411 protein-coding genes, 2 tRNA genes, 3 other RNA genes, 14 pseudogenes, 2 riboswitches and 1 other annotated feature (1 of these 433 only partly in view) are annotated in these 461,373 nt (G+C 54.5%); of the genes and pseudogenes, 245 read left to right on the forward strand and 185 right to left on the reverse strand.

Translation table 11 applies throughout. The features are described 5' to 3' along the window. The coding region (locus ABRZ26_RS00005) for an IS3 family transposase (RefSeq protein WP_319602909.1) at positions 1-139 on the forward strand (139 nt) is incomplete at its 5' end. Between the two features lie 77 nt (positions 140-216). After that, entirely contained in the window at positions 217-918 is a 702-nt protein-coding gene (locus tag ABRZ26_RS00010) for a metallopeptidase TldD-related protein (RefSeq protein ID WP_319602910.1), read from the forward strand. 52 nt (positions 919-970) lie between these two features. Here the strand turns inward: ABRZ26_RS00010 and ABRZ26_RS00015 are convergent, their stop codons facing one another. Continuing rightward, positions 971-1,960, reverse strand: a complete 990-nt coding sequence (locus ABRZ26_RS00015) for a FecR family protein (protein WP_319602220.1) — start codon at positions 1,958-1,960, stop codon at positions 971-973. A gap of 41 nt (positions 1,961-2,001) precedes the next feature. Next, complete coding sequence (locus ABRZ26_RS00020) at positions 2,002-2,496, reverse strand: RNA polymerase sigma factor (RefSeq protein WP_319602221.1); 495 nt, start codon at positions 2,494-2,496, stop codon at positions 2,002-2,004. Between the two features lie 386 nt (positions 2,497-2,882). On the opposite strand from ABRZ26_RS00020, the pseudogene ABRZ26_RS00025 reads away from it, so the two are divergent. The 3 genes and pseudogenes from ABRZ26_RS00025 to ABRZ26_RS00035 all read left to right on the forward strand — a co-directional run. Continuing rightward, positions 2,883-3,283: pseudogene (locus tag ABRZ26_RS00025) on the forward strand (DcrB-related protein); the annotation flags it as partial. 105 nt (positions 3,284-3,388) lie between these two features. Next, the gene (locus ABRZ26_RS00030) at positions 3,389-3,568 is read left to right on the forward strand and encodes an HNH endonuclease (protein WP_319602911.1); all 180 of its coding nucleotides are present in this window, start codon (positions 3,389-3,391) and stop codon (positions 3,566-3,568) included. Between the two features lie 11 nt (positions 3,569-3,579). Next, positions 3,580-3,885, forward strand: coding sequence for a DUF7716 domain-containing protein (locus ABRZ26_RS00035; protein ID WP_319602222.1), 306 nt, complete (start codon positions 3,580-3,582; stop codon positions 3,883-3,885). Positions 3,886-4,076: 191 nt separating this feature from the next. Here the strand turns inward: ABRZ26_RS00035 and ABRZ26_RS00040 are convergent, their stop codons facing one another. Continuing rightward, a complete protein-coding gene (locus ABRZ26_RS00040) occupies positions 4,077-4,979 on the reverse strand; it encodes a LysR substrate-binding domain-containing protein (RefSeq protein ID WP_319602223.1) in 903 nt (300 codons plus the stop codon). Positions 4,980-5,094: 115 nt separating this feature from the next. Between ABRZ26_RS00040 and ABRZ26_RS00045 the strand changes: the two genes are divergently transcribed. After that, on the forward strand, positions 5,095-5,793 hold the full coding sequence (locus ABRZ26_RS00045; RefSeq protein WP_319602224.1) for an FMN-dependent NADH-azoreductase: 699 nt from the start codon (positions 5,095-5,097) through the stop codon (positions 5,791-5,793). A gap of 133 nt (positions 5,794-5,926) precedes the next feature. On the opposite strand, the gene ABRZ26_RS00050 is transcribed toward ABRZ26_RS00045, so the two are convergent. Beyond that, complete coding sequence (locus ABRZ26_RS00050) at positions 5,927-6,841, reverse strand: LysR family transcriptional regulator (protein WP_319602225.1); 915 nt, start codon at positions 6,839-6,841, stop codon at positions 5,927-5,929. Between the two features lie 109 nt (positions 6,842-6,950). On the opposite strand from ABRZ26_RS00050, the gene ABRZ26_RS00055 reads away from it, so the two are divergent. Next, positions 6,951-8,177, forward strand: a complete 1,227-nt coding sequence (locus tag ABRZ26_RS00055; RefSeq protein ID WP_319602226.1) for an MFS transporter — start codon at positions 6,951-6,953, stop codon at positions 8,175-8,177. A 95-nt stretch (positions 8,178-8,272) separates the two neighbouring features. On the opposite strand, the pseudogene ABRZ26_RS25075 reads toward ABRZ26_RS00055, so the two are convergent. Then, positions 8,273-8,380, reverse strand: a pseudogene (locus tag ABRZ26_RS25075) (LysR family transcriptional regulator); the annotation flags it as partial. A 206-nt stretch (positions 8,381-8,586) separates the two neighbouring features. Here ABRZ26_RS25075 and ABRZ26_RS00065 point away from each other — a divergent pair. The 4 genes and pseudogenes from ABRZ26_RS00065 to ABRZ26_RS00080 form a co-directional block, all read left to right on the forward strand. Next, a pseudogene (locus ABRZ26_RS00065) lies at positions 8,587-8,787 on the forward strand (serine hydrolase); the annotation flags it as partial. After that, positions 8,787-9,302: a zinc-binding dehydrogenase gene (locus ABRZ26_RS00070; RefSeq protein ID WP_319602227.1), complete on the forward strand. Its 516-nt coding sequence runs from the start codon at positions 8,787-8,789 to the stop codon at positions 9,300-9,302. The pseudogene ABRZ26_RS00065 and the gene ABRZ26_RS00070, both read left to right, overlap by 1 nt. Further along, positions 9,299-10,522, forward strand: coding sequence for an MFS transporter (locus tag ABRZ26_RS00075; RefSeq protein ID WP_319602228.1), 1,224 nt, complete (start codon positions 9,299-9,301; stop codon positions 10,520-10,522). The genes ABRZ26_RS00070 and ABRZ26_RS00075 overlap by 4 nt, the downstream gene beginning before the upstream one ends. Positions 10,523-10,812: 290 nt before the next feature. Continuing rightward, positions 10,813-10,977, forward strand: a complete 165-nt coding sequence (locus tag ABRZ26_RS00080; RefSeq protein ID WP_319602229.1) for a hypothetical protein — start codon at positions 10,813-10,815, stop codon at positions 10,975-10,977. Positions 10,978-11,306: 329 nt separating this feature from the next. On the opposite strand, the gene ABRZ26_RS00085 is transcribed toward ABRZ26_RS00080, so the two are convergent. Beyond that, positions 11,307-11,383, reverse strand: a tRNA-Val gene (locus tag ABRZ26_RS00085). Positions 11,384-11,570: 187 nt separating this feature from the next. Beyond that, a complete protein-coding gene (locus ABRZ26_RS00090; protein ID WP_319602230.1) occupies positions 11,571-12,944 on the reverse strand; it encodes an MATE family efflux transporter in 1,374 nt (457 codons plus the stop codon). 432 nt (positions 12,945-13,376) lie between these two features. Here ABRZ26_RS00090 and ABRZ26_RS00095 point away from each other — a divergent pair, with 432 nt between their 5' ends. Further along, positions 13,377-14,012, forward strand: a complete 636-nt coding sequence (locus tag ABRZ26_RS00095; protein ID WP_319602231.1) for a riboflavin synthase subunit alpha — start codon at positions 13,377-13,379, stop codon at positions 14,010-14,012. Positions 14,013-14,067: 55 nt separating this feature from the next. Here ABRZ26_RS00095 and cfa read toward each other — a convergent pair whose 3' ends face one another. After that, entirely contained in the window at positions 14,068-15,228 is a 1,161-nt protein-coding gene (cfa, locus tag ABRZ26_RS00100) for a cyclopropane fatty acyl phospholipid synthase (protein ID WP_319602232.1), read from the reverse strand. A 350-nt stretch (positions 15,229-15,578) separates the two neighbouring features. Continuing rightward, positions 15,579-16,610 (reverse strand): HTH-type transcriptional repressor PurR, encoded by a 1,032-nt coding sequence (gene purR / locus ABRZ26_RS00105; protein ID WP_319602233.1) that lies wholly within the window; start codon positions 16,608-16,610, stop codon positions 15,579-15,581. A gap of 376 nt (positions 16,611-16,986) precedes the next feature. Here purR and cydH point away from each other — a divergent pair, with 376 nt between their 5' ends. Beyond that, positions 16,987-17,076 (forward strand): cytochrome bd-I oxidase subunit CydH, encoded by a 90-nt coding sequence (gene cydH, locus ABRZ26_RS00110; RefSeq protein WP_319602234.1) that lies wholly within the window; start codon positions 16,987-16,989, stop codon positions 17,074-17,076. Between the two features lie 92 nt (positions 17,077-17,168). Here cydH and ABRZ26_RS00115 read toward each other — a convergent pair whose 3' ends face one another. Then, positions 17,169-18,017: a C40 family peptidase gene (locus ABRZ26_RS00115; RefSeq protein ID WP_319602235.1), complete on the reverse strand. Its 849-nt coding sequence runs from the start codon at positions 18,015-18,017 to the stop codon at positions 17,169-17,171. A gap of 347 nt (positions 18,018-18,364) precedes the next feature. Here ABRZ26_RS00115 and ABRZ26_RS00120 point away from each other — a divergent pair, with 347 nt between their 5' ends. Further along, on the forward strand, positions 18,365-18,715 hold the full coding sequence (locus tag ABRZ26_RS00120; protein ID WP_319602236.1) for a Grx4 family monothiol glutaredoxin: 351 nt from the start codon (positions 18,365-18,367) through the stop codon (positions 18,713-18,715). Positions 18,716-18,795: 80 nt separating this feature from the next. Here ABRZ26_RS00120 and rnt read toward each other — a convergent pair whose 3' ends face one another. Together rnt and gloA are read right to left on the reverse strand one after the other, a co-directional pair. Next, the gene (gene rnt / locus ABRZ26_RS00125) at positions 18,796-19,467 is read right to left on the reverse strand and encodes a ribonuclease T (protein ID WP_319602237.1); all 672 of its coding nucleotides are present in this window, start codon (positions 19,465-19,467) and stop codon (positions 18,796-18,798) included. Positions 19,468-19,647: 180 nt separating this feature from the next. Beyond that, on the reverse strand, positions 19,648-20,055 hold the full coding sequence (gloA, locus tag ABRZ26_RS00130) for a lactoylglutathione lyase (protein ID WP_319602238.1): 408 nt from the start codon (positions 20,053-20,055) through the stop codon (positions 19,648-19,650). A 331-nt stretch (positions 20,056-20,386) separates the two neighbouring features. Here gloA and ABRZ26_RS00135 point away from each other — a divergent pair, with 331 nt between their 5' ends. Together ABRZ26_RS00135 and slyA are read left to right on the forward strand one after the other, a co-directional pair. After that, positions 20,387-20,626, forward strand: a complete 240-nt coding sequence (locus ABRZ26_RS00135) for a DUF1289 domain-containing protein (protein ID WP_319602239.1) — start codon at positions 20,387-20,389, stop codon at positions 20,624-20,626. A 161-nt stretch (positions 20,627-20,787) separates the two neighbouring features. Further along, the gene (gene slyA, locus ABRZ26_RS00140) at positions 20,788-21,240 is read left to right on the forward strand and encodes a transcriptional regulator SlyA (protein ID WP_319602240.1); all 453 of its coding nucleotides are present in this window, start codon (positions 20,788-20,790) and stop codon (positions 21,238-21,240) included. A 135-nt stretch (positions 21,241-21,375) separates the two neighbouring features. Here slyA and ABRZ26_RS00145 read toward each other — a convergent pair whose 3' ends face one another. Continuing rightward, on the reverse strand, positions 21,376-21,843 hold the full coding sequence (locus ABRZ26_RS00145; RefSeq protein WP_319602241.1) for an outer membrane lipoprotein: 468 nt from the start codon (positions 21,841-21,843) through the stop codon (positions 21,376-21,378). Positions 21,844-22,165: 322 nt separating this feature from the next. Between ABRZ26_RS00145 and anmK the strand changes: the two genes are divergently transcribed. Both anmK and ABRZ26_RS00155 read left to right on the forward strand, forming a co-directional pair. Beyond that, a complete protein-coding gene (anmK, locus tag ABRZ26_RS00150) occupies positions 22,166-23,278 on the forward strand; it encodes an anhydro-N-acetylmuramic acid kinase (protein WP_319602242.1) in 1,113 nt (370 codons plus the stop codon). A 116-nt stretch (positions 23,279-23,394) separates the two neighbouring features. Continuing rightward, entirely contained in the window at positions 23,395-23,703 is a 309-nt protein-coding gene (locus ABRZ26_RS00155; protein ID WP_319602243.1) for an MliC family protein, read from the forward strand. Between the two features lie 72 nt (positions 23,704-23,775). Here ABRZ26_RS00155 and ABRZ26_RS00160 read toward each other — a convergent pair whose 3' ends face one another. Together ABRZ26_RS00160 and ABRZ26_RS00165 are read right to left on the reverse strand one after the other, a co-directional pair. Continuing rightward, entirely contained in the window at positions 23,776-25,875 is a 2,100-nt protein-coding gene (locus ABRZ26_RS00160) for a peptidase domain-containing ABC transporter (protein ID WP_319602244.1), read from the reverse strand. Positions 25,876-25,886: 11 nt separating this feature from the next. After that, a complete protein-coding gene (locus ABRZ26_RS00165; RefSeq protein WP_319602245.1) occupies positions 25,887-27,167 on the reverse strand; it encodes an HlyD family secretion protein in 1,281 nt (426 codons plus the stop codon). A 214-nt stretch (positions 27,168-27,381) separates the two neighbouring features. Here ABRZ26_RS00165 and ABRZ26_RS00170 point away from each other — a divergent pair, with 214 nt between their 5' ends. The 3 genes from ABRZ26_RS00170 (at position 27,382) to ABRZ26_RS00180 (ending at position 30,052) form a co-directional block, all read left to right on the forward strand. Further along, positions 27,382-27,555, forward strand: coding sequence for a hypothetical protein (locus ABRZ26_RS00170; protein WP_319602246.1), 174 nt, complete (start codon positions 27,382-27,384; stop codon positions 27,553-27,555). A gap of 204 nt (positions 27,556-27,759) precedes the next feature. Continuing rightward, entirely contained in the window at positions 27,760-27,909 is a 150-nt protein-coding gene (locus ABRZ26_RS00175; protein ID WP_319602247.1) for a hypothetical protein, read from the forward strand. A 22-nt stretch (positions 27,910-27,931) separates the two neighbouring features. Beyond that, positions 27,932-30,052: a prolyl oligopeptidase family serine peptidase gene (locus ABRZ26_RS00180; protein ID WP_319602248.1), complete on the forward strand. Its 2,121-nt coding sequence runs from the start codon at positions 27,932-27,934 to the stop codon at positions 30,050-30,052. 60 nt (positions 30,053-30,112) lie between these two features. Here the strand turns inward: ABRZ26_RS00180 and ABRZ26_RS00185 are convergent, their stop codons facing one another. From ABRZ26_RS00185 to ABRZ26_RS00200, 4 genes and pseudogenes are all read right to left on the reverse strand, one after another. After that, complete coding sequence (locus tag ABRZ26_RS00185; protein WP_319602249.1) at positions 30,113-30,730, reverse strand: GntR family transcriptional regulator; 618 nt, start codon at positions 30,728-30,730, stop codon at positions 30,113-30,115. Positions 30,731-31,097: 367 nt separating this feature from the next. Further along, positions 31,098-32,368 (reverse strand): annotated as a pseudogene (tnpC, locus tag ABRZ26_RS00190) (IS66 family transposase). A gap of 31 nt (positions 32,369-32,399) precedes the next feature. After that, positions 32,400-32,555 (reverse strand): annotated as a pseudogene (tnpB, locus tag ABRZ26_RS00195) (IS66 family insertion sequence element accessory protein TnpB); the annotation flags it as partial. Between the two features lie 4 nt (positions 32,556-32,559). Then, positions 32,560-32,733: pseudogene (locus tag ABRZ26_RS00200) on the reverse strand (transposase); the annotation flags it as partial. Positions 32,734-33,153: 420 nt separating this feature from the next. Here ABRZ26_RS00200 and pdxH point away from each other — a divergent pair. The 3 genes from pdxH to pdxY all read left to right on the forward strand — a co-directional run bounded on the left by pdxH (position 33,154) and on the right by pdxY (position 36,226). Further along, a complete protein-coding gene (gene pdxH, locus ABRZ26_RS00205; RefSeq protein ID WP_319602912.1) occupies positions 33,154-33,810 on the forward strand; it encodes a pyridoxamine 5'-phosphate oxidase in 657 nt (218 codons plus the stop codon). 192 nt (positions 33,811-34,002) lie between these two features. Continuing rightward, a complete protein-coding gene (tyrS, locus tag ABRZ26_RS00210; protein WP_319602250.1) occupies positions 34,003-35,280 on the forward strand; it encodes a tyrosine--tRNA ligase in 1,278 nt (425 codons plus the stop codon). An 88-nt stretch (positions 35,281-35,368) separates the two neighbouring features. Further along, entirely contained in the window at positions 35,369-36,226 is an 858-nt protein-coding gene (gene pdxY / locus ABRZ26_RS00215) for a pyridoxal kinase PdxY (protein ID WP_319602251.1), read from the forward strand. 52 nt (positions 36,227-36,278) lie between these two features. Here the strand turns inward: pdxY and gstA are convergent, their stop codons facing one another. After that, the gene (gene gstA, locus ABRZ26_RS00220) at positions 36,279-36,887 is read right to left on the reverse strand and encodes a glutathione transferase GstA (protein WP_319602252.1); all 609 of its coding nucleotides are present in this window, start codon (positions 36,885-36,887) and stop codon (positions 36,279-36,281) included. 381 nt (positions 36,888-37,268) lie between these two features. Here gstA and acnA point away from each other — a divergent pair, with 381 nt between their 5' ends. The 4 genes from acnA (at position 37,269) to ABRZ26_RS00240 (ending at position 45,158) form a co-directional block, all read left to right on the forward strand. Beyond that, positions 37,269-39,944 (forward strand): aconitate hydratase AcnA, encoded by a 2,676-nt coding sequence (gene acnA, locus ABRZ26_RS00225; protein WP_319602253.1) that lies wholly within the window; start codon positions 37,269-37,271, stop codon positions 39,942-39,944. A gap of 569 nt (positions 39,945-40,513) precedes the next feature. Beyond that, positions 40,514-42,037, forward strand: coding sequence for an FAD-dependent oxidoreductase (locus tag ABRZ26_RS00230; RefSeq protein ID WP_319602254.1), 1,524 nt, complete (start codon positions 40,514-40,516; stop codon positions 42,035-42,037). A gap of 110 nt (positions 42,038-42,147) precedes the next feature. Beyond that, positions 42,148-43,377, forward strand: a complete 1,230-nt coding sequence (locus ABRZ26_RS00235) for an OprD family outer membrane porin (RefSeq protein ID WP_319602255.1) — start codon at positions 42,148-42,150, stop codon at positions 43,375-43,377. 143 nt (positions 43,378-43,520) lie between these two features. Next, the gene (locus ABRZ26_RS00240; protein WP_319602256.1) at positions 43,521-45,158 is read left to right on the forward strand and encodes an ABC transporter substrate-binding protein; all 1,638 of its coding nucleotides are present in this window, start codon (positions 43,521-43,523) and stop codon (positions 45,156-45,158) included. Between the two features lie 47 nt (positions 45,159-45,205). Here the strand turns inward: ABRZ26_RS00240 and ribA are convergent, their stop codons facing one another. Then, positions 45,206-45,799, reverse strand: a complete 594-nt coding sequence (gene ribA / locus ABRZ26_RS00245) for a GTP cyclohydrolase II (protein WP_319602257.1) — start codon at positions 45,797-45,799, stop codon at positions 45,206-45,208. Between the two features lie 401 nt (positions 45,800-46,200). Here ribA and pgpB point away from each other — a divergent pair, with 401 nt between their 5' ends. The 9 genes from pgpB (at position 46,201) to ABRZ26_RS00290 (ending at position 56,001) form a co-directional block, all read left to right on the forward strand. After that, positions 46,201-46,971 carry a phosphatidylglycerophosphatase B gene (pgpB, locus tag ABRZ26_RS00250; RefSeq protein ID WP_319602258.1) on the forward strand — a complete coding sequence of 257 codons (771 nt, stop codon included), beginning with the start codon at positions 46,201-46,203 and terminating at the stop codon, positions 46,969-46,971. A 286-nt stretch (positions 46,972-47,257) separates the two neighbouring features. Then, the gene (locus tag ABRZ26_RS00255; protein WP_319602259.1) at positions 47,258-48,199 is read left to right on the forward strand and encodes a D-ribose ABC transporter substrate-binding protein; all 942 of its coding nucleotides are present in this window, start codon (positions 47,258-47,260) and stop codon (positions 48,197-48,199) included. A gap of 40 nt (positions 48,200-48,239) precedes the next feature. Continuing rightward, positions 48,240-48,866, forward strand: a complete 627-nt coding sequence (locus tag ABRZ26_RS00260) for a DUF2291 family protein (RefSeq protein ID WP_319602260.1) — start codon at positions 48,240-48,242, stop codon at positions 48,864-48,866. Continuing rightward, complete coding sequence (locus ABRZ26_RS00265; RefSeq protein WP_319602261.1) at positions 48,867-50,387, forward strand: sugar ABC transporter ATP-binding protein; 1,521 nt, start codon at positions 48,867-48,869, stop codon at positions 50,385-50,387. 2 nt (positions 50,388-50,389) lie between these two features. Then, positions 50,390-51,484, forward strand: coding sequence for an ABC transporter permease (locus tag ABRZ26_RS00270; RefSeq protein ID WP_319602262.1), 1,095 nt, complete (start codon positions 50,390-50,392; stop codon positions 51,482-51,484). A gap of 190 nt (positions 51,485-51,674) precedes the next feature. Next, on the forward strand, positions 51,675-52,505 hold the full coding sequence (locus ABRZ26_RS00275; RefSeq protein ID WP_319602263.1) for a transketolase: 831 nt from the start codon (positions 51,675-51,677) through the stop codon (positions 52,503-52,505). Beyond that, positions 52,498-53,442 (forward strand): transketolase family protein, encoded by a 945-nt coding sequence (locus ABRZ26_RS00280; protein WP_319602264.1) that lies wholly within the window; start codon positions 52,498-52,500, stop codon positions 53,440-53,442. The genes ABRZ26_RS00275 and ABRZ26_RS00280 overlap by 8 nt, the downstream gene beginning before the upstream one ends. 2 nt (positions 53,443-53,444) lie before the next feature. Next, positions 53,445-54,938 carry an FGGY family carbohydrate kinase gene (locus ABRZ26_RS00285; protein WP_319602265.1) on the forward strand — a complete coding sequence of 498 codons (1,494 nt, stop codon included), beginning with the start codon at positions 53,445-53,447 and terminating at the stop codon, positions 54,936-54,938. A 64-nt stretch (positions 54,939-55,002) separates the two neighbouring features. Continuing rightward, a complete protein-coding gene (locus tag ABRZ26_RS00290; protein ID WP_319602266.1) occupies positions 55,003-56,001 on the forward strand; it encodes a sugar phosphate isomerase/epimerase family protein in 999 nt (332 codons plus the stop codon). Positions 56,002-56,027: 26 nt separating this feature from the next. Here the strand turns inward: ABRZ26_RS00290 and ABRZ26_RS00295 are convergent, their stop codons facing one another. Next, the gene (locus tag ABRZ26_RS00295) at positions 56,028-56,972 is read right to left on the reverse strand and encodes a sugar-binding transcriptional regulator (RefSeq protein WP_319602267.1); all 945 of its coding nucleotides are present in this window, start codon (positions 56,970-56,972) and stop codon (positions 56,028-56,030) included. 240 nt (positions 56,973-57,212) lie between these two features. Between ABRZ26_RS00295 and ABRZ26_RS00300 the strand changes: the two genes are divergently transcribed. The 4 genes from ABRZ26_RS00300 to yciH all read left to right on the forward strand — a co-directional run bounded on the left by ABRZ26_RS00300 (position 57,213) and on the right by yciH (position 59,978). Further along, on the forward strand, positions 57,213-57,518 hold the full coding sequence (locus ABRZ26_RS00300; RefSeq protein WP_319602268.1) for a LapA family protein: 306 nt from the start codon (positions 57,213-57,215) through the stop codon (positions 57,516-57,518). Between the two features lie 13 nt (positions 57,519-57,531). Beyond that, complete coding sequence (gene lapB / locus ABRZ26_RS00305; protein WP_319602269.1) at positions 57,532-58,701, forward strand: lipopolysaccharide assembly protein LapB; 1,170 nt, start codon at positions 57,532-57,534, stop codon at positions 58,699-58,701. 206 nt (positions 58,702-58,907) lie between these two features. Beyond that, complete coding sequence (gene pyrF, locus ABRZ26_RS00310) at positions 58,908-59,645, forward strand: orotidine-5'-phosphate decarboxylase (protein WP_319602270.1); 738 nt, start codon at positions 58,908-58,910, stop codon at positions 59,643-59,645. A 3-nt stretch (positions 59,646-59,648) separates the two neighbouring features. Beyond that, positions 59,649-59,978 (forward strand): stress response translation initiation inhibitor YciH, encoded by a 330-nt coding sequence (gene yciH, locus ABRZ26_RS00315; protein ID WP_319602271.1) that lies wholly within the window; start codon positions 59,649-59,651, stop codon positions 59,976-59,978. A gap of 67 nt (positions 59,979-60,045) precedes the next feature. Here the strand turns inward: yciH and osmB are convergent, their stop codons facing one another. Continuing rightward, positions 60,046-60,258, reverse strand: a complete 213-nt coding sequence (gene osmB / locus ABRZ26_RS00320; RefSeq protein WP_319602272.1) for an osmotically-inducible lipoprotein OsmB — start codon at positions 60,256-60,258, stop codon at positions 60,046-60,048. A 334-nt stretch (positions 60,259-60,592) separates the two neighbouring features. Here osmB and araD point away from each other — a divergent pair, with 334 nt between their 5' ends. Next, the gene (gene araD / locus ABRZ26_RS00325; RefSeq protein WP_319602273.1) at positions 60,593-61,288 is read left to right on the forward strand and encodes an L-ribulose-5-phosphate 4-epimerase; all 696 of its coding nucleotides are present in this window, start codon (positions 60,593-60,595) and stop codon (positions 61,286-61,288) included. Between the two features lie 42 nt (positions 61,289-61,330). Here the strand turns inward: araD and ABRZ26_RS00330 are convergent, their stop codons facing one another. The 3 genes from ABRZ26_RS00330 to ABRZ26_RS00340 form a co-directional block, all read right to left on the reverse strand. Beyond that, entirely contained in the window at positions 61,331-63,400 is a 2,070-nt protein-coding gene (locus ABRZ26_RS00330; protein ID WP_319602274.1) for a carbon starvation CstA family protein, read from the reverse strand. A gap of 241 nt (positions 63,401-63,641) precedes the next feature. Beyond that, positions 63,642-64,559 (reverse strand): aldo/keto reductase, encoded by a 918-nt coding sequence (locus ABRZ26_RS00335; protein ID WP_319602275.1) that lies wholly within the window; start codon positions 64,557-64,559, stop codon positions 63,642-63,644. Between the two features lie 67 nt (positions 64,560-64,626). Further along, positions 64,627-66,561 carry an exoribonuclease II gene (locus tag ABRZ26_RS00340; protein WP_319602276.1) on the reverse strand — a complete coding sequence of 645 codons (1,935 nt, stop codon included), beginning with the start codon at positions 66,559-66,561 and terminating at the stop codon, positions 64,627-64,629. Positions 66,562-67,048: 487 nt separating this feature from the next. Here ABRZ26_RS00340 and ABRZ26_RS00345 point away from each other — a divergent pair, with 487 nt between their 5' ends. Beyond that, complete coding sequence (locus tag ABRZ26_RS00345) at positions 67,049-67,492, forward strand: hypothetical protein (RefSeq protein ID WP_319602277.1); 444 nt, start codon at positions 67,049-67,051, stop codon at positions 67,490-67,492. Between the two features lie 144 nt (positions 67,493-67,636). Here ABRZ26_RS00345 and ABRZ26_RS00350 read toward each other — a convergent pair whose 3' ends face one another. Then, positions 67,637-69,952, reverse strand: a complete 2,316-nt coding sequence (locus ABRZ26_RS00350) for an FdhF/YdeP family oxidoreductase (RefSeq protein WP_319602278.1) — start codon at positions 69,950-69,952, stop codon at positions 67,637-67,639. A gap of 250 nt (positions 69,953-70,202) precedes the next feature. Here ABRZ26_RS00350 and ABRZ26_RS00355 point away from each other — a divergent pair, with 250 nt between their 5' ends. Beyond that, a complete protein-coding gene (locus tag ABRZ26_RS00355) occupies positions 70,203-71,798 on the forward strand; it encodes a PTS transporter subunit EIIC (protein WP_319602279.1) in 1,596 nt (531 codons plus the stop codon). 33 nt (positions 71,799-71,831) lie between these two features. Then, positions 71,832-73,157, forward strand: a complete 1,326-nt coding sequence (locus tag ABRZ26_RS00360) for a 6-phospho-alpha-glucosidase (RefSeq protein WP_319602280.1) — start codon at positions 71,832-71,834, stop codon at positions 73,155-73,157. A gap of 4 nt (positions 73,158-73,161) precedes the next feature. Here the strand turns inward: ABRZ26_RS00360 and ABRZ26_RS00365 are convergent, their stop codons facing one another. Further along, on the reverse strand, positions 73,162-73,911 hold the full coding sequence (locus ABRZ26_RS00365) for a GntR family transcriptional regulator (RefSeq protein ID WP_319602281.1): 750 nt from the start codon (positions 73,909-73,911) through the stop codon (positions 73,162-73,164). 141 nt (positions 73,912-74,052) lie between these two features. Here ABRZ26_RS00365 and ABRZ26_RS00370 point away from each other — a divergent pair, with 141 nt between their 5' ends. Beyond that, positions 74,053-74,970 (forward strand): LysR family transcriptional regulator, encoded by a 918-nt coding sequence (locus ABRZ26_RS00370; RefSeq protein ID WP_319602282.1) that lies wholly within the window; start codon positions 74,053-74,055, stop codon positions 74,968-74,970. Between the two features lie 42 nt (positions 74,971-75,012). Here the strand turns inward: ABRZ26_RS00370 and ABRZ26_RS00375 are convergent, their stop codons facing one another. Next, on the reverse strand, positions 75,013-76,083 hold the full coding sequence (locus ABRZ26_RS00375) for a LacI family DNA-binding transcriptional regulator (protein ID WP_319602283.1): 1,071 nt from the start codon (positions 76,081-76,083) through the stop codon (positions 75,013-75,015). A gap of 320 nt (positions 76,084-76,403) precedes the next feature. Here ABRZ26_RS00375 and ABRZ26_RS00380 point away from each other — a divergent pair, with 320 nt between their 5' ends. After that, a complete protein-coding gene (locus tag ABRZ26_RS00380; RefSeq protein ID WP_319602913.1) occupies positions 76,404-77,711 on the forward strand; it encodes an MFS transporter in 1,308 nt (435 codons plus the stop codon). Between the two features lie 36 nt (positions 77,712-77,747). Further along, positions 77,748-80,111: a glycoside hydrolase family 31 protein gene (locus ABRZ26_RS00385; protein ID WP_319602284.1), complete on the forward strand. Its 2,364-nt coding sequence runs from the start codon at positions 77,748-77,750 to the stop codon at positions 80,109-80,111. 120 nt (positions 80,112-80,231) lie between these two features. Here the strand turns inward: ABRZ26_RS00385 and ABRZ26_RS00390 are convergent, their stop codons facing one another. Both ABRZ26_RS00390 and ABRZ26_RS00395 read right to left on the reverse strand, forming a co-directional pair. Then, positions 80,232-81,128, reverse strand: a complete 897-nt coding sequence (locus ABRZ26_RS00390) for a DMT family transporter (protein WP_319602285.1) — start codon at positions 81,126-81,128, stop codon at positions 80,232-80,234. Then, complete coding sequence (locus ABRZ26_RS00395) at positions 81,125-81,409, reverse strand: hypothetical protein (RefSeq protein WP_319602286.1); 285 nt, start codon at positions 81,407-81,409, stop codon at positions 81,125-81,127. The genes ABRZ26_RS00390 and ABRZ26_RS00395 overlap by 4 nt, the downstream gene beginning before the upstream one ends. A gap of 110 nt (positions 81,410-81,519) precedes the next feature. On the opposite strand from ABRZ26_RS00395, the gene ftrA reads away from it, so the two are divergent. Then, positions 81,520-82,509, forward strand: a complete 990-nt coding sequence (gene ftrA, locus ABRZ26_RS00400) for a transcriptional regulator FtrA (protein ID WP_319602287.1) — start codon at positions 81,520-81,522, stop codon at positions 82,507-82,509. Positions 82,510-82,662: 153 nt separating this feature from the next. Here ftrA and fabI read toward each other — a convergent pair whose 3' ends face one another. The 6 genes from fabI to sapA all read right to left on the reverse strand — a co-directional run bounded on the left by fabI (position 82,663) and on the right by sapA (position 89,020). Continuing rightward, positions 82,663-83,454, reverse strand: coding sequence for an enoyl-ACP reductase FabI (gene fabI, locus ABRZ26_RS00405; RefSeq protein WP_319602288.1), 792 nt, complete (start codon positions 83,452-83,454; stop codon positions 82,663-82,665). A 197-nt stretch (positions 83,455-83,651) separates the two neighbouring features. Further along, complete coding sequence (gene sapF / locus ABRZ26_RS00410) at positions 83,652-84,467, reverse strand: putrescine export ABC transporter ATP-binding protein SapF (RefSeq protein WP_319602289.1); 816 nt, start codon at positions 84,465-84,467, stop codon at positions 83,652-83,654. Beyond that, a complete protein-coding gene (gene sapD / locus ABRZ26_RS00415; protein ID WP_319602290.1) occupies positions 84,467-85,459 on the reverse strand; it encodes a putrescine export ABC transporter ATP-binding protein SapD in 993 nt (330 codons plus the stop codon). The genes sapF and sapD overlap by 1 nt, the downstream gene beginning before the upstream one ends. Positions 85,460-85,474: 15 nt before the next feature. Continuing rightward, complete coding sequence (gene sapC, locus ABRZ26_RS00420; protein WP_319602291.1) at positions 85,475-86,365, reverse strand: putrescine export ABC transporter permease SapC; 891 nt, start codon at positions 86,363-86,365, stop codon at positions 85,475-85,477. Further along, positions 86,352-87,317: a putrescine export ABC transporter permease SapB gene (gene sapB, locus ABRZ26_RS00425; RefSeq protein ID WP_319602292.1), complete on the reverse strand. Its 966-nt coding sequence runs from the start codon at positions 87,315-87,317 to the stop codon at positions 86,352-86,354. The genes sapC and sapB overlap by 14 nt, the downstream gene beginning before the upstream one ends. After that, complete coding sequence (sapA, locus tag ABRZ26_RS00430; protein WP_319602293.1) at positions 87,314-89,020, reverse strand: ABC transporter substrate-binding protein SapA; 1,707 nt, start codon at positions 89,018-89,020, stop codon at positions 87,314-87,316. The genes sapB and sapA overlap by 4 nt, the downstream gene beginning before the upstream one ends. 394 nt (positions 89,021-89,414) lie before the next feature. Here sapA and ABRZ26_RS00435 point away from each other — a divergent pair, with 394 nt between their 5' ends. The 3 genes from ABRZ26_RS00435 to ABRZ26_RS00445 all read left to right on the forward strand — a co-directional run bounded on the left by ABRZ26_RS00435 (position 89,415) and on the right by ABRZ26_RS00445 (position 92,483). Then, entirely contained in the window at positions 89,415-90,437 is a 1,023-nt protein-coding gene (locus ABRZ26_RS00435) for a formylglycine-generating enzyme family protein (RefSeq protein ID WP_319602294.1), read from the forward strand. Between the two features lie 2 nt (positions 90,438-90,439). Continuing rightward, on the forward strand, positions 90,440-91,306 hold the full coding sequence (locus ABRZ26_RS00440) for a formylglycine-generating enzyme family protein (RefSeq protein ID WP_319602295.1): 867 nt from the start codon (positions 90,440-90,442) through the stop codon (positions 91,304-91,306). Positions 91,307-91,634: 328 nt separating this feature from the next. Continuing rightward, positions 91,635-92,483 (forward strand): hypothetical protein, encoded by an 849-nt coding sequence (locus ABRZ26_RS00445; protein WP_319602296.1) that lies wholly within the window; start codon positions 91,635-91,637, stop codon positions 92,481-92,483. A 266-nt stretch (positions 92,484-92,749) separates the two neighbouring features. Here ABRZ26_RS00445 and ABRZ26_RS00450 read toward each other — a convergent pair whose 3' ends face one another. Together ABRZ26_RS00450 and ABRZ26_RS00455 are read right to left on the reverse strand one after the other, a co-directional pair. Then, positions 92,750-94,201, reverse strand: coding sequence for a glycoside hydrolase family 32 protein (locus ABRZ26_RS00450; RefSeq protein ID WP_319602297.1), 1,452 nt, complete (start codon positions 94,199-94,201; stop codon positions 92,750-92,752). 6 nt (positions 94,202-94,207) lie between these two features. Continuing rightward, positions 94,208-95,452, reverse strand: a complete 1,245-nt coding sequence (locus tag ABRZ26_RS00455) for an MFS transporter (RefSeq protein ID WP_319602298.1) — start codon at positions 95,450-95,452, stop codon at positions 94,208-94,210. Positions 95,453-95,709: 257 nt separating this feature from the next. Here ABRZ26_RS00455 and cscK point away from each other — a divergent pair, with 257 nt between their 5' ends. The 3 genes from cscK to ABRZ26_RS00470 all read left to right on the forward strand — a co-directional run bounded on the left by cscK (position 95,710) and on the right by ABRZ26_RS00470 (position 98,177). Then, on the forward strand, positions 95,710-96,660 hold the full coding sequence (gene cscK, locus ABRZ26_RS00460) for a fructokinase (RefSeq protein WP_319602299.1): 951 nt from the start codon (positions 95,710-95,712) through the stop codon (positions 96,658-96,660). A gap of 119 nt (positions 96,661-96,779) precedes the next feature. Further along, complete coding sequence (locus ABRZ26_RS00465; RefSeq protein WP_319602300.1) at positions 96,780-97,328, forward strand: kinase inhibitor; 549 nt, start codon at positions 96,780-96,782, stop codon at positions 97,326-97,328. Positions 97,329-97,346: 18 nt separating this feature from the next. Further along, positions 97,347-98,177 (forward strand): helix-turn-helix transcriptional regulator, encoded by an 831-nt coding sequence (locus tag ABRZ26_RS00470; RefSeq protein WP_319602301.1) that lies wholly within the window; start codon positions 97,347-97,349, stop codon positions 98,175-98,177. A gap of 117 nt (positions 98,178-98,294) precedes the next feature. On the opposite strand, the gene ABRZ26_RS00475 is transcribed toward ABRZ26_RS00470, so the two are convergent. From ABRZ26_RS00475 to ABRZ26_RS00490, 4 genes are all read right to left on the reverse strand, one after another. Beyond that, entirely contained in the window at positions 98,295-100,562 is a 2,268-nt protein-coding gene (locus ABRZ26_RS00475) for an ATP-binding cassette domain-containing protein (protein ID WP_319602302.1), read from the reverse strand. A gap of 223 nt (positions 100,563-100,785) precedes the next feature. Beyond that, positions 100,786-101,814: an OmpG porin family protein gene (locus ABRZ26_RS00480; RefSeq protein WP_319602303.1), complete on the reverse strand. Its 1,029-nt coding sequence runs from the start codon at positions 101,812-101,814 to the stop codon at positions 100,786-100,788. A 58-nt stretch (positions 101,815-101,872) separates the two neighbouring features. Continuing rightward, positions 101,873-103,351 carry a family 43 glycosylhydrolase gene (locus tag ABRZ26_RS00485; protein WP_319602304.1) on the reverse strand — a complete coding sequence of 493 codons (1,479 nt, stop codon included), beginning with the start codon at positions 103,349-103,351 and terminating at the stop codon, positions 101,873-101,875. Positions 103,352-103,432: 81 nt separating this feature from the next. Continuing rightward, positions 103,433-104,530 (reverse strand): OmpG porin family protein, encoded by a 1,098-nt coding sequence (locus ABRZ26_RS00490; RefSeq protein ID WP_319602914.1) that lies wholly within the window; start codon positions 104,528-104,530, stop codon positions 103,433-103,435. A gap of 332 nt (positions 104,531-104,862) precedes the next feature. On the opposite strand from ABRZ26_RS00490, the gene ABRZ26_RS00495 reads away from it, so the two are divergent. The 12 genes from ABRZ26_RS00495 to ABRZ26_RS00550 all read left to right on the forward strand — a co-directional run bounded on the left by ABRZ26_RS00495 (position 104,863) and on the right by ABRZ26_RS00550 (position 117,834). Continuing rightward, on the forward strand, positions 104,863-105,858 hold the full coding sequence (locus tag ABRZ26_RS00495; protein ID WP_136166245.1) for a LacI family DNA-binding transcriptional regulator: 996 nt from the start codon (positions 104,863-104,865) through the stop codon (positions 105,856-105,858). Positions 105,859-106,132: 274 nt separating this feature from the next. Further along, the gene (locus tag ABRZ26_RS00500) at positions 106,133-107,092 is read left to right on the forward strand and encodes a MurR/RpiR family transcriptional regulator (RefSeq protein ID WP_319602305.1); all 960 of its coding nucleotides are present in this window, start codon (positions 106,133-106,135) and stop codon (positions 107,090-107,092) included. Continuing rightward, positions 107,089-108,057 (forward strand): isoaspartyl peptidase/L-asparaginase family protein, encoded by a 969-nt coding sequence (locus ABRZ26_RS00505; protein WP_319602306.1) that lies wholly within the window; start codon positions 107,089-107,091, stop codon positions 108,055-108,057. Before ABRZ26_RS00500 ends, ABRZ26_RS00505 begins: the two co-directional genes overlap by 4 nt. Positions 108,058-108,070: 13 nt before the next feature. Then, a complete protein-coding gene (locus tag ABRZ26_RS00510) occupies positions 108,071-108,772 on the forward strand; it encodes a creatininase family protein (RefSeq protein ID WP_319602307.1) in 702 nt (233 codons plus the stop codon). After that, positions 108,769-109,830: a ketopantoate reductase family protein gene (locus ABRZ26_RS00515; protein WP_319602308.1), complete on the forward strand. Its 1,062-nt coding sequence runs from the start codon at positions 108,769-108,771 to the stop codon at positions 109,828-109,830. Before ABRZ26_RS00510 ends, ABRZ26_RS00515 begins: the two co-directional genes overlap by 4 nt. Continuing rightward, complete coding sequence (locus ABRZ26_RS00520; protein ID WP_319602309.1) at positions 109,814-110,575, forward strand: SDR family NAD(P)-dependent oxidoreductase; 762 nt, start codon at positions 109,814-109,816, stop codon at positions 110,573-110,575. Before ABRZ26_RS00515 ends, ABRZ26_RS00520 begins: the two co-directional genes overlap by 17 nt. Positions 110,576-110,618: 43 nt before the next feature. Next, positions 110,619-111,593 (forward strand): ABC transporter permease, encoded by a 975-nt coding sequence (locus tag ABRZ26_RS00525; RefSeq protein ID WP_319602310.1) that lies wholly within the window; start codon positions 110,619-110,621, stop codon positions 111,591-111,593. After that, positions 111,590-112,495, forward strand: coding sequence for an ABC transporter permease (locus ABRZ26_RS00530; RefSeq protein WP_319602311.1), 906 nt, complete (start codon positions 111,590-111,592; stop codon positions 112,493-112,495). The genes ABRZ26_RS00525 and ABRZ26_RS00530 overlap by 4 nt, the downstream gene beginning before the upstream one ends. After that, a complete protein-coding gene (locus ABRZ26_RS00535; protein WP_319602312.1) occupies positions 112,492-113,517 on the forward strand; it encodes an ABC transporter ATP-binding protein in 1,026 nt (341 codons plus the stop codon). Before ABRZ26_RS00530 ends, ABRZ26_RS00535 begins: the two co-directional genes overlap by 4 nt. After that, positions 113,514-114,500, forward strand: a complete 987-nt coding sequence (locus ABRZ26_RS00540; protein WP_319602313.1) for an ABC transporter ATP-binding protein — start codon at positions 113,514-113,516, stop codon at positions 114,498-114,500. The genes ABRZ26_RS00535 and ABRZ26_RS00540 overlap by 4 nt, the downstream gene beginning before the upstream one ends. 32 nt (positions 114,501-114,532) lie before the next feature. Beyond that, a complete protein-coding gene (locus ABRZ26_RS00545; RefSeq protein ID WP_319602314.1) occupies positions 114,533-116,116 on the forward strand; it encodes an ABC transporter substrate-binding protein in 1,584 nt (527 codons plus the stop codon). A 233-nt stretch (positions 116,117-116,349) separates the two neighbouring features. Beyond that, positions 116,350-117,834: a cellulase family glycosylhydrolase gene (locus ABRZ26_RS00550; protein ID WP_319602315.1), complete on the forward strand. Its 1,485-nt coding sequence runs from the start codon at positions 116,350-116,352 to the stop codon at positions 117,832-117,834. 143 nt (positions 117,835-117,977) lie between these two features. Here the strand turns inward: ABRZ26_RS00550 and ABRZ26_RS00555 are convergent, their stop codons facing one another. After that, a complete protein-coding gene (locus ABRZ26_RS00555) occupies positions 117,978-118,532 on the reverse strand; it encodes a GNAT family N-acetyltransferase (RefSeq protein ID WP_319602316.1) in 555 nt (184 codons plus the stop codon). Positions 118,533-119,125: 593 nt separating this feature from the next. On the opposite strand from ABRZ26_RS00555, the gene ABRZ26_RS00565 reads away from it, so the two are divergent. Both ABRZ26_RS00565 and ABRZ26_RS00570 read left to right on the forward strand, forming a co-directional pair. Continuing rightward, a complete protein-coding gene (locus tag ABRZ26_RS00565) occupies positions 119,126-119,827 on the forward strand; it encodes a hypothetical protein (protein ID WP_319602317.1) in 702 nt (233 codons plus the stop codon). Beyond that, positions 119,820-120,242, forward strand: a complete 423-nt coding sequence (locus ABRZ26_RS00570) for a hypothetical protein (RefSeq protein WP_319602318.1) — start codon at positions 119,820-119,822, stop codon at positions 120,240-120,242. Before ABRZ26_RS00565 ends, ABRZ26_RS00570 begins: the two co-directional genes overlap by 8 nt. A gap of 176 nt (positions 120,243-120,418) precedes the next feature. On the opposite strand, the gene pspF is transcribed toward ABRZ26_RS00570, so the two are convergent. After that, entirely contained in the window at positions 120,419-121,414 is a 996-nt protein-coding gene (gene pspF, locus ABRZ26_RS00575) for a phage shock protein operon transcriptional activator (protein ID WP_319602319.1), read from the reverse strand. 242 nt (positions 121,415-121,656) lie between these two features. Between pspF and pspA the strand changes: the two genes are divergently transcribed. The 6 genes from pspA (at position 121,657) to ABRZ26_RS00605 (ending at position 128,467) form a co-directional block, all read left to right on the forward strand. After that, positions 121,657-122,322 carry a phage shock protein PspA gene (pspA, locus tag ABRZ26_RS00580; RefSeq protein WP_319602320.1) on the forward strand — a complete coding sequence of 222 codons (666 nt, stop codon included), beginning with the start codon at positions 121,657-121,659 and terminating at the stop codon, positions 122,320-122,322. 127 nt (positions 122,323-122,449) lie between these two features. Continuing rightward, positions 122,450-122,680, forward strand: coding sequence for an envelope stress response membrane protein PspB (gene pspB, locus ABRZ26_RS00585; protein WP_319602321.1), 231 nt, complete (start codon positions 122,450-122,452; stop codon positions 122,678-122,680). Beyond that, positions 122,677-123,039, forward strand: a complete 363-nt coding sequence (gene pspC / locus ABRZ26_RS00590; RefSeq protein ID WP_319602322.1) for an envelope stress response membrane protein PspC — start codon at positions 122,677-122,679, stop codon at positions 123,037-123,039. Before pspB ends, pspC begins: the two co-directional genes overlap by 4 nt. Before the next feature lie 205 nt (positions 123,040-123,244). Further along, positions 123,245-126,001: a DUF2339 domain-containing protein gene (locus ABRZ26_RS00595; protein ID WP_319602323.1), complete on the forward strand. Its 2,757-nt coding sequence runs from the start codon at positions 123,245-123,247 to the stop codon at positions 125,999-126,001. A 28-nt stretch (positions 126,002-126,029) separates the two neighbouring features. Beyond that, a complete protein-coding gene (locus ABRZ26_RS00600) occupies positions 126,030-127,427 on the forward strand; it encodes a YcjX family GTP-binding protein (RefSeq protein WP_319602324.1) in 1,398 nt (465 codons plus the stop codon). After that, positions 127,424-128,467, forward strand: a complete 1,044-nt coding sequence (locus tag ABRZ26_RS00605) for a TIGR01620 family protein (protein WP_319602325.1) — start codon at positions 127,424-127,426, stop codon at positions 128,465-128,467. The genes ABRZ26_RS00600 and ABRZ26_RS00605 overlap by 4 nt, the downstream gene beginning before the upstream one ends. A gap of 49 nt (positions 128,468-128,516) precedes the next feature. Here the strand turns inward: ABRZ26_RS00605 and ABRZ26_RS00610 are convergent, their stop codons facing one another. The 6 genes from ABRZ26_RS00610 to ABRZ26_RS00635 form a co-directional block, all read right to left on the reverse strand. Further along, positions 128,517-129,311, reverse strand: a complete 795-nt coding sequence (locus ABRZ26_RS00610; RefSeq protein WP_319602326.1) for an energy-coupling factor transporter transmembrane component T family protein — start codon at positions 129,309-129,311, stop codon at positions 128,517-128,519. Beyond that, positions 129,311-130,198 (reverse strand): ATP-binding cassette domain-containing protein, encoded by an 888-nt coding sequence (locus ABRZ26_RS00615; protein ID WP_319602327.1) that lies wholly within the window; start codon positions 130,196-130,198, stop codon positions 129,311-129,313. Before ABRZ26_RS00615 ends, ABRZ26_RS00610 begins: the two co-directional genes overlap by 1 nt. After that, positions 130,195-131,001, reverse strand: coding sequence for an ATP-binding cassette domain-containing protein (locus ABRZ26_RS00620; RefSeq protein WP_319602328.1), 807 nt, complete (start codon positions 130,999-131,001; stop codon positions 130,195-130,197). The genes ABRZ26_RS00615 and ABRZ26_RS00620 overlap by 4 nt, the downstream gene beginning before the upstream one ends. Continuing rightward, positions 130,998-131,540 carry a CD3072 family TudS-related putative desulfidase gene (locus tag ABRZ26_RS00625; RefSeq protein ID WP_319602329.1) on the reverse strand — a complete coding sequence of 181 codons (543 nt, stop codon included), beginning with the start codon at positions 131,538-131,540 and terminating at the stop codon, positions 130,998-131,000. Before ABRZ26_RS00625 ends, ABRZ26_RS00620 begins: the two co-directional genes overlap by 4 nt. Then, positions 131,527-132,111 (reverse strand): CD3073 family putative ECF transporter S component, encoded by a 585-nt coding sequence (locus ABRZ26_RS00630; protein WP_319602330.1) that lies wholly within the window; start codon positions 132,109-132,111, stop codon positions 131,527-131,529. The genes ABRZ26_RS00625 and ABRZ26_RS00630 overlap by 14 nt, the downstream gene beginning before the upstream one ends. Positions 132,112-132,421: 310 nt before the next feature. Beyond that, positions 132,422-133,297, reverse strand: coding sequence for a helix-turn-helix domain-containing protein (locus ABRZ26_RS00635; RefSeq protein WP_319602331.1), 876 nt, complete (start codon positions 133,295-133,297; stop codon positions 132,422-132,424). A 256-nt stretch (positions 133,298-133,553) separates the two neighbouring features. Here ABRZ26_RS00635 and ABRZ26_RS00640 point away from each other — a divergent pair, with 256 nt between their 5' ends. From ABRZ26_RS00640 to tyrR, 4 genes are all read left to right on the forward strand, one after another. After that, on the forward strand, positions 133,554-135,386 hold the full coding sequence (locus ABRZ26_RS00640; protein ID WP_319602332.1) for a DUF2264 domain-containing protein: 1,833 nt from the start codon (positions 133,554-133,556) through the stop codon (positions 135,384-135,386). Positions 135,387-135,432: 46 nt separating this feature from the next. Beyond that, positions 135,433-136,716, forward strand: a complete 1,284-nt coding sequence (locus ABRZ26_RS00645; RefSeq protein ID WP_319602915.1) for an oligosaccharide MFS transporter — start codon at positions 135,433-135,435, stop codon at positions 136,714-136,716. Positions 136,717-136,751: 35 nt separating this feature from the next. Then, a complete protein-coding gene (locus tag ABRZ26_RS00650) occupies positions 136,752-137,942 on the forward strand; it encodes a glycoside hydrolase family 88 protein (protein WP_319602333.1) in 1,191 nt (396 codons plus the stop codon). 156 nt (positions 137,943-138,098) lie between these two features. Continuing rightward, on the forward strand, positions 138,099-139,676 hold the full coding sequence (gene tyrR / locus ABRZ26_RS00655) for a transcriptional regulator TyrR (RefSeq protein ID WP_319602334.1): 1,578 nt from the start codon (positions 138,099-138,101) through the stop codon (positions 139,674-139,676). 93 nt (positions 139,677-139,769) lie between these two features. On the opposite strand, the gene ABRZ26_RS00660 is transcribed toward tyrR, so the two are convergent. Beyond that, positions 139,770-140,321 (reverse strand): GNAT family N-acetyltransferase, encoded by a 552-nt coding sequence (locus ABRZ26_RS00660; RefSeq protein ID WP_319602335.1) that lies wholly within the window; start codon positions 140,319-140,321, stop codon positions 139,770-139,772. A 53-nt stretch (positions 140,322-140,374) separates the two neighbouring features. Next, positions 140,375-140,617, reverse strand: a complete 243-nt coding sequence (locus tag ABRZ26_RS00665) for an MmyB family transcriptional regulator (RefSeq protein ID WP_349830373.1) — start codon at positions 140,615-140,617, stop codon at positions 140,375-140,377. Here ABRZ26_RS00665 and ABRZ26_RS00670 point away from each other — a divergent pair. Next, positions 140,617-140,916 (forward strand): annotated as a pseudogene (locus ABRZ26_RS00670) (MFS transporter); the annotation flags it as partial. The gene ABRZ26_RS00665 and the pseudogene ABRZ26_RS00670 sit on opposite strands and share 1 nt — an antisense overlap. Positions 140,917-140,933: 17 nt before the next feature. Here the strand turns inward: ABRZ26_RS00670 and ABRZ26_RS00675 are convergent. From ABRZ26_RS00675 to mpaA, 5 genes and pseudogenes are all read right to left on the reverse strand, one after another. Next, positions 140,934-141,413, reverse strand: a complete 480-nt coding sequence (locus ABRZ26_RS00675) for an Hcp family type VI secretion system effector (RefSeq protein WP_319602337.1) — start codon at positions 141,411-141,413, stop codon at positions 140,934-140,936. Between the two features lie 241 nt (positions 141,414-141,654). Next, positions 141,655-142,347, reverse strand: a pseudogene (locus tag ABRZ26_RS00680) (hypothetical protein). A 75-nt stretch (positions 142,348-142,422) separates the two neighbouring features. Continuing rightward, positions 142,423-142,722, reverse strand: a pseudogene (locus tag ABRZ26_RS00685) (hypothetical protein). Between the two features lie 226 nt (positions 142,723-142,948). After that, positions 142,949-143,452 (reverse strand): thiol peroxidase, encoded by a 504-nt coding sequence (gene tpx / locus ABRZ26_RS00690; protein WP_319602338.1) that lies wholly within the window; start codon positions 143,450-143,452, stop codon positions 142,949-142,951. 37 nt (positions 143,453-143,489) lie between these two features. After that, positions 143,490-144,239 (reverse strand): murein tripeptide amidase MpaA, encoded by a 750-nt coding sequence (gene mpaA / locus ABRZ26_RS00695; protein WP_319602339.1) that lies wholly within the window; start codon positions 144,237-144,239, stop codon positions 143,490-143,492. Between the two features lie 175 nt (positions 144,240-144,414). Between mpaA and ABRZ26_RS00700 the strand changes: the two genes are divergently transcribed. The 3 genes from ABRZ26_RS00700 to ABRZ26_RS00710 all read left to right on the forward strand — a co-directional run bounded on the left by ABRZ26_RS00700 (position 144,415) and on the right by ABRZ26_RS00710 (position 147,708). After that, positions 144,415-146,028, forward strand: a complete 1,614-nt coding sequence (locus tag ABRZ26_RS00700; RefSeq protein ID WP_319602340.1) for a peptide ABC transporter substrate-binding protein — start codon at positions 144,415-144,417, stop codon at positions 146,026-146,028. Between the two features lie 136 nt (positions 146,029-146,164). Continuing rightward, positions 146,165-147,175, forward strand: a complete 1,011-nt coding sequence (gene zntB, locus ABRZ26_RS00705) for a zinc transporter ZntB (protein ID WP_413587769.1) — start codon at positions 146,165-146,167, stop codon at positions 147,173-147,175. A gap of 389 nt (positions 147,176-147,564) precedes the next feature. Beyond that, on the forward strand, positions 147,565-147,708 hold the full coding sequence (locus tag ABRZ26_RS00710) for a hypothetical protein (protein WP_319602342.1): 144 nt from the start codon (positions 147,565-147,567) through the stop codon (positions 147,706-147,708). A 66-nt stretch (positions 147,709-147,774) separates the two neighbouring features. Here ABRZ26_RS00710 and ttcA read toward each other — a convergent pair whose 3' ends face one another. The 3 genes and pseudogenes from ttcA to ABRZ26_RS00725 form a co-directional block, all read right to left on the reverse strand. Then, entirely contained in the window at positions 147,775-148,710 is a 936-nt protein-coding gene (gene ttcA / locus ABRZ26_RS00715; RefSeq protein ID WP_319602343.1) for a tRNA 2-thiocytidine(32) synthetase TtcA, read from the reverse strand. 52 nt (positions 148,711-148,762) lie between these two features. Beyond that, positions 148,763-148,834: pseudogene (locus ABRZ26_RS00720) on the reverse strand (hypothetical protein); the annotation flags it as partial. Positions 148,835-148,848: 14 nt separating this feature from the next. After that, positions 148,849-149,673 carry a helix-turn-helix transcriptional regulator gene (locus ABRZ26_RS00725; protein ID WP_319602344.1) on the reverse strand — a complete coding sequence of 275 codons (825 nt, stop codon included), beginning with the start codon at positions 149,671-149,673 and terminating at the stop codon, positions 148,849-148,851. Between the two features lie 103 nt (positions 149,674-149,776). Here ABRZ26_RS00725 and ABRZ26_RS00730 point away from each other — a divergent pair, with 103 nt between their 5' ends. Both ABRZ26_RS00730 and ABRZ26_RS00735 read left to right on the forward strand, forming a co-directional pair. Further along, positions 149,777-150,955: an MFS transporter gene (locus tag ABRZ26_RS00730; protein ID WP_319602345.1), complete on the forward strand. Its 1,179-nt coding sequence runs from the start codon at positions 149,777-149,779 to the stop codon at positions 150,953-150,955. Positions 150,956-151,067: 112 nt separating this feature from the next. Then, positions 151,068-151,355, forward strand: a complete 288-nt coding sequence (locus tag ABRZ26_RS00735) for a putative hemolysin (protein WP_319602346.1) — start codon at positions 151,068-151,070, stop codon at positions 151,353-151,355. 40 nt (positions 151,356-151,395) lie between these two features. On the opposite strand, the gene ABRZ26_RS00740 is transcribed toward ABRZ26_RS00735, so the two are convergent. Then, positions 151,396-152,388, reverse strand: a complete 993-nt coding sequence (locus tag ABRZ26_RS00740; RefSeq protein ID WP_319602347.1) for a 2-hydroxyacid dehydrogenase — start codon at positions 152,386-152,388, stop codon at positions 151,396-151,398. Between the two features lie 227 nt (positions 152,389-152,615). Between ABRZ26_RS00740 and ABRZ26_RS00745 the strand changes: the two genes are divergently transcribed. Together ABRZ26_RS00745 and ABRZ26_RS00750 are read left to right on the forward strand one after the other, a co-directional pair. After that, complete coding sequence (locus ABRZ26_RS00745) at positions 152,616-155,204, forward strand: YdbH family protein (RefSeq protein WP_319602348.1); 2,589 nt, start codon at positions 152,616-152,618, stop codon at positions 155,202-155,204. Positions 155,205-155,219: 15 nt separating this feature from the next. Further along, positions 155,220-155,441: a YnbE family lipoprotein gene (locus ABRZ26_RS00750; RefSeq protein ID WP_319602916.1), complete on the forward strand. Its 222-nt coding sequence runs from the start codon at positions 155,220-155,222 to the stop codon at positions 155,439-155,441. A gap of 115 nt (positions 155,442-155,556) precedes the next feature. Here the strand turns inward: ABRZ26_RS00750 and ABRZ26_RS00755 are convergent, their stop codons facing one another. After that, on the reverse strand, positions 155,557-156,162 hold the full coding sequence (locus ABRZ26_RS00755) for an FMN-dependent NADH-azoreductase (RefSeq protein WP_319602349.1): 606 nt from the start codon (positions 156,160-156,162) through the stop codon (positions 155,557-155,559). A gap of 247 nt (positions 156,163-156,409) precedes the next feature. On the opposite strand from ABRZ26_RS00755, the gene hrpA reads away from it, so the two are divergent. Then, positions 156,410-160,297, forward strand: coding sequence for an ATP-dependent RNA helicase HrpA (hrpA, locus tag ABRZ26_RS00760; RefSeq protein ID WP_319602350.1), 3,888 nt, complete (start codon positions 156,410-156,412; stop codon positions 160,295-160,297). 80 nt (positions 160,298-160,377) lie between these two features. Here hrpA and ABRZ26_RS00765 read toward each other — a convergent pair whose 3' ends face one another. After that, the gene (locus ABRZ26_RS00765) at positions 160,378-160,983 is read right to left on the reverse strand and encodes a LemA family protein (RefSeq protein WP_319602351.1); all 606 of its coding nucleotides are present in this window, start codon (positions 160,981-160,983) and stop codon (positions 160,378-160,380) included. A gap of 237 nt (positions 160,984-161,220) precedes the next feature. Here ABRZ26_RS00765 and ABRZ26_RS00770 point away from each other — a divergent pair, with 237 nt between their 5' ends. The 3 genes from ABRZ26_RS00770 (at position 161,221) to ABRZ26_RS00780 (ending at position 164,825) form a co-directional block, all read left to right on the forward strand. Beyond that, positions 161,221-163,236 carry a DUF2207 domain-containing protein gene (locus tag ABRZ26_RS00770; RefSeq protein ID WP_319602352.1) on the forward strand — a complete coding sequence of 672 codons (2,016 nt, stop codon included), beginning with the start codon at positions 161,221-161,223 and terminating at the stop codon, positions 163,234-163,236. Positions 163,237-163,284: 48 nt separating this feature from the next. Next, positions 163,285-164,175 carry a TPM domain-containing protein gene (locus tag ABRZ26_RS00775; RefSeq protein ID WP_319602353.1) on the forward strand — a complete coding sequence of 297 codons (891 nt, stop codon included), beginning with the start codon at positions 163,285-163,287 and terminating at the stop codon, positions 164,173-164,175. 212 nt (positions 164,176-164,387) lie between these two features. After that, entirely contained in the window at positions 164,388-164,825 is a 438-nt protein-coding gene (locus tag ABRZ26_RS00780) for a hypothetical protein (RefSeq protein ID WP_319602354.1), read from the forward strand. 71 nt (positions 164,826-164,896) lie between these two features. On the opposite strand, the gene ABRZ26_RS00785 is transcribed toward ABRZ26_RS00780, so the two are convergent. The 7 genes from ABRZ26_RS00785 to ABRZ26_RS00810 all read right to left on the reverse strand — a co-directional run bounded on the left by ABRZ26_RS00785 (position 164,897) and on the right by ABRZ26_RS00810 (position 173,197). Next, positions 164,897-165,739, reverse strand: a complete 843-nt coding sequence (locus ABRZ26_RS00785) for an EcsC family protein (RefSeq protein ID WP_319602355.1) — start codon at positions 165,737-165,739, stop codon at positions 164,897-164,899. An 81-nt stretch (positions 165,740-165,820) separates the two neighbouring features. Next, positions 165,821-167,599: a sensor domain-containing phosphodiesterase gene (locus ABRZ26_RS00790; protein ID WP_319602356.1), complete on the reverse strand. Its 1,779-nt coding sequence runs from the start codon at positions 167,597-167,599 to the stop codon at positions 165,821-165,823. Positions 167,600-168,006: 407 nt separating this feature from the next. Continuing rightward, the gene (locus tag ABRZ26_RS00795; RefSeq protein WP_319602357.1) at positions 168,007-168,822 is read right to left on the reverse strand and encodes a trypsin-like serine peptidase; all 816 of its coding nucleotides are present in this window, start codon (positions 168,820-168,822) and stop codon (positions 168,007-168,009) included. Positions 168,823-168,950: 128 nt separating this feature from the next. Beyond that, positions 168,951-169,046, reverse strand: a complete 96-nt coding sequence (locus ABRZ26_RS25080; protein ID WP_502881489.1) for a hypothetical protein — start codon at positions 169,044-169,046, stop codon at positions 168,951-168,953. A gap of 139 nt (positions 169,047-169,185) precedes the next feature. Next, positions 169,186-169,485: an acid resistance repetitive basic protein Asr gene (asr, locus tag ABRZ26_RS00800; RefSeq protein ID WP_413556070.1), complete on the reverse strand. Its 300-nt coding sequence runs from the start codon at positions 169,483-169,485 to the stop codon at positions 169,186-169,188. Positions 169,486-169,694: 209 nt separating this feature from the next. Then, complete coding sequence (locus ABRZ26_RS00805) at positions 169,695-171,818, reverse strand: alpha-galactosidase (RefSeq protein ID WP_319602358.1); 2,124 nt, start codon at positions 171,816-171,818, stop codon at positions 169,695-169,697. A 71-nt stretch (positions 171,819-171,889) separates the two neighbouring features. Beyond that, positions 171,890-173,197, reverse strand: coding sequence for an MFS transporter (locus ABRZ26_RS00810; RefSeq protein WP_319602359.1), 1,308 nt, complete (start codon positions 173,195-173,197; stop codon positions 171,890-171,892). A 394-nt stretch (positions 173,198-173,591) separates the two neighbouring features. Here ABRZ26_RS00810 and ABRZ26_RS00815 point away from each other — a divergent pair, with 394 nt between their 5' ends. Continuing rightward, complete coding sequence (locus ABRZ26_RS00815) at positions 173,592-174,602, forward strand: LacI family DNA-binding transcriptional regulator (protein WP_319602360.1); 1,011 nt, start codon at positions 173,592-173,594, stop codon at positions 174,600-174,602. Between the two features lie 4 nt (positions 174,603-174,606). On the opposite strand, the gene rstB is transcribed toward ABRZ26_RS00815, so the two are convergent. From rstB to folM, 3 genes are all read right to left on the reverse strand, one after another. After that, positions 174,607-175,917 carry a two-component system sensor histidine kinase RstB gene (gene rstB, locus ABRZ26_RS00820; protein ID WP_319602361.1) on the reverse strand — a complete coding sequence of 437 codons (1,311 nt, stop codon included), beginning with the start codon at positions 175,915-175,917 and terminating at the stop codon, positions 174,607-174,609. Then, positions 175,914-176,648 carry a two-component system response regulator RstA gene (rstA, locus tag ABRZ26_RS00825; protein ID WP_319602362.1) on the reverse strand — a complete coding sequence of 245 codons (735 nt, stop codon included), beginning with the start codon at positions 176,646-176,648 and terminating at the stop codon, positions 175,914-175,916. Before rstA ends, rstB begins: the two co-directional genes overlap by 4 nt. Before the next feature lie 104 nt (positions 176,649-176,752). Next, positions 176,753-177,475, reverse strand: coding sequence for a dihydromonapterin reductase (folM, locus tag ABRZ26_RS00830; protein WP_319602363.1), 723 nt, complete (start codon positions 177,473-177,475; stop codon positions 176,753-176,755). Between the two features lie 119 nt (positions 177,476-177,594). On the opposite strand from folM, the gene ABRZ26_RS00835 reads away from it, so the two are divergent. Next, the gene (locus ABRZ26_RS00835) at positions 177,595-178,026 is read left to right on the forward strand and encodes a hypothetical protein (protein ID WP_319602364.1); all 432 of its coding nucleotides are present in this window, start codon (positions 177,595-177,597) and stop codon (positions 178,024-178,026) included. Between the two features lie 64 nt (positions 178,027-178,090). On the opposite strand, the gene dauA is transcribed toward ABRZ26_RS00835, so the two are convergent. After that, positions 178,091-179,809, reverse strand: coding sequence for a C4-dicarboxylic acid transporter DauA (gene dauA, locus ABRZ26_RS00840; protein ID WP_319602365.1), 1,719 nt, complete (start codon positions 179,807-179,809; stop codon positions 178,091-178,093). 179 nt (positions 179,810-179,988) lie between these two features. Continuing rightward, positions 179,989-181,089, reverse strand: coding sequence for a sodium-potassium/proton antiporter ChaA (gene chaA / locus ABRZ26_RS00845; RefSeq protein ID WP_319602366.1), 1,101 nt, complete (start codon positions 181,087-181,089; stop codon positions 179,989-179,991). Between the two features lie 805 nt (positions 181,090-181,894). On the opposite strand from chaA, the gene ABRZ26_RS00850 reads away from it, so the two are divergent. Further along, positions 181,895-182,581 (forward strand): gamma-glutamylcyclotransferase, encoded by a 687-nt coding sequence (locus ABRZ26_RS00850; protein ID WP_319602367.1) that lies wholly within the window; start codon positions 181,895-181,897, stop codon positions 182,579-182,581. Between the two features lie 230 nt (positions 182,582-182,811). Here ABRZ26_RS00850 and ABRZ26_RS00855 read toward each other — a convergent pair whose 3' ends face one another. Further along, positions 182,812-183,855, reverse strand: coding sequence for a DUF481 domain-containing protein (locus ABRZ26_RS00855; protein WP_319602368.1), 1,044 nt, complete (start codon positions 183,853-183,855; stop codon positions 182,812-182,814). A 231-nt stretch (positions 183,856-184,086) separates the two neighbouring features. Beyond that, positions 184,087-185,364 carry an acyltransferase family protein gene (locus ABRZ26_RS00860; protein ID WP_319602369.1) on the reverse strand — a complete coding sequence of 426 codons (1,278 nt, stop codon included), beginning with the start codon at positions 185,362-185,364 and terminating at the stop codon, positions 184,087-184,089. A gap of 350 nt (positions 185,365-185,714) precedes the next feature. Here ABRZ26_RS00860 and ABRZ26_RS00865 point away from each other — a divergent pair, with 350 nt between their 5' ends. Next, positions 185,715-185,963 (forward strand): GlsB/YeaQ/YmgE family stress response membrane protein, encoded by a 249-nt coding sequence (locus tag ABRZ26_RS00865; protein ID WP_319602370.1) that lies wholly within the window; start codon positions 185,715-185,717, stop codon positions 185,961-185,963. 61 nt (positions 185,964-186,024) lie between these two features. On the opposite strand, the gene ABRZ26_RS00870 is transcribed toward ABRZ26_RS00865, so the two are convergent. Further along, positions 186,025-187,119 carry an ABC transporter ATP-binding protein gene (locus ABRZ26_RS00870; RefSeq protein WP_319602371.1) on the reverse strand — a complete coding sequence of 365 codons (1,095 nt, stop codon included), beginning with the start codon at positions 187,117-187,119 and terminating at the stop codon, positions 186,025-186,027. Between the two features lie 182 nt (positions 187,120-187,301). After that, positions 187,302-188,795, reverse strand: a complete 1,494-nt coding sequence (gene pdxR, locus ABRZ26_RS00875; protein WP_319602372.1) for a MocR-like pyridoxine biosynthesis transcription factor PdxR — start codon at positions 188,793-188,795, stop codon at positions 187,302-187,304. A 151-nt stretch (positions 188,796-188,946) separates the two neighbouring features. Here pdxR and ABRZ26_RS00880 point away from each other — a divergent pair, with 151 nt between their 5' ends. The 8 genes from ABRZ26_RS00880 (at position 188,947) to ABRZ26_RS00915 (ending at position 198,858) form a co-directional block, all read left to right on the forward strand. Further along, positions 188,947-190,212, forward strand: a complete 1,266-nt coding sequence (locus ABRZ26_RS00880; RefSeq protein ID WP_319602373.1) for a 4-aminobutyrate--2-oxoglutarate transaminase — start codon at positions 188,947-188,949, stop codon at positions 190,210-190,212. A 9-nt stretch (positions 190,213-190,221) separates the two neighbouring features. Continuing rightward, the gene (locus tag ABRZ26_RS00885; protein ID WP_319602374.1) at positions 190,222-191,676 is read left to right on the forward strand and encodes an NAD-dependent succinate-semialdehyde dehydrogenase; all 1,455 of its coding nucleotides are present in this window, start codon (positions 190,222-190,224) and stop codon (positions 191,674-191,676) included. A gap of 322 nt (positions 191,677-191,998) precedes the next feature. Further along, entirely contained in the window at positions 191,999-193,027 is a 1,029-nt protein-coding gene (locus tag ABRZ26_RS00890; RefSeq protein ID WP_319602375.1) for an ABC transporter substrate-binding protein, read from the forward strand. A 47-nt stretch (positions 193,028-193,074) separates the two neighbouring features. Then, a complete protein-coding gene (locus ABRZ26_RS00895; RefSeq protein ID WP_319602376.1) occupies positions 193,075-194,346 on the forward strand; it encodes an ABC transporter permease in 1,272 nt (423 codons plus the stop codon). 127 nt (positions 194,347-194,473) lie between these two features. Beyond that, positions 194,474-195,292 carry an ABC transporter permease gene (locus ABRZ26_RS00900; protein ID WP_319602377.1) on the forward strand — a complete coding sequence of 273 codons (819 nt, stop codon included), beginning with the start codon at positions 194,474-194,476 and terminating at the stop codon, positions 195,290-195,292. Positions 195,293-195,372: 80 nt separating this feature from the next. Then, positions 195,373-196,422 carry a phosphotransferase gene (locus ABRZ26_RS00905; protein ID WP_319602378.1) on the forward strand — a complete coding sequence of 350 codons (1,050 nt, stop codon included), beginning with the start codon at positions 195,373-195,375 and terminating at the stop codon, positions 196,420-196,422. Between the two features lie 337 nt (positions 196,423-196,759). Further along, entirely contained in the window at positions 196,760-197,872 is a 1,113-nt protein-coding gene (gene menC / locus ABRZ26_RS00910; RefSeq protein WP_319602379.1) for an o-succinylbenzoate synthase, read from the forward strand. Positions 197,873-198,036: 164 nt separating this feature from the next. After that, on the forward strand, positions 198,037-198,858 hold the full coding sequence (locus tag ABRZ26_RS00915; protein ID WP_319602380.1) for a MetQ/NlpA family ABC transporter substrate-binding protein: 822 nt from the start codon (positions 198,037-198,039) through the stop codon (positions 198,856-198,858). Between the two features lie 50 nt (positions 198,859-198,908). On the opposite strand, the gene ABRZ26_RS00920 is transcribed toward ABRZ26_RS00915, so the two are convergent. Next, positions 198,909-200,303: a M20 family metallopeptidase gene (locus tag ABRZ26_RS00920; RefSeq protein ID WP_319602381.1), complete on the reverse strand. Its 1,395-nt coding sequence runs from the start codon at positions 200,301-200,303 to the stop codon at positions 198,909-198,911. A 157-nt stretch (positions 200,304-200,460) separates the two neighbouring features. Here ABRZ26_RS00920 and ABRZ26_RS00925 point away from each other — a divergent pair, with 157 nt between their 5' ends. The 12 genes from ABRZ26_RS00925 to ABRZ26_RS00980 all read left to right on the forward strand — a co-directional run bounded on the left by ABRZ26_RS00925 (position 200,461) and on the right by ABRZ26_RS00980 (position 215,456). After that, the gene (locus ABRZ26_RS00925) at positions 200,461-201,384 is read left to right on the forward strand and encodes a LysR family transcriptional regulator (RefSeq protein WP_319602917.1); all 924 of its coding nucleotides are present in this window, start codon (positions 200,461-200,463) and stop codon (positions 201,382-201,384) included. 66 nt (positions 201,385-201,450) lie between these two features. After that, positions 201,451-202,356, forward strand: a complete 906-nt coding sequence (locus ABRZ26_RS00930) for a LysR family transcriptional regulator (RefSeq protein WP_319602382.1) — start codon at positions 201,451-201,453, stop codon at positions 202,354-202,356. Between the two features lie 225 nt (positions 202,357-202,581). Next, a complete protein-coding gene (gene atzF / locus ABRZ26_RS00935) occupies positions 202,582-204,384 on the forward strand; it encodes an allophanate hydrolase (RefSeq protein WP_319602383.1) in 1,803 nt (600 codons plus the stop codon). Beyond that, a complete protein-coding gene (gene uca, locus ABRZ26_RS00940) occupies positions 204,377-208,006 on the forward strand; it encodes an urea carboxylase (RefSeq protein WP_319602384.1) in 3,630 nt (1,209 codons plus the stop codon). The genes atzF and uca overlap by 8 nt, the downstream gene beginning before the upstream one ends. After that, the gene (locus ABRZ26_RS00945) at positions 208,006-208,731 is read left to right on the forward strand and encodes a GntR family transcriptional regulator (RefSeq protein ID WP_319602385.1); all 726 of its coding nucleotides are present in this window, start codon (positions 208,006-208,008) and stop codon (positions 208,729-208,731) included. The genes uca and ABRZ26_RS00945 overlap by 1 nt, the downstream gene beginning before the upstream one ends. A 10-nt stretch (positions 208,732-208,741) precedes the next feature. After that, the gene (urtA, locus tag ABRZ26_RS00950; protein WP_319602386.1) at positions 208,742-210,010 is read left to right on the forward strand and encodes an urea ABC transporter substrate-binding protein; all 1,269 of its coding nucleotides are present in this window, start codon (positions 208,742-208,744) and stop codon (positions 210,008-210,010) included. Positions 210,011-210,068: 58 nt separating this feature from the next. Then, entirely contained in the window at positions 210,069-211,643 is a 1,575-nt protein-coding gene (gene urtB, locus ABRZ26_RS00955; protein ID WP_319602387.1) for an urea ABC transporter permease subunit UrtB, read from the forward strand. Then, the gene (urtC, locus tag ABRZ26_RS00960; protein ID WP_319602388.1) at positions 211,643-212,719 is read left to right on the forward strand and encodes an urea ABC transporter permease subunit UrtC; all 1,077 of its coding nucleotides are present in this window, start codon (positions 211,643-211,645) and stop codon (positions 212,717-212,719) included. The genes urtB and urtC overlap by 1 nt, the downstream gene beginning before the upstream one ends. Next, positions 212,712-213,503, forward strand: a complete 792-nt coding sequence (gene urtD / locus ABRZ26_RS00965; protein ID WP_319602389.1) for an urea ABC transporter ATP-binding protein UrtD — start codon at positions 212,712-212,714, stop codon at positions 213,501-213,503. Before urtC ends, urtD begins: the two co-directional genes overlap by 8 nt. Before the next feature lies 1 nt (position 213,504). Continuing rightward, positions 213,505-214,203 carry an urea ABC transporter ATP-binding subunit UrtE gene (gene urtE / locus ABRZ26_RS00970; RefSeq protein ID WP_319602390.1) on the forward strand — a complete coding sequence of 233 codons (699 nt, stop codon included), beginning with the start codon at positions 213,505-213,507 and terminating at the stop codon, positions 214,201-214,203. Positions 214,204-214,336: 133 nt separating this feature from the next. Beyond that, positions 214,337-215,041 (forward strand): hypothetical protein, encoded by a 705-nt coding sequence (locus ABRZ26_RS00975; RefSeq protein WP_319602391.1) that lies wholly within the window; start codon positions 214,337-214,339, stop codon positions 215,039-215,041. Then, a complete protein-coding gene (locus ABRZ26_RS00980; protein ID WP_319602392.1) occupies positions 215,034-215,456 on the forward strand; it encodes a hypothetical protein in 423 nt (140 codons plus the stop codon). Before ABRZ26_RS00975 ends, ABRZ26_RS00980 begins: the two co-directional genes overlap by 8 nt. 91 nt (positions 215,457-215,547) lie before the next feature. Here ABRZ26_RS00980 and ABRZ26_RS00985 read toward each other — a convergent pair whose 3' ends face one another. Next, positions 215,548-216,705, reverse strand: a complete 1,158-nt coding sequence (locus tag ABRZ26_RS00985) for a serine hydrolase domain-containing protein (RefSeq protein ID WP_319602393.1) — start codon at positions 216,703-216,705, stop codon at positions 215,548-215,550. Positions 216,706-216,857: 152 nt separating this feature from the next. After that, entirely contained in the window at positions 216,858-217,028 is a 171-nt protein-coding gene (locus ABRZ26_RS00990; RefSeq protein ID WP_249243874.1) for a hypothetical protein, read from the reverse strand. 332 nt (positions 217,029-217,360) lie between these two features. Here ABRZ26_RS00990 and nifH point away from each other — a divergent pair, with 332 nt between their 5' ends. The 5 genes from nifH to ABRZ26_RS01015 all read left to right on the forward strand — a co-directional run bounded on the left by nifH (position 217,361) and on the right by ABRZ26_RS01015 (position 222,316). Then, entirely contained in the window at positions 217,361-218,245 is an 885-nt protein-coding gene (gene nifH, locus ABRZ26_RS00995) for a nitrogenase iron protein (protein ID WP_319602394.1), read from the forward strand. Positions 218,246-218,256: 11 nt separating this feature from the next. After that, positions 218,257-219,705: a nitrogenase molybdenum-iron protein alpha chain gene (gene nifD / locus ABRZ26_RS01000; protein ID WP_319602395.1), complete on the forward strand. Its 1,449-nt coding sequence runs from the start codon at positions 218,257-218,259 to the stop codon at positions 219,703-219,705. Between the two features lie 58 nt (positions 219,706-219,763). After that, complete coding sequence (nifK, locus tag ABRZ26_RS01005; protein ID WP_319602396.1) at positions 219,764-221,329, forward strand: nitrogenase molybdenum-iron protein subunit beta; 1,566 nt, start codon at positions 219,764-219,766, stop codon at positions 221,327-221,329. Positions 221,330-221,397: 68 nt separating this feature from the next. Then, positions 221,398-221,613, forward strand: coding sequence for a putative nitrogen fixation protein NifT (gene nifT, locus ABRZ26_RS01010; protein WP_319602397.1), 216 nt, complete (start codon positions 221,398-221,400; stop codon positions 221,611-221,613). Positions 221,614-221,650: 37 nt separating this feature from the next. Next, a complete protein-coding gene (locus tag ABRZ26_RS01015; RefSeq protein WP_319602918.1) occupies positions 221,651-222,316 on the forward strand; it encodes a NifB/NifX family molybdenum-iron cluster-binding protein in 666 nt (221 codons plus the stop codon). A 177-nt stretch (positions 222,317-222,493) separates the two neighbouring features. Here ABRZ26_RS01015 and ABRZ26_RS01020 read toward each other — a convergent pair whose 3' ends face one another. The 3 genes from ABRZ26_RS01020 to dld all read right to left on the reverse strand — a co-directional run bounded on the left by ABRZ26_RS01020 (position 222,494) and on the right by dld (position 225,462). After that, the gene (locus ABRZ26_RS01020) at positions 222,494-222,973 is read right to left on the reverse strand and encodes a hypothetical protein (RefSeq protein WP_319602398.1); all 480 of its coding nucleotides are present in this window, start codon (positions 222,971-222,973) and stop codon (positions 222,494-222,496) included. 75 nt (positions 222,974-223,048) lie between these two features. Next, positions 223,049-223,444 carry a hypothetical protein gene (locus tag ABRZ26_RS01025; protein ID WP_319602399.1) on the reverse strand — a complete coding sequence of 132 codons (396 nt, stop codon included), beginning with the start codon at positions 223,442-223,444 and terminating at the stop codon, positions 223,049-223,051. A 257-nt stretch (positions 223,445-223,701) separates the two neighbouring features. Beyond that, the gene (dld, locus tag ABRZ26_RS01030) at positions 223,702-225,462 is read right to left on the reverse strand and encodes a D-lactate dehydrogenase (RefSeq protein ID WP_319602400.1); all 1,761 of its coding nucleotides are present in this window, start codon (positions 225,460-225,462) and stop codon (positions 223,702-223,704) included. Positions 225,463-225,733: 271 nt separating this feature from the next. On the opposite strand from dld, the gene nifE reads away from it, so the two are divergent. The 10 genes from nifE to nifM all read left to right on the forward strand — a co-directional run bounded on the left by nifE (position 225,734) and on the right by nifM (position 234,353). Next, positions 225,734-227,110, forward strand: a complete 1,377-nt coding sequence (nifE, locus tag ABRZ26_RS01035; protein WP_319602401.1) for a nitrogenase iron-molybdenum cofactor biosynthesis protein NifE — start codon at positions 225,734-225,736, stop codon at positions 227,108-227,110. 15 nt (positions 227,111-227,125) lie between these two features. Beyond that, on the forward strand, positions 227,126-228,517 hold the full coding sequence (nifN, locus tag ABRZ26_RS01040; protein WP_319602402.1) for a nitrogenase iron-molybdenum cofactor biosynthesis protein NifN: 1,392 nt from the start codon (positions 227,126-227,128) through the stop codon (positions 228,515-228,517). Beyond that, positions 228,514-228,972: a NifB/NifX family molybdenum-iron cluster-binding protein gene (locus ABRZ26_RS01045; RefSeq protein ID WP_319602403.1), complete on the forward strand. Its 459-nt coding sequence runs from the start codon at positions 228,514-228,516 to the stop codon at positions 228,970-228,972. The genes nifN and ABRZ26_RS01045 overlap by 4 nt, the downstream gene beginning before the upstream one ends. Before the next feature lie 150 nt (positions 228,973-229,122). Then, complete coding sequence (locus ABRZ26_RS01050; RefSeq protein ID WP_319602404.1) at positions 229,123-229,428, forward strand: hypothetical protein; 306 nt, start codon at positions 229,123-229,125, stop codon at positions 229,426-229,428. 38 nt (positions 229,429-229,466) lie between these two features. Beyond that, positions 229,467-230,342 carry a Fe-S cluster assembly protein NifU gene (nifU, locus tag ABRZ26_RS01055; RefSeq protein WP_319602405.1) on the forward strand — a complete coding sequence of 292 codons (876 nt, stop codon included), beginning with the start codon at positions 229,467-229,469 and terminating at the stop codon, positions 230,340-230,342. Positions 230,343-230,352: 10 nt separating this feature from the next. Then, the gene (nifS, locus tag ABRZ26_RS01060) at positions 230,353-231,543 is read left to right on the forward strand and encodes a cysteine desulfurase NifS (RefSeq protein WP_319602406.1); all 1,191 of its coding nucleotides are present in this window, start codon (positions 230,353-230,355) and stop codon (positions 231,541-231,543) included. 17 nt (positions 231,544-231,560) lie between these two features. Then, positions 231,561-232,706, forward strand: a complete 1,146-nt coding sequence (gene nifV, locus ABRZ26_RS01065) for a homocitrate synthase (protein ID WP_319602407.1) — start codon at positions 231,561-231,563, stop codon at positions 232,704-232,706. 12 nt (positions 232,707-232,718) lie between these two features. Continuing rightward, on the forward strand, positions 232,719-233,066 hold the full coding sequence (locus tag ABRZ26_RS01070; protein ID WP_319602408.1) for a nitrogenase-stabilizing/protective protein NifW: 348 nt from the start codon (positions 232,719-232,721) through the stop codon (positions 233,064-233,066). Then, positions 233,063-233,512, forward strand: a complete 450-nt coding sequence (locus tag ABRZ26_RS01075) for a nitrogen fixation protein NifZ (protein ID WP_319602409.1) — start codon at positions 233,063-233,065, stop codon at positions 233,510-233,512. The genes ABRZ26_RS01070 and ABRZ26_RS01075 overlap by 4 nt, the downstream gene beginning before the upstream one ends. Continuing rightward, entirely contained in the window at positions 233,496-234,353 is an 858-nt protein-coding gene (nifM, locus tag ABRZ26_RS01080; RefSeq protein ID WP_319602410.1) for a nitrogen fixation protein NifM, read from the forward strand. Before ABRZ26_RS01075 ends, nifM begins: the two co-directional genes overlap by 17 nt. A gap of 93 nt (positions 234,354-234,446) precedes the next feature. On the opposite strand, the pseudogene ABRZ26_RS01085 reads toward nifM, so the two are convergent. The 9 genes and pseudogenes from ABRZ26_RS01085 to rsxA (ABRZ26_RS01125) form a co-directional block, all read right to left on the reverse strand. Beyond that, positions 234,447-234,548: pseudogene (locus tag ABRZ26_RS01085) on the reverse strand (type II toxin-antitoxin system prevent-host-death family antitoxin); the annotation flags it as partial. 152 nt (positions 234,549-234,700) lie between these two features. Next, the gene (locus ABRZ26_RS01090) at positions 234,701-235,228 is read right to left on the reverse strand and encodes a flavodoxin (RefSeq protein WP_319602411.1); all 528 of its coding nucleotides are present in this window, start codon (positions 235,226-235,228) and stop codon (positions 234,701-234,703) included. 42 nt (positions 235,229-235,270) lie between these two features. Then, positions 235,271-235,528 carry an RnfH family protein gene (locus ABRZ26_RS01095; RefSeq protein ID WP_319602412.1) on the reverse strand — a complete coding sequence of 86 codons (258 nt, stop codon included), beginning with the start codon at positions 235,526-235,528 and terminating at the stop codon, positions 235,271-235,273. After that, entirely contained in the window at positions 235,525-236,265 is a 741-nt protein-coding gene (locus tag ABRZ26_RS01100; RefSeq protein ID WP_319602413.1) for an electron transport complex subunit E, read from the reverse strand. The genes ABRZ26_RS01095 and ABRZ26_RS01100 overlap by 4 nt, the downstream gene beginning before the upstream one ends. After that, positions 236,258-236,908 carry an electron transport complex subunit RsxG gene (gene rsxG, locus ABRZ26_RS01105; RefSeq protein WP_319602414.1) on the reverse strand — a complete coding sequence of 217 codons (651 nt, stop codon included), beginning with the start codon at positions 236,906-236,908 and terminating at the stop codon, positions 236,258-236,260. The genes ABRZ26_RS01100 and rsxG (ABRZ26_RS01105) overlap by 8 nt, the downstream gene beginning before the upstream one ends. Before the next feature lies 1 nt (position 236,909). After that, complete coding sequence (locus ABRZ26_RS01110) at positions 236,910-237,881, reverse strand: RnfABCDGE type electron transport complex subunit D (RefSeq protein ID WP_319602415.1); 972 nt, start codon at positions 237,879-237,881, stop codon at positions 236,910-236,912. Then, the gene (gene rsxC, locus ABRZ26_RS01115; protein WP_319602416.1) at positions 237,875-239,323 is read right to left on the reverse strand and encodes an electron transport complex subunit RsxC; all 1,449 of its coding nucleotides are present in this window, start codon (positions 239,321-239,323) and stop codon (positions 237,875-237,877) included. Before rsxC (ABRZ26_RS01115) ends, ABRZ26_RS01110 begins: the two co-directional genes overlap by 7 nt. Further along, positions 239,316-239,858: an RnfABCDGE type electron transport complex subunit B gene (locus tag ABRZ26_RS01120; protein WP_319602417.1), complete on the reverse strand. Its 543-nt coding sequence runs from the start codon at positions 239,856-239,858 to the stop codon at positions 239,316-239,318. The genes rsxC (ABRZ26_RS01115) and ABRZ26_RS01120 overlap by 8 nt, the downstream gene beginning before the upstream one ends. A gap of 11 nt (positions 239,859-239,869) precedes the next feature. Next, entirely contained in the window at positions 239,870-240,448 is a 579-nt protein-coding gene (rsxA, locus tag ABRZ26_RS01125; RefSeq protein WP_319602418.1) for an electron transport complex subunit RsxA, read from the reverse strand. Between the two features lie 334 nt (positions 240,449-240,782). Between rsxA (ABRZ26_RS01125) and nifL the strand changes: the two genes are divergently transcribed. The 8 genes from nifL to ABRZ26_RS01165 all read left to right on the forward strand — a co-directional run bounded on the left by nifL (position 240,783) and on the right by ABRZ26_RS01165 (position 254,984). Continuing rightward, positions 240,783-242,267, forward strand: a complete 1,485-nt coding sequence (nifL, locus tag ABRZ26_RS01130) for a nitrogen fixation negative regulator NifL (RefSeq protein WP_319602419.1) — start codon at positions 240,783-240,785, stop codon at positions 242,265-242,267. A 4-nt stretch (positions 242,268-242,271) separates the two neighbouring features. Further along, positions 242,272-243,858: a nif-specific transcriptional activator NifA gene (nifA, locus tag ABRZ26_RS01135; protein WP_319602420.1), complete on the forward strand. Its 1,587-nt coding sequence runs from the start codon at positions 242,272-242,274 to the stop codon at positions 243,856-243,858. 197 nt (positions 243,859-244,055) lie between these two features. Beyond that, entirely contained in the window at positions 244,056-245,459 is a 1,404-nt protein-coding gene (nifB, locus tag ABRZ26_RS01140) for a nitrogenase cofactor biosynthesis protein NifB (protein WP_319602421.1), read from the forward strand. A gap of 8 nt (positions 245,460-245,467) precedes the next feature. Then, the gene (locus ABRZ26_RS01145) at positions 245,468-245,980 is read left to right on the forward strand and encodes a nitrogen fixation protein NifQ (RefSeq protein WP_413556083.1); all 513 of its coding nucleotides are present in this window, start codon (positions 245,468-245,470) and stop codon (positions 245,978-245,980) included. Positions 245,981-246,230: 250 nt separating this feature from the next. Further along, a complete protein-coding gene (locus ABRZ26_RS01150) occupies positions 246,231-247,088 on the forward strand; it encodes a nickel/cobalt transporter (protein WP_319602423.1) in 858 nt (285 codons plus the stop codon). A gap of 496 nt (positions 247,089-247,584) precedes the next feature. After that, positions 247,585-248,943, forward strand: coding sequence for an MATE family efflux transporter (locus ABRZ26_RS01155; protein ID WP_319602424.1), 1,359 nt, complete (start codon positions 247,585-247,587; stop codon positions 248,941-248,943). 119 nt (positions 248,944-249,062) lie between these two features. Then, positions 249,063-254,531, forward strand: a complete 5,469-nt coding sequence (locus ABRZ26_RS01160) for an AvrE-family type 3 secretion system effector (RefSeq protein ID WP_319602425.1) — start codon at positions 249,063-249,065, stop codon at positions 254,529-254,531. A gap of 30 nt (positions 254,532-254,561) precedes the next feature. After that, positions 254,562-254,984: a type III secretion system chaperone gene (locus ABRZ26_RS01165; RefSeq protein WP_319602426.1), complete on the forward strand. Its 423-nt coding sequence runs from the start codon at positions 254,562-254,564 to the stop codon at positions 254,982-254,984. A gap of 142 nt (positions 254,985-255,126) precedes the next feature. Here ABRZ26_RS01165 and ABRZ26_RS01170 read toward each other — a convergent pair whose 3' ends face one another. Together ABRZ26_RS01170 and ABRZ26_RS01175 are read right to left on the reverse strand one after the other, a co-directional pair. After that, on the reverse strand, positions 255,127-255,822 hold the full coding sequence (locus ABRZ26_RS01170; protein ID WP_319602427.1) for an ATP-dependent Clp protease proteolytic subunit: 696 nt from the start codon (positions 255,820-255,822) through the stop codon (positions 255,127-255,129). Between the two features lie 298 nt (positions 255,823-256,120). Further along, positions 256,121-258,883: a winged helix-turn-helix domain-containing protein gene (locus tag ABRZ26_RS01175; RefSeq protein WP_319602428.1), complete on the reverse strand. Its 2,763-nt coding sequence runs from the start codon at positions 258,881-258,883 to the stop codon at positions 256,121-256,123. Positions 258,884-259,461: 578 nt separating this feature from the next. Between ABRZ26_RS01175 and ABRZ26_RS01185 the strand changes: the two genes are divergently transcribed. Beyond that, positions 259,462-260,241, forward strand: a complete 780-nt coding sequence (locus tag ABRZ26_RS01185; protein ID WP_319602429.1) for an acetoin reductase — start codon at positions 259,462-259,464, stop codon at positions 260,239-260,241. Between the two features lie 103 nt (positions 260,242-260,344). Here ABRZ26_RS01185 and ABRZ26_RS01190 read toward each other — a convergent pair whose 3' ends face one another. After that, positions 260,345-261,001, reverse strand: coding sequence for an epoxyqueuosine reductase QueH (locus ABRZ26_RS01190; RefSeq protein WP_319602430.1), 657 nt, complete (start codon positions 260,999-261,001; stop codon positions 260,345-260,347). Positions 261,002-261,199: 198 nt separating this feature from the next. Between ABRZ26_RS01190 and ABRZ26_RS01195 the strand changes: the two genes are divergently transcribed. Beyond that, positions 261,200-261,727, forward strand: coding sequence for a GrpB family protein (locus tag ABRZ26_RS01195; protein WP_319602431.1), 528 nt, complete (start codon positions 261,200-261,202; stop codon positions 261,725-261,727). A gap of 345 nt (positions 261,728-262,072) precedes the next feature. Here the strand turns inward: ABRZ26_RS01195 and ychF are convergent, their stop codons facing one another. After that, positions 262,073-263,164, reverse strand: coding sequence for a redox-regulated ATPase YchF (gene ychF, locus ABRZ26_RS01200; RefSeq protein ID WP_319602432.1), 1,092 nt, complete (start codon positions 263,162-263,164; stop codon positions 262,073-262,075). 131 nt (positions 263,165-263,295) lie between these two features. Then, on the reverse strand, positions 263,296-263,883 hold the full coding sequence (gene pth, locus ABRZ26_RS01205) for an aminoacyl-tRNA hydrolase (RefSeq protein WP_319602433.1): 588 nt from the start codon (positions 263,881-263,883) through the stop codon (positions 263,296-263,298). A 323-nt stretch (positions 263,884-264,206) separates the two neighbouring features. Between pth and ychH the strand changes: the two genes are divergently transcribed. Continuing rightward, positions 264,207-264,470, forward strand: a complete 264-nt coding sequence (ychH, locus tag ABRZ26_RS01210) for a stress-induced protein YchH (RefSeq protein ID WP_319602434.1) — start codon at positions 264,207-264,209, stop codon at positions 264,468-264,470. A 151-nt stretch (positions 264,471-264,621) separates the two neighbouring features. Here the strand turns inward: ychH and prs are convergent, their stop codons facing one another. From prs to lolB, 3 genes are all read right to left on the reverse strand, one after another. Further along, positions 264,622-265,569, reverse strand: coding sequence for a ribose-phosphate diphosphokinase (gene prs, locus ABRZ26_RS01215; protein ID WP_319602435.1), 948 nt, complete (start codon positions 265,567-265,569; stop codon positions 264,622-264,624). A 147-nt stretch (positions 265,570-265,716) separates the two neighbouring features. Beyond that, complete coding sequence (gene ispE / locus ABRZ26_RS01220) at positions 265,717-266,589, reverse strand: 4-(cytidine 5'-diphospho)-2-C-methyl-D-erythritol kinase (RefSeq protein ID WP_319602436.1); 873 nt, start codon at positions 266,587-266,589, stop codon at positions 265,717-265,719. Between the two features lie 3 nt (positions 266,590-266,592). Beyond that, positions 266,593-267,216, reverse strand: a complete 624-nt coding sequence (lolB, locus tag ABRZ26_RS01225) for a lipoprotein insertase outer membrane protein LolB (protein WP_319602437.1) — start codon at positions 267,214-267,216, stop codon at positions 266,593-266,595. Between the two features lie 210 nt (positions 267,217-267,426). Between lolB and hemA the strand changes: the two genes are divergently transcribed. The 6 genes from hemA (at position 267,427) to kdsA (ending at position 272,829) form a co-directional block, all read left to right on the forward strand. Beyond that, a complete protein-coding gene (gene hemA, locus ABRZ26_RS01230) occupies positions 267,427-268,683 on the forward strand; it encodes a glutamyl-tRNA reductase (RefSeq protein WP_319602438.1) in 1,257 nt (418 codons plus the stop codon). 34 nt (positions 268,684-268,717) lie between these two features. Continuing rightward, positions 268,718-269,800, forward strand: coding sequence for a peptide chain release factor 1 (gene prfA, locus ABRZ26_RS01235; protein WP_319602439.1), 1,083 nt, complete (start codon positions 268,718-268,720; stop codon positions 269,798-269,800). Continuing rightward, positions 269,800-270,645 carry a peptide chain release factor N(5)-glutamine methyltransferase gene (prmC, locus tag ABRZ26_RS01240; RefSeq protein WP_319602440.1) on the forward strand — a complete coding sequence of 282 codons (846 nt, stop codon included), beginning with the start codon at positions 269,800-269,802 and terminating at the stop codon, positions 270,643-270,645. The genes prfA and prmC overlap by 1 nt, the downstream gene beginning before the upstream one ends. Before the next feature lie 20 nt (positions 270,646-270,665). Then, entirely contained in the window at positions 270,666-271,058 is a 393-nt protein-coding gene (locus ABRZ26_RS01245) for a SirB2 family protein (RefSeq protein ID WP_319602441.1), read from the forward strand. Positions 271,059-271,060: 2 nt separating this feature from the next. Continuing rightward, positions 271,061-271,870 carry an invasion regulator SirB1 gene (sirB1, locus tag ABRZ26_RS01250; RefSeq protein WP_319602442.1) on the forward strand — a complete coding sequence of 270 codons (810 nt, stop codon included), beginning with the start codon at positions 271,061-271,063 and terminating at the stop codon, positions 271,868-271,870. Between the two features lie 104 nt (positions 271,871-271,974). Next, the gene (gene kdsA, locus ABRZ26_RS01255; RefSeq protein ID WP_319602443.1) at positions 271,975-272,829 is read left to right on the forward strand and encodes a 3-deoxy-8-phosphooctulonate synthase; all 855 of its coding nucleotides are present in this window, start codon (positions 271,975-271,977) and stop codon (positions 272,827-272,829) included. 53 nt (positions 272,830-272,882) lie between these two features. On the opposite strand, the gene ydgH is transcribed toward kdsA, so the two are convergent. Beyond that, positions 272,883-273,833 carry a DUF1471 family protein YdgH gene (gene ydgH, locus ABRZ26_RS01260; protein ID WP_319602444.1) on the reverse strand — a complete coding sequence of 317 codons (951 nt, stop codon included), beginning with the start codon at positions 273,831-273,833 and terminating at the stop codon, positions 272,883-272,885. A gap of 624 nt (positions 273,834-274,457) precedes the next feature. Between ydgH and pntA the strand changes: the two genes are divergently transcribed. Both pntA and pntB read left to right on the forward strand, forming a co-directional pair. After that, on the forward strand, positions 274,458-275,990 hold the full coding sequence (gene pntA / locus ABRZ26_RS01265) for a Re/Si-specific NAD(P)(+) transhydrogenase subunit alpha (RefSeq protein WP_319602445.1): 1,533 nt from the start codon (positions 274,458-274,460) through the stop codon (positions 275,988-275,990). Positions 275,991-276,000: 10 nt separating this feature from the next. Next, positions 276,001-277,389 (forward strand): Re/Si-specific NAD(P)(+) transhydrogenase subunit beta, encoded by a 1,389-nt coding sequence (gene pntB, locus ABRZ26_RS01270; protein ID WP_319602446.1) that lies wholly within the window; start codon positions 276,001-276,003, stop codon positions 277,387-277,389. Positions 277,390-277,464: 75 nt separating this feature from the next. Here the strand turns inward: pntB and uspE are convergent, their stop codons facing one another. The 7 genes from uspE to ABRZ26_RS01305 form a co-directional block, all read right to left on the reverse strand. Then, positions 277,465-278,424 carry a universal stress protein UspE gene (gene uspE / locus ABRZ26_RS01275; RefSeq protein WP_319602447.1) on the reverse strand — a complete coding sequence of 320 codons (960 nt, stop codon included), beginning with the start codon at positions 278,422-278,424 and terminating at the stop codon, positions 277,465-277,467. Between the two features lie 139 nt (positions 278,425-278,563). Continuing rightward, a complete protein-coding gene (fnr, locus tag ABRZ26_RS01280) occupies positions 278,564-279,316 on the reverse strand; it encodes a fumarate/nitrate reduction transcriptional regulator Fnr (RefSeq protein ID WP_239782550.1) in 753 nt (250 codons plus the stop codon). A gap of 172 nt (positions 279,317-279,488) precedes the next feature. After that, complete coding sequence (gene ogt, locus ABRZ26_RS01285) at positions 279,489-280,022, reverse strand: methylated-DNA--[protein]-cysteine S-methyltransferase (protein ID WP_319602448.1); 534 nt, start codon at positions 280,020-280,022, stop codon at positions 279,489-279,491. A gap of 146 nt (positions 280,023-280,168) precedes the next feature. Then, positions 280,169-280,693: a superoxide dismutase [Cu-Zn] SodC gene (gene sodC / locus ABRZ26_RS01290; RefSeq protein ID WP_319602449.1), complete on the reverse strand. Its 525-nt coding sequence runs from the start codon at positions 280,691-280,693 to the stop codon at positions 280,169-280,171. A 221-nt stretch (positions 280,694-280,914) separates the two neighbouring features. Next, on the reverse strand, positions 280,915-283,383 hold the full coding sequence (locus ABRZ26_RS01295) for a putative virulence factor (protein ID WP_319602450.1): 2,469 nt from the start codon (positions 283,381-283,383) through the stop codon (positions 280,915-280,917). Beyond that, the gene (locus ABRZ26_RS01300; RefSeq protein WP_319602451.1) at positions 283,380-286,370 is read right to left on the reverse strand and encodes a virulence factor SrfB; all 2,991 of its coding nucleotides are present in this window, start codon (positions 286,368-286,370) and stop codon (positions 283,380-283,382) included. The genes ABRZ26_RS01295 and ABRZ26_RS01300 overlap by 4 nt, the downstream gene beginning before the upstream one ends. Continuing rightward, positions 286,370-287,776 (reverse strand): SrfA family protein, encoded by a 1,407-nt coding sequence (locus ABRZ26_RS01305; protein ID WP_319602452.1) that lies wholly within the window; start codon positions 287,774-287,776, stop codon positions 286,370-286,372. The genes ABRZ26_RS01300 and ABRZ26_RS01305 overlap by 1 nt, the downstream gene beginning before the upstream one ends. A gap of 307 nt (positions 287,777-288,083) precedes the next feature. On the opposite strand from ABRZ26_RS01305, the gene ABRZ26_RS01310 reads away from it, so the two are divergent. After that, positions 288,084-288,368 carry a YciI family protein gene (locus ABRZ26_RS01310; protein WP_319602453.1) on the forward strand — a complete coding sequence of 95 codons (285 nt, stop codon included), beginning with the start codon at positions 288,084-288,086 and terminating at the stop codon, positions 288,366-288,368. 94 nt (positions 288,369-288,462) lie between these two features. On the opposite strand, the gene ABRZ26_RS01315 is transcribed toward ABRZ26_RS01310, so the two are convergent. Further along, positions 288,463-288,729 carry a YjbD family protein gene (locus tag ABRZ26_RS01315; RefSeq protein WP_319602454.1) on the reverse strand — a complete coding sequence of 89 codons (267 nt, stop codon included), beginning with the start codon at positions 288,727-288,729 and terminating at the stop codon, positions 288,463-288,465. A gap of 238 nt (positions 288,730-288,967) precedes the next feature. Between ABRZ26_RS01315 and ABRZ26_RS01320 the strand changes: the two genes are divergently transcribed. The 11 genes and pseudogenes from ABRZ26_RS01320 (at position 288,968) to ABRZ26_RS01370 (ending at position 299,478) form a co-directional block, all read left to right on the forward strand. Beyond that, complete coding sequence (locus ABRZ26_RS01320; RefSeq protein ID WP_319602455.1) at positions 288,968-290,080, forward strand: 5-methyltetrahydropteroyltriglutamate--homocysteine S-methyltransferase; 1,113 nt, start codon at positions 288,968-288,970, stop codon at positions 290,078-290,080. A 133-nt stretch (positions 290,081-290,213) separates the two neighbouring features. After that, positions 290,214-291,224 (forward strand): annotated as a pseudogene (locus tag ABRZ26_RS01325) (oligosaccharide MFS transporter); the annotation flags it as partial. 233 nt (positions 291,225-291,457) lie between these two features. Continuing rightward, the gene (locus tag ABRZ26_RS01330) at positions 291,458-291,706 is read left to right on the forward strand and encodes a hypothetical protein (protein ID WP_319602456.1); all 249 of its coding nucleotides are present in this window, start codon (positions 291,458-291,460) and stop codon (positions 291,704-291,706) included. A 131-nt stretch (positions 291,707-291,837) separates the two neighbouring features. Next, complete coding sequence (locus ABRZ26_RS01335) at positions 291,838-292,014, forward strand: hypothetical protein (RefSeq protein WP_319602457.1); 177 nt, start codon at positions 291,838-291,840, stop codon at positions 292,012-292,014. Between the two features lie 782 nt (positions 292,015-292,796). Further along, on the forward strand, positions 292,797-293,105 hold the full coding sequence (locus ABRZ26_RS01340; protein WP_319602458.1) for a hypothetical protein: 309 nt from the start codon (positions 292,797-292,799) through the stop codon (positions 293,103-293,105). A 210-nt stretch (positions 293,106-293,315) separates the two neighbouring features. After that, a complete protein-coding gene (locus tag ABRZ26_RS01345; RefSeq protein ID WP_319602459.1) occupies positions 293,316-295,088 on the forward strand; it encodes an EAL domain-containing protein in 1,773 nt (590 codons plus the stop codon). A gap of 246 nt (positions 295,089-295,334) precedes the next feature. Next, positions 295,335-296,147, forward strand: coding sequence for a mannosyl-3-phosphoglycerate phosphatase-related protein (locus tag ABRZ26_RS01350; RefSeq protein ID WP_319602460.1), 813 nt, complete (start codon positions 295,335-295,337; stop codon positions 296,145-296,147). 87 nt (positions 296,148-296,234) lie between these two features. Beyond that, positions 296,235-297,452: a glycosyltransferase family protein gene (locus ABRZ26_RS01355; RefSeq protein ID WP_319602461.1), complete on the forward strand. Its 1,218-nt coding sequence runs from the start codon at positions 296,235-296,237 to the stop codon at positions 297,450-297,452. A gap of 260 nt (positions 297,453-297,712) precedes the next feature. Further along, the gene (gene ydfG / locus ABRZ26_RS01360) at positions 297,713-298,462 is read left to right on the forward strand and encodes a bifunctional NADP-dependent 3-hydroxy acid dehydrogenase/3-hydroxypropionate dehydrogenase YdfG (protein ID WP_319602462.1); all 750 of its coding nucleotides are present in this window, start codon (positions 297,713-297,715) and stop codon (positions 298,460-298,462) included. Positions 298,463-298,746: 284 nt separating this feature from the next. Continuing rightward, positions 298,747-299,091: a DUF1283 family protein gene (locus tag ABRZ26_RS01365; RefSeq protein WP_319602463.1), complete on the forward strand. Its 345-nt coding sequence runs from the start codon at positions 298,747-298,749 to the stop codon at positions 299,089-299,091. An 87-nt stretch (positions 299,092-299,178) separates the two neighbouring features. Then, positions 299,179-299,478, forward strand: coding sequence for a DUF1161 domain-containing protein (locus ABRZ26_RS01370; RefSeq protein WP_319602464.1), 300 nt, complete (start codon positions 299,179-299,181; stop codon positions 299,476-299,478). Between the two features lie 90 nt (positions 299,479-299,568). Here ABRZ26_RS01370 and ABRZ26_RS01375 read toward each other — a convergent pair whose 3' ends face one another. From ABRZ26_RS01375 to ABRZ26_RS01390, 4 genes are all read right to left on the reverse strand, one after another. Further along, on the reverse strand, positions 299,569-301,032 hold the full coding sequence (locus ABRZ26_RS01375; RefSeq protein ID WP_319602465.1) for an MDR family MFS transporter: 1,464 nt from the start codon (positions 301,030-301,032) through the stop codon (positions 299,569-299,571). Positions 301,033-301,225: 193 nt separating this feature from the next. After that, a complete protein-coding gene (gene bioD / locus ABRZ26_RS01380; protein ID WP_319602466.1) occupies positions 301,226-301,891 on the reverse strand; it encodes a dethiobiotin synthase in 666 nt (221 codons plus the stop codon). Positions 301,892-302,056: 165 nt separating this feature from the next. Next, positions 302,057-303,274, reverse strand: a complete 1,218-nt coding sequence (gene mlc / locus ABRZ26_RS01385) for a sugar metabolism global transcriptional regulator Mlc (protein ID WP_319602467.1) — start codon at positions 303,272-303,274, stop codon at positions 302,057-302,059. A 220-nt stretch (positions 303,275-303,494) separates the two neighbouring features. Beyond that, the gene (locus ABRZ26_RS01390) at positions 303,495-304,388 is read right to left on the reverse strand and encodes a LysR family transcriptional regulator (protein ID WP_319602468.1); all 894 of its coding nucleotides are present in this window, start codon (positions 304,386-304,388) and stop codon (positions 303,495-303,497) included. 131 nt (positions 304,389-304,519) lie between these two features. On the opposite strand from ABRZ26_RS01390, the gene ABRZ26_RS01395 reads away from it, so the two are divergent. Further along, entirely contained in the window at positions 304,520-305,761 is a 1,242-nt protein-coding gene (locus ABRZ26_RS01395) for an MFS transporter (protein ID WP_319602469.1), read from the forward strand. Between the two features lie 123 nt (positions 305,762-305,884). Further along, positions 305,885-306,817, forward strand: coding sequence for a DNA replication terminus site-binding protein (tus, locus tag ABRZ26_RS01400; RefSeq protein WP_319602919.1), 933 nt, complete (start codon positions 305,885-305,887; stop codon positions 306,815-306,817). Between the two features lie 59 nt (positions 306,818-306,876). Here the strand turns inward: tus and fumC are convergent, their stop codons facing one another. After that, positions 306,877-308,274 carry a class II fumarate hydratase gene (fumC, locus tag ABRZ26_RS01405; RefSeq protein WP_319602470.1) on the reverse strand — a complete coding sequence of 466 codons (1,398 nt, stop codon included), beginning with the start codon at positions 308,272-308,274 and terminating at the stop codon, positions 306,877-306,879. Positions 308,275-308,596: 322 nt separating this feature from the next. On the opposite strand from fumC, the gene manA reads away from it, so the two are divergent. The 4 genes from manA (at position 308,597) to add (ending at position 313,582) form a co-directional block, all read left to right on the forward strand. Beyond that, on the forward strand, positions 308,597-309,769 hold the full coding sequence (gene manA / locus ABRZ26_RS01410) for a mannose-6-phosphate isomerase (protein ID WP_319602471.1): 1,173 nt from the start codon (positions 308,597-308,599) through the stop codon (positions 309,767-309,769). A 62-nt stretch (positions 309,770-309,831) separates the two neighbouring features. Then, entirely contained in the window at positions 309,832-311,334 is a 1,503-nt protein-coding gene (locus ABRZ26_RS01415; protein ID WP_319602472.1) for a YdgA family protein, read from the forward strand. A 99-nt stretch (positions 311,335-311,433) separates the two neighbouring features. After that, positions 311,434-312,417 (forward strand): arsenic resistance protein, encoded by a 984-nt coding sequence (locus ABRZ26_RS01420; RefSeq protein WP_319602473.1) that lies wholly within the window; start codon positions 311,434-311,436, stop codon positions 312,415-312,417. Between the two features lie 148 nt (positions 312,418-312,565). Beyond that, on the forward strand, positions 312,566-313,582 hold the full coding sequence (gene add / locus ABRZ26_RS01425) for an adenosine deaminase (protein WP_319602474.1): 1,017 nt from the start codon (positions 312,566-312,568) through the stop codon (positions 313,580-313,582). A 49-nt stretch (positions 313,583-313,631) separates the two neighbouring features. Here add and ABRZ26_RS01430 read toward each other — a convergent pair whose 3' ends face one another. The 6 genes from ABRZ26_RS01430 to ABRZ26_RS01455 form a co-directional block, all read right to left on the reverse strand. Further along, complete coding sequence (locus tag ABRZ26_RS01430; protein ID WP_319602475.1) at positions 313,632-314,645, reverse strand: bile acid:sodium symporter family protein; 1,014 nt, start codon at positions 314,643-314,645, stop codon at positions 313,632-313,634. Between the two features lie 354 nt (positions 314,646-314,999). Then, complete coding sequence (locus tag ABRZ26_RS01435) at positions 315,000-316,046, reverse strand: oxidoreductase (protein WP_319602476.1); 1,047 nt, start codon at positions 316,044-316,046, stop codon at positions 315,000-315,002. 71 nt (positions 316,047-316,117) lie between these two features. Continuing rightward, a complete protein-coding gene (gene araC, locus ABRZ26_RS01440; RefSeq protein WP_319602477.1) occupies positions 316,118-317,077 on the reverse strand; it encodes an arabinose operon transcriptional regulator AraC in 960 nt (319 codons plus the stop codon). A 58-nt stretch (positions 317,078-317,135) separates the two neighbouring features. Then, positions 317,136-318,140 (reverse strand): L-arabinose ABC transporter permease AraH, encoded by a 1,005-nt coding sequence (araH, locus tag ABRZ26_RS01445; protein WP_319602478.1) that lies wholly within the window; start codon positions 318,138-318,140, stop codon positions 317,136-317,138. A gap of 17 nt (positions 318,141-318,157) precedes the next feature. Continuing rightward, positions 318,158-319,681 carry an L-arabinose ABC transporter ATP-binding protein AraG gene (gene araG / locus ABRZ26_RS01450; RefSeq protein ID WP_319602479.1) on the reverse strand — a complete coding sequence of 508 codons (1,524 nt, stop codon included), beginning with the start codon at positions 319,679-319,681 and terminating at the stop codon, positions 318,158-318,160. A 116-nt stretch (positions 319,682-319,797) separates the two neighbouring features. Then, complete coding sequence (locus ABRZ26_RS01455) at positions 319,798-320,781, reverse strand: arabinose ABC transporter substrate-binding protein (RefSeq protein WP_319602480.1); 984 nt, start codon at positions 320,779-320,781, stop codon at positions 319,798-319,800. 371 nt (positions 320,782-321,152) lie between these two features. Between ABRZ26_RS01455 and ABRZ26_RS01460 the strand changes: the two genes are divergently transcribed. From ABRZ26_RS01460 to nth, 10 genes are all read left to right on the forward strand, one after another. Continuing rightward, positions 321,153-322,838, forward strand: a complete 1,686-nt coding sequence (locus tag ABRZ26_RS01460; protein ID WP_319602481.1) for a ribulokinase — start codon at positions 321,153-321,155, stop codon at positions 322,836-322,838. Positions 322,839-322,887: 49 nt separating this feature from the next. Further along, positions 322,888-324,393, forward strand: a complete 1,506-nt coding sequence (araA, locus tag ABRZ26_RS01465; protein ID WP_319602482.1) for an L-arabinose isomerase — start codon at positions 322,888-322,890, stop codon at positions 324,391-324,393. A gap of 175 nt (positions 324,394-324,568) precedes the next feature. Continuing rightward, entirely contained in the window at positions 324,569-324,784 is a 216-nt protein-coding gene (gene ydgT, locus ABRZ26_RS01470; RefSeq protein ID WP_319602483.1) for a transcription modulator YdgT, read from the forward strand. A gap of 198 nt (positions 324,785-324,982) precedes the next feature. Beyond that, a complete protein-coding gene (rsxA, locus tag ABRZ26_RS01475; protein ID WP_319602484.1) occupies positions 324,983-325,564 on the forward strand; it encodes an electron transport complex subunit RsxA in 582 nt (193 codons plus the stop codon). Continuing rightward, complete coding sequence (gene rsxB, locus ABRZ26_RS01480; RefSeq protein ID WP_319602485.1) at positions 325,564-326,142, forward strand: electron transport complex subunit RsxB; 579 nt, start codon at positions 325,564-325,566, stop codon at positions 326,140-326,142. Before rsxA (ABRZ26_RS01475) ends, rsxB begins: the two co-directional genes overlap by 1 nt. Further along, complete coding sequence (gene rsxC, locus ABRZ26_RS01485; protein WP_319602486.1) at positions 326,135-328,333, forward strand: electron transport complex subunit RsxC; 2,199 nt, start codon at positions 326,135-326,137, stop codon at positions 328,331-328,333. Before rsxB ends, rsxC (ABRZ26_RS01485) begins: the two co-directional genes overlap by 8 nt. Beyond that, positions 328,334-329,389: an electron transport complex subunit RsxD gene (gene rsxD / locus ABRZ26_RS01490; protein ID WP_319602487.1), complete on the forward strand. Its 1,056-nt coding sequence runs from the start codon at positions 328,334-328,336 to the stop codon at positions 329,387-329,389. A 9-nt stretch (positions 329,390-329,398) separates the two neighbouring features. After that, on the forward strand, positions 329,399-330,028 hold the full coding sequence (gene rsxG, locus ABRZ26_RS01495; protein ID WP_319602488.1) for an electron transport complex subunit RsxG: 630 nt from the start codon (positions 329,399-329,401) through the stop codon (positions 330,026-330,028). Next, a complete protein-coding gene (locus tag ABRZ26_RS01500) occupies positions 330,025-330,726 on the forward strand; it encodes an electron transport complex subunit E (protein WP_319602489.1) in 702 nt (233 codons plus the stop codon). The genes rsxG (ABRZ26_RS01495) and ABRZ26_RS01500 overlap by 4 nt, the downstream gene beginning before the upstream one ends. Then, on the forward strand, positions 330,723-331,358 hold the full coding sequence (gene nth / locus ABRZ26_RS01505) for an endonuclease III (RefSeq protein ID WP_319602490.1): 636 nt from the start codon (positions 330,723-330,725) through the stop codon (positions 331,356-331,358). The genes ABRZ26_RS01500 and nth overlap by 4 nt, the downstream gene beginning before the upstream one ends. A gap of 74 nt (positions 331,359-331,432) precedes the next feature. On the opposite strand, the gene cysB is transcribed toward nth, so the two are convergent. Next, the gene (gene cysB, locus ABRZ26_RS01510; protein ID WP_319602491.1) at positions 331,433-332,407 is read right to left on the reverse strand and encodes an HTH-type transcriptional regulator CysB; all 975 of its coding nucleotides are present in this window, start codon (positions 332,405-332,407) and stop codon (positions 331,433-331,435) included. Between the two features lie 639 nt (positions 332,408-333,046). Next, positions 333,047-335,644 carry a type I DNA topoisomerase gene (topA, locus tag ABRZ26_RS01515; protein ID WP_319602492.1) on the reverse strand — a complete coding sequence of 866 codons (2,598 nt, stop codon included), beginning with the start codon at positions 335,642-335,644 and terminating at the stop codon, positions 333,047-333,049. Between the two features lie 499 nt (positions 335,645-336,143). On the opposite strand from topA, the gene ABRZ26_RS01520 reads away from it, so the two are divergent. After that, a complete protein-coding gene (locus ABRZ26_RS01520; RefSeq protein WP_319602493.1) occupies positions 336,144-336,413 on the forward strand; it encodes a YciN family protein in 270 nt (89 codons plus the stop codon). Between the two features lie 58 nt (positions 336,414-336,471). Here ABRZ26_RS01520 and sohB read toward each other — a convergent pair whose 3' ends face one another. Beyond that, a complete protein-coding gene (gene sohB / locus ABRZ26_RS01525) occupies positions 336,472-337,518 on the reverse strand; it encodes a protease SohB (protein ID WP_319602494.1) in 1,047 nt (348 codons plus the stop codon). A 321-nt stretch (positions 337,519-337,839) separates the two neighbouring features. On the opposite strand from sohB, the gene ABRZ26_RS01530 reads away from it, so the two are divergent. Both ABRZ26_RS01530 and cobO read left to right on the forward strand, forming a co-directional pair. Continuing rightward, complete coding sequence (locus tag ABRZ26_RS01530; protein WP_319602495.1) at positions 337,840-338,601, forward strand: YciK family oxidoreductase; 762 nt, start codon at positions 337,840-337,842, stop codon at positions 338,599-338,601. 17 nt (positions 338,602-338,618) lie between these two features. Continuing rightward, positions 338,619-339,209 (forward strand): cob(I)yrinic acid a,c-diamide adenosyltransferase, encoded by a 591-nt coding sequence (gene cobO / locus ABRZ26_RS01535; RefSeq protein ID WP_319602496.1) that lies wholly within the window; start codon positions 338,619-338,621, stop codon positions 339,207-339,209. A 524-nt stretch (positions 339,210-339,733) separates the two neighbouring features. Here cobO and rluB read toward each other — a convergent pair. Continuing rightward, the gene (rluB, locus tag ABRZ26_RS01540; RefSeq protein ID WP_319602497.1) at positions 339,734-340,618 is read right to left on the reverse strand and encodes a 23S rRNA pseudouridine(2605) synthase RluB; all 885 of its coding nucleotides are present in this window, start codon (positions 340,616-340,618) and stop codon (positions 339,734-339,736) included. 344 nt (positions 340,619-340,962) lie between these two features. On the opposite strand from rluB, the gene ABRZ26_RS01545 reads away from it, so the two are divergent. Further along, positions 340,963-341,349: a hypothetical protein gene (locus ABRZ26_RS01545; protein WP_319602498.1), complete on the forward strand. Its 387-nt coding sequence runs from the start codon at positions 340,963-340,965 to the stop codon at positions 341,347-341,349. 413 nt (positions 341,350-341,762) lie between these two features. Continuing rightward, positions 341,763-341,981, forward strand: coding sequence for a YecR family lipoprotein (yecR, locus tag ABRZ26_RS01550; protein WP_319602499.1), 219 nt, complete (start codon positions 341,763-341,765; stop codon positions 341,979-341,981). A gap of 20 nt (positions 341,982-342,001) precedes the next feature. Here the strand turns inward: yecR and ABRZ26_RS01555 are convergent, their stop codons facing one another. The 13 genes and pseudogenes from ABRZ26_RS01555 to rnm form a co-directional block, all read right to left on the reverse strand. Further along, the gene (locus ABRZ26_RS01555) at positions 342,002-342,358 is read right to left on the reverse strand and encodes a putative T6SS immunity periplasmic lipoprotein (protein WP_319602500.1); all 357 of its coding nucleotides are present in this window, start codon (positions 342,356-342,358) and stop codon (positions 342,002-342,004) included. Between the two features lie 2 nt (positions 342,359-342,360). Beyond that, a complete protein-coding gene (locus ABRZ26_RS01560) occupies positions 342,361-342,903 on the reverse strand; it encodes a type IV secretion protein Rhs (RefSeq protein WP_319602501.1) in 543 nt (180 codons plus the stop codon). 55 nt (positions 342,904-342,958) lie between these two features. Beyond that, positions 342,959-343,294, reverse strand: coding sequence for a DUF1493 family protein (locus ABRZ26_RS01565; RefSeq protein ID WP_319602502.1), 336 nt, complete (start codon positions 343,292-343,294; stop codon positions 342,959-342,961). Next, positions 343,285-343,380 (reverse strand): annotated as a pseudogene (locus tag ABRZ26_RS25085) (STM2901 family protein); the annotation flags it as partial. The gene ABRZ26_RS01565 and the pseudogene ABRZ26_RS25085, both read right to left, overlap by 10 nt. Before the next feature lie 5 nt (positions 343,381-343,385). Further along, entirely contained in the window at positions 343,386-343,490 is a 105-nt protein-coding gene (locus ABRZ26_RS25090; RefSeq protein ID WP_502880283.1) for an STM2901 family protein, read from the reverse strand. An 81-nt stretch (positions 343,491-343,571) separates the two neighbouring features. After that, positions 343,572-347,468 carry a sulfite reductase subunit alpha gene (locus tag ABRZ26_RS01575; RefSeq protein WP_319602503.1) on the reverse strand — a complete coding sequence of 1,299 codons (3,897 nt, stop codon included), beginning with the start codon at positions 347,466-347,468 and terminating at the stop codon, positions 343,572-343,574. Positions 347,469-347,544: 76 nt separating this feature from the next. Beyond that, the gene (nirB, locus tag ABRZ26_RS01580) at positions 347,545-350,460 is read right to left on the reverse strand and encodes a nitrite reductase large subunit NirB (protein WP_319602504.1); all 2,916 of its coding nucleotides are present in this window, start codon (positions 350,458-350,460) and stop codon (positions 347,545-347,547) included. 129 nt (positions 350,461-350,589) lie between these two features. Further along, positions 350,590-351,384, reverse strand: a complete 795-nt coding sequence (locus ABRZ26_RS01585; protein ID WP_319602505.1) for an ABC transporter ATP-binding protein — start codon at positions 351,382-351,384, stop codon at positions 350,590-350,592. 10 nt (positions 351,385-351,394) lie between these two features. Beyond that, the gene (gene ntrB, locus ABRZ26_RS01590; RefSeq protein ID WP_319602920.1) at positions 351,395-352,315 is read right to left on the reverse strand and encodes a nitrate ABC transporter permease; all 921 of its coding nucleotides are present in this window, start codon (positions 352,313-352,315) and stop codon (positions 351,395-351,397) included. 11 nt (positions 352,316-352,326) lie between these two features. After that, positions 352,327-353,586, reverse strand: a complete 1,260-nt coding sequence (locus ABRZ26_RS01595; protein ID WP_319602506.1) for a CmpA/NrtA family ABC transporter substrate-binding protein — start codon at positions 353,584-353,586, stop codon at positions 352,327-352,329. A 719-nt stretch (positions 353,587-354,305) separates the two neighbouring features. After that, positions 354,306-355,592, reverse strand: coding sequence for a nitrate- and nitrite sensing domain-containing protein (locus ABRZ26_RS01600; RefSeq protein WP_319602507.1), 1,287 nt, complete (start codon positions 355,590-355,592; stop codon positions 354,306-354,308). Between the two features lie 137 nt (positions 355,593-355,729). Then, positions 355,730-356,350: an L-threonylcarbamoyladenylate synthase gene (locus ABRZ26_RS01605; RefSeq protein ID WP_136167691.1), complete on the reverse strand. Its 621-nt coding sequence runs from the start codon at positions 356,348-356,350 to the stop codon at positions 355,730-355,732. 106 nt (positions 356,351-356,456) lie between these two features. Next, positions 356,457-357,341, reverse strand: coding sequence for an RNase RNM (rnm, locus tag ABRZ26_RS01610; RefSeq protein WP_319602921.1), 885 nt, complete (start codon positions 357,339-357,341; stop codon positions 356,457-356,459). 220 nt (positions 357,342-357,561) lie between these two features. Beyond that, positions 357,562-357,665: a sequence feature (Trp leader region), on the forward strand. A 30-nt stretch (positions 357,666-357,695) separates the two neighbouring features. On the opposite strand from rnm, the gene ABRZ26_RS01615 reads away from it, so the two are divergent. The 5 genes and pseudogenes from ABRZ26_RS01615 to trpA all read left to right on the forward strand — a co-directional run bounded on the left by ABRZ26_RS01615 (position 357,696) and on the right by trpA (position 364,346). Beyond that, on the forward strand, positions 357,696-359,258 hold the full coding sequence (locus ABRZ26_RS01615; RefSeq protein ID WP_319602508.1) for an anthranilate synthase component 1: 1,563 nt from the start codon (positions 357,696-357,698) through the stop codon (positions 359,256-359,258). Beyond that, a pseudogene (gene trpD / locus ABRZ26_RS01620) lies at positions 359,258-360,868 on the forward strand (bifunctional anthranilate synthase glutamate amidotransferase component TrpG/anthranilate phosphoribosyltransferase TrpD). Before ABRZ26_RS01615 ends, trpD begins: the two are co-directional and overlap by 1 nt. A gap of 7 nt (positions 360,869-360,875) precedes the next feature. Next, positions 360,876-362,237 (forward strand): bifunctional indole-3-glycerol-phosphate synthase TrpC/phosphoribosylanthranilate isomerase TrpF, encoded by a 1,362-nt coding sequence (gene trpCF, locus ABRZ26_RS01625; RefSeq protein ID WP_319602509.1) that lies wholly within the window; start codon positions 360,876-360,878, stop codon positions 362,235-362,237. Positions 362,238-362,346: 109 nt separating this feature from the next. After that, positions 362,347-363,540, forward strand: a complete 1,194-nt coding sequence (gene trpB, locus ABRZ26_RS01630; protein ID WP_319602922.1) for a tryptophan synthase subunit beta — start codon at positions 362,347-362,349, stop codon at positions 363,538-363,540. Continuing rightward, a complete protein-coding gene (trpA, locus tag ABRZ26_RS01635) occupies positions 363,540-364,346 on the forward strand; it encodes a tryptophan synthase subunit alpha (RefSeq protein WP_319602510.1) in 807 nt (268 codons plus the stop codon). Before trpB ends, trpA begins: the two co-directional genes overlap by 1 nt. Positions 364,347-364,418: 72 nt before the next feature. Here the strand turns inward: trpA and ompW are convergent, their stop codons facing one another. Then, on the reverse strand, positions 364,419-365,051 hold the full coding sequence (ompW, locus tag ABRZ26_RS01640) for an outer membrane protein OmpW (protein WP_319602511.1): 633 nt from the start codon (positions 365,049-365,051) through the stop codon (positions 364,419-364,421). A 341-nt stretch (positions 365,052-365,392) separates the two neighbouring features. Here ompW and ABRZ26_RS01645 point away from each other — a divergent pair, with 341 nt between their 5' ends. The 4 genes from ABRZ26_RS01645 to yciA all read left to right on the forward strand — a co-directional run bounded on the left by ABRZ26_RS01645 (position 365,393) and on the right by yciA (position 367,922). After that, positions 365,393-365,752, forward strand: coding sequence for a YkgJ family cysteine cluster protein (locus ABRZ26_RS01645; RefSeq protein ID WP_319602512.1), 360 nt, complete (start codon positions 365,393-365,395; stop codon positions 365,750-365,752). A 100-nt stretch (positions 365,753-365,852) separates the two neighbouring features. Further along, entirely contained in the window at positions 365,853-366,605 is a 753-nt protein-coding gene (locus ABRZ26_RS01650) for a YciC family protein (protein WP_319602513.1), read from the forward strand. A gap of 256 nt (positions 366,606-366,861) precedes the next feature. Then, positions 366,862-367,425 (forward strand): septation protein A, encoded by a 564-nt coding sequence (locus ABRZ26_RS01655; protein WP_319602514.1) that lies wholly within the window; start codon positions 366,862-366,864, stop codon positions 367,423-367,425. Between the two features lie 62 nt (positions 367,426-367,487). Further along, positions 367,488-367,922 (forward strand): acyl-CoA thioester hydrolase YciA, encoded by a 435-nt coding sequence (yciA, locus tag ABRZ26_RS01660; protein ID WP_319602515.1) that lies wholly within the window; start codon positions 367,488-367,490, stop codon positions 367,920-367,922. Between the two features lie 85 nt (positions 367,923-368,007). On the opposite strand, the gene tonB is transcribed toward yciA, so the two are convergent. Beyond that, positions 368,008-368,802 carry a TonB system transport protein TonB gene (gene tonB, locus ABRZ26_RS01665; RefSeq protein ID WP_319602516.1) on the reverse strand — a complete coding sequence of 265 codons (795 nt, stop codon included), beginning with the start codon at positions 368,800-368,802 and terminating at the stop codon, positions 368,008-368,010. Between the two features lie 194 nt (positions 368,803-368,996). Between tonB and ABRZ26_RS01670 the strand changes: the two genes are divergently transcribed. Then, positions 368,997-369,293 carry a YciI family protein gene (locus ABRZ26_RS01670; RefSeq protein ID WP_319602517.1) on the forward strand — a complete coding sequence of 99 codons (297 nt, stop codon included), beginning with the start codon at positions 368,997-368,999 and terminating at the stop codon, positions 369,291-369,293. 158 nt (positions 369,294-369,451) lie between these two features. Then, on the forward strand, positions 369,452-371,098 hold the full coding sequence (locus ABRZ26_RS01675) for a methyl-accepting chemotaxis protein (RefSeq protein WP_319602518.1): 1,647 nt from the start codon (positions 369,452-369,454) through the stop codon (positions 371,096-371,098). 72 nt (positions 371,099-371,170) lie between these two features. On the opposite strand, the gene ABRZ26_RS01680 is transcribed toward ABRZ26_RS01675, so the two are convergent. Continuing rightward, positions 371,171-371,347, reverse strand: a complete 177-nt coding sequence (locus tag ABRZ26_RS01680) for a YciY family protein (RefSeq protein WP_319602519.1) — start codon at positions 371,345-371,347, stop codon at positions 371,171-371,173. A 195-nt stretch (positions 371,348-371,542) separates the two neighbouring features. Here ABRZ26_RS01680 and cls point away from each other — a divergent pair, with 195 nt between their 5' ends. Together cls and ABRZ26_RS01690 are read left to right on the forward strand one after the other, a co-directional pair. Beyond that, on the forward strand, positions 371,543-373,003 hold the full coding sequence (gene cls, locus ABRZ26_RS01685; protein ID WP_319602520.1) for a cardiolipin synthase: 1,461 nt from the start codon (positions 371,543-371,545) through the stop codon (positions 373,001-373,003). 54 nt (positions 373,004-373,057) lie between these two features. Beyond that, complete coding sequence (locus tag ABRZ26_RS01690) at positions 373,058-373,381, forward strand: HI1450 family dsDNA-mimic protein (protein WP_048638944.1); 324 nt, start codon at positions 373,058-373,060, stop codon at positions 373,379-373,381. A 40-nt stretch (positions 373,382-373,421) separates the two neighbouring features. Here the strand turns inward: ABRZ26_RS01690 and oppF are convergent, their stop codons facing one another. The 6 genes from oppF to ABRZ26_RS01720 all read right to left on the reverse strand — a co-directional run bounded on the left by oppF (position 373,422) and on the right by ABRZ26_RS01720 (position 380,354). Beyond that, a complete protein-coding gene (gene oppF, locus ABRZ26_RS01695; protein ID WP_319602521.1) occupies positions 373,422-374,450 on the reverse strand; it encodes a murein tripeptide/oligopeptide ABC transporter ATP binding protein OppF in 1,029 nt (342 codons plus the stop codon). Continuing rightward, positions 374,447-375,442 (reverse strand): ABC transporter ATP-binding protein, encoded by a 996-nt coding sequence (locus ABRZ26_RS01700; RefSeq protein WP_319602923.1) that lies wholly within the window; start codon positions 375,440-375,442, stop codon positions 374,447-374,449. Before ABRZ26_RS01700 ends, oppF begins: the two co-directional genes overlap by 4 nt. Before the next feature lie 11 nt (positions 375,443-375,453). Beyond that, positions 375,454-376,362 carry an oligopeptide ABC transporter permease OppC gene (oppC, locus tag ABRZ26_RS01705; protein ID WP_319602522.1) on the reverse strand — a complete coding sequence of 303 codons (909 nt, stop codon included), beginning with the start codon at positions 376,360-376,362 and terminating at the stop codon, positions 375,454-375,456. Positions 376,363-376,374: 12 nt separating this feature from the next. Next, on the reverse strand, positions 376,375-377,295 hold the full coding sequence (oppB, locus tag ABRZ26_RS01710; RefSeq protein ID WP_319602523.1) for an oligopeptide ABC transporter permease OppB: 921 nt from the start codon (positions 377,293-377,295) through the stop codon (positions 376,375-376,377). 64 nt (positions 377,296-377,359) lie between these two features. Continuing rightward, the gene (oppA, locus tag ABRZ26_RS01715) at positions 377,360-378,994 is read right to left on the reverse strand and encodes an oligopeptide ABC transporter substrate-binding protein OppA (protein WP_319602524.1); all 1,635 of its coding nucleotides are present in this window, start codon (positions 378,992-378,994) and stop codon (positions 377,360-377,362) included. A 715-nt stretch (positions 378,995-379,709) separates the two neighbouring features. Beyond that, positions 379,710-380,354, reverse strand: a complete 645-nt coding sequence (locus tag ABRZ26_RS01720) for a YchE family NAAT transporter (RefSeq protein WP_319602525.1) — start codon at positions 380,352-380,354, stop codon at positions 379,710-379,712. Between the two features lie 552 nt (positions 380,355-380,906). On the opposite strand from ABRZ26_RS01720, the gene adhE reads away from it, so the two are divergent. Further along, positions 380,907-383,591 (forward strand): bifunctional acetaldehyde-CoA/alcohol dehydrogenase, encoded by a 2,685-nt coding sequence (adhE, locus tag ABRZ26_RS01725; protein ID WP_319602526.1) that lies wholly within the window; start codon positions 380,907-380,909, stop codon positions 383,589-383,591. 642 nt (positions 383,592-384,233) lie between these two features. Here the strand turns inward: adhE and ABRZ26_RS01730 are convergent. After that, on the reverse strand, positions 384,234-384,830 hold the full coding sequence (locus ABRZ26_RS01730; RefSeq protein WP_319602527.1) for a thymidine kinase: 597 nt from the start codon (positions 384,828-384,830) through the stop codon (positions 384,234-384,236). Between the two features lie 381 nt (positions 384,831-385,211). Between ABRZ26_RS01730 and hns the strand changes: the two genes are divergently transcribed. Continuing rightward, positions 385,212-385,619 (forward strand): histone-like nucleoid-structuring protein H-NS, encoded by a 408-nt coding sequence (gene hns / locus ABRZ26_RS01735; RefSeq protein ID WP_319602528.1) that lies wholly within the window; start codon positions 385,212-385,214, stop codon positions 385,617-385,619. 137 nt (positions 385,620-385,756) lie between these two features. Here the strand turns inward: hns and galU are convergent, their stop codons facing one another. The 3 genes from galU to rssA all read right to left on the reverse strand — a co-directional run bounded on the left by galU (position 385,757) and on the right by rssA (position 388,880). Further along, on the reverse strand, positions 385,757-386,668 hold the full coding sequence (gene galU, locus ABRZ26_RS01740) for a UTP--glucose-1-phosphate uridylyltransferase GalU (protein WP_319602529.1): 912 nt from the start codon (positions 386,666-386,668) through the stop codon (positions 385,757-385,759). A 202-nt stretch (positions 386,669-386,870) separates the two neighbouring features. Then, positions 386,871-387,887: a two-component system response regulator RssB gene (rssB, locus tag ABRZ26_RS01745; protein ID WP_319602530.1), complete on the reverse strand. Its 1,017-nt coding sequence runs from the start codon at positions 387,885-387,887 to the stop codon at positions 386,871-386,873. 84 nt (positions 387,888-387,971) lie between these two features. Next, positions 387,972-388,880 (reverse strand): patatin-like phospholipase RssA, encoded by a 909-nt coding sequence (gene rssA / locus ABRZ26_RS01750; protein ID WP_319602531.1) that lies wholly within the window; start codon positions 388,878-388,880, stop codon positions 387,972-387,974. Positions 388,881-389,016: 136 nt separating this feature from the next. Here rssA and ABRZ26_RS01755 point away from each other — a divergent pair, with 136 nt between their 5' ends. From ABRZ26_RS01755 to ABRZ26_RS01780, 6 genes are all read left to right on the forward strand, one after another. Next, complete coding sequence (locus ABRZ26_RS01755; protein WP_319602532.1) at positions 389,017-389,484, forward strand: YchJ family protein; 468 nt, start codon at positions 389,017-389,019, stop codon at positions 389,482-389,484. 86 nt (positions 389,485-389,570) lie between these two features. Continuing rightward, positions 389,571-390,419, forward strand: coding sequence for a formyltetrahydrofolate deformylase (gene purU / locus ABRZ26_RS01760; protein ID WP_319602533.1), 849 nt, complete (start codon positions 389,571-389,573; stop codon positions 390,417-390,419). Positions 390,420-390,584: 165 nt separating this feature from the next. Next, positions 390,585-390,669, forward strand: a tRNA-Tyr gene (locus tag ABRZ26_RS01765). 43 nt (positions 390,670-390,712) lie between these two features. Then, positions 390,713-390,841, forward strand: a non-coding RNA gene (locus ABRZ26_RS01770) — RtT sRNA. A 44-nt stretch (positions 390,842-390,885) separates the two neighbouring features. Further along, a non-coding RNA gene (locus ABRZ26_RS01775) (RtT sRNA) lies at positions 390,886-391,014 on the forward strand. Positions 391,015-391,057: 43 nt separating this feature from the next. Continuing rightward, positions 391,058-391,184, forward strand: a non-coding RNA gene (locus ABRZ26_RS01780) — RtT sRNA. On the opposite strand, the gene ABRZ26_RS01785 is transcribed toward ABRZ26_RS01780, so the two are convergent. Next, entirely contained in the window at positions 391,176-391,847 is a 672-nt protein-coding gene (locus ABRZ26_RS01785) for a glutathione S-transferase family protein (protein ID WP_319602534.1), read from the reverse strand. The genes ABRZ26_RS01780 and ABRZ26_RS01785 overlap by 9 nt on opposite strands. Positions 391,848-392,192: 345 nt before the next feature. Between ABRZ26_RS01785 and ABRZ26_RS01790 the strand changes: the two genes are divergently transcribed. Continuing rightward, complete coding sequence (locus ABRZ26_RS01790) at positions 392,193-393,104, forward strand: LysR family transcriptional regulator (RefSeq protein WP_319602535.1); 912 nt, start codon at positions 392,193-392,195, stop codon at positions 393,102-393,104. 194 nt (positions 393,105-393,298) lie between these two features. On the opposite strand, the gene ABRZ26_RS01795 is transcribed toward ABRZ26_RS01790, so the two are convergent. Then, entirely contained in the window at positions 393,299-393,919 is a 621-nt protein-coding gene (locus ABRZ26_RS01795; RefSeq protein ID WP_319602536.1) for a trimeric intracellular cation channel family protein, read from the reverse strand. Positions 393,920-393,940: 21 nt separating this feature from the next. Then, a riboswitch (glycine riboswitch) is annotated at positions 393,941-394,037 on the reverse strand. Positions 394,038-394,259: 222 nt separating this feature from the next. Between ABRZ26_RS01795 and xthA the strand changes: the two genes are divergently transcribed. Beyond that, on the forward strand, positions 394,260-395,066 hold the full coding sequence (gene xthA / locus ABRZ26_RS01800) for an exodeoxyribonuclease III (RefSeq protein WP_319602537.1): 807 nt from the start codon (positions 394,260-394,262) through the stop codon (positions 395,064-395,066). A 106-nt stretch (positions 395,067-395,172) separates the two neighbouring features. On the opposite strand, the gene ABRZ26_RS01805 is transcribed toward xthA, so the two are convergent. From ABRZ26_RS01805 to ABRZ26_RS01815, 3 genes are all read right to left on the reverse strand, one after another. Further along, positions 395,173-395,463, reverse strand: coding sequence for a DUF1496 domain-containing protein (locus tag ABRZ26_RS01805; protein ID WP_319602538.1), 291 nt, complete (start codon positions 395,461-395,463; stop codon positions 395,173-395,175). Then, positions 395,460-397,382 carry a DNA topoisomerase III gene (locus ABRZ26_RS01810; RefSeq protein ID WP_319602539.1) on the reverse strand — a complete coding sequence of 641 codons (1,923 nt, stop codon included), beginning with the start codon at positions 397,380-397,382 and terminating at the stop codon, positions 395,460-395,462. Before ABRZ26_RS01810 ends, ABRZ26_RS01805 begins: the two co-directional genes overlap by 4 nt. Positions 397,383-397,478: 96 nt before the next feature. Continuing rightward, positions 397,479-398,030 (reverse strand): NAD(P)H nitroreductase, encoded by a 552-nt coding sequence (locus ABRZ26_RS01815; RefSeq protein WP_319602540.1) that lies wholly within the window; start codon positions 398,028-398,030, stop codon positions 397,479-397,481. A 190-nt stretch (positions 398,031-398,220) separates the two neighbouring features. Here ABRZ26_RS01815 and sppA point away from each other — a divergent pair, with 190 nt between their 5' ends. The 3 genes from sppA (at position 398,221) to pncA (ending at position 401,864) form a co-directional block, all read left to right on the forward strand. Continuing rightward, a complete protein-coding gene (gene sppA, locus ABRZ26_RS01820) occupies positions 398,221-400,071 on the forward strand; it encodes a signal peptide peptidase SppA (RefSeq protein WP_319602541.1) in 1,851 nt (616 codons plus the stop codon). A gap of 107 nt (positions 400,072-400,178) precedes the next feature. Next, positions 400,179-401,198, forward strand: a complete 1,020-nt coding sequence (gene ansA, locus ABRZ26_RS01825; RefSeq protein WP_319602542.1) for an asparaginase — start codon at positions 400,179-400,181, stop codon at positions 401,196-401,198. Positions 401,199-401,216: 18 nt separating this feature from the next. After that, the gene (pncA, locus tag ABRZ26_RS01830) at positions 401,217-401,864 is read left to right on the forward strand and encodes a bifunctional nicotinamidase/pyrazinamidase (RefSeq protein WP_319602543.1); all 648 of its coding nucleotides are present in this window, start codon (positions 401,217-401,219) and stop codon (positions 401,862-401,864) included. A 62-nt stretch (positions 401,865-401,926) separates the two neighbouring features. Here pncA and ABRZ26_RS01835 read toward each other — a convergent pair whose 3' ends face one another. Further along, complete coding sequence (locus ABRZ26_RS01835; protein WP_319602544.1) at positions 401,927-402,199, reverse strand: YeaC family protein; 273 nt, start codon at positions 402,197-402,199, stop codon at positions 401,927-401,929. A 78-nt stretch (positions 402,200-402,277) separates the two neighbouring features. After that, the gene (gene msrB, locus ABRZ26_RS01840; RefSeq protein WP_319602545.1) at positions 402,278-402,700 is read right to left on the reverse strand and encodes a peptide-methionine (R)-S-oxide reductase MsrB; all 423 of its coding nucleotides are present in this window, start codon (positions 402,698-402,700) and stop codon (positions 402,278-402,280) included. A 343-nt stretch (positions 402,701-403,043) separates the two neighbouring features. Between msrB and gapA the strand changes: the two genes are divergently transcribed. Both gapA and ABRZ26_RS01850 read left to right on the forward strand, forming a co-directional pair. Then, complete coding sequence (gene gapA / locus ABRZ26_RS01845) at positions 403,044-404,039, forward strand: glyceraldehyde-3-phosphate dehydrogenase (RefSeq protein WP_319602546.1); 996 nt, start codon at positions 403,044-403,046, stop codon at positions 404,037-404,039. An 85-nt stretch (positions 404,040-404,124) separates the two neighbouring features. Beyond that, positions 404,125-405,000, forward strand: coding sequence for a D-hexose-6-phosphate mutarotase (locus ABRZ26_RS01850; protein WP_319602547.1), 876 nt, complete (start codon positions 404,125-404,127; stop codon positions 404,998-405,000). Between the two features lie 49 nt (positions 405,001-405,049). Here ABRZ26_RS01850 and ABRZ26_RS01855 read toward each other — a convergent pair whose 3' ends face one another. Together ABRZ26_RS01855 and ABRZ26_RS01860 are read right to left on the reverse strand one after the other, a co-directional pair. Next, positions 405,050-405,904 carry an aldo/keto reductase gene (locus ABRZ26_RS01855; RefSeq protein WP_319602548.1) on the reverse strand — a complete coding sequence of 285 codons (855 nt, stop codon included), beginning with the start codon at positions 405,902-405,904 and terminating at the stop codon, positions 405,050-405,052. 114 nt (positions 405,905-406,018) lie between these two features. Beyond that, positions 406,019-406,768, reverse strand: coding sequence for a MipA/OmpV family protein (locus ABRZ26_RS01860; protein WP_319602549.1), 750 nt, complete (start codon positions 406,766-406,768; stop codon positions 406,019-406,021). A gap of 446 nt (positions 406,769-407,214) precedes the next feature. Between ABRZ26_RS01860 and yeaG the strand changes: the two genes are divergently transcribed. The 3 genes from yeaG to ABRZ26_RS01875 all read left to right on the forward strand — a co-directional run bounded on the left by yeaG (position 407,215) and on the right by ABRZ26_RS01875 (position 411,867). Further along, complete coding sequence (gene yeaG, locus ABRZ26_RS01865; protein ID WP_319602550.1) at positions 407,215-409,149, forward strand: protein kinase YeaG; 1,935 nt, start codon at positions 407,215-407,217, stop codon at positions 409,147-409,149. Between the two features lie 36 nt (positions 409,150-409,185). Beyond that, positions 409,186-410,460: a YeaH/YhbH family protein gene (locus ABRZ26_RS01870; protein ID WP_319602551.1), complete on the forward strand. Its 1,275-nt coding sequence runs from the start codon at positions 409,186-409,188 to the stop codon at positions 410,458-410,460. Positions 410,461-410,667: 207 nt separating this feature from the next. Then, positions 410,668-411,867, forward strand: a complete 1,200-nt coding sequence (locus ABRZ26_RS01875) for a multidrug effflux MFS transporter (protein ID WP_319602552.1) — start codon at positions 410,668-410,670, stop codon at positions 411,865-411,867. Here the strand turns inward: ABRZ26_RS01875 and ABRZ26_RS01880 are convergent. Further along, positions 411,864-413,120, reverse strand: a complete 1,257-nt coding sequence (locus tag ABRZ26_RS01880) for a D-amino acid dehydrogenase (protein WP_319602553.1) — start codon at positions 413,118-413,120, stop codon at positions 411,864-411,866. The two genes, ABRZ26_RS01875 and ABRZ26_RS01880, sit on opposite strands and share 4 nt — an antisense overlap. A gap of 286 nt (positions 413,121-413,406) precedes the next feature. On the opposite strand from ABRZ26_RS01880, the gene ABRZ26_RS01885 reads away from it, so the two are divergent. Further along, complete coding sequence (locus tag ABRZ26_RS01885; protein WP_319602554.1) at positions 413,407-414,942, forward strand: SpoVR family protein; 1,536 nt, start codon at positions 413,407-413,409, stop codon at positions 414,940-414,942. Positions 414,943-415,026: 84 nt separating this feature from the next. On the opposite strand, the gene fadR is transcribed toward ABRZ26_RS01885, so the two are convergent. Continuing rightward, positions 415,027-415,746: a fatty acid metabolism transcriptional regulator FadR gene (gene fadR / locus ABRZ26_RS01890; RefSeq protein WP_319602555.1), complete on the reverse strand. Its 720-nt coding sequence runs from the start codon at positions 415,744-415,746 to the stop codon at positions 415,027-415,029. A gap of 426 nt (positions 415,747-416,172) precedes the next feature. Here fadR and dsbB point away from each other — a divergent pair, with 426 nt between their 5' ends. After that, positions 416,173-416,703 carry a disulfide bond formation protein DsbB gene (gene dsbB, locus ABRZ26_RS01895; protein ID WP_319602556.1) on the forward strand — a complete coding sequence of 177 codons (531 nt, stop codon included), beginning with the start codon at positions 416,173-416,175 and terminating at the stop codon, positions 416,701-416,703. A gap of 62 nt (positions 416,704-416,765) precedes the next feature. Here dsbB and ABRZ26_RS01900 read toward each other — a convergent pair whose 3' ends face one another. The 4 genes from ABRZ26_RS01900 to ttdR form a co-directional block, all read right to left on the reverse strand. Further along, positions 416,766-416,963: a DNA polymerase III subunit theta gene (locus tag ABRZ26_RS01900; protein ID WP_319602557.1), complete on the reverse strand. Its 198-nt coding sequence runs from the start codon at positions 416,961-416,963 to the stop codon at positions 416,766-416,768. Positions 416,964-417,180: 217 nt separating this feature from the next. After that, positions 417,181-417,627 (reverse strand): cysteine cluster protein YcgN, encoded by a 447-nt coding sequence (ycgN, locus tag ABRZ26_RS01905; protein WP_319602558.1) that lies wholly within the window; start codon positions 417,625-417,627, stop codon positions 417,181-417,183. 100 nt (positions 417,628-417,727) lie between these two features. Continuing rightward, entirely contained in the window at positions 417,728-418,384 is a 657-nt protein-coding gene (locus ABRZ26_RS01910) for a fumarylacetoacetate hydrolase family protein (RefSeq protein WP_319602559.1), read from the reverse strand. A gap of 223 nt (positions 418,385-418,607) precedes the next feature. Continuing rightward, entirely contained in the window at positions 418,608-419,513 is a 906-nt protein-coding gene (gene ttdR / locus ABRZ26_RS01915; protein ID WP_319602924.1) for an L-tartrate utilization transcriptional activator TtdR, read from the reverse strand. A gap of 376 nt (positions 419,514-419,889) precedes the next feature. On the opposite strand from ttdR, the gene ttdA reads away from it, so the two are divergent. After that, positions 419,890-420,801: a L(+)-tartrate dehydratase subunit alpha gene (gene ttdA / locus ABRZ26_RS01920; RefSeq protein WP_319602560.1), complete on the forward strand. Its 912-nt coding sequence runs from the start codon at positions 419,890-419,892 to the stop codon at positions 420,799-420,801. Further along, positions 420,798-421,403, forward strand: a complete 606-nt coding sequence (gene ttdB, locus ABRZ26_RS01925) for a L(+)-tartrate dehydratase subunit beta (RefSeq protein WP_319602561.1) — start codon at positions 420,798-420,800, stop codon at positions 421,401-421,403. Before ttdA ends, ttdB begins: the two co-directional genes overlap by 4 nt. A 56-nt stretch (positions 421,404-421,459) precedes the next feature. On the opposite strand, the gene ABRZ26_RS01930 is transcribed toward ttdB, so the two are convergent. Continuing rightward, positions 421,460-421,681 carry a hypothetical protein gene (locus ABRZ26_RS01930; protein ID WP_319602562.1) on the reverse strand — a complete coding sequence of 74 codons (222 nt, stop codon included), beginning with the start codon at positions 421,679-421,681 and terminating at the stop codon, positions 421,460-421,462. A gap of 111 nt (positions 421,682-421,792) precedes the next feature. Beyond that, complete coding sequence (locus ABRZ26_RS01935; RefSeq protein ID WP_319602563.1) at positions 421,793-422,050, reverse strand: YcgL domain-containing protein; 258 nt, start codon at positions 422,048-422,050, stop codon at positions 421,793-421,795. A gap of 136 nt (positions 422,051-422,186) precedes the next feature. Here ABRZ26_RS01935 and minC point away from each other — a divergent pair, with 136 nt between their 5' ends. The 3 genes from minC to minE are packed head-to-tail and all read left to right on the forward strand — an operon-like array spanning position 422,187 to position 423,981. After that, a complete protein-coding gene (gene minC, locus ABRZ26_RS01940; RefSeq protein WP_319602564.1) occupies positions 422,187-422,873 on the forward strand; it encodes a septum site-determining protein MinC in 687 nt (228 codons plus the stop codon). A gap of 22 nt (positions 422,874-422,895) precedes the next feature. Continuing rightward, positions 422,896-423,708: a septum site-determining protein MinD gene (minD, locus tag ABRZ26_RS01945; RefSeq protein ID WP_319602565.1), complete on the forward strand. Its 813-nt coding sequence runs from the start codon at positions 422,896-422,898 to the stop codon at positions 423,706-423,708. 3 nt (positions 423,709-423,711) lie between these two features. Then, entirely contained in the window at positions 423,712-423,981 is a 270-nt protein-coding gene (gene minE / locus ABRZ26_RS01950; protein ID WP_239784647.1) for a cell division topological specificity factor MinE, read from the forward strand. A 108-nt stretch (positions 423,982-424,089) separates the two neighbouring features. Here the strand turns inward: minE and rnd are convergent, their stop codons facing one another. From rnd to yoaA, 5 genes are all read right to left on the reverse strand, one after another. After that, positions 424,090-425,211 (reverse strand): ribonuclease D, encoded by a 1,122-nt coding sequence (rnd, locus tag ABRZ26_RS01955; protein WP_319602566.1) that lies wholly within the window; start codon positions 425,209-425,211, stop codon positions 424,090-424,092. Between the two features lie 146 nt (positions 425,212-425,357). After that, positions 425,358-427,046 carry a long-chain-fatty-acid--CoA ligase FadD gene (gene fadD, locus ABRZ26_RS01960; protein ID WP_319602567.1) on the reverse strand — a complete coding sequence of 563 codons (1,689 nt, stop codon included), beginning with the start codon at positions 427,044-427,046 and terminating at the stop codon, positions 425,358-425,360. Between the two features lie 23 nt (positions 427,047-427,069). Further along, entirely contained in the window at positions 427,070-427,669 is a 600-nt protein-coding gene (locus ABRZ26_RS01965; RefSeq protein WP_319602925.1) for a Slp family lipoprotein, read from the reverse strand. A 79-nt stretch (positions 427,670-427,748) separates the two neighbouring features. Then, positions 427,749-428,450, reverse strand: coding sequence for a tRNA (adenosine(37)-N6)-threonylcarbamoyltransferase complex dimerization subunit type 1 TsaB (tsaB, locus tag ABRZ26_RS01970; RefSeq protein ID WP_319602568.1), 702 nt, complete (start codon positions 428,448-428,450; stop codon positions 427,749-427,751). A gap of 149 nt (positions 428,451-428,599) precedes the next feature. Beyond that, entirely contained in the window at positions 428,600-430,531 is a 1,932-nt protein-coding gene (gene yoaA, locus ABRZ26_RS01975) for a DNA repair helicase YoaA (protein ID WP_319602569.1), read from the reverse strand. A gap of 174 nt (positions 430,532-430,705) precedes the next feature. Here yoaA and ABRZ26_RS01980 point away from each other — a divergent pair, with 174 nt between their 5' ends. After that, on the forward strand, positions 430,706-431,050 hold the full coding sequence (locus ABRZ26_RS01980) for a RidA family protein (protein WP_319602570.1): 345 nt from the start codon (positions 430,706-430,708) through the stop codon (positions 431,048-431,050). 22 nt (positions 431,051-431,072) lie between these two features. On the opposite strand, the gene ABRZ26_RS01985 is transcribed toward ABRZ26_RS01980, so the two are convergent. After that, positions 431,073-431,312 (reverse strand): YoaH family protein, encoded by a 240-nt coding sequence (locus ABRZ26_RS01985; protein WP_319602926.1) that lies wholly within the window; start codon positions 431,310-431,312, stop codon positions 431,073-431,075. Between the two features lie 159 nt (positions 431,313-431,471). Here ABRZ26_RS01985 and pabB point away from each other — a divergent pair, with 159 nt between their 5' ends. The 5 genes from pabB to ABRZ26_RS02010 all read left to right on the forward strand — a co-directional run bounded on the left by pabB (position 431,472) and on the right by ABRZ26_RS02010 (position 436,223). After that, on the forward strand, positions 431,472-432,857 hold the full coding sequence (pabB, locus tag ABRZ26_RS01990; RefSeq protein ID WP_319602571.1) for an aminodeoxychorismate synthase component 1: 1,386 nt from the start codon (positions 431,472-431,474) through the stop codon (positions 432,855-432,857). A 27-nt stretch (positions 432,858-432,884) separates the two neighbouring features. Then, entirely contained in the window at positions 432,885-433,490 is a 606-nt protein-coding gene (locus tag ABRZ26_RS01995; protein WP_319602572.1) for a CoA pyrophosphatase, read from the forward strand. A gap of 162 nt (positions 433,491-433,652) precedes the next feature. Beyond that, positions 433,653-435,017, forward strand: coding sequence for an L-serine ammonia-lyase (locus ABRZ26_RS02000; RefSeq protein WP_319602573.1), 1,365 nt, complete (start codon positions 433,653-433,655; stop codon positions 435,015-435,017). A gap of 228 nt (positions 435,018-435,245) precedes the next feature. Next, a complete protein-coding gene (locus tag ABRZ26_RS02005) occupies positions 435,246-435,866 on the forward strand; it encodes a LysE family translocator (RefSeq protein WP_319602574.1) in 621 nt (206 codons plus the stop codon). Between the two features lie 36 nt (positions 435,867-435,902). Beyond that, complete coding sequence (locus ABRZ26_RS02010) at positions 435,903-436,223, forward strand: isochorismate lyase (RefSeq protein WP_319602575.1); 321 nt, start codon at positions 435,903-435,905, stop codon at positions 436,221-436,223. Between the two features lie 98 nt (positions 436,224-436,321). Here ABRZ26_RS02010 and ABRZ26_RS02015 read toward each other — a convergent pair whose 3' ends face one another. Beyond that, on the reverse strand, positions 436,322-437,872 hold the full coding sequence (locus ABRZ26_RS02015) for a TerC family protein (RefSeq protein WP_319602576.1): 1,551 nt from the start codon (positions 437,870-437,872) through the stop codon (positions 436,322-436,324). A 588-nt stretch (positions 437,873-438,460) separates the two neighbouring features. On the opposite strand from ABRZ26_RS02015, the gene manX reads away from it, so the two are divergent. The 5 genes from manX (at position 438,461) to mntP (ending at position 442,808) form a co-directional block, all read left to right on the forward strand. Beyond that, positions 438,461-439,420: a PTS mannose transporter subunit IIAB gene (gene manX / locus ABRZ26_RS02020; protein ID WP_319602577.1), complete on the forward strand. Its 960-nt coding sequence runs from the start codon at positions 438,461-438,463 to the stop codon at positions 439,418-439,420. A 189-nt stretch (positions 439,421-439,609) separates the two neighbouring features. After that, positions 439,610-440,407: a PTS mannose/fructose/sorbose transporter subunit IIC gene (locus ABRZ26_RS02025; protein WP_319602578.1), complete on the forward strand. Its 798-nt coding sequence runs from the start codon at positions 439,610-439,612 to the stop codon at positions 440,405-440,407. Between the two features lie 14 nt (positions 440,408-440,421). Beyond that, positions 440,422-441,264: a PTS mannose transporter subunit IID gene (locus tag ABRZ26_RS02030; protein ID WP_319602579.1), complete on the forward strand. Its 843-nt coding sequence runs from the start codon at positions 440,422-440,424 to the stop codon at positions 441,262-441,264. 112 nt (positions 441,265-441,376) lie between these two features. Continuing rightward, positions 441,377-441,835 carry a DUF986 family protein gene (locus tag ABRZ26_RS02035; protein ID WP_319602580.1) on the forward strand — a complete coding sequence of 153 codons (459 nt, stop codon included), beginning with the start codon at positions 441,377-441,379 and terminating at the stop codon, positions 441,833-441,835. Between the two features lie 196 nt (positions 441,836-442,031). Continuing rightward, positions 442,032-442,225: riboswitch (yybP-ykoY riboswitch) on the forward strand. A 10-nt stretch (positions 442,226-442,235) separates the two neighbouring features. Continuing rightward, positions 442,236-442,808, forward strand: coding sequence for a manganese efflux pump MntP (mntP, locus tag ABRZ26_RS02040; RefSeq protein WP_319602581.1), 573 nt, complete (start codon positions 442,236-442,238; stop codon positions 442,806-442,808). A gap of 90 nt (positions 442,809-442,898) precedes the next feature. On the opposite strand, the gene rlmA is transcribed toward mntP, so the two are convergent. The 3 genes from rlmA to ABRZ26_RS02055 form a co-directional block, all read right to left on the reverse strand. Beyond that, on the reverse strand, positions 442,899-443,735 hold the full coding sequence (gene rlmA / locus ABRZ26_RS02045) for a 23S rRNA (guanine(745)-N(1))-methyltransferase (protein ID WP_319602927.1): 837 nt from the start codon (positions 443,733-443,735) through the stop codon (positions 442,899-442,901). A gap of 90 nt (positions 443,736-443,825) precedes the next feature. Continuing rightward, entirely contained in the window at positions 443,826-444,035 is a 210-nt protein-coding gene (gene cspE / locus ABRZ26_RS02050) for a transcription antiterminator/RNA stability regulator CspE (protein WP_048639002.1), read from the reverse strand. A gap of 39 nt (positions 444,036-444,074) precedes the next feature. After that, on the reverse strand, positions 444,075-444,191 hold the full coding sequence (locus ABRZ26_RS02055; RefSeq protein ID WP_009112961.1) for a DUF2627 domain-containing protein: 117 nt from the start codon (positions 444,189-444,191) through the stop codon (positions 444,075-444,077). An 880-nt stretch (positions 444,192-445,071) separates the two neighbouring features. Here ABRZ26_RS02055 and ABRZ26_RS02060 point away from each other — a divergent pair. The 5 genes from ABRZ26_RS02060 to ABRZ26_RS02080 all read left to right on the forward strand — a co-directional run bounded on the left by ABRZ26_RS02060 (position 445,072) and on the right by ABRZ26_RS02080 (position 449,689). Next, positions 445,072-445,986: a metal ABC transporter substrate-binding protein gene (locus ABRZ26_RS02060; protein WP_319602582.1), complete on the forward strand. Its 915-nt coding sequence runs from the start codon at positions 445,072-445,074 to the stop codon at positions 445,984-445,986. Further along, entirely contained in the window at positions 445,983-446,876 is an 894-nt protein-coding gene (locus ABRZ26_RS02065; protein ID WP_319602583.1) for a manganese/iron ABC transporter ATP-binding protein, read from the forward strand. Before ABRZ26_RS02060 ends, ABRZ26_RS02065 begins: the two co-directional genes overlap by 4 nt. Further along, on the forward strand, positions 446,876-447,739 hold the full coding sequence (locus tag ABRZ26_RS02070) for a metal ABC transporter permease (protein WP_319602584.1): 864 nt from the start codon (positions 446,876-446,878) through the stop codon (positions 447,737-447,739). The genes ABRZ26_RS02065 and ABRZ26_RS02070 overlap by 1 nt, the downstream gene beginning before the upstream one ends. Next, positions 447,736-448,596 (forward strand): metal ABC transporter permease, encoded by an 861-nt coding sequence (locus ABRZ26_RS02075; RefSeq protein WP_319602585.1) that lies wholly within the window; start codon positions 447,736-447,738, stop codon positions 448,594-448,596. The genes ABRZ26_RS02070 and ABRZ26_RS02075 overlap by 4 nt, the downstream gene beginning before the upstream one ends. Before the next feature lie 232 nt (positions 448,597-448,828). Beyond that, complete coding sequence (locus ABRZ26_RS02080) at positions 448,829-449,689, forward strand: fructosamine kinase family protein (RefSeq protein WP_319602586.1); 861 nt, start codon at positions 448,829-448,831, stop codon at positions 449,687-449,689. 39 nt (positions 449,690-449,728) lie between these two features. Here the strand turns inward: ABRZ26_RS02080 and ABRZ26_RS02085 are convergent, their stop codons facing one another. Next, complete coding sequence (locus ABRZ26_RS02085; protein WP_319602587.1) at positions 449,729-450,280, reverse strand: YniB family protein; 552 nt, start codon at positions 450,278-450,280, stop codon at positions 449,729-449,731. A gap of 313 nt (positions 450,281-450,593) precedes the next feature. Here ABRZ26_RS02085 and hxpB point away from each other — a divergent pair, with 313 nt between their 5' ends. From hxpB to ABRZ26_RS02105, 4 genes are all read left to right on the forward strand, one after another. Beyond that, positions 450,594-451,259, forward strand: coding sequence for a hexitol phosphatase HxpB (gene hxpB, locus ABRZ26_RS02090; RefSeq protein WP_319602588.1), 666 nt, complete (start codon positions 450,594-450,596; stop codon positions 451,257-451,259). A 375-nt stretch (positions 451,260-451,634) separates the two neighbouring features. After that, positions 451,635-452,396: a 2-dehydro-3-deoxy-D-gluconate 5-dehydrogenase KduD gene (kduD, locus tag ABRZ26_RS02095; RefSeq protein WP_319602589.1), complete on the forward strand. Its 762-nt coding sequence runs from the start codon at positions 451,635-451,637 to the stop codon at positions 452,394-452,396. Positions 452,397-452,543: 147 nt separating this feature from the next. Further along, entirely contained in the window at positions 452,544-453,119 is a 576-nt protein-coding gene (locus ABRZ26_RS02100) for a metal-dependent hydrolase (protein ID WP_319602590.1), read from the forward strand. 181 nt (positions 453,120-453,300) lie between these two features. Beyond that, the gene (locus ABRZ26_RS02105; RefSeq protein ID WP_319602591.1) at positions 453,301-454,695 is read left to right on the forward strand and encodes an L-cystine transporter; all 1,395 of its coding nucleotides are present in this window, start codon (positions 453,301-453,303) and stop codon (positions 454,693-454,695) included. Between the two features lie 86 nt (positions 454,696-454,781). On the opposite strand, the gene ABRZ26_RS02110 is transcribed toward ABRZ26_RS02105, so the two are convergent. Next, positions 454,782-455,300 carry an RcnB family protein gene (locus ABRZ26_RS02110; RefSeq protein ID WP_319602592.1) on the reverse strand — a complete coding sequence of 173 codons (519 nt, stop codon included), beginning with the start codon at positions 455,298-455,300 and terminating at the stop codon, positions 454,782-454,784. A gap of 339 nt (positions 455,301-455,639) precedes the next feature. After that, complete coding sequence (gene osmE, locus ABRZ26_RS02115) at positions 455,640-455,972, reverse strand: osmotically-inducible lipoprotein OsmE (protein WP_319602593.1); 333 nt, start codon at positions 455,970-455,972, stop codon at positions 455,640-455,642. Between the two features lie 224 nt (positions 455,973-456,196). On the opposite strand from osmE, the gene nadE reads away from it, so the two are divergent. From nadE to ABRZ26_RS02140, 5 genes are all read left to right on the forward strand, one after another. After that, entirely contained in the window at positions 456,197-457,021 is an 825-nt protein-coding gene (gene nadE / locus ABRZ26_RS02120; RefSeq protein ID WP_319602594.1) for an NAD(+) synthase, read from the forward strand. 83 nt (positions 457,022-457,104) lie between these two features. Continuing rightward, positions 457,105-457,992, forward strand: a complete 888-nt coding sequence (gene yddG / locus ABRZ26_RS02125) for an aromatic amino acid DMT transporter YddG (protein WP_319602928.1) — start codon at positions 457,105-457,107, stop codon at positions 457,990-457,992. 81 nt (positions 457,993-458,073) lie between these two features. Beyond that, positions 458,074-459,792: an ABC transporter ATP-binding protein gene (locus tag ABRZ26_RS02130; protein WP_319602595.1), complete on the forward strand. Its 1,719-nt coding sequence runs from the start codon at positions 458,074-458,076 to the stop codon at positions 459,790-459,792. Between the two features lie 68 nt (positions 459,793-459,860). Beyond that, the gene (locus ABRZ26_RS02135; protein WP_319602596.1) at positions 459,861-460,217 is read left to right on the forward strand and encodes a nitrous oxide-stimulated promoter family protein; all 357 of its coding nucleotides are present in this window, start codon (positions 459,861-459,863) and stop codon (positions 460,215-460,217) included. 131 nt (positions 460,218-460,348) lie between these two features. Then, positions 460,349-460,705, forward strand: coding sequence for a GNAT family N-acetyltransferase (locus ABRZ26_RS02140; protein ID WP_319602597.1), 357 nt, complete (start codon positions 460,349-460,351; stop codon positions 460,703-460,705). A gap of 48 nt (positions 460,706-460,753) precedes the next feature. On the opposite strand, the gene ihfA is transcribed toward ABRZ26_RS02140, so the two are convergent. After that, positions 460,754-461,050 (reverse strand): integration host factor subunit alpha, encoded by a 297-nt coding sequence (gene ihfA / locus ABRZ26_RS02145; RefSeq protein WP_009112984.1) that lies wholly within the window; start codon positions 461,048-461,050, stop codon positions 460,754-460,756. A 4-nt stretch (positions 461,051-461,054) separates the two neighbouring features. Then, positions 461,055-461,373: the 3' portion of a phenylalanine--tRNA ligase subunit beta gene (gene pheT, locus ABRZ26_RS02150; protein WP_319602598.1), read on the reverse strand. It continues 2,069 nt past the right edge of the window; 319 of the gene's 2,388 nt are visible here — the last part of the coding sequence; its start codon lies beyond the right edge, outside the window; the stop codon is at positions 461,055-461,057.

A 461,373-nucleotide genomic window follows, 5' to 3' on the forward strand; every position in this document is an offset into this window, starting at 1 on the left:
CGGTGAGAGGTTCAACACGCGGGAGGAGATGAAATCGGCGGTATTCGAGTATATCGAGATAGACTACAATCGGCACCGACGGCATAGTGCCAACGGCGGGCTAAGCCCGGTGCAATTTGAGGAAAGAAACCTCGCTTAAGGCTGTGTCCACCGTCGCTGGGCAAGATCAGGTCCTCTTCTGAGCGCCGTTTTACCGAACTCCAGGAGCCGGAAGCTATCGGTAAGCTCGCTGCTAACCGTGCGCTTTCCCGCCTTAATCCTCGTCAGGTCAAAACAAAAAAGTCTCCAGTACTCTTTGATGCTTTACTGGCGAAAGATATCGTCGGTATAGTTTCAACCGCTTTAAATGGTATATCGCTTTTTTCCCAAACGTCATTTCTTATTGACAGTCTGGGAAGGGAGATATTTGCTGGCGACATCAGCGTCATTGAGAACCCTCACGTACGCGCCTCTTTCGGAAGCGCGCCTTTCGATGGCGAAGGGGTGAAAACGCGACGCAGGCATATTATCCGTTCTGGCGTGGTTGAAGAATATTTTCTGTCTTCCTATTCCGCGAAAAAGCTCGGCATGAAAACCACTGGCAATGCCAGCGGATCACATGGTTTATTTGTGTACAGTACACTGACAAAACCTGAAGACGATCTGGCGTCAATGCTGCGAAAGTTAGGAACCGGTTTGTATGTCACCCGCCTTTTTGGACAAGGCGTCAACTTAGTCACTGGCGGGTTCTCACGTGCTGCCGCAGGTTTTTGGGTCGAAAATGGGGAAATCCAGTATCCGGTGGAAGGTGTCACCGTCGCTGGAAATTTGCAGGATATCTACTCGGGTATAGCAGGCGTGGGCGCAGATCGTTTTAACACTGGCTCCTTTGAGTGTGGATCGCTTTTGGTAGAGCAAATGAGTATCGGCGGGATCTGATCTTTTACAGCAGGACGGCACGAATTTAAGCGCCCGCTGAACAGGACATCGTTCACCTTGCCGGCGCAGAGTAGATTTTTGCCGTACCATTATTTGAAATTTTGACCTGTACCGGTAATACCTCAGGAAGCGTTTTGAGCAGCAAATCTGGGTCTGTGCTTGAAAAAACGCCGGTAAGGCGTATTTTCCCTGCTTCTTTATCGGCTAAGAGGACAGGTGCTTTTCTGTAATGCTGAATTTCTTCTATTACCTCACTGAGCAATGTACCATTAAACTTAAGAATGCCATCTTTCCAGCTTATAAATTGTTCATGCTCATCAATGTTATTTACCGGAATGATATTTTCATTTTTAACCATTGCTGCATTGTTAGCGTAAAAATTCAGGCCGCTACTGTTTAACGGCGTTGATATGTTAACGATACCTTCTAAAACGGCAACGCGTATATCTTCATGACGTAAGCTTACTGTAAAACGAGTGCCAATATCTCTGATTCGTACATCGCTAGCCGCAACAATAAAAGGTTTCAGCGTAATATGCTTTACCGAAAACAACGCATCTCCTCGTTCCAGGGTCACTTCCCGCGTACGAAGTCTGTTTTTAAAATTAATTGAAGAGTTACTATTTAGCTGAAGAGAAGTTCCATCATCTAATGTCATTTCCATTTGTTTACCCACTGGCGATGAAATATTTTCCGAGGAAATCAGCGGGTTCTTCCACCAAACTAATGAAGAAATTAAAACCAGGCCGGATAAGGCAAGTAGCCAGTTTTTCTGACGATTAATTAAGACGGCGCTGTTTGGTAAATTATGATGGGGGAGGACGGTTTTTTCAGTGAGGCGAGGATATTTTTCCTGAAGATCGCTGTGGTAACAGTCGAAAACTTCATTCATGGAGAGATATTGTATGATGTAACTCTGAGCTTCGGAACTGCTTTGTGCCAGGCGCTTAAGTTCTTCACCTGCGCTGTTTTTTTCTTCGGCCTCACCAAAAGTGAACGAAACGATCAAATCATCAATTCTTTCCCTTTGAGATTGATCCATATCATGCCACCGAAGAATGTTTAATGTTCATTAGACTTTTTTTACTCTGTAAGTATTTTTCGGCATTCCTTCATTGCCTGTACAAGGTATTTCCTGACAACCGTCGTACTAATTCCCATTTCTCTTGCGGTTTCATCATACGACAAGTTATGGAATTTGCAAAGTATAAAAGCTTCCCGGCATCGGGGGGGGAGGCTATCGAGTGAGTTACAAAGCTGTTCTACTGTCTGACTTGCTGAGAGGTGACGCTCCGGATTGAGTTCAATTACCGGAATTGTCCCCACAGACTCATCTATATCATCAAGAGATATAAGTTGGTAATCTTTGTTTTTTCGAAAAGCGTCAATATTCAGATTACGAGCAATGGTGAATAATATTTTATCTGGAGAATTGATGCTTTGAGAGGCGCAATAATTCATCGCTTTCTCATAAGACGATTGTGCTAAATCCTCCGCATCGTCAACGCCAAAACGGTGAGTAAGTACGCTTCTTAATTTCAGGTATCCCGAGATAAGTACATCCGCACTACTACTCATTAAATATACTCCCGTTAAACATTAAGAAAAATTTCTCTTTCTAATTTAAAATATATTGCTCGGTGTAGCAAAAAGTTGCTAATGCTGAGGGGGTTGTGGCATTGATGCACAAAATAGACGTTAGCTACAGTCATTTTAAATTTAATAATGTTGATTTGAACATTTTAAAGGCAATAATTCCCTGTTATCTAATTGTAAAACGGCTTTACATTAAGCCAGATTTAAAGTTTTCATCAAGGAATTTAAATGCATAAAGATAGGCATTTTATGGATAAGAATATCGGCAAGCGTGCAGGCTTTGCCCGGCGATAGCAACAACCCGCACACGAACTCAACCGTGTTTCAGATGGGCCAAAATTTGGACTTAAATGCAAAAGGATGCTGCCATGTCTTCTTCTGACCCTATTCGCCGGTTTCACGAAGGCCGTGTGACCCTGCCTGCCGGATACGTTGATCGTACCGTTACCGTCTTTGCCCCCAACGATGATCATGCCGCCTCGATAAATATTTCCCGCGATACCTTGCAGCCGACCGAAACCCTCTCTGCTTATATTGACCGACAGTGCAATTGCTGGCTCAGCATCTTAAAGCCTGGCGCTCCGATGAACGCCTGCCAGTGGCGTTGGGGCAAACCGTGCAAGGTGAATGCGTGCCGGCCAGCTATCTGCGCGACGGCAAACGTATCTGGTGGCAGCAGGCGGTGTTTGTCCTGATTGACGGGTCGGTATTGGTTTTTACTCAGAGTAAAAACGACAGGCTCAGCGATGCGGACAAGGCGTTATTCCAGGCGTTAGCTCGGCAGCTTCATTCCAGCCGACCATCAGTAAGGGATCCTGAATTTAAACGGGAACTGCAGACTAAATACCTCGGTGCAGTTGAGCACGTTCAACCAATGAAAAATGGCAATTTCCGAGGTTCATCACCTAAAGGTCTAACATGGCACCACGGTGACTCACCAGGTTCCTTACAATTGGCTGATTTTAATGATCATAAAAGCTACCATAAAATTTATCACCCTGATGGTACCGGTCGGCGTAATAAATGGGGTGGCGGAACGAAATGCCGTAAATAAAGAGGTGACAAATGAAAGTTATTTCTGGTTTTGATGCGTTATTGGCAAAGTATAAAGAGTTGCCAGATGTTGGCTGGTTGTATGTCGAGCCCTCGTTTGATGTTGAGTCAACGAACGATATTAGCAATGGTAAATACTATCTTGCTGAAAATGAGGATGAAGAAATTGATTTTGAAGAAAACTATGGGACTTTTTTGGAAGCACCTATTTTTAAGGCCGTAATCGATAACAAGCTGGAGCATTCTCCCGGGGCGGATAAAAAAGATCTTCTTGATGCAGTTGTTTACTACCTTGAAAACGATGACTTTTTGGATTAATTAAAAACCGGAAGCGATCATGGAAATCCTTCCATTTTCATCCAGGCGATAATGCGTCTGACATTATTTGGGTCTTATATTCCTGCGAATTGGTTGTCCGTATGAATCGAAGTAGCGGCTGGGCCAGCAACTCGCCGCCACGGTGCGCGGCGGTGGAGTATCGTGGGAGATTGGGCGGCAGCGTGGGCCGGCTATGGACTGATGTTGAAGTGCGTTGTCTCGGCCGAGCGCACCAGCCAGTCTTCCACGGCCAGCACCGCGTCGGATACAGACCGCCGGCCGGGCTTGAGGACGTGGTACGACATGCCCTTGAGCACCGGTTCGGCCACGATTTCCAGCAATCCCATTCGTAGTTCTTCCTCAACCAGAACAAGGCTGAGCAAGGCCACGCCCTGGCTTGCGACAGCCGCCTGGATGGCGTGGCTTTCCTCGGAATAGCGGATGCCGGTGGACAGGTCGGAGGGCGGGTGGCCGCTCGCGCGCATCCAGGCCGCCCAGGTGAGGTCCATGGGGAGGGGACGATGCCAGTCGAAATGGATCAGCGGCCATTGCGAGGCCTCCTGGCGTATCGCGGCCCGTATGGTCGGACTGGCGACAGGGGCGAAACGATCCTCCAGCAATAAGGTGGCGGTAAGGCCCGGGTAATGGCCGTGGCCGTACCGGATCGCCAGGTCCGCTGTGCCGGCGTTCAGATCGACGGGCGCGTTGGACGCATGCACGTGCAGGTCGATGTCGGGATATACGGTCTGGAACGCGGCCAGCCTCGGCACCAGCCATTTGGTGGCGAAGGCCGGCGTCGCCGACAGCGTTACCGACGCACGGCGAGGTCGGCGCACCTGCTCGATCGCCATGGCGATGGCCTGGAAACCGCTGCTGACCGCTGCAAGCAAGGTCTGCCCATCCGGCGTCAGTTCGACCGCGCGGACCTTGCGCACGAACAAGGGGCGTTCGAGGTCTTCCTCCAGCACGCGAATGCGGTGGCTGATGGCGGTGGCCGTGACGGCCAGTTCCTCGGCAGCCTTCTTGAAACTGTTCAGTCGCGCCGCCGCCTCAAAGGCACGCAATGCGCTGAGCGAGGGAAGGCGCGTCGTCATCTATGAATGATTCCATATCATCTATTGGCTGATAAATTATCGTTTGTTTGGGCTTTCTTCTCGGATGAAACTTTATGTGAGTGATTTTACTTCATCCATTAGGAGCATTACCAGCATGACCACGCTTTTGCACATCGACGCCAGCGCCCGCCCAGGCGGTTCCGACGCGACACCCCACGGCTCGCACACACGCCGACTGACGGCCCGTTTCGTCCGGCAATGGGCGGCACTACACCCCGAAACACAGGTGATCTACCGGGATGTGGGCCAGGAGCCTCCGCCGCCCGTCACCAGTCGCTGGATCCATGCCGCGTTCACGCTGGAATCCGAGCGCGAGGACTGGATGCGAGAGGCGCTGCAGACTAGCGACACGCTGGTGGACGAACTGCTGCATGCCGACCTCATCGTCGCCGGCGTGCCGATGTACAACTTCGCCCCGCCGGCACAGTTCAAGGCCTGGGTCGACAACATCGTGCGCGTGGGACGGACCTTCGGGTTTGATCGAAGCCGCAGCGGCGAGCCGTACTGGCCGCTGCTGGCCAATGCCGGTAAGCGCCTGGTGATTCTGTCCTCGCGCGGGGATTACGGATACGACGCAGGCCAGCGCCTGGCGGGGTGCAACCATGTGGAAGCGTCCGTGCGCACCGCCTTTGCCTACATCGGTGTGACCGATGTGCATGGCGTGGCCATCGAGTACGATGAGTTCGCCGACCAGCGGTTGGCCGATTCGATCCAGCAGGCCGAAGCTGCGGTGGACGGACTGGTGTCGCTGCTGGCAAGCCGAGTGGCCTCGCCGACCAGCCAGATGGATTGAGGCATTTGGCGATGCGGAAGGCATCGGTCGGCAGCCGATCGCAAATGCGCGGGATGATTGGCGCACGTTGACGGCCAGATCGCCGTTGACAGGGAAGATGCCCACGTCGCAGCGGTCAAAACCGACTATTGCCTCAAGCCAAGTCCTGCGCCACCCGTTCGGCCAGGAAATCGAGCAGCACCCTGACCCTCGCCGGCACATGTCGGCCTGGGCCGACGAACACTGCATGGATGTCTTCCACGGCGCCGCAATCGTGCTTTTCCAGCAAGGGTACCAGCCTGCCGGCAGCAAGATCGGCCCGGACGTGGTAGCGCGCCAGCCGGGCGACACCGACCCCCGCCAGCGCCATCTGGCGCATGCTCTCGCCATCGCCCAGGCGCAGGTCGCCCGACGGTGCGATGGCGATGTGCGCGCCATCCCCACCGATGAAGGGCCAGGCATCCACATGCCGGGCGTAGTTGAAGCCCAGGCGCCGGTGCTGGTGCAGGTCTTCGGGCCGTTCAGGAGTGCCGGTGCGGCGCAGGTAGTCCGGCGAGGCCACCACCACCAGGCCGCTGGCGCCGAGTCGGCGCTGGGTCAGGCGCGAATCCGGCAGCGGTCCGGTGCGGATGGCGACGTCGCTGCGGTCGTCCAGCAGATCGACCACGACGTCGCTCAGCGTCACGTCCAGTTGAACGTCCGGGTAGCGTTGCAGAAATTCCGACAGGCGCGGCAGCAGGTAATGGACGCCGAAGGCCACATGGCTATTGATCCGTACGCGCCCGCGCGGCGATCCCACCTGTGCGGCCTCGTGCTCGGCGCAGTCGATGTCGTCGAGGATGCGCAGGCAGCGTTCATGGAAGGCGCTGCCTTCTGGCGTGAGTTGCAGCTTGCGCGTGGTGCGATGCAGCAGCTTCGTCCCCAGGCGCGTTTCCAACCGATTGATGAGCTTGCTGACGGCCGAGGCCGTCATACCCAACGGCTCGGCGGCCGCCGTGAGGCCTTCGGCGGCGACCACCGCGATGAACACTTCCATCTCGAAGGCGCGATTGATGTTTTGCCTAGACATTCAGGGAATCCATTTCAATAGTGAATTGAACTGAAGCATCTATTTCATCATAGCTATTCTCTCTACACTCCGAAAGATTAGATTCAATTCATCTATTGCGGAGTTCGTGATGGCTGTTTCCACCCAGCGCGGCACCTTGCCCGCTTTGTTGTCCATGATGGTCGGTGGCTTCGCCGTCGGCACCACCGAGTACGCGAGCGTCGGCGTGCTGCCGCAGATCGCCGACGACTTCGGCGTCAACCTGGCGCGCGCCGGGCTGGTCGTCAGCGGCTATGCGCTGGGCGTCAGCTTCGGATCGCCGATCCTCGCGGCGCTGACGGGAAACCTGTCGCGCAAGACGCTGATGCTGGCGGTCATGACCTTGTTCGTCCTGGCCAATGCCGCCGCCGCATTGAGCGCGAGCTACGAATTGCTCATCGTCGCGCGCATCGTCTCCGCGTTGCCGCATGGCATCTTCTTCGGTGTCGGCGCAGCGATCGCTGCGAGCCTCGTGGGGGAAGACCGGCGGGCCTCGGCGGTGGCGATCGTGTTCGGCGGCCTGACGATCGCGGTCGCGGCCGGCGTACCGATTGCGACCGTCATCGGCCAGCGCCTGGGTTGGCCGATGGCCTACTGGTTTGTCGCAGCCATCGGTCTGGTGTCGTTGCTGGCGATGGCGGCCACCTTGCCGCGCAAGATCGACATCGCGCCGGCCGGCAGCCTCATCGAACAGGTCAAGGTGCTGGGCAGCGGACGCCTGCTGATCGCGTTCGGCATGAACTTCTGCGCCTGGGGCGGCACCTTCGTCGCCTTCGCCTACCTGCCCAGCATCCTGGCCGACATCACCGGCTTCGGCCCGAACGGCGTGGCGTGGATGCTGGCCCTCTACGGTGTTTCGGTGATCGTCGGCAATTTCCTCGGCGGGCGCGTCTCCGACAAGAGGGTGGTGCCGGCGCTGGCGCTGATGCTTGGCGTGCAGGCGGCGGTGCTGCTGATCTTCACCTTCACCGCGTCGTCCATATTCGGCTCGATCCTGACGCTGGGCGTGCTAGGCGCGCTGATGTTCTGCAACGTGCCGGGCCTGGCGCTGTACGTCGTGCAGCTTGCCCAGCGCCATCGGCCCGGCAACGTGGACATCGCCTCGACCATCAACGTGTCGGCGGCGAATGCCGGCATTGCGCTTGGCGCTGTCATCGGCGGGTTGGTGGCGGAATCCCGGTTGGGGCTGGGTGCAACGCCGTGGGTCGGCGCGATCATGGTCGGCATTGGCCTGCTGCTGACGGTGTGGAGCGGTTGGCTGGATCAAAGAGAGGCAGGTGCAGGCTCAGTGACCTCGAACGATGTTCGAGCTCGGTGAGCCAAGGTGGCGGCGTGGGCCACGCCGCGTTATCGACTGCGCTGACCTCTGGGTCTGGAGGGCTTGCTCGCCGGCCACAGCACATGGAAGACGCCGGCGCGCTCTACATGGTCAGCGAGGATGGGGTGAAGCCGGCCGTCGGCGACGAAGCTGCGCGTCTCGGCGACCTGTACGAACACCAAGAAGCCATTCAGGCTGTCCATAATCCGCTCCTCTCACAATTGCGGACATTTTGTTCCGCACATCAAGGAACTGTAGCCTACTTTTTCTTTAATCGAGATATTTATATCGTCAAGGCATTGCCTATTGAATCGAGGTATTTGCCGTGACGAGTCTGCAATTTCCCCTGCGCCAAGGTGTTTCGCCCGCGCACCTGTCCGCACGTATCCAGGTCACCGTGCAGCAGGCACTGGACGACCCTTGGCTGGCCGCGACGCCGGAATCGGCAGCCACCTGGCGCAGGGGCGGCGCCTATGGCCATTCCTGGTTCGTAGATCGCGCGCAGGGCCTGAGCGTCGTGGCCTTCACCAACACGCTGTACGAAGGCATGTCCGGCCGCTTCGTCACCGACCTGCGCGATGCCGTCTATGGCGCGCTGGAGGTGCGGTGATGAAGACGCTACCCGCACACATGGCGGCCATCGCGTTTCGCCGCGGTGCCACGCTGGACGATCCCGACTGCCTGACCGATATCGAAACCGAGCGTCCCGAGCCGGGGCCGCTCGTCACCCACATCGCCGCGCTGTCGCATACGGCCGACCATCTGGGCGAACTGGCCGAACTGATCGCGCCGCAGGGTCGGCTGGCGATCATCGACGACCACGACACCTTGGACGCAGCGCCTTTCAAGGCCAAGAGCGTGTCGCTGCATTGGGAGATGGTGTTCACCCGTCCGCTGTACCGCACGCCGGACATGATCGCGCAGCACCGCATCCTCGACGAAGTGGCCGCGCTGGTGGACGCGGGCGTGCTGCGCTCGACCGTCAGCCACATGCTCCATCCGTTGGACGCAACCCGCCTGATCGAAGCCCATCGGCTGGTGGAAGGCGGCGGCGTCGCCGGCAAGGTGGTCGTGGCACGTTCAGTGGACGACACGGCACAACCCGCGCGGGAGGCTGGACGATGAGCGCCACTGCCCACGACCGCCTGCCACTGGCCTCGCTGCTGGCGCTGGCCATGGCGGCCTTCATCACCATCCTGACCGAGGCGCTGCCGGCCGGTCTGCTGCCGCAGATGGCGCAGAGCCTGGCGGTGTCCGAGGCCTGGGTCGGCCAGACCGTCACGATCTACGCCATCGGTTCGCTGCTGGCGGCCATCCCGCTGACCGCCGCCACGCAGGGCGTGCGGCGGCGCCCGCTGCTGCTGGCGGCTATCGCGGGCTTCGTCGTCTCCAATACTGTGACCACGTTCTCCGGCAGCTATCTCCTGACTATGGTGGCCCGCTTCCTCGCGGGCGTGTCGGCCGGGCTGCTGTGGGCGCTGCTGGCGGGCTATGCCGCGCGCATGGTGCCGGAGCACCAAAAGGGGCGCGCCATAGCCATTGCGATGGTCGGCACGCCATTGGCGCTGTCGCTGGGCGTGCCGGCCGGCACCTTCCTCGGCAATCTGGTCGGGTGGCGGACTTGCTTCGGCATCATGAGCGCACTGGCGCTGGTGCTCATGGTGTGGGCGCGCATCAAGTTGCCGGACTTCATCGGCCAGGCCGCGGGTAAGCGCTTTTCGCTGGGGCAGGTGTTCACGGTACCCGGCGTGCGGCCGGTGCTGTTCGTGGTGCTGGCTTTCGTGCTGGCGCACAACATCCTTTATACCTACATCGCACCGTTCCTGGCGGCGGCGGGCATGGCCGAACGGACGGATCTGGTGCTGCTGGTGTTCGGCGTCTCATCCCTGCTGGGCATCTGGATCGTTGGCGTGCTGATCGACCGCTACCTACGCGTGCTGACGCTTGCCAGTACGTTCGTGTTCGGCCTGGCCGCGCTGACACTCGGCGTGGCGGGCGATGCGCCCTGCGTGGTGTATGCGGCGGTGGCCGCCTGGGGCCTGGCCTTCGGCGGCTCGGCGACGTTGTTCCAGACGGCACTGGCCAAAACAGCAGGAGACGCCGCGGATGTCGCGCAGTCCATGCTGGTCACCGCCTGGAACACGGCGATTGCCGGCGGCGGTATCGTCGGGGGCGTGCTGCTCGAACGCCTGGGCGTCGACGCCTTCGCACCGGCCTTGCTGGGGTTGCTGGCGGCAACGCTGGTGGTGGTGTGGGTCGCCAGGCGTCATGGCTTTCCCGCCCCGGCGCTGGCGGCCGGCGCGTACCCGGAGATGTCCGATCGCCGGACCGGGGCGCGGCCATGAACGGCACCCGGTCATTGTTCTTCATCGCACTGGGCCGTGTCGCTGTACCCGGCAGAGCGCGCCGCGCACGACACCTCGATGGCGTTCCTCGGCACCACGCTGGGGCTGGTGTTGGGCGTGCCGCTGGTGACCTGGATCGAGGCCGTGGTGTCCTACGAGGCCTCGTTCTACTTCTGTGCCGTGGTGAATCTGGCGGCCGCAGCCGGGTTGTGGACCGTGCTTGTGCCCAGGCGCGAAGCCAGGATCCACGCACCGGGACAGACTCTGGCGATCCTGCGCAGACGGGCGGTATGGCTGTCGATCACTGCGGCGTGGTGCTGGGGGCGGCGGTCGGCGGCGGCTTCATCGACGCGGCAGGGATGCAGGGAACGGTTTGGAGCGGCTGGCTGTTTGCGGCGTTGGCGGTTTCTACGGTGCTGGCCAGGAAACCCTGGCGGGCAAGCGAGGCCGCATGAACGACGCTGCACTGGCAAAGTACACTGCGGATACCACGTGACTGCCCAGCCCGCTGGTCGGGGTTGAGCGGCGATGCGGCTGATGATGGCGGCGTTCTAATCGCAACTCCTGATTTTACGTCAGAGCTGGATTCTGGTTTCCAATAGCATCGGCTAACAGCAACAATCCGGACTCGAATTCTACCTCGTTTCCGACGGTCCAAAATTTGGACTTAAATTTGGACTTAAATGCATCGAATTTCGGTGGAATTCAGTGAAAGCCGCTAAAACGCTAAAGGGTGGTTTTATCTGTTATTTCAAAGACCTGTAGGCATTTTTGAAACAAGAAATGGTGCGTTCTAATGGACTCGAACCATCGACCCCCACCATGTCAAGGTGGTGCTCTAACCAACTGAGCTAAGAACGCATTCAGGAAAAGTTTTTAAAACTTGCTGTCTGCCTGACAACGGGAACGAATATTAACGGTCGCTCTTGTCGCTGGCAAGGGGGAAAATGCAAATTTGTGGCCCTGTACGGTGCGATTGCTGCGCTTCTATGCATTCCGCTGTTTTTTTCATCCGTTTTCGCCGTCCGTGGCGTGCGCCAGCGCGATATCAATGCGCTGATCGCGCTAAAATCAGCGCGGCCGGCTGGCGCTGAAGAAAACGAATGCGTGCGACCATCATGATGGCGGAGGCGGTTAAGCCGATGATGAACCCGCACCAGAATCCCGCCGGCCCCATGCGGGGAACGAGATAATCGGTCAACGCCAGCAGGTAGCCGCCGGGAAGCCCCAGTACCCAGTAGGAGACGAAGGTGATATAGAAGATCGAGCGGGTATCTTTATAACCGCGCAGCACGCCGCTGCCGATAACCTGTATGGCATCCGATATTTGATAGACGGCGGCCAGCAACATGAGTTGCGACGCCATTGCCACAACCACGGGCTCCTGATTGTACAGCCGGGCGATCGGTTCGCGCAGCAGGCCGGTGAACATCGCGGTGCAAAATGCCAGCGCCACGCCGCACATAATGCCGGTATAGGAGGCGATTCGCGCATTCTCGACCGACCCTTCGCCCAGACGATGGCCGACACGGATGGTGGTCGCGATACCAATAGAAAGCGGCAGCACGAACATCAGCGAGCTGAAGTTGAGCGCAATCTGGTGACCGGCGACATCAACCACGCCAAGCGGCAACACCAGTAGCGCCACCACGGCAAATAGCGTCACTTCAAACAGCAGCGCCAAAGCGATGGGCAAACCCAGGGTGAATAGCCGTTTCAGCACCGGCCAGTCGGGTTTGAATCCGGGCTGCTGTAGCTTGATGTCGCGCAGCCAGACGGCTCTTTTGCTATAGGCCGCCATCAGCAGAAACATGATCCAGTAAACGGAAGCGGTAGCGACGCCACAGCCGACCCCACCCAGCTCCGGCATACCGAATTTACCGTGAATCAGGATATAGTTGATCGGTATGTTGATTACTAAGCCGATGAAACCAATGATCATGCCGGGCAGGGTTTTTGACAGCCCTTCGTTTTGACCGCGTAAAACCTGATAAAAAAGATAGCCTGGCACGCCCCAAAGGAGCGCTTGCAGATAGCCGACGGCTTTTTCCACCAGCTCTGGCGAGTCGTCATTCATCAGTCGGATAATCCGCTCCCCTTGATGGAGGGCCAGCATGGTCAGCACGGAAACGATCAATGCCAGAAAGAAAGATTGTCGAATTTGATGTGCGATACGGTCTCGGCGGCCTGATCCATTTAACTGCGCCACAACCGGAATAAGCGCAATCAACAGACCATGCCCGAAAAGAATGGCCGGTAGCCAGATTGACGTGCCGACGGCGACGGCCGCCATATCCGTTGCGCTGTATGCGCCTGCCATGATGGTATCAACCACCCCCATGGAGGTCTGGGACACTTGCGCGATGATGACAGGGATCGCGAGCGCTGATAATTTACGCGCTTCTGACAGATACTTCTGCACAAACACCTACCTTGAATTGACGAACTTAGCGGGATGATTAAACGTGGATAAAAAACGCGCTGCTATCACGAATAGCAATAAGCGCCTCATTGTAACGGCTTGCCGGAAGTAAATCAGCTTGCGGGAAAATAAATTAATCAAAGGTTCAAGAATGGTTTAAATGCGAACCGGCGACGGCAATCAGGTTTGGTTTTCCTCTTAATATGGGGCAAACTGCATCATAGCCATTTATACCCGCCGTTTTTCAGGTTGCCGGTGTATTGACTGCTCTCGCTCACCCGCGGCGTTTATTTGCGTAAGCGTCTCGGCATTCGTTCGATGGCCGTCTGCCCGCACCTTGAATCTATTGGGTGAATATTAATCAGCAATGAGTTGTTACCCGTATCGCTTAGCACTCATTTCATCTACAGCATTCTTTGAGAGGCAAGCCGTATGTTTACCGGTATTGTTCATGGCACCGCGCCGGTGGTGTCTATTGATGAAAAAGTCAATTTTCGCACACACGTTCTTCAATTGCCGCCTGAGTTATTGCCGGGCTTGGTGCCTGGCGCTTCGGTGGCCAACAATGGTTGTTGTCTGACGGTAACGTCGGTCAATGGCGATCGCGTTAGTTTTGACCTGATGAAGGAAACGCTGCGGTTGACCAACCTGGGCGATATTACCGAAGGCGACAGCGTTAACCTTGAGCGGGCGGCCAAGTTTGGCGACGAGATCGGCGGACACGTTATGTCGGGTCATATCATCTGCACGGCGGAAGTGGTGAAGATCCTGGTGTCGGAGAACAACCATCAGATCTGGTTCCGCCTGGCGGACGAGTCGCTGATGAAGTATGTGTTGCATAAAGGTTTTATCGGCATTGACGGCATCAGTCTGACAGTCGGTGACGTCACCCGCAGCCGTTTCTGCGTTCATCTGATCCCCGAAACGCTAAATCGCACCACGCTGGGACAAAAGAAACTGGGGCAGCGGGTGAATATCGAAATCGACCCGCAAACTCAGGCCGTGGTGGATACGGTAGAACGGGTATTGGCCGACCGAGGAGTTAGCGAGCCGTCCAGCGAAGAATAAGCGCTCAACAAAAAACCGCTCGGCGTATTGCGCGGGCGGTTCGAGGGCCAAACGATTAACGCGGAACGCGTATCCCGCCTTCAACGCCTTCCTTACTGAAAAGTACCTGCCAGAGCTGAATATCCCGCGCGCGGAACGCGCCGGCGCAGGCATTCAGGTAGTAGCTGAACATCCGGCGGAAACGCGCGGAGTAACGGTCGGCAAGCGCGGGCCAATGCTGCTGGAAACGCTCGAACCAGGCCATCAGCGTGCGATCATAATCGGCGCCGAAATTGTGCCAGTCTTCCATCACCATATAGGGTTCGCTGGCGCGCGCGATATGCTGGACGGAGGGAATGCAACCGTTGGGGAATATGTATTTATCAATCCAGGGATCGACTTTAGAGTCGGTTTTTTGCGCGCCGATGGTGTGCAGTAAAAATAATCCGTCGGACTTAAGGTTCTTATTAACGACCTGAAAATAGGTCTTGTAATTCTTGGGACCCACGTGTTCAAACATGCCGACGGACACCACCCGATCGAATTGCAAATCCAAATCGCGATAGTCCTGTAATAAAATCTCGACGTCCAGACCCTGACAGCGTTGCTGGGCCAGTTTCTGCTGTTCTTTGGAAATGGTGACGCCGATGACGGACACGCCATAACGACGTGCGGCGAATTCGGATAGTCCGCCCCAACCGCAGCCAATGTCCAATAGCTTCATTCCTGGTTGCAACTGGAGTTTTTCGCAGATCATTTGCAGCTTGTCTTCCTGCGCCTGCTCCAGAGTGGTCGCCTGTTTCCAGTAGCCGCAGGAGTATTGCATGTAAGGATCCAGCATCAGCGAAAACAGGTCGTTGCCCAAATCGTAGTGCTCTTTGCCGACAATCCAGGCGCGTCTTTTGGATTGCAGATTGATCAGTCTTGCGGCGGCAACGCGCAAAATGTCTTTCATATGATGGGGGACTTTTTTATCCAGACCGGCGCGTAATATGCGGTGAAAGAACATATCCAGCCGTTCGCATTCCCACCATCCGTCCATGTAGCTTTCACCCAATCCTAATGAGCCTTCACGCAACACGCGTTTGAAAAAATCGGGATTTTTAATCTTTATATCAAAAGGGCGGGAGCCGTTGATTTTGATATCGGCCATGTCCAGCATTTCACGCACAATTTGAAACCAGGAGTTGCCATGGCTCTCCAGTCCTTCTACATCCTCTATACACGATGAACTCATAATTTCTCCCTACCTTGCCGCTCACGGTGAAAACTGCAAGGAAAGCATAGACAATTTTTTACCCATTATCGGCATCGGTGGGTATCACCCATCGTCTACCCTCTGAATAACAAGAGGAAAATGAAGAGAAAAAGCCGGTACGCAAATACGTAGAGGCACTCATCCTTAAAATAAACGCGCACATCCAATATGCGCTCACACTATATAAGGATAGTGAATAAAGAGATTAATATGGTTGTTGTCGTCGAATTGCTGATCAGTTTAGGACTGCTTCAGCCAGGGTACAAGCATAAATTGGCTGAAGCAGCGTAGCGGCTAGAGGGTATAGCGGCAGATAAATGCGTGGGTGCTCAGGAATAACGCCGGTAATCGCGGAATGGGCCATCGGCGACGGAACGACGTTCTATCAGCGAAGGATGAACCTCAATAACCTGGGCGTCTTCGCGCTTACTGGTAATTCGGTCCAAAAGCATCGATAAGGCCGATTGTCCCAACCGTTCTTTCGGCTGGTGGATGGTGGTCAGCGCCGGGGTGAAAAAACGGGCATGACGAACATTGTCGTAGCCAATGACCGAGATATCCTGGGGAACGTGTAGCCCCAGTTCGTCCGCCGCGCAGATAGCGCCCATGGCCATAATATCCCCGCCGCAGAAAACCGCCGTGGGACGATGTTTCTGCGCCAGAATCTGGTGCATCGCCTTATAGCCGGATTCGGGTTCAAAGTCGCCCCGTACGATCCATTCATCGTGAATCTGAATATCGGCGTCGTGCAGCGCTTTTAAAAAGCCAAGATAGCGTCCGCTGCCGGTATTGCGCTCAAGAATGCCATGAATGGCGCCGATTTCCCGGTGACCGCGTTCGATAAGATAACGGCCCGCCATATAACCGCCTTCAAACGCGTTATCAATAATGGTGTCGGTAAAATCGCTGTGAGCCTGTCCCCAATCCATCACCACCATCGGAATACTGCGATAGTCTTCCAGCATGGCAAGGAGTTCGGGCGGATATTCCGCGCACATCACCAGCAATCCGTCGACGCGCTTTTGCGCCAGCATGGAAAGGTAGGCGCGCTGTTTATCGATGTCGTTATGCGAATTACACAAAATCATCGTATAGCCTTTGGCGTAGCAACCGTTTTCAACGGCTTCAATGATTTCCGCAAAGTAGGGCGCTTCGCTGGAGGTCGCCAACAGACCGATAGTCCTTGTATTATTCACTTTAAGACTGCGGGCCACGGCGCTGGGCGAATAGTGTAATTCTTTGATGGCGGCCCTGACGGCGGCTTTGGTTTCTTCGGCGACGAAACGTGTTTTATTTATCACATGCGATACGGTTGTGGTCGAAACGCCTGCGCGCTTTGCCACATCTTTGATCGTTGCCATGTAAAAGTGACTCCTAACCGACTCATTACAGTCGTATATATATTGTTAATCGTTTGCCTGCGTTTAACGTTCTCTTTCCAGATAAAAAAACAGAATTTTAGAAGGAGAATGCCGAATGTTATACCTGAAGGGGCAAGGCGGACTTTCTCGACCAATACGCGGCGTGTCGTCAAACAGCGAATTTTGTCCGATTTGACAGAAAAGTGAAAGCAGTAATTTATATTATTAGTGATACGCCGCCCTCAGTTTTTTCGGGCAAACCCGGCAACAGCGGCTATTGTTATACAAGATGCCGCTTTAGCCCGATGTTGAATGCAAGGCGCTAAAGAGGGTCAATATTTTCTTCTGATAATTCTTATACGCAAAGGAGATACCGATGGATGCCGACCTGAAGATTTCGCTGCTGGCCACCGTTGGGGCGCTGTTGCTGGTTGTCGTATTCAGTTTTGCCGCCGTATTGAATTAATTGAAACCAAGCGTTCGTTTTCGCCATCCGATCGGGCGCGTTTTCAACGGAAAACGCGCCCGATTTCCTTCTGATCGTTTCGTCGTTGCGGCTTAGCGAATGGTTTGCGGGGTGACGACGCGACGCGCGCCGACATAATGATCCTGCCAGTAATCTTCGCTCAGTTTGCTGATGCGAATATCTGAACCGGTACGCGGCGACTGAATGAATTTCCCGTTACCCACATACACGCCGACATGGTCGGCCGCGCCGCGGTTATTGATACGGAAGAAAACCAAATCGCCGCTTTCCAGTTCGCTTTTCTTGATCGGGGCCGCGTCGCGCAAATGATACATCTCATTGGCGGTGCGGGGGATGGGGATTTTTACCACGTCCTTGTAGGCATAATAAACCAATCCGCTACAGTCGAATCCGGTAAAGGGCGATGCGCCGCCCCAATGATAGGGTTTACCCACTTGATCCATCAGCTTATTCATCGCGGTCAATTTGGCATGCTGGTAACGTTTCTTGTGCGCTTCGCTCAGCGTTAACGCTTTTTCCGTTCCGTCGCCATTTACACCAACTTTTACCTTGGCGCGCGAGGAGGCATAGCGGGCTTCATTTGCCAAATGCAATTTTTTGAGATTTTTCCTGACTAACGCCGGCGTGTCGCTTTTCGTGCGCGATGGGGTCGGCGCCTGTTTGTGCCTGGCGAGGTGGATGACTTTAACTTTTTTCGTGGCGGCGTTTGTTTTGCCGCTATCCGTTTTGGTTTTTTTTACTTTTGCCGCGCCGGACGCTTTCTGGTTATTTTTCTTCGCCTGCGGATTTTTTTTGTGATCGTCCTCAATGTTTACGTTGGCCTTTCGTGACGGTAAATTCGGCGTATGCGGCGCCGCCTGGGCGATATTCAGGAATAGGTTACTGAAAAACAGGATAAAAAGGGTAATAAACAAGCGCATGATAGCCGTGGTCGTTCATCGTTATTAACTCACTGAGTGCGCACAGTATTCCCGAAAACCACATGATAAAAAAGTGGGCGCGGCCTCTTTATTCGAACAGAATAGTGAAAAAAAGTTAATGGGGGTTTTTGTCCTGCTCGATTTGTCATCGATTTCTACTGTGAGTTTCATCATTTGTCGGTTGTGATAGGGTAAAGGCATACCCACACAAAAAATGGCGTTTTTTTGTGGTCGCCGCCATCGGTACAATATCATTGAGTGGATGGCGCTGTAGTGGCTCATCTGATAGATGCTCGTGGTTAATGAACATGACGTTAGCCATCCTAAAGGTTTAAGGAAGCAAGAGAATGACGACAACGACAATTGAAAAAATTCAGCGCCAGATCGCTGAAAACCCGATCCTGCTGTATATGAAAGGTTCACCTAAATTGCCTAGCTGCGGATTTTCCGCTCAGGCGGTACAGGCGTTGTCTGCTTGTGGCGAACGTTTTGCCTATGTCGATATCCTACAGAATCCGGATATCCGCGCCGAACTGCCGAAATATGCCAACTGGCCGACATTCCCCCAACTGTGGGTCGACGGCGAATTGGTCGGCGGCTGTGATATCGTTATTGAAATGTATCAGCGTGGCGAATTGCAGCAGTTGATCAAAGAAACGGCGGATAAATACAAATCCCAGCAGGAAGGGCAGGAATAATCCGACGCGTAGCGGATAACCGTTTTCTGCAAGAGAAATAAAGAGGGTGGCGAAAGTCACCCTTTTTTTGCGCGTTCGGCTTAGTCTGCGGTGGACGTTTTCTCTAATTGATTTTCATTAAAAACGATAGGCCAGCCGCCCATGCGTTTCCAACGGTTGACCAGCTCACAAAAAAGCAGCGCCGTCTGGTTGGTATCGTAAAGCGCGGAGTGCGCCTGACTGGAGTCAAAATCGATGCCCGCGGTGATACAGGCTTTGGCCAGCACGGTTTGGCCCAATACCAGACCACTCAGCGCGGCGGTATCGAAAGTAGCGAAAGGATGGAAAGGATTGCGCTTCAGGCTGCAACGTTCGGCTGCGGCCATCATAAAGCTGTGATCAAACGTCGCGTTATGCGCCACGATGATGGCGCGGTTACATCCCTGATCTTTTAAGCCCTTGCGCACCACTTTGAAAATTTCATGCAGCGCTTCGTATTCGCTGACCGCGCCGCGCAGCGGATTGCTGGGGTCAATACCGTTAAACGCCAGCGCGGCGGGCTCCAATATGGCGCCTTCGAACGGCTCAATATGAAAATGTAGAGTTTCATCTGGCTGTAACCAACCATCAGCGTCCATTTTTAATGTTATTGCCGCAACTTCCAGTAAGGCATCGGTTTTAGCATTAAACCCGGCGGTCTCGACATCTATCACCACCGGATAAAACCCACGGAAACGACCACTCAGGGCGTTCAGGTCATTTTTATCAGCCATTAGTCTCTTAATCTTTAGCAAAATGCAGCGCGTATTATGGCAAATTTTGGCGGGAGATGCAGTAAGCGGAGAAAAGCCGCCGCTTCCCGCATCCGCGGTGAGAGGCGCCGCGGTGGAATCTCTCACCGTTTTTCTCCTGATCTTTGCGCTAACGGCATCAATCAGGCCGCCCGAAGCACATTAATGACCAAGCCCCTGACCGGACTGTGATTTTTCAATCAGTTCGATTTTATAACCATCCGGATCCTCAACGAATGCAATGATGGTGGTGCCGCCTTTTACCGGCCCTGCCTCGCGGGTCACGTTGCCGCCCGCCTGGCGAATGCTCTCGCAGGTTGCGGCGACATCCTCCACGGCCAGCGCGATATGGCCATAGGCGTTGCCTAAATCGTAACTCTCCACTCCCCAGTTATAAGTTAATTCTATGACGGCGCCTTCGCTTTCTTCGGTATAACCGACGAAAGCCAGCGTATATTTATATTCGGTATTTTCGCTGGTACGCAGCAGACGCATACCCAATACGTTGGTATAAAAATCGATAGAGCGTTGTAAATTACCAACACGCAGCATGGTGTGAAGTAAGCGCATAATTTCAATTTCCTCATTGGCTACTGTGGTTGACTGCAAACCGGGTGAAAAAATCTGTCAGAATGTAATTATAACGTTGCGCTTATAGCGAGTCCAAGTTATTGGCCGCGCGGTCACGCCAGTAGGTTTTGATGCCGAATGGGTGTAAACATGAGCGAATTTGACCCCAGTGGATTAAAAATAGACAAATCTATAAGGAGACATTAGCGGATAGCGCAGGAGAATCATCTGAAATTACAAAGATTAGCTGATATTTTTGTCGTTCGCTTTAGCAAAGGCTTGCCAGCGGGGAAGAACAAGGCTTCAATAAACAGAGCTAGACGGAGGTACAGTGCCTGAGCAACTTGAACTCTTTGCTGTTCCTAACCCATGTCGTGGCGTTTGTCAGGCTGACGATCGCGGCTTTTGCCGTGGTTGTTTTCGCAGCCGAAACGAGCGCTTTACCTGGGGGCAAATGAGCGATGCGCAGAAACAGGATGTCCTGCGCTTGTGCAGGCAAAGAATGAGGCGTCAGCAGCGTATGGAGAAGACAACGCAGCCGGTAGAACCTCAACAGCCGACTTTATTTTAACGTTGGCTGAATAAAATAAGTATTAAGATCATTTTTAAAAGAATTTAATTTGGTAGAATCCTTTTTTTCAAAATAATAAAAGACACTTTTCTATTTTTTATAAATCAGAATTGATTGCAATCCAGGGATATAACTTAGCATGCTAATTATAAGGAGAGTTTATGGAATTGCCATTAGGATCTGATTTAGCTCGTCTAGTGCGCGTGTGGCGTGCCTTGATTGATCATCGGTTAAAACCACTGGAATTGACGCAGACGCATTGGGTGACTCTACACTACATCTATCATCTCCCGCCGGGACAATCACAGATTCAGCTGGCTAAAGCTATAGGGATCGAGCAGCCGTCATTAGTCCGAACATTGGATCAACTGGAAGATAAGGGATTGATTACCAGGCACATATGCTCACACGACAGGCGCGCAAAGCGCATCGTGCTTACCGATGCGGCAGAGCCGATAATGAAAGCGGTCAATGGCGTAATTAACCATACGCGCAACGAAATTCTATTCGGCATTACGCCAGAGCAGGTCGATGAATTAGCTTTGCTGATCTCACGCCTGGAGCACAATATACTGGCATTACATGAGAGCCAGACGACAGAGAGTCAACCTTGACGGCGACCTGGGTCGCGTTGAGGCAAAATAATAAATCCCAGTATTATTATTCAGTTGATGGCTGATGGCTATTGGGGAAGAGGTCTGATTATTGATAGTAATCACCACCGCGCGGGTGGTGATTATTATTACGTATCAGCGTGGGGAGACCGTAATGCTGCGGCCGTTGTTCGCCATCGCCACACGTTGGCCGGCGCTGAATTTCGTGTCGCCTTGTTTTTGCACGACCATGATGGTGGTGCCGTCATCCCGGCGAATTTCCAGCTCAACACCCTGAGTCCGATTTAGCGCGCCCGTCGCGCTTTGACCCGCGACGCCGCCCGCAACGGCGCCCGCCGCCGTCGCCAGTCCGCGACCGCTGCCCCCGCCGATGGTATTACCCAGGAATCCCCCCAGAACCGCGCCGCCCAGCGCGCCAATCACGTTGGAATCCTCACCCGCCTGAATCTGTACCGGACGCGTTGAAACAATCGTACCGTAGGTAACGGTCTGGACCTGTTTGGCTTCGGAGGCACTGTAAACATCTCCTGAAAGCGTACTGGTATTGGCGCAGCCAGCCAGTGTGACACCCGCTAGCGTAACCACAAGCAAACGCTTCATCATAATTAACACTCCTGTAATGGCGATATGTCGGGTTGGTTCACCCTCGGCCGACGAATATATACCTATAAAGTATGGTCTGGCTTGACGTTCCATTCCACTCTTTTTACTCTTTTTTGCAGAATATAATAGTGTTCTTACATAGACCATAAACAGAGAAGCGGATTTGTTTAAATCGCAACCACGGGTCATATTTTAACAAAATGACAACCGCGATAACAAAACACAAAAAATATAATATTTCAGTGCCTTAAAATGCTATTTTGATTTTGGTCGGCTTTTCAGGTGACCGTATTATTTATCCCTCAGCGGAAAAGGTCGTGAGATGAGATCAGGCAGATACATTGGCGTAATGTCAGGCACCAGCCTCGACGGTATTGATGTGGTGATGGCGGCGATTGATGATCATACGGTTGCGCAGCAGGCCAGCTACAGTCACCCGATACCGCAAGCAATCAAACAGGCCGTACTGGGCATGTGCCAGGGACAGAAGGTCACGCTGTCCGCATTCGGGCGTTTAGATACGCAATTGGGCATACTGTTCGCGCAAGCGGTTCTGGCGTTGCTGAAAGAAACGGGACTGAGCGCGCGCGATATCACGGCGATCGGCTGCCACGGGCAGACCGTCTGGCATGAGCCGAATGGCGAGGCGCCTTGTACGCTACAGATTGGCGATAACAATCGTGTTGCGGCGATGACCGGGATTACCACCGTGGGGGATTTTCGCCGCCGCGATCTGGCTTATGGCGGGCAGGGCGCGCCTTTGGTGCCGGCATTTCACCATGCGTTATTGCTGCATCCGGTTGAGCGGCGCATCGTGCTTAACATCGGCGGCATCGCCAATTTGTCGCTGTTGGTGCCGGGCGTCGTGCCGCGCGGCTATGATACCGGACCAGGCAACATGTTATCTGACGCCTGGATTTGGCGTCATTGCGCCCAACCCTATGATCGGGATGCCCAATGGGCGCTATCCGGGCAGGTGAATCCGCCGCTGTTGCGCCGTATGCTGGCCGATCCCTATTTCTCGCAGCGCGCGCCGAAAAGCACCGGGCGTGAATATTTTAACCTGGCTTGGTTGGAGAACATGCTGGCCGGCCTGCCTTCGATAGCGCCGCAGGATGTGCAGGCGACGCTGGTTGAGCTGACGGCGCGCAGCATCGCCGATCAGGTGCTGTTAATCGGCGGCTGCGAACGTTTGCTGGTATGCGGCGGCGGCGCGCGCAACCCGCTGATCATGTCGCGACTTTCGGCATTGCTGCCGGGTATTGAGGTCAGCACGACGGATGAGTTCGGCGTCAGCGGCGATGACATGGAAGCATTGGCTTTCGCCTGGTTGGCGGCGCGTACGCTGTCCGGTTTACCGGGGAATTTGCCGTCGGTAACGGGGGCGAGCCAGGAGACCGTGCTGGGCGCTATCTATCCGGTAATAACGGACTAATCGGATTTTACTTACATTTGATTAATCAACCCGTTGTTAAACTGATGTCAGGGAAGGGTATGACGCGAGTCAGGCGAAGCGGATTTCGCGGATATCGGAACAACGGGAGAAAAATAATGAAACCACTGCTGGCAGGGGCGGCGCTGTTATTAAGCGGCTGCGGTTATTTCAGTCATCAACAGCCGGTTAAAATCTTGTCTTACCAGTGCGGCACGATGCCGCTTACGGTAACGATGCAACAGGACGGCAAATCGTCCTCTCAGGTCAGTTTTCTTCTTGATGGCGATCGCCATGTTTTGCCGCAGACGGTTTCCGCTTCAGGGGCGAAATACAGCGATGGCGTCTATACCTTCTGGAGCAAAGGCGACCGAGCTTTTATTCAGCGCGGGGAGCGGGTGATTGTGGATGACTGCGTTTTGCAGTAATGGCGCTCACAACAGACTGCGGATAGGCATGCCTTGTAATAATGTCGAAAGATTCCCCGGAGATTGGCGCACCTAGCTGACCTGCTTTGTGAGGTCGAATGATTTATCTGCCAACGTGATAGTCTTCGGACGATGAGCAACGATGATTCGCGTGATACCCAAACTCGAAATCGCTTCGTTGATGAGGCTTTCGTTGTCTTCGTCGAGGTGGCTTGTCGATTCGTCCAGGAAGAGAATCGTTGGCTTACGATAAAGCGCGCGGGCAAGATAGAGACGCTGTTTTTGCCCTCCCGAAAGTAGACTCCCCATGTCGCCAACGAAGGAGGAATAGCCCATGGGCATCGCGGCGATTTCGGTATGAATGTGAGCTATGCGAGCACACTCTTCAATCCAAGCCTGATCGGCGACGGGGTCGAAGCATGCAATATTCTCAGCGATGGTGCCGGAGAACATCCGATCATCCTGCAACACGCAACCAGTGAGCGCTCGATAGTTCGAAAGCCCAATGCTTTTAATGCTTTCTCCTCCATATTGAACCTCACCACTGGAAGGCGAAATCAAACCGGCAAGAATTTTCAGTAGTGTTGTTTTACCGCATCCAGATGGTCCCACGATGGCAATACTTGCGCCGGGTTCAACGGTTAAATTTATGCCTTTTAAAATCTCTGCTTCACCCGTTCCATATCGAAAATGAATGTCCTTCACCTCAAGGGTAGCATTAGTTCGAAGTTTGGGACGAGGTCGCAGTGCGTTTGGACCACTGTCTTCTTCAACGTTTGTAAGCGCTATATCTGCGAGACGTTGCGCATGCAGGCCAAGCATTCTCAAACGAAATGCCATATCTGTGAGTTTGTTCGAGCGGCTGAAAAACTGTTCTTGATAAAATGAGTACGCCATGAACATACCCACAGTCATTTGACCATGAATGATTGCGCGAGCTCCTAGCCACAGCATAATAATTCTTCCAAAGCCAAAGAGAAAAATCTCGATAAAATCGAACAGGATATCGATCCGCCTGATTTTTAGACCGCTATTTGTCGCATCGGCAAGTCTCTGGAACCACGACGTCAACCGATTAGTCTCGAGACCTAATGCTTTTAGACTGGCAGCACCACGAATCGTCTCCATAAAATGGGAGCTTTCGCGGGACTGATGGACTAACCTTTCTTCAGAGGATTCGCGGTATGGTCTGTAAAATAAAATTCTTATAAGAATATAAATTGAGATAACTACAAGAGCTAAAACAGTCAGATCAGAATTATATAAGAACATCATTCCAAGGAGACCGGCGAGCATACCTCCATCAATTATCGCCTCAATTAGGTCAGTCGTAAGAGTACGTTGAACGGGGTCTAGACTACGGAAGCGGGATAAGATATCGCCTACATGGCGGCTTTCAAAAAATGCCAACGGAAGGCGAATCAAATGAGAAAACAGTCTGACTTCCCATTGCAGGCTGAGGCGAGTACTCAAGACCATCATCATCCATGAGCGGCCAAAGGTAATCAAAACCTGCAAGATAAGAACGATAAAAAGGCCCATACCTATTGTCGTAACGAGTTCAATGTCGTTACTGACAACGGCCTGATCAATGATTATTTGAAGCCCAATTGGCCCCAATAACGCGAGAACCTCTAGGCAGGCGGCGAGAAGAAGGGTTGTGCCCAATGCACGTTTGAGACCACTAACTTTGTCAAACAGGGACGACAGTTTGAATTGCTTCAGCTCAGTCTGCTTTTGAAAAGTTGGTGTGGGGAAGGCTTCTAAAGCGATCCCAGTGAAATGTTTATTAAGTTCTGAATGTGAAACTGTCCGTTTGCCACTCGCGGGATCGTGGATGAGCACGCCGTGGGCGCTGATTCGCTCCAATACAACATAGTGATTGAAGTCCCAGTGTAAGATAGCCGGCAAACGCAGTTCCGGAAGTTCTTCAAGCTCGATGCGCAAAGCGCGGGTTGCCAAAGATAGCTTTCCAGAGAGGCTCGCTAAATCTTGGAGTGTCATCCCTTTTAAAGACGTAGTGAAGTGACGCCTTAGCGCACTTAGGTCTATTCTAAACCCGTGAAATCCGGCCACCATGGCCAGACACGCTAGACCGCACTCTGCTGCCTCCGTCTGCAACACAATTGGGAGTCGTCTAGTGAAGCCAAACTGGATTTGATTAAGTTCCATACGCATCCTCTCTAAAGGCCGCGAAATCCGAGGATCGGCTCAAAAAGCCATTCATATATCCGCCGTGTTTCAAGAAGGATATCGGCTTCTACCGCCATACCGGCCCTTAAGGGCTCATTCTGGCCGTAGGCGATGACATGATTGCTATCAGGCTTTACGACTATCCGGTAAAGGGCTGAGCTTTGGTTCTCCATTTGTACCTCTTGGCTCGCTGCGTCAGAGATTTTCTCAGCAATAGGCGCTCTGGAAATAGTCGTTACAGTACCGGGATAGGTACCAAACTTTTGATAAGGATAAGAGGAATATCGTAGCGACACCCGGGCTCCCGTCTTTAGAAAACCGATCTGCGAGCTTTTTGCGAAAAGATAGACTTCTAAATTTGAGGATGTAGGGAGTATGGAAAGAAGAGGAGTGCCAACTGATACATACTGACCAGACCTAAATAATATGGAAGTGATGGTACCTGATGCTGGGGCCGATATATCAACTTCTCTCAAAGACTCACTTGCCGCGATTTCCTTGTCGATCGAAGCAATTTGTCTGCTTATTTCACTTATCTCCGATGCAGTCTTCGAATCAAAAACAACAAGACGGGATGTTGTTTCATCAAGTTTTCGAGTCGTTTGAATTCTCTCCTTTTTTAATTCCTCAAAGTTTTTAAATACATTTTGATAAGTTTCGTATCTATCGAGTAAATCACTTTTATTAATTAAACCTTTATCAGCGTACGATTTATAGTTTTCATAAGCCAAACGCATTTCTCTCAAGTAAGAATCGTACTGGGATATTTGCTGATCGATCCTATCTATTTCTTTGCTAAGGGATGCCGCCTGGCGTTGTAGGGAAGGTTTTTCAATTGATTCTCGTTCAGCTCGTCGCTTCATTTCTTGGGTAAGTTCAGAGCGTTGGCTACGCAGTTGAAGCAGTATGTTTTCCTGCGTGCCGCCTATAGCCGTTCTGTCGTCAGGCGCAATGGAAAGGAGTAGCGATCCACGAGTGACGGTACTGTCTTCGCGGACATTTATTCTGGTGACATATCCCGACCTGGAGGCGTAGACACGCACGATACCGGAGGTTGGTTGAATTAACCCGGCTACTTTAACTCGATTGGTGTATTCCCCAAAAATCAGAAATGATAGCACCAAGACGGTTGCAAGGGTGCTTGCTCCGATGAGAAAGGTGGTTCCAAGCGGCCTAACCATTATACTCTTGCCAAGACATGAACCGCCACGCGCGGAAATGGCCTCATGCCTAAATAGTGAGAGAGTTCCCTCATGGGTGTTTTGGTTCATATATTGAGATGCCTAAAACTGCATTTAAATTACGCCATTTTGAAATCATACATCTTAATATCGGTATAATTACATTATAATCAGAATATAATTTCCTTATTTTGCAATATGGTAGCAGATTATTTATGCCTAATAAGGGCTTTTTACTTTAAAAAGGAGATTCCAATGCGTGAGCTCGATTCGTTTGAAATGGTAAGCGTGGCCGGTGGAATTGGTGCCGGTAGCGACAACGGTAATGGGAGTGGTAACGGTAGCGGTAACGGTGGCGGTAGTTGCAATGGTGGTGCTGGAGGCAATGGCGGCGCTGGCGGCAACGGGGGCAATGGAGGTAACGGCGGCAATTGCGGCGGCGGTAGTAGTAACCGCTAAGCGTTCGTCAAAACCCTGAAAGCAACGGCTCACGGGTCTGTCGGATAGTGAGCCGTTGTGTTCGACTGAGTTAAGAATTGGAGAAAACAAATGCGTGAATTACATTACTCAGAAATGTTGGTTATCGCTGGTGGCTCCCAATGTGATGGTGGTAGAGGCGGAGATGGTGGATTAGGCGGAAACGGTGGACGCGGTGGGAACGGTGGAACGTGCGGAAGCGGTAATGGTGGCGATGGTGGCAACGGAGGGCGGGGCGGCAACGGCGGCGATGGCGGCGATGGCGGCCCCGGAGGAAAAGGTGGAAAGGGAGGTCAAGGGGGAGCAGGTGGTCGAGATGGGCGCGATGGCAGAGATGGCCCTTCAATCTGATTGAGATAAGGTGCGGTTAATTGATCATGCTAAAAAGAACAATTGTAGTGGTCTCGCTTTGCATTCTATCGGTCTTGTTAGACTGCGAAGCCCTAGCTGATGGGGTGCCTCGCTCGCAAAATATCATGGACCATTACCGCTGGATGGAGGCCGATCAAGACCGCACCAATGAGTGGCTTCAGCGCAGGACGATACAAGCAAGAAAGACGATAGATGCCTTTCCCTGGAGGAAAGCTTTCGAAAAGCAGTTGAATGCTATCGTTGGTGCTGAAGGCTCCCTCTCACACATCTATGATGCGGGGGAAAGTCGTTTTTATCTACGATCTACACCTGAGTTCCCTTATCAGCGTCTTTTTGTAAAACGAAAGAGTGGCGGTGAGAAATTGCTTATCGATCCTCCCATTGGGATGGGTATTCATTTTTTTTCACCTTCGCATGATGGTCGCTATGTTGCTTATGGCTTATCCGAAAATGGTTCCGAAATCGCCTCGATAAACATTCTTGATGTTGAAAGCGGCGCTGATTTAAGTGACAGCATTCCAAGAGCGCGTTATCCGAGGATAGTTTGGCGGTCGGATAATCAGTCATTTTTCTACAAACGTCTGCCGTCCGAAAAGCATGATGGCTTGGCCTCTGAACGTTTGGCGGGTGAAAAAGTTTATCTTCACCATATCGGACAGGCCTATAAAGCCGATGTTGTCGTTTTTGATAGTGCCATGATCTTTGGCCGGAATGCGAACCGCTACGACAATGTTGCTGTATATTCATCGTCAGATTCTGATTGGCTTCTTGCATCCATTTCGCCTTCGATCAGCGGTTATAGCAGTTCAATATTTGCGGTACGCGCTGACGCGTTAAATGGCAGAGAAACGCCGTGGGTGAAAATTATCGACAGCGAAGAAAATGTATATAACTTTATATTCTCTGGCAAATGGTTATATCTGGCAAGGTATAACTCGTCGTCTGGTTACCTTGTTACACGGTTCTCTCTTGATGAGCCACACATTTCTGAAGAAAAAATCCTTGAGTGGTCGAATGGTGAGTTGACTGGTTTTACAACCAGTAGCGAAGCGCTTTACGTTACCTATCACGATTCTGGTACGCGGCGGTTTGTTCGTGTCGCTTTCAACGATATTGGTCATGTTCAGGATGTTCCCCTCCCGTTTGGTGGTGAAGTCACGGCTCTGTTTTCGAGTATAGAGAAACGGGAAGTACTTTTTACGCTGCAAAGCTGGACGAATCCGCCGAAAATATTCCGCTATGATCCTGATAATGGTTCCGTCGAGAATACGAACCTGATATCACCGAAGTCATACGATTTTTCTGATTACGAAGTGAAAGAAACGTGGGTAACATCAAAAGATCAGGTACGTGTTCCCCTCACCATCATTCATCGGAGAGGAATGAAATTGGACGGTTCTGCTCCGACCTGGTTGAGCGCCTATGGCGCTTATGGGGTAAGTACGTTTCCCTACTTCGATCCATCATCTCTTATTTGGCTGCGGCATGGTGGCGTCATTGCCATTGCTCACGTTCGAGGGGGTGGTGAATTAGGACCAGCCTGGCATGAGGGAGGACGCGCATCAAATAAAGAAAACTCGATATTTGATTTCATAAAGTGTGCAGAATACCTGGTAAGCAGTAATTACACTAAGCCTGCACGGCTTGTTACAAGTGGTAAAAGTGCTGGCGGGATTATTATTGGGATGGCAATCGTACAGCGCCCCGAGCTATTCGCTGCTGCGGCAATTGATGTTGGCATTCTTAATACTACCCGGCTAGATCAAACTCCGATCGGTCCAATGAACGTTGATGAGTTTGGTTCACCAGCAACGGAGCAAGGAATGCGCGACCTTCGCAAAATCGATGCATACGACAATCTAAAGGACGGTGTGCGCTACCCTGCGGTGATGCTTACGGTTGGGCTGAACGATAACCGCATTTCCCCGTGGCAATCTGCCAAGTTTGCCGCTCGCCTGGACGAGATTGCCAGCAAGGTGAAAGAGTCAAATCCGGTGCTTGTTCTAGCCGAGAATAATGCAGGACACAGTTCGAGCACCTATGCGCAAGCTGATGCGAAATTTTTGGACATTGTAAGCTTTTTCCTTTGGCGAACCACTAACGGTGTTACCAAAATCAAGGAATAGTCTTCACACACCTCTCTCTTTTCGTATTCCATTGCTGCCAGTTAAGCAGAACGCACTCATTTATATTGTCTGGCAAATGCTTTGAACATCGTCATCAATGAATTGCTGACCGGACGTCAAGGCTTCATGCTTACGGAAACTATAGGTGTATTCGATGGTCTTTTGGAGGAGGGCCAAGCGAAGGGAAATCTTATCCGGGTGTCGGTCGAACATCCGCCGATGGTATTCATGAATCCTGTCATACGAGATTTGAAAGACATGGAACTCAAATTCAGACATGATCATCCGGTTGTACTCAAGGAATATATCGGATAATTCAGCCCAACCTAGATCTACGGATGAGGTGGAATTGATGCGATCGCGAATGTTCTTTAGATGGTGTGGTGAAAGATATAGCGGGCTCAAACGATTAATAGCGTTTGTAAAAATCGTACGTTTCATCTGCAATATAGAAGCGCACTCGTACAGGTCACATGATGATATTTTGAAGCCACGCTTTCTCTCCCAAGTGAGTAAGCCTCTTTCTGAGAGGCGTATCAATACCTCACGCACGGGTACCTGGCTCACTTTTAATGAGCAGCACAACTCTCCCAGATTTATATATTGGCCTTCTTGGAAGCGCCCTTCGATTATCCAGGAGCGCAATTTATCGAAAACATCGAGATTTATTTCACGCATATATGTTTCACCGCAGTTAAATGCTTAATTGACCTCATGCGTAGAGTGGCCATCACTACTGTCAATTCCACAGTCTTTAACCGCTAATCATATGATTGAATGCTAAAATCATAATATCGTTTGTATGGCCTGCCTGAAATCCATTTTCAATGGATTTCATCGTTGAATGACCTTCAAAAATCAGCCCCTGTGATTTACCCTCAATTTCATATATACATAATTAGCCATTGTAAAATTCCTTTTAATTGTTCACAAAAAAAAGATGATACAACCATCATCAGGGCTAAACCATAGTTTTTATTATAATAATTAGCATGTTAGGGATTGTATCCCCGTAAGCGTTAACCGAGCGCCGTGTTGACGCTGTTCAGGCAGGTAGAACCACGCTCCACGGCAGCAGTTCCGCCACTTTGTTGGCGGGCCATTCCGGCAGCACGCTGAGGATGTGGCGCAGGTAAGCTTCTGGATCGATTCCGTTGAGCCGGCACGTCCCGAGCAGTCCGTACAGCAGCGCACCCCGCTCGCCGCAGTGGTCACTGCCGAAGAACAGGTAGTTTTTCTTCCCCAGACATACCGCCCGCACAGCCCGCTCCGCCGCGTTGTTGTCCGGTTCAGCCAGTCCGTCACCGCAGTAGTAGCACAGCGCATCCCACTGGTTCAGCACATAGGCGAACGCCTCGCCCAGCCGGGACTTTTTCGACAACCTGCCCGCTTTTCCCTCTATCCACTCATGCAGCGCGTTGAGTAGTGGCCTGCTCCGCGCCTGCCTCACCGCCAGACGTTCCGCTTCCGGCCTGCCGCGTATCTCCGCCTCGATGGCGTACAGCACGCCGTGGAAGCCCCTCAGATGTTCTTGCGGGTGTTTGCCCTGTCTGTCGGGGGAGTAGGCGAACCACACCGCCGGCGGCTCTGATGAACCGGCGTTGCGGTTATCGCGCACATACGACCAGATCCGCCCGGTTTCGTCTTCTTTGTGCCCGGAGCCTGCACCGGTACTGGCGTATCGTCGGTATGCAGTTTGCGAGTGTCCATCACGTAGCGATACAACGCCTCGTCCAGTGGCGCCATCAGCCGGCAGCAGGCATCCACCCAGTTGGACAGCAACGCCCGGCTCAGCTCCACGCCCTGACGGGCGATGATCTCGGTCTGCCGATACAGCGGCGTATGCTCGCCGTATTTGGACGTCAGCACGCGGGCCAGCAGTCCCGGCCCGGCAATGCCTCGGTCGATCGGGCGTGACGGCGCGGGCGCCTCCACGATACAGTCGCACTTCACGCACGTCTTTTTCACCCGGATGGTGCGGATGACTTTCAGCGAGCTGGCGATCAGCTCCAACTGCTCGGCGCTGACCTCGCCCAGAGCGTTCATGTTGCCGCCGCACTCCGGGCAGCAGGGGGCGGTGGGCTCCAGCCGGCGTATTTCACGTGGCAGGTTTTCAGGCAGCGGGCGACGGTGACGGGACTGGCGCAACTGGCGGGGAACTGCCGGGTCGTCTTCCCGGCCACTGTGGCGGTCGTTCTCCTGCTCGGTTTTTTCTTCTGCGCGAGCCAGCGCCGAACGCAGGAACGCCTCAGTCTCTTCGACGAGACCGAGTTTGGCTTCCAGTTCTGCGATACGGGCGAGATAGTCCTGAATCATGGCCCCATTTTATCATGCGGCCATGTGGTTTTTACAGCATTGTCAGTGAGTTAAATCGGGGTATTTTCGGCTGACGCCAGTCCAGCTTGTCGAGCAGCATCGCCAACTGTGAGCGGGTGATGGCGACTTTGCCGTTGCGGACGGCGGGCCAGACGAACCGGCCTTCTTCCAGCCGCTTGGTAAACAAGCGTCCCTTCGCGCCAATGCTGACGCCATCTGAACAGCAGATTGTCGTTAATCTCGTGCTCGCGGGCGACTTGAGCGACCGAGCACTCTGGCAGGTAAGAGAGTTCAACCAGTTTGAGTTTGAACTCAAGGGAGAAGTTTGGGCGTTTGCGTCGTTTGGCTACGGGTGATGATTGCATGAATAGCGTCCACTAAATTTGGTGGACACTATCCTGTCAGATATTTCGGATTCGGAAAGGCGGCACTGGCTTGACGCTTACTTTAATCCGGACGAGAAATAGAGAATGGAGAGTGTCCATTAAGTATTTTAAGCTGTTCCAATAACGCCATTGCCTGTGGAGGCAACCGTATCTGGTGCATACGGCGCTGAGTTAACGCTTAATTTTAGCGAGATCGCCGTGGAATGGGGAGGCAGCCGGATGTTTTCTCTGCGATTTTTAACCCATTGACGCTGGTCTGACAATAAGTTGCTCATGTCGTTGCTGATTGAGATTTTCCAGGGAGGGGAGCAGAATAATATCATTCTCTTTCTTTTCGGACTCGTTATCGCCACCGCAGGACATCATGACACTATGACACAGGAAAGCACCCCTTCAAATATGACCCCTCCCTTGCAGGAAACCGATATCGCCGATCTGCGCCGCGAGTACACCCGTGGAGGACTGCGCCGCAGCGACCTGACGGATAATCCGCTGGATTTGTTTGAGCGCTGGCTTAAACAGGCTTGCGAAGCGAAACTGGCGGATCCGACGGCCATGTCGGTCGCGACCGTGGATGAACAGGGCCAGCCGTATCAGCGTATTGTGCTGTTAAAACATTATGATGAAAAAGGCATGGTGTTTTACACCAATATGGGCAGTCGTAAGGCGCGGCATCTGATGCATAATCCGAAAATCAGCCTGCTGTTTCCCTGGCATATGCTGGATCGGCAGGTGATGGTGTCGGGGCGAGCCGAAAAGCTGCCCGCGTTGGATGTGCTGAAGTATTTTCATAGCCGGCCGAAAGACAGCCAGATCGGCGCCTGGGTTTCCAAACAGTCGAGTCGTATTTCGACCCGGGGCATTCTGGAAAGCAAATTTCTCGAGCTAAAACAGAAATTCCAAAGCGGCGAGGTGCCGCTGCCGAGTTTCTGGGGCGGTTTTCGCGTCGCCATCGACTCCATGGAATTCTGGCAGGGCGGGGAACACCGCCTGCATGACCGGTTTTTCTACCAACGACAGGGCGACGGCTGGCAAGTTGATCGTTTAGCGCCCTAATCTTGAATTATCCTCGTTAAACTCTGGCGCTCCCGCGGTGAGCGCTTTATCCTATGTCATTTCGCGCCATCTGCGTTGCGGACAACCATGCTGCAATCGCCAAGATGACGGGTACAAAACAATTTTAAGTGCAACTGCAAGTTAGCTTGCCTTGCATATAACACGATATTTTGCATACAAATGGAGTTATCGATGGCGAGTAGTAACCTGGTTAAACAATTGCAAGAGCGGGGCTTGATCGCCCAGGTGACGGATGAGGAAGCGTTAGCGGAGCGACTGGCGCAAGGGCCAATTGCTTTGTATTGCGGTTTCGATCCCACCGCTGACAGCTTGCATTTGGGGCATCTGGTTCCGCTGCTTTGCCTGAAACGTTTCCAGCTTGAGGGGCATAAGCCTGTGGCGTTGGTCGGGGGTGCCACCGGTCTGATTGGCGATCCCAGCTTCAAGGCGACGGAACGTAAACTGAACACCACCGACACCGTCAAGGAATGGGTTGAGAAGATCCGTCGTCAGGTTTCGCCCTTCCTCGATTTTAACTGTGGTGAAAACAGCGCCGTCGCCGCCAACAACTATGATTGGTTCGGTGAAATGAATGTGCTGACTTTCCTGCGTGACATCGGCAAGCACTTCTCTGTTAACCAGATGATTAATAAGGAAGCGGTTAAGCAGCGTCTGAACCGTGACGATGTCGGCATCTCCTTCACCGAATTTTCATACAACCTGTTGCAGGGCTATGATTTCACCTGCCTGAACAAACAGCATAATGTCGAACTGCAAATCGGCGGTTCCGATCAGTGGGGCAACATTACCTCGGGTATTGATTTAACCCGCAGAATGAACCAGAAGCAGGTTTACGGTATGACCGTGCCGCTGATCACCAAGTCCGACGGCACTAAATTCGGTAAAACCGAAGGCGGGGCAATCTGGCTGGATGCCAGTAAAACCAGTCCTTACAAGTTCTATCAGTTCTGGATTAATACCGCGGATGCCGACGTTTACCGCTTCCTGAAATTCTTCACGTTCCTGAGTCTGGACGAGATTGACGCGCTGGAAGACGAGGATAAAAACAGCGGCAAGGCGCCGCGCGCCCAATATGTGCTGGCTGAGGAAGTGACCCGTATGGTTCACGGCGAAGCGGGATTGGCCGCGGCTCGCCGCATTACGCAGAGCCTGTTCTCCGGTTCATTGCAGGCTATGACCGAGGATGATTTCGCCCAATTGGCGCAGGATGGCGTGCCGATGGTGGAGCTGGAGCGAAACGCGGACTTGCAGCAGGCGCTGGTCAGCGCGGAGCTGGTGCCGTCACGGGGCCAGGCCCGCACCATGATTTCCTCCAACGCGGTGACGGTCAACGGTGAAAAACAGGCCAACGCGGAATATACCTTTAGCGACGGCGATCGCCTGTTCGGGCGTTACACCCTGCTGCGTCGGGGTAAAAAGCACTACTGCCTGATTTGCTGGAAAGCCTAAGTTCAGATATGCAGGGCGCGCCAGCGCCCTGTTTCGTTTAGCGGTTATTGACGCGCAACTGCGCCGGCAAGGATTTGAGTCATATCTAATGAAAAATATACTATCCATTCAGTCACATGTTGTTTTTGGACACGCGGGGAATAGCGCGGCGGAGTTTCCCATGCGGCGGATGGGCGCAAACGTTTGGCCGCTGAATACGGTTCAGTTTTCCAACCATACGCAGTACGGTCACTGGACGGGATGCGTCATGCCGGCCGCGCATTTGACCGAGATTGTGCAGGGGATTGCGGATATCGGTAAATTGAACAGCTGCGATGCGGTGCTGAGCGGTTATATCGGCTCGCCTGAACAGGGCGAACATATTTTGGGCATCGTTCGTCAGGTTAAAGCGGCGAACCCGCAGGCGCTGTATTTCTGCGATCCGGTTATGGGATCGCCGGAGAAAGGCTGTATCGTCGCGCCGGGGGTTTCGGACTTTCATTGCCGTCAGTCCTTGCTGGCGGCGGATGTGATTGCGCCGAATTTACCCGAATTAGAGCAGCTCAGCGGCCATGCGGTACATAATGTACAGGAAGCCGTGGAAACGGCGAGAGCCTTGTGCGCGCAAGGACCGAAAATCGTACTGGTTAAACACCTGAGCCGCGCGGCTTATCGTGATGACAGTTTTGAAATGCTGCTGGTGACGCCGACGGATGCCTGGCACATTAGCCGTCCCCTGATTGAGTTTGATCGTCAGCCCGTCGGCGTTGGCGATCTGACCAGCGGGTTATTGCTGGTGAATTTACTGAAAGGGGTCGCGTTGGATAAAGCGCTGGAGCATACCACCGCAGCGGTTTACGACGTGATGCTGATGACGAAAGAAATGAATGAATACGAGCTGCAATTGGTGGCGGCTCAGGACGGTATTGCGCATCCGCGCCATCATTTCCAGGCGGTGCGCTTATAAGCGCTCAGCGATGAGAACAAAAGAGAGCGCGGCGTTACCGCGCTCTTTATGTTTAGCCTTTCAGTCTCTCCACCTTCAGCGCCGTCACTACCGAAGGCCGTTCCGCGATATGCTCAAGATAAGCGGACAGGGCGGGATAGCGGAACATGTCCAGCTTCAATGACTGCGCCCAGCGCATCACGGTGAACAAATAGGCGTCGGCAATACTGAAACGATTGGCCGTCAGATACTTCTGTTCGCTCAGCACGAGATTGATATAGCGGAATTTTACCTGCAAGTACTCAATAATCAGTTCTTTATAGGTTTCAGGCGTGCTGCGTCGGAAGATCGGGGAAAAACTTTTATGCAGCTCGGCCGAGATGTAATTCAGCCATTCGATAGTGTGATAGCGGGCCATGCTGCCCACCGGCGCGATAAGATTACAGTGCGGAACCTTATCGGCCACATACAAAGCAATGGCGACGCCTTCCGTCAGCACGCTCCCATCGTCAAGCTGTAGAGCCGGTACAAGCCCTTTGGGGTTGATTGACAGGTAATCCGTACCGCGCTCGGTCTTCTTGGATTTGAGGTCCACCTTTTCAAGTTTGAAGTCCAACTTGGACTCCAGTAAGACAATATGAGCAAAGAGAGAACTGCTTTCAGGCTTGTAAAACAGCTTCATACATAACCCCTTGATATTATTATTTTATCCACCCAAGAATGGGCTGTAGTTTATAAAATAAACGGTTCGTTGGCGTTGACTACATATCGCAATATCAGGTTGTGAGGCGTTCAGCTAAACATTCGTTGCCGCAAACAGCTAACGGTTAGCCTTTTTATTATCGGCCAAAACGGCCGCTAACTTTACTTAATTTATCACCAGCTAAAACTCCTCTTCCAGGCCCTGATCAATAGCCTATAGCTATCATTACGTTTATCTCTGTTGTTACAAAAACGTTATTTTTTGTTTGTGTTATCTTTAAACAAGACCGCATGTTCAGACCGGGTATTGAACAGCGGATCGACAAAAATAATGATTAATCAGCTCACTTTGGGAGGAAGCATGCCATCTCATTTTCTTCGCGATACGTGTCTGGATACGCTGAAAGTAGGGCAACAAACCTATCACTATTACAGTTTGTCCCTGGCGGCCCGTCAGCTAGGCGAGATTGATAACTTACCCAAGTCATTAAAAGTATTGTTGGAAAACCTGCTGCGTTATCTGGATGACGAGACCGTCCGGCAAGACGATTTGCAGGCCGTGGCCGACTGGTTGAAAACCGGACACATCGAGCGCGAGATCGCCTATCGTCCGGCGCGCGTACTGATGCAGGATTTCACCGGCGTACCCGCCGTCGTCGATCTTGCCGCGATGCGCGCGGCGGTGGATCGCCTGGGCGGCGATGTGAATAAAGTGAATCCGCTGTCGCCGGTCGACCTGGTTATCGACCACTCGGTGACGGTCGACCGCTTTGGCGACGACCAGGCGCTGTCGGACAACACCCAGTTGGAAATGGCGCGCAACTACGAACGCTATCAGTTCCTGCGCTGGGGCCAATCCGCGTTTAGTCACTTCCGGGTAGTGCCGCCGGGAACCGGCATATGCCATCAGGTTAACCTTGAGTACTTGGCGAAAGCGGTGTGGTTTGAACAGCGGCAGGATAAGCTGATGGCCTATCCTGATACGCTGGTCGGCACGGATTCGCATACCACGATGATTAATGGTCTCGGCGTGCTGGGTTGGGGCGTCGGTGGGATCGAAGCCGAAGCCGCGATGCTGGGCCAGCCCATCTCCATGCTGATCCCGGATGTGGTGGGCGTGAAACTGACCGGTAAAATGCGCGAGGGGATCACCGCGACCGATTTGGTGCTGACGGTGACTCAGATGCTGCGCAAGCACGGCGTGGTCGGCAAATTCGTCGAGTTCTACGGCGACGGTCTGGATCACTTACCTCTGGCCGATCGGGCCACTATCGCCAATATGGCGCCGGAATACGGCGCGACCTGCGGTTTTTTCCCCATCGATCAAATCACGCTGGATTATATGCGCCTGACCAACCGCAGCGATGAGCAGATTGCGCTGGTGGAGTCCTACAGCAAGCGGCAGGGGCTGTGGCGCAATACCGGCGATGAACCGGTTTTCACCAGCCAGTTGGCGCTGGATCTGGATAGCGTCGAAACCAGTCTGGCCGGCCCTAAGCGCCCGCAGGATCGGGTGCCGTTGGCCGGCGTGCCGCAGGCGTTCGAGGCCAGCCGGGAACTGGATATCAATGCGGTGAAAAACCGTTCGGAGTATGAAGCGTTTACGCTGGAGGGCGAGACGCATCGTTTGTATCAGGGCGCGGTGGTTATCGCGGCCATCACTTCCTGCACCAATACCTCTAATCCCAGCGTGCTGATGACCGCCGGATTACTGGCGAAAAATGCGGTAAAACGCGGGTTGAAGAGCAAACCCTGGGTGAAAACCTCGCTGGCGCCGGGATCGCGGGTGGTCACCGATTATTACGCCAAAGCCGGGCTCACGCCGTATCTTGACGAGCTGGGTTTTGATCTGGTGGGCTACGGCTGCACCACCTGTATCGGTAATTCAGGGCCGTTGCCTGAACCGATCGAAGCGGCGATTAAGGCCGGTGATTTGACGGTCGGCGCGGTGCTATCGGGCAATCGCAATTTTGAAGGGCGCATTCATCCTCTGGTAAAAACCAACTGGCTGGCCTCGCCGCCGCTGGTGGTGGCCTATGCGCTGGCGGGGAATATGAATATCGATCTTACCCGTGAGCCCCTGGGCGAGGATCGGCTGGGGCATCCGGTTTTCCTGCGGGATATCTGGCCTTCGGCAAAAGAGGTGGCCGAGGCCGTCCTGAACGTCAGCGCCGATATGTTTCATAAACAATACGCCGGCGTATTCGAAGGAACGCAGGAGTGGAAAGACATTGAGGTCGATGACAACCCCACCTATCAATGGCCGCAGGAGTCGACCTATATCCGCCATACGCCGTTTTTTCTCGATATGAAAAAAGAGCCGGAACCGGTGCGGGATATTCATCACGCGCGCATTCTGGCGATGCTGGGCGATTCGGTCACCACCGACCATATCTCGCCCGCGGGAAATATCAAACGCGATAGTCCGGCGGGGCGTTACCTGCTGGATCGCGGCGTGGAAACCAAAGAGTTCAACTCGTACGGCTCCCGGCGCGGCAATCACGAAGTGATGATGCGCGGCACCTTTGCCAATATTCGTATTCGCAATGAGATGGTGCCGGGCAAGGAAGGCGGCTATACCCGGCATATGCCGTCGCAAAATGAAATGACGATCTATGACGCCGCCATGCGCTATCAGGATGAAAACGTGCCGCTGGCATTGGTGGCGGGGAAAGAATACGGTTCGGGCTCCAGCCGCGACTGGGCGGCGAAAGGGCCGCGCTTGCTGGGCGTGCGCGTGGTTATCGCCGAATCCTTTGAGCGTATTCACCGTTCCAATCTTATCGGCATGGGCATCCTGCCGCTGGAGTTTCCGCCAGGCGTAACCCGTAAGACGCTGATGCTGACCGGAGAGGAACAAATATCGATTAGCGGATTGACGCAGTTAACCCCTGGCGCGACGGTGGCGGTCGTTATGACGAATAATGCAGGGCAAAGTCAGGTGATTAACACCCGCTGCCGCATCGATACCCGCAATGAACTGACCTATTACCAGAATGACGGCATTCTGCATTATGTGATCCGCAATATGCTGTGAATGCGTGTTCAGACTGCGCTGGCGGTTAGGCCCGCTAGCGCGGCGCAGGCGGGCAGACAATGCGGGAACATCCGCGTTGGATCAAATTCCGATCATTTCGTGTCGGGTATTTCACGGGGTTAATGACCCTGTTCACAGTTCCCCTTTTTGCGCTGCGCTAAGGTGATCCCCGACGAGAGTTGGTTATCTTGCGTGATAGCGCGGCGAGTCTGTTCTCACGCTGATGCGGGGCCTGAAGCCTCTCGGCGCACTGGCTGTCGGATGTCGGCAGGATAGTCTTAGGACGATAGCGCGCCTGTACACCACTTAACAGGGATGTCTCCGCTCTCAATCGTCCATTTCCTTTTGATGCCAGCCAGATATAAATCTCATTCTTTTTACACCACAAACCATCAATAACTACGGCTATAGACTTCGACATATCACGATATGGCGCCGGATATATTTCCATGACGTTTGCAGGGTTAATGAAATAAACCAACGCCGCAGCGGCTGAAAAATAAAGGCTGAACAGGCGTCAAGCGCCGGTAACAGGAAGCTACATCATATCTATCAAGAGAGGTCGTCTCATGAAACATTTATTGTCTATCAGGACATGGCTTGCCGCGCTGATTGGCGCGTTGCTCTCGCTCCCGGCTTATGCGGACAAGGTGTACGACACCGATATTGTCGTCGTCGGCGCAGGAGGAACCGGCCTTGCCGCGGGCGTACAGGCAAAAATGCTCGGCGCAGAGGTCATTATACTGGAAAAACAGGCCATTACCGGCGGTTCGGCTAATTTCGCCGAAGGTATTTTCGCCGCCGAAAGCGCGATGCAGAAAAGACAGGGCATTGATGTATCAAGGAAATTCGCTTTCCAGGCGATCATGAATTATAGCCACTGGCGGGCCAACGCGCCGCTGGTCAGCGCGATTGTGCTCAAATCCGCCGAAACTCTGGCATGGCTGCAACAGTTCGGCGTCAATTATGAGTTTATCGGCGTGGGCGGTTTCGGCGGCCCGCTGACCTGGCACGTGGTGGGCGAGCTTGAGATTGACGGCAAACGTTACCACCACGGTAGTGCGGTAATGGCCGCGTTGAGCAAGAAATTTCGCGATCTGGGCGGCACGATTCTGCTACAGACGCCGGGTAAAAAGCTGATTATAAAGGATGACCGTATTGTCGGCGTTGAAGGGGTCAATAAAGCGGGCGAAAAAGTCATCGTCAACGCCAAGGCGGTGATCATCGGCACCGGCGGATACGGCAACAACAAGGAAATGCTGAAGAAATACTCCCGATTCCCCGACGTGATCATGGTCGGTCAGGTGGGTAAGGACGGCGACGGCATTCAGATGGCCTGGGAGGCCGGCGCGGGCGAAGAGGGGGCGGAGATCATGATCTCTTATCGGCCCGGCCTGCCTGATTTTTCCACCACCTCGCACCTTATTGCAGCCGCGGTTCAGCCCTATCTTTATGTCGATCCCAACGGCAGAAGGTATACCGATGAGCACAATATCGCCGAGTGGCCGTTCTCCGGCAACGCGCTGGAGCGCATCGGCGGCGTGGCTTACTCCATCTATGACGAGCAGACACGACAGTTGTTTCTTAATGAGGGGATCCAGATGGCTTTAGGCGAATGGGTCACCTATGGCACTAAGCTGGATAAACTTGACGAGGAGTTCAATAAAGAACTGGCCAAAAACAACGGCAACGTTTTCAAATGCGACACCCTGGATGAGGTGGCGCAAAAAATCGGCGCGGACCCCGCGGTGCTGAAAGCAACCATTGCCGATAACAACCATGCGGCGGCCATCCATAAGGACGAACAGTTCTTTAAAAACGCCGACTTTTTGCGTCCGGTGGAAAAAGGCCCGTTCTATGTGACGAAACTGCGGCCGCGGGCGCTGGGGACGTTCGGCGGCATAAGAATCAACGAGAAAACGGAGGTCGTGACCGCGCAGGGAAAAACCATTGCCGGACTATACGCGGGCGGGCTTGATGCGGGCGGTATGTACGGCGACAGCTACGACCTGGAAATGGGCGGTGCCAGCTTCGCCTTCGCGCTGAACGCGGGTCGGATCGCCGCGGAAAATGCGGTTAAGTATATAAAATAAATATCCGCGATTCTCTCGCCGTATTTATATATACCCTAAATAATTCGAGTTGCAGCTTGAAGTATGGCGGGTATACGGCGGGTATTTTCTCTTTTTTAGAGGGAAGCAAAATGAAAAATTTTGCGCTATTGCTATCATCGATATTATTAATATCAAATCCTGCCGCATTTGCCGCGGACAATCTGCAACAGGCCTTTGAACAGGGAACGCTGAAAGGCGAATTGCGAGGCTATTATTTCGAAAGGGATTTTGATAAAAGCGAAAAAAGAGCCGATCTGGCCGCCGGCGCTTTATTTTACTACAACACCGCTGCGGTTAATGGATTAAGCGCCGGCGCCGCTTTCGCCAGCGCCAACGATATCGGCAGCAACGACCGTCATCAGGTCTACGGTCTGGTTCAGGGCGTCGGCACCAATAAGCATCAGAGTTTCTCGCGTCTTCAGGAATATTATCTTCAGGGCGACTGGTTCGATACCCGCATAAAATTCGGCGCGCAGGAGATAAATACCCCGTTTATGAGCGGTCATGATATCAGGCTGCTGCCTAAGACCTATCGGGGACTCTCCGTGGTGAATAACGGCATCGAGAATCTGGCGTTGTCCGTCTACTATATTACGGCGTTCGAAGGCTGGTGGGACGATCGATTCACCTCGCTGATCTCGGTGAATGGCAAAGAGGTTAACCGGGATCTGGTCGCCGGCGGGGTGAAATACCGACTCCCCGTTGATTTCGCCGATGTTCGTCTCCAAAGCTGGCTTTATCACATGGACGATGTCTTCGACACCGGCTTTTTCAAAGCGCAGGTCACGAAGGACGTCGGCGATTACCAACTGTTTTTCGCGCCGTCGGTGTTGTTTCAGAAGTCGATCGGCAAGGAACTGGGCGGCAGGGAATTCGACACCTACCAATATGGTTTCAATACCGGCTTCAAGGCTCAGGGTTTCCATGTCACGGCGTTCTACGCTAAAACCGGCGACGATGAACTCTATGTGCCGTGGGGCGATGAAAAAGTCATCATACAGCAGATTAATGCCGCCGGACGGGCCAATGAAACGGCCTATGCGCTGAGAGTCGCTTATGATTTCGCGCAGATAGGCGTTAAAGGACTTAACGCTTATCTGTTCCATGCCTATTACGATACCGACCGGCTTCAGTACTCCACCCAGCAGGCAAAAGACGTCAGCGAGACCGATTTCAGCGTGCAGTACGATTTTTCCGGCGCGCTGGACGGATTCAGCGTGCGTCTGCGCTACGCGTTTATCGATGCGGAGAAAGGCGAGAATTTCGACGACCTGCGGGTTTATCTCCGCTATCGCTTTACTCTCGGCGGAAATACTTAATAACGGTTTACCGATGAAAACCCGGCGCCGGATGTCCGCGCCGGGTTTTATATTGCGATTAACCCGAGATCGCCTTGCCACGCAGGGTCTTTGCGCGGTATTACTCACCAGAAATTAAACGCTGCGATGCATAAGGAGAGGGTATGAATTTCATGGTGAACGTCGGCAGTAAAAAAGTCTTGTCCGCGTTGCTGTTTCCGCTTTGTTCAATAACGCCGGTCGCCCTGTATGCGGCGCAAGTCCCTGCGGGAGTGCAACTGGCGGAAAAACAGGAACTGGTGCGCGGCAACGGTTCCGAACCCGCCTCGCTTGATGCGCATAAAGTGGAAAGCGATGTCGAAGCCAATATTATTCATGATTTTTTTGAAAAACTGATTGCGGTGCATGATGACGGCAGCATTTCCGGCGGCCTGGCCGAAAAGTGGGAACAGCAGAACCATCAGATCTGGACGTTTCATTTGCGTGCGGATCTGAAGTGGTCCGACGGCACGCCGCTCACCGCCGACGATGTCGTCTTTAGCTGGCGGCGTCTGGTCGATCCGCAAACCCTTTCTCCCTATCAGTCCTATATCCCCAATATGCACGTGCGCAACGCGGCGGATATCGCGGCAGGGAAGAAGCCCGCCAGCGAGCTGGGCATCAGGGCGCTGGATAAACGCACGGTACAAATCGAGCTGGATCGGCCGTTGTCCTATTTTCTGGCGATGGTCGACCATTTCGCCGTCGTCACTCTGCCGCAAGCGGCGATTGCAAAGTACGGCGATAAATGGACCCAGCCCGGCCATTTCGTCGGCAGCGGTCCTTTTACCCTCGACGAGTGGGTGGTCAACGAGCGCATTGTCGCTAAACGCAACCCTTATTATTGGGATAATGCCCATACTCTACTCAACAAGGTGACCTATCTGCCCATCGTGTCAAACACGGCGGAAGTGAATCGCTACAAGGCCGGCGAGGTGGAGGTGACTTTTACGCTGCCGCCGCATCTGTTCAAAGCGCTCAAAACGGAGTTGCCCGAACAGGTTAAGGTGAACCCGCAGTTGTCCACCTACTACTATAAATTCAACACGCAAAAACCGCCGTTCAACGATCCGCGCGTCAGACGGGCGCTGGATCTGGCGCTGGACAAAACGGTGATTGCCGAAAAGGTGCTGGGCATGGGACAAGTACCCGCCTATAGCATTTTGCCGCCGGGTATGGCGGGTTATACCAGCCAACAGCCCGAATGGGCGGCCTGGAGCCAGCAGCAGAGAAACGCCGAGGCGAAAAAGCTGCTGGCCGAGGCGGGGTTCAGCGCACAGCGGCCGTTAAAGTTCGACCTGTTGTACAACACGTCCGAGTCGCATCAGCGGGTTGCCATCGCCGCCGGCTCCATGTGGAAGCAGGCGCTGGGCGTGGAGGCGCGGCTGAAAAATCAGGAATGGAAGACCATGCTGGACACCATGCGGACCGGCGATTTTGAGCTGGTGAGATCGTCCTGGGCGGCGGATTATAACGAGCCTTCCACCTATTTTGATATGCTGCGCAGCGGCAACAGCAATAACCAGGGTAAATTCACCCATGCCGAATACGACGCCTTGCTGGATCGCGCGGTCAACGCGGATTCGGCGGCGGCGCGTAACAGCGACTATCATCAGGCGGAAAACATTCTTCAACAGCAGGCTCCGCTGATACCCATCTACTATTATGTGCGCGCGCAGCTGGTGAAACCTTATGTCGGCGGGTTCAAGCCCGACCAGAAGGCGGATATATACAGCAAGGATATGTATATCATTAAGCATTAAGAGGGGATGAATGCCAGGGGGCGCCTGGCATTCACCATGATGGGGCGTTACTTCATATTCAGCAGATGTCCCAGCTTGGCTTCTTTGGTTTCCAGATAGCGTTCATTCTGCGGGTTGCGGCCGACGATCAGCGGCACCCGCTCAACGATATTGATGCCCGCTTCATTCAGGATTTTTACTTTTTGCGGATTATTGGTCAGCAGCCGGACTTCATTCACGCCCAGCAGTTTGAACATGTCCGCACAGAGCGTGAAGTCGCGTTCGTCCGCGGCGAAGCCCAACTGATGGTTGGCTTCGACCGTGTCGGCGCCCAGATCCTGCAACGCATAAGCGCGAATTTTATTCAGCAAACCGATGTTTCGGCCTTCCTGCCGGTGATACAGCAGCACGCCGCGTCCTTCTTCGGCGATATGCCGTAGCGCGGCTTCCAACTGAAACCCACAGTCGCAACGCAGGCTAAATAAGGCGTCGCCGGTCAAACATTCAGAGTGAACACGCGCCAGAACTGGCGTCGGGCCGGAAATATCACCATAAACCAATGCGAGATGATCATGTCCTGTGGCTAATTCTTCAAATCCCACCATCAGAAAATCGCCCCAGAGGGTGGGTAATTTGGCTTCCGCCACCCGTTTTAGCTGCATGTTATTCTCCAAAAAAACAAAAATGCTGACGCGCATCCTACTGCCGTAAACGGGCCTTGACCAGCAAAAAACATTGCCGCATCCCAACGATTTCACCGGGCGGCCGACAGGTTGCCAGGGCGAGCGGTAAGCGCGGCAAACCTGCCTGCCGCGACGCCAAAACCCGGTCGGGTAACTTAAGCAGGCGGACATCGCGGTGAACGGGCGGATCCGCGGCATAATAAAATCAGGTTATTGCACTTGCCGAGCGCGTCTCACGGCTTCTGACGTCTTGATACGATCGGCCGCTCATTGACTCAAACGAGAACTATTTTACGCCATACTGACTCCTTATGTCGTTTTTTTTGCTAGCATTGTGACAATATTGTTGCAGTCAGCACGCTGAATTATAGGAAGAAAAGATGTACGACATCGTCAAACGAACCGCTATCGGCGCGGTAATTTTACTGATCATGCCATTGATTATTTGGGCCAGCGGCTGGCAATGGCAACCGGGATCGCAGGGGCTATGGCTGCGCATGTTGTTCTGGACAACCGAAACCGTGACATCGCCATGGGGTATTTTAACCAGCGCGATATTGGGCCTCTGGTTTCTCTGGTGCCTGCGTTTCCGGGTCAAACCGGCGCTTGGGGTGCTGGTCATCATGATCATTACGGTCATGATTGGTCAGGGAACGAAATCGGCGATTAAAGGCCTGGTGCAGGAACCCCGTCCGTTCGTCGTCTGGCTGGATAAGAATCACCAGATTGACGATAGCTACTTTTATTCTTTGCCGCGTAAAGAACGCGCCGAACTGGTCAAAAAGCAGTTGCACGATGAGGCGCAGATCCCCGGCTGGCTGCGCAGTCACTGGCAGGCGGAAACCGGATTCGCGTTTCCGTCCGGGCATACCATGTTCGCCGCCACCTGGGCGTTACTGGGGGTAGGGCTGTTGTGGTCGCGCCGGCATTACAAAACCGTCGCGGTATTAATGCTGTGGGCGACATCGGTGATGGGCAGCCGTCTGGTGCTGGGCATGCACTGGCCGCGCGATCTGGTTGTGGCGACCTTGATAAGCTGGCTGCTGGTGGTGGTCGCCTGCTGGCTGGCGCAGCGCTGGTGCGGTCCGCTGACATTGCAACGCGAAGAGATTCAACAGCAGGCCGCGGAAGACGACGCGGCCCGCAACTGACTTAATACTCGCTTGCCTTATTTTTTCCTGCGGATGACGTTATGTCATCCGTCAGGCTGTTGACAAACCTATCTATTCTCACCGCTCGACGCACGTTGTCATCCGTTTTCCTATTTTTGCCCGCAACCTGTATTCCTTCCGGCATGCATTTCGCTGAAACATAAATGTAAACAATTTGTGAGCTGCTTCGCTATTCCGATTTTTGTGATTGGACAATTAGCCGTTTGCTTGCAAAACTGCTTTTGAATGTTAATTCAATAATGAATATATATTCAGGAGAATAATAATGAAACCTTACCTACTGAAATCCTGCCTTACCGCCATCATGCTTTCCCTTTCCGCCGGCGCATTCGCGGCTGATAACGGGTTGATCGCCATTATTACCCCCTCGCACGACAATCCGTTTTTTAAAGCGGAGGCGGATGGGGCCAAAGCCAAAGCGACCGAACTGGGGTACGCCACGCTGGTGGCATCTCATGACGATGACGTCAATAAACAGAACCAACTGATTGAAACGGCGATTGCTCGTAAGGCAAAGGCCATCATCCTCGATAACGCGGGCGCCGATGCCACGATCGGGCCGCTGAAGAAGGCGAAGGCCGCGGGAATACCGGCTTTTTTGATCGATCGCGAAATCAATGAAACCGGCGTAGCGGTAGCGCAGATTGTGTCCAATAACTATCAGGGCGCGCAACTCGGTGCGGAAAGGTTCGTGGCGCTGATGGGGAAAAAAGGCAAATACGTCGAACTGATCGGCCGTGAGTCGGATACCAATGCGCATGTGCGGTCGCAGGGGTATCACGACGTTATCGACGAATACGACGAGATGAAGATGGTGGCCCGGCAAACCGCCAACTGGAGCCAGACCGAAGCCTTTACCCGTATGGAGGCCATCCTACAGGCCAACCCGGATATCACCGGCGTAATTTCCGGCAACGACACCATGGCGCTGGGCGCGGAAGCCGCCCTGAAGGCGGCCGGCAGGCACGATGTGATCGTGGTGGGTTTCGACGGCAGCGATTATGTACGCGATTCCATTATCAACAAAGGCAATATCAAGGCGACGGTTCTGCAACCGGGCTGGGAGCAGGCGCAGATGGCGGTCACGCAGGCGGATTATTACCTGAAAAACGGCAAAGCCCAGTATGACGAAAAGCAACTGATGGACTGCGTGCTGATTGATGAAGCCAATGCCGGCAAGCTCAAGGCGTTCGCGTTGCAACCATGATTGAAGCGCGGGGGCGGGAGCCCCCGATCAAGGAGTCGCTATGCTGCTTTATGAACGATGCCGCGCCATAGGGATCGGGTTATGGATTCTGTTATCCGTGGGGCTGTTGTCAGCCTGCACGGTGGTTGATCTGGATGAAAACGGCAAGCCGATTATTCCGACCGATCCGGCGGCGGCGCCGAGCTACAACAATATGACGCCGGATAATATCGCCAATGAACTTTGGCAGCCGAAGCTGCTGCCGCTGGCCCAACAGCAGGCGTTGAGCTGGGAGGAATTGAAAAAGGCGCAGGCCGCGCTGGCGGACAACGGCAGTAAGCCGGTGTATGTCCAGTTCACCGGGCAGGTTGTTCGGCTGGATCGTGAAAGTCGGGAAGGGCGATTAGACATCAACGTTGACGGCGAGACGGTGGCGTTGCAGATCGGGCCGATTGTGAAAGGCAACGCCATACGCGATGCGGCCGGGTTTATTCGTTTCGATGATTTCAAAAACCAGGTGCAGTTTGCGCAACTGGCGCGATCGATGAACAAGAAAGCGCTTCAGAATCTGCCGGCCATTGATGAAAGCTGGCAAGGGGAAAACATTCGCGTCCTGGCGGCGTTAACGCTGACCAAACAGGGGACGGTCGATGCGGTTCCGCTTGAATTGCATAAGGGGGCGCAGTAAATGACGGAAAAACCGGAAATTGTGATGGCGACCCGCGGCGTGACCATGTTATTCCCCGGCACCAAAGCGCTGGATAACGTGGACTACAACGTCTATCGCGGCAAGGTCAACGTCATCATCGGCGAGAACGGCGCGGGAAAATCCACGCTGATGAAAATACTGGCGGGCGTCCAGCAGCCGACCGCCGGCAAAATTCTGCTGCATGGCCGGGAAGTTCGTATCAGCGATACCCGCGACGCCGCCGCCAAAGGCATCGGCATGGTGCATCAGGAACTCAATCTGTCTGAAAATCTGAGCGTGGCGGAAAATATTTTCCTGGGACGTGAAATTCAAAAAGGCCTTGGCCCGATTGATTTGAAGGAACAGGAACGTATCGCGGCCGAACTCATGGCGCGCCTCGATCAGAACATCCCGCCGGATACGGAAGTGGCCAGTTTGAAGGTGGGTCAGCAGCAACTGGTGGAGATTGCCAAAGCGTTGGCGGAACAGGCGGATATTTTGATTCTGGATGAGCCGACTTCCGCGCTGAGCAAGACCGAGGTCGAGATCCTGTTTCGCGTGATCCGCGAGCTGACCCGGCAAAACGTGTCCATTATTTATATCTCCCACCGGCTGGAAGAGCTGATGGCGATCGGCGATTACATCACGATTTTGCGCGACGGCCGCTTTCAGGCGGAAGCGCCGGTCAGCGATATCGATGTCTCGTGGATTATCAGGGAAATGCTGGGCGGCGACCCGGTATCCAGCTTTCTGCATCCGGGCAGAACCTTTGGCGCGCCGGTGCTGGAGGCCGAGCATATTACCTGCGTCAACGATGCGGGCAACAAGGTGGTCAATGACGTCTCTTTAGCGGTGCGCGAGGGTGAGATCGTCGGCATTTACGGCCTGATGGGCGCGGGGCGGACCGAACTGTTCGAATGTTTGCTGGGCACGCAAAACGACTATCTGGGCAAGATCTACCTCGATAGCAAACCGGTCAATACCCGCTTATCCACCGCCCAGCGTATTCGCATGGGAATGAGTCTGGTGCCGGAAGATCGCAAGAAAACCGGTATTTTCCCGCTATCGTCCGTCGCCTCGAACCTGACTATCGCCAGTCTGTGGCGCAGGCTGAAATACGGTATGGCGATATTCCGCCAGCAGGAGGCCGAGGTGGTGGCGAGCACGATTGGCCGGCTGGCGATCAAAGTCTCTTCTCCCGATGTCGAGATCCAGGCGCTGAGCGGCGGCAATCAACAAAAAGTGGTGATCGGCCGCTCCCTGCTCACCAGCCCGAAAATCTTGCTGCTGGATGAGCCGACCCGCGGGATTGATGTGGGCGCGAAAGCCGATGTGTTTGAAATGATGGTGAAGCTGTCCGAACAGGGCATCGGCGTACTGTTCTCCACGTCGGATCTGAAAGAAATTATGGCGGTATCGGATCGCATTCTGGTGATGTCGAACGGCAAATTGACGGCAAATATCGAGCGTCAGTGCGCCACTGAGTCGGCATTGGTTTCAGCAAGTTCACAGGGATTCTGACTATGAAAACCTCTAATCTTTCCGCGCCGGGCGCGCTGGTTCCGGGGAAATGGGTGCGATCGCGAGAGAACATGCTGTTGCTGATCCTCCGGTTGCGCACCTTTATCGCGTTATTCCTGATTCTGGGCTTTTTTGCCTCCACCGTTCCCGGTTTTCTGGCGACCGGCAGCTTGATCATCATGGTGAAGCACATCGCCATTAACGCCTTTCTGGCCTTGGGGATCACGTTCGTCATCATTACCGCCGGTATCGATCTGTCCATCGGCGCCACGCTGGGGCTGTGCGGCATGATCGCCGGTTATATGATCACGCAGGGGATCGTGCTGCCGATGTTCGGCGTCGCTATTTTTCCCAGCGTCTGGGTCATCGTTCCCGTCGTGCTGCTGATAGGGGCGTTTATCGGAGCGATAAACGGCTGGATTATCACGCGTTACAACGTGGCTCCGTTCATCTGTACGTTGGGAACTATGTACATCGTGCGCGGCGCGGCCATGCTGATCTCCGGCGGCGAAACGTTTCCCGGCTTGTCCGGTAATCCGCAGTTAGGCAACACCGGTTTCGAACTGATCGGTTCCGGCACGCTGCTGGGGATCCCGTTCGCTATCTGGCTGATGTTCGCGCTGGCGCTGGTTATCGCCTATGTCGCCCGTCGTCTGCCGTTCGGCCGCCATGTTTACGCCATCGGCGATAACGAACGCGCCGCCGAGCTTTCCGGCGTCAAGGTCAGGCAGGTGAAAGTCTGGGTCTATACCATTTCCGGTTTCTGCGCCGCGATTGCCGGGATTGTGGTGTCTTCGCAACTGGTCGCCAGCCATCCGGCGACAGGCACCGCGTTTGAAATGAATGCGATCGCCGCGGTGGTGCTTGGCGGCACATCGCTGGCCGGCGGGCGCGGCACCATTCTGGGTACGCTGATAGGAGCCTTTGTGATCGGCATTCTGGCCGACGGACTGGTGATGATGGGCGTGAGCGAGTTCTGGCAAATGGTGATCAAAGGCATTGTGATTATTGTCGCCGTCATCATTGACCAGATGCAAAACCGCATGCAGCACAAAGCGGCGATTGTTTCACAAAAGGTTGCCGCGGAAGGGGCGTAGCGCCACAGGGAAATAGGCGGCAAGGCAGCGAAGCCGGAAATAGACAAGGTGAATCAGGCCGTTTTTAGCGCGGCTTATGCATGCGCTGGAACAGTGGGCCGTCACATTGCGACGTGGAAGAACGCTGTTTTTTTTGTCTTCAATGGAATAAATATTCATTTATGAGTAAAAATTCAAGAGAGGTAGAGGTATGAATCCGTACACATTGTCGGTGGAGGCGTTGACGCAGAAAGCGCGTGCCATTCGTCGCCGTATTATTCATCTGAACGCCAATAGCCCGGCGGGCGGGCATACGGGCGCCGATTTATCACAGGTTGAAATTCTGACGGCGCTGTACTTCCGCCTCCTGAATTGCGCGCCGGATCGGCTTCAGGATCCGCAACGGGATATCTATATCCAGTCGAAAGGACATGCCGTGGGCGGTTATTACTGCTGCCTGGCGGAGGCCGGCTTCTTCCCGGAATCCTGGCTGGCGACTTATCAGCATCCCGACTCCCATTTGCCGGGGCATCCGGTGAAATACAAAACGCCGGGCATTGAGCTGAACACCGGCGCGCTGGGTCATGGCCTGCCGGTGGCGGTCGGTATCGCGCTGGCGGCAAAACGCGATAACAGCCCGCGCCGGGTGTTTGTTCTGACGGGCGACGGCGAACTGGCGGAAGGCAGCAACTGGGAAGCGGCGCTGGTCGCGGCGCACTACCAATTGGATAACCTGATCATCATCAACGACAAGAACAAGCTGCAACTGGCCGGTCCCACCTGTTCCATCATGAATACCGACCCGTTGGCGGATAAATGGCGCGCTTTCGGTCTACAGGTGACGGAGTGCGCCGGCAATGACATGCAATCCGTCGTGGAGACGCTGGAAGGGCTGAAGCCGAACGGCAAACCTAACGTGGTGATCGCCAATACGGAAAAAGGCGCGGGCGTCTCCTTCATTCAGGGGCGTGCCGAATGGCACCACCGTGTACCGAAAGGCGAAGAAATCACGCTGGCGTTGGAGGAATTAAAAGATGAGTAACGCAGAACATCTGGCCAGTGTCATGGTCGAGCAATTTATTAAAGCCGTTGAACGGGGGATCGATCTGGTTCCGGTGGTCGCCGATTCTACGTCAACGGCGAAAATATCACCCTTTATCCAGCGCTTCCCGGAACGCCTGGTCAACGTCGGCATCGCGGAGCAAACCATGGTCGGCACGGCGGTGGGGCTGTCCATCGGCGGGAAAGTGGCGGTGACCTGCAACGCGGCGCCGTTTTTAATTTCGCGGGCCAATGAACAGGTCAAGATCGACGTCTGCTACAACAAAAGCAACGTCAAGCTGTTCGGACTGAACGCCGGTTGCAGCTATGGGCCGCTGGCCAGCACCCACCACAGTATCGATGACATCTCGGTGTTGCGGGGATTCGGCAACATTGAGATCTATGCGCCCGCCAGTCCTGAGGAAGGCCGGCAGATCATCGACTATGCCCTTGAGCATCAGGGGCCGGTGTATATCCGTCTGGACGGCAAGGCGCTGCCCGCATTGCACGATGAACGCTACCGTTTTGTTCCCGGACAGATTGACGTGTTGCGCAAAGGAACGGATATCGCACTGGTCGGGCTGGGCTCCACGGTACACGAGGTTGTTACCGCCGCTGAACTATTAGCGGAAAAAGGTCTCTCTGCTACGGTGGTCAACCTTTCGTCAATCCGGCCGTGCAATACTCGTCAATTACTTGAAATTTTGAGTGAAACGCCACGAGTCATTACGGTGGAAGAACATAACGTCAATGGCGGCGCGGGCAGTCTGGTGGCTGAAGTGCTGGCCGAAGCGGGCAAAGGCATCCCGCTGTTGCGCCTCGGGATCCCTGATGGTCAGTATGCGATTGCGGCGGATCGCGCCGCGATGCGCGCGCACCACGGACTGGACGCATCGGGCATTGTGAAGGCGGCGCAGCGCCTCTGTCTGGGAGCCTGACTATGTTCACACCGGTTATTCTGGCAATTGATGAAGGCACGACGAATGCCAAAGCCATCGCGGTAGACGCCTCGGGGCATATTCTCGCCAAGGCGTCGGTGGCGTTACGCGTGTCGCATCCTGAACCGGGGCGGGCGGAACAGGACGCCATGGCCATCTGGCAGGCGGTTCGTCAGGCGGTGGAAGCCTGTCTGGCGTCGCAGCGCCGGGTACGCATCGCGGGGATCGCCATCAGCAATCAGCGGGAGTCGGTCGTCATCTGGGATCGGCAAAGCGGGCGACCGCTGACGCCGCTGGTCAGTTGGCAGGATCGCCGGTCTGAACGCTTCTGTCAGGCATTAAAAGGCAGCGCGGAAGCCTTGTTGATTGAACAACGGACCGGATTGCCGTTGGATCCGCTGTTCCCGGCGGCAAAAATCCACAGTATGCTGGCCGACTTGCCGGACGGGATGGCGCGCGCTTCCCAGGGGGCGCTCTGTATCGGCACCGTCGACTGCTGGCTCAACTGGCGGCTCAGCGGCGGCCGGATCTTCTCAACGGATTATTCCAATGCCGCCCGCACCCAGCTTTTTGATATTCACCGCGGATGTTGGGATGAAGATTTGCTGGCCTTGTTCAGCATCCCCAGCGTCTGTCTGCCGGTGGTGACGCCTTCGGCTGCGTTACAGGGTCACACTGCGCTGACGGATATCGAGGGATTGCCCGCCGGGGTGCCGATCGTCGCGCTTATCGGCGATTCGCACGCGGCGTTATACGGGCAGGGGAGCAATCAGAGCGGAGAAATCAAGGCCACCTACGGCACCGGCTCATCGCTGATGACGACGATCGCGCGCCCGTACGCGAACAACCACGGACTCAGCACCACTATAGCCTGGCATGACGGCGAACTGCGCTACGCGTTGGAAGGCAATATTACCCATACGGGTTCGGGTTTTGCCTGGATCGGCGCCATGCTGGGGATCCCTTCGCTGCCGCAACTCACCGAACTGGCGCTAGGCGCCGCATCCAACCAGAACGTTTTTTTCGTCCCTGCGTTGTCGGGGCTGGGCGCGCCTCATTGGGATACGCAGGCGCGCGGCATGCTGTGCGGCCTGACCGACGCCGCCACGCCTGCCGTGATCGCCCGTGCCGGTCTTGAGTCGATCGCGTATCAGATCGCCGATGTTTTTTTTGCCATGGAACAGGCCTCTGGCTGCGCGTTGCCGGCGCTGCGCGTGGATGGCGGCGCGACGCAAAACCGCTGGCTGATGCAATTTCAGGCCGATCTGCTGCAACGTCCTCTGATTCGTAATCATAACGCCGAGGTATCCGCGCTGGGGGCGGCCTATCTGGGCGGGAAAGCACTGGGGTGGTGGCAGAGCGGCGAGCAACTGGCGGCGCTGCCGAGAGACGTGGAATATATCGAACCCTGTACGGCGAATGCATCGGCCGTTCAGGCGAGTTACCAACGCTGGCAAAGCGCGGTGGCCCGCGCCCGTTACCAGCCTGAGCAGTAAGCGAACCGGATGCTTACTGACGATCCGCAAGCATCTCATCACAAATCAAAGAGGTGATTTAATTATGGCAACTTATAGCTATCCTGAGTTCGGCGCTGGTTTATGGCATTTTGCGAATTATATCGATCGGTATGCTGTTGATGGTTATGGGCCGGCGCTGAGCACGCTGGACCAGATTAAGGCCGCTAAAGAGGTCGGCGAGTTATCTTATGTCGATTTGCCTTATCCGTTCACGCCGGGCGTGACGCTGAGCGAAGTCAAAGAAGCATTAAAAGATGCCGGGCTCAAGGCGATTGGCGTGACGCCGGAAATTTATCTGCAAAAATGGGCGCGCGGCGCTTTCACCAATCCCGATCCTGCCGCGCGGGCGGCGGCGTTTGAACTGATGCATGAATCCGCCGGCATTGTGCGCGAACTGGGCGCGAACTACGTCAAAGTGTGGCCGGGCCAGGACGGTTGGGATTATCCGTTCCAGGTGAGCCATAAAAATCTGTGGAAACTGGCCGTCGACGGCATGCGCGATCTGGCCGGCGCCAACCCGGATGTAAAATTCGCCATCGAGTATAAGCCGCGCGAGCCGCGGGTGAAAATGACCTGGGACTCCGCCGCGCGCACCTTGTTGGGGATTGAAGATATCGGTCTGGACAACGTCGGGGTGTTGCTGGATTTCGGACATGCGCTGTACGGCGGCGAATCGCCGGCCGATTCCGCGCAGTTAATCATCGACCGCGGCCGCCTGTTTGGGATGGATGTTAACGACAACCTGCGCGGCTGGGATGATGATTTAGTCGTGGGCACCGTTCATATGACCGAAATTTTCGAGTTTTTCTATGTCCTGAAAATCAATAACTGGCAGGGCGTGTGGCAACTCGACCAGTTCCCGTTCCGTGAAAATCATGTTGAAGCGGCCCGGTTGTCTATCCGTTTCCTGAAGCATATCTATCGTGCGTTGGATAAACTCGATATTTCGGCGCTTCAGACCGCGCAGGAAGCGCAAAACCCGTTGCAGGCGCAGCGGATCGTCCAGGATGCGCTGCTGTCGTCGATCAACTCGGAAGCATAAATCGCCGGTTTGCGCCGGCGCGCGGCTTATACCAGCGTTTCGGCGGTAAGCCGGTCGGTAATCAGCACATCGATGTAGTCGCCCATTAAAGCGCCCCGAATGGCGGCGCTTTTTTCCACGCCGCCGGCCAGCGCCACAACCCGCGGACAGCGGCGTAATTGCGGCAGCGTCATGCCGATGACCGGATCTTCGTCATCCTGCAAAACCGGTTCCCCCTCGGCATTATAGTAATGCAGGCAAAGATCGCCGACCGCGCCGCGCTCCGCCAGCAGCCGTAACATCTCTTCGTGATAGTAGTTACCGGAATTTTTTAACAGTTGGGAAGGCTCCAGTACGCCAATGCCGACCAGCGCCAGACTCACTTCACCGAACTTGGCGACCACGCTGGAAACTTCATCGCTGGCGACCAGTCGCGCACGATCTTCCACTGAACGCTCGATACTTTGCGCCGGCAACAGATAGGCGGGGCAGTTCAGTTGGTTAGCCAGCGTTTGCGTCAGAATGGTCGCCTGAACGTTGCCGTTCGGCCCCACGCCCCCCAATAGCTGGATCACGCCCTGCGCCTTGACGCTCAATGGATGCAGATTGTCGACCATGGCGCGCAAGGTGCTGCTCCAGGAGGAAATGCCGACCAAATCGTCAGGACGAATACTGGTCTGGGCATAGTGCGCGGCGGCGGAGCCGATAGCCTGTTTGACCTGCGAGAGATTGGCGTTATCGGCCACATCGACCACAATCGCCTGATCAATGGCGTACCGCTTTTGAATCGCCGACTCCAGCGTCATAAACATGTTCGGGGGTTGAATGACGCTGATTTTGACCACCCCGTCTTTAACGCAACGCGTGATGGCCCGTGATACGAATGACTGCGATAAATGAAGCGATTCGGCGATTTCTGCTTGTTTCATCCCTTCGCTATAATAAAGCGTAGCGATCTTGACCAATAATCGTTGCTCGTCCTGTTTTGACATGTGCTCCTCCTGCTGACGCTCGTTAGTCATTTTTATTCAGCTTGGAATAAATAACAAGCTTGGCGGCGACGAGCCGGGCGCTTACGCGGCCTGTCTTACACATGTCCGGCAGGCGGGGTGAACACCGGGATCGGGACGCTAAACTTTCCCTGTCTGCCGGGGAAATGGGAATTTTATGGGGTTTATCGCCAAAATTTGGCATAATTCATTTGGTTAATGGGATACCACAGGAAATAGAGCGTGAAATACTTGCTGATTTTTTTACTCGTGCTGGCGATATTCATCATTTCTGTCACACTGGGTGCGCACAACGATCAGACGATTACGTTTAATTATCTGCTGGCGCAAGGGGATTATCGTATATCGACGCTGCTCGCCACACTGTTTGCCACCGGGTTTGTCCTTGGTTGGGTAATTTGCGGTCTGTTTTATCTGCGTCAGCGCATTGCGTTAGGCCGCGCGCAACGTAAAATCAAGCGTCTGGAACAACAACTTTCTGCCTCAAATGAAGAAAGCCTGACGCCAGCGCAGCCTGCCACCCACTAAGGAATCATTTTCTATGCTAGAACTGCTGTTTCTGTTGCTGCCTGTGGCCGCCGCTTATGGTTGGTACATGGGCCGCAGAAGTGCGCAGCAGGACAAAGAGCAAGAATCCAACCGTCTGTCGCGCGAGTATGTCACCGGGGTAAACTTCCTGCTCTCCAACCAGCAGGATAAAGCGGTTGAATTGTTTCTCGATATGCTCAAAGACGACAGCAATACCTTTGAAGCACATCTCACCCTCGGCAATCTGTTCCGTTCACGCGGCGAAGTCGATCGCGCTATCCGTATTCATCAGGCGTTGACCGAAAGCACCTCGCTTTCCTTTGAGCAACGTTTGCTGGCGGTGCAACAGCTTGGCCGCGACTACATGGCCGCCGGCCTGTATGACCGCGCGGAAGAAATTCTCAAACAACTGGTGGACGAAGAGGATTTCCGCCGCAGCGCCCTGCAACAGTTGTTGCTGATCCATCAGGCGACCAGCGACTGGTTAAACGCCATCGATGTGGCGGAAACGCTGGTCAAAATGGGGGAAGATTCGCTCAAGGCCGACATCGCCCACTTTTACTGCGAGCAGGCGTTGCTGGCCATGGGCAGTGACGATCTGGATAAGGCGCTGGCCCTGTTGAAGAAGGGGGCCGCCGCCGATAAACAGTGCGCCCGCGTCTCGATCATGATGGGGCGTATCTATATGGCGCAGCAGCAATACGCCCGCGCGGTGGACGCGCTGCAACAGGTGCTTGAACAGGATAAAGAGCTGGTCAGCGAAACGCTGTCGATGCTGCAAGAGTGCTATCAGTATTTACAGCAGCCTCAGGACTGGGCGGCGTTTCTGACGCGCTGCGTCGAGGAAAATACCGGCGCCGCGGCGGAACTGATGCTGGCCGACATCATTGAACAGGATCAGGGTACGGAAGCGGCCCAGGTCTATATCAATCGTCAGCTCCAGCGGCATCCGACCATGCGCGTATTCCATCGCCTGATGGATTACCACCTGAATGAAGCGGAAGACGGCCGGGCGAAAGAGAGCCTGTTGGTTCTGCGCGATATGGTCGGCGAGCAAATCCGCACCAAACCGCGCTATAGCTGCCGCAAATGTGGTTTTACCTCGCAGTCTTTATATTGGCATTGTCCTTCCTGCCGCAGTTGGGCCAGCATGAAACCTATTCGTGGATTAGATGGACAATAATCAATACCGATTGAGGCCGTCGCCGGTTTGAGAAACAGCCGCTTTAGTTACAACATACTTTATGTTTGGCTACCCATACGGTTCCAGCAGCTAACGGTGATGCCATTAGCCTGACAGGCGGCTGGGATTTCAACGGCGGGGCATGTAGAATGCGGCGGGCATTTTAGTCGCGAATACCGGCTTTGTTAAATCAAGGGGTGACAAGAGTGAAAAACGAAAATCTAACAGAAAATAACCTGGCCGCATCATCCCCAATCATTGTGGCTCTGGATTATGCCGATCAGCGCGCCGCGTTGTCGTTTGTTGATCGCATTTCCCCGCAGGATTGTCGGCTGAAAGTGGGCAAAGAGATGTTCACCCTGTTCGGCCCCCAGTTTGTAAAATCGCTCCAGCAGCGTGGTTTTGATGTTTTCCTCGATCTGAAATTTCACGATATTCCGAATACCACCGCCCATGCGGTCGCCGCCGCCGCCGATCTGGGGGTCTGGATGGTGAATGTGCATGCCGGCGGCGGCGCGCGGATGATGATGGCGGCGAAAGACGCGTTGCTGCCATTCGGCGACGACGCGCCGCTCTTGATCGCCGTTACGGTACTGACCAGCCTGGAAGCGGAAGACCTGCGCGATCTCGGCATTACGGCCAGCCCGGCCGAGCAGGCGGAAAGGCTGGCGTTGCTGACCTATAACTGCGGCCTTGACGGCGTGGTCTGCTCCGCCCATGAAGCGGAACGTTTAAAGCAGGCGTGCGACGAGAATTTTAAGCTGGTCACGCCGGGAATTCGTCCCGCGGGCAGCGACGCCGGCGATCAGCGCCGTATCATGACGCCGCTTCAGGCCCAGCAGGCCGGGGTGGATTATATGGTGATCGGTCGTCCAATCACCCAGTCCGCCGACCCGGCGAAAACGCTGCGTGAGATCCGGGCGTCCCTGGCCGCGGAGGCGTGAGCGATGAAGCGTAATGATGAAAGCCGGCTGGTTTATTCCACGGAAACCGGGCGCATCAAGCCGGAAGAAGAGAAGGTTGCGCGTCCGCAAGGCGACGGCATCGTCCGTATCCAGCGTCAGACCAGCGGGCGCAAAGGCAAGGGCGTTTGCGTGATTAGCGGCGTCGAACTTGATGATGACGCGCTGGCGAAACTGGCCGCGGAATTGAAGAAAAAATGCGGCTGCGGCGGGTCGGTAAAAGAGGGCGTCATTGAAATTCAGGGTGACAAGCGTGATTTGCTCAAGCAACTGCTGGAAGCGAAAGGCATGAAGGTGAAGCTGGCGGGCGGTTAAGGCAATGATGGAAAGTAAAAATGGAGCCGAAGCTCCATTTTCACAAAAACGCTGAATGATTGAATGATTAGTCCACCTGACGGCCGATAAGCCCCCCGATGGCGGCGCCGCCCAACGTGCCTAATGTGCCGCCGTCGGTTAAGATGGCGCCGCCGACAGCCCCAGCGCCCGCGCCAATCGCGGTGTTGCGATCGCGCTTGGACATATTTGAGCAGCCAGCTAAGGCAACTGTCAGGACGATGGCTAAGGCTGCGCTGGCAAATTGTTTGTTCACTTTCATATTTTCCCCTTTTCACGCTGACCTCACCGTTTTCTTTAGTGAGGAAATATCGTACTGCGACTTTTTTACGAAATTAAATAATAGTGCTGAGCCTCTGTAGCTTGGTGAGTAGTATAATCCTCGGGAAAAACCGCAACAGGTAAAAAATCTTAATTCCCTTACGTTACGACACTGATAGCAATAATTGGTAAAATTGATGGTTTTTTGAAACGCGCCGGTAAAATAAAATGCGTATCAGACAGCAGAACCCTGCCGGATCTTTAGCGATTTAGCCCATAGCGGCGACGGTCGGCGCTAAGGAGAATGGTTTCATACCATTGCGCGGGAGCTGACTATGTTAGACGAACTGAAAAAACAGGTATTAAAAGCCAATCTGGCGCTGCCGCAGCATCAGTTAGTGACATTTACCTGGGGCAATGTCAGCGCGGTCGACCGATCTCGCGGACTGATGGTGATTAAACCGTCCGGGGTCGAGTATGACGTTATGACGGCGGATGACATGGTTGTCGTTGAGCTGGAGAGCGGGAAGGTGATGGATGGAACGAAAAAGCCCTCTTCGGATACCGATACCCACCGCGTGCTGTATCAGGCGTTCCCTGATATTGGCGGCATCGTCCATACCCATTCCCGCCATGCCACCATCTGGGCGCAGTCCGGCAACGATATTCCCGCCTGGGGAACCACGCATGCCGATTATTTCTATGGCGCGATCCCATGCACGCGTTTAATGACCGATGAGGAAATTAACGGCCGTTATGAGTGGGAAACCGGTAAGGTGATTGTTGAAACCTTTCATTCCCGGCATCTTTCGCCATCCGATATTCCGGCGGCGTTAGTCAATGCGCACGGCCCCTTCGCCTGGGGTAAAGACGCAGATAATGCGGTGCATAATGCCGTGGTATTGGAAGAAATCGCCTATATGGGGCTTTTTTCCCGTCAACTCGCTCCCGATCTCAGCGCTATGCAGCAAACCTTGCTGGATAAACACTACCTGCGTAAACACGGTAAAAACGCGTACTACGGACAATAAAAAACTCCCCGCCGGCGACGGCGGGGAGTCTGTTACCTCGGCTTACTTGGCCGTATGCGTTTCCTCACGTAAAACCACCGCGGTTTCCTGCGCCGTCGGCGTTTGGCTGTTCAACGCGCGCCGAATAACGAAGAACGCCGATATCAGCATCGTCACGGCGACCAGCATAAAGAAACCGCACAGCGCAGCGTTAATCTGATTGCTGAACACGATGGTTTCCATATCCTTGATCGTTTTGGCCGGGGCAATCAGCGTGCCTTGTTCAATACCGGCGGAGAAACGTCTGGCCTGAGCCAGAAAGCCGATGTTGGCCTGTTCATGGAAAATCTTCTGCCAGCCGGCGGTCATCGAGGTGATAAACAGCCAGATGGTCGGCAGGATGGTCACCCAGGCATAACGCTGTTTCTTCATCTTGAACAACACCACGGTGCCGAGAATCAACGCCATGGACGCCAGCATCTGGTTGCCGATGCCAAACAGCGGCCACAGCGTATTGATGCCGCCCAGCGGGTCGATCACGCCCTGATAAACGAAGAATCCCCAGCCGGCGACGGCCACGGTAGTACCCGCCAGATTGCCGAGCCACGAATGACTGTTCGCCAGTTTGGGGATCACCACGCCCACCAGATCCTGCACCATAAAGCGGCAGGCGCGGGTGCCGGCGTCAACGGCGGTCAGAATAAACAGCGCTTCAAAAAGGATGGCGAAGTGATACCAGAAGGCCATCATCGCCCGGCTGTTAAAGATTTCGGTGATGATATAAGCCATTCCCACCGCGAAGGTCGGGGCGCCGCCCGCGCGCGACAGCACCGAGGCCTCGCCCACGTCTCGGGCAATCTCGGCAAGCGCTTCCGGCGTAATGACGAATCCCCAGCCATTAATGACCTGCGAGGCGTTTTCCACCGTGGTGCCGATCAGCGCCGCCGGCGAGTTCATGGCGAAATAAACGCCGGGTTCGATGACCGATGCGCAAATCAACGCCATAATGGCGACAAAGGACTCCATCAGCATGGCGCCGTAACCGATGAAACGGATGTGGCTCTCGCGTTCCACCAGTTTCGGCGTGGTGCCGCTGGAAACCAGCGCATGGAAGCCGGAAATCGCGCCGCAGGCGATAGTAATAAACAGGAAGGGGAACAGGCTGCCGGAGAACACCGGCCCGCTGCCGTCGATAAAGCGTGAAACGGCGGGCATTTTCATTTCCGGCATGGCAAAGACGATCCCCACCGCCAACCCGACGATCACGCCGATTTTCAGGAAGGTGGAGAGATAATCACGCGGCGCCAGCAGCAACCAGACCGGTAGCACGGAGGCGATAAAACCGTAAATCACCAGCGCCCAGGTCAGCGAGGTGCCTTTTAAGGTGAAGAAGGGACCCCAGTAGGGGTGCGCGGCGATATTGCCGCCATAGACAATCGCCAGCATCATCAACACAAAACCGATGATCGACACTTCCGCGATTTTCCCCGGACGCAGGAAACGCATGTATACGCCCATGAACAGTGCGATAGGAATGGTGGCGGCGATGGTGAATAATCCCCATGGACTGTCCGCCAGGGCTTTTACCACCACCAGCGCCAACGCCGAAAGGATAATGATCATCACGCCCAGGGCGCCAAGCATGGTGATCACGCCGGCAAAGGCGCCCAGCTCCTGTTTCGCCATTTCGCCCAAAGAACGTCCGTCGCGCCGGGTTGAAATAAACAGCACCAGGAAATCCTGCACCGCGCCGGCCAGCATTACGCCCACCAAAATCCAGATGGTGCCGGGCAGAAAGCCCATCTGCGCGGCGAGAATGGGGCCGACCAGCGGCCCGGCGCCGGCAATGGCCGCAAAATGGTGGCCGAACAGCACCCATTTATTGGTCGGGACATAGTCCAGCCCGTCATTGTGACGTTCCGCCGGTGTTAAGCGTCGGTCATCCAGTTCGAAGACTTTTTTGGCGATAAACAAACTATAGAAACGGTAGGCAATGCTGTAACAAGCTACGGATGCGACAACCAGCCATACGGCATTCACGTGCTCACCGCGGCTTAAGGCCAGCATGGCGAACGCGACGGCGCCCGCCAAACCAACCAATAGCCAGATCACGATGCTCTTGACGTTATTCATAACAACGGCTCCTTCGTTACTCAGGAAGATGTGTAGCGCGACTGTTAAGGCAATTTAACAATAGTGGGTTTAATGCCGAAGAGAAGCGGGCGGATATGAAAATGTGAGCAACCATAAATTTCTGTAAAGAAATTTAAACGTGAGAACCATTAATCGCTGAAAAAGTGTGAAAGAGAGGGGATAAACAAGGAATTGGCTGTTGTAAGCAAGCCCTGTCGTTAATCACAGGGCTGATAACCCGTTAAGGAAGAACGTTACCCGCCGCGCGGTAGATCTCATACCACTCGTCACGGCTCAGCCGCAGCGCCGACGCCAGCGCAATATCACCAATACGCGCAGGGTTCATACTGCCGACGATCACCTGCATATTGGCCGGATGACGCAAAATCCAGGCGGTGGCGATGGCGGTGTTTTTTACCTGATACTGACTGGCGATACGGTCGATAACGGCATTCAGCTCAGGAAATTTTTCGTTATCCAGAAAAACGCCTTCGAAGAAACCGTATTGAAAAGGCGACCATGCCTGGATAGTCATATCGTGCAGCCGACTATATTCCAGAATAGCGCCGTCGCGATCGGCGGCCGACGCGTTGGTCATGTTGACGTTAAAGCCCGCGTCAATCATACCGGTGTGCATAATGCTGAACTGAAGCTGATTGGCAATCAGCGGTTGGCGCACCGATTTTTTAAGCAGTTCGATTTGCAGCGGATGTTGATTGCTGACGCCGAAATAACGCACTTTGCCGCTTTTTTCCAGCGTATCGAAAGCGGCGGCCACTTCGTCGGGTTCGAACAGGGTATCCGGACGATGCAGCAGCAGGGCGTCAAGATAGTCGGTTTTTAAGCGCCGCAGGCTGCCTTCCACCGAGGAGATGATGTGCTGTCGGGAAAAATCGAAAACGCCTTTGCGAATGCCGCATTTCGATTGCAGAACGATAGCGTCACGACTAACGCCGGTTTTCTGTAAGCCAGCGGCAAAAATTTCTTCTGATTTGCCCGCGCCATAAATATCGGCATGATCGAAAAAGTCGATGCCGGCATCAATCGAGGCCTGAATGACTTCCGCGGCCTGAGCCGGCGTTAGCGAATCCATTCTCATGCAGCCTAAAGCAATGTTCGATGCGTATAACCTGGATGTGCCTATCGTGATCTTGTTCATCTGCAATCTCCTGCGATAGAAAAATATGCCGTGGCTGGCCCACGAATGAGCCAGCGACAAAGGAACATTATGCTGCGGGTTTGGCGATGACGCTGCGGGTTTCGAGGCGAACTTCCGCAATCACGACATCCAGAGCGTCGCCCTGACGGTAAACTTCTTCGCCTTTTACCAATACCGTACCGGTATCCTGGCTGCACACCAGCTCGTCGCGTACCGAGTGGATGAAGGAGGAGGGGATAAACGCCACCGCGCCGTTATCCAGCAGGCGCACGCGCAGGCCGCCGCGGGTGACATCCATAATCTCGGCCGGGAAGCGCGTATCGGTTCCCGCTTTATCCTTCAGGAAGCGGGCGTATAACCAGTCGCCGACGTCGCGTTCCGCCATCCGGTTAAGGCGGCGACGTTCCGACAGTTGCACGGTGACGTCATCCTGGGGTTTCTCCGCCGGTTGACCGGCGATCACCGCTTTCAGCAGGCGGTGGTTAACCATATCGCCATACTTACGAATCGGCGAGGTCCAGGTGGCGTAGGCCTCCAGCCCCAGACCAAAGTGCGGCCCCGGCGTGGTGCTGACTTCGGCGAATGACTGGAAGCGACGGATGCGACCGTCCAGGAATGAGGTCGGCAAGGCGTCCAACTCGCGGCGCAGGGAACAGAAACCGTCAAGGGTCAGCAAGGTCTGGGCATCGGCCTGTATGCCGAACGAATCCAATACCGATACCGCCTGTTCGACGGAGGCCGGATCGAAACCGTTATGCACGTTGTAGATGCCGAATCCCAGTTTGTCGCGCAGCACGACGGCGGCGCAGACGTTAGCCGCGATCATCGCTTCTTCGACGATGCGGTTGGCGATGCGCCGCGGTTCGACGACGATATCCAGCACTTCGCCTTTTTCTCCCAGCAGGAAGCGGTAATCCGGGCGGTCTTTGAATACCAGCGCATGCGCGGTGCGCCATTCGTTGCGCGCCAGACAAACGCGGTGCAGCAGGCGAATTTGTTGCGCGATGGCATCGCTCGGCGGTTGCCAGTCGCCCTGTTGCTCCAGCCAGTCGGACACATCGTCATAGGCCAGCTTGGCCTTGGATTCGATCCAGGCGGCAAAGAATTGAATGTCGTCGCCCAGAGAACCGTCGGCGTTGATTGTGACGCGGCAGGCGAGAACCGGACGGCGCTCATTCGGACGCAGCGAGCAGATATCGTCCGACAGTTGGCGCGGCAGCATCGGAATATTGAAGCCGGGCAGATAATTAGTGAAGGCGCGCTGGCGAGCGATGTTATCCAGTTCGCTGCCTGCTTCGACGTAGGCGGTGGGATCGGCAATGGCGATGGTCAGTTGCAACGCGCCCGCGCCGTTATCCTGCACGTACAGCGCATCGTCCATATCTTCGGTGCTGGCGCTGTCGATGGTAACGAAATCCAGCGCGGTCAGGTCTTCACGCGCCAGAGAACCATCGTTGCGTTCGGTGGCCTCGGCCTCGGGCGCGGCGCGCTCCAGATTATGGCGTGACAATGTCACCCACCACGGCGCCAGCGGATCGTCGCCGGTGGTGATGAATTGGGTCAATTCGGCATGGAATCCGCGGTCGCCCTTGAGCGGATGACGGCGCATCTCCGCCACGGCCCAGTCGCCATTTTGAAATGTATGGCTGACGTCGCGTGCGGGGCGGCAGGAAATCGCATCTTTCAGCAGCGGATGATCGGGGATGATGGATAAACGATCGTCTTTTTTTTGCACGCGGCCGACAAAGCGACTCAGGAAAGGTTCGAGCAGCGTTTCCGGCTCGGCGATTTCGCGTTCTTTTTCCGTGTGCAGGGTGGCGGTGATACGGTCGCCGTGCATCACTTTTTTCATGTGCGGCGGCGGGATGAAATAGCTTTTTTGTGCGTCAGCTTCAAGAAAGCCAAACCCTTTATCAGTGCCTTTGACGACACCTTCAACCCGTGGCGTCTGTGAGTGAAGTTGCTGTTTTAGCTGTGCAAGCAGCGGATTATCTTGAAACATAGCGTCCAAAAATATGGTTATAAGTAGCTCGATTAGCGGCTGACAGTTTTACGCGAATCGGATGCCGGCGGCAAGCGTTGATAGCAGGATAATTGACAGAGACGAAACAAGGTTGCGGGCATGTGTGATGCCGGTCATTTAAGAAAGCAAAGATGCGAGACGGCCGGGGTATTCGTCGGCCAGTTGATACCCCGCCAATTAACTTGTCCTTAACGACAAGTTAAAAAACATCCGCTCTTCTTCACGATAAAACAACGATAAAGTGAGAATTCTCTCAATATCCATTTCTTATTCTGGATTATTCCTTTTCCTCTGCTATAAACGTCGACGCACAAGGAACGCATAGCCCTGAATGGAGACAATAATGGCCGTTATTCCCCTTATGCCTTCAGGCGGTTTCCCACTTCCGCGTGGGGATCCTGGTGTCAGAAGCCGCCTTATGGCGATGGCCCCCGCGACCAGTTCTGGATTCAACAAGGGATAGACTATGCAAATAAGCACGGCTATTAAATGGGGTCATCGGTTGCTAACCGTCGCGCTATTGGCCGCTGTCATCCTATTCTGCATTGTTCAGTACATGACATCTGGCCCTTATCATGATCGGCTTTACAGTCAAAAGTCGCTTACCGAAAACATTTGGCTTTATGTCACTAAATATCAGGACGCCGGCGCGACGGATTCTGATATATATCGCTATTATCTCTATCACCGAATTGACGGTGACCCGATGGAAGTTCTGGGCGATTCGACGCCATTTATGACGGCGGATCGAGGCGATGCGTCTGTATCCGGCGTGGGAAGCCGTATTACGGTCAGACTGACAGGGAAAATCTATTCATTCAGTAACTCGGCGTTTTTCTATGATGGAAAAACAGCGGTAATGCCGACGATTGATCTTGATGCCCGAGGGGTAAACGCCTGGAGAGAGTAGCCGCCGGTCACCCAGATCATCATCATGAAATGTCATTTCCGATTAAAGCCTTTCTTCTGGTTTAATACGCATTTTTTACAGCCCTCCTTTATAAATACGCGGGACGATCGGAGTAACGATCGTCCCAGATAGCGGATTTGCGGTTTATACTCGGCGCGTATGGATCGGCGCTGCGGTTTGCTCACTGCGGGAAATCTTCACCGGCACGGATTTTGACGTCGGGGTAAAGGTTTCGTCGCCGTAGCTGGACAGCGGAACCAGCGGATTGGTTTCCGGATAATAGGCCGCCAGATTACCGCGTGGAATCTGGTAGCCGACCAGCCGGAAGCCGCTGACTTTACGGGTTATGCCGTCATGCCACAGGGTTTCGATATCCACCAGGTCGCCGTCCGCCAGCCCTTGCGCCGCCATATCGTCAGGGTGGATGAACAGCACTTCGCGCTGACCGTAGACGCCGCGGTAGCGATCGTCGAGACCATAAATCGTGGTGTTGTACTGATCGTGCGAGCGCAGCGTTTGCAGCGTGAAGGGAACCGCTTCATCCAACTGCGGAAACAGCGAATCCGGCAGCGCGGCATGACTGAATTCGGCCTTGCCGCTGGCGGTTGCGAAGCGCAGTTCGGCCGCCGCATTGCCGAGGTAAAATCCGCCCGGCAGATTGCATTTTTCGTTGAAATTCTCAAAGCCGGGGATGGTGGCGGCAATATGATCGCGGATACGGGAATAGTCATCCGCCAGCGCCGGCCAGTCCAGTTTTCCCTTGCCCAATACGGCGTCGGCGATGCCCGCCACAATCGCGGTTTCCGAACGTTGCAACGCAGACAACGGCTGGCCGACGCCCTCGGAGGCATGCACCATGCTGAAGGAGTCTTCCACGGTAATAAACTGCGGCCCGGCGGCCTGTATATCGAGATCGGTTCGCCCCAGCGCGGGCAGGATCAAGGCATCAACTTTTCCGGTAATCAGATGGCTGCGGTTCAGTTTGGTGCTGATGTGTACCGTCAGATCGCAACGGCGCAGCGCGGCTTCGGTGCGCGGCGAATCCGGCGCGGCGGCGGCAAGGTTTCCGCCCAGCGCGATGAGCACTTTCACTTCATCGCGCAGCATGGCTTCCAGCGCTTCCACTGTGTTATGACCCGCCGCGTGCGGCGGCGTAAAGTTAAAGCGTGCGGCCAGCCGCGCCAGAAAATCGGCCGCGGGTTTTTCGTCGATCCCCATCGTTCGGTTCCCCTGCACGTTACTGTGTCCGCGTACCGGACACAGCCCGGCGCCGGGTTTGCCTAACTGGCCGAACAAGAGTTGCAGGTTAACGATTTCACGCACCGTCGCCACCGAGTGTTTATGCTGGGTTACGCCCATCGCCCAGGTGCAAATCACCCGCGGCGATTGTTGGTAAATTGCGGCCACGCCGCGCAATTGCGCGGCGCTCAGGCCGGACTGCCGTTCGATTTTTTGCCAGCTGGTGTCGTCGATCGCCGCCAGATAGGCTTCAACCTGTCGGGTATGGGCAGAGAGGAATTCTTCGTCAAACAGCCCGTTTTCGCCGGCGTTCAGGCGTTGGCGGTGCGTTTCCAACAGCGCTTTCACTATGCCGCGCACGGCGGCCATATCGCCGCCCAGATTGGGTTGCAGGTAGGTTTCGCTAATATCGCCCGCCAGCGGCGTCAACAACTCCAGAGGATTTTGCGGGTTGGCGAAACGCTCCAGTCCGCGTTCGCGCAGCGTATTGAACGAAACGATGTGCGCGCCGCGATCGGCGGCATGGCGCAGGCTGTGCAGCATCCTGGGATGATTGGTGCCGGGATTCTGGCCGAATACGAAAATGGCGTCGGCATGCTCGAAATCATCCAGACGAATTGTGCCTTTACCCACGCCGATGCTCTGTTTCAGTCCGGTACCGCTGGCCTCATGGCACATGTTGGAGCAGTCGGGAAAGTTGTTGGTACCCAGCATGCGGCCAAACAGTTGATACAGATAAGAAGCTTCGTTGCTTGCCCGCCCCGATGTATACAGCTCCAACTGATTGGCATGATCCATCGCCCTGATATGTTGCGCAATCAAGGCAAAGGCATCGTCCCAACGGATGGGGACGTAGCGATCGGTTGTGCGGTCGTAGCGCATCGGCTGGGTCAGCCGCCCCTGATATTCCAGAAAGTAATCGCTTTGCTGACGCAGGGTCGAGACGCTGTGCGCGGCGAAAAATTCCAGATCCACCGCTTTGCGCGTGGCTTCCCAACTTACCGCTTTAGCGCCGTTTTCACAGAAGCTGAAGGTGCTGTGGTTATCGTCGCCCCAGGCGCAGCCGGGACAGTCAAAACCTTTGGCTTTATTGACCCGTAACAAGTTTCGGATATTTTTCAGCGCTTGCTTGCTGTCCAGCACAAAACGGGTGGTGGCTTCCAATGAGCCCCAGCCGCCAGCCGCGCTGCGGTATGGCTTGATGGATGGTTTGAATTTCATGGCGAGATCCGCAGGTGAGAATGTTTTTAATATGTGAACATTTCTTTAATGATTTGCTCTTCTGCCGCGAGTCTAGGTGGTGCGCGCCATCTCGTCTAATCAAATAGGGCAATGGCGGGATAGATGGCGTTTATCGTAAATAAAGTGTGACCGGGTGCAGAATCTTGATTTTTTTGTCTAGTTGTATATACAAAGTGGGGTGTTTTCCGGCTATTACTTAACCAGTACGGAAAAACAGGAAGGGCAAATAATGAAAGATCTTGGCAATAAGGTTCACGCCTTTGGTAAGGCACTGATGATGCCGATTTCGGTTATCGCCGCAGCCGGGATTTTCCTGGGGCTGGCGGCGGCGATGCAAAACCCGGCCGTCACCGGCGAGGCATTCGCCAATATGCAGATCCCGCAGTTGATTATCGGATTTATTCGCCAGATAGCCGGCGCGCTGTTTGCCAATCTGCCGCTGTTTTTTGCGGTCGCCAGCGCGATTGGCCTGGCCAACGCCGAGAAACCGACGGCGGCCTTTGCCGCCGTGATCGGCTTTATTTCCATGCATGTCGGGGTAAGGGCGACGCTGACGGCGCAGAATTTGACGCCGGCCACCACCGCGATTGACGCGTTGACGGCGACCGGGATGGATCATACCGCCGCATTGATGTACGCCGCCGAGTTTACCCAGACGCTGGGGATCTTCACCTACAACATGAGCGTGTTGGGCGGCGTGATAGCCGGGGTGATCACGGTGATGCTGCACAACCGTTTCTACACCATCGAGTTGCCCACCGCCATCAGCTTTTTCGGCGGCCGCCGCTTTGTGCCGATCGTCACGGTGGCCTGCCTGCCGTTAGTCGGCGTCGGGCTGGCGCTGATTTGGCCGACCATCGGCAGCGGCATCGCCTGGGTCGGGGAATTGATTGGACACAGCGGGCAGTATGGCGCGTTTCTGTATGGCTTTTCCGAGCGCATTCTGATCCCTACCGGGTTGCACCATATTCTGAATGAAACCGTGCGCTTTACGCCCATCGGCGGCGTGGCCACCATCAATAATGAAACGGTGGTCGGCGCGCTGAATATCTTTAATGCGTCGCTGACCAATCCGGGGGCGGTCAGCGACGACATTATCCGCAATGCGACCCAGTTTCTGGCGCAGGGCAAAATTCCCATCATGATGTTCGGGCTGCCTGGGGCGGCGTTGGCGATGTACCAATGCGCCCGTCCCGAGCATAAAAAGCGGGTGAAAGCGTTGATGCTGGCCGGGGGGCTGGCCTCGTTCACCACCGGGATTACCGAACCGCTGGAGTTCTGCTTCATCTTCGTCTCGCCGGTGTTATATCTGCTGCATGCGGCGCTGAGCGGGTTGTCCTTCATGCTGATGTCCGTGCTGCAACTGATGATCGGCAATATTCAGGGCGGCGCGATTGATTTGCTGGTGTTCGGCGTATTGGGCGGATTGAAAACCAAGTGGTGGTATGCGGTGTTACTGGGGCTGTTCTATTTCGCGGCTTATTACTTCGTGTTCAAAACCATTATCAGACGGATGGGCGTGGAAACGCCGGGGCGGGAATCGGAAGAACAGCCGGCGGAAACCGCGCCGGTCAGCGCCGATGAGCGTACGCAAAACATCATCAGCGGATTGGGCGGCGAGGGCAATATTGCGGAAGTGGACTGCTGCTTTACCCGTTTACGCGTGCAGGTAAAAGACATGAATCTGGTGGTGGATAAGACATTGATGACGACCGGCGCGAACGGCATCAAGCGGGTGAACGAGCATAACATCCAGGTCATTTACGGCCCGAAGGTGGAAAAAATCGCCAATGATGTCAAAATCGCGCTTGGTGTGACAACGTAACTTAATCTGAAGCGGATAAAACGGGAAATGGTTATGACGAAGACATACAGTATTGTGATTGTCGGTGGCGGGTCAACCTGGACGCCGGGCCTGCTGAAAGCGTTGTGTAAACGGCAGAGTACCTTTCCGCTCAGGCGGTTGGTGATGTTCGACGTCAATGCCGAACGCCAGACGGTGATTGGCGACTTCGCCCGGTTGCTGTTCAGCGAAGAGTACCCGGCGCTGGCGTTTTCCTATACCACCGATATTGATGAAGCCTTTCATGATGTGGATTTTGTCTTCTGCCAGATGCGCACCGGCGGTTATGAAATGCGCGAGAAGGATGAGAAAATCCCGCTCTCTCTGGGAGTGATTGGACAGGAAACCTGCGGGCCGGGCGGTTTTGCCTATGGGCTGCGTTCTATCGGCGATATGATTGAACTGGTGCAGAATGTTCGCACCCGTTCGCCGGATGCATGGATCCTGAACTATACCAATCCGGCGGCCATTGTGGCCGATGCGCTGCGGGTGAAGTTCCCCCATGACCGGCGCATCCTGAATATTTGCGACCAGCCGGTCAACCTGCTGCGCTCGTATGCCCGTTTACTGGGGCGGGACGTCAACGAATTTGAACCTGTCTATTTCGGTCTGAACCACTTCGGCTGGTTTACCCATCTGTACGATCGCGCCGGCGTGGATCTGCTGCCGCAGTTGAAAGAAATCATCAGTAATCAGGGCTTTAAGCCGGCGGACGCGGAGCAGCGGGATCGTTCGTGGCTGGAGACCTATGCGGTCGTCGCCGATATGCTGCGTGATTTCCCGGACTACCTGCCGAATACCTACCTGCAATATTACCTCTACCCCGACTATAAGCTCAGCAAGCTGGATCCGAATTTTACCCGCGCCAACGAAGTGATGGCGGGCCGGGAAAAACGGGTGTTTGAAAGCTGCCGCGATGCGGTGAAAGCCGGCACCACGAAAAGCGCCAGCGTGGTGCATAACGATGCGCACGGCGACATGATTGTGGAGGTGGCGGAATCCATCGCCTATAACCAGCACCGGATTTTCGTGGTGATCGTGGAAAACAACGGGCTGGTGAATAACCTGGACGATACGGCGATGGTGGAGGTGGCGGCGACGCTGGGCAGCAACGGGCCGCGGCCCTATGGCGTCGGCAATATTCCGACCTTCTATAAGGGGATGATTGAGCAACAGTTCGCCTATGAGCGTCTGACTGTCGAAGCCTGGTTCGAAGGCTCCTACAATAAAGCGTTGCAGGCGCTGACGATTAACCGACTGGTGGTCGATGCCAAAAAAGCCCGCAAGGTGCTGGATGCGCTGATTGTCGCCAATAAGGGGTATTGGCCGGAACTGAAATAGGCGGTTACAGCGCTAACAATGGACGCAGCGGCGCATCAAGGGTAAAGGTATAGCGCCGCTGATTGTAATAGACATTCGACAGTTCGAAAGGGACGCGGTCGGCGAAGAAGGCGACCACGCTGGCGCGCAGAACAGGCTCATCGCGCGCCAGCCCCAGCGCTTCCCGTACTTCGGAGGAGGGAAGCTCGGCGAAGATCTCCTTATGGCTGCCTACGGCGTCGTAGCCTTTCGATTTCAGGTAGGCGTATTTGGACTGGCTGAGCGCCTGTGCGCTCAGGTCGGGGAACAACGCCAGATTCATCCAGGATTGCTCATAGACAAACGGCGTGCCGTCAATCAAACGCAGACGCACCATATAGTGAACCGGCGTGTTTTCGGCAATCTGGAGCGCGTCGGCGATATCATCCGTCGCCGGTTGCTGGGAAAAATGCAGCAACTGATTGACGATCTTGCGCTGGGTGCTGTTGGCGACTTCGCTGGATGTCAGATGCTGATCCAGCGGCAACTGAACTTTTACCTGCGTATCCGGCCGGGCGACAAAAGTTCCCCGGCCGCGAAAGCGTTCGACCAACCCTTGTCTGACCAGATAATCCACCGCCTTGCGCGCCGTCATGCGCGAAACCTGATATTGCTGACACATTTCCGCCTCGGTCGGCAGCGGATCGCCGGGCTTCAGCGCATTTTCTCGTATCTGACGACTCAATATCTGCTCAATTTGCAGATAAAAAGGGATAAAGGAATTCTTATCAATCATGTCGTCTTTCTCCCGTTGGCTTATCAGTCAAGATAGTATAGATGGGTAGTTATCTAGACAAGCATTCGTCGAGGTTCAGGCGCGCATGACTAAAAGCATGCGTTAATATACTCACGACACGCCTCACGAGAGAATACCGCAATGGACATAAAGCAGTTGATTTACCTGTGCAATCTGGAAAAAGAACGTCATTTCGGCCGGGCGGCGGAAGCCAGTTTCGTTAGCCAGCCGACGCTGTCGATGCGCTTGAAAAATCTGGAGCGGGAACTGGGTCTGGCGCTGATCAACCGGGGAAATAATTTCGAAGGTTTCACCGCGGAAGGCGAGCGGGTACTGGCCTGGGCAAAGGAGATAGTTTCCGTCTATCAGGGGCTGAAACTGGACGTTGCGGCGCTGAAGCGCGGCGCCGGGGGCGTATTGCGCATTGGCGCGGTTCCGCAAAGCAATATTGCGCTGCCGCGATTGCTGGCCGCCGTCGGTCGAAGCTACCCGGAACTGGATTTTCAGATATCGCTGTTTAGCGCCGATCGGTTATTAGAAGCCCTGCATGCCCATTCCGTCGATGTCGGCATCGGCTTTTTTGAAGTCGCCATCTTGCAGGAATGGCGTTTCCAGGCGGCGCAACTGGCCGGGCAGGGGGTTGACGTGTTGTTTCATCCTCGGCATTTTCCTCAACTGGTCGGGGATGCGCCGCTGGCGTTAAGCGAACTGACCGCGTTGCCGCTGTGTCTGGCGGAATCCAGCCGCTACTTCCGGCGTTATCTGGACACTCATTTTCATGAAGCGAACATGACGCCCCGGGTGAAAATAGAGAGCAGTTCGATCTTGCAACAGATCCAGAGCGTGTTTATCGGCCTGGGGTGCGCGCTCGTACCGCGCGGCAGTCTGCTGGCGGAAATGACGCCGGCCCTGAAGCTGCGCGCGGTTACGTTGCCGGCGATGCGCCGACAGGCGGCTATCGTGGTGGCCCCGCCGGGGAAAGTGACGCCGCTGGCGCAGAATTTCTTCGACGCGGCGCGGCAATGGCTACGGGATAATCAGGACGGCGCAGAAGCCTGAATTGATGCGCTCAAGCGCGCCCGGCACCCGTCGGTTAATGCATCAGTCATAGAGATGATCTTTTTGTACCGGCGAGTGCGTCGTGCTGGGACGAATACGCCTGACCGAGTCGCGGATCACCAGTTTCCCGTTTAATAGCAGGTTGCCTGTGGGGGCGTCCGGGCGCATCAACAGATATTGCAGTTGCCGGACCGCTTCCTCGCCCAACTCCTCGCGCGGAACATGGACGGAAGTCAGCGGAATGTCGTGAATGGACGCCAGATTGAAGCCATCCATGCTCATTACCGACACCTCCTGCGGTACGCGTAATCCGGCCTGATGCAGCGCGTTCACGGCGCCCACCGCCATAAAATCGCCGCCCGCCAGGATCGCCGTCGGTCTTTTTTCTTGCGGACAGCGCGCCAGAAACTCGCTCACCGCCTGTTCGGATTCGGCCGTACTGAAATTCTGTATCGCCAGCAAATTGTATTGATCGACGAACGGCAGATTGTGGTGCTGATAAGCATCGCGGATCCCCGCCAGCCGCCACTCCATGGTATAGCGCCGCAAACACAGCAGGCTCAGCACGTCGCGATGCCCTTGCTCAATCAAATAATTGGCCGAGTGTTCGCCGATCAACCGATGGTTGGGCGCGACGCCGGGCAGTTTCATTTTGCGATCGATACAGTTAATCAGAATGCAGGGTTTACCCATATCGGCCGCCAGCGAATGAATATAGGGATCGTCAATCCCGATCAATATCGCCGCTTCCGTATCCGGGTCGTTCATCTTTTCCAGAAACAGGGGAACATCGCTGTCATTTTCGTCGAGGCCGCAGTAGCGGAGACGAACCTCATGCGGCGCCAGCGCGTCGATAATACTTTGGATCACTTTGTGGTAAAAGATGTCAGACCGCACGTCAAATGCCCGCTGCGGCGCAAAGACCATCAGACCGTTCAGCAGCAGACGCCCGGTAACCAGGTTATCCAGTACGCCGTACTGTCTGGCGCAGTCGAGAATGCGCCTTTTGGCCGACTCGCTGGTATTGGCCTTACCAGACAAGACGCGTGAAACCGTACTGATCGATAACCCCGTTTGCGCGGCAATTTCCCGTATTTTCAGGTTTCTTTTCATTTTGTGATCTCGTTCAACTTCGCAAATGACAAAATTTTCATGAGAAACAAACCCTGTCAGGATAGGCTCAATCAGCCTGGTTGATATAACTTTGAGCGTATCATGAAAATCCTTGCAAAAAAGTGAGTGTCGCGTTGTTTTTAATTGCTTTACTTTTCGTTTGGTAAACCAATTATCGACGTATAAATAATTGGCTTCTTATTTAAATGTAACTAATACAAATAGATAAAATAATTGATGTGATCGGGTGCAGAAAAAAATACCAATACGCGCCGACATGTCAGGCCAATATAACCTTATCTCCTTGCAAGGAGTTTATGATGAGTATCGATATTAATCAGCCGACCGTCGGCAGCAGGGGAAAACGTAAATTCAGGAATCTGCGCTGGTGGGTGTTAACGTTGTTTTTGCTGGGTGTGACCGTTAACTACATTACCCGTAATTCGCTCGGCATCCTGGCGCCGGAACTGAAAACCAGTCTCGGCATCACGACCGAACAATATTCATGGATTGTCGGCGCCTTCCAACTGGCTTACACCATTTTCCAACCGCTCTGCGGCTGGCTAATCGACGTCATCGGCTTGAAGATCGGCTTTCTGGTTTGCGCCGTGATCTGGGCGTTGATGTGTATGCTGCATGCCGGCGCCGGCAGTTGGCTGCACCTTGCCATCTTGCGTTTCTTTATGGGCGCTTCCGAAGCGGCGGCGACGCCCGCCAACGCCAAGACGATTGGTGAATGGTTCCCGAAAAAAGAACGTCCTATCGCCGCGGGTTGGGCCGGCGTCGGGTTCTCCATCGGCGCTATGCTGGCGCCGCCGATTATCGTGATCGCGCATGTCAATTTCGGCTGGCAGGGCGCATTCATGTTCACCGGCGCGCTGGCGATGCTGTGGGTGGTGCTGTGGTGGTTGTTCTACCACGATCCGGCGAAACACCCCAATCTGAGTCGTGAGGAACTGGACTTTATCCGTCAGGATAACGAGCCTGAGCCGGTTAAATTGCCGTTTTTCACCGCGCTGAAGACCGTATCGAAAAACAAGCGTTTTTACGGCATCGCCATTCCGGCGTTCATGGCCGAACCGGCCTGGGCGGTGCTGAGTTTCTGGGTTCCGCTTTATCTGGCCAGCGAGCGCGGCATGGATTTGAAACAAATCGCCATGTTCGCCTGGCTGCCGTTCCTCGCCGCCGACCTCGGCAGCGTCGCCAGCGGTTATCTGACCCGCCTGTATACCCGCTGGTTCGGTTATTCACGAGTTAACGCCATTGTCGCCAGTTCGGTCACCGGGGCGTTTCTGATGCTGTCGCTGGCGCTGGTCGCCATCGCCCGCGATCCCTGGCTGGCGATCCTGCTGATTTCCATCGGCGGATTCGGTCATCAGGTTATCTCCTGCATGCTGAGCGCGCTGGTGGTGGAGTCCTTTGATAAAGGACAGATGGCGACGGTCAACGGCATGCGCGGCTCCTTCGCCTGGATCGCCAGCTTCCTGTTTTCTCTGTTAATCGGCGTCACCGCGGACAAAATCGGCTTTAACCCGCTGTTTGTCGCTATGGGCTTTTTCGACCTGATCGGCGCGATCTTCCTCATCGCTTTTATCGCCGAACGTCGCCAGAAAGCGCGTCAGATTTAATTTTATCTTTGCTAATCATCCTGAAAAGGACGCGATATGAAAACGCTGAAAAATTGGGTGTTTCGCCATCAGGCGCAAGATCATCTCGAACTGCTGGTCGATGGAAAGCACATTTTCCGCTTATACATTCTGGAACCGGATATCGGCCGGGTGTTGATTAAACAGAATGGCGAGCTGCAACTGAAACGTACCTGGAGTATTGCCCCGCGGCAGGATGTTCCCTGGGAAGGGCGCAGCAGGGAAAGCAGCGAGGGGTTCAGCCTGCCGGGCTTCTCGCTGGAGGAATATCAAGACGGCCTGCGCGTCGGTACTGAACGCATGCGGATTACGATTCATCAGCCGTTGTGGCTGGAGTGGGAATATCGCGACGATCAAGGGGAATGGCGACTGCTGGCGAGCGATCGAGCCACCAGCGCCTACCTGCTTAATATGCATGGCGACGGCGTTGCGCACTACCAGCGCCGTTTTGCTGAAGATCGCTATTACGGTTTGGGCGAGAAATCCGGCGACCTTCAGCGTAACGGCCGACGCTATGAGTTTCGTAATCTGGATGCGATGGGTTATAACGCCGCCGCCACCGATCCGCTGTATAAGCACATACCGTTTACCATTACCCGCCGCCAGGACATCAGCTTTGGGCTGTTTTATGACAACCTGAGCAGCACCTGGTTGGATTTGGGTAATGAAATCGATAATTACCATCAGGCTTACCGCCGCTATCAGGCTGAAGCGGGCGACCTGGATTACTACCTGTTCCTCGGCGCGCGGGTGCTGGATGTCACCAAAACCTTTGTGCGCCTGACGGGCAAGACGCTGTTCGGGCCGAAGTGGAGTCTGGGCTACAGCGGCTCGACCATGCATTACACCGACGCGCCGGATGCGCAGCAACAGTTGATGAAGTTTATCGCCCTGTGCCGCCAGCATGATATTCCGTGCGACTCGTTTCAACTGTCGTCCGGCTATACTTCCATCAACAACAAACGCTACGTGTTTAACTGGAATTACGACAAGGTGCCGCAGCCGGAGGCGATGTCGCAGGCTTTTCACGATGCGGGGTTAAAACTGGCGGCCAATATCAAACCCTGTCTGTTGCAGGATCATCCCAAATACGCTGAAGTCGCGGAGCAGGGGTTATTCATCCTCGACTCCGAGTCGGATGCGCCTGAACGCTCCAGCTTCTGGGATGACGAAGGGTCTCACCTCGATTTTACCAACCCGGCGACGGTGGCCTGGTGGCAGGAGAACGTTACCCGTCAACTGCTGCAAAAGGGCATTGATTCGACCTGGAACGACAACAATGAATATGAAGTGTGGGATGGCGAAGCGCGCTGTCATGGCTTTGGCGAGCAGATCGCGATCAAAAATATCCGGCCGCTGATGCCGTTACTGATGATGCGGGCCTCGCTGGAAGCTCAGCAGCGTTTCGCGCCTCAGCTTCGTCCTTATCTGATTTCCCGTTCCGGCTGCGCGGGCATGCAGCGCTATGTGCAGACCTGGAGCGGCGATAACCGCACCAACTGGCAAACTTTGCGCTATAACACCCGCATGGGCGTCGGCATGAGTCTTTCCGGTATTTATAATGTCGGCCACGATGTCGGCGGATTTTCCGGCGATATGCCTGATGCCGAGCTGTTTGTGCGTTGGGTGCAGAATGGCGTGATGCATCCGCGTTTTACCATCCATTCATGGAATGACGATCACACCGTCAATGAACCCTGGATGTATCCGCAAGCGACCCCGGCGATTCGCAGCGCCATCGCGTTGCGTTATCGTCTGCTGCCTTATCTTTATACCTTATTTTGGCGCGCCAGCGCCGACGATGAGCCGATGCTGCGGCCGACGTTCCTCGACCACGAACATGATGAGACCACATTCGCCGAAACGGATGATTTTATGTTGGGTCAGGACGTGTTGGTGGCCAGTGTGATGGAGCCGGGGCAGCGGCGGCGGGAAGTCTATCTGCCGGCCAGCGAGCAGGGGTGGTATGACTTTTATCAGGGACAGTGGTACGGCGGGGGGCAAACCATTACGCTGGATGCGCCGCTGGAGCGTCTTCCGCTGATGATTCGCGCCGGTGCGATGATCCCGCTGTCCGCGCGTACGGCGTTTGTCCGTCATGAAGAGGATAACCAGCGCGAGTTTCTGCTGTTCCCGCCGATTGGCGCAGGGGAAGACAGCGGGCTGCTGTTTGAGGATGACGGCGAAACCTGGGCATGGCGGCAGGGAAATGCGCTGTGGTTACGCTGGAACATCATCAGCGATAGCCGACGCATTGATATCCACTTCACGCGCGAAGGTCGATTCAAACCCGCCTGGACGCAGGCGACCCTTCGTCTGCCGGCCGGGGAGCGCAGAGAACTGTATATCAACAACGTGCGTACCCACATTTTTGAACTGTAAAAAAAAAGCCCCGCGAGAAATCGCGGGGCTTAATCTGCTGATATATAAAATATGGTTATCATTGCCCCTCACGATCTCTTTCTCGCCACAGAAGATAATTCCGCACACCCATAATGGTCTTCACACAATATCATTTTTTGGATTTTTATTTGCTATAAAAACCCCAGCTAGAATTATGGCCGCGCCCATCCACTGAAATAGCTCTGAACGTTCCCTCAAAACAATTACAGATAAAAAAACAGTGATGAATGGTACAAGGTTGATGAAGGACGCAGCCCGCGACGCGCCTATTTCTGCAATGCCTTGGTTGAAAAATAGATAGGCAATAACTGAACCACCCAACGACATAAATAAAATGGCGACCCATGCTAAAGATAGCATGTTAATATCAGTGGAAAATGATTCTTTCTGTCCGTTAAAAAACCATGGGAACAATGCAATGCTGCCATAAAAAAAGAAATAAAACATAAACACCATTCCAGGGATTTTTATTTGCCAGCGTTTTGTTAGAACGTTATAAACACCAAAACATACTGTGCTTATTAACAGCATGATGTCGCCAATATTATAACTTGCTTCCTTAATTACTTTCCAGCTACCATTGGTTATGGTTAAACCAACGCCTACGTAGGCAATTGTCAGTCCGAAAAGTTGATATAACATAATGCGCTCCATTTTGCATAAAGCAGCGAATAATAAAGTCAGAAGCGGAATGGTTGCCTCAATAATGCCAGCGTTAAATGCAGAACTATGGTATAATCCATTAAAATAGAAATAGTAACACATGCTGACTCCCGCCGATGCAATAATGAATAATTGTAAATGATTTCGCGTGTCAAGTCTTAGAGATGCATGGTCACGTCGTACAATGATAAACATTATCAAAGCAGCAATAAAAAAACGAAAAAATGTAACAAAGGAAGGGCTATATACTTGAAGTGCATATTTCCCTGCAATCGCTGAACCTCCCCAGAAAAAAGCCGATAATGCCAGCTTGATATAAACTCTTATATTCATAACTCCAGCCTCCTGAATTTTTTATTTATCTCTCGCAGTTGACTGCTAAATTCAGATATAAAAACATGCTCGTCATATGTATCGCGAGGGATTTTCCCTAATTCAGCTATTTCATTTTCTGTTAGTCCATCAACACGTAAATCATATAAATCAACTAGATATCCTAAACTTCGCAGACGAGCTGCAATCAAACTCAGTGCGTGATTTTCATGTTGCTCATAGAGTTCGCGCATCTCCGCTGTTACTGTTTCTGGATTCACCAAGGCAACTGTAATATCCATATGGCCTCCGTAAAGAAAATGCCAGTAAAAGACTGAGCTCCGTATAAGTAATCTGCTAATATCACTATAATTTCTGGATATTTTCGTATATTTATTCGGGTGGGGGAAACATGGAAACAGCCAAATTTCATAAGAATTCTGCCAAACTGAACCACCATGTAGTCGCTGTCGCTTACGATGGTTTACGAACTTTCGAATTTGGTTGTGTAGTGGAATTTTTTGCAGTGGAACGACCAGAGTTGAAAACCGACTGGTACCGTTTTTCTGTCTGCTCAGCAGAATCTCGCATATTGCATGCAGTGGGAGGCATTGAAGTAAGGGTTGCCAATGGGCTTGAATTGCTGGAGGTCGCTGATACGATCGTGATCCCTGCCTGGCGTAATGTCAACGACCAGCCCCCTCCGGCGCTATTGTCTGCATTGCGCGCGGCCTGGCAACGCGGGGCACGTCTTTGTAGCATCTGTTCCGGTGTGTTTGTGCTGGCCGCAGCAGGCGTGCTGAAGGGAAAAACTGTTACCAGTCACTGGCACCATACTCGGTTATTAGCTCAACGTTATCCCGAGATCAATGTATCCAACTCTGCGCTCTATATTGATGAAGGGCAAATTATTACCTCCGCCGGCTCCGCGGCTGGGCTGGATATGCTTCTGCATCTGGTAAAAAAAGATTATGGATTGCGTGTGGCCAATATGGTCGCAGAACGTCTGGTCATTCCATTCCTTCGTGCTGGCGGCCATAGTCAGAAAAATAATTATCGGGTGGTGGAAAAAGGTGAAAACCGTATCGCCGCCTTGATTGACTGGCTTAATTTAAATTTTAGAGAGCATCAAAGCGTCCCGGCTTTGGCAAAGCGTATGATGATGTCTGAACGAACATTACAACGTCATTTCTATAATGTTACTGGTTTGCCCCTGATGCGTTGGCTGGCGCTACGACGACTAGAGTGCGCCAAAGAATTACTGCGCGCCACGCATTATCCGATAGATAAAATTGCGGAACTCTCCGGCCACTCATCGGAAGCGACATTACGTCATCAATTTCGACTTTATGAACATTGCAGTCCATCCGAGTATCGGCAATCACGCATAATAAGCAATTGATCGCTACCCTGGAGTGGTTGAGAAGGGGGATTAAGCAGGCGTTTTGACGCGTGAAACAGCCTATTGGGATTGAGCCGCATGAAAATGTGAAAAGTAGGAAGAGGGGGATGCGGTAAAGCCCCCGCAGAAGTCTCGGGGGCTTAATCAGGCAGATTAATTATCCAGTTCCAGCTCATTCATCGCGGCGATGTTGAAGCCGCCGTCAACGTGCAGAACTTCACCGGAAATACCGGCAGCCAGATCGGAGCACAGGAACGCCGCAGTGTTGCCGACATCCTCGATGGTGACGACGCGACGGATCGGCGTAACCGCTTCGCAATGCGACAGCATTTTCTTGAAGTTCTTGATGCCCGACGCGGCCAGCGTACGGATCGGGCCGGCGGAGATGGCGTTGACGCGCACGCCCTGGGCGCCCATGGCATTCGCCATATAACGCACGTTCGCTTCCAGCGAGGCTTTCGCCAGACCCATCACGTTGTAGTTGGGGATAGCGCGTTCCGCGCCCAGATAGGACAGGGTAACCAGCGCGGAATTCGGATTCAGCATTTTACGGCTGGCTTTCGCCAACGCGACAAAGCTGTAAGAGCTGATATCGTGAGCAATGCTGAAGCCCTCACGGTTTACCGCATCAACATAGTCGCCATCCAGCTGGTCGCCCGGCGCATAAGCGATGGAGTGAACAAAGCCATCGAAATTCGGCCAGACTTTGGCCAGTTTGGCAAACAGCGCTTCAATACTGGCATCTTCAGCGACATCACAGGGCAGAACAATGCTGGAACCCAGTTCGCCGGCAAAGCCTTCAACGCGAGATTTCAATTTATCATTTTGATACGTGAACGCCAGTTCAGCCCCTTCGCGGTGCATTGCCTGTGCGATACCGAATGCAATGGAGCGGTTACTGGCGACACCAGTTACCAGAATGCGCTTACCGGTAAGAAAACCCATAGCAGTAATCCTTGTGAACATTGTTGCTGCAATCATCAATATTAAAAATAATCAGTTAATGATGACCGAGGTGAATAAACCGGGCGATTCTACCATGTCTGGAGCCGAGAAGGGTACTCCGAAGCATCATCGCCGTTTTTTTAGCCTTGCCGCCGTTTTTCAGGCTGTCGCGCTGAAATCGTTCGAACCGGCCGCGTTTAAAATTGCGCGCCGTCGCGCCGCCAGGCATCGGCGCTCAATGCCTCGCCGAAATGGCTGGCGATCAGACGCTTGGTCAGTTCATGCAGCGGGGAAGCCAACACGTCGGCCGTACTGCCGCGCTCGACCACTTCACCCCCTTGCATGACCAGAATCTGATCGCTGACGTGTTTCATCATACCCAGATGCTGGGTGACATAAATATAAGAAATGCCGTGTTTCTCCTGGAGTTCCAGCATCAGATTGATAATTTGTGAGCGCATAGACATATCCAGCGAAGCCAGCACTTCGTCGGCGATGATCACTTTCGGTTGCAGAATCAGCGCCCGCGCCAGACCCACGCGCTGCTTCTGACCCGGCGCCAGCGCCTGGGGATAATAATAAGCGTGATCCGGCCGCAGCCCGACCTGTTGCAGCGTCAGGTTGATGGCTTTCTCGCGCGCTTCGGCGCTGAGATCGGTATTCAGACGCAGCGGCACATCCAGCAATTGGCCGATCCGCTGGCGTGGATTCAGCGCATTGCCCGCATCCTGAAAAATCATGCGGATACGTTGGCTGCGGTAGCTGTAATCGCCGTAATGCAGCGGATGATCGTCGATCAGCAGCTCGCCCTCGGTGGGGGGGATCATGCCCGCCAGCATTTTTGCCAGCGTGGATTTTCCGGAACCATTTTCACCGACAATCGCCAGCGTCTGGCGTTCGCGTAAGGTAAAGCTGACGGACTTCACGGCTTCAACATGCTGTCGGCGAAACAGACCGGTACGGTAACGGAATGTTTTGGTCAGGTTACGGGCTTCAAGCAACGTTTCGACCATCAGGATTCCTCCATATTGAGCGGGAAGTGGCAGGCGTACCAATGGTTCTTGACCGATAGCAGCAGGGGAGCCTGCATACATTGCTTTTGCGCATAAGGACAGCGCGGCCCCAACCGACAGCCGACCGGCAAGTGTTCCAACGACGGAATCGCCCCCGGCAGGGTATTCAGGCGGCTTTTATGCGGCAGCGAACGGCCGAAATCCGGCATCGCCCGAATCAGGGCCTGGGTATAAGGGTGATGCGGCGCGCTAATCAGATCGTCGCTGGTGGCGCTTTCCACCGTCTGGCCGCAATAGAGCACGTTTATCCGATTCGCCCATTTGCTCATGGTTTGCAGATCGTGGCTGATCAGCAGAATGGTGGTGTTATTGTTCTGGTTCAGCCGCGACAGCAGGCGAAAAATCTGCGCCTGCGTGGTGGATTCCATCGCATTGGTCGGTTCGTCGGCGATCAGCAGGCGCGGCTGGTTCGCCAGCGCGATGGCGATCATCACTTTCTGGCACTCGCCGTCGGTCAACTCATAGGGGTAGCTGCCCATGACATCTTTATGATCTTTGATGCCGACGCGGTGCAACAGTTCGATGGCTCGCCGTTTGCGCCACTGGAAGCGCTGCCACCAGCGGCCTTTATAGGTCCAGCGGGGGATGGCCTGAATTAATTGCCGGCCGATATTTTCCGCCGGATCCAGACAGGACTGCGGTTCCTGAAAAATCATGGAGACATTGTGGCCCACCAGCTTACGCCGTTGACGCGGCGTCAGTTGCAGCAGGTCTATATCATCAAAGCGGAAACGGTCGGCGGTCACCCGCCAGTTATCTTTGGTGATGCCGCAGATGGCCTTGGCAATCAGGCTTTTGCCCGATCCCGATTCCCCCACCAGCCCGCGGATTTCCCCTTCATTGAGCGTCATGCTGACTCGGTCAACGGCTTTCACCGGGCCGTCCGAGGTGAAAAATTCGATGGTCAGATTACGAATATCAAGCAATGGCATAGGTTGTCTCCGCCATTATTCTGTTTCTGCGACCAGGGCGCGGCGAATGCCGTCCCCAAGCAGGTTAACGATCAGAACGCTCAGCGCAATGGCCGCGCCGGGCAACATGACCGTCCAGGGCGCGGCATAGACCAGTTCCAATGAGTTGCCCAGCATGGCGCCCCACTCGGTGGTCGGCAACTGCGCGCCAAGATCGAGGAACCCCAGCGCCGCGATATCCAGAATCGCAATCGACAGGGCGCGGGTGAATTCGGATACCAGAATGCCCGCAATGTTCGGTAATACCACGTACCAGATAATGTAAAAGGTCGATGCGCCATCAAGCCGGGTGGCGATGACGTACTCTTTATCCATTTCGTCATGTACCGTGCTGTATATGGTGCGCACCATACGCGGCACCAGCGCCAGCCACACCGCCAGCATGGCGTGCTCCAGCCGCGGACCGATAAAGGCGATGACGACGATCGCCAGCAACAGCGACGGAATCGACAGCAGCGTGTCGAGAATATGGTTAAGCATCGCGGAACGCAGCCCGTGCGTAACGCCGGCCAATACGCCCAAAATCACGGCGCATAACGCCGCGCCGTGCGTGACGATAAAGGCCGAACCCACGGTGGACGCGGCGCCGCTTAATATGCGGCTCAAAAGATCGCGGCCCAGATCGTCGGTACCCAGGAAGAAGGAGACTTCGCCATAGTGCGACCAGGAGGGCGGCAGCATCTGGTAGCCGAGAAATTGCTGGCTGACGTCATAGGGCGCCAGCAGTTTTCCGAACAGGCACAGACCCAGCAGAATCAGAAAACCGTAAAAACCGATCATCGCCAGAGTGTCTTGATGGAATACCCGCCAGATATCCCCCAGACGGCTGGGGATCCGTTTTTCGCTATAAACATTATCGAAGGGCATACGACTCCTTATGTTTCAGCGGGTTGGTCATTGCACCCCCAATATCGGACAACACATTAACGGTAATAACCATCGCGCCGACGACGATCACGCCGGCGGATATGGCGGCGTAATCCTGCTGACGAATAGCGTTGACCAGCCAGCGCCCCAGACCCGGCCAGTTGAACACCACTTCGGTAATCATGGTGAGCGTCAGCATGGTCGAAAACTGTAACCCCAACTTGGGCATAATCGGCGGCAACGCATTGTGCAGCACATGGCGGCGAATGATGGCCATCATCGATAAACCGCGCGTCGCCGCCGCTTTGATGTAGTTTTTCCCCATGACGTCGGTGGTGCTGATGCGCATCAGTCTGATGACCTCCGTCGTCGGCCCCACGGCAAGCACCGCAATGGGGAGAATCAAATGTCGAATGGCGCTGATGATCATCTCGTTGCGATAGGGCGAATCGGATAGCCAGGCATCGATCAGCGCAAAGCCGGTGACGCTTTTTACCTGATAGAGCAAATCGAAGCGACCGGAAACCGGCAGCCAGCCAAGATGCAGGGAGAAAAACAGCGTGAGCAGCAGCGCCAGCCAGAATACCGGCAGGGAAAAGCCGATCAGCGCCAGCGTGCTGATAACGATATCCGCCCCTTTATTCTTCATCACTCCCGCGGTGATTCCCAGCGGGATCCCCACCAGCAAGGAGAGCGCGAAAGCCAGCAGGCACAGTTCGATCGTCGCCGGGAACACCTGTTTCAGCTGTACCAGGATGGCCTGGCCGTTGATGCTGGATCGGCCGAAGTCACCCTGCAACAGACTGGAGAGATAAAAACGATAAGCATCGAATAACGCCGCGCCGTTAAGCGGCGCATGCGGCGTGTAGTAGCTCAGGCTGAAACCCAGCAGCGTCAGCAGAAAAAACGTCACCAGCAACAGCAACAGGCGGCGTAGGGTAAAGATAATCACGGTGTTTCTCCTTCAGCGGCGTGTTGTGAAGAAGGCTCTTGCGGCGCGTTTTCCTGGTCATCGTCGCCGTCGTTTTGCCGGAAAACCCCCGCGAACGAGGCGCTGCCGAACGGACTTAACACAATCCCTTTCATATCATAGCGATAGGCCAGCAATCGTAAAGAGGACGCCAGCGGCAATACCGGTAACTGCTCGGCCAGGATCTGCTGTGCCTGCTGATAGTATTCAATGCGTTTCGACAACTGCTGTGAGGACAGCGCGTTTTGCAGCGTGTCATCAAAGTCCGCATTACACCAGTGAGCATAGTTGGTTTGGGAAGGTATGGCGGCACAGCTGAGCAACGGGCGGAAAAAGCTGTCCGGGTCGTTACTGTCCGTCGTCCAGCCGGCAAGCGTTAAATCGTGGCTAAGCTCCATCAATCTGGCTTCCTGGAAGCGGCCTTCAACCGGCACTATCGTGACCTGAATCCCGACCTGCGCCAGATCGGCCTGGATCAGTTCCGCGGTTTTCAACGGGCTGGGATTGTAGGATTGCGACGCGCTGGGTACCCAGAGACGCAAACTGAGATGGGTGATGCCCAACGCCTGCAACAATTGACGGGATTTTTCCGGGTTGTACTCCGTGATTTTCGCATCGTTGTCGTAGGCCCAGGATGCGCGCGGCAAGATTGAGGCGGCCGTTTCAGCCGTACCGTAATAAATCGATTGCATCAGCCGATCGTTGTTGATCGCCAGCGCAATCGCCTCGCGCATGCGATGGTCATCCAGCGGGGGTTTGCGCACGTTGAATGCCAGATAGGCGATATTCATGCCGGGGCGCAGCGACAGACGCAAGCGCGGGTCGTTACGTAAAATCGCCAACTGACTGACGGCGGGATACGCCAGAATATCGCATTCTCCGGTCAGCAATTTGGACAGACGTCCGGTGCCGCCCGAACCGAGATCCACCACCACCTGCCGCATGCGGGGCTGGCCGCGCCAGTATGCGTCGTTGCGCGTCAGGCGGATATATTGTCCGTTGCGGTATTCATTCAGCATATAGGGGCCGGTGCCGACCGGCTCGCGGTCGAGTAATTCTTTCTTATCATTTGCGGCCAGCCCCTGCGCGTATTCGGCCGACAGAATCGGCGCATAATGCGTGGCCAGATGCCAGAGGAAAGACGCATCCGGCTTGTTAAGCCGAATTTCCACCGCATATTCGCCCAGTTTGCGAATGCTGTGGACGGAATCGGCGAATTTCAGACTGTCGAAATAGGGATATTCTCCGCCGTTGACGTCATGATAGGGGTGATGCTTATCCAGCATGCGTTGAAAGCTGAACAGGACATCGTCCGCGTTCATTTTACGCGTAGGGCTAAACCAGGCGGTGGTTTGAAAATCAACGTCGCGGTGCAGATAAAACCGGTATGTCGCGCCTTCATCCAATACTTCCCAGCGCTGCGCCAGTTCCGGCATCAGCCGGTAAGTATAGGGGTCGACATCCAGTAATCGATCGTAAAGCTGAGCCGCCAGGGTATCGATGGTGACGCCGCTGCGCGCCATCTGCGGGTTAAAAGTATTCAGCACGTCATTGACGCAATAGACGAAACCGCTTTGACGAATATCGGGCAGCGACGCGGGGGCCGACGCGACAGGCAAAGAGGACGCCAATGCAGGTATCGCCAGCCAAGCGAATGCCAGTGCGAGACAGGTTTTTCCAGGCATACGGGATTTTTTCAGTCAATACGTAATAGACAGAGTGTACCGCACTCTGCCCCTTGTCCCCACTGCGTTATGCGCGTATGGCGACTTTCCGACCGTTTTTGGCCGACAATGGAATATTATGCCATACGCGTACGGCCGGGGATTTGGTCCGGATTGGGTGTCGTTGATCATTCGTCCCCAGGGGGGATCGGGAATGTCATAATGAGAGAGATATCTCGTTGTAAAATAAATAAATTATTCTATAAAATCTATTGCGGACACTGCCCTGGGGGGATACATTTAGGCTCGCAATAAATAAAGGATTACACGATCGCTGATACAATGTCCGTCTTGGATTGGCATAGTACTTAAAATAATGGATGGGGGAAAGGAAATGGGAAGGTTTCGCAGTAGCATGAAGACGTTGATTAACGTCTTCATCGGGATTGCTAAAGCCTGCTTTGTATTGCTGGTATTGTGCGTCGCGATGTTTTACAGCGGCGGTATGTTTAAAGTCGCTGGTTTTTATTATTCCCACTTTAGTAAGGATGAAACCGTCGAGTCGCAACAAGATTTGCCTTTGCTTGATGCGGACACAGTGAAAATCCGGCAAGCCGATCTGCTGAAGCGTGCGCTGGATAATATGGTTTCTATCAACGGAGGCAGTTTTACGATGGGGGCGGATGATTGCCATAAATATCCGATGCTCAGCATGTGCGCCCCTAGTCCAGTCTACCCGGTCCAACTGAGTGACTATTCTCTATCGAAATACAAAATCACCAATCAGGATTTCGATCTCTTTCTGGCAGTCCATCAGCGGTTAGTCAACCCGTTTCCTGCCGAACAGCGCTTCGAACATAGAGAGTGGAACAAACGACATAGTTTGCAAGCGGCGCAACTTCCTGCGCGAATGAGCTGGCAGGATGCCGAAGCCTATTGCCAGTGGGTGGGGCAACAGGTCAATAAGCCGATGCATTTGCCGACGGAAGCGCAGTGGGAATATGCCGCTCGTAACCGTGGGCAATATGTTGGTTTCGCCACCGACGACGGCACGATTAAGCCTGGTCAGAATGCGCCTGAATTTGACGATATGAACCATAACATGTTTGAGTTCGGCAGCTACCTGGTGGATGTAGGCTCGGTAACGCCGAATCCGTTGGGTATTTACGATCTTATCGGCAATGGGCAGGAATGGGTTTACGACTGGTACTCTAACAAAGAGAGAGAAAATTCGCTCGCCGTTGATCCAACAGGTCCGTCTGAGCCTTCCTACACATCTCGGGGACCGGCGAAAGTTATTCGTCCCTATAAATTCTATGCCGATAGTTCCGGGATGGGCGTTACTGCGCACGATCGGGATTTCGCAGGGATTCAACCGGATAATCTACCGGATGGCGATGGGCAGATTACCGCTCGCTGCGCAATATGGAGTCATTGATAATGAAACGCGGAACTAAAATTTATCTTACATCTCTGGTTCTGGCTTTTACTCTGCCGTTTATTCTTTTCTCCGATAAGCTGCATAAAAAAATCAGTGATTCCACGGCGCCGGTTCGCCATTTTTTTACCTTTGACTCTGATAAAGGCGTCGATAAATCAGCGCTGAGTGACCTGTTAATCGCCGTGAAAGGCCGACAGTCTGAATTAGGTTATTTCGAAATGGATGAAAAAGGCCGTGCCTATGCATTACCGATAATCCAAAAATATTCTGCGACCAAGTCGTTCTACATTGGCGATTTTGCGCTGACCAAAACCAAAATTACGAATAAGCAGTACGAGCGTTATCTGATAAATACGGATCAGGCGGCGCAAAAGCTTCCGGATGATGATAGTTCGTCGTCGCCGCCCGATGATGCACCGGCTGAAGTGACTTACGCGCAGGCTGAAAGTTATTGCCGTTGGTTCGGTGAGCAGATCGGGCAAAAAGCGGGCCTACCCAGCAGGAATGAGTGGGAATATGCGGCTCGTAACGGTGGTAAACGGGTTCTGTTCCCAACGGATAATGGACTGATCGATATCGGCCGCAACGTCGCCAGTAAAGCGCAAAAAATGGCCGTTAATCCCACGGGCAGCAGCCTGGATCAGCCGCTTATGTCGGTGGGACAATTTCCGCCAACCCCATTGGGCTTTTACGATATGGCGTCAAACGGCTTCGAATGGACCGCCACCGATCGCGATGGCACTTTTATTACATCGCAGGCAATTTCAATGGAAGGGGGCGCGGCGACGATTACCTATCACCCTGATGAGGATTTGAAAGGCCGTAATACTTTCCGCTGCGCTACGTGGCCTGAAAGCCAAGAGTAAGGCAGCCGAGACGCCCGAAGATTACGGATAAATCATTCCGTTGGGCGTCTCCCATCATATTGTTTTAATACGCCGCAAGGCGCTCACAGCAGAGATCCGCTCATCGGATAGCGCGATGATGGCTATCGCTTCCTGAAACGCGGCGCATTTTTAAAACCTTATCTTTATTAAATAAAGACACCGTTTTAATTTCAATCAACGGCGCAAATTCTTGTCATAGATCATGTTCGGTGGGCTTAGTGATGACGAGTGCCAATAATTTACTAAACCCTGACAAATAAATGCCGTTATAGGTAAGAACTTTGTTCGAAAAAGGGAGCAATTCTGGATGGACGGTATCAGGTCTCAACGCACTCTTGACGTCGAGTTTTCACATAAGGCGGAAAACGTTACCGATGATGCCCCTGACTTGCCTGTTGAGGTCGAAATGGCGGCATTCGAAGCCATTGACGTTGCGGGTGAGCGTAAGGATTGCCCGGAACAGCGGGCCGCCCCGCAAGTGTTATCCGCACAGGATATTGTTGCGCAAAGCGAGCGGATAAAGCAGTTAAAAAATAGCTCTCTGTGCGATCCGTCGGATCAAGTCTCTGATTTGGCCTCGTCCTTTTTTATTATCGCGCTGGAAGGCGCGCATGCATCGGGCAATATTCTCGCCGGCGCTCTGCATGATGCCTTCTCAAGCCCTTTGGATAGCGAAAAGACGGCAATGGTGGAATCCTTTGAGATCGCTATGAAAAAGGAGATGCTCTGTTTTATTAAAGCGACGTTCATCAGCGAACCCTATCAGCCCGCCGCGTCAAAAGTCATTGAAAACTATATCAGAGAGCTTGTCGCGCGCCGGGATTGTGTGCGGTTGGGCGCGGCCAACGCGGAGTTTTTACTGGCATCCGGCAAGGGCGACGAAGAATACGCTGAAGCGGTACGCAAAGATATTGAGGCTTTAAAACAGGGAACCTACCACTCGCAGCTTGAAATGCGTCAGGCGCTGGCCATTGCCGACAACGCATCCAGCGTCGTGGATATGCTCGATCAGTTTGAAATGATGCTCAGAAGTCACCGCCGCAGTTTAGCCATGCTGGATACCGAGTTGCGCCATTTAAGTTTATTGGCCGATCGCTGGGAGGATTTTGTGCAAAAGTATGCGCCGTGGACGCTAAAAAAAACGGTGAAAGGGTAATAAAACAGAGCGGGGCAGTCGGCAAGGAACCTTACCATCAGTATGGTAATGAGAAAAATTCTCAACAAAACACTTTACAACTGATACTGATAACTATTATCATCATCCCGCACTTCAGTAGTTGCCTCTTCCCAGGCACTCGCGAAGAGCACGACATTGCTCACATTGCTTCCAGTATTATTTTAGCCAGCCTGCGTGCTGGCTTTTTTTTATGCCTGTCGTCGCAATTAAAAGGCATGCCGCCCGGTCGTCGGGCGGCAAAAGGATCAGCTGATTTTCCCGTTTTCGACGCTATTGAAGCGAGCGCCGCCGTTCTGGGCGAACAGACTCAGATGACGCTCCTGCGCCTGCGGATAGATACGGCTGCTCAGACAGCGTTCGCCATCCTCGACGAACACTTCAACCGACGAGCGATCGAAGAAGATGCGCAGGCGCAGGTTAGAAGAAACGGGCAGGGGTACGCTGCGGTAGCCGCTAATGCCATGCGCCGGATAACGGCGTTCCAGCACCAGACGGCGTGACTGATCATCGACATAAATAAACAGTCCCTGCTCATTATTGGGTTCGCTGCCCAGCGACAAACCATACTTCTCGGCATCGCTGGACGCCAGGTCGATGTCCAGCGTTACGAACTGCGCGGCGCAGTCCTGTGCCAACGGCAAACTGCCGTTTTTCAGTTCAACATTCTGCTGCCGGTGTTCCTGATGGCAGCAGGCGTCGATTTCCGCCGCCGGCGCCACCCGCAACGTGTTGTTTGACGTCAGCGTCAGCTCGCGCGGCATTGACAACATGCCGGCCCAGAGATGCGCTTTCTCCGGCATCAGGGATTCCCACATCGCCAGCCAGCCCAGCATAATACGGCGGCCGTCCGGCGCCAGCAGCGTTTGCGGCGCATAGAAATCATGACCGGCATCGATCTCGGTAAACGGGGTTTCAATCACGAACTCGCTGCCGGGCTGCCATGTGCCGACCATATAACCGCTCTGGAATAGATTACGGTTGTGATAGCCCTCGGCTTTCATTCCCTGCGGGGAGAACAGTAATACCCACTTATCGCCCAAAGGGAAAAAGTCAGGACATTCCCACATATAACTTTCGCCCGGCGCCGAGCGAGCCAGCAGACCTTGCGGTTCCCAGTTGCGCAGATCGGTCGAGCGCCACAGACGGACTTCGCCGCGGTTTTCCACCTTCAGGCCGAGCACGACGTACCAGTAGTCGCCCATTTTCCAGACTTTCGGATCGCGGAAATGCTGGATGCCCGCCGGCGCGTCGATGATCTTACCCTGCGGCGTGAAATGTATGCCGTCACGGCTGGTCGCCAGGCACTGCACCTGACGCAGTCCTTCATCGCTGGCGCGATCGCCTTCGTGAACGTGTCCGGTATAGATCAGCGACAGTTCTCCGTTGTTATCGACCGCCGAGCCGGAAAAACAGCCGTCCTTATCATCTTCGCCCGCCGGCGCCAGCGCCACCGGCAGATGCTCCCAATGGATCAGGTCGCGGCTACGGGCATGACCCCAGTGCATTGGCCCCCAGACGGCTTCGTAGGGATAGTGCTGGTAAAACGCATGGTACATGCCGTCGTACCAAACCAGACCATTCGGGTCATTCATCCAACCGACCGTGGGCGCCAAATGCCAGGTTGGATACCATTCCATGTTCATCAAGGGCCGCGTCGCGGCAATGTAACTATTGGCTTTTTCTAATAACTCAATCATAGCGACTCACTTTATTGTGCGCGGGGTTAAGGTCGGGGAAGGCCGGACAGTTTGATTAGGTTCCAGCAGGAACCAGGAAATCAGCGTGGTGATCAGCACCATACTACCCATAAACAGATAGGTCCGGGCGAAACCGAATAGCTCATAGCTGTAACCCACCAGCGGGGACAACAGGCTGCTGACCACAGAACTGATACAGGTGAAGCCTACCAGGTAAATCGTTGTCGATAACCGTTTATCAAAGTTCAGACTGTTATATTTAAACAAAGAAATCAAAAGGATGGGTAATTCTACCGCATGCAGCAGCTTCATGACGGAAATTAAAAACACGCCGCTGACCAGGCCGGAACCGATAACGCGCAGCGCCATGATGGCGCTGGCCAATATCAAGCCGTTTTTGGCGCCGATGCGGTTAACCAGCCACGGCGCCAGGAACATCCCGCCGGCTTCGAGGAATACCTGGAGCGAGTTCAGGTAGCCAAACATACTGTTGCCGGCATGCAGATCGGGAAACTGTGAAGCGAAATAGACCGGGAACTGCTGATCGTAAACGCCGTAAATACAGGTGCCGATAACAAAGACGACCAGCGCCCAGAAGCGCGACAATCGCAGCAGCCCGACGGCGTCGGCCAGAGTGATTTTGGCCGGATCGCCGAACTGAAGCTGGCTCATCGCATTTTCTTTGGCGATGCGCACCTGACTCAGACACAGCAGGAACAAGATGCCGGAAATGGAGGCCAGGGCGAAGTTGTACAACGGGTTAATGTTGAAGTTGATGCCGGCAAAGAAAGTGGCGACGGCCCAGCCCAGCGAGCCCCACATTCTGGAACGGCCATATTCGATCCCTCGCGTACGACAAAAACGTTCGATGTAGGCTTCCAGCAGGCCGATACCGCCGTTAAACGTCGCGCCGATGTATAACCCGCCGGCAAGACTGCCGAGATAAATATTAAAACGCAGCAGATCGGCGAACAGCATAAAGAACGGCCCGCTGCACACCAGCAGAATAGAAATAAACCACAGCTGATGTTTGCCCAGCCCGAGTTTATCCTGGATGTAGCCGTACAGCGGTTGTGAACAGAACGACACCAGCAAAATCGCCGAGAAAATAATGCCGGTATCGGTCGAATTCAAATTCACATACTGGTTAAGCCAGATGGATAACAGCGAGCAGGTCGAGGACCAGGTAAAGAAAAAAAAGAAAAATAGGCTGCTTAATAAAATATAGGTTTTTCTGGTTTCAGCGTTCATCAGTCTGACTCCTGATATTTTGATGGCTGAATTGTTAACGTTAACTATAAAAAAATTAAAGCGGTTCATTGCTGGAATGTGATGTTAATCATGAAAGTTAACGTTAACATTTTATTTTTGCCAGCGACCCGTTACATTCCCATTCAAGAGCGATTTCCGCTTCGGTCTGAAATGAAGAACACCCGATCTCCTGCTAAATCAGCGGGACGGTGAAGTCATCTATTTTAATTAATAATCAATGTATTATCGAGGTGAACATGACGAGTAAAGTCTGGGTGTTGGGCGATGCGGTAATTGATCTGTTCGCCGACGATATGCAGCGTTTATTACCTTGTCCCGGCGGCGCGCCGGCTAATGTGGCCGTCGGCATCGCCCGGCTGAACGGCAACAGCGCGTTTATCGGCCGCGTGGGCGATGAGCCTTTCGGTCACCGGTTGCAGCAGGTATTGCAACAGGAAAATGTCGACACCGCCTACCTGCATTATGATGCGCAGCATCGAACCTCCATTGTATTGGTTACCCTGAATGAAGAAGGGGAACGGCAGTTTACCTTCATGGTGCGTCCGGGCGCCGACCTGTTTCTTGAACCGGGCGACCTGCCGCCTTTTAGCGCCGGGGAGTGGCTGCACTGCTGTTCTATCGCGCTGGCGGCCGAACCGTCCCGTTCCACCACGTTACAGGCGATGGCTGCGGTCAGACAGGCCGGCGGCTGGCTGAGTTTCGACGCCAATCTGCGCGACGATCTGTGGCCGGATCGCGACCAGATGCTATCCTGCGTCAAACAGGCGCTGGCGATGGCCGATGTGGTGAAACTGTCTGATGATGAATTGATGTTGATCAGCGGGATGACGGATGTTGAGCAGGCGATGACGGCGCTCGGCGACGAAATCAGCCCGGCGCTGCTGGTGGTGACCCAGGGCAAGGCCGGCGCCTGGGCGGGCCGGCCGGGCAAGATGACGTTCTATCCGGCGCAAGCCGTACGGGCCGTGGATACCACCGGCGCCGGCGATGCGTTTGTCGCCGGCCTGCTGGCGGGATTAAGCGAAGAGGGCGCGCAATGGCGGGATTGCGTCGCGCTACCGGCGATCATTGCGCAGGCGCAGTCCTGCGGCGCGTTGGCGACCACCTCGAAAGGCGCGATGACGGCGTTGCCGTACCGGGATACGTTGGTTCGCTACCAGGCCGAAGCGGAACTCGCCCTGTCGTAAATTGCGCAGATAAGCGCAATATCGGTAGGATTTGCATCATACGCGGGCGTAACTGCACGATAATAGATTGGCATTCTGGGTAACCTCATTGAACATCAATTGGTTACCCAGGATAATTTATGAAAAAACATATCGTACTCGCTCTGCTCGCCTCATTCTCTTTTTCAACGCACGCCGCCGCATTTCAGCTAACGAGCGATGAAATCAAAACGGGCAAGTCGTTATCCGAAGCTCAGGTTTTCCAGGGGTTCGGCTGTGAAGGCGGGAACCGGTCGCCCGCGCTGAGCTGGTCTGATGCGCCGCAGGGAACGAAAAGTTTTGCCGTCACGGCCTATGATCCTGACGCTCCGACGGGAAGCGGCTGGTGGCACTGGACGATGGTGAACATTCCTGCCACAGTAACGTCGTTGACGTCCGACGCTGGAAATAAAGATGGTTCCAAACTGCCCGCCGGCGCGGTTCAGGGCAGAAATGATTATGGCGATGTCGGTTTCGGCGGGGCATGTCCTCCCAAAGGCGATAAGCCTCATCGTTACCATTTTAAAATCTGGGCGTTAAAAGCGGATAACCTGCCGATTGATGGCAACGCAAGCGGCGCGCTGGTTGGTTTCATGCTTAACGCCAACCAACTGGCGACGGCTGAACTGGTCCCGGTTTATGGTCACTAATTAAGAATATAAAACACGATGCAGGCAGAAGATGATGATGTTTCCCGGTTGAGTCTCCAGACGATTTGTTCACGTCAGGCGCATGATCTTCATCGGGTAAAATTGCTGATGCCGGCGTTGTGTCGCGTTAACAGTGGGAAAAAGAGGGTTCAGTGGGGCGAGCATGGCGAAACCGCCGATCGCACCCAACTGATCCTTTTCCCGGCGGGTTACGATTTGCATCTCGCCAATTATCCTGATAACGGCCGTTATCTCTCGCAGATACTTTATATTCCGCCGTCACTGATTCATCGCTTCAGACAACATCATCCCGCGCCGTTAGCCCGCGACAAGAAACCCACGTTCTGTCTCGCGCTGGATCATGAGTTGCTTTACTGCTGGCAACAGCTTACGGATGCATTTGAAAAGAAATTTTCCCGACCGCTGTTAGAGCATGCGACGTTGGGCATGCTGCTGATGCTTCAGAACCGCGGCGCGGCTGAGATATTGCTGACTCAGCGGGATGATTCGTTAGTCAATCGATGCCAGCGCCTCCTGATGCTGGATCCCTCGACGCCCTGGACCGCCAGTCTGGTCGCTACTCACCTGCATATGGCGACCTCCACGTTTCACCGCCGCCTGGCGGCGGAGGGGGGGAGTTTCCAGGAGATCCTTGATGATGTGCGCTTAGGCAATGCATTAACGGCGCTACAGACAACCCAAAAACCAGTGGGTCAGATCGCCATAGAAAACGGCTATCAATGTCCATCCCGTTTTACCGCCCGTTTCCAGAAACGCTTTCAGATTACGCCGCGAGCGTTGCGTCAGGCCATAAAGTCCGCCGGCGTAGTAAACGACGGTAGGGATTAAACGCGATCCCCTGATTTTACCTTCGCTACTGGTTACGTTGTAACACATGATGCCGACGACAAGGGAGAGGGGACTTTATTCCGCCGTCGCTGATGCATATCTAATAACCCAGCGCTATCAAGAAGGCCTTTCCTGAATATAACGACGCAGTTCGCGACCGGTAATCGACCCGCTGGCGGTCAGAATTTGGCGCGCCGATCCGGCAAATATCACTTCCCCCCCGGCGTTGCCGGCTTCAGGGCCAAGGTCGATAATCCAGTCGGCCGCCAGCATGGCGTCCAGATCGTGCTCAACCATAATGACGGTCACGTCTTGCTCAACGAGGGAGCGGATCAATGCCAGAAACAGGGTGATATCATTACCGTGCAGACCGGTAGTGGGCTCATCCAAAATCAAAATATCCAGCTTGTCTTCAAGCCGCGCCGCCAGTTTCAATCTTTGCCTCTCCCCGCCGGACAATGTCGTCGTGGCGCGTCCTAAAGACAGATGCCCCAATCCGACGCGAGACAGGCGTATCAGCGCCGATCCGATGGGTAAATCACGCGAAGTAAAAAAGTCCTTTGCCTTATCGACCGACATGGCGAGGACATCGGCAATGGTTTTTTCTCTATAACGGTAACTAAGCGCCTTATCGTTAAAACCGGAGCCTCCGCACGCTTCGCATTCAGACACTGCGCTGTCGAGAAAGGCGAGTTCAGTCGATATGACGCCGTGTCCCCGACATACCGGGCATGCGCCCCGCGACGATGACGTGAACCAGCCGCGGCTGACGTGATTCTCCTCGGCGAACCTGTCGCGGATACGGTCCATAAACCCCATGTAGGTCGCGACGGTGGAGGAAATGCTGCCGCGCACCGGCTTTTGGTCAATCAGCAGCGCCGTAGGTTCCTGCCTGAGGATTTCCTGTACCAATGAGCTTTTGCCCGAACCGGCGATGCCGGTTAAAACCGTCAGTAGACCGCGAGGAATATCGACGCAGATCCCTTTTAGATTGTGCAGCCGCGCATTGCGTACGGTTATCGATCCCTCTTGCGGTAAGCGGGGTTGGCAAAAGGTTCGCGGCCTGCGCAGATAGCTGCTGGTCGGCGTTCCGCTGGCGAAAAGCTTTTTCATCGGGCCGGCAAACAAAATTTGTCCCCCGTTTTCTCCCGGCCCCGGCCCCATATCGACAACAAAATCCGCAATGCCGATTAAATCGGGATCGTGCTCCACCACCAGCACCGTATTGCCTTTGTCACGCAATTGCCGGAGGATGCCGGCCAGATGGCGGACATCGCGCGGATGAAGTCCGGTAGAGGGTTCGTCCATGATATAAGTGAAGCGGGTCAGCGAGCTATTGAGGTGGCGAACCATCTTGATGCGCTGCGCCTCGCCGCCCGATAGGGTGGGCGTGGGGCGGGCTAATTGCAAATATCCCAGCCCCAGATTCAACATGGTATCCAGCAGCAGGGAGAGATTTTCAACCGCCGGCGCGACCTCCGGCATATCCCAACCCTTTACCTTCTCAGATAGCTTGTCGACGGGCAGACGGCTGAGTTCGTCAATGTTGTCTCCGTCAATACGACATGACAGCGCGGCCTCATTCAGCCTTGCGCCGCCGCATGCCGGACAGGTGGTTTGCTGAATAATCCGCGCCAGATCGTCGGCGTAACGTTTTTTGAAGGCTTCATTGTCATGGCCCAAAAACATGCGTTTGAAACGATGAACGATCCCTTCGTACTTTGCCGTCGCGTACCAGCCGGGCGGCGGAGATTGAAGCGGCGCCGGCTCCGCATACAGCAACATGTTCAGTAGATCTTCCGGGTAGTCGCGCAGTTTCATATCCGGATCGAATAACCCGGTGCGCTTATACCATTTCCAATACCAGGTGCCGGGCGCATAACCGCGGAAAGTGAATGCCCCTTCGTTGATCGATTTATTAACGTCGATAAGCTCATCGATATTGAGATCGGCGGCAACGCCCAGCCCTTTGCAACGGGAGCACATACCCGCCGGATCGTTAAATGAAAAGACGGGCGAATAGCCAACGAAAGGAACGCCGGCGCGGGAAAAAATAAGGCGCAGCAGCGAAGATGCATCGGTTGCGGTACCCACCGTCGAACGGCTGTTGGTTCCTATGGCTTTCTGATCGATGATGATGGCGGTAGAAAGGCCGGTAATCACATCAACCTGAGGTATTCCCGCATGCGGAAGGCGGTTACGAATATAGCTGGGGTAGGTAAAATTCAGCTGCCGCTGAGATTCGGCCGCCAGTACGCCGAATGCAAGAGAGGATTTACCCGATCCTGATACGCCGGTAAAAACGGTAATTTGTCCCACGGGTATGGTAACAGAAACGCCCTGGAGATTATTCTGTGTTGCGTTAACGACTTTAATCCACTGCAAAACTGAGTCCTTTTCACCTTTTTTGTCTCGGCTAAGCGAGACTGTAATGAAAATATACTTTGTTATTATAGGTTAAGGATTTCAGCCAAGATGAATATTTAGAATTCAGCGTCCGTACGGCACTGCCGGCTTCGGCGCGATCGGGCGACTATCCGGCCTGCCGCTGAGGAAGGATTATTAGCGCGGTGCGCCGCTTAAGCGACGCACCGTAACGGCAGGCGCATTAAAAGTTGAAATCTGCGGAGAGCATGTAGGACATATTTATCGCTTTGCCGTTGGTTACCCAACTGCCGGACTGTTTATCATCCGAGGCTTTCACTTCCCCTGAGATATTAAATCGCTTGCTGATCGGGTAGTTGGCGCCGAGCGCGACATATTTATAGCGCGTGTTCTGGAACACTTCGCCATCTTCGGGACGGGCGTTGTATTTACGATAATGGCCGACCCCGCTGTGCAGGGTGGTGGTCAGGCTGTTGTCCCAGTTATGCCAAACGCCGACGCTGGTCGTCCAGTCCTGATTGTTGATATTTCCCCACTGTTTTCGTGTCAGCTTGCCTTCGCTGTAGCGGCTGCGCAGCCAGACGCCGGTATTATCCGTGATGATATATTGCAGACCGGGTTCGATCTCGCTGGTGGTGACATCGGTATCGTTAATCCCTTCGGCGCCGGCGGAGCGTTTGTGCTGAAGATCCTGATAGAAGTAGCTGAACATCGATAAACGATCCGTCAGGCGATAAGTGCCGTACAGCTTGTATCGCACCTGCCAGCGTTCATTCAGCGATTCGCTGCCGACCAGCAGTTCCGCCCCCACGTCGCCCCGGCCGATCTGATGGTTGTAGCCAAAAATCAACTGGGTGCGCTGGGTATGCTCTTCATATTTCTGGCTGGTAAAACTGCCCTGATATTCGGTTTCCCTGGCGTTATAAAAGGCCAGATACCAGGAAGGAAGGCTATCGTGGCGTAATACGGCCTGCGAGAGAACAAAGTTGTCCGCGCCGTCATGCGTGGTGTTGTTTTTCCAGTTGGTGTCGGTAACTTCCAGTTTGCTTTTGATATTGCCGTGTACCTTGCCGCCGTGAGGATAGGACGATTGGGTGGTGGTCCACATAATTTCTTCATTCAGATAGGACCAGGGATTGACGCCGATCACCGCGCCTTCATCATTCCGCATGATATCTATCGCCGCCTGACCGGTCATGGGTAATACGGTAATGGCGAGCAGGGCCCATTTTTTAGAGATATTCGTTTTCATAAATAATTCCCTTGCGCAAAACTATCGCAATACAGTGAGAAATAAGACGACACGTTAATTAAAAACGCCGAATACGCAGATCGCGGCTATCGATATTTCCCTGCGGCGCGCTGATCGCCCATTTTTTGCCGGAAATATGGTACATACGCGTGCTGAAGGCGATATTGTCGTTGATATAGAACACGGCAATGGAGTCCTCGATAATCACTTTCAGATGAATATTGTCGGATAATGGCGTTTCTATACCCATTTCCGGCTTGCGTTTGGGTAAATCATTTATTCCCGCCGGATAAAACAGCACTTTATTGGTCTTTTTATTAAAGACGACGTTCAGCGGCGCATTCTGCGGACTATCGTCATCCATACCGAAACTGAAAATGACGCCGTCGCCGTTCATTGGTAAATTACCGCTGATTTCAATCGTGCCGGATAACGGCGCAAAGACCTGACTGCTGATTTCCCCAAATGACGCGGCGCTGTTTTCCGTTAATAACGGGCGCAGTGGTTCGGGCCGCGGGGCTTTTTGCCCGAAGACATCCGCTATTTCCTGCGGCAGTTTGGTTCTTAGCCGGCCATCGGCGTCCGCGGTTAATTCATGGGCGATAAGATTGCCCGCCCAGTCGATATTGCCGTGATTATCCTCGCCGGCTTTGGTCGGCACCCAGCCAAAAACAAACAGACGTTTACCTTGCTCAACCAGTTTGCCGGCATACAATCCGGCGCCGTCAAAGTAGAAATTTTCCGGTTTGACGAAGGGGCCGTTCGGCGACGCCGCCACGCGGTATTGCGTCAGGCGATGCGGCCACTGGTCGCTAAAGCTGAGATACCAGCGCCCGTTGAAATAGACCAGCGTCGGGCATTCCAGATTGGAATCATGGCTGGTCGTATCATTGCGGAACAGCACGCCTTCATCTTGCCAGTGGGTCAGGTCGGTCGAGGTGTATTTGGCGATGACGCCGGTGCCGTTCTGACGGGTGGTAATCAGCATCCAGTAACGCTGCTCTTCGGGAATATAGACGACGTGCGGATCGCGGAAGTCATTCGCCCGGTAGTTTTCCCCAGGGAGAAAGGTATCTTCAGGGTGTTTGGTCCAGTTGCGCATATCGCTGCTGGTGGCGTGCATAATGGATTCGGCCGGAAAAACATTCTGATTATGGGCGGTATACCAGGCGTGATAAGTCTCGCCGGCCTTAATCACCGAACCGGTGCCTAATAGCAGTTCCGGGCTGTCGAGATCGTTAACATAGGGGATCACTTCGCCCAGATTCTGATAACGGTATAAATTGCTGGTCGCAAGTAAATGAAAGGCGTGAACGCCGAGATCTTTGCCGCCGCGAATATCATTAAGATGAAAAATGTAGAATTGATTATTCTCGGCATACGGCATCGGATCGCCGATATAGGAGCCGGGTACCCGGGGAAAAAAGGCGTCTACCTGCTGGTGAACTTCCGCGCGGCTATTTTCCGCCGCCGGCGTCTGGCTATCGGTCGTCGCCGATGAGGTACAGGCGGTATTCATCGATGTCATTAAAAACATCAGTATAGCCGTTGTCATTTTATTGGCTTTAAACATGGTGATCTCTCTTACCGAAAAATTATTTTCATATGAGTGAATGCATCAGAAACTGTATTCGACACCGACGATAGTAAAGGGATTCCAGGAATGGCCGTCATGGGTCCATTGACCATGCGATTTGGTAAACTGCGCTTTAAATTCACCATACAGGCGCAGGTTATCGACAATGGGATAACTGGCGGTGGCGCCGATAAAGTTGTATTTCCCGTAATAAAATACTTCCGATTTATTGGCGTTATTATAAATTTTGTCGTTGCCGAAACCGACGTAGAGCGAAGTCAGCAGGGGATACCAGTTGCGCCATAATCCGGCGGTAACTTTCCACTCTTCCTCAATAATATTTCCCCATGATTGCCGAACCTGTTTTTCCCAGGAATAATAAGGCCGAATATATAGCCCTAAATCCGGATTCACGCGATATTGCAGCGCAGGCTCCATTTCCATGATGTGGTGCTCCAGATCGCCGTTGCCGGCGTCATTACTTTGCGGCTGATATTCGCGGAAGATATAACCGGACAGCGACCATTTATCGGTGAAGCGCGATTCTCCCCACAGTTTCAGGCGGCCTTTCCAGCGTTTGCTCGCGCTCTCGGTGCCGCCCAGAACTTCCACGCCCCAGTTACCACGATAAAACTCATTAATCTTGCCGATATACATTTCGTTGATGGTATTGGTGCCGCTGTAATCCTGATTGGAAAATTGGCCGCTATAGTTATCTTCGCGGGCGTTCCAGTAACCGAAATACCAGCCGGGTAATTCATCGTGACGCAGCCAGGCCTGAATGAGCGCCAGTTTAAATTTGCCGCCGTTTTTACTGTTATTTTTCCAGCGCGTGTCGTCGATTTCGATTTTGCTGCCAATATTACCGTGCAAACCGCCGGCATCCAGCGAACTGTCGACCGTATTCCAGTGTACTGACTGCTGCTCCTGGGATATACGAGCGATGTCCGCCTTATCTTCCGGCGCGTCGCTTGTGGTTGTCGCTTGCCCCGTCGTGCCGAGCGAAGTTACGCCCCATGTACTGGCGCTGATATCGCCGGACGACCATTTTTGTTCTGCTTCTGCGGCATTGTCGGTTGTCGCCGCCGCGGTCTGACCTGCAAACAGCGCAAGCGAAATACAGAGATATGTATTTTTCATCACGTATCGGTCTCATCATTATTGGTGGGTGTCGCACATTAGCTTCTGCTTTTAGTAAATCGTGCGAGTTAACGTTAACATTGAGGGGCGAAGGTGCAGAAGATGGCGTATGAAAGAATTCTGATGTTAATCACAATAGTTAACGTTAACATTGATTTTATGCGATCGCGGTCATGTTTATGAGTAAAAATCGCTTTATCAGGGCGCTAACGGCATGAATATAATAAACATCTGAAATCGAGCGCATTCCGGCGATAACCACGTCGGGCCGGTTTATCCGCGGGCGGATAAGCGATGACTTTTGTGCATTCAGCACGGGAATAAGGGATGGTATGGCTTCTTTAAAAGATGTGGCAAAGCTGGCGAATGTTTCCCTGATGACGGTATCGCGGGCGTTGAACAGTCCGGAAAGTCTGAAGCCGGAAACTTATCAGCGCGTTAAGCAGGCCATTGAAGCACTGAATTATGTACCCGACCTGTCGGCGAAAAAAATCCGCGGCGCCAGGGCGACGCCCAAGACCATTGGCGTGCTGGCGCTGGATACCGTGACCACGCCATTTTCAGTCGAAATGACCCTGTCGATTGAAGAAACGGCCCGCGCTCATGGTTGGAACAGCTTTGTCGTCAACATGTTCATGTCGGACTGCGTGGACGATATCGTCGATTTACTGCTATCCCATCGCCCCGCCGGCATTATCTACACCACCATGGGGCTACGCACGGTGCCGGTGCCGAAAAAGTTGCTGAGTTTGCCCTGCGTGCTGGCGAACTGCGAAAGCGAGCAGGGCGGCGTGGCCAGTTACATACCGGACGATGAACAGGGGCAGTATGACGGCGTGTACGCGTTGCTCTGCGCGGGCTACCGTAAACCGCTGTGCATCCATCTGCCGCGGGAGAGACTGGCCAGCGCCCGGCGCCGGCAGGGGCTTGAGCGCGCCTGCCGCGAGTTTTCTCTCGATCCCGAACTGCTCTGGCAACATCATCTGCGCCTTGGCGACGAGTATTATCTCGATGCCGTGACGATTATCGAGCAATATCTCGATCACGGGAAACCGCGCTTTGATTCCGTGGTGTGCGGCAACGACCGCATCGCGTTTCTGGTTTACCAGACGTTACTGTCGAAAGGCATTCGCATACCGCAAGACGTCGCGGTTCTCGGCTATGACAATCTGGTCGGCATCGGCGATCTGTTCCTGCCTGCCTTGACCACCGTACAACTCCCGCACTATGAAATCGGTCGGCAATCCACATTGCACATCATCAATCGTCAGGAACACACCGACATCACCAAAATAACCAGTCCGCTGCTGCGGCGCGAGTCGCTGTAGTCATTGAGCCAGCGGCGACGGCGTCTGTCTGGCTGAATCCGTCATTCCCGCCGTTACCGGGAAAACGGCCCGGCGGCATCGCTTTAAATCGGTATGAGCGGTTATTTTCTCCTAATTCCTTTAGGCGGAAAGTTATTTACATTATTAACTATTTAATTTAATTGAAAAATAAATTTCATTAGCCAATTATTGTCTAACATAAGAAAATAATTTTTCATAGATTGAAGATTTGTGAATTATATTTTTCACATAGCGACTCAAACAGGTGAAACCGATGACGACATCGCATTATCTGGAAGCCGAGGTCATCAAACAGGTGGCCTATATTGCGCCCAACCTGCCGGCGGCGCAGCGCCGACTGGCCAACTATGTGCTGGAAAATGCGTTTCAGGTCGCCTCCGGCAATATCGAAAATCTGGCCGCCGCGACCGGCGTTTCCATCGCGACGGCCAACCGTTTTGCGGTCGCGCTGGGCTATTCCGGCTATGCGGAATTTCGCCATGCGCTTTTTCAGGTATTCAAACCGTCGATGGCGCCGGTGGAAAAGCTACGTAACGAACTGGGACGCGATGCGCCGTTGGATGAGGTGGTGGATGAATCGCTGTCCGGCGCGCAGGCCAGCATCGGTCAGACGCGGGATCACGGCACCCGCAGCGGCCTCGAGCAGGCTATCCGCATGATCACCTCCGCTCGCAATGTGTACTGCTTTGGCCTGGGAACCAGTATTCACCTGGCCAATATCGCCGCTTTCCGCTTTTCCGCCTATTGCCAGAATATCCATGCTCTGGCGAGCTACGGCGGCGCGGAAATGGCGCTGCACCATTTGCAGAAGATCGGCGAACCGGACCTGCTGTTGGCGATTTCGTTTCCGCGCTATTCCGCCGACATGATCCGCATTATGCATTTTGCGCGCGCGCGCAACGCCTCGATTTTGGCGCTGACCGATCGCCCGAGCTCGCCGCTGGTCGGGTTGGCCGACCACACGCTGCTGGCCGCGGCGGAACATCAGCTGCTTTCCAGTTCGATGGTCGCCCCGATTGCCTTGATTGAGGCGCTGGCCGCCGCGATGGCGCACCGTACCCCGGAAGGGTTAAACAGCGCGGCCGAGCTGACCGGACAACTGCTGCCTTATTTCTATCTCGATCAACCGGCAGGGGGAGCCGCTGAATCGTTAGATCGCGCGAATAATCAAAAACGCCGCCGCCCGCGGCGAAAGGGGAACAACGCAGAATGAGCAAAAATGCAATCCTGGCTATCCACGGCGGCGCCGGAACGGTTAACCGCGCCAAGATCACGCCGCAGAAGGCGCGTGCGTATGAGGACGCCCTGCGCGAGGTATTGCGCGTCGGGCAGGCGGCATTATCCGACGGGGCCGGCGCGCTGGATGTGGTGACGCAGGCGGTTCGGCAACTGGAAGATTGTCCGCTGTTCAACGCCGGCAAAGGCGCGGTGTACACCAGCGCCGCCGACCATGAGCTTGATGCTTCCATTATGGATGGCGAGTCGCTCCAGGCCGGGGCGGTGGCGCAGCTGCGCCATGTGCGCAACCCGATTGAAGCGGCGCGGGCGCTGATGGCGTCTGGGCAGTACGTCCTGCTGACCGGCGCGGGCGCCGATGCGTTCGCCCGCGATGCCGGACTGGCGATGGTGGAGCAAAGCTATTACGCCACGCCCGAACGACTGCAACAACTGCATGAAGTGCAGAAACTGGGCGGCATGCGCCTGCTGCTGGATCATGACGCAGAGGCGTTGACCAATACCGGCGAGCCCATCGATACGCGCAGCAAATTCGGCACCGTCGGCGCCGTGGCGCGCGATCTGCGCGGCAACCTCGCCGCCGCCAATTCCACCGGGGGGATGACCAATAAAACGCCGGGCCGCGTGGGCGACAGCGCGGTTATCGGCGCGGGCTGCTATGCGGACAATCGTACCGCCGCGGTCGCCACCACCGGCACCGGGGAAACATTCATTCGCGGCGTGGCGGCTTACGACGTCTGTGCGCTGATGCGCTATGCCGGATTGACGCTGGAAGAAGCCGGCCGACGGGTGATCCATGAGAACCAGATCAAATTGGGCGGACAGGGCGGGCTGATTGCCGTCGACGCCGCGGGCAACGTGGCTCTGCCGTTTAATACCGCCGGCATGTATCGCGGCTATGCCCGTATCGGTCAGCCGCTGTTTGTCGCTATCTATCGTTAGGAGCAAAGGGAAGATGAGGATCCGCGATTGTCACTGGCAATATATTGAAAATTATTTGCGGCATGATGACCGCGTGGTGCTGCCGATCGGCAGTACCGAGCAACATGCCTATCTGAGCCTGTGCGTGGACGCCATTCTGGCCGAGGAAGTCGGCGTCGCCGCCGCCGAGCCGCTGGGCGTTCCGGTTTATCCGGCGGTGCCGTTCGGGTTGGCGCCTTACTTTATGGCGTATCCCGGCACCATCTCGCTGCGGGTATCCACCTATGCCGCATTGATCACCGATCTGCTGGACAGTCTGTCCGCGCATGGCTTCCGGCGCATCATGATCCTGAATGGTCACGGCGGCAATCAGCCCGCGGCGGCGGTTGCTCAGGAGTGGGCGGCGCAACATGCAGGCCATCGCGTGCGTTTTCACAACTGGTGGAATGCGCCGAAAACATGGGCAAAAGTCAAAGAAATCGATCCGGTGGCGTCGCACGCCTCGTGGATGGAAAACTTTCCCATTACCCGCCTGGCGCACGCGCCATCGCCGGAGGGCGCAAAAGCGATGATCGATCTCGATCGCCTGCGTCTGCTGGATCCTGCGCAAACGCGCGGCTATCTGGGCGACGGCAATTACGGCGGCGATTACCAGAAGCCGGATGAGACGATGGGGCAACTATGGCAGGTGGCGGTCGATGAGACGCGTCAACTGCTGGAGGACGGCTGGGCATGACGGTGATGATCAATCGGCAACGACCTATTCTGATTTGGGGCGCGGGGGCTATCGGCGCCAGTCTGGGCGCCGCCTTTGTCGCCGCCGGCTACCCGGTGGTTTTTGTCGATCGGGAACAGGCCCATGTCGATGCCATGAATCACGACGGGCTTTATATCGAAGGTCCGATCCGCGAGCAGCATCTGGCCGTGCGCGCTTATACGCCGGACGATCTGCAAGGGTGCTACGAGTTAGTGTTTCTGGCGGTGAAAGCGCACCACACCGCGATAGCCTGTCGGCAACTGCGCCCGTTTCTGGCGGACGACGGCGTGGTGGTATCGGCCCAGAACGGGCTGAATGAACAGGTGATCGCCGGCGTGCTGAGGCGGGAACGGACCCTGGGGTGCTTTGTGAATTTCGGCGCCGATTACCTTTCTCCCGGTCATATTCTGTACGGCGGCCGCGCGGCGGTGGTGGTGGGCGAGCTGGACGGTCAATCCAGCGCGCGGGTCCGACAGATACATGCATTGCTACAGACCTTCGATGATCGGGCGATCCTGACGGACAATATCTGGGGATACCTGTGGGGCAAACTGGTATATGGCGCCATGCTGTATGCCACCGCGCTGACGGATGGCGCCATCTGGGAATGCCTGGATCATCAGGATTACCGCGACGTTTTCATCCTGCTCGGCAAAGAAATCGCCGCCGTGGCCAGCGCCGAACAGGTGGTCATGGAAGCGTTTGACGGCTTCGAACCCGCGGCGTATCTCCCCGACGCGCCATTGTCGCTGGCCTATGCCAGTCTGGACGCGATGGCGGCGCATAACCGGCGCTCGACGAAAACGCACAGCGGCATCTGGCGGGATTTGGCGGTACGTCGGCGTAAAACCGAAGTGGATGCCCAACTGGGGCCGATTCTGGATGCCGCGCAGCGTCATGGCATCGCGGCGCCGTTAACCCATCGACTGATAGAACTGATTCATGCCTGTGAAGACGGACTTCCGCGCGCCTGGGGAAATCTGAAAGTCCTGCGCGCGGCGGCCCAGAGGAGTAGACGTTATGCAGATAAGGTTTGATGGGCGCAAGGCCATTGTGACCGGCGCGGCCCAGGGCATTGGCCGCGAGATCGCCGGCAATCTGGCGCAGGCGGGCGCGGCATTATGGCTGTGCGACATTGATGCGGCCGGGCTGGCGCAGACGCTGGCGTTTTGCCGCGCGCAGGCGCCGGACGCCGACGTCCAAACGGCGGTGGTGGATGTGTCGCAGCGTCAGGAAATACAGCGTTTTGTCGACGGCGTCGGCGAGGTCGATGTGCTGATCAATGTCGCCGGCGGCGTATGCGGTCAGACGGGGCATCCGATTGAGGCCGTCAGCGAAGACGCCTGGCGGCAAATATTCGCCGTCAACAGCGACGCCATGTTCTGGTTCTCGCAGGCGGTGACGCCCGCGATGAAGCGCAAAGGGTGGGGGCGCATCGTCACCATTTCCAGCATCGCCGGGCTGGGCGTCAGCCTGACCGGCATCCAGGCGTACGCCGCCAGCAAGGCCGCCGAAGTCGCGCTGACGCGACAACTGGCGCATGAGCTCGGGCCTTATGGCATTACGGTTAACGCGGTGGCGCCCGGATTTGTCCGTTCCAATCCCACCACCGAACTTCAGTGGGCGGCCTACGGCGCCGAGGGACAGAAGGCGCTGGTCGAGGGGATCGCTCTGCGACGTACCGGCGTCGCCGGCGATATCGCGCCGGCGGTGCTGTTTTTGGCTTCGGAGCATAGCGGTTGGACCACCGGGCAAACGTTAACGGTAGACGGCGGCAAATGACGACCGGACCGATTCCTCTAAGGCGCGCCGTGAAGGATACGATATGTTGAGTTTTTTTGCCGTACGAGCCTGGCAGTCGCTTCTGGTGCTGTTGCTGATGTCGATATTGGTGTTTATGGCGGTTTACGCCATCGGCAACCCGATAGACATTTTGATCAATCCGCAGGCGGATCAGGCGCTGCGCGAGGCGACCATTGCGCGCTACGGGCTGGATAAGCCGATGTGGGAACAATATCTGTTCTTCCTGAGAAATGCGCTGCATGGCGATTTCGGCCTGTCGTTTATTTATAACGTGCCGGCGATGGGGCTGATCCTGGAGTACCTGCCCGCCACGCTTGAACTGGCGGTGGTGGCGATGGCGATGACCATCATCATCGGCGTCCCGCTGGGTATCTATGCGGGCTATCGCCCGGACGCCTGGCTGAGCAAGAGCATTATGGGCGGCAGCGTGCTGGCGTTTTCCGTGCCGGGATTCTGGATGGGGCTGATGCTGATCCTGATTTTTTCGGTGGAGCTGGGCTGGTTCTCTTCCGGCGGCCGCGGCGAAACGGTGACGGTATTGGGCGTTCCGTGGTCGGTGCTGACGCTGGACGGCTGGGCGCATCTGCTGCTGCCGGCCGTCAATCTGGCGCTGTTCCGGCTGGCGCTGATTGTGCGGCTGACCCGCGCCGGCGTGCGCGAAGCGATCCTGTCCGACTATGTCAAATTTGCCCGCGCCAAGGGCGTGCCGCCGATGCGCATCCTGCTGCGTCATGTTATGCGCAACATTATGATCCCGCTGACGACGGTGCTGGGACTGGAATTCGGCGCCATGGTGGCGTTTTCCGTGGTCACGGAAACCATTTTCTCCTGGCCGGGAGCGGGCAAACTGGTCATTGACTCCATTCGCACGCTGGACCAGCCGGTGGTGGTCTCCTATCTGCTGTTGGTGGCCGCGATGTTCGTCGTCATCAATTTACTGGTCGACATGTTGTATTCCCTGCTCGATCCGCGTATTCGCCTTGGGGGCCGAAAATGAGCGACGTGACTCAACGCACCCCGCTGCGGCGGGAAAGCTATCTGCGGGAAGTCTGGCGTAATTACCGGCGCAGCCGGATTGCCTGTCTGGCGCTGCTGGTATTGGTTATCGCGGTGCTAATGGCGCTTTTCGCGCCCTGGATCACGCCGCAAAACCCGTTCGATCAGTCGATCCTGGAACTGGCGGATGCCCGCCTCAGCCCCGGTTCGATTGGCAGCGGCGGCTATGTGCATGTGCTGGGAACCGATGCCGACGGACGCGATCTCTACAGCGCCATCGTCTACGGCATGCGGCTGAGCATGACGATCGGACTGATCAGCGGTCTGGCTGCGATGATTATCGGTTCGTTAATCGGCCTGATGGCGGGGTTTGTCGGCGGGCGCGCCGAAGCGCTGCTGATGCGCATCGTCGATCTGCAACTCTCTTTCCCGCCGCTGATGTTGGCGCTGGTGCTGGTGGCGATGCTGGGGCAGGGACAATTTCAGGTAATAGCGGCGCTGGTCGCGGCGCAGTACGCCTACTTTGCCCGCACGGTACACGGGGCGGCGCTTGCCGAACGTCAGAAGGAATATATCGAAGCCGCCGGCGCGCTGCCGCTGCCCGCCAGACGCATCATGTTCGGCCATCTGCTGCCTAATGTGCTGCCGCCGCTGATCGTCGTGGCGTCGGTGCAGATCGCCAGCTCGATTGTGCTGGAGGCCACGCTCTCTTTTCTGGGCGTCGGACTGCCGGTTACCGAACCTTCGCTGGGCGGTCTGATTTATCGCGGCTTCGAGTATATGCTCAGCGGCCGTTACTGGATGAGCGTTTATCCCGGCGTCACGCTGGTGATTTTGATGCTGGCGATCAATCTGGTCGGCGACCAGTTGCGCGATGTTCTGAATCCGAGGTTGAACAAATGAACGCAAACACAGAACGCCATCGTGAAGAAGTGCTGCGCGTCAGTGGCCTGCAAACGTATTTCAGCACGGAGCAAGGCGCCATCAAAGCGGTCAACGGCGTGGATTTCGCGCTGCGCCGCGGCGAGATCCTGGGACTGGTCGGCGAATCGGGCTCCGGCAAAAGCGTCACCGGTTTTTCCATTATGGGACTCATCGATCCGCCGGGGAAAATTCACGGCGGCAGTATTCGCCTTGGCGACACGGAATTGGTGGGATTATCGGAAAAATCGCTGCGTCCGCTGCGCGGCGTGCGTATGGCGATGATTTTCCAGGATCCGATGATGACATTGAACCCGGTCATGCGGGTGGCGGATCAAATGATTGAAGCCATCACCGTGCATGAGCGCGTACCGCGCAAGCAGGCGATGCAGCGGGCGCGGGCGGCGCTGGTCAAAGCCGGCATTCCCGCGCCGGATGAACGGCTGCGCGCCTACCCGCATGAACTGTCCGGCGGGATGCGCCAGCGTGTCGCCATCGCCACCGCCATTTTGCATCGGCCCGACGTCATTATCGCCGATGAGCCGACAACGGCGCTGGACGTGACGATTCAGGGCCAGATTCTGGCCGAAGTGCAACGGCTGGCGCGGGATGAGGGCGTGGCGCTGCTCTGGATCACCCATGACCTCTCGGTGGTGGCCGGACTGGCCGACCATATCTGCGTGATGTACGCCGGTCGGGTGGTGGAATCCGGCTCCACCGATCAGGTGCTGGATCATCCCGCTCACCCTTATACCCTGGGCCTGATTGAATCCCTGCCGGGACAGGGCGAGCAGGGCAAGCCCCTCAAACCGATCCCGGGGATGACGCCTTCGCTGCTGGGGCTGGATGATGGCTGCGCTTTTCGCACCCGCTGCGCGTATGCGAGCGACATCTGCCGACGACCGCCGCCGCAACAGCGCTGGGCCGATGGCCAGACCGCGAGCTGTTTTCATCCTCGCCGCGCGGCTGAACGCGATGCCCTCGAAAGGGAGGCCGGGCTATGAATCTGGTGGAGATGAATAACGTCGATAAGCGTTTTCCGCTGCCGCTGTCTATGGAACAACGCATCGCCCGTCTGTTGGGGCGCAAGGTCGAGGTTCCGACCGTCCATGCGGTCAACGGCGTTTCGCTCAGCATCAGGCAAGGCGAAGTGCTGGGACTGGTGGGCGAGTCCGGCTGCGGCAAGTCGACGCTGGCGCGCGTGATGGCGGGTATTCATGCCCCGACCTCGGGCAATGTGACCTATCGCGGCGAACCGGTCGCCGTGACGCAGGGGCGCCGGGAAGTGAAGCTGACCACCCGGGTACAGATGATTTTTCAGGATCCCTACGCTTCGCTGAATCCGCGCCACCGCATCAACCGCATTATCGCCGAAGGGCCGCTATACCATCGGTTGATTAAGCCGGGCGAGCAGGATGAGTACGTCTGCGAGATGATGAATCAGGCCGGCATCGATCCCGCCTATCGTTTCCGTTTCCCGCATCAGTTTTCCGGCGGCCAGCGCCAGCGTATCGGTATTGCGCGCGCGCTGGCGATGCAGCCGGAGTTTCTGGTGTGCGATGAGGCCGTCGCCGCGCTGGACGTATCCATTCAGGCGCAGGTGATCAATCTGTTTATGGATCTGCGCGAACGCCTGCAACTGACCTATCTGTTTGTCAGTCACGATCTGGGCGTCGTGCGCCATCTGAGCGATCGCGTCGCCATCATGTATCTCGGCAAACTGGTGGAACTGGCGCCGGCGGAAACCATCTTTGGCCGCGCCAATCATCCTTATACTCAGGCGCTATTAAGCAACATGCTGACGCTGAACTCCCGGCGCCAGACCTTTATTCCCATCAAAGGGGAGATTCCTTCGCCGTTGTCGCCGCCGAAAGGCTGTAAGTTTCACCCCCGCTGTCCACATGCGATGGCGCGCTGCTCTCAGGAGGAGCCTGCGTTGCGTGAGGTGGAGGCGGGGCATTTTTCCGCCTGTCATCTCAATACTTAGACGGTCCCATTCTTCATTTAGGAGTAGGCATTATGGTAGCTGTGAAATCCAGGACATTGATTAGCGCGTTATCGCTGGCTGTCTCCCTCGCCGTCGGCGGCGCGCAGGCGCAAGATCTGAAAATCGGCGTGCGCGCCGGCCCGGAAGCGATGGATCCGCACTATATGGCGCTGGGGCATCAAATCGCCGCCGTGAAAAATATTTATGAAGCGCTGGTCACGTTTGATGAAAATCTGCAAATTGCGCCGGGGCTGGCGGAAAGTTGGAAACCCATTAATGACACCACGTGGGAATTCGCCATTCGTCCTAACGTCAAATTCCATAACGGCGAACCGCTGACGGCGGAAGATGTGAAATTCTCGCTGGATCGCGTGCCGGGCGCCGCCGGCCCCGACGGCGGGTTGGTGATTAATACCCGCAATATCACCCATGTCGAGGTGACCGGGCCGTTAACGGTACAGGTCACGACCAGCGTGCCGAATCCCGCGCTGCCGCAGGATCTGGCGCGGGTCAGCATCCTGCCGCATTCGATTGGCAACGCGACGGTGGAGGATTTCAACAGCGGCAAAGCGGCGATTGGCACCGGGCCGTTCAAATTCGCCGGTTTTAAAGCCAGAACCGGTTTTGACGTCACACGTAACGACGACTACTGGGGCGGAAAAGCGGATTGGGACAAAGTCTCTTTCACCGAAATTTCCAACGATGCCGCCCGCGTGGCCGCGCTGCTGTCCAAACGGGTGGATGTGGTGAACTATGTCCCGTTCTCCGATGTGGAGAAAATGCGCCGTAACCGTGATGTCAGCGTCGTACAGGGGCAGTCGATCTATGTATTCCTGCTTTACCCGGATCAGCGCGCGCAGAGCAATCTGGTTACGGACAAGTCCGGCAAGCCGCTGGACGTCAACCCGCTGAGCAAACCGCAGGTGCGTCAGGCGCTGTCGCTGGCCATCGATCGTACGGCGATTGCCGAACGCGCGCTGGAAGGCTTCGCCAAGCCGGCCTATCAGTTGATTGATGATAAATTCTTCGGCGCGCTGCCCACGCCGCCGAAACTTGAGTACAACGTCGCCAGGGCGCGTCAGCTACTGGCGGATGCGGGTTATCCCGACGGCTTCAAACTCCCGCTGCACTGCACCAGCGACCGTTTCCCCGGCGATGGCGCAACCTGCACGGCGCTGGGGCAGATGTTTGCCCGCATCGGCATCGATACGCAGGTTAACGCGCTGTCGCGTACCGTGTTTGTTCCCGCGCGTACGCGCGGCGACTATATTATGACCATGGCCGGCTGGGGTTCGGTCAGCGGTGAGGCGGGTTATACGCTGTCGTCGATTGCGCACACCAATGACAAAAGCAAAGGCCTGGGGGCTTTCAACGTCTCGCACGTTTCCAACCCGAAGAGCGATGAGTTGATCGCCGCCGCCATGCGTACGCTGGACAACGACCAGCGCAGCCAACTGTTCCAGCAGGCGATGACCTCGACGCTGGAGAACTACGATATTATTCCGGTGGTGCAACTGTCGTCGGTGTGGGCGTCTCGCGCCGATAGCGTAACCTTTACGCCGCGCGTGGATGAGGAAACGTTGCCGTTCTTTATCCATCGCGCGGCGAAAAAATAAAAGCGGCGTCGATAACGGCGATATAATCTTGCGGATAAGCGGCGTATTCGCCGCTTTTCGTCCTTTTAGCTTTCATCCTATAGGTTTTTTCGACCTTGTTTCCTATCCTGACATAGCGTGTTTGCCGGCGAAGGCGATTTGCCGCGGCCTATGCGCGGCGCCTGATGGCGCTATTTGTCTTTATATATACCGCTAGTTACGGGTATGACCACAAAGGAGAAGGAAGTATGCGGATGGAACGCGTCAAAAAAAATGTCGGCGGCAAGCTGTCGGCGCTACTGGTCGTGGCGCTGTGCGGCTTTGCCTGGGCATTACCGGCGAAGACGGAAACACCGGTACAGACTCACGGACAATTATCCATCGCCAACGGCAAGTTGGTTGATGCGCACGGCAAGCCGGTGCAACTGCGGGGAATGAGCTCACACGGTTTGCAATGGTACGGTAAATTCGTCAATAAGGATGCGATGAAATGGCTGCGCGACGACTGGGGGATCTCGGTATTCCGGCTGGCGATGTATACGGAGGAGGACGGTTATATTAGCGACCCGTCGGTGGCCGGCAAGGTGAAAGAAGCGGTGGAGGCGGCGCAGAGTCTCGGTCTTTACGTTATTATCGACTGGCATATTTTGTCGGATGGCGATCCGAACAAATATAAAACGCAGGCGCAGGCCTTTTTCAACGAAATGGCCGAATTGTACGGCAATTCGCCGAATGTGATTTATGAAATCGCCAATGAACCGAACGGCGACGTCACCTGGAACGAACGGATTCGCCCTTACGCGCTGGCGTTGACGCAGACTATACGGGCGAAAGATGCCGATAACATCATTCTGGTCGGCACCGGCAACTGGAGCCAGAATATACAGGATGCCGCCGACAATCCGCTGCCGGATCGAAACACCATGTATGTCCTGCACTTCTATGCCGGCACGCATAAGCTGTCGTTACGCGAACGGCTCGATGATGCCCTGAATCGGGGCGTTCCTGTCTTTGTCAGCGAATGGGGAACCAGCGAGGCGGCGGGCGATAAAGGCCCTTTTCTGGCGGAATCGCGGGTTTGGCTTGATTTTCTCAACGAACGCGGCATCAGTTGGGTTAACTGGTCGCTGGCGGACAAGGCGGAGATGTCGTCTGCATTGGTACCGGGGGCGAGCGCAATCGGGGGCTGGACGGATGCCGATCTGACCACCTCGGGAAAATTCGTCAGAAAGCGGCTGCTCGGCGAGGACGACGCGATGCCGACCGAGCCGGAAAACGGCGACGCGCAGGTAACGCTGCAATATATCAATAGAAACAGCGACCCGGCCGATAACGCCATTCATCTGGCGTTCAAGATCAAAAATACCGGCGACGCCGCAATCAATCTGACCGATCTGAAGGTGCGTTATTATTTCAATGACGATGGTAAATCAGTCGATCAACGCTATGTCGATTGGGCCGATATCGGCGCGGACCAGGTTATCGTCGCCACGGCGGCGTTGCCCGACGGCGGCGAGCGGGCTAATCGCTATGTGGAAGTCTCTTTCAGCGGCGAAGCCGGGGAAATTCCACCCGGCGCGGAGAGCGGCGAAGTGCAGGTGCGTATTCACCCGGCCGACTGGAGCCGCTATGACGAAACCAATGATTATTCCTACCAGAAAGACATCGCCACCTTTACCGACTGGGATAAGGTGACCGTGTATCATAAAGGCGCGTTGATATGGGGAATTGAGCCTTAGGCGCCGCAGTTTATTCTTTCCATCATCAACCGGGATCAGGCTGCGAGAGCCGCCTGATCCTTCACTTGATTTCCGTATTTCTCCGTCGATCGCCCTGACGACCGTATCCTGTTGGCGCAAGGCGGCGACGTTAAATATCGACGCTAACTCTTCATCCACCGCTCGCGCGACAGCCGATATAACATTATCGATTTAAGCGGATGTCCGTCCGGCACCCGTGGATAGTCGAAATCGTCGGCGGCATCATGCGTCATGCCCAGCTTGCTCATGACGCGGCGTGAGTTCACATTGGCGGCGACGGTGGTGGCGACGATTTCATCCAGCTTCAATTGCTGAAAGCCGAATGCCAGCGCGGCACGCGCGGCCTCCGGCGCATATCCTTTTCCCCAGTATGGACGGGCAATGCGCCAGCCTATCTCGACGGCGGGCGAGAAGTGCGCTTCATAGCCGACACGGACAAGGCCCGTCGCTCCGATAAAATCGCCGGTGGTTTTATCCTCCAGCGCCCAAAAGCAAAAGCCGTGGGTCGCCTGATGCGCGATTTGCCGATCAATCCATCCGTTGCTGTCGTCTGGCGTCGGTAGCGGCAGAAGAAATTCCATCGCCTGCGGATCGGCGCCAATCGCGGCGAAGGGGGCGCGATCGGCCGCTTGCCACTGGCGCAGAATTAATCGTTCTGATAACAGGGGTTGCATCATTTGAATATCCAATTGAGTTCGTACAACTTATTCATTCACGTTGATGTCATGTTTTTTCAGCAAACCGCGTAGCTGATGATAGGCGAGTCCCAGAAAGTCCGCCGCCTTGCCAAAGGCCGTCGTTTACATGGTAAATATAAATGAGTATCATCGGATAAGCGTAGAAAAAACAAAGGAATATCAATGTCATTACGTGGGCGTTTTATTGTTAATAACGCCGATTTTTCGCCGTTAATTATATACGGAATAGGGACGTTTATAGCGTTCTCTGGTAACAAAATTTACCGTAATCGGGGTGGCTGTGTAGCTATTCCCAATAATAGTTCGTTACACAAGGCCGTTATAGTCGCTGTAATTGCCGACAGTCTGATTATGAAGCTACGCGAAACGTAAAAAATAACAATCAGGGGTAACCCCTGGATGCCTTTCAGATTATTCATTAACACTAAAGCAGTCAGTTCAGCAAATTAGGCGTTTCATCTTCTAACGTTTTCGTTAAAGGCAGACAGAGAGATGTGAACCCAAGATGTAAAATTCTATGGAAATAAGGTAGTTAATTTTTTATAGAAATTAAAAAGGAAAGGAGATTAAGGATGAGTCAAAGAAACGACATTATCGATGGTCGCCAAAGTCATCTTAAATACGGTCTTATTTATACTGAAGTCCTCGGGTGGATTGATCTCGGCCATGCTCAAGGTAATGATATAAAAACTCTGTTGCAAAGTATTGACTCCGGAGAATCGTCAGGAAAGGAGTACTACAACGTTACCTATTCGCAGTCTATGATTGATCCGACCAGAATCATAAAAATGGGGAAATTTATTACCTGGCGTATTAAACGCGGTCGTTCGTATTGTGAACGAAAAAGCATTGCGTTGGCAATGATGATGTCGTTGGCTCGGAAATTTGAAGGTCTGCAGGCGTCATTCCCAATCAATAGAGTTACAGACAGTGGCTTCAGCGGAGAAGATCTGGTGTCGGACTTGCTGGGGTTTTACCGTGTTGTCTCCATCCAAAATCCCTTTGAAATGCTGTGCCCAGTCAGTAAAGCGGAGGCGCTGAAAAGATGGGATTATTACGGGAAGATTGGTTTCTGGAAAAATGATTCCTTTTTACCACTTTTATTCCCCGACCCTGAGAAATTCTCCAACGCCAGGCCTCGTAAAGGCGTTCTGCCTGGTTTTATGAAGACAGTCATGCCATGGAGTGACTTTCGTTCAGGGATTGTTGGTATCGCCAGCGCCGATGGTTCATATATAGATAGAGCTAAAGGGGGAGTATTACCCTATGCGTAAGTCACTTAAGATACTCAGCGGTATAATTATCGTTGTTGCCATTGCGCTCTTTTGTACCTGGCCCTACGTTAAAATGGAGTTTGCCGGGAGCGCTCATTATACCGAACAGGATAAACGGGAATATGAATTTTATACCCCTGATATATTGAAAAAAATGCCGCGAATTTCAGCCCACTATTCGTTTGATTTTGCCAATATCACCGGGCCTGCAGCACATGTGTACGCCGTTAAATTTTACGATGCAAAAGAGACCAGTAAAATTGAAGACTACCTAACTTCTATAGGATACAAGCAGGATAAGTGTGACTTTGAGTCCGTGTGTTGGCGCAGTAGTGACCCTCAAGAGTCCGTTTATATTGATACTTTGAATGGCGAGAAAACCGTTATTGTGCAGGTTGTATACAACTTCACATAATCGAATGACATGATTAGTCGAGAGAACACAGCCGGAATTGGCTCGGCTGTGTTTAGTTTAGAGTTGGCCATTAATGATAAATGCCAAATGTCGCATTTGGTAGCTTCGCTTCTATTAGGCCATCTTGTACAAAAGAAAGGTTAACAATCAGGGATAGCCCCTGGATGCCTTTCAGCTTATTCATTCACGCTGATGTCATGTTTTTTCAACAAACCGCGTAGCTGATGATAGGTGAGTCCCAGCAATTCCGCCGCTTTACGCTGATTGAAGCGCGCTTTGGCCAGCGCCTGTTCCAGCAGCGTCTGTTCCTGAACGCGCTGCCACTGTTTCATATCCAATGGGAAATCAGGTATATCGCCCGTCAGCGCCGACGGCGCGTGATCCTCGCTCAGCGGCGTCTTTTTGCGAAAGGGATTGATAATAATGCTGTCCAGCGGCAGTTCGCTGCCGCCGTGCCGATAAACCGAACGTTCAACCACGTTCTTTAGTTCGCGGATATTGCCCGGCCAGGGGTAGGCGAGCAGCGTGTCGCGCGCATGCGGGGTGAAGCCGGGAAACAGGGGAAGATGCAGCTCACGGCACATCTGAATGGCGAAATGTTCAGCCAGTAACATGATGTCTTGCTGACGTTCACGCAAAGGCGGTAGCTGGACGACATCAAACGCCAGCCTGTCCAAAAGATCGACCCTGAACTTTCCGCTGGCCGCCAGCGCGGGCAGGTCGTCATTGGTGGCGCACACCAGCCGGACGTCCACCTGTAACGATTGACCGCCGCCGACGCGTTCCAGTACGCCATATTCAATCACGCGCAGCAGCTTTTCCTGTACCAGCATAGGCGCAGTGGCCAGTTCATCGAGAAACAGCGTGCCGCCGTCGGCGCGTTCAAAACGACCCAGATGGCGTTTCTGCGCGCCGGTAAAGGCGCCCGCTTCATGACCGAACAGTTCCGAGTCCAGCAGATTCTCATTCAGCGCGGCGCAGTTGAGCGAAATAAAAGGGCCTTGCCAACGGGGCGAGAGATAGTGGAGACGGCTGGCGATTAGCTCTTTACCGGTGCCGCGTTCGCCAATGACCAGCACCGGCTTATTGAGCTGCGCCAATTGCGAAACCTGTTCCAGCACTTCAAGAAAACTGTTTGCTTCGCCTAAGAGATTCTCTTTTTCCTGCGCCATGAGCATCCACCGTGTGATTTTTACCAACAGTTGGTTTATTTGACTAATCTATCGGGTATTGAAAAATAGTCAAAACTTTCCATCCCATATTTTTCAACACGTTATGAACAGATAAAAATTGGCACGCTTCTTGAAAGACTCTGTGCGACTTAAGTTTGCCATATCACCACTGACGGTTGACCGCGGGGTGAGAATAAAATCAGGCGTCATCAGACGCCGGAAATCATTAAGAGGATGTGATTATGGGTATTTTTTCTCGTTTTGCCGACATCGTGAACGCCAACATTAACGCCTTGCTGGATAAAGCCGAAGATCCGCAGAAGCTGGTGCGGCTGATGATTCAGGAAATGGAAGATACGCTGGTTGAGGTGCGTTCCACCTCGGCTCGCGCGCTGGCGGAAAAGAAACAAATCGCCCGCCGCATCGAACAAGCCCACACGCAACAGGCGCAATGGCAGGAAAAGGCCGAGCTGGCGCTGCGTAAGGATAAAGACGATCTGGCCCGCGCCGCGCTGATTGAAAAACAGAAGCTGACGGATCTGATCGCGGTGTTGCAGCACGAAGCGGAAAGCGTGGAAGAAACGCTGGAGCGGATGAAGCGCGAAATCGGCGAGCTGGAAAATAAACTGAGCGAAACTCGCGCCCGTCAGCAAACGCTGACGCTGCGCCACCAGGCGGCATCCTCGTCACGCGATGTGCGTCGTCAGTTGGACAGCGGTAAGCTGGACGAAGCGCTGGCGCGTTTTGAACAGTTCGAACGCCGCATCGATACTATTGAAGCGGAAACGGAAAGCGTAGGGCTGGGTAAGCAAAAATCGCTGGATCAGCAATTCGCCGAATTGAAAGCGGATGATGAAATCAGCGCGCAACTGGCGGCGCTTAAAGCTAAAGTAAAACCAGCAGAATAACCGGGCGGGCTGTCGTCGAGGTCGGCGGCAGCCATACCTTGTCCGTCGCTTTCATGCCGTCGGCGAATATCGTCGGCGACGCGAAGGGTGACGGGCGACCCGGCAACATAATAATTAAGGAGACACGATGAGTGCTTTGTTTCTTGCCATACCGCTGACCATTTTTCTGATTTTTGTGGCGCCGATATGGCTTTGGCTGCACTACAGTCAGCGTAAGCAAAACAATGCTCAACTGGGACAAGGCGACATGCAGCGTTTAACGAAGCTGACGGAAGAGTCCCGCCGCATGCGTGAACGTATTCAGGCGCTTGAAGAAATTCTGGACGCGGAACATCCGGACTGGAGAAAATCACAATGAAAAATACATGGTCAGGTAAAACCTTATATCGCATACCGGAAGAGGGGATGTTGAAAGGCGTCTGCGCCGGGCTGGCCCGCTACTTCGACGTGCCGGTTAAATTGCTGCGCGTGATTGCGGTGCTGTCGCTGTTTTTCGGCCTGTTTTTCTTTACCATCGTGGCGTATATCGTCCTGACTTTTGTGCTGGATCCGGCGCCGGCGGGCAGTTTCAATGACGAGACGCCATCCCGGACGCCGAACCAACTGCTGAATGAGGCCGATGCCACGTTGAGCGCCAGCGAACAGCGTTTGCGCAATATCGAACGTTACGTCACCTCCGATACGTTTGGCGTAGAGAATCGCTTTCGCCAGCTTTAATACTCGCTCATGGCCGACGGCGCCATGGCGTCTTGAATATGACGACGTCGATATTATCCGCTTGTCCAACGGGCCGAATGTCAGACGATAATATCGCGTCGTATCTTATCTTGCCTGCAACATCGGCGGCGACGCCGGATTGTGGGCTATCCTAAATTCGTGTACAACCGCATCATTCGTTTCAACTCATTTAAGAAGGTGCTTCATGGATGATTCATGGTTTGCGATCGGCCTGGTTATTGTGCTGCTCTACGTCATCTTGATGCCGATCATCGTGGCGGCGGCATACAGGCGCGGTACGCATAACCAGCGGCAAACCGAGCGACTGGAACAAACCGTCGCCCAACTGCGTGCCGAACTGACCCGCGTCTCGGCGCGGGTGACGCAGTTGAGCCAGCCGTCTGCCGCAGTCAAAGGCGCGGAAGATGCGCAGGCGAAGGCGGCGGCGCTGGTGAAATCGGCGATGGCGATGACCCGGCCGCCGATGCAGCGGATGACGAAAGCGCCTGAAAACCCTGCGATCATCGCCGAGCGCAGCGACATTCAGCCTGTCGCCGCCGTGGCGGCGGCGCAGGCCGACGATGCGCCGACTCGTGATGTCGAATCGCATTCCGGCGTGATTGCTGCTCTGGCCGGCTGGCTGTGGCGCGGCAATCCGTTGGCTAAGATTGGTATTTTGCTGCTGTTTTTCGGCCTGGCGTATTTGATGAAATACACCATCGAGCGCGATATGCTGGCGCTTGAATGGCGGCTTGGGATCGCGGCGTTAATCAGCGGCGGTTTGTTGGCGTTTGGCTGGCGCCTGCGTCATCGACAACGGCTATATGCCCTGATATTACAGGGCGGAGCGGTCGGGGCGCTGTATATCACGGTCTTCGGCGCATTTCGTCTTTATCTGCTGCTGCACTATACGTCGGCTTTCGCGCTGCTGTTAGTGATTTGCGCCGCCAGCGTCGGGCTGGCGGTAGTACAGCGCTCATTAAGTCTGGCCATGTTGGCCAGCGCCGGCGGTTATCTGGCGCCGCTCCTGTTATCGGCAGGCGACGGAAGCCATGTCGTGCTGTTTTCCTATTATCTGCTGCTGTCGCTGGGCATTCTGGCCATCAGCGCGCGTCAGTCCTGGCGAGAGCTAAATCTGCTGGGGCTGATTTTTACCTTCGGCGTGGCGATGCTCTGGGGCGCGGGTCATTATCAGCCGGATGACTACCTCAGCAGTCAGCTATTTCTGATCGTCAATATTCTGATCTTCGGCGTGGGCGCGCTGCTGTTTTCCCTGCGTCAGCAGCAGGCGGGCAAGCAGATTGTCGATGGCATTTTGCTATTTGCGCCGCCGTTGCTCGGTTTCGGCATTCAATATCTGATCACGCAACGCTGGACCTATGGCCCGGCGCTGTCGGCGCTGGGTTACGGGCTGTTTTATCTGGCGTTGGGCGCGCATCGCCGGGCCGGAACGCCGCGCATGGGATTGTTCTCGCTGGCGTTGGGCGCGTGCTTTCTGACGCTGGCGGTGCCGTTGGCCTTTTCCGCCCAATGGACGTCAATGACCTGGCTGTTGGAAGGATTGTGCGTATTGTGGGCCGGGCTGTACCAACAGCAGCGGCGTATGGGCTGGAGCGGCGCGGCCATTATGCTGCTGGGGGTACTGTCCGCCGGGTATGCGCTGTTTTTCGAGACGCTGTCGACCTCGTCATTTTTGTTCATCGCCGGCATTATGGCGATCGCCGCGCTGTGCGCCAGCCTGTGCTGGCTACGCCATCGTCAGGTGGAAACGCACTGGCGCGCGCTGAGCCAGGGATTTTTTATTCTGGGTATCGTTAGCTGGCTAGCCTGGCTGCTGTATGCGGTCGACCGCGCGCTGACGGCCTGGCAGTTACATTCGTTGCTGTATACGCCGCTGGCGCTGCTGAGCGTCGCGGCTTCCGCGCTCGTCTGGCACGCCGTGGGGAAACGTCTCGACTGGGCGGCGCTGCGTCACGGCTGTTGGTTGCTGTGGGGCGCCATCGCCCTGGCGCTGTCACAGCAAATTATCGATGTCGATTATCCGTCGTTCCTGCAACTGAATTTCGGCGGACAGTTTATCGCGCTGGGAAGCTGGCTGGTCAGTTTCGCAATCGCCTACTGGCTGCTTTATCGCCATGAAAAAACGTTGCCGTTACGGCTGACGCAGGGATTTCACCTTTCGCTATTCTGGCTGCTGGTCGGTTTTCTGTTTTTGCTGGCGTCGCAGTATCTGTATCCGTTAATCCCGGCCTCGGTGGAAGAAGGGCGGCCGGTGCTGACGTTTGCGCTGCTGTCGGTCATCATCATCGCGCTGGCGCAGCCGGCGCGTCACCGCTTGTGGCCGCTGACCGTCTGGACTCCGTTGTATAACCGGATCGGTCTGACGCCGCTGGTCGCGGTGCTGTTTACGCTATTGGCCGCCGCCAATCTGCTGGACGGACAGATTGCCGGGGCCGCGGGCAACGCATTTTATCTGCCGCTGATTAATCCATTGGAGGCCGGCATGGCGCTTAGCGTAGCCGCGCTGATCCTCTGGCAGCGCCGCATGCCGGCCGCGTCCGCGCCGGATAGCGTTCTGCGGGCGCGATGCCGTTTGGCGCTGTGGCTATTGAATTTCTGGTTGCTGAACGGCGTGCTGCTCAGGTCGCTGGCCTGGTATGGGCCGATCCCGTGGTCGGGCGACGCGCTGTGGGATTCTCGTCTGGCGCAAACCAGCTTCGCGCTGTTGTGGACGCTGTCGGCGCTGGTCTGCATGGTATGGTCGACGCGCCGACAGCTCAGAGGCGGTTGGTTAGCCGGGGCGCTATTGCTGGCGATCACCATCGGCAAACTGTTTCTGGTGGATAGCGCCGGGGGCGGCGGTCTGGCGCGCGCGGTAGCCTTTATCGGCGTGGCGATCCTTATCTTGATTGTCGGCTATTTTGCGCCATTGCCGCCTAAACAGCGGCCAACCGCCGAATAAAACCAAAAAAGGGGTCATGGTTTATCCAATGAAGCGATTACAAAATGAGATTAATTCACTGGTTAACCGCAGCGTGGATCGCCATCTGCGGCTGGCGGTCACCGGGTTAAGCCGCAGCGGAAAAACCGCGTTTATTACGGCATTCGTCAATCAGTTGCTCAATGTACACAGCGGCGCGCATTTACCGCTGTTCTCCGCCGTGCGCGAAGGGCGCTTGCTGGGCGCGAAACGCGTGCCGCAACGCGATCTCGGCATTCCCCGCTTTGCCTATGATGAAGGCATGGCGGCGTTATACGGCACGCCGCCCAGTTGGCCGACGCCGACGCGCGGCGTCAGCGAAATCCGTCTGGCGCTGCGCTATCGCTCTAATGATTCGCTGCTGCGCCATTTTAAAGATACCTCCACGCTGTATCTGGAAATTGTGGATTACCCGGGAGAATGGCTGCTGGATTTGCCGCTGCTTGAACAGAACTATCTGGGCTGGTCGCGCCAGATGGCGGGGCTGCTGCAAGGGGATCGCGCCGAGTGGGCCAAACCCTGGCTGACGCTGTGCGAATCGCTCGATCCGCTGGCGCCGGCGGATGAAAATCAACTGGCGGCGATTGCGCAGGCTTATACCGACTATCTGATTCGCTGCAAGCAGGAAGGATTGCACTTCATTCAGCCTGGGCGTTTTGTCCTGCCGGGCGATCTGGCCGGCGCGCCGGTGTTGCAATTTTTCCCGTGGCCGCAGGTGGATAAATTAGGGGAAGCCAAACTGGCGCAGGCGGACGTCAAAACCAATATCGGCATGCTGAGACAGCGTTTTGATTATTATTGTCAGTCGGTGGTGAAAGGATTCTATAAACATCATTTCATCCGATTCGATCGCCAGATCGTCCTGGTGGATTGCCTGCAACCGCTGAACAGCGGTCTGCATGCCTTCAATGATATGCGGCTGGCGTTAACCCAATTGATGCAAAGTTTTCATTACGGCAAGCGCACGCTGTTCCGCCGCTTGTTTTCGCCCTGCATCGACAAGCTGATGTTCGCCGCCAGCAAATCGGATCACATTACCGCCGATCAACATGCCAATCTGGTGTCGCTGCTTCAGCAGTTGGTGCAGGAGGCCTGGCAGAATGCCGCTTTTGAAGGCATCAGCATGGACTGCGCCGGCATTGCTTCGGTTCAGTCGACGCAAAGCGGCCTGGTTGATCATCAGGGGCAGAAAATTCCGGCGCTGAAGGGCAACCGCCTGAGCGATGGTCAGCCTTTGACCATTTATCCCGGCGACGTTCCCGCCCGACTGCCCAGCGCCGCATTCTGGCAGGATCAGGGCTTTCATTTTGATCAGTTTCGTCCGCGGGAAATGACGGTGGACACCCCGTTGCCCCATATCCGTCTGGATTCGGTAATGGAGTTTTTATTGGGAGATAAATTGCGATGAACGAACCACTGAAACCGCGTATGACTTTTGATCAGGCCTCGCCGGCGGAGCCTCAGCCGCAGTTGCGCGCCGGCGTAGCGTTTGACGAACAGGATGCGCAACATTTCGCGCCGGTCAGCCGCGAGCAGGAAGTGCCGGAAGAAGGGGCGGCGGAAGAGGCGGTCAGCGTGGCTTTGCGTCCGAAACGCAGCCTGTGGCGGCGCATGGTGATGGCCGGCGTGGCGCTGTTCGGCGTCAGCGCCATCGCGCAGGGCGTGCAATCGCTGCATTCTTCCTGGGTTCAGCAGGACTGGATCGCGCTCGGCGGCATTGCGGCCGGCGGCCTGATTGTCGCCGCCGGCGTGGGATCGATCGCCGTTGAGTGGCGGCGCCTTTACCGTCTGCGCCAGCGCGCGGAAGAACGGGATGTCGCCCGCGATCTGCTGCATAGCCACGGTATCGGCCGCGGGCGCGAGTTTTGCGAAAAACTGGCGCGCCAGGCGGGATTTGATAACGGACACCCCGCGTTGCAGCGCTGGCAGGCGTCATTGCACGAAACGCACAATGACCGCGAAGTGATTGAGCTGTACGCCCGTCTGGTTCAGCCGGTGCTGGATAGCCAGGCGCGGCGGGAAATCAGCCGTTCCGCGGCCGAATCAACCCTGATGATTGCGGTGAGTCCGCTGGCGCTGGTCGATATGGCCTTTATCGCCTGGCGAAACCTGCGCTTGATCAACCGTATCGCATCGCTCTACGGCATCGAACTGGGTTATTTCAGCCGTATCCGCCTTTTCCGGCTGGTGCTGCTGAATATCGCTTTCGCCGGCGCATCCGAACTGGTGCGGGAGATCGGCATGGACTGGATGTCGCAGGATCTGGCGGCCAGACTGTCGGCGCGCGCCGCGCAGGGGATCGGCGCCGGCTTGCTGACCGCCCGCCTGGGTATAAAAGCCATGGAGCTGTGCCGGCCGCTGCCCTGGCTGGACGACAAACCGCGTCTGGGCGATTTCCGTCGTGAACTCATCGGGCAGGTGAAGGCCACGCTGCAAAAAACAAAATAGCGGCTATCCGGCGCTGGGGGGTGAATCATAAAAGCGCTGACGGCAAAGATCAGCGCCAGACGATCGCCGCCAGCAATTCCAGCGCCGCGCACGCCAGCAGCGCATAATCGCCGCGATTAAAGCGATAAATTCTTATCGGCGTGCGGCCTTCGTCGCCCCGATAGCCGCGTGACTCCATGGCGACGGCCAGATCTTTCGCCCGCAGGATCGAGGTGACAAACAAGGGCATCAGCATCGGAAAAACGCCCTGAAAACGGATAAACAGATTTTTACGGTGAAACCCGCCGCCCCGCGCCAGCTGCGCCTTGCGGATTTTATCGAACTCTTCCAGCAATCCGGGCAGGAAGCGTAGGGCGATCGAGAACATCATCACCGCCTCGTGTACCGGAAAGCGCCACTTCTTCAGACCGCCGAGCAATATTTCCAACCCTTCCGCCAGTTGCACCGGGGCCGTTGTTCTGACCAGCAGCGCCAGCAGCAGCACGATACCGGCTATCTGTTCGCACATCATCACGCCGCGCCACGCGCCCGGCGAGGAAAACGTGATCCCGCCCCATGTCACCAGTTCTTCGCCCGGCAGCGGCGTCAGCATGGCCTGATAAATCATGGTGGACACAAAGAACATCGACAAAGACAACAGCGTCAGCAACAGCATTTTCCAGGGGAGTCTGGCGATCCCCCATAGCGTGAGCAACAGCAGGATCTGGAGCGTCTTAATTCCCGGATGTTGCGTGAGCAGCAGCGCCGTACCGGCCAGCAGAACGGCGATAATCTTCATGCGCGGATCCCGCCGATCCAGCCAGGAGGATTGCTGCTGATAAAGCAAACTGTAGGCGTTCGACATTACGGCTCCTGTACGAGGTTTTCGCGGCGCACGTTGCGGCTGCGCAGCCGGATGATGGCCTCCGCCGCCTGCTCGGGCGTCAACCAGCCCGCCGACGGATGCCCGGCCTCCCGTAGCATCCGGGCGACAATCAGCGCGGGCGGCTCCTCCCAGCCGAAAGTCCGGCGCAATCGGGGATCGGCGAACAGCGCGTCCGGCGAGCCGTCAGCCTGGATCGTGCCGTTTTTAATGCATAGCAGCCGTTCGGCATGCCGGGCTATTTCCTCCAACTGATGGCTGACCCAGATCACCGTCAGATTCTCATCCCGATTGAGGCGATGCAGCAATTGAAACAACGCGCTGCGCGATTGCAGATCCAAACCGGCGGTGGGCTCATCGAGAATCAGTACTTCCGGCTCCAGCACGACGACGCCTGCAATAGCCACCCGGCGTTTTTCCCCGCCGCTCAGCTCGAACGGGCTGCGTCGACTGAACGCCGCGTAATCCAGTTGGACGGCTTCCATCGCCTGGCGCACCTTCTCGGCTTTTACCTGTTCATCAAGGCGCAAATGCCGTAATCCAAAGGCGATATCATCGAACACCGTCGAGGCGAATAACTGGTGTTCGGGATACTGGAAGATAAACCCGATACGGTCGAAATATTCCGTTCGGCGCCCGGCGTGGGGATCGACGTCCCCCAGCAGGATCTGTCCGGCGCTGGGCGGCATAAAACCTTTCAGCAACTGCAATAATGTCGATTTTCCCGATCCGGACTGACCGGCCAGCGCCAGCATTTCTCCCTGCTCAATGGTCAGCGAAATATGCTCCAGTACGGGAGCGCCGCTCATGAGTTTATTTCTGCGCCGTTTGCCATAGCCGAAGGCGACATCGTTTAACGTGATTTTCATAATAGCCCCGACAGTTGCCGCTCGTTCATATCAGGCGGCGCCGACAGCCCGCGCTGTCGCAGCAAGGCGGCGAGATGGAGATAGTAGGGCAGTTCCAGCCCGCAGGTCTGCAACAGCGCGAGCTGCGTTTGCAGCGCCGACGGCGGCGCGTCGGCCAGCAATTGTCCCTGTTCGAACAGCAGCCAGCGGTCGGCATCCAGCACTTCCTCAAGGTGATGGGTGATATAAATCAGCGCAAAAGGCGTCTGTTTTCTCACTTCATGCAGCGTGGCGACAAACTGGCGTCTCGCCACCGGATCGAGCATCGACGTCGCCTCGTCCAGAATCAGATAGCGCGGCGCCAGCGCCAGGATGGCGGCCAAAGCCAGTTTCTGTTTCTCGCCGCCGGAAAGCTGCGACACCGGCCGATCCTCCTCCACATCCAGACCCGTCAGCCGGATAGCCCAGGCAATCCGGCCGGCGATCTCCGGCTGGGGCCAGCCGATATTCGACAGGCCGAAAGCGATATCCTCGCCCACGGTGATGCCCACCTGCTGGTTTTCCGGGTTCTGAAAAACAATCTGCACGGCGCGGCGGATAGCGGGGATCGCCTCGCGATCCGCGGTGGAATGACCGTCGACGGTCACCTGTCCCTGCGTCGGCAGTTCGATCCCGTTCAGTAACCTGGCCAGCGACGATTTTCCTGAGCCGTTGCGGCCGAGCAAGGCGACGAACTCGCCGGGATGAATCGCCAGCGAAGTTTGCGACAGCGCGGCCTGCGGCTCGCCATAATAGTGAAAAACGACATCCTGAACGTCAATCATAGGGACTCATCTTGCGGCGTCAGACGGGCGATAAGCCTTTGCCCGGCATGGCGGGAACGAGGGTCGACCGGCCCGTAAACGCTATCCGCGATGGCCGGATTGAACACGCCGTCTGCGGTTTTCGGAATTTGCCAGAAGAAATCGAGGCGTATTCCGGCTTCGCTAATCAGCGTCTGGAACTCCTGCATAAACACGCCCTGACCCGGATCGCAGGAGGGGCTGCCGGCAATCGCCAACCCGCCGGCGATGGCATAACCGTTATCCTGATAAACCTTCAGTTGCTCAATTACCGGCGACAGGATTTTACGGCTATGAGCCCGGAACTCGGGGGTGTCGTATCCCGCCACGGTCATCGGCGGGCGCGTCGGGCCGAGAAAGGTAAACTCCGGGCAGGGAAGCTGAATAATGCCGTAGCCCTGTTCATACATCCAATCCACGGCCGATTTCATCATACCGCGGCTGCGCGCCAGACTGCCCACCACGGCATTCTGGTTGATGACGCAGTGGGAAGTGACGATCACCGTTCTACTGCGTTGCACGAGGCTGATCCTTAACCGGTGAGACGGGACGTCTGAGCAACGACGGCGGCAGGTTTTTCACTACATAATAAACCAGCAGCGCCGAGAGGATTTTATCCACCAGGTTTTCCGCCAGACGGGGCAGAAACGCCGCGGTGAACAAACTGGAACCGGCTTGTTTCAGCCACAGTACGGCGACATCGTGCAGTCCGCCGGTGAGGCCGCCGAACAGGCCGATGGCGATGACCGTCCCCACTGCGGGGCATAGGAAGCCGAGCAGAATGCCGGAAAACAGCGCGGATGAAAGTTGAAAACCTTTTTTCCGCGCGCTGTAGCCGACAACCACGCCGACGAGAATATTGACCAGCGCAAAAGGAATAGCGGTATAGCTGGTTGTCACGCCCAGCACCAGATTGGTCAGCAGCCCGACCAGCCCTCCCCACAGCGGCCCGAATAGCGCGGCGATAAACATGGTGCCGATCGTATCAAGAAACAGGAAAGGAATTTTCAAATGGTCGACGACGCTGCCGGCGATAACGTTAATCGCGACGGCCAGCGCGCCGAAAGTAATGGCAAGGTTTTTTTGATTCATGCTTAACGCCCCTGGTAGGAATGACCTTGATGACAAAGATATTCAGTGGAATAACGCGCGCGATAACGGCGCACGACATTGTTTGGTTGTTGTTGTTATTTCGCCGTTCGCGGAAAAAACGGCTGAACGACATTAAGCGCGATTCTATGAATTGCCCGTTGGGCTGACAAATACAAAAACCGGCATAGGTTATGCGTCGTTTTATAAAGCCGGAGCAGGGTTATTCGCCTGCAATGGGAGCATGGCGTTGCCGTGGGATTGAGGGAGTGCTTCAGTCGGTATCGCCGCGGGCGAAACTTTGCCGACGCGGTTATTTTCCGTTCTCTGGACGATTATTTTCGGCGTAATGTTTCCGGTATTGCAAAGGGGTATGGCCGATCATTTTCTTAAAGCAGGTAATAAAATAGGGGCTATCGGAAAAGCCGGCCTGATGTGAAATTTCGTCAATCGATTTATTACTGTGGCGTAATAATTCACTGGCGGCTTTTATTCTTCTGGTCAGCAGATATTCATGAATCATTTCTCCGGTTTGTTGTTTAAAACGCCGGGAAACATAACTTCTGGATAAATTTAAAGAGCCTGTCAGCGTTTCCAGACTAAATTTTTCCGTATAATGTTCTTCAATCCATTGCATGACTTGCGCCGAGATACTGTCGTCGATGATGTCCTTATTGACCGCTTGGGACGGCAACAGTGTGAGGATTTGCAACATCAGGCAGGCAATCTCTTCCAGTGAATAATTACCGTCTGCGCCCATGCGGCTAAAGCGGGAGAACAGGGTATCCAGTACGCTGCCGATATCCGCCAGTTCGTAGACCGAGGCGCGGCTATCCGAATGACAGAGCTGCTGCAACTGCGCACGTTTTTGCGGGAAATCATGCAAAAAGTTATATAGCACGACATTGTCCAGATGGATAATGGTCCGTCGATAACGATCGCGCTGGCTATCTTCCACCATAACCTTGTGCAGCTTAAACGGCGGGAAAACGAAAAGTCGCCCCGGCTTCATAGTATATTGTTGATTGTCAACAATAATAATTCCATACCCTTCCTCAACGAACAGCATTTCCAGACACTGATGCCAGTGATGATAACGCACCGAATTCGCATAAAGTCGGCTGAATGAAATGTAACGATCAAAAAGCGAGATCAGTTCAAGATGTTCAGGTGAGTTGAAAAGCGTCATAGGACAATATAATGAAGTTTTTTGTCGAATTATTTTAAATTGATTCACTATTTGTTTTTTCCATCCGACAGTCAATCAGACAGAATATCGTTATGTGACATTGCTAACATTTGATGGATAAAAAAAGCCGCTAAGCTCTTTTCGGACTAGTCATTATCGCGCAAAAAAACAGGTATTTTTTACGTCGGTTATCCTATTTCCGTAGCGTAAAAATTTATTTCCTTTTTTAGATTCTATACGAATCAACGGTATTCTTATGCGTAAAGAAAATAGTGATGCACAGGCTTGCCGGTCGCAACGGCAGTCCGTCATTGACTCATTAAATTCGATGCTGGCGGCGGTTGATAACTATTTTATCAATGGCGAAAGCGGCATCCTTTTCGGACGGACCTGCGCCCATTACGGTCCTGAAATCGCGAAAATGGAAGGATTATCCCGAATTCTCTGGGGCATATTTCCGTTACTGTCTTCCGGGGAGCCTTGTCCGTACTGGGAAAAATACCTGACGGCCATTCGTCATGGCACCGATCCGTCACATCCTGAGTATTGGGGCGAAACCGGACCTTACGATCAGCGGCTGGTGGAAATGGCCGTCTATGGCCTGGGATTATCCCTGATGAAAGATCGTCTGACCGGGCAACTGAGCGAGCAGGAACGGTTAAATCTTTATCGCTGGCTTAACCAAATCAGCCAGGCAGAAATGCCGGATAGCAACTGGAACTATTTTGCCATCATGGTGCAACTGGGGTTTAAGCAGGCGGGAATGCCCTGGGATAAAGCGGCGATTGAGATGCGTTTCGCCAAAATGGAAGCTTACTATCTGGGAAACGGATGGTATTCGGATGGGCCTGGACGGCCAAAAGATTATTATATTTCAATGGCTTTTCATTACTACGGTTTGATTTACGCCACGCTGATGCGCAGCGACGATCCTGAGCGGGCGCAGATGTTACGATCGCGCGCCGCCACCTTCGCCGATGATTTTATTTACCTGTTTTCAACCGACGGTCTGGCCGTCCCCTTTGGCCGCAGCCTGACTTATCGGTTTGCCGAAGCCGCGTTCTGGAGCGCGGCGGCCTTCGCCGATTTAGCGGTACTGTCTGCCGGCGAAATGAAAGGTCTGATCCTGCGCCACCTGCGCTGGTGGATGGCTCAGCCCATTTTTGATCGCGATGGCATTCTCACCATTGGCTATGCCTACCCGAATCTGGCGATGGCGGAAGATTACAATTCGCCCGGATCGCCTTACTGGGCATTTAAGCTTTTCCTGATTCTGGCATTGCCGGAGGCGCATCCTTTCTGGCAGGCCGATGAACAGCCGTTGCCGCCTTTAGATCTTCAGCGAACGATCAAAGAGGCCGATCAAATTCTGGTGCGGGACGAACATTCCGCGCATGTTTATATGCTCACTTCCGGCCAGCTTGAATTGAATAACTACGTCAATACCGAAGCGAAATACACCAAATTCGCGTATTCCAGTCATTTTGGCTTCACCGTGGAGCGGGGGCGTTACGGCATCAAGCATGCGGCCTGCGATTCCATGTTGTTATTGGCGGACGGCGACGACTATTTCAGAGGACGACGCGATTGCAGCGAGGTAATGACCAATGATGATTTTATCTTCTCCCGCTGGTCGCCGTGGGCGGACGTACGCATCTCGACCTGGCTGATCCCCTGTCAGGGTTGGCATGTTCGGGTTCACCGCATCGATACCGCCCGGACGCTGGATTCGGTGGAAGGGGGCTTCGCGGTGATGGCCAATCAACGCACCCGGATTAACGCCGGCGCGCGGGAATGCCGTATTCAGGCTGAAAACGGCATTAGCCTGATAGCGGACCTCAGTCAGGCGGTTTTACGCCGCGCAGACCAGCTTATTACGCCCCCCAACAGCAGCATCATGTTCGCCGAATGCGCCGCAATCCCGATATTAACCGCACAACTTAGCCCCGGCGTTCACTGGCTATGCGCCGCCGTGGCGGCTCAGCCGCGGCAGGAGGCGTGCTTGCCGCTGCCGCCGGAAATCGCCATTTCCGCTACCGCGCTGACCGTGCGTCAGAGGTCGATGGAAAAAAATATCGCTATTCGCTGAGCGCCGCCGACCGAGTCGGTTTACCACTAACCTATTGCAGGTGGATATAAAAATGATCACTGCCGAAAATAAAGCAAGTTATTACAAGATGAGCGCGGTTATATTCCTCTATTTTTTTACCTGGTCGGCGAGCGTGGGGCTATTAGCCATCTGGCTGGGCGAAAAGTCGGGCTTAAGCGGTTCCGTCATCGGAACGGTGTTTGCCGTTAATGGCATTTTCTCGGTTATCTTAAAACCGGTATACGGCTACATCATGGATAAAATCGGCATGAGCAAAGCCTTGCTGTATTTCATCGTCGTGATGTCCGCATTGATGGCGCCGTTTTTTGTGTATGTTTATCAACCGCTGCTGCTCAGCCACACCATGCTGGGGATTATTGTCGGGGCCATCTATCTCAGTTTTGCCTGGTATGCCGGGGTTGCCGCCTGTGAGTCCTATGCCGATCGCTACAGCCGGATGAACGGTCTGGAGTTCGGTCAGGTGCGGATGTGGGGATCGCTCGGCTGGGCCATCGCCGCGTCATTCTCCGGCGTGCTGTTTAATATTTCCCCCGCCTATAACTTTATCCTCGGCAGTATTGCGTCCGTCATTATGCTGCTGGTGCTGCTCACGCTGAAAGTGGATAGCGCCAGCGAACAGGCGCTTACCGTGTTATCCAGGGAAAAAATTGTATTTGCCGATGTGGTGGCGCTGGTGCGTACCGGTAAATTCTGGGCCTTCTGTCTGTATGTGGCGGGCGTCGTCTGGATGATGTTTATTGCCGAGCAGCAATTCTCACGTTTCTTTGTGACGTTTTTCAGCACCAGAGAGCAGGGGAACGCCATATTCGGCTATCTCAGCACCGTTCAGTCCGGGCTGGAATTTCTGATGTATATGGTGATCCCTTTTATTGTTAATTACTTCGGCGCCAAGAAAGGGCTGCTGTTTGTCGGCGTACTGGTCGGCGCGCGCCTGATCGCCTCCGGATTAAGCGACAGCCACCTGATTATTTCGGTCATTAAACCCCTCTATGGCCTGGAGCAGTCCATGCTGCTGGTTTCCGTCTTCAAATATATTGCCGAGCATTTTGATAAACGGATCAATTCCACCATGTATCTGCTGGGCTACCAGGCGATGATTTATGTCGGCAACGTGGTGATCTCCTCGCCGGCCGGCATCCTCTACGACCGCATCGGTTTTGAGCGAACCTACATCATTATGGGCGCGATTGCGCTGGTCTTTACGCTGATTTCCGCATTCACGCTTTCCGCCTGTCATAGCCGACGTCATCCGGCGGTGCTTCCGGAGCAGGATGAGGTTATCGATAAGCCTCCGGTGCTCAAACATTAATCTCTATTTTATTCAACGTGAAAGGGGAGAAACCCATGGCTGTTGATGTGACTAAAGAGCCGCTGAAAACCGCGACATCCGCGGAGATTGACCGTACTGCCTTACAAAACGACCTGAATCGCGCACGCGCGCGAGTACTTGGCATTATCGACCGCAATATGCAGCGCTTCGGCGAGCGTTTTCCCGCTGAAACCGGCGCCGACGGCTACTATCCGCTGACTGAAAATGTTGAATGGACGACCAGTTTCTGGACGGGGCAACTCTGGCTGGCATGGGAAATGACGGGGGATGAAAAATATCGTCATCTGGCGGAAAAGCATGTCCGCTCTTTCGGCGCCAGGATCGCAGGGCGCCGGGATACGGAAACGCACGATCTCGGCTTTTTGTATACCCTGTCCTGCGTGAGCGCCTGGCGGCTGACCGGCGATCGTGAAGCGCGCGGATTCTCCCTGCTGGCGGCGGAAGCGTTGCTGGAACGTTTTCACCCTAAGGCGCAGATTATCCAGGCCTGGGGCGACCTACAGGATCCCGAACTGGCGGGAAGGATGATTATCGACTGCAATATGAATCTTCCTCTCCTGTACTGGGCCTCGGAACAAACCGGCGACAGACGCTTTGCCGATGCCGCGACGGCGCATGCCCATCAGGCCGCCCGTTACCTGATACGGCCGGATGCCTCGACTTATCATACCTACTATATGGACACCGCGACCGGGAAACCCCGCTTCGGCAATACACAGCAAGGCTATGCCGACGACTCCTGTTGGTCGCGCGGGCAGGCGTGGGGAATTTACGGCTTTTTGCTCAGCTATCGTTATACCGGCGAGAAAGAGATGGTCGAACTGGCAAAATGTCTCGCCAATTACTTTCTCAACCGCTTGCCGGAAGACGGCGTCTGTCATTGGGATCTGGCGCTGCTAGGCACCGAGGCGTTGCGTGACAGCTCATCGGCGGCCATCGCGGTGTGCGGTTTGCTGGAATTGGTGAAACAACTGCCGGTTTCCGATCCTGACCGGGCGGTCTATGAACAGTGGGCGCTGTTTATTATGACGTCGCTTAACCGGCATTATCTGGCGCAGGAACATGATCCCTGCGACGGCGTGCTGAAACACTCGGTTTATCATCTGGCCAGCAATAAAGGCGTGGATGAATGCAGTAGCTGGGGAGATTATTTTTATGTGGAGGCCCTGACCCGATTGTGCATGCCATGGAAGCCCTATTGGTGATGTTTTTTTCAACCGCATTGGGAAACGCGGCGCACCGGGCGTGCGCTGCTTGCCGGGTTGTCAACTTTTGCTGACACTTTACTTCATCCGAAGCGGATGAAAGGGTATTATCGGTAATTATTGCCCTGTCGCATAAGTTGAGGAAGGTAGTCATTGATGCGTCTGGAAGTTTTTTGTGAAGACCGTATTGGTCTGACCCGCGAATTGTTGGATCTTCTGGCGTCACGCAATATTGATTTGCGCGGCATAGAAATCGATCCTATCGGCCGGATTTACCTTAATTTCGCTACGCCGGATTTTGATGATTTTCGTGTATTGATGGCGGAAATTCGCCGTATTAAAAGCGTCAGCGATGTTCGCACCGTGGCCTTTATGCCTTCGGAACGTGAACACCGGGCGTTGAACGCGCTATTGGAGTCAATGCCGGAAGCGGTGTTATCCCTCGACATGAAAGGTAAGATTGAGTTGTCTAATCCCGCGGCTGTCCGTCTGTTTGATAGTACGGCGGAAAAGCTGCGCAATCTGACCATCTCAAACCTGGTCGCCGGATATAATTTCACCGATTGGCAGGAGCAGGGTAGCCAGTCGGTTACGCAGCGCGTGGTGATCCACGGACAGGATTTCCTGCTGGAAATCACGCCGATTCATCAGCAAGACGATGAGGGTAAAAAATCGCCGGCCGGCGCGCTGGTTATGTTGAAATCCGCAGCGCGGATGGGACGGCAATTACAGGATTTATCCGTCAATGACGACGGCGCATTTGATCATATCGTGGCGGTCAGCCCTAAAATGCGCCAGGTGGTCGAACAGGCGCGTAAGCTGGCGATGCTGGATGCGCCGTTGCTCATCGTCGGGGAAACCGGCACCGGTAAAGACATGCTGGCCCAGGCCTGTCACTTGCGCGGCCCGCGCGGCAAGCAGCCGTTTTTGGCGTTGAACTGCGCGGCATTGCCCGATGACGTCATGGAAAGCGAACTTTACGGATACGCGCCGGGCGCCTATCCCAACGCGCTGGAAGGTAAAAAAGGCTTTTTCGAGCAGGCGAACGGCGGGTCGGTGCTGCTCGATGAAGTCGGCGAGATGTCGGCGCAGATGCAGATCAAACTGCTGCGTTTTCTCAATGACGGGACGTTTCGCCGGGTCGGCGAAGATCACGAAATCCATGTCGATGTCCGGGTCATCTGCGCGACGAAGAAAAATCTGCTGGAAATGGTGCAACGCGGCGAGTTTCGTGAAGACCTCTATTACCGCCTCAATGTGCTGACCCTGACGCTGCCCCCGTTGCGTGAACGTCCGGCCGACATCATGCCGCTGACGGAACTGTTCGTGGCGCGCTTTGCCGATGAGCAAGGCATTGCGCGGCCAAAACTGACCGCCGATTTGCGCCACGCGCTGCCGCAATACGGCTGGCCGGGTAATATTCGTCAGCTAAAAAATACCCTCTATCGCGCGCTGACGCAGTTGGAAGGCCATGAACTGCGGATGCGGGATATTGAATTGCCGGCGTTTTCGGTTGATATCCCGCAAAGCGAGGAACTCCTGGAGGGATCGCTGGACGATATCAGCAAGCGTTTTGAACGTTCGGTGTTAATCCGCTTGTACCAAACCTATCCCAGCACGCGAAAACTGGCGAAACGGCTGGGCGTCTCGCACACGGCAATTGCCAATAAGCTGCGGGAATACGGCCTGGGCGGACGAAAAGCCGCCGGCGACGAAGAGGAATCAAACGACTAGAGCGTCGGTATAACGCGTCGGGCAAAAGGCTTGCCCGACGCGATGACGACGGAAGAGGAAACCTCACGCCGGATTTCGACGTTACGCTGTAACTTAATCCTTGTTGTCGATATCGGCGGGAATCAGAGAGTACATGGCGGCGTCGATCGGACGTCCGCCGACAATAAGCCGGTTTCTGGCGATACCCTCGAAGCGCGCGCCGACCTTTTCCGCAATGCGGCGACTGGGGCGGTTATGTTCTCCCGCCACAATTTCCAGACGGGTTAGCCCCAGTTGGCCGAAACCGAAGCGAATGATGATTTCCGCCGCTTCCTGCGCGATCCCTTGCCGCTGCGCGGATTGCCGCACCCAATAGCCGATATTGCCCATCTGATAGATTGGCTGAATATTATTGATGCTGACAGCGCCGACCAGTTCGCCTGATGTCTGATTAAATATGCCGAAGTCAAAGGCGGTTCCGGCCTGAATATGACGCTGGCTTTGCATCACCCACTGCGTGCATTTGGCGGCGTCATACTCCTGGCTGCACCAGGACAACCAACGGCCCACGGTTGCCAATGATTCCTGCGTCGCGTTCACAATATGCGGAATATCATCGGCGGTATAAGGACGGATGAGCAACCGTGGCGTGGTTAAAGAAAACATAGAGCTAATCTCCATTGATAAAAAAGAAATAACCTGCCGGGGGATCCATTCGTTCAGACAGGAAAATCAAGCTGCGACAACTTTTCCAGTAGCTGTTTATCTTGCTCTTCGCTCGGCATATATACCAGCATACGATCGCCATTGTTCGACGCGCTCCACCAGTTAATCTGTCGCAACGAAATCATGCCCAACTGCGGATGCAGGAAACGTTTTAATTTGTCGTTGACGCCTTGAATCTCGTAGCGCTGATGCCATAACTGGCGGAAAGTTTCAGATTCATCCAGATAGCGTTGCAGTTGTTATGCGTGGTTTGCTGATACTGATGGCGACGTTAGCGATAATGTGGCCGACGCCAACGATTTTCGGCCTGCTGCCCGCGACGATGCTGGTCGGCTTCGGCCAGGCGTTTATCGTCAGCAGTTTCTTCCGTATCGGCTTATCCGATATCCCGCGCTCGCATGCCGGTTCCGGCAGCGCGCTGTTGTCCACGGTGCAGCAGGCCTCGTATGGCATGGGGCCGATCATATTAGGTACGGTGCTGGCGCAGATGCTGCATGCCACCCATGGCGACTATGCGACGGCGCTGATTGCCTCCTATGATGCCCGTCGTTATCAGTCACAGGCGCGATCATTCCACGTGTCGCGATAGATAATATTTCCTTCCGTGTACTTCCAAGTGATCGCCTCATAACGCAATTCGAGCGTTTCAAGGTGAGTACTACTCATACCGTTAGGAGACAGGTATGGCGCGACCGTTGTGAACTTGACATTTTCCAGAATGATATTGAAATACTCGGCCTCAATGCCTGATTCCAGAATACGGTACATCTTGATTGTCGCCTTCTTCATAGTTCGACCTTCGCAGACCGCGCGGTACAGGAGTGGTGTTGTCTGATCAAATTCCTTCACTATCGTAATAGGACGGTGAACGCGCGTACCTGTAAGTTTTCCCCAGCTCGGATCAACAGGAATAGTTACACCGTGGGAGAATGATTTTAACTCGATAGAGCCCAAGCGCAGTGGCATTAAACAACTGCCAACAATCGGAGAGCTATTTTCATCTTCAAGCCACAAATGTGCGGGAGTAGACATGTAATTTCCTTATAGATAAGCTTTAGATAACACTAGTTTTCAAGAGGTGTCACTATTTCACGTAGCGACTAAAAATAACCAGCATGAATATGAGAAAAATGGGTACAGGCCATATAGGGCCATCAGGGAAAAATTGTACCAAGACGACTGCGAATATGAGTGTTAGTAATGCAGGGCCATACATCGAAAATAATGACTTGATCAATCGCTTAAAAATTCTTCTAATAAGGTTCATCATATCTTACCGAATCATCCTGGTGATGATGTCTGCAATACCACCATCCGATGCCCATGGTGCTTTAAGCGCCTCAGCCCGCTCAAACAGTGGTTCGATAAAGAAATACATCATTTCTAGCTCTTGAACATATAGCGCAGCGTAGTAAGCGGGGTACGTAAAACGAAGGCGATGTGCGCTATCTGCCGCTTTCTGAACGACACCATATATACCAACTGAAGCGATTCCTCTCGATACCCAACCGCCTACTAACGAACTGATTTCAAGACTTAAATTCATGCCAACGGCGACAGATGATGCTGCCGCTAAAGCGAATCCGGCGTTTGTGAGTGAGCTTGCGGCAATATGGATATTCACTGCCATTAACATTTTTTTTATATGATCTATTTGATTGGATGTTTTGTACCGAAATATTTCTTCAAAGTAGATTTTAAGCATTTAATATACAACATCCTCACGTCTCAGAATATGGTAAACACCTTTAGCGAATCGGATATCCTCGATCTTTTGTTGTTGGCAGACATCCTGATATTCATCAGTAAAGCAGGATGTATAATATAACGCACGCGTTGCACCTGCATCTATCGTTTCAATCTGATTTGATACGGCCTTTCCTACGTCTATTAATACGTGGTCGAGTTTTAATGCAAGAATTTTATTAGCCTGCAAATAATTGATAACTTCATTGCTGTAGTACATAATCGCTCCTTGCTTATTTTCATTAAATCCAATTGTTCATTTTTGTCCACGGGAAAACGTCCGGTAAACAGTCGGTCACGAAACTGAAAATAATTCAGCCAGTTCACTTATCGAATCCTGACCACTTTCATGCATCCAGCATAATTCCTTCTGTTGTTTATCAGGCAGCTTTGGCAGTTTCCCTCATAATGTCCCCTTTGCCTGGGCGAGGTCATACCTTCGGGGGGTACGCAGCCGTATAAGGCCACATTCAAACAGTCCCTTATCGGTATTTCGGTCCGGGGTCACTCCCAGGCTGGCTAGGGCTTCATGTTGTGCGGCCAGATCCTGACGGTCAGTTGAACATCGGACATAACCAATGCGTATTTCTGTCATAAATATGTATGGCTATTAGGGGTCGTGAAAGAAATTATTATCGTACCAGTTATATGAGACAACATCAGCCGTGATTTTCTCTGAGGCAGAAATTGAATTTTCACTGTCCGCAGAACGATCCTCTTACGAACATGATTAATCGGGGTCAGAGTGACAACAAAAAATCCGCTAGCCTTGCGGCCGGCGGATTTTTAGCGGTCGGAAACAGATCTGAGGCTTTACGGGATTATTTCAATGCCGCCAGCGCGTTATCATAATCCGGCTCGGTGGTGATTTCGTTCACCAGCTCGCTATAGATGACATTATCGCTCTCATCCAGGATGATCACGGCGCGAGCCGTTAACCCTTTCAGCGCGCCGTCGGCAATGGCGACGCCATAGTTTTCTTTGAACTCAGCGCCACGCAGCGTGGAAAGCACCACGACGTTGTTCAATCCTTCCGCCCCGCAAAAACGGGCTTGCGCAAACGGCAGGTCGGCGGAGATGCACAATACGACCGTGTTATCCAATTCCGAGGCCAACTGGTTGAATTTGCGCACGGACGCGGCGCAAACGCCGGTGTCGATGCTAGGGAAGATATTTAGGATTTTACGTTTGCCAGCATAGCTGCTGAGAGAGACGTCTGACAGGTCTTTGGCAACCAGTGTGAAGGCTTGGGCTTTGTCGCCTTTTTTCGGGAAAGTGCCGGCCAGCGGCACTGGATTGCCTTGAAAATGTACGTTCTGTGACATGTATGCGTCCTCTAATTACAGGTGGTTAACATGCTGCTCAGTTTAAGGTAACGTCGGCAACATTGGTATCAAAATTATGACATAACAATGTGACCATTGCATTGAGGTAACATTCGCTGGCGGCATCCGACGATATCGGCGGCAGCTCCGCGGTAACACAGGGCAGCTGCCGATCGGCGCACCAACTGCCGAAAGAGCCGGGCGTGTCGTAACCGACGTCGCGAACCAACGGCAAGTCGAACTGCCGCGCCAGCCAATGCCCCATAGGCGAAAGGTTCGGATCATCAATACACGCGAGAGGCTCATGAAAAGAGACAACCCAGGCGGGATTAAGTTTCTCAATCAGGTCGCAAAGCGCCTTTGTTTCCGGTTCGGAAGCCGGCGTTTGCCCGGCGGATAACGTCACATCCCGTTGGTCGGCGTCGCTATTCCAGCGATATACGGTATCACCCGGCCGCCAGTTGCCGGCGGGGAAATTGCGATTCAGATCGACGCCGTTGGCATTGGATCGTAAGCCCAACTGACAGCCATCGGGGTTAACCGCGAGCACCACATGATGTTTACGCTGCCCCGGCAACAGGGTGCGCAACGCACAAGACAGCGTGATGATGGATGCCGTTTCTTCCCCGTGCGTTCCCGCGATTATCAGTCCGCTGTCGCGCTGCGGCAATTCGGCCGGAAAATAGAGTAGCGGCGCGCCCAGCAGCGATTTCCCATAAGGCTCTCCCAGCGAAAGAAGATTGCCGCGCAAATGGCGAGCACGCAGGGCGATAGTGTTATTGGCCATATCTCCGCCTATTAATGTCTGCAACCCTCTCATCATAACGGCTGAGTTTGAAAATAGCATCTATGCCGCGGATTTCGCCGAATACGGCGATATGCATGGTTAGCGCTGGCCGCTATGCGGGTTTTCTGACTATTATATTATTTAGTAACCTCATCATTCTCCGAGATAAATTATTATGCGATTTGCTCATTCTGCATTATATGCCGCGCTGTTGGCGGCCGCCGCGAACGCCGGCGCGGCGCAGGTTCCGGCTGGCACCCAGTTGTCCGAAAAACAGGAAATAGTTCGTCACATTAAGGATGAGCCCGCATCGCTGGATCCGATAAAAGCGGTAGGTCTGCCGGAAGCGCAGGTCGCGCGCGATCTGTTTGAGGGGCTGGTCAATCAGGATGAGCACGGCAATATTATTCCGGGCGTCGCTCAACGTTGGCAAACCAGCGATAACCGCACCTTTATCTTTACCTTACGTAATGATGCGCGCTGGTCTAACGGCGATCCGGTGACGGCGCAGGATTTTGTCTATAGCTGGCGGCGTTTGGTCGCGCCAGAGAACTCGTCGACGTTCGCCTGGTTTGCGCGTTTGGCCGGGATAACGAACGCCGGCCAGATCATCGATGGCAAACTACCGGCCGATCAACTGGGCGTGACGGCGATTGACGACCATACGCTGAAAGTACAGCTCAGCAGACCGGTGCCTTATTTTGTCAGTCTGACGGCCAATTTCAGCCTGTTCCCGGTTCATCAGGCGACGATAGAAAAATACGGCCGCGATTGGACGAAGCCCGGTAATCTGGTGGGCAACGGCGCATTCAAATTACAGGAGCGGGTCGTCAACGAAAAACTGGTGCTGGCGCCGAATGCGTATTATTGGGATCACGCCAACACCCAATTAACCAAGGTCACTTTCGTGCCGATTAATCAGGAGTCGAATGCGACCAAACGCTATTTGGCCGGCGATATCGACATTACCGAGTCGTTCCCCAAGAATCAGTATCGGAAGCTGTTGAAGGATTTGCCTGGTCAGGTCTATACGCCGGAGCAACTGGGAACCTATTACTACGCCTTTAATACCCAGCGCGCGCCCACAAGCGACGTGCGCGTGCGCAAAGCGCTTTCCTATACGATCGATCGCAAAATCATTGCGGAAAAGGTATTGGGAACCGGTGAAAAACCCGCCTACCACTTAACGCCCGACGTGACCGCCGGTTTCAAGCCGACAAAGAGCCTGTTGCAACAATATTCTCAGGCGGAACTGGATGCGCAGGCCAAGGCGCTGATGGCCGCCGCCGGCTACGGCCCCGGTAAACCGCTGAAACTCTCGCTGTTGTATAATTCATCGGAAAGCCACCAGAAGATCGCTGTCGCCGTGGCGTCAATGTGGAAAGCTAAATTGGGCGTCGAGGTAAAATTAGCGAATCAGGAGTGGCAGACATATATTGATAGCCGCAACAGCGGTAATTTTGACGTGGTGCGCGCGTCATGGGTCGGGGACTACAATGAGGCCTCCACTTTTTTGTCGCTACTTACCTCGCAGCACAGCGGCAATCTGTCCCGATTCAAAAGCGCCGATTATGACCGCTTGCTGGAAGAAGCGAGCAATCAAACCAATGCGCAGGCGTTGAATGATGATTACAACCGGGCCGAGCAAATTCTGATGGAAGAGGCGCCGATTGCGCCGATCTATCAATACACCAACGGACGTTTGATTAAGCCCTGGGTTAAAGGTTATCCCATCGCCAACCCTGAAGATGTGGCGTACAGCCACACGCTTTATATCATCAAGCACTGAAATAAACGCCTTGCCCCGTCTCTCCGCTTCGTCCCCTGATGGGGGATGAGGTGGGAACTGCGCTTTTTCGGTTTGGTGCCGGAGGAGAGATCCGAGGCGCGTATTACTGTGAATCAGCGAGAAAATAACGGACAAGATGTATGGATCCTCACCGGAGGCGAATGTGGAACCCTTTGAAGGAAAAGAACTGCAAAATACCGGTGCCGTTTACGCCTATCAGTTAAACGGCAAAGGCGGGATCGTCCCGATAGGCCATGATGAGGTCGTGACCAGCGCCACGCCTTGCTGGTTGCACCTTGATTCGACGAAACCGGATAGCGCGAACTGGCTGACTGAAACCAGCCTGGTGCCGGACAGCGTGCGCGATGCGCTGTTGGGCGAGAGCGTTCGGCCCAGAGTGACGCGTCTGGGCGAGGGGACGATGATTACGTTGCGCAGTATCAACCGCAATGAAAACGCGCGGCCGGACCAACTGGTCGCCCTGCGAATTTTTATTACCGATACGCTGATCATTTCTACCCGCAGACGCAAACTCTCGGCTATCGATGAAGTGCTGGAGGATTTGCATGCGGGACATGGTCCGACCGATAGCGGAAGCTGGCTGGTTTCCATTGCGGAGGCGCTGACCGACCACGCCAGCGATTTTATCGATGATTTGCATGAAAGCATCATCGTGCTTGAGGAAGATCTGCTGGAGCAGAAAACGCCGCAGCAGGGCGAACTGGCGCTGATCCGCAAACAATTAATCGTATTACGGCGTTATATGACGCCGCAGCGCGATGTTTTTTCTCGTCTTTCCGTGGAGAAATTCCCCTGGATACAGGATGACGATCGTCGCAGAATGCAGGAAATCTCCGACAGATTGGGCCGCGGGTTGGAAGATCTGGATGCCAGCATTGCGCGCACCACCGTGTTATCGGATGAAATCACCACGCTGATGACCGACGCCATGAACCGGCGAACCTATACCATGTCGCTTATGGCGATGGTTTTTTTACCCACGACCTTTTTAACCGGCTTATTCGGCGTCAATTTGGGCGGAATGCCAGGCAGCAGTTCCCCGTTTGGATTCGGCGTATTTTGTCTGATGTTGGTAGGATTAGTCGTGGGCGTTGCCTGGTGGTTAAAACGTAGTAAATGGTTATGAGAATAGGATAAGCGTTATTGTGTAATCCCTCACAGATGTCCTGCGGGAATTGAAAAAAAGCCGTCTATATTGAGCGATATCAACATTTTTCGCGCTATTGTACGGCACTATCATTCCCGCAGGTGAATGCAACGTCAAGCGATGGGCGTTGCGCTCCATATTGTCTTACTTCCTTTTTTGAATTACTGCATAGCACAATTGATTCACACCATGCCGACGATTTCGTCGGCATTTTTTTACGTGCCAATTTCCCCCCAGTCGCCGCGTTTTGGCGATTTTCCGCACAGCTTCTATGCTTAATGGGTAAGCGCCGGATCCGCTAAGCCAGTCTGACCGAGATTGCAGTAGCGGAATTTGACGTCATTTCATCCAACGCCGAGGAGAGAGGTATGTCTATTCAGAGCGCGGCTGAATATCCGCTTGTTGATACGATCCCCACCGACCCGATCCCTATCCCGGATCCATTGCCTAAGCCGCCGCCGATCCCGGATCCCGAACCTAAACCGATTCTCGACCCGCCGCCGCACCGCTGATCAACGCGTTATTCCCGGGCCTGCGCCGGCATTCCGCGCGCAGGCAACCGGTCGGTTTGCTCAAGGCTATTTGATTTCCAGCACGTCGAGCCGGGTCGGCGCCGCCGCTTCGTCGTCGTCATCGGGTTGCCAGCCCGCCGGTTGCAGGGGGAGCTCTTCACGGTCAAAGGCCAGGTCGCCGCCGCCAATGACTTCGCCGCCGTGATGGATGCTTTTGAAATCAAACAGCGCGTGATCGGCAAGGTGGGAAGGCACCACATTTTGCATCGCGCTGAACATGGTTTCGATACGACCGGGATAGCGTTTATCCCAGTCGCGCAGCATGTCTTTGATTACCTGGCGCTGTAAATTGGGCTGCGAGCCGCAAAGATTACAGGGGATAATCGGATACTGGCGCGCTTCGGCAAAACGCTCGATATCCTTTTCACGGCAATAGGCCAGCGGACGAATAACCACATGTTTGCCGTCGTCGCTCATCAGCTTGGGCGGCATACCTTTCAATTTCCCGCCGTAGAACATGTTCAGAAACAGCGTTTGCAGTATGTCGTCACGGTGGTGGCCGAGTGCGATTTTGGTGGCGCCCAGTTCGGTCGCCGTGCGGTACAAAATGCCGCGACGCAGGCGTGAGCACAGCGAACAGGTGGTTTTGCCCGCCGGAATTTTCTCTTTAACAATGCCGTAGGTGTTCTCTTCGACGATCTGGTATTCAATGCCGATGCCGTCAAGATACTGCGGTAAGACATGTTCAGGAAAACCGGGCTGCTTCTGGTCAAGATTGACGGCAACCAGTGAAAAGTCGACCGGCGCGCTTTGTTGCAGGTTCCGCAGAATCTCCAACATGGTAAAACTGTCCTTACCGCCCGACAGGCAAACCATAATGCGGTCGCCTTCTTCAATCATGTTGAAATCGGCGATAGCCTCACCCACGTTACGACGCAGACGTTTTTGAAGTTTGTTCAAATTGTACTGCTGCTTTTTGTTAACTTGCTGCTGTTCTTCCATTTTTACGTGCTCGTTTTGGCCGGTGCGCCACAGGGTCGATAGTTGTCGTGCAGGTTTTTAACCAACATGCATAAGTATGGCGTGTATGGTACGGATTACGACGACGAATGCCAGATCGTTTTACTTTTGGCGCGGCGGTTAGCTGTTCATCAGCCATGCATCAAAAACCGCATCGGCTGTTTTTTCGGCGGCGTAATAGACCAGCCGCAGGTGCCGTTCTTCGTCAATGGTGAGCGTTGTGTGCTCAAAGACGATCTCGCCAATATCCTCGATCATCAAGGCGCGCGCTCCGGTACATGAACCCTGAACGTCCTGCTGGTGCCAGTCACGCTTAAAATCAGGTGAGATCTTCTCAAGATTTTTAACCAATTCATGAATGTCATGCGCTGCCGGCGCGCGGGCGAAGTCGCGTTTGAAACTGGCTAAAATAAGCGGCGCCTGCTGCTCCCAGGGATAAAACAGCCTTTGCGTCTCCGGATTGATGTACAGCATCCACAGTAGATTTCGCTGCTCCGCGGGTTGAGATGAAAAATGAAAAACGCGGTCCGCGGCGTGGTTCCATGTCAGCACATCCCAGCGCAGATTGAGTACATACACCAAACGGCGGGGTAAATCGGCAATCAGACGATGTACCAACGGGGGAACCTCGCAAACCGTTTTACCATTTTCGGCCGGCGGGCGCTGATGGGCGAGCAGGTACAGATGGCGACGCTCTGCGGCATCCAGTTTAAAAATAGTCGCCAGGCGGTCCAGAAAATAACCGGAAGCGCCAATGTCGCGGCCTTGTTCCAGCCATGTGTACCATGTCAATCCGACGCCCGCCAATGCCGCGACTTCTTCCCGTCGTAATCCCGGCGTTCGACGACGAGCGCTCGTCGGCAGCCCGACATCAAGTGGGGAAATGCGTTCTCTGTGTTTGCGCAAGAATTCCGCCAAATCGGCGCGGGTACGTGGTGCCGCCATCGTATTACCTTTAGTAATAGCATAATTGCTTAAATTGTAACCCTATAAGCGTTCGCGGAATATAGCGTCTACGTTATTGGCGAATCTATATTCGGAGAGAATTATGCAGCAAAAAAACCATCAAACGCTGGTTTACTTCATTTCGCTGGGAGCGTTCGCGCTGGGTATGGCGTCGTATGTAACGGCCGGACTAATCCCGTTGATTGGGCAAAGTTTTTCAATTCCTGTAGCCATTGCCGCCCAGTTGGTTACTGCGTTTACGCTGGCTTATGGATTAGGTTCGCCATTAGTGGTCGCCATTCTCCCGGCGGGCAGACAACGAGAAGGGCTGCTGTGGTCGCTGGCGTTATTTGTCTGCGCGAATGCGGCGAGCGCGCTGGCCGCCAATATGACGATGTTACTGATATTTCGCGCGCTGGCCGGTATCGGCGCCGGCGTCTACCTTGCGACCGGCATTGCAACCGCAGCCGCGCTTTCCGGTGCTAATGCGCGCGGTAAATCGATTGCGATTCTGATGGGCGGAATGGCAAGTGGCACAGTGCTGGGCGTGCCGTTAAGTTTGATCGTGGCGAACAGGGCCGGATGGCAATCTGCGCTGTGGCTGATTGCCGGATTAGGCTTGATAACGTTGATCGGGCTTTGGCGCAAACTGCCACCGGTTTTTCCTGCGACCGCAGAGGTATCCATCAGCCGGAAATTGTCGATTTTACGCGATCGCAACGTGTCGGCGATTTTACTGGTGTCTTTTCTGGCCGCGATCGCCAGCCTGGGAATGTATACCTTTATGGCGCCGTTCATGATGTCCTATCCTGATGTGCGCTCGGTCGTTCCGTGGCTCTGGCTATGGGGCGTCGGCGGCATCCTGGGAAGCGTTCTTATTGGCGCGCTGACCAATCGAATAGGCGGGCCAACGCTGACTCTGGCCATCATGGGAATCTTAACGCTTTCGCTGTTTGCAATGCCCATCGTGATGCAGTGGAGCCTGTGGCTGATGATTATTCCCGTGACGCTTTGGGGCATGGTAGGGTGGGCATTGCAGGTTCCGCAAAATCATGAACTTATTCGCGTCAGAGAAAACACCGGCGACGGCAATTTGGCCGTGGCGCTGAATGAATCCGCGCTTTATCTCGGCAGCGCGGTCGGGGCGTCGGCCGGCGGTCTGATATTATCCTTTAATCTGGACGTGTTCCTGTTGCCGATTATAGCGGCGGGATTGGCGTTTATCGGCATGCTGATTCAGATTGGCATCAGAAAAAAATCGGCGCCCGACGCGCTTTATTGATCTTTTACCGTATTCTCGCATTTATCGGTGTGACAGTGAAATAAGGTGTGATAAATAGGGTGGGTCAAAGCCATTAATCGCTTCACACAATAAAACGATCCGGAGCCAGAGAATGAAATATTATCACTGGTTATTCACTGCCGCTGTCCTGGTATTGGCTGGTTGCAGCAATAGTGAAGAAACCACCGCCGTCACGCCGCATCATTCTACATTGAATAATAACGACGCCACCCTGTCGCTGAAAAGCGATTCGCCTGCGGATGCGAGTTGTTCATTAATGGGCGGCACGATGGCGCTATCCAGGCAGTTAAACGGCGCCAGCGTGGGAACCTGCCAGTTGGCCAATGGCAAACGTTGCGATGAGCGGTCATTAATCAACGGTACCTGTCCCGCCGGTTGATCCCTGCGAAAGCGCCAGGCCGCCGCAGGGAGGGTAACGTCTACGGATTCAACAGGTTAGGGCATTCCTCATCCTTGCTTATCTGACGCAGGTTTTGCAGTGTGGTCTGCGAAATACTGGTCAGCGCCTCTTCCGTCAGGAAAGCCTGATGGCCGGTAAACAATACGTTATGACAGGCGGACAGACGGCGGAAGACATCATCCTGAATCACGTCGTTGGATTTATCCGCGAAGAACAGGTCGCGTTCGTTCTCATAGACGTCCATTCCCAGCGCGCCGATTTTCTGTTGCTTCAGCGCGTCAATCGCGGCCTGCGAATCGATTAAGCCGCCGCGGCTGGTATTGACGATCATCACGCCGTTTTTCATCTGCGCGAACGCGCTCTGATTCAGCAGATGGTGGTTTTCCGGCGTCAGCGGGCAGTGAAGCGAAATCACATCCGAGCGGGCATACAGCGTTTTCAGATCCACGTATTCCGCGCCCAACTCCAGAGCCTGTGGGTTCGGATAGGGATCGAACGCCAGCAGACGCATACCAAAGCCCTTCAGGATCCGCATGGCGGCGATACCGATTTTCCCGGTGCCGATGATGCCCGCGGTGCGGTTGTGCATATTGAATCCGATCAATCCTTCCAGCGAAAAGTTGGCGTCGCGGGTACGCTGATAGGCGCGGTGGATGCGGCGGTTCAGACACATCATCATCCCCACGGCGTGTTCGGCGACGGCTTCAGGCGAATAGGCCGGCACCCGAACCACTTTTATGCCCAGTTCTTTGGCGGCATCAAGATCGACGTTGTTAAAACCCGCGCAACGCAATGCCAATATTTTTATTCCCAGCTCGGCCAGTTCAGTCAACACCTCGCGGCCGCCGTCGTCGTTAACGAAAATGCACACGGCCTGACAGCCCGCAGCCGTCGTGGCCGTACGCGTGGTTAACATAAAATCAAAAAATTCGATTTGATAGCCAAACTGCTGGTTAACCTGCTCTAAATACTTACGATCGTATTGTTTAGTACTGTAAACTGCCAATTTCATAGCGTGTTTCTCCGCAAAGTCCTTTGGTTAAGCTATCAGAAAATACTGAAGAGACAAACTATTGCTTGACTAACAGTCACCCGACAACAGTGATAGAAGGGCAATAAAATTCGCCAGGCCGCCAAACGGCTGTCTACTATAGGAAGGGAACGGGATTAACGCCCTATAATTTAGCGGAAAATTATCGATTTTGGTTTTGCCTGAAACAGGATGCTCAACATTTCCTAATGACTAAAAAACACTCGCTGGTCGGCTTTGCGCTGGTCGTTCTGCTGCTGATGGTTTCCTGGCGAACCCTGCCGCAATGGCTGCCTCGTTTGCTGGAGATCTGGCTGCCGCCGGAGATGTCGCTAACGCTCAATTCCCCTCCCGTCTGGCATGACGGCGGGTTGCAAAGCGATGGCTATAGCCTGAACGTCGGCGACTGTCGGCTGGTCGACGCGCGCAATATCACGCTGCACCGGCAAGCCGGGCGCTGGCGCGTCGGTATGGATGCGGTCACGCTGGACAGCGATTGCCTGTCGCGGCTCTCTTCAGCGGAGGATCCCGCGCCCTCGCTGCTCTCACAATGGCAGCGTCGGCTGCCGGCGGCGGATATCGCGATCGACGTTATCACGCTGCTGCCCTGGCGGGAGTATGCGGGACGGATACAGTTAAGCACCGACGGCGATAGGCGCCAGACGCTTAACTATCAGGGCCAGCGGCTGTCCTTGCAGGCTGAGCTGAATAATCGACGCCTTATTTTGCGCGACGGCATGTTGGCGACCCCGGCAGGCGATTCCCGGCTACAGTTCGCCGGCGAGTTGGATCTGGCCGATTCGCTGGCGCAGCCCCCCGAACAAGGCGCGCTGACGGGGCGACTGGAGACCGGGCAAACGCCGGAGTCGGTATCGGCGTCGCTGCGCTGGCAAGGCGCGCAGGGTTCGCTGGCATTGAACGCGATCGGCGACGATGAACCTTTGCTGCTGTTGCCGTGGCGACTGACGCAGGAAACCATTCAGATTGATAACGGCGTTTGGCGCTGGCCGTATGCCACGCAACCGCTGTCCGGCCAGGTATCTGTCTCATTGCAACACTGGCGTCAGGGATGGGATAAAACCCAGATCGGCGCGCGGATGAATATGCTGACGCAGGGACATAACGGGAAAGCCAACGCGGTACTGGTGCTGGGGCCGGGCAATCTGGGGTTGATAAATAGCCAACTGCGTTTTCAGTTGACCGGACAGGCTAACCTCGCCGACCTGTCGCTCACCGCCACATTACCGGGCATGATCCGCGGATCGGTGTTAAATCCTGAATTGGCGATTGCGCCGGGCGCGTTATTACGCGCCTGGGGGAAGCTGGCGCCGCAGGTACGGCTTGAGGAGGCGCGTTGGCCATTGGCCGGCGTGCGGGTGAGCTCGGCCGGGGTTAATGGCCGGCTACAGGCCATCGTCAAAGCGCGGGACGCGTATTGGGGACGGGGCAACCTGCATCTGGACGGGCTGGCGCAGGATTTCTGGCCGGATCGAGGGCAATGGCAGTGGCGTTACTGGGGACGCGGACAATTGCCGCCGTTAAAAGCCAAATGGGACGTAGCGGGACGCGGCCGCTGGCAGGGGACGCTGATTGAGGTTCAACAGCTTTCCAGCGGGCTGGATCGACTGAGCTATGGATTGGTGACGGCGCATCAGCCCCGGCTGACGATTACGGAACCGCTGCGCTGGCAGCGTATTCCGTCGGACGCGCATTTTCAGGGCGCGCTACGGCTGGCGACGGAGCAGGTGGATTTCAGCAACGGCGGTTATCTGCCGCCGTCACGGGTCACGCTTAAGCTGGATGGACGCAGTCCCGACGATTTTCTTATGCAGGGACAGTTACAGGCGCAGGATATTGGTCCGGTTACGCTGCGCGGCCGCTGGGACGGCACGCGTCTGCGCGGAGGCGCATGGTGGCCGCAGCAACCGCTTACCGTCTTTCAACCGCTGCTGTCGCCACGGCTGAAAATGAATATCCGGAGCGGGCGGTTTTACGCGCAGTCCGCCTTTTCCGCGGCGCGCGGAGAAGGGTTCCGCGCCGGCGGACACTGGGTGGTGAAAAATGGCGGCGCCTGGTTGCAGGACGGCGAAGTGCGCGGCGTCAATTTCATTCTTCCTTATCGCCTACAGGATCAGCGTTGGCAATTAGGCGTAAAACAGCCGGTCACGCTGCGCATCGATACGTTGGATAACCTGTTTCGGATGACCGATATTCGTGTCGACCTGCAAGGGTTTTATCCCTACGGCGAAAAGCGGCCGCTGCGGCTGTCGCAGGCGCGTATGGACGTCTTGGGCGGTCATATCGGGTTATCCGATTTGCGGTGGCCGCAACATGAAGACGCTATATTGAAAGTGGAAAGCGTTGAACTCAGCGAACTGATGACGGCGTTAAAACAAAAGCAGATCGCCATGTCCGGCAAGGTGAGCGGCGTATTGCCGCTTAATTTTAATCACCCGACCATGCTGGTTCAGCAAGGGCGGGTCACCAACGACGGCCTCCTGACGCTACGCCTGGATCAACAGTTGGCCGACGAGTTGGAAAGTAAAAACATGGCCAGCGGCGCCGCCATCGGTTGGCTGCGCTATCTGGAAATCGGCCGTTCCTATGCCGACGTCGAACTGGATAACCAGGGCGCGTTGCGCTTGACTGCGCAGATTCAGGGGAAAAACCCGACGCTCAGCGCCGACCGGCAGGTCGTGCTTAATTACCGCCATCAGGAGAATATTTTCCAGCTATGGCGCAGTTTACGTTTCGGCGATAACTTACAGGAAACGCTGGAGCAGCAGGCGAATGAATAACTTCAGGATTGGATGATGAAAACGCTGTATACATTGCCGGGAACATTCTGTGTCCTGTTTTTACTGGCGGGTTGCATACCGCGCATAGAAGTGGCGGCGCCGAAGGAGCCGATAACCATCAATATGAATGTGAAAATCGAGCATGAGATCCATATCAAGGCCGATAAAGAGGCCGCTCAACTGCTGGAAAAATCGACCCGGACTTCCGGGGAAGAGATCAAAAATCGACGGGAGTGATTTTGACGGACGCCGGGTAGCGGGCGGGATAATCGGCGAAAAAAAGCGCGCCGACCGGCGCGCAATAACATGCTAAATAGGAAAAAGAGCTAAGGTAACAATGATGATTTTGGCGTTAAGCGCCGGCTAACTGCGCTAGCTGCGCTTTAGCGTCGGCAACGGCTTTTTCCGCGACGTCCGGCCCGTAAGCGATGCCTTCGGCGAAAACAAAGTCAACATCGGCGATACCGATGAATCCTAGGAACAAACGCACATACGGCTCCAGCAGATCGGTCGGCGCATCTTTATGGATGCCGCCGCGGCTGCTCAGCACGATAGCGCGTTTGCCGCTGACCAGACCTTCCGGCCCTTGCTCGGTGTAGCGAAAGGTCACGCCGGCGCGGGCAATCAGATCAAAGTAGTTTTTCAACTGGGTCGGGATGCTGAAGTTATACATCGGCGCCGCAATAACAATGATGTCGTTTGCCAGCAATTCGGCGATCAGCTCATCAGACAACGTCAAGGCTTCCTGTTGACGCGGCGTCAGCGGCGCATCGGACGGGCGCAGCGCGCCGACCAGTTCGCCGTCAAGTACCGGAATCGGCTGGGCGGCTAAATCACGCACGGTGATGCTATCGCCGGGGTGAGCGGACAGCCACTGCGCGCTGAAATAATCAACCAATTGATTTGATTGAGAAAGACTCGCCATAATGCTTGATTTTAAAACCAATACGTTGCTCATGCCAATTCCTTATCGATTGAAGTCGGTCTCATTACTATCAGTTGCCGATGGCGCTTATCTTATGCGGCCGTTTAATCGCTTGAAAGTGCAATATTTCGAGTGCGTCGTTCGAATTTATTGAATGAGGGCGAAAGCCCGCCCGGTTATAGCTCCGGTCGCGAATGTGCTACCATGCCCGCCGAAAAACTGAAAGACATCATGGCGTAAGATCATCCCGCCGATGAAGCAAGCAATAAGGAATAGCAACGTGAAATCACCTCTCAACGCATTATCTTCGCAGCTCAGTGAGTTAATGCTCCGCGATGGGCATCGCCTGCGCCGTCGATTACAGGGCGCCGGGAAAGTCGGCGACCCGAAAGCGCAGCTCGCCATCGCACAGGAAATTGAAGGTGAGATCGCCGTCGCGCGCCAGCGGGTGGAAAACCGGCGAGCCAGCCGTCCCGCCATCCGTTATCCGGAACAGTTGCCCGTCAGTCAGAAAAAAGACGATATCCTGAATGCGCTGCGCGAACATCAGGTCATTATCGTGGCGGGGGAAACCGGATCGGGTAAAACCACGCAGCTACCGAAAATATGTCTGGAGCTGGGACGCGGCGTGCGCGGGCTGATCGGCCACACGCAACCCCGGCGTCTGGCCGCCAGAACGGTGGCCGATCGTATCGCCGCCGAACTGGAAACGCCGCTGGGCGGCTGCGTGGGTTACAAAGTCCGTTTTAACGATCAGGTGGGCGACAATACGCTGGTGAAACTGATGACCGACGGTATTCTGCTGGCGGAAATTCAGCAGGATCGATTGTTGATGCAGTATGACACCCTGATTATCGATGAAGCGCACGAACGCAGTCTGAACATTGATTTCATTCTGGGCTATTTACGCCAGTTGCTGCCGAAACGCCCTGATTTAAAGATTATTATTACCTCGGCCACCATCGATCCCCAGCGTTTTTCGCGCCATTTCGCCAATGCGCCGATTATCGAGGTTTCCGGACGAACCTATCCGGTCGATGTCCGCTATCGTCCGGTGGTGGAAGAGGCCGAAGACAGCGACCGCGATCAGCTACAGGCGATCTTTGACGCGGTGGATGAACTGGGGCGCGAAGGGCCGGGCGATATCCTGATTTTTATGAGCGGCGAACGGGAAATCCGCGATACGGCCGATGCTTTAATCAAGCTGGATTTGCCCCATACCGAGATCCTGCCGCTGTATGCGCGTCTCTCGAATCAGGAGCAGAACCGGGTATTCCAGTCGCACCACGGCCGCCGCATCGTGCTGGCGACTAACGTGGCCGAAACCTCGCTGACCGTGCCGGGCATCCGCTACGTTATCGATCCCGGCACGGCGCGCATCAGCCGTTACAGTTTTCGCACCAAAGTACAGCGCTTGCCGATCGAACCCATTTCTCAGGCTTCGGCCAATCAGCGAAAAGGGCGCTGCGGGCGTGTGGCCGCCGGGGTCTGTATCCGGCTCTATTCCGAACAGGATTTTCTGTCGCGCCCCGAGTTTACCGACCCTGAAATTTTGCGCACCAATCTGGCGTCCGTCATTCTGCAAATGACGGCGCTGGGGTTGGGCGATATCGCGGCGTTTCCTTTTGTGGAAGCGCCGGATAAACGCAATATCCAGGATGGCGTGCGGCTGCTCGAAGAGCTGAGCGCGATTACGCTGGACGAAAATGGCCACTATCGCTTAACGCCGCTGGGACGGCAGTTGTCGCAGTTGCCCATCGATCCGCGTCTGGCGCGGATGGTGCTGGAAGCGCGTCGCACCAGCTGCGTGCGCGAGGTGATGGTGATTACCGCCGCGCTGTCCATTCAGGATCCGCGCGAGCGGCCGCTGGATAAGAAACAGGCGTCGGATGAAAAACATCGGCGTTTCGCTGATAAAGAATCCGATTTCCTGGCGTTCGTCAAGCTGTGGGACTATCTGCGCGAACAGCAAAAAGCCTTGTCTTCCAGTCAGTTCCGCCGTTTATGCCGCAGCGATTATCTGAACTATCTGCGCGTGCGCGAGTGGCAGGATATTTACACGCAGCTGCGTCAGGTGGTGAAAGAGTTGGGCTTGCCGATCAACAGCGAACCCGCCGATTACCGCAGCATCCACTGCGCCTTGCTGACCGGCCTGCTGTCGCACGTCGGCCAGAAGGATATCGACAAACAGGAATTCAGCGGCGCGCGCAATGCGCGTTTCGCCATCTTCCCCGGTTCAGGGTTATTCAAAAAACCGCCTAAATGGACGATGGTCGCCGAGCTGGTGGAAACCAGCCGACTGTGGGGACGTATCGCGGCGCGCATCGAGCCGGAATGGATTGAGCCGTTGGCGCAGCATCTGATTAAACACAGCTATAGCGATCCGCACTGGGAAAAAGCGCAGGGCGTGGTGATGGCGCAGGAAAAAGTCACGCTGTTCGGCTTGCCGATTGTAGCGGCGCGCAAGGTGAATTACAGCCAGATCGACCCGGTATTGGCGCGAGAGCTGTTTATTCGCCATGCGCTGGTGGAAGGCGACTGGCAAACCCGGCACGCATTTTTCCGCGCTAATTTGAAATTGCTGGCGGAAGTGGAAGAGCTGGAAAATAAATCCCGCCGTCGCGATATTCTGGTGGATGATGAAACGCTGTTCGCCTTTTACGATCGGCGTTTGCCGCACGATATTATTTCGGCGCGACATTTCGACAAGTGGTGGAAAACCGCCAGCCATGAGGATGCCGATCTGCTGAACTTTGAAAAAAGTATGCTGATCAAAGACGGGGCGGATAGCGTCAGCGCGTTGGATTATCCGAACTTCTGGCATCAGGACAGTCTGAAACTGCGTTTGTCCTACCAGTTCGAGCCGGGAACCGACGCCGACGGCGTCACGGTGCATATTCCGTTGCCGATCCTTAATCAGGTGCGGGAAGAGGGATTTGAGTGGCAGATCCCCGGCGTGCGGCGCGAGTTGGTTATCGCCCTGATCAAATCCTTACCCAAACCGATACGGCGTAATTTCGTGCCGGCGCCGAATTATGCCGACGCGTTTCTGGCACGGGTCGAGCCATTGCAAAAAGGTCTGCTGGATGCGCTGGAGCGCGAGCTTCGACTGATGACGGGCGTCACCGTGCCGCGTGAAGAGTGGCATTGGGAACAGGTGCCCGATCATCTCAAAATGACGTTCCGCGTACTGGATGATAAAAACCGTACCCTGCGGGAAGGTAAAGATCTCAATGCGCTGAAAGAGCTGCTTAAAGACAAGGTGCAGCAGACGTTGTCCGAGGTGGTTGACGACGGGCTGGAGCAGCGTGATTTGCATGTCTGGAGCTTCGGCTCGCTGCCGGATTGCTTCGAACAGAAGCGCGGCGGCTATTCCGTGAAGGCTTATCCGGCGCTGGTGGATGAAAAGGACAGCGTGGCGATCCGCTTATTTGATACGCCGCATCAGCAACAGCAGGTTATGCGTCAGGGATTGCGGCGCTTGCTGCTGCTGAATATTCCGTCGCCGATTAAGTATCTGCACGAAAAACTGCCGAACAAGGCGAAGCTGGGTCTGTATTTCAATCCTTACGGCAAAGTGCTCGATCTGATTGATGACTGTATTGCCTGCGCGGTCGATAAACTGATTACCGAGTTCGGCGGGCTGGTCTGGCAGGAAGATGAATTCACGCGTCTGCATGAAAAAGTGCGCGCCGAGCTTAATGATACGGTGGTCGACATCGCCAAACAGGTGGAGCAGGTCCTGACGGCGGTCTTCGCGATCAACAAGCGGCTGAAAGGTCGGGTTGATATGGCGATGGCGCTGGCGCTGAGCGATGTAAAGAGCCAGCTCGACGGCCTGGTATTCCGCGGTTTCGTTACCGCCAACGGCTGGCGGCGCCTGCCGGATGTGCTGCGTTATTTGCAGGCGATCGATCGCCGGCTGGAAAAGCTGGCGCTGGATGTGCATCGCGACCGAGCGCAGATGCTGAAGGTGGAGCGGGTACAGCAGGCCTGGCGGCAGTGGTTGAATAAACTGCCGGTCGAACGCCGTGACGACGACGACGTCAAAGCGGTGCGCTGGATGATTGAAGAATTGCGCGTGAGCTATTTCGCCCAGCAGTTGGGAACGCCGTTTCCGATATCGGACAAGCGGGTGTTGCAGGCGATGGAGCAGATTGACGCCTGACCGCGCGGCTTAAGGCGACGCCTGTCGATTTTCGTGGTATGGCGCATTGCCCGTGAATGAACGGGCAATGCCGGGTGTACTCAGGGACGTTGTGCGGCGCCGTTGTCGAAATTGACGACAGGCGCCTGTTTGATGGCGGCTTCATTTTCCGGCTGGAAGCTGGGTTTCGGGCTGTAGCCCATTATCTTGGCGACCAGCACGCCGGGGAACTGACGAATCTGGGTATTGTAATGCTGCACGGCTTCAACGTAGCGACCGCGGGCGACCGCAATGCGGTTTTCCGTGCCTTCCAACTGCACCATCAGATCTTTATACAGGCTGTCTGCTTTCAGTTCGGGATAGCGTTCGCTGACGACCAGCAGACGGGAGAGCGCGCCGCCCAACTGGGCCTGCGCCTGTTGCCACTGTTGCAGCGCGGCGGGATCGTCCGGTTTCTGATTGATCTGCTGGGTCGCGCCGGCCACTCGGCTACGCGCCTCGGTGACCTGGATCAGCACCTCTGACTCATGATTGGTATAACCTTTTACCGTAGCGACCAGATTCGGCACCAGGTCGGCCCGCCGTTGATACTGATTGAGCACTTCCGCCCAGGCGGCGGTCACTTTTTCATCACTGCTTTGTATGTCGTTATAGCCACAGCCTGAGAGCAGGAAAACGCTGAGGACAAGCAAAAAAATACGGCGCATATCACTATCCTTGCTAAGAGAATTAAAATGGAATCCGCTGTGAAGTTTATCTTATCTGGCGAAAAAGGTTCAAATAACCCACATCATCCCCCAACAGGGGCATCGTGCCGCGCGATATGCCGCCGTTGATTGCAATGCCGCACCGCGCTGGAGGATAATGCCGCCTTCTGATGGACGCTTTTGCCGCTCCCGGCAGAGGAAGGTTCGCTCGCCCGTAGCCAAAAAGGAATGCGTTACGTGATTGTAAAGATTCGAGTTTTACCCGCCGGTTTATTTTTTCATGCACTGGTGTTGCTGCTGCTGAGCGTGGTGTGGCTGCCGGACGCGAACGCCGCCGAAGACAAGATCCTCGATTTTAACGTTCGGGTCGATATCAACATTGACGGCAGCATGCTGGTAACCGAATCGCTGCACTTCAACCATGGCGGCGAGCGGATTCGGCACGGTATCTTACGTATACTGCCTTCTCACTGGCGACCCCCTTACGGCGAGCGACTATTGGCTGACTATCAACTGCTGGACGCCACGTTGGACGGACACTCCGAATCCCATCATGAAGAGCGGAACGCTGAAAGCGTCATCTGGCGTTTTGGCCACGCAGATCGTGAACTGGCGAAGGGAGAGCATACCTATGTAATTCGTTACAGTGTAACGAATGGGCTTATTCGCCGTGACGGCCGGTATGAACTGATGTGGCATGTAACCGGCGATGGCTGGCCGTTTACCATTGAGCGGGTTAATTTCCATATCAATCTGCCGGAAGCTCAATGGTATATCAATCGTGAAGGGCGGGACCGACGATTACAGGTTCTCGAATCCGGTACGCGATTCGATAATGTGACCGTGACGCCATCCGGCGCTATCACCAACAACAATTTTCTGGCGCCGCATCAGGGCATGATCGTTCATGTGGCATGGCCTGAAAAGGATTTTCCCACCCCGCCAAGTTTCACGATAAACGATGCCGTGGCGTCATTAATCGCAACGCTGACATGGGTATTGGAATTTTTGCTGCAAATACCGACCATTATCACGTTGGCGCTGAGACATGCTCTGGTGCCTGATCGCGATATGCTCTATCTGTTTATTCCAACAGGCCTGCTGATGATCTATTGCCTGGGTTATCGATTGTCCCGTCCTATGCCTCGCGTTGTCAGGTTACCGCTGGATAAAAAACATCTGCCGCCGGAAGTGACGCCGGGACTGGCGTCGTATGTGATGGAGGACATTCATTGCATGAGCGCCTTTACGGGCGATCTGCTCTGTCTGGTGGATAAGGGGCTGCTGCGCTGGGAACCGGGCAGCGAAGAGCGGGCGAAAGCTCGCCTGATCGTTCTTCCGGACCGGAATGAAACGGTCGCCGCGCTGACGCCGGCGTTGCAATTATTATGGCGAACCTTGCAAAAGCAGAAAAATGGCGTGATCGAACTGTCCGTTCGAAATCAACTGGTACCGGCCAATCAGGCGATGAACGAGTATTACTCCCAACATTACGCCCGCAAGCTGTTTTATCGGCGCAGCCGATTCAGTTGGGGAGGCTTCTTCGCCGCGTTGTTATCGTTGTGTATCAGTCTGTTTTACGCCGACGACTTTGACACTACCCTGATGATGCTTTTCGCCCTGGTGGTTGTCGGCATTCTGTTTGCGCTGCTGCATATCTCTCTGCATGAATGCGAACAAGAGGCGCGCATTCCCGGCGGCAGTCCCTATTCGGCGTGGGGTAAAATGAGCCTTCTCCTGCTGAGGAACATACTTTTGACGCTGCTGTTTTGTTTTATCTTTATCGACAACCAGCTTGCCAATATGCCGGCCGGCGCGCTATTGGGGATGCTGTCACCGCTGTATTTTTCCTTGTTCTATTATTATTTCATACTGCCGCCCTATACCCCGGAAGGTGAACGGTATCTGGCCAAGGTGGCGGGATTGAAGGCGCTCTTGCGGGAACTCACGGCAACATCGGCGGCGGGGACGCTTTCCGCGGCGATGGCCGAACAACGGCAAAGCCTGTTGCCTTATGCGCTGGCGCTGAATCTGGATAATGCGGAGCAATCCGAGCTGGTGCGTCAACTGGGGGAACATTGCCGCTGGGCTGACCAGAATGGCCCGCTGACCTGGGCGCAACTCAGCGCGCTTAACGTAATGGTGACTTCGGCCGCTGTCACCGATTCAGACTCGCCGATGAGCAGCGGCGGGGACGGGGGCGGCGACAGTGGCGGTGGCGGTGGCGGTGGTGGCGGCGGTGATGGTTGGTAATACGTGTCGCCGGATCATGGCATATACATTATTCAGGAGAGAATATAAATGAAATGGATAGGCGCGTTGCTGTTATGTTGCCTGACGCTGTGCGTAGCCAGAGCGGAAACCGTGCCGGTGCCGGCGTTGCATCAGCGCGTAACGGATTTGACGCAAACCCTGAGCGCAAGCCAGCGACAGCAGCTTGAAAGCGAACTGAGGCAGTTGGAACAAACGACTCACGCCCAGTTGGCGGTGCTGATATTGCCTACCACCGGCGATGACTCCATCGAACAGTTCGCCATTCGGGTGTTTGATCAGTGGAAACTGGGGGATAAAACGCGTGACGACGGCGTGTTGCTGCTGGTGGCGCTTCAGGATCGAACCCTGCGTATTGAGGTCGGTTATGGTCTGGAAGGCAAAATCACCGATGTGCAGGCCGGACGCATTATTCGCGATACGATGACGCCGCTCTTTCGCCAGAACGATTATTTCGGCGGCATTCAGCAGGGCGTGCAGTCCCTGGGCGCGTTGATTAACGGCGAACCGCTGCCAGCGTCGTCTGAATCACCGGCCGACGACTATTATCCGCCATACAGCGACGTCGGTTTCAAACTGTGGTGTATCGGCATGATAATGTTGCCGCTGTGGGTTTTCCCGAGGAGTAATTATTTTTTACGCGCCTTGAAGTCGGCAGTGACGCTAACCGTCGTCGGCGTACTGTTCAGCCTGATTTTCGGCCGGGGGATCCATAACGCCTACGATATCTTCCGTTTTATCACCATGCTGATTGCCTCTTTTGTTCTCCTGCTGATAGGACAGCCGCTACTGAGCCTGCTTGCGCAGATGAAGATAAAAGGCGGCGGAAGCGGCGGGGGCCGCAGAGGAGGAGGAGGCGGCGGCGGGTTTAGCGGCGGAGGTGGATCCAGCGGCGGCGGCGGCGCCTCCGGCCGGTGGTAAAGAATATGGATGAGCGCGCAGAGCACGCCATGACGCGATCTGTGCGGAACGAAAAAAAATCTCCTTAGCGCGGGAACCAAACGGGACTTGATGCCACACACTCAGCGTTAATCACCAATCCGGACGTCGCCGCGCAGGACTATTCCCCCGTGAACGGGAGAGTCGGTGTCCTGTCGTTGCGCGTTGTTTCTCAGTAAAATAAGGAGAGAGTTATGGGATGTATATCCTCCACCAGCCGTACTTACAGTCCACCGGTCGGCAACACGCCGACGGCCACGCCGGCCAGAGCCGCCGCGCAGCAGCATGCGGATCCTGCCCGTACGCAGCAATGGAATGCGCTCTATCGTGCTAGCGGGCAGTTGGCTGATGAAATGAAAGATCTTTTCAAAGATCATAGAAATTCCGAAACGGCGGATCAACTAAGACTCAGAGCGAATGATTTACACATTGCCGTCGCCAACCGGGAAATGCCGCTGGATACATTTTGGCAAGAGATAAACAACATACGCAGAGAGGCGGAGCGCATTAGAGCCCCGGATGCCCAGACCAGCGGCGATAACCTGGATAATATGGATTACGGCTCACGCCGTTTTGATTTTTCCGGCCCGCTCAGTCTGGACATGATGGCCAATAGCCAACTGGGACGGTGATGACAGGCGGCGACGGCTTGTCACGCCGATAAGCCGTCTTGCCGCCCCGCGTATCACGGCCTGCCGCTTACTCAGACCGGCTGAATATCTCCCCTGAAACGCAGATAGACCGCCTTGATTTCATCTTCGCCATACTTTTGTTCCAGACGTTTAACGATGAAATGTCCTTTCGCCATGTTTTGATAATGGTTGATAAACAGCGTATTAATGGCGGCGCCGCTCGCCGCGCCGATAACCGGCACGATTTGCGCGGCCATTTTTTCCGTAATGGTGATGCCCAGTCGCGTGGCTACCGCATCGATCACCCTGGCCAGCGTTTTCCCCGCCTGCGAGGTCGTGATTTTCGCCGATGCTTTTTCCGCGCCTTTTTTACTGGCGATATCGATAAGCTCTCGCGAGGCATGTTTGGTGATGTCGGCCAGCACCGCGCGCGAAGCATAATAAGCGGACTCGGCGGCGTCATCATTACTGGCGCGACCGCCAAGCGCAAACACTTCCACACAGGCGGCCTTGACCGACAGATCCGCCAACGAAAAACCTTCGCCGCGGGCGATATCGGCGACTGAACGCATCATAATCGTGGTGCTGATAGGCAGTTCGATAAGTAAGCCGGCCGCGCCAAAAAAACCGCTGACGGCGCCGGACGTGGCGGCGGCCAGCTTATGCGTTTTAGGCGACGATGCTCTTTTCGGATCGTCGTTCATGGTATAGAGCGCGGCATCAACCGATTTATGCAATGCGCTATGCACCACGCTCTGCACCTTATTTTTCACCAGGTTAGGCAGTTTGGACAAACTCCATTCAATCGGCCCGCCCACCAGATTCGCCAGTTGTATGGCGATTGAAGGCGCCTCAAGCAGGGTAATGGCCTGTTGCAGGTCATTGATATCTTGTTGATTGTCAAAAATGCTCATAAAAAGCCTACGCAACTGAATTCAGGGTGTCTGGTTTCACCCTTTATACTCTTCTTGCGCTCATCTATATAGGTTTGGTTTTTATGCCGTTATCCGCGCTTCATGATGATGGAGCCACGCGATGAAATCCTCCGGCAGCAGCGGCCGGGAGAAATAGTAACCTTGCACCTCATCGCAGCCAAAACTGTCGAGGTAATCCAGCGTCTCGTTATCTTCCACGCCTTCGGCGAGAACCTGGTAATTTAATTTGTGCAGCATGTCGATAATCGATTCAACAATGGTGCGACTATCCAGATCGTTTTTAATATCCTGAATCAGCGACTTATCCAGCTTGATTGTCGTGGCCGGAATATTCTTCAGGTAATTTAAATTACTGTAACCGGCGCCGAAATCATCCAGAGATAGGGTAAAGCCATGTTGTTTGAGTTCGATAATGGTGGCCAGCGCCTTGGAGCTTTCCACAATTTTTTGCGTTTCAAGACATTCCAGTTCAATATCCGACGAGGTTAAACCATGAGCCTCAAGGTTGTTAATTAACCGCGCAGTGAAATTTTCTTCAGCGAAATTACTGGCGGCGACGTTGACGGATATGGGAAATAATATCCCGGCCCGACGCCATATTGTTACCTGACGCGCGGCTTGCCGAATAACCCATTCCGTTAATGGCTGCATTAAAGTGGTGCCTTCCGCCAACGGAATAAACCTATCTGGAAAAACGTTGCCTAACTCAGGTTGATGCCAGCGCAGCAGCGCTTCCGCGCCAATCACCTTGCGGGTGCGGATATGCAGTTTCGGCTGATAAACCAGATATAGTCCGGGCTTATCATGCTGTAATACATCGGTAAGCTCGTTGAGCAGGGTAAAAGCCAACTGCTGAGCCTTGTCGCTGCTTTCATGATAAGCGCGCTGGCGCGTATTGTTGTTAATCGCATCGTACAGCGCGCTCATTGATTCACGCAGGATGCGCTGCGGATCGCTCACCGGAATTTTAAATTCCGTATAGCCGACGAATAATTCCAGTTTCAACGGAATATGGCTGATAATACTTTCCTGGATGCGGTCGGCGCACTCGTCGAGTTTCGCCAGGATCTGTTCTTTCCGCTCCGCTTTGATCAGCAATGCATAGCGGCCTAATGCCGTACAATAAACATTTTCCCGGAAATTGAAGGACAAACGCAAAAACATGCCGATGTCTTTCAACATGGCTTCCACCGTCGGCATTCCCAGCGCGCGGCTCATCTGATACGCATAAGAAACATCAATGCATTCAATGAGAAATAAAAAATAATTCTCATGGATGTCCGTCATGTGGTTAATGTCTTCAATCAACTGCTGACGATTTGGCAGCATCGTCACCGCATCAACCAGGCCGATCGCATTACGGTAATTAATCAATGACATGGCGATGTTTGCTAAATTTTTAAGCGTGTGCAGTTGGAACATGCTGAAAGTACGGGGTACGTAATCGATGACGCACAGCGTACCGATGGCGTAACCTTCTTCGGTGAAAAGGGGAATGCCGGCATAAAAGCGAATATAGGGCGCGCCTGAAACGTAAGGACTTTTTTTAAAGCGCTCGTCCCTCATCGCATCCTGACAGATAAGAAAACAGCCGGTCTGCGCCGTGAATTGATCGAAGGAGCCTAATTTTTCCATTTCCTGCAAGGCGAAATTGGTTTTCGCCTTGACGTGCTGTTTGTGGGAACCGCTCAATGTCACCAATGACGTGGGCATTTTCAATACCTGGCAAGCCAGCGCGGTAAGCTTATTAAGAATCTCATCTTGAGAGATATCAAGATCCTGTAATGTATCTAGAGTCTGCATGCGTTTTTTTTCATCATGGCTCAAATGTCTCAACATGCTGGCTCCTCCTGTCCTGCAACCATAGCTATTGTAAAATTAAATTAAAGCTATCCTTACACAATAACATGTATGGATAATAATAGGGTAGTCGATTCCAGAGCTATAGCGGACAGGGATCTCTTTAACGGAATAAATAAAAGAAAATTTTGCTTAATGGCAATGAAAATAAAGTTAAATCAATAATTTCCTTGCTGATAATAATTGGCATTAATATTTATTTTTTATATAAACCGTTATGCATTAATGAGTTGCGTGTTAATGGTTCGTGCGTTTTTCGACACTCGTCGGACGTCGTTATTTACGGCGATAATAATGCATAAAATAGGGGGTTATTCGGACGAATGATTTATCCCTGGTTGTGCATCAGTGAAAAAGAATTTATTTGAGTTGTAAAATATATTGCGCTACGGCGTTAATAATGTAGCTGAGCTCGCCTGTTTTTCCAACGTATCGCGAATGGCTGTAACGGAAAGCGCGTGATTATCCGCACTGGCGCGATCGCTGGGCGCGGGCGCGGAGCTTTGAATGGCGACGATAACCCATCCCGATGCGGCGTGCAGCATCAAGGGGGAACCGCTATCGCCGGGTAACGTATCGCATTGGTGCGATAACACCGCCGGTTGCGCCCAGCCGGTTATCAGACAATCCTGATGACGATAAAGGGTGTCCTGATGATCTTCCGGATAGCCGGCCTGTGTGACGCGCTGACCATAGAGACCCAATGACAGCGCTAATTCACGGCGGCTGCCAGACCATAGGGGGAGCGGCGCAATATCCGGTGGCGTGTGTTTTAGCCGAATCAAGGCATAGTCCCACGGCGCCGCCGGCGGGGGAACAATCCAGCCGTCGCCATCCGCTTCCAGCGTTCGGGCGAGTTTCTGGTTTACCCATGCCTCAATCTCCGTTGTTTCATACTGCCAGCCCTTGTCCGTGGCGAGAAAACGCAGCGCGACAGGCCGGTCTGCTTTGCCGTCAGGCGGCACCAGCATGCAATGACCGGCGGTCAACGCCAGATGCGGCGAAATTAAGGTGGCGGTACACAGATTACCGCTGGCGGTTTCTAGCTGGCCGATGGCCTGCCAGGGCCACTGCGCCGCATTGGGTACCGGATCCCGATCGTCATGATTAAAAAATAGCATTTGCTGCGCGGCATCGGAGTCAGCCCGACAAAAGAAGGCGATAAAAGGTAATGAACATAACAACCAGGCTGATATGCGCATGTTGAGCCTTACGTTAAAAGTCAGCGTATTACACAAATTAAGTTAAATAACTATAGATGCATTTTATGAGAAAGCGGTCAGGTCCAATGCTGTTTTTTTAACGTGGAGAGCGGCCGTAACCTAATGAACTATAGAAAGAAGAGCAGGGTGATAAATCCACAGACGAGCACCAGAGATAACGTGATTTCAAATGAGTAACGACGTGGCATCATCTGATATCCCATGAAAGACAGACCCGGCCGATATTAATACCGTGGCGGGTTTTGATATTAGCTGAAACGGTTATCGGGTCGGCGCGGCGATCGGAACCTCATCATGGGATGAGGCTATTGTCCGTCACCGCGCAATGACGCCAATGATCTATCAAGCAGCCGGCGTGGTCGTTGCTGGTTTGGTCGTTTTCGCTTTCTTCGCTGCTTTTTTAGCCGCTTGCGCCTTTTGTTCGGCGGGTTTGGCCTTCTTCACATGCTTTTTCGTCGCCTGCGCCTGCTGTTCTGTCGCCTTGGCTTTTTTCACATGTTTTTTATGCGCGGCTTTAGCCGGCGCGGAGGTGGTCGACGTCGCCGTAGCTTGAGCGGGAACGCTGGATTCGGTGCCGGCGGCAAAGACGACAGAGGACAGACCCAGAGCAGCACCCGCGATCATAACCAATACTTTATTCATTATCATTTCCTCATTACTCGTTCAGGTTTCGTGACCCGAATCCGGGTCGGTGAAGAGAGAATAGAGAGAAATTAAATTCGCTTCCGTAAGTGATTGGTTTCGGCTTGTAACCGAATGTACAACCGCCGGTTGAGCGGAGAGGCGCGGATTATGCATACCAGAAGGGTTCCGACCGCCGGGTGCGCGCGGCGGCCGGTATCCGGCTGAGATTATTGCACTTCGACCAGGCGAAGCAGGATGGCGGATTCAGGATCGAGGATGGGCAAGGCGATACCGGCTTTTCCCAGCCAGTCGCCGCTCAAGGTCATCGGCTGCTTCAGCCAGGCCGGATATGTCTTCATGGTGTTATTCCGGTCCTTGTGCATACTCTCGGGCATATCCAACACCTCAAGACGGTATTGCGCCTGCGATTTCAGTCCGGGGATTTGCAAACTGCCGCACAAGGCATATTCCGGCAGGGCGAGCTGGCTGATCAGCACGACCGCCTGTCGCTGATCCTGCGCGACGACCGCATTGATCAGGGTGCTTTTATCGGCATGATCGATACGCAGTTGAACGCCGCTATGCAACAGGGAACGTAACTGCTTATGCAAGGCGATATAGCGGGCGAAAGCCTGCTGTTCCGACTGCGGTTCAGTGACCGGGTCAAGTTCAACGCCCATATGCCCGAACAATGCGGTCAAACCGCGGAAATTGATGCTGTGTCGCCGGGACGTGGTGTGACAGGGGCTGCCGCCGATATGCGCGCCCATCACTTCGAGCGGGAAAAAGTAACTCATTCCGCGCTGGATTTGCAGCCGATCGAGCGCATCATTACTGTCCGACGGCCAGAATCGATGGCAACGCTGCAATATTTCATAATCGACCCGACCGCCGCCGGATGCGCAGGATTCAAACTCCACGTCCGGGAAGCGGCTATTGAGTTGATCAAATAACCGGTACAACTGTTCGGTTTGCCGTACCTGCGAAGGATGGCCTAAATGTCCGGGCTGCACCACTTCACGGTTGAAGTCCCACTTGACGTAATCTATGCGGTGTTCGCTCAATAGCCAGTCCAGACGAGCCAGCAGATAGTCGTAAACCTGTGGATTGGACAGATCGAGCAACATTTGGTTGCGCCCGACCAACATCGGATAACCCTCCAGCTTCAATACCCAGTCCGGGTGAGCGCGGAACAGATCGGAGTCTTCATTGATCATTTCCGGCTCCACCCAGATGCCGAATTCCATGCCGTGCGCTCTGACCGCATCAATCACCGGTTGCAGCCCGTGAGGATATTTTTCCGCATCGATGTACCAGTCGCCCAGCGAGCTGAGATCGTTATTGCGGCCTTTAAACCAACCGTCATCGATGATGAAGCGTTCAATACCGATTTTGGCGGCGTTCTCCACCATGCGAATGATGTAATCCGGATCGTGCTTAAAGTAGATCCCTTCCCAGGTATTCAAATGAACGGGGCGGGGCTTATTCGCCAGCGACGGCACAATCCGGCGGCGAACATACTGGTGAAAATGCCGGCTCATGCCGTTCAGGCCATCGGCGGAATAGGCGGCATATACCCAGGGCGTGCTGACGCTTTGATCGGTTTCCAGCGTAATTTCACCGGAAAAATAGAGCGCCTCCGCCTGTACCTGACGACGGCCGTCGCTTTTGCTGTCGGCGCGCAAACGATGGTTGCCGCTCCAGGCCAGATGCAGCCCCCAGACTTCGCCTTGCTGTTCGCTGAACCCGCTTTTGCCCACGACCAGCCCCGGAAAGTATTCGTGCGAGGTTCTGCCGCGGCGGTTTTCCTGAATATAACCGCCGTGCTCCAGCTTAAGCGAATGGCGCTGGAACTCTTTAATCCAGCGGCCGTTAAACGCCATGATTTCATTGGCGCGCGCCGGCAACGGCAGCGTAACGGCCAGACGGTCGACGCGATACGGCCCGGGACGAATATTGGTCAACGTATTGCGGGTTTTCAACACGCCGCTATCCGCACAAAGCTGTAATTCGCTGACCAGCCGCAAACCGGCGATCGCATCCTCGCTGATAATCGTCAGCCCGTTATCGGTAATCGAATGGCTCAGCGTGGTGAAAACCGGCGACCAGTCTTTACCGTTACGGTTGCCTTCCATCCCCGGCGAGCTGAATAGCCCGCGCCCGGTTTCAGGACAAATCGTCAATGGCGCGTCGTTATCCAAACGGCTGTTAGGCACCGGACGGGTTAAGGCTTCTATCATCTCCGGTCGATAATTTTCCAGGTGTTTGCCCCAATAGATAATTTCCACATACGGATGGCAGCGTAAAATAACATCTGAATCATGACTGGATAACCTGACAATATTATTCATAACAGCTCCAAAGAAAATTAACGCATTTGTCAGCGGCGGACGCTGGTTTTTTCGTCATAGAGGTGGATGTGTTAAAAACGGGATTTATCCGCCGTCTGAACCATCTGCTTATCACTTTTGCAATAAGAACGAATAGTTTCAACGACGCCATGCCCGGAAAGCGTAAAGGCTGAAATCACGGTAAACGCCAACACAATGCAGCCCAGAACCAGATAGGTATCCTGGAAGCCCATATGGTCGTACATACGACCGGCAAAAACGGACATGAAAATCATTGATAACTGCTTGCTGAAGCAGAAACCAATCAAATAAACCGTCGCGGAAAAGCGGACTTCAAATACCTGGGTAATATATTTAAAAGAGCCGACCAACAGGAACGGCACTTCAAACATATGCAATATTTTCAGAATGACGACTTCGACGGCGGAGGTGGCGAACGCCGAGCCGATAATGCGTATCGACATAATGGCGCCGGCGAGCAATAGCGCGTTTTTACTGCCGATGCGAGAAATGATGACCGGCGCGAAAAACATGACGGTCGCATTCAGTAATTCACCGCCGGTCGTGACAAAACCGAATATTTCAGTACCTTGCTGCTTGGTGGCGAAGAAGGAGGTGAAAAAGTTGGCGAACTGCTGATCGAACACATCGTAAATGCAGGGTACGCCCACGATATAGAGAATGAAGAACCATAATGCCGGTTTTTTCAGCAGCTCAACGGCATTTTTCAAATTAAATGCGGGTTTATTGGCGCCCAGTTGATCGACGACATAGGCCGTCGACTGCTCATCGGGGCGGGATAAAAACAGCAATACGGCCAGCACCAGCGCACAGCCGGAAGCCATCCAGAAAATCAGTTCATTATTGACGGTATAGAGCATCCCCACGACGGTGGCGCACAATGCCCAGCCGATGCAGCCGAACATGCGGGTACGGCCGTATTCAAAATGACTGTGCCGGCTGACCTTTTCGATATAGGCCTCGATCGCGTGAGAACCGCCGGTGAACACAAATCCCAGGTAACAGCCGCCAATCAACGCGCCAATAAAAATATTGTATTTTAACAACGGGCTGAAAACATAAATAAAGAAAGGCGCGAACAGGATCAGCAGCCCGACGATGATCCACATCAGGTTTTTTCTCAGGCCGAGCTTGTCCGACAATGGCCCCATAATGGGTTGGAAAGCCAGAGCGAATAAGGAAATACTGCCGAAGACAATCCCGGTGTCGGTCTTGCTTAAATTATTAATATCATGCAGCCATATGGGAAAAAACGGATAGTAGGAGGCCATGATAAAAAAATAGAAGAAGAAAAAGAGCCCGAACAACCAGAAATTGCGGTTCCCCCGATAGGATTTTTCTTCGCTTACTTCGTTCATAAACACCTCATGATGTAGCTGGTCGCGCAAGGGTAAGAAGGCCGGCGCTTTCATCGTGGCGAAATGTGCGCGGCATTGGTCATTCTAAGTACGATTTCGCCGTTTATGCGCATGTCGCCGTTGGCAACGTTCGGCATTAAACATACATCCGAAACGTTTAGATTTTGAATCTAAACGTTTCGGATCTGTGATGAGCTTAAAAATTTTGGCTGTTTTGTTATTTTGGGCGACCGGGGTCAGTGCGGAAAATGCTAGAATTGGCCGCAGTCGGGCGTCTGGCGGCAAGAGAAAGGACGGCGCCGGTCGCAGACGCGGTAACCTATTGAGCTTATTTATATTGAATGGTATATCAAGAGCGTTTTCCTTCCCTTAAACATCGGATGCCGGGTTGAATATGTCATTAAAAAAGATCGCCAGCGAACTGGGAATTTCCTCTACCACGGTCAGCCGCGCACTGAATGGTTATGATGACGTCGCGCCCGCGACGCGGGAACGGATCGTGGAAGCCGCCAAACGTTTAGGCTATCAGCCCAACCTGACGGCCCGGCGGCTGAAAATGGGGAAAACCGATGCGGTGGCGCTGGCGTATCCGTCCCGCCCGCGGGTGCTGAACAATTCGACCTTTCTGGAAATGATTGGCTGGATCAGCATCGAACTGGCGAAATTCGGTATCGATTTGCTGCTTATTCCTGACGAACCCAACGAAACGCACCAGTCATTGACTCGTCTGGTGCAAACCCGACGGGTAGACGCGCTGTTGGTTGCCCACACCAGGCCTGACGATCACCGGCTGAAGTATCTCCAGGCGCAAAATTTTCCTTTTCTGGCGCTCGGGCGCAGCAATTTATCCCAACCTTATGCCTGGTTTGATTTCGACAACTACGCCGGTTCCGTCATGGCCGTAGAGCGGCTGGTTGAATTGGGACACCAACGCATCGCCTTTTTAAGCACCAACGCCCAGCTCGCCTATGTGGAGCAACGCCTGCAAGGCTATTCGGATACGCTGGCCCGTTGTTTATTGCCGCAACCGGAGAATTACATCCAGAAGGCCGAGCCTAATCGGCCCGGCGGCTACTACGCCACTCAGCGGCTGCTGGCGCTGGATGAGCCGCCGACGGCCATCATCACCGACTGCAATATGCTGGGTGAAGGCGCGGCCAGCGCGCTACAGCAAGTCGGCCGGTTGGGCAAGCAGGGCGTATCCCTGATCGTTTATGACGGTCTGCCGGATGATAACCTGATCGACGTCGCGATAACGCCGATTATTCAAAACACCCGTACCAACGTGGGTAAACAGATCGCCGCCATGATCCGGCGCCTGCTGGACGGCGCCGATCCGCAGCAGGTTCAGGTTCTATGGCAGCCGGAACTGGGGCGGGGCGATACCGATTGTCCGCCTGTCTGAGCCGTCAGCTATGCGCCGCAGTCTGCGGCGCGGCGGCATGTTTGATCGGCCAGGAAAAGCAAAATCCGGCGCCGCCCAGCGAGCTATTATCCACGCTGATGGTGCCTTCGTGCGCCCGGACGATGGCGTGAACAATAGCCAGACCGAGTCCGCAACCGCCGCTGCTGTTTTCAATTCCCGCTTCCAGCCGGACGAAAGGCTCAAAGATTTGTTCCCGCCGCGCCGGGTCGATGCCCGGCCCGTCGTCCTCAACGTAAAGACTGGCGGTATGGTGGCCGTCCGACAGCAGACTGATGTGCAGGCGGGTGCGGCAGAAACGTAATCCGTTGTTGACGAGGTTATTCAACACGCGCTCCATCAAACGCAGGTCGAGATAGCCGAAATTCGTCCGATTGGGGATAGCCAGCGTGATGCGTTTATCGGGATGGATAAGCCGGAAGTCATCGACTTTGGTTTGTAACCAGCCGGGGAGGTCGATTTCGCTGAGGTGCAGCGTCACCTGCGGCCGGTCTAATCTGGCATAAGTCAGCAGTTCGTCGATCAGCGCTTCAAGCTGGCCGATATCCCGATTTAATGCCTGCTGTTCTTCTTCGGTTAAATTTTCACTGATGGCGAGCCGATAGCGTAAACGCACCAGCGGCGTACGTAATTCGTGAGCGATGTTATCGATAAGCTGCTTTTTACTGGCGATCAGTTGATTCAGGTTATCCGCCATCAGATTAAATGCGATACCGAGACGAAACAGGCTGGAGGTATCGTCAAAATGGATACGCTCTTCAAGATGCCCATCGCCGAAGCGCTGCGCCGCATTTTCCAGTTGCAGCATCGCCTTCCAGTGAGGCCGCATCCACAAGAACACCGGCAGCGCCAGCGACAAACCAATCAGCATGACCAGCAACAGATCCAGCAGGCGCATTTCATGCAGAAAAAACAGATAGGGGATCGGCCCGACCGCCAGCACATAATGGCTGCGGGGAATTCGTTGAATAAACGTATATTCATTGTCGAGCGCGACGATCTCGCCCTGATTCAGCCGCTGTTGCGCGCTGCGACTCAACGCATATTTATTCAATGGTTCGATTTGCAATTGAAACGACAGGTTTAAATCCAACTGGCTGATGGTCTTGTGCCAATCGCGCGGCGGGATGGTGCGCAGTTCATTGCGGATCAGATAGAGCGAGCTTTTCATCAGATCGTCCATGGACTGTCTTCCGGCGCGTTCAGCGGTGACTTTATAGACCAGCCCGACCAGCAGCGTCATGACCACAAAACAGGCGAACAACAGCAAAAAAAACTGGATAAACAGTTTTTTCATGACGCCACGCTTTCCCAGGTATGGGGCGCGAACAGATAGCCTTTGTTGCGCACGGTCTTGATACGGAACGGCTCCGTCGGATTGTCGTAGAGCTTTTTACGCAGGCGGGAAATCGCGACATCGATGCTGCGATCCATGCCATCGTAGCTGACGCCGCGAAGATTTCTCAGCAGCGCATCGCGATCCATGATATTTCCGGCATGGGTCGCCAGTTGCCAGAGTAGGTCGAAATCAGCGGTTGATAACGCGATGTTTTCCTCCCCCAGCGTCACTTCACGGTTAACGGGGTCGATGCATAGCAGACCAAAGTGCAAAGGTTTGTGAACCTGCAACGGCGCGGCGACTGGCTCTATCCCCGCCTGCGGCGCATTGCCGTACTGGCGGAAATGCAGACGCAGTCGAGCGAGCAGAACCGCGGGCGGGGTGGTTTTCAGAATATAATCATCGGCGCCCATTTCCAGCGCCAGAATATGATTCATATCGCTATCCAGCGAGGTCAGCAGGACGATCGGGCCGCGGTATTGCGGACGCAATTCACGGCAGATCGTCATGCCGTCCTTGCCCGGCAGCATGATATCCAGCAGCACCAGGTCGGGCCGCTGCTGTTCGATAAACGCCAGCGCCCGATCGCCGCGCGCTTCGACCCTGACCTCAATATCATGCTTGCCGAGATAAGCGGCGATCAGCTTACCGACTTCTGCATCGTCTTCTATAAAAACAATTTTATACATGGCGCCCGTGTTCCCCAAAACCGCTGCGGCTAGCATAGATCGATGACCTGGCAAGCTCCAGCCATGAAGCGTAAACGGGTGTTAACTGCCTGGCGATTAATGCCTCAACGCAGCGCGCGGCCGCCATCCAATCCCAGGGTCTGCCCAGTGATATAACGGCTGGACATCAGGTAATCCACCAGCCGGACCACTTCCTCTTCGCCCGGCGCGATTTTCATCAGCGATTTATCCAGCGCCTGCCGTCGATATTGCTCATTATCATGCTCATGAAACATGATCAGCGCGGGCGCGATCGCATTAACTTTCACTTCAGGCGCCAGCTTGCGGGCAAAAGAACGGGTCATATTGTCCAGCGCCGCTTTACTCGCGGCATACGCGATATGCTTATCGCTGCCTTTTGCCGCCACATAGTCGGTGAGATGAATGATATCGGCGCCGGCGACGCCCTGACCGCGCAGGCAGGACTCCAGTAACTGGTTGAGCAGGTAGGGCGTGTAAACGTGGATTTGCAACATTTCCGCCAGCGTCTTTTCCGGTGGTATCGCCGAACTTTCCGCCTGCCAGCTACTGGCGTTGTGGATAATCCCCCGCAGTTGCGGCGCCAGCGCTTTCACCTGTTCGGCAAAGGCGTAAATTTGCTCTGTTGTGGAAAAGTCGGCCGGCAAACAGACGGCGCCCAGTTGCGTTAATTCCTCAAGCTCGGGATACGGCGTACGCCAGCTGACGATCACCGGAATGTTTTTCGCCAGAAATGAACGCGTCAGCGCCAGTCCGATGCGCCTGATGCCGCCGGTAATCAATACGGGAGCGGAAGAAAAAGTTGCCACAATCAATACTCCAAACTGACTGGTAAAATCGCACTAAACCATGCCACTATACTGGAATAAACGGTTTCGCATGCTAAGGTTTTATCGCAAAACCGTGCGCGGCAAAGAGGAGATAGGGGATGGCGAAGTATCACCCCGACGAGCCGGCATATTTCAACGAAAGAATATGCATCGACTATACAGATTATCTGGCAGCATTGTGTAAGAAGCACTGGCGTTTTATTGACGCCATCTACGGCGTTTGGCCGTTTTTCGGCATGGTGACCAAGACACCGTTATCCCGGCAGAAAGTATCCTTCAAAGATCGTCTTAAAATGCTTGCCATGCAAGTTCTCTCCACGCAGGTCAGCGATGAGATAAATATCGCCAGACTGATCGAGCTGGCGCGGCAGCAAGGCCTACAGACATTTGATATTCAACTGCCTTATCCGTTGACGAATGAGCAATTGGGCGTCATTGATGAGGAGTGTCATGATTCGCTGGCATTGACCCAGCAGGATGAGTGTTTGTCCGTGCGGATTGTGACGGAGCCGAACGCGCTGGTGAAATAAACCGGCACGCCTGTCAGAGGCGTGCCTTTTATGCTGCTAACCTCGCCGGTAGCGTCTCACTTACCTATTTCGGCGCGTTCAACGCCTTCGTTTCCCCAACGGCGTCCAACGCCTGAGCCAGAGAGCCGTAAAAACTGAGGCGGCCGTCAATCGGATGAACATTGGCGCGCGCCAGCGTTTTCAGCGGTTGAAATGGAATATCGGTGATAATCAGATGTTTTCCTTCCGGCAACGCGTCGCTGAAACGCAGCAGGGCATTTAACCCACCGGCATCCAGCACCGGGACGGCATCCCACTGGAGGATGATCGTTTGGTAATCCTGACAACGATTCATTAAGTCGCTGAAGATACGCTCGGCCGCGGCAAAGAACAGCGGGCCGTTGACGCGCAGCACCAGTTGATCGGGTGACTGGGTACCCGGCAGTTCGCTCAGCCTGGTCATTTGCGCAATGCGGCGCATAAACAGCAGCGACGCCAGTACAATCCCGATGGTGATGGCGACGACCATATCAAACAGCACGGTCAGCGACATGCAGAGCATCATCACGATAATGTCGTCTTTCGGCGCATGGCGCAGCAGATCGACCACCTTGTGCGCTTCGCTCATATTCCAGGCGACCATCAGCAACAATGACGCCATGGCCGCCAGCGGCAGGTAAGACAACCAGGGGGCCAGAACCAGCAGCGCCAGCAATACCAGCAGGGAGTGGACGATGGCCGAAACCGGCGATGTCGCGCCCGCGCGCACGTTCGCCGCGGAACGCGCGATAGCGGCGGTGGCCGTAATCCCGCCAAAGAACGGGGCGATGATATTACCGAAACCCTGACCAATCAGTTCGGCATTGGAGTTGTGTTTCTTACCCGTCATGCCATCCAGCACCACGGCGCACAACAGGGACTCAATCGCCCCCAGCACCGCCATCGAAAAGGCCACCGGCAGCAGGGCGGAAATGCTTTGCCAGCTCAGTTCCATCGCCTGACCGCCCGGCGCGGTCACATTCCAGGGCAGCACCAATTGCGGCAGAATCGGCGGGATCCCTTGCCCCTGCGTGCCGTCGGCCAGCAGGTAGCTGAAACGGGAACCAATGGTGGCGACATGAACGCCGAATAACGACAGGATGCCCATGACGGCGACGCCCGCCAATAATGCGGGCAAATGCCCCGGCAAACGAATCCCCAACTTGGGCCAGCCAATCAGCACCGCCAGCGTGACGATGCCAATCAGCGTATCGCCGATGTGCAATGTGGGCATTGACTGCGCCAACGCAACCACTTTGCCGACATAGTGCTCGGGCACCACTTCCATATGCAGACCGAAAAAATCTTTAATCTGCATCGTCCCGATGGTAATGGCGATCCCGGAAGTAAAGCCCAGCGTCACCGACAGGGGAATGTATTCGATCAAGCGCCCGAAGCGGCATATTCCCATCAGCAACAGGAAGACCCCGGAGAGCAGGCTGGCGATCAGCAAGCCGGAAAGCCCGTATTGCTGGGAAACCGGATAGAGGATCACGACAAAAGCGGCCGTCGGCCCGGAGACGCTATAGCGGGAACCACCGCTGATCGCAATGATAATCCCGGCGATTGCTGCGGTATACAAGCCGTATTGAGGAGGGACGCCGCTGGCTATCGCCAGCGCCATGGCTAAAGGAATAGCGATGATACCAACCGTAATGCCGGCAATAATATCTTGGGTGAAGCGTTGTAATGTATATTTTTCGCGCCAGCACGCGTCAATAAGCGCGCTGAACGGTTTGATGCCGTTAATTCCATGCGTTTTCATCTAAGGAAGAACCACGTAAAAAAAGAAAAACAAAATGGCGGGCCGGCTGGGTCCGTCGTAGATAGATAAGCACTATATACGATACGCCTGATGTTCCTGGAAAATCCAGATATACATCAAGAGATGCTTGTTATGATGGCCGGCAATGCAAAAATGCAATGCCGGCAAAAAAGAAGGGGTTAAAGCATGATGGTCATCAGGTAGGCGGCGAATAACGCCAGATGCGCGCTGCCGCTCAAGACGTTGGTTCTGCCGGTTGAAAACGTAATATGGCACAGCACCAATACCGCCAGCATTACGACGATATGCGGTAAATCCAGTCCGAAATTCAATGTGCGGCCGGTCAGCATGGCGATAACGGTGACGGTAGGCACCGTCAATGAAATGGTCGCCAACACAGAACCGAAGAACAGATTCATGGCGCGCTGTACCTGATTTTTCAGCACGGCGCGGATAGCGCCCAGTCCTTCAGGCGACAGGATCAACAGGGCGACCAGGAAACCGGTGAACTGGGCCGGCGCATTCATCTCCGTCAGCAGGGCTTCCAGCGGTTGAGAATCCATTTTGGTTACGCTGATAACGGCGATCAGGTGAATCAATAACCACGCCGTATGCCATAACGAACTGTGTCCGGACGGCTTACCATGATGCGGATCGTCGGCGTCGCCTTCATCTTCATGTTCGTAAACAAACAGACTTTGGTGGGTCCGGGTTTGAATCAGCAGAAACACGCCGTACATCGCGGCGGAAATCAGCGCCACAATCAGCGATTGGGCGACGCTGAAGTTCCCCTCGGGCAAGGCGCTGGGGAAAACCAGCACAATCACCGCCAACGGGAAAATGGCCATCAGATACTGTTTGATGCCGCTCAGGTTAACGTACTGCGTTGCAAATTTGCGTCCGCCCAGCAGCAGCGCGAAACCAACCAGACCGCCGGTGACAATTACAATAATCGAGTAGAGCGTATCCCGCATGAGATCGGGTCCGGCATCGCCGGTCGCCATTAAGGCCGAAATCAGGCTAACCTCAAGAATGACCACCGACAGGCTGAGGATCAATGACCCATAGGGTTCACCCAGGCGGTGGGCGAGCACATCGGCATGACGAACAACGCTAAAGGCGCTGAACAGAATACCGGCCAGAGCCAGCATGTTGATACCCAGAATAGAGAGGAAATCTTGCGTGTCCCCCCACAGGAACAAAACGATCAATGCGACGATCGGCAGAATAAGTGAATATTCCTGATGGCGGGTTTTGACAACCTCAGAGTGAGACTTCATTACGGGGGTTCTCCTTATCCAGCGGAATTATGCGCTATGGCGAAAACAAAATGTCATCAAAAATTTATTTTTAGCTATCAGGTTACAGAAAAGTAGTCATATCGTAAAAAGAAGGTATAGATTAACAGATTCTGCGGCTTCTCGCGGTTTTTTTACGGATTTTTACGCTTGGGGCCGGTAATTAAAACGAACGGTCGGGATATTGTTATCTTCTTTCTATCGCAATAATATTAAATATGTTTTTTGTGGTTAATTTTTATGATTAATCCTGCCAGCAGGGAATTTATCGCAAGGTTTCTTTTGATTTGGCCCATTTCATTAAAAACTATCACTCTAACGGCTATTAGGATTATGTTTTTCATCTCAACCGGCATGATGACGGCGCTGAACGGCGATTCGCTGTTGCCCCGCATTCCGACAAAGCCCGACATTCGGACCGACATCCGAAAATAGTCAAATCAGTTTCCGCCGTTACCAGTGTAGATTAATTCGGAGAACTCTGACTGAAACGACAGTTTTCTCTGGGTTCTGCCGTATTGTTCAGCTTTCTCCTCTATTTCCGGCGTGTTAGAGGCATTTTGATCTCTGTTGGGTTGCGGACGCCGGGCATGAATTATCATAACGCCCCCAGCCGTGCGCTTTTTCATTTTTTGCGGACGAGATCAAACTTGATTGCTGCACAGGAAATGAATAATCTCGTGTCATTACTGCCTAAAAAGCAGTCAAGCAACAGTGTTGGGTTTTAAGGATGGAACGATAACATGCCTGATGGGCGGTAAATAGAATGATCTGGGAGTGGTAAGTCGTGTTAACACGTGATTTTTTGCAAAAAGCAGATTGTAGAACAGCGTTTGGATGTATTGAGGATACGTTATTACTCACGCCGCAACAGCGCGCGGAATCGCTGGAAAAGACGTTGGCCTGTCGTCCCGACAATGGCCCGATCTGGGTATTCGGCTATGGTTCTCTGATGTGGAACCCGGTTTTTGATGCGGAAGAAGCCTGTCTGGCGACGCTGCATGACTGGCATCGGGCTTTTTGTCTGCGCCTGACGGTCGGGCGGGGGACGACGAATCGCCCAGGCCGCATGTTGGCATTGGTGCCGGGCGGAAAAACCACCGGGCTGGCTTTTCGTTTGTCTGAGTCTTCGTTGCGTGAAGATTTGGAGCTGTTATGGAAGCGGGAAATGCTGACGGGGTGCTATCGTCCCGGCTGGTTTGAGCTACAGCAACAAAATGGTGACACTGTCACTGCACTGGTTTTCGTGTCCGCCCTGGATCATCCGCTCATGGAAGACGACATCTGCATTAAACAGGTGGCTCCGCTTATTGCCCAGGCCAGCGGACCGCTGGGTACCAACGCGCAGTATCTGTTTGCTCTGGAGCGAGAATTGAAAACCTACGGCATGGAAGATGACGGGCTGTGCGAACTGGCCCGGCAGGTTCGTTTGCTGCAACAAGCGGCGGAGAACGACGAGGCAAAGCCGCGTTAACCCTGTACGCGCGGGTCATGGTCGAAGCGGCGTATGCCTGCCTTACCTCGATTGATTCACGCCCCGTCAAGGAGATGAGATTCTTAATCGAACCAAGAACATGAGGATTGTCAATCGTCCGACCGCAGCGGCCCCGCAGGATGATGGACAGAAAGCCCATCATAAAAAAGCCAGCGAACCATCGTTATCCACGCGGTTCGCTGACGGTATTTCATTCTTGATGCGGCGAATTACCAGCCTACGCCCACGCCCATGGTGTACAGCGTATCGTTGACATTACCCTGTTTGCTTTCGGTTCGGGTGCGCGTCACCTTCATATTCATCGAAGACCAGTCGGTCAGCTTGAAACGCAGGCCGGCATCGGCTTGCAAATAAAGCGGCGCGGTAGCGTCGAAGGAGCGACCCAGTTCACCGCTGGTGAAGGCTTCTACCGATTTACTAAACAGGAAACGGTTGTAAGCCCATTTAATACCGCCTGAGTAGAAGTCGTCTTTATCGTTATCCTGATAAATATAGGCCTGAGTACCGACCAGCGTCGTCAGCGAGAAGGCGCCAAGATCGTTATCCCAGAACTGATAACCAGGACCCAGCGCGAATGAACGGTTGATCTTGATATTCTCAATCCAGTCACGCTTGTATTGGTAACGTCCCTGCCAGTACCAGTGTTCGTCGATGAATTTATCCAACGCATATTCGCCGCCGGCATTCTTGGTGCTTTCGACCTTGTTTTCTTTTGCCAGGTGGTAGCTGGCGTCAATATTGTGGCGCCAGGTTCCGTGACGGGCTTGCGTGCTGAGCGTGGCGTCATAGTTATCCGTTGTCGTCGAACTTTTCTTGTGCGACATCCCGGCATCAATATTGCCTTTCCAGGATAAGTCCGTTACCAGCGGCTTCTGGGCAACGATGGACTTGATCTCAGAAAGCTGCAATGTTTGCGGCCCGGCAGCGTCGTTGGCAAGCGATGGCATGGCGATAATCGCGCGATTTTCCCCAGCCTTAACCACCGGATACAGCGAGCCTTCCTTATAGCGTTCGCCCTGAATCACCAGACCGTGATCGGTTTCGAAGGTTTTTACCTTATCCCATGAAACAGAGATTGAACCGGCATAATCGGTGGTAATGAACAATTTACCGCCGTCGAGCAGTGTGATCTTACCGCTGATCTGGTCGCCATTGGTCAGCCAAATGGTGTCGGCATGGCTTTGGGTAATACCTGCGGAAGCAAGCGTGATAACCAGACTCAGGGAAGATATTGCGTGTTTGGATAGTGTCATTTTGCCAGATAAACAGTAGTGACAAGTGTTGGAAAGCCGTCATTTAAGACGTACCGCCGATGATTCATTAACCGGTTCAAACCGGAATGGGGAACATTAACAGGAATTGAAAGGATGCTCTAGCCCAAAACGGGGGTTGATTAGAATGTAAATAGTTATAAAAGATGCGATTGATTATTAACAGCTATAACGCGAGGTCTATCACATTTCACGTTATAGCTGCTACAAGACTCAGGTTGCGCTCTGTGAGCAGGATGACACATTGCGATTCAGGTAACGCTCAGTCAGACATTGTCGAACACGAAGAACAATCTGTTCCTGGAACAGTACGCACAGCGCTACGGTGGACAGCAGGAAAATAATATAGCCCGTCATCGATAGCTGAACCTGCCCGGCGGCGGCGACACAGCGATCCCACTCGCTGAAACACGCCAACGGATTGCCGCGCACCAACTGTTCAACCGTACGGAATAAGTTAAACAGCGGCACATGCAGTGCGAAAATGGATAACGACGCGGCGCCCAAGCGTGGCGACCAGTGGCGCAACCATTTGCTGTCGGGTTCCCGCGCCAACGCGCAGAGGCAGACCAGCATGACCTGCGCAGGCAACAGCAACCCGTTATGCAGCAGAAAGTACCAGTAGGCTTCGCCATGGGTGTACAACCAGGTGCCGATAACAAAGTTGACTATGATAAACAGGACCAGGGCGTAATACCGTCCTCTGGTCAGCGGTTTTGTGCTTTTTTGACGATAATTGCGAAAGATGGCATAGCCCAGAATACCGGCCAGAAACTCAGGCAGACGGAAGATCGGTCCGCGCTGTAACAAGCCGGTATAAGGCATCCCATATTGCTGTTGCCAGATCACCCAAATCGGCGGCAGCAGATAGAGCAGGAACACGATCCCCATCCACACCCAAGGATGAAGGCTTCTTAGCAGCCGGGGCGCCAGCAGGGGAAACGTCAGATAGAAAAAGAAAAGCGTAGAAAGCGACCACAGCGGAGCATTGAAGGTCAGGAAGTAGGGGTTCCACGCTTGTAGCATCAATAACTGCAACAGACTGTTAAATGCCAGTTGGGTGTTTGTCATGTAGTGGCGCAAGGTTTGCGGATCGACATTCGGATCATTGGTGTCGTAAATCACGAAACGGGCGCTGGCCACTTGCCCTTCCGGCGGAATAGCGAGCCATTGCATCAGGGTCACAACGGCGATGGACGCCAGCAACGCGATAATATGAATCGGATAGAGATTAAAGAAACGTTTTGCCCAGAACCGGCGGGCGGGTTCACGTAAGCGGCCGTCCCTGATATAGACATGCGCCAATAAAAAACCAGACAGTACAAAGAATGTGCTGGTGGCAAAAAATCCCATGCTGGTGAGCTCATCCAGAAACGGCACGCGCGCGCGTTGAGGATAAGTATGGATCGTGTGATAAATCATCACATAGCAGCCGAGCAGAAATCGCAGCCATTCCAGCCCGATAAATCGTTCTTTACTGACTTCCTTCATGTTGTTCCTCAGTCAATCCTGTTGAAACAGCGACAAAGTGCTGTAATAAACAGTTTAGCCGAGGGGCATATCGCCTTACTTAGGATTACTTCTATAATCAACGGCAAATAACCACTTCGTTTAGGAAACGTTTACAATTGGATAACAGCTATCGCGGGAACATCCATAGTCGATAATATAATCAAACGGTTAGTTAAACGCCTTCTCGTCTCCCCGAATGATAATTCTTGTCTATACTTACAACCGCGTGTCCTGCACCAATAATTTTGCAGATAAACTCATCGGTGCTGTTTGCTGTTGTCCGACGGAGGGCGGGGAGTAGAGCCCTCCATAATAAAAGCGAGGTTAATATGGGAATTTTGTCCTGGGTTATTTTTGGGTTGATTGCAGGTATTTTGGCTAAGTGGATCATGCCTGGTAAAGACGGAGGTGGTTTTATCCTGACGGTGGTGCTGGGGATTATCGGTGCCGTGGTCGGGGGCTATATCAGCACGTTCTTCGGTTTTGGTCGCGTCGACGGTTTCAATTTCGGCAGCTTTATCGTCGCGGTGATTGGCGCGATTGTCGTACTGTGGATATACCGTAAAATCCGCGGCTAAGTCAGTTCGTTCCGTGAGAAAACGCACGCCACTTCGGCGTGCGTTTTTTGTCGGTCTTGTATCAGTGGGTTTTTACCACATCCAGCGCGCGCAGATGTTCCGGGTGCCAGGATAACGTCACTTCGCTACCGGCTTTCCAATGCGGTTGAATTTCACTGGCGGGCAGTTTCACCATAAACTGCGGCTGACCGGCGACTTCGGTCATCATGCGTACATGATCGCCCAGATAAATAAACTGTTGGATGCGCGCCTTTACCTGTTGGGCGCCGGCGCCGGGGTTGTCCGCATTAATCCGAATGCGTTCCGGTCGAATACATAGCGTGATTTTTTTACCGGGCGAGCTAGGGCGAACCTTCAGCGCCTGAAGCTGGGTACCGTCATCCAGCGTGGCGCGATAGAAATTACCGTCCGAACCGGACTGAGTGGCGATCAGCGTATTGTTTTCACCAATAAACTGCGCCACAAAAGCATTTTCCGGTTTTTCATAAATATCGCTCGGGCTGTCCATCTGCTGAATCACGCCATCGTTGAAGACGGCCACGCGGTTGGACATGGTCATCGCTTCGCTCTGATCGTGGGTCACATAGACCACGGTTAGCGCCAACGACTCATGCAATTCTTTAATTTCCAACTGCATATGTTCACGTAACTGTTTGTCCAATGCGCCCAGCGGTTCATCCATCAGCACCAGTTTAGGTTCGAAAACCAGCGCGCGCGCCAGCGCCACGCGTTGCTGCTGGCCGCCGGACATTTGCGCAGGGTAGCGATCGGCCAGACTGGTCAGCTTGACGCGATCCAGAACGCGGTCGACTTTCTCTTTGATGTCAACCTTGCTCAAACGGCGGATAGACAAGGGAAACGCCAGGTTTTCGGCCACGGTCATATGTGGAAATAGCGCGTAGTTCTGAAAGACCATCCCGATGCCGCGTTGGTGCGGCGGCAGATTATGCAAGGGCGTATCGCGCAGGAAAATCTCTCCTTGCGTCGGCGTTTCGAACCCGGCAAGCATCATCAGACTGGTGGTTTTCCCCGATCCGGAAGGGCCGAGCAGGGTAAGAAATTCGCCTTCTTGAATATCCAGGTTCAGGTTTTTTACTACCAGGCGATCACCGTCGTAGGTTTTCTGAATGTTCTTGAAACTGACATAGGTTCTCATTATTCCATTTCTCGCGGTAACGTGTCTTAACCTGACTCATGCATAAATCGTGCCTGTTTGGTTAAATCGAGCGTGGCGAATGAGTTAAAACCGATAGGGCAAAAAACGGCCGACTGCTTTGCCCCATCATGGTGATGCAAGCCAACGGCAAAGCACCATGATGGTGCGTGGAAATAAACCGCTTAACGGGGCGGATTTGTGGATATTTGTGCATGAATGCAGTCGACAATTACCGCGAATGACTCGGCCATTTTACGCTCTTCCACACAGGCATATCCCAGCAGCAGCCCCCGATCTCGGGTTTGGCGCAAATAGTAGCTGGAAAGCGGTCTGACCATGACGCCACGTCGCAGGATCTGCGCGCTCAGCAGCACATCATCGATGCCGGCGGGCAGTCTGAGCAGCATATGCAGTCCGGCGTTGCTGTTATCGCCGATATAGTCCGCGCCGAGATGTCGTTCGATAAGCTCGGTCAATATGGCCCGACGTCGGGCGTAGAGTAACCGCATGCGGCGGATATGGGCGGCATAGTGTCCCTCGCGGATAAACTGGCCGAGCGTCGCCTGCGTCAGCCAGTGGCCGCCGCGGTAAAGCTCCGAGTGCGCGACTTTCAACTCTCTGGCCAGCTGCGGCGGCAGCACCATATAACTGACGCGCAGCCCCGGATATAGCGTTTTGCTGAAGGTGCCGATGTAGATCACCGGGGATTGGGTTTGCAGTCCTTGCAGCGCGGGGATGGGATTGCCGGAGAAGCGAAACTCGCTGTCGTAGTCATCTTCCACCACCCAGCAGCCATGTTCCTGCGCCAGCGTCAGCAGGCGCTGCCGCCGCGCCAGGCTCATCACCGCGCCCAACGGATATTGATGCGACGGCGTCACGCAGATCAGGCGCGGGATCGACTGGGATGAAACGGTATCCGGCGGCGCCATTCCCAGCTCATCCACCTCAATTGGCGCGACGCGCAGCCCGTTAATCGTCAGCAGATTACGCGTCCCCCAATAACAGGGATCTTCAATCCAGGCCAGATCGCCGGGATTACAAAGCATCTTCGCCAGCAAATCCATCGCCTGGTGCGTCCCTTCGGTAATCAGAATCTGTTCGGGGGTACATTCGACGGAACGCGCGACGCGCAGGTAATCCACCAGGGCCAATTGAAGCTCGGGACAGCCGCCGACGGGTGAATATGACAGTTGTTCAGGCTGCACCCGGCGGGTCAAACGGGTTTGTATCCGGCGCCACAGGTCATGGGGAAAACTGGCGATATCGGGAATACCCGGCATGAAGGCTCCCCATTGGCGGGCGGAAGCGCCGGCATACCCCAACAGATGCGTTCCGCGGCGCGACAGCTCCTGCATGGGCTGACGCGGAAAAATTTCGCTGTCATCGCGCACGGGCGCCATATTGCCGTCAGGCAATTGCTGCGTGACAAAGGTACCGCTTCCGGTTCGCGCCTCCACATACCCCTCGGCCAACAGTTGTTCATAGGCCGCCAGCACGGTATTGCGGGATAGCGACAGCTCATGCGCCAGATCGCGTGAAGAGGGCAACCGGCTGCCGGCGGTAATGGCGCCATCGAGAATGGCCAGTCGGATACTGTCATAAAGGCGCTTATTCAGCGTGCCTTCCTGCTGATTACTCAAACGCTGAAGTAATAAATCGGTTAAGAGCGAACGCAAAAGTGGATCCCTTAAATATTAAAAACTGGCTCTGGATTATAGAACCATCTAGCGCATAAATAGCAACAGAAAGATGTGAGGCGACCAATCACATCACGGTCATAGCGCCGTCATCGGTGAGTTGGGTGAGTTCTTTGAATCGGAGCAGAAAATGAGTAATAGCGAATTAAATCAACGACGTCTGGCTGCCACTCCGCGTGGCGTGGGAGTGATGTGCGATTTTTATGCCGCGCGTGCGGAAAACGCCACGTTATGGGACGTCGAGGGACGCGAGTTCATCGATTTCGCCGCAGGGATCGCTGTGCTGAATACCGGTCATCGCCACCCGAAAATCCTGGCGGCGGTGCGTGAGCAATTGGATCGCTTTACTCATACCGCCTATCAGATTGTGCCTTACGGCAGCTATGTCGAACTGGCTGAGCGCATCAACGCGCTGGCGCCGATCAAAGGAGCGGCGAAAACCACGTTCTTCACCACCGGCGCGGAAGCGGTGGAAAATGCGGTAAAAATCGCCCGCGCCTATACCAAACGTCCCGGCGTCATCGCCTTCGGCGCCGCATTCCATGGCCGTACGCTGCTGACCCTGACGTTAACCGGCAAAGTCGCGCCGTACTCTACCGGCTTCGGCCCGTTCCCCGGTTCTATTTTTCACGCCTTGTACCCGAATGCGCAGACGGGCATTACCGTTGAACAGTCGCTGGAAAGCATCGACCGCCTGCTGCATACCGATATCGCCGCCGATCAAGTGGCGGCAATTCTGCTGGAGCCGGTTCAGGGCGAAGGCGGATTCAACGTCGCGCCGCCTGAATTCATCAGCGCGTTACGCAAACTATGTGACGAGCACGGTATTCTGCTGATCGCCGATGAAGTACAAACCGGTTTTGCCCGTACCGGCAAGCTGTTTGCGATGGACTATTACGCAGAGCAGGCTGACCTGATTACGATGGCGAAAAGCCTCGGCGGCGGCTTCCCGATTTCCGGCGTAGTAGGCCGCGCCGACGTGATGGATGCGCCCAGTCCCGGCGGATTAGGCGGCACCTATGCCGGTAATCCGCTGGCGGTGGCCTCCGCGCTGGCGGTACTGGACGTCATCGAAGAAGAGAAGCTGTGTCAGCGCTCGCAACATCTGGGCGCGGCGCTGGTGGAAACGCTGGAAAAGGCAAAACAGCAGTGTCCGGCATTGGTGGCGGTTCGTGCTCAGGGGTCAATGGTGGCGGCCGAGTTCAACGATCCGCAGACCGGCAAACCTTCTGCTGAAATTACGCGCAAGTTCCAGAAAGAAGCGCTGGATCAGGGGCTGCTGCTGCTGACCTGCGGCGTACACGGCAACGTCATTCGTTTCCTGCATCCGCTGACCATTCCTGACGATCAGTTTAGTAAAGCACTAAGCATTCTGACTCGGGTGCTTACTCAGTAAGAGGAATATATGCAACTGAATCAAAAAACATTATTTCGCCAACACTGTTTAATCGACGGTGAATGGCAAGACAGCCAGAGCGGCGAACATCTTGAAGTGGTCAACCCGGCCAACGGCGAGGTGTTGGGCGTCATCCCGCTAGTGACGGCGTCACAAACTACCCAGGCGATCGCCGCCGCACAACGGGCGCAGGCCGAGTGGCGCAAGCGTACCGGGAAAGAACGCGCGGCCGTGCTGCTGGCCTGGTCGCGCCTGATTACGGAAAATCAGGAAGATCTGGCGGCGCTGTTGACCGCGGAACAGGGCAAGCCGCTGGCGGAAGCGCGCGGTGAAATCGGTTATGCCGCATCGTTTATCGACTGGTTTGCCGAAGAAGCCAAACGCGTTGAAGGCAGCGTACTGCAATCCCCGCAGGGTCAGCAGAGACTGCTGGTGATTAAACAGCCGATCGGCGTTTGTGCGGCCATTACGCCGTGGAACTTCCCAGCGGCGATGATCACCCGCAAAGTGGCTCCCGCGCTGGCGGCGGGCTGCGCGATGATTGTCAAACCGGCCGAACAAACGCCGTTTACCGCACTGGCGCTGGGGGAACTGGCGCAACAGGCGGGGATCCCGCGCGGCGTGCTCCAGGTGATCACCGGGGATGCGCAGTCGGTAGGCAAAACGCTGTGCGACAGCCCGGTGGTGCGAAAACTGAGCTTTACCGGCTCAACGGAAGTCGGCCGTATTCTGATGGCGCAAAGCGCGCCGACGGTGAAAAAGCTGTCGCTGGAACTGGGCGGCAATGCGCCGTTTATCGTGTTCGACGATGCCGATGCGGATCTGGCGGTGAAGGGCATTCTGGCTTCGAAATTCCGCAACAGCGGACAAACCTGCGTCTGCGCCAACCGCATTTATGTACAAAAAGGCATTTACCCGACGCTGGTTGAAAAGCTGGTTGCCGAGGTCGAAAAACTCAAGGTGGGCGACGGCACCCAGCCCGGCGTGACGCAAGGCCCGTTGATTGACGACGATGCCATCGATAAGGTACAGCAGCATATCGCCGATGCGCTGGCGAAAGGCGCAACCTTGCTGCTCGGCGGTAAGCCGCATGAGCTGGGCGGAACCTTCTTCACCCCGACGATTATCGGCGATGTCACGCGCGATATGCGTTTTGCCCGCGAAGAAACATTCGGCCCGGTGGCGCCGCTGTTTCAGTTTACCGATGAAGCCGAGGTGGTCGCTCTGGCCAACGATACGGAATTCGGGCTGGCGGCGTATGTCTATACGCGCGACGCCGTGCGCCAATGGACCGTACCCGAAGCGCTGGATTACGGCATGGTCGGTATTAACACCGGGTTGATTTCAAATGAAGTCGCCCCCTTCGGCGGTGTGAAACAGTCGGGACTGGGACGCGAAGGATCGCGTTTCGGTATCGAGGAGTATCTGGAAATGAAATATCTTTGCGTCGACCTTTCCAGCTAGTCCGGGTAACGGCATGAGGGGGGATAACAGCTACGATGAGGATTTTATTGTATTTGTTTAGCAAACCCCTCATGCACTTTAACGGTGCGGGCCGATAAAGGTAACGCACTGTTAAAGGGAGATACTGGCAACAGAAAAATTGTCCAAACGTCGGGTTGCTTATTCCCACGCGTTGTTCAGCCATCCTCGCCAGCCATTACGCCAAACCTTCATAAACACCCAATGTGGCACAGTTTATGCTTAATCGTTATGTATGCTGCATCAAGGATTTGGTGCTTGCTTGCCTGCTTTACGTTGACTAACACACATCAGGAGCCGAACTATGTTGAAGAAAATTGCCGTATCCGCGTTTCTCGTCGCAATGGCCTGTCAGGCGCAGGCGGAATCCATCACTGTGATCTCCTTTGGCGGCACCAATAAGGACGCACAGGACAAAGCATTTTACAAACCGTTCGCCGCCGCCGGTCTGGGGACGGTTCAGGCCGGCGAATACAACGGCGAAATGGCGCGTATTCGCGCCATGGTGGAAACCGGCCAGATTGGTTGGGACGTGGTAGAAGTGGAAGGCCCGGAATTGCTGCGCGGCTGCAACGAAGGTCTGTTTGAACCGCTGGACTGGAAAAAACTGGGCGATGAGTCGCAGTTCGTCAAAGGTTCGGTATCAGAATGCGGCGCGGGGATCTTCCTCTGGTCAACGGTATTAACCTATAACGCGCAAAAACTGCAACAGGCGCCGAAAAACTGGGCGGATTTCTGGGATGTGAAAAACTATCCGGGAAAACGCGCGCTGCGTAAAAGCGCTAAATTCACGCTGGAAATCGCTCTGCTGGCCGACGGCGTAAAACGTGAAGACCTGTATAAAGAACTGGCGACGCCGGCCGGCGTTGACCGTGCGTTCAAAAAACTGGATCAGATTAAATCCAATATCCAATGGTGGGAATCCGGTGCGCAGCCGCTGCAATGGCTGGTTTCCGGCGACGTGGTGATGAGCTCGGCCTACAACGGTCGGGTTGCCTCCGCGCAAAAAGAGGGGCATGACTTCCGCATCGTCTGGGCCGACAGCATTTACGATCTGGATAGCTGGGCGATTGTGAAGGGTACTAAAAACAAGGCGCTGGCTGAACAATTCATCGCCTTCGCCAACCAGCCTGAAAACCAGAAAATCTTCGCCGAAAACATTCCTTATGGTCCGACCAACATCAAAACCACCAGTCTGATCGCGCCGGAAATCGTCAGCAACCTGCCCACCGCGCCAGAGAACCTGGCTCAGGCGCTGCAAGTTGATACCGAGTTTTGGATCGATCACGGTGAAGAACTGGAACAGCGCTTTAACTCATGGGCTGCTCAGTAATTAAGTAATAGTTCTACCCGTAAAAAGCATAAATGGAGATACAGGCTATGACCCAGAGCGAAATGGCGGCGACCATGCCGCCAGCCGACGAAAAAGAAGGGAACGCCAAACTGAAACAGCAATTACATCAGGCGCAGGCGGTATATAAAAAACGATCCTTGCTGCTGATTGCGCCTTTGTTTCTGTTCATTATGGTCAGTTTTCTCTTCCCGATTATTTCGATTCTGGGGAAAAGCGTCGCTAATCCGGAACTGAGGGAAAATATGCCAGCCACCATCGCCGCAATGCGGCAATGGTCTGGCAACGAAGTACCGGATGAACGCGTATTTCAGGCCGTGATTGACGACTTACGCGCCGCGCGCAGCGGCGGTAAGCTTTCGCAGATTACCAAACGTTTGGGGTATGAAGGCGCCGAGTACCGCACGCTGATTACCCGCACAATACGCAGTCTGCCTGCCGAGGGCAGCGGCGACGTGCGCGGCAAACTGATCGGCGATCAGCCGCTGTGGGGCGAATTATCGACCTGGCAGACGCTGGATCGCGCATCCCGACCCTTTACCAGTTATTACCTGCTTGCGGTTTTTGATCACAAGGTGGATGCCAAAACCCAGGAGATCGTGCGCCAGTCGCCCGATCAATCTCTGTATGTCGATGTGTTATTGCGTACATTGCTCATGGCCGGCGTCGTCACGCTGCTGTGCGTCGGTCTGGGCTATCCGCTGGCGTATTGGCTGGCGAAACAGCCGTCCAACCGGGCCAACCTGTTGCTGATTCTGGTGCTGTTGCCTTTCTGGACGTCATTGATTGTGCGCACCGCCAGCTGGATTGTGTTGTTGCAGTCCGGCGGGTTGATTAACCGCGCACTGATGAATATCGGCCTCATCGATCAACCGCTGGTGCTGGTATTCAACCGCATCGGGGTTTATATCTCGATGACGCATATCCTGTTGCCGTTTTTTATCCTGCCGCTGTATGCCGTGATGAAGGGGATTTCGCCAAACTACGTTCGCGCGGCCGTTTCACTGGGCGCGCATCCGTTTATCGCCTTCTGGCGCGTCTATGTGCCGCAAACCTATGCCGGGGTAACGGCGGGAGCGCTGTTGGTATTCATGATGGCGATTGGCTACTACATCACGCCGGCGCTGTTGGGCGGGCCAAGCGATCAAATGCTGAGTTACTTTGTCGCCTTCTTTACCAATACCACCATGAATTGGGGAATGGCCGCCGCATTGGGAACGCAGTTGCTGATCATCGTCACGCTGCTGTATGTGGTTTATATCCGCGTGACAAAAACCAATGCCGAAGTTGCGGCGCGTTAATATCCGCGCCGCGTAATAACGCTTTTTGATGCGATTGATATATCTGATGGCGTTCAAGGGCGGTAAGCCTTGCCGTTTCGCTGCCGCGACTTGATTGATAACGGGTATAGATAAAGGGAAAACGAATATGAGACAGCAGGGTGAGACAGTTATCCGCTTGTGGAATACGTTCTTTAATTTTTACGGCGCGGCCATGCTCCTGTTTCTGATTGTGCCGGTGCTGGTCATTGTGCCGCTTTCATTTAACGCCGGGTCATTCCTGAGCTATCCGCTGAGCGGCTTTTCACTGCGCTGGTACTATGAATTCTTCAACTCAAGCGAATGGCTGGGCGCATTAGGCAACAGTTTGCTGATAGCGCCGCTGTCGACGCTGCTGGCGACCGTTCTTGGGGTATTGGCGTCAGTCGGGCTGGTGCGCGGCGAGTTCAGGGGGAAATCCCTGGTGATGGCGGTGCTGATATCGCCAATGATCGCGCCGGTGGTTATCGTCGCCGTCGGCATGTTTTTCTTTTTCGCCAAACTCTCTTTGCTGAACAGTTATATCGGCCTGGTGCTGGCGCATGCCATGCTGGGCGTGCCGTTCGTCGTCATCACCGTGACCGCCGTGCTGAAAAACTATGATCAAAACCTGACGCGAGCGGCGGCCAGCCTGGGCGCGCCGCCGTTACTGGCTTTCCGTAAGGTGACCTTTCCGCTGATTGCGCCAGGCGTGTTTTCCGGCGCGCTATTTGCGTTCGCCACCTCGTTTGATGAGGTGATCGTCACGTTGTTCCTCGCCAGCCCGCGCCAGCGTACGCTGCCGTTGCAGATGTTTGCCGGTATCCGGGAAAACCTTGACCCGACGATCGCCGCTGCGGCGTCCATGATGGTCGGCGCGGCGTTGATCTTGCTGATTGTGATGGAAATCTTACGTCGCAGATCGGAACGACTGCGCGGCGGCCACTAAATCCGACCCGTATCAGGGCGCGCGGATCCGCGTTAATGGCGGTCGGCATGCCGACACGGAGTCGAATGGAGTCTTTATCTATGAGCCGGCAAAAAACAGCGATTGCTGATGATTTGATGACGCAGCCGGTACCGCAGATGTCTTGCCGGCAGGCGGCGGAGATTGTCTGGCGGTTGTACGGCCTGCGCGGCCATATCGAACTGTTGCAGGGCGAGCGCGATCTGAACTTCCGCCTGACGGTAACGCCCGAACGCCGCTACATGCTGAAGGTCATTAATGCGGCGGAACCTGCCGGGGTCAGCCACTTCCAGACAAACATCTTGTTGCATATCGCCCAATATGCGCCGGATCTGCGGGTTCCGCGCATCGTCATTACGCAGCACCAACTGGCCGAACCGCAGGTTGAAGCCAATGGCGTGTCTCTGCGGGTGCGGTTGGTCAGCTATCTGGATGGCATGCCGCAACATGCGGCGTCGCCGTCGGTTGAACTGATGCGCGAGTTGGGGAAAAATCTGGCGCGACTGGATCTGGCGTTACAGGGGTTTTCGCATCCCGCCGCGCATCGTCCGCTGCTGTGGGATATCAGCCGGGCAGAGCAGGTACGGCCTTATCTGGCCTTTGTCGACGATCGGCGGCAGCATCAACACATCACGCGTATTTTTGATCGTTACGACGAGTTTGTGGCGCCGCGGTTAAAAATGCTGCGTCAGCAAACCATTCATAACGATCTCAATCCGCACAACGTATTGGTGACCCGGAATAATCCGCAACAGGTGGCGGGAATCATTGATTTTGGCGATGCTCTGCATGCGCCGCTGATTGCCGAACTGGCTACCGCGCTGGCTTACCAGATCGGCGACGGCGACGATCCGTTGGAATACGTGCTGCCGTTTCTCGCCGCCTATCATCAGCAGTTGCCGCTGTCGGCGGAAGAAATCGCCTTGCTGCCCGATCTGATCGCGACGCGTATGGCATTGGGTATCGCCATCCCGCAGTGGCGTTCGTCGTTATACCCTGAAAACCGCGCTTATCTGCTGCGCAACCAGTCGAGATGCTGGGGCGGTCTGAGCCGGCTGGCTAATTATTCCTATGAACAATGTTATGCCCGCTTGCAGCAGGCGGCATCATGATCTAACCAGGCGGCAAACTCCTCGTCGCTTGCCGTCAACGCCGACACCTAATCCGGCTGCCCGACCGTTATCACGGCCATTGCCGCGAGCGCAAAAATCACCTCATCATTTCTAAAAAATAGAAAGCTCACTTGCTTTTTTTATCATTGACGCAAAGCTCGTTTCTCTCTACCTTTTAGAGAGCGATTATTTTATTATTAATTGATTTATAAACATATTTAGTCTTTTGTTGCCACAACGGCATCTTAAGGCAACGCAATGCGCAATGTTTTTAACTCCATTAGCTGTGTTATGAATAGGGATCTTGCCACATTCAAGGCGTTATCAGGACTATGTCATGAGAATCGATAAAATTGTTTTGCGCAAGATGAAAATGGCGTTGAAGACGCCATTTACCACCAGCTTTGCCACACAAACCGAAAAACATTTCTCCATTGCTGAAATTCACGCCGCAGGGCAGGTCGGTTACGGCGATTGTTCCGCCATTGCCTTACCGTTTTATAATGAAGAAACCAATATCACCGCCTGGCATATTATGCGGGATTTTCTTATTCCGATGCTTAAACAGGCCGGCGATATTCAGCATCCTTCACAGGTAAGAGAAATTTTTTCCCCGGTAAAGCGAAATAACTGCGCCAAGGCGGCGATTGAAGGCGGAATATGGGATCTCTACGCCAGGATTAAGGGTATTCCGCTGCACCAGGCCATCGGCGGCACAAGAAATAAAATAGAAACCGGCGTCAGCATCGGTATTCAGGAAACGCCGGATAAGTTAGTGAATGTCGTCGACGGTTTTCTACGCGAAGGCTATAAGCGGATAAAGATAAAAATAAAGCCCGGTCAGGATTATGACTATATTCTGGCGCTGCGGCAGGCTTTTGGCGATATTACGCTGATGGCGGACGCCAATTCGGCTTATACGCTGAATGATATCGACTTATTTAAACGTCTGGATAAATTCAATCTTATTATGATTGAACAACCGCTGGCGCATGACGATATCGTCGATCATCGCAAACTTCAGGCAGCCATCACGACGCCAATTTGTCTGGATGAAAGTATCGCGTCGGTTGAAGATGCGCGCAAAGCGATTGAGCTGGGCAGCGCGAAAATTATCAATATCAAGATCGCCCGCGTCGGCGGCATTACCGAAACCATTCTGATTCATGATTATTGTCAGGCGCACGGTATCCCGGTGTGGTGCGGCGGTATGCTGGATACGGCGGTGGGCAAAGCGCACAATATCGCCGTGGCCACCTTACCCAATTTTATCTACGCGCACGATATTCCGCCATCCTCCCGCTATTGGCATCAGGACTTTATGCTGCCGTTGGTGGAAATAGACCCGGACAGCTGCGTGGCGGTGCCGGATAAACCGGGGATCGGATTCGAGATTAATCCGCCGCTGTATGAAAAATACAGTTACGGACAGGAAACCTTTTTATTTTGATGACGGCGAATTATCCCGACACCAGGGGAAAATAACGCTTAAAATGGACGGATGCGCAATGGCGTTTTTTCTTGCCGGCAATTAATTCAGGCAGAGCGCCGCTTAGCGCGGAAATTCAATATAACGATAAAACACGACTCAAACAGGACGAAGGGTAACCCATCATGATATTAAGAAAAGTTATTCCATTGCTGCTGGCGCTGGGCATATCCCAAACGCTGGCGGCTGAACAACCGAAAGAGATTACCATTGGCGTTTCGCCCGGCCCTTACGGCGATATGGTTACCAAGGCGATTAAACCGCAACTGACGGAAAAAGGGTATGAGGTCAAGGTGCGCGAGTTCAGCGACTATATTCAGCCTAACCTGGCGTTGGCGAATAAAAGCATTGACGCCAACCTGTTTCAAAACCGTCGTTATCTGGACCGTTTCAGCGCGGATAAGGGGCTGAAACTGGCGGAAGTGATTACCGTACCGACCGCCAGCATGGGTTTTTACTCCAATAAAGTCCGCTCGCTGAACGAACTGAAAGCCGGGGATGTGGTGACGCTGCCTAACGATCCCTCCAATCTGGCCCGTTCGCTGGATTTTCTGCAAAAATATGGCCTGATTAAAATCAACCCGGCCATTACCCCGACCAAGGCGTCACTGCGGGATATCATCGACAATCCTAAAGGATTGGTCTTCAAACCGCTGGAAGCCGCGCAACTGCCACGCGCGCTGGGGGGCGTTACCGGTTCATTGATCAACGCCAACTTCGCCATTTCCGCCGGCCTGAATCTGTCGGATGCCATCCAGCTGGATGTCTTGCCCGAAGACCTGAAAAATATGATTGTGGTGCGCGCGGAAGACGCCGATAAGCCTTTTGCCCATGACCTGAAAGCCGCCGTGCAATCACCGCAGTTCGCCGCGTTCTTTGACGATAAAGACTCCATGTTTCATGCCTTTCAGAAACCTGAATGGATGAAAGCCGCGCAGGCGAAATAAGCCGTTAGCCCAGGCGAGGCCGGATGGATGGCCTCGTCACGCCGTACCCTTTATTTTCCCGCCGAGGCCCAGCCTGGTTCCCCCAACTCCCACAACAGCCCGGTCATGATGGCCAACCCTTCGCGCGCCACCGATTTCAGCAGATGTTCATTCACCGCATGTTGTCCGCAAGCCGGATAAGAATGCGGGATCCATAAGGTGGGCAGGCCGAGGATATCGGCAAAAACGTCATTGGGCAGCGAGCCGCCCAGATTAGGCAGCAGCGCCGGCGGCTTGCCGCTGATCTGCCGCATCACCGCCAATGTGCGGTTTACCAGCGGATCGTCCGGATCGAAGCGGGTGGCCGGCGAAGCGCTGAGCATCTCAATGTCCACATTGGCGCAGCCATGCTTATCCAGATGCGCCCGCAGATGCTCGGTCAGCCGCCGCCAGTCGGTGCCTACCACAAAACGTAGCTGGCATAGGGCCGTCGCGTCGGCCGGGATCGCATTAACCGGTTTATCAGGATTGCCGGCGATAAACGAGAGCACTTCCAGCGTATTCCAGCCAAACAGGCGCTCGGCGGGGGTGAGTCCTTCGGCGCCCCAATCGCGATCAATCTCAGGGTCGCCCGAGCTGCCGCCCGGCGCGACCGAGCTGAGAATGCGTCGCATCGATGGCGTCAGCGGCGGCGGCAACAGCGTTTCGATGCGCATTCGCCCCCGGCCGTCCACCAGACTGCTGATGGCGTTCGCCAGTTGGGTGGCGGGATTGCTTAACAGCCCGCCCCAGTTGCCGGAGTGATAAGCCTGATTACGCGCACGAATGCTGAGTCTGAAATTGATGCAGCCGCGCGAGCCGAGAAATAAGGTCGGGCGGTCGGCATTAAGCCGGGGGCCGTCGGAGGCGATAAAGATATCCGCGGCGAGTTGCGGTTTATAACGCCGACAGATAGCGGCCAGGCCCGGCGAACCAATCTCTTCGCCCATTTCAAACAACAGCTTGCAGTTGAATCCCAACTGGCTGCCGCGCGCCTGATAAATCTGCTCAAGCGCCATCAGGTTAATGGTGTGCTGACCTTTATTGTCGGCGCTGCCGCGGCCGTACCAGCGGTCGCCTTCTTCCGCCAACGTCCAGGGGTGCAGCCCCTGACGCCAGTTTTCGCCATCGCCGAACACCACGTCGCCGTGACCGTATGACAACAGCGTGGGCAGATCGGGGTGTTCGATGCGTTCGGCCATCAGGAACGGAATCGGCGGATCGAGCGGGTGTTCGACCAGGGTGACGGTAAACCCCATCGCCTCAAGGGACGGGCGGATCTCATCGTCCAGATAAGCGCGCAGTATGGCGCGACTATGCGGATCCTGACTTTCACTGGCGCAGGCGACGCGGCGGGCCAGAATATGTTTAAACTCGCCGCGATCGAAACGATCGCAGGCTTGTTGGATAATGTCAGCGCGGGTCATGGCTTCCTTGACGGATAACAGCGGAACTGGCGGGTAATAAAGGGATAAGCTAGTTAAAGGAAAAAAGACCTTTGCAACAATAATAAAATTTGCAACCAAGCTTTGCTTTTAATATAAACCTCATACCTTTTCCGGCAGAGAGCGACTTATCACGATGCTGCACAGTTCTGAAATCCGTTATTTTCTGGTGGTGGCGACGACCGGTTCGCTCAGCGCGGCCAGCGAACATCTTTTTGTGGCGGTATCGGCAATCAGCCGGCAAATCCAGCGGCTGGAAGAGCGGCTCGGCGTGCCGCTGTTCGAGCGCCATGCCCGCGGCATGGTGCTGAATGACGCCGGCCGAATTCTGGAAAACCATGTGCGTAAAAGCATGATGGATATGGATTTGGCGGTGGCGGAAATTCAGGGGCTGAAAGGCAGCCGCCGCACGCTGCTGAGGATTGGCTGTACCGAAGGCATGGCGTTTGACTCGTTGCCGACGTTGTTTTCCCGCTTTCGCCGACACGACGCCGATATGACCTTTCATCTCAGCGTAGGGTCGGCAATGCAGGTATCCCAGATGATCCGCAACGGCGAGGTGGACATCGCCCTGCAATTCTCGCTGGCGCCGGAGCAGGGGGTTAACGTCGAGCTATCGCTGCCGGCCCCGCTGATGCTGCTGATGTCGGCGCAACACCCGCTGGCGGAGAAAGCGGTTCAACTGGCGGATTTGGAGGGCTTTCCGCTGGCGCTGCCGGATTCGTCCACCACGCTGCGGCAGTTGTTCGATCTTTCGTGTCGCATGAGCGGAACCTTTCTGGAGCCTGCGCTGTGTTGTAATAATTTCACCACCCTCTATCACTATGCGCTGCAAACGCCGCTGGCCGTCACCGCCTGTAGTTTCTACTCGGTGATGTATAAATATTTACAGGATCCCATCCGGCTGAAATTGTTAAATATCAAACAGCTCGATCAGCGCTCGTTACAGATACAAACCCTGGCGGGAAAGCACCATCCTGCGCCGATGCAGACGTTTCTGGATTTTATGATAAGCGAAATGCAGCAGGGCGAAGCCCATTACCTGAATACGCCGGAGCGCTAGTCAGTCAGGAGAATGCAGGGTAGATTTCTCTTATCGCGGACATATTTGTCCGCAATGGGAGAAAGAATGGATAGCCTGAGTAGTTTAACCGTGTTTGTACAGGTGGCCGAAGCGCGTAGCTTCGTGGTCGCCGGTCGTTCGTTAGGCATTTCGGCGTCGGCGGTGGGAAAGAGTATCGCGCGTTTAGAGGCCCGGCTGGGCGTACGCCTATTTCACCGCAGTACCCGCAGCATGACCCTGACCGCCGAAGGATCGCTTTTCCTTGAGCGTAGCCGGCGCATTCTGTCAGAAATTGAGATTGCGGAGCAGGAGCTGTCGCAGGTCGCGGCGGTTCCCAGCGGAAAATTGCGCGTCAGCCTGCCCGTGGTGAGTTCGCTGCTATTGCCGGTGTTGGGCGACTTCATGCGGCAATATCCTGAAATTGAACTGGATCTGGACTTCAGCGATCGTCAGGTCGATGTGGTCGAAGAGGGATTTGAAGCGGTGGTGCGCACCGGAAACTTAACCGATTCCCGCCTGCTGTCTCGTAAGCTGGGTGATTTTAAGATGCTGCTGGCCGCTTCGCCGGATTACCTCGCTCGGGTCGGCATGCCGCAGCTACCCGCCGATCTGGCGCGACATACCTGCCTGCATTACCGTTTTCCCAACAGCGGCAAGCTGGAAACCTGGCCGCTGGCCGATGAAAACGAACTGCAAATCCCCATCTCGATGGTGTGCAATAATATTGAAACCCGCGTGTGTTTCGCGTTGCAGGGACTGGGCATCGCCTGTCTGCCCGACTTTTCCGTACAGAAAGCGCTGGCTGACGGCCAACTGCGCACCGTGCTGGACGACCATGTCGAACGCTCGGTCAGTCTGCATGTCGTCTGGCCCTCCGGCCGCTACATGACGCCCAAACTGCGCGTCTTTATCGATTTTCTCTGCGCAAACGTCTTTATTCCACGCCAATCAGTCTGCGCAGGCGCCGACTAAATGCCTCCCGTCGCCGTTCCCCTCTCACCGCCAACCGGCCGTTCGCGCGCGCCGGTTGGCGGAACCAGCGCGCTCCACGATGGCGCAACGTTGCTCGTTCGTCGTGCAAATTACCGTGCAATCGGCTGAGAAAATAAAAATAACATAATTAAATCAAATTGTTAAAAACTGGCATGATTTTAGCTTACTTGAATTCAATCTTGTATACTAGATGGGATTCAAACTATGTCACCAACGACAGGGCTTACTCTTCAGGCGTGGAGACAGTACCATCAGCAGCACGCCGAGGCGGTCGGCGAAACGCTGGAAAATCTGCTCGCGAGCCTTTCCACCACGGATCCGGCCTGGATCTATCTGATCACCCCGCAGCAATTACACGACCAGATTGCGCCGTTACTGGCTATTTACGCGGAAAATCCGGCTTCATTGCCGCTCTTCGGCGTGCCTTTCGCGGTCAAAGACAATATCGACGTGGCCGGCTGCCCGACCAGCGCCGCTTGCCCGGATTTCACCTACGTCGCGCAACAGGATGCGACCGTCGTCGCCAGACTCAAAGCGGCAGGGGCGGTGGCGATCGGCAAAACCAACCTTGATCAATTCGCCACCGGCTTAGTCGGCACCCGCTCGCCGTTTGGCGCCGTCGCCAATACCTTTAACGCGCAATACGTCAGCGGCGGTTCCAGCTCCGGCTCGGCGTCGGTGCTGGCTCGCGGCCTGGTCGGTTTTTCGCTGGGAACCGATACGGCCGGTTCCGGTCGCGTTCCCGCCGCGTTCAATAACATTGTCGGCCTGAAACCGACCAAAGGCTGGCTATCCGCCGCCGGCGTGGTGCCGGCCTGTCGTTTGAACGACACGATTTCCATTTTCGCCTTAACCGTCGAGGATGCTTTTCAGGTTGCCGACATCGCCGGAGGATACGACGCCAGCGACGCTTACTCGCGGGTTAACCCGGCGTTGGCGCCGGCCGCGTTGTCCGCCGCGCCGCGTTTCGCCGTCCCTGCCACGCCGATCTTCTTTGACGACTATCTGGCGCAGCGCGCATGGGAAAGCGCCTGCGACAGGCTGAAAAGCATGGGGGCGACGCTGCATCCCATTGACTTCGCGCCATTCGAGCGGCTTGCCGAGCAACTTTATCAAGGCCCCTGGGTGGCGGAGCGCACCGCCTCGGTCGGCGACATGCTGCAACAGCCGCAGAAGATGGATCCGGTGGTCTACAGCATCATCGCCAGCGGCGAACGCTTCAGCGCGGTCGACGCGTTTAAGGCCGAATACCTGCGGGCGGAATTAACCCGCCGCATTCAGCAAACGCTGCAACCGTTCGACGCGCTGGTCGTGCCGACCACGCCGACCATCCATACCCTCGCCGAGATAGCCCAGGAGCCAATTCGCTACAACTCGCAGTTTGGCGTTTACACCAATTTCACCAACCTTGCGGATCTGGCGGCGCTGGCGCTGCCCGGCCCCTTCCGGGCGGATGATTTACCGGCCGGCATTACGCTGATCGCGCCCGCCTGGCACGACCGCGCGCTGGCGGCGTTCGGTCAGCAGTGGCAAGCCGGCCAGACTCTCGGTCTCGGGGCGTTAGACCACGCACAACCGGCGAACCCTCAACCGTTGCCGCCGTCGCCGCACCATGTTCGCGTGGCGGTGGTCGGCGCCCATCTGAGCGGAATGCCGCTTAATCATCAGTTAACCAACCGGGATGCGGTTTTGGTCGAAGAGACGCAAACCGCCGCTTGTTACCGACTGTACGCGCTGGCTGATACGCAGCCGGCGAAGCCCGGTCTGGCGAAAGCGGCGCAGGGCGGGGCGATCGCCGTCGAGCTGTGGGATATCCCGCTGGCGCGCTTCGGCGAGTTCGTCGCGGAAATTCCGGCGCCGCTGGGGATCGGCACGTTAACGCTGGCCGATGGTCGTCAGGTGAAAGGCTTTATTTGCGAACCGGCGGCGCTGAGCGATGCCGTGGATATTACCGGGTTCGGCGGCTGGCGCAATTGGCTGGCTCATCAGGAGACGTCTCATGTTTAACACCGTATTAATCGCCAACCGTGGCGAAATCGCCTGTCGGGCCATTCGTACCCTGAAACGTCTGGGCGTAACCAGCGTCGCGGTTTATTCCGACGCGGATAAAAACGCGCAGCATGTCAAAGATGCCGATATCGCCATCCCGCTTGGCGGCGAGAAGGCCGCCGACAGCTACCTGCGCATTGACAAAATTCTCGCGGCCGCGCAACAGACCGGCGCGCAGGCCATCTGGCCGGGATACGGTTTTCTGTCGGAAAGTCTGCCTTTTGCCGCCGCCTGCGAAGAAGCGGGGATCGTGTTCGTCGGCCCCACCGCGCAACAGATCGGCGAGTTCGGGCTGAAGCACCGGGCTCGCGAACTCGCCGCGGCGGCCGGCGTCCCCATGACGCCGGGTACCCCGTTGCTCGCATCTTTGGATGAGGCGCTGGCCGCGGCGGAAAATATCGGCTATCCGGTGATGCTGAAAAGCACCGCCGGCGGGGGCGGCATCGGACTGACCCGCTGCGCCGACGCCGAGGCGCTACGCGCCGCCTGGGAAAGCGTTCGCCGTCTGGGTGAGCAATTTTTCAGCGACGCCGGAGTTTTTCTCGAACGTTGCATCGATCGCGCCCGCCACGTGGAGGTGCAAATCTTCGGCGATGGCAAAGGAAAGGTGGTCGCGCTGGGAGAACGGGACTGCTCGCTGCAACGCCGCAATCAGAAAGTGGTTGAGGAAACGCCGGCGCCGAATATCCCCGCCCGCACGCGGGCGGCGTTACTGGCATCCGCCGTCAAGCTGGGCGAACTGGTCAACTATCGCAGCGCCGGCACGGTGGAATATATCTACGACGCGCAGCACGACGCGTTCTTTTTTCTCGAAGTGAACACCCGCCTACAGGTTGAACATCCGGTGACCGAGTGCGTCACCGGTCACGATCTGGTGGCCTGCATGCTGCAAGTCGCGGCCGGCGATCCGCTCGACTGGCGACGACTGGCTCAGGCGCCGCGCGGCGCGTCGATAGAAGTGCGTCTTTATGCGGAAGATCCGCTGAAAAACTTTCAACCCAGTCCGGGCGTGCTGACCGACGTCCATTTCCCCGACGACGTGCGGGTCGATGGTTGGGTCAGCACCGGTACCGAGGTCTCCGCCTACTACGATCCGATGATCGCCAAGCTGATCGTTCATGGGGAAAACCGCGAGCAAGCGTTGGCGAAAATGCAACAGGCGCTGAGCGCCACGCGACTGCACGGCATCGCCACCAATCTTGATTACCTGCGTCAGATTGTCGCCGCCGAGGCTTTCCGCAGCGGCAATATCTGGACGCGCCTGCTCGACGGTTTTACGCCCGCGACGCCGATTATCGAAGTGATTCAGCCGGGAACCTGGAGCAGCGTGCAGGATTATCCCGGACGTCTCGGCTATTGGGATATCGGGGTGCCGCCCTCCGGCCCGATGGATGATTTCGCTTTCCGCCTGGCGAATCGCATTGTGGGCAACGACGCCGGCGCCGCCGGTCTGGAGTTTACCTTGCAAGGCCCGACGCTGCGATTTCACAGCGATGCGGTGATCGCCTTGACCGGCGCGGATTGTCCGGCCGAACTGGATGGCGCCGCCGTGGCCTACTGGCGGCCGATTGCGGTCAAAGCCGGGCAAACGCTGACGCTGGGGCGAGCGCAGTCCGGCTGCCGGACTTATCTGGCGGTGCGCAACGGCATTGATGTGCCGCAATATCTCGGCAGTCGTTCGACCTTTGCGCTGGGGCAGTTCGGCGGCCACGCCGGCAGAACGCTGCGCGTCGCGGATATGCTGGCCATCTCGCAGCCGGCACTGTCGGCCTGCGCCACGCCCGCGCCGGTCAGCGCGCCGCAGGCCATCGATGCGGCGTTGATACCGACATACGGCAATGAATGGCGCATCGGCGTCCTTTACGGGCCGCACGGCGCGCCGGACTTTTTCACCCCGGAAACGATCGACGAATTTTTCGCCAGCGAATGGCAGGTTCATTACAACTCCAACCGCCTGGGCGTGCGGCTGGTCGGGCCGAAACCAAGCTGGGCGCGCGCCGACGGCGGCGAAGCGGGGCTGCATCCGTCCAATGTGCATGACTGTGAATACGCGGTCGGCGCGGTGAACTTTACCGGCGATTTCCCGGTGATCCTGACGCGCGACGGGCCGAGTCTGGGCGGTTTTGTTTGCCCGGTCACCATCGCCAAAGCCGAACTGTGGAAAGTCGGGCAGGTGAAGCCGGGGGATCGCATTCGTTTCCATCCGATCGGTTTTGATGAAGCGCTGGCGCTTGAGACCGCGCAGGCCGACAGCATTAAAACCTTAACCACCGCGCCGTCGCCGGTGTTTGACGCGCCCTCGCTGCAAGCGACTGCGCAGGGCTCGGCCGCCGTGCTGGCGGCCATCAAGGCGACGGACGCCGCGCCGACCGCGGTTTACCGTCAGGCCGGCGACAACTATGTGCTGATCGAGTACGGCGACAACGTGTTGGATCTGGCGCTGCGGCTGCGCGTTCACCTGTTGATGAACGCCCTGCGCGAAGCGAACGCGCCGGGCATTGAAGAACTCTCTCCCGGCGTGCGTTCGCTGCAAATCCGCTATGACAGCCGGATACTCAGCCAGCAACGATTAATGGCGCTGCTGCTGGAGCTGGAGCAAGGTCTGGGCGACGTTAGCCGGATGAAAGTGCCGTCGCGCATCGTCCACCTGCCGATGGCCTTTGAAGACAGCGCCACGCTCGGCGCGGTGGCGCGTTATCAAGAAACCGTGCGGGCAAACGCCCCCTGGCTGCCGAATAACGTCGACTTTATTCAACGCATCAATGGATTAGCCGACCGCGAGGCGGTGCGCGACATCATTTTCGACGCCAGCTATCTGATCCTCGGGCTGGGGGATGTGTATCTTGGCGCCCCCTGCGCGGTGCCGGTCGACCCGCGCCATCGTCTGTTGAGTTCCAAATACAACCCCGCGCGCACCTTTACGGCCGAAGGTACCGTGGGGATCGGCGGCATGTACATGTGCATCTATGGCATGGACTCGCCGGGCGGCTATCAACTGGTGGGGCGCACGCTGCCTATCTGGAACAAATTTCTGAAAAACGATCGCTTCTCGGCGGGCGAGCCCTGGCTGCTGCGCTTTTTCGATCAGGTGCGTTTTTACCCGGTCAGCGAAACCGAACTGGACGCGCTGCGCGAGGATTTCCGCGAAGGCCGCGCCGACATCGTGATTGAAGAAAGCGAATTCGATTTCGCCGCGCACAACCGTTTTCTGCAACAGCACGCGACGGATATCGCCGAATTTCGTCAGTGTCAGGCGGCGGCGTTCGAAACCGAAGTGGCGCTGTGGCAACAGGCAGAGGACGCGGAAGCGCCGCCTGATGACGCGCCGTTAATGGCGGCGGAAGACGATGACGACGCGCAACAGATTAGCGCCGATATGAACGGCAACGTCTGGAAAGTGCTGGTGAAACCCGGCGATACGGTCGATATCGGCCAGCCGCTGATTATCGTCGAGGCCATGAAGATGGAATTGACGATCCACGCGACGCAATCCGGGCGGATTAAACGCATCGCCTGCCAGCCGGGACGTCCGGTGAGCCCCGGCGATCCTCTATTGTGGCTGGAACAGGAGGCAAGCTGATGAAAACCGATACGCGCAAAGGCGGCAAGGGGCGGCCCGAAGCCCTGGCGGAACGCGTCTATCAGACGCTGAAAAACGACATTTTCGACTTTCGTCTGATGCCGGGCGATCGCTTCAGCGAAAGTGAAATCGCCGAACGCATGGAAGTCAGCCGTACGCCGGTGCGCCAGGCGCTGTTCTGGCTGGAGCGTGAAGGGTATGTCGAAGTTTACTTCCGCAGCGGCTGGCAGGTCAGACCCTTCGATTTCGAATATTTCGAGGAACTGTATGATTTTCGTATTGTGCTGGAGCGCGAAGCCGTACGTCGCCTGTGCGGCATGCCGCCGGGACGCTGCGCCGAATTGCTGGCCGATCTGAAACGGTTCTGGATTGATGACCCGCGGCTGGATGACGGCCAGACCGTTTCCCGCCATGACGAAGATTTCCATATGCGCATGGTGGCGGCGGCCGGCAATCGTGAAATGCAACGGGTTCACGCCGAACTGACCGAAAAAATCCGCATTATCCGCCGTCTCGATTTCACCCGCGAGGATCGCGTTGACGCCACCTACAGCGAGCACGCCCGTATTTTGCTGGCGATATTGCAGCAACACACCGAGGAAGCTCAGCGCATTCTGACCGCCCATATCTCAGAGAGTAAGGCTGAGGTGCGGAAAATCACCCTGCATATGTTGCAGCAGGCAAGACCACTGGCTGTTTCACATCAATCTTCCAACACTTTTTAAGGGCCAAAAGATGAAAAGACGTTCATTGATCAAAGTATTCGCGCTCTCCGCCACGGTCGCCGGTATGGGGCTCGCCTGGGGCGCGCAGGCGGCGGATACCATCAAAATCGGCATCATGCATTCGCTCTCCGGTACGATGGCGATCTCTGAAACGCCGCTGAAAGACGTAGCGCTGATGACGATTGACGAGATCAACGCCAAAGGCGGCGTGCTGGGTAAAAAGCTCGAACCGGTGGTGGTCGATCCGGCCTCCAACTGGCCGCTGTTCGCGGAAAAAGCTCGGCAACTGCTCACGCAGGATAAGGTCGCCGTGGTGTTTGGCTGCTGGACCTCGGTATCGCGTAAATCCGTCCTGCCGGTCTTTGAAGAATTAAACGGCCTGCTGTTTTACCCGGTGCAGTATGAAGGCGAAGAGATGTCGCCGAACGTGTTCTATACGGGCGCGGCGCCTAACCAACAGGCGATCCCCGCGGTGGAATACCTGATGAGCGAAGACGGCGGCGCGACAAAACGCTTCTTCCTGTTGGGAACCGACTACGTCTACCCGCGCACCACCAACAAGATCCTGCGCGCCTTCCTGCATGCGAAAGGCGTTCAGGACAAAGATATCGTGGAGGTGTATACGCCGTTCGGCCACAGCGATTATCAGACCATCGTGTCCGATATCAAGAAATTCTCGACCGGTGGTAAAACCGCCGTGGTTTCGACCATCAACGGCGATTCCAACGTACCCTTCTATAAAGAGCTGGCCAATCAGGGCATCAAGGCGACCGACGTTCCCGTGGTGGCCTTCTCGGTCGGGGAAGAAGAGCTGCGCGGGATCGACGCCAAACCCCTGGTCGGGCATCTGGCGGCGTGGAACTACTTCCAGTCGGTCGATAATCCGACCAACGCCAAATTCGTCGACAGCTATCGCGCCTACGCCAAAGCCCGCAATCTGCCGAATGCCGATACCGTGGTGACCAACGACCCGATGGAAGCGACCTATGTCGGGCTGCATATGTGGGCGCAGGCGGTGGAAAAGGCCGGTTCGACCGACGTGGATAAAGTTCGCGCGGCGATGGCCGGACAAACGTTCGCCGCGCCCGACGGCTATACGCTGACCATGGATCAGACCAATCATCACCTGCACAAACCGGTAATGATCGGCGAGATCGAAGGCAACGGTCAGTTCAACGTGGTGTGGGAGACGGAACAGCCGGTTCGCGCTCAGCCGTGGAGCCCTTACATCGCGGGTAACGATAAGAAACCCGATCACCCGGTGAAATCAGCGCAATAGCGGCAATGCTGAAGGGAAATAAGGTTAAACACTCTCTTTTTACATGACGGGCATTGCGATGATCATTCGTCAATTACGTAATTTGTTTCTGTCACTGTGCTTAGCGACGCCGCTGGCGGCGCTGGCCGGCCCGGCGGCCGACTTTGCGGCGGCCAGCCGCAGCCAGCAGGCGGAAATGCTACAACAATGGGCGATTGCGCCGGACGCCGCTCGCCTGCCATTGTTGCAGGCGCTGCATCGCGAATCGGTGGTGATCGATGAAAACAAACGGCCGTTCAGCGAGACGCAGGGCAAACTTGTCCCGCTGGAAGGCGACGCGCAGCCGGCGGGCGGCACCAAAAAGCTGTTTATGAACAACCGCCTGCGCGTGCTGATCGCCGGCGCGCTGGCGTCCCATCAACTGGTAAGCGATAACGCGGCGACCCGCCTGCATGCCGCGCGCTTACTGCAAAACGAAGCCGTGGCCGGGCAACTGCCGCTGTTGACGCAACGTTTAAGCGCCGAGCAGGACGGCGCCGTCTCCGCCGCGCTGAAAATCGCCATCGCCAGTTTACAGTTGACGGACGCTAACCCGCAGGCGCGTCTTGACGCGGTGCGGCAGTTAGGCGAAACCGGCGATCCGCAAATGCAGGCGCGCTTACTGCAACTCACCCAGCCGCAGAACGAGCCGGATGCCGACGTCAGGGCGGCGGCGCTCGAAAGCGTGGGCAAAATCAAACGCAGCCTGATTCTGGGCGATCTGCTCGGGCAGGCGTTCAGCGGCTTATCGCTGGGGTCGATTTTGCTGTTGGCGGCGCTGGGGCTGGCGATCACTTACGGTCTGCTGGGCGTGATTAACATGGCGCACGGCGAAATGCTGATGCTGGGCGCCTACGCCACCTGGCTGGTGCAAGCGCTGTTTCAACGCGTTGCGCCCGAATGGCTGGCGTATTACCCGTTATTGGCGCTGCCGGCCGCTTTCTTTATCACCGCCGCCATCGGCATGGCGCTGGAACGCACCATTATCCGCCATCTTTATGGCCGTCCGCTGGAAACGCTGCTGGCGACCTGGGGAATTAGCCTGATGCTGATTCAACTGGTGCGGGTGTTGTTTGGCGCGCAAAACCTGGAGGTGGCCAATCCGACCTGGCTGTCCGGCGGCTTACAGGTGCTGCCTAACCTGGTGCTGCCCTATAACCGTATCGCAGTGATCCTGTTTGTGATCGGCGTGCTGCTGCTCACCTGGCTGCTGCTGAATAAAACCCGTCTCGGCCTTAACGTGCGGGCGGTGACGCAAAACCGGGCGATGGCCGACTGCTGCGGCGTGCCGACCGGACGCGTCGATATGCTGGCTTTCGGGCTGGGCTCGGGCATTGCCGGACTGGGCGGCGTGGCGCTGTCGCAATTGGGCAACGTCGGCCCGGAGCTGGGACAGGGTTATATCATCGACTCCTTCCTGGTGGTGGTGCTCGGCGGCGTGGGGCAACTGGCTGGAACGGTGGTCGCCGCCTTTGGACTGGGCATCATCAATAAAGTGCTGGAGCCGCAGATCGGCGCGGTACTTGGCAAGATCCTGATTTTGATCCTGATCGTATTGTTTATTCAGAAACGACCGCAAGGATTGTTTGCATTCAAAGGGCGGGTAATTGACTGATGAGACAACCCATTACGTTAACCATCGCGAAAAAAGCGCCGCGGCTGACCACCGGCATCGGTATCGCCGTACTCTCAGCGCTGCTGATACTGCCGTTTTTCGCCCTGTTGCCGCCGGATCACGCGTTGGCGCTGTCTACCTACACGCTGACGCTGGTCGGCAAAATCCTCTGCTATGCGATTGTCGCCGTCGCGCTGGATTTAGTGTGGGGATACGCCGGGCTGCTTTCCCTCGGCCACGGTCTGTTTTTCGCGCTGGGCGGCTATGCCATGGGCATGTACCTGATGCGGCAGGCCACGGGCGACGGGCTGCCGGCCTTTATGTCGTTTCTGTCATGGAACGAGCTGCCGTGGTTCTGGATCGGCACCCAGCATTTCGCCTGGGCGCTATGTCTGATTGTGCTGGCGCCCGGACTGCTGGCGCTGGCGTTCGGCTGGTTTGCCTTTCGCTCTAAAATCAAAGGCGTTTATTTCTCCATTATGACGCAGGCGCTGACCTATGCCGGCATGCTGCTGTTTTTCCGCAATGAAACCGGTTTTGGCGGCAATAACGGATTCACCGGTTTTACCATGCTGCTCGGCTTTCCGGTGACGGCGACCGGAACGCGTATCGGGCTGTTCATCGCCACCGTACTGCTGCTGTTTCTCAGTCTGGTTATCGGCTTCGCGCTGGCGCGCAGCAAGTTCGGCCGCGTGTTGACGGCGGTGCGCGATGCGGAGAACCGGCTGATGTTTTGCGGCTACGATCCCAAAGGCTTCAAACTGTTCGTGTGGACGCTGTCTGCGGTGCTGTGCGGTCTGGCGGGGGCGCTCTATGTGCCGCAGGTGGGCATTATCAACCCCAGCGAAATGTCGCCGACCAACTCGATCGAGGCCGCCATCTGGGTGGCGCTGGGGGGCAGGGGAACGCTGATCGGCCCGCTGCTTGGCGCCGGGATCGTCAACGGCGCCAAAAGCTGGTTTACCGTGGCCTTCCCCGAATACTGGCTGTTCTTTCTCGGGCTGATTTTCATTCTTGTCACGCTGTTCCTGCCGCGCGGCGTTATTGGCTTGCTCAACCGGAGGAAACATGACTGAGCCACTGTTTACCCAGCCGCAACCGTCGGATCGCCATCGTCATCAAACCGACCCGGTGCTGCAACTGGATAAAATCAACGTCAGTTTCGATGGTTTTCGCGCCCTGACCGACCTGTCGTTGCAAATCGGCGTCGGCGAGCTGCGCTGCGTGATTGGGCCGAACGGCGCCGGCAAAACCACGCTGATGGATGTCATTACCGGCAAAACGCGGCCGGACGACGGGCGGGTGTTCTACGATCAGCAGACCGATCTCACCACGCTCTCGCCGGTGGAGATTGCCCGTGCCGGCATCGGGCGAAAATTTCAAAAACCGACGGTGTTCGAGGCGTTAACGGTGTTTGAAAATCTGGAAATCGCCTTAAAAGCGGAGAAATCGGTATGGGCCTGCCTGCGCGCCACGCTCAGCGGCGAGCAGCGCGACCGTATCGATGACATGCTGACGCTGTTGCGCCTCGGCGCTGAACGACGCCGTCTGGCGGGGCTGCTGTCGCACGGTCAAAAACAGTTTTTAGAAATCGGCATGCTGCTGGTACAGGAGCCGCATCTGCTGCTGCTAGACGAACCGGCCGCCGGCATGACCGATGCCGAAACGGAATATACCGCCGAGTTATTTCGCAATCTGGCGGGGAAACATTCCTTAATGGTGGTGGAGCACGATATGGGGTTTGTCGAAACCATCGCCGATCGCGTTACCGTATTGCATCAGGGTCAGGTACTGGCGGAAGGTTCGCTGCGTGAAGTGCAGGCCAATGAGCAGGTTATCGACGTTTACCTGGGACGCTAAAATGTTACAGATATCAGAACTCAATCAATATTACGGCGGCAGTCATATTCTGCGCGGCTTATCGTTCGAAGCCAGAACCGGCGAGGTAACCTGCCTGCTGGGCCGCAACGGCGTCGGTAAAACCACGTTGTTAAAGTGCCTGATGGGCTTGATTCCCGCCAAATCGGGCAGCATTCGCTGGCAGGGGAATGCGATCAATCACCGCAAACCGCATCAGCGGGTACAGGCGGGCATCGCCTATGTGCCGCAGGGACGGGAAATTTTTCCACGGCTGACGGTGGAAGAAAATCTGCTGCTTGGCTTGTCGCGTTTTTCCGGCGCGCAGGCCAGAAGCGTACCCGACGAGATCTACCAGCTTTTCCCGGTGCTGCAAGAGATGAAACAGCGGCGCGGCGGCGATCTGTCCGGCGGCCAGCAACAGCAGTTGGCCATCGGACGGGCGCTGGCCTGCAAACCGCAACTGTTGATTCTGGACGAACCGACGGAAGGCATTCAGCCGTCGGTGATCAAGGAAATCGGCGCGGTGATCCGCAAACTGGCGCAGCGCGGCGATATGGCGATCCTGCTGGTCGAACAGTTTTACGATTTCGCCGCCGAACTGGCGGACAGCTATCTGGTGATGTCGCGCGGGGAGATCGTACAGCGCGGACGCGGCAAGGATATGGAAAAAGACGGCGTTCGCCATCTGGTCGCGATTTAACGCCATATCAGGCTTGGGAGCAGAAAAAACATATCCAGAGCCACTTATTTCAGACTTAAGCGGAAGTGTACGGATAAGCGTGATGGCGTATTATTGAGCGCGCAATCGTTTTAAACAGGAAGGGAAATTAGGGATGAGTAAACGAAGCGATATAATTGATGGAAAAATAGCCGCGCGGGTTCCATATGGGTTGGTTTATACGGAAGCGCTCGGATGGATTGATCTCGGCCATGCGCAGGGTACGGACATCAGAACTCTTTTGCGGAAAATTGAAGCTGGAGAGTCATCTGGGCAGGATCGCTATGATGTTAGCTATTCACAGTCCATGACAGATCCATTTCGCACCATGAAAATAGGGAAATTCATTACCTGGCGTATTAAACGCGGCCGCCCATATCACGAACGCAAAAGTATTGCTCTTGGGATGATGATATCGCTGGCCCGTAAGTTTGAAGGGCTTCAGGCGTCGTTCCCCGTAAGTCTTGTTACCGACAGTGGCTTCAGTGGCGAGGATCTGGTCTCTGATTTACTGGGCTTTTACCGCGCCGTTTCCATCCAGAATCCTTTCGAAATGCTGCGACCGATCAGCAAAGATGAGGCGTTAAAGCGCTGGGATTATTATGGGAAGATAGGCTTCTGGAAAAACAGGGGGCTTACGCCGCTTCTATTTCCAGATCCTGAAAGATTCCCCAACGCCAGGCCGCGTAAAGGCGTGCTTCCTAACTTCATGCAAACAGTCAGGCCATGGAGTGACTTCCACTCGGGAATTGTTGATATCGCCAGCGCTGATGGTTCATACATAGACGAAGCGAAAAGGGGATCGTTACCTTATGCGTAAATCAGTTAAAGTGCTCAGTGGCGTAATTATCGTTGTCGCCGTTGCGCTGACTTATTCCTGGCCGTACATCACAATGGAATTCGCGGGAAGCGCTCACTATACCGAGCAGGATAAACGTGAATATGAATTTTATACCCCCGATATTCTGAAAAAAATGCCCCGAATTTCAACTCATTATGATTTCGACTTTGCAAATATAACTGGTCCGGCATCACACGTATATGCAGTCAGATACTATGATACTAACGATTCCAGCAAGGTCGATGCTTATCTGAATTTTATGGGGTACAAAAAACAGGATAATTGTCATATCGAAGCAGTGTGTTGGCAGAGGGCAGATCCTCAAGAGATTGTGACCGTAAGCACGCTGGAAAACCCTAAAGCCATATTAGTCTCAGTCATCTATAACTTCTGATGGATAAATTTTAACTGTAACGCCATATCAGGCTTGGGAGCAGAAAAAACGCCGTTCATTGCGGGGGCAATGAACGGCGTCATGCTGGCGATTAGCGATAGATGGCATCGCGCAGTTCGGTTACGAAGTCGCCGTCCATTCCTTCATACAGGGTATTGGTGAGCGCCACAACGCTAAGCCCCTGCTGCGGGTCGACAAACCACGAATGGCCGTAAACGCCGCCCCAGCGCCAGGTTCCCACCGATTCCGGCGAGTCCGCCGCCGCCGGATCGCGCAGCACCGAAAATCCCAGCCCGAAGCCCAGTCCGGGCGAGTCGGGGATCGCATAGCCGCCGGTCTGATCGCGTCCCATCTCCGCCGCCAGCTCGGCGGAAATCAGCGGCGCGCCGCCCTGACGCAGCGTATCCAGCAATGTCATCACATCATCGGCGGTGCCGACCAATCCGGCGCCGCCGGAGGGATAGGCCTGCTGGTTAAGCGCGCGGGCAGGGGAATAACGCACGCCGACGTTCTCTTCAGAGAACGGCACGATTTCCCCTTCCTGAAGACGATGGGGGACAGGCGCGTCATTGACATAGGGCACCGCCAGGCGTTGCGCATCGCGGCAATAAAAATCGGTGTCGTCCATATGCAGCGGGCCGGTAACCAGCGCGCGTACGGCGTCGCCGAGCGGCTGGTTGCAAACACGCTCTATCACCGCGCCCAACACATCAATCGCCAGCGAATATTGCCAGGCGCTGCCCGGCGCAAACGACAGCGGCACGCTTGCCAGGCGACGAAGATTTTCCGCCAGCGTGATATCCGCGTCATCCAGACCGTCGGAAATACCGGCGCGGGCGTAAGGGCCGTTTTCATCGCTTTCATGAAAACGGTAGTTCAGCCCGGCGGTGTGACTGAGCAACTGACGCGTGGTGATTTCAGGGGCTTCGCCGCTTGCCAGCCGCGGCTGAAAATCCGGCAACCAGCGACGGATATCTTCATCCAGTCCCAGCTTGCCTTGCGACACCAACGCCATGGCCGCCGTCGCGACAATCGGCTTGCTGACTGACGCCAGGCGAAACAGCGTATCCTCCGTCATCGGCCGCCCGCTTTCCCGGTCGGCCAGACCGGCCGCGCCGCGATAAGCCTCTTTACCCTGTTGCCGAACGATAACCACGGCGCCGACAAGGCGCTGTTCGGCAATGGCTTGTTCTATAACGGTATTCAGACGCGCGGACAACGCGCTAGCCGACGGCGATATCTCTGACATATTAAGCTCCTGACATAGACTGTAATAGCGATAACGCACTATAGATTAGTGGGAAATCGGAGAAAAGAGGAGGGTGTTCCGTTGTCAGCGGACAAAGTTATCCGCAATAACAACGGCGAGAAAGTCTTCGCTCGTCTGCGCGCCGCCTATAGCTAGAGTTCAAAACCCGGCGCGACGACTTTCGGCTTACATTCCGCTGGCTTCGGGGTGCCGGCAGGAATATTTTTACAATCCGGCGCAAAAGGATTAAGGGCATCACGATTGAGATAGAGGATAAACAGCACCAGAATAATCAGAGGGATCAGGATACGTTTTCTTTTCATGGTTACGCTTCATGCGGGATGCAACGGGATCGGCTGTGTTGCATAATTGATGTAAATGTTAATCGTCTGGGTAAATCCTACCGCGTTAACCCGCTTTTGTCTTTAATACATTAGTTTCAATAGCGGCCGGTCGGCGTGTCGAATCCGACGCGCGCTTCTGTCGCCTTTGTCTCTTTTACAACAATTAGTCGCGTTATTGTCCCCAACCCCTCGCGCCGCTTCAGAGCGAGGTTAGTAATTTTCTCTATTTATCAAATTCTTACCTTTTCCCCTGAGAGTGGTATGCCCCCTGCAAGATATAGCGGGACATTCACTGTAAAGAGGAAGACACCATGGCAATACGTCAGTGTGCGATTTATGGCAAAGGCGGGATCGGTAAGTCCACCACCACGCAAAATCTGGTGGCGGCGCTTGCTGAACTGGGTAAGAAAGTGATGATTATCGGCTGCGACCCGAAGGCCGACTCCACGCGCTTAATCCTGCATGCCAAAGCGCAAAACACCATTATGGAAATGGCCGCCGAGGTGGGATCCGTCGAAGATCTCGAACTGGAGGATGTGTTGCAGATCGGCTACGGCGGCGTGCGCTGCGCTGAATCCGGCGGCCCGGAACCCGGCGTCGGCTGCGCGGGGCGCGGCGTGATCACCGCCATCAACTTTCTGGAAGAAGAGGGCGCCTATGAGGACGACCTGGATTTTGTCTTCTACGACGTGCTGGGCGACGTAGTCTGCGGCGGGTTCGCCATGCCGATCCGCGAAAACAAGGCCCAGGAAATCTACATCGTCTGCTCCGGCGAAATGATGGCGATGTACGCCGCCAATAACATTTCCAAAGGGATTGTGAAATACGCCAAATCCGGCAAGGTCCGTCTGGGCGGCTTGATTTGTAACTCCCGTCAGACGGACCGGGAAGATGAGTTGATCATCGCGCTGGCCGAAAAACTGGGCACCCAGATGATTCACTTTGTGCCGCGCGACAACATTGTGCAGCGCGCTGAAATCCGCCGCATGACGGTGATTGAATACGATCCCACCTGTACCCAGGCCGACGAGTACCGCACGCTGGCCAGCAAGATCGTCAACAACACCAAGATGGTGGTGCCGACGCCGGTCACCATGGATGAGTTGGAAGCCTTGTTGATGGAGTTCGGCATTCTCAGCGAAGAAGACGAATCCATCGTCGGTAAAACCGCGGCAGAAGAGGCGCAGTCCGCCTGAGGAAACATGCTATGACAGACACCATCATACAGCAGAATCAGGCGCTGATTCAGGAAGTGCTTGAAGTCTTCCCGGACAGAACCCGGAAAGAACGCGCCAAACACATCATGACCGTTGAGCCGGGCATGGAGTCGGTAGGCAAATGCATTATCTCCAACCGCAAGTCGCAACCGGGCGTGATGACGGTGCGCGGCTGCGCCTATGCCGGTTCCAAAGGGGTGGTTTTCGGGCCGATCAAGGACATGGCGCACATCTCGCACGGCCCGATAGGCTGCGGCCAGTATTCCCGCGCCGGGCGACGCAATTACTATACCGGGATGAGCGGCATCGACAGTTTCGGCACGGTGAATTTCACCTCGGATTTTCAGGAGAAGGACATCGTATTCGGCGGCGACAAAAAGCTGCGCAAGCTGATTGACGAGCTGGAACTGCTGTTCCCGCTGACCAAAGGCATCAGTATCCAGTCGGAATGCCCGGTCGGGCTGATCGGCGACGACATTGAAGCGGTGGCGCGCGAAGCCAAAGGCGAAATCGGCAAGCCGGTGATCCCGGTGCGTTGCGAAGGGTTCCGCGGCGTATCGCAGTCGCTGGGACACCATATCGCCAATGACGTGATCCGCGACTGGATTTTACCTGCCCGGGACGACCAGCCCTTTGCCGCGACGCCGTACGACGTCGCCATTATCGGCGATTACAACATCGGCGGCGATGCCTGGTCTTCGCGTATTTTACTGGAAGAAATCGGGCTGCGGGTCGTTGCGCAATGGTCCGGCGACGGCACGCTGATGGAAATGGAAAAAACGCCCAAGGTGAAACTTAACCTGGTGCATTGCTATCGCTCGATGAACTATATCTCGCGCCATATGGAAGAAAAATACGGTATTCCCTGGATGGAATACAACTTCTTCGGCCCCACGCAAATTGCGGCGTCGCTGCGCAAAATCGCCGGCCAGTTCGACAGCGTCATTCAGGCGAACGCCGAAGCGGTGATTGCCCGCTATCAGGCGCAGACGGAGGCGGTGATCGCTAAATATCGGCCGCGGCTGGAAGGGAAAAAAGTGTTGCTGTACGTCGGCGGCTTACGTCCGCGCCACGTTATCGGCGCCTATGAAGATCTCGGTATGGAAATTATGGCCGCCGGTTATGAGTTCGCCCATAACGACGACTATGACCGCACCTTGCCCGATCTTAAGGACGGCACGCTGCTGTTTGACGATCTCAGCACCTATGAACTGGAGGAGTTCGTCAAAAGGTTGAAGCCGGACCTGGTGGGGTCGGGCATCAAGGAAAAATACGTGTTCCAGAAGCTGGGGATGCCGTTTCGGCAGATGCACTCCTGGGACTATTCCGGTCCTTATCATGGCTATGACGGCTTTGCGATTTTCGCCCGCGATATGGACATGACGCTGAACAACCCTTGCTGGAACCAGTTAACCGCGCCCTGGCTGAAATCCGCCTGAGGCCTGATGACCCTTTGTCCCGTCAGTTCACCGATTTGTGGCGCGGGAGGAGAATACGATGAGCCAGAATACCGAAAAAGTGAAACCCTGTTATCCGCTGTTCGAACAACCGGAATACCAGGCGCTGTTCGCCAGCAAAAGCGAGTTGGAAGAAGGACACAGCAAGGAACGCGTACAGGAGGTTTTTGCATGGACCACCACCCCCGAATACGAAACGCTGAATTTTCAGCGTGAAGCGCTGACGGTCGACCCGGCGAAAGCCTGTCAGCCGCTGGGAGCGGTGCTGTGTTCGCTGGGATTTGAGAAAACCTTGCCCTATGTACACGGCTCTCAAGGGTGCGTCGCCTATTTTCGCACCTATTTCAACCGCCACTTTAAAGAGCCGGTGGCCTGCGTTTCCGACTCCATGACCGAAGACGCCGCCGTATTCGGCGGCAACAACAATATGAATCAGGGGCTACAGAACGCCGGCGCCTTATATAAACCGGAAGTGATCGCCGTGGCCACCACCTGTATGGCGGAAGTGATCGGCGATGATTTGCAGGCATTTATCAGCAACGCGAAAAAAGACGGTTTTGTGGCCGAGGGCATTGAAGTGCCTTATGCTCATACCCCCAGCTTTATCGGCAGCCATGTGACCGGCTGGGACAATATGTTCGAAGGGTTCGCCCGCACCTTTACCCAGGGCGTCGAAGGATACCAGGTCGGCAGCAACGGCAAAATCAATCTGGTCGCCGGTTTTGAAACCTACCTCGGCAATTTCCGCGTACTGAAACGCATGATGGCGCAAATGGCGGTGCCGTGCTCGCTATTGTCCGACCCGTCGGAAGTGCTGGATACCCCGGCGGACGGCCATTATCGCCTGTATGCGGGCGGCACCACGCAGGCCGAAATGCGCGATGCGCCCAACGCCATCGATACGCTGCTGCTGCAACCCTGGCAGTTGGTCAAAAGCAAAAAAGTGGTCAGGGATGACTGGCAACAGCCTTGCACCGAGGTCGCCATTCCTATGGGGCTGGCCGGCACCGACGACTTTCTGATGACCGTCAGCCAGCTCACCGGCAAACCCATTCCGGAAGCCTTGACGCTGGAACGCGGCAGGCTGGTCGACATGATGCTGGACTCGCACACCTGGCTGCATGGCAAACGTTTCGGCATCTACGGCGATCCCGACTTCCTGCTGGGGCTGACCCGTTTTTTGCTGGAGCTGGGCTGCGAACCGGCGGTGATACTCTGCCATAACGGCAGCAAGCGCTGGCAGAAAGCGATGAACAAGCTGCTGGCGTCATCGCCGTACGGCAAGGAGAGCGAAGTGTTTATCAACTGCGATCTGTGGCATTTCCGCTCGCTGATGTTTACCCGACAGCCGGACTTTATGATCGGCAATTCTTACGGCAAATTCATCCAGCGCGATACCAAGGCCAAGGGCGACCAGTTTGAAGTTCCGCTGATCCGCATCGGCTTTCCGATCTTCGATCGTCACCACTTGCACCGGTCGACGACCTGGGGGTACGAAGGAGCGATGACGATGTTGACCACGCTGGTGAACGCGATTCTGGAAAAACTGGACGATGACACGATGGCGCTGGGTAAAACCGATTACGGTTACGACCTGGTGCGCTAACCGGGTTAGCGCTTCCCCCGGCAAGGGGAGGCCGGTAAAGGCGCTTTTTCCGCTCCGCAGGAGGACGTATGGCCAACATCATTCTTCGTCAGCGCGCTGACGGTATCCACTGTTATATCGCCAAAAAAGATCTGGAGGCCAGAGTCACTTTCCTGGAGTTCGACCAACCCGACCGCTGGGGCGGTCGGATTGAGCTGGAGAGCGGGCAGGCGTGGTTTATTGCGCCGCTGGACGCGAAACCGACGCTGCCCGTCACCTTGCGCGCCAAAAAATATGAAGACTAACCGTCGATGACGACAAATACCGGAGATGCTCATGAGCCTGACTCGGGATGATTTACTTTTCTGGCGGCTATTCGCCCTCGCGCAACTGCTGCCGGAAATCGCGCCCGCAACGTTACTCAACTGGCTGGAAACGACCTGCGACGAGTCCCTGACGCTGGAGCGGCTGTCCGCGCTGTCGCTTGAGGAACTGTCCCGCCATTTACCCGTTGATAACGGCGTACTCACCGTTGCCCGCTGGCAGCAAATCATGGATTGCCTGCACGGCAACCTTCCGCCTCATTTAACCGCACAGTCCGAACGTAAGCAGGGGCAGCAGTTACAGGTAGCCTTTGCTTCCAGCAACGGTCTGACGATTAACGGCCATTTCGGTCAATGCCGCCTGTTCTTTATCTACGCCTGGGATCGCCAGGGGCCGTTCCTCAGCGGATTACGGCGTTATCAGCCGCGGGAGGGCGACGACGGCAATGAAGGAAGATTGCGGCTGCTGACCGACTGCCACCTGCTATTTTGCGAGTCGATCGGCGGGCCGGCCGCGGCGAAAGTGATCCGGCACAACATCCACCCGATCAAGGTTCCCCCGGCGACCGCTATCGACCAGCAACTCCAGGCGCTGCATAGCATGATTACCGAGCATATGCCGCCCTGGCTGGCGAAACGATTGGGAAAAGATAATCCGCTGCAACAGCGGCAGTTTGGTTTTTGATCTGAGGGCGGGCGAGGCCATCGCTCGCCCGTTATTCTTACGACCATCGATAAGGAGGCTGTTCTCAGGAACCGTCGCTGCCGTTGCCTCGTCAGTCGGCGGGAATGACAGCGATCGTCAATATCGAAACGGCAAAAAATTACTTTTACATGGCTAGCGTTACGGGAAACGAGTGAGCTAATTAATACTATCAGGAAAGGATATTGATAGTTCACATGGCTTTTCCGTTGAAAAGGCAACTGTCTCGCCATGTTTGTTGCTCAAACCTTCGTAAGTTTTACCATCACACTCATTTGTTAATAGATATCTGACGAGAGGCAATGGATTGCCATCCGGATCGCCGACCGTAAATCGCTCGACATAGTCATAGCCATTAACTTGGGGTAATAAAACAACATCGTTGAGCGAAATGTCACCTTTCACAACAAACAGCCCGATTTTATCGTTTACGCCTATAGCGCCAACGGCCTGATCTTTAGTTCCTTGAACAATATGAGCGCCTGGCGGTATTTTTATTATTTCATGGCCATTAAAATCAATGCGGTAGTAACCTGTATCCACATAGAATCCCTTGTCTTCAATGTCTTTTTTGGTTAAATCAAAAGAAGACGTACACCCGCTTATCAATACAACCAATAAACATATTATTTTTTTCATCGACTAAATCTCGCTAGATCGGCGGGCAAGTCCGTCGCGCCGCCTGTTATTATGACAAAGTTCGTATCATCTTTACTATGGCTTTATTTTTATAATAAAAACCTTTTTAAATGGCGTTGCCTTGGTATACATTCCGCCAATTACCCCACCAGTTAAATTAAGTTTTATCTCGCCAGCCATAACTGGGATTCCTTTAATATCCACACAATTATAATCTACAAATAGCCTTGTATTTTTGTTTGTTTTTTCATTTGATAATTTACACGGAGTCGCCAGCAATCCAGAATCACCAGGCTCCAATGGAATAATATCGGGAAGGTTGATTACATGGCCACCATCAATCGTCACTCTCGATGAATATATCTTCCCCACCTGAGCATCCTCCAAACGACCTCCCTCTGGCATAAACGACAGATTTGCACTGCATGCAGAAAGAAATAGAGATACAAAGGTGTAAAAATATTTTTTCATAATTATGTCAATAAATTATAAATAAGCATGCTTATAGAAAACCTATTAATTAAATAGTAATGTAGGGCTAGAACATTCTTAGCCCTGATTTATTACCCCCATGAAAAAGATCTCATAGAGATCCTTTTCGCCTTTAGCCCATCATAAAATAGCATTAACTGTATATTACCGACAAGCCGAACACAACCGATTGAACAGGCGACACATTCAACGCACGCTCTGCGCCTGTTCAAGGAAGTTATGCGGCCAATTAGCCCTCAATCCCCCGAGTGATGTTCATCGCCGCAACCACAGCCCCAGTTTTTCAGTTTGGACGTTTTGCCGATGCCGGGATTCAGGCTATTGGTTGGATCGTTTTGCTGATAAAACGCCTTCAACTGCGGCTTGGCTTTGTACAGATGACCGACGTTATGTTCGGCCGGGTACTCCGCGCCGCGCTGGTCGAGCAGGGCCAGCATTTTCTCTTTCAGCTTATGGATATCCACGCCTTTCTTCACGATGTAATCCTGATGGAAAACGTGGCACATGAAGTGGCCGTAATACAGCTTATGTACCAGCATGTCGTTGATTTCCGCCGGCAGGTGCTCAAACCATTCCCGATCGTTGCGCCGCAAAGCGATATCCAGCGGCAGGATATTTTCCACCTCTTTGCTGTGTACCGCGTGATAGCGGATCGCGGCGCCCGCCGCGGCAAAACGATGCAGAAAGGCCTTGGCGCCTTCTTCCTGCGTGCAGACGAAAAATTCGCCGTCGGCCTCGCGGAAATAGTGTTCCAGCCAGCGATGCGCTTCATCAATGCCGTCGCCGGCCATTTTCAGCATCAGATGGTGTTCAAAGCGGTCGCGATAGGTTTTCATCCGGGCCGGCAGCGGGGAAGGCAGCAGACGACTAAGGAACTGCATGGTGCGATCCACCAGATGCGACGGCAGAAAAGGTATTTTGCCGAAGATGGCGTCCATCCGGCCTTTCAGGTTAAAGAACATCGGCATTTTGTCGGTGCCGAGTTTATCGATCATGAGAAAGGTGTCTTTACCGTATATTTCTGCGATATCAAACATATCGCGGTGCAGATATTCGCCGGCGATCGGCAGGTTTTTAAACTCGGCGAGGATATGACGGCGCAATTCGGTCAATACCTGCGGCTGATTGGTGCCGATATAGAACACCTGCTGGGATTTTTCCGCCGGAAAGGTATCCAGTCGAACGGCGAAAACCGACAGTTTGCCGGCGCAGCCCGCGGCCTCAAACAAACGCCGTTCATCGGCATTAAAACGGGAAGGGGTATCGGCATCCACATCGCGGACACGCTCGACGTACTCATGGTCGGATGCCTGCCGTTCGTCGTAAGTCACATCCTGAGGCTGGTATTGCTGCGACTCCAGTCGGGTCAGGATCTCTTCCGGCGAATCGCCCAGATTAATCCCCAAATGGTTAATCAGTTCGACCTGTCCCTGTTCGTTAACCCGACCGTAAAGCGCCATTTCGGTGTAGGCCGGGCCGCGATGCACCAGCGAACCGCCGGAGTTGTTGCAAATGCCGCCAATGACCGAGGCGCCGATGCAGGAAGAACCGATCACCGAATGCGGCTCGCGTCCCAGCGGTTTCAATACCCGCTCCAGATGCCACAGCGTGCTGCCCGGCAGCGCCACTACCTGTCGCCCCTTATCCAGCAACTGGACTTTATCCAGCCGCAGGGTGTTGATGATCACGATTTCGCGGTCATAACCGTCGCCGCTCGGCGTGGAGCCTTCGGTCAGGCCGGTATTGGCCGCCTGCATCAGCACGATACGCCCGGCCTCGATGCTGGCTTTGAAGACCTTCCACTGTTCAAGCAGCGAGGCGGGAGAGACCACCGCCAGCGCATCCCCCTGACCGGAACGGAAGCCTTTGCGATAACGCTCGGTTTTATTTTTATCGGTCAGGATATGAGATTTGCCGACAATGCCGGTCAGGGTGCGGATGAGCGTTTGAGAATTAACGGAAGAGGAATTTACCGGGGATGTTGCATAGTCCTGCATGACAGTCTGTCCTGTTGTTTAATCTAATGAATACGATAAAAAGCATAGTATTAACTGTGAATCTTGCTTATAGATATTCCGCTTACCGGTTACATGCAGCATCTTATTCTGTCGGCGATGCCGACGACTCGCTCAGCGCATTCCACCTGACAATCATTGTTGGTTTTGTCGGACAACCGACAATAACAATTCATTTAAAATCAATTAATTAACATCTGGCGCGCCAATTGCAGCAGGGTTTACCGAGCCACATTACGTGCCGAGGTGAATCATGAGAAGTAGTGAGATTGCGGCGTTAATGGATCAGCCCGCCTGCGATCATAACGGCGGTCATAAATCCGGCTGTAGCGCGCCCAAACCCGGTACCGCGGCGGGCGGCTGCGCGTTCGACGGCGCGCAGATCGCGCTGTTGCCGATTGCGGATGTCGCCCATCTGGTGCATGGGCCGATCGGTTGCGCGGGCAGCTCCTGGGATAATCGCGGCAGCCGCAGTTCCGGGCCGTTGATTAACCGGCTGGGATTTACCACCGATATGAGCGAGCAGGATGTGATTATGGGACACGGCGAGCGGCGCTTGTTTCATGCGGTGCGCCACATCGTCGAGCGTTATCATCCGGCCGCGGTGTTTATTTACAACACCTGCGTTCCCGCGATGGAGGGCGATGATATCGAGGCGGTGTGCCGGGCCGCGGAACAGGTCAATCATATCCCGGTGATCGCTATCGATGCCGCCGGGTTTTATGGCAGCAAGAATCTGGGCAACCGCATCGCCGGCGAAATGATGGCGAAAAAGGTGATCGGTCGGCGCGAACCCGCGCCCTGGCCGGACGATTTCGCCATCCCGGCCTCGCAAGGACACAGCATCGGTCTGATTGGCGAGTACAACATCGCCGGCGAGTTCTGGCATGTCCTGCCGTTATTGGATCGGTTGGGGATCCGCGTGCTGGGCAGCCTCTCCGGCGACGCGCGTTTCGCCGAAATTCAGACCCTGCACCGCGCCGAAGTCAATATGCTGGTGTGCTCGCGCGCGCTGATCAACGTCGCCCGCCATCTGGAAATGCACTATGGCACGCCCTGGTTTGAAGGCAGCTTCTACGGCGTGCGGGAAATGTCCTCCTCGCTGCGAACGCTGGCCGGCCTGCTGGACGATGACGCGTTACAGGCCAGAACCGAGCAGTTGATCGCCCGGGAAGAGCAGACCGCCAGGCTGGCGCTGGAACCCTACCGTCAACGGCTGAAAGGCAAGCGCGCCCTGTTGTATACCGGCGGCGTGAAATCCTGGTCGGTGGTGTCGGCCTTACAGGATCTGGGGCTGGACGTGGTGGCGACCGGCACCAAAAAATCCACCGAGGAAGATAAAGCCCGTATCCGCGAACTGATGGGCGACAACGCCGTCATGCTTGAGGACGGCAACGCCCGTCTGTTGCTGGATACCGCCTATCGCTACAACGCCGACATCATGATTGCCGGCGGACGCAATATGTATACCGCCTATAAAGCCCGCCTGCCGTTTCTGGATATCAATCAGGAACGGGAGCATGCCTTTGCCGGTTATCAGGGGATCGTCGCGCTGGCTCGTCAGCTTTGCGCGACGCTGGAAAGTCCAATCTGGCCGCAGGTCAATCGCCGGGCGCCCTGGCATAGCTGAAGAAGGAGATCGTCAATGGCTCAGGTTTTAAAATCGACAAAACCGCTGGCAACCAGTCCGATAAAAAGCGGACAGCCGCTGGGGGCTATTCTGGCCGGCATGGGGCTGGAAGGGTGCATTCCGCTGGTTCACGGGGCGCAAGGGTGCAGCGCCTTCGCCAAGGTATTTTTCATTCAGCATTTCCATGATCCCATACCGCTGCAAACCACCGCCATGGATCCGGTCACCACCATTATGGGTTCGAACGATAATATCCTGGCGGCGCTGGCGTTGCTGTGCGAACGCCATAATCCCAAAATGATCGTGGTGCTGAGCACCGGTCTGTCGGAAGCGCAGGGCGCCGATCTGGCCTTCGCGCTGCGTCAGTTCAGAGCCGAATATCCCAAATATGAGTCCGTCGCCGTGGTCACGGCCAGCTCGCCGGACTTCTACGGTTCAATGGAGAACGGTTACGCCAGCGTGCTGGAGAGCGTGATTGAACAGTGTGTGCCGGCCGCGCCGCCCGCCAGCGTCATACGCAAAAAGCGGGTGAATCTGTTGCTGGGGCATATGCTGACGCCCGGCGACCACGAACAAATCCGCAGCTATGTGGAAGCGTTCGGCCTGCAACCGATCGTACTGCCCGACCTCGCGGCATCGCTGGACGGCCATCTGGCGGCAGGCGATTTTTCGCCATTGACCCAGGGCGGTACGCCGGTTCGTCTGCTGGAACAGATGGGGCAGAGCGCGTCGACCATCGCCATCGGCGTGTCGTTGCAACGGGCGGCCAGGTTATTGGAAAGCCGCAGCCACGCCCCCGCGCTCTGGCTGCCGCATCTGATGACGCTCGATCGGTGCGATGCCTTTATCCATCATCTGCACAAGCTGTCAGGCCGCGACGTGCCGCCCTGGATTACGCGTCAACGCGGTCAATTGCAGGATGCGATGATCGATACCCATATTTGGTTACAGGATAAGCGGCTGGCGATCGCGGCGGAAGGCGATCTGCTGGCCGCCTGGCTGGACTTCGCCATCAGTCAGGGCATCCGGCCTGACTGCGTGGTCGCCCCGGCGAACCAACCGGGCCTGTCGTCCTTGCCGGTGGCGGAAGTGCAGATTGGCGATCTGGAAGATGTCGATAAAAAGTTACAATGTCACTCATTCGACATGCTGTGCGCCAACTCGCACGCGGCATCGCTGGCGCAGAAATACCATCTGCCGCTGGTGCGTATCGGTTTCCCGCTGTTCGACCGCATCGGCGAATTTCGCCGTCTGCGCCAGGGCTATGCCGGCATGCGCGATACGCTGTTTGAGCTGGCGAACGCCATGCGTCAGGCGCATCACGAACTCCCGGTTTATCACTCGCCGTTAAAGCAGATATTCCCGCCGGCCGCCACGCAGGAACCCGTCATGGAGATAAAGCCATGAAACATTTAACCCGCCAGTTGGCGATCCCGTCGGCCGACAGCTGGATTATCCGTATCGCCTTCGCCAGCGTTGATTTGCGCGTCGTCGATCAACATTTCGGCTCCTCGCCGCGCCTCGCCATCTATGGCGTGCGTCGTGATGAGGTGCAACTGCTGGAGGTGGCGGATTTCACCGTTTATCAGGGCCACAACGCGGACAAACTCATTAGCCGCATCAGCGCGGTCGAAGGGTGCTTCACCCTGTACTGCACGGCCATCGGCGATACGGCGTTCAGGCAACTGCTGGGGATCGGCGTACGCGCGGTCAACGTGGCGCGCAATACCCCGATTGCCATGCTGCTGGCCGATGCTCAGGCTTTGTGCGACGACGGCCGGGTCAGAAAATCGCGGCGTAAAAAAGACGCCAACCGTTTCAACACGATGATGCAGGAAAGCGGCTGGTTCGAAGAGGAGTAAGGCTTGTCGCCTGTGCGACAAAACCGACAATTACCGCCGTTTATGCAACAGCGCAACAATAATGCTCAGCGCTATCCTGTTGATAAAAGATGATTTTGTGACTGGCATCACATTTGCTCAATGATAAACGTCAGGTACAGGAGCCCAATCATGATTCACATCGATGCAACGACCTTAAGCCAACTCCGACAACGCCAGTCGCAGCGTCGTCCGGCAACCGCCGGTCTGGCGCTGATTGTCAGCGGCGATGCCTGTCGAGGCTGGTCGCTGCGGATGATATGGCGCGATCGGGCATTACCCGGCGATGAATGCCACGAAATAGACGGTATGCGGTTTTTCGCCTCGGCGTTGCACTGGCGGCAGTTGGCGCAGGCGCGCATCAGTTCGGATACGCAAGGTGTCTGGGTTGAATTTCAGCCGCCGGGATGTCGGTGTGAAAGCGGGTCGTGCGCATAGCCGCATTATAAATGCCGTACATAAACGGGAGTAAGAGCATGTGGAATTATTCTGAGAAGGTAAAAGAACATTTCTTTCATCCGCGTAACGCCCGTGTGGTTGAGCAGGCGAACGCGGTCGGCGATGTCGGTTCGCTCAGCTGCGGCGACGCCCTGCGGCTGATGCTGCGGGTTGATCCCGGCAGTGAAGTGATTCAGGAAGCCGGATTTCAAACGTTTGGCTGCGGCAGCGCGATTGCCTCCTCATCGGCGTTGACCGAATTGATTATCGGCAAGACGCTGGACGAAGCGTCTCGCGTCACCAACCGCGAGATCGCCGATTATCTGGACGGTCTGCCGCCGGAAAAAATGCACTGCTCGGTGATGGGACAGGAAGCGCTGCGGGTGGCGATCGCCAACTATCGCGGCGAGACGCTGGAAGACGACCACGAAGAGGGCGCCCTGATCTGTAAATGTTTCGCCGTGGATGAAGGGCAAATCAAGCGCGCGGTGCTCACCAACGGGCTGACCACGCTGGAAGAGGTGATCCATTACACCAAGGCCGGCGGCGGCTGTACCGCCTGCCACGAAAAAATCGAACAGGCGCTGAGCGACATTCTGGCCGATGCGGCGGCACAGGCGCCGGCCGGGCAGCCGTCGCCAGCGCAAAAAAACGAACGCCGGCTGACCATTGAAGAGGTGATTAACAGTCTGCGGCCGCATATCCAGATGGACGGCGGCGATATCAGGCTGGTCGACGTCGCCGACAACGAGGTGCGCGTGGCGCTGTCCGGCAGTTGCAACGGCTGCATGATGACCGACATGACGCTGGGCTGGCTGCAACAGAAACTGCTGGAGCGGCTGGGTTACTTCATCCGCGTGACGGCGGATACGCCGGCTCCCGCCGAAGTCATTTTTCAGACGTCAGACAGCTAAGGAGCCGCACATGAAACCGATTTATCTGGATAACAACGCCACCACCCGCCTGGATCCGATGGTGCTGGAGGCCATGCTGCCGTTTTTACAGGATCAGTACGGCAACCCGTCGTCGATTCACGACTTTGGCGAACCTTCCCGCCGGGCGCTGGCCAGAGCGCGCGAACAGGTGGCCAGCTTTCTCGGCGCCCGCCACGACAGCGAGGTCATTTTCACCTCCTGCGCGACGGAAGCCACCTCCACCGCCATTCTTTCCGCGGTGGAAGCCTTTCCCGCGCGGCGGGAGATCATCACCACCGCCGTAGAACATCCCGCCACGCTGGCGGTGTGCGAACATCTGGAGCGGCAGGGCTACAAAATTCACCGTCTGGGCGTTAACGAGCAGGGCGCGCTCGATCTGGACCTGTACCGGGCTTTGCTGCATGACGGCGTCGCGCTGGTGACCGTTATGTGGGCGAATAATGAAACCGGGGTGTTGTTCCCCGTCGAACAGATGGCGCAGGCGGCGCACGAGCACGGCATTCTGTTTCACTGCGATGCCGTGCAGGCGCTGGGGAAAGTGCCGGTGGCGCTCGCCGACTCAAGCATCGATATGCTGTCGTGTTCGGCGCACAAAATTCACGGTCCGAAGGGTACCGGCTGCCTGTGGCTGCGGCGCGGAACCCGTTTTCGCCCGCTGTTGCGCGGCGGACATCAGGAACGCGGCCGTCGGGCCGGCACGGAGAACATCGCCGGCATCGTCGGCATGGGGATGGCAAGCGAATTGGCCGCGATCCATTTGCCGATGATGGCGGCCAGCATCGCGCCGCTGCGCGACCGACTGGAAAGCGGATTACAGACCATCGCCGGCACCCGCGTGATGGGCGCCGGCCAGCCGCGCACGCCGAATACCCTCAACATCGCGTTTGAATTTATTGAAGGGGAAGCCATTCTGCTGATGATGAATCAGGTCGGGATTGCGGCGTCCAGCGGCAGCGCCTGTACCTCCGGTTCGCTGGAGCCGTCTCACGTCATGCGCGCGATGAACATTCCCTATACCGCCGCGCACGGCAGCATCCGCTTTTCTCTGTCGCGCTATACGCGTGAAAAAGAGATCGACTACGTACTCGCGCAGCTTCCGCCGGTGATCGATCGTTTGCGTGCGTTATCGCCATACTGGCAGCAGGGAAAACCCGGTGAATTCACGCCGGCCTGGGGTTAACCGGGGAGATTCCGCCGATGAAAACCATCGTCGTTAATGACACCACGTTGCGTGATGGCGAGCAAAGTCCCGGCGTGGCCTTCAGCGCCGCAGAAAAACTGGCGATTGCCGTATCGCTGGCGCAAGCGGGCGTTCCCGAGCTGGAAGTGGGGACGCCCGCCATGGGCGAGGAAGAGTGCGCGCGCATTTATCAGATTCGCCAGGCGCTGCCGGATATCACGCTGATGGCCTGGTGCCGCCTCGATGAAAAGGATATTCGGCAGGCCGCGCGTCTGGGCGTGAACTGGGTGGATATTTCGCTGCCGGTTTCCGCCTGTCTGCGCCAATTCAAAGTCGGCCTGCTGTGGTCGGAAATGTTGCAGCGGCTCAGCGACCTGATCCAGTTCGCCCTGGCGCAGGGGCTTCAGGTTTGCGTCGGCGGCGAAGACGCCTCGCGGGCCAGCGAGGAAGACATGTCCGCCGTCGCCCAGGTGGCGACGGCGGCGGGCGCGGCGCGAATGCGCTTTGCCGATACCCTGGGATTGCTCGATCCGTTTTCAACCACGCAACAGATCCAGCGGTTGCGGCGCCATTGGCCGGGCGAGTTGGAAATTCATGCCCACAACGACTTTGGCATGGCGACGGCCAATACGCTGGCGGCGGTGCGCGCGAGCGCCACCCACGTCAGCACTACCATTCTCGGGTTGGGCGAGCGGGCGGGCAACGCCGCGCTGGAGCAGGTGGTGCTGGGGCTGTCGCATACTCAGTTGGGCGAAACCCATGTGGATACCACGCAGCTGACGGCATTATGCCAGCGGCTGGCCGCCGCCGCCGGCGAAAACATTCCCTATCGGCAACCGTTGGTCGGCGAGCGGGTGTTTACCCACGAGTCCGGCGTCCATGTCGCGGGGCTGCTGCAAGGCGTGGAAAGCTACCAGAGCATTCCTCCCCGGCTACTGGGGCGAGAACACCAGTTGGTGCTGGGAAAACATTCGGGCCGGCGCGCGCTGGCGGCGATTTTTTCTCAGCTTGGCCTGCCGGTCAGCGACGCGCAGATCCCGCAGATTCAGCAGGCGCTGCGGCTGTTTGCCGAAACGGGCAAGCGCCCGCCCACCCGGGACGAGCTTTGCCGACTTTATCAGGGAATAAGCGAGATACCGGTCAGGGCGCTTAACGTTGTTTGACGGAGGAAAAGTATGGACTGGTTTAATGAACTGCCCGGAATAAGCCAGTTGGAGAGCGCGGAGGATTTCCTGCGTTTCTTTGCCATTCCGTTTGATGAGCAGAGCGTGCGGGTTAAGCATTTGCATATTCTGCATGCCTTCAACCGCCGTTTACGACAATACCGGCCGGCCGACGAGCCGGAAATGGCGCCGCTGCAACGTCGGCGCTATCGGCTGGATCAGGTGCGTTCTATGCTGCTGGCGAGCTATGCGCACGTCGTCGGCGGCGAACTGCGGGAACGCTCGGAATTGCAGATCTATCAGCGCACCGCCCGCTGTTTTATCCCCTGGTTGTTACTGGATGAAGGAGAAAACGCATGAAGCCGCGTTTTGAATTTGGCGAAGCGGTGCGGGCGATCCGCACGATACGCAATGACGGAACCTTCCCGGATAGGGCGCGCGGCGAACTGTTGGTGCGACGCGGTACGGTGGGATATGTGCGTGAATGGGGAACCTTCTTGCAGGATAACATCGTCTATCAGGTTCATTTTCTGGCGGACGATCGCATCGTCGGTTGCCGGGAGCAAGAACTGCTGCCCGCGTCGGCGCCGTGGGTCGATGGCGCATTTCAATATGGCGACTGGGTTTGCGCCGCCATGATGCTGGCCACCGACCGGCAAATCCGCGTGCAAATCGGGGATGTCGGCCAGGTGATGGGGGTAGAGCGCGACAAGGATCCCATGCAGTTTATCGTGTTGTTCGGCGGCACGCTATTACAGGTGCCGGAACATGCGCTGGAGGCGGTTGACCATGACAACAATCTGTAATCCGCATGTCCTGACGATGTGGCAACGCTATTGCCGACTGAAGCTATCGCTGTCTCTGTATCATTGCCTGCCCTGGCAGCTTGGAGGTGAACAACAAAGAGCGTTTAGCGGACAACTGGCGCGGCAATATCGGCTGGAAGCGGCAATCCGTGAGCAGGCGGAACGGTTGGGGATTAAGGCGGATCAGGACGATATGATGACGGCGCAGTACGTGTTGCGCAGCGTCTTCGATGATGAACCCTCCTGGCATGCCGCGCTGAACCGCGCCGGCATCGACGAAGCCGGACGGCGGCAGGCGCTCGCGCATGAAGCGATCCTCGCCGCCACGTTGGAAAATGTGGCCGACCGGGCGCCCAGGGTCAGCGAGCGGGAAATTGATGTATGGTATCAACACAATAGGCATCGTTTTCAACATCCGGAGAAACGCCTGGCGCATCATTTGCTATTGGTGGTTGATGAGGCACAGGCCGATTGTGACAGGGTCACGGCAACCGAGCGCATCACCGCGCTGCAACGCCGTTTACAGATCGATCCGCGCCGTTTTCCCCGTTTGGCCGGCCGATTTTCTGAATGTCCGACGGCGACCGAAGGGGGAAAGATCGGCTGGGTGACCCGAGGCGTGCTCTATCCGGCGTTGGATACGGTGTTATTTTCCCTTGCCGCCAACGATATCAGCCCGGTGGCGGCAAGCCCGATGGGGCTGCATGTTTTATGGTGCGAAGCGATCCGCCCGGCCGGCGAACTGCCGAAAGCGGACGCGCTGGCGCAAATCCGCCGACAGTGGCAGGAAAAGCGCCGCCAACAGTATCAGCGCCAGTGGCTGGCGGAGATTTTGCGCTAATGCTTTTCGCCGGCGCAAGGGATAACGGCTATCCGCAGGTAAGCCGTAACTGGCGGACAATCTGGATGAACAGGTAAACAGTCAAGCCTCTACTACAGGCGTACCATGCTTGCTAATTTCCACCGGCTCACGCTGAGCTTTCATCAGCAAATCACCAAATTGGTTCTTAGCGAGTTGTGCGGGAATCGTTTCCATACCTCACCTAGCGTCTAAAATGGCTCGAATAGCCATTTTGGCTAAAAGTGCATAAAGTCACCAGTAATCAAAAAAGGGGCGACCGTTTCTATCAATGCGCAAGAAATTTGCCCCGTAGTAGGCAGATACGGGGTTTGCATCAGCTCATGAAATCAAATCGCCGCCTGAAGCTCGCTGACCCAGCGGGTGACGCGCTCCTCCGTCAGAGCCTGCTGATTGTCCTGATCCAAGACCAGCCCGACGAAACGATCGCCCTCCAGAGCACTGGATTCGGTAAAGGCGTAGCCTTCCGCCGGCCAGGCGCCGACTACCGTGGCGCCGGCTTCGCAGACGATGTCATACAGCTCGCCCAGCGCGTTGACGAAGGCGTCGGGATAGCTTTCCTGATCGCCCAGGCCGAACAGCGCCACCGTTTTCCCGCTCAGGTCGGCGTTCGCCAGCTCGTCGGCGAATTCGGCCCATGACTCGCTCATGCATTCCGCCTCCAGACCGGGAAGCTGCCCGTCCCCCAGCGTGGGCGTGCCGAGGATCAGCACCTCGTACGCCAACAGGTCGGCTAATGACGCCCGATTAATATTCACCGGATCATCCGCCCGATCGCCCAACTTTGCCTTGATAAGTTTGGCTACCTTGCGGGTTTTGCCGGTGTCGGTACCGAAAAAGATGCCGATAGTGCTCATGGTTACATTCTCCTTAAAAGGACGCCTGAAAAGGCCATTCAACTACTCGTCGTCGTCCGCCTCTTGGGCGGCGCGTTCAATCGGCAGATAGATTTCCACCCGATCGCCTTCGTGTACTTCGCTGTCGGCGGGACAAAGGCGGCCATAAATCCCCATGCGGTGCTTGTCCGGATCCAGCCACGGATACAGCGCGGACAGCGGCGAAGCCAGAAAGGCTTCGCGCAGCGTGACGGGGGTCGCCATCTCCATCTCGACGCAGCGGCTTTCTTCACCGCTGGCGTGGGCTATGGTGAATTTCATCCGTGGCAGCCTCCGCATCCCGTAGAGCAACCCAAACCGGCCGCGGATTCTTTCTTGAGAACGTCGCGGCCATAGCGCAGCACCTTCACCGCGCGGATCCCGGCCAGCATGAAGCCCATGACCAAAAAACCGCCCGGCGGCAACAGCATCAGCAGAAAACCGCCGTAGTTCGGCAACAGGTGGACTTCCAGAAAATGGAAATGCGGCCCCAGCAGTTGTTCCGCGCCGCTGAACAGCGTGCCGCTGCCGATAATTTCCCGAATCGCGCCCATCGAGGTGAGTCCGAGCGTAAAGCCCAGGCCCGTCGCCATGCCGTCCAGCGTGGCGGCAAACGGCGGATTATGCGCGGCGAAGGATTCGGCGCGGCCGAGCAGGGCGCAGTTCGCCACAATCAGCGGAATAAACAGGCCGAGGATCTTATGCAAATCGTGCATCCAGGCGTTCATCGACAGGTCGAGCAGCGTGACCAGGCTGGAGATAATCAGGATATACACCGGGATACGGATCTGATGCGGGGTAATTTGACGCAACAGCGATACCAGCAGATTGGCGCCGGCCAGCACCGCCATGGTCATCACGCCCATGCCGAAACCATTGGTAGCGGTGGTCGTTACCGCCATCAGCGGACACAAGCCCAGAATCTGTACGAACGTGACGTTATTGGTCCAGATCCCGCTGACGAGAATATCCCGATAGGCGGGGCGCGCCGCCGGCGCGGTTGCAGTAATTTCACTCATTGGCTTTTTCCTCCGTCAGACCGAGCAATTCGGCGCGATGGCGTTGAAACAACAGCAGCGTTTGATGAACGCTTTTCACGACCGCGCGCGGAGTAATGGTGGCGCCGGTGAAAGCATCGAATTCGCCGCCGTCTTTTTTGACATGCCACTGCTTCTCCGCGGTGTTTTGCAGCGATTTCCCGTTAAAACCCAGGATCCAGTCGCTGTGGCTCAGTTCGATTTTGTCGCCCAATCCGGGCGTTTCCGTATGCGAGATAGCGCGTACGCCGGTAAGCTCGCCGTTGGCGTTGACGCCAATCAACAGGCTGATGACGCCGCTGTAGCCTTTTTCGGCGCCGAACATCACTACGCCGCTGGGCCGGCCTTGCAGCGTGGCGCGGTAAACCCGCACCGACTGCCCCTCCAACTGCAAGGTGACGTCGCTGTCGCTCAGCGCATTGTCATGCAATTCAGAGGGGAAGACGGCCGCGAGCTGGCGCTGGGTATCTTCCTGATGACGCAATTCAATCTCGTTATAGGTCGCCCACCAGACGCCGCCGATCATCAGGCTGATCAGCAGGGTAAAAACGCCAAGTAATAAACTCAGGTTCAGCGGATGGCTGCGCGGCGGCCAACGCAGCCCGCCGTAAGAGGCTGAAGCCATGTTATTTCTCCTTCTGAGTTTGATATCCGTAGGCGCGCGGGCGAGTCCAGCCATCAATCAACGGGGTCACCGCGTTGACCAGCAATACCGCAAACGCCACCCCTTCGGGATAGTTGCCGAAGCTGCGGATAGCCCAGACCAGCAGTCCGGCCAACGCGCCGTAATAAAGCCGACCGCGCGGGCTGCCGGGGCCGGTGACCGGATCGGTGATGATGAACACCGCGCCCAGCATCAATCCGCCGGTGGTCAGCTGCGCCAGCGGCGGCAAGATGGATTGCGGCGCGATCAGCCATTGCAGCGTGCCGGGCAGCAGGCAGCCAACCAGCATGGCGACCGGCGCATGCCAGCTAAAGACCCGTTGTTGTAATAACCACAGGCCGCCCAGCGCCAGCAACAGCGTGGAGGTTTCGCCGAAACTGCCGTTGTGGATGCCGATCAGCGCATGTTGCAGTGAAAACGGCGCCTGCGCGTGTTCCCGGAACGCGCCGAGCAGCGTGGCGCCGGTCGTCCCGTCGGTGCTCAGGGAATACACCGCGCCGTGCCAGAATTCCGTCGGGAGCACCCAGTGAGTCATCTGTACCGGAAAGGCGATCAGCACCACCACGCGCGCCAGCATCGCGGGGTTGAACAGATTTTGCCCCAGTCCGCCGTAAATATGTTTCCCCAGCAGAATGGCGATCGCGCAACCCAGCGCGCCCAGCCACAGCGGGGCATGCGGCGGCAGGCTGAGGGTAAACAGCAGCGCGGTCAGTAATGCGCTGCCGTCGAAAACGTGGCCGAGCGATACCGGATTGACGCGCAGACAGATAGCTTCGCACAGCAGGGCGGTAACGATGCCGGCGACCATCAGCATCAGCGCCGGCGCGCCGAACTGGATAATGCCCAGCAGCACGGCGGGCATCAGCGCCAGATTGACTTTGACCATCAGGTTTTGCGTGCTGAGGCCCTGATGGACGTGAGGAGATGTCAGCATGAAGAGCCCTCCATAGGAGCGTCGGGGGTGGTCTTACGGCGGCGGGACGGTCTGGCCGCTTTCGCGGCGGCTTTTTCCGCCGCCTCGCGCGCCAGGCGTTCCTGTCGCCGCAGGCTATTGGCGCTGGCGCGCAGCAATTTCTGTTGCTGGCGTTTTTCCAGCCTGAGCTGCTGTTGCCCCCAGTCAAAGAACTGCGTCAGCGGCAATACCGCCGGGCAAACCCATGAACAGGAGCCGCACAGCAAACAATTGTTCAATCCCAGATCGCGCGCGTTATTCAGCGCGTCTATTTTCAGTTCGGCCAGCATGGCCAGTGGCGCCAACCCCATCGGACAAGCATCGACGCAACGGCCGCAGCGTAAACAGGCGCTGGCGTGGGGCTGGGGAATTTCGTCTTCGGTCAGCAGCAGCAGACCGCTGGTGCCTTTGGTGATGGGCGCATTGATGTCGGTCGTCGCGCGTCCCATCATCGGCCCGCCGAGAATGATGCGCGCCGGGCTGCTCTTCATCCCGCCGCAGGCGGAGATAATGGCGCTGATGGGCGTGCCGATGGGTACCAGCAGGTTGCCCGGCTGCTCAATCGCCCGGCCGCTGACGGTGATGACCCGATGGGTTAACGGCTGACGAAAACGAATGGCATGGAAAATAGCGATGCAGGTGCCGACATTCTGCACCAGTACGCCCATTTCAGGGGAACGTCGGTTATGCGGAATCTGTCGGCCGGTTACCGCTTCAATCAGCTGTTTGGACGATCCCATCGGATAAAGCGAAGGCAGGGCGACCACATCGATGTCCGCCTCATCCCGACACAAGCCATCGAGACGCTGGAGCGCCTCGCGTTTGTTGTCTTCAATGCCGATGTAGACATGCCGGGCTTTCGTCAACTGCTGCAAATAGCGAATACCGCCGAGCAGGAACTCGGCCTGCTCCTGCATCATTCGTTCATCGGCGGTGATATAGGGTTCGCATTCGCCGCCGTTGATAATGAGGTATTTGATTTCATGACGCATCGCCAGCCGCAGCTTATCCGCCGCCGGAAACATCGCGCCGCCCATGCCGACGATGCCCGCCTGCGCGATTAACGACAGCATCCGTTCTTCAGGCGTGTCCTCCGCGGTCTCCAGCAGCGAGGCAGGGGCGGCGGACGGCATAACCTGCAACTGAATATAACCGGATTCGCCGGCGACGATTTTGGCGACGACGCCATTCGCCGGGCTATGCAATGGGGCGGACATCCGCCCGAACGGCTGCGCCAGGCGCTGGCCTTGAGTGACAACGTCACCCAAGCTCACCTCGGGGATGGCGGCGGCGCCGGTATGCTGGCGTAAGGGCAGCGTCAGCCTGTCCGGCATCGGCAGGTGACGGATCGCCAGATCGCGCGTTAATGATTTGTGGCTGTAAGGACGAATGCCGCCGTGAGGCGTCGTGAGGGCTTTAAGCATAATCAGGCTCCTGCCGGAACGGTAAACCCGGTTTGGCGACGGTAGGGGTAAGATGAGGATCGGCGCAAAGCTGAATACAGTGGTTAGGACAGGCGCTGACGCACGCCGCGCATCCGGTGCAGTCTTCGCTGAGCACGCCGTGTAACTGACGGGTCGCGCCGACGATCGCGTCAAAGGCGCATTGTTTTAAACAGCGCCCGCAGCCGTCGCAGTCGGACGCGGCGATCACCGCCACCCTCGGCCCCTGAACGCTGTTTTCATCCAGGCTGACGCCCATTAACGCGGCGATACGCTGCGCCACCGCGCCGCCGCCGGGCGAGCAGATGGTGACCGCCGCTTCGCCGCTGGCCATGGCGACGGCCGCCTGACGGCAGCCGGGATAACCGCATTGGCCGCACTGTCCGTTCGGCAATAGCGCGACGATGTTATCCACCATCGGGTCGCTTTCTATCTTCAGATAAATCGCGGCATAACCCAGCAAAGCGCCAATCAGCGCGGATACCAGCGGGATGGCGAGTAAGGTCAGTATCAGCATCTCCGTCCCCCTTATGACGACAAGCCGGCAAAGCCGGTGAAGGCCAGCGCCAGAATGCTGGCGGTAATAAAGTTGAGCGGGGTGCCTTTAAACAGCAGCGGGGGCAATGCGACGGCCTGCCGTTCGCGCAAACCGGCAAAAATGATCATCACCAGCGAATACCCCAGTGAGGCGCTGAAGCCGAACAGCACGCTGTGGGTGAAGCTGAGATGATCCTGAAGGACCAGCAGCGCCACGCCGAGCACGGCGCAGTTGGTGGTAATCAGCGGAAGAAAGATACCCAGCGTGCGATAGAGCGTCGGACTGTATTTCGCTATCACCATTTCGATTAGCTGGACCAGCGACGCAATCACCAGAATGACCGACAGCAGGCGCAGATAGCCGAGATCGAGCGGCATCAGGATCCAGGTTTCAATTACCCAGCCCAGCGCGGCGGACAGGGTGATCACCACGGTGGTCGCCATCGACATGCCGATGGCGGCCTTGACCTGATTGGTCACGCCCATAAAGGAACAGAGCCCCAGAAAGCGCGCCAGCACAACATTATTGACCAGAATATTGGTCAGCATGATTAACAGTATCTCTTTCATTTATCCCCCTGAGGTCGTGATAACCCATGGGGTATTGCGAAAGCCGTGCCAGTTTATGCGGCACAATAAATGTTCAATCAGCGTGCAGAAACCTGCGCCAAAAATGCGCAAACCCATCAGTATCCCTGATGTGATTGCACTCACAGACAACGCGAAATCCGCCGGATAAGGCCCAAAACCCCCATCAAGATCAAGGTTTATGGCTTTTTCCGCACGGAAGGAATGATTCTTGCAATTTTTTTATGGTTATTTCGTGTCGTCGGCTGGCTGTCCTGCAATCTGACAATTTGTCATGAAGCCGACAGAATCCGTAATGCAAACCGGAGGGGCCCGGATGAGTTCATCATTAATCCTGGACGATGTGCAGTTGATTACCTCCTCTTTCGGGGGAAAAGGGTTGCATGCGACCGTCTTTCATACCGTGGTCGAGCAATCCTCCGTCGCGATTTCCATCACCGATCCGCAGGCGAACATCCTGTATGCCAACCCGGCGTTCGCTGAAATGAGCGGTTATACGCTGCAAACCCTGATCGGCGCCAATCACAACCTGTTGTCCAGTCATCAAACGCCGGAGTCGGTTTATCGCTCCATGTGGGAGACGATTACCGCGGGCGACTCCTGGAGCGGCCAGTTGATTAACCGCCGTCGTGATTCGTCGCTTTATCTGGCCGAGATCACCATTTCGCCGATCGTCAATGCGCAGGGTGAAATCGAACACTATCTCGGCATGCATAAGAATATCAGCGAGCGTTACGCGTTAGCGCAGCGAGTGCGTAATCAGATGACGCTGATTTCCGCCGTGCTGAACAATATTCCGGCGGCGGTGGTCGTGGTCGACGGCCAGCAAAAAATCGTTATGGATAATCTGGCCTATAAAACCCTCAGCGCCGACTGCGAAGGCCGGGAGCCGTTGGTATTGCTCGATTGCCTGAACCAGACGGAACCTTCCGCCATGCTGCCGCTGACTATCCGCGGCGCCCGGCGCTGGTTTACGGTAAGCAGTTGGCCGCTGCACGCGGTTAATGAGGAAGCCAGCCTCTATTTCACCGACAACGCGCCCCCGCGGCAACTGGTGGTGATCGTCGATTGCACGGAGCAGCAGCGGCAAATGACGCAGGAGCGACGCACCCAACTCGAACGACAAATTAATATGAACAAGATGATGGCGGCGATCCGGGAAACGCTGGATGCGGCCTTAATTCAGCTCAGTTGTCCGCTGAATATGTTGTCCGCCGCCCTGCGCCTGAATCCCAACGCCGACAGTATCGCGCTGCGCTCGGCATGGAATGAAGGAAAAGAAGCCATCGCGCGCCTGACGGCATGCCGCCCCGCGATGGATCATGAAGCGCCGGACAGTTGGCCGGTGAGCGGCATGCTGACCGATCTGGCGGAACTCTACCAATCTCGTCTGAACAATGCCGGCCGGCTGCTCTGGTCCTGTTCCGACCCCGATTTAACCCTGCGCGCTCAGCGCACCTTGGTGCTTACCGCGCTCAGCCTGTGGCTTGACCGCTGCCTGACGCTGCCCCCGCGGGAGGACGGCGAAGCGGTGATCGAAATCCGCGCCGGTCGGCAATGTCATCGCCTGTGTTTTTCCATCAGCGACAACCTGCCGGTAGCCGTGCAGGATACCCCGCATCCGATGGCGGAAATTCTGGCGACGGGACAGTGCATGGAGCTGCGTCTGATTCAGATGATCGCGTCGCAGCTGCGCGGCGCCGTCAGCGTAGAGAATGTGTCATCGGGCGCCACACGGATGACGCTCGCCCTGCCGCTTGATGGTTTATGCCTCGCCGGCGCCGAGAATTTGGGAGGATGAAAAAATGACTCACTTTCCAACGACAGAACGCATCGCCCGCCGCCTGGATCTTCAGCAACAGGTGGTCGCGCTGCATAAAATCAGCGTGGCGCTCAGCCATTCGCTGGATTTGCAACAAACGCTGGAGTCGATGATTGAGGCGCTGCACGATCATGCCTTTATGCAATACGGCATGGTGTGCCTGTTTGATAAGGATCGGTCGTCGCTGTTTATCGAGGCCTTGCAGGGCGCGGACGCCCAGGTTATCAAAGGCGGGCGCGGCGTGCGCTATCGGGTGGGCGAAGGGATTTTAGGTTCCGTCATGAGCCAGCGTTCTTCTCTGGTTCTGCCGCGCGTCTCGGACGATCCGCGTTTTCTCGATCGGCTAAATCTTTATGATTACGCCCTGCCTTTTATCTGCGTACCCATTCCGGGGCCGGACGAAATGCCATTGGGCGTGTTGGCCGCGCAGCCGATGGAGTTGCATGAAGATCGCCTGCCGTCCAGCACCCGATTCCTGGAAATGGTGGCCAACCTGATTGCGCAAACCGTGCGTCTGGTCAGCCATGCCAAAGGGGAGAGCGAGGCGCTGCGCACCGAACGCGACAGCCTGCGCAGAAAAGTGCAGCAGCAGTACGGTTTTGACAATATCGTCGGTAAAAGCCAGCCGATGCGGCACATTTTCGACATGATGCGTCAGGTGTCGCGCTGGGACACCACGGTATTGATCCGCGGCGAGAGCGGCACCGGTAAAGAGATGATCGCCAACGCCATTCACTACAACTCACCGCGCGCCGGCACGCCTTTTGTGAAATTCAACTGCGCGGCCCTGCCGGATTCGCTGCTGGAAAGCGAACTGTTCGGCCACGAGAAAGGCGCGTTTACCGGCGCGGTTAAGCAGCGCAAAGGGCGTTTTGAACTGGCGGACGGCGGCACGCTGTTTCTGGATGAGATTGGCGAGAGCAGCGCCTCGTTTCAGGCCAAATTGTTGCGCATCCTACAGGAAGGCGAAATGGAACGGGTGGGCGGAGACGAAACTCTGCACGTGGATGTGCGCATTATCGCCGCGACCAACCGCAATCTGGAGGAAGAGGTGCGCGCCGGCAACTTTCGCGAAGACCTTTATTACCGTCTGAATGTGATGCCGATTTTCCTGCCGACGCTGCGGGATCGGCTGGAAGACGTGCCGGATCTGGCGCAGTTCCTGTTAACCAAGCTGAGTAAACGGCAGGGGCGCGAACTGCATATCAGCGACGGCGCGTTGCGGCTGTTGATGAACTATGACTGGCCGGGCAACGTGCGCGAACTGGAGAACTGCCTGGAGCGCGCGGCGGTAATGGCTGAGGACGGATTGATCGACCGCGATGTGATCCTGTTCAACTATAAGGAGAATGCGCTGATGCCGCTCAATCGCGGCAAAGCCAATGACCTGACGGCCAGCGCCGGCGGCGAACCCAATATCGAAAATATTCAGGATGAACGGCAGCGGCTGATCGCCGCCCTCGAGCGCACCGGTTGGGTTCAGGCCAAAGCGGCGCGGTTACTGGGAATGACGCCCCGGCAGGTGGCCTATCGTATTCAGATTATGAATATCAATATGCAGCGCATATAAGACGAAGCCGGCGTCCGCCGCGGCGGAGGCGGCATCCCATACCCATGTCGTATTCGGTACATTGTCCGACAATGTCGGTTATGAATCAGCGACGCCAACGGCTAACGCTTTATTTAATCTCTGTTTTTTATTTTTTCCGCCCGGCATGGCGTTTGCACGAAAGTGATGAGGTTCGCTCATTACCGGGGTTTAAGCATATGGCAAACAACGCAGCATTTTCAGGCAAACGTTCATGCGGGCCGATGAACACCGCACACTTTACACCTTTACAGGCGGATAAGGTTTCCCGCCATCCGTGTTACTCGCCAGGGGCGCATCATCGCTATGCGCGCATGCATCTGGCCGTGGCGCCCGCCTGCAACCTTCAGTGCAATTACTGTAACCGGAAATATGATTGCAGTAATGAATCCCGTCCCGGCGTGGTCTCCGAGCTGCTGTCGCCGGAGCAGGCGATTGCCAAAGCCAGATATGTCGCCAGCCAAATTCCCCAGCTTTCGGTGATCGGTATCGCCGGTCCCGGCGATCCGCTGGCCAATATCGCCCGGACGTTCAAAACGCTGGAAGGACTGCGGGCGGAAATGCCGGATATCAAACTGTGTCTGTCGACGAACGGGCTGATGCTGCCTGATGTGGTCGATCGTCTGATCGACGTCGGCGTCGATCACGTCACGGTAACGGTGAATGCGATTGATGCGGTCATCGCCGAAAAAATCTACCCCCACCTGTGGTACGAGGGCGACAAACTGCACGGGCGCATTGCCGCCGACTTGCTGATAGAGCGGCAGGGCGAGGGCATCCGCAAGCTGGCCGAGCGCGGCGTCATGGTAAAGGTCAATTCGGTATTGATTCCGGACATCAACGCCGCACACCTGCATGACGTCAGTTTGCAGGCGCGCCAGTGGGGCGCGGTGCTGCATAACGTCATGCCGCTGATCGCCAGGCCGGAACACGGCACGCGTTTTGGTCTGGAAGGCATGCGCGAGCCGGATGCGGATGAACTGGGCGAGGTGCGCAGCCAGTGCGGTCGCCATATGCCGCAGATGGCGCATTGCCGTCAGTGCCGCGCCGATGCCATCGGCATGCTGGGAGACGACCGCAGTCAGGAGTTCCCGCTCGCTTCGTTGCCGCAACACGCCGAACCCATGCTGTCGTCGCTGTTTCGCCGGGCCAGTATTCAGGCCAGCATCGCCTCGCAGGGCGAATCTGAAGAGCCGGACGCCTGTCTCGTGGCGGTGGCGAGCGGCAAAGGCGACGTGATCGATCAGCATTTCGGCCACGTCGATCGTTTTCATATTTTCAGCATTTCCCGCGCCGGCATCATCCCGCTTGGCGAACGGTTTACCCAACGGTATTGTCAGGGCGCCGCTGACTGCGGGGAAGATGAGCCGGAAGCGCGCCTCGAACGGGTTATCGCGCTGCTGTCAGACGTCAGGGCGGTATTCTGCGCCCGCATCGGCATGACGCCCTGGCAACGTCTTGAGTCCGCAGGCATCGAACCTTATATCGACGGTGCCTGGCAACCGGTGCGTGAAACGCTGGAGCAGTGGCGCGCCGGACGCCTTTCGTCGGAGTCGGAGGCCGGTCGCAAGGGGGTGGCGTAATGGCGCTGATGCAGACCCCGGATGGCTGGTTACGCTATCTGGTCGACAATCACCTGCGCGGCCGATCCCGTTTTCCGACGCAGATGAATCTGGATGACGTCGCCTGGCAGGCGTTATTGCAGCGCGTCGGGCTGACTGAAACGCCGCGCCCGCCGCGCTGGCGCCAGCGGGATGAACTACTGAGCGGTTTACTGGCGCCGCGTCGGCAGGAGTGCGAGCAGCTTGCCGACTGGCTTGAGCAATATATGGCGCAGCCCGCCGCGCCGATGCACCGGTTAATCGCCGGCGCCTCCATGGGGTTTAATCACCTGTGGCAGGATCTCGGGTTGGCGTCGCGCTCGGAGCTGCGTCAGCTCATGAGCGTCTGTTTTGCACCGCTGGTGGATATGAATGCTAACAACATGCGCTGGAAAAAGTTCTTTTATCGTCAGATTTGCCTGGCCCAGGACGGCGAGTTGATCTGCCGTTCGCCCTCCTGCGAAAGCTGTAGCGAGATTAGCCTCTGCTTTTCGCCGGAATAACGGAAAACAGGCATTTGGGTTGATAGCCGCGAAATCGTCGCGCTGGCAAATTTTGTTCTGCCACGCGAATAGATTAAAGTATCTATTCATCGCCAAGACTCAGGTAAATAGAATGTCGAATAAGAAGCATGTTAAATTAACCCTGTTTATTTTAACACTGTTGATACTACTCTTTATATGCATCTACTTTTGGCCGGCGTTGCTTGCCACAACATTAAGCATTCAAATTTATTTACACCGTTATTTGATCATGTATCTGTTACAGATACAAAATAACAATTTTTCTTACAGTATATTACTGTTGGTCGCCAGTTTCTTATATGGCGTTTTACATGCCATCGGGCCGGGTCATGGAAAGTTTGTTATCTCATCCTATCTGAGCGTTTCCGATGAAAACGCCGCCTCAGCCAGACTTATTTCATTTCTTGGCGCCATCGTGCAGGGGATTGCAGCCATTCTGTTTGTTTATGCGCTGGCGATATTATTTAATTTCACCATTGGCGATCTCAGTCAAAGCCGTTGGTATGTTGAGAAAATCAGCGCTGTTTATATCGGTATTTTTGGCGCAACTTTATTACTGCGAAGCTACAAAGCAAGACCGAAAACCGCCGCGCTTAAAATAAAAAAAATCATGCCGGCGTCGCGGCATCGCCCTGAAATACTGCTGATGAGAAAAACAGCCGGCGAGGCGGATAACGGCTCGGCCTGCGGTTGCCGCCATCATCATGGGCTGCCTTCGGGCATGCTCCCGCGCGATCTTAAATCCGCCCTGTGGGTTATTCTGGTTATCGGCAGCCGCCCTTGTACCGGCGCCATTGTTTTGCTGGTTTTTTCCAATGCCGTGGGGATTATTAATTGGGGCATCGCCGCCGTTATGTCGATGGCGTTGGGAACGTCGCTTGCGGTCACCATGCTGGCGACCCTGGTGATTAAATCCAGAGATAAAGCCATTTTATTATACGGCAGTGAACATCACGCCGGTTTTGGCAAAATAAAATACCGGATGCTTGCGGTCTCGGGAGGGCTTTTGCTGCTTATGACCGTTCTGCTCTTTTCATCCACGGTGCCGGTCAGTATGAACGGCGATTTTATCGCCGCCGGCTGCTGAATTTATTTCGCGTCTGGATGTCAGGCTAAAGCCCGCGTTATTTACGCGGGTCAGACTGTTGACAAAACCTATAATACGCCTTGTCATCCTCCGTTACGCCCAGTCATTCTCGCCTTCGCAGATACTGTGTTAAGCATTTGGCCTATATTCACCTTGTTTTTCTCCTCCGTCATGCCCGCGTAGGCGGGCATCTCTGCAACGCAAGGCACACTGTGGAATAACGGGTTGGGGAGGGTTTGTCATTAATCTCACACACGTTATTTACGCGGGTTTTATTTATCAGACCAGGGACGAACGATTATTTTAGCGCTGATAAATTCATTAGCTTGGTAATAATATTTTTTTGGTAAGGCTATTTGCGAATTAAAATACTCTTGTTGATCCATGTCATATTTTATCTACTATCAGAGCGTATTTTTAATCAATCGATTGATTAATAAAAGGCATTAAATGCAGAAATAACGCCGGCCTTTTATTTCATGCATTGGAATATCATATGAGCAAAACAGCAGATAATACTCAGCGCCTTACCGCCTTGGCTAATGACGATATTGTTCCACTCATCGCCAGACTTGCGCTGCCGACAATCGTCGGCGTCAGCGTCAGCGCTCTGTATCAAATTCTGAACGCATTCTTTATCGGGCGTCTGGGCACGCAAGCGATTGCGGCGATGGCGCTGACGTTTCCCTTCGCCATCGCCGTTTCCTGCATTGGTCTCTGTTTTGGCACCGGGGTGGCTTCCTTTATTTCCCGCTTCCTGGGATCGGGGGATAGGGATAAGGCCAGTCAATATGCGTTTTCGTCGATGGCGTTAGGTGTCGTCTGCGCAATTTTGCTTGGCGTATTTATTGAGTTTTTTTCGCATCAGATTTTTTCCGCTATGGGCGCGACTAACGAGACGTTAATATTATCTCAACGTTATTTGCGCTGGTTGCTGATTGGCTATGTGCTGGTCGTGCTTAATATGACCGCCGGTTTTATCGTTCGCGCCGAAGGTAATACGCCTTTCAGTATGCATACCCAACTTGCCGCGTTCATCTGCAACGCCGCACTCGATCCGCTATTCATTTTCTACTACGACTTTGGCATTGAAGGGGCGGGGATCGCCACGTTAATCGGGCAGTGCGTATCGGTGGCGATGTATATCGTGCATTTTTGTTGCGGGCGTAGCGTGATAAACCCGAAAGTCGGCTTTGCTAATGGAAAAGAACTTGGAACCATCGCCAGCGTGGGCTTTCCCGCCGCGATAAACGCGCTGTTGCAGGTTATCTCCATTTCCTGTTTAAACCGTATCGCCATGAATTATGGCGATACGGTGGTCGCGGGAGTCGGGATCGCATCACGCTTGTTGATGGTGGCCTCGCTGCCGCTGAATGGACTCTGCATGGGTTCGCAGGCCATCATCGGTTACAACCTGGGAGCAAAGAAAATACAGCGAGTCCACGAAGTGGTAAAAAAGTTATCCCTGCTTGCCTGCGGCGCGGCGGCTCTCTATACGATCGTTTGTTTTCTTTTTTCCCGCGCCATGGCGGCGTTTTTTTCAACCGACCCACATGTCATCGCCGTGGCTTCGCTGGCGATTGTGATCTTTCATATTTCCATGCCGTTTATCGCATTACAGCAGGTCTGCCTGATGTATTTTCAATCGATCGGCATCGCTAAAACCGCGCTGTATATCTCGCTATTGCGCTATATCGTCCTGACGGTGCCGCTGCTCCTTATTCTTTCCTGGCTCTGGGGCATTACCGGTATTTATTACGCTTTGCCGCTTGCCGATATCCTGACAGGATGCGCCTGTGTGCTGGTGCTCCGCACTCAGTTAACCCAATTGAGAATGCAGTGGCGGCAGATATAGCAACGATTTTCGCCGGAATAAGGCAAAAACACGCTTTTTGGTCGATGACCATGGAACCGTCGCATTCGCCGCTCTACTCAGATTGAAACGGATATAACGATCTTGAGCAGGAGAGAGGAATGGTTTTCGGCAGAATACATGGCGTGTCGACACAGCATATCGGTGCAGGCAGCGCCTCCGGCATGGAGAATACGGGACGCGCGTTGCAGCAATCTTCCGCGCAGCGGAGTTCCCGCGCCGCGGCGGGCTCGCTGGTAGAGGAGGGGCGGCATGCCCGCGCCCGCAAGGATATCAGCGCATCGCCGCCGCCCGCGCAGGATGAAAAACCGGCGCGTCAGCGCGGCCGCGGCAGCAAGCTCAGCAATCTGTTGCACAGTCTGCCGTTTACCCGAAAAAAGCAGGCCGCGCCTGAACCCTCGGTCAAGGCCGATAATACGCGAAAACCGGCCGACAACAGTTTACTGGCGAAAATGATGGACGAGCGGCCGACGAATTTGCTGCGTGAATTCGCCGAACGGCCCAGCAGGGAAGAAGTGCGGCATTATCAACAGAACTTCGATAAGGTGCGGCAAAACATTCTGGCGCGCATTGCGCAGACCTCATCCGCCGGGGAAAGCAGCGGGGAAAGCCGTCAGACCGAGGCGAGCGGTTCATCCCGCTATTATACGCCGCCGCTGTCGCCGAGTTCGTCCGGCTACCTGTCCGCCGAATCGCTGGATTTGTCCGACGAAACGCCGTTGGATGACGACGGCGAAGTGGATCGTCTGCTGCGAGAAATGACCGAGCGTCAGGCCGGCAAATCGCCAAAGGTGTTCGACCCGACGCTGGAACCGCCCAGACAAGAAAAATTCAAACCTCAGTTGTCCACTATCCGTGAAAAATCCTATGAAGGCGTGGAGAACGCCGCATCCAGCCGGACGGACGCGCCATCGCCGGGGATAAGGCTCAACGAAAAAGGCCGTATCGCCATCGACGAAACGACGCCGCCGACATTACGGCACCTGTTGCAGGAAACATTGGCCAAGGGAAATCCGCGTTTTCTCGCGCAGGCTGACCAGCAAACCGAGCGCGGGGAACACCGGCAGATGCTGCTGGGGGGCGAGGGCAAACTGTTCGCCCTGACGCGATCGGCCAATACCTTTACCGCCTTCCATTCCAGCGTTCCCGGTACGGATAAAAAAGCGCTGACGCATGGCAACGCCCGTTACAGCATCCAGATGGATGACCAGGACGAAACGGTCAGTATCCGCACGCAGCATAAACGTCATCCGACCGACGTGGCGACCTCATCCCTGCCGCTGCCGGGGCGGCTGCATGAGGGGGCGCTGACCGGCATCTATCGTCATCCCGCCACGGCGGAGCATCCGCAGGGCGAGCAGGTACGTCTGCACGATGGCAAACTCCACGTGCTGAATGAAGATCTGGACGTCTGGCAGAAACAGAGCGACATCGCTTTCAATAAGCTTGCCGCCGGCGCGGATAACCGCCTTTATGCGGTGCGGGACAAGCATACGCTGACCAATCTGACCGATAACGTAAACACCAGGGCATTTGACGGCGATATCACCGCTTTCGCGGTGAACAAACGCGGTCAGGCGGCGGTACTTACCGATAAGAATGAGCGCGCCCAGCTATACTTTATGCCCTCGCTGGATGCGCCGCCGGCGCACGTTACCCTGCAACTCGCCGATCCGGCGCTGGCCCTGACGCGCGGCAGCGAACATATCGACGCGCAAACCATCGGCATGGCGGATAAACAGTTCTTTGTTTCGGACAGCGAGGGAAAACTGTTTGTCGGCGACTATCCGCCGCCCGGGCAACACGAACTGAAAATGACGCCGGCGCCTCAGCCGGCGCTGGAAAAGGCTTTTTCGGGACATTATCGCATCGACGGTTTCGCCAGCGATGAGAACGGCCGCTTGCACGCGCTGGTAAAGGACAACCTGAAGCAAACGCATGCCTGCCCGCTAGGCGCGGATAATCAGTTTACGCCCGGCTGGAACCTGACGGACGCCCTGGTGCTGGATAATCAACTGGGTCTGACGCACATTCAGCCAACGGAACAGGAAACCGTCGACCTTAAATACCAGGGTAAACTGACGTTGCAGGAAGGCGCGCTATATTACCTGGATGACCTGACCCAGGCCTGGACCAAAGCCGAGGATGGCTGCGCCCAACTGAAGAAAGGGAGCGACGGGCAAGCCTATCTTCTCAAAGACGGCGAAGTAAAAAAAATCAGCATCAATCAACATAGCAATACGCTGAGGCAGGGAACGGATAACGTTTTCTCGCTGGCGCATGCGCGCAATAAACCCAACGTGGGCAACGCGCTGCTGCCCGAGGCGAAAAGCGACAAAGCCACGGCGATGGCGGTAATTAATCCGCATAAGTTTTTGCTGTTGTCCGCTCAGGGTGAGATCCACTTTCATCAGGTAAAACCGGATACCCGGCGATCGCAGCATCCGGTTCAGGTGCTGCCTAACATCGGCATCAATGGCGAAATAAAAGACATTGCGTTGGATCGCCGGCAAAATCTCTACGCGCTGACCCGACAGGGGGACGTTTTCACGTTAGCCAAATCTCAATGGCAGGATCCCGCCGGCCGCGAGCAGGCCACCTGGCAAATGGTGCCGCCTCCGCATGGGCGCCGCGGTGAGATAACCGATATCCGCAATGACGATTCTGGCAATCTGCTTGTCTCACGGGGAGAAAACAACCATAGGTTAACCGATACCGGCTGGCAGTCGTCGGATAGCGCGCAGCAGGCGGATCGATCGCCGATAGCGCCGCGCGCCTCGGATGCCGTTTACAACCGCCTGAATACCGCCAATAAGCGCCTTCGTCTTCCCGGCTCCGGTTTAACGGCCCAGGGCGCGGTAATGAAAGGCGGATTTTCCGGCGCGGAAAGCAGCGCGGTACAAAGCAAGTTCTCCTCCCGCCTTAGCGCGCATGTGTTTTCACCCACGCTATCCATCCCGAGGCCGGTTAAAAATCTGGCTTACGCCGTGCAGCATCAGTGGCAGGGGCGCGAAGGCTTAAAGCCGGTGTATCAGATGCAAAGCGCGTTGATCAAACAACTGGAAGGAACGAACGTTCGCAAAACGGGCGATGCGTCATCGACGGAAGACTTGCGCACGCGGCTGGAGCGTCTTGATTTAGGCGAGGCGGGCAAAGATCTGCTGACGCTGTTGCAACGTTTCCGCAACGAGCTGGAAGAGAGCGCGACGCAGGCGCTGACCCGGCTGGGACAGCATAAAGGCATCGTCAAAGACAGCGGCGAACTGAACGAAAAATTCAAACCGTCCGCGCTGAAATCCGTCGCGCAATCCCTGAATCCCAACCGTTCCGGCCACGATCTCAGCAAATCCCTGCTGCATGCCTGGCACTCGGCCCCGGCGGCCAAAGACAGTAAAGTGGAAAAGCTGTTGTCCGCTTTTGTAGATAAACAGGTGGCCATCAGTCATCAGAAGGCCGACGTCATGCTGGGGCGCCAGCGCGATCCGAACGATCGCAACGCATTGCTCAAGTCGCGCATTATTCTGGATACCCTGACGCTCAAAGATCTCCACCAGTTAGTCGACAAAGCTGAACTGTTGTCCGGCAAAGCGCCGGATGAACGACAGCTGCGCCAGCTGCGGCAAGATATTACCCGGTTGCGCGATGGCCAATACAACCAGAATCCGATTAAACAATTCACCGATATGGGATTTACCAGTAACGCGCTGCTGGAAGCCAACTATGACGGGGTGAAGGCATTTCTTAACGCTTTCCGCAAAGAAGATCACGGATTGAACGTCACGTCGCGCACGGTATTGCAGGCGGGGCATCAGAATGAATTGGAAACGAAACTGCTGGATACGCTGAAGTCGATGAAAACAGGCGACATCATCAGTTTTGATCGCAACTACGGCGGCGGCGCCAGTTCATCCTACGTCTTTCTGCTGAAAAATTCGCCGGTTCCCGTCGTGCCGGGCGGCGGCATGACGTTCAACCGCGCGTATGGGCTCAGCATCGCGCGCATGGATAACAGTTTCTACGTCGAATTCAACCGCCGGGGGGACAACGTCGGCAATCTGTCCATGTCGACCGGTTTTAACCTTCTGCCGACCTTTCTGCCGCAATCGATCAGAGAAAAAGTCAGCGCCATCAAGATTAACGACCATTACGACTTTATGCCCGACGTGCGTATTAACGGTTCGATAGCGGGTACGATGGCCAGCGGCGACCAGAAAGGACTGTCTTTCATGCTAACGGACGACGAACTGCCCGATTTTATTCAAGGCCTGACGCAGGGAACGTTGAATCCGACGGAGTTTATGCAGAAAGGCGCTCAGCACCTTGTGCGGGATGGGAACAAAATCAGCTTCAGCCTGGACATCAGCAGCTCGCTGGAAGCCCGTGCGGCGGTCAATCTGCGGCCGAATGTTATCGACCCGTCGACATCGCAAGCGTCGCCGCCGTTCCCAGAGATGGTAACGCGCGCGGCGGCGGGCATCGGCGGCAATCTGAACATTCTGTCCGCCAAACACGAGCGCTCGACGGCCGAAGGGGAAAACGCCATCAATAAAGCGTATACCGACAACCGGGTACGCTTCTTTAACCGGGTGGATGTCGACGCGCATGCCGGTATTAACGCGGGCGCCATTTTCCCGATTGAAGACGGCAATGCGCAAGATCCGAACGACCTCGTGCCGATGTTTGTCGGCACCACGGCGTCGGCCAGCGTCTCTATAGATAGCTCGGTGAATAAAATGGTCGATATGACGATGAAACGCGCGGAGCCGGTTATCGACGCCGACGTTACCGAACTGGCCGCGCAGTTGGGAAATCATTTTAAAGACAGCGTCAGCCGTCAGGTGCTTGCCGCCTTACCCGAAATCAAGGACATCGGGGAAAAACTGCAAATCCTGAACAATCATTTCAGCGCGCAGGAAATCAACAGCGATGAGCGCTACGCCGCGTTGAACGGCGTCAAATCGGCATTGCTCCAGCACCAGCTCGCCCAGGATGGCGGCATGACGCTGGCGTCGGCCTCGATCAGCACCACCTATGGCAATCTGTCCCGGCTCGATAATAACGGCATCATCCATTCGCTGCGTAAATTCCTGGATTCATCGCTGCCGCCCAGCAACTCTGATCGGATTAAAGCCCTTATGACATCCACGCCCGAACTCAGCAGAGCCATTGAAAGCATCAAGTCATTGCCCGGCATCAGCGCCACGGTCAACCTGGAATTAAAAGAACCGCTAAAACAGCAACTTATTGAGGGGATTCAACAAAAGAAAATCGAGCATCAGGATATCGCCAACTTGTTCAACGACCGCAATAACCTGCGCTTGAGCGGCATCTTCTTTTATCAATCGGCCAAAAAACGGGAAGGTTTTGATACGCCGACGCTGGTCTTTGGCGGCAGCAGCAGCGCAAGCGTCTCCATGTCGAAAAACATCGGTACCATTGCCTTTCAATACGGCCGGGATCAGAGCGTGCCGCACGGATTTACGCTGGACGGCGATATCGCCAAAGCAAATCCGGCTCTGGCTGATGTGATGTATCAATTGAAAAACGAAGGCATGGAACTGAAGAGTTAACCCATCGCTCGAAAAACAGGAGGAGAGCAAATGACGCAGTATCAACAACGGGTTGAAAGCTGGTTGAAACACCTTTCTCAACGCTATCGGACGACTTTGACGCTGCGGGACGGCGTATGCGCGCTGTGCGACGCCAACGGCGGGGAGGCGGCGATTATTGAAGTGCCGGACCAGAGCGATAGCCTGTTATTGCATTGCCAATTGCCGGTATTGCCGGAAGAGATCACCGAGACGGTTTTGCGCTTGTGTCTGCAATTGAATTTTGAAATGAATGCCATGCGCGGCTGCTGGCTGGCGCTGGATGAGTATCAAACGCTGCGGCTGTGTTCGCAACACAGCGTCGATATGATGAACGAGCAGACATTTACCGCGCTGATTGAAGGATTTATGCAACAGGTCGACGAGGTGGGCGCGTTTTTACGCGACGTGCTGATGCGTGTTGACGCGGCCTGATGATGCCGATGAATATCAAGCGCCAAAGCGATTCCATCCCGCGGCGGCGCTTATTCAGGCGGCGATGGCAATGGCGCTCGCCGCAATTTCGAAAGAAATAAGCCGTCCGCTGATATTTCCCGGATAAGGAATATTGACTGATTTAATGTTCATCTTTCTCAGAGATGTAATAAGAGACGTCGGCATTAACCATTTTTTCGGCGATACCGGTCGCCATTTTTTTCTCTACCGCCTGACCGGCATTGATCAGCGCTCTGTTATTTTCGCTATAGAGTATTTTTTTACGCTCATCCTCGCTATATGAGGTGCAGGTCTTATATATTGCATCAAACATATTGTTATAAGTATTATTCATTTGTTGCAATACATTTAATTCATCCGGTTTTATGTAATCACGATTGTTATTAGAGGTGGCCGACGGGTGGAGCATGAATGATGATCCCGCCATCGCCAGACGCTGTTGCGCGGCGCAATAGAAGATGGTCGCCGCCGAGGCGACCATTGACATATTCACCGTGGTGACCGGCGTTGGCGAGCTTTTTATCGCCTCATAGGTCATATAACCGTTATCCATATCGCCGCCGTAACTGTTGATATAAAAATAGATATTTTTCAGATTAGGGTAAGTGGCATTAATCTCATCCAGCGCGGACATGACATCAACGGTTTTACCTTCAGTGACATTGCCGATATAGACGATTTTGGCGTATTCCACATTGCCATTCTTGATATTGGGTTTTTTAATGACGGAAACATCCGCGAAGGCGGGCGATGGCAGTAAGGGCAATAAAACAATAGAGATTGTTTTAAACAGGGACCAGGCGTAATTATTCTTCATAAGGGGGCTTTTCCGTTGGAAATTTTAAGTCAAAAAAAAGTAACGATTATTGATCCTCAGCGAATGGCGCGCTAAATTGGCGTGATTGCCGATAGAAACGTCAGCAACGGGAATACTATCCGTATCCTGGAGCATGCGATCGTGCCGGCGATTGTACGCGCTTTATCACGTTAATGCTGGAAAAACGTATCGCCGAGTCAGTTGCAAGTATCGCCGCTCAGCTGGGCAAACGGTGGCGATGCGGATACTCTGCGGCACCATAATCACTTTTTATGAGGTTGAATTAACGCTTGAACACTCAGTGCAACAGATTCCATTCTCTGGCCTGATTGATCGCCTGAATTCGACCTCTGACCCGCAGTTTTTCATACACTTGCTTCAGGTGCCATTTTACCGTTTCAACCGAGATCCCCAACGAACGGGCAATCCCTTTATTGGAATAACCGTCGGCAATGAGCTGGAGCAATTGTTGTTCCCGTTCGGTCAGCCGGTGCGACAGCGATTGCGGGATATCCTCCGCCGGAAGTTCGCCGCCCCTGGCGGCCTGCTGCAATAACATGGCGGCCATTCTGGCCCATTCGGCGTACGGGGACGGCGTCTTGCATAATTCGCAGAGCAACGGCAACAGGTCAGGGCCGGCATCCAGCAGGCTGCGCTGAAGTTTTTGCTGCACAGCACGCTGTAACGCCGGTTTGAAGATCTCAGCCGCGCGGACTTCCTCGCCCGCCCGCAGCAGGGCGACGGTCTGCATAATTCTTAACCGCACGGCCGACAACCACTCGGCGCATTGCTCCTGTTCGCCGGCCAACGGATCGATGATATCGGCCGCCGCCAGAGGTTCGCCAACGGCAATCAGCAGACGGCTGCGGCTGATACGAAAATAATGGGAAATAGCGTTCAGGCCCGGAGCATTGTTTCCCGGCCCGGCTTCATCCGCCAACGTCTGCAACTGGTCGAGTAAAAGTCTGGCCCCGTCGATATCCCGCTGCCGCAGACGGACGGCCAGCCGTTCGGCCAGCAACGGCGCGCGCGCGCGCGACCAGCCCCGGCTAATCGCCAATTGTTCAGCATGCAGCAGCAGACGATCGGCATCGTCCGGCTGCTTGTTTAACTGCGCCTGGCGCGCCAGAACGATATAGCAACGGCTAAGGCCGTCAGGCGGGCAGAAATTATCGATCATCTCCAGTCGCAGGCTGAGCAATGCGTCCACCCGGTCAACATCCCCTTGCTCCCAGGCAATTTCAGCCAGAATAGGGGCGAGCGTCGCGCCGCTGCTGGAATTCTCCCCGGTATGCCGTTCGGCATACCGCAGCGCCTGGGATGCCAGACGCTCGGCCTCAGCCATATTGCCCTGACGCAGATAGCCCTGGGCCGCAACAAACGCACGGTAAACCTCAACGAACAGATTCCTGTTCGCCACGTTGGCGCCAGGCAGGCGGCGTTGCACATTCAAAGCCTGTTCCGGGCGTAAATCAACCAGATGGCAATAGCTGAGGATGTTGCACACCAGACCATCCACCCAAACATCGCCGCAGGGTACTTCGCGTAATAACGGCTCCGCCAGGGCGATACTTTGCGGAATATTTTCCGCAAAGGCTTCGCAAATGGCCCGCACCACCCGTAGCTTCACCCAGACGCTGTGCGCCAGACCGTCGCGGTTGGCCGCCGCCAGTACGTCGATGGCATCAAGTAACTGGCGGGAATCGTTAAAACGAAAGTGATGCGCCAGCGCCCAGGCCAGATTGATCTGTAGATCGATGCGGGAAGGCTCCAGATTGGCGGGCAGATAGCGCATCCAGCGCACCAGCGTATCAATATCGCCTTCCTCCGCCAGCGACTGCGCCCCAATCTCGGCATGCTTGTTGCCGGTTTTGCCGGCGGCCAACGTGTGTCGCACCGCTTCCGACCATAAATTCTGAGCGGCGAACCAATTACCGGCCCGCTCGTGCAAAACCCGGATGTCTTTATCCGGCGAGTTTTGCAGCCGGTTGAGCAGCGTATCGCGCATCAGCGGATGATAACGAAACCAGGATCCGCCTTCGCCCAGGGCGCAGAGAAACAGATTATGCCGCTCTATCCAGGCCAACATGTCCTCGCTGTCGCTGCGCCCGGTGACGGCATTGCACAAGGCGGGGTTAAGACGGTTGAGAATTGCGGTGCATAACAGGAAGTCGAACACCTCCGGCGGCAGTGGTTTGAAAATGATCTCTTCCAGATAGCGGGTAAGGGTACGGGAACCTTCGCTCAGGCTACGTATAAAGCAACCGGGGTCAGTGCGCCAGTCGGCCGACAGGGTGGCTATCTTCATGCCGGCTATCCAGCCTTCGGTCAAGGAGATAAGCCGCTGAATATCCTGCTTTCTGACGGTTTTCGGCGCGGAATCCATAAAATAGGCGCTGGCTTCCTCAAAGGTGAAACGCAGATCGTTATCGTAAATTTCCGCCAGTTGATCCTGAATCCGCAGGCGGCTCAGCGCCAGATGCGGTCGGAAACGACTTCCGATTATCAGGTGCAAAGAAGAGGGCGCATGATTAAGCAGATACGTGAGCCCGTCGTGTATTTCGCGATGGCTGATGTTGTGGTAGTCATCCAGAATCAGGTACAGCGGATGCGGACATAGGTGTAATTGATTGATCAGCTCCGCCACAAACAGCGAAAAATCGGCGGGTAACTCGCCCTCCAGATAACGTTGGAAAGCCGAACTCCAGTCGCAAAACAAGGGCCGCAGCGCTTCCAGCAGATAACGCATAAATAGCAGCGGCGTGTCGTCGTCTTCCTCAAGGCTGAGCCAGGCCGATGCGCCGCCCTGCCGCCGCCGGCAGTGATACCACTGCGCCAGTAGGGTGGTTTTACCGAATCCCGCCGCCGCGCAGACCAGCGTCAGAGTGCGCGATTCCGCCTCGTCAAGCCGTTGCAATAAACGATCTCGCTGCAACGACATCCCCGATGAGCGCGGCGGCGTCAGTTTGGTGAGGATCAGCGGTAGCTTGAGAGTAAAGCGAAAAGGCTCTTCATTAACAAATTCCGCCAACGGGTAATGTATGGGGAGCAAAAACGGCATACGCGCCAATATCCCTTTATTTAATAAGTGTTTTCAAGGTGCTTAACGAGAATAAACCGAGCCGACCCGCTATAACGGGTCCCACCTGACGGCCCCCCCCAACCGGGGGGTATACCCTGTTTGTTCGCTCCTATACAGTAACCCTTCTTCCGCCAAGAGAGCAGGAACAGGGGTTCTGCGTTGCGAATGGCCGTACCGTCGGGAAACGACTGAGAGCGGAGCCGTTAAACAACGGCTGTTACAGGCTTAGCGCAAGATGCGCGAATCATGAACCTGAAGAACGTCTGCCCGCTGAAAACAGCAGCGGCGTATTCCCGGATTCAGACACACAGGACGTCGCAGTCAGCGTATGCGATAACCTGACCTATGCCGATTATATCGGGTCAACTCGCCAGGGTCACGACCATTGTGTCGCGCATCGACTTGGATTTGAGGCGACGAATGAACATGTCGCTCAGGGATTATCGCTCATCCCTGGCGGTCGAAAGTAATACACCCGGTCATTCCCACGACGAATGGCCGGGTATTGCATCAGTAACTATTGTTTTTTTTGATCTGCAAAGAGGTGAGTTCAGAGTATGGCTATCGAAAATAAAGTAGCGTTAGTAACCGGCGCCGGGCAGGGTATCGGCCGCGGTATCGCATTACGTCTGGCCAAAGATGGCGCATCGATAATGCTGGTCGACGTTAACCGTTCCGGTCTGGATGCGGTAGCCGCGGAAGTTGAAGCACTGGGGCGTAAAGCAGCAACATTTGTTGCCGATATTTCCGACCGTGCTCAGGTTTACGAAGCTATCGATCTGGCTGAGAAACAGTTAGGCGGATTCGACATCATCGTCAACAATGCGGGTATCTCCCAGGTTCAGGCGCTGGCCGATGTCACGCCGGAAGAGGTTGAACGCATCACGCGTATCAACATTCAGGGGACGCTCTGGGGTATTCAGGCCGCCGCGAAAAAATTCATCGACAGAAAACAGAAGGGCAAAATCATTAATGCCAGCTCCATTGCCGGTCATGATGGCTTCGCTTTACTCGGTGTTTATTCCGCCACCAAATTCGCCGTGCGCGCCTTGACCCAGGCGGCCGCCAAAGAGTATGCCAGCCGGGGCATCACGGTGAATGCATACTGCCCAGGGGTTGTCGGTACCGGTATGTGGGAACATATGGACCGCCGTTTCGCGGAAATTACCGGTACGCCGGTGGGTGAAACCTATAAAAAATACGTGGACGGTATCGCGCTTGGCCGCGCCGAAACGCCTGATGACGTGGCAGGTCTGGTATCCTACCTGGCCGGCCCTGACTCTGACTATGTCACCGGTCAGTCCATCCTGATCGATGGCGGCATCGTTTACCGCTAAGCCTTTTCCCAAGCCGCTTTCTTACGAAAGCGGTTTTTCCGCTACGCCACTCGCCATGTCTCGCTGATTTCGTCAAATACCCAGATTCGTCATACGCGCGGCGTTATTTCTGCTCGTCGCCATAATAAAGCTTGCCTATCTTGATCAGTTGCCGTCCCTGGGATTTACGGTGAAGGTTGGTATCCCTCAGCGAATAGACGCAGCCGCAATACTCCTGCTGATAAAACCGTTCGCGCTTGCTGATCTCAATCATGCGCGAAGATCCGCCTTGTTTGCGCCAGTTATAATCCCAGTACGTCATCTGCGGATAATGTGCGGCGGCGCGCTGCCCGCACTCGTTGATTTGCTGCATATTCTTCCAGCGGGAAATCCCCAGCGAACTGCTGATGACGCTAAAACCGTTTTCCCATGCATAAAGGGCGGTACGCTCGAAGCGCATATCGAAACACATTGTGCAGCGAATACCTCTTTCGGGCTCCCATTCCATGCCTTTCGCCCGTTCAAACCAGTTATCCGTGTCGTAGTCCGCATCCACAAAAGGCACGCCGTTTTTCTCGGCGAACCGAATATTCTCGTCCTTGCGAATGAGATACTCTTTCTGCGGATGAATATTCGGATTGTAAAAAAAGATGGTGTATTCGATGCCTGAGGCCTGAATCGCCTCCATGACTTCACCGGAACAAGGCGCACAGCATGAATGCAGCAATAATTTGTCCGCTCCTTGCGGCAACTCGAGTTTTTGGCGTTTAAAATCGATCATAGTCCAACGATGCGCAACGGTAGAGAGTAGCGGGCCAGTATATCGTTGGATAAAAGCAAAGTCGAAAATGGCCGTTGCCGCACGGCAAATACGCCACTAATTAAAAAACAGTTAAAATGCCTGGCATAGCGTTTCGCCGGTTAGTGCGGCGAGCGCGCCTTCACGTTACTGACTGCAAATGATTGACAAGGATTAATCATGTCGAGCCGAAAAATAACCCTTGCTGACTATGATCCCAACTGGCCTGCCAAGTTCGAAGCTGAGAAGTTACATATTGCAAATTCGCTGGATGATTGTTTTGTTGATTGCTTCCATATCGGTAGTACATCAGTACAGGGATTAGCGGCAAAACCCGTCATTGATATGCTATTGATCGTCTCATCCATACAGACATTGGACTCGCGCCAGTCAGCACTGGAGGCGATAGGGTACGTAGCGAAAGGCGAAAACGGAATTGCAGGACGGCGCTATTTCTACAAAGGTCGGCAGGTGCGAAATTTCCATTTGCATGCCTATGAACCAGCGCATCCTGACATAATCAGGCATTTAGCGTTCCGTGACTATCTCCGAAATAATCCTGAAATATCAAAAGAATATCAAGAGATTAAGAAACGGGCCTTGAGAGGTGCTAAAAACTCATCGGAGCTTTATGTTGCGTCTAAAGATCCCTTTATCAAAAAGCATGAGGCTATAGCCTTGAGTCTGGCTCAAAAACGCAGGCGCTGAGATGATCAAATTTGATATTGCCAAACTCCCTGTTGCGGTAAAAGAGAGCCAAAGAGAAATTTTGTCAATTTGAAAAGTAATGAGAATCAGACCTGCGACCTGTTAACGTCTAAAATACCCACTCTTACACTAACGCTGGCCTTTGTATGTTTTTACATCGTTTTTGTACTTACCCAAAACGAAGAAGGAAGCGGATTATACTCACCGGTGTACTTGGTTTTGGCGACGCTGCCATAGCATCATCTGAACAACATAAAATGAAAAAATCCACGCAACTGCGTGGATTTTGAAGTGTTTTTAGATGTTTATGAGATTCAGTAAAACCTCACTAGACAACAAAAGTGATTAGACGTTAAACAAGAAGTTCATCACATCGCCGTCTTTCACGATGTAGTCTTTACCTTCCGAACGCATTTTCCCTGCTTCTTTCGCGCCTTGCTCGCCTTTGTAGGTAATGAAGTCTTCATAAGCGATGGTCTGGGCGCGGATGAAGCCTTTTTCAAAGTCGGTATGAATTTTACCCGCCGCCTGCGGGGCGGTGGCGCCGACGGGGATTGTCCAGGCACGGACTTCTTTCACCCCGGCGGTGAAGTAGGTTTGCAGGTTCAGCAATTCATAGCCCGCGCGGATAACCCGATTCAGACCCGGTTCCGTCAAGCCCAGCTCAGCCATAAATTCGTCGCGATCTTCATCATCCAGCTCGGCGATATCGGATTCAACCGCAGCGCAAACCGGCACCACGACAGACCCTTCCGCGGCGGCGATGGCACGAACCTGATCAAGGTACGGGTTATTTTCAAAACCGTCTTCGTTCACGTTGGCGATGTACATAGTCGGTTTCAGCGTCAGGAAACTCAGATAGCGAATGGCCGCTTTCTCTTCCACGCTGAGATCCAGCGAGCGCAACATGCCCGCTTTTTCGAGCTGCGGCAGGCATTTTTCCAGGGCTTCCAGCTCGGCTTTGGCATCTTTGTCGCCGCCCTTGGCCTTTTTCTGTACTCGATGAATGGCGCGTTCACAGGTATCCAGGTCGGACAGGGCCAGTTCGGTATTGATAACGTCAATATCGTCGGCCGGGTTAACTTTGCCGGAAACATGAACAATATTGTCGTTTTCGAAGCAACGCACCACGTGACCAATGGCTTCCGTTTCACGAATGTTGGTCAGAAACTGGTTGCCCAGGCCTTCACCTTTGGATGCGCCTTTCACCAGCCCGGCGATGTCGACAAACTCCATGGTAGTAGGGAGGGTACGCTGCGGTTTGACGATCTCGGCCAGTTTATCCAGACGCGGATCGGGCATCGGCACCACGCCGGTATTAGGCTCAATGGTACAAAACGGGAAGTTGGCCGCTTCAATACCCGCTTTGGTCAGCGCGTTGAACAGAGTGGATTTACCGACGTTAGGCAGACCGACGATGCCGCATTTGAATCCCATGTTTATATCACCTTAAATTACTTATTAATCAGACAATTATTTTCAATCGCCTGTCAGAATGACAACTATTCCGGCTGATTATACACGGAATGTCCGTTTATCTCGATCCGCCATCGGCATCAGGCGGTGATTTATGCCGCTTTAAATGCGTGTAAGCGGTTCATGGCTTTCATCATATCTTCTTTTAACAGAATGTCGGTGCAGCGGATCGCTTCGTCAATCGCGTCATCAATCAGCGTTTGTTCGCTGACGGGCGGTTTCCCCAACACAAAACCGGTGACTTTATTTTTATCGCCCGGATGGCCGATGCCGATGCGTAAGCGATGGAAGCCAGGATTATTGCCCAGCTTGCTGATGATGTCCTTCAATCCGTTGTGGCCGCCGTGACCGCCGCCGAGTTTGAGTCTGGCTACCCCGGGCAGCAGATCCAGTTCATCATGCGCCACCAGAATTTCATCCGGTTGAATCCGGTAAAAAGTCGCCAGGGCCGCCACGGCCTTGCCGCTCAGGTTCATAAAGGTCGTGGGGACCAATAACCGGATATCATGCCCGGCCAGATTGAGGCGTGAGGTATAGCCAAAAAATTTGCTTTCTTCTTTCAGCGGCTGACGATGAATTTCAGCCAGACGGTCAACGTACCAGGCGCCGGCATTATGGCGGGTCGCCGCATATTCGGCGCCGGGATTGGCCAAACCAACAATTAACTTAATGCTGCTCACGATAATATTCCAGATTGCGCGCGTATATCGATATCACGCCGCGTGATTTAAATAGCGTTGAAGGACGTTAGTTTACACATATCCTTTTCTGACTTGAAGTCGCGGCATACCCGGCGTCAGCGTCGTTGTAATAGAATTATGCAAAATAGTTCCTCCAGGTAATTATTAAAATCTTTGTCTGTTTATTGGTATAAATGTAAAAAAAGATTACTTTTACTCTGTTATCTGTGATCCCTCACGCAATCATCCGACCACGTACTTGTCTATAATTACATCAACACAGGGAAGCCTCATTCATCCACAGAGTTTTCTGGAGGTGACAAATGAAACGTAAAAGTGCAACCACGCTGGGTAATGCGTTGATGGGCATTGGTATGTTTTTAATGATCGGCGGCATTGCTTATTGCATCATCAGCCAGTTCGCCAAACTGAACCTACCGCAATTTATCGCCTATTTGGATCTGATCACTATTTTTGCCGGCGCGATATCCTGGTTGGTCGGTGCGCGTATCAGCGGTCGTGAAAAAGTGGCCGATCGTTACTGGTGGGTAAAACATTTTGATAAACGTTGTCAGCGCCATTCGTAGCGCAATATTGCTGACTTGTGCCGAATTTTAAAAATCCGCTATAAGCCTTGGCTGTGGCGGTTTTTTTTATTGCACATGATGGAAATAAATTAAGCCACCTTTTACGGGTGGCTTAATTTTGCGTAAATAGCCAATAACCAGCTAAAAACGATTAATGCTCAAACATGGCGGAGATGGACTCTTCATTGCTGATGCGACGAATCGCTTCAGCCAACATGCCTGACAGCGTCAGCGTACGAACATTTTTCAGCGATTTGATTTTATCTGTCAGCGGAATGGTATCGCAGACAATCACTTCATCAATAACTGAGTTTTTAATATTGTCGTAGGCATTACCTGAGAAGATCGGGTGCGTCGCATAAGCAAATACGCGTTTGGCGCCACGTTCTTTCAGCGCTTCCGCTGCTTTACACAGCGTGCCGCCGGTATCGATCATATCGTCGACCAACACGCAGTCGCGGCCGGCGACATCGCCGATGATATGCATCACCTGAGACACGTTGGCGCGCGGACGACGTTTATCGATAATCGCCATATCGGTGTCATTCAACAGCTTGGCAATGGCGCGGGCGCGAACGACGCCGCCGATATCCGGAGAAACCACAATCGGATTATCCAGCTCCTGTTGCAGCATATCTTCCAGCAGGATAGGGCTGCCGAAAACATTATCGACAGGGACGTCAAAGAAGCCCTGAATTTGTTCTGCGTGCAAATCGACGGTCAGTACACGGTCAACGCCGACGCTGGACAGAAAATCAGCCACCACTTTAGCGGTGATTGGCACACGGGCGGAACGAACCCGACGATCCTGGCGAGCATAGCCAAAGTAAGGAATAACGGCAGTGATACGCCCGGCGGAAGCGCGGCGAAGCGCATCCACCATGACAACCAGTTCCATCAGGTTATCGTTGGTCGGCGCACAGGTGGACTGGATGATGAAAATATCACCACCGCGTACATTTTCATTGATTTGCACGCTGACTTCACCATCGCTAAAACGACCGACAGCGGCGTCGCCAAGGCTAGTGTACAAACGGTTGGCAATACGTTGTGCTAGTTCCGGGGTGGCGTTACCAGCAAAAAGCTTCATATCAGGCACGAGAAGAACCTCAGGCTTGCGTCCAGAGAAATATTGTACCCGCTATAATATCCGTGAGCGGGGAGCAACAACAGGCACAATATGCATACGGGTGTATGAATTAGGCTTGATAAAACACAGCCCAAGCAGACTGGGTGTTATCAAAACCTAACATTGCCCGGAAAGCGTACGTTGCAACGGAGAGACGTTAACGCCTCGCGCCACAAAACCATTTAACCATTCCGGGGCCTGGTCAAGCACCTGGCGGGCTTCGGGCTCGGTGTCGAACTCAGCGAACACACAAGCACCTGTTCCGGTCAGGCGCGCCGGGGCGTATTCTAACAGCCATGAAAGTAGCTGTTCAACCTCACGAAAACGTTTTCTTGCGATAGTCTCACAATCATTGACGAAGGTCTGTTTTAGCAACTGGTCCAAAGATCGCACTGGCGAATTCCGTTTTAGCTGAGGATCGCCGAAGATCAACGGAGTAGGGATGCTGATCCCCGGATGCGCCACCAGATACCATTTTTCCGCCGGGAAAGCCGGCGTCAACTTTTCGCCGACGCCTTCGGCGAAGGCCGCATATCCATGGATGAAGACCGGCACGTCGGCGCCGAGCCGCAGGCCGAGCGCCGCCAGCTCGTCCGCCCGCAGATTACAGCCCCACAGGTGATTCAGCGCAACCAGCGCCGTGGCCGCATTCGATGAACCGCCGCCCAATCCTCCGCCCATCGGCAGGCGCTTATCAATACGGATATCCGCGCCCAAAGGCGCGTGGCGATCGTTACGGCTGCGGCAATGTTGTTGCAGCAGGCGCGCCGCGCGGATAATCAGGTTCTGCTCGTTATCCACGCCGGCTATCGGCGTGAGCAGTTCGATACGCTCATCCGCACGCGGAGTAATCGTGAGCGTATCGCCATAGTCCAGAAACTGAAACAGGGTTTGCAGCAGGTGATAGCCATCCGCCCGCCGCCCGGTGATATAAAGAAATAAATTCAGTTTGGCGGGAGAAGGCCATTTCTCAATCAGGTTGGACTGCATAGGTTATTTTACCGTCCAGTTATCCATTTTTAACTTGATGCGCTGTTCGCCCTGAGTGAGCTCCAGACTCTGCGGCAGCGGCGGGTTCACCTTTCGGCTGTAACTCTGGTAGCTGACGTTCCAGCTTTGATCGCCCTGACGATAGGTCACTTTATTCAGCAGATATTGGTCGTCGAGGGTGAAATCGCTCGCATCGCCCGGCAAGCCGAGGATCCACTGGCGCAGATTATTCAGCGGGATCGCCATCCCCGTTAGCTGTTGCACCATCTCTTCGGCATCTTTGCCGACATAACGTTTACCCTGATTGTCCGCAATCTGCACGCTGCCCGGCTGCGCGCTCAATTCCAGCTCCGTGCTGCCGAGCGGGTTGGTCAACAGCAGACGAAAGCGCTGGGATGACGACTCTTCCCAGAAAAAACGCGCATATAGTTTCTTGCTATCGGAGATATAGGCAAAGGAGCCGCGCGTCTGATATTGGCTCAATTGCTGCACTTTTTGCTGATGTTGCCGCCATTCGGGCGAGGTCGGATTCTTGCCCGGCGACACAGGTTGGTGAAGGCCGCAGGCGGTCAGCAATACACTGGCCAGAGGCAGTAGCCGCAGGCAACGGAGGGTATTTAATGGCATGTCGGTCAAATCCTATCAGGCAGATTGAATATCACAAAAAGGTCACGCTAACGGGCTTGTCGCTCAGCGTCAATGTTTGGCGTTTTCAGCGTAGAGTATACACCCAGGATGAACAGCATCACGCGCTGTCGCTTTTCTTGCTTCCCGGCATCAAGTAGAATGCGGGGCAAGAAATCCATACTAACACCGGTATTACTCAAGAATTGTTCAATGACGCTGCTCGCGCTTGGTATTAATCACAAAACGGCTCCGGTTTCTTTGCGGGAACGCGTTTCTTTCTCGCCGGATACGCTGGGGCAGGCTTTGAATAGCCTGCTACAACAACCTATGGTGCAGGGCGGCGTACTGCTGTCCACCTGTAACCGCACCGAACTCTACCTTAGCGTGGAAGAACAGGAAAATCAGCGTGAACGGCTGATTGACTGGCTGTGTGAATACCATCATCTGGATCCGGATGACGTCAGCGACAGTCTATACTGGCATCAGGATAACGCGGCCGTCAGCCATTTGATGCGCGTCGCCAGCGGCCTGGATTCACTGGTGCTGGGCGAGCCGCAGATATTGGGGCAGGTGAAGAAGGCCTTTGCGGAATCATTGCGCGGACATACGGTGTCCGGCGAGCTTGAACGCCTGTTCCAGAAATCGTTTACCGTCGCCAAGCGGGTGCGCACTGAAACCGACATCGGCGCCAGCGCGGTCTCCGTTGCGTTTGCCGCCTGCACGCTGGCTCGCCAAATCTTTGAATCCCTTGCAGATGTTAATGTATTATTGGTCGGCGCCGGAGAAACCATCGAACTGGTCGCCCGCCATCTGCGCGAACATCAGGTACACGGCATGGTGATCGCCAACCGTACTCGCGAACGCGCGCAGGCGCTTGCCGCTGAAGTCGGCGCGGAAGTCATCACGCTCGCCGAACTGGATGAGCAACTGGCTAATGCCGATATCGTCATTAGTTCCACCGCCAGCACATTGCCGATTATCGGAAAGGGGATGATGGAAAGAACGCTGAAAGCAAGGCGTAATCAGCCAATGTTGATGGTGGATATCGCCGTGCCGCGTGATATTGAACCGGAGGTCGGCAAATTACCCAACGTCTATCTGTATAGCGTTGATGACTTACATGCGATCATTCAGCATAACCTGGCGCAGCGCAAAGCCGCCGCAATCCAGGCGGAATCGATTGTTCAGCAGGAAAGCTCCGACTTCATGGCCTGGCTGCGGGCGCAGTCCGCCGTCGAAACCATTCGCGATTACCGGGAACAGGCTGAGGCGCTGCGTGCGGAATTGACGGCCAAAGCGCTTACCGCCATTCAGCAGGGGAGCGACGTGGAAACGGTCATGCAGGAATTGACGCACCGTTTAACCAATCGTCTGATCCATGCTCCCACCAAATCTCTTCAACAGGCCGCCCGTGACGGCGATCTGGACCGTTTACAAATTTTACGCGACAGCCTTGGGCTGGACTAGCATTTATCTCTCTTAACAGGATTTAACAGCCCGCATGAAGCCTTCTATTGTTGCTAAACTGGAAGCGTTGCAAGAACGCCATGAGGAAGTTCAGGCATTGCTCGGCGAGTCGAGCTTGATCGCTGATATGGATCGCTATCGCGCCTTGTCCCGTGAATATGCGCAGCTTACTGATATCACTCGCTGCTTCCAACAGTGGCAGCAGGTACAGGAAGATATGCAAACCGCTGAAATCATGCTCGACGATGCCGAAATGCGCGACATGGCGCAGGAAGAATTAAAACAGGCAAAAACCGCCGCCGAAGAGCTGGAGCAGCAGCTTCAGGTTCTGCTGTTGCCGAAAGATCCGGATGATGAGCGCGGCTGCTTTCTTGAAATCCGTGCCGGAACCGGCGGCGATGAAGCGGCGATCTTCGCCGGCGATCTATTCCGCATGTACAGCCGCTATGCGGAGACCCGCCGCTGGCAGGTGGAAGTCATGAGCGCCAGCGACGGCGAGCATGGCGGTTATAAAGAAATCATTGCGAAAGTATCCGGCGACGGCGTCTACGGCCAGCTCAAGTTCGAGTCCGGCGGGCATCGCGTACAACGCGTGCCGGCGACCGAATCACAAGGGCGTATTCATACCTCGGCGTGTACCGTCGCGGTGATGCCGGAAATACCGGAAGCAGAACTGCCGGAGATCAGTCCCGCCGATTTACGTATCGATACTTTTCGTTCATCCGGGGCCGGCGGTCAGCACGTCAACACCACTGATTCCGCCATCCGAATTACCCACTTGCCGACGGGCATTGTGGTTGAGTGTCAGGATGAACGTTCTCAGCATAAAAACAAGGCTAAAGCGCTTTCTGTGCTGGGCGCGCGTATCCGCGCCGCCGAAATGCAGAAGCGTCAGCAGGAAGAAGCCTCGACGCGCCGGAACCTTCTCGGCAGCGGCGATCGTTCAGATCGTATCCGCACCTACAACTTTCCGCAGGGAAGGGTGACCGATCACCGTATCAATCTGACGCTCTACCGGCTGGATGAGGCAATGGAAGGCAAGCTGGATATGCTGATTCAGCCCGTCGTCCAGGAATATCAAGCCGACCAGTTGGCCGCGCTTTCAGAGCAAGAGTAATGAATTATCAGGCCTGGCTGACATCGGCTATTACGCGTCTCGCAACGGGGGAAAGTCCGAAACGGGATGCGGAGATATTGTTGCGCTTCGTCACCGGTAAAACGCGAACCTTCTTGCTGGCGTTCGGCGAAACCCGGCTGACGGTGGAACAGTTGCAGCGATTGGATGCTTTACTGGCGCGGCGGATTAACGGCGAACCCATCGCCTATCTGACCGGAGAGCGCGAGTTCTGGTCGCTGCCGCTTGCGGTATCGCCGGCCACGCTGATCCCGCGTCCCGATACCGAGTGTCTGGTTGAACAAGCGCTGCAACGGCTGCCTGCCGCGCCGTCTTCCATACTGGATTTAGGCACCGGCACCGGGGCGATAGCGCTGGCGATAGCCAGCGAGCGGGCGGATTGCCAGGTCACCGGCGTAGACGCGCAGCCCGATGCCGTCACGCTGGCCAAACATAATGCCGAACGATTGGGCATAACAAATGTTCGTTTTTTATTGAGCGACTGGTTTTCATCGCTGCCGAACCAGCATTTCACGCTGATCGTCAGTAATCCGCCCTATATTGATGCCGATGACCGCCACCTGTTTCAGGGGGACGTTCGTTTCGAGCCAAGCAGCGCTCTGGTGGCGGCCGAGAACGGATTGGCCGATTTGCGCGCCATTATCGAACAGGCCGCAAGCCATTTACTGCCTGACGGCTGGTTATTGCTGGAGCACGGCTGGCGGCAGGGCGCCGCAGTACGGCAGCTATTACAGACTCACGGATTCGAGCGGATAGAAACCTGTCGGGATTACGGCAATAACGATCGCGTATCGCTGGGGCTGTGGCCAAAAGCGATCGATAAATAATTTTTCAGGAGGCTACGCGGGTGGCGCTATTTTTAGGATTTGCATATCTGCACATGGTGACGGTCGGCGTCAGCATTTGTTTGTTCGTGCTGCGTTTTTTTTGGTTATGCCGACAGTCCGCCCTATTGCGGCAACGATGGGTTAAGATACTGCCCCACATCAACGATACGTTATTATTGCTGACCGGCGTGGGTTTACTCGTCATTAATCATATTTATCCGTTTACTGTCGGACAAAGCTGGCTGACGGAAAAACTGTTTGGCGTTATTATTTATATTCTCCTTGGCGCGGTTGCCCTGGGGAAACGCCCGCGTAGTCAGAAGATACGCTGGCTGGCGTTTATACTTGCCTTGGTATGCTTCTGTCTGGTTATGCAGATTTCGCTGACCAAGTTACCGTTGCTGATGGAATAACTATGAGTTCTATTGCTGATTTTGAATTCAATCGTTCACAGTTAAGTGAAGGTGTCGTACTCGTTTCACAGGCGATTCGCCGTGATTTCCCCGCCCAGGATGTGCGGAAAAATCTGCAACAGTTGGTTGACGATGCCCGCGCGGTTATTCCCGAGGATCTTGAACAGGATTTGCAGCTTGAAAAGCTGATTGAGCTGTTCTTCCATACCTGGGGGTTCGGCGGCGCCAGCGGCGTTTATCGGCTTTCCGATGTCCTGTGGCTGGATAAAGTGCTGGAATCCCGGCAGGGCATGCCGGTGTCTCTGGGCGTGATATTTTTGCATATCGCGCACGCGATCGGGCTGCCGCTGATGCCGGTCATTTTCCCCACCCAGCTTATTTTACGCGCGGACTGGCTGGATGAGGAGATGTGGCTGATCAACCCGTTAACCGGCGACACCTTGAGCGAACATGTGCTGGACGTCTGGCTGAAAGGCAATATCGGTCCTTCATCGCAGCTGATGGATGAAGATCTGGATGAAGCCGAGAATATACTGATTGTACGTAAAATGCTCGACACGCTGAAAGTGGCCCTGATGGAAGAAAAACAGATGGAGCTGGCGTTGAAGGCCAGTGAAGCGGTGTTGCAGTTTGAGCCTGACGACCCGTATGAAATCCGCGACCGCGGCCTGATTTATGCCCAGTTGGACTGTGATCATATTGCGCTGTCCGACCTGAATTATTTTGTCGAGCAATGTCCGGAAGATCCGGTGAGTGAAATGATCAAAGTTCAGATTCACTCAATAGAGCAAAAACACATCGTCCTGCATTGATAAATGCCTATTTATACCCGTCCGATTGCAAGAGGTCGCCAGGCGAAAACTTGCCGGGCGGCGGGTATGTTCAACGTTGATTTATCCGATATTAAGGTAAAAGTATGAAGAACAAAGTGGTCAAGGTAGGGGACATTTCCGTTGCCAACGATCTGCCTTTTGTCCTGTTTGGCGGCATGAATGTCCTTGAATCACGGGATATGGCGATGCGCGTCTGCGAGCATTACGTTACGGTAACGCAGAAACTGGGTATTCCCTACGTGTTCAAGGCTTCCTTCGATAAAGCCAACCGTTCCTCCATTCATTCTTACCGCGGTCCGGGTCTGGAAGAAGGAATGAAGATTTTCCAGGAACTAAAACAGACCTTTGGCGTAAAAATCATTACCGACGTACACGAATCATATCAGGCGCAGCCGGTGGCGGATGTCGTCGATGTGATTCAGTTGCCGGCTTTTCTCGCTCGCCAGACCGATCTGGTTGAAGCGATGGCGAAAACCGGCGCCGTTATCAACGTTAAGAAGCCTCAGTTTGTCAGCCCCGGACAAATCGGCAACATCGTCGATAAATTTATCGAAGGCGGCAACGATCGGGTAATCCTGTGCGATCGCGGCAGCAATTTCGGTTACGATAATCTGGTCGTGGATATGCTGGGCTTCAACGTCATGAAGCAGGTTTCCAACGGTTCGCCGGTCATTTTCGACGTCACGCATGCGCTGCAATGTCGCGACCCGTTTGGCGCCGCATCCGGCGGTCGGCGCGCGCAGGTAACCGAACTGGCCCGCGCCGGTATGGCCGTGGGTCTGGCGGGATTATTCATCGAGGCGCATCCCGATCCGGCCAACGCGAAATGCGACGGTCCTTCCGCATTGCCGTTAGATAAGCTGGAACCTTTCCTGCAACAGATCAAAGCCATTGACGATCTGGTCAAAAGTTTCCCGGAACTGGATACCAGCAAGTAGATTTTCAGGCATAAAAAAACCCGCGTTATGCGGGTTTTTTTATTCGTTTGCGGTTACTTGTACAAATCAGCGCTAATGGTCATATTCGTGCCATTATTTTCCCGTTGTCTGGTGATGTGGTAGTATTTGGCGCCTTTTTTGGCTGCGCGTTTTGCCACTGCTTCGGACACCTGCGGCATTGTGGTAAAGCTGCCGCGGAAAGTAATGGAATCGAAGGGGATCATCTGCGCGGCGGTCGCTTTGTTAAGTTCTTCAATTTTAGTGCCGTCGGCAAGCGTGACGGTGTAACGCCCACCTCTTGACGACTGCGTTTCAAAGAAGTTGCCGATGTTGCGGCTTGGGCTATCCGAGTTTGCCACGCCTGGAATTTCCACCTTGGCGGCTTCTGTGCCGCCGGCAGCCAGCGCGGCTCTGCCGGCTTCGGAATCGGCCGGGATGGCATCCGGGCGTTGGAGCTGGCGCTTAGGCGCATCGGCTTTGTATATGTAGGCCGTTACCTTCTGGTTGCTCCCGCCGGCGTTAATATCAACCTGACGCACAATAAAGAAAGCGTCGGCATTTTTTTCTTTTGCCGCTTTGCCAATGGCTTCGTTAATCTCCGGCTGGTTGGGGAAGGAACCGCTGACGGTAACGGTATCGTACGGTTCCAACGCATAGGCGGTATCTTTTGGCAATTCTTTTACGCCATGAAAAGTGCGGTACTTCACTTCATTACTGGCCTTCGGCGCATCTTTATGATAGAGGTCGACGATAACGTTCCACCGGTCGTAGGAATTGGTGTCCATCATATCCTGAACATAGAATGCGTCGGCGCCGAGCTTATCCGCACGTTTTGACGCCGCGGCAACCGCTTCGTTGATGGCGCTGAACCGACCTATGAATGAAATTCTCTTAAAGGGCTGTAATGACGCGGCCTGTTCTGGGGTGAGTTCCCGGGCCGCCTGTACTGAAAATGCCGATAATGAGAGTAGTGCGGATACAATAACTGTCGTCTTGAACTTCATAAAAGGATCCTTTCGCCTGGCGCGTTTGGTTTATAACATGCTTGGCAATCAAGATGTAATGGAATAGCCCCGGATTATCGCACGGAATAACGACGCATGCTTTAGCATTTTGCAGGGTATCTCAACCTTCGTTTCCCAGGCCGGGATTAAAGAAAAACGTCAATAATAACGGTTAATGATTGTTTCACTATCATAAGGGATATTTATTCGGGCCTTGTGCTTAACAAGCCCGTAACACGCGATTTTTGTGAAACACCCCAGAATAATTTATCAATAATAATGCTACAAAAGCGGCAAGCGAACGTGATTTTCGACCAAAAAAAACCGATGCTGACTATAATAACTCGGCTTTTAGGTGAAATTCGTTTTATATATGGATCATCGCTCACATTTTCAGTAGGTTATATATCCACTTGATTTCAGGTCGCTCCTCTGGCGATGATGAACGCATCCTTGGTTGAGCGAATATAGGCTATTATCGCCATTGCAGTTTGCAAGATACCGGGTAGTCGGTTAATCAGGTCAAATATAGAGACAGGGTGAAATAAATCTCGGTCGATTCATACCACCGGAGTAGGGTGACTATAATAACCTTCGTTAAAAATAAGCAAAAAGGGAATCAGTATGCGTATTGGTGTTCCAAGAGAACGGTTGACCAATGAAGCAAGAGTTGCAGCAACGCCGAAAACGGTCGAACAGTTGCTGAAACTTGGCTTTGAGGTCTCGATAGAACGTGGGGCTGGGAAACTTGCCAGTTTTGAAGACTCGGCGTATGCGCAAGCGGGCGCCTCACTGGCAGACACCGGTGAAGTCTGGCAGTCCGATATTGTCCTGAAGGTCAATGCGCCGCTGGAGGAGGAAATTGAACTCACCCGCGCGGGGAGTACGATTATCAGCTTTATCTGGCCGGCCCAGAATCCTGAGTTACTGGAGAAACTGGCCGCGCGTCAGGTGACGGTACTCGCAATGGACTCTGTTCCCCGCATTTCACGCGCCCAGTCGATGGATGCGCTTAGCTCAATGGCGAATATCGCCGGCTACCGCGCCATTGTAGAGGCCGCTCATGAGTTCGGTCGTTTCTTTACCGGTCAGATTACCGCGGCCGGCAAAGTGCCGCCGGCCAAGGTCATGATTATCGGCGCCGGCGTTGCCGGTCTGGCGGCTATCGGCGCAGCAGGAAGTCTGGGCGCGATTGTCCGCGCTTTTGATACCCGTCCTGAAGTTAAGGAACAGGTCAAGAGCATGGGCGCCGAATTCCTGGAGCTCGACTTTGAAGAGGAAGCCGGCAGCGGCGACGGTTATGCCAAAGTCATGTCGGAAGCCTTTATCAAAGCGGAAATGGAACTGTTCGCCGCACAGGCAAAGGACGTGGATATCATCGTCACCACGGCGCTTATCCCGGGCAAACCCGCTCCGCGTCTTATTACCAAAGAGATGGTTCTGAGCATGAAGCCCGGCAGCGTGATTGTCGACCTGGCCGCGCAAACCGGCGGCAACTGCGAGCTGACCGTCGCCGATCAGGTTACGGTAACGGAAAACGGCGTCAAAATTATCGGTTATACCGATCTGCCCAGCCGTCTGCCGACCCAGTCTTCTCAGCTGTACGGCACCAATCTGGTTAACCTGCTGAAGCTGCTGTGCAAAGAGAAAAATGGCGAAATCGACGTTAATTTTGAAGACAACGTGATTCGTGGCGTCACGGTCATCAAAAATGGCGAAGTCACCTGGCCGGCGCCGCCGATTCAGGTTTCGGCTCAGCCGCAACAGGCCAAACCCGCTGCGGCTGCCGTCGCGAAAGAAGAGAAAAAACCGTCTTCTCCATGGAAGAAATACGCTTTCATCGCCATTGCCATCCTGCTGTTCGGCTGGTTGGCGAATGTCGCACCGAAAGAGTTTCTGTCTCACTTCACCGTATTCGCGCTCGCTTGCGTGGTAGGGTACTACGTCGTATGGAATGTCAGCCATGCGCTGCACACGCCATTAATGTCGGTAACAAACGCGATATCGGGAATTATCGTCGTCGGGGCATTGTTGCAAATCGGTCACGGTGGATGGGTGTCTTTCTTTTCCTTCATCGCCGTATTGATTGCCAGCATCAATATTTTCGGTGGTTTCACCGTCACTCAGCGCATGCTGAAAATGTTCCGCAAAAACTAAGGGGTAACACATGTCTGGTGGATTAGTTACAGCTGCATACATTGTTGCCGCGATTTTATTTATCTTTAGCCTGGCCGGTTTGTCCAAACACGAAACTTCCCGTCAGGGGAATATTTTCGGCGTGGTCGGGATGGCGATTGCATTAATCGCCACTATCCTGGGGCCGGATACCGGCAACGTCGCCTGGATTATCGTCGCCATGGTGATCGGCGGCGCAATCGGCGTTTATCTGGCGCGCAAAGTTGAAATGACCGAAATGCCGGAGCTGGTCGCCATTCTTCACAGCTTCGTGGGTCTGGCCGCCGTACTGGTCGGGTTTAACAGCTTTCTCGACCACGGCGAGATCACCGACCCGGTACTGGTGAATATCCATTTGACGGAAGTCTTTCTGGGGATCTTTATCGGTGCGGTAACCTTTACCGGTTCGGTTGTCGCTTTCGGCAAGTTGCGCGGCATCATTTCGTCCAAACCGCTGACGCTGCCTCATCGCCACAAAATGAACCTGGCGGCGCTGGTGGTCTCTTTCCTGCTGCTGCTGGTGTTTGTTAATTCCGACAGTGTGGCGTTGCAGTCCGTCGCGTTACTGTTTATGACGGCGATTGCGCTGGTATTCGGCTGGCATTTGGTGGCTTCCATCGGCGGCGCCGATATGCCGGTTGTCGTTTCCATGCTGAACTCCTATTCCGGTTGGGCGGCGGCGGCGGCGGGCTTCATGTTAAGCAACGACCTGCTGATCGTAACCGGTGCTTTGGTGGGTTCCTCCGGGGCCATTCTGTCTTACATCATGTGTAAGGCGATGAACCGCTCCTTCATCAGCGTGATTGCCGGCGGTTTTGGTACCGACGGTTCGTCCACCGGTGAAAGCGAAGAGATGGGCGAATACCGCGAGGCTTCAGCGGAAGAAGTCGCTGAATTACTCAAAAACTCAAGTTCGGTGATCATCACGCCCGGATACGGCATGGCGGTCGCGCAGGCGCAGTATCCGGTACACGATATTACCGCCAAACTGCGCGCTCGCGGGATCAAGGTTCGCTTTGGCATTCACCCGGTTGCCGGTCGTTTGCCGGGCCATATGAACGTTTTGTTGGCCGAAGCGAAAGTGCCTTATGACATCGTATTGGAAATGGACGAAATCAATGACGATTTCGCCGATACCGATACCGTATTGGTCATCGGCGCCAATGACACCGTGAACCCGGCTGCTCAGGAAGATCCGCACAGCCCGATTGCCGGAATGCCGGTGCTTGAAGTGTGGAAGGCGCAGAATGTTATCGTGTTTAAGCGCTCGATGAACACTGGCTATGCCGGCGTGCAGAATCCGTTATTCTTCAAGGAAAACACGCAGATGCTGTTTGGCGACGCCAAAGACAGCGTGGAGGCGATTCTGAAAGCGCTGTAATTCTTTGCGCTAGGCAGACTAAAAGGGGCGATCATCATCGCCCCTTTCTTTATTCCAGGCATTCAGAACGCCATACTAATTTTTATCCTCGTCGTTTTCCCCTTCCTGCGTGATCGGGCTGACGAAATCATCAGGTTTGATCGCCAGCAAATCGCATTTCAGATGGTCAATAACGTGCTCGACGGTATTACCGATAAATGCCGCGGAGAGTCCGGTTCGGCCCAGCGATCCCAGGACCACGACGCCGGCTTGCAGGTGCTCCGCCAAATCAGGGATCACCTCTTCAGGCAATCCTTTCTCCACATGTGTTACCCGTTCATCCAAATTGAATTTCTGACGCAACGCCTTCATCGCAATCAGGTGTTGACCGCGGATGGCATCGTTGTAAACGCTAGGGTCGAAATCGGGCAGTTCAATGGCGATATTGATCGGCGTGACCGGGTAGGCGCCGACAAGGTGAACCTCCGTCTGATTAACCTGTTTCGCCAGCTCCAGCGTTTCTGATACCAGCTTAATGTTCAGAGGATCGTGATAGGGATCTTCGCTGGAGAGGTTAACGGCGACCAACGCCCGGCTTTCTTCCGGCCAGGGCTGATCCTTCACCATCCAGACGGGACATGGACATTTACGCAATAGCTGCCAGTCGGTAGGGGTGAAAATAACGGCTTCCAGCCGATCGTGCTGATGCGCCATTTTCAGCAACAGGTCATGTTGCCCGGCAATCACCTCCTGAATAATGGCTTCAAATGGCTTATTGTGCCAGACCACTTTGATTTCTATCGGAACGCCGGCATCAAGATAATATTTGCATTGTTCCCTAATCCACTCGGTGCGCTGTAAAACCACGCCCTGACGCATTTCCGTCCGTTCGTCAGGGGACAGAAGGGTGGTCATTTCATAAGAGAAATCATAAATCGGCAGGAATGCCTTGATGCGCCCGCCAAGTCGCTGAACCAAATAAACCGCCCGCCGAAGCGCCGGTTGGTCATCCTGATTCGGGTCAATAGCTACAAGCAAGTTCTGATACTTTGCCATAGGTCCTCCAAACAGCTGTTAGTCCACAGTCTGTAAATCAAGAGTACCCCAAGGACATCGTTTTGAACAATATCGTTTTGAAAAACAGCGGTGAAAGGCCGGAACGATGTAATAAGCGATTCACCGCTCCGGCGGCAGGTCAGGCTCTGTTAGGCGAAGAGCCGGCGAGTTCGGAAAGCGCGCTAAGATTTTCAATGGTGATGTATTTACCTTTTACGGCAAGGATCTCACTTTTCTGAAAACGGCCCAGTAAACGGCTGATGGTTTCTACCGTCAGTCCCAGATAATTACCGATATCGCCACGCGTCATGGTCAGGCGAAACTCGCGCGGAGAGAAACCGCGTTCGGCGAACCGACGAGACAGGTTATAAATAAAAGCCGCCAAACGTTCTTCGGCATTCTTCTTCGACAGCAGCAGGATCATATCCTGGTCGCCGCGGATCTCGCCGCTCATCAAGCGCATCATTTGCTGGCGCAGGTTAGGCATTTTCCCGGAAAGATCGTCCAGCGTCTCAAAGGGAATTTCGCAGACCATTGAGGTTTCCAGCGCCTGGGCAAAGCTGGGATGCTGCGCGTTGCCGATGGCATCAAAGCCGACCAGGTCGCCCGCCAGATGAAAACCGGTGATCTGCTCATCGCCCTGTTCGGTGATGGTATAGCTCTTGATGGTGCCCGAACGGATAGCATAGAGAGATTTTAACTCATCGCCGGCTTTGAAGAGCGCTTGTCCTTTCTGGATAGGCTTTTTCCTTTCAATGATATTATCGAGCTGATCGAGCTCGTGTTCATTCAAAGTAAATGGAATGCATAGTTGACTGATGCTGCAATCCTGACAGTGGATCGCACAACCGCCAGACTGGATGCGGCGGATAATTCGCTTTTCCGGGATCATAGACTTTGCTCAGGCGATAATTGATATTGGTCAATTTTAACAGCTTTTATCGCCGGTGATAAGTCCGATAACCTTTCCAATGGCTCAATAAGGCGCGAACTAAGGTGTAATTTAACTTTATGCCTGATAAAAATACATTTTCGCGCGCGGATTTTTGGCGTAACGATATCATTTATAGCGCGAATATATTCTGTTGCGGGAAATAGCCTTCATGCGTGAGCAACCACTGTTTACGATGAACGCCGCCGGCATAGCCGGTTAATGCCCCCTGCGCGCCGATAACGCGATGACAGGGAACCACAACGCCGATCGGATTGGCGCCATTCGCCATCCCCACGGCGCGGGAAGCCGTCGGTCGCCCCAGTCGCGCAGCCAGTTCGCCATAACTTATTGTTTCCCCGCAAGGGATTTGCCGTAACGCGCGCCAGACCTGTTGCTGAAATTCCGTGCCGACCGAGACAACGGGGATGGTATTAATGACATTTAAATCGCCGGCGAAATAACGTTGCAGCTTATCGGTTAATCCACCGGGATTATTCTCAGGCAGTAACGAGAAGGGATCATTCTTATAACATCGATTCAGCGAACGATATAATTTTTCTTCATATTCACGCCATTCAACCGCCCGCAGGCAATTATTTTCATCGGCAACCAGCATTAATTCCCCGATAGGGGTTGGCATCGTATCCAGAAAAAAAACCTGCACAATCATTCCTTACCGATTTAATCAGACGCGCATGCCGGCAGCGCTGAATGCCTTATGTGAACGCGCTATTCGGCCAATGCCGGAGCGGATGTCGTTGCCATACCGCCACGACATCCGCCCATCATAACGCGAGATGCGATAACGGGTTACTCAATCACGCCGCAGGCCAGACGTGCGCCGCCGCCGCCGAGTTTTTCCGGGCTGTCGGCGTAGTTATCGCCGCCGGCATGGATCATCAGCGCGTGGTTTTTCACCTCGGACAGCGATTTTATCCGCGGCGCCAGCACCGGATAGGAGGCGGAGCCATCGGCGTTAACCACCAGTCCGGGTAAATCCCCCAAATGACCCTGGTCGGTATATGGTCCCAGATGCTTGCCGGTTTTTTCCGGATCGAGGTGTCCGCCAGCCGCCAACGCAGGCACGGATTTGCCGTCCTGCTCCCCGGCGGCGCAACTCGATTTTTCATGAACATGGAAACCATGGATGCCCGGCGTCAGCCCGGTTAGCTTCGGCGTGAAGAGTAGGCCATAAGGGGTTTCCGTTATCGAGACCTCTCCCAATGCCTTGCCGTTGCCGTCCGGCAGCGCTTCGTTCAAGGTTACCGTAGTGCCGGCGGCGAATGTGGAACAGGAAAAGAACACGCCTGTCAGGATAAGTGCCTTCAGTTTCATTGTCTTTTGCCTCTGTTGTTATTAAATCGATTACGATTGAACCGGTTGATTGTCCCACGGCGCAATATCGCGCTACCGGAATAATCATCTTGGTATGAAATAATAGTTGAGCCGGGAAAGGCGTCAACTCAGGGAGGCGACCATGGGGATAAACGCGGCAAATTAGCATCATCGGCCAACGAACAACGGATTGCCCCCGGAAACGCCGGGGGCAGGCAGGGTTACTTCTCGACGGGTTTGATCAGCGTTAATATCTCGCCCAATTGTTGATGCTGTTCCGCACTGACTTCACGTCCGGCGGAATACCCGGTGTTTTGTATAATCATTTCATTCAGGCCGACCAGCCAGTCATAGATATAAAAAGCCGTATTGTTGGTCGGCGTTAGCGAAAGCTTGGTCAGGCGCTGTGACGCGCCCCAGTTCAGCGCCTGTTTTTCCGGCTTGGCGAAGATTTTATGACCGCGATTAATCCGGCTGGCGGGGCGCAGTGATTCATCCATTTGCTGGAACCCCAGCCAGGCGACAAAATCGCCCAGCACCGTCAGCACGCGTGACACCTGCCGATCCGCCTTATTTTCGCGGTGAATGCCCAGTTGATCCGAATCCACCAGCATCCCGATCAGCGCGTCTTCGATATTCATGCGAATGCTGGCTGTGATCAATTCTTCCACCAGCATTTCAATCGTCGCCTTCGTCACGCCCAACAGTTCGACCAGCGGACCGTTTTCCGGCAAACCGCGTAAATGATTTATCCAATAGCGATAAACGTTGTGCGCATATTCGGCTTCGTAACCATGATCAATTTCATGAATCGCAGATACGGGTTGATCGACCTCGACGGGTTCATCGGCAAACAGATCGATTTCGATCCCGACGCTAAAAGGATCGCCGCCGGTTAAAGGCGCGCTGAGCTCTTCCACATTCTGATGAGGATTGCCGTAGGGTTGAGCCTGCTGTAGCAGATAAAGCCGACGCAGCTCATCGCGCGAGGGCAACAGCCGTTCCAGCAACTCGCCGTGTACGCCGGTGCGGGTTTGCAATGATTTAAGCAACGTTTCGGCTATCTGCTGTTTCCTGGCCGGATCGTCGGCGCCCGGCGGCTGATACCAATTCCCCAACAGATTATCGCCCAGTTCGCGTTGTATTTCGCCGAGTTGCTCGCTGATGCGGCCGAGCTTCACCTCGCGGTGAACTTCCGCGCCCAGCCAGGCCGCCATACGGCTGACGCCCCGTTTATCCATCGCCAGCATGGTACCCCAGGCATCGCCGGGATTGCCGACATAACGCTGCACGGCCGCGTCATGGTTCTGTCCATGAGTAATGCGGCGATCAAACTTGGTCACCGCCCAGATGAGGCCCGGTTTACGACGACTCCGAATCTGGGCGTTTTCGCCCTGAGTCTGTTTCACCCAGTGATCCAGCGCCTTGCCCACGACTTTGACATCGGAACGTCTGCCCGCGGCGGTGCATACCATCAGCAGATTCATTTCATGATTATCGGTATAGCGTTCAAGCAAATAGGCCCGTTTGGCGCGCAGCAACGTGGACGCCAGCGGATGCGCATCGGGGCTGCCTTGTTCTGCCGTTTGAGGCTCGTCGGCCATTTCCGGCGTATCGCCGAAACCCGGGAAATCCAGAATATCGACCTGCTCAAACAAGGGCTCGCGCGGGGGAGCATGCAACGGGATCAGCAATTCAGCGGTCAGCATGGCCAACTCGGCCTGCGACAGTTCGACCGCCTTTCCCGCCCGGCCATTCAAGATGGGACGAACTAACACGCCGGGATCGTTAGACGAATTCAGTCGCGCCAATGCCGTGCCGTGAATGATGCCGTCAACCGGACGCAGCGCTTCATCGGCCAATATCCGCAGCGGGACCAGTACCTTATGGACGCCGGAAAGGTGTTGCAATGTATGGGAAAAGTGGCGATAGGCCGCCGTCAGCGCATTGTCGCTTCCCCAAAGCACCGAGAACAGCTGGGCGCGATCGTCAACGCTCAGATAGGGCGCCAGTTCTATCGCCAGCGGCCAGAAGCGCGTTTCCAGTTGCTTTTGTCGTTTGGCGTCATGACGAGCCAGATAGTCCCACAACGCGACAACCTCATCCGCGTTCATGCCCTCGACCGGTTCCGGCTGACGGTGCATCAACAAGGTTCTCAGATGTTCGTCGATGAATTGCTCGTCTAATTCTTCAAACGCTTCATCCTGATTAACATCGTGCAGAAAAGCATTGGCGATAATCTTGCCAATATCGACCTCGCTGAGCAGCAGCAGTTGAACGGGAAAGGTTTTGTTTTTTACGCCCGTCTGACGGCTAAAGCGGGTGACCAGCGCGGCAGACCGGTTGGTTGGATTGATGTGGGTAAGAAAATCAAGCTGTTGTCCTTCAAAAAACGTCTCCAGCTTGCCATTCTCTCCGGCGGCCAATGAAGAGATCAGATAAGATTTCCCGGCTTGCGACAGGCCGAAAAAACCAATGGCGATATCTTTCAGCGCCACATCCGACAAGTGCTTTGCCTTGTCGCGGTTACGGCGCAGTTTAACGATTAGCCGATCGGCTTCAATATCCAGCCGCGGCGCATTTTGTCGGGTAGTTTCGATCCAATCGATCGCCCGCTCAACGCCTTGGGCTACGGCCTGTAGCTGGCTATTGAGTCGGCTTGACAGTTGTTTGGGCGTTAATGGTTTCATTTTCTAAATACACTCCCACTATCGATCCAATAATGGGTTGCTCCTGAACCGTTGTCGGCTAATGTGTTCAATTTGAGGCGCAAATGTTGGGGCGGCACGCGGCTACCGTCATCCAGAACCGCATCGGCAATCTCAAAGCGTTCCGGGCTGTTCTGGTCATCGCCCCCGGTCACCGACAGCCTGACGCGCAGGATACTGTCGCCGACCACTTTTCTTGCCAGCTCCTGATCGATAATCGACAAGGTATATAAAGGCGACGCCGGCCAGCGTTCGTTATCCAACTGGCGGAATCCCAGACAGAGCGATCCACGAATCTGGAAGCTGGCGTCCGGGTCAAGCGCGAAGGCCGGATCATCCAGATCGATATCGCTGTAGTAGACGTTATCGGCGGCCAGCGCGTTATTGCCGTCCATCATGCCGAGATAACGAATAGTCGAATAGGGCTGGAAGTCGCCGACTTTGAAATAGAAGCCCGGCAGACGCAGGTCGAGCGCCAGCAGGCAGAGCATGGCGCCCACCGCCGCGGTGGATTTCGGATTATCGATACGGCCCCGTTTATTAAACGGATACCAGTCATTGGTGTGATACCCATCCAGCGACAGCATGCGGTTAATCGGCAACGGTTGTAAATGGCGGAACAGCGCCTGGATCCCAGGGAAACGGGAAGGGCGTCCGGTTAACAACAGTACATCGCAGGAGTAGAGCGAAACGACCTCAGACATCAAACGCAGATTTTGGGTGATATTCATCCGGTTGGATAAAAACTCCGCATGCAGTTTGCTCAACTTGAGGATAAGCGGCACCTGGAGAATATCAAACGACGTGTTATCCACCGGCAGTTCGCGCTGAACCTCGGTGTTGATGTACTCCAGCACTTTTGCCGTCGGATGCTGCGCCAGCAATTCGCCAAAGGTTGATTCTATTTCGGCGCTGATATCCAGCGGGTCGAATCCTTCGTAGGCTTCCAGAATCGCGCGGCCGATAGGGATGAAAACCTGCAACGTGACTTGCTGACGTAACGTCAGCTGTCCGTCGATGCGTCCTTCGTTGCCGAACAGCTTGGTCATCAACTCATCGGGATTAGCCAGACCGGCCGTTTTCAACTCGGCCTGCAATGCCGGTAAAACATACAGCTGGATGACATCCAGCAGAATATCGTCGCCCGCGACCTTAAACCCTTCGCGGAACAACAGACGTGGAATGATTTTGACATTATTGCCGATGCCGTCATCCAGCAGGTATTGGGTGATCGCCAGGTCCGTCGTGCCGCCGCCGATATCAATCGACGCGATGCGTAAGGTTTTTCCGGCGGGCTCATCCTCCGACAGCTCTTTATCCGGACGCGCCATGCTGGCGAAAAAGTCTTCGGCGCGACCGCCAAAATTGACCTGCGCTTCGTTATACAGATAGACCATTTGTCCGCAGGTGGCCTCGTCCCACTCGATTTGCACCTCCGGCACCGGCACCCGGCTGCGCAGCTTATCCTCCGGCGTGGTGAAATCGTCATCTAACGGATGCCAGCCCATTGATTTCCATACCAGACCGATGGCCTCATTCATCCGACGGCGAAATATTTCACGCTCCGGCTTCGGCATTGCCGAGGGCAGGGTAAGGATAATATTGCGAAGCTGACGAGGCGCCGCGGAGTGAATCATCTTCAGTCGCTGGGCGGCGCTGTTCATTTGCATCAGCGCCTGGAGCAACAGTTCAGACAACATAAATGTCATGACCGAACTGCGGCTATAGTGCGGCGAGAAAACCGGCAAGCGCTCTTCAAGCGGCTGATCGTACAGCGGCTGGCCTTCATCATTCAGCAAAATAGTCAGCGGCATCGCCGTCGCCAGCGGCTCGTTCATCGCAGTCGTTTCCGACGATTGACTGAAACGCCACCCCGGCGCGTAGCTCTCTTCATCCCACAGATAGCGGCGCGGGCTGGAAATGCCGGTGGAACCTTCAGAACCTTCACGCAGCAACGCCATTCGGCTGGCTTCGCGGCCTACGCGCGTCATCGACGGCCAGATAAACGCATCATCGCGGCCGCTTTCCACGGAGAAATTTTGCTTGCCGAATCTGGCCTGTGCAAATTCAACCCGGCTTTCAAACAGCTCGTTATACAGATAATGCGGCTGACTCAGATCACGCAGTTGCAGTTCGTATGTCTGTTTCAAACCATTGCTTTCATCCGCATGATCTTCAACTAAAATGCCGCAGGTATGCGAGTTGCCGACATCCAGAATCAGGTCAACGCTGACGGCCGACTCCTGAAGCGTGCCGGTATTGATGCGGATTTCGGGGATTGATAGCTGATTGCCCAGCATATCCAGCAGGTTCATATAATGCGCCTGATACTCAAACCCGCGGATGGCGGCTTTGATCTCCCCGATAGTGCGACTTTCCCGTTCCGCCGCCTGCTGGGTAAAGACCTCTCTCAGCCAGCCATCCACCCAGGTCTGATCAAGAAATTCGCCCAACTCATCACTGTGATAGGCCAGCGCAAAGCTGCCGCCGGTTTTGATGTCATTGGCGTTCGGCGCCAATGATTCGTACGCGTGTCCCTCGGGATAAACCTTGGTGTCGAAGGCCAAACAGATCCGATGGGTATTGCCGTCCTGATCCGGGGCGTCCAGCGCCAATAGCTGCATCCGCGCCCAGTTATCCGGCCCTCCCATAAAGGTTCGCGGCGGGTTAAATCGGAAAAAGGGCAGCGGCAACCAGATTTTTTCCAGCAACTTCAGCGACTGCTCCAGCGGAATGCTCAGTTCCGGCCTGACCACTTCAGGCGCCGCGCCCGTCGGCGACGGAAGCAAATATTTATCCGTCTGGGGGTTATAGACCAAACGCAACAGCGGTCCATTGGCGCTTTTGCGCACATACTTATTAGGAGAGTCGGTAGATAATTCCGGTTTCAAGGCAAAATCCAGAAATTGAATGCCGCTGTCCTGAATAAGCGTAATTCTCTGTTTGTAATCGGTGATCGTCGCCAGCATTATCGTTTACTCTCGCGCTTTATCGTCATGGGGAAGACCGCATCAGCGTTATAGCGACCGGTACACTCAGCGATGTCCGCCGTACCCTGTTTACACACGATAGCAGGCATCTGATACCGCGTATTATCGCTGCACCGCGCTCTGTATCGGCTATTGATAACCAGATTGCCGGAGCTCATCAGTCCGGCTTCAATATCCGTCCGGCAGGTTACGCCGTCGCCGTGCGTAATTCTTGCCGTTCCCTTGCCATTTCTGATCTGATATATCAGGCTCGGCGGTCGACCGGTAACCGGCGTTTTCGCATCTATCGATACCCGCCAGCTTCCGTTAAGGAAGTTGACCGATCCCATTCTTACCGCATCCGCCGGCATGACCAACTCGCCTTTACGCGCCGTAACCGGCGTTTCCTGAATCACGGCCGGCTCCACGGGCGCGGCTTCAGCCGCTTTGGGCTCATCACTCGCCGCGGGAACCGTCTCGGCCGGCTCGGCGACAGGTTCAGGCTGCGCAACGGCGGCAGCCGGCGCATCAGAATTTTTGCTTTCTACATCGGGCTTAGGCGGCTCTGCTTCAGGCTGTGCGACAGGCGCGACCTCGTTCACCGTCTGTGGTGCCGGTGTCGGCTCGGCGGGCGAAGCCGGCAACGCGCGTTTTTCAGGTTTGATAGTCGCGGCCAACGCTGGCGGCTTCGGGGTATCCTCCCGACCGGCAATCCATCCGCGGATTTGTTGAGAAAGCACGGCCAGCAGAGCCACGGCAGGAAGAACCCACCAGAAACGCAACCATGGATTGCGTCGCGCGGTAGTAACAGATTCGCGGGCAGGGCGCTGTTCCGGCTTGTCCGCCGGTTCAGGTTCTGTTGCCTGTTCGGTCAGCGGTTCTTCATAAGCGGAGAGCGGGGATGCGATCGGCTCCACCGCTTTTTCGACCTCACGTAAGCAATCAAGCGCATCGGCGCGGGATTTTTTATCCAGATTGACGAATCCCCAGAAGGTTAAAACCGGTTTGCCGTCAACCAGATAAACATGATTCGCGCCGGGGAACTGAATGGCTTTCGCCAACAGCACGCCGAAAAGTTTTTGGCCGGGTTTTTCCGCTTCTTGCGCCCGTTGACTGATGTCGGCGACGGCGGACTGATAGGTTTCCAGTAATTTCAGCGCGGCGGCACGTTCTTCTTCGCTGGCGGCGATCCAGGACGTGACCTTGCCGGCGATAGGCGCATACCAGTCAATACGGTCGCCACGCTCGTTAGGTTGGGGAATAGCCAGACAATCTGCAATCTGTTGCTGTTTTCTGAGACGTAATGTTTCCCGTAATTGAAGTGCGGAGGCATAAACTGGCTGTCCATTTTCGCCCAGAGCCAGAAAATCATCCAAACTCCCGCTACGTAAAAATAATTTTGTCACGCAAAAGAGACCTTTTGTAGTAGATACCCAGGGCAGAAAATAGTACGTAATCTGCGACAGGCTATACTTTAGTGCTAATGATGGCGAATCAAATGCTTAAAGAAGGGGCAAAACTGATAAATATTTAAGGCATAGATGATGAATCAGCGTTTTTTTCATCGCCAGATCAATGATTCTCCAGCCGTGCCGCGCGGCTATCGCTATCGATAATCAGACTCGTCGCATAAGCGAAAAGAGAACTTGGCGGGTTCCGACTGCCGCCGTAACGCGTTAGTATGAATAGGATTTTTATAGAAAAGGATAAACGATGTTCATAATCAGTCTTACTTATAATCAGCCGATTGAAACGGTGGAAGCACACCTGGAAAACCATATTGCCTGGTTGAAGAAATATTATGCGCAAGGCGTGTTTGTCGCCTCCGGCAGAAAAGTGCCGCGTACGGGCGGCGTGATTTTCGCTAAAACGATGGAACGTTCGGCGCTTGAGTCGGTGCTAGCCGAAGATCCGTTCAATGCGGTTGCCAGCTATGACATCATCGAGTTTGCGCCGTCGATGACGAGCGACGAACTGACCGGATTAAAAACCATCTGATTCGTGGTTTACTCAGGCGGTAACCTTGGTTGCCGCCTGAGTGCCACCGATTTGCTAAAGCCTCTTTCCGCTATAGGCTAGCGGCGTCTATAGGCTAGCGGCGTCCCCGGCAACTGGTGTTGGCCGACCAACTGTATGTAGCGGAAATATCCGGCTTGAATTTGTTTTTCTTCTTCTCGGCGCGAACCCGTTTAGCGGCGGCTTCCCGTTCTTTCATCAGATTATCAATGTAATCATCTTTAATATGATTGCTTTCCGAATTGGTCAGCGGACGGCCATGTTTTTTTCTTTCCTGGTCGAGCAAGGTTTTAAGTTGACGTTGTTCTTGTTCCGTCATGTCTTTCTGAGTCAGTCTTGGCATAGGAATCGACCTGATTGATGGCTGGAGATTTCATTGTAAAGGAAAACCGCGTCAGGCTCAGGAAAATCATGCAAGACTTCTAAGCCGCCGTAAATTAAGGCAAACTGACCCAGTGGTTTTGTCTGACGCTCGGGTGCGGACTGTCAGGCGCCATGATTCTCTCGCCGGCAATGGCTGCGTTATGCCCATTGCGGGTTTGGTTTAATTGATAAAATAATATTCGGAATACTATTCAGCTATGCAAAATATCGCTTTTCGAGCCGATGTCGTCGGCAGTTTTCTTCGTCCCGCGGCGCTCAAACAGGCACGCGCCGACTTTCAGGCCGGTAAAATTTCTGAGGATCAGCTTCGCCAGGTGGAAGACGAGGCGATCATCGATCTGGTCGCCAAGCAGAAAGCTGTCGGCCTGAAAGCCGTTACCGACGGCGAATTTCGCCGCAGCATGTGGCACTCGGATTTTTTCTGGGGATTCGACGGCATCGAGCGCAAGTCGTCGGACTATCGCGTGAAATTCAATGAAGTCACCACCAAATTCGATACATCGCGGATTGTCGGCAAGATTCGCTTTACCAGCCATCCCTTTATCGAGCACTTCAAATTTCTGAAGTCCGTTGCCGGTGATGATGTTATCGCTCGCCAGACCATTCCCTCTCCATCGCAGTGTTACTGGGAGTTCTTCCGTCCGGACAACTTACAGGAAACGCTGCAACAATACCCGGACCTGGCCGATTTGCAGAAAGACATCATCCAGGCCTACCGCGATGTGGTTCGTGCCTTTTACGCCGCCGGCTGCCGTCATTTACAGTTTGACGACTGCACATGGGGATTCCTGGTCGACCCGAAGAAATTCAATGAAATGAAAGGGCTGGATATCGATTTTGATACCGTCGCCCAGCTTTATCTGGATATCAACAACCAGGTTCTCGCCGACAAGCCGGCGGATATGGTGATCAACACCCACATTTGCCGCGGCAATTACTCGTCGGACTGGTGGACTTCCGGCGGCTACGAGCCGGTCGCGCCTTACGTGCTCAACAAGGAAAATGTCGACGCGTTCTATCTGGAGTACGACACCGATCGCGCCGGCGGCTTCCAGCCGTTAGAAAAAGTGGGCGAGGGCAAAACCGTCGTCTTGGGCCTGGTAACCTCAAAATCGCCGCTACTGGAAGACAAAGAGCAACTCAAGGCGCGCATCAGCGAGGCATCGAAATTCGTTCCGCTTAAGCACCTTTGTCTGAGTCCTCAATGCGGCTTTGCATCGAACGAAGAAGGCAATACTCTGACGGAAGAGGAACAATGGGCCAAGATCCGCCTGATCGTGGAAGTCGCCAACGAGGTCTGGGGCGAATAATCCCGACGCAATTGTTCCAGACAACATATTAAAGTCGTAGCAATAATGGGCGTTGGCGAATTCTTTCGACTCGGCAACGCCTGCATGAATACATTCTCTTTCAGTCTGGTAGTTATACGAAGTTAAAAAACTATTACTTTGGGTGCAAAGCGTTGTGATATTGGGCTGCGGCCCCTTTTTTATATATGTCTATGAACCCTTGTTGAAGAGCCATTTTTATCTTGGCACGTTATTGGGTGCGATATATCTGAGCATCGCTTTCTTTTCTGGCATGGGATTAATCGATTCCTATGTTGATCGCCTAAGCCGTATTTACAAATTCGAGTTCGGCATGGCGCGTATGGGAGGAAGCCTATCTGCCGCTATTGTGGCATTTATCGCAGGAAGATTTATTGCGATCGATCCACACATCAATTTCTGGTGTATATCAGCAGCTGGCTTTGCATTGATTTGTATCAATTTGGTTTATAAAGCGGATACATCTTTGAAATATGAAAAAGAGGTGGAAAAACTAACATTAAAAGAACAATTTTCTATATTTAGACAGCGTCGTTTCTGGATTTTCGTTATCTATATTTTTGGCACTTACAGTCTATACAATGTGTATGATCAACAATTATTTCCGGTTTTTTATACTCATCAGTTCGAAGATATCAATACCGGTTACAGGCTTTACGGTTACCTTGGATCCCTTCAGGTTTTTCTGGAAGCAGGCATGATGTGCGCAGCGCCATTTCTGGTCAATCGATTAGGAGCAAAATACTCACTGGTACTGGCTGCGTTTTTTTCCGCACTGCGGATCATACTTTCCGGGTATTTTACGTCGATCGTCCTTATTTCATGCATGAAGTTATTTCACGCGTTTGAGATATCTATAATCCTTGTTTCAGCGTTTAAATATATCGCTATGAACTTCGACCGTCGTCTTTCTGCGAGTGTGTTCCTGATAGGATTTCAAATAGCAGGTTCCGTTGGAGTGATAAGCTTGTCGTCGTTTATTGGCGTTATCTATGACAGATATGGTTATCAGTTCTCATTTTATATCTTAGGCGCTGTTGTTTTAGCCTTTATGTTTTTTGCCATGTTCTTTTTGAAAAATGATCCGCATCCACAAGAGAAGTCTTTGCATAAAACGACAGCTTAGGCCATTGCATTACGGCATCGTAAAGTGCTCAAGTCAGTAACTAATGCTGCTACTGAAATTTGACCGGAGCAATACATAGCAATAGGATAAAAACAAGCCACGACGCGTTCAGAAAAAGCGCACAATATTAAGGGCTGGTTTCTGATAGAGGATCGTCATTTATGTCATTAAAAAATACGGGGTATGAACAATACGACATCTTCTAGGTAATTCATTTACTTAGAGGATTATTTATGTCTGTAAAGAGCAGGGCGCGCGACCGTCTTCCCAATGGTCGCATGAAGTCTTATCGTCGCGTTGGCCGTCGTTTTGCCAGTTGCGCAAGATGGTTTGATAAATCGCCGTCCTGGTATCGCAATCTGATGATGACCCGACCAGAACGTCGTGAAGTGAAACGACGATTGACCGAAGTCCGTCATGGCCGTGATCCTGACGGGATCGCATTTCCGGTCAGCAACAAGCCGTTTGCGTATTGGTGGTGACCACGAAGTTTTTAAAGACCAGATAAAAACCGACTAACCATTTACTTCAAACGATAACGCCGGTCAGTGACAAAACATGTTTTTGTTGCTGTCCGGAATTCGGCGCGGCAGCATTCCTGCGAGGCGAGTTTATGAAGACGTTCACGACACATCACGAACTGAAAGAAGAGTTATTAAAAGATCCCGTGTTGCGGGCCGCTTATGAGGCTGAGAGCCAGAACCCGGATTTGGATTACCAAATTATCCGGCATCGCGATGACGGCACTGAGGAAGTCGTGTTTGATTCAGCGCATCGACACGACCAATGACAGCACCGGAATACCAGTTCCCGCCCAGGATTACCTGGGTTCGCATAATGTATATTATGTTAAATTAACTATGGCAGCCGATCGGCGGCGTCATATTTCACCGCTACTCCCTGTAAATCATTGTTGGAGTGATTTTTGACATCCCCTTAGGTGTATTAGCTCAGTCTGGCAGGTGCCACTCTCACAACGGATAACATAGCAGCCTTTAATGCAAAATTTTACGCTTCGCTAGGGTTCGCTCATAGCGGATTGTCAGGTTTGATTGCATTCTATCTGCGGAAACTGTCAGATTGAGTCTGAGCTAATACACCTTATGGCTTGGCATGCATCAGCATCGACACACCACATAAACCTACAGGCTCGTATGCCCTGTGAGTATGTGACATCGTAGTACTCTTTCCGGGAAGATTCACCCTGCCTGATTTTTTCTAATATCATGCGGATATCATCACCTCCAGTACAAAATTTGATTGACGCATTTCATCACGCTCAGTACCATTAATTTACTTTCACGTCCGACCTCATTATCTGGCATGCAATGCCTACAGGGATTGATTCATAGCTATGGACTTTGATACTCCAATTTATATCGGCGCTTTTTATTTATCGATTATTTGCATTGCCCCTTTAGTTGTCGCTGTTTTGCACAAGTACCATCAAAAAACCGGCAAAAGCCATACTCCCTTTTATGTTTACAGGATATGCCAATTTTATTGGGCAATAGTAATGGTGCCATTTTTATTGGTATTTTTGTTGTTTTTGATTAATACATTAGGCTTAGTATGAAAGTAAAAAAACTGATGAAGAAAACAGGTGTTTGTCCCTTTTGCAAAAGCAGTCTTGTAAAAGATAATGCTTCTGAATGTGGCTGTGGCGCGCAAGTTTTTCAAAACACTGGGAAAACTGAATTCTTTTCATGGGTTGTTTTTAGTCTTATTGCTATAGGCGCATTTTTGCTGGCTGTGCAACTTCGTATCTATCTGAGCGCGACTGCGGGAATCATGTACCTCCTGCCTATCATTTACATGATAAAAAAACACAAAGACTTAACTCGTGAATATTACAAAAAAAGGTTGTTTTGGATAAGGTGAGGAATATACAGGCTGCATAGCATCGGTTCATAAAATGTTTGCAGAGCCGACGAAAACAAAATCTTTACATTTCCGCCTGCCCGGTCATTTTCACCCTCCATTCAAGCCATCGCCATGATGCTATAATGCTATAATGCATAGAATCGTATAGCGGACTCATCCTCTTTGCCGGGCAATTTGGGAAAGATATCTACGCGGGTAAAAACCAATATGTTCACTGGTCTTAACAAAAACGAAGAAAAAAAACTGGCTACTCTTGAGCAGCTTAGAATAGAAGACAAAACAAAAGATCAGGCATTGGGTGATTTCGCAGAGCTGGCCCGCAAAGTCATGAGCGTATCAGGCGCTTTCGTCACCGTTTTTGACGGTCAGTATCAACACGTAAAATTCGCGATTAATGCGCCCTTCCCGCTTGAAAGCATGCCGATAACCGAAACGATGTATCAACATGCCGTCGATACCGATAGCCCGGTGATATGTCCAGACACGCGCGCTGATACGCAGTTTAGCAATCACCGGCTGGTTAAAGAAGGCGCCATCGGATTTTATGCCGCGGCGCCATTGAAGACTCGGGATGGATTTGTGCTTGGTTCGCTCTGCGTTATCGATAAACATCCCTTTATGCCCTCTCAAGACCGCATTGACAACTTTCTGCACATCGCCAACCTGGCCGGTGTTTACCTTGAGGCCAGAAACTCTATTGGGTTTATTGACGCCTTGACCAATTTGCCCAATAGACGCCAACTCCTGCGCGATATTGAAAAACTAGCGGAAAAAAACGTCAATGACTCTTATAGCCTGATAATTTTCGACTGCATCGACATGCCTCAAGCCTATGAACTTTCTAGATATTTAGGGCTTTTCGCCGTTGAGAAAATGCTCAAGGACTTCAGTTCATTATTACGCCTTCGACTTAACCTGAAAAAAGAAACGGTGTTATATACCTTTGCGCCGGGTCGGTATGCGGTGCTGTTAAAATCGCGTAATGCGGAAAATCTCATCCAAAAAGCGGGCGCGTTGCCGCCAACGCAGAGCAAAATCACCACCGATATCGACATTACGCTTAATACGCATGCCGGCTATGTGTCGTTTAAACCTACCGCCGCCTCACCCGCGGAGATTTTTCGTCAGGCGATCAGCGCACTGCATGAAGCGATAAAACGGGACATTCCTGTACAAAAATTTGATATAGAGTTAGATAAAAGAAGAAATGATGAATTCAGGCTTTTGTACGACCTGAGCGAAGCAATAAAAACTGAAGGTCAGCTTTATCTGGTTTACCAGCCTAAAGTGTCGCTGTCAGACGGTCATATCGAAGGCGTGGAGGCATTGTTACGTTGGCAACATCCGTCCAAAGGCAATATTCCGCCCACAACGGTCGTCGCCCTGGCGGAAAAAACCAGTCTGATATCTGCGATTACCCATTGGGTGATTACCACCGCGCTTTCGCAACTCAAAGAATGGAGAAAAGCCGGCATCGGTATTCCCATTTCAGTTAATGTGACCGTTCGCGATTTATCCAAAGCCGGCTTTGCCGACCGACTGGAGGAACAAATCCTCGCATCCGGCCTTACCACAGCGGATTTGCGTATCGAATGTCTGGAAACCGAAAAAGTACTGGAAAGCGATATCGCGCTGAATGAACTCGACGTTCTCAAACTGAGAGGCTTTAAGATATTGTTGGACGATTTCGGCGCCGGATATAGCAACATCAATTACCTTCGCCGTATCCCCCTTGATATCGTTAAACTCGACCGTTCCCTTATCAGCCTTATCACGACAGATACCGGTAGCCGAATTATCGTACGTAATATCATCGTGATGCTTAAGGAGTTGGATTACCTGGTTCTTGCCGAAGGGGTTGAAGATGAGGAAACGGCGTTGATGCTCAAAACGTTTGGCTGTGACGAAGCGCAGGGTTACTTTTTCTCAAAACCCGTTTCAGCCAAACAGATTGCGGCCATGTTTTCAGTTCATGAGTAGCCATTCTCACAAAACTACAAGGCCATCTTTTTGCTGGTCGCGCTTCAGTATTCAAGGCGCCCTGCCGTTACGTTTCTCATAAATTTGCCTAAAAGATAATTTATGCATACAGTTAAAGGTAAGGGTTAAGCCAATTTTCATCTTATTATCAGACTGATAGCGAGAACCAGTCTGAGATAACGACTCAACGCAGCGCGGTACACTCATCGTTATTATCTGTTTACCCCAATAACTTATGGAGCGCGAATGTCAGAATTGAGTTCCAATCTGATGATTTTCAGCGACCTCGACGGTTCGCTGCTGGATCACGATACCTACAGTTGGGAACCTGCGCGTCCGTGGCTGGAACGATTGGCGCAGCACAAGATCCCCGTCATCATCACCACCAGTAAAACAACGGCGGAGGTCGAACAATTACAATGCGATCTTGGACTCAGCCATCTACCTTACATTGCTGAAAATGGCGCGCTGATTGCACTACCGCCAGACTGGCATTGGCATCCGAATTATCCACGCAAGATTTTTGGCGCCGACTACGCTTTCATTTGCGCCCGGCTCAATCAATTACGCGACGAGTACGATTTCAGCTTCAGAGGCTTTGCCGATATGAATGCCGCAGAGGTCGCCAGGTTGACGGGCTTATCGGTGCAGGATGCCGAACTGGCCCGCCGACGTGAAGCCTCTGAGCCCATTCAATGGCTGGGCGATACCGATTCTCTGGCCCATTTTCGCCGGATATTGGCGCAGACAGGGTTATCCCTGACCCAGGGCGGACGCTTTTATCATGTCATGGGCGAAAAGGTCGGTAAGGGAAATGCCGTTAACTGGATAAAAAAACAGTACACGGATAAAAATGATAATCCCGTGCTGACGATGGGTCTGGGCGACGGGCCGAATGATGTTTCCTTGTTATGTGCAGTAGATAATGCAGTAATCATTAAAGGTAAAGTAAATCAAATTGTTACCTTGCCAGAAAACTTTACAGGCCGGTTATATCGCACGCGGGCCACCGGGCCGACAGGCTGGAGTGAAGGTCTTGCATACTTTATTGGTGATTAATTTCATCGACGATATGAGGCACATATAGCCTAAATTCAAGTCGCGGGAAGGCGGCGGAGACAGGCATACATTGTATGGGAGAGCATCATGAGTGAGTTTTATCAGGATGGAATAATTACCAACTTTCACAATCTGACCCAACGCAGCGTGGAAGAACTTGAATACGAGCTACAGGTCTTTTCCGGACAAAACAGCATGGGACTTATCCTTCCGTCCCTTTTTTCCGAGCTGGAAGGACCGGCGCTGGATAATATTATCGACCTGTTGTCCAAAGTGTCTTATCTCGGCGAGATCGTCATCGGTTTGGATCGCGCCGATAAAGAACAGTTTCAATTTGCGCGCCAGTTTTTCTCGCGCCTGCCGCAGCGTCACCGCATCCTATGGAATGACGGCCCCCGCCTGAAAGCATTAAGCGATGAACTGGCGGATAAATCGCTGGCGCCGACGGAGCCAGGCAAAGGCCGCAACGTATGGTTTTGCGTCGGTTATACGCTGGCGTCGCGTCGTACCACCTGCGTTGCGCTGCATGATTGTGACATTGTCACTTACAATCGCGGCATGCTGGCCCGCCTGCTCTACCCGGTGGCGAATCCGCATTTCCATTATGACTTCTGCAAAGGCTATTACGCGCGCGTCGCCGACGGCAAACTCAACGGACGCGTCGGTCGCCTGCTGGTCTTCCCATTGCTGAAATCTTTGCAAAAGGTTTACGGCAACTCAGACTATCTGGAGTACATGCGCAGTTATCGTTACCCGTTGTCCGGCGAGTTCGCCATGCGGACCCATATTTTGAACAATCTGCGTATTCCCAGCGACTGGGGCCTGGAAATCGGCGTTCTGTCGGAAATTCACCGGGGTACGGCAACCAGCCGTATCTGTCAGGTGGATATTGCCGACAACTATGACCATAAGCATCAGCCGATGTCGGAAAATGATCCCAGCGCGGGGCTGCAACGTATGGCGAGCGATATCACCAAAGCGCTGTACCGCAAGCTGGCGATTTTAGGCGTCAATATTACGACGGATTCATTCCGCGTCCTGCGGGCGACCTACTACCGAACCGCGCTGGATATGATTGATGCTTTCGAACACGACGCCCGGATGAATGGGCTGCATTTTGATCGGCATACGGAAGAATCCGCCGTCGAATTATTCTCTGATGTGATTACGCTTTCTGGTCAGGTTTATACCGAGAGCCCTGGGGATAAACCCTTTGTTCCAAGCTGGAACCGTGTCCAGTCCGCTTTCCCTGACATCCTTGAGCGGCTTTACGATGCCGTGGAAGCAGATAATAAAGATGCGTAAACGTCCTCGTCTCTATCTCTCATAATGAAAGAACAGCCGCTTCGCGGCGGCGGTTCATCGAAGGTCAATGAATATGCGGTTAGCATTCAAGCAGGATTGCTATCCTTCTTCTTTGCCTTCCATAGGGGTCGTGACTTTAACTATACTGGCTTTATCTATACTCACATTAAGCACAAGCAGCCGCCTTCCATTTGGCAACGCTGATTTGTCGCCTCACTCACTTAGTTGACGATTGAAACGCACGCAAAGGAAACTACAGCATGATTATTTTTGTTACCGGGGCAACGGCTGGATTTGGTGAAGCCATCACGCGCAGATTCATCAAAGAGGGCCATAAAGTTATCGCAACCGGCCGTCGTCAGGAACGTCTGGACGCGCTGAAAGAAGAATTGGGCGAATCGCTGCATACCTTACGACTGGACGTGCGCGAACAGAAGTCTATCGATCAGGCCCTCACCTCGCTTCCCGCCGAATGGCGTGATATCGATGTTCTGGTGAATAATGCCGGTTTGGCCTTAGGGCTGGAATCAGCGGACAAAGCCAATGTGAACGACTGGGATGTGATGATCGACACCAATAACAAAGGGCTGGTTTTTACGACCCGCGCGCTGTTGCCGGAGATGGTCAAACGTAATACCGGACATATCATCAACATCGGCTCCACCGCCGGAAACTGGCCTTACGCCGGCGGCAATGTCTATGGCGCGACGAAAGCGTTTGTCCGGCAATTCAGTCTTGGTCTGCGGGCCGATTTGTTCGGCACTCAGGTTCGGGTCACCAATATCGAACCGGGTCTGGTCGGCGGAACGGAATTTTCCGCCATACGCTTTAAAGGCAACGAAGACAAGGTGAATAAGACCTACGACAATACCCATCCGCTTACGGCTGAGGATGTCGCCGAATCCGTATTCTGGGTAGCGACGTTGCCAGGTCACGTCAACATCAACTCGTTGGAAATGATGCCGGTCAGCCAGTCTTTTGCCGGGCTGAATGTTTATCGCGAAAATTGAAACCGGTATGGCGCGAGGCCGTTTTTCGCGCCGCCCCTTCCTTCTCACCGCTTGCATCAGCGGTTATAGAGCCGTTGATGAGAAGAGTGATACACTCCATCGCACAGGCTGTTCTTCCCGAACCTTTCTCATGCGGCCATGGGATTGCCGCGAAGGGTTCCTTTTGTCTTTACCGGCAGAATTTGCCATAGTAATAAGGTTTTTGCACTGATACCCAATGGCTCTCCAGGTGCGCATCCGTAACCAGAATGATGTCGGGTATATCCTATTTTTCAAGGTGAAACATGAACCCATATTCCTTTACCGCTTTGATTCGGGCCTTGATCCCACTATCCCTGATAATGGTTTCCGCCGCCTGGCAACCCGCTCAAGCCGATACCCGTCATATCGTTATTGAGTCAGATAATACCTTATCCAAGGAAGCCGCTCGGCAGAGCAGCGAACAGTGGAATTCAACCCGTACCTTGCGCAATAAAGTCAACTCACGCGTCGAGAAAGAGTTCGATAAGGCTGAAAAGTCGATAGATGGTGAAGAGAAGTGTAACGCCAGCTATAACGTCAATGCCTATTGGGAAGCCAATACCTCACGTTGTCTTGATCGTCGGACAGGTCGCCCGGTTACGCCCTGATTTTTAGTCTACGCTTTTAATGTAACTTTCATCTGCCCGCACGGTATAACAATGGGCAGAAATTTATACAGCTAAAAGGGTGATAAAATGAAAAAAGCAATGGTATTTGGCGCGGCGATGTTGGTCATTGCGCCGCTGGCCGCGCAAGCGTCTTGCGAGAGCGTAAAAGCGGATATCGCACAGAAAATCATCAACAACGGCGTGCCTGAATCGGGTTTTACGCTTGATATCGTGCCTAACGATCAGGTCAATCAGGCTGGCGGTCAGGTGGTGGGTCATTGTGAAAACGACTCGCAAAAAATCATTTATATCCGCCACGCTGATGGCGAAACAAGTGCAGACAGCGCCACTTCCCCGGATGAGAGTCAGCCGGCGACCACCGAATAACCCCTTCGTGTTTTTTCTGTTTTCGTTTCAGAGCGCGTTTTTCTTCTCTCTGAAACGAAAATCCGTTCCCGTCTCAAGCACGCACGCTGATTAAACGCGGTGATTGGCGGGGATCATCCAGGCGGCAAACAGCGTCACGACCGCGATCAGCGCGGAAACAATAAAAACCCAATGTATTGAGAATGAAACCTGCCAGGCGATAGATTCCAACTGCGTCGCGCTCATCATGCCGCGGCTATGGACATCCATCAGCGTTTGCAGTGGATCGGCCATCTCCGGCAAACGAAAATGCAGGTTGATATTCAGCGTCGCCCCGAGAATGGCCGTTCCCAGCGCCGAACCCAGCATGCGGGTAAACATGGTTGACGCGGTTGCGATGCCGCGGATGGAATAGTCCACCGCGTTTTGTATCGAGACCAAAAAGGTGGTGTTGCTCAGCCCCATACCGGCGCCGATAGTAAATGCGGCGACGCGAGCCCAGTTCAGCGATTTATCCGGCGCGAGCGTTAACAGCATCAGACTGCCGGCTATCAGCAGCAATCCCCCGCAGACGGCGGTAAACCGATAGGATGTCCAGAGCATTAATCTGCCACCCAGCGTACTGGCCAAAGGCCAGCCAATCGACATCAGCGCCAGAATACTCCCCGCCTCCAGCGGCGAACGGCCCATCACGCTTTGAATAAAGGTCGGCAGAAAAGCGCTGACGCCCATCATGGTTGCGCCAATCAACAGCCCGCCCAGATTTCCGGCGACAATCACCCGGTTACGCCACAAGGCCAACGGGAAAAGCGGTTCCGGCGTTCTGGTTTCCTGTCTGAATAATAAAATGCCGCCGACCGCGGCAACCGCCAGTAACGGGATGACCCATACTCCCAGGATTTCAGCCTGCAATAACGCCATCAACAGGCTGGCGACGGTAATGGCAAGGTAGAATGCGCCAATCCAGTCCAACTGATGCTGCCGTACCTGGCTAATCGTCGGCAAGTAACGGGCTAATAAAAACATCGACAAAAATCCAATCGGCACGTTAACCCAAAACACCAGGGCCCAGGTGAAATGCTCAACGATAAATGCCCCCATCAGCGGGCCGACGATCGCCGAGATCCCCCATACGCTGGATAGATACCCTTGAATTTTAGGGCGCTCCCTCTTGCTATACACATCGGCGACGATGGTAAAGGCGATGGGCGTGATGGCGCCGGCGCCCAAGCCCTGTATGGTGCGAAACAGAATTAACCATCCCATATGGTTGGAAAAGCCGCACAGCACCGAGCCCAGCAGAAAAATAACCATGCCGATAAAGAAAATGCGCTTGCGGCCGAATAAGTCGGCCAGCCGACCATAAATAGGAATACTGATGGCCTGCGTCAGCAAATAACCGGCAAAAACCCATCCCAGGAGTGAGAAACCGCCTAAATCCGCGATAATCGTCGGTAGCGCGGTGGCGACAATGGTAACTTCAATTGCCGCCGTAAACATGGCCAACATACAGGCGATTAAAACCCAGTGGCGATGCTTTACAGGAGAGTGATCAGAATTATCGACTGTTTTCATTAAACTTTTTTGCCTGGCGGATAAACTCTGTTGTTGAGTATACCAGTTGTTGCCCGTCGGCGACCCTCTGCTTAAGGTCAGAAAAAATAGGACAGGGAAATTTAAAAAGGAGAGCGATGGGCGCAATATCGGAAATATAAGGTGCAGCGATGCTGACTACACCTTGAAATCATTCGGCGGACAGTGTGCGGAACTAATAAGTTAATCCTGAAAGATCGATATAAGAAGATAAGTCACGCTGTTCGGCACGCGGTAAATAAGGCAATTCCCCTAATTGTGGCGCGGGAATTTTTTTACGCAATACGGTAATGATATCCGCGTAATTCGCTAACCCTGGATTAATTCTATTCGCCACCCAGCCGGCCAGCGGCAAACCATCATTAATAATGGCTTGCGCCGTTAATAACGCATGACTGATGCAACCCAATTTAATCCCCACCACTAAAACGACCGGCAGTTGTTCCTGAACCACCCATTCAGAATAAGGGCGCAGATCGTTGAGCAGCGTGCGCCAACCGCCGCTGCCTTCCACGACCACGACGTCGGCAAGCTCGCTTAAATGCTGCAATCCCTGAGTCATGGCGCTGTAATTAATCGCCTGTTCGCTGGCGCTGATTTCGACCTCGCGCAATGCGATGGGATTGATCATCTCGTAAGGAAGTTCGATAGACGACGCCGCCTGTAAAAGCTGCGCATCTTTATGATGTAATCCCTCTTCCGTTTCCACACACCCTTTTGCTATTGGTTTATAGCCCGCCACTGATTTTCCCGTCATTGCCAACTTTTGCAATAACGCTTTGGATACCACAGTTTTACCAACCGCCGTATCAGTTCCTGTGACAAAAACGCGTTTCAACATGAGAAAACTCCGGAGGGAACCTGAAAAATAACAAGCACTACAAAAAATGCTATCCAATAGCGAAAGTCTAGGCGATACGCCCTTCAGGCAGCTTGCGTTAGCTCAATGTTTTGTTGCTCTGCGCCGGCGGACGGGAAAATGCCAATATCAAAAGAGATTGAAAAATTAACCCTGCAACAATTTCACCAGTAGCGAGCCGTTATACAAGGCGTCTTTAACCAGCGCCGCGCCGGGCATGGTGCCTTGATTATAAAACTGCGTCGCTTCTACCTTAATGTTGTGGCTGTATGGCGGGAAAGATTGCTGATGAATGCATCCCATAATAGCCGGATATAAAATATCCGCGGCTTTATTTAGCGGCGAACCGACCAGAATTTTATCGGGATTAAATAAATTAACCATAATGGCGACAATTCGGCCGACGTTATTACCCACATCATTAATAATATCTTTAGCCAACTGATCGCCTTTCAATGCCGCTTCGCAAAGGCTGTCGACCGTCAATGGCGTCCCATGCAGCGCCGAACTCATCGACACGCTCAGCCGCTGCTGCGCCAGATCTAACATGCTTTCCGTACTGGCGACCGTTTCAAGGCAACCATGATTACCGCAATAACAGCGCTTGCCATAAGGGTCGACCTGCGTATGCCCTATTTCGACCAGGTTACGGCTGCCCGCATGCAAAATCCGTCCGCCGGTAATGACGCCCGCGCCGACATTATGGTCAATCACAATCTGAATGACATTCTGGCAACCGCGAGAAGCGCCATAGAGCGCCTCCGCCATCGTCCAGGCGCAGATATCATGTTGGACGAAAACGGGTAAACCGGTGCGCTGTTCCAGCGCCGGCCCGATCGCCATCTCCTCGACGTCATAAAACGGCATGCGATGAATAATGCCGGTGGCGGCGTCGATCATGCCGGGCGCGGTAATCGCAATGGCGGTAAGGCGTTCCAGACGATTTTGGTAGCGAATAAAAAACCGATCGATCTCCTGCAAAATACGTTGCAACAGCGGCTGCGGATGTTCTGCGGGAAGCGGCAGGCTGTCCTCGACAACCAGCTGACTGCTCAGATCGCGCAGCGCCAGCGTAATCGTATTGTGACTGATGCGCGCGGAAAGGTAATGCCAAGCCTGAGTATCCAGAACCAGCCCGATGGCCGGACGTCCCCGACTGCCGATATCCTGGAATTCCGTTTCCTGCACCAGATGCGCCTCCAGCAGTTCGCGCACTATTTTGGTGATGCTGGCTGGCGCCAACTGGGCGCGTTTAGACAGTTCAATACGTGATATCGGGCCATAATTATCGATCAGTCTGTACACCGCACCGGCATTCGTTTGTTTAATCTGATCGATATGTCCTGGCTGACCGTCGGCAATCACAAAACTGGCTCCTACTTTTCATCGCTGACACTGCTGATGGGGACCGGTTATACCCGCTATCCTTCAAGTTACAGCCTGGAGCGACAACTCGAAATCTATCAGGTATGTATAATCTATTTTTCACGCTGCAAAATAAAAAAACTGCGGTTATGTTGGGGCTTTTCGCCAAAGCCGTCAAATATTTGATTCGTTATGTGATTTAACGCACATATTGAAAATATTATCGATTAAGCATCAGCGAGATCAGCGTCTCCGCCGCCGTTTTTAACGCCCGGTGTTTTGCCGTAACCAGCCAGACTTCCGTAATCGCATCGCTTTCCGCTAATTGTAAATATTTCACGCCATCGACTTTGATGCGCATAAACGAAGCGGGAAGAATGGATACGCCCAGCCCGGATGACACCAGACCGACTATCGTCATCGCCTCGCCGACTTCCTGAGTAATGTAGGGCGTGATGCCGTATTTTTTCAGCAACGTCAGGGTTTCATCATACAAAGCCGTACCGACCTCGCGCGAGAAAAACACAAAAGGTTCATTCTCCAACTGACGGATGCTGATCGGCCCTTTGGCCTGCCTGGCCAGCGGGTGCTCCTCATGCACCACCGCAACCAGCGCTTCGTGCAGCAAGAGCTGATGGTCAAGCGCATCCGGCAACGGATTATTGCGCATCACCCCAATATCGAGTTTACCGTTCAGCAATGGCTCGATTTGCTGTTTGGTATTCAGCTCAATCATCTGGATATGCACTTGCGGAAAAGACTGGCGAAAACGAAGTAAACTGCGAGAAACCTTTTTAATAAAAGGCGCGGATGAAGTAAAACCGATGGTCAGTTCGCCGATTTCCCCGCGCTGAATGCGCGCGGCCCGCTCCGCCGCCTGATTAACCTGCGCAATGATTGACCAGGCTTCTTTTAAAAACATTTCGCCCGCCGGCGTCAGGCGGACATTCCGGTTATTGCGCTCCAATAACTTTGCGCCGACCTGCTCCTCCAAAATTTGTATTTGTTGGCTGAGAGGCGGTTGAGAAATAAGCAGTTTTTCCGCCGCGCGGCCAAAATGCAGCTCTTCGGCGACGGCAATAAAATAGCGAAGATGACGTAATTCAATATTCATATTTTATAAGTATTAATTATGATGATTAATATATTATACAAAAGAATATTGCTCTTCTATGATCGCGCCATCTTTTCCCTTCTTAACCTGGAATTATTTTGAGTACCCCCTCGACAACAGCATCAGGCAATATGTCTGTCTCGATCCTTGATGATGTAGAACCCCAGTCGCCAAAACCTACCGCTAACGGAAAAACACCTTATATCAAACGCGGCACGCCGCAGTTTATGCGCGTCACCCTGGCCCTGTTTTCGGCCGGATTGGCCACCTTTGCTTTGCTTTACTGCGTGCAGCCGCTGCTGCCGGTGCTTTCTGACGCGTTTTCCATTTCTCCGGCCGCCAGCAGCCTGTCGCTTTCGGTGGCGACGGCGACCATGGCCTTCGGCCTGCTGTTTACCGGCCCGCTGTCCGATACCGTCGGACGAAAAAACGTGATGGTCGTGTCGCTGCTGCTGGCATCCATTTGTACGTTAATTTGCGCCTTTATGACCAGTTGGCACGGCGTGCTGATCATGCGCGCCATGATTGGTCTATCGCTCAGCGGCGTGGCGGCCGTCGCCATGAGTTACTTGAGCGAAGAGATCCACCCTAGCGTGCTGGCCTTTTCCATGGGGCTGTATATCAGCGGCAACTCGATTGGCGGCATGAGCGGGCGACTGGTCAGCGGCGTATTGAGCGACTATTTTCCCTGGCGGGTCTCCGTCGGCGCCATCGGCGTTCTGGCGTTAATTTCGGCGCTGGTCTTCTGGAAGATTCTGCCGGAATCGCGCCATTTCCGGGCCGGTTCTTTGCGCCCCAAGGCGTTATTGCTGAATGCGAAACTGCACTGGCACGATGCCGGACTGCCGCTGTTGTTTTTAGAAGGCTTTTTGCTGATGGGGTCGTTCGTCACCCTCTTCAACTACATCGGTTACCGGTTATTGGCTTCACCCTATCTGCTCAATCAGGCGATCGTCGGCCTGCTGTCAGTGGTTTATCTGACCGGCAGCTATAGCTCGCCGAAAGCAGGCGCATTAACCGCTCGCTATGGACGCGGTCCGGTATTGATGATCTCCATCAGTATCATGCTGCTGGGTCTTCTTATTACCGCACTAAGTCCCATGCTGTGCGTTTTACTGGGCATGATGTTGTTTGCCGCGGGCTTCTTCGCCTCGCACGCGGTCGCCAGCGGTTGGATTGGACAGCGCGCTCGTCGGGCTAAAGGCCAGGCGTCCTCCATGTATCTCTTTTCCTACTATTTTGGCTCCAGTCTGGCCGGCACGGTCGGCGGCATGTTCTGGTACTCGTATGGCTGGGCGGGCATCACCCTATTTTTGGCCGCCTTACTGATCATCGCGCTACTGGTCAGCTTCCGTCTGAAACAACTGCCCTAACCTCGCCGATTCGCCATAAATCCCTGCTCAGCGACCAAAACACGGTTGCTGATGCCGGGGATTAGTTATATAACCATTAGTATGTTGTAACTAAAGGCATCGACAATGGGGAACGGTAAAACTATGGATCGCTACTCGCTGATTGACCGCATGAACCGCTGCTTCGCTTCGCTGGAGGAAAAATTGGCGCAGATGCCGCCTTTGTTTTCCTCCTTTCGCTTACTGGCCGGGCGCGTTTTTTCATTACCTGATATTGAAAAAGGCGCCGAGCACGACGCGATAGAACACATCATGGTTCAGCAGCATGTCGGCCAGGCGGCCTGCGAATCAGGGTTGGCGCATTTCCAGCGGCTGTTTATCCACCACTATCCGGAAACCATTAGCAGCAAAGCCGCCATTCGGCTCCCCGGCGCCCTGTGCTTTTCCGTCGACCTGCATCAGTATCAGCAGGCGCAACGGCTTATCGCCGAAATCAATGCGCTGAAAAAAGAACTGGAGCACATTATCACCGTTGAATCCGGCCTTGCCCCCGAACAGCGCTTTGAATTTGTTCACAATCACCTGCCGGGGCTGATCACGCTCAGCGCCTACCGCTCGATAATGCTGGTCGTCAACCCGGCGTCCGTACGTTTCGGCTGGGCCAATAAACACATCATCAAGAATATGACCCGCGCCGAACTGCTGAATAAACTGGAGAAAAGCCGGAAAGCCGGCAAGAGCGCGGCGCCGTACAGCAAGCAACAGTGGGCGGAATTCGTTGAACAGGAGATAGAGCAAGTATTGCGATTGCCCGAACAGGCGGTATTGAAGATAAAACGACCGGTGAAAGTCCAGCCGATCGCCAGAGTATGGTATCCGGAACAACAAAAGCAGGTGCAACATCCCTGTCCTTCCCCACTGCTGGTCTTGTGCCGACAAGAATCCGCAGGCGCCGTTCCGGTTATCGGCGAATTGAATAACTACGATGCCGGCAACATAAAACATAAGCATAAACCGCAGGCGACACCGCTGAGATTGCTGATCCCCCGGCTGCATCTGTATACCGACGCCGTGTAAACGACCGCCGGGATCGTCACTGAGACCGCCTATCGCCAGCCGGCGATAGGCGGGATTAATCAGTTTTTCAGACTGCCGACCATATCCTGCGGTCGTACCCACTCATCAAACTGCGCATCGGTAAGATACCCGAGCTTCAGCGCCGATGCTTTTAAGGTCAGTCCTTCTTTATGCGCCTTTTTCGCGATTTCGGCGGCTTTATCGTAACCGATGTGGGGATTAAGCGCCGTCACCAGCATCAGTGATTCATTTAACAGCTGATCGATACGCTCGCGGTTCGGTTCAATGCCAACCGCGCAATGTTCATTAAAGCTTTTCATGCCGTCGGCCAGCAGACGCACCGATTGCAGGAAATTATGGATCACCATCGGGCGATAAACATTCAGTTCAAAGTTCCCCGATGCCCCGCCTATATTCACCGCGACATCATTCCCCAGCACCTGACAACACAGCATCGTCAGGGCTTCGCACTGCGTCGGATTCACTTTGCCGGGCATAATCGAACTGCCGGGTTCATTTTCAGGAATACTCAGTTCGCCGATGCCGCAGCGCGGCCCGGAAGCCAGCCAACGCACGTCATTGGCGATCTTCATCAATGAGGCCGCCAGCCCTTTCAACGCGCCGTGTCCATGCACCAGCGCATCGCAGGTGCCTAATGATTCAAACTTGTTCGGCGCGGTGACAAACGGCTGCCCGGTCAGCTTCGCCAGTTCGGCGGCGACCCGGACGGCATATTCAGGGTGCGTATTTAATCCGGTGCCGACCGCCGTACCGCCCAGCGCCAGTTCGCACAAATGCGGTACGCTGTTTTCAATGTGCGTCAGGTTGTGTTGCAACATGGCCGCCCAGCCGGAAATTTCCTGACCCAGCGTTAACGGCGTCGCGTCCTGCAAATGGGTGCGCCCGATTTTTACGATATCTTTGAACTGTTCGGCCTTCGCCGCCAGCGTGCGCTGCAATACGGTCAACTCGGGAATAAGGTGCTCGTTAAGCGCCAGTACGGCCGCCACATGCATCGCCGTGGGGAAAACATCGTTCGAGCTTTGGCTTTTATTCACGTCGTCGTTGGGATGAACCAGGCGGTCGCTGCCCCGTTCTCCGCCCAATAACTCGCTGGCGCGGTTCGCCAGCACCTCATTCATATTCATGTTGCTTTGGGTGCCGGATCCGGTTTGCCAGATGGCCAGCGGGAACTCACCCGCATGCTTGCCCGCCAGCACCTCGTCGGCCGCCTGGACAATGGCGTTTCCGCGCTCGTCGGGCAGCAATTTCAAATCCATATTGACGCTGGCCGCCGCACGCTTTGTCTGCGCCAGCGCAAAGATCAGCGCGCGCGGCATTTTCTCTTCGGAAATACGGAAATGCTCCAGTGAACGCTGTGTCTGCGCGCCCCATAAATGTTCGGCAGGAACTTCAATCGGCCCCATTGAGTCTTTTTCAATACGCGTGGTTGTCATAACCATTTCTCCTTAGCATGACAGAATAATGAAGAGATCGGCATCGCCATTCAAATGAAAATAAAAAGAATAATGGCAATGCGAATCATTACGGCATGAGCTGACACAAACGCTGATTTAATGGTCAATTCTGCCGAAATCGTCCCGGAAAAGTGTTCCTTAAACGTCTGGGATAAGAGATTACCCCTACCGGCCCCGTCTGGAATAGTGGCACATAAAACATTAACATGATGTGAGCGAAAACCATTTATTTACCTGTTGCCGATTTGTTAACTATTTAAATTATGTTAATCAAAAGGTTACTTAACGTCAGGAAACCAACATGCAAAAAATGCTCAACCGTGTCCAGCACTACGCCTGGGGAAGCAAACACGCTTTAAGTGAGCTGTATGGTATTGATAACCCTAATAATTTACCAATGGCGGAATTATGGATGGGCGCCCATCCCAAGAGCAGTTCCCATGTCATTGACGAACAAGGCAACGATCGCAGCCTGCGTGAAGTGATTGCCGAAGACCTGACCGGGCATCTCGGCGCCGACGTGGCGCGGCGTTTTGGGGAATTACCGTTTTTATTTAAGGTTTTATGCGCCGACCAGCCTCTTTCCATCCAGGTTCACCCGAGTAAATCCTCAGCGGAACAAGGATTTGCGAAGGAAAATGCCGCCGGTATCGCGCTGGATGCGGCGGAAAGAAACTACAAGGACGCCAATCACAAGCCGGAATTGGTGTTCGCCCTGACCCCGTTCCAGGCCATGAATGGCTTTCGAGAATTATCTGAAATTGTCGCCTTATTGCAGCCGGTCGCCAGCGCGCATCCGTCGATTGCCGCCTTTTTACAGCAACCGGACGGTAAAAATCTCTCCATGCTGTTCGCCAACCTGCTAAGCATGGAAGGCCAGCAAAAAAGTCAGGCATTGGGCGTATTAAAAGCGGCGCTGAACAACCAGCAGGGCGAACCCTGGGCAACCATTCGCGATATTACCCGGTTTTATCCGGACGACAGCGGGCTATTTTCTCCGCTGTTGCTCAACGTCATTACGCTGCAACCGGGCGAAGCCATGTTCCTGTATGCGCAAACGCCGCACGCCTATTTGAACGGCGTGGCGCTGGAAGTGATGGCGAATTCGGATAACGTGCTGCGGGCGGGGTTAACGCCGAAGTATATCGATATCCCGGAACTGCTGGATAACGTGCAATTTGTCGCCAAACCGGCGGCAAATTTATTGACCGCCCCCATTCAACAGGGAAATGAGTTAAGCTTTCCGATTCCCGTAGACGACTTTGCCTTTTCCCTGCACCATCTGAACGGTGAAGCGCAAGCGCTCGGCCAAAATAGCGCCGCCATTGTTTTCTGCATTGACGGCGAGGCATTACTGCAAAAAGACGATCGGCACATCAGACTTAAACCAGGCGAGTCCTGTTTTATTTCAGCTAATGAAACACCGGTGTTGGTTCAGGGACAGGGGCGCATCGCTCGTGTATTTAATCGGTAATTACCGAGACAGATCGCTCGCCCGGAAGCATCCGGGCGAGTTTTAAAAAAGGATGAATAAAAATGAAGAAGTCATTAGTTGCCGCCGGCGTCATTATCGCTTTGGGCGCGGTCTGGACCGGCGCTTCCTGGTATACCGGTAAACAATTGGCTCAGAATATTGACGAGTTTACCGACAATATTAACGCGCAGATTAAATCCGCTTACCCCGATGCCGCGATAAAAGCGGTGTATCGTGATTATCAGGGCGGTATTTTCAGTAGTAAAGTCACTTTCGTTATGCAATACGACGGTTCGGACAAATGGCAAAAACCCCTGGCGCCGGGCGAGGAAATCGTCATCAACAATACCGTTTATCACGGCCCTTTCCCGTTGTCGCAACTCAAAAAGTTTAATCTGATCCCCGCGATGGCCGCCGTACATGCGGAACTGGGAGATACGCCGGTGATCAACCCGCTGTTCGAACTCACGCAGGGCAAACCGTTCTTCACCTCCGAGTCGCGCGTCGCCTACAGCGGCGCTATCGGTTCCGATATCAGGCTGTTGCCGATTGAATTTCAGGAAAACGATCAGAAATTTTCTTTCAGCGGCGCTCAACTCCTGCTGGACACCACCAGCGATTTTCGCGGTAACAAACTGTCGGGCGCTATCAACAATCTACTGATAGAAAAGAAAAATCCCTGGGATGAATTGGAAAGCTTCACGCTGAAAGATCTCGCGCTGAACGTCAACAATCACAAGGGCAAGTTTGACATCGGCATCGGTGACGGCAAAGTGACCGCCAAATCGCTGACGGTAGCCGTTGAAGGCCGCGAGCCGGTCGCGCTCAACAATATTTCGATACAAAGCACTGTGACGGAAGATGATAAAAACCTGGCGGGCAACACCACGATAGGACTGGAATCGTTAACTTTCGGCGATCGCAACCTGGGATCCGGCAACCTCAGCATTCACTTCTCCCAGTTTGACGGTGAAGGAACCAGGCAATTTGCAACCGATTATCAGAAAACGCTGCAACCGTTTTTGCAAAGCGCGGCCAAGGAAGATCCCCAGGCTTACCAGCATCAGGTGATGATCGCTTTCCTGCAAAATTTACCTAAATTGCTGAAAGGCAACCCCAGCGTCGCCATCTCTCCGCTTAGCTGGAAGAACAGTAAAGGCGAAAGCACCTTTACGCTGACGCTGGATATGACCGATCCGCTTCAGAACAGCGCCGCAGCCGCCGATCCGCAAGCGTCGGATGAAGAGAAAATCATTCTTCAGTCCGTTAAAAAACTCGATGCCAAATTGAATGTGCCGTTAGAGATGCTGGCCGAATTGATGGTTCAGGCGGAAAAACCGTCGGTAAATGCTGACGAGCAAGAACAGGCCCGGGAAATGGCGCTTCAGCAAGCGAATATGATGGCAAGCATCGGCCAGATGAATAGCGTGACCGTCACGAAAGATAATGCGATCACCAGTTCATTGCAGTATGCAGACGGTCAGATTGATTTTAACGGTCACAAGATATCATTATCAGATTTCATCGCCCCGTTTATCGGCCTTCCCGCTGAAGACGACAATTAAGCCTTTTATCCCCCGTAGATAGACAGCAGCCAGCGACGGTAATCGCGCCGTCGCTGGCTGTTCCCGCCCGAACCGGTTTTTATCGTTGAGCGACGCCGTATGCAAAAATTGAAGATATTGATGGAAGCGCGCCAAACGACGATCTACTTCATCGCCGTCGTCATGGCGATATTGATTGCGCTATTACGACCCGAAACCGCAAAGTTGGCGGCGGCGATCAATCCGGCGCTGGCATTGATGCTCTTCGTGACTTTTTTACAGGTGCCGCTGGCGTCGCTAAAGCGGAGTTTGACCCAGCTACGGTTTCTTGCCGCGCTGCTGGTCGCCAATTTTATCGTTATTCCCCTGTTTCTCGCGCTCCTAGTGCCTTACTTGCCCGCCGATCCGCTGATTCGGCTCGGCATGCTGCTGGTGTTACTCGCGCCCTGTATTGACTACGTGGTGACCTTTTCTCATCTTGGCCGCGCGGATGCCTCACGCTTGCTGGCCGCCACGCCGCTGCTGCTGATGGTACAAATGCCGGCGTTGCCCTTTTATCTCGGCCTGTTTTTAGGTCAGGACGCCGCCGGGCTGATTCATATCGCGCCGTTTTTCCACGCGTTTGTCTGGCTTATCGCCATCCCCTTGTTGCTTGCCGGGCTGATGCAATGGGGCGCGCGCCGTTCTCCGGCGCTGGATAAATTGGCCGACGGACTCGGTTTGCTCCCCGTTCCCGCCACGGCGGGGGTATTGTTCGTCGTGGCGGCCGCCGTTATTCCGCAGCTACAAACCAACTGGACTCTCGTACTCACCGCGATCCCCATCTACCTGTTATTCGCCATCGTCGCGCCGGCGGCCGGCTGGCTGATCGGCAGACTCTTCCATCTGGCGCCCGCCGACGGACGCGCCGTCGCCTTTAGCGCCGCCACGCGTAATTCGCTGGTCGTGTTGCCGTTGGCTTTGTCCATTCCCGGCGCAATCCCGATACTGCCGGCGATTATCGTAACCCAAACGCTGATGGAGCTGTTAAGCGAGCTGGTTTATATCCGTCTGATCCCCAAACTGACCGGATATCAAGCCGACCGGCAACCTTCAGACCGTTGATAAACTTGATGGGTTTGCAGACTTTTTTGCTTAACAATTGGCAATTTACCGCCATTTGTTTTTATACTTCACCGCATTCGGCCGGGCTGTTGTCCGACTTACCCATACCACGATGGTTATTAATACAACTAATTGCAAAGAGTACACCATGATTGATACGCGACTCCCACTGACGGATATTCACCGCCACCTTGATGGCAATATTCGTGCGCAGAGCATTTTGGAACTGGGCCGCCAGTTCAATATTTCACTCCCTGCCAACGACCTGGAGTCACTTCGCCCGCATGTGCAAATCACGAAACTTGAGCCGGATTTGCTGAGTTTTTTGCAAAAGCTGGATTGGGGAGTCGCCGTTCTCGGCTCACTGGACGCCTGCCGCCGTATCGCTTATGAAAATGTGGAAGATGCCGTCAATGCCGGGCTGGATTACGCGGAGCTGCGTTTTTCCCCCTACTATATGGCGATGAAGCATAACCTGCCGATTGCCGGCGTGGTCGAAGCGGTGATTGACGGCGTAACCGCCGGCTGCCGCGATCATGATATCGTGATTCGTCTGATCGGTATTTTGAGCCGCACCTTCGGCACCGACGCCTGCCAACAGGAGCTGGATGGCCTGCTGGCTCACCGCGACCACATTGTTGCGTTGGATCTGGCGGGCGATGAGCTGGGCTATCCCGGCGATCTGTTCTCATCGCATTTCAAACAGGCGCATGACGCCGGCTGGCATATTACCGTTCATGCCGGCGAAGCGGCGGGGCCGGAAAGCATCTGGCAGGCCATTCACCAGCTAAAGGCCGAGCGCATCGGTCACGGCGTCGCCGCCATTGTCGATACCGACTTGATGAGCTACATGGCCGAAAACACCATCGGCATTGAGTCCTGTCTGACGTCGAACCTGCAAACCAGCACGGTGACCGCGCTGGAGCAGCATCCGCTGGTGCATTTCCTGCGTTACGGCATTCCCGCGACGATTAATACCGACGATCCGGCCGTACAGGGCATCGAGATCAGGCATGAATACGAAGTGGCGGCGCCGCTGGCGGGATTAACCGCCGCAGAAACCCGTCAGGCGCAAGAAAATGGATTACGTATCGCGTTTATCAGCGAACAGGAAAAGCAACAATTGCGTGAGAAAGTGCTGCGTAAACGAGGTTTGGCTTCCTGATCCAGTCTGAAGGCCGGGAGGCGGGAAACGCCGCCGGCCTTCAGCGGCACTATTGCTCGCTTGCCGGCGCCGCGGCACGCTCCGCTTCGGCGCGTTTTAGCCGGTTGGCGTAACGTTGAGCCAGCGCCGCGCACACCATCAACTGAATTTGATGGAAAATCATCAACGGCAGCACCATCACCCCCACCGCCGATGCCGGAAACAGAACGCTGGCCATCGGAATGCCATTGGCCAGACTTTTCTTCGAACCGCAGAATACGATGGTAATCTCATCGGCGGTATTGAACCCCAGTTTGCGCGCCGCCAGCGTATTCGCCACCAGCACAATGGTCAGCAACACGATGGAACACACGACCACCGCCAGTAAAGACCAACAGTTGATCTGCCCCCAGATCCCCTGAACGACGGCCTCGCTAAAGGCGACGTAAACCACCAGAAGAATCGATGACCGATCGGTAATATTAATTAATTTGCGGTGACGATCGACCCATCCGGCAATCAGCGGGCGGGATAAGTGACCGATGACAAAAGGCACCATCAACTGCATGATAATCGAGCCGATGGCGTGCAGCGTATCCGTCTGGGCCTCGCCCTGCGTATGCATCAGCAGGCCGACCAATATCGGCGACAGAAATACGCCCAGAATGCTGGAGGCCGAAGCGCTACAGATGGCGGCCGCGACGTTGCCCCCGGCCATTGAGGTGTAGGCGATGGCCGACTGCACGGTCGCCGGCAAGGCGCACAGATAAAGAAAGCCGAGATACAGCGCCGGCGTTAACACCACCGGCACCAGCAGGCTCATGCCGACGCCCAGCAGCGGGAACAGGATAAACGTACTGGCGAATACCACCAGATGCAGCCGCCAGTGTCCCATCCCCGCCGTGATGGCCTCGCGCGACAGTTTGGCGCCGTGCATAAAAAACAGCAGCGCGATGGCGGCGGTCGTCAGGTACTCAAAAAAGATTTTTGCCGCGCCCTCGCACGGAAAAAATGATGCCGCCGCCACCACCGCAACCAATATCAGCAAAAACTTATCAATTCTTAATCGTTGTAACCACGCCATATTTACCCCTTTATCCCGGTATGTTCCCCGCCGCAGTCCAAATTTTCAACGTCTTGTCGTCCGCCGCTCAGCGCCGGCGAACATGAACACCCTATTTAAAACAATACAGGCGATCCTAAGATCGCCTCAGACTGTTAACAAACCTATCTGCCAAATCGGAACGGTGAGAATGGAATAGAAGAGTAAAGCGTCCGCGCCAGGGACGGCGCGGTTCGAGCTTACAGGGATGTACTTGCAGCGTCTTTACGATCTATCCATTCTCACCGCTCGACGCACTTGTCACCAACCTCACAGGCGATCCGGAGATCGCCTGCTTAAACCAAACAGTAATGTCTGTGGTAACAATTGGCAATGCTAATTATTTTTTAACGTCATAACCCGTTTCTGCTCGTGAGACGCCAGACCGAGTTCAATCAACTCCATCACCTGAATCGCCTGATGCACCGTCACCGGATTGTCCCCTTTGCCGGTTAACGCATCGCGGATGGCGGAATAGTAAGCGGCATAGTCGCCGGGAAGCGTCGATACGCGCTGCTCGACCGCCACGCCGTCGCGATGCAGGGTCAGCACCCCGTCCTCTTTGTCCTCGCCCCAGTTGTCCAGCGGCGGACGCTGGCCGTTTTTCAACTGTTGTTCCTGCGTATCAAGGCCGTATTTCACAAAGCTGCCGCGCGAACCGTGGACGATATAACGGGCGGTTGGGGCGAGCGCCAGCATGCTGGCATGCAATACCACCCGCCGCTGGGGATAGATCAACACGGCGTGAAAATAGTCCGTCGCTTTACTGCCGGGCCTGAGCTGCGCCAGATCGACCTGAATCGCGACCGGCAAACCAAAAAGCTGCAACGCCTGATCCAGTAAATGCGGCCCCAAATCGTACCAGATACCGCTCCCTTCGCTGCCGTTCTCGCGCCAGCGCTCGCGAACCTCCGGACGATAGCGATCAAAATGGGACTCCATATAGACGACATCGCCTAACACGCCGGTGTGAAATAGCTGCTTCAATGTCAGAAAATCGCTGTCCCAGCGCCGGTTATGAAATACGGAAAGCAGTTTCCCCGCGTGTTCCGCCAGCAGATTCAACTCATGCGCCTGTGACAATGTCACGGTAAAAGGCTTGTCCACCACCACATGCTTGCCCGCCGCCAGCGCCTGTTTAGCTAATGGAAAGTGCGTGTCGTTCGGGGTGGGGATAACGATAAGATCGATCGCCTTATCGTTAAATAACGTATGGGGATCGCTCGCCACGCTGACATTGGCCCAGTCGGCATGGACTTTATCGGCGTCACGGCTGGAAACCGCGACCAGTTCCATACCCGCCGTTCCGGCAATCAATGGCGCATGAAACGTTTTGCTGGCATAACCGTATCCCAATAACCCAACACGAATTACGTCACTCATGAAGATTCCCCTTAGCATTGACGTTGTGATTTCATCACAAGTATATACCCAATAAATTTAGAGGAATCGGGTTATCTTGACGATATCTCCGCCGTGCGGTGAATGCCAACGGCGCCGGGGGCGGCCTCTTCCCATATCGGCGTCTCTTTTCTGGCCGCCGGATAGTTGATTTCGCTGCGGCTGCGACGGAAATCGCTCGGACTGACCCCCACGCGTTTGCGAAATACGCGGGAGAAATAGAGCTGATCGTCATAACCGACCACCCTGCCGATATTGGCGATGGACTCCTGCGTGGTTTGCAGCAGCAGCTTGGCCCGGATCACCCGCTGGTCTTCACGCCAGCGCAAGATATTAATCCCGACCTGCTCGCGGAACAGATGCGCCAGCCGCGATGGCGACAGGCACACGTGGCGGGCGACCTCATCAATGCGCAATTCGCCGGCCAGATTGCCGGTAATAAACTGGCAGGCTTCAATCACCCGCGGATCCATGATTTTTTGCGGACTCTGCGGATCTTCCTCCATCGCCCTCAGCAGCAGACGCTCCAGCAGGTTCATCCCCAACTCTTCCGAGAAACGCCGTCCCGAGCGCTGAGTCTGCTCAATATTGGCGAATAGCCGATCGAACTCCAGCAACAGCTGATTATTCGGCAGGCTCAAACAGCCGACGCCGCAGCGCCGGGTATGCCACTCCAGCCAATCGGCCCAGTACGCCCGCGGACGAAAATAGACCCAGCGGTGATACCAGCAGTCGCTGTCGGGCGCGCGGCCGTAAAAGTGTTTTGATTTGGGAGGAAACAGCAGTAAATCGCCCGGACGGCAATAAAAGGCGTCGTCGCCGGCAAAAACCTGTCCTTCCCCCTTAATCGTGAGATTAATGATGTAGCCTTTCATGCCATCCGGGCGATCGATGAAGAAGTCGAGCGGTCCGCCCGCCAGGATGGGCGTTAATCCGGCGACCAGGTAGGCGTTAAACGAGTAGCCTGGCAGCAACGGATTAGACTGGGATTCCTGCGCCACACGGTGATACATCCAACCTCCGGAACACCTGGTGAGAGAATGAAATACAGGTTTTACCCCGTCACGCGGCTTATACCGTTTTCTTCGCCAGCTGTTTGTAGCGGTCGAAGATCACCGCGGCCAGCAGAATCAAGCCGCGCACCACGTATTGCGAGAACGGCGAAATATTCAGCAGATTCATGGCGTTTTCCACGGTCCCCAAAATCAGCACGCCGGCGACGACATAAGAAATTTTGCCGATGCCGCCCTTCAGCGACACCCCGCCCAGCACGCAGGCGGAAATCACGATCAGCTCATAACCGATCGAGGTCATCGGCTGACCGCTGGTCATCCGCGACGCCAGAATGATGCCCGCCGCCGCGGAGACCAGACCGGAAAGCGCAAAGATGATGATTTTGGTGCGGACCACCGGCACCCCCGCCAGACGCGCGGCCTCTTCGTTTCCGCCTATCGCCAGCGTATTGCGTCCGAAGGTGGTTTTATTGAGCAGCAGCCCAAACAGGATCATACAGGCCACGGTGATCCAGATCGGCGCCGGCAGCCCCAGCCAGTTGGCATAGCCCAGTTCAAAGAAACGCTCGTCTTCGATACCGACCGCTTTGCCGTCGGAGATAATGTAGGCCAGTCCGCGCGCGATCTGCATCGTCGCCAGCGTGGTGATCAGCGCGTTAATCTTCAGTCGCGCAATGATAAAGCCGTTAATCAAACCGAAAGCGATGCCCAGCAACAGCCCGGCGCCGACGCCGATCCACAAACTTTGGCTGATGTTGATCACCACCGCCGTGGTCACGCCGGCGCAGGCGATAATCGATGCGACGGACAGGTCAAAATCGCCGGACGCCAGGCAAAACAGCATCCCGCAGGCCACCATGCCTGACATGGATATCGCCAGCCCCAACCCTTTCATATTGATAAAACTGGAGAAGTTCGGGACGAAAATCGCGCAAGCGACAAACAGCACGGCAAACACCACCAGCATGCCGTAGTTATCCCAAATACGCGCGATGCTCATCCCGTTTTGCCGCTTTCCAGCGCGCGCAGACGCGACCGTTGAATCCGTTTTACTTACTGGCATGGTTTGCTCCTTTACGGTCAGGCGACCGCAGCTTCAATATCAGGGGTTCGTAACATGGCCAGACTCAGCACGCTCTGCTCAGTGGCTTCATCGTGCATCAGCTCGCCGGAGACCGCGCCTTCACGCATCACGATGATACGATCGGCCAGCCCAAGCACTTCCGGCAGATCGCTGGAAGCGAAAAGCACGGCGATGCCTTGCTTCGCCAGTTCATAAATGACGTGATAGATTTCATGTTTGGCGCCGACGTCAATCCCGCGCGTTGGCTCATCCAGCAGAATGACTTTCATCTCTTCGGATAACCAGCGCCCCAGAATCGCCTTCTGCTGGTTGCCGCCGGAAAGATTCATCATCAGTTGTTGCGCGCTGGGGGTTTTGATGTTCAACGCCAGGATCCGTTGCCGCGCATTCTCCTCCTCCCAGCGATTGTTAATGATGAAGCCGGCCTTCAGACTCTTGCGCCGCGCGCTGATATTAATGTTGTCGCGTACCGAATGAACGGCGATGATCCCCTCCGCCTTGCGATCTTCAGGACACAGCATGATGCCCTGACGGATCGCCTCAATCGGCGAATTAACCGCTAATGGCTTGCCGTCCAGCTGTACCTGCCCGCTGGTGATGCGGGTCGCCCCGAACAGCCCTTTCAGCAGTTCGCTGCGTCCGGCGCCCACCAGCCCGAATAACCCGACGATTTCCCCCTGACGCACTTGCAGGGAAACCGTGGACTTCACCCCCGGCGCCTTCACATCCTTCAGGGTCAGCCGCGCTTCGCCGCAGGTACGCGGCGCGTAGCCATAGATATCGCCCAGGTTTCTGCCCACCATCGCCTGAACCAGCGATTCATGGTTCACCTGCGCCATATCGTCAAAGGTGCGGACATAGCGGCCATCTTTAAACACGGTGATGGCGTCGCTCAGGGCGAAAATCTCTTCCATACGGTGCGAAACGTACAAAATGACGCGCCCTTCGCTGCGTAACTCGCGGATTACCCGGAACAATTGTTCGATTTCCCGCGCGGACAGCGAACTGGTGGGTTCGTCAAAGGCGATGATTTTGGCGTTGCGCGCCAGCGCTTTGGCGATTTCCACCATTTGCCACTGGCCGATGGACAGGTATTTAAGCGGCGTATCGGGATCGATATCCAACCCCAGATGATCGAGTTGCAGTTGGCTTTCATAACGCATCAGCGAATAGTTAACCACGCCGTATTTATGCGGAAACTGGCCGAGATAGATGTTTTCCGCCACCGTCATTTCCGGCACCAGATGCAATTCCTGATAAATAATGGCAATCCCCTGATTCAGGGCATCCATCGTATTGTTGAACTGCGCCGGCTTACCCTGAATATGGATTTCCCCGGTAGAAGGCAAATAGTTACCGCTCAAAATCTTTAATAGCGTGGATTTACCCGCGCCGTTTTCCCCCATCAGGGCATGGATCTGCCCGGCATAACAGGAAAAGCTGATGTCCGTCAGCGCCTTCACGCCGGGAAACGCTTTGCCGATGCCATGAAATGATAAATAGGGTGACTGTGCCGTCATGGCCATTTCCTCATGGTTAAAACGGTTGCTGTCAAAACGGCGGAGACTCGCTCCGCCATCTCCTGACTTACCCGCCGCGCGGCCGAAACGATCGAGATATCATCACCGCGCCGGTATTACAGCAGGCCCTTTTTCTCCAGCTCGACTTTGAAGTTTTCCCGGGTGATCAGCACCACGTCGGTGACCTCGGTGAATTTTTCCGGCTCCACGCCTTTGGCGACCCAGTCGTTCAGCATCTGGATGCTCTTATAGCCGTGGATATCCGGGCTTGGCAGCAGCGAGCCATAAAAGCCGGTGGCCTGGCCCTTCGACAGTTCGCTCACCGCATCCACGCCGTTGATGCCGATACCGATCACGTTAGCCGCTTTAAAGCCCTGACCTTCGGTGGCGCGCACGCCGCCCAGCACGGTGTTATCGTTCATGCCGACGATCAGCCAGTTCTTCACCTGCGGATGCTGAACCAGCATGGAGTTGGCGGCGTCGAATGCGCCGGGGATATCGTTGGATTTGGTCGGCACCTGATAGATGTGTTTTTCCGGGAAACCGGCCGCTTTCAGGGCTTCCATCGAACCGGTTGTCCGACGGCGCGCGGTGTCCAGCTCATTGGAGGTAATCGCCATCACGGCGGTTTCATCCACCTTCCAGCCGCGGTTATTCATCTCTTTCCACAGCTCCTGCCCCTGACGCTCGCCGATTTTGGTCGCCGCCATCATCACCAGCGGTACCGACGCCATCGGTTCGCCTTTGGCATTGACGAACTGGTCGTCCACCGCGATGACTTTCAGATCGTAACTGCGCGCTTTAGCCACAATGGCCGGCCCCAGTTTGGGATCGGGCGTACAGATAACGAAGCCTTTCGCGCCGCTGGCGGCCAGGCTATCAATGGCGTTAAGCGTTTTTTCGCCATCCGGCACGGCAATTTTGATCACGTCGAAGCCAAGATCCTTGCCGGCCTTATCGGCAAACTTCCATTCCGTCTGAAACCAGGGCTCTTCTGGTTGTTTAACCAGAAATCCCAGTTTCAGCGTTTCAGCGATAGCCGATTGTGACATAACGGCGGCCAGCCCAATCGTCGCCAGCACCTTAGTGAATTTATGCATGATGTTCTCCGGTGTATTTATCGTTTTACACGCCGATGACGCTGAAACGTGTAATCGTTTCCAGTAGGGCATTTCCGGTCTGGATAAAGGAAAAACACGGCGTTGATGCAATTCCTTTCCTCCACAGCATTCAGACGCCCTACCTTTTAGCTGTTATTTTTCACCAGAAGATAGAGCGTTATCACATCCCGAAATAATGACAGGTTTGTACATATATTTAGCGAATTTAACCGGTTGTTAACTTTTGACGGGCATCACAAAATGACCGACAGCGGCAGAAAAATGCATACTTCCAGCTAACGCCTCCTCACCCCCGGCGTTGTCTCTCTTTATCGTTACAGCACGACAAAGAGGACGAACAGGAGCAAGCGATGAGTGCGGATGCGATTACGATTGGACTCGACTTCGGCAGTGATTCGGTGCGCGCGTTGGCCGTGGACTGCCAGACCGGAGAGGAATTGGCGACGGACGTGGTTTATTATCCCCGCTGGCGCGCCGGGAAATATTGTCAACCGGCCGCCAACCAATTCCGCCACCATCCTCTGGATTATATTGAATCGCTGGAACAGGCCATTCGCGCCGCCGCCGGACGACTCAGCGCGCGACAGCGTCAACGGATCGTCGGCATCGGCGTGGATTCAACCGGCTCCACGCCCGCGCCTATCGACGCGCAGGGCAATATCCTGGCGCTGCGCCCGGAATTCGCCGATAACCCGAACGCCATGTTCGTACTGTGGAAAGATCACAGCGCGATAGAAGAAGCCGAGGAAATCAACGCGCTGTGCCGCAGCGGCCGGTTCCCCGACTACACCCGCTATATCGGCGGCGTCTACTCCTCGGAATGGTTCTGGGCAAAAATACTGCACGTCTCGCGTGCGGATGCCGCGGTGCGTCAGGCCGCCGTCTCCTGGGTTGAACTCTGCGACTGGGCGCCGGCCCTGCTTTCCGGCACGCATGCGCCCGGCCAGATCAAACGCGGTCGTTGCAGCGCCGGGCATAAATCGCTCTGGCACCCCGACTGGGGCGGCGTGCCGCCGGAAACCTTCCTGCGCGCGCTCGATCCCTGTCTGAGCGAAAACCTGCAATACCCGCTGTTCACCGATACCTGGACCGCCGAGCAGCCGGTCGGCGTCATTACGCCGGAGTGGGCGCAACGGCTTGGTCTGCCCGAAAACGTGGTTATCGCCGGCGGCGCGTTTGACTGCCATGTCGGCACCGTCGGCGCCGGCGCGCAGCCGTATACGCTGGTGAAAGTGATCGGCACCTCCACCTGCGACATTCTGATTGCCGAGGAAGATCGGATTGCCGGGCGAACGATTAAAGGTATCTGCGGCCAGGTGGACGGCAGCGTGGTACCCGGCTATATCGGGCTGGAAGCGGGACAATCCGCCTTTGGCGATATGTACGCCTGGTTTGGCCGGCTGCTGAACTGGTCATTGCAGCAGGCCGCCGACGATCATCCGGCGATTAAGGCGCAGTTGCAGGCGACGCAGGCGCAACTGCTGGAGCGGCTGACGCAAGCCTGGGCGGCGAACCCGACGCTGGATCACCTGCCCGTGGTGCTCGACTGGTTTAACGGTCGCCGGACCCCCTTCGCCGACCAGCGGTTAAAAGGCGTGATTACCGATCTCAATCTGGGTACGGATGCGCCGACGCTGTTTGGCGGTTTTATCGCCGCCTCGGCCTTCGGCGCCCGCGCCATCATGGAGTGCTTTGAAAATCAGGGCGTGCCGGTCGAGAACATTCTCGCCCTTGGCGGTATCGCCCGCAAATCCCCGACCATCATGCAGGTTTGCACCGATGTGATGAATCGCCCGTTGCAAATCGTCGCCTCCGACCAGTGCTGCGCGCTGGGCGCGGCCATCTTCGCCGCCGTGGCGGCGGGCATTCATGCCGACATTCCCGGCGCGCAACGCCACATGGCCAGCGGTATTGAACGCACGCTGACGCCGGACTGCCGACGCGTCGCACAGTATCAGCGGCTCTACGAACGTTATCAGCAGTGGTGCCGCATCGCCGAGCCGGCTTACCGCGCGAACCGGCAGGCGCAAGCGTGAATCTCGGTTAATTACTTTCGCTTCCCGTTGGGAATAAACAGGAGTCATCATGGATCATTTCAAGCAGCTTGAAGTCTGGTTTGTTATCGGCAGCCAACACCTGTATGGACCGGAAACCTTACGTCAGGTCAAGGAGAACGCGGAAAACGTGGTCGCCGGTCTGAATCAGCAGGCCGGACTGCCGGTAAAACTGGTGCTTAAACCGCTGGTGAAAACGCCGGACGAAATTCTCTCGCTGTGCCGGGACGCCAATTATCAGGATAACTGTATCGGTCTGCTGACCTGGCTGCATACCTTCTCGCCCGCCAAGATGTGGATCGGCGGGCTGCGCGTTCTGCACAAGCCGCTGCTGCAATTTCATACCCAGTTCAACGCGGAAATTCCGTGGGACACCATGGATATGGATTTTATGAATCTGAATCAGACGGCGCACGGCGGCCGGGAATTCGGGTTTATCGGCGCCCGGATGCGTCAGTCGCACCAGGTGGTTGTCGGCCACTGGCAGGATAAACAGGCCCATGAACGTATCGCCAAATGGATGCGGGTGGCGGCGGCGCTGCGGGAAAGCAAGCAGCTGAAACTGGCGCGTTTCGGCGACAATATGCGTGAAGTGGCGGTAACGGAAGGCGATAAGGTCGGCGCGCAGATCCAGTTCGGTTATTCCGTCAGCGCCTGGGGATTGGGCGATTTGGCCGGCGTGGTCGATGCCGTCGCCAAAGGCGATATCGATGCGCTGGTTGACGAGTATGAAGCCAGCTACCACTTGACCGATGCGGTAAAACTACACGGCCCGAACCGGCAAAATCTGCTGGATGCGGCGCAAATCGAGCTGGGATTGAAACGTTTTCTGGAACAGGGCGGCTATAAAGCCTTTACCACCGATTTTGAAAATCTGTATGGGCTGAAGCAGTTGCCGGGGCTGGCCGTCCAGCGATTAATGCAGCAAGGCTACGGGTTTGGCGGCGAAGGCGACTGGAAAACGGCGGCGCTGCTGCGCATTATGAAAGTGATGGCGCAGGGGTTGCCCGGCGGCACCTCGTTTATGGAGGACTACACCTACAACTTCCAGGCACACAATAATTTGGTGGTCGGCTCTCATATGCTGGAAGTCTGCCCCAGCATCGCCCGGGAGCAAAAACCGATTCTTGACGCCCAACATCTGGGGATCGGCGGCAAGGCCGATCCCGCGCGGCTGATTTTCTCCACGCCCGCCGGTCTTGCGCTCAATGCCAGCGTTATCGACATGGGCGATCGTTTCAGAATGCTGGTTAACGTGGTGGACGCCATTGAACAGCCGCGCCCGTTGCCCAAGCTGCCGGTCGCGCGCGCCATCTGGCAAGCGCAACCCTCGCTGGAGGTCGCCGCCGAGGCCTGGATTCTGGCGGGCGGCGCGCATCACTCGGTATTCAGCCAGGCGCTGGATGCGGACTATCTGCGTCTGTATGCCGAGATGCAGAATATTGAGCTGCTGGTAATCGACAACGATACCCGCCTGCCTGCGTTCAGGGACGCATTGCGCTGGAACGAGGTGTATTACAAACTCTGTAGCCGCTAACGGAAAAACGCCGGGCCGCACGGACGCGGCGAACAAAGCGCGCAGGAAATAATGACGATTTGCGGATTAAAACAGTAGGTTAGAATTTATATTTCTTTTTTTATTATCCTATAGACAGCGCCTATCTCTTGCATATACTTAATCCCCCAACATCATAACTATTAGCTCATTAATTATGACTGCGCATGACTACTTGCTTAAGTTTCGGAAGGTCAGTACGATGGAAAGTCTGGAAAAACTCTTCGATCATCTCAACTACTCCCTGACCGACAGCCAGGAAATAATCAATATGTATCGGGCCGCGGATCATCGGCGGGCGGAGCTGGTTTCCGGCGGCAAGCTATTTGATTTGGGTTGCGTTCCCAAGTCGGTGTGGCGCTATGTGATATAAGTCCGAACGGTGATAATGCTAATGAATAATTATGCTTATTCACCGGTTTCCGTTGATATCGTCATGATCTTTCCGTTCCTTTATATGGGTTCAGCGCCCCTATTCATTCAGGTTTCGTCCATATCCTTACTTTAGGTGTGTTGTCGAAAGCCTGACAATACCTGATAATGTGCGGGTTTTGTTTTTTTAGGCAGAGTAATGACCGAATACGCACTGTTATTTGTTAGCGCCCTTCTGGTAAACAATTTCGTTCTGGTGAAGTTTCTGGGGCTGTGTCCGTTTATGGGCGTATCCAAACGCCTGGAGACGGCTATCGGCATGGGATTGGCCACCACGTTCGTGATGACATTGGGCTCGATGTTTTCATGGATAGTCAACGCGTTTGTCCTGGAGCCGCTCAATATCGTTTACCTGCGAACCATGGCGTTCATTCTGGTATTGGCCGTCGTCGTGCAGTTTTCGGAATTGGTGGTGCGTAAAACCAGTCCGGAACTTTACCGCCTGCTGGGCATTTTTCTGCCGTTAATCACCACCAACTGCGCCGTGCTGGGCGTGGTGCTGCTCAATGTCAACATGTCCCATGGTTTTCTTCAGTCGACGCTGTACGGTTTCGGCGCGGCGGCCGGCTTTTCTTTAGTGATGGTGCTATTTGCCGCCATCCGCGAGCGTCTTACGGTTTCCGACGTTCCCGCCCCCTTCCGCGGTTCGTCGATCGCGCTGATTACCGCCGGGCTGATGTCGCTGGCTTTCATGGGCTTTACCGGTTTGGTGAAATTCTAATGACGGCTATTTGGATCGCCATTGCGGCACTCAGTTTGCTCGCCCTGTTTTTCGGTCTGATTCTCGGCTACGCGTCGCGTCGTTTTCAGGTCGAGGAAGATCCTGTCGTTGAACAGGTCGAAGCCATGCTGCCGCAGAGTCAGTGCGGCCAGTGCGGTTATCCCGGCTGTCGCCCCTATGCCGAAGCCGTCTCGCTGAATGGCGAAAAAATCAATAAATGCGTACCCGGCGGCGAAGCGATGATGCTGAAGCTGGCCGAGAAGCTGAACGTCGATCCGCAGCCGCTCGACGGGGACGACGCCGTGCGCAAACCCGAGCGACAAGTCGCCTGGATTGACGAAGCAAACTGCATCGGCTGCACCAAGTGCATTCAGTCTTGTCCGGTAGACGCCATCGTCGGCAGCACCAAAGCGGTACATACCGTCGTCAGCGACCTCTGCACCGGTTGCGATCTGTGCGTCGCGCCCTGCCCCACGGACTGTATCGAACTGCGCCCCGTCGCGCCGACTCCCGACAGCTGGAAATGGGATCTCAACGCCATTCCGGTTCGTGTTATTCAAGTAGAACACCATGCTTAAGCTGTTTACCGCCTTGAAAAAAGATCGGATCTGGGATTTCAACGGCGGAATTCATCCGCCGGAAATGAAAACCCAATCCAGCCAGGTTCCGCTGCGCGCCATACCGCTACCGGAACAGTTTATCATTCCGCTCAAACAGCACCTCGGGCCGGAAGGCGAACTTTGCGTCCAGGTCGGCGAGCAGGTACTGCGCGGCCAGCCGCTGACGCGCGGCAAAGGCCGGACATTGCCGGTCCATGCGCCGACCTCCGGCACGGTGAGCGCGATTCGTCATCACATGACGGCGCACCCTTCGGCATTGCCTGAATTAAGCGTGCTCATCACCCCGGATGGCGAAGACCGCTGGTGTGAACGCCGCGCGCTCGGCGACTACCGCACGCAGTCCGCGGAGACCCTGCTCGCCCACCTGCATCAGGCGGGTATCGCCGGTTTGGGCGGCGCCGGTTTTCCAACCGCCGCCAAGTTGCAAGGCGGGATGCGCGGCATCGAAACGTTGATCATCAATGCCGCCGAGTGCGAACCCTATATCACCGCCGACGACCGGCTGATGCAGGAACATGCGGATGAAATCGTGCAAGGCATCGATATTCTCGCTTATCTGCTACAGCCGCAGCGTATTCTAATCGGCATCGAGGATAATAAGCCCGAGGCCATTGCCGCGCTGCGGCAGGCATTGCCCGCACATTCGACCATCGGTCTGCGCGTTATTCCAACCAAGTATCCGTCCGGCGGCGCCAAGCAGCTCACCAAGATTCTGACCGGCAAGGAAGTTCCCTTTGGCAAACATTCCGCCGCGATTGGCGTATTGATGCAGAATGTCGGCACCGCCTTTGCCATCAAACGCGCGGTTGTCGACGGCGAACCGCTGACCGAGCGCGTCGTCACGCTGACGGGCGAAGCCTTGCGACAGCCGGGCAATGTCTGGGCCAGATTAGGCACGCCCGTGCGCCATTTACTGAAACATGCCGGATTCCACATCAGCCGGCAGCCGATGGTGATCATGGGCGGTCCGTTGATGGGATTTACGTTGCCGTCGCTGGATGTACCCATCGTCAAAATCAGTAACTGTATTCTGGCGCCCTCCCATTCGGAGATGGAACCGGTCGCCGAAGAACAGTCCTGCATCCGTTGCAGCCAGTGCGCCGATGCCTGCCCCGCCGGGTTGTTGCCGCAGCAATTGTACTGGTTCAGCCGTGGCCAGGAGCACGAAAAAGCGCGCGATCACTATCTGTTTGACTGCATAGAGTGCGGCGCCTGCGCCTATGTCTGCCCCAGCAATATTCCGCTGGTGCAATATTACCGCCAGGAAAAGGCGGAAATCCGCGCCATTGACGAAGAAGCTCGACGTTCTGCGCAAGCCAAGCGCCGATTTGATGCGAAGAAAGCGCGGCTTGAGCGCGAAAAACAGGCGCGGGAACTGCGCCATCAACAGGCGGCGGCCGGTATTTCAGAAGGTGATAAACAGGCGGTTCAGTCGGCGCTGGCGCGAGTGCGTGATACGAAGTCGTCGCCCGTCATTGAAGTGATCCCCGGCCAACAGCCGGATAACCGCGCGGCTATCGCGGCCCGCGCCGCGCGTAAGGCGCAGGCGCGCGCCAACCAGTCGGCTTGCGCTGAACCCCATACGGCAGACGAGACCGATGCGCGCAAAGCCGCGCAACTGGCCGCAAGCGACGATAGCACGCCGCCGGCCTCCCAGGCGCAAACGCCCGAACAGCCCGTCGACCCGCGCAAAGCCGCCGTCGCCGACGCCATCGCACGGGTAAAAGCCCGTAAAGCCGCCCAGCAGGCCGCAAGCGACGATAGCACGCCGCCGGCCGCCCCGGCGCAAACGCCCGATCAGCCTGCCGACCCGCGCAAAGCCGCCGTGGCCGCCGCCATCGAGCGGGTAAAAGCCCGTAAAGCCGCGCAGCAGGCCGCTGGCGACGATAGCACGCCGCCGACCGCCCCGGCGCAATCGCCCGAGCAGCCCGCCGACCCGCGCAAAGCCGCCGTCGCCGCCGCCATTGAGCGGGTAAAAGCCCGTAAAGCCGCCCAGCAGGCCGCTGGCGACGATAGCACGCCGCCGGCCGCCCCGGCGCAAACGCCCGATCAGCCCGTCGACCCGCGCAAAGCCGCCGTCGCCGCCGCCATCGAGCGGGTAAAAGCCCGTAAAGCAGCACAAGCTTCATCGAAGTCTCAAGAGGAATAAATGGCTTTCAAGATTGCAAGTTCACCGTTTACACATAATCAGCAGCGCACTCAGCGCATTATGTTGCTGGTGATCATAGCCTGTATTCCCGGTATGCTGGCTCAGTACTCTTTCTTTGGCTACGGTAACCTGATTCAGGTTTGTCTGGCCGCGGTAACCGCTATTGCCGCGGAATCAGTGACATTGTCACTTAGGAAATTTAACGTTCGGGCGAATCTGGCTGACAATTCAGCGCTGCTCACCGGCATTCTGCTCGGTATCAGTCTTCCGCCGCTGGCGCCCTGGTGGATGGTGGTTATCGGCACTCTATTTGCCATCGTGATCGCCAAACAACTCTATGGCGGTTTGGGACAAAATCCGTTCAATCCGGCCATGATCGGCTACGTGGTGTTACTGATCTCGTTTCCGCTTCAAATGACAAGCTGGCTGCCCCCGGCCCCGTTGCAAAGTCTGCCGGTCAGTTTCTATGACGCGCTGGTCGCTATTTTTACCGGGCATACGCCGTCCGGGCATTCGGTACAACAACTGATGCAAAGCGTTGACGGCATCAGTCAGGCGACGCCGCTGGATACGTTTAAAACGGCGCTGCGCGCCGGTCATCAGCCAGAGCAAATTCTGCAACAGCCGTTATTTTCCGGCGCGCTGGCGGGGGTTGGCTGGCAGTGGGTGAATATCGGTTTTCTGGCCGGCGGGCTATTCCTGCTGCAACAGGGAACCATTCGCTGGCATATCCCGGTCAGCTTTCTGCTGACCTTGGTGCTGTGCGCCTCGCTGGCCTGGATGCTGTCGCCAGAAAGATATGCGCCGCCGATGTTGCATCTGTTCTCCGGCGCCACCATGCTGGGGGCGTTCTTCATCGCCACCGACCCGGTGACCGCCTCCACCACCAATAGAGGCCGGCTGATTTTCGGCGCGCTGATCGGCCTGCTGGTCTGGCTAATCAGAACCTACGGCGGTTATCCTGACGGCGTCGCCTTCGCGGTATTGCTGGCGAATATCACCGTGCCGCTGATTGATTATTACACCAAGCCCCGCGCTTACGGCCATCACCGCTAAGGAGTCGCTATGTTAACCACGATGCGCCGCCATGCGACAACGCTGGCGCTTTTCGCCGCCGGCACCACCGCCTTAACGGCGGTCGTCAATAGCTTGACGGCGCCGACTATCGCGCATCAGGCCGCGCTAGAGCAAAGAAAGCTGCTGGATCAGGTTATTCCGGCGGACAGATATGACAATGATCTGCTGCAAGAGTGTTACACCGTCACAGACCCGGCACTGGGATCAGCGTCCGCCCACCGGGTATTCATTGCCCGCAAAGCCGGCGAACCCGTTGCGGCGGCCGTGGAAAGCACCGCCCCGGACGGCTATTCGGGCGCGATCAACCTGCTGATTGGCGCGGATTTTATGGGTAATGTGCTGGGGGCGCGCGTGACCGAACATCATGAAACGCCGGGATTAGGCGATAAAGTCGATGTGCGCATTTCAGACTGGATCACGCGTTTTAGCGGACAACGCGTACAGAATGACGCCGACCCCCGCTGGGCGGTAAAAAAAGAAGGCGGGCAGTTCGACCAGTTTACCGGCGCGACCATTACGCCGCGGGCGGTGATTAATAGCATCAAACGCGGCGCGCTGTATCTGGAAACGTTGCCGTCCCAACTGTCTTCCCTACCTGCCTGCGGAGAGCGCCAATGAATGAAGCGAAACGCCTTTTAGTCGAAGGATTGTGGAAAAACAATTCGGCGCTGGTGCAATTGCTTGGGCTTTGTCCCCTGCTGGCGGTGTCCTCCACCGCCACCAACGCGCTCGGACTCGGACTGGCGACGACCCTGGTGCTGGTGCTGACCAATGCCTCGGTTTCGGCGCTGCGGCGCTGGGCTTCCGCTGAAATCCGCATCCCGATCTATGTCATGCTGATCGCCGCCGTGGTCAGTACGGTACAAATGCTGATCAATGCTTATGCCTACGGCTTATACCAGTCGCTGGGCATTTTTATTCCGCTGATCGCCACCAACTGTATTGTTATCGGGCGGGCGGAAGCCTATGCGTCGAAAAACCCGGTGGGACTTTCCGCGATCGACGGCCTGGCCATGGGCTTAGGCGCCACCAGCGCGCTGTTTGTTCTGGGGGCGCTGCGTGAGATTGTGGGTAACGGCACCCTGTTCGACGGCGCCGATTTATTGCTGGGCGACTGGGCCAAAGCGCTGCGCATCGAGGTCGTTCACCTGGACTCGCCGTTCCTGCTCGCCATGCTGCCGCCCGGCGCCTTTATCGGCTTAGGACTGATGTTGGCGGCGAAGTATGTGATTGATGAAAAAATGAAGCAACGTCAAGCCAGGATCGCCGCAGGCGCCGGGAACTCGCCTTCGAATGTGTCTGGGGAAACATTATGAACCAACAAAAACGGATTGAAATTTTAAGCAGACTGCGAGCCAACGATCCGCATCCCACAACCGAACTGAAATACACGACGCCGTTTGAACTGCTGATCGCCGTGCTGCTTTCCGCGCAGGCCACCGATGTCAGCGTGAACAAGGCGACGGCCAGGCTCTACCCCGTCGCCAATACGCCGGAAGCGATGCTCGCGCTGGGCGTCGAAGGGATAAAAAGCTACATCAAGACCATCGGGCTGTTTAACAGCAAAGCTGAAAACGTGATAAAAACCTGCCGCATGCTGATTGAAAAACATCAAAGCCAGGTACCCGAAGATCGCGCCGCGCTGGAGGCCTTGCCCGGCGTGGGGCGCAAAACGGCGAATGTGGTGCTCAATACCGCTTTCGGCTGGCCGACAATCGCCGTCGATACGCATATTTTTCGCGTCTGCAACCGCACCGGCTTTGCTCCCGGCAAAAACGTCGAACAGGTTGAAGAAAAGCTGCTTAAAGTGGTGCCGACCGAGTTTAAGGTTGATTGCCATCACTGGCTGATCCTGCACGGCAGATATACCTGTATCGCCCGCAAACCACGCTGCGGCTCCTGCCTGATTGAAGATCTGTGCGAATATAAAGAAAAGGTCTACGCGTAGCGGTTATCTTGCAAGCAACGGATACCCGCCGGTTTAATGCCGCGCGGGGCCGGCTGACCCCGCCGTTCCGCCGATTATTTGATCGGCAGTGTAATATCCTTGAACATGGCTTCGATTTCTTCGTTCGAACGCAGCGCCACGGCGGTATCCACCACATCGCGCGTCAGATGCGGCGCAAAGCGATGAATGAAGTCATACATATAGCTGCGCAGGAAGGTGCTGCGGCGGAAACCGATTTTAGTGGTGCTATAGCTGAAGATCTGACTGACGTTGATCTTCACCAAATCGGTTTCTATTTGCGGATCAACGGCCATATTGGCTATCACGCCGATGCCCAGCCCGAGACGCACATAGGTCTTGATGACATCCGCATCGGTTGCGGTAAACACGATACGCGGCGTCAGGCCGGCGCGATTGAAGGCGGTATCCAGTTCCGAGCGCCCGGTGAAGCCGAAGGTGTAGGTCACGATCGGATAAGCGGCCAGCTCCTCAATTGTGACTTCCGTTTTCGACGCCAAAGGATGATCGGGTTTGACCACCACGGCGCGGTTCCAGTGGTAACAGGGCAGCATGATTAAATCGTCATAGAGATGCAGCGCCTCGGTGGCGATGGCGAAATCCGCCGAACCTTTGGCCACCGCTTCCGCAATCTGCGTCGGCGAGCCCTGATGCATGTGCAACGATACCCGCGGATAACGCTCGATAAAGCCTTTGATCACGCTGGGCAATGCATAGCGAGCCTGAGTATGCGTCGTGGCGACATACAGCGAACCTTTGTCCGGGTAAGTATGCTCGCCGGCGACGGCCTTGATGGCATCGACTTTTGACAGGACTTCACGCGCGATACGAATGACTTCCTGCCCGGCAGGCGTCACCTGCGTCAGATGCTTGCCGCTGCGGGCAAAGATCTGAATGCCCAGTTCATCCTCTAACATTCTCACCTGTTTACTGATGCCAGGCTGAGAGGTGTACAACCCTTCCGCGGTAGAAGAAACATTCAGGTTGTGATTAACAACTTCAACAATATAACGAAGCTGTTGCAGTTTCATAAGTTATCCCATTTTCAATTGAATTATGCGCACGCCATCCAAAATTCTGACGATGTTTCATTTGCTGAAATCGTTTTTTGCACCTTAGTCATCTGGTGCATATTTTCATCAATTAATGTCATTTAATCATAAAAATAGTTTTTATATAACCACTATTGAATCGCATATAAGAAGAAACCATGGCCAGTGAATAAAAAACGCTCGATTTCAGGCTATCCGTCAGTGATAAAACGAATCCCGACGCGCATCGCCCGCGGACAAGCGCAAAATCAACCTGCCGTAGGCCATAAGGATCAAGGGTATATCAACGAATCAATATCCTCCCGGGTAAATCGCCATCTCCTTACCCAGATCAAAAAAGCCAGCCTAAAAGGCTGGCCGAGGTTGATGACAAACCTTTCCAAATCCGTCATTCCCGCGCACAAAAACATCGGGAATGTTTTTGAACGCCGTTTGCGACGGCCCGAAGGGCGAGCCCCAGGGATGGGGCGAATAACCGGGAATCAGCCAATGGCGGTTTACGGTTTCAGTAGGCGATTCCCGCCTACAACCGCGGGAATGACTGGACGTAACGTTTTACCGCCGCCGCTGACCTCGCGGCCATCGTCGTCCTCGCGACGACATGCCCGCGCGAATGCCCTATTTCTTTCCTTCGACCCATTTGCCGTCAACATAGAAAGCGGACCAGCCGGTCGCTTTGCCGTCTTTCTCTGAAGAGACATATTGCTGTTTGGTCTTACGGCTAAAGCGCACCATGGTCTTGTTGCCGTCTTTATCGACAACCGGCGCGTCGGCCAGATAACGCATTTTCTCCGGCAGACGATCTTTAAAGCGCACCAGTTCTTCCACCAACGGCGCGCGCGTCTCACGGGATTTCGGGAACGTATTGGCCGCCAGGAAGATACCCGCGGCGCCGTCGCGCAACACGAAATAGGCATCGGACTTTTCACACGGCAGCTCAGGCAAAGGAACCGGGTCTTCCTTCGGCGGCGCCACTTCGCCGTTACGCAGAATTTTACGCGTATTGCCGCATGCCTCATTGGTACAGGCCATGTATTTACCGAAGCGTCCCATCTTCATGTGCATTTCCGCACCACATTTTTCGCATTCGACGACCGGGCCGTCATAGCCCTTAATACGAAACTCGCCGCTTTCAATCTCATAACCGTCACAGGCGGGGTTGTTGCCGCACACATGCAGTTTGCGCTGGTTATCAATCAGGTAGCTGTCCATCGCCGTACCGCATTTGGGGCAGCGACGACGCGCGCGCAGCGCATTGGCTTCCGCCTCGTCCCCTTCCAGCACGTTAAGCACTTCGGCTTCAGGAATCAGGTTGATGGTGGTTTTGCAACGCTCTTTCGGCGGCAGCGCATAACCGGAGCAACCCAGGAATACCCCGGTGCTGGCGGTGCGAATGCCCATTTTCCGGCCGCAGCTCGGACAGTCGATACTGGTCAGAATCATTTGATTAGGCCGCATACCGCCTTTTTCAGGATCCTGCTCCGCGGTTTCCAACCGCTGGCTGAACTCGGCGAAAAACTCGTCCAGCACCGCTTTCCACTGCGCCTGATTATTCGCTACCTGGTCCAGACTGCTTTCCATGCGCGCGGTGAAATCGTAACTCATCAGCTCGCGGAAGTTCTCTTCCAGCCGATCGGTGACAATCTCGCCCATTTTCTCGGCGTAGAAACGGCGGTTTTCAACCCGCACATAGCCGCGATCCTGGATGGTGGAGATAATCGACGCATAGGTGGAAGGACGGCCGATGCCGCGTTTTTCCAGCTCTTTAACCAGAGACGCGTCGCTATAGCGTGCGGGCGGCTTGGTGAAGTGCTGACTCGGCAGCAATTTTTGCAGCGCCAGCCGTTCGCCGACGGCGACCGTCGGCAATGTGCGATCCTCATCATTTTTGCGCAGCGCCGGCATGACCTTCGTCCAGCCGTCGAAACGCAAGGTGCGGCCTTTGGCGCGCAACTGATAATCGGCGGCTTTGACAATCAACGTGGTGGAATCGTATTTCGCCGGCGTCATCTGACAGGCGACGAATTGACGCCAAATCAGTTGATACAGCTTCTGCGCATCCGCTTCCATATCCTTAAGATGCTCGGCAAGCACTTTCACATCCGAAGGACGGATCGCTTCGTGCGCTTCCTGCGAATTTTCTTTGTTGCTGTAGTGATTCGGCGCATCGGGCAGATAATTTTTACCAAATTCTTTGCCGATATAATCGCGAGCCATGCTCAGCGCATCCTGACTCAGGTTGGTCGAGTCGGTACGCATATAGGTAATGTGGCCCGCTTCATACAGACGCTGCGCCATCATCATGGTCTTTTTCACGCCGAACCCCAGACGGGTGCTGGCGGCCTGTTGCAGCGTAGAGGTGATAAACGGCGCGCCAGGCTTACTGCTGGTTGGCTTATCTTCCCGTTCCGCCACCGCATAGTCGGCTTTTTCCAACAGGCTGAGGGCGGCCTGCGTCTGCGTTTTATTGACCGGCTTGAACGGTTTGCCGTTGAAGTGGGTAACCTGCATCTGCAACGGGGTATCGCTGCCCGCCAGTAAATCCGCGTGCAGTTCCCAGTATTCTTCCGGCACGAACGCCTTGATTTCGCGTTCGCGGTCGACAATCAGACGCACCGCCACCGACTGCACGCGGCCGGCGGACAGCCCGCGGGCAATTTTTTTCCACAACAGCGGCGAAACCATATAGCCGACCACCCGATCCATAAACCGGCGGGCCTGTTGGGCATTCACGCGATCGATATTTAACTTATCCGGATTCTCAAACGCCTGCTGAATCGCATTCTTGGTGATTTCATTAAACACCACGCGACTGAAACGCTTATCGTCGCCGCCGATGATTTCCCGCAGGTGCCAGGCGATGGCTTCCCCTTCGCGGTCAAGGTCGGTCGCGAGATAGATATGATCGGCATTTTCCGCCAGCGTTTTTAACTCCGAGACCACCTTCTCTTTACCGGGCAAAATTTCATAGTTCGCTTTCCACCCGTGGTAAGGATCGACGCCCATGCGGTTCACCAACGCGGATTTCTCATCCTTTTTGACGGCTTTTTTGGTTTTGTCTTTGGTTGAGTCCGCGCTCTTTTTACTGGCTGAGCCACTGGTCGGCAAATCGCGCACATGGCCGACGCTGGATTTCACCACGTAGGCATTGCCTAAATACTTATTGATCGTTTTGGCTTTTGCCGGGGACTCAACTATAACGAGAGCTTTACCCATATGTACTATTACCTGCTGAATTCTTCTGAAAATCAGATATCTTTTGGGGGCATCCGCCAACATAAACAAGGGCGAATACTCGATTAATTGTGGATCACGGCGCAGTTCGCTCGATCATTACCGCTGAGTGGTGCAACTCAAAAAATCTTCCGTAATCCGCACGTTCGGTCTGAATAGTGACGCGTTTATTCTAATATCAGATAAATACCCACTGCCATGACGTAAAGAATTAATTCCACTGACCGCGCAAAATCCCACACTCTACCTGATAAATGACGTCACGCAACCTAATTAGCATGGAAAAGCCGTTTTATCCACCTCGCGATGAATGCGGTATCGGCAGGCAAGTGACTAAAACTTAGCGCATTTGCGATAAAATATATCGGAGAAGTACAATCAGGGGTAACACCGGCGTCGTTATGGCGTACTATCGCCCTAGCCAGAAGACCAACCTGATGTACGCTAAATCGCTTTGCACATATTTTGGAGTATGTAACCCATGTCCGATGAAATTCAGATGATCAAAGAAAGATCCCCGATCGACCGCAAAACCTTACTCGCCGAAGCCAATGCCATTATCCAGAGTCACGGCGACTATCTGCATGGCATGGTGGCCGACGATGTCGAGCAAAAAAATAATGTGCTGGTTTTTCGCGGCGAGTTTTTCCTTGATGACAACGGCCTGCCCACGTTGAAAACCACCGCCGTGTTTAACATGTTCAAACATCTGGCTCACACGCTGTCGGAAAAATATTATCTGGTCGATTAAACGCCATCGCCCGCGGTGAACGCGGGCGATGAGCAGGGAAGCCATTCGACGGGCGGCATCACAACAGCGGATTGTTGCCTCGCTGCCACCAGCGCAGCATCAATCGCTCAAGGGTATCGCCCGTACTGCCCGTCAGACGCTCAATCAGGCGCTTACGGCGCGTATACCGCACGCTGAGCACGTCATGGTCAGCCATTTCGGCAATCAGCAAATCGTCGCTGGTGCCAATCTCGTCAACCAGTCCCAACGCTTTGGCCTGGGTGCCGAACCAGTGTTCGCCGGTCGCGACGGAATCAATATCCAGCGACGGACGCATCTGGTGAACAAATTGTTTAAACAGGTTGTGCGTCACGTTCAGCTCTTCGCGGAATTTCTCGCGCCCCTGCTCCGTATTTTCGCCGAACAGCGTCAACGTGCGCTTAAACTCGCCCGCGGTATGCAATTCAACATCGATATCCTTGTTCTTCAGCAGACGGTTGAAGTTGGGGATCTGCGCCACCACGCCGATCGATCCGACGATAGCAAACGGGGCGGCGACAATACGGTCGGCGACGCAGGCCATCATATAGCCGCCGCTGGCCGCGACTTTATCCACCGCCACGGTCAGTTTAATCCCACCCTGACGCAGCCTTTGCAGTTGAGAAGCCGCCAGGCCGTAACCATGAACCACCCCGCCCGGACTTTCCAGCCGCAGCAGAACTTCATCCTGCGGTTTGGCGACCGCCAGCACCGCCGAGACCTCCTCACGCAGAGATCTCACCTCGCCGGCATCCATACTGCCATTGAAATCCAGCACATACAGGCAGGGTTTCGTCGGTTTCGCCTCCCCGCGTTTGGCGCGCTGCTTTTCTTCTTTGGCCTTGGCTTTTTCTTTCTTCTTTTCCTGTTTGAACAGCTGTTTACGCTCTGCATCGCTCATGTATGCCGTCTGCATATCCTGCTGCATATCGCGATACTGTTCCCCCAGATTAACCACCTGCAATTCACCTTTACGCTGGCGTTTACGCTGCGCCGCGCCGAAGACTAAAACCACAATCGCACCGATCGCGATAACGATGGTGAGTGCTTTAGCCAGGAATAAACCATACTGAGAAAGTAATTCCACAAATACCGCCCTCATTAGCTGAGTGTTGACATATCAAACTGATTATACTGCCCCATGACCAGGCCAGCTTGGTGAACGAAACCTTTAACCTAACTGATGACATCCAGGATGGCGATGTTATTCGCGCCTTCTCCGTGTTTTCTGCTGCTTTTTAGCGCACCTGCGGTAAGAAATGGCGCCAGTCTCATTGAAAACCCCGCCTGTTTAAGGCATAAATCCGTCATCTTCATCCTGTTTGGATGCCTTTTCAACCAGATACCGGCATAGCGATATCGCACGTATTAATGAAGGTAGCCGGTACGTCTGTAAGAGGAATTGCCCGTGTATTACCAGCCCAAAAACGACCTGCTGCAACAGCGCATCATTCTGGTTACCGGCGCCGGCGACGGTATCGGCCGCGAGGCGGCGCTAACCTATGCGCGTTTCGGCGCGCGCCTTATTCTGCTGGGTCGAACTGAAAGCAAACTTCAGGCGGTTAAGCAACAGATTCAGGAAGAAAACGGCGCGCAGGCGCACATTATCGTCTGCGATATGTTGACGACGAACTCGGCGCAATTCTTTCAGTTGGCCGATGAGTTGGCCCAGGTGGCGCCCCGTCTGGACGGCGTACTGCACAATGCCGGGCTGCTGGGCGAGATAGCGCCGATGACGCGGCAATCGGCGGACGTCTGGCGCGATGTGATGCAGGTGAACGTCAACGCGACCTTTATGCTGACGCAGGCATTGCTGCCCCTGCTGCTGAAATCCGCCAGCCCGTCGCTGGTCTTTACCAGTTCCAGCGTGGGACGTCAGGGCCGGGCTGGCTGGGGCGCTTATTCCGTGTCAAAATTCGCCACCGAAGGCATGATGCAGGTTTTGGCCGATGAATATCGCCAGCAAAATCTGCGGGTAAACTGTATCAATCCCGGCGGCACGCGCACCGGCATGCGCGCAGCGGCATTTCCCGATGAAGATCCGGAGAAACTGAAGCCCCCTGCGGATATCATGCCGTTGTACCTCTATCTGATGGGGGACGACAGCCGCCGTAAAACCGGCATGAGTTTTGATGCCCAGCCGGGCAGAAAATCAGGCCCGGCCGAATAGTCAGGAGAACACGCAGCATGAGTGATGAACGTCACCAACAACGTCAGCAACGTATAAAAGAGAAGGTCGATGCCCGGATTGCCGCCGCGAACGAAATACGCGGCATCCTGATGATTTTCACCGGCAATGGCAAAGGGAAAACCACCGCGGCTTTCGGCACCGTTACCCGCGCTATCGGCCATGATTTACGAGCCGGAGTGATCCAGTTCATCAAAGGCGACTGGCCGAACGGCGAGAAAAACCTGCTGCAAAAACACGGCGTCGAATTTCAGGTTATGGCGACCGGTTTCACCTGGGAAACGCAAAATCGCCAGACCGACACCGAAGCCGCGCAAAAAGTGTGGCGGCACGGCAAGCGCATGCTGGCCGATCCGCAGTTGGATCTGGTGGTGCTGGATGAACTGACCTATATGGTCAGCTACGGTTATCTGGAACTGGAAGAGGTATTGAACGCGCTGCGTGATCGCCCGGCGGGACAAACGGTCATTATTACCGGACGGGGATGCCATCGTGATTTGCTGGAGATGGCGGATACCGTCACCGAGATGCGGCCGGTAAAACATGCCTTCGAAGCCGGCATCAAGGCGCAACAGGGTATCGATTGGTAACGAACCGGGCGGTTGCAGGCGAACCGTCGCCCTGTTCCCCTCCCGGCCTTACCCTTGCCCTGTCTCTTAGTCACATATACTGTTAACGGTATATGTGACTTCAGCGCTATTTCGTGCGCTAGAAGGCCGTCATTTCTCTGCTATGTCGCAGCATGCGCCCGACGCAGGGTGGTTCAAGCGCCACCACCCTCCGGACCCGGGCTTGTGGCTGAAATCACGTCGCTGACGCGATGCCTTCGGCGGTCGCCCCCTTTCCCGAACCGCCAGTGACGCGTTCCCGACGCGGCACTGGCTTGCGCCGCCTCCCTGCGGCGCATTCGCGGGGTCGTCCACCTCAGCGTGATTTCTTACGCCGACGAAAAGCAAAGAACCAAGAACCAAGAACCAAGACCAGAATACACATGGCCTCTAGAGGTTCCTTGGATTTGTGTATAAGAGACAGCCCTTGCCAGGGGAGGAGCTAACTCCCTCCCCTGCGAAGGGGAGGGTTGGGGTGGGGTTATGATGACGGCGGGTGGAATTTCTTAAGATTGACCGCGACGCTTCGGTTTCGGCGAGGTGCGGCGCGTCGGCGCAACCTGGCTGCTGCGTTTTATCGCCCGGCGAATCTGATTGGCTTTTACCCGGCGGCGCTCGCGCTCAACCGGCAATTTACTTACCGTCTCCGGCGGCAACTGCACCAGTTCACGCAGATAGTTCACCTTCTCCAGCGCCATCTCCGACCAGCCGCCGCGCGGCAGGCCTTTAGGTAACGGAATATCGCCGTAGCGCACGCGGATCAGGCGGCTGACCTGCACGCCGACCGCTTCCCACAGGCGGCGAACCTCGCGGTTGCGCCCTTCCGTCAGCGTGACGTTATACCATTGATTCAGCCCTTCGCCGCCTTGATAACGAATGGTGCGGAAAGAGGCCGGGCCGTCTTCCAACTGCACGCCTTTGCTCAGCTGTTTAATCTTCTCATCGTTGACTTCACCGAATACCCGCACGGCATATTCACGCTCCACCTCGCGGCTGGGGTGCATCAGACGATTCGCCAGCTCGCCGTCGGTGGTGAACAGCAGCAGCCCTGAGGTATTTACGTCCAGACGGCCCACGGCCACCCAGCGCGAACCCTGTATCTTGGGCAAACGGTCAAATACCGTCGGACGCCCGTCGGGATCGCTGCGCGTACACAGTTCCCCTTCCGGCTTATAGTAGATAAGCACGCGGCAAACGGTCTCTTCGGTTTCCTTCACGGAAACCACGTGGCCGTCAATGCGGATTTTGGTGGCTTTGGTCACTTCGACGCGGTCGCCCAGCGTGGCGATTTTCCCATCAATGCTGACGCGACCGGCCTGAATGATACCTTCTATTTCACGGCGCGAACCATGACCGGCGCGCGCTAATACTTTCTGTAACTTTTCGCTCATCGAGCAACCTCTGAGTGCCGCCTTCACAGGCGTCTGGTATACTTTCTAAAACAACGAGTTAGCACCTAAATCAACGTAACTAACTGATATATAACTATTTATGGTAACAGCATGGCAAACAATATGTCACACAATGATTCGTGGGCGCACATACTACACTAACTTTAGACTAAATGATTCAACAAGTTTTGTGCGACTGAGTCTTGGTACTGATAGCCGAAAGCAAGCAGAAGTGATCATGAATCAGATCCGCCCTTTCATTCCCCTTGTACAGAATGGAACGATGAGCCTCGAAGAGTTCAAACGCAAAATGCAGGGCTACCGCGCTGCCACTAAGCAAGACTTTGACAGCCATCTTCTACATTCTACATGCACTCGAAAGGGATGTTGCCGAAGTGGAGCGTCTCCCACAGTTAGGGCAATGGCATAGAAACATTAATCCTGATTCTCCTTTATCAGCTTCTGATACGGTTGAGGCAGCTCAAGGTTACTCAGATGCGCACTTCCATCGCATGGTGAACGGTAGCGATCAGATTGCAAACGAAGTGCTTGCCAGTCTTCATATGCAAAAACTTGAACTTTCCAAGGATGATTTGCTCCTTGCGAATCAAGTAGGCACTGCTCTCGATATGAGCCGTATGACCGTCGCACAAGCCTATGAAGCATTCTATTCGAAAGATATGCTGCGATATCGCCAACTCATTGCAACACTGCAAGCTCAGTTAGAATAGGCAAAACTGAACTCTTCACCGCAAAGTAGTGTTGAAACAAACCTGTCTGTTTCACCAGAAGTAAAAGAAACAACCAGCGAGGCAAGCAAACTTTCCGAAGCATGGACGCAGTATGTTGAAGAAAAAGGCCAAAAATGGCGTGCAAGCATCGCTAACGAGAACCAGCGTTTCTTTGAAGTCCTGCTCTACGTTATCGGTGACAAACCGACTGATAAGGTTACTAAGCAAGATATCCGCGAAGCGCTAAAAGTGACGGAAAACTTACCTACTCGTACGAAGCTGCCCTACAAGCGTCTATCTTTGGCAGAATGCATTGATTATGACGTTCCAGAGGAAGATCTGCTCAGTAGTCAGCATGTTGAAAAACATCTCAAGATCTGGCTGTCGCTTTTTAAATACAACAATCAATCGGGATGATTTCGATGAGTTATACCTTTGGGATGTTCGAATCACCTAAAGTAAACGTCCAGCAAGGTGCTCAAGCAGCAGCACAGCGTTGCGCTGCATGGGGTTATTCTGGTGCTGAGCCATTCGGCGGCTCAACTTCTGTTTGCTCTCAGCCTTCCTCAAGCGGGTGTATGGAAACGATGGTCACTATGGAGTATCAATGTACTGGTGACTTGAAGAAGTAAAATCTGGGGGCGATGCCCCCTTATTCTTTGGGATAAGAAAATTCAGCAGTGACTAAATGCGACTCTGATTTATCAGATTGGACGTCATATGCGAAGTTATACCGCTCCCCAGATGTAAACTTAAATCCGAACACAGGAAGACACTCACCCTTTGGAACATACACAGGCTTGTCATCGAAAATCTTGTGAAGAGAGTCGCTTTTATCGCTGTTGATTTGAATAGCAGTGATCCGTTCCTTTGGCTCCAGTGGTGACACCACACAAACTTGATTATCTTTGATAAATGCCGTTGTAGATTCGCGCTCTACCATTCGATCTCCAGGCCCAGGGCATCCCGTCAAGAGAAATACGACAGCCAGCAGCATTTTGTTTTTCATGTTTAACGCCCCTTCCCTGTTACGATTTTCTGGTAAAGCGAGGGGACATCCTGCAACATATCTACGCCCCTGTACATCCCCATACGCCCAGGTCTCTGATAGTATGACCACTTACTGATCCCATAAACCAGCAGTAACCAGTAATCAGCTAAAATAGAGGCTTGCTGTTCAAGAGAATAATCAGTGAGCTTGTCTTTATCCAGTCTGTAGGTATATTCAGCAGCCCAGCTAAATGCGCCCCGCATTCTCACCCATTGCCCGTGTTGGTGTTGCCACACATGCCCCAGTTCATGGATGAAAACATATTTATCTTCGATGAAAACAGAGTTTGCGGAAAAGTCTTCTCTGTACATTGGCTTTCTGTACCATAACTCCCCGTTGGGGGTCATCGCGTAGTTCTGTTTCTGTAGGCCGAATGGTAAATAGCTGTCGCAATGAATCCAGACACGGCTATAAACTATCGAATCACCGAACACCCTGCGAGCCATTGCAATCTCGCCTAACGTCATCCGGCGTAATGTTCCTTCCTCTGCCTGTGCGCTCATAAACTGCCCTCCTTGTATGATTTATCTACATCGTAAAATCATAAGTCGAAATAGTCTATACGCGAACATAAAGCCAGCGGCCAGCCTTGGCGGATTCGATCAGCATGCCGATAGTGAAATCAGGTACGGGTATAGGTTCCGCCTTCTTGAAGGGGTTCCATGACATAGGGGGATCGGGAAAATAGGTTTTAATATTAAAATTACCTTTTTCTACCTTGAATTCTTTAAAGAATTCATCCATTAAATCCCCCACCTCAAGCTCATCAATACCCAGATTGGTGTCTAAATCTGTTTCAGGGGCTAAAACTACCGTCTTCAGGCTAAACAAATACTCCCCCGCATAAGGCCGCACAAGGTCATAAACGCGTTTTTCGATATCCTCTATTTCCATAGCTTATCGTTTCCTCTGGCTATCGCGTTGTAATCACGAATTGTGCAATAAACGATTTGTGATACACCCGATGCCAGAATAATCAAACAAATCAAGGAAATATATCGGAAAAGATCATAAATAGTAATTTGCTGGCGCTGATGTTCGCCCGGCCAGCATAAAAGTAGGTGCCCTTGGGCTCTTCCACCGTATCCATACCATCGACCCAATCACTTAAATTTTGCTAATCATAGCGCTTTACATTTTGTCATAAACCGGATTTTTCCGATTAACACGCTCAATACACATCCCGCAGATAGCGTTTATCCTGAACCATCTTTGCGATATAGGCCGCCGCGTCCTCGGCGCTCATCGCGCCGTGCCGCTGCGCCACCAGCCTGAGCGCGGCGTCGACGTCCCTGGCCATACGAGCCGCGTCGCCGCAGACATAGAAGTGCGCCCCCTCTTGCAACCAGCGCCACAGCTCGGCGCCCTGTTCAAGCAGGCGATGCTGCACATAGATCTTTTCCGCCTGATCGCGCGAGAAGGCGGTATCCAGTCGATGCAGATAGCCGTCGCGCCGCATCGCCGCCAGTTCTTCACGATAGTAGAAATCGGTCGCCGCGCGCTGCTCGCCGAACACCAGCCAATTTGCGCCTTTCGCCCCCGTGGCCCGGCGCTCCTGTAAAAAGGCGCGGAAAGGGGCGATGCCGGTGCCGGGACCCACCATAATCATGGGCGTATCCGGGTTGTTCGGCGGCCGGAAATGGGCCGACCTGTGGACGAAAATCGGCACCGCGACGGAACCCGCGCGATCGGCGAGAAAGGTCGAACAGACGCCGCCCCGCCGTTTGTCGTCGCGGCCGTAACGCACGGTCGAAACCGTCAGGTGAACCTGATCCGGCGTCGCTTTCTGGCTCGACGAGATCGAGTACAGGCGCGGCTGGAGGCGCTTGAGCACCGCCAGCCATTCATCGGCCCGCGGCTGAATCGGATATTCCTGGAGCAGGTCGATAATCTGCCGTCCCCACAGCCACCGTTTCAGATCGTCCTTGCACGCCTCCTGCAACAATTCGGCCAGCGCCGTATGCCCCGACCGCTCGGCGACGAACTGCAACACCTCCGGCGTGATGCGCGCTATCTCGCAATGTTGCGACAGCGCCTCAACCAGCGTCATGTCGCCGCGATCCCTGAGCGTGACCGGCGTCGAGGGCGCAAGCCTGAGCAGCGCCAGCATGTCATTCACCAGATCGGGGCAATTGCTCGGCCAGACGCCGAGCGCATCGCCGGCTTCATAGCTAAAATCCTGATCGGTCAGGTCGAAGGCGATGTGTCTGGTCTCTTTCTGCCCGCCGGGCGCATTGAGCCGCCGATTAAGCACCAGACGCGTGCGCAGCGGGGCGCTGCGGCTGAACGTCGATGGCTGAGTCATCAGCGGCGCGCTGATTTTCTCCGCGCCCTCGCCTGCCGCTATCGCCGTCGGGACGGCGGCCATCCCGGCGCGTGCCGCGAGCGTGGTTCCCGCCAGCGCCGCGACCACCTGATCCAGCCAGCCATCGGCGGCGTCCTGATAGTCGGCGTCGCAGTCAATTCGCGCCGACAGCCGCCGTGCGCCCAGCTCTGCCAGTCGCGTATCGAGCCTGCGGCCGAAACCGCAAAACTGGTCATAGTTCGCATCGCCGAACGCCAGCACCGAGAACGCCAGCGCATCCAGTCTGGGCGCGGTATCCGCCTGTAGCGCCCTCCAGAAGGCGGCGCCGTTGTCCGGGGGATCGCCGTCGCCGAACGTGCTGACGACAAACAGCACGCGCGCCGCCGAGCGCAGCGTCGCCACATTGCAGCCGTCCATGCCCGCAAGCGCGACGCAATGCCCCTGCGCCGTCAAGCGTTCGGCACAGCGCGCGGCGAAGCCTTCGGCATTACCGGTCGATGACGCCCACAGCACCAGAATAGAAGACGATGCCGCCGTAAGGGCCGCGGCCGGCGACGATAGCGCGGGCGCCTCGCGGCCCGGCGGGCGCAATGACGCGGGTTGCGCGACGCGCGTCAGGGCGACGGCGCAGAACTTGAATTCGGGCTGCTGGGAAATCGGGTCAATCGCATCGCTGGTGACGGCGTTGATGGCCAGATTCTCGCCAAAGAGATCGTTCCAGTGGAATGGCGCAAAGCAGTTGCCGGGACGCACCCGATCGGTCACCGCCGCCGGCAGCACCGCGCGCCCGCGCCGCGAACGCACTTCCACCCAATCCTTATCGCGAATGCCGAGCGCGGCGGCGTCTTCAGGGTGTATTTCGATGAAAGGCCGTGGATTGAGCTTATTAAGCATCGGGATCTTGCCGGTCTTGGTCATCGTGTGCCACTGGTGCTGCAAGCGCCCGGTATTCAGCACCAGAGGGAAGGCGTCGTCCGGCATCTCGGCCGGTTGGCTATCCGACCGGGGGAAAAAAACGCCTTTACCGCTTTGGGTGGCGAACACGATGCGCGGCCGCGCGCCGTCCGGCGTTTCTTTCAGCGTCTGGCTCACGCCGTCATTGAGATAGCGAATCGGATGGCGATCGCCGTCATCGTCAGGCGGACAGGGCCACTGCACTGGCGTCCGGCGCAAACGCGCATAGCTTGCGCCGCGGATGTCGTAGCCGGTGTTCGGATTCCAGGCGCGCTTGATCTCTTCAAATACCTCCGCGGCGGAGTCGTAGCTGAATGCCTGTTCATACCCCATCTCGCAGGCCACGGCGGCGATGATTCGCCAGTCCGCCATCGCCTCGCCGGGCGGGTCGACGGCCTGGCGCATCAGCGTCAGATTGCGCTCGGAGTTGATCATCACGCCTTCGGCCTCGGCCCACAGCGCGCCGGGCAGCAGAATATCGGCGTAACGGTTGGTCTCGGTATCGAGAAACGCGTCCTGGGCGATGACCAGCTCGGCGGCCCTCAGCCCTTCGATCGCGTTCTGACGATTAGGCAGCGAGGCGACCGGATTGGTGCAGATAATCCAGCACGCCTTGATCTCGCCCGCTTTCATCGCCTCGAACATCGCCACCGTGCCGCCTCCCAGATCGGTGCGGAGCGTCCCGGCTTTTACGCCCCACAAGGCTTCGATAAAAGCGCGATCGTCATCCGCCAGCACCGAGCGCTGGCCCGGCAGCCCCATGCCCATATAGCCCATCTCGCGCCCGCCCATGGCGTTGGGCTGCCCGGTAAGAGAAAACGGCCCGCTGCCGGGGCGGCAAATCGCACCGGTCGCCAGATGCAGATTGCAAATCGCATTGGTGCTCCAGGTGCCGTGCGTGCTTTGATTCAGCCCCATGGTCCAACAGCTCATCCATTCGGGCGCGGCGCCAATCCACGCCGCCGCCTGGCGGATATCGTCTTCCGCCAGTCCCGTTATCCGCGCCACCCTTTCCGGCGGATAGTCGGCAAGAAACGCCGGCATCGCCTCCCACCCCTCGGTAAATTCGGCGATAAAATCCTGGTCGAGATGGCCGTTTTGCACAATCAGGTGCAGCAGACCGTTGAGCAGGGCCAGATCGGTGCCCGGCTTGATCGGTAAGAACAGATCCGCCTTGTCGGCCGTGGCGTTACGGCGCGGATCGACCACAATCAGCTTCGCCCCTGCGTTGACCCGGTCCATCATGCGCAGGAACAGTATCGGGTGACAGTCCGCCATATTGGCGCCGATGACGAAAAACAGATCGGCGCGGTCGAAATCCTGATAGGAGCCGGGCGGCCCATCCGAACCGAGCGAAAGTTTGTAGCCGCTGCCGGCGCTGGCCATGCACAGGCGCGAGTTCGACTCGATATTGTTGGTGCCGATAAAGCCTTTGGCAAGCTTGCCGGCCAGATACTGGGCTTCCAGCGACATCTGACCGGAGACGTAGAGCGCGACCGCATCGGGGCCGTGGGTATCGATGATGGCGCGCAGCCGGCGCGCGCTCTCCCTGATGGCCTGTTTTACCTCGACCCGCGCCGGTTCGCGCCGACGATCCGCCCGCAGGTAGGCGTGCTCCAGCCGCCCCGCTGCGGCGATAGCCTGAGCGCAGCTATTGCCTTTGGTACACAGCCGGCCGAAGTTGGCGGGATGCGTCTTGTCGCCCGTGACCTTAATCACGCGATTGTCCTGTATCTGCATCACCACGCCGCAGCCGACGCCGCAGTAGGGGCAAACGCTCTTTACCTGAGTGGTGGGTTTGGCATCCATCACATACTCCCCGCAGGACTGATGCCGTGGCCTCATCCGCGCATAAAAAAGGTTAAGCGTGCAAGCGTTCCGTTCATCAGGCTTGCGCAATGGTCTCAGATGTCGGCAGGGGCAACGGCCGGCGATTGACCCAGACCTGCCCCGCCACCACTTTTACCGGCCAGGCGCGTACGCGCAGCGCCGCGTTATCCGGGCAGACGCCGTCGCGCAGTCTGAAACGCTTCTTGTATAACGGCGAGATCACCACCGGTTCGCCGCCGACGTCGCCCAGCAGGCCGCGGGACAGCACGTTCGCCCCACTGCCCGGCTCGTGGTTTTCCAGCGCGAAAACCTGTTGCTCGCCGGCAGGAAGATGGAACAGCGCGATCTGCTGCCGGCCGAGGCGCGCCGCCATGCCGACATTGGCGGGAATATCCTGCAACGCGCCGATGCGAACCCACTCCGTTTCCAGCTCCGCCGGTTGCGGGCTGCGCGCCGTCGGCGGCTTTTCATGCTGCTGCGCCGGCCGGATCTGGCCGCGCGTCGGCACCATCACCACCGCTTCGTCCGGGCTATCGCTGTTGAGAAAGGCGCGGAACAGCGCCAGACGATCCGGGCTTTCCAGCGTGGTTTTCCATTCGCACTGGTAGGTATCCGCCACGCGCTGCATCTCCTTATCCAGTTCCTCAACGATATGCAGGCTGTCTTCAAGAACCACCTGTCGCAGGTAGTCGATACCGCCTTCCAGATTATCCAGCCAGCTGCTGGTGCGCTGGAGACGATCGGCGGTGCGGATATAGAACATCAACACGCGATCGATGGTGCGGATCAGGGTTTCGCTATCCAGATCGCCGACCAACAAATCGGCGTGACGCGGCTTCATACCGCCATTGCCGCACACATACAGATTCCAGCCCTTATCGGTGGCGATGACGCCGATATCTTTGCCCTGCGCTTCCGCGCATTCGCGGGTACAGCCGGATACCGCCATTTTGATTTTATGCGGCGAGCGCAAACCTTTGTAACGGTGCTCCAGCGTAATCGCCAGCGCGGTGGAATCCTGCACGCCGTAGCGGCACCAGGTCGAACCGACGCAGGACTTCACCGTGCGCAGCGATTTGCCGTAGGCGTGACCGGTTTCAAACCCGGCGTCGATCAGTTCGCGCCAGATAGCCGGCAATTGTTCCAGCCGCGCGCCGAACAGATCCACGCGCTGACCGCCGGTTATTTTGGTATACAGGTTGTAGCGCTGCGCCACCTGGCCGATGGCGATCAGTCCCGCCGGCGTGATCTCGCCGGCCGGTACGCGCGGCACCACCGAATAGGTGCCATCCTTCTGGATATTGGCGAAAAAGCGATCGTTGGTATCCTGCAACGGCAAATGCTGCGGTTGCAGCAGATAGTCATTCCAGCAGGACGCCAGCATGGAGGCCGCCAGCGGTTTGCACACTTCGCAGCCCAATCCGCGCCCGTAGCCTGCGATCAACTCGTCGAATGAACGAATGTGATGCACGCGGATCAGGTGATACAGCTCCTGACGCGACCAGGGGAAGTGCTCGCAAACATCTTTTTTTACTTCCACGCCCATCTGCGTCAATTCGTATTCCATCACCTGCTTCAGCAGGGGAACGCAACCGCCGCAGCCGGTGCCTGCCCTGGTGCAGGACTTCAGCGCATCCAGTTCGTTACAGCCGCCGGCCACCGCCGCCGCGATATCGCCTTTACTGACGTTATGGCAGGAGCAGATCGGCGCGCCGGCGGGCAGCGCCGCCACGCCCAGACCTTGCGGCGCATCGCCGGAACGGGCCGGCAGAATGAGGCTCTCAGGATGCGCCGGCAACGGTATGTCGTTAAGCATCATTTGCAGCAGCGTGCTGTAGTCGGCGCTGTCGCCGATCAGCACCGCGCCCAGCAGGCGTTTGCCGTCGGCGGACACCACGATTTTTTTATAAACTTCGCGCGGACCGTCCGTCCACTGATAGCTCTGGCTGCCGACGGCGCGGCCGTGCGCATCGCCGATCGACGCCACCTCCACCCCCAGCAGTTTCAGCCTGGTGCTCATGTCCGCGCCGCTGAACGGCGTATCGCGCCGCGCCAGCGTATCCGCCACGCTGCGCGCCATCTGGTAGCCGGGCGCCACCAGCCCGAATATTTGCCCGTTCCACAGCGCGCATTCGCCGATGGCGAAAATCGCGTCATCCGACGTCCGGCAGCGGTCGTCAATCACGATGCCGCCGCGCGGCCCTTTGTCCAGACCGCAGCCGTCCGCCAGATTATCCCGTGGGCGAATTCCCGCGGAAAACAGTACCAGATCGGCCTCCAGCGCGCCGCCGTCGGCAAAACAGAGCCGGTGCCGCGCCTGCTGGCCGTCGACGATTTCCCGCGTCTCTTTGCCGGTGTGAACCCGTACTCCCAGCGCCTCGACCTTTCGGCGCAGCATCGCCGCGCCGCCCTCATCCAGCTGTACCGCCATCAGCCGCGGCGCGAATTCGACGACGTGCGTTTCCAGTCCCAGCTGGCGCAGGGCGTTGGCCGCTTCCAGCCCGAGTAAGCCGCCGCCGATCACCACGCCGGTTTTGGATTTTTGCGCCTGCTCGGCAATGGCGTCCAGATCGTCCAGCGTGCGGTAAACCAGACAGCCCGGACGCGTATTGCCCGCAATCGGCGGGACGAACGCATAGGAGCCGGTGGCGATAACCAATTGGTCATAGGCGGTTTCGCCGCCCTGCGCATCAAGAACGCGCTTATGCGGGCGATCGATGGCGGTAACCTGACTGGCGCGGCGCAGTTCGATGCCGCTGGCGGCAAAAAATCCCGCTTTAACCAGCGACAGCGATTCCGCCGTCCGGCCGGAGAAATATTCGGAAAGATGGACGCGATCGTAAGCTTCCCGGCGCTCTTCGCCAAAGACCACGATGCGATAACGCTGGTGCAGATCGCGCTCGACCAGTTGCTCAAGAAAATAATGACCGACCATGCCATGGCCGATAACCACCAAAACTGGCTTGTTCATTAGATCAATCCCTACAGCCGCTGGCTGTGAATCAAAATCAGGGGAAAAAAGCCCGCAAAGCGGCGGCGCGGACGGGTTGCGCCTGTCCGCGGCGAATGCGCTTTCGTTATGTTGATTTACCGTTTCCCGTCAGGCGGCGTGCGACTGTTTTTCATATAAGAAATGCAGCACCCGCTGCCGGTACTGGTGATACCGGGGATCGTCCGCCAGCGCGACGCGCGAGCGCGGGCGCTCCAGTTCCACCGTCACGATCTCCCCGACCGTCGCCGCCGGGCCGTTGGTCATCATCAGCACCCGATCCGACAGCAAGACCGCTTCATCCACATCGTGGGTGATCAGCACGATGGTGGTGTGCAGCCGCTGCTGAATGTCCATCACCGCATCCTGCAAATGGGCGCGGGTCAATGCATCCAACGCGCCGAACGGCTCGTCCATCAGCAGCACTTTGGGCTTTATCGCCAGCGCGCGGGCGATCCCTACCCGCTGTTTCATCCCGCCGGAGATCTCATTCGGCCGTTTGTCCGCCGCGTGCGCCATATTCACCAGCGCCAGATTGTGGGTGATCCACTCATGCATCTCGGTTTTGCTCATCCGGCCGCGAAATACCTGACGCACGGCCAGCGCCACGTTTTCATAAGCCGTCAGCCACGGCAGCAAGGAATGGTTCTGAAACACCACGCCGCGCTCCGGGCCGGGGCCGTCGATCTCCCGGTTGTCGCACAGCAGGCCGCCGCCGCTCGGCCGGGTCAGACCGGCGATCAAATTGAGCAAGGTTGACTTGCCGCAACCGGAGTGGCCGATCAGACTGACGGTTTCCCCGGCGTAGATATCGAAGCTCACCTGATCCAGCGCCAAAAACTCGCCGCTGGCGGTATGGAAACGCTGGCTGACCTGCTGTACCTGAATAATCGGATTCGCGCGCATCGTCGGCTCCTTAGCGGTTGTCATAGTTAAAACGTTTGGCGATTAACATCAGGCCCTGCTCCAGCAGCAGGCCGATCACCCCAATCACCACGATGGCGATAATGATGTTTTCCACGTTCAGGTTGTTCCATTCATTCCAAATCCAGAAGCCGATGCCGATGCCGCCGGTCAGCATTTCCGCCGCCACAATCACCAGCCAGGCGATGCCGATGGATAAGCGCACGCCGGTCAGGATGTTCGGCAATACCGCCGGCAGCAGGATCTTGCGCATCACGGTGAACTCGGACAGCTTAAGCACGCGCGCCACGTTCAGGTAATCCTGCGGAATCAGTCTTACCCCCTCGGCGGTGTTGAGGATCATCGGCCAGATGGAGCAGATAAAGATGGTCCAACTGGAGGCCGGTTCGGCGCGCTGAAACAACAGCAGGCCGATAGGCAGCCAGGCCAGCGGACTGACCGGTCGCAGCAGGGAAATAATCGGATTCAGCATGTCGGCCACGAAGCTGAAGCGACCAATCAGGAAGCCGGCGGGAATCCCCACCAGCGCCGCCAGGCCAAAACCGATGCCCACGCGCTGCAACGAGGCCATCACGTTCCAGCCGATGCCCTGATCGTTCGGTCCGGCGATATAGAACGGATCGGCGAAAATCTCCAACGCCGCCAGCCAGGTGGCCCACGGCGTCGGAAAGTTTTCGCTGTGCAGTGCCGCGACCTGCCAGATACAGAGCAACAGGCCCACGCCCAACAATGCGGGGAAAATTCGCTGCGCCGCTTGGCGGAATAAAGGACGATAGCGGCGCGGCGCCGGCGCGGCCGAAGCCGCCGTTTTTTCCGCCGCCGCTCTGGCCGGCAGCGGCATAATCTCCGCGCCCTGTTCAGCGCCGGGTGCGTTATCCGCCGCGATGGGAATAACCTGAGCCTGGTTTTTCATCATTGCCTCGCTTATTTCTTCACGCTAAAACTGTCGGCATAGCCCGCCGGATCGCTGCCGTCCCAGCGCACGCCGTCGATCAGCACGCTGCTGCGCATCTCGCCGTCCGGCAGCGGGACACCGCCTACCGCCGCGGCGGCCTGCTTATAGATATCAATCCGATTGACCTTTCTGGCGACGGCCAGGTAATCCGGATCTTCCGTCAGCAGGCCCCAGCGCTTATGCTGGGTCAGGAACCACATGCCATCGGACAGATAGGGATAGTTCACCGACCCGTCGTGGTAGAAACGCATCGCATGTTCGTCCTGCCAGCTTTTCCCCAGACCGTTTTCATACTGGCCCAGCATCCGGCCGACGATGGTTGCCTCTTTGGTATTGATGTAGGCGCGCCCCGCCACCACGCCGGCGGTTTCACGCCGATTGTCGTCGGAGGCATCAATCCAGCGCGACGCTTCCAGAATGGCGGCCGTCAGCGCGCGGGCGCTGTTCGGGTTGGCATCGACCCAGTCGGCGCGCGTGCCGAGCACTTTTTCCGGATGATCGGGCCAGATATCCTGCGACGTGGCGACGGTAAACCCGAGCTTGTCGCTGATGGCGCGCTGGTTCCAGGGTTCGCCGGCGCAATAGCCGACCATATTGCCGATCTTCATATTCATCACCATCTGCGGCGGCGGCACCACCACCGTGCGGACATCGTTCAGCGGATGAATGCCCGCGGAGGCCAGCCAGTAATAGAGCCACATGGCATGGGTGCCGGTGGGGAACGTCTGAGCGAAGGTGTAGGTACCCGCCGCACTGGCGGCGATATATTTTTGCAGCGCGTTCAGATCGGTGACGCCGCTTTCGCGTAGCTGGTTGGCCAGCGTGATGCCCTGTCCGTTCTGGTTGAGCGTCATAAGCGCCGCCATGTCGCTCTGCGCGCCGGATAAGCCCATTTGCAGGCCGTATAGCTGGCCGTACAGGATATGCGCGGCATCCAGCTCGCCGGATACCAGCTTATCGCGCACCGCCGCCCAACTGGCTTCCTTGCTGGGGATAATGCGAATGCCGTATTTCTTGTCGAAGCCTTTTATCGCGGCCATCACCACCGATGCGCAGTCCGTCAGGGGAATGAAGCCCACGCGGATTTCCTGTTTCTCCGGCGCGTCGGAGCCGGCGGCCCAGGCGCTGTTCATCAACCCCGGCAGCATAAAACCGCCGCCCAACGCCGCACCGCCCAGTAAAAACTGACGACGGGAAACCGTCATGCCCTTCGTTTTGGAATCACTCATTCACGACACCTTTCAGCCGATCGCCGTTTCCGGCGGTCAAAAAACAAAACGGCGTCCATAAGCCCATGCAAAAGATGCACGCTTATGGACGCCGTTATCCGGTTAACCCGCAACAAACCGCCGTTGGCTTATCACCGATTAATGATGTTGATCAGTTACTGTCAGTTTTAAAGCAAGGTGTGTGCCAGAAGTTATATTTCTGGGCGTGATGGTGAAAATTGGGCTGTAACCCCACCCCGGCCCTCCCCTTCGCAGGGGAGGGAGTTTGGCTCATCCCCCTGGCAAGGGGGCTCTTAGTCACAACTCAGGAAGAGGCTCCGGGCAACAGGTTGTTTTCCCTTTGGCGTAAAAGGGGCTGAGTCGGGAGAGTCCTTTAGGATGAGCAGCATGGATGCTGCTCAAGCCAGTGCCGCGTCGGGAACGCGTCACTGGCGGTCCGTCAGAAGGACTCTCCCGGCGAAGGCATCGCGTAGCGACCCCGTTCCGCCAAAAGCCATAGGTCAAGGAGCTGCGGCAATTGAGCGCTCCTTGTCGGGCGCGTGCTACGACGTGGCATAAATATACCTTTCTTTTCGCGCACGAAATAACACTGAGCTTACATATACCGTTATCGGTAAATTTGTGACTAAGAGACAGCCCTGGCAAAGGGCCAAAAGAGGATAAACCACTCTTTGCACTGCCGCCGGGCAAAGCACGCACCCTTTGTGTGCATATGACGCCTACGGCGTATCCTGAAAAACGTCGGCCACCGCCAGCATCGCCGTGGCGATTTCAATCAATTTTTTATTTTGATTCATCGCCATCTTGCGCAGGGTTTTGTACGCCTCTTCCTCGCTTAAACCGCGATGCTGCATCAGCAGACTTTTTGCCCGGTCGATATGTTTTCTTTCATTCAGCGTATCGCGCAACGCCGCCAGTTCGTGATCCAACGCCTGTAAACGCCGCGACTGCCGTTGAACCAAAGAGAGCAGCGAACGCCCGAGCTGAGGGCGGACCCCATCGCTATTCAGCCAGCCGTCCGACGCCGCGCTTGCCATATCATGACCGGCGATAAAGACCGAGTATCCCGGATCGTCGTTTTCCGTCGGCGACATCAGGCTTACTATATCCGCCATCTGCTCGCTGTTCGCCTGCTCGGCGGCTGCGATGCGATCGCGGCAAAGTTGCATCAGCGTCTGCTCCAGACTGTCTTCCAGCCGTTTCATTTCATCAATGCGCTGCGTGGCGATGGCGAACCAGCGCAGGCTACCCTCGTCTTCGCGCTTTTCCGCGCCGCCGCGGGTGCAGGCGATACGGCGCAAACGTTCAAACTCGCTATCCGTCGTCATCCGTAGCCAGCGCTGCCGGTTTTGCTCATCGGCGAAATCCGCAAAGGTGGCGAAACACCGCTCCTGTCGTTCGATCAAATCCAGCAACTTTTGCTGCGTATCCTCATTGAAGGCGCCGGAGGCAAAGGCGGCCGCGCCGATCGCCCGCTCCTGGCCGGCGAATTCCTTCCCCTGCATAAAGCTGAACATGGCGATCAGCGCCCGCGAAATCACCGGCTCCGCCGCCGTATCGGAGACCTCGAACACCAGCGAGAGCAGATTGCGGATAATGTCGTTAAAAAAGGTCATGGCCTGCGGCAACGGCAATATCCGCTGGCGAATATCCTGACGTAGCGAAGGCAGCAGGCTCAGCGTATAGACCACGCTGGCGACCCGGCTGAACAGACGGCTGGCCTGCGGCAAATCGGCCGTCATGCCTTCCAGGCGATCCAGATGCGCCATCAGCGGTTCCTGCGCCTGCGCCACTTCCGTTTCCCTGAGCCTTAACTCATCGGCAAACAGTCGGCCGTCAGAGCAGAGAAACAGGTTGGATGTGCCGCGCTCGCGTTGCAGCATATGCACCAGTTGACTGATCTTTCCCACCAGTTCGCCGCTTTGCAGCAAATAGCGCAGGCTATTCAACTCGCACTGACGCGAGGCCAGCAGGAAACGGATCGTTGTTGAAGGGTCTGCCGCCATGGTTCTCACTCCCGAAACTTCACCGGCGGAAAGATGCAATTAACACGCCAGCGACAAAATGCGTCAATGGGTTCAGCGCCAATATCCGTCCGGCGTTTAGTCATGTTCCGTTACCGGATAATCCGCGCGCTCAATCTCTAAAGAAACGGCGTGATATCCCCGGTGCCTTCACGGACAATCTGCGGGGAGGAGTCGGTTAAATCGATAACCGTCGTGGGCTGCTGGCCGAGAAAGCCGCCGTGAATCACCAGATCGACCAGTTTTCCCAACCTTTCCTGAATTTCTTCCGGGTCGGATTCGGCAAAATCATTGCCCGGCAGCATCAAGGTGGTCGACATCAGCGGTTCGTTCAGCGCGGCCAATAACGAGAGCGCGATGGGATTGGAGGGAACGCGCAGGCCGATGGTTTTCCGTTTTTCGTTCATCAGGCGGCGCGGCACTTCTTTCGTGGCCTTGAGGATAAAGGTGTAGTTGCCCGGCGTATTATTTTTGATCAACCGGAACGCCGCATTATCGACATAGGCATAGGTGGACAGCTCGGACAGATCGCGGCACACCAGCGTAAAATTGTGGTTGCTGTCCAGATCGCGGATACGACAGATACGCTCCATCGCATTTTTGTCGCCCAACATGCATCCCAGCGCGTAGCCGGAATCGGTGGGATAGACAATCACCCCGCCCTTATGCAGAAAATCCACCGCTTGTTTGATAAGCCTGGGCTGTGGATTCTGCGGATGAATATAGAAAAACTGACTCATGACACGACCTCTTGCATCTGCAATACGGGAGAAAACACCGCCTCTCCCGCCTAATCGGCAACGCCATTATTTTATGCCGGCAGGCGTTACCGTGATATTCAGTAAATTATTGCGCCAGCGCCCGGTGATGCCACACCGGCTCCACGTCGGCGGGCAGCCACAGCTTGCGCCCCAGTTCAATCCAGGCGCACGGCTGATGAAAATCCGACCCCTGCGACCCCAATAAGCCAAACTCTCTGGCGTAGCGGGCAAGCTGCGTGCGTTCATCCGGCGCCTGCTGGCATTGCGCCACCTCCATGGCGACGCCGCCGTGATCCGCAAACGCGGTCAACAGACGTTTCAGCCATTTGGCGGTCAAATCATAACGTCCGGGATGCGCCAATACCGCCACGCCGCCAGATTGATGAATAGCATCAATCGCTTGCTTTATTGTACACCACTGCGGCGGGACATATCCGGTTTTCCCTTTTGCCAGATATTTTTTAAACACCTGATTGATATTCGGCGCGGCGCCTTGTTCCACCAGAAAGCGGGCGAAATGACCGCGGGTGATCTGCCCGCCGGTCGCCAGGCGGCTGGCGCCGGCCAGCGCATCGGGAATACGCGCTTTCGCCAGACGCTGGGCGATAAGCTCCGCCCTTTCCCGCCGCGACTGCGCCTGACTGAGCAGCAGCTCGCACAGGGCCGGATGACGAATATCCATACCCAGCCCCACAATATGAATTTCATGATTTTCCCAGAGCGTCGATATCTCTACGCCGGGGATCAGCCGCAACGGCAATGCCTGCTCGTCAATGGCGCGTTGCGCCTCAGCCAGACCGCCGGTGGTATCATGATCGGTAATCGACAATACGCCGACGCGCATCGCCGACGCCCGGTTAATCAGTTCGGCCGGCGCCAATACGCCGTCGGACGCCGTGGTGTGACTATGCAGATCATAAAGCGGGAAAGACGATAGCGGTTGAGATTCTTGCGACACAAATATTCCCATCACTGGCAGAATTGGTGGTTTGAAGGTCACTATGATGCCATCAACGCGCCGCTAATTGTAATAATTAGGCAGATGACGAACATCTCAGCCGTTTTAAATCCGGCAATAAAATAATATTATTCCTGTTATTGACTTTCGGTCCGTGAACTAGTTTACTAGTACGCAGGCTCAGCACACAAACAGCGAGATGTTGATAATGGTCATGCATAGCACGATGAAATCAGGTTGGTGGCGCTCTTCCCTCACGCGGGCGGAGTAATCGCGCATAGCTATTATCATACATGCAGATATTCCCAGGCCCGCTTATCAAGCGGGCTTTTTCATATATGGGCAAAAATAACACGGGTAGCAACGATGCAAACAACACAACCAAAACTGGCGCTTCTGCGTACCGAGGCCATCTACCGAAATGACCCCAGCGCCATTTTCCATCAGCTCTGCGGCGCAAGACCCGCCACGCTGCTGCTGGAATCCGCCGCCATCGAGAGTAAGCAAAACCTGAAAAGCTGGTTAATTGTGGATAGCGCTTTACGCATCACCGCATTCGGCCAGCAGGTTTCCATTCAGGCGCTGACCGCCAACGGCGCCAACCTGTTGCCGTTGCTGGATGACGCGCTGCCGGCCGAGGTCGTCATCGAAACGCATCCCAACGGCCGCGAACTGACCTTCCCGCCGGCGGATAACATGCAGGATGAAGATTCGCGCCTGCGTTCGTTATCCGTGTTTGATGCGCTGCGCGCCATTCTGAAGCTGGTCGACAGCCCTGCCGATGAACGCGAAGCCATGTTTTTGGGCGGACTGTTCGCTTATGATCTGGTCGCCAGTTTTGAAACGTTGCCGGAATTAAGCCAGCAGCAACGCTGCCCGGACTTTTGCTTCTATCTGGCGGAAACGCTGCTGGCGCTGGATCATCAGCAGCAGAGCGCCCTGCTTCAGGCCAGCCTGTTTACGCCGGACAACGCGGAACGGCATCGTCTGCAACAGCGTCTGGAACAGTTGCAGCAGCAGTTGAAGCAACCGGCGCCGGCGCTTCCTCATCAGACCATCGACAGCATGACGCTCAGTTGCAACCAGAGCGATGAAGCCTATGGCGACGTCGTCACCCAGATGCAGCAGGCCATTCGCGCCGGAGAAATTTTTCAGGTGGTGCCGTCTCGTCGCTTCTCACTGCCTTGCCCGTCGCCGCTGTCCGCTTATCAGGTGCTGAAAGACAATAATCCCAGCCCTTATATGTTTTTCATGCAGGATCAGGATTTCACGCTGTTTGGCGCGTCGCCGGAAAGCTCGCTGAAATACGACGCCGACAGCCGACAGATTGAAATTTATCCGATTGCCGGCACCCGTCCGCGCGGCCGCCGCGCCGACGGTTCGTTGGATCGCGATCTCGACAGCCGCATTGAGCTGGAAATGCGTACCGACCATAAAGAGATGGCCGAGCACCTGATGCTGGTCGATCTGGCGCGCAACGATCTGGCGCGTATCTGTAATCCCGGCAGCCGCTATGTGGCCGATTTAACCCAGGTTGACCGCTACTCTTTCGTCATGCATCTGGTCTCCCGCGTGGTAGGGACGTTGCGTGACGATCTGGACGCGCTGCACGCCTATCGCGCCTGTATGAACATGGGTACGCTGAGCGGCGCGCCGAAAGTCCGCGCCACGCAGCTGATCGCCGCCAGTGAGAAAACCCGCCGCGGCAGCTATGGCGGCGCGGTGGGTTACTTTACCGCCCACGGCGATCTGGATACCTGTATCGTTATTCGCTCCGCCTATGTGGAAGACGGCATCGCCACGGTTCAGGCCGGCGCGGGCGTGGTTCTGGACTCCATTCCACAGGCGGAAGCCGATGAAACACGAAACAAAGCGCGGGCCGTTCTGCGGGCCATCGCCAGTGCGCATAACGCGAAGGAGCTGTTCTAATGGCGGATATCTTACTGCTCGATAATATCGACTCATTCACTTACAACCTGGTAGATCAGCTACGTTCCAGCGGACACCGGGTGGTCATTTATCGTAACCATCTGCCGGCCGACACCATCATCGGCCACTTAAAGAAAATGGAACGGCCGGTACTGCTGTTATCCCCCGGCCCCGGCACGCCGGCCGACGCGGGCTGTATGCCGGAATTGCTGCAACGCCTGCGCGGTCAGTTGCCGATTATCGGCATCTGTCTGGGACACCAGGCGATTGTGGAAGCCTACGGCGGCCATGTCGGCCGGGCCGGCGAAATCCTGCACGGCAAAGCCTCCAATATCGACCATGACGGCGAGGCGATGTTCGCGGGCTTGCCCCACCCGCTGCCGGTGGCGCGCTATCATTCGCTGGTCGGCAGCGATATTCCGGCCACGCTGACCGTCAACGCCCACTTTAATCAGATGGTCATGGCGGTGCGTCACGACGCCGACCGCGTCTGCGGTTTCCAGTTTCATCCTGAATCGATTTTAACCACCCACGGCGCGCGGCTGCTCGAACAGACGCTGGACTGGGCTTTGGCTTAATTAAAGGACACGATCATGCAAGAGACTTTTTCCATCTCCGCCATACTTGAGAAGCTGTATCAAGCGGAAATCATCAGCCGTGAGGAAAGCCAGGCGCTGTTCGGCGCCATCGTGCGCGGCGAGCTGGAAGCGACCCAGTTGGCCGCCGCGCTGATCAGTATGAAAGTTCGCGGCGAACATCCGCAAGAGATTGCCGGCGCGGCAGCCGCCCTGCTGGCCGATGCGCAGCCCTTTCCGCGTCCCGACTACCCGTTCGCCGATATCGTCGGCACCGGCGGCGACGGCACCAACAGCATTAACATTTCGACCGCCAGCGCATTCGTCGCCGCCTGTTGCGGGTTGAAGATCGCCAAACACGGCAATCGCAGCGTATCCAGCCGCTCGGGCTCGTCCGATCTGCTGGCGGCGTTCGGCATCAACCTTAATATGCCCGCCGAACAAGCGCGGCAGGCGCTGGATGACTTAGGCGTATGCTTTTTGTTTGCGCCGCAGTATCATCCCGGATTCCGCCATGCGGTACCCGTGCGCCAGCAGTTGAAAACCAGAACGCTGTTTAACGTTTTAGGGCCGCTGGTTAACCCGGCCCGTCCGCCGCTGGCGCTGATCGGCGTTTATCGTCCGGAACTGGTTCGTCCTATCGCCGAAACGCTGAAAGTTCTGGGTTATCAACGCGCGGCCGTGGTTCACGGCGGCGGAATGGACGAAGTCGCTATTCATGCGCCGACGCAAGTCGCTGAATTGAACAACGGCAAGATTGACGAATACGAACTGACTCACAAAGACTTTGGTCTGGACGCCTTCCCGCTTTCAGCGCTGGAAGGCGGCTCGCCGGAAGAAAACCGCGATATTCTGACCGCGCTGTTGCAGGGAAAAGGCCAGCCGGCGCACGAAGCGGCCGTTGCCGCCAACGTGGCGTTGTTGTTGAAGCTGTTCGGACAGGAAGATTTGCGTCAAAATGCGCAACAGGCGTTAGCTGCGATTCATAGCGGACAGGCCTATCAACGCGTAACCGAACTGGCCGCAAGAGGATAAAGAAGTCATGCAGGAAACCATTCTGAATAAAATAGTGCGTGATAAAGCTATATGGCTGGAAGCGCGTCAGAAGCAACAACCGCTGTCGACGTTCCAGCATGAGGTCGTCCCCAGCGAGCGGGATTTTTATCAGGCTTTGCGCCAGAATAAGCCGGCGTTTATTCTGGAGTGCAAGAAAGCATCGCCGTCGAAAGGATTGATCCGTGATGATTTCGACCCGGCGACGATCGCCGGGATTTATAAAGACTACGCCTCCGCGATATCGGTACTGACCGATGAAAAATATTTTCAGGGCGACTTCGCTTTCCTGCCGCAGGTTAGCGCGGCGGTTCACCAGCCGGTGCTGTGCAAAGACTTCATTATTTCGGAGTATCAGATCTACCTGGCGCGCTATTATCAGGCCGACGCCATCCTGCTGATGCTCTCGGTGCTGGACGACCAGCAGTATCGCCAACTGTCCGATCTGGCGCATAGTCTGAAACTGGGCGTGCTGACCGAAGCCAGCAATGAGGAAGAGCTGCATCGGGCGATTAAACTTGAAGCCCGCGTGGTGGGCATCAATAACCGCAACCTGCGCGATCTGTCCATCGATCTGAATCGCACCCGTCAGCTTGCCCCGCTGCTGCCGGACGGCGTGACGGTTATCTGCGAATCGGGTATTCATCGCCATGCGCAGATTCGTGAGTTATGCCGGTTCGCCGACGGTTTCCTGATCGGCAGCTCGCTGATGTCCGAACCCGACCTGACGCAGGCGGTGCGCCGCGTCATTCTCGGCGAAAATAAAGTTTGCGGCCTCACCCGCCCGGAAGATGCGCAGGCCGCCTATCAGGCCGGCGCCGTGTATGGCGGATTGATCTTTGTGCCGTCCTCCCCGCGCTGCGTGTCGCCGGAACAGGCTCGTCAACTGACCGCCAGCGCCCCGCTGCGCTATGTCGGCGTATTTCGCGACGATCCGGTCGAGCGGATTGTCAGCCTCGCCGGCGAATTAAAGCTGGCGGCGGTGCAACTGCACGGCAACGAAGACCAGCACGTCATTTCACAGTTGCGCGAACAGCTGCCCGCCGACTGCCAAATCTGGAAAGCGCGGAGCGTAACCGGCCAGAGTCCGGCCAGAAACCTGCCGCATGTCGACCGCTATGTGCTGGATAACGCGCAGGGCGGCAGCGGTCAGACGTTCGACTGGTCGGTGCTGAAGGGACAAAATCTGGATAACGTGCTGCTGGCCGGCGGACTCAATGCCGACAACTGCGCACAGGCGGCGCAATTGGGATGCGCCGGGCTGGACTTCAATTCCGGCGTGGAAAGTCAGCCCGGCAAGAAAGATGCGCATAAAATCGCGGCGGTTTTTCAGACGCTACGGGCGATATGATCCCTTTCACCCTCGCGGCGCGGTTCAACATTCATACCCATCGCTCAGGCAGCCGACGCGCCTTGCGACATGAAATATGTAGGGTATTCGTGAATACAAAGACAGGAATATTATGACATTACTCAATCCATACTTTGGTGAATTCGGCGGACAATATGTGCCGCAGATCCTCATCCCGGCCCTGCGTCAGTTGGAAGAAGCGTTTGTTAGCGCGCAGCAGGATCCCGAATTCCAGGCGGAATTTACCGATTTACTGAAGAATTACGCTGGTCGCCCGACCGCTCTGACCCTGTGTAAAAACCTGACCGCCGGGACCCGCACCAAGCTGTACCTGAAGCGTGAAGACTTGCTGCACGGCGGCGCGCATAAAACCAATCAGGTGCTGGGTCAGGCGCTGCTCGCCAAACGGATGGGGAAAACGGAAATCATCGCCGAGACCGGCGCAGGCCAGCACGGCGTGGCCACCGCGTTGGCCTGCGCTCTGCTGGGGCTGAAATGCCGCATCTATATGGGCGCCAAAGACGTCGAACGTCAGTCGCCCAACGTGTTCCGTATGCGCCTGATGGGCGCTGAAGTCATCCCGGTTCACAGCGGTTCCTCCACGCTGAAAGACGCCTGTAACGAAGCGCTGCGCGACTGGTCCGGCAGCTATGAGAAGGCGCATTATCTGTTAGGCACCGCGGCGGGTCCGCACCCGTTCCCCACTATCGTGCGTGAGTTTCAGCGCATGATCGGCGAAGAAATCAAAGCCCAACTGCTGGAAAGAGAGGGCCGGTTGCCGGATGCGCTGCTGGCCTGCGTGGGCGGCGGCTCCAATTCCATCGGCATGTTTGCCGACTTTATCGATGACGCCGGCGTGCGCCTGATTGGCGTGGAGCCTGCCGGGTTAGGCATCGCCAGCGGACAACACGGCGCGCCGCTCAAGCACGGCCGCGTCGGAATTTACTTCGGCATGAAGTCGCCGATGATGCAAACCAGCGAAGGACAAATCGAAGAGTCCTATTCGATCTCCGCCGGACTGGATTTCCCTTCCGTCGGCCCCCAGCACGCTTACCTGAACAGCATCGGCCGGGCCGATTATGTTTCCATTACCGATGACGAAGCGCTGGATGCCTTTAAAGAACTCTCCCGTCACGAAGGGATTATCCCGGCGTTGGAATCGTCCCACGCCCTTGCCTATGCGCTGAAAATGATTAAGCAGGAGCCGGAGAAGGAACAAATCCTGGTGGTTAACCTGTCCGGCCGCGGCGATAAAGACATATTTACCGTTCACGATATTTTAAAAGATCGGGGAGAAATTTAATGGAGCGCTATCAACAGTTGTTCAAACGTCTCGACGAAAAGAAAGAAGGCGCGTTTGTCCCCTTTGTTACGCTGGGCGATCCTTCGCCGGAACAGTCGCTGAAAATCATCGATACGCTGGTGGCGGCCGGCGCCGATGCGCTGGAACTCGGCATTCCTTTTTCCGATCCGCTGGCCGATGGGCCGACGATTCAGGCCGCGACGCTGCGGGCGTTCGCATCGGGCGTCACTCTCAGCCAATGCTTTGAAATGCTTGCCGCTATTCGCCAGAAATACCCGGAGATCCCCATCGGCCTGCTGATGTACGCCAATCTGGTTTTCAGTAATGGCATTGATGCGTTCTATCAGCGCTGCGAGCAGGTTGGCGTCGACTCCGTGCTGATTGCCGATGTGCCGGTTGAAGAATCCGCGCCTTTCCGCGCCGCGGCGCAGCGTCATAACATCGCGCCGATTTTTATCTGTCCGCCCAATGCCGATGACGATTTGCTGCGTGAAATTGCGTCCTATGGCCGCGGTTACACCTATCTCCTGTCGCGCGCGGGGGTTACCGGTACGGAAAAACGCGCGCAGTTGCCGCTTCATCACCTGGTCGCCAAATTGACGGAATACCACGCCGCGCCGCCCATTCAGGGCTTCGGTATTTCAGAACCCGCTCAGGTGCGGGAATCGTTGGCCGCGGGCGCCGCCGGCGCCATCTCCGGCTCGGCGATCGTGCGGATTATTGAACAAAATCAGCAAGATCCCAAAGAAATGCTGTCGCAGCTGCATACCTTTGTCAGCAATATGAAGGCGGCGACACGCGCATAATGCGAAAACGGCAACGGCGGATGCATATCCGCCATTGCCGTTAAAACGCGCCGCTTCAGCAAATAACCGCAATCAGAAACGATAGCCGAAGCCGAACATAAAGACCCACGGATCCAGACGGGTGCTAATCGACTGCTGCTGGCCTCCGGCGTTAAACTTCACATCGGTATCGATATCCATCCACCACAACGATGCGTTAAGCAGCCAGTTATCAGCCAGATTAATATCCACACCGGCCTGCGCGGCGACGCCCCAGGAATTTTTCAGACTCAGGTCGGTTAAACCCAGGCTTTCGCCGCGGCTATTGAATTTTTCATCAAAGAACAGGGTGTAGTTCACGCCTACGCCGAGGTAGGGACGAAGTTTGTCGGATTGATCGCCAAAGTAGTACTGCGCCATCAGCGCCGGGGGCAGATGGCTCACTTCGGCAAGCTCCCCGGTGGCGTTCAACCCGACCTTATGGGTAAACGGCGTTGCGGCCAATAGCTCCACGCCAATGTTATCCGTGACCAGGTAGCTGAACGTCAAACCCAGTTGGGTATTATTATTCACGTCGAATGAACCCAGGCCCAATACATTGTCGGAGCCTTCTACCGGACGAACCGTCGCGGTTCCACCACGGACAATGATATCTCCGGCCTGATGAGCCTGTGCGAATGACGGCAACAGCGTCGCCGCGATAAGTAAGAAAGACGCCTTTTTCATTATCCACTCCCTTTATATGGTTTAATTTCGAGCAAAATATACCTTTGCGCGGCTACTCTTGTTTTTAGCCAGATCACATCTTTTAAACGCATTTTGTAAAAAGTGAAAATTAATCAAATACAGCCAAATCATTAAAAACAAAGGAATTGATTTAGATCAAAATAACCAAAAATGCACATAACGTGCGATCCTGAAAAAATGCACTGCCAGGGCGGTTATTTCGGCGCTAAATTTTCAGCAATATTTGTTTGGTTCCCGACAGATTTCAGCATTGGCCGACACTGCGCGGCTTGAAAAATGAAGGGGTTGATGCAATGCCGGTCGAGGACGGTAGACGACAAATGAGTGATAACGCCTGTATGCATTGCGGCGCCTGCTGCGCCTATTTCAGGGTATCTTTTTACTGGGCGGAAGCGGATGATGGCGGCGGCGCCGTTCCTGTCCTCCTCACGGAGCCCGTTACGCCATTTTTGCGTTGTATGCAGGGAACCAATAGCAAAACGCCGCGCTGCGTCGCGTTAAAAGGCGAGATCGGCGAAAATGTCAGTTGTTCTATTTATTCCGATCGTCCTTCCCCATGCCGTGAATTTATGCAATCAGGCGAAAATGGCCGGATAAATGAGGCCTGTGACCGCGCCCGGGCACGCTACGGATTGCCCCCGTTACCCGTCGGGATTGAAGCGCCGTCCGCCGAATCATGAGAAATCCGCGCATCGCTCGCCGGACGGGGTGCCACAGTCTGGCGTAACAGGTTACAATTAAAGGCTAATATGATTACCCATTTTTTCTCAAGGAGTTTGCATGTCCATCACGGCCAACACGTTGTACCGTGACACAATGAATTTTACGCGTAACCAGTTCATCAGTATTTTACTGATGGCCCTGCTGACCGCGTTCATTACTGTCATTCTGAATCATGCCTTCGCACCCGGGGATGAAGAATTGCAAACGCTGAATAACGTGGGCGGCGATTTGTCTTCCTCCGTCGAGTTGGGCGTGATGGATATGATCCAGCAAATGACGCCGGAGCAGCAGGTGGTGCTGCTGAAAATGTCTGCCGCGGGTACATTCGCCGCCCTGGTCGGCAACGCGATTCTCACTGGCGGCATCCTGATGCTGCTTCAGATGGTGTCCGCCGGCAACCGCACCAGCGCCTTGCGGGCGATCGGCGCCGCCGCCCCCGCGCTGCCCCGCCTGTTCATACTGATCCTGCTGTGTACGCTGCTCGTGCAATTCGGCATGCTGTTTCTGGTCATTCCCGGCGTGCTGCTGGCTATTGCATTGAGCCTGTCGCCGGTTATCGTCGTCACCGAAAAATACGGCGTATTCCGCGCCATCAAGGCCAGCGCCAAACTGGCTTATGCCAACCTGCGCGTCACGGCGCCGGCGGTGATCCTCTGGATACTGACTAAAATCGCCATCCTGCTGCTGGTAACGAAAATCCCGGTATTTTCACCCACCGTGCTGGCCATTCTGTTAAACGGCCTGAGCAACCTGATATCCGCTATTCTGCTGATCTATCTGTTCCGTCTTTATATGCTGCTGCGCGTTTAACCGCCGTCCGATGGATTTCAAGGCGCGTCCCGGGAAGTTAGCGAATAACCGATCGGGGCGATAAATCCGCGGGAGAAAGATCGCGCGGCTTACCGTCGCCCTGATAACGGTAAGCCGCCGGCGCGGCCAATCGTAATTTTCTGCAAATTATGGCGATATCAAGGGAACAGTACACCACAATAAAGGATAATGCGGCCAGTTATCGGATAGCCATTGCGGTTATCACCAACGAATTATTGAGCGACGGATTGATACAATGAAGCAACTTATTGATTTTATTCCACTGATTGTTTTTTTTGTCTGTTACAAACTCTATGACATTTATGTGGCGTCAGGCGCATTGGTCGCCGCGACCGCGCTGGCGCTGATCATCACCTGGGTGCTTTATCGCAAGATAGAGAAAATGATGCTGGTGACCTTTGCCATGGTCGCTATTTTCGGCACCTTGACGCTGGTGTTCCATAACGATGAGTTCATCAAGTGGAAAGTGACCATTATTTATACCCTGTTTGCCGCCGCGCTGCTGTACAGTCAGTTCGTGATGAAGAAAACGCTGATCCAGCGCATGCTGGGTAAAGAGCTAACCTTGCCGGCGCCGGTATGGGGAAAACTTAATTTCTCCTGGGCCATGTTCTTTCTGGTATGTGGATTATTAAACATTTATATTGCTTTCTGGATGCCGCAAAGCGTATGGGTTAACTTCAAGGTGTTTGGTTTAACAGGATTTACCCTGCTGTTTACCCTGATCTGCGGCATTTATATTTACCGGCATTTACCCGGCGATCGGGAAAAGTCAGAGGAAAATGGAAACGAGCGCTGATGATGCCCGTTTGATAAAAACAATATGACTCAATGAGTCAACCTAATTTGATTGATACCACAATGAGCAAACAAGACGTTTTACCTCAGGGCGATCTGGTGCTTCGTACACTGGCGATGCCTGCTGATACCAATGCGAATGGGGATATTTTTGGCGGCTGGATCATGTCGCAGATGGACATGGGCGGCGCTATTTTGGCAAAAGAAATTGCAGAAGGCCGGGTGGTCACCGTACGCGTTGACGGCATGTCGTTTCTGAAGCCGGTAGCCGTCGGCGACGTGGTGTGCTGTTATGCGCGCTGCGTCAGCACCGGCCGCAGTTCCATCAATGTGAATGTCGAAGTCTGGGTGAAAAAAGTCTCGTCCGAACCGATCGGTCAGCGTTATCGCGCCACGGAGGCGCTATTCACTTATGTCGCCGTGGACAGCTACGGCCGCGCGCGCGAACTACCGCTGGGGAAAAGCCACTGCAATTATGATGAACCGGAATCAAATTGATATAGCGCGCCTTCCAGTCCAGCCCCGACCAAGCCAACAGACTCAAGCACCGCGATAAAGCGGTGCTTTTTTGTCGATAGCGAACTTACTCCATGGTTGAGCCGCCATTGATCCTGAAGACGAACGTCACCTCCAGATTTCTGCCGGGCTTGCTGGCTTCATAGCGCCATTTACGCATCGCCTGTCGGATGTCCCGTTCAAACATGTTGCGCGGTTCTGCTGAAAGCACCCGAATATTCTCTACCCGGCCGGCATCATCAATATCAAACTGTATCTTCACCCGCCCTTCGACGCGCAGTGAAAACGCCCGCGCGGGATACTGCGGCTCAACCCGGCTCAGCGGACGAGGCCCTGCCGACTGCGTATTTGACGCAGGAGACGGCGCCTGCCTGACCGGCGCATTCTTCACATTTTGCGTCGGTTCTTCGCTGGTAAACGGCGACGGCGGCTGTTTTTCAACGGCCCTTTCCCGTTTCACCGGCTTCGGCTGCTCGACTTTCTTCACCGGTTTCGGTTTTGGCTTCGGTTTAGGCTCTGGTTTAGGTTCCGGCAGCGGCACGGGAACCGGTTCTGGAATCGGCTCCGGGATGGGTTCCGGCTCAGGTTCCGGAACCGGCTCGGGCGCGGCTTCCGGCTCTACTACCGGTTCCGGCTGTTCTACCGGTTCCGGCTCGGCCGGCGCTGATTTCGCCGCGGGCGCCGCTTCAAACGAGGCGGGATTGACCATAACGACGCTGATCGCTTTGGACTCTTCCGGCATTTCGAAAGCTTTATTGAACGACGCATACAGCAAACCCGCGATTAAAGAACCGTGAATACCAGCTGAAAGTATAAATGGCCATGAATAACGGCGGGTCAGAAAAAGCTTTTTTTGCGGCATAGTATTTCTTTATCCTCTTATGCCGCCCAAGTTTAAATGCAAATAGCAATCATATTCAATAATAACCCGCCAAATTGTTAAAATAATCCGGAATGGGATGCCATTTATCTGCTAAATCAACCTATTGCCCTGCTCACATCATCCAGTATGATAGGTTACCGCAGTTTTGCACTTGCTAATGAAAGAGGCCAATTATGTTATATGTTATCTATGCAGAAGATGTCGCCGGTTCGCTGGAGAATCGACTGGCGGCAAGACCCGACCATCTTGCCCGTCTGAAAAACTTGCAGGATCAGGGACGACTTATCACCGCCGGCCCGTTCCCCGCCGTTGATAGCGAAGATCCCGGTAAAGCCGGTTTTACCGGCTCCGTCATCATCGCCGAATTTCCCTCCCTGACGGAAGCGCAAACCTGGGCGAATGAAGATCCTTACGTCGCCGCCAAGGTTTATCACAAAGTCACGGTAAAACCCTATAAAAAGGTGTTTTAATTGCGCTGATAACGGTGGGTCATGGCGGCTATCGCGATGACCCGTCGCCCACACTCTTCAGGCGCCGACATCCGCCTCCCAACGGCTGAAAGCTGAAATATTTTAGTCATTTAACAATGATACGCTGATCGTTATTCATATGCAGGGAGTCAAATCATATGTTAACGTCCGCTACGCTACGATTAGGGATGTCAAAAATATTTCGCCGCCGGCCGGGTATTCTTTTGGGTTTATTGCTGGTCATCGGGCTGTTTTCATTATTGCAGCTGATCTCGGTCGGCATTCTTTCCCAAACCCTGACGCAGGTGCGACTGGATACGTCGATTAATGAGCGGTTGCGTCAACAGCAGGCGTTGATGGATAAAGCCAGAATGGAAGTCATGAACGCCAGCGATAAACTGAATCGGGCCGGAATCTATCTGCTGGTTGATAAAGAAACCGGCTCGGTCGGCAGTTGGCAAAGTTTGATGGACGAAGCCGAGACGTCATTAAAGCTGGCGCAAACCCATTACCAACAACTGGATACCGCATCCGCCTCCCCGGCCTTCGCGGCGTTGAAAAACAGCTACCGTCAATTGTATGCGGGACTGCTGGAACTGGCCGAAGGAATAAAAACGAGCAATCAAATTGATATCTTCTTTGCTATTCCGATTCAGGCCTACCAAAACGATTTCACCCAAAAGTACTCACGCTACCTGCAAGATAACGATATCCGGCAAAAACGGCACGGCCAGCAATTCCTCACCTCTCTCGATCGCGCCCATACTATTTTTATTGTTGTGCTGGCGTTATTGCTATTGGTCGCGGTGCTGGTGTGGGTCGGCGTCAACAAAGTCATTATTCGTCCGCTAAAACGCATCATCGATCATTTACGCCTGATTGCGGCAGGCGATCTTTCGCATACCATCGATGCGGAAAAACGGGCGGCCGATGAAATAGATCAGTTGAATCACAGCGTTATTCAAATGCAGCGTGGTCTGGTTGTTTTGGTTAATCAGGTTCGCCAGAGCGTAAGGAGCATGAGCGCCCAGGTTGATAAGGTTGCTGAAGATAACCGAATCCTGTCGGCGCAGGCAAACCGGCAGTCTAACGAACTGAAAGCCGCCACCGAACATATCATTCAGTTGAGCCAGCATCTGGAACAGCATACGCAGCACACTCAACAGGCCGGTCTGCACGCCGAAGACACCAGCAATATCGCCTCGCAGGGCGAAGTCATGATGAATGAAGTGAAAACGGCCATGTCGGATATAGCGGGCAGAACAAGGGAAATGACGGATGCGATCGGCATGATTGAAAATGTCGCTTTCCAAACGCATATTCTGTCATTGAACGCGGCGATTGAAGCCGCCCGCGCCGGGGAGATGGGACGCGGATTTGCCGTCGTCGCGCGTGAAGTCGGTACGCTGGCATCGCAAAGCAGCCATTCCGCGCAAAATATCAATGCCTTGATCCGCGATTCCGATAACAGCGTTGAAATGGGCGCCAAAGTGGTTAACGATTTGAACGAGAGCCTGCAAGAGATCATTCAGGCAGCGAAAGGCACCAGCGCGTTTTTAAGTGAAATATCGGCAATATCACACCAGCAAAACCAGAGCATTCATGACGTCACCAGCCGCATTCGCACCCTGAATGATACCGTGCAACAGAATGCCGCGCAGGTTGAAACGACGGCATTGACCTTTTCATCGCTGCTGCAACACACAGAGCGGCTTAGTTCGACCGTATCGCTATTTCAGATGCCGTCCGATCCCGCGGAGTCGTCGCCAGCTGCCGATAAACCGCTGATACCCGTATTATCCTGAAACCCGGCGCCGTCGCCGTCGATTAAAAAATTAGCGGTCATATCAATGATGACCGCTAATTTTTTCGGCTAACTACCACTCATAGGCGACCGCATACAACAACGCGCGCCGTTTATGCTTTTGCTGCAAATAGCGGGCGTAGTGAATATGACGGTAAGTACGCGACTGCGCTTCCAGCCAGCGGCTTCTGCGACGCTGAACCTGACGCAACATTCGCCAGCGGCTAACTTCATTCCGGCTGCGTTTCATGGCATAACTCTTCTATCGACGATTTGCCGCGTCATTATAGTCCCTTCGTATTTCGATCCAAGCGATGTTTGACATTCCCTTTCCGCCAGGAAAGAGATATCAGGCTATTTTATTAAGACTAAAGGCGTTTCACCTTTCATCAAAGTATGCGTACACTTTAATTAATGACTTACAGAAGGGATTTGCGACGCCTTTATGACAACATTTTATACAGTAATGAGTTGGTTACTTGTTTTCAGTTACTGGTTGTTGATTGCAAGTATCACGCTACGTATTTTGATGAAGCGTCGAACGGTTCCCTCCGCAATGGCCTGGTTGTTGGTTATCTATATTCTGCCGCTGGTGGGTATTGTCGCTTACCTCTCCTTCGGTGAATTACATCTTGGCAAACGCCGGGCGGAACGAGCCAGTAAAATGTGGCCCTCAACGGCGAAATGGCTGCGCGAGCTCAAAGAGTACCGGCGAATATTCGCCACAGAAAACAGCGAGGTCGCCAGCGCATTATTTCAATTATGCGAACGCCGTCAGGGCGTCGGCGGCGTAAAAGGCAACCAGTTGCAATTACTGACCACCTTTGACGACACCATTAAATCGCTGATCCGCGATATTGAACTGGCTCATAATAATATCGAGATGGTGTTTTATATCTGGCAAGCCGGCGGCATTGTCGATCAGGTCACCTCGTCGCTGATTGCGGCCGCGCGGCGCGGCGTGCATTGCCGGATACTGCTGGACTCCGCGGGCAGCGTTAAGTTTTTCCGCAACACCTATCCACAACTGATGCGCACCGCCGGAATTGAAGTGGCCGAAGCGTTAAAAGTGAATTTATTCCGGGCGTTTCTGCGGCGCATGGATTTACGTCAGCACCGGAAGGTCATCCTGATCGATAACCGTATCGCCTATACCGGCAGTATGAACATGGTCGATCCCCGCTTTTTCAAACAGGATGCGGGCGTCGGTCAATGGGTCGATCTGATGGCCCGCATTGAAGGGCCGGTGGCGACAACGTTGGGGATTATTTATTGCTGCGACTGGGAAATGGAAACCGGTATACGGCTGTTGCCGCCGCCGCCCGACGTCAATACGATGCCGTTTGAAGAGGAAACCGACCATACCATTCAGGTGATTGCGTCCGGCCCCGGTTATCCGGAAGATCTGATCCATCAGGCATTGTTAACCGCGGTCTACTCGGCGCGTAAACAGCTGATCATGACCACGCCCTATTTCGTGCCAAGCGACGACCTGCTGCACGCCATCTGTACGGCCGCACAGCGCGGGGTGGATGTCAGCCTTATCGTTCCGCATAAGAATGATTCCGTACTGGTCGGCTGGGCCAGTCGGGCGTTCTATACCGAACTGCTGGCGGCCGGCGTCAAAATCTATCAGTTCAACGATGGCCTGCTGCATACCAAAAGCGTGCTGGTCGACGGTCAACTGAGCCTGATCGGCACGGTTAATCTTGATATCCGCAGTCTGTGGCTGAATTTTGAAATTACCGTGGTGATCGACGATGCCGGTTTCGGCACCGACCTCGCCTGCGTGCAGGAAGATTATATTGCCCGCTCCACTCTGCTCAGCGCCAAACAGTGGCAAAGCCGACCTTATTGGCAACGAATTATAGAACGGCTGTGCTACTTTTTCAGTCCCTTGCTATAAATACGGCTTTCGCCGTGTTTTAATAGTTCCACACGCATTAACAGGACACTTTGTATGGATTTGAATAACCGTCTGACTGAAGACGAAGCGTTGGAACAGGCTTACGATATTTTTCTGGAGCTGGCTGCCGATAATCTTGATCCGGCGGATATCTTATTATTTAACCTACAGTTCGAGGAACGCGGCGGCGCGGAACTCTTCGATCCGGCGGAAGATTGGTCAGAGCATGTCGACTTTGACCTCAATCCTGATTTCTTTGCCGAAGTGGTGATTGGGCTGGCTGAACAGGATGGCGGCGAGATTACCGATATTTTTGCCCGCGTGCTGATTTGCCGGGAAAAAGACCACAAGCTTTGCCATATTCTGTGGAAAGAATAAGCCGCGCGAACAGGAACCTCATCCCTGAGATTCGCCCTTTTTAGCGCGATCGTGATGACGAGCTCAGCGCTTGCGGATCGACCTTCAGACAGGAGACGGCATGGGTAAAGCTCCCTTCCATTACCGGTCTGGTTTTCACACATTCAGGCCCGACGATCGGACAACGTGTGCAAAACACGCAGCCCGCAGGCGGGTTAATCGGCGAAGGCAGCTCGCCCTCCAGTAGCTGTATCCGCTTATTTCTCTCTTTATCCGGATCGGGGATCGGTACGGCCGACATCAACGCCCGCGTATAGGGATGCTGAGGATTGCGATAAACCTGATCATAGGTGCCCAGCTCCACCGCATGCCCCAGATACATCACCAGAACCCGATCGGATATATGTTTCACCACCGACAAGTCATGAGCGATAAAAATCAGCGACAGTCGCATTTCATGCTGCAATTGCCGCAGCAGATTCACCACCTGCGCCTGAATGGAAACGTCCAGCGCAGACACGGGTTCGTCGCAGATAATCAGCTTCGGTTCCAGTATCAACGCCCTGGCGATGCCGATACGCTGACATTGGCCGCCCGAAAACTCATGCGGATAGCGGTTAATCAGGTTGGGCAATAACCCCACCTTCAGCATCATCGCTTTGACCTTTTCTTTCACCTCCTGACGCGACAGCCTGGGGTAATAGGTTTTTAACGGTTCCGCTATGATTTCGCCGATAGTCATGCGTGGATTGAGCGACGCCAGCGGATCCTGAAATATCATCTGGATATCGCCGCGCGCTTTACGCCACTCGGCCTCGTTCATACCCAGCAAATCGCGCCCCAGCCAGGTAATACTGCCGCCGGTTGCTTTCACCAGGCCGATAATGGCGCGCGCCAGCGTGGATTTGCCGCAGCCGGACTCGCCCACCACGCCCAGCGTTTCGCCCTCATACAGACGAAGCGTCACGCCATCGACCGCCTTTAGCATCTTGGGCGGCTGCCAGAACCATTGCTTATCATCGCTTACCGCAAAGTGGACTTTCAGATCGACAACTTCCAGCAACGCGTTTTTTTCCTGGACGGGACTCATAACACCTCCTCGATCGTTCTGAAACAGGCGCGCAGACGATCGTCGCCAAAGGGCGTCAAAGGCGGAGCTTCATGGCACCGTTCCATCGCATAGGGACAGCGCGGCTGGAACGGACACCCCTTCGGCAAGCGCAGCAGATTGGGCGGATTGCCGGGAATAGTCGCCAGGACGTCATCCTCGGCGTCCAGACGCGGAACCGCATTGAGCAATCCGACAGAATAAGGATGGCTGGGATGATAAAACACATCGCGCGCCGAACCGTATTCCATCGTCCGCCCGGCGTACATCACCAGCACCTTGTCGCAAATACCGGCCACCACGCCCAAATCATGGGTGATCATGATGATGGCGGTATTAAACTCACGCTTTAGCTCATTCAACAACGTCATGATCTGCGCCTGCACTGTTACATCAAGCGCCGTGGTCGGCTCGTCCGCAATCAGCAATTTAGGACGGCACAGCAACGCCATGGCGATCATCACGCGTTGACGCATGCCGCCGGAAAATTCATGAGGATACATGGTCATACGTTTTCTCGCTTCCGGCATTTTCACCGCGTCGAGCATGCGGACCGACTCTTCAAAAGCCGCGCGTTTACCGAGCTGCTTATGCAGCATCAGCACTTCCATCAACTGTTCGCCGACGCGCATATATGGGTTCAGCGAGGTCATCGGATCCTGAAATATCATGGCGATCTCTTCCGCGCGCAGCTTATTCAACTGGCGCTCGGGCAAATTGAGGATCTCCCTGCCATGAAAACGTCCGGAACCGCTGATATGCCCATTGCCGGCCAACAATCCCATCAGCGCAAACGCTGTCTGAGATTTTCCTGAACCGGACTCGCCGACAATCCCCAGCGTCTCTCCGGCATTCAGGGTAAAGTTGAGATCGTTGACCGCCGTCACCTCGCCATCCTCGGTACGGAACGTTACCCGCAAATCCCGCACGCTGAGCAGCGGTTCATGTGTCCCGGTTGCATCATGTCTGTTCATCATGCCGCTCCTTAGCGATCTTTCGGGTCGAGGGCATCACGCAGGCCGTCGCCGATAAAGTTAAAACAAAACAGCGTCACCACCAGAAACGCCGCGGGATAAAGCAGCAGCCAGGAAGAGACTTCCATCGAGTTCGCGCCGTCATTCAACAAGGCGCCCCAACTGCTTAACGGCTCCTGCGTGCCTAATCCGAGAAAGCTCAGAAAGGATTCAAACAAAATCATACTCGGCACCAGTAATGAGGCATACACCACCACCACGCCCAACACATTGGGTACGATATGACGCAACACGATGCCGCGCGTCGAAACCCCGGACACCAGCGCCGCTTCAATGAACTCCTTACGTTTCAGACTCAGCGTCTGACCGCGCACAATCCGCGCCATATCCAGCCAGGACACCATACCGATGGCAACGAAGATCAACAGCATGTTCTGCCCGAAGAACGTCACCAGCAGAATGACGAAAAACATGAATGGAAAAGAGTTGAGGATTTCCAGCAAGCGCATCATGACGGAGTCGACTTTGCCGCCGAGATAACCGGATATCGCGCCGTACAAGGTGCCGACCACCACGGCGACCAGCGCGGCCGCCACGCCGACCATCAGCGAAATCCGCCCGCCGACGGCGACGCGAACCAGCAGGTCGCGCCCTGATGAGTCGGTGCCGAAATAGTGGCCGGACGTCATATCCGGCGCGGACGACATCATGTTCCAGTCCGTATCGGCATAATTAAAAGGCGACAGCCAGGGGCCGACAATCACAAATAATGTAATCAGCGCCAGCACAAACAGGCTGGCAAGCGCGGCGCGGTTATGGATAAAGCGCCGGCGGGCGTCTTGCCACAGGCTGCGGCCTTCGACGTCCATCCTTTGGTTGAAATTATCCAGCGCCTCACTATTTTTTCGATGCCAAAACATACCGCCCCCGGTTTAGTAGCGAATTTTCGGATCGATAACGGCGTATAACACGTCAATTATCGCATTAAACAGAATGGTTAATCCGCCGACCAAAATCGTCAGGCTAAGCACTAACGAGTAATCACGATTCAGCGCCCCATTCACGAAAAGCTGCCCAATGCCGGGTAAGCCGAAAATGGTTTCGATAACCATTGAACCGGTAATGATGCCGACAAACGCCGGCCCCATATAAGAAAGCACCGGCAACAAAGCCGGTTTTAAGGCATGACGCAGAATAATGCGACGCAGCGGCAACCCTTTGGCGCGCGCGGTACGAATAAAGTTGGAATGCAACACTTCAATCATCGACCCACGGGTGATACGCGCAATACTGGCGATATAGGAGAGCGACAAGGCGACCATCGGCAGAATCATGTATTTGGGCGCCCCGCCGTTCCAGCCGCCGCCCGGCAACCAGCGCAACGTAATGGCAAAGATCAACACCAGCAGCGGCGCCACGACAAAGCTGGGGATAACCACTCCGGTCATCGCAAAGCCCATTACCGTATAATCCCACTTGCTGTTTTGATTCAATGCCGCAATCACGCCGGCGCCGACGCCGAAAAATACCGCAAACAGAAACGCCGCCGCCCCCAATTTGGCGGAAACCGGAAATGAAGCCGCCACCAGATCGTTGACCGAATAATCTTTATATTTAAATGAAGGGCCGAAATCGCCCTGGGCCAGTTGCCATAAATAGTTGCCGTATTGCTTTAATATCGGATCGTTAAGATGGTATTTGGCTTCAATATTAGCCATCACTTCCGGCGGAAGGTTGCGTTCGCCGGTAAACGGGCTGCCTGGCGCAAGGCGCATCATAAAGAATGAAATGGTGATTAGGATAAACAGCGTCGGAATCGCTTCCAGACAGCGACGAAAAATGAATTTTAACATTGCCCGTACCTATAAAACCTGCAAATAAGAGCGGGCGACGCTCTCGGCGCGGCCCGCAATATTATTAGTGTTTGATGATATAAAGATCTTTCACATAGATATGATCCATCGGATCTTTACCCGTCAAACCACCGACATAAGGCTTTACCAGCCGGGTGTTGGCATAGTAATAAACCGGCACGATAGTCGCGTCTTTGTCCAACTGAGATTCTGCCTGCTGATAAAGCGCAGTGCGCTCTTCATCGGAACCGACCTGCAAGGTTTTACTCATCAGCGCATCGTAAGCAGCACTTTTATAGTGCGAGGTATTATTGCTGCTGTCCGACGTCATGACATTGAGGAACGATGAAGGCTCATTGTAATCGGCGCACCAGCCCGCCCGGGCGAGATCGAAAGACCCCTGATGACGGCTATCAAGGAAGGTTTTCCACTCCTGATTATCCAACTTCACATTCACGCCGATATTCTGTTTCCAGATTGAGGCCGCCGCGATCGCCATCTTTTTGTGCAAGTCAGACGTGTTGTACAGCAGGTTGAGCGTTAAAGGTTTATCCGCGCTATATCCGGCTTCCGCCAGTAATTTTTTCGCCTCTGCGTTACGTTTTTCCTGCGTCCAGCCAAACCATTCGGGCTGCGTTAGCGTTATCCCCTCGACATAAGGCGGTACAAAGCCATAGGCCGGAATATCCCCCTGATTTTTAACTTTATTGGTTAAGATATCCTGACTCAGTCCCAGGCGCAGCGCATTTCTTACCCGCACATCGGTAAACGGCGCCTTCTGGTTATTGATTTCGTAATAATAGGAGCATAAATACGGGTTTACCTTAACTTCCTGCGGGATCTCTTTTTTTAACTTCTGAAACAGTTCTATCGGCAGGTAATTGTAAGTCATATCAATTTCACCGCTGCGATAGCGGTTGACGTCGGTGACTTCTGAAGCGATGGGCAGGTAGGTGACCTGATTAACCACCGTATGGGCGTTATCCCAGTACTGCGGGTTGCGCTCCAGCACGATTTTTTCATTAACCACCCACGCTTTCAGCTTATAGGCGCCATTGCCGACCCAATTCTGCGGCTGCGTCCATTTTTCGCCAAATTTCTCCACGGCGGTTTTGTTTACCGGCGATAAGGATGAGTGGATCGGCAATTTGTAAAAATAGGGAACGGCTTCACTCAGCGTCACCTCAAGCGTATGGTCGTCCAGCGCTTTAACGCCGAGCGTATCCGGGCTCTTCTTTCCGGCGATGATGTCATCAATATTCAGCAGATGACCGTATTGCAGATAGCTGGCATAGGGCGATGCGGTTTGCGGATCGGCCAGGCGCCGCCAGCTATAGACAAAATCCTGAGCCGTGACAGGGTCACCATTTGACCAGCGGGCATCTTTTCGCAGATGGAAAGTCCAGACTTTAAAATCTTTGTTGTCCCAGCGTTCCGCCACCCCGGGGATAACCTTGCCATTGGGATCCGTAATCACCAACCCTTCGAGCAAATCGCGGGATACATTGGTCTCGGGTATGCCTTCAATTTTATGCGGATCCAATGATGCGACTTCAGCGCCGTTATTCCGCACCAGTTCCTGTTTTGCCGCCAGTTCAACGTTTGCCGGCACCACCGCGGACCAAGCGGGAACGCCCGCCGCCAGACTCAATGCCGCAACGATGCCTGCGGTCAGCCTTTTTTTTGTCATGCGCGCCATTGTTTTCTCCTGTGTTGTTGATTATGCCTTTACGACATGCGCATTCCGATGACCAACAAAATGTCAGCGGAAAATTGTTTTTACCATTCATGCCATTCACAGATAACCCGTAGCCTTGAGCATGAGGCAACCACGGACAGCTTCCCCGATTCGGACAGTGAGATAATTAATAAAATTTACTTATAGGTAATTGACAAAAAACTGTCCGAATCGACGTTAGCAAAAAGAGAATTCATTCGCCAAACATTTAAAATGACGCTGGACTGATTTTTTGTAAACGTTAGAAACATCACTAAAAATCACCTTTCATCCTGCCGGCCGATTCACAAGCAGCAATATTGTCTAAAATGTTTTGCGCGCTCCACAAGAAAAAAAACGTTAAAACAATCCATTTTAAGCACAAAAAACCATCACTTATCTCACCCCGGCACAAAACCACGCTAACAGGCAAGCGTGATAGCAATAACGTTATACGCGATAAATGTTATTAATTTAACAAATTAGCACATAAGAAAAGAGACCAGAAAGAGACCCCAGTCACAATTAGCAGACAAGGCGCGGGTAAAAAACAACCTGAAGAAATTAGTATTGCTTATGCGAAAAATATTTATGCGATAAAAAAGACGGGTAAATGCGATTAACGACGGCAGCGGTTGTTAAGGCATAATCCAGCGATAGGCCTTAATTTCAAATTCAATTTAACGCTTTCAAATCGTCATAATAAACCAGGGAAAAGCGCTTTAACGCCGGTCACAATAAACTCAATGCCCAATGACATCAGCAATAGCCCCATAATACGGGTAATGACGTTAATCCCCGTCTGGCCGAGAATTCTGACTAAAAGCGGCGCGCCCCGAAACAGCAACCAGCAGCAAAACGCAAACAGCGCGATAGTCAGGGACAGCCCCGCCAGATTCTGCCACTCATGATAGCGGGAACTCCAGACAATGGTGGAACTGATGGCACCGGGGCCGGCCATCAACGGCAGCGCCAGCGGCACGACGCCGATACTTTCGCGGTTGGCGGTTTCCGTCTTTTCCTGCTTGTTTTGTTTGTCTTCCCCCAGCTTACCGTTGATCATCGACATGGCGATCGTCATAACCAATAATCCGCCGGCAATGCGGAAGGAATCAATCGAGATGCCGAATAATCGCAAGATACTGTCGCCAAAGAACAGCGATATCCATAGGATCACCACCACGGAGAAGTTGGCCGTCAGGTTGGTTTTATTGCGCCCTTCCACCGCCAGATAGTTAGTCATACTGATGAACACCGGCAGAATGCCTATCGGATTGATCAGCGCAAACAGGCCGATAAAGAACTTGATATAATCTGAAACGCTCAGCAATGACTGGACCACATACCACCCCGAATGGGTTACTGTTCACATGAGTGCCTTACCGGCGCTAATGTAGTGTAATCAGCCCTATTTATCCATGCCGGGAGGGTGGATTTTATTTCTCATTCCACTGCCAGATAGAATAAAAAATCACCGGTCTGCGTTTTCCTTAAGCAGGTAAAAGGCTGCATGGCCTATAACACCCCTCAATTGATAATAATTCTCATAAACAGCAATGCTGAATGGTGTCAGCATGAAAAAAACTAGATAAAGATCACAAAAAAATGTCCAGTAAGCGCGTATGCTCTTCCTCACCCGGTTAGTACAAATGAGTCGCGTCTGATCGGGTCGGTTGGCACAATATCTTTTGCCTTGACATTGCTGAAAATCTCAGGCGATGCCGTCGACAACCGTTAGGATGGCCGTGTGCGAGCTCTTTGAGTCAATGAATGCAGTAACGAGTAAGCTGGCCGGCGCTAGCCGCCGGACAAACGCAATATTCGCGCGTTTATCTATACTTTGTTACTTGGCAGACCATTGACTGAAAGAGTTTAACATTATCAGGAGAGCATTATGGCCGTAACCAATCTTGCTGAACTTAACGCACTGGTCGAAAGAGTAAAAAAGGCGCAGAGTGAATTTGCCAGCTTTACTCAAGAGCAAGTCGACAGAATCTTCCGGGCTGCCGCGTTAGCAGCTTCAGATGCGCGGATCCCGCTGGCCAAGATGGCCGTCGCTGAATCCGGAATGGGTATTGTGGAAGATAAGGTGATTAAAAACCACTTTGCCTCCGAATACATTTACAACGCCTATCAGGACGAAAAGACCTGCGGCGTTCTCTCCACCGACGACACCTTCGGCACCATTACTATCGCAGAGCCTATCGGCTTGATTTGCGGTATCGTACCAACCACCAACCCGACCTCCACGGCGATTTTCAAGGCATTGATCAGCCTGAAAACGCGTAACGGCATTATCTTTTCTCCCCACCCGCGGGCGAAAAATGCGACCAATAAAGCCGCAGACATCGTGTTGCAAGCCGCGATTGCCGCCGGCGCGCCGAAAGACATCATCGGCTGGATTGATCAACCCTCCGTTGAACTGTCCAACCAGTTAATGCATCACCCGGATATCAACCTGATTTTGGCTACCGGCGGCCCAGGCATGGTAAAAGCCGCTTACAGCTCCGGCAAACCGGCCATCGGCGTAGGCGCCGGCAACACGCCGGTCGTTATTGACGAAACGGCCGACATTAAACGCGCCGTGGCCTCGATCCTGATGTCGAAAACCTTTGATAACGGCGTCATTTGCGCATCCGAACAATCCGTCGTTGTCGTCGACAGCGTTTATAACGCCGTCCGCGAACGTTTTGCCTCGCACGGCGCTTATATGCTAAAAGGCAAAGAGCTTCAGGCGGTTCAGGGCATTTTGTTGAAAAACGGCGCGTTGAACGCCGCGATCGTGGGCCAACCGGCGGCGAAAATCGCTGAGCTGGCCGGCATCAGCGTTCCCGAGAAAACCAAAGTGCTGATTGGCGAAGTGACGGATATCGACGAATCCGAACCTTTCGCGCATGAAAAACTATCGCCGACGCTGGCGATGTATCGCGCGGCCGACTTTGAAGACGCCGTCATCAAAGCGGAAAAACTGGTTGCGATGGGCGGTATCGGCCACACTTCTTGCCTGTATACCGATCAGGATAACCAGCCGGAACGCGTCGCCCACTTCGGCGACATGATGAAAACCTCACGTATTCTGATTAATACGCCGGCTTCGCAAGGCGGTATCGGCGACCTGTATAACTTCAAACTCGCCCCTTCGCTGACGCTGGGCTGCGGTTCCTGGGGGGGTAACTCCATCTCGGAAAACGTCGGTCCTAAGCACCTGATCAACAAGAAAACGGTAGCTAAGCGAGCAGAAAATATGTTGTGGCATAAACTTCCAAAATCTATTTATTTCCGTCGCGGCTCATTACCCGTCGCGCTTGAAGAGGTTGCTTCCGACGGCGCAAAACGTGCCTTTATCGTTACCGACCGCTTCCTGTTCAATAACGGTTATGTCGATCAGATCACCGACGTACTGAAACGGCAAGGTCTGGAAACCGAAATCTTCTTCGAAGTCGAAGCGGATCCAACGCTGAGCATCGTTCGCAAGGGCGCGGAACAGATGAATTCGTTTAAACCGGATGTCATCATCGCACTGGGCGGCGGCTCCCCGATGGACGCAGCCAAAATCATGTGGGTGATGTACGAACACCCGGAAACCCACTTCGAAGAACTGGCGTTACGCTTTATGGATATCCGTAAACGTATCTACAAGTTCCCGAAAATGGGTGTAAAAGCGAAGATGATCGCCGTCACGACGACATCCGGTACCGGTTCTGAAGTTACGCCGTTTGCCGTGGTGACCGATGATGCGACCGGTCAGAAATACCCGTTGGCCGACTATGCGTTGACGCCGGATATGGCGATTGTCGATGCGAATCTGGTCATGAATATGCCTAAATCACTGTGCGCATTCGGTGGTTTGGACGCGGTGACTCACGCACTGGAAGCCTACGTTTCCGTACTGGCGAATGAATACTCCGATGGTCAGGCTCTTCAGGCCGTGAAGCTGCTGAAAGAAAACCTGCCGGCCAGCTATCATGAAGGGGCGAAAAACCCGGTGGCCCGTGAACGCGTTCACAACGCCGCGACGATCGCCGGTATCGCGTTTGCCAACGCCTTCCTGGGTGTTTGTCACTCCATGGCGCATAAACTGGGCTCGGAGTTCCACATCCCGCACGGTCTGGCCAATGCCCTGCTGATTTCCAACGTTATCCGTTATAACGCTAACGATAACCCGACCAAGCAGACCACATTCAGCCAGTACGATCGTCCTCAGGCTCGTCGTCGCTATGCCGAAGTCGCCGACCATCTGGGACTGACCGCGCCGGGCGATCGCACCGCTCAGAAAATTGAGAAATTGCTGAACTGGCTGGAAGAAATCAAAACAGAGCTGGGTATTCCGAAATCGATCCGCGAAGCCGGCGTACAGGAAGCGGACTTCCTGGCGAAAGTGGACAAACTGTCTGAAGATGCGTTCGATGACCAGTGTACCGGCGCCAACCCGCGTTATCCGCTGATTTCAGAGCTGAAACAAATCCTGCTGGATACTTACTACGGACGTAAGTACTCTGAACACGCAACCAAGGAAGAGGCCGAAGTTGCCGCGCCCGCGGTAAAAGCGGCCAAGCAGCCCAAAAAAGTGACTAGCTGACACTCTGTACAATAACCGCCTCCCCGGAGGCGGTTTCGCAGAAAAGCTGCCTGCCCCGCCCAACCGGCGGGGCATTTTTTTCCCCGGATTCAAGCCATGACGCCTCGCTCGCCGGGGGAAAAGCAAAGCGTGAAATCCGATAAGCCAGCTTCAGCGCGTCTAAACGCGCAGGCACGGCGATTTCCCACCTTGAATGAGTATCTGGCTGGGCAACCCTCTGTAGGCTCTCCTGACGCCGATAAACGCGATAACGCTTTCTTGTTTTGATGCCGCGCCCACCTGCCGCGGTACAGGCAAACTGTTTCACGCCGTCGAGGCTTATCGCAAAGGCTGGACGCGGTATCGGCAACGCCTTCGGTTCAATGACAACCGTTGTATAAGAACATAAATTCGGCTTGCAGCAAGGCGCCTGTGCACGGTCGACGCCCATGCGGACAGAAGCATGACGAGCATAAGTCCAATATTGACTTTAAATGCTTTAATATCTGTTATAGCGGGTAATTTCATTAAAAATGGATAAGTCCTATCGCATTAAATTACACGACCGACTAACCTATTTAACACGCCGCGACGGGAATATGGCAAAAGGCGAAGACAGCGCTCCGCCTGGTTCACAAATACATTTAAACGCCGCGACGTTTTTTATTCCGCTTCCGTTCTGACTAAACCCAATGCCGTTTTATAATGTTTTCTGCAAACGGAAACATAGTTTTCATTACCGCCGATAACCACTTGCGCCCCTTCTTGCAAAGGATTTCCTTCCGCGTCCAACCGTAATACGCAGTTGGCTTTCCGACCGCAATGGCACACGGTTTTAAGCTCGACCAGCTTATCCGCCCAGGCTAATAAATAGTGACTGCCGGAAAACAATTCGCCGCGAAAATCCGTGCGTAATCCGTAGCACAATACCGGAATATCCAGTTGGTCGACGACATCCGAAAGCTCGCTGACCTGTTCGCGGGTTAAGAACTGACATTCATCAATTAAGACGCAGTCAATAGGCTGGCGGCGGTGTTCTTTAGCCAGCAGACTAAATAAGGATGTCTGCTGATTAAACAATAACGCCGGCGCAGAAAGGCCAATCCGTGAACTTACTACCCCAACGCCGTAGCGGTTATCTATTTCTGCGGTGAAAATCACCGTTCTCATGCCACGTTCTTGATAGTTATATGATGACTGCAATAACGAGGTAGATTTCCCCGCATTCATTGCTGAATAATAAAAATAAAGTTGAGCCATGCTCAGATGCTCCCAAGGACGGGCTATATCATGCTATACAGTGTGCATTATTGTAACAACTCCCCATCAGACCATGCAATGGGCTATTACTTGCACAAAATCGCCAAGTTTCATCTATTGATACGCAATATGGATATAATCATTCCTTATAACATTGGACTGCGTCACAATATCTTCAGGCCGGCAATGCTGGAAAAACGACAGGTTAAATGTATTTCCATTTGAGGTGTCCGTATTTATATTCATGTAACATGACATGTGATATCTGTTTTAAAATTGGTATTTTTTAACAAACTTACAAATTTCACTATTGCAGAAAAGAAAATAGCACTCTATTATCTCCCCACACGCCACCAATAATATGAATTTGAGATTATCACAATGAGCGAAGCACTAAAGATTCTAAACAACATCCGTACTCTGCGTGCCCAGGCCAGGGAATGTAGTCTGGATACTCTGGAAGAAATGCTGGAAAAACTGGAAGTCGTGGTAAATGAACGCCGCGAAGAAGAAAGCCAGGTTCAAGCAGAAGTTGAAGAACGCGCACGCAAATTACAACAGTATCGCGATATGTTGATTGCCGACGGTATTGATCCGAATGAACTATTACAGTCTTTAGGTTCAGTCAAATCAACTGGCAAAAGCAAACGTGCCGCTCGTCCCGCCAAATATCAATATACCGATGAAAACGGCGAAGTTAAAACCTGGACCGGCCAGGGCCGCACACCGGCTGTAATCAAAAAAGCGATCGAAGAACAAGGTAAATCTTTAGACGATTTCCTGATCTAATCGGTTTTTTTAATAAACAAATAGAAAATACCCTTGATTTTTATCAAGGGTATTTTTTTTGCAAAATAAACCCTGTGCGAACCAGAATTCATGCTCTCTATCTTTGTAATAAAACAGAGAGCAGTCTTTTCTAAATATTAATTTTCTTCTTCTTCAATAGTTTCCTGTAGCCACTGCGTCAGTTGCGGCCCCAAATTTTCATGGCGCAAACCGTATTCAACGAAGGCCTGCATATAGCCGAGTTTGTTGCCGCAGTCATGGCTCACGCCTTTGAGGTGATAGGCTTCCACCGTCTCTTTTTCCATTAACATTGCAATGGCGTCGGTTAACTGGATTTCATTACCTGCTCCAGGCGGTGTCTTCTCCAGCAGGGACCAAATGTCGGCAGACAGCACATAGCGGCCGACAACGGCTAAATTAGACGGCGCTTCGGACGCTTTGGGTTTTTCTACTACGCCGACCATTGGCGCGCTATCGCCCGGTTTTAATTCCACGCCTTTGCAATCGACAACGCCGTAACTGCTGACATTCTCAACCGGCTCAACCATAATCTGGCTATGTCCGGTTTCTGAGAAACGCTGCAACATTTCACTTAGGTTGTCTTTTGTCAGATCGGATTTATATTCATCAATAATCACATCAGGCAAAATTACCGCGACCGGTTCATCCCCGACCAAAGGATGAGCGCACAATACGGCATGACCCAAACCTTTCGCCAGCCCCTGCCGAACTTGCATAATGGTGACGTGTTTCGGGCCAATAGATTGCACTTCTTCCAGCAGTTGGCGCTTAACACGTTTTTCCAGCATGGCTTCCAGCTCGAAGCTGGTATCAAAATGGTTCTCAATAGAATTTTTAGATGAATGCGTGACCAAAATAATTTCATTGATGCCGGCGGCAATACACTCATTGACAACATATTGGATCAGCGGCTTATCAACCAACGGCAGCATCTCTTTAGGAATGGCTTTCGTGGCCGGCAACATACGTGTTCCCAATCCAGCAACCGGGATAACCGCTTTTTTTACCTTTTTATTGATAATCGACATAAACAACCTCTTATATATCGTTCAAATAATGAACTTTAATTGTTTGGTCTAAAAACCGGATGAGTATACCAGTTTAACGCTGCCATGCTTGCCCAACGTCATAGCCCAAGAAAAATTAGGATGATGACTCAATAGTAGGAAATAAAGAATAACAACGGAAGGAGAACACCGTCAGACAAAGGGTATAACCCCAGCTATCGGACTATTCTGTAGAAAGCATCAGCCGTAAACGACCGCCGCCGCCCCAAATCTGACATTGCCAGGCATCGCAATCGTGATTTAACTGCTTAAGGTAAGCTTCATCGAGCGTGCCTAATGGTACGCCGCTATTCAACGCAATCTGATCTTCATTAACATTTAACGTGGCATTTAAACCGGCGGAGATCAGTATCAGCCGTTTTAATTCGCGATGATAATAACCGACCAGTAATGGGAAACGCCCTTCCAGACTGGCCTGACGGAATAGCTGGTTTACCTGTTTTAATAAAAGCGGCAAATGCGGCAGCCGGTGTTGTTGATTCGCCATGTGTTCTTGCAGAACGCTGTTGAACAATGTACGCAGTAATAGCGCCGCGAGCGTACCGTTATTGTTTACCGCCTGGGTAACATCTAAACAATAAAAAGCCAGATCTTCTTCTGAAAGCGCGGCAATATCCAAGACCAGCCCCGGTTGTTCGGCCGCGGTAAGCTGTCGATAATTAATACGACATCGCGCAAGCGTTTGCTGAACCGGCGGTTGTAATTGAGCCAACAGTTTTACCACCGCATCGGGAGATTGATTCAGGGAATCCATATCCTGCATTAATTGCTCAATTTCATTCACCGGCGAAGTAAACATATCCGGGTAAAGGCATCCCATCACCGCCTCGCGCAGGCGGCTATAATCACGGATCGGCTTGAGTAAGACATCCTGCACGCCAAGGCGCAAAACCTTCGCGACATCGGCCATCTGACTGGTCGCGGATATCACCAGTATCGGCGTATTGTTATCTTTTAAACGCAGGCGTTCGAGGAACTCAATGCCGCCCATCATTGGCATGATCAGATCGCAGATAATCAAATCCGGATGATGGTGCTCCAGAATACTCAATGCCTCCAATCCATGAACCGCCTCCCGAATTGAAGCGCCTAGCGAAGTCAGATAACCGGCAAGCACCGAGCGGAAAACGGCCTCATCCTCAATAATCAATACGTGTTTACCCGCTAATGGTTGTTCCATCAATCACCTCTTACTTCAAACGCTTAATATTCAATTTACTTTATCGCCCATGACGTTTTGCCGCCGCTTGCAACGCCTTGTTTCTCAACGCGCTCTGTTCGCCAGCGACAACAATTCATCACGTTTCTTTGCCACCGCCTGACGACCGGCTGCAATCGTTTCCTGCGCCCGATGAAAATCCAGCGTGGCTATCTGTGGGCAATAGGGTTGTACCAGCACATCAGGCGGATCCCCCGCCATCCTCGTCATCTTCAATCTGTTTTCAAGAATATGAATTGACGTACTCATGATCTCCATCGCTGTAGGCGACAACACGGTCTGTCGACGTCGCCCCTGTGACAAACGTTTGCGTATCTTACGGCGCCAGTCATCGACATCGGGTTCTACTTCAGAGTTCGGCGCCGTTGGTTTAATCGATAATAAATCATGGTGATCGAGACTGGCGTCTTGTTGCAGATCGACCGCTATCACCACATCCGCCCCCATAGCTCGCGCCAACGACACCGGTACCGGATTCACCACCGCGCCATCCACCAGCCAGTAACCGTTGAACAGAACGGGAGAAAGTAAACCTGGAATGCTGCAAGAAGCCCGAATGGATTGATGCAGATCCCCTTCCGTTAACCAAAGCTCGCGTCCCGTACTCAGGTTGGTCGCGACGACGCCATATTTAATCGCACAATCCTCAATTTGTTTCGTTCTTAACAGATTTTTTACGTTATTGAATACTTTATCGCCACGCAACAGACCGCCACGTTGCCAGGACAGGTCCATCAGACGGATAACATCCCAGTAGCCGAACCCGCTGACCCAGCGCTCCATGGCATCCAGCCGATGCGTCGCATATGCCGCGCCGACCAGTGCGCCAACGGAACATCCGGCAACGACATCAATCTCGATCCCCAGCTCCGTCAGCGCATTTATCACACCAATGTGAGCCCATCCCTTGGCAGCACCAGAACTTAATGCCAGACCAACTTTTATCCGTCTCATGGTTGACCTCGTGTGTTTTCATTCTAGCGCACATTGATACCTCCAGAGATTATTAGGTAACATATCGGCATCCTGATAAAGGATCCCACTATTATTTATCATTTTTTTTAAAATTAATTTTTTTTCAGGAGACGCAGTGTCGGAAATTTGCCCCTGTAACAGTGGATTACCCTATAGCGTATGCTGTCAGCCCTATCTCGGCAATCTCGTTGCCCCCGCCGACCCGGTTACCTTGATGCGCTCCCGCTATACGGCTTACGTCAAACAGGATGTGGATTACCTGATAGCGACCTGGCACCCCGACCATCAGCCGGAAAAATGGCGCGCAGCCATTCAGGAAAGCTGCCGGGATACGCGCTGGCAGGGACTGAATATTGTCGCGACCGCGCCGGGGAAAACGCCTGACGAAGGGTATGTGGAATTCGCCGCCCGCTATACCGCCACCACTGAGAAGCAACAGGCTGGATTAATGCGAGAACGCTCACGCTTCCTTCGCCATCACGATCGCTGGTACTATATGGACGGCATCCATCTGCAAACCGGCAGAAATGAGCACTGTCCGTGCGGTTCCGGCAAAAAATACAAAAAGTGTTGCGGACAGTAAAAACAGTGATAAACCGCGGTGAATTCCGGCACTGCGCAATATAAACATACGTACGCTATCAAGTTTTGGACAGGATCCACACGCCCATGCAACCCCAGAATACAGAAAGAAAAGTATTACGGACCATTTGCCCTGATGCTAAAGGGCTCATCGCAAAAATCACCAATATTTGCTACAAACACGAACTCAATATCGTACAGAACAATGAGTTTGTTGATCATCGCACCGGGCGTTTTTTCATGCGCACCGAGCTGGAAGGGATTTTTAACGACATCACCCTGCTGGCCGATCTCGACGGCGCGCTCCCTGAAGGCTCTGTTCGTGAACTGACGACCGCCGGCCGTCGCCGCATCGTCATATTGGTGACGAAAGAAGCCCACTGTCTGGGCGATCTGCTGATGAAAAGCGCATATGGCGGGCTGGATGTGGAAATTGCGGCCGTTATCGGCAACCACGATACGTTACGTACCCTGGTCGAGCGGTTTGATATTCCCTTCCATCTGGTCAGTCATGAAGGATTTACCCGCGAAGAGCACGATCAGCACATGATCGCCCAGATCGACCAATATCAACCGGATTTCGTCGTACTGGCGAAATATATGCGTGTGCTGACGCCGGCGTTCGTGCAGCACTACCCGAATCAGGTTATCAATATTCACCACTCATTCCTGCCGGCGTTTATCGGCGCCCGTCCGTATCATCAGGCCTATGAGCGCGGCGTGAAGATCATCGGGGCAACGGCTCACTACGTGAACGACAGCCTGGATGAAGGCCCGATCATCATGCAGGACGTGATCAACGTCGATCATACCTATACGGCCGACGACATGATGCGCGCCGGGCGTGATGTCGAGAAGAATGTATTAAGTCGCGCGCTCTACCGGGTGCTGGCTCAGCGTGTTTTTGTCTACGGCAACCGCACCATCATTCTTTAATTCGCCGCTGGCGCATCGCTGTATCCGTTAAATGTATAAGGATGCGCCATCTGGAATAAAAAATCGGCAAACGCATTCTTTTTTGATATATCAGGCTTTACAGGGGCGCAGCATTTGATATGATGCGCCCCGCTTGAAGCGAAAGCCTCATGCAGCAAGGCCAGTGGTGGGGTTCCCGAGCGGCCAAAGGGAGCAGACTGTAAATCTGCCGTCACAGACTTCGAAGGTTCGAATCCTTCCCCCACCACCACTTCAAAATACACTTCTGCATTAAATGCCAAAAAAATTACTTATAGATTCCCGTCAGGGGAAGGTGAGAACCTTCGACCAAGGTTCGACAAAACCGCAGGTTTTGCACAACGCGCCAGCGTTGGCCCGCAGGGCGAGCCGCGCAGCGGCGAGTCATCCTTCCCCCACCACCACTTCAAAATACACTTCTGAATCAAATCCCAAAAAAAATCACTTACAGATTCCCGTCAGGGGAAGGTGAGAACCTTCGACCAAGGTTCGACAAAACCGCAGGTTTTGCACAACGCGCCAGCGTTGGCCCGCAGGGCGAGCCGCGCAGCGGCGAGTCATCCTTCCCCCACCACCACTCCAAAATACTCTCCTGAATTAAATCCCAAAAAAATTACTTACAGATTCCCGTCAGGGGAAGGTGAGAACCTTCGACCAAGGTTCGACAAAACCGCAGGTTTTGCACAACGCGCCAGCGTTGGCCCGCAGGGCGAGCTGGCCTGACGGAACGTCTGTCGCTCACAACCTCACGCCGACATTCTCCAGGAAACTGTCAATACGGTTATCAACCTCAGCCTTCGTTTCTGCCCACGCCGGAACCGACTGAAGGAGATTGTCATGCCAGGCCATGAGGTTTGGATATTCCCGGAGATGAGGCTTTGAACGATCGATCTGGGAGAAAGGCCCCGCAATATCGAAATCAGCAAGGGTCAGAGCCTCACCAACCATGAACTTGCGGCCTTCAAGATGCTGATCGAGCACCTTCGCAGCAGCGCGAAACTTCTCCTCGGCGAACTCAATCACCGGTTCATTCTTCGGCAGGCCCATGACTGTCTTCCCAACCCGCTCGTCGAAGAGAGTGGTTGCAAAGATGCGCCATTGCTCACCCGACCAGAACATCCACTGAAGAACCTGAAACCGATCTTTCTCCGTGGTTCCGATCAGCGGAGAATTTACCTTATTAGCCAGATAAAGATTGATCGCAGCGGCTTCATAGAGAATGAAATCGCCATCTTCCAGAACAGGCGTCAAACCGTGGGGATTGAGACGCGATTTGAACTCATCAGTCTGGCTTTCTCCCTTAAATAGATCGACATTCACACGTTCAATTTCAACGCCCATTATCTTTGCCGCAGTGGTCACGCGACGCAAGCTGCCCGAGCCGGGATCGCCATAAATCTTGATCGTCATTACTTATTCCTTTCCGTTGGGAGCCCGTCACCGGGCGGTCAAACGAATACTCACATATTCTCATATAGAATGTCATTGACGTTAAATGAATACCGCCTATTCTTTATTTGAATAAATAGTGAGGGAATATTGGTGCCGAGTCGTAGTCGGAACAGTCAGCTCGACCAACACCCTATCGGGATAAAAGTGAGAAAACCGACGATGTTGTCGCCTATGCGCATTCGAAGGTGGGCCTGGGCCTGAAGCGGGTGATAAGCTATCCTTTCTCCCGCAAATCAACGCCATTAATCAATCAGGTAAAACCGGAAACCATTATGTCTTCGATTGTTCTGCGGAATGAAAGCGGTGGATAAATTAGATGCAATGCGGATGTTCGTGCGCATCGTCGAAAGTGGCAGCTTTTCGCAGGCGGCGCGAGACCTCAACGTCAGCCAGCCGACAGTCAGCAAACAACTTGCTGGGCTTGAAGCGCGGCTAGGTACGCAGCTTCTCGCGAGAAATTCCCGTACCCTTTCCGTGACGCCGGCAGGACAGGATTATTACGAGACCACCGTCCGCATCCTTCAGGAGATCGACTCCGCAGAAGAGCGGATACTTCAAGGGCAATCGACTCCCTCAGGGCTGGTACGCGTAACGCTCTCACCCGCCTTCGGGCGGATGTTCATTATTCCCCGGCTATCCGATTTCAGGAAACGTTTCCCCGATGTCGCAATCGAGATGGAGGTCTCCGGGCGGCACGTTGACCTTATTGAGGAGGGTATAGACGTTGCGGTGCGCATCGGTCGGCTTTCGGATTCAGCGCTCGTTGCCCGGCACATTGGCGATATGCAGATGATAACCCTGGCCTCCGCAAGCTATCTTGCTCAAAACGGCACACCGCAAACATTGGATGAACTGCGCAGCCACCAGTGTATCAGCTATGTTTACCAGGGCGATGTCACCGGGTGGGATTTCCACGTAGACGGCAGACAGGTCACGATCAACGGTACGGGAGCATTCCGCACAAATGACGCCGAGCATGTCCGCAGCGCGGTCATTGCAGGTCTCGGCATCGCTCATCACGCGAGTTGGTTGTTCACGGATGTGCTGGCCTCCGGTGAGGTCAGACAAATTCTGAATCAGTATGCGCCACAGCCCCTTCCTATCAACGCTGTGACAACTGCCGGACGGCGCATTCCATCCCGTGTGCGGGAATTCATCCATTTTCTCGCTGCCATTTGCGCCGAAGAGCCGGAATTAAAGATAGGCGACGGCTAGCCGTGATGGAGCGGATAATGCCGGATTAGCCCTGAGCCTGACGGTACAAAAAAGTCATTTTAACGTACAATATGTCCCTTTCTCGAAACGACGCCCTGCTGAATCAAATCCCAAAAAAATGACTTACAGATTCCCGTCAGGGGAAGGTGAGAACCTTCGACCAGGGTTCGACAAAACCGACCCAGCGCGACGGATTAACTCTTCCAACTCCCCGGAACGTAGGAAAAAACCGGAAGTTGCCATGACCAGCGGATCGCGGCTAAGCGCACCGACAAGCCAATGCTGAAAGAAACCAACAGATTGATATCATGATCCACGTTCAGCGCCTTCAACCCGAGGTACAGCAGCGCCACTAATAATGATACGCAGGCGTAAAGCTCTTTTTTCAAAACCATCGGAGTTCGATTACAAAAGATATCGCGCAGAATTCCGCCGAAAATACCCGTCACAATCCCTGACATCACCACCACCGTGATGGAGTAATTCAGCCCCTGGGCGACATTGCAGCCGATAATCGTGAAAGCAATCAGCCCCATGGCGTCCAGCACCAGGAACAGGCGATGCAAATGGTGCATCACGCGCGCAATGACGATGGTAAACAGACCGGCGCCGATCGTAAGGTAAATATAACCGGGATGTTGAGTCCAACCGATGGGATAATGACCAAGCAGAATATCGCGTACCGTGCCGCCGCCAAGCGCGGTGATAAAAGCGATCATACTGACGCCGAAAATGTCCATATTGCGACGCCCGGCCGCCAGTGCGCCAGACATTCCTTCCGCCGTGATCGCGATCAGATAGATATAGGTAAGCACAAAAAGTTTCCTGTGAAATGTGCCCCTCCCTCTGTCCGTTTACCTGAGAGTTTACGCCGCTGACGGCGCTTGCCCCTTCGGTGGGTTGTCGCAACAACCTCTCTCCAGTTGGCTTGAATGAAATTCGCAGTATGGGTGACCTGAGCGATTATGGGAGTTTGCGCCTTCGGCGGAGCGTCAATTGACGCGCTCTCTCCTGCGAATTGCGGAGTATACGGGCTCCGTCGCCGCCGTTCAACTCATCATGAACGAGTCCCGAAATCAGCTTCCCGCGCCGCCGTGACTCCCGGCATGGAAATCTGTTACCATCTGGAAACATTTTTATCGAACGGCAGCTAACATGAAAGTTGTTTCTTTTAATATCAATGGACTACGGGCGCGCCCTCATCAGTTGGCCGCCATTATCGAACAGCACCAGCCCGATGTCATCGGCTTGCAGGAAACCAAAGTCCATGACGATATGTTTCCGCTGGAAGACGTCGGCCAGTATGGCTATCACGTTTTTTATCATGGCCAAAAAGGCCACTATGGCGTCGCGCTGTTGTGTAAAAACCCACCGATAGCGGTGCGCCGCGGTTTCCCAACGGATGAGGAAGACGCGCAGCGGCGGATTATCATGGCGGATTTTGCGACCGAGCAAGGAACGCTTACCGTGGTGAACGGCTATTTCCCTCAGGGAGAAAGTCGCGATCATCCGATCAAATTCCCCGCTAAAACCCGCTTTTATCAAGATCTGCAAAACTATATCGAGCAGCACCATGCCGCCGATCAACCGTTGATTATTATGGGCGATTTGAATATCAGCCCGACCGACCTCGATATCGGCATTGGCGAGGACAGTCGTAAACGCTGGCTGCGCACGGGAAAATGCTCATTCTTGCCGGAAGAGCGCGAGTGGCTTGCCCGTCTGCAAAGCTGGGGCCTTGTCGATACGTTCCGGGCCGCCCACCCTGACTGTAACGATCGCTTTTCATGGTTCGACTACCGTTCCGCCGGCTTTGATGCCAACCGCGGTTTGCGTATCGATTTGATACTGGCGAGTCAGCCGCTGGCGGCGCGTTGCACCAATACCGGCATTGATTATGATATTCGGGCGATGGAAAAACCGTCCGATCATGCGCCGATATGGGCTGAGTTCGCGTTGTAATAACGAACAATCACCACTTCCCGAGGCGGTGGTTTAAGCTGACAAAAAAGGCGCAGCGCCGGCATACACCGCGGCTGCGCCTTTGAACCCCTTCAGTCAGCATTGATTACTGCTTAAGCGGTTGCCAAATCAGATCGTTGGTACCCACCGTCTGTTTATCCCGCACGCACTGGAGGATCGCGCCATCGACTTTCAACACCGCGCCTTCCGAATAGTTACGGTTCTCATACACGCAGCAGCGCAAACAATTGTTATTGCGTTCACGCGCGGCGGAACCCGAACTCCAGACCTCGGCAGGCACCGGCACCACGATGTCCGTCCCGCCGCGGTTCGCTAATACCACCGACGGCAACGCTAACGCCGCGCCCATCACCAACCAGCAAACCTGAGATTTCATTGATTCTGCTCCTTTACTTTGGGCTTGGCTTTACGCCGTTTTTTACTGTTCGCCTGAGGCGCGCTAATACCTTTGAACGCGCCCACGGCCCGGTTCTGCCTGGCCTGATGAATCAATTCCTGTAAAGAATGCGTCAGCGGCTGCATAAAATCCTGGTAACGACATTTTTTTTCGCTGATTTGCGTCAACGTCGCCTCCCAGTGCGCCGTCATATCCGGATGCGCGGCCATATCGGGCAGAGAGTGAATCAACGCCCGCCCCGCTTCGCTGGCATGGATATAACGCCCTTTCTTAAACAGGAAAGAACGCTTGAACAACAGCTCGATAATGCCGGCGCGCGTCGCTTCCGTCCCTAAACCATCGGTTGCCCGCAGGATTTTCTTGAGGGCTTTATCCTGCACGAAGCGCGCGATGCCCGTCATCGCCGACAACAGGGTCGCATCGGTAAAAGGACGCGGCGGCTGCGTTTGCCGCTCGACCACCTCGCCGCGCTCGCACAGCAGTTCATCGCCTTTGGCGACCACCGGCAGCGGCGAACCTTCATTCTCTTCATCGCGCTCTTTTCCCCCCAACAGCGTACGCCAGCCGGCTTCGGCCAGAAAACGCGCCTTGGCGACAAACTTCCCGCCGGCGATATCCAGATCGATCACGCATTTGCGGAATACGGCATCGGGGCAAAACTGCATGATGTACTGGCGGGCGATCAGCCCGTAGACCTTCTGCTCATTATCGGACAACGCCGCGTTCGCGCTGCGCGCCGTGGGGATAATCGCATGGTGGGCATCGACCTTGCCGTCATCCCAGCAGCGATTGCGCCGGTCGATATCCATCACCGGCTGAGGCAAGAGATCCGGCTGATGCACCGAAATCGCGTTCAGTACCGCTTGACGCCCGGCAAAATGCTCTTCCGGCAGATAGCGGCTATCCGAACGGGGATAGGTGATCAGCTTATGGGTTTCATAAAGCTTCTGACAAATATCCAGCACCTGCTGGGCGCTGAGCCCGAACCGCCTGGCGGCTTCAATCTGAAGCGTTGACAGCGAATACGGCAGCGGCGCGGTTTCTGATTCCCGTTTATCATTATAACCGGTCACCCACGCGGGCTGCCCGTCGATGCGCTTAACGACATGCTCCGCCAGGGCGCGGTGCAATAGGCGCCCTTCTTCATCCTGATAGGGTTCGCAGGACTCGCTCGGTTGCCAGACGGCGATAAACCGCTCCCCGGCCGGCGTTATGATGTGCGCTTTCACCTCGAAGTAATCTTTCGCAACAAAGTTCTCGATCTCTTCATCACGACGCACGACCAGCCCCAGCACCGGCGTTTGCACTCGTCCGACCGACAGCACGCCATCATAGCCGGCATTGCGCCCCAGGATGGTATACGCGCGCGTCATATTGATGCCATACAACCAGTCGGCGCGGGAACGCGCCAGCGCGGAGACGCATAACGGGATGAACTCCCTGTTTTCGCGCAGCCTGGCCACCGCGCGCTCCACCGCCTGCGGGTTCAGGTCATTAACCAGACAACGTCGCACCTGCTGACGTTTTTCTTCCGGCAGGGAAAGATATTCCAATACCTCGTCGACCAACAGTTGTCCTTCACGGTCGGGGTCTCCCGCGTGAATGATCTCGCTGGCGTCCGCCAGCAGTTTTTTGATGGTGTTGAGCTGTTTACTCACCGAGGGACGAGGCTGAAGCAGCCACTTCTGTGGGATAATGGGCAAGTCGGCCAATGACCAGCGCGCATAGCGCGCATCATAAACATCGGGTTGCGCCTGTTCGAGCAAATGCCCGACGCACCACGTCACGACATCGTGCTGCCCGCAGGCGATAAAGCCATCGCCGCGGCGATGCGGTTTCGGCAATACATCCGCAATCGCCCGGGCCAGACTGGGCTTTTCGGCAATAAAAAGTCGCATTACGCACCATTGCGCTGAAAGATCGTGGCCCTGCGCGCCGGAAGCATAACGCACCGCAAGCGCAGAGAGGGACGAAAGTTTTTCACTTGGCGCTTATCAGAAATAATGAACGAATTTTTCGACATCAGGCGGCGTCACATTAGCCGGCGCCTTCAATTGCGGCGTACCCAGATAGAGGAAACCGACGATCGCATCCTGTTCGCGGCAATTAAACGCCGCGCGCACCCGTTGATTATGCGTCCAGGCGCCGCTGCGCCAAATGCCGTTAAATCCCTGGGCCAGGGCCGCCATTTGCATCGCCTGAACGGCGCAGCCGGCGGAAACAAGCTGTTCCCAATGCGGCACCTTCGCATTTTTTTCGCAATGCGCCACCACGGTAATAATCAGCGGCGCGCGAAACGGCGCCTGCCGGGCTTTTTCGATACCGGCCTCATCCAGACCTTCCTGCTCCGCCGCTTGCGCCAGCAACGCACTGAAACGCGCCAGACCGTCATTGGCCAGCACGAAGAAGCGCCAGGGCTGTAAAGCGCCGTGATCGGGGGCGCGCATACCGGCGCGAATAATGTTGTTCAACGCCTCACCGGAAGGTGCCGGCGCCGTCAGGCGTGAAGCCGAACGGCGATTAAGTAACAGTTCGAGAGCATCCATCGCACATCTCCTGTATGGCAATCTGATTTTTATGGCAAGACACGATGCGCGCCAAGGTAGCATAAGTAGAAGTTTTGTTACAAGATAGCCCCACCCAAGCGCTGCCTGGGCATCATTTAATGCTGACTTTTTACTGCCCGCTTATTAGGATATTAGAATAATAAGCTGTTTTCCCGTTTCCGGAGATATCATGCGCACATTGTGGCGAATTTTTAGCGGCATTTTTAAGTGGACCTGGCGTCTGCTTAATTTTATCAGAGAGTTTATTCTCAATATTTTTCTTATCGCGCTTATTCTGGTTGGCGTCGGGATTTACACACAGTTCACGAGCGCCCCTACCGATATTACCCGTGGCGCCTTACTGGTGGATCTGACCGGCGTGGTCGTCGACCAGCCCTCCATGAACAATAAATTGCGGCAACTGGGACGGGAATTTTTCGGCGCATCCGGCAATCGCCGGCAGGAAAACTCCCTATTCGATATCGTCGACAGCATCCGTCAGGCCAAAACCGACGATAACATTACCGGTCTGGTGCTGGATCTGCGTGATTTTGCCGGCGCGGATCAGCCCTCTTTGCAATATATCGGCAAATCGCTGCGGGAATTCCGCGACAGCGGCAAGCCCATTTATGCCGTGGGCGATAGCTATTCCCAGGCGCAATATTATCTGGCCAGCTTCGCCAATACCATTGCCCTGACGCCGCAGGGCGAAGTCGACCTGCATGGTTTGGCCACCAACAATCTCTACTTCAAATCGTTGCTGGATAAACTGAAAGTCACCACCCATATTTTCAGAGTCGGCACCTATAAATCCGCCGTCGAACCCTACCTGCGAGACAACCTGTCCCCCGAAGCCAGGGAAGCCGACGGCCGCTGGATCAACACGCTCTGGCGACATTATCTGGTGACCGTCGCGGCGAACCGCCAGATTACGCCCGAACAATTGTTCCCCGGCGCGGCCGGCATCATTTCCGGCTTGCAGGCCGTACAGGGCGATACCGCCCGCTATGCGCTGCAAAACAAACTGGTTGATGAGGTCGCCTCCCGTTCGGTTATCGAACAAACGCTGATTAAAGCCTTTGGTTGGAATGACAAAACCAACAACTTTAATTTCACCAGCATTTATGACTACCAGCCTAAGCCTCCGGCGCCGAACAATAATCAGATTGCCGTGGTCTTTGCCAACGGCGCGATTATCGATGGTCAGGAAACGCCCGGCATGGTCGGCGGCGATACCACCGCCGCCCAACTGCGCGAAGCGCGTCTCGATCCCAAGATCAAAGCGGTTATCCTGCGCGTCAACAGCCCTGGCGGCAGCGTGACGGCATCGGAAATGATCCGATCGGAACTGATGGCGGTACGCCTTGCCGGCAAGCCGGTGGTGGTCTCCATGGGGGGAATGGCGGCATCCGGCGGGTACTGGATTTCAACGCCGGCCAATAGCATTATCGCCAGCCCCAGCACCCTGACCGGTTCTATCGGCATCTTCGGCGTGATCAATACGTTTGAAAACTCACTGGAAAGTATCGGCGTGCATACCGACGGCGTCGCCACCTCGCCATTGGCCGATCTGTCGGTAACCAAATCGTTATCGCCCGAGTTCAGTCAGATGGTTCAGCTGAGTATTGAGCGCGGATATAAGAACTTTATCGATATCGTGGCTCAGGCCCGTAAAAAGACGCCGGAGCAAATCGATCAGATTGCGCAGGGACACGTCTGGATCGGCAGCGATGCGAAAGAGAACGGATTGGTCGATCAGTTAGGCGATTTTGACGATGCGGTGAAGAAAGCCGCCGAACTGGCGAAACTGGGCCAATACCAGCTTAGCTGGTTCGAAGAACAACCGAGCCTGTTCGACGCCATGATGAATCAGATCAACGCGTCGGTGTATGCCTGGTTGCCGACCGCCGTTCAGGCGCTGCTGCCCGCTCCGGTGGCGCAGTTGACGCATGCGGTGCAGGCGCAGCCCTCCATCGCCAATCACCTCAACGATCCGCAGCACCGGTACGCGCTTTGCCTCACCTGCGGCGAGGTAAAGTAAAGCCGTAACCATACAGCCCGGCGTTCCCCTTTCGGGGGGAATATGCCGGGCTGCTTTTCCTTCGGGTTATCTCTATAATCCTGCTTTTATCTGATTAATTTTACCCCATGCAAAAAAAATCCATCTACGTTGCCTATACGGGCGGCACAATCGGCATGCAGCGCTCCGCTAACGGCTATATCCCGGTCTCCGGACATTTACAACAGCAACTGGCGCAGATGCCGGAGTTCCACCGTGCCGAAATGCCGGCATTCACCATTCATGAATATTCGCCGCTGATCGACTCCTCCGACATGAGCCCGGCCGACTGGCAGGCCATCGCGGATGACATTCAGCAAAATTATGACGATTATGATGGTTTTGTTATTTTGCATGGTACGGACACCATGGCGTTTACCGCATCGGCGCTATCGTTCATGCTGGAAAACCTGTCCAAGCCGGTGATTGTGACCGGATCGCAAATCCCTCTCGCCGAATTACGCTCCGATGGGCAAACCAATTTGCTTAATGCGCTGTATGTCGCCGCCAATCACCCGATCAATGAAGTCGCCCTTTTCTTCAATAACAAACTGCTGCGCGGCAACCGCACCACCAAAGCGCACGCGGATGGTTTTGACGCTTTCGCCTCGCCCAATTACCCGCCGCTGCTGGAAGCGGGTATTCATATTCGCCGGCTGGCGCCGTCGGCGGTCTGCGAGAATTGTCCGCCGCTGCGGGTACACGCCATTACGCCGCAACCTATCGGGGTGATTACCATTTATCCCGGCATTTCCGCCGATGTGGTAAGCAACTTTTTGCGTCAGCCGGTAAAGGCATTGATATTGCGCTCTTACGGCGTCGGCAATGCGCCCCAGAGTCCCGGTTTGCTGAATGAGTTGCGTCAGGCATCGGAACGCGGCATCGTGGTGGTTAACCTGACGCAATGCCTCTCCGGCCGGGTGAACATGGGTGGCTATGCCACCGGCAATGCCTTAGCCCAGGCCGGAGTGATCAGCGGTTTCGACATGACGGTGGAGGCGACGCTGACCAAATTGCACTATCTGCTGAGCCGGCAGGATCTTGAGCCAGAGAAAATCCGGCACCTGATGCAGCAAAATCTGCGCGGCGAATTGAGCGACAAAGACTAAATTAACCACGAGGTCACCATGAAGAAGGCGCTGTTGTTAATTGATTTACAAAATGACTTTTGCCCCGGCGGCGCACTGGCCGTCAGCGAGGGCGACCGCGTGATTGAACTGGCAAATCGCGCTATCGCGGCCTGCGTCGCTTCAGATGTCGCGGTCATCGCCAGCCAGGACTGGCATCCCGCCAATCATGGGAGTTTTGCCGTCAATGCCGGCAAACCGGTGGGTGAAACCGGCGAACTCGACGGCCTGCCCCAGGTCTGGTGGCCCGTACACTGCGTTCAGGGTCAACCCGGCGCGGAATTTCATCCAACGTTAAACCGACAGGCGATAACCTGGGTGGTGCGTAAAGGCACGCAGGCCCATATCGACAGCTACAGCGCATTCTTTGATAACGGGCATCGGGCGAAAACCGATCTGGATGACTGGCTGCGCGCCCATGCCGTCACCCATCTGACCGTCATGGGGATCGCCACCGACTACTGCGTCAAATTCAGCGTGCTGGACGCCCTCGCCCTGGGCTACCAAACGGAGGTGCTGGCGGAGGGATGTCGCGGCGTAAATCTTAATCCGCAGGATAGCCAGCATGCGCTGCGGGAAATGCAGCGAAAAGGGGCGAATCTAATCGATCTGGACACTTTCATTTCCAGCCTGCCCGCACCTCGCTAAGCGACCGCTCGACTTTGCCGCGGAATTGACGCGTCGCCGATATTGCCCGGCCGACTGGCCGCTCAGCGGGGATAAAGCTTCGCAATGGCTGGCGCAGTGAACTGCTGCTTCAGCTCTTGCTTGCTTTTCATCACGATCTCCCCGTCGCTGCCGATGGTCATATGCTCCGCCTCGGTGTTGTGACGTGCTTGCCACAGCATCACCATTTGCAGACAGTTTGCTTTCTGTTCCTCAGACAAGGAGACCCCGTCCGGCCACTTCCCTAACTCCACCGCCGTCGCCAGACGTTGGTAAATTTCCGGCGTCATGGCATCAATCAGGTCATCAAGTTGCATAGCCTCTTCCTGCACATTTTGCTGAAACGGTTAAGCTAATCATTCGCCACAAGCGGCGACATCTTCAAACTACCGGCATTAGCCGTCGATCCGCTTGCCGTCATCGGCATCGATAAAGCTTAATGACGCGGAATTGACGCAATAACGCTCGCCGGTAGTCTGCCGGGGGCCGTCAGGGAAGACATGCCCCAAATGCGCGTCGCAGTTGCCGCAGCGGATTTCAATACGGTGCATATTGTGAGAATCATCGTCGAGATAGCGGATGGCGTCAGGCGATACGGGTTGATCGAAGCTTGGCCAGCCGCAGCCTGAGTCAAATTTATTATCTGAATAGAACAGCGCTTTCTGACAACACAGGCAATGATAAATACCGGTGCGCTTGTTATGCAGCAGCTTGCCGGAAAAAGGCGGCTCCGTGCCGCTTTGCTGGGTGACATAGCGTTGTATTTCCGTCAATTCCGTCGCGTCTGCGGCGCTTTGCTGAGAGGATTTGCTAATCATAACGGCCTCGCTGGCACAGTCGGCAATCAAGTTATTCATTAATAATAACAAAAAATTAACAACTTTACAGGCCATTTTGGCTTAATATAATGAGCGTGGACAGGATGAGCATTTAATTGTGACATTCATCACAATTTCAGGCGGAATGAGCTTTATATGATACATAGCGCCCTATATCAGCCTTAAATGTTCTTTATTTACAGAGTCAGGTGGAATTTCGTTCAAAGGTTGGTCATAGGATTGACTTACAGCAACTATTGACACGATTCCGCTTGACGCTCAGCAAGGTTTTTGTAATTTTACAACCAACCTTTTATTCACTAACCAATATCTGGTGGAATATATGACTATCAAAGTAGGTATCAACGGTTTTGGCCGCATCGGCCGTATTGTTTTCCGCGCAGCGCAAGAGCGTTCTGACATCGAAATCGTTGCAATCAACGATCTGTTGGATGCCGATTACATGGCGTACATGCTGAAGTATGACTCTACTCATGGCCGTTTCAACGGCACCGTTGAAGTTAAAGATGGCCATCTGGTTGTTAACGGCAAAACTATCCGCGTTACCGCAGAACGTGACCCTGCTAACCTGAAATGGAACGAAGCGGGCGTTGACGTGGTTGCTGAAGCGACCGGTCTGTTCCTGACTGACGAAACCGCGCGTAAACACATCACCGCCGGCGCTAAAAAAGTGGTTCTGACTGGTCCGTCCAAAGACAGCACCCCGATGTTCGTCATCGGCGTTAACCACAAATCCTATGCTGGCCAGGACATCGTTTCCAACGCGTCTTGTACCACTAACTGCCTGGCGCCGCTGGCTAAAGTCATCAACGACAACTTCGGTATCGTTGAAGCGCTGATGACCACCGTTCACGCCACCACCGCAACTCAGAAAACCGTTGACGGCCCGTCTCACAAAGACTGGCGCGGCGGCCGCGGCGCATCCCAGAACATCATCCCGTCTTCTACCGGCGCAGCCAAAGCTGTAGGTAAAGTTATTCCTGAACTGAACGGTAAACTGACCGGTATGGCGTTCCGCGTTCCTACGCCGAACGTATCCGTTGTCGACCTGACCGCTCGTCTGGAAAAACCGGCTTCTTACAAAGAAATCTGTGCCGCTATCAAAGCAGCTTCAGAAGGTGAACTGAAAGGCGTTCTGGGCTACACCGAAGACGACGTTGTTTCTACCGATTTCAACGGTGAAAAACAAACTTCCGTGTTCGACGCTAAAGCAGGTATCGCGCTGAGCGACAACTTTGTGAAACTGGTTTCCTGGTACGATAACGAAACCGGCTACTCCAACAAGGTTCTGGATCTGATCGCGCACATCTCCAAATAAGTTCGAATGATGATTCAATGATGAAGGGCGGCCTCCGGCCGCCCTTTTTACTTGCTGATTAACAACAACCAAAATAGGCAACATCATGAATGACAAGATTTTCAAACTTCCCATCACCAAACAGATTACCCCGACCATCAGCCAGCGACAGTTGGAACAACTGCCGGCGATCGTGATTGAGCATCCTCAGGTTCGCGCCGCTATCGCCTTACAGGGCGCGCATCTGCTGAGCTGGCAACCTGCGAATGAAGCGCCGGTTCTGTGGCTGAGCGAGAATACCGCCTTCAGCGAGCATGTAGCGATTCGCGGCGGCATCCCTATCTGCTTCCCCTGGTTTGGCCCGTTTGCCCAACCTAGCCACGGCTTCGCCCGTCTGCTGCCGTGGGAGTTCACGTCCCATAGCGAAGACGAACAGGGCGTGGAGCTGGCTTTCACGCTGCGCGACTCGGCGCAAACCCGTGCGGCCTGGCCGCATGAATTTACCCTTATCGCACGCTTCAAGCTGGGTAAAACCTGTCATGTCGAGCTGGAAGCGCACGGCGACTACAGCATGACCAGCGCGTTGCATACCTATTTTCAAATTGGCGATATCGGCAAAATCAGCGTCAGCGGACTGGGTGAGCGGTTTATTGACAAGGTCAATCAGGGTCAGGTTTCCCAACAACAAGGGGAGCTGGTCTTTACCGGCCGTACCGATCGCATTTACACGCACGCGCAGGATATTAGCGTTATTAATGATCCGGAATTGCAACGCACGATTGAAGTGCAGCACACCCACTACAGCGACGTGGTGGCATGGAATCCCGGCGCCGAATTATCCCATACCATGAGCGATATGACCGATGAGGGCTATAAAACGTTTGTTTGCGTGGAGACGGCCCGGATTAATCGGACGTTAAACGCAACGGTGCAGTCCCCTGCCCGTTTAGCCACGCATATCCGCATCAAGAAGCCGGCATAATGAAAAATGGCGTGTGAACCCAGGTTCATACGCCATGATTTTCCGCGTCTTACACGACATCCAGCGGCTGTTTATGCTTCGGCGCTGGAAAAGCCTGATCCAACAAGAGCAGTTCATCCGCGTTAAGCTCAATATCCAGCGCCTGCGCATTCTCTTTAACATGCTGTTCCGAACCGGCTTTCGGTATGGCGATCACCTCAGGCTGACGGATAACCCAGGCAAGCAACACCTGAGCCGGCGTGATGCCATGCTGCCGGGCGATAGCGTTAATCACAGGATGCGTGAACAACCCATTGCGCAGCCGCCCCGCCTGGGCAATCGGACAATATGCCATCACCGGTACATGATGTTGCCGACACCAGGGCAGTAAATCAAACTCTATTCCGCGTGACGCCAGATGGTAAAGCACCTGATCGGTCATGCATTCCCGGCCGCCTTCCAGCGACCAGAGCGTCTGCATGTCATCGGTATCAAGGTTGGACACGCCCCAGCGGCCAATCTTGCCCGTCCGCTGTAGCCCCTGCATGGCGGCGATAGTATCCATCAACGGAATACCGCCGCGCCAATGCAGCAAATACAGATCGATATAATCGGTTTGCAGTCGTTCCAGACTCTGCTCACAGGCTTTCACCGCATTTTCGCCGCTCGCATTGTGAGGATAAACTTTGGAAACCAGATAGACCTCGTCGCGCCGCCCGCGAATCGCCTCGCCGACAACCCGCTCCGCCCCGCCGTCCGCATACATTTCAGCCGTATCGATCAGAATCAATCCCTGGTCAATACCGGCCTGCAACGCTTTCACTTCCTGCGCTTTTGTCTGTGGGTTTTCCCCCATGAACCAGGTACCCTGCCCGATAGCAGGCACCGTGGCGCCATCAGGAAAACAGACTTCTTTTATCGCCATGGTCAGTCTTCCTCCCGAAAAAGAGAGCGCGTCTTCAAACGCACCATTACAAGGCAAACAAATAGCAACGCCCCATTTTAGAGCATCGGATGCACGTTTAAGAACCGATTTGCCTTAGAACCGATAACTCACGCCGACGCTCATCGCCGCGCTATAGCTGCTATCGACAATCGGACTCTCCTTCACTTCATCCGACAACCGGGTATAACGGCCAACGGCCCAGGCGCTCCAGCTTGGATTTATTTGATAGTTGGCGCTCAACTCGACATACGGCGACCATCCATCGCCCGGCTGATAACGGCCAAAACCGGATCGGGCGGACTCCCCGCGGCTGACGCCATAATAATAGCGGTTCATATTCTCGCTGAACCAGGTGACGCCGAGCCCAGGCACCACCGTCAGATCGCCCGCCGTAAAGCGGTAAAGATAGGCGGTATCCCAGAGGAAGCCGTTGCTGTAATCCAGCGTATCGCCAGACAGAATGGTGCGAATCTCGCCCCAATCGGCAATATGCCGATAGGCGGCCCCGGCCATCAGCGTACCGCGTCTTTTATCCAATTGCCGCATCCGTTCGTCATCGTTGTCGCTCGGTTTAAGCCCTAACGGCAGGTAATACGCGCTCAGCGACAGCTTATTTTCTCCGTCATTCCATAAATAATAGCCGCCGCCCAACCCACGAAAATAGACGTTTTCGCTTTCGTAATTCAGCATCGGCAACGGATAAACGGCGTTATCGTCGCCTCGATAAACGGATGTCGCCCCTGCCGCGCCTAATCCCAGGGATACGTCGGCGGCATAGGCGGTCGGCAAGGCGGCGAGCGCCGATACCAGGGCGGATGACAGCAATATTTGCGATTTATTCACGGTTTTCGTTTCCTGTTTCGACAAACAGCGTTAAACACGATGACTCTGCGATTCACCGCTGTTCCTGGTTTAAATAAAAATAAGATAATCGAATAACTTATAGCAATATTATCTCTATTTCCCAAACCGCGGCGCCAGGCGGCCCGGACCGCCGCATCACGTGATATTACAGGTTATTGCCGAGAAGTGAGTCATTGAAATATCTTAAAAATATCTCCGCTGAGTAGAGGAAATTTTACGGATGCAAACTACGCTTTAATACAGAAGGCGAAGTTTTTCCGAGGCGGCGGTAATGGGTAAAACCATGATATTCTCTTCATACCACAAGTTGGCATAAGGGTTGCTGTACTCAGGGGGATTTCTTCTTTCGGGGAGCAATATTATAGGCAGTACGCACTCTACACGCTCTCTTAATCTGTGCTAATCGACGAAGGACGGGCATCGCTATGAACATATTTGATCACTACCGTCAGCGCTATGACGCTGCCAAGGATGAAGAGTTCACATTGCAGGAATTCCTTACTATCTGTCAGCAGGATCGGAGTGCGTATGCCAACGCTGCTGAACGATTGCTAATGGCCATCGGTGAACCCGTGATGGTGGATACCGCCCATGAGTCGCGCCTATCCCGTTTGTTTTCAAACCGGATCATTGCTCGTTATCCTGCTTTCGAAGAGTTCTATGGTATGGAAGACGCCATAGAGCAAATCGTGTCTTACCTGAAACACGCCGCGCAAGGATTGGAGGAGAAGAAACAAATCCTGTATCTGCTGGGACCGGTCGGCGGGGGTAAATCCTCGCTGGCGGAACGCCTGAAAGTGCTGATGCAGCGCGTCCCTATTTATATTCTCAGCGCGAACGGCGAACGTAGTCCGGTTAACGATCACCCGTTATGTCTCTTCAATCCACAGGAAGACGCGGCGATTCTTGAGAAAGAGTATGGCATACCGCGGCGCTATCTGGGCACCATCATGTCGCCGTGGGCGGCCAAGCGTCTTCAGGAGTTCGGCGGCGACATCACGAAATTCAAGGTCATCAAGGTATGGCCGTCCATCCTGGCTCAGGTGGCGATTGCCAAAACCGAACCCGGGGATGAAAACAATCAGGATATTTCGGCGTTGGTCGGGAAAGTGGATATCCGTAAGCTGGAACATTACGCCCAGAACGACCCCGACGCCTACGGTTACTCCGGCGCGCTGTGCCGGGCCAACCAGGGTATTATGGAGTTCGTGGAAATGTTCAAGGCGCCTATCAAGGTGCTGCACCCGCTGCTGACCGCGACGCAGGAAGGCAACTACAACGGTACGGAAGGCATCGCCGCTCTGCCGTTCAACGGCATTATTCTGGCCCACTCCAATGAATCGGAATGGGTGCAATTCCGCAACAACAAAAACAATGAGGCGTTCCTCGACCGTGTCTACATCGTGAAGGTGCCTTATTGCCTGCGTGTTTCCGAAGAGGTCAAGATCTATGACAAGCTGCTAAACCACAGCGAGCTCTCTCATGCGCCTTGCGCCCCCGGCACGCTGGAAACGCTGGCCCGCTTCTCGATTTTGTCGCGCTTGAAAGAACCGGAAAACTCCAGCATTTATTCCAAGATGCGCGTTTATGACGGAGAAAGCCTGAAAGATACCGACCCGAAAGCGAAGTCTTATCAGGAATATCGCGATTACGCGGGCGTGGACGAAGGCATGAACGGCCTTTCAACCCGTTTCGCCTTTAAGATACTTTCCCGGGTATTTAACTTCGATCACAGTGAAGTGGCCGCCAACCCGGTACATCTGTTCTACGTGCTGGAGCAACAAATTGAGCGTGAACAGTTCCCGCAAGAACAGGCGGAAAAATATCTTGAGCACCTGAAGGGATATCTGACGCCCAAGTACGCGGAATTCATCGGCAAAGAGATTCAAACCGCCTATCTGGAATCCTACTCTGAATACGGACAAAACATCTTTGATCGTTATGTCACCTATGCAGACTTCTGGATCCAGGATCAGGAGTATCGCGACCCGGATACCGGCCAATTGTTTGACCGGGAATCGCTCAATGCCGAGCTGGAAAAAATCGAGAAACCGGCGGGTATCAGTAATCCCAAGGATTTCCGCAACGAAATCGTCAATTTTGTTTTGCGCGCCCGCGCCAACAACAACGGCCGCAATCCGAACTGGACCAGTTACGAGAAATTGCGGACGGTGATCGAGAAGAAAATGTTCTCCAACACCGAAGAGCTGTTGCCGGTGATTTCGTTTAATACCAAAACCTCAACGGATGAACAGAAGAAACATGATGACTTCGTCGATCGTATGATGGAGAAAGGCTACACCCGCAAACAGGTACGTTTGCTGTGCGAATGGTATCTGCGGGTGAGGAAATCATCATAATGATGCATGACGTTGGCAATGTCGCGTGGGGGAAGTATGGCCTATTTCATTGATCGACGGCTAAACGGCAAGAACAAAAGCATGGTGAACCGCCAGCGCTTTCTGCGCCGTTACAAGTCGCAAATAAAACAGTCGATTGCCGAGGCCATTAACAAGCGTTCGGTGACTGATATCGAAAGTGGAGAGTCCGTCTCAATTCCCAATGGGGACATCAACGAACCGATGTTTCATCAGGGACGCGGCGGACGACGCCACCGCGTCCATCCGGGGAACGATCATTTTGTACAGAACGATCGCGTCGAGCGGCCACAAGGAGGTGGCGGCGGCGGTTCCGGTCAGGGCGATGCCAGCAAAGATGGCGAGGGTCAGGATGAATTCGTCTTCCAGATTTCCAAGGATGAATATCTGGATCTGCTGTTTGAGGATTTGGCGCTGCCGAATCTGAAAAAAACGCAGCACCGCCAGCTTACCGAGTACAAAACGCATCGTGCGGGTTATACGGCTAACGGCGTTCCCGCCAACATCAGCGTCGTGCGCTCGTTGCAAAACTCCCTGGCCCGCCGTATGGCGATGACCGCGGGGAAACGCAGGGAGCTGCACGCGCTGGAGGAAACGCTGGAGCAACTGGAGCATAGCGAGCCGGTTCAGTTGCTGGAGGAAGAACGGCTGCGTCAGGATATCGCTGAACTGCGTCAGAAGATTGCCCGCGTGCCGTTTATCGATACGTTCGACCTTCGCTACAAAAACTACGAGCGGCGGCCCGAACCTTCCAGTCAGGCGGTGATGTTCTGTCTGATGGATGTTTCAGGCTCGATGGATCAGGCCACCAAAGATATGGCCAAGCGCTTTTATATTCTGCTCTATCTGTTTCTCAGCAGAAGTTATAAAAACGTCGAGGTGGTCTATATTCGTCACCATACCCAGGCGAAAGAGGTTGATGAGCAAGAGTTTTTCTATTCTCAGGAAACGGGCGGCACCATTGTCTCCAGCGCATTGAAGCTGATGGAAGAAGTGGTACACGAGCGTTACGATCCGGCGCAATGGAATATCTATGCGGCACAGGCCTCGGACGGCGATAACTGGGCCGACGATTCACCGTTGTGCCACCAGATCCTGGCGAATCAGCTGCTGCCCATCGTGCGCTATTACAGCTATATTGAAATCACCCGGCGCTCGCATCAAACGTTATGGCGTGAGTATGAGATGTTGCATGATGAGTTTGATAATTTCGCCATGCAGCATATTCGCGATCCGGATGACATCTATCCGGTATTCAGAGAACTGTTCCGCAAGCAAACCGTTGGCCATTAGCATGATATAAATCAGCCAGTTAACACCTTTCCCTGGCTGATTTTATGCTAACGGATCCCTTTCGCTCCAGCAATAACGCGGCAAGCTGTTCCCCGCACAAGGCCGATCGCGTTTTGATATCGTTACACCGTCACAAATATAACGCTTTCATTCCCTCCCGCCGGACATTACCCTAGCGGCAACGTCCATTCAGTATTCTGTTTTCTCATGCAAAAATTTGTTTTTCTCTTGCTGACGCTGGTATTGCTGGGGCCGCTGGGGATCGATATTTATTTACCGCTGATTCCCGCCATCGCTCAGGGGTTGAATAGCGGCGAAGCGCTGATTCAGTCAACCATCGCGCTTTTCATTATGGTCATGGGACTCGGCCAGTTGGTCACCGGCCCGCTGGTGGATATGTACGGCCGCCGTCCGCTGGCGTTGGCCGGCGTAACGCTCTACATCATCGGGGCAATGATGGCGGCATTGGCATCCGATGCGACCATTTTCGTACTATCCCGACTTTTTCAGGGCGTCGCGGTCTGCTGCACCGGCGTGGCGATTTCCAGTTGCGTACGCGACAGGCTGAATGGCGACGATGCCGCGCGCGCCTTTGGTTTTCTTAACGGAACGCTGAATATAGTCCCGGCCCTGGCGCCGTTGATCGGCGGACTTCTGGCGGAAATGTTCGGCTGGCGCGCGCCCTTTTGGTTTCTGTCGGGCTACAGCGCGATCGTGTTGCTGTTAACCTTTTTTTTCCTGCCGGAAACCCGGCCGGACTCAACGTTGCCGACCCGTTCGTTACCGCTGCGTCAATATACGCGCCTTCTATCCAATCCCCGCTTTTTAGGCTTCACCTTGGTTAATGCGGGCGCCATGGGCATGGCGCTGACCTATGTGACCTTCTCTTCCGTGGTATTGATGAATCAGGCCCGGTTAACCCCATTGCAGTTTTCATTGGCCTTCGGCGCCAATGGCCTCTGGATCATGCTGGTCAGCTTCTTCGCCAACCGGATTATCCGAAAAGTCGGCCGGCCGCGATGCCTGAGCGTGGGAAGCCTGTTGATGGGCGCAGGTGCGCTGAGTCTGATTGCCGGCGTGGCCCTGCTGCCGCCCCAGCTACAGAATACCTGGCCGAGCTATATGCTGCCGGTCGCGCTGGCCTGCGCCGGGCTGGCGTTTCTTATCGGCCCCGCCACCAGCTACGCGCTGGAAGCCTACTCGAATGAAGCCGGGATCGCCTCGGCGCTGGCCGGCTTTATTCAGATGGCCGGCGGCGCGGCGCTGGGACTGGCGGCGATGGCGTTACCGCTGCCGGCGAAGATATCGCTGGCAATAGTCATGCTATGCGCGGGTTTGCTGGCCTTGCGGGCAAGGTTATTAACCCGTGGGTTGCAAGGCAGCCTTACCGAGCTGCCCCGGAATTAAACTTTGGCGTAACGGAATACGGATAAATCATCGTATTGAATCGCCGGCGCGTTACCTGAAATAATGTCGGCCAGCAATTGTCCGGAACCGCAGGCCATCGTCCAGCCTAACGTGCCGTGGCCGGTATTCAGATAAAGATTGTTCAGCGGAGAACGGCCGACCAACGGCGTGCCGTCCGGCGTCATCGGGCGCAATCCGCTCCAGAACGTCGCCTGCTCAATCGGCCCCACGTCCGGGTAGAGGTCGCGCACCACCATCTCCAGGGTCGCTCTGCGCTTTGCATTCAACCCGGTATTAAAACCGACGATTTCCGCCATTCCACCAACGCGAATACGCTGATCAAAACGCGTGACGGCCACTTTATAGGTTTCGTCCAGTACCGTGGAAACCGGCGCCGCCGCTTCATTCGTCAGCGGAATGGTCAGCGAATAGCCTTTCAGCGGATACACCGGAATAGAGAACCAATGGCGCAACAGCCCCGCCGAGTAGGAGCCGCAGGCCATGACGTAGGCGTCCGCCGTTATCGTTTCATCGCGACATTGCACGCCGGTTACCCGTTGCCCCTCAACCTGTAGCCGACTGACTTCCTGACCGAACCGGAATACCACGCCGGCCTGCGCGGCCATTGTTGCCAGATGGCGGGTGAACAGCTGACAATCGCCGGTTTCATCATTCGGCAGGCGCAGACCGCCGGTGAGCTTATCCGTCACGTCGGCCAGCGCCGGCTCGACCGTCGATAGCTGATGTTTCTCCAGCAATTGATACGGAACGCCCGCCTCCTTTAACACCGCAATATCGCGCACCGCGTTTTCATACTGTTGCTCGGTGCGAAACAATTGCAGCGTGCCGCCCTGTCGCCCCTCGTATTGAATAGCGGTTTTCTGTCGCAGCGCCTGTAAGCAATCCCGACTGTATTCGGCCAGTCTGACCATCCGGGCCTTATTGACTTTATAGTGCCGGCTGTCGCAATTCAGCAGCATCTGCCACATCCATCCCAACTGTTCAGTCGAAAAGTCTGGCCGGATGGCCAGCGGCGCGTGGCGTTGAAATAGCCACTTGACGGCTTTCAACGGTATGCCCGGCGCCGCCCAGGGAGCGGAATATCCCGGCGAGATCTGCCCCGCGTTGCCGGCGCTGGTTTCAAGCGCAGGCTCCGGCTGTCGATCGATCACGGTCACGTCATGTCCTGCTTGCGCCAGATACCAGGCGGTACTCACGCCAATAACGCCACTTCCCAGAATAGCAACCCGCATGCTTAGTTATCTCCCACTTATGATTCCGACTGACCATGTAATATGCTGGCTAACTGTTTATATATTGGAACAAAAGGCTACTCTAGCATTTAGGCGTAAATTGTCATCAGGCGTAGATATAGCATTTATCTATTGTTCGCGCGCCGTAATAACGTCATATTATGAATACCGATTCTGTAAATCTTTTCGGCCAACCTACCGTTTTTACGTCACTTTTATCAGATTGAGCTACGATTAATAGTGTCTGTACGATTTTGTGCAGGCCGATCACGTAAGGGGCGCGCTGATGGCTATATCGACTGATAACCCGGTAAAGAAAACCAATCGCCTGGATGACGGGCCAGACTGGTCGTTTGAGCTATTGCAGGTCTATCTTGATGAAATAGATCGGGTAGCGAAACTTTATCGTCTGGACACCTATCCTCATCAAATCGAAGTGATTACCTCTGAGCAAATGATGGATGCTTATTCCAGCATAGGTATGCCGATTAACTATTCTCACTGGTCATTCGGCAAAAAATTCATCGAGACCGAGCAGCGCTACAAACATGGGCAACAAGGATTGGCGTACGAAATCGTCATCAACTCCGATCCCTGTATCGCTTATCTGATGGAAGAAAACACCATGCCCATGCAGGCGCTGGTGATGGCGCATGCCTGCTACGGGCATAACTCGTTCTTCAAAGGCAACTATCTGTTCCGCAGTTGGACCGATGCCGGCTCGATTGTCGATTATCTGATCTTCGCGCGGCAGTATATTGCGCAGTGTGAAGAGCGCTATGGCGTGGAAGAGGTTGAACGTCTGCTGGATTCATGCCACGCCCTGATGAACTATGGCGTGGATCGTTACAAACGTCCGCAGAAAATATCGTTGGAAGAGGAGAAATCACGGCAGAAGAGCCGCGAGGCTTACCTGCAAAGTCAGGTCAACGATCTGTGGAAAACGCTGCCCCGCCGCGAACCAGACGTTGCGCATGAACGTACCCGCCGCTTCCCGCAGGAACCGCAGGAAAATCTGCTTTATTTTATGGAGAAGAACGCGCCGCTGCTGGAGCCCTGGCAACGTGAAATTCTGCGCATTGTGCGTAAGGTCAGCCAGTATTTTTATCCGCAAAAACAGACGCAGGTGATGAATGAGGGATGGGCCACATTCTGGCACTACACCATTCTTAATCATTTATACGATGAAGGCCGGGTTTCCGAGCGTTTCATGCTGGAATTCCTGCATAGCCACACCAATGTGATTTACCAACCGCCGTACAACAGCCCCTACTATAGCGGGATCAACCCTTATGCGCTGGGCTTTGCGATGTTCCAGGACATCAAGCGCATCTGTCAGGATCCGACGGAAGAAGATCGCTACTGGTTCCCGGAGATCGCCGGTAAAGACTGGCTGGATACGCTTCATTTCGCGATGCAGAATTTTAAAGATGAAAGTTTCATCAGCCAGTTCCTGTCGCCGAAAGTGATGCGGGATTTCCGCCTGTTTACCGTGCTTGACGACGATAGCAATAACTATCTCGAAATCGCGGCGATCCATGACGAAGAAGGCTACCGCTTAATCCGCGAGGAGTTATCCGCACAGTACAACCTGAGCTATCTTGAACCTAACATCCAGGTTTGGAACGTCGACTTACGCGGTAATCGCTCCTTAACGCTGCGTTATATTCCGCATAACCGTGCGCCGCTGGACAAAAGTAGTCATGAAGTGATGAAACATGTCCATCGTTTGTGGGGTTTCGAGGTATTCATGGAACAGGCGAACGACGATGGCAGCGTCGACCTGCTGGAGCGCTGTCCGCCGCGAAACAACCCCGCGTAATGAATGCGCTTGCTTCAGACGCAGAGGGGAAGGTCGAGGTATTTCATCGGGGTATTCAGGCGACGGGCTGAATACCCTTTATTTTTAGCGCCGGATTTCCGCAATATCCTGTGGAATAGCGCTGCGCATGCTGTGCCAGATAGCGCCGCTTTCTTTACCGTAATGCCGAACGACATCCAGAACCTGCTCATACAATCCATCCCGGCACAAGGTTCCCAGCCGACCATAAAAATCCAGCGCCAGCTTGCGCGCTGCGGGATTGGAAAAGTAGTAACGCCCGACGCGCAGATACATGCCTTTCAGCCCGTTCAGAATCAGACCGTAAATCGGATTACCGGACGCAAACGCCAGACCGTGGAGTACGTTGTAATCAAGCTGCGCGAAGGCGTCCGCGTCATCGTCCACGGATTCGGTTTGCTTTAATACGTCATGCGTCTTTTCCGGATGGCGCCGCAACGCGGTCCGGATAAAAATGGCGGCAATGTTCGTACGCACAGACAGGAGATTATCGATAAGTTGCGGGACGCTGTCGTGATCGAGGCGAGCCAGCGTTTCCAGAATATTCAGCCCCGACGTTTCCCAGAAGTTATTGATTTTTGTCGGTTTGCCATGCTGAATGGTTAACCAGCCGTCACGCGCTAAACGCTGTAGCACTTCCCGCAACGTGGTGCGCGTCACGCCAATCAGTTCGGAAAGTTCTCTTTCCGCCGGCAAAATCGACCCCGGCGGGAAGCGGTTATTCCATATACTTTCAATAATATACTCTTCCGCGAATCCAGCCGGACTTTGCGCCTTTATGACCATGAGTTGATATTCCGTAGCGATATTTACCGATAAAAGCCGAACTCATCATACCAGATGAACCAGGCATGATATAGCGCCGCGGCCATACACGAAATAAATTCAAGATAAAATTGTGACTGCCGACAACGCCGCGGATCGCGATATCGATATACTTTGACGGATTATTAAAATACCGCGCCATAAGTCACGCCGCGCCGACACGCAGCATATCCGGCAGTCATTCGCGATGGCAATCGTGTATAGTAGATCCTGCGATGCAAAATCGCCCCTCAAAGGCCCACTTCAGATGAACGACGGTTGAACCATTGCTGAATAAAGAAGAGAATCAAATAAATACCTACGGTGTTTTGCACAGTGAAAAGATGGTGGTGAAGCCGATTCGGTTTACACTGCTGACTCGATCATTTTTAGCATGGAATACTTGTTATGTTGCGATTTCTTAACCGTTGCTCACGCGGGCGCGGTGCCTGGTTGTTACTGGCATTGACAGCCTTGATTTTGGAATTGGTCGCCCTTTATTTCCAGCATGTAATGCTACTAAAGCCCTGCGTGCTTTGCATTTATCAGCGCTGCGCGCTCTTTGGCGTTATGGGCGCCGGGTTACTGGGCGCCATTGCGCCAGCCGGTCTGCTGCGTTATCCCGCCATCGCGCTTTGGCTATACAGCGCGTTTGAAGGGCTGCGTCTGGCCTGGGAGCACACCAATATACAGCTTCATCCGTCTCCCTTTACGACCTGCGACTTTTTTGTCAGTTTCCCGTCATGGCTGCCGCTGGAAAAATGGCTCCCCGCCGTTTTCAACGCTACTGGCGACTGTGCCGATCGCCAATGGCAGTTTCTGTCGCTGGAAATGCCGCAGTGGCTGATCGGTATCTTCGCGGCCTACCTGTTGGTCGGCGTGCTGGTATTGATCGCACAGCCCTTTCGTCCGAAGCGTCGCGATCTTTTCAGTCGCTGAAAAGTCAGCGAGTAAGCACAAAAAAACCCGGGAGAGTCAACCCGGGTTTTATTATCCGTCGGTTATTGCTGCGGTCCGTAAATATCCCTGTAATGATTCAATCTTTCTTTGAAATACTGCCTTTTCTCCGGCGGGATATTTTTCGAAATTTCCTCAGCATTAATCTGTTTTTTCTGGCTTTCCATGAATGCTATCGTGGAAGCAGCAAAATCAGCGTACTGATCGCTGTAGCCTAGAATCATCTTTTCAAAGTTAATCATCTGCCCCCCCTTTTATCCGTCCATTGCTGTATTCAAAGTATACAACACCCCCGGATTTTCACATCGGGAAAGCAAGCCGACTTTGGCTTATCGGGCTAAAGCCGACAGGTTTAAAATAAATATGTGACGCAGGCCGGAAAACACCGGCGCCTGCATACTTCATACGCTGTGATAACCATCAAAAAATATCAGGCGGAAACCCGGCGCAAATGAGTGGTTATCTGGCCCACTCGGGCTTGTTCAGAATATGGTCCTGCCAGTCAACCACTTCGCTTTCGCGCACGGCGATATGCCGAACGGAAATACGCTCGCCGTGCATCGCCGCTTTCGATCCCGTGAGCAGCGGATGCCATGAAGGCAGTCCCTTTTTCTCATGGATCAGACGATAAGCGCAGGTCGAGGGCAGCCAGTCAAAGGTCAGCAAGTTTTCCCGCGTGAGTTTGATGCAATCCGGCTCATACTCGAAGCGACGAGCATAATTACGGCATTGACAGCTCTTTATATTCAACTGATTACAGGCTACGTTGGTGAAGTAAATTTCTTCCGTATCTTCATCAATCAGTTTATTCAAACAGCACTGACCGCAGCCATCGCACAGCGACTCCCATTCGTCGTCAGTCATTTCAGACAACGTTTTTTGCTGCCAAAAAGGGCGTTCAGTCATTTTTCTTTCCGGTTAATTCTATTGGATGCTCTGTATAGCGGGTTTAGCTGACGGAGACAACGGTTACCGCCCGTTCTTGTCGGAACGGGCGGCGCGACATTCAGATAATGCGGGTGTTCAGCGTGCGATCGTTGATGGTGATTTTCAGCATATCGCCGGATTGAATCGGCCCTACGCCCTGTGGCGTGCCGGTCAGGATAATGTCTCCGGCCCGCAGAGTAAAGAAACGGCTCATGTAGGCAATCAATGGCAGGATCGGCGTAATCATGTCACGGGTATTCCCCTGCTGGCGAACTTCCTCATTCACCTTCACGCCCAGATCGGTCTGCTGCGGGTCGCCGAATTCGGCTACCGGAATAAAACCGGAGATGGGACAGGAACCGTCGAACGCTTTCGCTTTTTCCCACGGCTGCCCTGCCTTCTTGAATTGAGACTGCAAGTCGCGCAGGGTCAAATCCAGCGCGACGCCATAGCCCGCGATCGCGCGCGCTACGCGCTCTTCAGTGGCTTGTTTTAACGGCGTGCCGATCAGTACCGCCAGTTCGACTTCATGATGAACGGCGCCCAGGTTTTTTGGAATAGCCACGGGTTGACGCAAATCGCACAGCGAGGTTTCAGGTTTAATGAATAGCACCGGCTCCGCTGGCGTAGCGTTCCCCATTTCCTTGATATGCGCCGAATAGTTGCTGCCGACGCACACCACTTTATTCACCGGGAAGTCGAGCAGCGCGCCCTGCCAGTCTCTGTGTTGATACATGAATCATCTCCTGCCCCGTCAGTGGGGTAAAATTCCCCTTATCGCCATGAAATCGCGACAAGCGTCATCATTTAACATTAGGTTCCGTCGCGGTTATCAGCCGATGCCGATAACAAAGCCATCCGGACGTTTGGACAAATCAGTTTTTCGCATGCCGGCGCCAAACGCCCCTGAATCTCATCAGCCGACGCTACGCCAATCTACACCGCCGCGAAAGCAAACATCAAAATTTCTGTTGCCGACAATAGCGAGCAAAATGTTCGACGCAGGCCCGGAGCTTTGCAGACGCATATAATGGCGTCTGGTACACCGCCCAGATATTGGCACTTTGCGCATATGCCGGCAATACTCTGATTAATGAGCCATCTTTAAGCAACGGGGCGATATCCCACAGAGAGCGTAACATAATTCCTTTCCCCTCAAGAGCCCAGCGCAGAACAATTTCCCCGCTATTGGAAGATAAATGGCCGGACACCTTTACCGACTTCCGCCCTTGCTCGTTCTCCAATTCCCAAACCCCCACGGTTTGATCGCGTTCTTTCGTGATCAAACAGTCATGTTGTTGTAATTCGGCGAGCGACGCCGGCACTCCCCGCTGGCGTATATATTGCGGCGAAGCGCAAAGTATGCGTTGGTTTTTGGTTAGAAGCCGGGCGATACAACTGTCGGCGATGTCATCGTTAATGCGGATATCAAGATCGATATTGTCTTTATGCAAATCAATTTGCCGGTCAAAGAGTTCAAAATGTATCTGCAACTCCGGGTATTGCTCCATAAGCTGCGTAATCGCCGGCGCAATATAATTACGCCCGAAGCCGAAACTGCACCCGATACGAACCAGCCCTTTCGGTTCGGTCTTCACCTGAGAGACGGCGTCAAGCAAGCTCTGCAACTGCTCAAGGATATCGCCGCCGCGTTGGTATACCAGCTTACCGATATCCGTCAACGCGATGCCGTGCGACGAGCGGTGCAATAGTTTCACCCCCAGTTGATTTTCTAAAAACTGTATCCGTTTAGTGACAAAAGCAGGCGTTTGCCCTAACTCATCCGCGGCGGCGGCAAGGCTGCCTTTATCAACCACCGTAGTCAATACCTGCAAATCTTTGGGAATGGGAAATCGGCTGTTCATCAAAAACGTTATCCTGCGCAGGAAAGGTTATGCCACAGACCGTAATTCATGGTTATTTAAAATAACATGACAAAATCCGCTTATGTGAAACCTGTCACGCGGTATTGTTTATCCGCCATCGCCAGGTAAATCAAACATCAAAAAATTGTTCCATCATGGTTAACTCATGCCGTTGGATAAATCGAGCAACCACCGTCGAATCAAGCTAAGTCGCTTATAGCGTAGATAAATTCTGACTTCATGAATCGTGAATCCTATATTCATACTTCCATTCACCGATAAACCACACACTTTGTGTTAGCTTGCTGATGACCTTTGATAAAAATAGCCATTAATAGCACAACCTACCCGCGATTATTCATACTGGAGCATGTCAATGATCCGACAACAAGATAAATATCAAAATGTGGAAAAGCTGACCGATATTATCGCCCGGTTTACCGCCATGATTTCAACCCGCATGCCGAACGATGTCGTTAAAAAATTAGCGGCATTACGCAAGATAGAAAATGAGGGGATGGCAAAAACCATCTATGACACGATGTTCGAGAATATGGAAAAAGCCATAGCGCTGAATCGACCCGCCTGCCAGGATACCGGCGAAATTATGTTTTTCGTCAAGGCCGGTACGCGTTTTCCCTTATTAGCCGAATTACAATCTATTTTAAAAACAGCCGTTGAAACCGCGACGATAAAAGCGCCGCTTCGTCACAACGCCGTCGAGATTTTTGATGAATTCAATACCACGACTAATACCGGATCGGGCGTTCCCTGGGTGACCTGGGATTTAATTCCTGACGGCAATCAGGCCGAAATTGAAGTGTATATGGCGGGCGGCGGCTGTACTTTGCCAGGCCGTTCAAAGGTGCTGATGCCGTCCGAAGGTTATGAAGGCGTGGTCAAGTTCGTCTTTGAAAATATCTCAACGTTAGCCGTCAATGCCTGTCCTCCGGTGCTGGTCGGCATCGGCATCGCCACCTCGGTAGAAACCGCCGCCGTACTTTCCCGCAAAGCCATCTTAAGGCCCATCGGCACGCATCACGCCAACCCCAAAGCGGCCGAACTGGAAAAAAGGCTGGAAGATGGGTTGAACCAACTGGGTATCGGTCCTCAAGGGCTGACCGGCAAAACATCCGTTATGGGCGTCCATATAGAGTCCGCCGCCCGTCATCCTTCAACCATCGGCGTAGCGGTTTCTACCGGCTGCTGGGCGCATCGCCGGGGAACATTATTAATTCACGCGGATATGACCTATGAAAATATTTCTCATCGGGGGACTTCGCTATGAACAAGGTATTAACTACGCCCATCAAAGATGAAGATCTGGCTGATATCAAAGCCGGCGATGTGATTTACCTTAATGGCACCCTTGTGACCTGCCGTGATGTTTGTCATCGCCGTCTAATTGAAGCAAAACGTGAATTGCCGATTGATTTGCAGGGTAAAGCGATATTTCATGCCGGACCTATCGTCAGGAAAAACGGCGACAAGTGGGAAATGGTTTCCGTCGGCCCGACGACAAGTATGCGGATGGAAAAATACGAAAAAGATTTTATTGCCGCAACCGGCGTAAAACTCATCGTCGGCAAAGGCGGCATGGGGCCGAATACCGAACAAGGCTGTATCGCGCATAAAGCCTTACATGCAATATTTCCCGCGGGATGCGCAGTATTAGCGGCCACGCAGGTTGAGGAAATAGAAGAAGTCCATTGGATGGAATTAGGCATGCCTGAATCATTATGGGTTTGCCGGGTGAAAAATTTCGGCCCATTAATTGTATCCATTGATACCGCGGGGAATAATCTGATAGAGGAAAATAAAAAATTATTTGCGGAAAAACGTGATGAGATCGTGGAGGAAATCTGTCGGCACGTCCATTACATTAAATAACGCCATTCAGGCTGACGCGTCGACGGCCTTACCGCTGTGGATTTTCTCAACCGGTCTCAGGATGCCGTCATGTTGTCGACGCCGGCCAGATAGTTGGACGACGGCATCGGCATAAAATTGGCCGGGGAGATGACGCCGACCGCTAACTGCGACGCGTATTTTACGGCGGCGGGCATTGGATCGACGGCGATCGATGCGCCGACCTTTTCGCCCCGCCGCCGTTCACCGGTTTCACACGGCGGCCGCTGACGCGCAAATGTCCCGGCGATCAGCGTCATTTGCAGCAAAACCCGATTTTAAACACTGGATTTCTGTCCGGCATGACAAACTCAGGGATATTACCTTTGGGGAATTATCCGAAAATATACCCCGGTATTGTTTTTTTACATTTATAAGATCGTCTTTAATAAATTTTCCGGCGGCGGAGGAACCTGTAGATAAAAACCCTGTTCCTTGATCGCCTGTTTAACTTTTTCAATATCGGCATTGACCAATTTCTTGCTGCCGTCCAGCGGCAATAACATCGCTAAATGCGGCTTACCGAAACTCTTCATCAATTCTTCCGGCACGCGGGAAAAATCGTCTTTTTTTTCGACATAAAGATAGGTTTGATCGCGTTTGGAACTTCGATAGATCACACAAAACATTTTTTTTACTCTATTTAATGAGAATGGCGTCTTGCCTGTATATAATTGTGACTATAACATGCTTACAGCGCTCTGGAATATCATGCCTCAAATGTTACTCTAGGGATTAAAAGATGCTGAAACTGAGTCAGGATAGATGTCACAAACGCCAATTGAGCTAAAAGGCAGCAGCTTTACCTTATCGGTTGTTCATTTGCATGATTCCCAACCCGAGGTAATTTATCAGGCATTACAGGAAAAGATTGAGCAAGCGCCGGCTTTTCTGAAGAATGCCCCTGTTGTCATTAATGTCGCCGCCCTCACGGCGGAAACCGACTGGATAAAATTACAACAGGCTATTTCATCGACAGGACTGCGCGTCGTCGGCATCAGCGGATGCAAAGACCCACAGTTAAAACAGGCGATTACCCAGGCCGGGTTGCCTCTGTTAAGTGAAGGGAAAGCGCAACGTCGGGCGCTCGACCCTGTCGTCGCGCCCCCTTCCGTGGTGAAAACCAAAGTCGTTAATACGCCTGTTCGTTCCGGCCAGCAGATTTATGCCCGGAACAGCGATCTGATTATCACCAACGGCGTCAGCGCCGGCGCGGAAGTTATCGCTGACGGTAATATTCATATTTACGGCATGATGCGTGGCCGTGCCCTGGCGGGCGTTTCCGGCGATGTGCAAAGCCAGATTTTTTGCACGCATCTGGCCGCAGAGTTGGTATCCATTGCCGGCCGTTACTGGCTAAGCGATCAGATACCCGCTTCTTATTCCGGACAGGCGGTCAGGATCAACCTGAACCTGCTGGACAATGTATTGAACATACAACCTTTAGACTAAGCCCTTTGACAAGGAAACATTTATGGCACGCATCATTGTTGTTACATCGGGTAAAGGGGGCGTTGGCAAGACCACTTCAAGCGCGGCCATTGCTACCGGTTTAGCCCAGAAAGGAAAAAAGACGGTTGTCATCGATTTTGACATCGGTCTGCGTAACCTCGACCTGATCATGGGATGTGAGCGCCGGGTGGTTTATGATTTTGTTAATGTTATTCAAGGTGATGCGACGTTAAATCAGGCGCTGATAAAAGATAAACGCACCGATAACCTCTATATTTTGCCTGCGTCGCAAACCCGTGATAAAGATGCCCTTACCCGCGAAGGGGTTGAAAAAGTGCTGGACGGCCTGCACGCAATGGAATTTGATTTCATCGTCTGTGATTCGCCGGCAGGGATCGAAACCGGGGCGCTGATGGCGCTGTATTTTGCCGATGAAGCCATTATCACCACCAACCCCGAGGTTTCTTCCGTACGCGACTCCGACCGGATTCTTGGCATCCTGTCGTCGAAATCGCGCCGGGCGGAACGTTCGGAAGAGCCGATTAAAGAGCACCTGCTGTTAACCCGCTATAATCCAGGTCGGGTCAGCCGCGGCGATATGCTGAGCATGGAAGACGTGCTGGAGATTCTGCGCATCCCTCTGCTGGGCGTGATCCCGGAAGATCAGTCAGTGCTGCGCGCGTCCAACCAGGGCGAGCCGGTTATTCTCGATGACGCCGCCGATGCAGGTAAAGCCTATGCGGATACGGTGGATCGGCTGTTAGGCGAAGATCGGCCCTTCCGCTTCGTTGAAGAAGAGAAGAAAAGTTTCCTTAAACGCCTTTTTGGGGGATAAATTATGGCATTACTCGACTTCTTTCTGTCCCGTAAAAAAGCGACGGCTAATATTGCCAAGGAACGGCTGCAAATTATTGTCGCGGAGCGACGCCGGGGAGATAGCGAACCCCATTATCTGCCGCAATTAAAGCGGGATATTCTTGAGGTTATCTGTAAATATGTACAGATAGATCCTGAAATGGTCAATGTTCAGTTAGAGCAAAAAGGAGATGATATTTCCGTGCTGGAACTGAACGTCACATTGCCGGAAGTGGAAGATACGCCCAAATGATTCTTCCGCTCGCATCCCCCGGCTTATTTCCGGGGGGTGCTTATCGCTGAAAAGTGATATCGCGGGGGAAAGACGACTCGTCTTGAGCTTAATTGCCGCAGATGGCGATTAATATCCCTGAAGAATAACCCGCAGTTCATCACCGAATAAATCATTGCGCCAGCCTGACAGCATTTCTGGTTCAGCATTCCGTCCGTTTAATTTCCAGTGCCAGTTAAGCAGCCGGTTAATCTGACGCCGCGACGCCAACAGCTCGGTTGATAATCCACTACGTTCGCCGGCGCGCTGTACCATCGCTTTAATATCTTTAAACGCTTTTTTATATCCCGGATACTCGATCAAATTAATCACCGGCGCCGGACAGGCTTCGTCAGTCAAGTCTTTAGTTTGCTCAACCATCGCCAGCAGCGTTTTGCCATGATAGCGAATTTCCGGGCCGCTCAGCCCCAGCGAATCCAGCTCGCCCAGCGATGCGGGCATAAAGCGCGCCACCTGCCACAGGTTCTCTTCACGCACGACAAAATTCACCGCGCTATCCCGCTCGCGCGCTTTACGCAAGCGCCACTCGGCCAGCCGCTGAAGGCAAGCCAGATGCCGTCCGCGCAACTGCCAGGCGTTGCCGATCTCGCGATAGGCCAACGCCGGCTCCAGGATCTCCTGCTTACGCTGACACAGCGAACGGCATTCATCCAACGCCGCGTTCATCCAACCGGCGGCCTGCGTTTCCTCCACCAGTTTGAGCGCCATCGGCAGCAGATAGAACACGTCCGCGGCGGCATAGTCACACTGTTTTTCACTCAACGGGCGAGCAATCCAATCCGTCCTCGACTCGCTTTTATCCAGCTCGACGTTCATATATTCCGCCACCAGCGCGGCGAAACCGTAAGACAACGGTTTCCCTAAAAAGGCCGCCAGAATCTGAGTATCGATAAACGGCTCCGGCGTCATGCCGAAAGCATTCAGAAAAACCTCCAGATCTTCACTGCCGGCATGCAGGAATTTGACGACCTGCTCATCGCGCAACAGAGCCTGAAACGGCGACCAGTCCGTTATCGTTAACGGGTCGATAAGCGAAAGCCGTTCGCCGTCATACAATTGGATCAGCCCAAGTTGCGGGTAGTAAGTACGCGTTCTGACGAATTCGGTATCCAGCGCAACCTGTTTATACTGGCGCGCCTGCGTGCAAATTTCTTTTAACCCGGCGTCGGTCGTGATCAACTGATAATTCAAAACATCATTCTCTCGGTTGTATTCGTATGAGCCTGGCCCATAGCGATAAAAATTGACGCCGGCTATACCGGCGTCCTGTACTGTCGGTGATGATAACGCGTCTTGGCGGCTTCTGGCAGAGGATTTATTGATAAATAATATGGCGCCTAAGCATTCACGGCGGCCCTGGACGGATTTTCAGCGCCGCGTAATTCCCGCCGCAGGATCTTGCCCACATTCGACTTTGGCAAGTCTGTGCAGAACTCAATTTCTTTCGGCACTTTATAGCCGGTCAGATTTTGGCGGCAGTGAGCGATCAATTCATCTTTAGTCAATGAACTGTCGCGCCGCACCACAAAAGCCTTCACCGCCTCACCGGATGACGCATTCGGCACGCTGATAACCGCCGATTCCGAAACTTTCGGGTGACGGGTAATAACATCTTCAATTTCAGTCGGATAAACATTAAATCCCGATACCAGGATCATGTCTTTCTTACGATCGACGATGCGCAGAAAACCCTCGCCGTCTAACGTGACAATGTCACCAGTGGTTAGCCAGCCGTCCTGCAAAACCTCATCGGTCGCGGCAGCCTGCCGCCAATATCCCTTCATCACCTGCGGACCGCGGATCCACAGCTCGCCGGCTTCGCCCGCCGGCACGTCATGCCCTTCATCATCAACGATTCTGATCTCCGTGGAAGGAACCGGTAAACCGATGCTGCCGCTGTAATATTTCAGATCGTAAGGATTGCCGGCAACCAGCGGCGAGCTTTCCGTCAGGCCATAACCTTCCAGCAGATGTTTACCGGTCAGTTTCTCCCATCGCTCCGCCACCGCCTGCTGAATGGATGCGCCGCCGCCAACCGAGAGACTGAGCGTCGAAAAGTCGAGTTTATGGAATTCCTCGTTATTCAATAGCGCGTTGAATAACGTATTGACGCCGACGATAACGGTAAAACGATGTTTATCTAACGCTTTGACCAACGAGGGAATATCTCGGGGATTGGTAATCAGCAGATTGCTGCCGCCAAATTCGATGAACAGCAGGCAATTCACCGTTAATGCGAAAATGTGATACAACGGCAGCGCCGTAACCACCAGCTCATGCCGCTCCTGCAAGACCGGTCCGTAAGCGGCCTTACACTGCGCCAGATTCGCCTGTAGGTTGCGATGCGTCAGCATCGCGCCTTTGGCGATGCCCGTCGTACCGCCGGTATATTGCAGAAAAGCCAGATCGGTATTGTCGATCTCCGGCCTGACGTACCGCATCCGGCGCCCGCGTTGCAGCACCTGACGAAAAGAAATCGCATCGGGCAACGCGAATTTGGGTACCCGTCGCTGGATGTATTTGACGACAAAATTGACCAGCGTTCCTTTGACCCGCGCAAGCTGATCGCCCACATGGGTCAGAATAACGTGCTTGACCGGGGTGTTATGCACCACTTTTTCCAGCGTATGGGCAAAATTGGCGACAATGACGATGGCGCAGGCGCCGCTGTCCTGCAATTGATGCTCCAACTCGCGCGGGGTATATAGCGGATTGACGTTAACCGCCACCAGTCCCGCCCGTAAAATCCCAAATAAGGCGACCGGATATTGCAGCAGATTCGGCATCATCAGCGCTACCCGATCGCCTTTTTGCAATTTAAGCTGATTTTGCAGGTAGGCGGCAAATGCCCGACTACGCGCGTCCAGCTCGCCGAAGGTCATCGCCTTCCCCATGTTGATGAAGGCGGGCCGGTCTGCATAGCGCGTTACCGCGAGCTCGAACATCTCAACCAGCGAGGAATAGCGATCGGGATCGATATCCGCAGGGACATCCGCCGGATAGCGGGATAGCCAGATTTTCTCCAAGTCATTACTCCCGGGATCTTTTGTTATTCGGTCACGAAAGTTTCAATCTCCGCCGGGCCGTACCAGCCGCCGAATCCCCACCCCGGCCCCCAGCCATAACCATAGCGGCCATGCCAACCCCAGGGACCGGGACCATAAGGGTTTACCACTCGCTGCGCGACGTTCCAGCGTTGATATCCCTGAACCTCGACGACGACGTAGCGGTAAGGCCGATCGCCGATAGTCCCCTGTTCCGTTCCGGTAATCGGGCCGACCACGGTAATCAAACGGTCTTGAAAATCAACCGGCTCCAGAAAACGATGTACGTAAGCGATAAACCGGCCTTCAGAGGGATAATTCAGTCGTGGTTTGGCGGCGCTGTCCAGCGGCAGGCTGGCGATTTCCAGACGCGTCCGGTCGGCTTCATTGCGAATACTGACCACCCGGCCGCCAAAGCGGGACGCCTGCCCGACGTAAAGCTGCGGCGCATTCATGACCCGAACCAGATCGTCCTGCGGGGTCGGCGAGGTGCCTTTGATGGCGTCCGGTACCGTTACGCAACCGGAAAGCGACAGGACGGCGGCAGCCAAAACGCCGCCCAATACCGTGCGAAACGCTCGTCTTGGCTGAGCGCTCTGCGTCATACGCTGAGTAATCATTTTCATCGCATCCACCTTTTCCAATGTCTGCTCATTAGACTATAACGCACGGAATAAGTTGCTGTTATTCGCGACCGGGAAGTTTTTTCCAGGCGACTTCATTACGCAGATAGCGAGGCTGCGCCAGTTCGACGCTGATGGCCCGTCCCGCTTGCCATTGCCGACACGCCAGCGGCAACATGTCCTCCGCCTGCGGTAGCGGCGTCTCGCCATCTTGTAATGAAAGCGCCGGATGCTTCGCCAGGTCGGCATAGGTTTTCCAGCCCGTGCCGACCGTCGTCCATCGACCGCTTAATTGTTCCGTCAGCGACTGCACCTGTTGCGGCGTCAGCACCGCCTCTGAGGCATCGCCCTGCCAGCGCCCGTCGGCTTCTCGCTGATATTGCGCCCAGTAAACCTCGCCCATGCGGGCATCGATAGCCGCCAGCACCTGCGTCGCGCCGGTACGACGGAAAGCGCCCTGCGCCATGGTTGCCAGCGTGGAAACGCCGATCATCGGTAAATCGGCGCCCAGCGCCAGCCCCTGCGCGATACCAATGCCGATGCGCACGCCGGTAAAGCTCCCCGGCCCCTGGCCGAATGCCAGCGCGTCTAACGCATTAAGCGTCAGACCGCTTTCGGCCAGCGCCTGCCGCACCATCGGCAACACACGCTGAGTATGCTCACGGGGACAAACTTCAAATAAAGAATGAATTTCACCATCATTCCAGAGTGCGACGGAACAGGCTTCCGTCGCGGTATCAAGCGCTAGAATTCGCGTAGACATGCCAACCTCAGGCGGGATAAATAAACCTTAACGGCGCGCATCATAACATATATCCCGCGCTGACTTGAGTTAAGCCGATCGGGATCCTCGCGTTTTATCTGATTGATGCGGCGTGAATTAAACAGCGGTTCGGGCGCGCGCCCTGTCAATTAGCGCGCGGTTTCGCGGGTAAGAAAGGCAATCGCCCGACCCAGATCGCGCGTACGCGGCGCCGGCGGCAAACTGTTGAGAAAAACCTCGCCGTAGGGACGCATAACCAGCCGATTATCACAAATAACCAGCACCCCGCGATCGTCGATATCGCGAATCAGGCGACCCACGCCCTGCTTCAGGGTGATCACCGCATCCGGCAGTTGGACGTCGTCGAATGGCTCGCCGCCGCGCAGACGACAATCTTCAATGCGCGCTTTCAGCAACGGATCCTCCGGCGAGGTAAATGGCAGTTTGTCGATGATCACGCAGGACAGGGTATCGCCGCGCACGTCCACCCCTTCCCAGAAGCTGCTGGTCGCCACTAACAGCGCGTTGCCGGCGGACACGAACTGCGAGAGCAATTGCGCTTTACCGGTCTCGCCCTGCAATAATACCGGCAGCGTCAGCGTGGCGCGGAACTCGGCGGCCAGATCGCGCATCATCTGGTGTGAAGTACACAGCATAAAACAGCGGCCCTGGTTTGCTTCAATCAACGGGCGCAGCATGGCGGCGAGTTTTCGCGCCGCTCCCGGACGGTTGGTTTCCGGCAGGTAGCGCGGCACGCAGAGCAAGGCCTGACTGGCGTAATCAAACGGACTCGGCAGCAGCAAGGTTTGGGTATTGTTCTCGTCCAGGCCCAGTCTGTCGGTAAAATGCGTTAAGCGATCGTTGACGGACAAAGTGGCGGAAGTGAACACCCAGGCCGAGGGTTTCTCTTTCATCAGTTCACGAAAACGATCGGCCACCGAAAGCGGCGTCAGCGCCAGCACAAAGTGTCGGGAACTGCATTCGTACCAGTAGCTGTAGCCGGATTGCTGCACGTCCATCAGCCGCTTTAGGCGACCGCGATACAGCGTCGCCCGTTCAAAGGCGGCATCCAGCAACGCGGAACGCCCTAAAGAGAGCTTCGCCACGTCGTAGCACAGCTCCAGCGCATCATCCAGCAGCACCAGCGCGCGCTGGAGAGTCGGTTGCGCAAGGATCTCGCGCAGATTGCCGCGGTATCCCGGTTCGCCCAGCGCCAGACGAAAATCCTGCGTGCTTTGCGACAGACGGTCCGCGCTTTTTTGTAATTGCGCGGCATCGCGCACCTCTGTGCGATAGGCAATAACGATATCTTTCGCTAAATCCATCAGTTGACGGCTGGACAGTTGCTGACCGAAATACTGACTGGCGATATCGGGAATTTGATGGGCCTCATCAAAAATCACCACGTCGCTGTCCGGGATCAGTTCGGCGAACCCGCTTTCCTTCACCACCATATCGGCAAGGTATAAATGATGGTTGACCACCACGATATCGGCATCCATCGCCTTGCGCCGGGCTTTGACCACAAAACACTCTTTATAGCGCGGGCAATCGCTGCCGAGGCAGTTATCATTGGTGCTGGTCACCAGCGGCCAGACAGGGCTGTCTTCCGCAACCCCGGCGCAGGTGGTGACATCGCCCTCCGTCGTTTCCGAAGACCATCCCCGCAGCCGGACGATGTCGCTTAACATCTCGGCCGGCAGATCGCCGCCCGCCAGCGATTGCTGATCGAGCCGCTCCAGACAGAGATAGTTGGATCGCCCTTTCAGCAGCGCCAGCTTGCCTTTGTATTTAAGCGCTTGCGCCACCATCGGCAGATCCCGGTTGTAAAGCTGATCCTGTAACGCTTTCGACCCCGTCGAAATGATGACTTTTTTATCCGCCCGCAGGGCCGGCGCCAGATAGGCATAGGTTTTACCTGTCCCGGTTCCCGCTTCCACCACCAGCGCCTGCTGCTTGCCGATGGCCTGCACAACGGCCTGCGCCATTTGCCGCTGCGGCTCGCGCGGCTTAAATCCGCTGATGGCCTTTGCCAGCGCGCCATCGGTTGCAAAATCATCTATAACGCGATCACTCGTCACACTGTCTCTCTTTGTAGGTGGGTTCCAACGGCCGACGCCGCGCTGATTATGCCAAGACTCCACTACCGCTACCACCCTAAATCAGGCTGACTTTGGCCGCGGAAATTAAAGACGAAGAAAAGATTATGTTACGCTTGGCGCTACCATTATCCCAAACTGGAAAGGCCGACACTCATGTCAATCATAAGAATCGAACCCGAAGCCCGCTGGTCCAACGCCGTTATTCATAACAATACGCTGTACCATACCTGCGTCGCGGATAATCTGGATGAAGACGCCCGGGCGCAGACAAAAAACGCGCTGGCGGCACTGGACGATGTGTTACAGCAGGCCGGCACCGATAAAAGCCGCCTGTTGGACGTCACCATTTTTCTGGCTGATGCCGAGGATCTGGCGGCGATGAATGCCGAATGGGACGCCTGGGTGGCGCCGGGCAGCGCGCCCGTACGCTGTACCGTACAGGCCAAATTGATGGATCCGAAATACAAGATTGAACTGAAAGTGATTGCCGCGCTGTAAACACGACAAAAGAAGAGGAGAATTAGCGTTCTTCCTCTTCTTCACCATCATCAAAGGTACGATCCTCGTCGTCATCCATTTCATTGGTTTCTTCATCATCAAACATCGCGGAAACCCTATCACCCTGATGTTCCGCACGAATTTCAGCCGCCACCACGGCAATCGCCTGACCGCTGCTCATTCCCTGCGCCATCAGATCCTGAATACGCTCTACGGCTGCTTGCTGCTGCTCGTGCGTCAACGCGGGCATACCTGCAATCATGATAAACTCCTGCTGGTTGAAACGGCGCGTATCATCGCACGCTACCTTAGGCATACACCAGAACTTCCGGTTTGTGATACGCTCTGCGCCTGAAGAGACCAATCCCAGGCCGGTACGAAAAATAGCCGCCTGTAAAGCATGAGATTATACAAAAAGACGATGCGCCCATCTCCCGTTTATCACCCGCTTCCCTATCAGCCGCAGACGCTGTTGACGCTTTTTGCCGCCTTCTCTCACCAGCCGTGGGCGATGTTATTGCATTCCGGCTTTGCCGATCATCCCCATAATCGTTTTGACATCATGGTGGCCGACCCAAAAGCCACGCTATGCACCCGCGGCGGACAGACGGAAATCATTCAGGGCGACAGCCGACAGCTATCCGACGCCGATCCCTTTTGGCTGTTGCAGCAACAACTCGACAGTCTGGGGATCGCGGCGGACGCACAGCCGGATTACCCCTTTCAGGGCGGCGCGCTCGGGCTGTTCGGCTATGATTTGGGGCGGCGCATTGAAACGCTGCCCGCGCGGGCGGAACGGGATATCAATCTGCCCGACATGGCGGTTGGCCTGTATGACTGGGCGTTAATCGCCGATCATCGGCGCCAGACGTTAACCTTGATCGTACAGGATAATCTTCAGGCGCGTCTGGACTGGCTGGACAATCCCCCCGCTTGCCGGCAGAACACGGATTTCCGGCTTAACGGCTCGTGGCGCGCCAATATGTCGCGCCACGAGTACGGCGACAAGTTTGCAAAAATACAGGATTACCTGCGCGCCGGCGATTGCTATCAGGTCAATCTGGCGCAGCGCTTTGTCGCCGACTATCAAGGCGATGAATGGCAGGCTTTTTTACGTCTGTCGTCCGACAATAAAGCGCCCTTTTCCGCGTTTCTGCGCCTGCCGGAAAACACGGTGATCAGCCTGTCTCCCGAACGTTTTCTGTGGCTGGAAAATCAACGGATCCAGACCCGCCCCATTAAAGGCACATTGCCGCGGCTGGCGGATAAAGACGCGGATGCCCGGCAGGCCGAACGGCTGGCCGACTCGGAGAAAGATCGTTCCGAAAATCTGATGATTGTCGATCTACTGCGTAATGATATCGGCCGGGTTGCGGCGCCCGGCAGCGTTCGCGTACCGGAGCTATTCGTCGTCGAGCCTTTTCCCGCCGTGCATCATCTGGTCAGCACCATCGTGGCCGAACTGCCGCTGCGCTGTCATGCCACCACGCTGCTGCGCGCCTGTTTCCCCGGCGGTTCTATCACCGGCGCGCCGAAAATACGCGCGATGCAGATCATTGAAGAGCTGGAGCCGCAGCGGCGCAATGCCTATTGCGGCAGTATCGGCTATCTGAGCATCTGCGGCACGATGGATACCAACATCACCATCCGCACGCTGTTAACCGAACAGGGGAAAATATACTGCTGGGCCGGCGGCGGCATTGTCGCCGATAGTCAGGAACAGGCGGAATATCAGGAAACCTTTGATAAAATAGATCGTATCCTGCCCGTATTAAGTCGGTCGGATAACCAGCCGCAGCCTCAATAATTCGAGTTAATATTCGTGACGCCTTTAGTGATTGAAACAGATTTGCCGACACCTTGCTCCGCCGCGCCGTTTAATCTGGCGGAGTTTATCACGCGTTTTCAATTACAAACGCTGCGCGCGTCTCCGCCGGCTCGCCAGTCGCGTCAGGCCGCCGTGCTGGTGCCGATTGTCCGTCGCACCGCCCCGACCTTGCTGTTGACCCGCCGTTCGTCCGAACTCAGAAAACATGCCGGGCAGGTCGCCTTTCCCGGCGGCGCCGCGGACTGCGGCGACCGTTCGTTAATCGAAACGGCCTTGCGCGAAGCGCAGGAGGAAGTGGCTATTCCGCCTGAGAACGTCCAGGTGTTGGGCGTATTGCCGCCTATCGACAGCATCAGCGGCTTTCAGGTCACCCCGGTGATCGGCCTGGTTTCCGCCCATACCTGTTTTTATCCGAATGAAAGCGAAGTCGCGGAGTTATTTGAGATGCCGCTGGACGTCGCATTGGCGCTCGATCGCTATCATTCCCTCGATATCGAGCGACAGCGAAAACCGCATCGGGTTTACCTCTCCTGGTACCAGCAGCAGTTTGTCTGGGGGTTGACCGCGTCGATCATCCGTCAGCTCGCGCAGCACGTCGCCAGTCAGCCCTAAACGCCTCGTCATGCCATTCTCGGATAAATTCCATTGCTCACTGGCATAAGTTTATTTCATGCGAAAAAGAAAACTTCACGACATAATTCCACACTACAATAGCGCATTCTGAGCGTTTTATTCTAGCCGTTAGGTATGGCGCGCTTTTAAGGAGTTTTTAGCGTGATAAGCGTTTTCGACATGTTTAAAGTCGGTATTGGCCCCTCCAGCTCTCATACCGTAGGACCGATGAAAGCCGGTAAGCAATTTGTCGATGAGTTGATAAACAAGGATCTTTTAACCCGCATCACGCGTATTGCCGTGGATGTTTACGGTTCTCTGTCGTTGACCGGAAAAGGTCACCATACCGATATTGCCATCGTTATGGGGCTGGCGGGCTATCTGCCGGACAGCGTCGACATTGATGCCATTCCAGGCTTCATCCGTGATGTGGAACAACGTGAGCGCCTGCTGTTGGCCGATGGTCGGCATGAAGTCGATTTCCCTCGTGAAGGCGGCATGGTGTTTCGCAGCGAAAATCTGTCGTTGCACGAAAACGGCATGACGATCACCGCGTTTACCGGCGACGAGGCCGTTTTCCGTAAGACCTATTACTCCATCGGCGGCGGCTTTATCGTTGACGAAGAAAACTTCGGTAAAAGCGTATTATCCGACGTCTCTGTGCCGTATGACTTTAATTCAGCGAAAGAGATGCTGGCGCACTGCAAACAAAGCGGTCTCTCTCTGTCCGGCATGGTGATGCGCAACGAACTGGCGGTACACAGCCGTCAGGATATCGACGATTATTTCTCGCATATCTGGCACACCATGCGCGCCTGTATCGACCGCGGCGTCAACACCGAAGGCGTGCTACCCGGCCCGCTGCGCGTTCCCCGTCGCGCCTCCGCGCTTCGCCGCATGCTGGTGGCGTCCGATAAACTGTCGAATGACCCGATGAATGTCATTGACTGGGTCAACATGTTCGCCCTGGCCGTGAATGAGGAAAATGCGGCCGGCGGACGCGTCGTCACCGCGCCGACGAACGGCGCCTGCGGCATCGTGCCTGCCGTGCTCGCCTATTACGACCATTTTATCGAGCCGATTGAGCCGAACATCTATATCCGTTATTTTCTTGCCGCCGGCGCCGTCGGCATCCTCTACAAAATGAACGCCTCTATCTCCGGCGCCGAAGTGGGCTGTCAGGGTGAAGTCGGCGTCGCCTGTTCAATGGCGGCGGCCGGACTGGCGGAACTGATGGGCGCCAGCCCGGAGCAGGTCTGCGTGGCGGCCGAAATCGGTATGGAGCACAATCTCGGCTTAACCTGCGATCCGGTTGCCGGTCAGGTGCAGGTACCCTGCATCGAGCGCAACGCCATCGCCGCGGTGAAAGCCATTAACGCCGCGCGCATGGCGATGCGCCGCACCAGCGAGCCACGCGTCTCCCTGGACAAGGTGATTGAAACCATGTACGAAACCGGCAAAGACATGAACGCCAAATATCGCGAAACCTCGCGCGGCGGACTGGCGATTAAGGTGCAGTGCGACTAGCGCCCTCTTCGCCATAATCGGCGGGCGGGCGACGCCCGCCGATCCGATATCTCGCAGCGAATCGTTCCGCTTCATCCTCGATCCCCCATACTTCACCCCCCTTTTGTCAAGGCGTAACAGAACAGAGATTGCAATAAATACATACAATTGGCGATCTCTTGCCGCTTGTTAACATCAGATGAAGGGCGCACACTTGTACTAGTTAACTGGATCAACAGAGGAGTGGTAATGTCAAATATCCTAATCGTCTACGGCATGGCATCGCTGGCCGTCACCGTCATCCCCGGCCCGACCACGCTGTTAGCGTTAACCAACGGGGCGACAAAAAATATCAACGTGATTTCTTGCGGGATTCTGGGCGCGGCCTTATCCGATTTTATTCTGATTGGCCTGGTAGCCATTGGCTTGGGATCATTGATGATCGCCTCCGAAACCCTCTTTTTGCTGGTTAAATGGATTGGCGTCGGTTATTTATTCTGGCTCTCGTTACAACTTTGGCAGGCAAAACCCTCTGCTTTGCTGATCACTTCGTCTGCCGATCGCGCTGCGCATTCGGCCAATCGCGCTTTTATGCGCAGCCTGCTGGTCGCCCTATCAAACCCCAAAGGTTTGCTGTTTTTTTCTGCTTTTCTGCCGCAGTTTATTATGGTGAATGAACCTCAATTACTTCAGTACGTGGCTTTTGCCTGCATTACGGTAGCCATTGATATCGCCATCATGGCGGGATACGCCTTTGGCGGTATGCAAGCCGCCCGTGCCTTTACCGCTGTTGGATTGAGAAGACTTAATCGCACCTGCGCCGCCATAATGACATTTCTGGCCGGGGGATTGGCGATCTATCGCAGATAGCGGCAAGCAGTCCGCCCACAATAAAAAGGAGTGGTAATGGGATACAAACAAAAGAATGCGCCGGAAAACTGCGCGGACATGAATGAAATAAGAGCGGAAATCGATGCGCTGGACCAGGAAGTGATCGCCCTGCTTGCACAGCGTTTTGAGTATGTTAAGTCCGCCGCGAAATTCAAGAAGAATCCCGATCAGGTGCAGGCTAAAGCCCGCTTTGAGAGTATGCTCGCGCAGCGTCGGATCTGGGCGGAACATGCCGGGCTGAGCCCGGCGGTGATAGAAAAGCTGTTCCGCGATCTGGTGACCTGGTTTATTGCGCAGGAAATGGCGCACTGGTCGCAATCGCAAGACGCATCTTGACGAAAAATCGCCGCCAACGTTATACGGCTTGCTCCATCCGGAGCAAGCCGTATTGTTCTGCCGCGCAACCGCCTCGCCAACAGGCGGCAAAACCGCAATTACTCGTCGTCGGCTTCAATCGGCTCGGCGATTTTCTCCACGCGCACCAATTCGATCCGGTATTCCGAGACCGCCATAATCTCGAAACGCAGTTGATGAACCTCGATGACATCCCCGACGTTGGGAAACTCGTCGCTGTGCGACAGCAACATCCCCGCCAGCGACGAGTAATCCTCTTTCGGACTGACCAGATCGCTGCTGTCGAGCACCTGCTGTAAAGAGTGCAGATCCGTACCGCCTTTTACCAGCCAGCCATCGCCATCGGCGACAATTTCCAGCGTTTCATCTTCATCCGGGAACTCGCCGGCAATGGCTTCCAGCACATCCAGCGGCGTGACCAGCCCCTGCACCACGCCGAACTCGTTGGTAACCATCACCAGTCCGCCTTTGGCGCGCCGCAGCACCGGCAACAGGTTAATCACATCCAGCGTTTCCGGCACCACAATCGGTTGATTGGCCGCCGCGAAACTCTCCACATCGGTATGCTCTTCCAGCGCGACCAGCAAGTCCTTGGCGCGCACCACGCCGATTAACTCATCCAGCGAGCCGCGGCATACCGGGAACAAACTGTGAGGCGTATCCAGCAACTGGATGCGGATCTCTTCGACCGAGCGCTCGCTGTCAACCCAGGAAATTTCAGTGCGGGGGGTCATCACGCTGCGCAAAGAGCGCGACGCCAGCGTCAGAACGCCGCTGATCATATAGCGCTCTTCTTCGGCAAAGGTTTCGGACATGACTTTTTGCGGTTCGTCGTCCTCATCGCGGTTCGTCTTTCTGGCGCCCATCAGTCGCAAAATCGCCTCGGCGGTACGCTCGCGCAGAGGCCGTCTTGACTGATGCTTCATAAAGTTATGTCGGGCAATCTGATTAAACAGCTCGATCAGAATCGAGAAGCCAATCGCCGCATACAGATAACCTTTTGGAATATGGAAGCCGAAACCTTCCGCCACCAAACTTAAACCGATCATCAGCAGGAAGCTGAGGCACAGCACCACCACGGTGGGATGCGCATTGACAAAATTGGTCAATGGTTTGGATGCCAACAGCATCACGCCCATCGCGATAATCACCGCGGTCATCATCACGCCAAGATGGTTCACCATCCCCACGGCGGTAATCACCGCATCCAGCGAGAATACCGCATCCAGCACGACAATCTGGGCGACGACGGCCCAAAAACTGGCGTGCGCGCGGTTGCCATGCTCATCATGCGATTTATTCTCTAACCGTTCATGCAATTCCATGGTGGCTTTAAACAGCAAAAACAGCCCCCCCGCCAGCAGAATCAGGTCGCGGCCGGAGAAACTGAACTCGCCCACGTGAAACAGCGGACGCGTCAGCGTGACCATCCAGGAAATCAGCGACAACAGCCCCAAACGCATTAACAGGGCCAGCGATAAACCGATAATACGGGCTTTATCTCGCTGCTTGGGCGGCAATTTATCGGCAAGAATGGCGATAAACACCAAATTGTCGATGCCCAGAACAATTTCAAGTACTACCAGCGTCAATAGGCCTGCCCAGATTGAAGGATCTAGCAAAAATTCCATGTCAGACTCCGAAAAATGAACGAGCAAATGACTTCAATGCGCTCATGGCATTGAATGGTAACGAAAAGAGTAGGTATGAATCAGAATGACTCTGAAGGTGGTCGGAATGACCAACCGGGTACAGAAAACCACCAGCGTTAGCAGGTACACAGAGAACGTTTTGTCGGTGACAGTCCATGGGAAGGGCTAAGGCCCGATGCTCCTAAGTAATTTAACAGAAGATTACTCTAACAGCTTGATCCCGATTTTCACAAAGAATTTCTTGCCCTGCAATTATCCAAAAACGCGTAACATTTTTGTTATTTATTCCACATTTTCATAACAGCGCAAATTTTACGCGAGTGCCATCACACTATTTATTTTTTCGCTGAGTAAAATAAATCCGGCAATCCGTTAATTTATGGTTAACAGACAGGTCGTGAATTCATTAAACAGTATGAATTCATTGTGAATTTTCACCTATTGGACAAGCAGGTAAAATTTTTTCAGCCACACCAGATTGTAACGGCTAACGTTAATAGAGGAACGTTAACCCGCTATTCCGACACATTACACACTATTTGAACGTGAATAATGAGGAGGTAACAAGTGAGTATTGCGATAATGCTATGCACTCACGGTACCACCGCAGGGCCGCTGCTTAAAACAGCCGAAATGATTCTGGGTGAACAGCATAACGTCGCCTGGATAGATTTCGTACCCGGTGAGAATGCTGAAACGTTAATAGAAAAATATCAGGAGAAGCTATCCCAATTAGATACTTCGCTTGGCGTCCTTTTTTTAGTCGATACCTGGGGCGGCAGCCCGTTTAACGCCGCCAGCCGCATGGTCACGGATAAGGAGAACTATGAAGTCATTGCCGGGGTCAATATCCCCATGCTGGCGGAAACGTTTATGGCGCGCGACGACAATCCGGCCTTTGCCGATCTGGTTTCCATCGCCCTTGAAGCCGGTCGGGACGGCGTAAAAGCCCTGAAGACGCAAGAGCGACAGAAAACCGCCCTCTCCCCGCCTCCCAAAGCCCCTGCCGCAGCGCCCGCCGCCGGTTCCGGCGAACATATGAAGATCGGACTGGCACGTATTGACGATCGTCTGATTCATGGACAGGTCGCCACCCGCTGGACAAAAGAAACCAATGTAAACCGCATTATTGTCGTCAGCGACGACGTCGCCGCCGACAACGTGCGCAAAACGCTGCTGACGCAGGTCGCGCCGCCGGGGGTTACCGCGCATGTGGTCGACGTGGCGAAAGCAATCCGTGTTTATAACAATCCTAAATACGCGTCCGATCGGGTCATGCTGTTATTTACCAATCCGACCGACGTGCTCGCGCTGGTGGAAAATGGCGTAAAAATAACCTCGGTCAATATCGGCGGCATGGCGTTCCGGCAAGGGAAAACGCAGGTAAATAATGCGGTTTCTATTGATGAAAAGGATATCGCCGCATTTAAAGAGCTGGACAAACGCGGAATTGAATTGGAAGTCAGAAAAGTTTCAAGCGATAGCAAACTCAAAATGATGGACTTAATCAATAAGATGGCCCGTTAGCGCCTTAAATAACGCTATGTAACGATTTATTTTATACCCAATAGATTTCAAGGCGCAGGCAGGCGGCAATCGAGTGAGGCCCCAAGAGCTTACTCATGTAAGTGACGGAGGTAAACGAGAGCGGCCAACGCATCTGCAACTTGAAAGATGAAGGGGATACTCAGAAACGTTTTTCATAGGAGAAGTACAATGGAGATTACCACGCTTCAAATTGTGCTGATATTCATCATATCTTGTGTTTCTGGGATGGGATCGATTCTTGATGAATTTCAGTTCCATCGTCCGCTTGTCGCCTGTACGCTCATCGGAGCGGTACTGGGCGACCTGCAAACCGGGATCATTATCGGCGGTACACTGGAAATGATCGCGCTCGGCTGGATGAACATTGGCGCGGCGGTAGCGCCCGATGCGGCGCTGGCTTCCATTATTTCAACCATTCTGGTTATTGCCGGCGGGCAGAGCGTCGGGGCGGGGATTGCGCTGGCGATCCCGTTGGCGGCGGCAGGCCAGGTACTGACGATAATTGTCCGCACCATTACCGTCGCCTTCCAACACGCGGCCGACAGCGCGGCGGAACGCGGCAACCTGAGCGCTATCAGTTGGCTTCACGTCTCGGCGCTGCTCCTTCAGGCCATGCGTATCGCCATCCCTGCCGTTATCGTCGCGATTTCCGTCGGTACCGATGCCGTGCATGCCATGTTGGGTTCAATTCCGGATGTCGTCACCAATGGTCTGAATATCGCCGGGGGCATGATTGTGGTGGTTGGTTATGCCATGGTCATTAATATGATGCGCGCCGGTTATCTGATGCCTTTCTTCTATCTCGGTTTCGTTACCGCCGCATTCACCGATTTCAACCTGGTCGCGCTGGGCGTGATCGGCGTTGTTATGGCCGTGCTGTATATCCAGCTCAACCCGAAATACAACAAGGCGCAGGGTCAACCTGCGGCGGCGGGCGGCAACGATCTTGATAATGAACTGGACTAACAGGAGTGAGAGAAATGGTTGAATCAACGAATGTCAAGAAACTCACTGCCGGCGATATCCGCGGTGTGTTTATTCGCTCCAATCTTTTCCAGGGGTCCTGGAACTTTGAACGTATGCAGGCGCTCGGTTTCTGTTTTTCCATGGTGCCGGTGATCCGCCGCCTTTACCCTGAAAACTCGGAAGAACGTAAACAGGCGATTAAACGCCATCTGGAATTTTTCAATACCCAGCCATTCGTCGCCGCTCCGATTCTGGGGGTAACGATGGCGATGGAAGAGCAACGCGCGAACGGCGCACCGATTGACGATGGCGCGATCAACGGGCTGAAAGTCGGTCTGATGGGGCCGTTGGCCGGGGTCGGCGACCCAATATTCTGGGGTACCGCACGTCCGGTATTCGCCGCTTTGGGCGCAGGGATCGCCATGAGCGGCAGCCTGTTGGGACCCGTTCTTTTCTTTGTGCTATTCAACCTGGTCCGACTGCTGGTTCGCTACTATGGCGTGGCCTATGGTTACCGTAAAGGCGTGGATATCGTGGGCGATATGGGCGGTGGTCTCCTACAGAAGATGACGGAGGGGGCATCCATTCTCGGCCTGTTTGTCATGGGGGCGCTGGTTAATAAATGGACGCACGTCAACGTCCCGCTGGTCGTTTCAAGGATAACCAACCAAAACGGAGAAACCACGGTCACCACGGTTCAGTCTATTCTGGACCAATTGATGCCCGGTTTGATCCCCCTGCTGCTCACATTCGGCTGTATGTGGCTACTGAGACGCAAGGTGAATGCTCTGTGGCTCATCATGGGATTCTTTGCCATCGGTATCTTTGGCTATTGGATCGGCCTGCTGGGTCTGTAGTCGGTTAATCTGCCGGGGGCCTTGCCGCCGGCAGACTTCGAGGTGAAATATCCTTCAACGCGGGAAACCTCAGCGTGATAACACGCCCCGCTTCCCTTACATGGAGTTATCTATGACGGTTACGGATACCGCCCTGATTGTCTTGCTTGCATTGGCGCTGATTTACGCTATCTATGACGAACTCATCATGGATCGCTTAAAGGGAGAAACCCGGCTACGCGTGTTGCTAAAACGCGTGAATCGACTGGATGCGCTTATATTCATTGGCTTAGTCGTTATCCTTATTTATCGTAATATCATGAATAACGGTCCGGTAATAACCACATCGCTTTTGCTTTTTCTGGCATTTATGGCGATCTATCTTGCCTATATTCGGCGACCCAAATTGTTGTTTAAATCAACAGGTTTCTTTTACGCCAATATATTTATCTTGTATAACCGCATTAAGCATATGAATTTATCCGAGGACGGCATTCTGGTCATTGACTTAGAAAAACGTCGATTATTAATCCAGGTAAACCAGCTTGACGATCTTGAGAAGATATATAAATTTATGATTGAAAATCAATGATATACAATTAAAATACTATAAATTTAAAATATTATTAAACATTCCATTAACTTATTAAAGGTCTTTTATCCCTATCAATCTCGCCATTATTTTAAGCGACGACTATCACCTGACTTTAAATGAAAATAATTATCAATCGCATTGTTAACACATATGTTTTTTATTGTTGTTTACCGCATAAATAATATGTTAAGGTTGCGCCGTCATTGGGGAGTAGCCGGTTTCTGAAAATTAATTCAGAAATGTTCGTATCAACATACTCGTTTTATATCCTCGTCAGGATAATTTAAAACGTGGTGCGGACGGCCGATGGGCAGGCGAGACCATAGACACGATGATCATCATGAGGTTGGGGATGATCGCCGTGGATATGGAGAAGCACCCAGCCGAGGCTACTTACATGAACTTATCAGCGACCCTCATCCTTGCTTTTGGCATGTCTATGGATGCCTTCGCCGCGTCTATCGGTAAAGGCGCGGTATTGCACAAACCTAAATTTCGCGACGCCATTCGTACCGGTCTCATTTTCGGCATCATTGAAGCTATCACGCCGCTAATCGGCTGGACGCTTGGTTTTTTCGCCAGTCGCTTCATCCTTGAGTGGGATCACTGGGTGGCATTCACCCTGCTGTTGATTCTCGGCGGGCGCATGATTATGAATGGTTTCCAGGCCTCGCATGGCGATGAATGCGGACAAATCAAGAAACATAGTCTGCCCGTTCTGGTGTTTACCGCTATCGCAACCAGTCTGGATGCCATGGCGATTGGCGTGGGGCTGGCGTTTTTACAGGTTAATATTTTTCACACCGCGATGGCGATCGGTTGCGCCACCATGATCATGGTGACGCTGGGAATGCTGATCGGGCGCTATATCGGCCCTCTGCTGGGTAAAAAAGCGGAGATTTTCGGCGGTCTCGTGCTCATTGGTATTGGCTGCAATATTCTTTATGAACACCTCGGTTATGTCGCCTGAAACGCCACGATAACCCCTCATCAGATATGATGCGGCAGGACTCCACGCTCTGCCGCATCAAATCATTTTCCCGCAGAGTGAATATAGCCGCTACTCGCCGGCGTCATCATCCGCAACACGCTGGTGAAATCGAATAATAAAATCGGTCTCGCAGCTAAATTGCGCGGTTTGCTGCAATTTTTGCCTCACATCCGGCGTCGCCCGCCAGGCGAACGGCGTCATCTGCAACAGCGCTGCGCCCTCCGCCCCCGACAGTTGCATCGGGTATGCCAGCGTTTGTTGATCAAACAGATGAAAACCAGGCAGCGTTTCATCCCTGATGGGATGCAACTGCACCTGATCATAGACCTCGGCTTTCAGTTGATAAAGATGTCGTGGTCCCGGCGATACGGTAATAACCCAGCCGCCCGCTTTGACCGTACGCTGCAATTCGGCATCATTGCATGGCGCATAAATTTTTAATATAGCATCCAGCGATCGATGGTTAAACGGCAGCCGCTGACTTGATGCGACGCAAAAGTCGACGTCACGATAACGTTTCGCCGCGCGCTGTATCGCGGCTTTTGAAACATCCAATCCATAGACGGCGATCGCCGCCCGACGTTGCTTAAGGCAATCGGCCAGAGCCGCCGTGTAATATCCCTCTCCGCAGCCGATATCCAGCAAGGCCTCGGCGTTATCCGGTAATATCTCGTTAATGCGTCGTGTGACATATTCACGCAACGGCTGGTAGTGTCCGGCATCCAGAAACATCCTGCGCGCCTGCATCATTTCAGCGCTGTCGCCCGGCTGCCTGGAGCGTTTAAACTGCACCGGCAATAAATTCACATAGCCTTCTTTCGCGCAATCGAAGCTATGACTGCCGCATGACCATTGCTGTTTTATTCGATGTAAAGGTTGCTGACACAGCGGACATTGATAAGCTATCAGCATGTTTTCCTGCTTAAAAAATATTCTTCATAAAAAACAGACAACAAAAAACCCGCACCATGGCGGGTTTTGCAACGTAAGCGATGATTACAGCGCGGTAACGTTGACTGCAGATGGACCTTTCTGACCATCTTGGATTTCGAATTCTACGCTCTGGCCTTCAGCCAGGGTTTTGAAACCGTTGCCTTGAATTGCAGAGAAGTGTACGAATACATCTTTGCTACCGTCAGCAGGAGTGATGAAACCGAAGCCTTTAGACTCATTGAACCACTTAACCTGACCTTTAATCTTTGCCATTTCAGATATTTCCTTTAATTGTTTAAACCGCCAGAGGCGTTATACAGACAAACCAAAGTCGTTACTGCTTGAGGCACTAAGATAAGGATCGGCAGAGAAGTGGTATTCAACGCTAACGTTTGTACTCAAGTCTTCTTTACTGAAAATGCCATTCATATACAGAACTGTACCTCGTTTTACCTAATTGCGTTATTACACACTCTGTAGTCGATGGCAAGCCATTTTTTACCAGTCATCGACATGCCGCACAGATTGAGTCTTTTAATGAGCCAATAAATGCTCAGCAACGCACTAAATCACTATAAATGATAGGATTAAATTATTTCAGCAGCAAACCCCACCAGCAATTTCTCACTATAATGAACACTGTCTGCAATACAATTGCAACCATTACCCGCCCCTCTCATCATAGGAAAATTAGATAAGCTTATGATCAATCATTGAATTATATTGGGGTAAGAGAAGCTTCTGGAGGTAATGCATTGATTATTATGCAAGTTATCACCTCCACACCGGCAGGGCTTCCGATAAGGATTAGAACAAAAAGCGAGCAATCCTGTTCCGACTTACTTGCACCAGTTAATTACCCACCAGCATAATGATAAACAACGGAACGAGAAGTATCAGTAAAAGCCAACTGGCCAGTTTCCAACGTCTTTCTGATTTGGTACTCATATCGTTATGTTCCTTGCAGAAATAAGACCTATGCTTAAACCCCATTCATAATGGTATATCGGCAGACTCCAGCCTTTTTTTAGCCCATCTCTCATCTGTCGAATAATCTCTTTTTATTCCATATTAACAGTGCGAATATTGCCTGTTAGCGTTAGACTTACGTTGCAAGGTTGATTTTGTTTCATTAAATTAGATTAAATTTTTTGTTACCAGAGGAGCATTGTGGACCGTTTACTCCTGCCAATACAGCCAATTACCCGCCCGGTCGTCCGACGCGCCATAACGAGTCATCTGTCTCTTGACTTAAATGATATTGATAATTATTCTCATAAAACAAATCACTGCCTGTAAGGATATTTACATGAAACTTTCTCCGGCTCTGTTACCTCGTTTTTTGCAGCGAATCGTCTTGCCTTGCGCCCTGCTCTTCGCCTCCGTTTCCGGCGTTCAAGCGGCGGAAAAACTTAAAGTGGTCACCACATTTACCATTATTCAGGATATTGCGCAGAATATTGCCGGGGATGCGGCTACCGTAGAGTCCATCACCAAGCCAGGGGCGGAAATTCATGATTATCAACCCACGCCAGGCGACATCGTCAAGGCCCAGTCGGCCCAGTTGATACTGTGGAACGGTATGAATCTGGAGCGTTGGTTTGAACGTTTCTTTGAAAACGTCAAAGACGTCCCGGCGGTCGTGGTGACGGAAGGTATTGAACCACTCTCGATCCGCGGGGGCAGCTATAATGGGAATCCCAATCCCCACGCCTGGATGTCGCCGTCCAATGCGCTGATCTATATTGAAAATATTCGAGCAGGCCTGGTTAAATACGACCCCGCCAATGCGGAAACCTATAACCGCAACGCCAAAGCCTATGCCGAGAAGGTGAAAGCGATCGATGCGCCGTTAAGAGAAAGGTTATCGCGCATTCCCGAACAGCAGCGCTGGCTGGTGACCAGCGAAGGCGCGTTCAGCTATCTGACGAAAGACTATCAGTTCAAAGAAGTCTACCTCTGGCCAATCAACGCGGATGAGCAGGGTTCTCCTCAACAGGTGCGTAATGTGATTGACACCGTGCGCGCGGAAAAAATCCCGGTGGTATTCAGTGAAAGCACCATCTCGGATAAACCAGCAAAACAGGTGAGTAAAGAGACCGGCGCGAAATATGGCGGCGTACTCTATGTGGATTCTCTGTCGAACGAAAATGGCCCGGTTCCAACCTACATCGACCTGCTAAAAGTTACGGTCGAAACCATCGCCAAAGGATTTGATCAATGAGCAGTGATACGACGGCAACGCAATCATTAGAAGTCAATGATGTCTCCGTCATCTACAGCAACGGACATCAGGCGATACGGCATGCCTCATTCTCATTGAATGGCGGCACGATCTGCGCGCTGGTGGGGATTAACGGCAGCGGGAAATCAACCCTGTTCAAAAGCATTATGGGGTTGGTGAAACCCACGTCCGGTCAGGTGTTGCTGAATAAGAAACCCATTGTCCAGGCGTTGAAACAGAATCTGGTGGCCTACGTTCCGCAAACCGAAGATGTGGACTGGAATTTTCCAGTCCTGGTTTCCGATGTGGTGATGATGGGACGATACGGCAAGATGAATTTCCTGCGTATTCCCAGTCAACAGGATCGCAGCATTGTCGCTGACGCGTTAGAGCGCGTCGGCCTTTCGGCGCTACATCAACGCCAGATAGGCGAACTGTCCGGCGGACAGAAAAAACGGGTTTTCCTCGCGCGTGCGCTGGCTCAGCAAGGCAGCGTATTGCTGCTGGATGAACCCTTTACCGGCGTCGACGTGAAAACTGAAAATGCGATTATCGACCTGCTGCGCACATTACGCGACGAAGGTCACCTGATTCTGGTTGCGACGCACAACCTGGGCAGCGTGCCGGAATTTTGTGACAACGTGATTCTGGTGAATGGAACCGTGTTGGCCTCGGGGCCGACGCACAGTACCTTCACCCAGAGCAACCTTGAAAAAACCTTTGGCGGCGTATTGCGCCACATCAACCTCGGCGGGCCGCATCTGCACGACGACGACGACGTCAGGACGGTGACCGTACTGACCGACGACGAGCGCCCCGCCGTGTTCTATGGCTCCACCAAGAGCGATCCTCCCGCCGTCCGCAGTCCGCTGGAGGAGAAAAAAAGCTGATGATCGACATCTTATTGCAACCCTTCGGCTATAACTACATGGTCAACGCTATCTGGGTCAGCGCGATTGTCGGCGGCGTCTGCGCATTTCTTTCCGCCTATCTGATGTTGAAAGGCTGGTCGTTAATGGGCGATGCGTTGTCGCACTCGGTGGTGCCCGGCGTGGCGGGCGCCTATGCCCTGGGACTACCGTATGCGGCCGGCGCTTTTTTCACCGGTATGCTGGCGGCGCTGGCGATGACGCTGCTGCGTCATATCACCCGACTGCGTGAAGATGCGGTGATTGGCTTTATCTTTTCAACTTTTTTCGCCGTCGGCCTGCTGATTATCTCGCTTAATCCCACCTCCGTTAACGTACAGTCAATTATCTTCGGCAACATTCTGGGGATAGCCGAGGAAGATATTATTCAGGTTGAGATCATTATCGGCATCACCTTTGTGATTCTTTGTCTGTTATGGAAAGACCTGCTGGCGGTGTTCTTTGATGAAAACCACGCCAGTTCTATCGGCCTTTCGCCGCTGAAGCTGAAGATTCTTTTCTTTACCTTGCTCAGCGCCTGTACCGTGGCGGCATTGCAAACCGTCGGTGCCATTCTGGTTATCGCGATGGTCATCACCCCCGGCGCAACGGCTTACCTGCTCACCGATCGCTTCAGCCGGCTGGTGTTGATTTCCATCGCGCTTGGCGCGTTGACCAGCGCTATCGGCGCTTACCTGAGCTTTTTCCTCGACGGCGCCACCGGCGGCGTTATTGTGACGCTGCAAACGGTCATCTTCCTGCTGGCATTTCTGTTCGCGCCCAAACACGGCCTGTTGGCCTCGCGTCGCTTACGTCGACGCGTTCAAACGGAGGACGCGCGATGAGCATGATCCTGAGCTGGATAGTCGACCCGTTATCCTACCCGTTTATGCAACGCGCGCTGGTGGCGGCCATTGTGACCGGCGCGGTCTGTGCGGTGCTGTCCTGTTATCTGGTGCTGAAAGGCTGGTCGCTGATGGGCGATGCGATTTCTCACGCCGTCTTACCGGGGATTGTGGTGGCCTTTCTGCTGGGGATCCCGCTGGTTATCGGCGCCTTTGTCTCCGGCATATTCTGTGCGGTCGCCACCGGATACGTGAAAGAGCATAGCCGGGTCAAGGAAGATACCGTGATGGGGATTATTTTTTCCGGCATGTTCGCGTTTGGCCTGGTGCTGTTCGCGCGTATCGATACCGATCAACATCTGAATCATATTCTCTTCGGCAACGTGCTGGGCATCACCGCCCAGGAACTGACGCAAATACTGCTGATCGCCTTCGTCACGCTGTTGGTGATCCTGCTGAAACGGCGCGATTTCATGCTCTATTGCTTTGATCCCAATCACGCCCGCGTTATCGGCCTGCCGGTGAAACTGCTGCACTATGGACTGCTCTGCCTGCTGGCGTTGACTATCGTCGCCTCGTTGCAGGCCGTCGGCGTTATTCTGGTCATCGCCATGCTGATCGCGCCGGGTATCATCGCGTTTATGGTGTGTAAGAACTTTGACCGTATGCTGGTGGTGGCCACGCTGGTTTCGGTGGTGTCCTGTATCGCCGGTACGATAATCAGCTTCTATATCGACGGCGCGACCGGCCCCTGTATCGTCATCATACAGGCGCTGTTCTTCACGATTGCGCTGAGTTATCACCAGTTGAAACAGTACCGCCGCACCGCCGCCCAGATTTCGACCAACCTGTCATAATCACGCGAAACCGGCGGCGGACGCCGCCGGTTTATCTTACACAGCGCCAGCGCGTTTACGCTCAATCATGGCTATACTTCTTTGCTGTAAGTTTCGCATTCTCGTCATCACCAATCATCATCACTGTGCTACAGGTTCAGTTTTTATAAAGTTCAATCAATTACCGTAACAGTGTACACCCGACTGCTGTCAGATGACGGGCGTCAGGCAACATCAACGGGAGGATGGTCTTATGTGGCAAGCTGTCAGCCGGCTTTTAGAAGAGCATCTCGGCGCTGCTGAAATTGAGGAACGCCGAGAACTGCCAGGTGGCGAGATCCACCCGGCCTGGTATATCCGTTATGGCGACCATGACGTGTTCGTGAAATGCGATGAGCGTGAAATGCTGCCCAAATTTACCGCGGAAGCCGATCAGCTCGCCCTGCTGGCCCGCAGTAATACCGTCAGCGTGCCTGAGGTGTATGGCGTCGGCAGTTCCCGCGATCACAGTTTCCTGCTGCTGGCGTATCTGCCGGTAAAACCGCTCGACGCCCACAACGCCTGGTGTCTTGGCGAACAGCTGGCGCGCCTGCATCAATGGAGCGATCAGCCGCAGTTCGGTCTGGACTTTGATAATGACCTGTCGACCACCGTCCAGCCCAACTGCTGGCAGCGCCGCTGGTCTTCTTTTTTCGCCGAGCAGCGTATTGGCTGGCAATTGCAATTGGCGGCGGAAAAAGGCATGCATTTCGGCGACGTCGAAAGCCTGATCATGCGCGCGGAAGCGCGGTTGACCGGACATCAGCCGCAGCCTTCATTGCTGCACGGCGATCTCTGGCCCGACAACTGCGCCAACAGCAGCCATGGCTGCTATCTGTTCGATCCGGCATGTTATTGGGGGGACCGCGAGTGCGACCTGGCGATGCTGCCGTTATACCCGACGCTTCCGCCCCAGATTTACGACGGCTATCAGAGCGTCTGGCCGCTGGATAAAGATTTTATCGAACGTCAGCCCATCTACCAGATTTACTACCTGCTTAACCGCGCCAACCTGTTTGGCGGGAAACACATTATTGAAGCCCAGCAGGCGATAGAACAACAGCTTTTCGACTGACGACGGTTAATCTGGCGCATGACTGCGCCAGGATATCGGCTACTGGACTAATAGTCCCAATAATCGCAGCGCCATATAACCGACGCCCGCAATGATGGCCGGTAAAATATAGAGCGGGAAGAATTGCAGGAAAATGGTGTGATGCGGCACGACGACGCGTGATTCCAGTTTCTCGCGTGAATGGCCTTCGCCGCCCTTCACTTGCTCCAGGATCATCTGATCCTCTATGCCCTCACGAATCGCCTTCACCTGCCGCGACATACGGGCGCCGGAACTCTGTAGCGCCAGGCCGACAAAAATCAGGATATAAATCAGCCAAAACATCAGGCTGGCGGACTTAAACAAGTTCGAAAAATCGGGGACCGGCGAGTTATACCAGAAGATATTCAGAAACGGCGTATTAAAGCGCGTCATATCGACCATCAGATGCACGAAGTCCAGCAGCACGGCATCAATACCTTGTTTTTTCTGAGTAAAAGCATACAGATAGTTGGCAAATGAAATGATGGTGGACAGCAATGCCGGAATAAAAATTATCCATCCCGCGATCCGTTTAATCACGGCTATGCGGCCAGCCTGTTGATACGTCATGAGTTCCCCTTCTGAACGACGCTATTTTTATCACAAACAGTATATACCCTAAACAATTCGTGTTGCGCGAAGGCAGCATTCATTGTTGCGGCTTGAAGTATCGCGGGCATACGCATAAAAATCGTTAGCAGCCTACGGTAAGTTTATTCTCAGTCAACGCTTTTTACTCGATGGTCTTTATAAGCAAGACATTAACTTATACCCTTTCTTTTCTGGTTGCTGGAGTATAGCCTTGCGCACATTGAAATCTATCAGGTATAGCTCAACGGATTTACCTGGCTAACTTTTTATCTTTTTTTACGGGGCTGATGGTATGACTTCGAATTCCTCTATCCGCGCGGCGATTTTTGATATGGACGGCCTGCTGATCGATTCCGAACCATTATGGGATATGGCCGAACTGGAGGTCATCGCATCATTGGGGATTGATACCTCGTTACGTGAATCCATGCGGGATACGCTGGGACTGCGTATCGATCTGGTGGTGGATCTCTGGTATCAGTTGGCGCCATGGAGCGCCCCCGGCCGGGAAACGGTCGTCAACCGGATCATTGAACGGGCGATTGAACTGGTGGATGAACGGCGGCCTTTATTACCGGGCGTCGAACAGGCGTTGCAACTCTGCCGCCGGCAAAATCTTAAGATCGGGCTGGCGTCGGCGTCCCCGTTGCATATGCAAAAGCGGGTCTTACAGATGTTCGATTTAACACGCTATTTTGACTTTTTAGCTTCGGCGGAACATCTGGCTTACAGCAAGCCGCACCCGCAAGTCTATCTGAATGCGGCGCAGGGGCTGGGAGTCTCACCGCTGCAATGCGTGACATTAGAGGACTCGGTGAACGGTATGATAGCGACCAAAGCCGCCCGCATGCGTTCCATCGTCATCCCCCAGGCCGAACTCAGCGAGGATCCCCGTTGGGTGCTGGCCGACCACAAACTGAGCTCGCTGCTACAGCTCAACGTCGAACATCTGGCATAACCCCCTCCAAGCGGCGGTCATCAAAACCGGAGTCCGGGAAAGACGGTTGACCGCCCGCTGCCTGCGACCATTCGCCTACCCGCCGCATTGCCGCCATCCCCGCCCGATCCTCCTCGGATAACACCGTGTCATACAAAATTATGACCATCATCAAAAATAAATAAAACATTATTTCATTTTTATTGAATTAGCATCCCATCAGAACTATGATTTCCACATAAACAGAAATAGCCGGGCAGACCAAAGCTAAGGTGACATTGTCACTGCCACGCGATATCACCGGTTTGCCCGGTATTTTTCTTCAATGAATTCAGTACGGTTCCTCACAGTAACGGCTAACGACAACCGATTGTCGCTTATAGAGAGAGTATGGCTATGATTTTAAATTCCTTCGATTTACAGGGTAAAGTTGCGCTTATCACAGGTTGTGATACGGGTCTGGGCCAGGGTATGGCTATCGGATTGGCGCAAGCCGGTTGCGATATTGTCGGCGTCAACATCGTCGAACCTAAAGACACCATAGAGAAAGTGACCGCTCTGGGTCGCCGTTTCCTGAGTCTGACCGCCGATATGAGCAATATTGCCGGTCATGCCGATCTGGTTGCCAAAGCCGTGGCGGAGTTCGGCAAGGTCGACATTCTGGTCAACAACGCCGGCATTATCCGCCGTGAAGATGCCATTGAGTTCAGTGAGAAGAACTGGGACGACGTGATGAATCTGAACATAAAGAGCGTGTTCTTTATGTCGCAAACCGTGGCCCGGCAGTTCATCAAACAGGGTCACGGCGGCAAAATCATCAATATCGCGTCCATGCTCTCTTTCCAGGGCGGCATTCGCGTACCGTCTTACACCGCGTCAAAAAGCGCGGTCATGGGCGTTACCCGGCTGCTGGCGAACGAGTGGGCTAAACATAACATTAACGTCAATGCGATTGCTCCTGGCTACATGGCCACCAACAACACCCAGCAGCTGCGGGCGGATGAAGAGCGCAGCAAAGAAATCCTGGATCGTATCCCGGCCGGGCGCTGGGGTTTACCGCAGGATCTTATGGGGCCGGCGGTGTTCCTCGCGTCCAGCGCGTCCGATTATATCAACGGCTATACCATCGCGGTCGACGGCGGCTGGCTGGCCCGCTAACCCGCATTCTTGCTCATTTCGTTCGCCAACGATGAGAAAGGCGCAATCCGCTGCGCCTTTTTCTTTAATAGTGACGGCGTAACTACTTCCTCAGTTAGGGTTAATCTCATATACTGTATAAAATAACAGTTCGATTTGAGACGTCTCATGACTGCGGAAGGACATGTCCTATTCTCTGTTGCCTGCGTAATCCTGGCTAAAAAAGTAGAGTTATCGCCAGAGCTGGCAACGGGAGACTGGTGGCATCTGATTCCTGGCGCGCTGCTCACGTCGCTCCTGCCGGATATCGATCACCCCAAATCTCTGCTGGGACAAAGGTTGAAATGGCTATCGGCCCCTATCGCCCGCGCATTTGGCCACCGGGGGTTCACGCACAGTTTACTCGCCATCATTGCCGGCGTTTACTTTATTCAGACGCGGATGCCTGCCGACTGGCTGCTGCCGACCGATGTCTATCACGCGATGATTGTCGGCTACTTAAGCCATATCGCCGCCGATATCCTGACCTCATCCGGGGTACCGCTGCTCTGGCCTTGCCGCTGGCGTTTTCGCCTGCCGATACTGAATAGTCAAAAAGGTAATCAGTTGGAGCGTTTTCTCTGTATCGCCTTTATCGGTTTTTCTCTGTATCAACCGCAAAAGAGTCTGAACTGCTGTAGCTACGAACAATCATTCAGGCTTATCCAGTCGGCGCAGGCTCGCGTGACCCAGCTATTAAAATAGCTCCACGATATTGCGTAATCGACATTGCGTAATAAACCGCCGTCGCCGCAAAAATCACGCATCCATCAGCTATAATTTATAACTTACAGCCATATAACAAACTTATGACAGAACTGATATTCTTGTCCGCGTTTTTCATCACTCAGAAAAATTTTCATCTAATTTATAGGGAGAAGTGGAGATGAACTTTCCGCTGCTATTCAATATTCTGGCATTTGCCGCCCTGTTGTTCCTGCTGGGGTACGCCGGCCGGAACAAATCGTGGAGTCTGGCAAAAAAGGTTCTGCTGGGTCTGGTTATCGGGGTTTTATTCGGTCTGGCGCTGCACCTGGTCTACGGCAGCGACAATCCGCTGATTAAACAATCCGTCGCCTGGTTTAACATCGTCGGCAACGGCTATGTTCAATTGTTGCAAATGATCGTCATGCCGCTGGTATTCGTCTCCATTCTGAACTCGGTCGCCAAGCTGCATAACGCCTCCTCATTAGGCAAAATCAGCATACTCACGCTCGGCACCCTGCTGTTCACGACGCTTATCGCCGCGTTAGTCGGGGTTTTCGTCACCAATCTTTTCGGCCTGACCGCCAGCGGATTGGTGCAGGGCGCGCAGGAAACCGCGCGCTTGTCGGCTATCGAAACTAACTATGCGGGCAAGGTTTCCGATCTGAGCGTTCCTCAGATCATCCTTTCCTTTATCCCCAAAAATCCTTTTGCCGATCTGACCGGAGCCAACCCCACGTCAATCATCAGCGTGGTAATCTTTGCCGTGTTCCTCGGTGTCGCCGCGCTGCAATTGACCAAAGATGATGCGGCAAAAGGCGAACGCGTCCTGACAGCCATCGACACGCTACAATCCTGGGTGATGAAGCTGGTGCGTCTGGTGATGAAACTGACCCCGTACGGCGTGTTGGCGCTAATGACCAAAATGGTCGCCGGCTCCAATCTGCAAGATATCCTTAAACTGGGTAGTTTTGTGGTGGCGTCCTACCTGGGACTGGCTATCATGTTCGGCGTACACGCGCTGATTCTGTCATTGACCGGCATCAACCCCGCCCGATTCTTTCGCAAGATATGGCCGGTGCTGACCTTTGCCTTTACCAGCCGCTCCAGCGCGGCGACCATTCCCCTCAGTATCGAGGCGCAAACCCGCCGCATCGGCGTGCCGGAATCCATCGCCAGCTTTGCCGCCTCGTTTGGCACCACCATCGGTCAAAACGGCTGTGCCGGGCTTTACCCCGCGATGCTGGCGGTCATGGTCGCCCCGACGGTCGGCATTAATCCGCTCGATCCGGTATGGATTGCGACGCTGGTCGGCATCGTCACCATCAGTTCGGCCGGCGTGGCCGGCGTGGGCGGCGGCGCGACCTTCGCCGCGCTGATTGTCCTGCCGGCCATGGGGTTGCCCGTTACGCTGGTGGCGCTGCTGATTTCCATTGAGCCATTAATTGACATGGGACGTACGGCATTAAACGTCAGCGGTTCGATGACGGCGGGAACCGTAACCAGCCAGTTATTGAAACAAACGGATAAAACGGTGTTCGCCGCGCAGGAAGAGGTGGAGTTGGCGCACCGATAGCGCGCACGTCATGCTGTATCGCAAGTAGACAGCCAATCTATAACGAGCCGGCAGGTAACTGCCGGCTCGTTAATCATTTTACGCTATCAGTTATTCAACACGCTGTTCAGAAGTATGGTCGTAATTATTCCGGTGGCGGCGGCAATCAATACATAGTTGCCGTCAATGTAGGCCCAATGTTGACCTGACGGCGGTTCACGCAGTCCACGGGCGCGCCAGTCATTAACCCGGTAATCATCGCCGCGAAAACGTTGCGGCACCGGATGCCCTTTCCTGAAATTATTGCCATGCGACACAAACCGCTCCCTCTCCTGGAAACGAGGCGCATTGCGCTGCTCACGGGGCGCCTGTTTTGCCGTTTGTCCGCGTTTTTCACCGTTGTGATTGGCGCTAGGGGCATTTCGTTGGTTGTTGTTGGCATTGGGCGAATTTCGTTGATTATTGTTGGCATTGGGCGCATTTTTACGCTCGCCGCCGTCTTGGTTATTGCGCGGCAGCATCCTCTGCTCCTGCGATCCGTTCATTCCTTGCGCAAAAGTGAAACCAGAGAAAGAACTGGTCGCCAGAAGTAACGACATCGTCAGTGCCAGTGTTTTTTTCGTCATTGCATTTTCCTCGACGCCTAAACAGTCTTATAAAGCGGGTTAAGCGCAATATCCGTTACAACGTCGTCGGACGAAAGAGAGAAATATCTTAAAACCCCCGATCTGACAAGACATTACCAAATCCAAACAAAATCTTAACACTATCGGCGGCGCGCGCTGATCTCATGCGCATCAAGGAAAGGTGAGCGCCCAGGGCGCTGAAAGGCAGGCAAGCGATCATGCTGGAAGATACGCTCAATGGGTATGCGTATTCCAGCATGTTTTTTGACGATGAAAATTTAGAGATAACAACTAATCACGCAAGCCGTCGCTTACGTCATCACTCAATAAAGAGGTTTGTTATCGTTGTGGGGAGGTATCATATGCTTCGCAGCTTTGGAAGCCCTTGTTCAGCACATGCCCGGTTTCGTCATAGCTGACAAAGTAGTTTTGCGCCGTTCCGTCGCGGTTCTTCAACAGATAATTACTGCATGTCCCGCGCGCATTCTTCAGGCGGACTTCCGTTGAGGCCGGTCCGGCAATCTGATGAACCTGCTGCTTCGTCATTCCTGTTTTCACGTCCTTCACGACAGGTTCCGTCACCAGACTTTCCGCTTTATTGTAGGTTGTACACCCGGAAAGAAAGACTACGCCCGCCGCTGCCATACAGAGCAAGAGCCGATTATTTTTCATTGCATTACCTCATGTGAATGGGTCATTGTTAAGACTAGATGGCAAAAGGCGTTTTTTCAAATCATAACCCGCGTTATGCGCATATTAATCAAGCGCCGCGGTGATTTTATCCATAGGTAAAACTGCTGATGGCGCACTTGTTCTTTTTCTTCTCGCCAATTAGCTTTACACTCTGATGATTAAGGCAATTTTGGCAGGTTCAACAAGTTCGGAAGGGGAACGTTATGTCATTACAACAAGACATTATTACCGCGTTGGGCGTCAAAAGCAGTATCGACCCGGTAAAAGAAATCCGTGTCAGCGTAGATTTTTTAAAGCGTTATCTGACGGCACATCCGTTTGTGAAGTCCCTGGTTCTGGGGATCAGCGGCGGTCAGGATTCAACCCTGACCGGAAAGTTGTGTCAGACCGCCATCACGGAACTGCGTAACGAAACCGGCAATCAGGACTACCAATTCATCGCCGTGCGTTTACCTTATGGCGTTCAGGCCGATGAAGCCGACTGCCAGGAAGCCATCGCGTTTATCCAGCCGGATAAAGTGCTGACCGTTAATATCAAATCGGCGGTAGAAGCCAGCGAAGCCACGCTGAAGGCGATTGGCATCGAACTGTCCGATTTTGTGAAAGGTAATGAGAAGGCGCGCGAGCGTATGAAAGCGCAGTACAGCATCGCCGGGATGAATGCAGGTCTGGTGGTAGGCACCGACCACGCGGCGGAAGCGGTAACCGGCTTCTTCACTAAATACGGCGATGGCGGCACGGACATCAATCCGATATTTCGCCTGAACAAACGTCAGGGTAAAGCCTTGCTGCGCGAATTAGGCTGCCCGGCCAAACTGTATACCAAAGCGCCGACAGCCGACCTGGAAGATGACCGTCCCGCCCTGCCGGACGAAGTGGCGCTGGGCGTCACCTATGAAACGATCGACGACTACCTTGAAGGCAAGCAAATCGACGCGAAGGATGCGGCGATTATAGAAAACTGGTATCGCAAAACCGAACATAAACGTCGGCCGCCGGTTACCGTTTTTGACGATTTCTGGCGTTAACGCGTCATTAATGTCTCGGGGCGGATACCGCTAACGGTATCCGCTTTTATTCGTTCCGCATTTAAAGATCCCCCGTCATGAGCTTGACGCCACAACGCGCGACGCTTGCAGGTTTGTCGGCAATCATTTTATGGAGTATGTCCGTCGGACTGATCCGTAGCCTTACCGAGACGCTTGGCCCCATCGGCGGCGCGGCCATGATCTATTCTGCCAGTACGCTATGCCTGTGCCTGTTTTATGGTATTCCGCAGTTCAAAACGCTGCCTAAAATCTATCTGCTGATCGGCGGCCCCTTGTTTGTCTGCTATGAAATTTTTCTTTCCCTCGCCATCGGGCTGGCCAATAACCGTTTACAGGCGATGGAACTGGGCATGATCAACTATCTGTGGCCTTGTCTGACCATTCTGTTTGCTATCTTTATCAATCAGCAAAAAAGTCGCTTGCTGCTCTGGCTGGGTCTGGCCCTTTCTTTGGCCGGTATCGTCTGGATTATGAAAGGCGACGGCGCATGGTCTCCCGGACTGTTGTGGCGAAATATTCTCACGAATCCGCTGGCCTATGGATTGGCATTCTCAGCGGCGGCGGTATGGGCTTTGTACTGCAACATCACCAAACGTTTCGGTCAGGGGAAAAGCGGTATTTCCCTGTTTTTTCTCGTTGCCTCGTGCGTACTCTGGATACAATATGGGTTCAGCGCCGAAGGCCCGATTGTATTGACGCTGCCGTCTTCGCTTGAGCTTATTTTTATGGGCGCCTCAACCGCGCTGGCTTATTCCGCCTGGAACGTCGGGATTCAAGCCGGTAATCTGACCCTGCTGGCGACCGCGTCTTACTTCACGCCGATCCTTTCCACGCTGCTGGCCGCACTGTGGCTGAGAACCTCGCCGACAATCACTTTCTGGCAAGGCGTACTGATGGTAACGGCAGGCTCCCTGCTCTGCTGGTTCGCGACCCGACGCGTCACGCGCTAAGCGACAGGTATGATTTGCACGTCCCTTACGGGAGGTTTACCTGCTATAGTAATCCCACGTTTTTCTACGCAAAAATCATACATGCTACGTCGATTCTTCTCTTACTACTCGCCCTATAAAGGCTTATTTATACTCGATTTTGGTTGCGCCATCATCGCCGGACTACTTGAACTGGGTTTTCCGATGGCGATCAAATCGTTCATCGATACGCTGCTGCCGGCGCAAAACTGGACATTGATTCTGCTGGCTTCAATCGCCCTGTTGGCCGTTTATCTGTTGAATACCGGGCTGATGGCGATCGTCAACTACTGGGGACATGCACTGGGGGTCGGCATAGAAACGGATATGCGGAGGCAGGCGTTTGAGCACCTGCAAAAATTGCCGTTCCGTTATTACGACAATATGAAAACCGGACATATCATCACCCATGTCACCAAAGATTTGGAAGAAGTGGGCGAAATCGCGCACCACGGCCCGGAAGATCTGTTTATTGCCGTAATGACCTTCATCGGCGCATTTATTCTGATGGCGACGGTACATCTGCCGTTGGCGATGCTGACCATCATCATCGTACCCTTCATGACCTATCTGGTGAGCCGCTATGGCGCACGGATGACGGAAACCTGGCGACAGTTATTCGGCCAGGTGGGTAATTTCAACGCCCGTATCGAAGAGAGCGTCGGCGGCATCCGCGTGGTAAAAGCGTTTGCCAATGAAGCGCATGAACAGCGACTCTTTTCCCATGACAATGAAAATTACCGTCGCACCAAGCTTCAGGCCTATCGCATCATGACCGCCAGCCTGACGCTCAGCTACCTGAGCACACGCTTGATACAGCTTATCGTGATGTTGGCCGGGATCTGGTATGTGATTAAAGGCGAACTCAGCTATGGCGGTTTTATCGGCTTCCTGCTGCTGATCGAGGTCTTTTTCCGTCCGGTCGCCAAAATCACCTCCGTACTGGAAAGTTATCCCAAAGGGATCGCCGGTTTCAAACGGTTTACCCAACTTATCGATACCGAACCGGACATCACCGACGCGCCGAACGCTCGGCATATCGATAGTCTGAAAGGCGATATTCGTTTTAACCAGGTCAGTTTCGGTTACACAGCCGATCGCCCCATCATTCATCACGTCGACCTGTCTATCCACGCCGGGGAAACCGTCGCCTTCGTTGGTCCCTCCGGCGCAGGCAAAACCACGCTCTGCTCATTACTGCCGCGTTTTTACGATCTGACCGGCGGCAGCATTACCATTGACGGCATCGATATCCGGGAAATGACGCAGGTGTCGCTGCGCAGTCAGATCGGCATCGTACAGCAGGATGTCTTCCTGTTCGGCGGCAGCATTCGTGAAAACATCGCTTACGGCAAACTGAATGCCGGCGATGACGAAATCATGCAGGCGGCGCGGCGCGCACGATTGGATGAATTGATCGAAAGCCTGCCGGATGGTTTGGATACCGTGGTCGGCGAGCGCGGGGTCAAACTATCGGGCGGGCAGAAACAGCGTTTGTCTATCGCGCGGATCTTTCTGAAAAACCCGCCGATTCTGATTCTGGATGAAGCGACCTCGGCGCTGGATACCGCGACCGAACAGGCGATTCAGCTATCGCTGAACGAGCTTTCCGCCGGGCGCACCACATTAGTCATCGCACACCGTCTGGCGACGATACAGAACGCCGACCGTATTGTGGTGGTGGATAACGGCGGCATCATCGAACAGGGCAGTCATCAGGATTTGCTGGCTCACAGCGGTATTTACGCCAGTCTGCATCAGGCGCAGTTCAAATATGCCTGATAGGTTCCGGCACGGCCGCGCTGATTAGAGGGGCCGTGATATACATCTAAAAGCGAGATGACGCGTATATGGCCCGAAAACCAGCAGGAAAGCGAGTGCAGCGAGAAATCAAAACCGTCAGCCTGATGATAGACCTCTATCAAAAACGGCATCCTGCCCCGGCAGAAGACGGCGAGCGTTATACCCGTCTGCTCGATTACGCCGTCAATCGCCTGGCGCGTTGTTATTTCGGCGAAGAAAAACCGGCCTGTAAGCACTGCCCGATCCATTGCTATCAGCCCGCCCGACGGCAAGAGATCAAAGCGATTATGCGCTGGTCGGGACCGCGTATGTTGCTGCATCACCCTATTCTCGCCATCCGCCATTTGATCGACGATCGCCGGCCGGTGCCTGATTACCCGGAAAGAACCGGCAAAAAGCAATAGATCACCGCCGCTCGGATTCATCATTACGCGCTTTTAATTGGATATTCGTCATGCACACACTTTGCTCCGTAACGAAACAACAATTCACGACGCTTACCGATATATGGGAAGCATCAGTTCGGCAGACGCATATGTTTCTCAGTGAACAGGATATTTTACTTTTGCGTCCCCACATCTTGCATGATTACCTGCCGTCGCTGGCATTACGCGCCTGTTGTGACCGCCATGGCCGGCCGCAAGGCTTTATCGGCACGTTGGATAATAAGATTGAAATGCTATTTGTCGCCCCCGAATGTCGGGGAATGGGGATAGGAAGCACGCTACTGAACTACGCCGTCAACACGGTAAAGGCGACCCGCGTCGATGTAAATGAACAGAATCCGCAGGCTAAAGGTTTTTATGAACATCATGGGTTTCGTGTGATCGGTCGTTCAGAACAAGACGGTTTGGGAAATAACTTCCCGTTGCTGCACATGTCGCGCAAGTAAGTTCACCAAGAAAAAAGGCCGCTTACGCGGCCTTTTGGGTTATCGCTTTTACTCTTTGGGAGAGGCGTTCTCTACCCGACTCTTTAACTTTTGCCCCGGACGGAACGTGACCACACGGCGCGCCGTAATCGGAATATCTTCGCCAGTTTTTGGGTTACGTCCCGGACGTTGGTTCTTGTCTCGCAAATCAAAGTTGCCAAAACCCGACAGTTTGACCTGCTCGCCATTTTCCAAAGCGCGACGAACTTCTTCAAAAAACAGCTCGACTAGCTCTTTGGCATCCCGTTTGCTCAGCCCAAGCTTCTCAAACAGGTATTCTGACATTTCAGCTTTAGTAAGCGCCATAGGTTCAATCCCTCAAGGATGCTTGGAATCGCTGTTTTAATGCTGCTACGCATTGTGCAACGGTAGCGGCAATTTCCTCTTCTGCCAGTGTACGGGAGGTATCTTGCAAGATCAGACTCACAGCCAGGCTCTTATACCCATCCGCTACGCCCTTCCCTCGGTACACGTCGAATAAGTTTACGCCAACTAACTGATTTGCGCCAACTTTCTTACATTCGGCTAAAATGTCGCCAGCAGGGACGTTTTCAGCCACTACAATTGCGATATCACGACGGTTTGCAGGGAAGCGAGAAATATTGCTCGCATCAGGCAGCACGCGGTCT

The organism is Brenneria sp. L4-2C (assembly GCF_040240335.1).
Taxonomy (GTDB): Bacteria; Pseudomonadota; Gammaproteobacteria; order Enterobacterales; family Enterobacteriaceae; genus Brenneria.

What these genes read in the sequence shown, in the direction of transcription:
- ABRZ26_RS00015 (WP_319602220.1), bottom strand. Translation starts at nt 1,960, where the DNA reads ATGGATCAATCTCAAAGGGAAAGAATTGATGATTTGATCGTTTCGTTC.
- ABRZ26_RS00020 (WP_319602221.1), bottom strand. Translation starts at nt 2,496, where the DNA reads ATGAGTAGTAGTGCGGATGTACTTATCTCGGGATACCTGAAATTAAGA.
- ABRZ26_RS00030 (WP_319602911.1), top strand. Translation starts at nt 3,389, where the DNA reads ATGAAAAATGGCAATTTCCGAGGTTCATCACCTAAAGGTCTAACATGG.
- ABRZ26_RS00035 (WP_319602222.1), top strand. Translation starts at nt 3,580, where the DNA reads ATGAAAGTTATTTCTGGTTTTGATGCGTTATTGGCAAAGTATAAAGAG.
- ABRZ26_RS00040 (WP_319602223.1), bottom strand. Translation starts at nt 4,979, where the DNA reads ATGACGACGCGCCTTCCCTCGCTCAGCGCATTGCGTGCCTTTGAGGCG.
- ABRZ26_RS00045 (WP_319602224.1), top strand. Translation starts at nt 5,095, where the DNA reads ATGACCACGCTTTTGCACATCGACGCCAGCGCCCGCCCAGGCGGTTCC.
- ABRZ26_RS00050 (WP_319602225.1), bottom strand. Translation starts at nt 6,841, where the DNA reads ATGTCTAGGCAAAACATCAATCGCGCCTTCGAGATGGAAGTGTTCATC.
- ABRZ26_RS00055 (WP_319602226.1), top strand. Translation starts at nt 6,951, where the DNA reads ATGGCTGTTTCCACCCAGCGCGGCACCTTGCCCGCTTTGTTGTCCATG.
- ABRZ26_RS00070 (WP_319602227.1), top strand. Translation starts at nt 8,787, where the DNA reads ATGAAGACGCTACCCGCACACATGGCGGCCATCGCGTTTCGCCGCGGT.
- ABRZ26_RS00075 (WP_319602228.1), top strand. Translation starts at nt 9,299, where the DNA reads ATGAGCGCCACTGCCCACGACCGCCTGCCACTGGCCTCGCTGCTGGCG.
- ABRZ26_RS00080 (WP_319602229.1), top strand. Translation starts at nt 10,813, where the DNA reads ATGGCTGTCGATCACTGCGGCGTGGTGCTGGGGGCGGCGGTCGGCGGC.
- ABRZ26_RS00095 (WP_319602231.1), top strand. Translation starts at nt 13,377, where the DNA reads ATGTTTACCGGTATTGTTCATGGCACCGCGCCGGTGGTGTCTATTGAT.
- cfa (WP_319602232.1), bottom strand. Translation starts at nt 15,228, where the DNA reads ATGAGTTCATCGTGTATAGAGGATGTAGAAGGACTGGAGAGCCATGGC.
- purR (WP_319602233.1), bottom strand. Translation starts at nt 16,610, where the DNA reads ATGGCAACGATCAAAGATGTGGCAAAGCGCGCAGGCGTTTCGACCACA.
- cydH (WP_319602234.1), top strand. Translation starts at nt 16,987, where the DNA reads ATGGATGCCGACCTGAAGATTTCGCTGCTGGCCACCGTTGGGGCGCTG.
- ABRZ26_RS00115 (WP_319602235.1), bottom strand. Translation starts at nt 18,017, where the DNA reads ATGCGCTTGTTTATTACCCTTTTTATCCTGTTTTTCAGTAACCTATTC.
- ABRZ26_RS00120 (WP_319602236.1), top strand. Translation starts at nt 18,365, where the DNA reads ATGACGACAACGACAATTGAAAAAATTCAGCGCCAGATCGCTGAAAAC.
- rnt (WP_319602237.1), bottom strand. Translation starts at nt 19,467, where the DNA reads ATGGCTGATAAAAATGACCTGAACGCCCTGAGTGGTCGTTTCCGTGGG.
- gloA (WP_319602238.1), bottom strand. Translation starts at nt 20,055, where the DNA reads ATGCGCTTACTTCACACCATGCTGCGTGTTGGTAATTTACAACGCTCT.
- slyA (WP_319602240.1), top strand. Translation starts at nt 20,788, where the DNA reads ATGGAATTGCCATTAGGATCTGATTTAGCTCGTCTAGTGCGCGTGTGG.
- ABRZ26_RS00145 (WP_319602241.1), bottom strand. Translation starts at nt 21,843, where the DNA reads ATGATGAAGCGTTTGCTTGTGGTTACGCTAGCGGGTGTCACACTGGCT.
- anmK (WP_319602242.1), top strand. Translation starts at nt 22,166, where the DNA reads ATGAGATCAGGCAGATACATTGGCGTAATGTCAGGCACCAGCCTCGAC.
- ABRZ26_RS00155 (WP_319602243.1), top strand. Translation starts at nt 23,395, where the DNA reads ATGAAACCACTGCTGGCAGGGGCGGCGCTGTTATTAAGCGGCTGCGGT.
- ABRZ26_RS00160 (WP_319602244.1), bottom strand. Translation starts at nt 25,875, where the DNA reads ATGGAACTTAATCAAATCCAGTTTGGCTTCACTAGACGACTCCCAATT.
- ABRZ26_RS00165 (WP_319602245.1), bottom strand. Translation starts at nt 27,167, where the DNA reads ATGAACCAAAACACCCATGAGGGAACTCTCTCACTATTTAGGCATGAG.
- ABRZ26_RS00175 (WP_319602247.1), top strand. Translation starts at nt 27,760, where the DNA reads ATGGTGGCGATGGTGGCAACGGAGGGCGGGGCGGCAACGGCGGCGATG.
- ABRZ26_RS00180 (WP_319602248.1), top strand. Translation starts at nt 27,932, where the DNA reads ATGCTAAAAAGAACAATTGTAGTGGTCTCGCTTTGCATTCTATCGGTC.
- ABRZ26_RS00185 (WP_319602249.1), bottom strand. Translation starts at nt 30,730, where the DNA reads ATGCGTGAAATAAATCTCGATGTTTTCGATAAATTGCGCTCCTGGATA.
- pdxH (WP_319602912.1), top strand. Translation starts at nt 33,154, where the DNA reads ATGACCCCTCCCTTGCAGGAAACCGATATCGCCGATCTGCGCCGCGAG.
- tyrS (WP_319602250.1), top strand. Translation starts at nt 34,003, where the DNA reads ATGGCGAGTAGTAACCTGGTTAAACAATTGCAAGAGCGGGGCTTGATC.
- pdxY (WP_319602251.1), top strand. Translation starts at nt 35,369, where the DNA reads ATGAAAAATATACTATCCATTCAGTCACATGTTGTTTTTGGACACGCG.
- gstA (WP_319602252.1), bottom strand. Translation starts at nt 36,887, where the DNA reads ATGAAGCTGTTTTACAAGCCTGAAAGCAGTTCTCTCTTTGCTCATATT.
- acnA (WP_319602253.1), top strand. Translation starts at nt 37,269, where the DNA reads ATGCCATCTCATTTTCTTCGCGATACGTGTCTGGATACGCTGAAAGTA.
- ABRZ26_RS00230 (WP_319602254.1), top strand. Translation starts at nt 40,514, where the DNA reads ATGAAACATTTATTGTCTATCAGGACATGGCTTGCCGCGCTGATTGGC.
- ABRZ26_RS00235 (WP_319602255.1), top strand. Translation starts at nt 42,148, where the DNA reads ATGAAAAATTTTGCGCTATTGCTATCATCGATATTATTAATATCAAAT.
- ABRZ26_RS00240 (WP_319602256.1), top strand. Translation starts at nt 43,521, where the DNA reads ATGAATTTCATGGTGAACGTCGGCAGTAAAAAAGTCTTGTCCGCGTTG.
- ribA (WP_319602257.1), bottom strand. Translation starts at nt 45,799, where the DNA reads ATGCAGCTAAAACGGGTGGCGGAAGCCAAATTACCCACCCTCTGGGGC.
- pgpB (WP_319602258.1), top strand. Translation starts at nt 46,201, where the DNA reads ATGTACGACATCGTCAAACGAACCGCTATCGGCGCGGTAATTTTACTG.
- ABRZ26_RS00255 (WP_319602259.1), top strand. Translation starts at nt 47,258, where the DNA reads ATGAAACCTTACCTACTGAAATCCTGCCTTACCGCCATCATGCTTTCC.
- ABRZ26_RS00260 (WP_319602260.1), top strand. Translation starts at nt 48,240, where the DNA reads ATGCTGCTTTATGAACGATGCCGCGCCATAGGGATCGGGTTATGGATT.
- ABRZ26_RS00265 (WP_319602261.1), top strand. Translation starts at nt 48,867, where the DNA reads ATGACGGAAAAACCGGAAATTGTGATGGCGACCCGCGGCGTGACCATG.
- ABRZ26_RS00270 (WP_319602262.1), top strand. Translation starts at nt 50,390, where the DNA reads ATGAAAACCTCTAATCTTTCCGCGCCGGGCGCGCTGGTTCCGGGGAAA.
- ABRZ26_RS00275 (WP_319602263.1), top strand. Translation starts at nt 51,675, where the DNA reads ATGAATCCGTACACATTGTCGGTGGAGGCGTTGACGCAGAAAGCGCGT.
- ABRZ26_RS00280 (WP_319602264.1), top strand. Translation starts at nt 52,498, where the DNA reads ATGAGTAACGCAGAACATCTGGCCAGTGTCATGGTCGAGCAATTTATT.
- ABRZ26_RS00285 (WP_319602265.1), top strand. Translation starts at nt 53,445, where the DNA reads ATGTTCACACCGGTTATTCTGGCAATTGATGAAGGCACGACGAATGCC.
- ABRZ26_RS00290 (WP_319602266.1), top strand. Translation starts at nt 55,003, where the DNA reads ATGGCAACTTATAGCTATCCTGAGTTCGGCGCTGGTTTATGGCATTTT.
- ABRZ26_RS00295 (WP_319602267.1), bottom strand. Translation starts at nt 56,972, where the DNA reads ATGTCAAAACAGGACGAGCAACGATTATTGGTCAAGATCGCTACGCTT.
- lapB (WP_319602269.1), top strand. Translation starts at nt 57,532, where the DNA reads ATGCTAGAACTGCTGTTTCTGTTGCTGCCTGTGGCCGCCGCTTATGGT.
- yciH (WP_319602271.1), top strand. Translation starts at nt 59,649, where the DNA reads ATGAAGCGTAATGATGAAAGCCGGCTGGTTTATTCCACGGAAACCGGG.
- osmB (WP_319602272.1), bottom strand. Translation starts at nt 60,258, where the DNA reads ATGAAAGTGAACAAACAATTTGCCAGCGCAGCCTTAGCCATCGTCCTG.
- araD (WP_319602273.1), top strand. Translation starts at nt 60,593, where the DNA reads ATGTTAGACGAACTGAAAAAACAGGTATTAAAAGCCAATCTGGCGCTG.
- ABRZ26_RS00330 (WP_319602274.1), bottom strand. Translation starts at nt 63,400, where the DNA reads ATGAATAACGTCAAGAGCATCGTGATCTGGCTATTGGTTGGTTTGGCG.
- ABRZ26_RS00335 (WP_319602275.1), bottom strand. Translation starts at nt 64,559, where the DNA reads ATGAACAAGATCACGATAGGCACATCCAGGTTATACGCATCGAACATT.
- ABRZ26_RS00340 (WP_319602276.1), bottom strand. Translation starts at nt 66,561, where the DNA reads ATGTTTCAAGATAATCCGCTGCTTGCACAGCTAAAACAGCAACTTCAC.
- ABRZ26_RS00345 (WP_319602277.1), top strand. Translation starts at nt 67,049, where the DNA reads ATGCAAATAAGCACGGCTATTAAATGGGGTCATCGGTTGCTAACCGTC.
- ABRZ26_RS00350 (WP_319602278.1), bottom strand. Translation starts at nt 69,952, where the DNA reads ATGAAATTCAAACCATCCATCAAGCCATACCGCAGCGCGGCTGGCGGC.
- ABRZ26_RS00355 (WP_319602279.1), top strand. Translation starts at nt 70,203, where the DNA reads ATGAAAGATCTTGGCAATAAGGTTCACGCCTTTGGTAAGGCACTGATG.
- ABRZ26_RS00360 (WP_319602280.1), top strand. Translation starts at nt 71,832, where the DNA reads ATGACGAAGACATACAGTATTGTGATTGTCGGTGGCGGGTCAACCTGG.
- ABRZ26_RS00365 (WP_319602281.1), bottom strand. Translation starts at nt 73,911, where the DNA reads ATGATTGATAAGAATTCCTTTATCCCTTTTTATCTGCAAATTGAGCAG.
- ABRZ26_RS00370 (WP_319602282.1), top strand. Translation starts at nt 74,053, where the DNA reads ATGGACATAAAGCAGTTGATTTACCTGTGCAATCTGGAAAAAGAACGT.
- ABRZ26_RS00375 (WP_319602283.1), bottom strand. Translation starts at nt 76,083, where the DNA reads ATGAAAAGAAACCTGAAAATACGGGAAATTGCCGCGCAAACGGGGTTA.
- ABRZ26_RS00380 (WP_319602913.1), top strand. Translation starts at nt 76,404, where the DNA reads ATGAGTATCGATATTAATCAGCCGACCGTCGGCAGCAGGGGAAAACGT.
- ABRZ26_RS00385 (WP_319602284.1), top strand. Translation starts at nt 77,748, where the DNA reads ATGAAAACGCTGAAAAATTGGGTGTTTCGCCATCAGGCGCAAGATCAT.
- ABRZ26_RS00390 (WP_319602285.1), bottom strand. Translation starts at nt 81,128, where the DNA reads ATGAATATAAGAGTTTATATCAAGCTGGCATTATCGGCTTTTTTCTGG.
- ABRZ26_RS00395 (WP_319602286.1), bottom strand. Translation starts at nt 81,409, where the DNA reads ATGGATATTACAGTTGCCTTGGTGAATCCAGAAACAGTAACAGCGGAG.
- ftrA (WP_319602287.1), top strand. Translation starts at nt 81,520, where the DNA reads ATGGAAACAGCCAAATTTCATAAGAATTCTGCCAAACTGAACCACCAT.
- fabI (WP_319602288.1), bottom strand. Translation starts at nt 83,454, where the DNA reads ATGGGTTTTCTTACCGGTAAGCGCATTCTGGTAACTGGTGTCGCCAGT.
- sapF (WP_319602289.1), bottom strand. Translation starts at nt 84,467, where the DNA reads ATGGTCGAAACGTTGCTTGAAGCCCGTAACCTGACCAAAACATTCCGT.
- sapD (WP_319602290.1), bottom strand. Translation starts at nt 85,459, where the DNA reads ATGCCATTGCTTGATATTCGTAATCTGACCATCGAATTTTTCACCTCG.
- sapC (WP_319602291.1), bottom strand. Translation starts at nt 86,365, where the DNA reads ATGCCCTTCGATAATGTTTATAGCGAAAAACGGATCCCCAGCCGTCTG.
- sapA (WP_319602293.1), bottom strand. Translation starts at nt 89,020, where the DNA reads ATGCCTGGAAAAACCTGTCTCGCACTGGCATTCGCTTGGCTGGCGATA.
- ABRZ26_RS00435 (WP_319602294.1), top strand. Translation starts at nt 89,415, where the DNA reads ATGAAGACGTTGATTAACGTCTTCATCGGGATTGCTAAAGCCTGCTTT.
- ABRZ26_RS00440 (WP_319602295.1), top strand. Translation starts at nt 90,440, where the DNA reads ATGAAACGCGGAACTAAAATTTATCTTACATCTCTGGTTCTGGCTTTT.
- ABRZ26_RS00445 (WP_319602296.1), top strand. Translation starts at nt 91,635, where the DNA reads ATGGACGGTATCAGGTCTCAACGCACTCTTGACGTCGAGTTTTCACAT.
- ABRZ26_RS00450 (WP_319602297.1), bottom strand. Translation starts at nt 94,201, where the DNA reads ATGATTGAGTTATTAGAAAAAGCCAATAGTTACATTGCCGCGACGCGG.
- ABRZ26_RS00455 (WP_319602298.1), bottom strand. Translation starts at nt 95,452, where the DNA reads ATGAACGCTGAAACCAGAAAAACCTATATTTTATTAAGCAGCCTATTT.
- cscK (WP_319602299.1), top strand. Translation starts at nt 95,710, where the DNA reads ATGACGAGTAAAGTCTGGGTGTTGGGCGATGCGGTAATTGATCTGTTC.
- ABRZ26_RS00465 (WP_319602300.1), top strand. Translation starts at nt 96,780, where the DNA reads ATGAAAAAACATATCGTACTCGCTCTGCTCGCCTCATTCTCTTTTTCA.
- ABRZ26_RS00470 (WP_319602301.1), top strand. Translation starts at nt 97,347, where the DNA reads ATGCAGGCAGAAGATGATGATGTTTCCCGGTTGAGTCTCCAGACGATT.
- ABRZ26_RS00480 (WP_319602303.1), bottom strand. Translation starts at nt 101,814, where the DNA reads ATGAAAACGAATATCTCTAAAAAATGGGCCCTGCTCGCCATTACCGTA.
- ABRZ26_RS00485 (WP_319602304.1), bottom strand. Translation starts at nt 103,351, where the DNA reads ATGTTTTTAATGACATCGATGAATACCGCCTGTACCTCATCGGCGACG.
- ABRZ26_RS00490 (WP_319602914.1), bottom strand. Translation starts at nt 104,530, where the DNA reads ATGAAAAATACATATCTCTGTATTTCGCTTGCGCTGTTTGCAGGTCAG.
- ABRZ26_RS00495 (WP_136166245.1), top strand. Translation starts at nt 104,863, where the DNA reads ATGGCTTCTTTAAAAGATGTGGCAAAGCTGGCGAATGTTTCCCTGATG.
- ABRZ26_RS00500 (WP_319602305.1), top strand. Translation starts at nt 106,133, where the DNA reads ATGACGACATCGCATTATCTGGAAGCCGAGGTCATCAAACAGGTGGCC.
- ABRZ26_RS00505 (WP_319602306.1), top strand. Translation starts at nt 107,089, where the DNA reads ATGAGCAAAAATGCAATCCTGGCTATCCACGGCGGCGCCGGAACGGTT.
- ABRZ26_RS00510 (WP_319602307.1), top strand. Translation starts at nt 108,071, where the DNA reads ATGAGGATCCGCGATTGTCACTGGCAATATATTGAAAATTATTTGCGG.
- ABRZ26_RS00515 (WP_319602308.1), top strand. Translation starts at nt 108,769, where the DNA reads ATGACGGTGATGATCAATCGGCAACGACCTATTCTGATTTGGGGCGCG.
- ABRZ26_RS00520 (WP_319602309.1), top strand. Translation starts at nt 109,814, where the DNA reads ATGCAGATAAGGTTTGATGGGCGCAAGGCCATTGTGACCGGCGCGGCC.
- ABRZ26_RS00525 (WP_319602310.1), top strand. Translation starts at nt 110,619, where the DNA reads ATGTTGAGTTTTTTTGCCGTACGAGCCTGGCAGTCGCTTCTGGTGCTG.
- ABRZ26_RS00530 (WP_319602311.1), top strand. Translation starts at nt 111,590, where the DNA reads ATGAGCGACGTGACTCAACGCACCCCGCTGCGGCGGGAAAGCTATCTG.
- ABRZ26_RS00535 (WP_319602312.1), top strand. Translation starts at nt 112,492, where the DNA reads ATGAACGCAAACACAGAACGCCATCGTGAAGAAGTGCTGCGCGTCAGT.
- ABRZ26_RS00540 (WP_319602313.1), top strand. Translation starts at nt 113,514, where the DNA reads ATGAATCTGGTGGAGATGAATAACGTCGATAAGCGTTTTCCGCTGCCG.
- ABRZ26_RS00545 (WP_319602314.1), top strand. Translation starts at nt 114,533, where the DNA reads ATGGTAGCTGTGAAATCCAGGACATTGATTAGCGCGTTATCGCTGGCT.
- ABRZ26_RS00550 (WP_319602315.1), top strand. Translation starts at nt 116,350, where the DNA reads ATGGAACGCGTCAAAAAAAATGTCGGCGGCAAGCTGTCGGCGCTACTG.
- ABRZ26_RS00555 (WP_319602316.1), bottom strand. Translation starts at nt 118,532, where the DNA reads ATGATGCAACCCCTGTTATCAGAACGATTAATTCTGCGCCAGTGGCAA.
- ABRZ26_RS00565 (WP_319602317.1), top strand. Translation starts at nt 119,126, where the DNA reads ATGAGTCAAAGAAACGACATTATCGATGGTCGCCAAAGTCATCTTAAA.
- ABRZ26_RS00570 (WP_319602318.1), top strand. Translation starts at nt 119,820, where the DNA reads ATGCGTAAGTCACTTAAGATACTCAGCGGTATAATTATCGTTGTTGCC.
- pspF (WP_319602319.1), bottom strand. Translation starts at nt 121,414, where the DNA reads ATGGCGCAGGAAAAAGAGAATCTCTTAGGCGAAGCAAACAGTTTTCTT.
- pspA (WP_319602320.1), top strand. Translation starts at nt 121,657, where the DNA reads ATGGGTATTTTTTCTCGTTTTGCCGACATCGTGAACGCCAACATTAAC.
- pspB (WP_319602321.1), top strand. Translation starts at nt 122,450, where the DNA reads ATGAGTGCTTTGTTTCTTGCCATACCGCTGACCATTTTTCTGATTTTT.
- pspC (WP_319602322.1), top strand. Translation starts at nt 122,677, where the DNA reads ATGAAAAATACATGGTCAGGTAAAACCTTATATCGCATACCGGAAGAG.
- ABRZ26_RS00595 (WP_319602323.1), top strand. Translation starts at nt 123,245, where the DNA reads ATGGATGATTCATGGTTTGCGATCGGCCTGGTTATTGTGCTGCTCTAC.
- ABRZ26_RS00600 (WP_319602324.1), top strand. Translation starts at nt 126,030, where the DNA reads ATGAAGCGATTACAAAATGAGATTAATTCACTGGTTAACCGCAGCGTG.
- ABRZ26_RS00605 (WP_319602325.1), top strand. Translation starts at nt 127,424, where the DNA reads ATGAACGAACCACTGAAACCGCGTATGACTTTTGATCAGGCCTCGCCG.
- ABRZ26_RS00610 (WP_319602326.1), bottom strand. Translation starts at nt 129,311, where the DNA reads ATGTCGAACGCCTACAGTTTGCTTTATCAGCAGCAATCCTCCTGGCTG.
- ABRZ26_RS00615 (WP_319602327.1), bottom strand. Translation starts at nt 130,198, where the DNA reads ATGAAAATCACGTTAAACGATGTCGCCTTCGGCTATGGCAAACGGCGC.
- ABRZ26_RS00620 (WP_319602328.1), bottom strand. Translation starts at nt 131,001, where the DNA reads ATGATTGACGTTCAGGATGTCGTTTTTCACTATTATGGCGAGCCGCAG.
- ABRZ26_RS00630 (WP_319602330.1), bottom strand. Translation starts at nt 132,111, where the DNA reads ATGAATCAAAAAAACCTTGCCATTACTTTCGGCGCGCTGGCCGTCGCG.
- ABRZ26_RS00635 (WP_319602331.1), bottom strand. Translation starts at nt 133,297, where the DNA reads ATGACGCTTTTCAACTCACCTGAACATCTTGAACTGATCTCGCTTTTT.
- ABRZ26_RS00640 (WP_319602332.1), top strand. Translation starts at nt 133,554, where the DNA reads ATGCGTAAAGAAAATAGTGATGCACAGGCTTGCCGGTCGCAACGGCAG.
- ABRZ26_RS00650 (WP_319602333.1), top strand. Translation starts at nt 136,752, where the DNA reads ATGGCTGTTGATGTGACTAAAGAGCCGCTGAAAACCGCGACATCCGCG.
- tyrR (WP_319602334.1), top strand. Translation starts at nt 138,099, where the DNA reads ATGCGTCTGGAAGTTTTTTGTGAAGACCGTATTGGTCTGACCCGCGAA.
- ABRZ26_RS00660 (WP_319602335.1), bottom strand. Translation starts at nt 140,321, where the DNA reads ATGTTTTCTTTAACCACGCCACGGTTGCTCATCCGTCCTTATACCGCC.
- ABRZ26_RS00675 (WP_319602337.1), bottom strand. Translation starts at nt 141,413, where the DNA reads ATGTCTACTCCCGCACATTTGTGGCTTGAAGATGAAAATAGCTCTCCG.
- tpx (WP_319602338.1), bottom strand. Translation starts at nt 143,452, where the DNA reads ATGTCACAGAACGTACATTTTCAAGGCAATCCAGTGCCGCTGGCCGGC.
- mpaA (WP_319602339.1), bottom strand. Translation starts at nt 144,239, where the DNA reads ATGGCCAATAACACTATCGCCCTGCGTGCTCGCCATTTGCGCGGCAAT.
- ABRZ26_RS00700 (WP_319602340.1), top strand. Translation starts at nt 144,415, where the DNA reads ATGCGATTTGCTCATTCTGCATTATATGCCGCGCTGTTGGCGGCCGCC.
- zntB (WP_413587769.1), top strand. Translation starts at nt 146,165, where the DNA reads ATGTATGGATCCTCACCGGAGGCGAATGTGGAACCCTTTGAAGGAAAA.
- ABRZ26_RS00710 (WP_319602342.1), top strand. Translation starts at nt 147,565, where the DNA reads ATGTCTATTCAGAGCGCGGCTGAATATCCGCTTGTTGATACGATCCCC.
- ttcA (WP_319602343.1), bottom strand. Translation starts at nt 148,710, where the DNA reads ATGGAAGAACAGCAGCAAGTTAACAAAAAGCAGCAGTACAATTTGAAC.
- ABRZ26_RS00725 (WP_319602344.1), bottom strand. Translation starts at nt 149,673, where the DNA reads ATGGCGGCACCACGTACCCGCGCCGATTTGGCGGAATTCTTGCGCAAA.
- ABRZ26_RS00730 (WP_319602345.1), top strand. Translation starts at nt 149,777, where the DNA reads ATGCAGCAAAAAAACCATCAAACGCTGGTTTACTTCATTTCGCTGGGA.
- ABRZ26_RS00735 (WP_319602346.1), top strand. Translation starts at nt 151,068, where the DNA reads ATGAAATATTATCACTGGTTATTCACTGCCGCTGTCCTGGTATTGGCT.
- ABRZ26_RS00740 (WP_319602347.1), bottom strand. Translation starts at nt 152,388, where the DNA reads ATGAAATTGGCAGTTTACAGTACTAAACAATACGATCGTAAGTATTTA.
- ABRZ26_RS00745 (WP_319602348.1), top strand. Translation starts at nt 152,616, where the DNA reads ATGACTAAAAAACACTCGCTGGTCGGCTTTGCGCTGGTCGTTCTGCTG.
- ABRZ26_RS00750 (WP_319602916.1), top strand. Translation starts at nt 155,220, where the DNA reads ATGAAAACGCTGTATACATTGCCGGGAACATTCTGTGTCCTGTTTTTA.
- ABRZ26_RS00755 (WP_319602349.1), bottom strand. Translation starts at nt 156,162, where the DNA reads ATGAGCAACGTATTGGTTTTAAAATCAAGCATTATGGCGAGTCTTTCT.
- ABRZ26_RS00765 (WP_319602351.1), bottom strand. Translation starts at nt 160,983, where the DNA reads ATGCGCCGTATTTTTTTGCTTGTCCTCAGCGTTTTCCTGCTCTCAGGC.
- ABRZ26_RS00775 (WP_319602353.1), top strand. Translation starts at nt 163,285, where the DNA reads ATGAAATGGATAGGCGCGTTGCTGTTATGTTGCCTGACGCTGTGCGTA.
- ABRZ26_RS00780 (WP_319602354.1), top strand. Translation starts at nt 164,388, where the DNA reads ATGGGATGTATATCCTCCACCAGCCGTACTTACAGTCCACCGGTCGGC.
- ABRZ26_RS00785 (WP_319602355.1), bottom strand. Translation starts at nt 165,739, where the DNA reads ATGAGCATTTTTGACAATCAACAAGATATCAATGACCTGCAACAGGCC.
- ABRZ26_RS00790 (WP_319602356.1), bottom strand. Translation starts at nt 167,599, where the DNA reads ATGTTGAGACATTTGAGCCATGATGAAAAAAAACGCATGCAGACTCTA.
- ABRZ26_RS00795 (WP_319602357.1), bottom strand. Translation starts at nt 168,822, where the DNA reads ATGCGCATATCAGCCTGGTTGTTATGTTCATTACCTTTTATCGCCTTC.
- ABRZ26_RS25080 (WP_502881489.1), bottom strand. Translation starts at nt 169,046, where the DNA reads ATGGGATATCAGATGATGCCACGTCGTTACTCATTTGAAATCACGTTA.
- asr (WP_413556070.1), bottom strand. Translation starts at nt 169,485, where the DNA reads ATGAATAAAGTATTGGTTATGATCGCGGGTGCTGCTCTGGGTCTGTCC.
- ABRZ26_RS00805 (WP_319602358.1), bottom strand. Translation starts at nt 171,818, where the DNA reads ATGAATAATATTGTCAGGTTATCCAGTCATGATTCAGATGTTATTTTA.
- ABRZ26_RS00810 (WP_319602359.1), bottom strand. Translation starts at nt 173,197, where the DNA reads ATGAACGAAGTAAGCGAAGAAAAATCCTATCGGGGGAACCGCAATTTC.
- ABRZ26_RS00815 (WP_319602360.1), top strand. Translation starts at nt 173,592, where the DNA reads ATGTCATTAAAAAAGATCGCCAGCGAACTGGGAATTTCCTCTACCACG.
- rstB (WP_319602361.1), bottom strand. Translation starts at nt 175,917, where the DNA reads ATGAAAAAACTGTTTATCCAGTTTTTTTTGCTGTTGTTCGCCTGTTTT.
- rstA (WP_319602362.1), bottom strand. Translation starts at nt 176,648, where the DNA reads ATGTATAAAATTGTTTTTATAGAAGACGATGCAGAAGTCGGTAAGCTG.
- ABRZ26_RS00835 (WP_319602364.1), top strand. Translation starts at nt 177,595, where the DNA reads ATGGCGAAGTATCACCCCGACGAGCCGGCATATTTCAACGAAAGAATA.
- dauA (WP_319602365.1), bottom strand. Translation starts at nt 179,809, where the DNA reads ATGAAAACGCATGGAATTAACGGCATCAAACCGTTCAGCGCGCTTATT.
- chaA (WP_319602366.1), bottom strand. Translation starts at nt 181,089, where the DNA reads ATGAAGTCTCACTCTGAGGTTGTCAAAACCCGCCATCAGGAATATTCA.
- ABRZ26_RS00855 (WP_319602368.1), bottom strand. Translation starts at nt 183,855, where the DNA reads ATGACACTATCCAAACACGCAATATCTTCCCTGAGTCTGGTTATCACG.
- ABRZ26_RS00860 (WP_319602369.1), bottom strand. Translation starts at nt 185,364, where the DNA reads ATGAAGGAAGTCAGTAAAGAACGATTTATCGGGCTGGAATGGCTGCGA.
- ABRZ26_RS00865 (WP_319602370.1), top strand. Translation starts at nt 185,715, where the DNA reads ATGGGAATTTTGTCCTGGGTTATTTTTGGGTTGATTGCAGGTATTTTG.
- ABRZ26_RS00870 (WP_319602371.1), bottom strand. Translation starts at nt 187,119, where the DNA reads ATGAGAACCTATGTCAGTTTCAAGAACATTCAGAAAACCTACGACGGT.
- ABRZ26_RS00880 (WP_319602373.1), top strand. Translation starts at nt 188,947, where the DNA reads ATGAGTAATAGCGAATTAAATCAACGACGTCTGGCTGCCACTCCGCGT.
- ABRZ26_RS00885 (WP_319602374.1), top strand. Translation starts at nt 190,222, where the DNA reads ATGCAACTGAATCAAAAAACATTATTTCGCCAACACTGTTTAATCGAC.
- ABRZ26_RS00890 (WP_319602375.1), top strand. Translation starts at nt 191,999, where the DNA reads ATGTTGAAGAAAATTGCCGTATCCGCGTTTCTCGTCGCAATGGCCTGT.
- ABRZ26_RS00895 (WP_319602376.1), top strand. Translation starts at nt 193,075, where the DNA reads ATGACCCAGAGCGAAATGGCGGCGACCATGCCGCCAGCCGACGAAAAA.
- ABRZ26_RS00900 (WP_319602377.1), top strand. Translation starts at nt 194,474, where the DNA reads ATGAGACAGCAGGGTGAGACAGTTATCCGCTTGTGGAATACGTTCTTT.
- ABRZ26_RS00905 (WP_319602378.1), top strand. Translation starts at nt 195,373, where the DNA reads ATGAGCCGGCAAAAAACAGCGATTGCTGATGATTTGATGACGCAGCCG.
- menC (WP_319602379.1), top strand. Translation starts at nt 196,760, where the DNA reads ATGAGAATCGATAAAATTGTTTTGCGCAAGATGAAAATGGCGTTGAAG.
- ABRZ26_RS00915 (WP_319602380.1), top strand. Translation starts at nt 198,037, where the DNA reads ATGATATTAAGAAAAGTTATTCCATTGCTGCTGGCGCTGGGCATATCC.
- ABRZ26_RS00920 (WP_319602381.1), bottom strand. Translation starts at nt 200,303, where the DNA reads ATGACCCGCGCTGACATTATCCAACAAGCCTGCGATCGTTTCGATCGC.
- ABRZ26_RS00930 (WP_319602382.1), top strand. Translation starts at nt 201,451, where the DNA reads ATGGATAGCCTGAGTAGTTTAACCGTGTTTGTACAGGTGGCCGAAGCG.
- atzF (WP_319602383.1), top strand. Translation starts at nt 202,582, where the DNA reads ATGTCACCAACGACAGGGCTTACTCTTCAGGCGTGGAGACAGTACCAT.
- uca (WP_319602384.1), top strand. Translation starts at nt 204,377, where the DNA reads ATGTTTAACACCGTATTAATCGCCAACCGTGGCGAAATCGCCTGTCGG.
- ABRZ26_RS00945 (WP_319602385.1), top strand. Translation starts at nt 208,006, where the DNA reads ATGAAAACCGATACGCGCAAAGGCGGCAAGGGGCGGCCCGAAGCCCTG.
- urtA (WP_319602386.1), top strand. Translation starts at nt 208,742, where the DNA reads ATGAAAAGACGTTCATTGATCAAAGTATTCGCGCTCTCCGCCACGGTC.
- urtB (WP_319602387.1), top strand. Translation starts at nt 210,069, where the DNA reads ATGATCATTCGTCAATTACGTAATTTGTTTCTGTCACTGTGCTTAGCG.
- urtC (WP_319602388.1), top strand. Translation starts at nt 211,643, where the DNA reads ATGAGACAACCCATTACGTTAACCATCGCGAAAAAAGCGCCGCGGCTG.
- urtD (WP_319602389.1), top strand. Translation starts at nt 212,712, where the DNA reads ATGACTGAGCCACTGTTTACCCAGCCGCAACCGTCGGATCGCCATCGT.
- urtE (WP_319602390.1), top strand. Translation starts at nt 213,505, where the DNA reads ATGTTACAGATATCAGAACTCAATCAATATTACGGCGGCAGTCATATT.
- ABRZ26_RS00975 (WP_319602391.1), top strand. Translation starts at nt 214,337, where the DNA reads ATGAGTAAACGAAGCGATATAATTGATGGAAAAATAGCCGCGCGGGTT.
- ABRZ26_RS00980 (WP_319602392.1), top strand. Translation starts at nt 215,034, where the DNA reads ATGCGTAAATCAGTTAAAGTGCTCAGTGGCGTAATTATCGTTGTCGCC.
- ABRZ26_RS00985 (WP_319602393.1), bottom strand. Translation starts at nt 216,705, where the DNA reads ATGTCAGAGATATCGCCGTCGGCTAGCGCGTTGTCCGCGCGTCTGAAT.
- ABRZ26_RS00990 (WP_249243874.1), bottom strand. Translation starts at nt 217,028, where the DNA reads ATGAAAAGAAAACGTATCCTGATCCCTCTGATTATTCTGGTGCTGTTT.
- nifH (WP_319602394.1), top strand. Translation starts at nt 217,361, where the DNA reads ATGGCAATACGTCAGTGTGCGATTTATGGCAAAGGCGGGATCGGTAAG.
- nifD (WP_319602395.1), top strand. Translation starts at nt 218,257, where the DNA reads ATGACAGACACCATCATACAGCAGAATCAGGCGCTGATTCAGGAAGTG.
- nifK (WP_319602396.1), top strand. Translation starts at nt 219,764, where the DNA reads ATGAGCCAGAATACCGAAAAAGTGAAACCCTGTTATCCGCTGTTCGAA.
- nifT (WP_319602397.1), top strand. Translation starts at nt 221,398, where the DNA reads ATGGCCAACATCATTCTTCGTCAGCGCGCTGACGGTATCCACTGTTAT.
- ABRZ26_RS01020 (WP_319602398.1), bottom strand. Translation starts at nt 222,973, where the DNA reads ATGAAAAAAATAATATGTTTATTGGTTGTATTGATAAGCGGGTGTACG.
- ABRZ26_RS01025 (WP_319602399.1), bottom strand. Translation starts at nt 223,444, where the DNA reads ATGAAAAAATATTTTTACACCTTTGTATCTCTATTTCTTTCTGCATGC.
- dld (WP_319602400.1), bottom strand. Translation starts at nt 225,462, where the DNA reads ATGCAGGACTATGCAACATCCCCGGTAAATTCCTCTTCCGTTAATTCT.
- nifE (WP_319602401.1), top strand. Translation starts at nt 225,734, where the DNA reads ATGAGAAGTAGTGAGATTGCGGCGTTAATGGATCAGCCCGCCTGCGAT.
- nifN (WP_319602402.1), top strand. Translation starts at nt 227,126, where the DNA reads ATGGCTCAGGTTTTAAAATCGACAAAACCGCTGGCAACCAGTCCGATA.
- ABRZ26_RS01045 (WP_319602403.1), top strand. Translation starts at nt 228,514, where the DNA reads ATGAAACATTTAACCCGCCAGTTGGCGATCCCGTCGGCCGACAGCTGG.
- ABRZ26_RS01050 (WP_319602404.1), top strand. Translation starts at nt 229,123, where the DNA reads ATGATTCACATCGATGCAACGACCTTAAGCCAACTCCGACAACGCCAG.
- nifU (WP_319602405.1), top strand. Translation starts at nt 229,467, where the DNA reads ATGTGGAATTATTCTGAGAAGGTAAAAGAACATTTCTTTCATCCGCGT.
- nifS (WP_319602406.1), top strand. Translation starts at nt 230,353, where the DNA reads ATGAAACCGATTTATCTGGATAACAACGCCACCACCCGCCTGGATCCG.
- nifV (WP_319602407.1), top strand. Translation starts at nt 231,561, where the DNA reads ATGAAAACCATCGTCGTTAATGACACCACGTTGCGTGATGGCGAGCAA.
- ABRZ26_RS01070 (WP_319602408.1), top strand. Translation starts at nt 232,719, where the DNA reads ATGGACTGGTTTAATGAACTGCCCGGAATAAGCCAGTTGGAGAGCGCG.
- ABRZ26_RS01075 (WP_319602409.1), top strand. Translation starts at nt 233,063, where the DNA reads ATGAAGCCGCGTTTTGAATTTGGCGAAGCGGTGCGGGCGATCCGCACG.
- nifM (WP_319602410.1), top strand. Translation starts at nt 233,496, where the DNA reads ATGACAACAATCTGTAATCCGCATGTCCTGACGATGTGGCAACGCTAT.
- ABRZ26_RS01090 (WP_319602411.1), bottom strand. Translation starts at nt 235,228, where the DNA reads ATGAGCACTATCGGCATCTTTTTCGGTACCGACACCGGCAAAACCCGC.
- ABRZ26_RS01095 (WP_319602412.1), bottom strand. Translation starts at nt 235,528, where the DNA reads ATGAAATTCACCATAGCCCACGCCAGCGGTGAAGAAAGCCGCTGCGTC.
- ABRZ26_RS01100 (WP_319602413.1), bottom strand. Translation starts at nt 236,265, where the DNA reads ATGAGTGAAATTACTGCAACCGCGCCGGCGGCGCGCCCCGCCTATCGG.
- rsxG (WP_319602414.1), bottom strand. Translation starts at nt 236,908, where the DNA reads ATGGCTTCAGCCTCTTACGGCGGGCTGCGTTGGCCGCCGCGCAGCCAT.
- ABRZ26_RS01110 (WP_319602415.1), bottom strand. Translation starts at nt 237,881, where the DNA reads ATGCTGACATCTCCTCACGTCCATCAGGGCCTCAGCACGCAAAACCTG.
- rsxC (WP_319602416.1), bottom strand. Translation starts at nt 239,323, where the DNA reads ATGCTTAAAGCCCTCACGACGCCTCACGGCGGCATTCGTCCTTACAGC.
- ABRZ26_RS01120 (WP_319602417.1), bottom strand. Translation starts at nt 239,858, where the DNA reads ATGCTGATACTGACCTTACTCGCCATCCCGCTGGTATCCGCGCTGATT.
- rsxA (WP_319602418.1), bottom strand. Translation starts at nt 240,448, where the DNA reads ATGAAAGAGATACTGTTAATCATGCTGACCAATATTCTGGTCAATAAT.
- nifL (WP_319602419.1), top strand. Translation starts at nt 240,783, where the DNA reads ATGAGTTCATCATTAATCCTGGACGATGTGCAGTTGATTACCTCCTCT.
- nifA (WP_319602420.1), top strand. Translation starts at nt 242,272, where the DNA reads ATGACTCACTTTCCAACGACAGAACGCATCGCCCGCCGCCTGGATCTT.
- nifB (WP_319602421.1), top strand. Translation starts at nt 244,056, where the DNA reads ATGGCAAACAACGCAGCATTTTCAGGCAAACGTTCATGCGGGCCGATG.
- ABRZ26_RS01145 (WP_413556083.1), top strand. Translation starts at nt 245,468, where the DNA reads ATGCAGACCCCGGATGGCTGGTTACGCTATCTGGTCGACAATCACCTG.
- ABRZ26_RS01150 (WP_319602423.1), top strand. Translation starts at nt 246,231, where the DNA reads ATGTATCTGTTACAGATACAAAATAACAATTTTTCTTACAGTATATTA.
- ABRZ26_RS01155 (WP_319602424.1), top strand. Translation starts at nt 247,585, where the DNA reads ATGAGCAAAACAGCAGATAATACTCAGCGCCTTACCGCCTTGGCTAAT.
- ABRZ26_RS01160 (WP_319602425.1), top strand. Translation starts at nt 249,063, where the DNA reads ATGGTTTTCGGCAGAATACATGGCGTGTCGACACAGCATATCGGTGCA.
- ABRZ26_RS01165 (WP_319602426.1), top strand. Translation starts at nt 254,562, where the DNA reads ATGACGCAGTATCAACAACGGGTTGAAAGCTGGTTGAAACACCTTTCT.
- ABRZ26_RS01170 (WP_319602427.1), bottom strand. Translation starts at nt 255,822, where the DNA reads ATGAAGAATAATTACGCCTGGTCCCTGTTTAAAACAATCTCTATTGTT.
- ABRZ26_RS01175 (WP_319602428.1), bottom strand. Translation starts at nt 258,883, where the DNA reads ATGCCGTTTTTGCTCCCCATACATTACCCGTTGGCGGAATTTGTTAAT.
- ABRZ26_RS01185 (WP_319602429.1), top strand. Translation starts at nt 259,462, where the DNA reads ATGGCTATCGAAAATAAAGTAGCGTTAGTAACCGGCGCCGGGCAGGGT.
- ABRZ26_RS01190 (WP_319602430.1), bottom strand. Translation starts at nt 261,001, where the DNA reads ATGATCGATTTTAAACGCCAAAAACTCGAGTTGCCGCAAGGAGCGGAC.
- ABRZ26_RS01195 (WP_319602431.1), top strand. Translation starts at nt 261,200, where the DNA reads ATGTCGAGCCGAAAAATAACCCTTGCTGACTATGATCCCAACTGGCCT.
- ychF (WP_319602432.1), bottom strand. Translation starts at nt 263,164, where the DNA reads ATGGGATTCAAATGCGGCATCGTCGGTCTGCCTAACGTCGGTAAATCC.
- ychH (WP_319602434.1), top strand. Translation starts at nt 264,207, where the DNA reads ATGAAACGTAAAAGTGCAACCACGCTGGGTAATGCGTTGATGGGCATT.
- ispE (WP_319602436.1), bottom strand. Translation starts at nt 266,589, where the DNA reads ATGCAGTCCAACCTGATTGAGAAATGGCCTTCTCCCGCCAAACTGAAT.
- lolB (WP_319602437.1), bottom strand. Translation starts at nt 267,216, where the DNA reads ATGCCATTAAATACCCTCCGTTGCCTGCGGCTACTGCCTCTGGCCAGT.
- hemA (WP_319602438.1), top strand. Translation starts at nt 267,427, where the DNA reads ATGACGCTGCTCGCGCTTGGTATTAATCACAAAACGGCTCCGGTTTCT.
- prfA (WP_319602439.1), top strand. Translation starts at nt 268,718, where the DNA reads ATGAAGCCTTCTATTGTTGCTAAACTGGAAGCGTTGCAAGAACGCCAT.
- prmC (WP_319602440.1), top strand. Translation starts at nt 269,800, where the DNA reads ATGAATTATCAGGCCTGGCTGACATCGGCTATTACGCGTCTCGCAACG.
- sirB1 (WP_319602442.1), top strand. Translation starts at nt 271,061, where the DNA reads ATGAGTTCTATTGCTGATTTTGAATTCAATCGTTCACAGTTAAGTGAA.
- kdsA (WP_319602443.1), top strand. Translation starts at nt 271,975, where the DNA reads ATGAAGAACAAAGTGGTCAAGGTAGGGGACATTTCCGTTGCCAACGAT.
- ydgH (WP_319602444.1), bottom strand. Translation starts at nt 273,833, where the DNA reads ATGAAGTTCAAGACGACAGTTATTGTATCCGCACTACTCTCATTATCG.
- pntA (WP_319602445.1), top strand. Translation starts at nt 274,458, where the DNA reads ATGCGTATTGGTGTTCCAAGAGAACGGTTGACCAATGAAGCAAGAGTT.
- pntB (WP_319602446.1), top strand. Translation starts at nt 276,001, where the DNA reads ATGTCTGGTGGATTAGTTACAGCTGCATACATTGTTGCCGCGATTTTA.
- uspE (WP_319602447.1), bottom strand. Translation starts at nt 278,424, where the DNA reads ATGGCAAAGTATCAGAACTTGCTTGTAGCTATTGACCCGAATCAGGAT.
- fnr (WP_239782550.1), bottom strand. Translation starts at nt 279,316, where the DNA reads ATGATCCCGGAAAAGCGAATTATCCGCCGCATCCAGTCTGGCGGTTGT.
- sodC (WP_319602449.1), bottom strand. Translation starts at nt 280,693, where the DNA reads ATGAAACTGAAGGCACTTATCCTGACAGGCGTGTTCTTTTCCTGTTCC.
- ABRZ26_RS01295 (WP_319602450.1), bottom strand. Translation starts at nt 283,383, where the DNA reads ATGAAACCATTAACGCCCAAACAACTGTCAAGCCGACTCAATAGCCAG.
- ABRZ26_RS01300 (WP_319602451.1), bottom strand. Translation starts at nt 286,370, where the DNA reads ATGCTGGCGACGATCACCGATTACAAACAGAGAATTACGCTTATTCAG.
- ABRZ26_RS01310 (WP_319602453.1), top strand. Translation starts at nt 288,084, where the DNA reads ATGTTCATAATCAGTCTTACTTATAATCAGCCGATTGAAACGGTGGAA.
- ABRZ26_RS01315 (WP_319602454.1), bottom strand. Translation starts at nt 288,729, where the DNA reads ATGCCAAGACTGACTCAGAAAGACATGACGGAACAAGAACAACGTCAA.
- ABRZ26_RS01320 (WP_319602455.1), top strand. Translation starts at nt 288,968, where the DNA reads ATGCAAAATATCGCTTTTCGAGCCGATGTCGTCGGCAGTTTTCTTCGT.
- ABRZ26_RS01330 (WP_319602456.1), top strand. Translation starts at nt 291,458, where the DNA reads ATGTCTGTAAAGAGCAGGGCGCGCGACCGTCTTCCCAATGGTCGCATG.
- ABRZ26_RS01335 (WP_319602457.1), top strand. Translation starts at nt 291,838, where the DNA reads ATGAAGACGTTCACGACACATCACGAACTGAAAGAAGAGTTATTAAAA.
- ABRZ26_RS01340 (WP_319602458.1), top strand. Translation starts at nt 292,797, where the DNA reads ATGAAAGTAAAAAAACTGATGAAGAAAACAGGTGTTTGTCCCTTTTGC.
- ABRZ26_RS01345 (WP_319602459.1), top strand. Translation starts at nt 293,316, where the DNA reads ATGTTCACTGGTCTTAACAAAAACGAAGAAAAAAAACTGGCTACTCTT.
- ABRZ26_RS01350 (WP_319602460.1), top strand. Translation starts at nt 295,335, where the DNA reads ATGTCAGAATTGAGTTCCAATCTGATGATTTTCAGCGACCTCGACGGT.
- ABRZ26_RS01355 (WP_319602461.1), top strand. Translation starts at nt 296,235, where the DNA reads ATGAGTGAGTTTTATCAGGATGGAATAATTACCAACTTTCACAATCTG.
- ydfG (WP_319602462.1), top strand. Translation starts at nt 297,713, where the DNA reads ATGATTATTTTTGTTACCGGGGCAACGGCTGGATTTGGTGAAGCCATC.
- ABRZ26_RS01365 (WP_319602463.1), top strand. Translation starts at nt 298,747, where the DNA reads ATGAACCCATATTCCTTTACCGCTTTGATTCGGGCCTTGATCCCACTA.
- ABRZ26_RS01370 (WP_319602464.1), top strand. Translation starts at nt 299,179, where the DNA reads ATGAAAAAAGCAATGGTATTTGGCGCGGCGATGTTGGTCATTGCGCCG.
- ABRZ26_RS01375 (WP_319602465.1), bottom strand. Translation starts at nt 301,032, where the DNA reads ATGAAAACAGTCGATAATTCTGATCACTCTCCTGTAAAGCATCGCCAC.
- bioD (WP_319602466.1), bottom strand. Translation starts at nt 301,891, where the DNA reads ATGTTGAAACGCGTTTTTGTCACAGGAACTGATACGGCGGTTGGTAAA.
- ABRZ26_RS01390 (WP_319602468.1), bottom strand. Translation starts at nt 304,388, where the DNA reads ATGAATATTGAATTACGTCATCTTCGCTATTTTATTGCCGTCGCCGAA.
- ABRZ26_RS01395 (WP_319602469.1), top strand. Translation starts at nt 304,520, where the DNA reads ATGTCTGTCTCGATCCTTGATGATGTAGAACCCCAGTCGCCAAAACCT.
- tus (WP_319602919.1), top strand. Translation starts at nt 305,885, where the DNA reads ATGGATCGCTACTCGCTGATTGACCGCATGAACCGCTGCTTCGCTTCG.
- fumC (WP_319602470.1), bottom strand. Translation starts at nt 308,274, where the DNA reads ATGACAACCACGCGTATTGAAAAAGACTCAATGGGGCCGATTGAAGTT.
- manA (WP_319602471.1), top strand. Translation starts at nt 308,597, where the DNA reads ATGCAAAAAATGCTCAACCGTGTCCAGCACTACGCCTGGGGAAGCAAA.
- ABRZ26_RS01415 (WP_319602472.1), top strand. Translation starts at nt 309,832, where the DNA reads ATGAAGAAGTCATTAGTTGCCGCCGGCGTCATTATCGCTTTGGGCGCG.
- ABRZ26_RS01420 (WP_319602473.1), top strand. Translation starts at nt 311,434, where the DNA reads ATGCAAAAATTGAAGATATTGATGGAAGCGCGCCAAACGACGATCTAC.
- add (WP_319602474.1), top strand. Translation starts at nt 312,566, where the DNA reads ATGATTGATACGCGACTCCCACTGACGGATATTCACCGCCACCTTGAT.
- ABRZ26_RS01430 (WP_319602475.1), bottom strand. Translation starts at nt 314,645, where the DNA reads ATGGCGTGGTTACAACGATTAAGAATTGATAAGTTTTTGCTGATATTG.
- ABRZ26_RS01435 (WP_319602476.1), bottom strand. Translation starts at nt 316,046, where the DNA reads ATGAGTGACGTAATTCGTGTTGGGTTATTGGGATACGGTTATGCCAGC.
- araC (WP_319602477.1), bottom strand. Translation starts at nt 317,077, where the DNA reads ATGTATCACCGTGTGGCGCAGGAATCCCAGTCTAATCCGTTGCTGCCA.
- araH (WP_319602478.1), bottom strand. Translation starts at nt 318,140, where the DNA reads ATGCCAGTAAGTAAAACGGATTCAACGGTCGCGTCTGCGCGCGCTGGA.
- araG (WP_319602479.1), bottom strand. Translation starts at nt 319,681, where the DNA reads ATGACGGCACAGTCACCCTATTTATCATTTCATGGCATCGGCAAAGCG.
- ABRZ26_RS01455 (WP_319602480.1), bottom strand. Translation starts at nt 320,781, where the DNA reads ATGCATAAATTCACTAAGGTGCTGGCGACGATTGGGCTGGCCGCCGTT.
- ABRZ26_RS01460 (WP_319602481.1), top strand. Translation starts at nt 321,153, where the DNA reads ATGAGTGCGGATGCGATTACGATTGGACTCGACTTCGGCAGTGATTCG.
- araA (WP_319602482.1), top strand. Translation starts at nt 322,888, where the DNA reads ATGGATCATTTCAAGCAGCTTGAAGTCTGGTTTGTTATCGGCAGCCAA.
- ydgT (WP_319602483.1), top strand. Translation starts at nt 324,569, where the DNA reads ATGACTGCGCATGACTACTTGCTTAAGTTTCGGAAGGTCAGTACGATG.
- rsxA (WP_319602484.1), top strand. Translation starts at nt 324,983, where the DNA reads ATGACCGAATACGCACTGTTATTTGTTAGCGCCCTTCTGGTAAACAAT.
- rsxB (WP_319602485.1), top strand. Translation starts at nt 325,564, where the DNA reads ATGACGGCTATTTGGATCGCCATTGCGGCACTCAGTTTGCTCGCCCTG.
- rsxC (WP_319602486.1), top strand. Translation starts at nt 326,135, where the DNA reads ATGCTTAAGCTGTTTACCGCCTTGAAAAAAGATCGGATCTGGGATTTC.
- rsxD (WP_319602487.1), top strand. Translation starts at nt 328,334, where the DNA reads ATGGCTTTCAAGATTGCAAGTTCACCGTTTACACATAATCAGCAGCGC.
- rsxG (WP_319602488.1), top strand. Translation starts at nt 329,399, where the DNA reads ATGTTAACCACGATGCGCCGCCATGCGACAACGCTGGCGCTTTTCGCC.
- ABRZ26_RS01500 (WP_319602489.1), top strand. Translation starts at nt 330,025, where the DNA reads ATGAATGAAGCGAAACGCCTTTTAGTCGAAGGATTGTGGAAAAACAAT.
- nth (WP_319602490.1), top strand. Translation starts at nt 330,723, where the DNA reads ATGAACCAACAAAAACGGATTGAAATTTTAAGCAGACTGCGAGCCAAC.
- cysB (WP_319602491.1), bottom strand. Translation starts at nt 332,407, where the DNA reads ATGAAACTGCAACAGCTTCGTTATATTGTTGAAGTTGTTAATCACAAC.
- topA (WP_319602492.1), bottom strand. Translation starts at nt 335,644, where the DNA reads ATGGGTAAAGCTCTCGTTATAGTTGAGTCCCCGGCAAAAGCCAAAACG.
- ABRZ26_RS01520 (WP_319602493.1), top strand. Translation starts at nt 336,144, where the DNA reads ATGTCCGATGAAATTCAGATGATCAAAGAAAGATCCCCGATCGACCGC.
- cobO (WP_319602496.1), top strand. Translation starts at nt 338,619, where the DNA reads ATGAGTGATGAACGTCACCAACAACGTCAGCAACGTATAAAAGAGAAG.
- rluB (WP_319602497.1), bottom strand. Translation starts at nt 340,618, where the DNA reads ATGAGCGAAAAGTTACAGAAAGTATTAGCGCGCGCCGGTCATGGTTCG.
- yecR (WP_319602499.1), top strand. Translation starts at nt 341,763, where the DNA reads ATGATTTCGATGAGTTATACCTTTGGGATGTTCGAATCACCTAAAGTA.
- ABRZ26_RS01555 (WP_319602500.1), bottom strand. Translation starts at nt 342,358, where the DNA reads ATGAAAAACAAAATGCTGCTGGCTGTCGTATTTCTCTTGACGGGATGC.
- ABRZ26_RS01560 (WP_319602501.1), bottom strand. Translation starts at nt 342,903, where the DNA reads ATGAGCGCACAGGCAGAGGAAGGAACATTACGCCGGATGACGTTAGGC.
- ABRZ26_RS01565 (WP_319602502.1), bottom strand. Translation starts at nt 343,294, where the DNA reads ATGGAAATAGAGGATATCGAAAAACGCGTTTATGACCTTGTGCGGCCT.
- ABRZ26_RS25090 (WP_502880283.1), bottom strand. Translation starts at nt 343,490, where the DNA reads ATGGATACGGTGGAAGAGCCCAAGGGCACCTACTTTTATGCTGGCCGG.
- ABRZ26_RS01575 (WP_319602503.1), bottom strand. Translation starts at nt 347,468, where the DNA reads ATGGATGCCAAACCCACCACTCAGGTAAAGAGCGTTTGCCCCTACTGC.
- nirB (WP_319602504.1), bottom strand. Translation starts at nt 350,460, where the DNA reads ATGAACAAGCCAGTTTTGGTGGTTATCGGCCATGGCATGGTCGGTCAT.
- ABRZ26_RS01585 (WP_319602505.1), bottom strand. Translation starts at nt 351,384, where the DNA reads ATGCGCGCGAATCCGATTATTCAGGTACAGCAGGTCAGCCAGCGTTTC.
- ntrB (WP_319602920.1), bottom strand. Translation starts at nt 352,315, where the DNA reads ATGAAAAACCAGGCTCAGGTTATTCCCATCGCGGCGGATAACGCACCC.
- ABRZ26_RS01595 (WP_319602506.1), bottom strand. Translation starts at nt 353,586, where the DNA reads ATGAGTGATTCCAAAACGAAGGGCATGACGGTTTCCCGTCGTCAGTTT.
- ABRZ26_RS01600 (WP_319602507.1), bottom strand. Translation starts at nt 355,592, where the DNA reads ATGGCGGCAGACCCTTCAACAACGATCCGTTTCCTGCTGGCCTCGCGT.
- ABRZ26_RS01605 (WP_136167691.1), bottom strand. Translation starts at nt 356,350, where the DNA reads ATGAGTCAGTTTTTCTATATTCATCCGCAGAATCCACAGCCCAGGCTT.
- rnm (WP_319602921.1), bottom strand. Translation starts at nt 357,341, where the DNA reads ATGGGAATATTTGTGTCGCAAGAATCTCAACCGCTATCGTCTTTCCCG.
- ABRZ26_RS01615 (WP_319602508.1), top strand. Translation starts at nt 357,696, where the DNA reads ATGCAAACAACACAACCAAAACTGGCGCTTCTGCGTACCGAGGCCATC.
- trpCF (WP_319602509.1), top strand. Translation starts at nt 360,876, where the DNA reads ATGCAGGAAACCATTCTGAATAAAATAGTGCGTGATAAAGCTATATGG.
- trpA (WP_319602510.1), top strand. Translation starts at nt 363,540, where the DNA reads ATGGAGCGCTATCAACAGTTGTTCAAACGTCTCGACGAAAAGAAAGAA.
- ompW (WP_319602511.1), bottom strand. Translation starts at nt 365,051, where the DNA reads ATGAAAAAGGCGTCTTTCTTACTTATCGCGGCGACGCTGTTGCCGTCA.
- ABRZ26_RS01645 (WP_319602512.1), top strand. Translation starts at nt 365,393, where the DNA reads ATGAGTGATAACGCCTGTATGCATTGCGGCGCCTGCTGCGCCTATTTC.
- ABRZ26_RS01650 (WP_319602513.1), top strand. Translation starts at nt 365,853, where the DNA reads ATGTCCATCACGGCCAACACGTTGTACCGTGACACAATGAATTTTACG.
- ABRZ26_RS01655 (WP_319602514.1), top strand. Translation starts at nt 366,862, where the DNA reads ATGAAGCAACTTATTGATTTTATTCCACTGATTGTTTTTTTTGTCTGT.
- yciA (WP_319602515.1), top strand. Translation starts at nt 367,488, where the DNA reads ATGAGCAAACAAGACGTTTTACCTCAGGGCGATCTGGTGCTTCGTACA.
- tonB (WP_319602516.1), bottom strand. Translation starts at nt 368,802, where the DNA reads ATGCCGCAAAAAAAGCTTTTTCTGACCCGCCGTTATTCATGGCCATTT.
- ABRZ26_RS01670 (WP_319602517.1), top strand. Translation starts at nt 368,997, where the DNA reads ATGTTATATGTTATCTATGCAGAAGATGTCGCCGGTTCGCTGGAGAAT.
- ABRZ26_RS01675 (WP_319602518.1), top strand. Translation starts at nt 369,452, where the DNA reads ATGTTAACGTCCGCTACGCTACGATTAGGGATGTCAAAAATATTTCGC.
- ABRZ26_RS01680 (WP_319602519.1), bottom strand. Translation starts at nt 371,347, where the DNA reads ATGAAACGCAGCCGGAATGAAGTTAGCCGCTGGCGAATGTTGCGTCAG.
- cls (WP_319602520.1), top strand. Translation starts at nt 371,543, where the DNA reads ATGACAACATTTTATACAGTAATGAGTTGGTTACTTGTTTTCAGTTAC.
- ABRZ26_RS01690 (WP_048638944.1), top strand. Translation starts at nt 373,058, where the DNA reads ATGGATTTGAATAACCGTCTGACTGAAGACGAAGCGTTGGAACAGGCT.
- oppF (WP_319602521.1), bottom strand. Translation starts at nt 374,450, where the DNA reads ATGAGTCCCGTCCAGGAAAAAAACGCGTTGCTGGAAGTTGTCGATCTG.
- ABRZ26_RS01700 (WP_319602923.1), bottom strand. Translation starts at nt 375,442, where the DNA reads ATGAACAGACATGATGCAACCGGGACACATGAACCGCTGCTCAGCGTG.
- oppC (WP_319602522.1), bottom strand. Translation starts at nt 376,362, where the DNA reads ATGTTTTGGCATCGAAAAAATAGTGAGGCGCTGGATAATTTCAACCAA.
- oppB (WP_319602523.1), bottom strand. Translation starts at nt 377,295, where the DNA reads ATGTTAAAATTCATTTTTCGTCGCTGTCTGGAAGCGATTCCGACGCTG.
- oppA (WP_319602524.1), bottom strand. Translation starts at nt 378,994, where the DNA reads ATGGCGCGCATGACAAAAAAAAGGCTGACCGCAGGCATCGTTGCGGCA.
- adhE (WP_319602526.1), top strand. Translation starts at nt 380,907, where the DNA reads ATGGCCGTAACCAATCTTGCTGAACTTAACGCACTGGTCGAAAGAGTA.
- ABRZ26_RS01730 (WP_319602527.1), bottom strand. Translation starts at nt 384,830, where the DNA reads ATGGCTCAACTTTATTTTTATTATTCAGCAATGAATGCGGGGAAATCT.
- hns (WP_319602528.1), top strand. Translation starts at nt 385,212, where the DNA reads ATGAGCGAAGCACTAAAGATTCTAAACAACATCCGTACTCTGCGTGCC.
- galU (WP_319602529.1), bottom strand. Translation starts at nt 386,668, where the DNA reads ATGTCGATTATCAATAAAAAGGTAAAAAAAGCGGTTATCCCGGTTGCT.
- rssB (WP_319602530.1), bottom strand. Translation starts at nt 387,887, where the DNA reads ATGGAACAACCATTAGCGGGTAAACACGTATTGATTATTGAGGATGAG.
- rssA (WP_319602531.1), bottom strand. Translation starts at nt 388,880, where the DNA reads ATGAGACGGATAAAAGTTGGTCTGGCATTAAGTTCTGGTGCTGCCAAG.
- purU (WP_319602533.1), top strand. Translation starts at nt 389,571, where the DNA reads ATGCAACCCCAGAATACAGAAAGAAAAGTATTACGGACCATTTGCCCT.
- ABRZ26_RS01785 (WP_319602534.1), bottom strand. Translation starts at nt 391,847, where the DNA reads ATGACGATCAAGATTTATGGCGATCCCGGCTCGGGCAGCTTGCGTCGC.
- xthA (WP_319602537.1), top strand. Translation starts at nt 394,260, where the DNA reads ATGAAAGTTGTTTCTTTTAATATCAATGGACTACGGGCGCGCCCTCAT.
- ABRZ26_RS01805 (WP_319602538.1), bottom strand. Translation starts at nt 395,463, where the DNA reads ATGAAATCTCAGGTTTGCTGGTTGGTGATGGGCGCGGCGTTAGCGTTG.
- ABRZ26_RS01810 (WP_319602539.1), bottom strand. Translation starts at nt 397,382, where the DNA reads ATGCGACTTTTTATTGCCGAAAAGCCCAGTCTGGCCCGGGCGATTGCG.
- ABRZ26_RS01815 (WP_319602540.1), bottom strand. Translation starts at nt 398,030, where the DNA reads ATGGATGCTCTCGAACTGTTACTTAATCGCCGTTCGGCTTCACGCCTG.
- sppA (WP_319602541.1), top strand. Translation starts at nt 398,221, where the DNA reads ATGCGCACATTGTGGCGAATTTTTAGCGGCATTTTTAAGTGGACCTGG.
- ansA (WP_319602542.1), top strand. Translation starts at nt 400,179, where the DNA reads ATGCAAAAAAAATCCATCTACGTTGCCTATACGGGCGGCACAATCGGC.
- pncA (WP_319602543.1), top strand. Translation starts at nt 401,217, where the DNA reads ATGAAGAAGGCGCTGTTGTTAATTGATTTACAAAATGACTTTTGCCCC.
- ABRZ26_RS01835 (WP_319602544.1), bottom strand. Translation starts at nt 402,199, where the DNA reads ATGCAACTTGATGACCTGATTGATGCCATGACGCCGGAAATTTACCAA.
- msrB (WP_319602545.1), bottom strand. Translation starts at nt 402,700, where the DNA reads ATGATTAGCAAATCCTCTCAGCAAAGCGCCGCAGACGCGACGGAATTG.
- gapA (WP_319602546.1), top strand. Translation starts at nt 403,044, where the DNA reads ATGACTATCAAAGTAGGTATCAACGGTTTTGGCCGCATCGGCCGTATT.
- ABRZ26_RS01850 (WP_319602547.1), top strand. Translation starts at nt 404,125, where the DNA reads ATGAATGACAAGATTTTCAAACTTCCCATCACCAAACAGATTACCCCG.
- ABRZ26_RS01855 (WP_319602548.1), bottom strand. Translation starts at nt 405,904, where the DNA reads ATGGCGATAAAAGAAGTCTGTTTTCCTGATGGCGCCACGGTGCCTGCT.
- yeaG (WP_319602550.1), top strand. Translation starts at nt 407,215, where the DNA reads ATGAACATATTTGATCACTACCGTCAGCGCTATGACGCTGCCAAGGAT.
- ABRZ26_RS01870 (WP_319602551.1), top strand. Translation starts at nt 409,186, where the DNA reads ATGGCCTATTTCATTGATCGACGGCTAAACGGCAAGAACAAAAGCATG.
- ABRZ26_RS01875 (WP_319602552.1), top strand. Translation starts at nt 410,668, where the DNA reads ATGCAAAAATTTGTTTTTCTCTTGCTGACGCTGGTATTGCTGGGGCCG.
- ABRZ26_RS01880 (WP_319602553.1), bottom strand. Translation starts at nt 413,120, where the DNA reads ATGCGGGTTGCTATTCTGGGAAGTGGCGTTATTGGCGTGAGTACCGCC.
- ABRZ26_RS01885 (WP_319602554.1), top strand. Translation starts at nt 413,407, where the DNA reads ATGGCTATATCGACTGATAACCCGGTAAAGAAAACCAATCGCCTGGAT.
- fadR (WP_319602555.1), bottom strand. Translation starts at nt 415,746, where the DNA reads ATGGTCATAAAGGCGCAAAGTCCGGCTGGATTCGCGGAAGAGTATATT.
- dsbB (WP_319602556.1), top strand. Translation starts at nt 416,173, where the DNA reads ATGTTGCGATTTCTTAACCGTTGCTCACGCGGGCGCGGTGCCTGGTTG.
- ABRZ26_RS01900 (WP_319602557.1), bottom strand. Translation starts at nt 416,963, where the DNA reads ATGATTAACTTTGAAAAGATGATTCTAGGCTACAGCGATCAGTACGCT.
- ycgN (WP_319602558.1), bottom strand. Translation starts at nt 417,627, where the DNA reads ATGACTGAACGCCCTTTTTGGCAGCAAAAAACGTTGTCTGAAATGACT.
- ABRZ26_RS01910 (WP_319602559.1), bottom strand. Translation starts at nt 418,384, where the DNA reads ATGTATCAACACAGAGACTGGCAGGGCGCGCTGCTCGACTTCCCGGTG.
- ttdR (WP_319602924.1), bottom strand. Translation starts at nt 419,513, where the DNA reads ATGAACAGCCGATTTCCCATTCCCAAAGATTTGCAGGTATTGACTACG.
- ttdA (WP_319602560.1), top strand. Translation starts at nt 419,890, where the DNA reads ATGATCCGACAACAAGATAAATATCAAAATGTGGAAAAGCTGACCGAT.
- ttdB (WP_319602561.1), top strand. Translation starts at nt 420,798, where the DNA reads ATGAACAAGGTATTAACTACGCCCATCAAAGATGAAGATCTGGCTGAT.
- ABRZ26_RS01930 (WP_319602562.1), bottom strand. Translation starts at nt 421,681, where the DNA reads ATGACGCTGATCGCCGGGACATTTGCGCGTCAGCGGCCGCCGTGTGAA.
- ABRZ26_RS01935 (WP_319602563.1), bottom strand. Translation starts at nt 422,050, where the DNA reads ATGTTTTGTGTGATCTATCGAAGTTCCAAACGCGATCAAACCTATCTT.
- minC (WP_319602564.1), top strand. Translation starts at nt 422,187, where the DNA reads ATGTCACAAACGCCAATTGAGCTAAAAGGCAGCAGCTTTACCTTATCG.
- minD (WP_319602565.1), top strand. Translation starts at nt 422,896, where the DNA reads ATGGCACGCATCATTGTTGTTACATCGGGTAAAGGGGGCGTTGGCAAG.
- minE (WP_239784647.1), top strand. Translation starts at nt 423,712, where the DNA reads ATGGCATTACTCGACTTCTTTCTGTCCCGTAAAAAAGCGACGGCTAAT.
- ABRZ26_RS01965 (WP_319602925.1), bottom strand. Translation starts at nt 427,669, where the DNA reads ATGACGCAGAGCGCTCAGCCAAGACGAGCGTTTCGCACGGTATTGGGC.
- tsaB (WP_319602568.1), bottom strand. Translation starts at nt 428,450, where the DNA reads ATGTCTACGCGAATTCTAGCGCTTGATACCGCGACGGAAGCCTGTTCC.
- ABRZ26_RS01980 (WP_319602570.1), top strand. Translation starts at nt 430,706, where the DNA reads ATGTCAATCATAAGAATCGAACCCGAAGCCCGCTGGTCCAACGCCGTT.
- ABRZ26_RS01985 (WP_319602926.1), bottom strand. Translation starts at nt 431,312, where the DNA reads ATGATTGCAGGTATGCCCGCGTTGACGCACGAGCAGCAGCAAGCAGCC.
- pabB (WP_319602571.1), top strand. Translation starts at nt 431,472, where the DNA reads ATGCGCCCATCTCCCGTTTATCACCCGCTTCCCTATCAGCCGCAGACG.
- ABRZ26_RS02005 (WP_319602574.1), top strand. Translation starts at nt 435,246, where the DNA reads ATGTCAAATATCCTAATCGTCTACGGCATGGCATCGCTGGCCGTCACC.
- ABRZ26_RS02010 (WP_319602575.1), top strand. Translation starts at nt 435,903, where the DNA reads ATGGGATACAAACAAAAGAATGCGCCGGAAAACTGCGCGGACATGAAT.
- ABRZ26_RS02015 (WP_319602576.1), bottom strand. Translation starts at nt 437,872, where the DNA reads ATGGAATTTTTGCTAGATCCTTCAATCTGGGCAGGCCTATTGACGCTG.
- ABRZ26_RS02025 (WP_319602578.1), top strand. Translation starts at nt 439,610, where the DNA reads ATGGAGATTACCACGCTTCAAATTGTGCTGATATTCATCATATCTTGT.
- ABRZ26_RS02030 (WP_319602579.1), top strand. Translation starts at nt 440,422, where the DNA reads ATGGTTGAATCAACGAATGTCAAGAAACTCACTGCCGGCGATATCCGC.
- ABRZ26_RS02035 (WP_319602580.1), top strand. Translation starts at nt 441,377, where the DNA reads ATGACGGTTACGGATACCGCCCTGATTGTCTTGCTTGCATTGGCGCTG.
- mntP (WP_319602581.1), top strand. Translation starts at nt 442,236, where the DNA reads ATGAACTTATCAGCGACCCTCATCCTTGCTTTTGGCATGTCTATGGAT.
- cspE (WP_048639002.1), bottom strand. Translation starts at nt 444,035, where the DNA reads ATGGCAAAGATTAAAGGTCAGGTTAAGTGGTTCAATGAGTCTAAAGGC.
- ABRZ26_RS02055 (WP_009112961.1), bottom strand. Translation starts at nt 444,191, where the DNA reads ATGAATGGCATTTTCAGTAAAGAAGACTTGAGTACAAACGTTAGCGTT.
- ABRZ26_RS02060 (WP_319602582.1), top strand. Translation starts at nt 445,072, where the DNA reads ATGAAACTTTCTCCGGCTCTGTTACCTCGTTTTTTGCAGCGAATCGTC.
- ABRZ26_RS02065 (WP_319602583.1), top strand. Translation starts at nt 445,983, where the DNA reads ATGAGCAGTGATACGACGGCAACGCAATCATTAGAAGTCAATGATGTC.
- ABRZ26_RS02070 (WP_319602584.1), top strand. Translation starts at nt 446,876, where the DNA reads ATGATCGACATCTTATTGCAACCCTTCGGCTATAACTACATGGTCAAC.
- ABRZ26_RS02075 (WP_319602585.1), top strand. Translation starts at nt 447,736, where the DNA reads ATGAGCATGATCCTGAGCTGGATAGTCGACCCGTTATCCTACCCGTTT.
- ABRZ26_RS02080 (WP_319602586.1), top strand. Translation starts at nt 448,829, where the DNA reads ATGTGGCAAGCTGTCAGCCGGCTTTTAGAAGAGCATCTCGGCGCTGCT.
- ABRZ26_RS02085 (WP_319602587.1), bottom strand. Translation starts at nt 450,280, where the DNA reads ATGACGTATCAACAGGCTGGCCGCATAGCCGTGATTAAACGGATCGCG.
- hxpB (WP_319602588.1), top strand. Translation starts at nt 450,594, where the DNA reads ATGACTTCGAATTCCTCTATCCGCGCGGCGATTTTTGATATGGACGGC.
- kduD (WP_319602589.1), top strand. Translation starts at nt 451,635, where the DNA reads ATGATTTTAAATTCCTTCGATTTACAGGGTAAAGTTGCGCTTATCACA.
- ABRZ26_RS02100 (WP_319602590.1), top strand. Translation starts at nt 452,544, where the DNA reads ATGACTGCGGAAGGACATGTCCTATTCTCTGTTGCCTGCGTAATCCTG.
- ABRZ26_RS02105 (WP_319602591.1), top strand. Translation starts at nt 453,301, where the DNA reads ATGAACTTTCCGCTGCTATTCAATATTCTGGCATTTGCCGCCCTGTTG.
- ABRZ26_RS02110 (WP_319602592.1), bottom strand. Translation starts at nt 455,300, where the DNA reads ATGACGAAAAAAACACTGGCACTGACGATGTCGTTACTTCTGGCGACC.
- osmE (WP_319602593.1), bottom strand. Translation starts at nt 455,972, where the DNA reads ATGAAAAATAATCGGCTCTTGCTCTGTATGGCAGCGGCGGGCGTAGTC.
- nadE (WP_319602594.1), top strand. Translation starts at nt 456,197, where the DNA reads ATGTCATTACAACAAGACATTATTACCGCGTTGGGCGTCAAAAGCAGT.
- ABRZ26_RS02130 (WP_319602595.1), top strand. Translation starts at nt 458,074, where the DNA reads ATGCTACGTCGATTCTTCTCTTACTACTCGCCCTATAAAGGCTTATTT.
- ABRZ26_RS02135 (WP_319602596.1), top strand. Translation starts at nt 459,861, where the DNA reads ATGGCCCGAAAACCAGCAGGAAAGCGAGTGCAGCGAGAAATCAAAACC.
- ABRZ26_RS02140 (WP_319602597.1), top strand. Translation starts at nt 460,349, where the DNA reads ATGTTTCTCAGTGAACAGGATATTTTACTTTTGCGTCCCCACATCTTG.
- ihfA (WP_009112984.1), bottom strand. Translation starts at nt 461,050, where the DNA reads ATGGCGCTTACTAAAGCTGAAATGTCAGAATACCTGTTTGAGAAGCTT.